A 390,830-nucleotide genomic window follows, 5' to 3' on the forward strand; every position below is an offset into this window, starting at 1 on the left:
GATGAGTCCGCCCGGTAAACAATCGACACTCTTCCATCTTTTCTAAAGCAATGAAAGAAACAGAAAAAACCATAACGACGAAAAAACGTGTTTATCTTTTCCACGAAGGTTCAGCCGATATGCGCGATTTACTGGGGGGGAAAGGCGCAAATTTAGCAGAGATGGCTAATATTGGCCTTCCGGTTCCACCAGGATTCACCATCACGACAGAAGTTTGTCGCGAATACTACGCGAACAACAGAAGGCTTCCTGATGGATTAATGGACGAGGTGCGGCAATGCATTTCGGAAATAGAAAAACAAATCGGGAAAAAATTCGGCGATCCTTCGAGTCCTCTTTTAGTTTCCGTTCGTTCCGGCGCGAAATTCAGTATGCCGGGAATGATGGACACGATTCTCAATTTGGGTTTGAATGAAAAAACACTCGAAGGCTTCATACGCGCAACAAACAACCCGCGTTCCGGATGGGATGCATACCGCCGCTTGCTCGTCATGTTCGGAGATGTCGTTTTAGGAATCCCAAAACAACACACCGAGAGCATCCTCGCAGAATACAAGGCGAAAAAACAAATAAAATTGGACACGGAACTCACTGTCGAAGATTTACAATACATTTGCAACGAATATCTAAAACTCATCAAAAACGAAACCGGGCAAGAATTTCCACAAGACCCATGGAAACAATTGGAAATGGCAATCGAAGCCGTGTTCCGCAGTTGGAATAACGAGCGGGCAATCGTTTACCGAAGACAAGAAAAAATTCCGGACGACCTCGGAACGGCGTGCACTGTGCAGGCGATGGTTTTCGGGAATATGGGAGAGGATTCAGGAACAGGCGTCGCTTTCACGAGAGACCCTTCGACGGGTGAAAAAATCATTTATGGGGATTATTTGAGCAATGCGCAAGGGGAAGATGTCGTCGCTGGAATTCGTACCCCTATGCCGATTAGCGAATTAGAAAAGAAGCATCCAGAACTTTACAGACAATTCGAAGAAATCGCCGATAAGTTGGAACGACATTATCGCGATATGATGGACATCGAGTTTACGGTCGAGAGAGGCAAACTTTACATCTTGCAATGTCGCGTAGGAAAAAGAACGGGAACCGCAGCAGTAAAAGTCGCTGTGGACATGGTGAAGGAGTCTTTAATTTCTAAAGAGGATGCTATTGCGAGAATTAGCGCTTCACATTTAGACCAACTTCTTCATCCTCGAATAGACCAATCCTATCTTGCAGAGAACGGAATCAAACCTATCGCTAAAGGAATTCCTGCATCTCCGGGCGCTGCAACGGGAAAAGCAGTTTTCGATGCGGACCGCGCTGCGGAACTCGGCCATGAAGGACAGAAAGTGATTTTGGTGCGGAGCGAAACGAATCCCGACGATGTGCACGGAATGCTCGCATCGCAAGCCATCGTTACCTCACGGGGGGGAAAAACTTCTCATGCCGCGGTCGTTGCAAGAGGATTCGGAATTCCCTGTATCGTTGGATGTGAAGGGATAGACGTAGACGAAGTGAGTCGTACATTTACCGCGAATGGAATCGTAGTGCGAGAAGGTGCATGGATTACCGTAGACGGAACAATGGGAGAACTCTATAACGAAAAACTTCCATTAATCGAACCGGAAGTGAGTGGCGATTTCGCAGAGTTTATGTCCTGGTGTGACGAATTTCGAAGATTAGGAGTGCGCGCGAATGCAGACAACCCTCGAGACGCACGAACGGCGCTTCGATTCGGTGCGGAAGGCATCGGTCTTTGCCGCACGGAACATATGTTCTTCGGAAGAGACCGACTGCCCATCATGCAGCAAATGATCCTTGCGGAAACCGAAGAAGAACGAGAACTCGCCCTCGATAAATTGCTCACGATGCAGCAGCGCGACTTCGAAGGAATCTTCGAAGTCATGGATGGGAAGCCTGTTACGATTCGTCTCTTAGACCCCCCCCTCCATGAATTTCTTCCCTCCTACGATGAACTCTTGAAGCAAGTCGTAGAGTTGCGTCTCGCCCTTAATACTTTAGGTGGAGAAGCAATAAAACAAGTCCTCGAAGACAAACAAAAACTGCTTAACATCGTGGAAACGATGCGAGAAGCGAACCCGATGCTCGGTTTGCGTGGGGTGAGACTCTCGATTCTTTATCCGAGCATCGTCGCAATGCAGACTCGAGCGATTCTCAATGCCGCAATAAAAGTCAAAAAAAGAGGAATTCACGCAGAACCGGAAATCATGATTCCTCTCGTCGGTCATGTTAACGAATTGAAATTCGTTCGAGAAAAATTAGAGCAAGTGGCAACAGAAGTCGTGCAAGAAGCGGAACAATCTATTCCCTACAAATTCGGAACGATGATAGAAATTCCCAGGGCATGTCTCACTGCAGACGAAATCGCCCAATATGCTGAATTTTTCAGTTTCGGAACGAACGACTTGACGCAAACGACTTTCGGTTTCAGCAGAGACGATGCCGAAGGAAAATTCCTCGGAAAATACATCGAATTGAAAATCTTGAATGATAATCCATTCGAAACCTTGGATAAAGCTGGCGTAGGCGCTCTTATGAAATTGTGTGTGGAAGATGCGAAGAAAACGAATCCGGTCATTAAATTAGGGATATGCGGAGAGCATGGAGGAGACCCTGCTTCGATTGCGTTTTGTCACGAGTTAGGTCTCGATTACGTGAGTTGTTCACCTTTCCGAGTGCCGATTGCTCGTCTCGCTGCTGCTCAGGCTGCTATAAAAGCAAGTGAACGAGTTATAGAAGACAAGTAATTTCTTAGGCACAAAAAAATCATTTCTTATAGGAGCGCTGTTAGGCGCGATTTAATTGGAAAATTTTCGATAAGGAATTGGGACACCGTCATATATAGACTCCTCGAGGCGTAGATAGAATCTGCATCGAATAATTCTCTAAGAGGTGATGAATGTTACACTATGCGCTCGTTTTTCTTGTCGTTGCGCTTGTCGCCGCCTTTTTGGGTTTCTGGGGTCTCGCAGGGTTGGCTGCAGAAATCGCAAAAATATTGTTTTTCGTTTTCTTGATCTTCGCCGTTCTTTCGTTCATCTTCGGTCGAAGACTACCCGCGTGATCAAAGGCTATAACGCGGCAATCGCATTACGAGCGACTGCACACCTTCGGCGAATGTAGGGTGGACGAATTCTGATTCAACGATTGCACGCATCGAAACATGCGCATACATAAGCGGAACGAAAATATGAATGAGTTCACCCGCTTCAGCGCCGACAATCGCCGCACCTAATAATTCCTCCGATTCAGGTTGAATAAGCACTTTCATCATGCCTTCGGGCTCGTCGATTTCGATTGCGCGAGCCACATTTTCGAATGGCATCGTTGCAATCTCGTATTGAATTCCCTCTTTATCTAATTCTTTTTGCGTTTTGCCTACTCGCGCCACTTGTGGGTCAGTGAACACCGTAAAGGGTATTACGCGGTCTGACCTGCCTCGATTTCCTTTATTCATAAGCAAATCGAAAAGCAGCCTGTGGTCATCCCAAGAGGAATGTGTGAACTGAGGAAAAGGTCCTAAAACATCACCGACTGCATAGACCCCATCCGCACTAGTCCGATAAAAGTTATCGGCTACGATATATCCTCGTTCGTCCAATTCGATTCCTGCTGCTTCGCAATTCAATTTATCCGTATTCGGAGTTCTACCAGCCGCGCAAAGCAAATGAGAACCTTCGAGGCGAATTCCATCCTCTAGCTCCATGTGAATATTTCCGTTCTTTTGAGCAACTCCACTGATTTTTTTCCCAAGGTTCAATTCGATTCCTTCGTTTCGAAAAACTTGTTCTACCGTCTCCGATATGTCGGAATCTTCTGTCGCTAAAAGATGGTTCGCCATTTCGATAATCGTGACCTCCGAACCGAAACGGCGAAACATCTGCGCGAATTCACACCCGATATAACCCCCACCGATAATCAAAAGTCGTGAAGGCAGTTCCTCGAGTTGCATAATCGTGTCGTTATAATGCCATGGAACTGACTCTATTCCTCGTATCGGTGGAATCGTAGGACGCGTTCCTGTGTTGATTATTACGATATCTGCTTTATAGCGATTTTCAATCACTTCGATTTCTTTCGGTCCTACGAAACGCGCCTCTCCTTTTATCAAACTCAGATTCTCTCCTGCATCTTCGATTTTCTCACGCACACTTTCTCGCCATTGACGAACGATTTCGTTTTTTCTTTTCACAACGTACGGAAAATCTATATGTAAATTCGACACACGAACACCGAGCCTCGATGCATTGCGAACGACATCCATTGCTTTTGCGCTTGCAATCATTGTTTTCGTAGGTGTGCATCCAGTGTTAACGCATGTACCACCGAGATAACCCGATTCCGCTATTGCAACCTTTTTCCCCACCTTCACTAAGCGAGTCGCCAATGGTACTCCCGCTTGTCCTGTGCCTATGATAAAAACATCGTATTTCATTCTTATTTCTACTTCTCGAACGGCGTTCGATGAGCGTTTTCGTAACTATATCTTAATATGCGAAACAGCGATTGTGGATTAGGCGTATATAGGAAGAAAAACCCATATAGTGAGGTGTCAGGAATGCGTGGGATGGTCACAGAACCCAAGAATAAATCTCCCGTCGGATGGATGATAGCTGCTTTCGCAGTTCTCATTGTAGTTATTGCGGCTGTCGTTTGGGCTTATCAAAAACAGCAGCCCGAACCGTCAAAGGTCTCCCGGCAAGACATCACTGCGTATGAAAGTCTTGCAGGCGAAGCGATAGCCCCCCCAACCGATTATGCAATCGTCATGGCTCCTTATAGAGCACCCGTCGTAAAAGTTTATACGACTTTAGGCGATGTCGTTTCTAAAGGAGATGTGTTGGTCGAACTCGAATACGCAAGTGCTCAAGCGTACTACGAACAAGCGCGTCAAGCAGTTCAGAGTGCAGAAAACGCCGTCTCTCAATCGCAACGTCAGCGCTCTGTGCAAATTGCAGAAGCGAACAAACGCGTTTCCGATGCACGCGCAGCAGAAGAGGCGGCAAGGTCTTCGAACGACCCGAACTTGCCACTATACACCGAAGCCAGAATACAAGCCGAACAAGACTTGGCATGGATACTTTCCGATGCATCCTATCTCGCACCTTATCAGCGACAATTGGAATCGGCAAGGCAATCATTGCTCGACGCGCAATCCGGACGCAAAATCGCGATGATTCGTTCACCGATTAGCGGAACGGTACTCGAAATTAATGCTCGCCCGGGCAAAATGGTCGGCGAGGACGAAGACAAGCCTGTTGCAGTCATCGTAAACCTCGAAGCGTTGCAAGTGCATGCAAAGATGAGTGCAAAACAGTTGAGCACCATTAAAGTCGACTTCCCTGCCAAGCTAACATTCGAAAAAGACATTCCAGATAAGGAATTCGATGGAAAAATGATTCGCATCACTACGGATATCGAAAAGAAAATAGGAGGATTAATCGAAGAACGCGAATACATCGCCATCGTCGCTTTCAAAAACGACCTCGGTCTCGTAAAACCGGAAATGGATGCGAAAGTTTTAGTCAAAGTAGGCGAAGTTAAAAACGTTTTAGCAGTACCAGTTGATGCTGTGGATAAAGACGAACAAGGAAGACCTATCGTGAAAGTTCTGAAAGACGGTCAATGGATTTCCACAGTCGTGGAAACAGGTCTAAGCGATGGTGAATACATCGAAATAAAATCCGGCTTGGATGAAGGTCAGACGATACAAGTTACGCCCTCACTCTTATAAACACAGCACGCTTTTCAATCGCACACAGCCAACAAACACCGCAAGGAGGTGTATTTAATGAGCAGTGAAAATGAACAAACTACGAATATCTTTGCGATTTCGATGCTGGTAATCGTCGTTGTCGTAATCCTCGCATTCGTAGTCGGATATTTTGCATGGTATGCACCTGCCCGTGAGAAGGAAATAATCATTACCCCGAGTCAACCAGGACCGCCTGGCCCGCCCGGTACTCCCGGAGCACCTGGTGCACCTGGTCCTCCCGGACCTCCCGGACAGTCGGGTGAAGCAGGCGTAAAAGATAAAGGTTCTTATGGTGGTGGAGGACAGTAATTTCGAACAGGAGCGCCGACGTTTTTACGAGAATTTCTCGAGACGAAGGCGCTCCAAAAATTATCCCTCCCTCGTTCGAGCCTAAGACATTTATCAATGAATTATTTACCTCGCTTCTACGAGTTTCGCAGCATACTCCGCCGCTTCCCGAACGGAGCGGGCAGGAGTAATTTTAGCGCCGGATAATATCGCACGTGCTTCTTCCGCATTCGTTCCTTCGATCCGTGCGACAATCGGAATCTCTACCCCCAGTTCTTTAATCGCTTGAACAACCCCTTTTGCGACTTCGTCGCCTCGAGTAATCCCTCCGAAGATATTGATGAGCAATACTTTCACGCCTTTGTCCATCAGCACTAACTCTACGCAATCTCTCACGCGCTCTGCTTGCGCCCCCCCTCCCACATCCAAAAAGTTCGCCGCTTTCTTGCCCGTTTTGGCGATTTCATCCAAAGTAAGCATAACGAGACCGGCTCCGTTTCCTATCACTCCGATTTCTCCGTCTAATTTCACATAGGCGATGCCCCGTCGAACCGCTTCTGCTTCTATCGGATCTTCTGCGCTTTCCTCGCTTCGCGAAAACTCCGGATGACGAAACAATGCGCTGTCGTCAATCGTTACTTTTGCGTCCACCGCAACTACTTTCCCATCCTGAGTCAAAGCGCATGGGTTGATCTCGATAAGCGTGCAATCTTTTTCGCGATACATTTTGTATATGTTTTCAGCCAAAGAAACAAGTTGCGAATGAGCCTTAATATTGATTCCTGCTTTTTTCAATGCATGACGAATCTCGTAATTCCACAATCCCCATTTTGGATCGATGGGAACTTTCATGATGGCTTCCGGCTCTTTTACAGCGATGTCCTCGATGTCCATCCCCCCCCTCGCACTCAACACTAAAACGTCTTTTTGTTCGGTACGGTCGAGTAATAATGCGATATAATACTCCTCTGCAATTTCTACTTTTTCCGAAATCAGGACCTTTTCTACGATCATCCCGATGGGATTCTGTGGAGATACCAATCGCTTTCCAATGAGACCTGCTGTGAATTCGGAAGCCTTACGAGCGTCTTCGAAAAGCCCGATTCCACCAGCCTTTCCCCTTCCCCCCATCAAAACCTGAGCTTTGACGACTACCTTACCGCCGAAAGCTTCTGCGATTCTAAAAGCCTCCTCAGGGTCACTCGTCACCTCTCCCTTCGGTACGGGAACTGAATAGGACGCTAAAAGGGCGCGCGATTGGTACTCGTGGAGTTTCATGGAGATAAGGAGAATACCATCCTTCTCTTGTAGGAGCGCCGTGAGACGCAACCCCTTTGTAGGAGCGAGGCGCGATAAGGCAGTAATTTGGGATTTCATAACCTGCGTGCCACAATAACCTTTAGGTATGGGTAACACGTTCGGAACGGTTTTCCGCGTTACGACCTTCGGCGAATCTCATGGAGGTGCGGTTGGCTGCGTCGTGGATGGATGTCCACCGTTGCTCGATCTCTCCGAAGAAGACATTCAGCCGGACTTAGACAGGCGTCGCCCAGGGCAAAGCCGCATCGTCTCACAAAGAAAAGAAACCGACACGGTACGCATCCTCAGCGGTGTTTTTCAAGGGAAAACCATAGGAACTCCTATCTGCCTCCTCGTTCCGAACGAAGACGCACGACCTGACGACTATCGCGAAGTGGAAAAGGCGTATCGTCCGAGCCATGCCGATTTCACCTACGAAGCGAAATACGGCATTCGGAATTGGCAAGGTGGGGGACGCTCGAGCGCGAGAGAAACCGTCGGAAGAGTTGCGGCAGGAGCGATAGCGAAGAAAATTCTTCGCACGCGATACGGGGTCGAAATCGTTGCATGGGTTTCGAAGGTGGGGCGAATCGTTGCGGATTGCGATGTGGAAAAGGTTACGTTGGAGCAAGTCGAATCGAACCCAGTTCGTTGCCCGGATGCGATGGTAGCGGAGCGGATGATTGCAGAAATCGAAAGCGTTCGGAAGCAAGGAAATTCTTTAGGCGGTGTCGTAACCTGCGCGATACGCGGATGCCCCCCCGGATGGGGTGATCCGGTTTTCGATAAAATCGAAGCGGATTTGGCAAAAGGCATGATGAGCCTTCCCGCCTCGAAAGGCTTCGAGATTGGCTCGGGATTCGGTGGCACGGATTTGACAGGGCTCGAGCACAACGACGAATTCTATGTAGATGAAAAAGGGCGTGTTCGGACGCGAACGAACTTCAGTGGAGGAGTGCAGGGGGGGATTACGAATGGAGAAACGATCTATTTTCGAGTCGCCTTCAAACCGACTTCTACTGTAATGCGGGACCAGCAAACTGTAAGCGCTCGAGGCGAAGAAATCCTTCTAAAAGGTCGTGGTCGTCATGACCCTTGCGTTTTACCGAGAGCCGTCCCTATGGTGGAAGCCATGGCTGCACTCGTCATGGTTGACCATGCGCTCATACAGGAAATGATTCGAACGAAGCACAGTGGAGCATAAAATAAGTTTTTTTAAACTGCGACTACACAATCGACTTTATTCGAAAATGCTGACAGTTCATCAGATACGTGCAGAGGGGGAGATTAAATCACTTCTCTTTACTTTTCCGATGAATGGCAAAATGAAACCCGTTTGGGCAGCATAGTTTGCCCACTCATCACCGAACTTTCTAAGTAGTGCCTTATCCTCTAATTGTGCCCGATAGATTACGCTGGGCAGAAATAAGACAAAGACTCCGATTAATCCGGCCCAACTTCTAAGTGCGACCGTCGCTCCTATAAGGGCAATCGTCATTCCAAGATAGACTGGATGGCGTACGAACCGATATGGTCCTTGTCGAACCAATATTTTTAAACGTGGCTCTACCTCTCCCATTATTGCGCTCTTGATATAGACAGATGCCCATATCGCTAATCCCATCCCCAATCCAATGAGAAGCAGACCTAAAAGTTTGGCCAAATCTTTGGGCAACGGCATACGAAACTCGACCAAAAAGCTAAGTGCAAGAACGACAACACCAGCAACCCCGTTGAGAATAGCAGGCAGATGTTCATGAACCGTTCTATTCATTGAATAATCCTTCTGCTTGAATGAATTGATGTCTAGACCGTGTATGCTACCACTCAATCATAAATTCTACATAAGTTAGATATTATAAAGTCAAAGCCCAGCGGCTCGTCTCATTACATCTCGAGGAGCAGGTGTGTTCATCCACCATTCCCATGCCAACGCGGCATGTTCGACTAACATCTCTCTTCCGTCTATAACTCGGAAACCTCTGTCATACGCAGAACGCAGAAATTCCGTACGAACGTTGCGGTGCACCAAATCATAAGCGATTACGTTGCGCATGCAGTTTTGCCACAACACTGGTGGTTGTTCTCCGATCTTTCTCCCTAACGAAGTGGCGTTCACGATAAGCGAACAACCTGTAGGGTCGGGTTCTGGAAGGATTTCGACCACTTTTCGCGACGAAAATTCAGGCTGGGTTCGCAAAAAGGCGCGCAAAGCATTCACGACTGCTCTTGCTTTTAAAGCGCTTCGATTCCATATCCTCACTCGCCAACCTTTCGATACGAGCGCCATCGCAACCACACGCCCCCCCTGCCCTGCACCGACCACTAATGCCGTTCCAGGTGCAACGTCCTGTATGGGGGCGAGAAATGCGGGGATTTCTAAATTCATTCCGTATATGTGTTCTTCTTCGAAAGTCAATGCGGTAGCAATACCCAAGGAATGTTTCACTTGATAAAACTGTTCTGCTAATCTCGCTGCGGAGGATTTATTCGGATTTCCTACTAACGCCCCTTTGAAGCCGCATTTCGCAAGATGTCGAACACAATTTTCGAACTCTTCTTCATCTACACGCAAAGAAACGAACTTAGCGCTTGTTCCAGTTTTTTCGAAAAGTGCTCTAAAGATTTTATCGTTGAGGGAGTCCTCCATGGGGTCGGCTAACTCAGCGAATCGAAGGATTGGCTCTTTCGTCGGCTCGATTTCTTCCCACTTCGTCACAAAAGACTATCTTTTTTCTTGTGTGACAGGGTCGGGCTCGACTACAAGACGCTGAGTTTGCGATTCCGAGCCGATTGTCAATCGAACCGCATATTCGCCTGGCTCTGCAAGGGTTCTCCTTCTGCCTTCCCCACCCGTCACCATATTCCAATGCACGACATGAAGACCTTTTGTAGTGGGGGGGGTCGGAATCGTTCCGATGACTTCGCCGGTAATCGAAAGTACTTCCACTTTCAGGTCTTTGACATCATCCTTCAAGTAATAAAAGATTCGAGCGCCGCTCGGAGGGTTCTCGCCATAATAGCCATCCCTACCGTCTCCGTAACCTGCGCCTGACCAGGGGACCCATCGCCGAGTCGTTACAGGTTCGAAAAGCACAAAGTTCTTCGAACTATTTTCTTTAGTGAGCATTTGCAAGCCTTCCACAGGTGCGATGAAAATCCCTCTTCCGTGTGTTCCCATTACGATTTCTCGTTCGCGAGGATGAATCACGATATCATGGATGGCAACGGTCGGCAATCCAGATTTCCAACGCGTCCACGAACCCCCCCTGTCGAAACTTACGAATAACGCGAACTCCGTCCCCACGTAAAGGAGGTCCTCGTTTACCGGGTCTTCACGAACGACGTACACCGAACCATTTTCAGGAAGGTTCGAGGAAATGTTTTTCCATGTTTTGCCGAAATCTTCCGTTACGAAAACGTAGGGTTTGAAATCGCCTCGACGATGGTTATCGAAAGTGACATAGCAACGCTCCAATTTGAACCGACTCGGCTCTACGCGACTGCACCATGAATTGGGCGGTACATCGGGGATACTATCCGAAACTTTCGTCCATTCGTACCCATCGTTTTGGGTGACATGCACCAAACCATCATCCGTTCCGACCCAAACGACGCCTGGCTTGAGTCGAGATTCTGCGATGGTCACAATTGTACAGTGAGTTTCTGCTCCTGTTCTCTCTTGCGTAAGCCCCCCCATAGGTTTCAGTTTTTCTGGGTCGTTCGTCGTCAAGTCTGGGCTTGCTACGCGCCAATTATCGCCTCTATCTATGCTTTTAAAAAGCTTGTTTCCACCAAACCAAACGATTCTGGGATTGTGAGGGCTCAAGTGAATCGGTGAATTCCAGTTGAAGCGGTATTGCTCGCCTTCGGGAGCGCGTGGACGTATGGAACGAGTTTCGCCCGTTCGTCTATTTCGTCTCGAGATTCCGCCGTTTTGACTTTCGCTGTATATCGTTTCGTTATCGAGCCAGTCCACTTGAACGTAAAAACCGTCCCCACCTCCTACGTTGAACCAATGATAATTTCCGATTCCTTCACGTTCGCGTGACACGGAAGGACCACCCCAACTTCCATTATCTTGAAGCCCTCCGTATACATGATAAGGAACTGCCATATCTACGGTAATGGCATAAAACTGCGCCGCGACGATTTGCGACATATGTTTCCATGTTTCGCCTTTGTCGTAAGTGACGAATACCCCCCCGTCGTTTCCTGCCCAAATATGCCGCGGGTCGGAAGGATTGATCCAAATGGCGTGCCAATCGGGATGGACACCTGCTCGTACCGCATTCCATGTCATCCCTCCATCTGTCGAGAGCATCAAATTCGTTGAACAAGAATATATTCTCTTATCATCTTCTGGGTCTACTAAGATTTCGTGATAGTAAAAGGGCCGCGTGCTGTGCAATCCCAGTCGTTTCCACGTTTTGCCAGCGTCATCGGTTCGGTAGAAGCCGTTCTGGTCTTCTTCGGGCTTCCCCCCTCTTTCTGCTTCGATTACGGCATACACGATTTTGGGATTTTTGGGAAAAATCGTCAAACCGATTTTGCCTGTCATTCCTTTCGGCAAACCATTAGTGAGTTTTTTCCAGGTCTTCCCTCCATCCGTGCTTTTGAATACCCCCCCATTTTTCCCTCCGCTATAGAACGTCCAGGGGAATCTCCTGCGTTCGTACATGCCAGCGTAAAGCACTTTAGGATTTTTAGGGTCAATGATGAGGTCGCTCGCGCCGGTGTTTTCGTCAACGTACAAAACTTTCGTCCATGTTTTTCCACCGTCTTCCGTCATAAATACGCCACGATGTTCGCTTGCAGACCATAAAGGACCGATTGCAGCAACCCAAACGATGTTCGGATCTTTCGGATGCGTGATGATTCTTGCAATTTGCTCTGTTTCTTTCAGCCCCATATTCGTCCAAGTCTTTCCACCATCCGTAGATTTGTAAACGCCATCGCCCCAACCTACACTATTGCGATTGGAGTTTTCCCCGGTGCCGACCCAAACGATGTTATTGTCAGCGAGAGAAACCGTAACGTCACCAATCGAACCGCTTCCACCATCATCGAATATCGGGCGCCAGGTAATCCCGTTGTTCGTCGTTTTCCAAACCCCCCCCGATGCGGTGGCGACGTATACCGTCCAGAGGTTTTTCGGGTCAACGTCTATATCAGCGATTCTGCCGCTCATAGATGCCGGACCTATAGAGCGGAAACGAATCTCTTTGAGAATCTCTTCTGCTGTCGGGTCTGCAAACGCAGGCAAGATGAAAATAACGATGAAAATAAAAAAGAAAAGTGCCGAAAAAAGTTTTGTTTTTTGCATGGTTTTTTTTGTCCAGAGTCCCTCGGGTACTCCTCTTTTTACCCTATCGGAAAGCATTACGCAAAAAACCTTGTTTATTGTTCCAAGCGCACGAGGATCGAGCGAACGCGCACAACCGTGCCCGGTAAAAGGTTCATCGGCTTTGTAACGAGCGTCATCAACCCGGACTCTGGGTAAATGTGGGTTACTGATTCCGCTCCCCCGACCCCGAACCAGGCAAGGTTAACCTCCCCTTGCGATGTACCGAGAACGGCAACTGAATTCGGTAATCCTTTCCTCGATGTAATTTCCACCTCATGCATCGGAAGCAGGGTTTGAAAAGGACCATATTCGATTCGTGCTTTCGAGAGACGCCTGAGGACATTTAGCCGAATGTCGAACTCTACTCCCTTCGATGCATGTTCCGGACGAATCCCGATTTCCCATTTCGCTTCGGAAGAATCCCCCTTCAAAACTACTCCCGACGGATTCACGGAGCGGACTTCCGCCCACAAAGGTATTGGAGGACGGTCATCGAAAGTAATTTGCCCGAAATGATGAAGCACGCCGAAACTGATCCTTCCGGAATCATCGCCTATGTGCGTAGGACCGAATGCATAGTCCGTTTCATGCGCGGTAACTCGTAAACCTCGGGTGGATACGCTAAACCACCTGCGCGTCCCAGAAACGCTCTGAGGAGTTATGCGCTCTGGCGGATGAGGCACATGCCGAAGAGTTCCCCCTCTTGTTCTTGTGACACCTCCACGATGCTCTACCTCGACTTCGAATGGTGCGAAGGCTCGCGTTTGCTTGTTGACAGCCCAATGCAAAACACCCCTCTCTCCGACATTTAGAGGCGGTAAGAGGATTTCCATTCGACTATCTTCCGATAGTTCGTGGTGCTCCGAAATAAACCTTGCCACAGCACCTTCCAAAATCTCCGAGCCATTGTTTAGGATTTCACAAAGAACGAGAAACGGCTCTCCTGGCTTGATGAACGCTGAAGTGGAACGCACGTTGAACAGTTTGACCCTCGGACCGACAGGAAGCAGCGAAACCGAGCCGATTCCCACGCGCTGACCTGGCTTCACGGTGAGTTGCAAACGTATGGGAGATTCACTAACGACCACCTCGTGATTCTCGTCTGGCTTGATCAGCGAATTTCTTCCGAGAATCGAAATGTCGCAATCCCCTCGAATTGTTCGTTCGATTTCTACGACATACGTTCCGCCCGGATTTACCTCGATTGGGTCGCTGCAGATTGCCGCGCTCGAACGTTCGCCCGCAAGCATTACGAAACGCTTCCTACCTGTGTTGACCAAAGTTACACCTGCAGGTGTCGAATCCCATCCTCTCAATCCCTTTTCGAAACGTGCGTTTGCAATAAGGTTCTCCATAATCTCGTCTGTGATATTGTAACAAGGATATTGTAACAGGAAACCTCTCGTGAGTTCGGAACTACCTACTTCGGCTGTATTGAAGAATCGTTACGAAATACTCGGTCTATTGGGCAGAGGAGGTTTTTCTTTCACATACAAGGCTTTCGATAATCTTACGCACAGTGAAGTGATTGTCAAAGAGTTAGCACCTCAGGGCTGCGCGAGAAACCAAGATGGGTCGCTTTCTTTCCCCTACGATGGTGATGAAGTTCTTATGATGATTCGAAGATTCCTCGATGAAGCGCGCCTATTGGCCCGTCTTCGCATTCCGGGGGTTGTCGCTATAAAAGACGCTTTCCAGGGAAACGGGACTGCATACATCGTCATGGAATTTCTTCCCAACGCAGAGCCGTTATCGGATGTACTGCGAAAACACGGAATTCTTCCGATTCAACAAGTGACGACGATTCTAAGAAACGCAGCAAAAGTCTTGCGTGATGTGCATTCAGCCGGTTTCTTGCATCGAGACATCAAACCTTCGAACATTCTCGTAGATGCGAACGATAATGTAACCCTCATTGATTTCGGAGCAGCGAGGGAATGGCATGCCGATGCAACCGTAAAGCACACGATACTTTTTACACCCGGTTATGCGCCTATAGAACAACTCGCAGAACGCGGCAGAAGAGGACCTGCTAGCGATTTATATTCACTCGCCGCTACGGGTTATGAGATGCTGGTCGGAAAAAAGCCCGCATCCGCTTTGGAGCGTCTCAACGGAGTGCCGTTGCCCCCCCCTCGCGCATTGCGAGAAGAAATTCCATACGCGCTGGAATTAGCAATTACGAAATCGCTCGAAGTGCATGCTTCGAAAAGACCTCAATCTGCAGAAGATTTTCTCGCATTGCTTTCTCCTCTTTTCCCGTCAGAAAGCATAGAACAGCCCCCCTCGCAGCACGCAGTCGTATCCATTTCCGAAGTGGATGTCATGGATGCGAAGTTAGTCGAACTCAAAAAATTGCGTATTCCTTTCAAGAGTTGTCCTTCCTGTGGGGGGGAATTAGAAGAAGTAAAACCCATCAAGCCCAACGTATGCCCTGTGTGCCACGTTGGCAGAATCGTTTTCCGTGATTTGGACTCATCTCGTTGTGCCGTTTGCCGAACCGGCATCCTGCATATGGTGAAAAACGCTCCCCAACTGTCGTATTGCCCTCTTTGCAAATTCGGTCACCTGCAAAAAATTTCTTTAATTTCTAAGCGATCGAACTGCGATAATTGTAATGCTCATTTCGAAAGGCGGGGCAAGAACAATCTTGCACTTTTAAAGTTCGGATTAGTGCCCAGTGAGCTGATACAAGAAGGTGCGGAGATAGAGGAGAGTAAATGGCGTTCGATAAGCGGACGCTCCGAAAGATGCTTAGAATGCGAATCTTGTCATTCACAATGGGATATCCGAGAAGACGGACGCCTTCTTTTAGTGTATGCAAAGGAAGACGTTCACCGAGTAATGGAAAAATACCGTTTGCTGACTCCTGAAGAATGGGCACGAGTCGCTTTGGGTTTACCGACGGATGCTGGAAATAGCATATGCAAAACTTGCGGCGCAGAATTTTATCGTGACGAAGATTCTTTGACGTTGTTGAACGTCGAAAACGACCCGAACGAATTTTTCGAAAAACACGGGGGGCGACGTATCCCATTGGAAGAAGTTCCATGGATTGCGGTCGGAAAAAACAGCGGTATGCCAGGATTGCTTTGCAAAGAATGCGGTTTGGAATTCGATTTCGATGGGGATTATCTACGTCTCAAAGATACGAACGATGCATCACTGCGTTTTCACATCAATAAAGCACTTCCGCTGGAAGATTGGCACCGCATTGCGCGAAATTTGCCCACTACAGACGAAGAAAATGCTTTTTTAGAAGAATTCGAGCACGCAATTCGACGAGAAATATGGAATGGTGATGTTCTCTGGGATGACAAAGATAAAACTCTACGATGGACGAGCAAAGCGATGCTTTTGGAAGAAACAGAAGATGGCTTTAAAGTCCAATCGAAAGGGAAAATTACTGTGCGCAATGGAAGGTTGCGTTACCGTTATGGTTTCAAAAGTTGGCAAATCCCGGTGGATTCGATTCTTTTCGCAGAAAATGAAGAGAATTTGCTGAAGTTGCGCGTCGCAGGTAAGCCGCAAACATTGGTTTTCGAAATCGAACCTGTGGAATTATCCGTTGACCTTCGTTCGGGGACGCGAACCCTTACGCTCGGCTCTTTCGACTTGAAAGAAATTCTAACCCGCAGTATCGCTGCGGGAGTAGAGAATGTGTAAGTTCTCGAAGAAATAGCGTTCCCAAACAGAGTTTGGGAGCGAGAAAATGATTGAATTTTGTAGGAGCGCCGTAAGGCGCGATAAAATTCTTGCATTCAGCAAATACGAAGGCTTTAGCCTGCACTCATTCCCTTCCCTTGCCGAGTCAATACATCCGCGAAGGGGGGGATCTCCGTAAACGATAATCCGAAATAACGCCGAATTTCGTTCACGATTCGTTTTGCGCTAAGACCGTCACCGTAAGGATTTCTCGTCTGAGCCATCCTGCGATAATCCTCTCCGGAGGAAAGCAATCGAGACGCTTCTTCGAGGATAGTTTTTTCCGAAGTCCCCACCAAAATCGCCGCTCCCGCTTCGATACCCTCAGGCCGTTCCGTCTCCTCTCGCAAAACCAAAACCGGCTTTCCCAAGGAAGGCGCTTCTTCTTGCACCCCCCCCGAATCACTCAAAATCAAATATGCATTTTTCATTAATTGCACGAACCCCGGATAATCCGGTGGCTCGATGAGGAACACTCGTTCGCAATCGGAAAAACACTCACGCAGAACCTCTCGCACCGTTTGATTCGGGTGCATAGGAACAACCGCATAGCAGTCCTGAAAACGTTTCAAAACCTCCACGATCGCACGGCATATTCTTCTCTGCGGCTCACCCCAGTTCTCTCTGCGATGGGTCGTTACCAATAACATTCTCCCTTCAGTGAAAGGCTTCCATTCCGTCAATTTGTTAGCAACTGCGAGAACAGCATCTATAGAAGTATTTCCCGTAATAAAAACGCGCGATTCCGGAACACCTTCTCGAAGCAGATTCTCTGCCGCTTTTCGAGTCGGGGCGAAATGTAACTCCGTTATCAGCGACGTCGTTCGGCGATTGAATTCTTCTGGAAATGGGCTGTGAATCGTCGGAGTGCGCAGTCCTGCCTCTACGTGGGCAAAAGGAATCGTGTGATAAAAGGCTTGGATTGCAGCGCATAAAGTCGTTGTCGTATCTCCCTGCGCGATGACCAAATCAGGTTTATAATCGAAAATCGCGCTTTCCATAGCGTTCAATGCAGAGACGGTAATGTAATTTAATGTCTGCTTCTCCTGCATGAGCGCATAATCTCTATCAGGTTCTAAACCGAAAAAATCCAATGCTTGCCGAAGAATTTCGCGATGTTGCCCCGAAGCGACGAAGCGCACATTCCAATCGTCGTATTCCCGCATCGAAAGGACGACCGGAGCCATTTTGATTGCATCCGGACGTGTCCCGCATACGGCTAAAATAGTCGGCTTTGCCATGAAATTTGCTTTTCAGTCTACCGTCCTTTCTAAAACGTTCACAAAATGGGTAAATCATTGAAATGAAAGGGCTTATCCTCGCCGGTGGGAAGGGTACGCGCCTCCGCCCGATTACTCACAGCATCGCCAAGCAATTAGTGCCGATTGCGAACAAACCGGTCATCGAATTCGGTATCGAATCCTTGTGTGAAGCCGGAATAAAAGAGATTGGCATTATCGTCGGTGATTCCGCCTCAGAAATCGAAGAAGCGCTCGGCGACGGTTCGCGCTGGGGGGCGAAATTCACGTACATTCCACAATACGCACCATTGGGATTGGCGCATGCCGTAAAGACAGCGCAAGACTATCTCGATGGAGACAAATTCATCGTTTATTTAGGGGACAATCTCATCAAGGGTGGCGTTTCGGAATTCGTGCGCGAGTTCGAATCGTGCAATGCCGATGCTTCGATACTTCTTTCGCGCGTTCCCAACCCTTCGGAATTCGGCGTTGCGTATTTGGAAAACGGCAAAGTCGTTCGTTTGGAAGAGAAACCGAAAAACCCCACTTCCGATTACGCTCTCGTAGGGGTGTATCTTTTTACGCCGTGCGTATTCGATGCGATAGACACTTTGAAACCATCTTTTCGTGGCGAATACGAAATAACGGATGCGATACAAACGCTCATAGACTGGGGAAAAGACGTTCGATATCATGTCGTTACGGGATGGTGGAAAGACACGGGGACAGTGGAAGCGATTCTGGAAGCGAACCGATTAATTTTGGAATCCATGCAAGGAAAGGTAGAGGGCGAGATTATAGATTCGAAGTTAGAAGGCACGGTCATCGTAGAAGGGGGGGCGAAAGTCGTTCGCAGTTCCATTCGCGGTCCTGCGATTATCGGCGAAAATGCAGTTCTGGAAGAATCTTTCATAGGACCCTACACGAGCATTGCGAAAGACACGCGCGTTTCTCATTCCGAAATCGAATACAGCATCGTCATGGAGGGGTGCTGTATCGAGAATATCCCTGTCCGTTTAGCAGGCTGCCTTATTGGTAGGGGGGTTCGCGTCGCGCGTTCGGATGGAAAACCGAAGTCACTCCAGTTAGTTTTAGGGGATGGCTCGAGTGTAATGTTGCCGTAATCGATAACCTCTCCTTCTTTACTCTTGTTAATTTTTCATATTTTTTCATCATTTCAGGCGATTTGTACAAAATTCGCTATACAATCTATTTAATCTTCCTGCCAGAAGCGCTGCCTATTCATCTTTGCAGTTGGCTCGCTGACAGCGACAAAGGGATGCTAAAAGGAGGATTTATAAAATGAAAAGTAGTTTATTTTCAAGGATTTGTGCTTTTCATGCGATTACCCTCGGGTCAATTGCGGCTTATGTACAGTTCACTCCTGCTTGCTCCTTCGCCCAGTCTTTTTTCAAAGGTCTCGGGGACCTTCCTGGAGGTGATTTCTATAGCAATGCATTCGGCGTTTCCGGAGACGGCTCTGTTGTAGTCGGCAGTGGCAAATCAGCGAATGGCACGGAAGCTTTCCGCTGGACAGAATCAACTGGAATGGTAGGCTTAGGAGACCTACCTGGTGGCGATTTCTCTAGTTATGCGCTGAGTGTATCTGAAGACGGATCTGTTGTAGTTGGCACTGGAAGCTCAGCGAATGGATCTGAAGCTTTCCGTTGGACATGGATGGGGGGCATGTCTGGCCTGGGAGGCCTCCCGGGTGGTTATTTTCTTAGCGAGGCATTCGATGTATCCGGAGATGGCTCTGCTGTAGTTGGCTACAGTGTTTCATCTAAAGGATTTGAATCTTTCCGGTGGACAGAAGCAACCGGAATGGTAGGCTTAGGAGACCTCCCCGGTGGTTCTTTGGATAGTCTTGCATACGGCGTGTCTGGAGACGGGTCTGTTGTAGTAGGCACTGGAAGTTCAGTAAATGGCACGGAAGCTTTCCGATGGACTGAAGCAACCGGAATGGTAGGCCTAGGAGACCTCCCCGGTGGTTCTTTTAATAGCGTTGCGTTGGGTATATCCGGAGATAGCTCCGTTGCAGTTGGCTTTGGTTCCTCTGCAAATGGCTATGAAGCTTTCCGCTGGACAGAATCAACTGGAATGGTAGGATTAGGAGACCTCCTCGGTGGTGACTTCTATAGTTATGCATTGAGTGTATCTGGAGACAGTTTTGTTGCGGTTGGCTATAGTAGTTCAGCGAATGGCTATGAAGCATTTATCTGGGATTCCCAGCACGGAATGCAAAAAGTTGCGGATTGGCTCACAGCAAATGGAGTTTCCATCCCCCCCGGTTGGGTATTGGAGTTTGCTACCGACGTTACCGTATATAAGGGCTACGCAATCGTAGTAGGTCATGGGTGGAATCCATCAGGTTACCATGAAGCCTGGATTGCGAAGGCTCCAATCGGCGGGGTTTTACTTGAACCTGAAGAGTTTCTTATCGTACGCGGCGAACTCGTACAGGGGGGGCTTGATGACCTACTCCTAAGCGACGATAATAAGTTGTTCATCAAACGCCCGCGCAGCAAAGGTGTCACAGGCGTGCAAATCATGCTTGATGTGAAGAGCCATTTCGAAGGGAGTTCGGTTACGCAATTAATGTTTATTCTAGAAAGCGCTTCTTCGGAAGGGGGGGCGAATCAGAAGATTCTCTTCAAAAACTATCAAACAGGCACCTTCGAGGAAGTAGATTCGAGAACCGCTACCTATACTGACTCGACTGCTCAGGTCACGATTTCCACGAATCCATCTCGCTTCGTTCATCCGCAAACGGGTGAAGTGCATGCGCGCATCGTGTGGACGAAAACAGGCTTCGTCCCTGCCAACTGGATGACCGCCACCGACTTCGTGCAGTGGCAAGTCTGGGGGCAGTGATTTTAAAAAATACACGCACTTTTCCTATGCCTCAACTGCTCCTGCAGTTGAGGCTATAAAACCGCTTGCTTCATATTCAAAGAACTATATTCGATGGCAAGATATAGACATTATCCCATGCCTCAACTGCTCCTGCAGTTGAGGCTACAAAACCGCTTGCTTCATATTCAAAGAACTATATTCGATGGCAAGATACAGACATTATAAAAACTTAGCCGAACCTGGACAAACGGTATTTTTCACAACTGCATTACTCAATTTCGTTCCCCTATTCGAAAATGTACGAATAGCACTTCGAATGCAGGACCTAATTGCAGAAATCCATCAACATTACAACGCTCCACTCTTCGCATACGTAATCATGCCAGAACATATCCACTTTATAACGCGATTGCCAAACAATCTGAATGCTTCTGAATTTATGAAACGCTTCAAATCGTATTCTGCAAAGAAGATTATCCCTCTTCTTGACGAAACAGAAACTTCGCGCTTCAATGCACAGCGTGGATTGAACCAACGGTTTTTTTGGCAACGGAGTTTTCGAAGTGTACCAATCGACTCGGAAAAAATCTTTTGGCAAAAACTTCGCTACATTCATGAGAATCCTGTGCGGCGAGGGCTTGTTTCTGAAGCACATTTATATCCGTACTCGAGCGCAAGGAGATACGAAGAAGGAAGCGTGGATGCAGATTTTGGACTTTTTCCCGTAGAGACATAAAGAAAGCGTAAAGCCTCAACAGCAGGAGCTGTTGAGGCATCAAAACTCTTTCCTTTAGGAAATCAAAAGTCAGATAAAAAGCCTAAAGCCTCAACAGCAGGAGCTGTTGAGGCATCAAAACTCTTTCCTTTAGGAAATTAAAAGTCAGATAAAAAGCCTAAAGCCTCAACAGCATGAGCTGTTGAGGCATTCAAAAACTCTCAAAAAGTCAGATAAAAAGCGTAAAGCCTCAACAGCGAGAGCTGTTGAGACATGAATATCACTTCGAATCGCGCCTTACGGCGCTCCTACTGTTTTCACTCATTCCCGAACTCTGTTTGGGAACGCATTTTTGCCTTTATAGCCATTTCCAAAGACCGAATTCCGTTCTCTTCCGTGATCTTTCGCCGATGACTCCGATCTTCCAACCATGCAAGTTGGTCGAGTAACATAGAACGCAGCAAATCTCCATAAATCGTCATTTTCACATTCTCATCCCCCCAAAAGTATTCGAATTTTTGATACACGTCCATCGCTTTATGCCTTCCGGAGCAAACGCGGTCCTTTCCATGATACAACTGCAGGACGTTTACGCGCCCCCCCGGAAAGATTTCGCAGACCGTCCGCATATCTTTCTCCCCTGCTATTGCATGCATTCGCAACCGAGTCGGCACCCATTCGAAGAGCGTTACATCTCCCCTCTCGAAAAGGAATCGCATTTCCTGCCTGTCCATTCTCTCCGGCTGATGAAATCCGTGATAAATATTTACAGTAATTCCGTCGCGGTAACGCGCTGTACACTGTACTTGTTCTTCGATTTTCGTCCCCGGACGCAATGTACTTTGTGCGCAAACAATATCCCCCCCACCTAACCAACCTTCGAACATATCGAAAAAATGCACTCCATGCTCGATAAAAATCCCGCCGCTTTTCTCCTTATCCCAAAACCAATGCTCACGCGGCAACCCTTCATCCGTTGCATAATTTTCGAAATACGCATGAAGCAGTTCTCCCAAAGGTTTTTCTTCGATGAGGCGCTTCATAGCGTCATAAAGCGGGTTATACCGCTGCATGAGATTGACTACGAGCAATAAATTTTTTTCTCTCGCCAAAGACGCCATTTCTTTCGCCTGCTCTAAGGTGAGCGCAATCGGTTTTTCGACGATGACATGTTTGCCAGCCTGCAATGCTTGCATCCCCTGCGGATAATGAAGAAAAGGTGGAGTTGCGATGTAAACCAAATTCACATCTTCTCGAGCGAGCATGGTCTCGACTTCTTCTATGGTTACTCCGTAACGCTCCGCGGCGCGATACGCAGCCTCACGATGCGTGCCTGCCATCCCCTTCAAGCGAACGCCCGGAACTTGCAGAAACTGCTGTACGGCAAACATCGCAAACCCACCGAAACCTATAACCCCAATACCAATTTCTTCTTCAGCCATGCTGTTTATTCTACTGATTAGCGTTGATATTCCGCAGGAAGAACTTCGAGGAAATCGCCAGAACCTTTAGATCGGAGAGTCTGGGGTATATTCGAAGCCATGATTAGCAAGTCTTTTCGTTCGTTCTTAGGCTTCGGGGTCGCTTTGTCCATTGCGTATTCTGCGTTTCTGTTCGGTTGTGGCGGACAGGAGCAAACGACAGAAGAGAAAACGGACACAACGGCTCCAAAAACCGATGAAACGAGTTCGACCGCACCTACAACGCAAACCGTTGCCTTCACGAATGCTAATGGGGACATCATTTGCCCCGTTTCAGGAGAAACCATCGCCACGAAAGACAAGGCTTCGACCTATACGGCTTCTTCTTACGTGGATTACGAAGGCAAACGCTATTATTTCTGTTGCGAAAGTTGTAAACCCACCTTCGAAAAAGATAGCGAGAAATACAAAAACGGACCCCCACCTGGCGCAAAACCCATGCACGGTGGTTAATAGTTTCTAAGCCTCTTTTTTTCTCGTTTCCAAACTCTGTTTGGGAACGCAGTTTACCGCCACTCGATTCGAAATCGCGCCTTATACATCGCGCCTTACGGCGCTCCTACAAGGAAACGCATGGATATAGCGACACTTTCTCGTTCCCAAACTCTGTTTGGGAACGCATTTTTCCACCGCAATCCTAGTCCCCTGGCATAAGCAAGGGGAACGAAAGGCACAAAAAATCAAAAGCCTCAATAGCAGGAGCTGTGAGGCATAACTCTCCCGTTCCAAACTATAAAATAGCCCTAACAGCGGAAAAGAAAATCTCAATTTGATTTTTGAAATAGCGCAGCAATCCACCCTTCTCGTTCTCTTTTGTCAACCAATCGCATGTTCTCAGCCGTTATCGCCTGCTCGACCTTTCCCCACGAATCCGCGATAACTCCGGAAATTATCCAATAACCATTCGCGACGAGTTTCGAGGCGACTTTCGGTGCAAAACTTATCAATAATTCAGAATATAAATTCGAAACAATCACATTGCACGTGGGAATTTCATCAGGGATGCTGTCTGTTTGAAAAAGTTCGACGTCAGCTCCATTTCTTAAGAAATTTTCTTTTGCCGCAAGATATGCAACCCCATCCTTTTCAGTTGCATACACCTTCCCTGCTCCCAGTAACGATGCCGCGATCGCGAGTATTCCACTGCCCGTACCTATATCGCAAACGACATCTCCCGGATTTACGATCTCTTCCATGAATTCCAAACACAAACGTGTCGTATCGTGCTCACCTGTTCCGAATGCTTGTCCCGGGTCGAGGACGATTTTCTTGCGCCCTTCGGGAATTTCTATTGTCTCTTCCCAACTCGGCACTATGAAAAACTTTTTCCCGAGTTCACGTGGCTTGAAAAATTCTTTCCATGCTTCTGCCCAATCCTCTTCGGCGATACGAGAAAAATGAACCGCTTTCGCTCCGTTGTCCAATAATTCTCTGCCTAAATCCGCAATTTTCTCATTCACATTTTCTTCTTCGAGAAGATAACCCGTCATCGCTGGAGGATTTTCTTCTTCCAAAGTGCCATTACAACCATATTTACGAAAAATCTCGTGAATCAACGACCATTCTTGCGGAACTCGCTTGAATTCCCCCTTTACGCAAATCCAAAAACGCGGCAAGCCTATCCCCGTTTTTTAAAAGACTCTTTGAGCGTATGCAAAAAACTACTCGATTCTTCTCGAGCTTGACCTTCGAGCGATTTTTGAAATTCTTCTAATAGTCTTTTCTGTTCTTCAGTAAGTTTCTTCGGAACGTTCACGATAACTCGAACGCGAAGGTCCCCCCTCTCTTTGCTGCCGATTTTTGGCAATCCTTTTCCTTGAAGTCGAAATTCTTGTGAAGGCTGTGTTCCCGGAGGAATTTTCAATTCCAGTTCTTCGTCTATGCCATCAATTTTCAGTGTCGTTCCCAGTGCCGCTTGTGGAAACGTAACCTCGACATAAGTAAGCAAGCCTCTTTCGTCACGAATGAATCTCGGGTCGTCTTTGACACGCACCGCAACATACAAATCGCCTGGACGTCCTCCGTACAAGCCATCGTCGCCTTGATAAGGAAGATGCAGTAATGTCCCGTTATCCACACCAGGAGGGATTTCCACCTCGACACGTGCATGACGCTTTTCCAACATTTTCCCTTTGCATCGCTTGCATTTTTCTTCGATTATCTCTCCTTGTCCTGAACAATGCGGACATGTCATTGCTCGGCGAATTTGCCCCATCAAAGTGTTCGTTATGTGCATGACGACCCCTGTACCGCCGCAATCTCTACACGCTATGGGTTGTGCTCCTTTCGCTGCCCCTGTTCCGTTACATTCGGTGCAGGTTTCCATTCTTTGCAAATCGAGGATTTTAGAAGTCCCGGTAACGACTTCCTTCAGGGTAACTAAAACGTCTACTTGAAGGTCCCTGCCATCCCGCGCGCGTGTACCTTTGCGTGCTCCTGCAGTGGCTCCAAAAAACATCTCGAAAATCTCGGAGATGCTCCCAGTAAAATCGAATCCCCCCGCCATTCCATCTGAAACGACCCCGTAACGGTCGTATTGGGTGCGTTTCGACGGGTCACTCAGAACCGCGTACGCCTCCCCGATCTGCTTGAATTTCTCCTCCGCATTAGGGTCATCCCGGTTTACGTCCGGGTGATACTTCCTTGCGAGTCTTCTAAAAGCAGCCTTGATTTCGTCGGGAGAGGCGTCTCGAGGTACGCCTAATAGGGCGTAATAGTCCTTTTCCGGCATAGGTGGATTTTATTCTTCAGACTCTTCCAGGCTTTCGCTCTCTAAAAACTCCTCCTCTTCCATTTTCATCTCTTCTTCCTCGAGCGCTAATTCGGAAATAGAGAAATTTGCGCTTTCGCTATCTTCCCGCAATGCTTCGAGTTCTAACTCGGGAGTTTCCATCGGGTGAGAGAGTTCTTGAAAAGTTTCCGCTTCAATCTCGACTTCGGATTGCTCTTCGGTCTCCCCTAAAAGTTCAGAAATAAGAGCATCGATGTGGTCGGCGCCGGGTAATTCGAGCACTTCTCGCCTTTCTGCCTTCCCTACAAGAGTCGGGGCCTCTTCAGCAAAGACCGGTATGACAGCCTGTGTCGCTATTTCTTCCAATGCAATGGTGAGCGGGTGTTCATCAGGGGAGGCTTCGACCAGAATGGGAGCCTTATCTTTATAAAGTTGAGTCGCGCGCTTCGCCGCGAGGTTGACGAGCACGAATTTGTTATCGAATTTATCGAGGAGTTGTCGTTTTGGATAAAGAGCCACGAGTGAGAAGTCTCCTTATATGGGATTAACGTTTCTTTCCGGTAATTTGATCTAAAGTATACCCGAATGCATGTATTCTCACGTCATATAAGATGGATAATTCGTACCGGATCCCTATGACTCGGCTTTTATGCGCTCTTTTTATCCTTTTCGGCTCACTTTTCGGGTGTGCGAAATTTCCCACCGGAGGACAAGAGTTTTTTACAAAGCGCCTGCATTTCACTATAGAGATGAGCGCACCGATAAACCCGAATTATGTTTATATCGTTGCGATTAACGATGGGGATGATTTGACCGGATCACAAGGTGGTCCCATTCCTGTAATCGCTCCACCTTGGGGGAACGGCTTCGTAGCAGGAAAATGCACACATTTCGTCTCCTATGGCGCATTTCAAGGAGGACCGGGTTATCTCATTTACAAATTTACCGATGAAAACTTATTGACTTATGTACAGGTAGGCCTACCTGTCAGTTACGTCATTCCCGATGCTGATAGTAATCGTTTGGAGTTCGAAATTGATTTGAGCCAATTGCGACCCCCACCTGAAGACGCCAATGAAATCAAAGCGTTGCAAATCAATATCCTTACCATGGACAGAGTGCCCGCTGCAGATGATACGAATCCTAAATTTTGGGATGCATTCGGGCTTTCCACCGACCCCAATTCGATAAATGATTACATCACGATCGATGTGAGGGTGGACAGAATATACAGCAATTCCGATTTGAATATCGAACCCGAAGGTGACGTGCAAGACCCTGCTTTGGACATCGTGGACTGGCAGATCGAGATTCGAAGCCCATGAGCAGTCCACGTGTATCCGTAATCATCCCCAGTTACAATCACGAAAAATACATCAAAGAATGTATAGAGTCGGTTCTAACGCAAACCTACAGCGACACAGAAATTCTGGTAATCGATGATGCGAGCAAAGACAACACTCCCGAAATTCTAAAAGGTTACGAAAATGGGATTCGTCTCATTCTTCATGACACGAATCGAGGTACGTATAAAGTTCTCAACGAAGGTTTGTCTCTTGCAAAAGGAGAATATTGCGCGATATTAAATAGCGACGACGTTTGGCTTCCCAAAAAACTCGAACTTCAAGTTCATTTAATGGATGCTCATCCGGAATATGTTTTCTGTCATACCTATGGAAAATTCATAGACCAAAATGGAAAGGAAATCCCAGGACGTCCTATGGGTTTCGAATTTCCTCGCGTTCCATCAGGCGACATTCTTCCTCGCTTAGTGACGAACAACTGCGTTATTGCGAGTTCTGTTCTTCTGCGAGTGGAAATTGCTCGAACGGTTTGTGGTTTCGATGAGAGTTTCCGAAATTTAGGAGATTGGGATATGTGGCTGCGGCTGGCTGAACAAGGTGAAGTCGGATTCGTAGACGAAGTTCTCACCCTGTATCGGGTGCATGGCGAAAATACGATTTATCAAAAGGAAACAACCCGAAAAGAAGAAATCCGCATCCGAGAAGCGCTTCTCTCTAAAAAAGATGAATTGCTGCGCAAATCCTCCCAACCTCGAGAAATGCGTCATGCCCTAGCCCATACAGCGGCGTGTTTAGGCACCTTGTATTCCATCACAGGTAAGCCTCGTGAAGCGCGACAGGTGTACCTCGAGGCGCTTCGGCTCTATCCTCTCCGTGCAAAAACGTGGTTGCGCTATCTTCTCACCTTTGCCCCTCTCTGGGTACGCCAAAGGACTCTCTGAGCAAACGAAGCATCCGATAATCTCTTTACAGGAAACGAAGGTATACTCCCGTTAATTCATCCGCATAGGAGTTAGAATTGAACCAAAAATCTACGGTTATTCCATCCGAGGAAGAAGTTAAAACCGAAGAAGATAAAGAACGAAAAGCCAAACCCATTCTTCCACGCAATTCTCTTACGCGGGAAGATCACCTTGAAATCCTCCGGCAAATTTATTTAGCAAGATATTTCGATGTGCGGTTGATTAAAGAAAAACGTCGAGGTCGTTTGCGAGGAACGCTCTACTCTTCACAGAATCAAGAAGCGATACTCGTCGGAACTCTATATGGATTGCGCTCCGATGATTGGATTTCACCGGTGCATAGAGATATGCCTGCATTTTTCTTGAAAGACATGCGCTCGGGCTGGGACAATCCTGAACGCAAAGGAATGAGCATCGCGCAAGTTTGTGCGCAAGTGTGGGGAAAAGCTACTGCTCCGGGGCGCGCTAAGGATAATTGGTCGCACATCGGAAGCGTCCCTTTGGGAATCATTCCTTCTACGAGCATGCTCGCCAGCACGATTCCAGTCGCTTGCGGAGTTGCTTATGATTTCAAATTGCGAAATCATGACGGAGTCGTTTTGACTTACAACGGCGAAGGCTCTACAGCGAGAGGAGATTTTCATGAAGGATTGAACCTCGCGGCAATTCACGATTTAGCGGTTATCGTCGTGGTAGAAAACAATCAATGGGCTTATGGAACGCCTGTAGAATTGGAGTGCCCAACGGAAGATGTCGCTGACCGCGCGCGAGGTTATAACATTCCCGGATTGGTCGCTGATGGGCAAGACGTTTTAGATGTTTACGATAAAACGATGTGGTGTGTGGAAAGAGCGAGAAAAGGCTTAGGACCTTCGATTATCGAATGCAAAACGTATCGTGCTTTCGGTCATGGTGACCACGATGACCAAAGAGCCGACCGTTATCGAAGCAAAGAAGAAATCGAAAGGGGCAGACGACGCGACCCCATTGCGGTTTACAAAACGTATCTGGTCGAAAACGGCATTCTATCGGAAGAAGAAGCAAAACGTTACTCACCAGAAGGAAAGCACGCGATACAAGTTACCGACGAGGATTTCCCCCCCGAAGTCGTAGAAGCGGTTCGCAAAGGAGTCGAATTTGCGATAGCTTCTCCTCTTCCCGAACCCGAAGAAGCGTTCAAACACGTTTTTGTTGAGGAATGATGTAGCGATGAGTGTTGTTGCGGCAGAAGAAACTACAAAAGTAAATTATCTTACCGCTCTTCGAAACGTCTTGCATGAAGAGATGGAACGTTTTCCGGATATGGTATGCATCGGAGAGGACATCGGCATATTAGGGGGGGCTTTCGGAGTTACGGAAGGCATGCGCGATAAATTCGGGCCAGATAGAGTTTTGGATACGCCTATCAGCGAATCCGCTATCGTGGGGATGGCAATCGGACTCGCGATGACCGGAAGAATCGTCATGGCAGAGATGCAGTTCATCGATTTCATTTCTTGTGGTTTCGACCAAATCGTGAACAATGCCGCAACGATGTGCTATCGCACGAACGGAGAAGTCCCGCTTCCTATCGTAATTCGTGGCCCGAGCGGCGGATATGGGGGGGGTGGTCCCTATCACAGCCAGCAAAACGAGGCTTGGTTCGCGCATAGTCCAGGTCTGAAAGTCGTCATACCCAGCACACCGTCGGATGCCGCGGGTCTTTTGCGCGCTTCGCTCAGAGACCCAAATCCCGTAATCTTTTACGAAGTAAAAGAACTTTATCGCAAACGCGAAATCGAAGAACCTATCCCCCCCGGTGAGTGGATAGTGCCTTTAGGAAAAGCCGCAATCCGACGCGAAGGGACAGACCTTACACTCATTTCTTATGGGAATCCACTCTATCTTTGTTTGCAAGCAGCCGAACTATTGCAAGAACGTGAAGGCATAAATGCGGAAGTCATCGATTTGCGCACACTGGTTCCTTTGGATAAAGAAACCATCCTCAATTCCGTGAAAAAGACGAATCGCGTAGTGGTGGTCAACGAAGCACCGAAAACATGCGGTTTCGCTGCAGAAGTCGTAGCAATTATCAATGAACATGTTTTCGAATATCTCGACGCTCCTGTGCTTCGAGTAACACGAGCAGACACACCTGTGCCTTGGGTTCAGCCCTTAGAACTTGCCGTACTGCCGAGTGTAGATAAAATCTACGACACATGCATAAAAGTGGCAAAATTCTGAACAGTGCATCTCACGACGAAAGGAATCGAAAGATAAATGGCAACTGAAATCATCATGCCCGAATTGGGTGAAAGTGTTCACGAAATCACGGTAAGCCGATGGTTGAAGAAAATCGGCGACCCTGTCAAGGAAGACGAACCTATCGTTGAAATCATGACGGATAAAGTGAACACGGAACTTCAAGCCCCTACAAGTGGTGTTCTCGTCAAGATTCTCGTACCCGAGGGACAGAACGCACGTGTATTTCAACCACTCGGTCTCATAGGCGAACCAAGCGAAATCGAAGGTGAAACGCCGCAACCCACTACCGCACAACCGACTAAAGTAGCAGAGGAAAAGCCTGCAGCAAAAGCAGATGTAGAAGAAAAACCCGCGGCGAGGATAGAGATTCCTCCCGCTAAAGAGGAAGTAAAAGTTACCGTAGAGACAGCCCCCCCTCCATCGGAAGATGGAAAACGCTGGTATTCGCCCGTCGTTCGTGCGATGGCGAAACAGCATCAAATTTCCGATGCCGAGTTAGCTACGATACGAGGCACTGGCTCGGGAGGACGAGTAACACGAAAAGACCTCGAGCAATATATCGCTACCCGTGAAAAAGCGCGGCCGCCCGTAGAAGCGCCCCCCCCTGCCGCTCCTACAGTTCCACAACCCGTCCAACCCACACCTAAACCCACACCGGGTGTAGAACAGGAAGTCATCACGCTCATAGGATTGAGAAAAGCAATCGCGGATGCGATGACGAAGGCGCATACCATCCCCTCCGTTTCTACCGTTACCTCGGTAGACGTGAGCAAACTAGTCGAATTTCGAAAAGCGAACAAAGAATCCTTTCAACAAATGTACGGGGTTCGATTGACGTACACTCCCTTTTTCATCAAAGCGGCAACGGAAACTCTCCTGGAATTTCCCATGTTGAATAGTTACTATTCCGACGAAGGAAAACTCGTTATGAATCATAGCGTTCATATGGGAGTTGCTGTCGCACTCGGTGGGGGCGATGAAGGACTCATTGTGCCAGTGATTCGAGATTGTCATAAAAAGAATCTCGTGGAAATAGCGAAAGACCTCGAAGAAATTTCTGCAAAAGCGCGTGAAAACAAACTTGCCCTCGCTGACGTGCAAGGAGCAACGTTTTCCTTGACGAATCCCGGTAGTTACGGAGCGCTTTTCGGAACGCCGATGATTCCGCCGTATCAGGGGGGGATTCTCGGAACCTATGCGATTCACGAAACCCCGGTCGCCATTGACGGAATGATAACGGTTCGACCGATGATGTATTTAGTGCTCACTTACGACCATCGCATCATCGATGGGATGCTCGCGGGGCGTTTCTTGCAAGCGATTAAAAAACGCCTCGAAGAATTCGCCTTTTTCCGCTAATTTTTCGATTTTTCACGGAATAAATCGGTTTTTCACGTTATAATAAGCCTAATAAAAAGGAGGATAATCTATGTTCCATCCCGTATTTGTAATCCTTCTCGCCTTGGGTGCACAGACAGACGACCAAGAAATCCTCTTTCCGGGAACCGGTTCTTACACACGCAGCGTCGTTACGCACTCGGAAAAAGCACAACAGTTTTTCAATCAAGGGCTTAATTTCCTCTATGCATTCAATCACGGAGAGGCGAAACGCTCTTTTCGAACCGCCGTTAAATACGACCCCGAGTGTGCGATGGCGTGGTGGGGTCTTGCAATGGCGAACGGACCTCACATCAATAACATGACGGTTATGCCAGAGGAAGAAAAGGAAGCGGTCGAAGCCTTGAAAAAAGCACTCCAATACATCAATGGCAACCCACCTGTAGACCAGGCACTCATTCGTGCAACTCTCGTTCGCTTCAAATATCCACCTTTGAACGATAGAACACCGCTCAATCAAGCATTCGCGAACGAGATGCGAAAAGTTTGGAAACGATTTCCGAACGACGATGACGTAGGTGCGCTGTTTGCCGAGTCGTTGATGGATTTAAGACCTTGGGATTTATGGAAACCGAATGGCACTCCACAGCCGGGCACGAAAGAAATCATCTCGACGCTCGGACGAGTCATAAAACTCGACCCGAATAATCCTATGGGATTACATCTTTACATTCACGCTCTCGAAGCGTCACCGAATCCACGCGATGCGAAAGAAGCGGCTGACCGTTTGCGAGATTTACAACCTGGTTTGGGTCACAACGTGCACATGCCCTCTCACATCGACGTTTTGTTAGGAGACTGGGAGAAAGCAATTATCGCAAATGAAAAGGCAATCGCGGCAGATAAAGCATATCGTGAAAAACGCCCCAATCAGTTTATCTACCGAATCTACATGGCACATAACCAGCATATGCTCGCTTTTGCGGCGATGATGGTAGGACAAAGCGAAAAGGCGATAAATGCAGTAGACACGATGATTGCCGAAATTCCAGAAGACTTTCAGAACGCAGCAGCACCATTCATAGATGGGTTTTTCGCAATGCCTTTCGAAGTTCGCGTTCGCTTCGGAATGTGGGATGAAGTTTTGGCGTATCCCGATTTGCCAGAAAGGTTCCCACTTTCTCGCACTCTGAGACATGCAGCACGAAGCGTTTCCTATGCAGCAAAGGGAATGACGCAAGAAGCCAGGAGTGAACAAGCGTTGTTTTACATGACGAGGAAGCTCGTTCCTAAAGACGCAATATTCGGCAACAACTCAGCGAACGACATTCTGAGAGTTGCGCATCACTTGATGAACGGTGAGATTTTAGTCGCAGAAAACGACTTGAACCGTGCAATAGCAGAACTTCGTTTAGCAACCAAAGCAGAAGATGCATTGCGTTACGATGAGCCGCCCGGTTGGATTCAACCCACACGGCACACTTTGGGGGCTGTACTGCTCAAAGCAAATCGGTATGAAGAGGCTGTGAGAGTTTATCGCCAAGACTTGAGAAGACATCCTAACAATGGTTGGTCTTTGTTCGGAATGGCGGAAGCCCTCAAAAATCTCGGCAGACAACATGAAGCCTCGATGTTCAATAACGCATTCGATAGAGTCTGGAAAAACGCAGACGTAACCATAATGTCTTCTTGTATGTGTATTACTAAAAAGTAGTTAGCGATTTATTCTCGAACAAGAGTTTTGTCTCGCATATTTCTCGTCCCTAAACTCCGTTTAGGAGCGCATAACGAAATATAAGAGAACCTCGAACTCTCTCTCGTCCCTAAACTCTGTTTAGGAACGCACGAGGAAACACACAACTCGATAGAACATTCGCTCTATCCTCACATCCCCACTGCCGTGTAATGCTTCAGTCCCCACCTCCATAAAACTCTCGCACTCAAGGCGAGCCCCACACACCACGCAAGCTGCAATGCAATCAACCCATGAGCAACTTCTGGAGACACTCGTCCCACGATGATTTCCGTAGGAAGGGCTGTCGTGTAATAAAAAGGAAAGACCCTCGAAAGCAAAATCGCCCACGAGGGCAACAAATCTATGGGAAACAACTGCCCGGATAAAAACAACATCGGGATGTAATACAATGCGAATATGTTATGCACCTCTTCCAAAAAAAGCGCAATCATCGCCATTGCGTAGATAAACAAAAAACTCACGAAATGACCTAAAACGATTGCAGCCCAAGCCTCCCAACCTAAATACGGCTGCATAGAATGGAGATGATTCCTGTAAAGCAATATATAAACCACACCGAGCGGAATGAACATAACCAGCCTTAATATCCGCCACGTAAAATTCTGCAAAAATGATGCTTGGAAATGGCTAATCGGTCTTAAAAGATAAACCGTGAATTTTCCTTCCCGAATCTCGTACGCCATGTCCCACATCATATGGCTCGTGATGAAATTCGTGAGCAACAGCATCGTCAAGTAGTAAAAAACGAAACCCCCTGCAGAAAAACCGCGAATATTTCCCCCTTCAGGCATCGCCGCCATGAAAACGAGCGGCATAACGATAACGGGAATCGTATCGCTCAATATCCAAATAAACATATTTGCGCGATAGGCGAGGCTATCTTTTAGCCACACCACAAAAATCGCACGCCATTTTCGAAATAAGGTTTGCATCATCTAAAATCAATACACGGGTAATCTACCCATTCCTCACATGTTCGAAGAAGCGACCCCTGATAAAGCAAAACGACTCGAAGAGTTGCTCGAACAAGGGCGCCTGGACGATGCGGGTGCTATGCTCGCTACTGCGCATCCGAGCGATGCTGCATTTCTCATAACGGAACTCCCGAGCAGATTACGCGCAAGTGCGCTCTTATTGGTAGACAAAAGCAAAGCCGCAGAAATCGTAGAAGAACTCCCCGACGATGTTCGCGAAGCGGCAATAGGAGCGTTGAGCCCAGAAGACGCAGCCGCAATCCTCGGGGAAATGTACACCGACGAAGAAGTAGACGTTCTCCAAGGTCTAAAACCCGAAAAAGCAGAGGCGATTCTCGAAAAACTTCGCGAAAAAGAAGCCGCCGAAATGCGCGAACTGATGGTTTATCCCGAAGACACTGTCGGCGGTTTGATGCAAAAAGAATATATCGCAATCCCCTCTACGTTTACAGCCGCAGAAACCGTACGTTACCTTCGAGCAAATGCGAATATCTTCTTGGATTTTCCAGCCAGTTATCTTTACGCTGTCAATGAGGAGGGCAAGTTTTTAGGTGTCGTCACTTTGCGCTCGCTCCTCCTTTGTGAAGGTAACACGCCAATAGAAAAAATTATGGAGAAAGAACCCGTTTACCTTTTAGCCAGCGACCCAGCAGAAGAAGCTGTGAAAGCCTTCGACAAATATCATTACATCGCACTTCCCGTTGTAGACGAAGAACACAAACTCATCGGAGTCGTTTTGCAAGAAGACGCTTTCGAATATGCGCAAAAAGAAGGCGAAGAAGAGATGATGCGTGCAAGCGGAATCTTAGGGGGGGAAGAAGTGCGTGAAATGCCGCTTCTCGTGCGTGTAGTCAACAGGTTGTTTTGGTTAGGTGCCAAGGTCTTGCTGAATCTCGTCCCTGCGAGCGTAGTAGCCGCGCATGAACATACTCTTAGAGATTTGCCTTTGCTTGCAATCCTACTGCCCATTACTTCCGACTTGGGAGGGGGGGCGGGTAGCCAATCTACCGCAGTCACGATCCGCGAACTTGCAAGAGAACGCCTTCAGCCTAAAGAATATTTCGAAGTCTTCCTCAAAGAACTTCCCCTCGGGTTTTTAAATGGCGTTATCTTAGGCACCATGACCGGTGTCGTGATGGGGCTTTGGAAAAATAATCTCTCTTTCGGGGTCTTGGCGGCATTTGCAATCTCGCTCAACACTTTATTAGCAGCAATTCTCGGCGGGACTCTCCCTCTGTTTCTCAAACGAATTCAAGCAGATCCAGCAACCGCCGCAATGCCACTTCTGACTACCATTACAGACACCATCGGTTTTTGGTTAGTTCTCGGTTTTGCTGTGCCTGTTATGCGCCTCATCGGGTAGAGTCTTTGTATGAGCGTAACTGCTCTTCCCGATTCACTAAAACACATTTCCTTCGAGTCCGTTGCGGAGAAAGTACTTGCTAACGAAAGAATCTCGAAAGACGAAGCGATTTTTCTTTTCCATCATCACAATCTCCTCGACCTTTCGACATTAGCCACTCTTCGAAGACAGCAGAAAGTTCCAGGAAATGTCGTTACATACATCATCGGCAGAATCCTCAACTATACGAACGTTTGTTGGGTTCGATGCAAATTTTGCGCGTTTTATCGAGTCCCGGGTGATTCCAAAGGGTATCTGCTAACGGATGACGAGATTCTGGATAAAGTTCGAGAAACGGTAGAAAAAGACGGGGTCGAGATTCTCTTCCAAGGGGGGCTGAATCCTAAATTAAAGATCGACTACTATGAAAGGATTTTCCGAAAAATCAAAGACGCTTATCCCCAAGTCATTTTACATGCGCTGAGCCCCACCGAAATCATTTATATCGCTCACATCAGCAAATTGACCTTGGAAGAATGTCTCCTAAGACTGAAAGAGGCCGGTTTACACAGCATTCCAGGAGCAGGTGGGGAAATTTTAGTAGACCGTGTGAGAAAAATTATCGCACCCTATAAAGACACCACAGAGGAATGGCTCGAATGCATGAGAACTGCCGCAAAACTCGGCATTCGTTCTACGGCTTCCATGATGTTCGGACATGTAGAAACTTACGAAGACCGAGTAGAGCACTTGCAAAGAATCCGAGATTTGCAAGACGAATGTCAACCCTTCCGCGCCTTTATCACTTGGAACTTCCAACCCGAAGACACACAACTTCCCATCGAACGTAAAGCATCCGGATACGAGTATCTACGAACACTCGCTATTTCGAGGATATTTCTCGACAATGTCGACCATCTTCAAGTTTCGATTCTCACACAAGGTCCCAAAATCGCTCAACTCGCTCTCGGTTACGGCGCAGACGATTTCGGAAGCATCATGATAGAAGAAAATGTCGTCTCCGCAGCAGGAAACAAATTCATCTTGAATGCAGACGAATACGAACGCCTCATCCGAGACGCCGGATACGTTCCTAAGAGACGAAACACTCGTTACGAAATCCTAAACGCTTGACATCCTCTATCCCTTGTAGGAGCGCCGTAAGGTGCGATTCTTAAAACTTTCCTTAATTTCAAAAGTATTAATATCGCAGATTTTTATCCTACGCAATCCATCGAATGTCAACATCGAAAAAAGGCAAAATGGGGGGGAATAAAGTCCATTAGCCTACAAACAAAAGAATTCGAACTAAGTCAAAAGCATAAAGGATAGCCTTATGCATAGCCATCCGTTTCGCGAAAATCCATTAGGTAAACTATTCAGACAAAAAGCATTCTGAAGCCCCGCAGAGGGGATTTTTAAACAGCATGAACGCAAGAGACTTAAGACAAAAATATATCGAATTCTTCGTGTCGAAAGGACACAAAGAATTCCCGTCTTCGCCTCTTATCCCTATAGACGTCACAGGGAAACTCGATGAAAGTCTTCTCTTCACCGGCGCAGGAATGGTGCAATTCAAACCCTATTTCCGAGGTCTCGTCGAACCTCCGCATCCTCGGCTCGTTACTTGCCAAAACTGCTTGAGAACGACCGACATCGAAGAAACGGGCGACCCATGGCACCTCACCTTCTTTCAAATGCTCGGCAACTTTTCTTTCGGCGATTATTTCAAAAAGGAGGCAATCGAATTCGCATGGGAATTCTTGACATCGGAAAAATGGCTGAATCTCGATAAAAATCGTATTTGCGTTACCGTTTTCGAACAAGACGACGAAGCCTACGGATATTGGGAAGAAATCTGGAAAAAAGAATCCTTCGATCCTTCCGAGAAGATTCATCGCTTGGGAGAAGAAAAAAACTATTGGCCAGCGGGGGCATTTTCCTCTGGCCCACCTGGGCCTTGTGGACCTTGCACAGAAATTTTCTACCGATGCGCTCCTGAAACCGAACTCACAGGAGACTTTAAAACTGACGAAGCGGCAGGACGTTGGGTGGAAATTTGGAATCTCGTCTTTTTACAATTCGAATGGAAGGGAGAGTTGAAAGATCCCACAAAACCACACTTAGGGTATCGGAAACTCGGGATGGATCCGCTTCCAAAGCCGGGCGTGGACACAGGAATGGGTCTCGAACGAACAGCAGCAGTGCTCGGCGCAAAAAAGAGTGTTTATGAAATCGACACATTCGCGCCGATTATACGAACGATTTGCGAACGAGCAAAATACGCATTCGGTACAAACGAAGAAAAAGACAAGGCTGTGCGAATTATTGCCGACCATTTGCGCGCGGCATCGTTTTGCGTAGCCGATGGGATCACACCAACAAATACAGGAAGAGGATACGTTTTGCGAAGAATCATTCGCAGATGCGTATTCAAAGGTCAACACACACTCGGCATGCAAGAACCTTTCTTGGCACAAATCTTCCCTTCCGTAATCGAAGCCTTAGGGGATTCTCATAAAGAACTCATAGAGAGAAAAGAAACGATAGTGAGCGTACTCAACGCCGAGGAAACGCAATTCCGCCGCACCATCGAGCAAGGATTGAGACGCTTCTGGAATTTCGTAGAACAATTCAAAAAGGAGATGTACCAGCCCAAACGAAAACGTGCCTCATATTTTAATCTTCCGGGAAAATACGTCTTTACTCTCTACGATACTTATGGTTTTCCATACGAACTTACGGAAGAACTCGCAAAACAGCATGGCTTTCGCGTAAATTACAACGAGTTTTTGAAGTATATGGAAAAAGCTTTGCAACGCGCTCGCGCTGCTTCCGATAGCGGAAAGGTTTTCGAGGCTGAAAAAGCCTTCGTCGTTTCGTCGGAAAACGCCCCCTCTTTCTCCCGATTTATCGGATATTCTACAATGGAATCGAAGGCGACAATTACGAGAGTCAGTCCAGAGTTCGACAAAAACGGTCTGACTACCGGAAAATTCCGAATTGCGCTCGATGAAACTCCGTTCTATGCAGAAGCGGGGGGGCAAGTCGGCGATACGGGAACCATAGAATGCGAAGATTTCGTATTTATTGTGCACGACACGCAAAAAGAAGCCGACATCATTTGGCATATTGGAGAATTTTCTGACAAAACGAACTTCCGAGGAAGAAGCCAAGACGAAATCACGGATAAACTGAAAAAAAGTGTTTTGTCCCGTCAAGTCGTCGCGAAAGTTGATGCAAAACGCAGACGAAATATTATGCGAAATCACACTGCTACTCACCTTTTGCACGCCGCACTGCGAAAAACCCTCGGTGCGCACGTCGCACAATCAGGAAGCCTCGTCGCTCCGGATCGGCTTCGATTCGACTTCACTCACAGTGCGCCATTAAAACCCGAGGAAATCGATCGAATCGAACAAATAGTCAACGAAAAGATTGCGGAAACGATGCCGGTAGTAGTTCATGAAAATGTTTCGTTACAAGAAGCGAAGAGCCGAGGGGCGATGATGCTTTTCGGAGAGAAGTATGGGGACAAGGTGCGAATGATAGAAATCCCGGGCTTTAGTCTGGAGCTTTGCGGCGGAACGCATGTCGAAAACACAGCGGAGATCGGACTTTTCAAAATTATCAGTGAGAGTTCCAGTGCGAGCGGAATTCGCAGAATCGAAGCCGTAACGGGATTGGGCGCTTACGAGTGGGCGAAGAAAACGGAGGAAATCCTCGAAAAAAGCGCATCCCTTCTGAAAACCCCCCCCGAAGATTTGCCGAAAGCGATCGAAAAATTACAGGCGCAAGTTCGTCAACTGCAAAGAGAAAAGGAACAACTCATCGCTTCGGCTACCACACCGACGGAAACGGAAAGCATCCCTGTGGGACCCGTTAATTTATATCACGTCATGCTAAAAACGGGAGGTGCTGAGGCTGGCAAACTCACAGCAGACCGCCTTATCGAACGCGATCCTCGTGGAGTAGCGGTAGTTGGCGTTTACGATGAAGACAAAGTGACACTTTTTTGTAAGGTCGGCTCCTCCGCGCAGAAAAACGGCTTGCACGCCGGTCTCCTTCTCCGCGAAATCGCAAGGAGAGCCGGAGGTGGTGGCGGGGGAAATGCGACTTTCGCTCAAGCCGGCACGAAAGACTCGCAAAAACTTTCTCAGGCTATGGATGCTCTCGTTGACATCGTCAAAGAACAAATAAAAACACAATAAAAAGAAACAGTGCCCAAAGAATGCCTAAAACATCCATTGTCATCGTCGCTTATAACAATCGTGAAGACTTAGAACGCTGTCTCGAATCACTTCCCGAACGAAAGGAAATCATCGTGGTGGATAATGCATCGAACGATGGCACCGCAGAAATGGTGCGTGAATACTATCCCTATGTAACATTGATTACGAACGAGGAGAATCTCGGCTATGGCACAGCATGCAATCAAGGTCTGGATATCGCAAGCGGTGAATATGCGTTAATTCTCAACGCAGACATTCGAGCCGAAGAAAACGCGGTAGATGTGCTAACCGACTTTATATACGAAAATCCCAAAGCGACGTTATGCGGCGGCATGCTTCTTCATCCTGACGGCTCGATACAAGAATCTGCGGCGAATAATCTAACCCTTTGGGCTGTCTTCTGCGAACAACTCTTTTTGGAAAAACTGTTCCCCCGCTCTCCTTTGTTCTCTCCTTATTGGATTTCGAAAAGATATCTCGAACGACATAAAAATCAACCCCCACCTCTACGCGTTGCGCAGGTAATGGGAGCATGCATGATGTTGCGAAGAGTCCACGACCGTTTTCCGCGCTTCGATGAAAGATATTTTCTTTATTGCGAAGATACCGATCTTTGTTTTCGAATAAATAAAAGCGGAGGAGAAATCTATTACGTTCCTGCGGCAAGATTTCAACATGCCCTCGGCAAAAGTTCGGAACATCGCAGATGGTTGGCAGTTCGTTACTACAATAGAGGAAAAGAACTGTTTTTCAGAATTCATTACGGGAGATTCGCTTCGACGATATGCTTCCTCTTGAATCGTCTGGGAAGTCTTTTGCGATTAATAGCATGGGGAATACCTTGTCTGCTTACTCTCGGATTACACCCGAAATTCCGCTCTAAATTCATTTTGTGGGCACTTGTTCTTTTCGCTAAGATAAACCCTTATCCTCGCTAAATCGCTCACGATGAGCAACATTTAGACACTATGCGTCGTCCCTAATAAAAACGGAGCGTCTCGCTCCGAACCAGAGGAGGCAATAATATGCGAAAAATTGCTATTGGCTTGTCCGGGTTTTTGTTCTTCGGAACAATTCCTCCACCAATCATTACCGTGCAAGGCGAAGTGGAAAACCCCGGTGTGTATATGACTTCGAACAGCACGAATCTCCGAAACATCATCCAAAAATCCGGCGGTCTTAAACCCGACGCAGACCCGAAAAAAATAGAAATCCACACCAGCGATGGTGAAATAAAGGTCGTAGATCTTACGAAACCAACGCCATTGCCAACACTAAAACCGGGTGATGTCGTGATCGTCCCCGAATTAGACGAAAGTGCTTATATCTCGATTGAAGGCGGCGTGCTTTGGCGAGGAAAAATGAACTATTCCGAAAACCTCACCGTGCTTCGAGCCATTCAACAAGCAAAACCACTCGACCGCTGCGACCTCGAGCGAGTAGCTGTCACACGTACTAACGACGATGGCAAAGAAGAAGTTTTCGTCGTCAATCTGCGCAATGTGCTCGAGGGCAAAGCAAAAGACATGCCCTTACAACCTGCTGATAAGGTGAACGTTCCTTTTGTAAAAGCAAGCTCGCTCTCCGATAGAGAACTGCTCACGATTCTCGTCATCGGTCTTCTGATATTGCTGCTCGTAGACTAATTTCTTCTTGTTCTCCTCGTTCCATCGAGGAGTGAGGAGAACAATTCATTAAGCAGTTTTTGTGTTCCCGACAAACGTTGGGAACGCAACTTTTTGCGTTCATTAGTGCTCTGTTCCCAACTTCCAGTCCGTTTACTCTCGTTCCCAACTTCTATTTGGGAACGACCACATCTTCCTATTGTAAATACAACTTCTAATCTTCCAATGATTTTTCACAAGCTCATGATTAGGAACGCTATTTCAAAAGGGTACAGATTACTCATCGACATAGAACTAACTCCAAATACTGAGGTAAAATCTTTTTCGATTCTTATTCTCTAAACAAGGCATAGACATACTTCACCCCAGTGTTCGACACACTTACTCACAAAATAACGGAAATTTTCGCTCGTCTCGGGCGAAAAGGACGACTCTCTGCGCAAGACGTCGAAGATGCCCTTCGTGAACTTCGAATTTCTCTCCTCGAAGCGGATGTAAATCTCGAAGTCGCACGTTCACTTATCTCGTCGGTACGTGAAAAGGCAGTCGGGGAAGAAATTCTCAAAACCTTCACCGCAAGTGAGACGATCCTCAAAATCCTTTATGAGGAAATCGTACGGCTCCTCGGGGAAGAGGAAGTCCGCTTCCAATGGTCTTCAAAACCCCCCACGAATGTCTTGCTATGTGGTCTGCAAGGCTCAGGAAAAACCACGACGGCAGTCAAACTCGCCCTTTGGCTAAAAAAGAAGGACAAAAAGCCACTTCTCGCAGCATGCGACCTTCAGCGTCCCGCCGCAATTCATCAACTACAAATCTTAGGAGAGTCCGCTGGCATCCCAGTTTATGCCGATTTACAGGCACGAAACGCGGTAGAAGTCGCTCGTCGAGCCCTTTCCTATGCTCAAGACCACTTCCACGATGTCGTAATCATGGACACCGCAGGGCGACTGCAAATAGATGAACCCCTAATGCAGGAACTCCAAGCGATAAAGGATGCCACTTCCCCTTCCGAAATCCTTCTCGTTGCAGATTCCACGACGGGGCAGGAAGCAGTAAACATTGCTAGGGAATTCAATAACCGTCTCGACTTGACCGGGCTAATTTTCACGAAGTTGGATGGCGACACACGAGGAGGAGCTGTTCTCAGCATCAAAGCAATCACAGGCAAACCCGTTCGTTTCATAGGTACGGGGGAGCAACTCGATTCACTCGAACCCTTCGTTGGCGAAAGGATCGCTCAAAGGATATTAGGGCAAGGCGACATTCTAACACTCCTCGAAAAGGCTCGAGAAGCCGTAGACCGGGAAGAAATAAGGAAGATTCAGACTCTAACGAAAACCGGGAAATTCAATTTCGAGGACCTACTCGCTCAGTTCAGAACGATCCGGAAAATGGGCTCTCTTCGCTCCATCATGAAGCTTATACCCGGCATGTCCTCTATGCCGAGCGAGGTAATGGATAACCTGGATGAGAAGGGTCTGAAGCGAATCGAGGCTATGATTCTCAGCATGACCCCCGCCGAAAGGCAAAATCCTGATATACTTAGTGCGTCGCGCAAACGTCGAATTGCCTCTGGCTCGGGTTGTACGATTCAAGAACTCAACCGCTTGATTAAACAACTCGAAGAAGTGCGCAAACAAATGAAAACTTTTACACGCCTACAAGAGACGCGCGCTAAACATAAAATACGAAGATAACAAGAAAAATAAATTGGGAGAAAAGTAACAAGTGGTACGTATTCGTTTGATGAGATTCGGAGCAAAAGCAAAACCATACTACCGTGTCGTGGTCATCAAAAGTACAGAACAGCGCAACGGTAGAGCAATCGAACACATCGGGTTATACAATCCTTTAAAAGACCCGTACGAATTTCGAGTAGACAAAGAACGTGTAATTCATTGGCTTCGCGCGGGAGCACAGGCGAGCGAAACGATTCAAAAACTCTTGGAGCGTGAAAGCATATGGCAAGAGTTCCAAGCAACTAAAACTAAAAAGCCTCGAAAGAAACCGAAAGTGCCGCGCAAAAAAGAAGCCGCAATAGCATAGGCAAGGAGAACAAATGGATTATCGTCCGATTGTCGAATATATCGTGAAACGACTCGTTGATGAACCGGAGTCCGTGAAAGTCACGACCAATATAGAAAGACGTGTGATCATGATCGATGTTCGTGTTGCGCCGAATGATGTCGGAAAAATTATCGGAAAAAACGGTCGCATCATCAATTGCTTGAGGCACTTCGTGAGTGCGTTAGCCCGAAGAATGCATCAAAAAGCCTTGGTTCGAGTGGTAACGTGATTTCCACTGAAAAAGAAGAAAAATACGTTGCAATAGGGAAAATCGTTGGCACGTTCGGATTAAAAGGAGCAATTAAGGTCTCGCCGATGACCGATTTCCCCGAACGTTTCGAGGTCGGAAATCGAATCTTCATCGAAGATAAAGAATATAAAATTGTTCGCGTCGCGTGGCACAACAAAGAATCGAAGAAAAAATACACGCAGGTTCGCCTATGGCTCGACGGAATCCATCGAGTCGAAGAAGCACAACCTCTCGTTGGTAAAACTATCTTCGCCTTAGCAGAAGATAAACCCGAGTTAGAAGAAAACGAATATCTCTTTCAAGACTTAATCGGTCTTCCCGTCTTCGACGAAGAGGGAAAGTATTTGGGTGAATTAAAAAATATTATTCACGCGCCTGCACAAGATATTTTTTGCGTTGACGACCTAATGATTCCCGCAGTAAAAAATTTCATCAAGAAAATAGACCTGAAAGAGAAAAAAATCATTGTGCGATTAATTCCTGGGATGGAACGCTCCTAACGACATGCGCATAGATTTCATCTCCCTCTTTCCGGACTCCTTACTTGCCGGGCTTCGCCATGGAGTAATCGAAAGAGCCGAAAAGGAAAAACTCGTGGAATTCCGAGGAATCAATCCTCGTGACTTCGCGACGGATAAATATAGGAGCGTAGACGATGAACCCTATGGCGGTGGACCAGGCATGGTACTCAAAGCCGATGTATTAGCGTCAGCCCTAAAATCCATTTTGCAACCAAATTCTTTCGTCGTCGTTACAGACCCCAACGGCACCCTCTTCCAACACTCTCACGCAGAAGATTTGAGTCGCAAGGAGCACATTATCTTCGTCTGCGGGCATTACGAAGGCATAGATGAAAGGTTCGTTGAAAAATACGCAAATGCCCGCTTCAGCATCGGAGACTTCGTCGTAACCGGAGGAGAGTTGCCTGCCGCCCTCATGGCGAATGCGATAGCTCGGCTCATTCCAGGGGTATTGGGTAGCCCGGAATCGCTTTGCGAGGATGCATTTTACGATGGCCTCCTCACTTATCCGCAATACACGCGCCCGGAAGAATGGGAGGGACTCAAAGTCCCCGAGGTACTTTTGAGCGGAGACCATCAGGCTATCGCCAGGTGGCGCAGACGCCAGCGTCTTCTCTTAACTCGAAAATACCGACCGGACCTTTTCGCCCGCGCCCCTCTTTCCAAAAACGATTTAGAACTGCTAAAATAGAACTTCTTATATCTCATGTCGAAATCAGCCATTTTAGAAAGCGTCGTAAAAGATAGTTTGAAGAAAGACCTTCCCGACATCCAGCCGGGAGATACCGTGCGTGTGCACGTCCGTGTCCGTGAAGCCGGAAAAGAAAGGGTGCAGATTTTCGAAGGAACGGTCATAGCCAAGAAGCACGGCTCGATTGCATCTACGATTACCGTCCGGAAAATCAGCCACGATGTAGGAGTCGAGAGGACATTTCCTCTTCATTCTCCGATGATTTCGAAAATCGAGGTTCTTAGACGTGGAAGGGTGAGGCGCGCAAAATTGTATTATTTGCGCAAAAAAGTCGGCAAGGCTGCGCGTATCGAAGAGGCACGTTAAGGAATGCTTCCTCTCGCTCAAGAATCTATCGAACCTTCGGTGTTCGAGCGAATCGCGCGGTCGAGCATCGAAACTATTGTACTGGTCGGATTAGCCTTCACGGTCGTTCGTCTCGGCATTTATTTCTATCATTCGAAAGTCTCTCCCAATCAGCGTAACTATTTCTGGAAAGTCGTAGATTGGCTATCCGATGCAGTAGTTTATGCGACGATTGTCGTCTTCCTTCTCGTCAGACCCTATTTCATACAAACCTTCAGAATCCCCACCCCGTCCATGCTCGACACGCTGAAAATCAACGACATCATTATCGTAAATAAATTAGCGTATCGCATCTATGAACCGCAACCCGGAGACATCGTCGTCTTCAAACCCCCCGCACGCGCTGTGCGGCGACATGGACAAGACGAAAACACGGATTACGTGAAGCGCCTCATCGGAGTGGGGGGGCAAACCATCGAAATACGTGACAGCGTTCTTTATCGAGATGGCAAAAAGGTGGAAGAGCCTTATTTGAAGGATAAAATTTTCGGTGATTTCAAACTCGTGAAATACAACGGACAACTCATTCCGATTGTTCGAACGCCTTGGATGCCCACGAACTTAGCAAGCGCTCCCGAATATCGTATTCCGGATGAAGATAAAGACCGTGTGTGGACACTCCCCGCCGAAAAAATTCCAGAAGGATATTTTTTGATGATGGGGGATAACAGAAATCAATCTGATGACGGACGATTTTGGGGATTGATAGATAGGAAAGCCATCGTAGGCAAAGCCTGGCTCCGCATCCTCCCCCTTCACCGCTTCGGACCTGTAGACGTGAGAAAATAACCAACCAGCATATCATTACCTGGCATATTATATAGAGAAAATAAAACTGCCGCTCGCTTAACTCACATCCGTCTTCACAATCTTGCTCTTATACTTCTCAGCTGCCTTCCTTATCTCTCGATACTCAGGATTGGTCAGTCCTGGATCTTCCTTCAAAAGCGAAAAAGCAGCCTGTCGAGCCTCTTCTAATAACTTCCCTTCTCGCAGTAAATCCGCAACACGCAACTCGAAAGCGCCTGCCTGCTTCGTCCCGTAAAGTTCCCCCGGTCCTCGTATCTTCAAATCCTCCTCCGCAATTCTAAACCCATCTGTCGTCTCTTCCATTATTTTAAGCCTTGCCTCCGCTTCGGGAGTGTTATCGGAGCCGATCAATACGCAATAACTCTGCTTCCCCCCCCTCCCTACTCGACCACGCAACTGATGCAATTGCGCTAATCCAAAGCGATTCGCATCCTCGATAACCATCACTCCGGCATTCGGAACGTCTACCCCCACCTCGATCACTGTCGTGCTCACTAAAACCTGTATCTTTCCCGCCCGAAATTCTTCCATCACTTCATCCTTCTCCGATGACTTCAACTGCCCATGCAACAGCCCCACGCGAAATTCGGGAAATATCTCGTTTTTCATTTTCTGATAAAGTTCTTCCGCTGCCTGTGCTTGCATTTTCTCGCTTTCCGAAATTAACGGACACACGATATAGGCTTGTAATCCCGTATTCAAAAGTTTCCTGACCCCTTCATATACTTTTTCTCTTTCATCAGGACGTTTCCAATGCGTTCTCACAGGCTGTCTTCCCGGTGGCATTTCGTCAATCACACTCAAATCCAAATCACCGTAAATCGTCAATGTTAAACTCCTCGGAATAGGAGTCGCGGTCATTACCAAAACATCGGGATTTCCCAATCCTTTTCTACGCAGTGCAGCCCTCTGCATCACTCCGAAACGATGCTGTTCGTCAATAACCACGAAACCCAATTTTTGAAATTCCACTCCTTCGCTAATCAACGCGTGAGTCCCTACGATAATTTGCCCTTTTCCATCACGTGCCTTTTGCAGTGCTTCTTCTCTCTCACGTGGCTTTTGTTTTCCCAAAAATAGAACGATTTCGACATTCAAAGGCGCAAGCAGTCTTTTGAAATTCATGTAATGCTGTTCCGCCAGTATCTCCGTCGGCGCCATGATTGCCGCTTGATAACTCGAGCGCACAGCGGCGAGCATCGCCGCCGCAGCGACGAGCGTTTTTCCGCTTCCCACATCTCCCTGCAGCAAGCGATTCATCGGATGCGGGCGCCTCATGTCCGCAAAGATTTCTTCGATAACACGCTTTTGTGCATTGGTCAATTGAAATCCCGTGGCTTTTTCTAAGTCGCTCACGATTTGCGGAGATGTTTCGAACGAAATTCCCGCTTCGATTCCTACTTCCTGATGCCTCAACGCAAGTGCGACTTGTAAGTAAAAAAATTCCTCGAACACCAATCGCCGCCGTGCTGCACGCTGTGTTTCTTCAGAATCGGGAAAATGAATCTGTTTCAATGACCAATGCAATGGTTTGAGATCCCATCGCTCTCGAAGTGTCTTCGGAATCATATCGGGAAATACATTTACATAATTCAATCCCTGTCGAATCACTTTTCTCAGCAGTTTCTCGTTTAGCCCTTCGGTCAAGGGATAAATTGGAGTGATTTTTGCGAAGTCGTCGTTTTTATGAGGTTGCACGAATTCCCATTCGGGGTTGTTAATCTCGTAACCCCATTTCCCCACCTTCACTTGTCCATATACGATAAGTTCTCCCTCCTGCCTTTGCAATTTCTGACGTATCCATGGTTGGTTGAACCAAGTAAGCCCGATAGTTCCCGTAGTATCCGATAGCGAAGCCTTGACGATTCGAAAAGTGCCCATTCGAGGGCTGATGGTCTCTAATGAAATAATTTTGCCTTTGAGAGTAACCCAGTCGCCTGGTTTCACCTCCCGTATCGATGCGAATTTCGTTCTATCTTCGTAACGCCTGGGGACGTAATACAGGAGGTCTTCGAGTGTTTTGATTCCGACTTTGGCGAGCAACTGCGCCACTTTCGGTCCCACACCTTTCAGATACTGAACTTCCGTTCTCGGGCGATACGTTCCTATCTCTGCCATTTACAAAAAGAGATTATATCGAGATTGAAGGTGCACTCTGAAAAAAGAGAGCAATTAAATTTCATAATCCTCAAAAAAACTTTTGTAAAGATGTTCTTGATGCGTTTGCTTTCCTTCGGCTCTCAAGAGACATCTCGGTCTCCAACGGGGGGGCATTATATATAAATTCAGACACCGACCATTTGCTTTCCCGGAACGGGAAGCCGTAATGCCTCGAGCGATTTCACCAAGAACTCCATCCTCTCTTTTTGTTCCGTCGGCAAAACGAGAGGCCTTCCCCTGCAATCTACGATGAAACCAACCAATCCCGTTTCGAATAAAGGTTCGTCCGAACCCTCTCTTCCCTTCGCTCCGAACCTCCGAGCCACCACTCTCCTTCCCTTTCCCTCGCCGACATCGAATCCTCGCGCTGGTTCGATGATGATCTCCTGCAACGATTCATCTTTAATGGGAATCACTTTCATTTCTCCGAAAGGAACGAACTCTCGAAAACCATTCCCCGACACCGTAACGCAAGGTTCGCCGATTTTCCCTGTCCCCACCGGTGCAATACAAGTTCCTATCCGAATCAAGCAATCCCTTTCGAATACTTGATACGCTGCATCGGGATGATGCACCGATAAAACGCCTAAATGCGGCATCATGAAAATCGAATCCACAGTAAGAATCGTTACCCCTTCCGGCTGATACGCATCGATCATCACCAAAGCGCTCTGCTCTCTTCTCGGCGCGTGGCTCAAAACCCCCCCCGAACCGATAATCATACCCAATGTCATCATATTGATTAATGTCTGTCCCGTAGCCTCTTGAGTCAACGCCTCGCCTATGGTCCGTTGCGTCTGTATACCCACCAACCCGCGCGCCAAGGTTTTATGATGCTCCAGAGCTAACCGCAACGCCTCCCTTGCAACTGCATGCTCGATAAGGAGGTCCTCGTAAGTTTGGGGAATCGTCGTCGGACGAATCATCTTGTTCCTCAAACGACTGCGTAAATCGAAATTTTCTATTTCGAACGGTAGCCATCGCTTGATGTTCTCGGTCCCTGCTTCTTTCAAAACGTTGCAAATCGAATAACTCAAACCTAAATTCGCCGATACCGTTCTATTGTAAATCCCTCCGAATACGGAAAACGTATCCGTCGTAGCCCCCCCGATATCTACGCCTAAAAGGTTGATGTTTCTGCTTTTCGCATACTCCTCCATGAGTTTTCCCACAGCATTGGGGGTTGCCATGATCTCTTCGCTCGTCCATTCCAAAAGTTTGCTGTAGCCAGGAGCCTGCTGCATTACGTGCTCTAAAAAGAGTTCGTGAATCGCTTCCCTCGCAGGAGCGAGGTTCTCCCTGTCGAGTGTGGGCCTTATGTTCTCTACGATTCGCAAATCGATGTTCGGACCGATTTCTTTACGCACCGCTTCACGCGCATCCCGATTTCCTGCAAAGAGAACCGGAAGTTTCATATCTCCGAAACGCGGCTTCGGGTCTGCGCGACGAATGACCTCAGCCATATTCACTAAATGGTCTACCGTACCGCCGTCAGTCCCCCCCGACATCAAAATGATATCCGGCCGCAATTGTCGCAAACGCTCTACCCTTTGATACTCTTTTCTTCCATCGTCTATTGCTAACGTGTCCATCAAAATCGCACCAGCGCCTAACGCCGCTCGCTCTGCACTTTCGGCACTCATCGCCTTCACGACACCTACGACCATCATTTGCAATCCCCCCCCTGCCGAACTCGTGCTCACATAGAGCTCAGCCGCTTCTTCGGGAGAGTTTCTCGTATCCACCAGTTTCCCGTTCTTCAGGAGTCGCCAAACCTTATTCTCTTTGATGAGAATGCGCTTGAGTCCCAACTTCGCTTCCGTAATCTCTTCGAGTTCGCGTACGGAGTTCAAAACACCGACGGTAACATCTTCGAACGGTTTTTCGACGGTCGTCGGCGCTTCCCCTCGAGCAACCAAACGATATTCCCCTTTTTCGTTTCGTTCGATGAGAATTGCTTTAGTCGTTGTCGAACCGCAGTCAGTTGCTAAAATTCGAAGAATATCTATCATTTTATTTCCAAAACTTGCAAAAAACCGTCCGGTAACACGCTTCCGGGCGGAAAGGAAAGTATATCACACCAAGTGACCTCTTATGTTTTCCAAGAAGTCCGTGCGTTTATGGAACCTTATAGAGCTCCTCGCAAATCTTTGCCATCGCGACGTCTCTCTCCGTAATGCCGCCTTCGCTATGGGTCGTAAACGAAACCATCACCTTCCGCCAGGTTACGAGGATATCCGGATGATGGTCTTTCTTATCTGCAAAAAACCCGAGAACGACGACGAACAACAGCCCTTTCGTATAGGTGTCGAATTCGAAAATCTTCCTCAACTGTCCACCTTCGACCTCCCATCCAGGAAGGTCTCTAAGCGCCAAGTCCAATTCTAACGGTGTTAAAAGTGGCATTGCCCATTTCTACCCCATAAGATATGCCAACTCTGCCGATAATTTCCCTAAATAAGGCGAAATCTTATGAGCAATCGGGCGAAAAACTTAGAGCAAAAAATAGCAAGCGAAGAGCGAGATCGCTTTTTTACTCTCGCTCTCGACATGTTATGCATCGCAAATTTCGAAGGGCATTTCAAAAGAATCAACCCTGCCTTCGAAAAAACCCTCGGTTACACGGAACAGGAACTTCTCTCAAAACCTTTCCTTGATTTCGTACATCCTGAAGATAAAGAAGCAACCTTGCGCGAATTATCGAATCTCTCTGATGGAATTGTCACGGAAAGTTTCGAAAATCGCTATCGCTGCAAGGATGGAACTTACAAATGGCTTTCTTGGAGGGCGATACCGAAAAAAAGCGAAGGACTAATTTATGCCGTTGCCCGAGAAATAACCGCACAAAAAGAAGCAGATCAAATAATTCAAAACCAAAAACAAGAACTCGAACGCTGTGTTGCTGAACGAACGAAAGAATTGGAAGAAAGTATCGAGAAACTTAGAATGGAAATCGAACATCGCAAAAAAGCCGAAAAAAACACGACGTTGCAACTCGAACGCGTAAACGCTCTAAGAAAAATCGATTTAGCGATAACAGGAAGCGTAGATTTAAGAGTTATATTAGATGTCATTCTCGACCAAGTAACGAGCCAATTATGTGTAGACGCTGCTGACGTTATGCTTCTCAACGCAAGCAATACATCCTTGCAATTCGCAGCAGGAAGAGGATTCCGAGGAAGTGCGATTCGAAACTCCACCATTCGCATAGGTGAGAGCTATGCAGGAAAAGCAGCACTGGAAAGAGTCTTAGTTCGTGTAAACCAATTACCTCTCGATACGAATTTCATGCGAAAAAAACTCGTAGAGGAAGAAGGTTTCGTTAGTTACGTTTGCGCCCCATTATTGGCAAAGGCGAAAGTAAAAGGAGTTTTGGAAATCTTTCACCGAGAGCCATTAACAATAGATAACGAATGGATTGAATTTCTACAAACGCTCGCCAATCAAGCGACAATCGCTATTGAGAACGCGACGATGATCGAGCAACTCGAACGCCAAAATACAGAACTTCTAATCGCTTACGAAGCAACCTTAGAGGGTTGGGCTGCCGCATTGGATTTGCGAGATAACGAAACACAAGGACACACAGAGAGGGTTACCGAGATGACTTTGCGTCTTGCAGATAGAATAGGAGTTTCAAAAGAACAACTTATACACATTCGAAGGGGTGCTCTTCTTCACGACATCGGCAAAATTGGAATACCGGATTACATCCTCCTCAAGCCGGACAAGTTGACAGATGAAGAAATGGAAATTATGAAAAAGCATCCCTCTTATGCATTTCAGTGGTTGTCACCGATTCGATATCTCGTTCCTGCACTCGATATTCCGTATTGCCATCACGAAAAATGGGACGGCACGGGTTACCCGCGCGGGCTGAAAGGGGAATCCATTCCACTCGCAGCAAGGATCTTCGCTGTCGTAGACGTTTTTGATGCCTTGACTTCCGATAGACCTTATCGTAAGGCTCTACCTAAAGAAGAAGCATTGAAATATATTATCCAAAATGCCGGTTCTCATTTCGACCCGAATATCGTTTCAGCCTTTCTCGAAATGATGAACCAATCACACTCGATTACCAACGAGATTATGATCCCTCCGGCAGCATAAATTGCGCGAACTACACGCGTTCTGGTATCTATATCATAAAGCCTACATTTCAAGCATTAAGTAACCTCTTGGTATCTACCTTTTCCTTCCCCGAACTCTTTTGAAAAAAGCATTTTTCTTGATAACTATGCGTTATAATAAAGAGTTATGAATTTTCTTTCCATACTCGCTTTTACATTACCATTTGGTCTAACTATCCAAAACGATAACATGAGCGAACTTTTGAAACCGATTCGTAATAAATACAATATCCCAGCACTTGCTGCGGCTTTTGTTCGTGGAAACGATGTCGTGAGTATCGGAGCGGTCGGAGTGCGTAAATCGGAATCGAAAGAGCCTATTCAAATTGACGATTGTTTTCAAATCGGCTCATGCACGAAATCCATGACAGCAACGATGATTGCGCGGCTCGTCGAACAAGGCAAACTATCTTGGGAATCGAAAATAAGCGACGTTTTTCCTGAAGCGAAAGCGAAAATACATAACAAATTCAAAAATGTAACTCTTCGACAATTGCTTACCCATCGCTCGGGTCTTCCAGACGATAGAAGACCGGACTCGGTCATCTTTCCTCAACTCCGCACATGGAAAGAACCTTTGCCGAAACAACGAAAGAAACTATTAGAATTGCTTTTAAACCGAGAGCCTGCATACGAACCAGGCACGAAAATGGAGTATTCGAATTATGGTTACGTGATAGCCGGCGCTATGGCAGAAAAAGTAACAGGAAAATCATGGGAAGAGCTTATGAAAAAACTTCTTTTCGAACCTCTCGGAATGAAAACCGCCGGCTTCGGTCCACCCGGACTTTCTTCGCCTGAAAATGTGGCATGGGGTCATCTCGGAGAAAATTGCGAGCCCATAAAACCATCACCCCTGGCAGATAACCCCCCCGTCATCGGACCAGCGGGCACGGTTCATTGTTCTATTTCTGATTGGGCGAAATATGCGATTCTTCACTTGCGTGGTGCACGTGGTGAGAAAGGATTGCTTTTGAAACCTGAAACATTCCGAATACTCCATGGATTTGATAACGGCGAGGCTATGGGATGGATTGTCGGCGACCGAGATTGGGCAGGAGGCAAGACACTTGCTCACGCAGGAAGTAACACCTTGTGGTTCGCTGTAATATGGATAGCACCTCGAAAGAACGCAGCGTTTTTAGCAGTAACGAATTGCGGAAGCGAAAATTCCATCCGCGCATGCGATGAGACAATTTCGGAGATGATAAAAAGTTACATACGAGAGTATCCCCACAAATGGACAGTTCCCAAATATATACTTTTTCAGGAAATTATTTATATCTGTTTTCAAAAAAATCTAATGATGCACTTCACAAACTAGAACAGACTTGTAAGTACTTCCCTCGAGCCTCTATTCGTGATTCCAATGTCTCAGTTCTTGCTTCCTACGTCTTTTGTGTCTGTCTCCTCGGTACATGCACAGGAAATTTCCATTTCAACTGACATTGAGCATACACAGGCCCTCCGCTGAAGTCAGGAGAGCCGAGCCATGCGATTTCTTCTTACCGCTTCTTTTGGGAAGACACGCGTCGGAGATTTAAAGCGGAAGCACGGAGGGACTCAGAAACTCTACTCGCTTCCAACTCCCGTCCGTTCTGTTCCATTCTATGATCGTAGTGAATCTCGTACTCTTTAGGCATGCCGTACAGTTCGGGATGCAAATACTTGCCCTTGTGCTCCTCGGGTTTTTCCTGCTTCGTCTTGAACCCATGCTTCTGAACCCACAGATCGTTGCGAATGGCTTCCACGCGCCAAGAGACCTCCGTGTTCGGTGCGCTCGACCGAATCGTAAACTGATTGTTGCGAATCTTCCGAACGACCTTCACCAGGACGAAGTCTTCCCGCTCGCCGTCATCCAAAACGGTGAGTTGATAGCGGAAGTCGCGGTTGATGGACTCAAAGTAGTCGGGGAGTTGCACGGTTGCATATCCACGCGCGTCTGTAACCACATTTCCGCTGTATGCATTATATGGTTCAGGACCTTCGGTGCAGAAGTGGTTCAAGTAGTGGGTATCGGGGCTGAGCGGGTGGTCGATCTGGAACGATTTAGTTCCGCTTGCACCAAACCGCCCAAGGGAATAGAGGCCGAAACCAGCCTCGCCCTCGTTGACCCCCATTACACCAACATTGACATTTCCGGTGTCCGGCACACGTCCTTCGACGCCTATGCCGAAGCTAGCATTACTTCGCCCAAACACCCCGGTAGCTTCAGTGCCGACTAAGGAATTTGCCAGCCCATAGACACCTATGCCCCAGTAGTCGTCGGCTAGCCCATAGACGCCGATCTTGTAGTCGTTGCCACCTGTGGCGCTTGCCCAGCCGATGACTCCTATTCCGGTAGTGCTGTCGCTTCGTCCATGCACTCCATACGCAGTGCCGCTGGTGGCAGTTGCCCAGCCATAGACTCCTTTACCATTGGTACTAGCACTTATCCCAAACACGCCTTGGGTAGAGCCGTTGTTGGCAGATGCCCTGCCATAGACTCCCGTACCATTGGTGCTCTGGCTCCACCCATACACACCGGTGTTGGAGCCGCTAGTAGCCGTTGCCAAGCCATAGACGCCATAGCCCGAAGTGCTGCTGTTTAGCCCATACACCCCGTAGGTGGTGCCGCTACCGGCAGTTGCAGAGCCAACGACGCCTCTACCTGAGGTGCTGTAACTTTGCCCAACCACGCCGTAGGTGTCGCCGCTGTTGGCACTTTGAAGTACGTAAATTGCAATGGAACTTGTGGCGCTATGCACATGCAGCGGATAAAACGGATTACTCGTGCCTATCCCAACATTCCCAGCGTTGTAAAAGATGTGGTTCCCCGTAGCCTGCCAGAAAGCATCGCGAAGGTCGGCATCGGGAGACCACGCGCTGCCGGTCCATTTCAACACTTGGCCTGCAGATGGTGCAGTGCTCGCAACTGCTTTACCCTGCAAACCATCCACCAACGGGTTAGGATACGTCCCTAACAAATCGCCTCCAGCAGTCCCTGAAGGTGGAGGAAGCGCTTGCCACGTCCCGTTCCCAGAACCATCCGAAGTGAGAACACGTCCCGCAGACGCTCCCGTGGGCATCTGAAATGCATTCGTCTTGATTGCACCCGCAATCAGTGTCCCCGATATGTTCACGTGACCCGTCTGCTGAATCCCAGGAGTCTCCGACTGAAGCAAAACAACGCCTATTGCATCACGATTCTCCTGTTGGAGACTTGCAGGAACTCTGTTCGGCAACGTCACCAAAACGTAGTATTCCTTGCCTTCTGTGAGTCCATCCGCTGGCAAAGACGCGGTGTAACTTCCGTCTTGTATAGCCGCAGTCGAAACAGTCCGGTATGCAAGAACCTCTGTATCTTTGTCATAGAAATTGAACGCCAACTCGGCATAGCCGTCGGGGACAGACTCCCCCTTCACAGTGCCGGACAACGTCAACGTTCTCTCTTGCGCAGAAGCTTCTCTTGGCAAGACTAACCAATTTATTACAACAGGCACGATTACAACCGACGCGATAACCGCGCCTATAAAAGCAAATAGTAATTTCATTTGTTCTTCTCCTTTTGTTTCTTTTTGGTTCTCTCTTTGTCCAGTACCGTGTTTTGCTACTGAGATAAGCAAAAGTATAACGCAAGTTCCGCTCAACGTCCTCAAAGAATCTTGAGATGTTCCAAAGCAAGTAATATTGCCAGGCATTTACGTGCTCCTCCTTATGCCGGGGAATAAAAGTGTAAGTGATGGGTGAAATCTCAGCGTAGAAGAAAAGCAAAAGCGCTGAAGGACCCTGGGTCTCTTTGAGCGTACGAGTACACTATTCCTCCAGGAGGTTAATTCTAAATGTTGCCAGCTTACCTATTGTCTATTTCTTTACTGAGTGCAGGACAGGATGACCATGATCTTTCAGTCATGCAGTCAGCTGAACAGATACCGATCCGATCAGGCAGCGAACTTGTGGAAAATAGTTATTACTTCTCCTTTCCTGCAATATTAGCCGACGATGGCTCCTTTTGCGTACAAAGAGATGGTCATTTTCGCAGATTCACTTTGCCGGATGGAAAAAGCATTGGGCACAATTTATTCCAATGGTATATCTTGAAAAGCGATCCGGATCGAGTGTTAGTCGCAGACTGGAGCCAGGTTGCGCATTGGCCGCGAGATTACCATGCAATATGGAACGAGAGTCCAGTAGTTCCAGAAGATAGTCCTTTCCTCGTGCATTATCTTGCCGGACTATTTGCAATGCGCGACGAGCGGTTCGCCGGCGCGCTCGGCGCAACCGAAATATGGAAGGGCAAAGTTGGTAAAGACGGTGTTACCGTCCGGCCATTCAAGACTTTGGGGTTCGCGGTGATAGCGATCGTAGACTTTGAAGAAAGGGGCCGCGATCCAAATGTGAAAGGGCTCATAAGATACGATGGCGATGCTTATGAGCTGCAGCCGGCATCAGCAGCGTTCTTGAGTGACGGCAGTCTTCGAGGAGCATTCCTGCGGGTCCGCAAGACGAGACCCAGAAAGATTTGCGTATCCTTCGAAATATACGAACTGTGGAAATCAGGAAAACTAAAGCTGGTTTATAGCATTCCTCTGCCCCGGGACTTCACGTGGGATTGGAGGTCGTATAACGTTGATGCGGCGAACGCTCAAGTAGTCTACGACTTGCCCGACCCCGGCGGGAAAACGCACGTACTCGATTGCGTCGGCAGAACTATTGCAATCTACGATTCGCCGCCAGGCTTCGTGGCGCATATAGCGCTCATCAACGGCTCTCCAGTTTGGGAAATAAGGGAGCAATCAAGGGAATACCCTAACACATACTGGTGGAATCCGGCCAATTTTTCTATAGCATTCGTTGTCCATGGAAGGACAAAGGTATTTAATGGTTATCGGCTGTTGGGCTACAGCGCTTCCCGCAAGAACGCACTTATCCTTGATCTTAATAAGAACACTTGTATTCTGCTTAGGTTTAAATAAGATCCAAATTTACGCAGCAGAAGATTTGCGTGTGCCGCACTGCATTGAAGCTATTTTCTTCGCGGGTCCCCGGACAAGCAGTGCGGTAAAAGTACAAAATCCCGCGGCGTGCTAACCTTGCAGACCGTTGCGGGTCTACTACTTTTTTGTCGCTGAGGGGCTTAGCTGCATTTACAAACAAACAACTCGGGATGGGCACGGCGTTTCCTCAATAAATATTCGGCTGTACGCCGAAACCACAAAAAATAAATCCGGGCAGCGTGCTAACCTTGCAGACCGTTTCCAGTCTACTACTTTCGCCGCAGAAGGGCTTAACTACCGTGTTCGGGATGGGAACGGGTGTTTCCCCTTCGCTATGGCCACCCGGAAATTCTATTTTATTCTACCTCACAAGGCAACTTTCCTTCTATGGACATCAGGGAGTTGTTGTACCCTTATTCCCCTTGGTACCCAGCAGTGTCGCGCACCCAGAGCTTCTATTTAGACGCTCGGGTTAGAGGCTCGGGCTCAATGTACCGAACTGGTTCTAACGCTTTCGCAGGAATATCATCTTTAGGCTCCAAGAATCTCCTAAACATGATTCCGCGTGCACGATGAAAGTCCACCCACTTAGGGAGGTAATAAACGTTCACTAAAGTAACCGGCTCTTCCTCATATCCAACTCCTGTGCGATCCCATTCCAAAATTAGCGTGTTCCCTGATAACTTCATTCTCACCGGAGTTATGAAACGAAGGTTAGGCGAATGGTCGAAGATTGCCGCTCCAGGCGCTGATAGTGTCGGATGAGTCTTGTAGACCAAACCAAACACAGGCGCAAGCAACACGTGCTTCGTCGAAAAAAATACTTCAACGCAAAAGCGATCCTCAGATGCTGTCGGAAGTTTCTCCTTGAAGATGAGCTGCACCCTATTGGTCGAACCTTTACGTTCGAATGTGCCGCTCTCGGGTACAGCCCAAGAAGGCACCTTGTAGTCTTTTCTAACGCCAGACTTTATGTCCGTAAAAAAGGCGTCCTTTTGAATAGTTCCTTGCTCGGGGACCATGAGTTCTTGACGCACATTGGGTGCTTTCCTTGAAGACTCCATGGTAGCGTGCCCGTCAATGCAACCGACCAAAAACAGAATCACTGAAAATATGCACGTAACGATCATCTTACTCTCCTTTATTTCCGGGCTTTATCGCGCTATGGTGGACCTACAAGGAAGGCATAACCTCTCTAGCATGATTCGGACTGCTGTCTTTACCAGATGGTTCAATAGGATCCTCCTCTGGGAAGATTATATACTACGTTCCAAATTGATATTGCGCTCTGGAACCTGCGCACCGTGCAATTCCCAGTTCCCGATTGCAGAAAGCGGGAACTGAGAATTACGCCGTTTTATAGCCCTCGACCTATTAGTACCGCTCATCTCAACGCATTGCTGCGCTTACAACTGCGGCCTATCAACCCGGTAGTCTTCCGGGGGTCTTACTTGGTTGACCCAATGGGAAATCTTATCTTGAGGTCGGCTTGGCGCTTAGATGCTTTCAGCGCTTATCCGATCCCGACGTGGCTACCCTGCGTCTGCGCCTGGCGGCACAACAGGTACACCAGAGGTCAGTTCAGCCCGGTCCTCTCGTACTAGGGCCGACTCCTCTCAAATTTCCTGCGCGCGCAGTGGATAGGGACCGAACTGGCTCACGCCGTTCTGAACCCAGCTCGCGTGCCACTTTAATCCGTGAACTCCGGAACCCTTGGGACCTAATTCAGCCCCAGGATGTGACGAGCCGACATCGAGGTGCCAAACCCTACCGTCGCTGGGAGCGCTCGGGTAGGATCAGCCTGTTATCCCCGGGGTAGCTTTTATCCGATGAACCCTGGCGTGCCCACGCACCACCAGGGGGTCACTAGGCCCGACTTTCGTCTCTGCTCGATTTGTCAATCTCACAGTCAAGCACCCTCTATACCCTTACGCTCAACGCCTGATTTCCGACCAGGCTGAGGGTACCTTTGGACGCCTCCGTTACCTTTTGGGAGGCGACCGCCCCAGTCAAACTACCCGCCTATCACTGTCTCCAACCCGGATTACGGGTCAGATTAGCGCATCAGATTGTAGAGGGTGGTGTTCCATTGGCGCCGAAGCTCCCACCTACGCTCTACACCACAATCCAACACGCAATGACAAGGTGTAGTAAAGCTCCACGGGGTCTTTCCGTCCTACTGCGCGGAACCCGCATCTTCGCGGGTGGTACAGTTTCACCGAGTCTCTCGCTGAGACAGTGCCCAAGTCGTTACGCCTTTCATGCGGGTCGATATTTAATCGACAAGGAATTTCGCTACCTTAGGACCGTTAGAGTTACGGCCGCCATTCACCCGTGCTTCGGTTCAGTGCTTCTCCCGAAGGATGACACATCCCCTTAACATCCGGGCATTGGGCAGGCGTCAGCCCCTATACATCGGTTTTCACCTTCGCAGAGACCTGTGTTTTTGGTAAACAGTCGCCTGGGCTGCTTCGCTGCGACCCCGACTTTGTCGGGGCACCCCTTCTTCCGAGGTTACGGGGCTCTTTTGCCGAGTTCCTTAGCGAGAGTTCTCTCGAACGCCTGAGTCTCCTCGACTCACCTACCTGTGTCGGTTTGCGGTACGAGCGAGCAAAAGTTAACGCCGTCAGGGATTTTCGCGTCCACTAGCGGTCCCAGTTCGTTCACCCCGAAGGGATCCCTTCCCACGCAATTCACGATGATGCACGTTTTCACCGTGCCACGCGAATTGCGTGCCCACAACAACCAACGGTGTGGGATGGAACTTTTAGTGGCGTCTTCCTTGGCAACTTCTGCTCGGGGACGGAATATCAACCGTCTATCCATCGGCTACGCCTTCCGGCCTCGCCTTAGGGCTCGCCTAACCCTCCTCTGACGAACATGGCGGAGGAAACCTTAGGTTTTCGGCGGTCCGGATTCTCACCGGACTTATCGCTACTCGTGCCTGCATTCGCACTCCACCTCGCTCCACGCGTCCTTACGGTCACGCTTCACTGCAAGGCGGACGCTCCCCTACCGCACTCCGATAAAAATCGGAATACCCGTAGCTTCGGGACACGGCTTCAGCCCCCTTACATTGTCCGCGCGAAACCACATTCGGCCAGTAAGCTGTTACGCACTTTTTAAAGGATGGCTGCCTCCAAGCCAACCTCCTGGCTGTTTATGCGGTCTCACATCGTTTCACACTTAGCCGTGATTTGGGGCCCTTAGCTGTCGGTCTGGATTGTTTTCCTTTTGACAACGGATCTTAGAACTCGCTGTCTCACTGCTCCGCTAATCCTATGCCATTCAGAGTTTGATTGGGTTCGGTAACCTTGTAGGGCCCCTAGCCCATTCAGTGCTTTACCTGCATAGGACAACACGGAACGCTGCACCCAAATGCATTTCGGGGAGAACCAGCTATCTCTGCGTTCGATTGGCATTTCACCGGACTAACCACAGCTCATCCAGGACCTTTTCAACGGTCATTGGTACGGTCCTCCATGAAGTGTTACCTTCACTTCGACCTGGCCATGGATAGATCACGCAGTTTCGGGTCTGCTCGCACCGACTCGTCGCCCTCTTCGGACTCGGTTTCCCTCCGGCTTCATGGCTAAACCATTTAACCTCGCCGGTACGAACAACTCGCAGGCTCATTCTGCAAAAGGCACGCCATCACGCTTTTCTCGATTACTCGAGACATAGCGCTCTGACTGCTTGTGGGTGATGCGATTTCAGGTTCTATTTCACCCCCATGCCCTGGGTACTTTTCACCTTTCCCTCACGGTACTGGATTCGCTATCGGTGACTAACAGTATTTAGCCTTACCCGGTGGTCCGGGCGGATTCACACGGAGTTCCTCGTGTTCCGTGCTACTCGGGATCCGAATCGCTATCGTCGGTTTTCGTGTACGGGGCTGTCACCCTCTATGGCGCCACGTTCCAGAGGCTTCCACTAACCTATTGTCGCTAAACATCGTCCCACTACCCCCCGATGCATGCATCGGGGTTTAGGCTCTTCCGCTTTCGCTCGCCACTACTTACGGAATCTCTTCGATTTCTTTTCCTCGGCTTACTGAGATGTTTCAGTTCAGCCGGTTCCCCTCTAACGCTTATGGATTGGGCGTTAGATAACCAGGGTTTACCTGGTTGGGTTTCCCCATTCGGAGACCCCCGGATCAATGCTTTTGTGCAGCTCCCCGGGGCGTTTCGCCGCTTACGCGTCCTTCATCGGCTGTTAGTCCCTAGGCATCCGTCGCACACCCTTTGTAGCTAACAAACGGCAAATCTTTTCTTAGATGCGCAGGTTCCACAACGCAATATACAAACTTTTCAAAGAGCACGTTTACTGCTGAGAAATCTCTCCCAACAGCAACCTCATAAGGTACCCCAAAACAACTTGCTTGTCAAGGGGAAGTCCAAATTATATAAACCCGCTTCGAAATTATAAGTTCCAAAATCTCAAAAACATCCGTTACTATTTTCGTTGGCGCCTCGCCTTTTAAGGCAAATTACGGAGCTCCGGGACGCGCTGTCGAATCACCATTCGTCTTTCCGAGGGGAAACTCAAATACGCCGTCATCGATCCACGCCTCAGTAAAACCGCTGCAAAAGCATGGAAATGGATCCCAAATAAACCGGGAACAGAATCTGCTATCGCTCTCGGGATGATACAACTCGTTACTGTATAAGCGCTCGATAAGTTAAAGGTTTTTTAGTCCGAGGTAGGGCTAATATCTTTTCGCAGAAACACTTGATGTCCATTCTGCACGTCTTCATTACAAGATGAGGAACAATCATAAGCGAATGCCATTGCACCAACGCATATTTTTAGGATTGTTCATAGGTGCAATCCTCGGCTTGGTTTCTCAATGGGTTTTGGGTTCGGACGACGAACGCGTGCGATGGTTCGTTGCCAACATTACAGACCCTATAGGGCAAATCTTCCTAAGAATGATTTTTATGATCGTTGTTCCCTTGCTTATCTCTGCTCTTGTTATGGGCGTCGCTGATTTGGGGAGCGCTGGGAAAATAGGGCGTGTCGGGTTACGTTCTTTAGTCATGACGATTTTGTTATCTTCGATAGCCGTTACTTTGGGTTTGCTCGCAGTGAATACGGTACGTCCCGGAGATGGAATCGATTCAACGAAGCGCGAAAGTCTTATTTCGACTTATACGACGCAATCCGCTCAACAGGAAGCGGCAAAAAGCGTGGAACGCGCGAAGGAAACGAAGCCTTTCGCGCAGACCATCGTAGAAATCATTCCTGATAATCCTTTTATTTCTGTAACTGGTGCATTGAGTGGCGGTCTGCTGTCTTTAATGTTTTTTGCATTGGTTTTTGGGATAGCGTTAGGTTCTGTATCTCCAGATACAGGAGAACCTTTAAAAAATTTCTTTAGGTCGCTTTTCGCAGTAAGTTTGAAAGTAATAGACTTTGCGATGCTCTTAGCGCCATTAGGTGTTGCTTGCTTGATTTTCAAAACGACTGCAATACTCGGATTCGATGCAATGCTCGCCCTCGGGAAATATATGTTGACCGTTTTAGGCGCTTTGGCAATTCATCAATTTTTTGTTTATAGTTTTGTCTTATGGACAATCGCACGACGTAATCCCGTAAATTTCTTTTCTCAAATCAGCGAAGTTCTCATGACAGCCTTTGCCACGAGTTCGAGTAATGCAACGTTGCCTACGGCTTTGCGTGTTGCGGAAGAAAACGTAAAAGTCCCTCGGGAGATCAATCAGTTCGTACTTACCCTCGGAGCGACAGGAAATCAAAACGGAACTGCGCTTTTCGAAGGTATCACGGTGCTTTTCCTCGCACAGTTTTTCGGAATAGAACTTTCTCTTGCAGAACAAATCGGCGTGATGGGTCTTGCAATCCTCGCAGGAGTAGGTACTGCTGGAGTTCCTGGTGGCGCATGGCCTATGATTGCGGTGATATTGAACAGTTACAAGATACCGACTGCGGGCATCGGGTTGGTTTTAGGGATTGACAGAATCTTAGACATGAGCCGTACCGTTTTGAATGTCACTGGTGACATCACGATTGCTACTTGCGTTGCAGAAATGGAACGTCGTTCGAAAAAATAAAATGTTTTTTACAACAGATCTTATTTCTAAATCGGCTAAAATCTTTTGGCATGGAGAGGACAATGATAATAATTATAACACCGCATGGGTGGGTATGAGAGTTCACAACGATGGAAAAATGTACTTTTTGTGATATCGTCATCGGAAAAATCAAAACCTCAATCGTCTTCGATGACAATCATACATTATGTTTTTTAGACAAAAAGCCGATATTCCATGGTCATTGTTTAATTATTCCCAAACAACACATAGCGACATTAGAAGAAGTACCGAAATCTTTGCTTGGACTCCTTTTTTGGAATGCGAGGCTGCTTTCGGAGGCTATCGAAAATGCATTAGGAGCGGAAGGAACATTTATTGCGCTAAATAACAAAATAAGCCAAAGCGTTCCACACATCCATGTCCATGTAGTTCCACGCAGGCATAAGGATGGATTGCGCGGCTTCTTCTGGCCACGCACGAAATACGAAAACGATGAGCAGGCAATCGAGATAGCCCGGAAAATTGCCTCTTCTTTCAAGCAAATCTCGAAAGAAAGAGGAGAAAAGGAAGCGTAGAATAAGAAACCTTTTTGCCGATAGGGTATACATTGTCATTACGATAATGGAAGGAGGTAATCCATGCTGAGTCCTAAACTCGTTGAAGCCTTGAGAAAGCAAATCGGAAGCGAACTTACCGCCAGTCATCAGTACCTTGCCGTTGCTTCCTATTTCGGAATGCAAAGTCTGAATGGATGGGCTGAATTCTTTTTCCGTCAGTCGGATGAAGAAAAAGAACACGCTATGAAAATTATAAACTTCCTTTTGAGATGCAGCGTAGAACCACGGTTCCCTGCTCTCGCTGAAGCCAAACCTAATTTTAAATCTGTGCTGGATGCAGTGGAACGCTGTCTGAGATGGGAAAAGGAAGTAACGAAACAATTTTATGCGATGGCGGATGTCGCTTTGAAAGAAAAAGATTACACCACATTTCAATTCTTACAGTGGTTTATCGAAGAGCAAGTCGAAGAAGAAGACTTGATGACACAACTGGTGGATTTAGTGCGAAGCGGGATTAACCTTTTCCAAGCAGAACCACTTCTTCCAAAACCTGAATAGGATCAATTAAGACAACGAGTAAAACAACGAGGCATCCAATCTTAAAAACAGACTGGATGCCTCGAATGTTTTTTATAGACTCACTTTCCAAAAGGCATGGTCTATTTCCACTGTCCAACCTTGTCCGACATTTCTATCGGTCAAACGCCATCCTACTCGAGCGAGAACACGTTTCGTTCCTGCTTCGATAAAATTCGAGGCGTTCGCATCTACGAGCACGGTAGTCGTGGAATCCGAAGTCGTTCCAGTTCGAACGTCTTTCAATACCCATTTCCCAGAGACGAAATCGAACAACTCGATTTTCTGCTCGATGTCTGTCCTACCGACTTTCGACTCCAATGTAAAAGTGAGAGCGATGGCAGTGGATATGGGAGACTTACCTTCGAGAACTATTTGCACGTGAGTATCTGCATTGCCCAAAAAGGTGGGGCGAATGCGTAAACGATTATCATCACTCGCCAATAGGTCGTTTAATCCACCAGCATGAACTTTTCCAATCGTAACATTGAAGTTCGATACGGAAACATCATGCTCTTGATGACCGACAGGATTTTTCTGCTCATCCGTCAGTAGATTTATCCACCCTTCGACTTCTGCGGAGAGTTTGCCGGTTCCTACTAAAGACACCGTTGGTTGAATCCATCCGTCGTGAGTCATCGGAAGTGGCTTTACTCCCTGACCGCCTGTACCATCGGTAACGCCTGCACCAGTGCTACCATTCGCAAGAAGAATTCTTCCTACGACTTTCGCATCGGAGCCATCGCCATCTCCATTCGGGTCCGGGTCGATAACGATTAACACATTCGAATGTTGACACGTAACATAAGCATAGTAACCGCCACCGAGTTTCGCTCCCCAATTAACACCATGCGCGCCAGCAGGAACAGGAACGTAGGCGACAATTTCATCTTTGGAAGTGTCGATAATTGCAACATGGTCTGCAGAACCCGTGTTTGCGCGAGGGATTGTAGTCAAAGATAACACTGCAGTGGCTGCGAACTTTTCATCCGGGCTCACAGGTGTTTGGATCGGAACTTGCAGAGTATCCAATAGTCCGAATCCGGATTTTCCATCGGGAGTCAATGTAACCGAAATCGTTTTCACGAGTTGCATCGTATCTACATTGACCACGCTCACAGTTCCGGATGCAAGATTCGCGACATAGGCTTTATGCACGCCTTTCACATGACATTCCCCCGCAGCGATTGGCATCAGAAGCGCAGAGCGAAGAGAATCATTCGGGTCATGAACAAACTCTGCTAACACGTTTCCCGTTTCCGTATCTAATATGCTTATCGAGCCGCCAAGACCGAGTCCTTTAAACACATTAGGAACTACTACGCGGTCACCAGAGCCGCAAGTAAGCCAATGCGCATGCGGATGATTGCGTCCTTCTCCGGTCGGAACGGAATCAATGATGTTCAATCCATTTGCGCTATCTTCGACTTTCACCATATTGTTCTCCGCACTCAAGGGGATCGTGAGGATGCCCATTTGCTGAGAACCTGGCGTGGGAATCGTAATGATGTGCGTCGGAGCCTCGCCAACGGTGATGCTGTCAAGGATTTTTCCCGAAGCGCGGTCTATTTTGTTGATCCACTTTCCGAACCAGTTGCTGTTGTAAATGGTGTCTAATGCAAAATTCGCCCACATGTTGTGCGGGTTATTCCAAAGTCCTTCTGTTGCCAAGCCGTTTATTTCACGCTCGACACTGAATGTCGCAGCATCTACGACTGTAATCGTTCCAGGTTTGAGAGCGCCTTGAGCGTCGCGTTGATTGGGAACACGCTCGAATTGCGTATTTACCCACACTTCACCGACGCCCGGTATCGAAGGTTTTATTTCGTCTGCCGCAGTGAAGATTCTCCATTTTGAAGATTTTTCTTCATCGGTGGGGGCAACTGTAGCAAGTACGGATAACACGGTGCTCGCGGGTAAGGAATCGAGACCCAAATGACCGATAAACGGCAACATTTCTTTCGTTACATCGGGGATATTGCCGCTTGCGTCTTTCACTGCAACGACCCCAGTCATGTAGGGGTGTATTTTGCAAACGAAAAGATACACACCGGGCACATCGAATTCTGCAGACAATGTTCCGTTTTGAGATTGGTCTTGGTCGAATTCGAGTGTAGAACCCGAAGGCTTGATCGCTAAAGTAACTGTATGTCTCGTGTTGGTACAACAACCATCAATCTTGAAATCTACGCGCTCACCTACATTGATGATGGAAACCGGAGTCCCCGTATTTTCACTGCGAAACCAATTTCCGGGTTCATCATTTAGAAACATAGTATCCGCAGCATCTCTATTGCGTGAACTCGAAGATTCTGCGAAAGCAGTAATAAAAAGCAACATGACAATCCATAAAGTTCCTAACATTTTTCCGTTCATTGATAACCTCCTATCGGTATCAAAGCAGTGAAGAAATCACTACACCTGCTTTGCGCTGAAGTAAAAGAGGCTAAGGCTTGATTTTTTGATACATGGAACAAACCCTATTTCCAGACTAAAATAGATTGGAATCCTCGTAGCATCAAAAAATGCGTAACAATACATAGTGATGCTCGAAGAAATCGCCCGATACGAGGCTATGCGTGCTGCCGTAGACCAGCGATATGGGTTATGGGCGATACTTTTTGCCGTCAAGCCGCGAGTAGAGGAAGAAGAACCCGAGATTCGCAACGCGGTACTCGAAACTTTGCGTTCGCTCTACCGAGAAGGATATATCCAATTTTTCCGCAGCCCGTTTCTTTGGGGGAGACGTACTCTGCTCGACGAACCGGAAATCGAAAAGGCATTTTCCGATGAGAGAAATTGGAAACCACGACAACTCCCGTTCGGAACGCTCGTGAGAATCTCAGCTACCGAAGAAGGAAAGAGAAAATTCTTGCAAGGAGAATTCGGAAAGCCTGCACCCATTTTAAAAACCCCGCCCCCCACTGCATGGGAAAACCTCGAACTCGCTCCGGTTACATGGCAGGAAATAGGTGCTATTTTCTTCGCCTTCCTCGGTTTCGCGGTTTTCGCCTTTTCGGCAAGTGCCATTATAGAGTTCTTCCAACCAGGAATAGAACGAGATTTCGACCTCTTTCAAGTTCTTACGATGGTTTTCGGAGGTTTCGCTGGCTCTGCCATTGCACTCGTTGTGTGGGGAAAACTTTTCGCGGAGTGGAGAAAGAGGCAACTTTCCAAATCGAGGGAAACAGTGTCGGGAATTATCCCGGATCAATATCTTCAGGGTCCGACGTTAAATCCTTTCGATGAATTCGGAAACCCTCGGTATTAAGGTGACTTTAGACGCGGTAAAATTTATATCTTCGTGCAAACCCTCGAAGTAGCCCAACCTCGAAAGACAGCTTCCACCTACAAAATCATAACATGGGGCTGTCAAATGAACGTGGAGGACAGCGAGCAAATGGAACTCTTCCTCCAACGAATGGGGCTGTCCGAAGCGTCTTCCCTCGAAGAGGCAGATGTAGTACTTCTCAATACTTGTTCTGTGCGACGAAAACCCGAAGAAAAGGCATTCTCATTTTTGGGAGAACTGAAAAAACTCAAAGCGCAAAAAGAGGAAATGATCATCGGGGTTTGTGGGTGCATGGCGCAACTTCGTGCAGAAGAAATTCGCAAGCGATGTCCTCATGTGGATTTTATCGTGGGCACTGCTCAAATCGCGCAAATTCCCGGCTTGATAACCGAAGCGAAACAAGCCAGACGCTTCGAGATGCGTTTGGATCTCCCCCCCCGAAAAGGTGCGATTGTTACTCATCTTCCCTCACGCGCACAGCCAGAGAAGAAAGCCACAAAAATCAAAGCCTTCGTTCCTATCCAATACGGCTGCGATAAATTCTGCACCTTTTGCATCGTACCGATAACGCGAGGAAGAGAGAGAAGCCGACCTACGGATGACATTTTAAACGAAATCCGCATACTTGCTGAAAAAGGTGTCAAAGAATTTACGCTTTTAGGGCAAACCGTAAATTCGTATGGCAAAAACCTTCTGGAAGGAAGGGTTCCCTTCTCCCGCTTGCTTTGGAAAATTGCAGAAATAGAAGGCGTTGAACGAATTCGCTTTACGTCTCCTTATCCGCGGGATTTTCGCGATGACCTTATCAACACGATTCGAGACTGCGATAAAGTCATGGAACACGTGCATCTTCCGCTTCAATCCGGTGATAACGATGTACTGAAAGAAATGCGGCGTGTTTACACAGTCGAACAGTTCAAAGAAATTTACTGGAAATTGCGCGAAATTCCCGGCATAGCGATTACAACGGATATCATCGTCGGATTTCCGGGCGAAACAGAAACGCAATTCGAGAATACGCTTAGAGTCGTCGAAGAACTGCGTTTCGACTCTGCATTCATGTTCGCCTATTCGCCGCGCCCAGGCACTCCTGCCGCGCAACGCACCGATCAAATTCCTCATAACGTGAAAAAAAAGAGACTGCAAGAGTTGATTGCGTTGCAAAACCGAATCACCTGCGAAGTGAACGCGACGGAGGTCGGTAAAGTTTTCGAAGTTATGGTCGAAGGCTTTTCGGAAAAAGAGCCCGATAAGATGATTTCCACGAACGGAGACTCGAAATGGATGAAAGGCCTGACAAGGCACAACAAAACCGTGCATTTTCTCGGTGAAAATAAAATCGAAGCAGGCGAAATCGTAAGCGTTCGCGCAACGGAAAGTCATCTTTGGGGCTTTTATGCAGAGATTCTCTAATTCTCTGCGATTTGAAAATGATGCGTGGTTAGCGCAAGAAAGTGCTTAAATGCTTCTTGCGAACGGATTAAGCACGAGATTCCGTCTATAAAGGAATGAACTATGAAACTTGGTAGATTATTTTTCAACACGGTATTTCTTTCAGGTCTCATATCCCTCAGCACTTTTTCTTCTGCCTATGATTCTTTCCATGTAAAACTCAATGCACAACTCACTCTCAGCGATTTAGGCGCTTCCTCTGGAAATGGATGCTGGGGATACATTTCGGAATCGGGGAGGGAATATGCCTTGATGGGGTGCGACAACAAGGTCGCATTCGTAGAAATCACCGACCCTGACAATCCGATTTACTTTGCATTCATTCCACACACCAGCAGCACTTGGGCTGATATCAAAGTTTACAAAAACTACTGCTATGTGGTGACAGAGGCGAGCGGTTCGGGAATTCAAGTTATAGATTTATCTCTCATAGACAATCACACCGTCACTCTCGTGAACGTAGTTCCCTTTCCAGGACGCAGCCACAACGTTGCAGTGGATACGAAAAGCGGATTTCTCTACACAGCCGGTTCGCATGAAGGACCAGGAACGACCGTATGCTTTTCCTTAGCAGACCCAGCGAATCCTGTAAAAGTCGGTAAGGATTCTATGACAGAGAATTATGAACACGACATCATGCCGTACACGTATACTGCCGGTCCCTATGCGGGACGCCAAATTCTTTTTTGTTCGAGCGAAGATAGAGGAGTCGAAATTTACGACGTTACGGATAAAAACAATCCCTTTTTAGTAAAGACCGTCACGTACCCTAATATCGGTTACTGCCATCAAGCTTGGATGAGCGAAGACGAAAAATATCTTTATGTGGATGACGAATTCGACGAATGGATTTGGGGTTACACTACGCGAACGATTGTGCTGGATGTAAGCAGTTTGGAAAATGCGCATTACGTAACGACGTTCACCTCAGGCTCGCCAGCGATAGACCACAACCAATATTATCGTGACGGATTTATTTTCCAAGCAAACTACACGTCTGGGTTGCGAATCTTCGATGCGAACGATAATCCGACATCCCCACCGCAAGTCGGATGGTTCGATACGTATCCTCTCGGAGACCCCGTCGCCTTCGAAGGGGCGTGGAATTGTTTTGCGTTTTTCAACAGCAATACCGTAATTGTCAGCGATATCAACCGCGGGTTGTTCATCCTCGACCCGACCGAGGCTCTCACTCGTATCGTCGTTCCTTACGATTTGAAGTTGCTCAAGGGTTCGATTCTTTCGGGGGGGCTATCTGAATTAGCGTTCAGCGATGATGCATTTCTGCGCTTGCGTCCGTTTGCGTTGACCCCGCCCTCTCAGCCGCAAGTCCAAATCGAAATCTCCGGTACTTCTCCCTCGACGACCCCATCCTTGCTCGATTTCGATATCGAGTCTGCCACGGACATTTCAGGAATCATACAAACGATAGAAATCCTAAATTACGAAACGAATAAATGGCAACTGCTGGATTCTCGAAACACTTCTTTATCCGATACAGAGGTGAAAGTATCGGCAACGGGCAACTTGCAGAATTATGTCAATCCTGCTGACAAATCCGTTCGCATACGTTTATCTTGGAAAGCCGAACGCTCATCGGTTGGATTACCTTGGACTGTAAGAGTGGATAAGGCAGTTTGGGACATCGCGCCATAAAGTTTTTTCATAATCAATTTATTCCTTGTCTAAGACTCCTCGTTCACAACCTCTGGTTAGGAACGCCTTTTTAACCTTTCTAAACAAAGGGAATGTTACATATTTTGAGAAAACCCCTCCTTAAAGGTTCCCCCTGCTTTGCAGGGGGAACTGCTTTTTGAAAACTGCAACTGCAAACAAAAAATAAATTGGCTCTTCGTTTCCAACCAAGCTTAGGAAACGCTTTTTTTCGTGGTAATGTATATTTAGTGTCTCGAAATTTCAGGAGTCATCAAAAAATCAAAAAGGAGGCAAAAAAATGGCTCTGCAACTTGGAGATATCGTACCGAACTTCACCCAGAACTCGACCGAGGGTCCCATTGACTTCTATGAATATATCGGCGACAGTTGGGCAGTCCTTTTCTCTCATCCGAAGGACTTCACCCCGGTATGCACTACCGAACTCGGGGTCGTCGCAAAACTGAAGTCCGAGTTCGAGAAGCGCAACGTGAAAATCCTCGGATTGAGCGTAGACCCTGTGGAAAGCCATCTCGGATGGATTCAGGACATCGAAGAAACCCAGAACACGAAAATCAACTTCCCGATCCTCGCCGACGCGGACCGTAAAGTGTCGAACCTCTACGGGATGATTCATCCGAACGAGGATAACGTGTTCACTGTGCGAACGGTCTTCGTGATTGACCCGAACAAGAAACTACGGCTCACTATCACCTATCCCGCCAGCACCGGTCGCAACTTCGAGGAGATACTTCGCGTCATCGACTCTATTCAACTGACGGAATATCACAAAGTCGCAACTCCTGTGAATTGGAGAGATGGCGACGATGTGATTATTCTTCCTTCGGTAAGCGACGACGAAGCGAAAAATCTCTTCCCGTCGGGTTGGAAGGCGCTGAAACCATATCTGAGAATCACTTCGCAGCCGAAATAAACGGGATAGAAATTTTTTCGTTTCTAATTTCTTTTTTCGTTCCCGACCTCTGATTGGGAACGCTGTTTTTTGACCCTAAGGCTCTATCGAAATATCTCGTTCCCGACTTCTGGTTGGGAACGCTTTTTTAACGTATGGTCTCTCTCGAAACGGAAACTGATTTCAAGCAATTAAAAAAGAATAGAAATTCAGTTAGCTTTTCACACCAATTAGTCAATGCAAAAAAAATTGTACGCTTTGAGGGATAATAAATGTACATGAAAATTCGTGGCACAGAGGATTCGAAACCTAATCTGGATTCAGCCGCAGAGGCTCTTCGGCAAATCATAGATGGGAAAGATATTCCATCCCCGAGTTCGCTTCTCCGAAATATCACTGCCGATAAAGCTGCTATTCGTCTTCCTTATTTTCCTTATTCGATTATAACCAACCTTGCACACGCTGTCTTTTGGCAAAACAATTGGCTGAACCGTTTGAAGGGAATTCGTTCACGACCTTTCACAGAAGATTGGAGGGTGCCGTCGAAAGAAGAGTGGGATAATCTTCGCGCTGAATTTCTTTCAGGATTGGAGGAAGCATTAATGTTAGCGACTATGAAACCTCCGAATCCTAAGATGCAGTCCGATGAAATGGCTGCAAAGGTGCTTTTCGAACTCGTAATTCACACTTCCTATCATTTGGGTCAAATCAACTTAATGAAACGTGCATTACGATTATCGAAGAAGCAATAAATGTTAGAGGATAGATGCCTTTAATGCCTCAACTGCTCTGTAGTTAAGGCTTTTCTACGGTTTGATGCCTCAACTGCTCTGCAGTTGAGGCTCTTTCACTATAGCACTCCCGTACTAAATGCTTATAACCTTATTCCGTTCTTTTCGTAATATTGTTGATGATATTCTTCTGCAAGCCAAAACACATTTGCGGGTGCTATTTCCGTGGAAATTTTCTTACCTTCTTTGCGCATCTTTTCGATGAGTTCTTCTGCTATTCGTTTCTGTTTTTCATTGCGATAAAAAATAGCGCTCCGATATTGATAACCCGATCCGCAAGGACGTGAGGGATCGTGAATTCGGAAGAAGATTTCCAAAAGTTTTTCGAAGGAAACTTTATTCGGGTCGAATTCAATGAGCACAGCCTCGGCATGTCCCGTGTCACCCGAACACACTTGTTGATACGTCGGATTTTCCCTGTTCCCTCCCGTATATCCTACGGCTGTAGCAATGACTCCTGAGGTTCGGCGGAACTCCGCCTCGATTCCCCAGAATCAACCAGCGGCGAGCGATGCCAACTCATGACGCCGCGCTGCCGCTACCTCGTCGGGGTTTTGCGCCTTGCCGATATCCCCCGGGCGCGTACCGACCCTTTGCAATGCCTCTTCTGGCTTCGAAAAATTCAATGCGCACATAGTTACTATAACGACAAACACCACGATGACGCTCGAGATATTCATCTACACTCTAATTATCCCACATCTGAGGCACTTAGTCGAAAACCTCGTATTTTTTTCCGTCTTGACATACGATTCGAGGATTATTGTTATATAATAAACGTATCTTAGGCTCCGAACCCGCAAGTTGGCATTCTGAACCTCTAAGCAGACTGTTGACCGAGAGCGAACCCGAGCCTGGACCAGACACCTAAAAGGAGGTCAGAATGGCAACAAAATCGTTATATGTCGGAAATCTTCCTTATTCCACCACTGAGGTTCATTTAGTGGACCTTTTCGCCCCTTACGGAGCTCGCTCCGCCCGCATCATCGAAGGTCGGGGATTCGGTTTCGTAGACGTTGACGAGGAGCAAGCCGATGCAGCCATCGCGGCTCTCGACCAAAGCGACCTCGGCGGACGTACTATTAGAGTAAGCGAAGCCAAACCGCGCGAAGAGCGTCGAGACAATGACCGATATCGCTCGAAAGGAAACTTCGGCGGTCGTGGTCGTGGCAGAGGAAGATAATCAAAGGTTAAGTCACACCTTCCTCAAACTCGTCTTCTTTGTTTTAGAGAAGCCCCAAAACCCGAGGCTCGATTTTTCTACTTTAGAGAAGTTGCTCTGAGTATAGGCTAAATCATCGAGAAATATTAGGTTCTAATCTCGTCTTATAATTACTTTTGGCTTTTATTGGAGGTGCTGTTACCATGAGAATATCTTTAGGGCTTTCTTGCTCGGTTCTAACATTATTCTGGTGTACGGCAAGTCCTCAAGCCCAACCCAGCCGTTTCATCGAAAAACCCGGAGTGCTCGAATTCTCCGGAATGATGATAGTTAAACCCCATTCGTTTTCGACTCTTGTTCAAAAGACAGGAAATTCAGCATTTGCTTTGATGTCGCAAATCGCTTCGCGCATGCGTATTCTTTCGAACACTTTGGAATACCACGACGAAGTGGACGAATACATTGTCGCTGTCCCGAAAGGATTCGATGAAAACACATATTCCGAGCGTTTAATGGGCACTGGGTATTACGAATACGTGATTCCGAATTGGATTGTGTATCCAGTAACTGATCCGAATGACCCGCTTTATCCACAGCAATGGCAACACGTGAATATTGCCTCAGCAAAAGCATGGGACATCTATACCGGCACTTCGAACATTATTTGTGCATTCACCGATACTGGTGTAGACCATTTGCATCCGGACCTTCTGACTTCACTCGTGCCCGGTTACAACTCCGCGAGTGGACAAGCCGAAAGTGATGGCGGCGATACGAGCGATATCAATGGCCATGGCACCCATGTAGCCGGATGCGCAGCGGCAATCGGGAATAACCTCATCGGTGTCGTCGGTGTAGGTTGGAATTTCAAAATCATGCCGATTAGGGTAACGAATTCACCCGGTGGAAGCGCTTCCTTGGATGACCTCTTAGAAGGGGCACGTTGGGCAGTAGATCACGGTGCTAAGGTTATCAGTGCGAGTTATTCAGGGGTCGAGTATTCTACCATCCAGACCACTGGTGCATATATTCGCTCTAAGGGCGGACTTTATCTCTATGCGGCAGGAAATTCGTCCACGAATCTTTCCTGGTTTGACTATCCTGACGTCGTGGTAGTTGGTGCTACAGACCCCAATGACAACCGCGCTTGGTTTTCTTCTTACGGCAAGGCAGTAGACGTTTTCGCACCTGGAACGGATATATGGAGTACGTATATAGGTGGTGGGTATGCGGCTTTAAGTGGAACGAGCATGGCAACTCCCATTGCAAACGGTGTCTTTGCAATCGTTTGGTCTTTCAACCCCAAATTGACTTCGCAACAAGTCGAATTGATCGTTGAACGCTCTTGCGATGATTTAGGAGCAAAAGGCAACGATAGTACTTATGGCTGGGGTCGGGTGAATTCCTTCAAAGCGCTTAAGTCTGCAAGGGCTGGTAAGCTCCCAGGGATCCCGTAAAAGAGTTTCAATAGCGGCTATCTACAGCACTACTTTTTTGAGGTAGTGTTTAACTTCTCCACGGTATTTCTATTTGCGTGGAGGAGTGCGAATCGATATAAACAAAAATTACTGTAAAAGTTGCTGGGAATTAAAAAAATAATTCCGAAAGAACGAATATCCTCAACAAAAGGATGTAAAATATGAATTCGAGGCAAAAGATATGTCTTTTGCCAAGTTTCGTTGGAAAAGAGAGGTGAGAAGAATGAAACTTCTTCGCTTAGCAACGTTTCTAAGCGCTTCCTTTCTCGCGAGTTGTGTCTTCGCACAGCTCACCGCGATAGGCCCATTCTCAGGGCTATATAAAGAAGGCTTCGAAGGAGCAGACTTGCCCAAATTCCAGTTCCTTCCACACTATGATGTGTTCGGAGGCGCTGGAGATATCTATCAAGTCGGTTCTGGCCAAGGCTTGCACATCACGACTGGTTGGAGTTATTACTACGTCACGTATCCTCATGGTGGGCAGTATTTCATGGGCCCCACTTATGGAGTCGGAGTCCGTTGGGAATTCGATGTACCAGCGATGCGTTTCGGAGGATATTTCACCACGAACTATAAAGACTCCGGGGCTACAGCGTACTTCTATGATGCCGCTGGTGGGTTGATAGGTGTAATGCCAATCCAAGCCATAGCAGGAAACTCGGCCTGGGCATGGGACGGCTGGCAATCCAGCGTTCCCATTAAAGCCGTCGAGATCTTCTCGAACTGGGGCGCAGGACATATCATGCACGATGATATGGAGTACGACCCCGTTCCTGAGCCAGCCACGTTGGCTGTACTTGGTTTAGGGCTTGCGGCATTGATTGCAAGAAAGCGCAAATAATCTAGAGCCTTCTTTGGTGCATTAGGGGCAAGGATGGTTTTGAGCCTTGCCCCTATCATTCTGCAACGAACGCCTCTTTAGAGACTCACCATCCCTCATTGTTAATGCCAAACTTTTTAGTTCATGAATAAGGAATTTCATATCACTCCACGGAATTTGAGTTTCAGCGACTGGTATCAAGACGTCGTTATCAAAGCGGGGTTGGCGGATTATTCAGGCGTGAAAGGATGCATGGTCATCAAACCGCATGGCTATGCGATATGGGAACTCATGCAGCGCGCATTGGATGCAATGTTCAAAGAGTCCGGACATGAAAATGCATACTTCCCTCTTTTCGTTCCGAAATCTTTTTTCGCTAAAGAGGCTGAACACGTATCGGGATTTGCGAAGGAATGCGCGGTCGTAACTCATTATCGTTTGAAAGAGGACCCAGAAACGAAAGAACTCATTGTAGACCCAGAAGCGAAACTCGAAGAAGAATTGATCATTCGGCCAACGAGCGAGACCGTGATTTGGAATATGTATAGCAAATGGATACAAAGTTATCGCGACTTACCGATATTAATCAATCAATGGGCGAACGTCGTGCGATGGGAAATGCGGACAAGACTCTTCTTGAGAACTGCTGAATTTTTATGGCAAGAGGGGCATACAGCGCATGAAACCTACGAAGAAGCAGAACGAGAAGCGCTTTTGATTTTGGGTATCTATCGAAAATTTGCAGAAGAATGGATGGCAGTCCCGGTGATCGCCGGAAGAAAAACAGAGAGCGAAAAATTCGCAGGGGCAGACCATACTTATACTATCGAAGCATTGACACAAGATTTACGCTGTTTGCAAGCGGGAACTTCGCATCATTTGGGACAAAACTTCGCAAAGGCATTCGATGTACAATTCGCAACGCGAGAAGGAAACCTCGAATATGTCTATGCGACGAGTTGGGGAGTTTCGACTCGGTTGATCGGAACGCTCGTGATGGTACATTCGGACGACAAAGGTTTGATTTGTCCACCGCGCCTCGCTCCATTACAGGTCGTCTTCGTCCCAATTTGGGGGGGAAACGAAAAAGTACGCGAAAAAGTTTTCCAAGCTTGCGACGGTTATTCCGAAATCCTTCGAAAAGCAGGTTGGGACGGTTCTCCGATTCGATGCAAAGTAGACAAACGCGAAAAAGAAACGCCAGGATTCAAATTTAACGATTGGGAAATGCGTGGAGCATGCTTGCGCGTCGAATTAGGACCTCGAGATTTGCAATCCGAGCAATGTGTGATTGCAAGAAGAGACACGGGCACGAAAATAAATGTGCCATTCGAAAGACTCGTTACGAGCGTTCAGCAACTCCTCGATGACATGCAAAACGACCTTCTCGTAAAGGCTCGAAAATTCCGTGACGAAAACACACACAGACTCGATTCCTATGAAGAATTCAAAAAAGTATTCGATGAGGAAGGCGGTCCTGGATTCGTGCTTGCGCATTGGGATGGCACGGAAGAAACCGAAAAACGAATCACCGAAGAAACGAAAGCGACGATACGATGCATCCCATTAGAACCACTCGATCCTTCCGACGAAACCCCAGGCAGATGCATCGTTACAGGTAAACCGAGCGAACGCAGAGTAGTTTTCGGAAAAGCCTATTAGGTGCGCTTTTCTAATCTATCGAGTGCAAAAAACGACAAAAAGAAACCGAGTGTAACAGCATTTCCGCATGCGACAAAAGGCGCGTAGTGATTGAATTCATACATTTTCGATCCGATGACCAGTCCGATAATCGCCCCTAATCCCTGCGCCGTCATCACTGCCCCCAAATAGGAGGCAGACCTCTTGGGATGTATATGACTTACCGTCGCATACCAACTCGGAATTGCGAGTAAAAAACCGAGCCCTACCAAAACTGCGCCTAAGGATAATACGATTTGAGTTTGCAGAAATGGAATCCATGCACCTAACGCAACTAGCCAGATACCGATCGAGCACATTCCGAGTCCTAATTGAACGGCTTTTTCTTTCCCTATACGCTCCCCCCAAGAACCCAGAGGCACGCTCGCAAGTGCCATAAGAATCCCGGCGGGTAGAGCCAACCCACCGAACTCCGCCTGAGTAAGATTCAATTCATCTTTCGCGAACCACTGCAAAGGAACCATAGGAAACCCTACTCCCAAAAAAGTAACGAAAGCAGTAATTAAAAGAAGTGGGATCTTTTTACAACATAACCAAATGTCTTTGATCCGATATTCCTCAGCAACGTCTACGTGAGACCGCGATGATTTAGGGTGGAAGAAAACAGCGATAAGGGCTGCAAGAACAAACAAAAACGATGCGGCGAACAACCCAGCGCCTGGATTATCGAAGAGTCCGTTCAGCCCCCCCGCAATAGGAAGACCGAGCGCAAGACCAATCATAAAACAAACATTAAGGAGTGAAAGCGCATGCGCTCGTTCTCGTGGTCCGACTGCTTCCGCAACAGATGCATAAGCAGCAGGCCAGAGCATCGCCGCAGACAAACCATCGAGAACTCTCAATCCTGCAATCGCCAAGGTTTCGGTCACTCCGTATCCCATGGGAATCAATAAAGTAAGTATCGGAGTTATAGACCATATCATCGGTGCAGAAATCAAAAAGAATTTCTTTCCGTATTTGTCTGTGTAATGACCCATAAAGGATTTGAAAAAGGCTTCGCTGAGAAGAAATGACATAACGACGAGACCGACGACACCTTCTGAAAATCCTCTCAAATCCCGCAGGTAAACGGGCATTACTGCGACATTCAAGATAGCTACACCTAACTCACAAAGCAAAGCAAGCGCTAGCAACGGTGCGACTTGAGGTCGCAGCCATATCGCTTTTATTTTTTGTTGGTTCGTAACGTTCACTACACAAAAATAAAGACGCGAAGCATTATTTCTTCGCGTCCATGCATTTCGAATGATTGTGATTTTTCGTGTTGATTTATCTTTTTACGTATTGGAATCCGCGTCTTGCTCGTTTACGGCCGTATTTCTTACGTTCCTTCACTCTGGGATCACGAGTGAGAAATCCGCCTTGACGCATTATTGGCTTTAATTCATTTTCCATCTCTACAAGAGCCCGAGAGATTCCTAATTTGACTGCTCCTGCTTGTCCTGCTAAGCCACCTCCTTCTGAATCCGCTATTACATCCACCTTATCCGCCATATCTACTGCGCGCAATGGACTCAAAACGACCATTTCTAAAACTTTCCTTCCGAAGTATTCGCTCACAGGTTTGCCGTTAACGACAATTTTCCCAGAGCCTGGTTTTAACCACACTCGGGCGATCGCGTTCTTTCGTCTTCCTGTGGCGTAATATTGGTTGTCGGTCATTTCGATTCTCCTAACGACAGAATTTCTGGATTTTGCGCACTATGCGGATGTTCAGCGCCTGGATAAATTCGAAGTTTCTTAATCATTTGTCTACCTAATCTGTGCTTAGGCATCATTCCCCAAATTGCACGGTGGATAAGTTTTTCTGGTTTAGTCGTCAATAAATTTCCGCGTGTTGCACTGCGCAACCCTTGAGGGTGCATGGTATGCCAATAAATCTTCTCCTCTTTTTTCTTTCCTGTTAGAATCGCTTTCGATGCATTAATGACAATAACATGGTCACCGACGTCTACATTATACGAAAACGTCGGTTTATGTTTTCCCGTTAAAATTCGGGCGACGACCGCTGCCAGACGGCCGATAGGTTGGTTCGTAGCATCCACTACGTACCATTTTCTTTGCATTTCACTCGGTTTTACTATTGTTGTTTTCATAACTTTATTCAGCATCGTCGTCTATTCGTCCTCATCCATTGTGCCATATTCTTCTCGAATATCTCGAAGTCGTCTTCCATATTTTACTTTTACGAGGGTTAGCCCTTTTGGAGGTAAGACTCGTGGCGGCTTACTCTTCATCCAGACTTCCTTTTGTAAAAGCGCTTCGAATTCTTCGACGGAGCGTTTTCCTCGTCCGATTTCCCAAAGCGCACCTGCTATTTTGCGCACCATTCCTCGCAAAAACGCTGTCGCTTCCAATCGGATTCGCACTTCGTCTCTCACTCTGTTTACATTTGCAACCAACATTGTACGAACAGGGTTTTCGATTTCCTGCACCCCAATCGCAAACCCCGAAAAGTCATGGGTTCCTAAAAGCAATTGTGCGCAAGAGTTCATCGCCTCGACATCCAACGAATATCCTGCATTGAAAACGTAGCGACTTATCATCGGATTCGGGTGCTCATCTTCTACCATGCGATATTCATACACTCTCGAACGAGCGAAAAAACGCGAATGAAACCGCAATGGAACGAAAGAAGCGCGATAGACTCGCATATCCATCGGAAGTAGCCGATTCAAGATTCTCGGCCATTTTTCAGATGGAATAGGCACATGCGTTGCGAAATCGCACACTTGACCGGTAGCATGTACTCCCGAATCGGTGCGACTCGCACCTCGCAATTCCACTTCTTCGCCGATTGCTCGTCGAATAGATTCTTTCAAGGTTCCTTGGACTGTGCGAACCTGAGATTGCTCAGCCCATCCACAAAAATCCGTTCCGTCGTATTGAACGACAAGTTTGATTCGTTTTACTTTTCGTTCAATCAACCAATTCGATCACCGCAGTCGGTGCCGCATCCCCTCTTCTTCTACCCGTTCGTGTTATGCGTGTGTATCCTCCGTTGCGATTCGAGAATCTCGGAGCGACACGTGTGAAAAGGTAATGCACCAAATCCTCGCCGTTGATCAGCGAGCGCGCTGCTTGTTCCTCCAAAGACGTTCCGATACGACGTGGGTCCGAAGAAGGAATGCTCCGACTGTGCCCCACCAATATTTTTCTCGCTTGGCGACGTGCAGAAAGAGAATCTTCTTGCGCGAGCCGAATTAATGGTTCTACGATTCGTCTTAATTCTTTTGCTCGTGTTACGGTCGTGTGAACATAACCATGCCTTATTAGTTGCCGAACGAGGTTGGTCAATAAATGCTTCCGTTGGTCACTCGGAAGCCCTAATTTTCTTCTATCTATTTTGTGATACATAGCGCTTATTCCTCGTAGTCTTCGTCTTCCTCTTCTGCTAAGGCTTCGAGATGCGCTTTTCCAGGGCGAAGTTTGATTCCTCTTGCGGCTAATTTTTCGCGAACTTCATCGAGCGCTTTTTTGCCGAAACCACGAATAGCTAATAATTCGCTTTCCGTGTATTGCATGATATCTTTGAGTGTTTCTATATGCGCTTTTCTCAAGCAGTTGTACGTTCGTTGAGTGAAATCCAATTCCTCAATACGAACATCAGGAACTCCTGCTAGTTCAGGCGTTGCTTCCCCTTCATCGAGCAAGCCGAGCTTCATGCTTCCTGGGGCGATATCGGAAAACATTCGCAGATACTTGCTCAGAATTTCCGAAGCCTGGCAAAGCGCGACATTGGGCTGAACTGCGCCATTCGTCCACACTTCCAACGTCAGACGTTCGAAATCGGTTCTTTGCCCCACACGCGTGGCTTCCACCGTGTAATTCGCCTTTTTGACTGGCGTAAAGTTCGAGCCTACCGGAATGATTCCGATTTTTCCCTTATATTTTTCGTGCCTTTCCGGTAGAACGTATCCTGTTCCCCATGAGACATACATTTCGATGTACAAACTCCTATTCGATTCGCTAATCGTGCAGAGATAACATTCCGGATTCACGATTTCTACATCCGAGGGGCATTGAACGTCTGCTCCTGTAACTCGACCTTTCTTTTTGACGTCTACCAAAAGTTCGAAGTCTTCTTCGGGGGGGCGATCACGGTTCACTCGAATGGCGAGATCGCGGATATTGAGAAGGAGTTCGTTCATATCCTCCTTCACCCCTGGAATAGGAGCGAATTCATGCAAAACTCCTTCCACGCGAACCGCTGTAACGGCTGCCCCTGGCACACCGGCGAGCAGCAGCCTGCGCAAAGAATTTCCTATCGTTTGTCCATATCCTCTTTCGAGGGGTGATAAGACGAACTTTCCGTAGGTTTCGGTAAGTTCCAAAGTTTGCAGTTGTGTTTGAAGTGTTGTTAAAGATGTCGGTGTCATAGTTATCTCGTGTAGAATTCTACAATCAATTGTTCGTTAATCAGGGTATCGATTTCTTGTCGCGACGGGAGATGAAGTACTTTCGCTTCGAAAGTTTCGGGGTTCAAAGAGAGCCAAGGTGGGGGAGAGGTCGTTGCAACCCTCTTAATCGCTTCGTCCTGGATGAATTTAGAATCGCGTTTGCTTTCATGCAAAGCGACAACATCTCCTGGATGCACCTGGAAACTCGGAATATTGACAATTCGGTCGTTCACGGTGAAAAACCGATGCGATACCAATTCACGCGCCTGTCCGCGCGATGAAGCCCATCCTAAACGATAGACGACGTTATCCAGCCGCGTTTCTAAAAGTTGTAGCAAACTTTCGCCGGTTACACCTCGTCTGCGGAAGGCTTCATCCATATAGCGAGCAAACTGTCTTTCTCTGAGTTGATACATTCTTTTCAGTTTTTGCTTTTCCATTAACTGCTCGCCGAATTCCGTCATCTTACGACGAACAGCGGTTCCTCCATGCTGACCAGGTGGTTTTCTTCTGGCTTCTTTTTCGATAGGGCATTTACGAGTGTAGCAACGGTCGCCCTTTAAATAAAGTTTCGTGCCCGCACTCCTGCAATAACGACACTTTGTTTCCCAAACAACTGACATATCTCTCTATACTCTCCTCTTCTTCGGTGGTCTGCATCCATTGTGAGGTAGGGGGGTCACATCTCGAATGGAAACCACGTCGATTCCTGTTGCATGAATGGCTCGAATCGCAGTCTCCCTGCCACTCCCCGGTCCTTGCACGTAAACATTCACACGTTTCATTCCGAATTCCTGCGCTTGTCGTGCTGCGTTTTCCGCTGCGACTTGCGCTGCGAAGGGAGTGCCTTTGCGGCTTCCTTTGAAGCCGGCACGTCCTGCACTCGACCAGCAGAGGACGTTGCCTTCTTTATCCGTTATCGTTACGATTGTGTTATTGAAAGTAGACAAGATATGTGCGATTCCGTGAACGCAACTTTTTGCTGTCTTTGCTTTCGGTTTTTGTGTGGATTTACGTGCCATATGATTTTTGAAATTACTTCGGTGATGGTGCTCTCTTCTTTCCGGCTACAGTCTTCTTAGGTCCTTTACGAGTTCGTGCATTATGTCGCGTCCTCTGACCGCGTACGGGCAAACCTTTTCTATGACGTAACCCGCGATAGCATCCGATTTCGATTAGACGCCGAATGTTTTGCTGAACCTCTTTTCGCAAGTCCCCTTCGACTTGATAGTTTCGGTCTATCTCTTCACGGATTTTCGCGATCTCCGCATCGCTCAATTCTCGGACCTTACGATCCGGATCTATCCCAGTGCTTTGGCAAATTTTCAAGGCAGAGGTGCGTCCGATGCCGTAAATATAGGGAAGGGCAAAGGCGACTTTCTTATTGCTCGGTAGGTCAACTCCTGCTATTCTCGCCATAAAACTCCGTTGTTACCCCTGTCTCTGCTTGTGCTTGGGGTTCGTACAAAGGACGCGTACGACGCCTTTGCGCCGTATGATCTTGCACTTTACGCACATTTTCTTTACACTCGGTCGTACTTTCATCGGGAATTGATCTTTGGAAACGAATAGCCTGGGAGGTCCTTAGAACCCAGAGAGAGGTGAAGTATACCCCAAAAGCCCACATTTTTATGCGTCAAATGACTATTTATATCGATAAACCACACGGCCTCGAGTCAGGTCGTAAGGGCTGAGTTCCACCTTCACACGGTCACCGGGGAGGATTTTGATGTAGTGCATGCGCATTTTCCCGCTGATATGCGCCAGTACTTCTTGCCCGGTATCGAGTTTGACCCGAAAATTTTCCCCGGGCAAGCGCTCTATGACCGTGCCTTCGACTTCGAGGGCTCGTTCTTTTTCACTGGTTTTGATTTTTCTTTTTTGTTCTGGCATATGTTTTAGGAGTCCACCTATAATTTTGTGAGTATTTCTGGGGCGCTTTTGGTTACAAGTACCATATGCTCGAAATGGGCAGACAGAGAGCCGTCCTTTGTCACGACTGTCCATTTATCGGGCTGGGTACGCACCTGATACTTACCTGCGTTAATCATCGGCTCGATACATAAAACCATTCCTGCTTTTAGTTTGGGTCCTGTGCCGGGTTTTCCAAAGTTAGGGATACTCGGCTCTTCGTGAAGTTTCTTGCCTATTCCATGCCCGACGAGGTCTCGGACGACACTGTATCCATGGCTTTCTACATAAGATTGAATCGCGTGGCTGATATCCCCCACTCGCTTTCCCTCTCTGGCTTGAGATATTCCTTGCATGAGAGATTCTCGAGCGACGTTGAGCAAACGAGTCGCTTCGGGGCTAATTTTCCCGACCGGGTAAGTCCAAGCGGCATCCCCATGATATCCTTCGATCTCCGCACCGACATCCAAACTCACGATGTCTCCTTCTTTTAGGATTCGTGGACCTGGAATGCCGTGGACTACTTCCTCGTTCACGGATATGCAAACTGCGGCTGGAAAATTTCTATAACCTTTGAAACACGGACGCGCGCCTAACTCGAGAAGGGTTTTTTCGCCGATTTTGTCCAACTCCGCCGTCGTTATTCCCGGCGCGATGGCTTTAGACATTTCCCGTAAAGCGATTGCAACCGCTTTAGCGCATCGGCGCATAATTTCAATTTCAGGGGGGGCTTTGAGCACGATCATGAACAAATAGCGGATTTGACCTTTGCGTATACCTCTTCGATACTGCCTGTGCAATCTACCTCACGAAGGAGACCACGCGAACGATAAAACTCGACAAGGGGTTCTGTTTGCTGGCGATAAACGGAGAACCTTTTCTCGATTAATTCGGGTGTATCATCCGACCTGCCTTCGATTTTCGCTCTATTGAATAAGCGTTCCTTCACGACGTCTAATGGCGCGACGAAGTACAGCACGCAATCCAGCTTTTGCGATTGACTATTCAGGATTTGCTCCAGCGATTCTGCTTGTGCGATGGTGCGTGGGAAACCGTCCAACAAGAAACCATCTTTCGCTTCCTGGGAATCGAGCCACTCCTTGACGACCTCGGTAATGATCTCGTCAGGAACGAGTTTTCCTGATTCCACGTATTCCTTCACGATTTTTCCCAAAGGAGTGCCTTCTGCTATAGATTTACGAAGAAGGTCCCCAGTTGAAATCGTGGGAATTCGTTTTCGTTCAGAAAGAAGTTTTGCTTGTGTCCCTTTTCCTACCCCTGGTGGTCCCAATACGACAATGCGTTTAGGCACGGGAATAACCTTTCATGATGAGATTCGCTTCGATTTGTCGCATCAAATCCAACACTACGCTTACGATAATCAATAACGATGTGCTTCCCAAAAAACTAAACTGTGCAACGCCGGTAATTTGCGGAATCCAATAAGGAACGAGAGAAACGAATGCCAAAAAGAATGCCCCCACCGCTGTGATTCGTGAAATGACTTGGTCCAAAAACTGTTCGGTCTGTTTTCCTTGACGAACTCCGGGAATATATGCGCCGCTGCGTTTCAGATGCCCTGCAATTTCTTCTACATTGTATTGCACCGCAGTATAAAAATACGTGAAGAAGAAGATAAGGAGCGCATAAATGATAGTGCCTGTTAACCATTGGTACCAGAAAGCACCTGGCCGCGGGTTGAAATAGATGGCGATATTACTAAAGAGTTCGCCCATCCATGAACCGGGTGGAAACCATTGTGCAATTTGTGCCGGAAGGTAAAGGAGCGTTACGGCAAAGATTATCGGGATAACTCCCGCTGCATTCACCGGGATAGGGAGATAGGAACTTCCACCCACGAGCATTTTTGCCCCTGCAGTACGACGCATGTGCTGAATCATGATTCTGCGCTGCGCTTGGGTGAAGAAAACGATGAGCCCTGTGAGCAAGACGAAAATTCCGAACAATGCCACTACCCGCCAAATCGCCATCGTGCCTTCTCGTACCTGCTGAATAACTGCTGCGGTTTGAATGGGGAAGGAGACGACGATGCCTGCGAAAATCATCAAACTCACGCCTTGGCCAATTCCTTTTTCTTGAATTTGCTCACCCAGCCATAAAACGAACATCGCACCGGCAGTCCAGAGAACTACGATTTGAACTTTTTCCCATGCAGAAAGAGGAATTCCTTGTGTCAAAAGCGTGAGGAAGCCCCATCCTTGAAAAGCGCACAGAACGAGAGTTAATGCTCTCGTGCGTTGCGCTCTTCGCATTCTTTCGTATTGGCCACCTTCCATCATTTCCTTTTTCAAAGAAGGAATCGCAACGGTGACCAACTGCATGATAATGGAAGCAGTGATGTATGGGTTCAACCCGAGCGCAAATATGCTCAATCTTCTCAACGCTCCCCCTGTGAACATATTAATCATTTCCAATACGCCGCTTTGCTGAAGTTTTTGCGTGATGAGATTCGGGTCTATATTTCCGATAGGCACTTGGATATGGATGCCAATTGCGTAAATCCCGAAGATGAGAAAAATGAAAAGGATTCGCTGTCTTAGATCAGGTTCGTTCCATGCCGCACGAAATACGTCTACGAAATTCATAGCCGCACGACTTCTCCGCCTGCTGCTTTGATTTTTTCCTCCGCAGATTTACTGAACGCGTGGGCACTTACGCGCAACTTTTTCGTTAACTCTCCAAAACCTAAAATTTTCAAACCGTCTTTCAAATCACCCACGAGACCCTTGTCAATGACAATATCAGGAGTTACTTCCGCACCACTTTCGAACGACTTCTCTATCTTGTTGAGATTGACAACGGCGTATTCTTTGGAATTCGGATTGCGAAAACCTTTGCGAACGGGCAATCTTCGATGAATCGGAGTTTGCCCCCCCTCGTAAGCCGGGTGAATATTTCTCCGCGCTTTTTGCCCTTTAGTTCCTCGACCGCAGGTCTTCCCTAGCCCGCTGCCGATTCCACGACCGACGCGAACTCGTTCGCGTTTGCTTCCTGGAGCAGGTTTCAAATCACCGAGATGCATGGGTTTCCTCTTCGACTGGCATTACCTCGAGCATATGACGCACTTTGTAGAGCATTCCACGAAGCGATGGACTATCCTCGTGGATAACCACTTGATTGAGCCTTCTAAGACCAAGAGCACGAATCGTTTTTCTGTGTGTTTCTTTCTCGCCAATTGGGGAGCGGACTAACTTAACTCGGATTTTCATGATTCATCCTCTCCTTCTTCGAGCGTCGTTGCTACAACAGGACTTTCTTCAGTGGTCTCGGGCATAGCCTCTGTTTCTTTAATGGTTTCTGGCATTTCTGACATTTTTTCGGTTTCTAACGATTCTTCTCGAATCGGAGTTTCACTTTCCGTCTCTGCAGATACTTCCTCACGAACTTCAGCCGATGGAGGCTGAACTTCGACTGTTTGCTCTTTCTCTTCTTCCTCATCCTTCACGAACCACGGAGCAATTTGTTTTAATTTGAATCCTCTTTTTGCGGCTTGTTCTTTCGGAGAAACAAGCGAAGAAAGCGCTTTCATCGTTGCCCAAGCGCTGTTCACTGCATTTCTGCTTCCTAAAGTTTTTGCTAAAACGTCACGAACTCCTGCGCATTCCAGAATCGCGCGTACGACTCCACCTGCAACTACGCCAGTTCCCGGTGTCGCTGGGCGAAGGAGCACTTTCGTCGCACCCAATTCTCCTATGACCGCGTGAGGAATAGTATTTTCGACCATAGGGACTTCGATCATCGCTTTTTTTGCGGCTTCTTCGCCTTTACGAATAGCATCGGGAATACCTAAAGCCTTGCCTAATCCTGCTCCTACATGACCTTTTCCGTCACCGACTACGACCAAAACACTCCACGAAGCGGTTTTCCCCCCCCTATGGGTTTTCGATACGCGGTTCGTTTGTACGACGCGAACGTCTAAGCCTTCTACGTCTTCTCTTTTTCCTGCGATAGATACTTTCGGCATAAATTAAAACTCCAAACCCGCTTCTCGGGCAGCATCGGCAAGGGCACGTACTCTTCCACCGTAACGAAACCCTCCTCTATCGAAAACAACGGCTCGAATTCCTTTCTCTTTCGCTCTTTCTGCGATAAGTTTACCGACGATTTTCGCACCTTCGATATTTCCACCGTTATCGAGTTTTCTTTCCAAAGAACTCGCTGATGCGATCGTCGCTCCTTTTTCATCGTCTATTATTTGTGCATAAATGTGTTTCAGGCTGCGAAACACGGCAAGCCGCGGACGCTCCGCGTTTCCTTTCACGCGTTTGCGAATCCGCTTGTGTCGAATATCGCGCATATCTCGCATATTACGCTGTTGCCCTCTTGCCTTGTTTCAGTTTTATAAATTCACCTTTATAGCGGATACCTTTTCCCTTATAGGGATCGGGGGGGCGAACTCTGCGAATGTCGGCTGCCACTCTGCCGACTAATTGTTTATCTATCCCACGAACTCGAATAATCGGAACACGCGTTCTTTCATCCGTACCAACCTGAAATTCGATTCCAGGAGGAGCCTCGACACGAACAGGATGCGAATAGCCGATATTCAAAACCAAATCTTTCCCTTCCAAAGACGCACGGTATCCCACTCCGTGAATTTCTAAAACTTTTTCGTAACCTTGACTCACACCGACGACCATGTTGTTGATGAGACTCCTTGCTAAGCCATGTTGGCTTCTGTGCAAACGAGAATCCGAGGGACGCTTGACGGATAAGATTCCATCGCTTTTCTCCACGACTAAATCCGGATGAATTCGTTCTCTTAATTCTCCCTTAGGACCTTTGACGATGACTTCGTTTCCTGCAACTTCGACAGTCACGCCCTCAGGAATCGTGATTTTTTTTAGGCCTATCCTCGACATAAGATTTACCAAACCTCGCAAATAACTTCCCCACCGACTTTTCGTTTTCTCGCCTCTCTATCCGTCATGAGTCCTTTATTCGTAGACAGAATGCGTGTACCCATTCCGCTTGCCACAGGCTGCAATTCGTCGTAACCTTTATAAATGCGCAATCCCGGTTTACTAATTCTGCGTATATGCCTCATAAGAGGCTTTTTCTGTTGGTCGTAGCGCAAATGAACACGCAGCGTTGGAAAGGAGGAATCCTTCATGATTTCGAATCCTCCTACAAATCCTTCTTGTTTTAGAATCGCCGCGATTGCTTCGTTCATTTTGCTATGTGGTGCATCTATATATTCTTTTTTAGCGCGATAGCCGTTCCGAATACGCGTCAAGAAGTCAGCAATAGGATCCGAATGCATAATTACCAACTCGACTTCCGCACTCCCGGCAACATCCCTTTCAACGCCAACTCTCTCAAACAAATTCTGCAAACTCCGAAATAACGAAAATAACCACGCGCCCGTCCGCAAATACTGCAGCGGTTGTATGCGCGCACCTTAAATTTCGGCTTTCGCTTTTGCTTTACGATTAGACACTTTTTTGGCATATCGAATCACACATTATTATTTCAAATCAATCGTTATTTCGGCACCATCGTTAGTTCATTACACACGCTGGCAAGACCCATTTTCGAGAAAGGGGCAGATATCATACCCGAATTTAATCCTCTTGCTCCTGAGCCTTGCGTTTCTGATACTCGGCAATCAAGGTTTGTTGCTCGTTCGCAGGGACTTCTTCATACCTCGCGAACTTGGTCCTAAAGCGCCCCCTTCCTTTCGTTATGGAGCGAAGGTCGAGGGCATATTTGGTCATCGTCGCCATAGGTACTTCAGCGTAAATCCTCTGTTTTCCAGGAGCAATAAGCTCCATACCCATCGGTCTTCCTCGGCGGGTGTTCAGGTCGCTGATGACGTCTCCTGTAAATTCCTCCGGGACGTCTATCTCGACGGACAATATCGGTTCCAAAATCGTGGGCTGAGCCTGCTGGGCTGCCGCCCGAAAAGCCATAGCACCAGCCATTTTGAACGCCTGCTCGCTCGAATCCACCTCGTGATAACTCCCGTGATAGACGTTGCACCTGAAATCTACTACAGGAAAACCAGCGATGACACCCTTCTGTTTTGCCTCGACGACACCTTTTTCGATTGCCGGAAGATAGTTCTTCGGAATGACCCCGCCGACGATGGAGTCCGTAAATTCGAAACCCGAACCGCGAGGCAAAGGTGTGAGCTCGACCCAGCAGTCTCCATACTGTCCTCTCCCGCCTGACTGCTTTTTATACTTTCCTTGCGCTTTTGCGGGGACTTTTATCGTTTCACGATAAGGAATTTTCGCCTCTTCGGTAGTTACGTTTACTCCGAATTTTTCTCGGAGTTTTTCGATAATGACATCGAGGTGGATATCTCCCATCCCCTCTATTAAATACTGTCCGCTTTCCGGGTCTCGATGATGACGAAAAGTCGGGTCTTCATCAGCGAGTCGTTGAATTGCATTTCCTAACTTATCCTCATCGGCTTTCGTTTTGGGAACAATTGCTAAACGATAAATTGGTTCCGGAAATTCAATAGATTTAAGTGCTTTGAGGTTCTTCGGGTCGCACAGGCTATCTCCGGTTTTCGTTTTTTGGAGTTTTGTAATTCCGGCAATATCCCCTGCGATAACGGCAGATGCGGGTAATTGTTCTTTTCCTCGCGGGAAAAATAGTGTTCCTATTCGCTCTGCTTCTTCGGTAGTTGCGTTTTTGATTTGACTATCCGGCTTTAATGTTCCCTGCATTACTCTAAGGTAGTTGATTCGTCCGACGAACGGGTCTGCTGTCGTTTTGAATACGAAACAACATAAAGGCGCTGTCGTGTCAGGAATTATTGCTTCTTCATTCGATTTCTTTGGTTTCTCTGTGGGATTCGGTACAAGACCTACGATATGGTCGAGTAACGGAATTACACCGATCCCCATAGAAGCACTCCCCAAAAGAACTGGAAATATTTTGCCGCAACTCACCCCTGCTTCCAAACCTTTTGTAATTTCTTCTTCGGACAAAGACTGTCCTTCGAGATATTTCTCCATGAGAGAGTCATCACCTTCAGCAGCGGAATCCATCATCCATTCCATTACTTTCTGTGCTTCCAACTTGATATCCGCTGTAGGTTCTTCTTTCTTTTCGTTTTTTACATCACCGAGATGAACGCGGTTGTCAATCAAGTCATACACGCCTTTGAAATTCAACTGTGAACCTACAGGGACTTGAAGCGGAACGACGCGTTTCCCGAAGCGATTTTCCAAAGTCTTCATAAGCCCTGGATAATCTGCATTCTCTCGTTCCATTTTATTGACGAAAATTAAGCGTGCAATTCCCTGTTCCTCTGCAAGCTCCCAAGCATTATCGAAACCCACATCGAGTACGGTTTGCGCAGGTGTTACGATAATCATCGCTTCTACGACTCTTGCCACCCCATATAAATCGCCGATGAAATCGGGAAAGCCCGGGACGTCAATAATGTTGATTTTCGTTCCTTTCCATTCGAGCGAAAGAATCGATGCGCTCAAACTGATTTTGCGTTTTATTTCTAACGCTTCGAAATCGGAATGAGAAGTTCCTTGGTCAACGCTTCCCAAACGGTCTATAGCACCTGCAGCCCAAAGCATTTGTTCTACGAGCGTTGTCTTTCCAGCCCCACCGTGTCCTACTATGGCTACATTGCGAATATTTTCCGTTTTGTATTCCATATCTTAACTGCGTTCCCTAAAAGGCAATCCCATTTTTTTCAGTAAAGCTCGTGCTTCTTCGTCTGTTCGTGCGGTAGTGCATATCACGATATCCATCCCGCGTATTTTATCGAACGTTTCGTAGTCAATTTCAGGAAAGACGAGTTGTTCTTTCAATCCGATTGCATAATTCCCGTGCCCATCGAAGGAACGTGGATTCAAGCCTTGGAAGTCTCGCAAACGTGGCAAAACGACCGTTATCAGTTTGTCCAAGAAATGGAACATCCTGTCGCCTCGTAGAGTAACTTTGCATCCGATTTTCATCCCTTTCCGAATACGGAAGTTCGAAATAGATTTTTTCGCCAAAGTGACAACGGGTTTCTGACCGGTGATGAGAGTCAAGTCACGAATGGAATTATCCAGAGCCTTGCTGTCCTTCGTTGCTTCGCCTACCCCCATATTCACTACGATTTTTTCGATGCGCGGAACTTGCATCGGCGTCGTGTAACCGAATTCCTTCATCATTTCGGGGACGATACGTTCCTGCCACAAATCACGCAAGCGGCTGCGCGGTGGCTTTTCGATAACAGCCGTACCACCTGCTTGTTTTCCTTCTTTTTTTTCTTTTATCGCTTGTTCTTTCTTTGCCATTTCTTATTCGCAGTCATTTATTTAATGTCAATTTATTTAATGTCGATGGTTTCGTTGGTTACCTTTGCAAAACGCACCCACCTGCCATCTTCCATTCTCCTCCCTACGCGGGTCGGTTTTCCGGAATGCGGATCTACCAGTTTCACCTTACTGATATGAAGTGGAGCGGGAACGCGGATTCTTTCACCTTGTTGCTGAGGATTACGCGGTTTTCGATGTTTCGTCACGGCATTGAGAGGAACGGGTTTACCTTCTTTATCTTTCGAAAGGCCTTCGACGACAATCATCATACGTTCTGGAATGACGCGTATCACTCGTCCGCGCTGTCCTTTATCTTTTCCGGAAATCACTTCTACTGTATCTCCCGTTTTGATTTTCAATTTGACTTTTCCCATCAGATAACCTCCGGCGCGAGAGACACGATCTTCATAAATTCTTTATCTCGAAGTTCGCGTGCTACTGGCCCGAAAATTCGCGTCCCTCTCGGTTCACCAGTAGTCGTAATCAGAACGCAGGCGTTATCGTCGAAACGTAAAGTACTTCCATCGGGTCTGCGAACCGGTTTTTTCGTTCTCACGATCACCGCTCTTACGACTTCGCCTTTTTTGACGGGCATGTTCGGCGCGGCGGCTTTCACGGAGGCAACAATAACGTCGCCAACCGTTCCATAACGCGGTTGCGAACCCTTAAGCACACGAATACACATCACCTCGCGTGCTCCCGAGTTATCTGCAACTTTTAGTCTCGAATATTGTTGTATCATTGCCTTTGTTTTAGAGAAATTCTTATTGCACTTTCTTCAGTATCTTCGTTACGCGCCAACGCTTTTCTTTGCTCAGCGGGCGCGTCTCCATAATTTCTACTAAGTCACCTATATCGCAACCGATTTCATCGTGTGCTTTGTATTTTTTACTGCGTACCACCGTTTTAAGATATAAAGGATGTTGAATTCGTCGTTGTACGGAAACGACGACAGTCTTTTGCATTTTGTTCGAAACGACAACGCCGCTTCGAGTTTTTCTGCGATTTCTCACTTTTCCGTTTTGGGTCATGCCTTTATTTCTTCTTTTCGTTTTTCGGTGATCACCGTAAGGATGCGCGCGATGTTGTGTCGCTGCATCATTACGGATTTTACATCTTTTAAATCTCTCAATGCCATCTTTCTACGGAGTTCGAAGAGAGCGAGACGCTCATTTTGAAGCATCTCTTCCAACTCTTCGAGAGTTTTTTCTCTCAATTCTTTCGTCCGCAGTGGTTTCATTACGCTTCTTCCTCTTTTGCTTGCGTACCCTTACGGCGCTCTAAAACGAACTTCGGCGGCTTAGGTTCGACAGCACTTGTCTCTGCTGGGGAGACTTCAGCGTGGTCGGGCATATCCTGTCTTGTTATAAATTTCGTTTTTATAGGTAATTTATGGCCTGCAAGCCGCATAGCTTCCTGGGCTGCTTCTTTGGGAAGCCCCCCCATTTCGAAAAGCACACGCCCGGGTTTCACCACAGCCACCCAACCCTCCACATTTCCTTTCCCGGAGCCCATCCTGGTTTCTGCGGGTTTTTTGGTAAAAGGTTTATCGGGAAATATGCGAATCCAAACTTTTCCTCCACGCCTTACCGCGCGTGCTAACGCGACTCGCGCCGCCTCTATTTGACGATTGGAAATCCAACCCGGCTCGAGCGCTTGCAAACCATAGTCGCCGAAATCGAGTTTTGTAGCTCCTTTGGATTTCCCTTTCATTCGTCCTCGAGCGACTTTTCGATGCTTGACGCGTTTAGGCATCAACATTAATGCACTACCCCCTTCTCGTGTTCTTCTTCTAATTCTTCTTCTATTTCTTTTTCTAATACTTCCTCTATTTCTTCAGCAATAGGAGGAACTTCGGGGATTTCCACAGGCAAAGCCTCTTGAGGTACCGGTTCTGTAATCTTTCGTTCGGGTTTCTCGGGTTTTTCTACCAGTAGGCCTTTTTCGGGCAACACTTCGCCTTTATAAATCCAAACTTTGACACCGATTACACCGTAAGTCGTTTGTGCTTCAGACATTGCATAATCAATGTCTGCTCGAAGCGTGTGCAACGGAATTTTTCCGAATTTTTCCTGCTCGCTGCGTGCAATCTCTGCTCCGCCCAATCTGCCACTTACGATAATCTTCATCCCTCTACAATTCATTTTCAAGGCGCGTGTTATCGCCTGGCGCATCGCTCGTCGAGGAGCAATTCTTCTTTCGATTTGCAATGCAATATTATCTGCCACCAATTGGGCGTCTAATTCCGGTTGTCTTACCTCGGTCACGTTGACATGCACTCGAGCATTCTTCTCGTACTGTGCGACGATTTTGTCCAAATCTCTCGTCATCTCGTCGATACCTTTCCCCCCCCTACCGATTACCGCACCAGGCCTTGCAGTGAATAACGTTACGCGAACTTTATTCGCAGAGCGTTCGATATCTACTCTGCTGACGGTTCCTTTTCCAAGTCGGTCTTTAATATATTTGCGAATTTCCCAATCGCATTTCAAAAAAGTAGGATATTGTTTTTTATTCGCATACCATCGGCTATCGGGTTCGCGAATAACACCTATACGGAATCCTATCGGATGTGTTTTCTGTCCCAAGTTATGATTCCTCCTTCGTTTCTTCGCTCGTTGTCTCTTTCGTTTCTTCGCTCGCTTCTTCGCTTGTTTGAACGGTTTCGGGCTCTTGTTCTGATTCTGTTGTTGCGGCTGCTTCCATACCTTCTGCAGTTTCCTCTACGGTTTCTTCGTCTTTGACCTTTTTCGCTAGTTCCTTTTTAGGTTTTTCCCACTCGAGTTTAGGGCGAGGTTTTGGTTTTGCATTCGAGCGTTTCACTTGGAAAGGTTCTTTGTCTTCGAGGACAACAGAAATATGGCTCGTCCTTTTAAGAATCACACCTGCTCGACCCATCGCCTTTGGTTCATAGCGTTTCAATCGTGGTCCATCGTCTACCTGAATCCTCGAAATCACTAAAGACTCAGGGTCAAGTCCTGCGTTTTCAACGGCATTCGCCACTGCACTTTGGATAACTTTTCGGAGCATCTTCGCACCTTTGCTGGGATGATAGCGAAGAAGGGACAATGCCCAAAGAGCGTGCTTTCCTTTAATGTGCTCGATGAGCAGCCGAACTTTTCTCGGCTGTACTCGAAAACGTCTTCCTACTGCAGTTACTTCCATGCTTATGTCTTTATTCTTTCAACAACGAACTGGATTGCATCTACTTGCCCCGCACTGGATGACGGCAGGTTGCTTATCGTTCCTTCTGCCTTTTCCAATTTGCTCGTTGCAACATCGATCCAAGAAGTCATAACGAGTTTGAGGGGTTTTTCCGTTTGTGGAGTAGTGATATCGAATTTCGAAATGAATTTCCCCATACCTTTTTCGATGCTCTCCAATGTAATCGTTCCTTTTACTGTGTTTTTTGTGTTTTGCGGATTCGTATAATCGACATTGATGCTCTCGCCGACTTTGAGCGGCTTATCGCTTAAAATTCGAATGTAACGAAACATCCCTGCGAAGTTGCCGCCTTGCTGCGTTTCACCGACCGGAACTCCCTGCTTGTTGAACCGAATCGTATAGGAACGGGCTCCTTGCGGTCCTCCTGGCATTTCTTGTCCGTTGACGGTTATCTTCGTTTCCGAAGATGAGAACAGGACATCCGCGTCTCCATTTTCATATACTTTGGTGACTTTCTGCGCCACCTTCATTCCCATCACGAAATCACCCATTGCGGTGACAGCGGACATCTTGTATTGATAGGTATCCGAATCACCCTCTTTCCATTGATATTCTATTTTTATAGTGTCTTGGGCGGTTTTTACAGTGTCTTGAGTAGCATTCGCTGTCAAAGAGGCGCATATTGCAAGAAATACAATCATTTTTTTCATTTTTATTATCCTTTTCATTTCGTTCTCACCTTCGCGATTACGAATTCTATTTCTATTTCTTCACCATCCGGTGTTTTTGCTTTGCTCGTACCTTCTGCTTTCACCAAACGACCGTTATCCAGACGCATATAACTCGTGTACTCCACATCGGCTTCGATGCCGTCCTTCGTCGTTCCTTTGGCTTTGATTTCCAATTTCGCTACGCGTTCTTCGTATAAGCGACCAGTTGCAACGAGTTTCCCTTCGCCTTCTATTTTCAATTGGTTTCCTTCGGGCTGATATTTCAAAGGAAAAGTTGCACCTATTCCTACTTCCGAGGCAGGCACATAATCAACCAGAATAAAAGGAATCGCAAAAAACGGGTCGTCATCTTCCGTAAATTCGACTTTTACAGGTACTCCGTTTTTGCCGTAAACATCGGTTTCTGGGTCAGGCAATTCCGGAGCCGGGGTGTCTTGTCCCATAAAGTTGAGAGTTAGTTTGGTAACTTTCGATTCGAGTTCTGCTTTCCCATCGCTCAAAAGTTTCACGACGCGAACCGTCGCTTCACCGCTGATTTTCATCTCTTGCCCACCTGCAACGGGGGGCTTCGAGGTGACACTAAATGTGTAGTCCTGACTTTCTCCGTCTTTGTAAGTGCGCTCTAATTTAACGCTTTTCGGTGCTTCTTGAATACGTGTAAGCGAGAGCGCTGCAAACGCAATAGATAACAAAATCGATACAAAAATTAGTTTGTTCATTCTTTCACCTTCGCCGCTCGTTCTTCTCCACCGTGACCACGGAAAGTGCGAGTAGGAGCGAATTCACCGAGTTTATGCCCCACCATATTTTCCGTAATGTAAACAGGGATGTGTTTCCTCCCGTCGTGCACTGCGATGGTATGACCGATAAAATCGGGAGTGATCGTACTGCGACGAGACCAGGTTTTTATCAAAGCCTTTTGACCCGTTTCGTTGAGTTTTTGCACCTTTTTCAAAAGGTGCTCGTCTACGAACGGTCCTTTCTTCAAACTTCTCGGCATAACTTATTTACTCCTGTGCCTCACGATAAATCGTTCCGTTTTCTTGTTCTTCCGCGTTTTCACTCCCAAAGCCTTATGTCCCCATCTATCTCGAGGACCTTTGCGTTGACCCACTGGAGATTTTCCTTCTCCCCCACCATGCGGATGGTCGCGAGGTGTCATTGCCACGCCACGTACATGGGGACGCCGTCCCTTTCCTCTTTTCACGCCCGCTTTCCCGTAAGATTCTGTTTCGTGTTGTGCGTTTCCCACTTCTCCCACAGTTGCGCGGCATGTTCCGTGAAACATACGCATTTCTCCACTCGGCATTCGGAGAGTAACGAATGCTCCTTCTTTCGCAATTACCTGTGCTGACGTACCAGCCGCTCGTGCGACCTGCCCCCCCCTTCCTGCTTGCAGTTCGATGTTATGAACCATCGTTCCCAAAGGAATGTTCGCTAAAGGAAGGGAGTTTCCCGGGCGTATATCTACGCCTTCTCCGCTTTCCACGATGTCTCCTACGTTCAAATCATTCGGCGCTAAAATGTATCTTTTTTCACCGTCTTCATAATGCAAAAGAGCGATGCGAGCGCTACGGTTGGGGTCGTATTCGATAGATGCGACCTTCGCGCGAACTCCGTCCTTATTCCGAGCGAAATCTATGATTCGATAAAGTCTTTTGCTTCCCCCACCGCGATGAAACGCCGTTATTCTGCCCGTATGATTTCTCCCACCGGATTTCGGAATGCCGACTGTCAAACTTTTTTCAGGCTCGCGTCGTGTTATCTCCGAATAATCCGAAATGATTCGGAATCTCGTTCCAGGGGAAGTCGGTTTATATCGTCGTGTTGCCATAAATTACACCTCGAAGCCCTCTAAACGCTGGCCTGGCATTAAGGTGATTATCGCTTTTTTCCGATTTGCGCGCCTCCCTGCTTTACGCAAGGTGTGCCTTCTAACCGATTTGCCATGGACGTTGATGACATTCACTTTGCTCACTTTTATGCGGTCTTTCTTTTTCTTTCCTGCGTTGTAGATTTCTTCGATAGCCCTGGCGATTTCAACTTTATTCGCATCAGGATGCACGTAAAAGAAATACTTTCCTTCCGCTCCGAGACGGACGCTTTTTTCTGTCAACACAGGTTTGATAATGATGTTATCAGGAGTTTTATTCACTCCATGCCTCCTGAATTCGCGAAAGCGCTTCTTTCGCGACTACGATTTTTCGTGCAACTAATAAATCACGTGTACTAAATGCTTGCGTGCGTGGTGCGTTCCCCTTTTCATCAGGACGCGCTGGGGCGGTTCGCACTTCGACATTCGGAAGATTTCTGAAACTCAACAAAGCCATTTCATCGTATTCCGGCAAAATCACCAACGTTCTCGCTCCATTCACGCCTACATTATTGAGAAGTTCCACAGCTTTTTTCGTTTTCGGTTCTTCGAATCGAATCTCATCCACTACGACCACATCGTTCGAATTGACCTTTGCGACGAATGCTTCCTGCAGCGCTAACCGTTTTTCTTTTTTGTTTATTTTTTGTGCGTAACTTCGAACAACGGGTCCGTGTACTACGCCGCCATGACGCCAATGCGGCGCTCGAATCGAGCCTTGTCTCGCACGACCTGTTTTTTTCTGCCGCCAGGGCTTTCTTCCACCCCCCCTTACTTCTGCACGTGTAAGGACTTTATGTGTGCCTTGTCGTTGATTCGCCTCTTCAGCGACAACCACACGATGCAAAAGCCACTTATTTGGAGTGGATTTCGCAAAGGCTTCGCCGAGGGTTATTTCTCCCTTTTCCTTTCCCTTCGAATCTAAAACTTTCAACTTCATCGCTTTAAACTTTTCCCTCGACTTTATGAATTTCTACGATGCTTCCATTCGCGCCGGGTACGCTACCACTCACGAGAAGCAAGTTTTTATCCGGGTCAACTTTCACGACTTTAAGCCCGATTTGCGTAACGCGAACATCTCCCATATGTCCAGGTCTTCGCATCCCTTTGAAAACTCTTTGTGGACCAGTTGCGCCGGAAGAAAGCGGACGTCGGTGAGTCATCGAACCGTGCGTCATAAATTGACCGGAAAAACCATAACGCTTAACTGCTCCTGCAAACCCTCTACCTTTGCTTCTTCCCACTACTTTGACTTTTTCTCCCGGTTGGAAAATTTCGACTGTAATTTTTTGCCCGAGTTGCACTTGCGAAGAATTGCCACGAAATTCCCGAAGCACCTTTAATGGTCCTACTCCGGCTTTCTTCAAATGTCCGATTTCCGGAAATTTCAATTTCTTCGATTTCGTTTCTTGAAAACCGACTTGAATCGCGTCGTATCCGTCTTTTTCTTTAGTTTTGATTTGAGTTACGTAAACAGGTCCGGCTTGGATTACCGAAACCGGCACCATTCTGCCCTCTTCATCGAAGAGGTGGGTCATTCCTATTTTTCTTCCTACAATTCCCGATAACATCTTTTCTTCTCTAAAACAAACTATGCCTGCTTCACCTCGATATCTACACCGCTGGGTAAATCTAATCGCATCAACGCATCGATGGTTTTGCTCGTAGGATCCAAAATATCGATTAGTCGCTTATGGAGACGAATTTCGAAATGCTCCATAGATTCTTTGTCAATATGTGGACCTCGGATGACACAAAAACGGCGAATGCGAGTCGGTAGCGGAACAGGTCCGCTCAGTCGCGCGCCTGTTCTTCTCACTGTTTCCGCGATTTTTTGCGCGGATTGATCCAAAGCACGATGGTCGTACGCTTGCAGTTTGATTCTTACTCTTTCGCCTCGCATTCTTTTATTTTTTCCTTAGTGTTCCTTCATACAAAATTTTGGGGCAGCCTTTTCAGACTGCCCCCCAAGAAGTTAATCAAAGACTTTGGTGATCGTCCCTGCGCCTACGGTTCTGCCGCCTTCTCGAATGGCGAACTTCGAACCTTGTTCCATCGCGATAGGCGCAATGAGTTCCACGGTCATAGTCACGTTATCTCCGGGCATAACCATTTCCACGCCGGGTGGAAGGGTGATTTCGCCAGTGACGTCCGTCGTTCGGAAATAAAACTGAGGACGATATCCCGATACGAAAGGAGTGTGTCGTCCACCTTCTTCTTTTCCTAATACATAAACTTCCGCTTCGAACTTGGTGTGTGGCTTAATCGAACCCGGCTTTGCGATGACCATTCCGCGCTCGATGTCCGTTCTTTCGACGCCTCGTAAAAGCAGACCTACATTGTCGCCTGCCTGACAATAATCGAGGGTCTTTCTGAACATTTCGATTCCAGTTACCACTGTTTTTATGGGTTCAGGACGAAGTCCTACGATTTCGACTTCCTCCATCGGTCTGAGTTGTCCTCTTTCGACACGACCCGTCGCAACGGTGCCTCGACCGGTAATCGTGAACACGTCTTCGACAGCCATTAGGAAGGGTTTGTCGATTTCCCGAACAGGTTCGGGAATCCAATTATCAACTGCGTCCATGAGTTCTAAAATTTTCTTCGTCCATGGGTCATCCAAATTGATGGGGTTTTGCTCCATCACTTTTAGTGCTGAACCACGAATTACTGGAGTGTTGTCGCCATCGAAGCCGTATTTGTTTAAAAGTTCACGAACTTCCATTTCCACGATATCTATCAGTTCTTCTTCTTCGACAGCATCGCATTTATTGATAAATACGACGATGCGCGGGACACCTACTTGACGAGCAAGCAGGATGTGTTCTCTCGTTTGCGGCATGGGACCATCCGTTGCACTGACGACTAAAATCGCACCGTCCATTTGTGCTGCCCCTGTAATCATGTTTTTGATATAGTCAGCATGTCCTGGGCAGTCTACGTGCGCATAGTGACGCTTGTCAGTTTCGTATTCCGCGTGATAAATATTGATGGTGATGCCACGAGCCTTTTCTTCGGGAGCGGCGTCTATTTCTTCGTATTTTTTGCGTTCTGCCAATCCTTTTGCTTCGAGAACTGCAGTGATCGCGGCAGTAAGCGTCGTCTTCCCGTGGTCGACGTGGCCAATTGTCCCCACGTTTACGTGAGGCTTCGTTCTTTCGAATTTTGGTCTTGCCATCCGATTATTACCTCCTTATTTTTTCGTACCATGAGTCTTTGCGATGATTTCTTCCGCCACACTTTGAGGAACGTCCTCGTAATGCGACGGAGTGATATGCGGTGTTGCCCGCCCTTGAGTCAACGACCGTAAAGCAGTTACGTACCCGAACATCTCTGCGAGCGGGATTTGTGATTTTACTACGTGAAGGCCACCCGGCGCTGGCTCTGTGCTTTCGATAGTGCCTCTTCTTGCTTGGATATCCCCTATAACGTCCCCCAAATATTGTTCCGGTGTCGTAATTTCGACTTCCATAACGGGTTCTTTGAGAACAGGATTCGCTTTTCGCATAGCTTCACGGAATGCATTTATCGCAGCAAGTTTAAATGCGATTTCGCTGGAATCCACTTCGTGATAACTTCCATCTATCAGGCTAACCTTCACGTCTACCACTGGGTAGCCTGCCAAAACCCCGCTCTCCATCGCTTCGCGCACTCCTTTTTCGATAGCGGGAATGAATTCCTTCGGTATCGCTCCACCGACGATTTTATTTTCGAAAACAAATCCACTGCCGGGTGGCAGAGGCTCGATTTCTAGCCATACATGCCCATATTGTCCCGAACCACCGGTCTGCCTTATGTATTTTCCTTCTGCTTTTGCGCGAGTGCGAATCGTTTCACGATATGCAACCATCGGTTTTCCTTGCTTTGCATGCACTCCGAATTCGCGGTTCAAACGGTCAACAATGATTTCGAGATGAAGTTCTCCCATCCCGCTGATGATGGTTTGACCGGTTTCTGGGTCCGTTGTAACACGAAATGTCGGGTCTTCTTGCGCTAAGCGCTGTAGACTTTTGCTCAATTTTTCTTGGTCTGCTTTCGAACGCGGCTCGATCGCAATGGAGATAACGGGTTCGGGGAATTTGATCGCTTCGAGCACAAGCGGAGCATCGACATCGCATACCGTTTGGCCAGTGATGACATCATTGAGACCGATTACCCCGACAATATCTCCTGCATAACTTTCCTCGAGGTCCTCCCTGCTATTTGCATGCATTTGCAGAATTCGACTGACTCTTTCTTTTCGAACACGAAACTGGTTTGTCTGAGAATCGCGATAGCAAATCAAACACTGTTTGCCTTTTTTGAGGGTACCGCTGTAAATCCGTAAATAAGTTAGACGACCGACGTATGGGTCACTCATGATTTTGAAAGCGAGCGCGCATAAAGGTTGTGAATCGTCAGGATACCTCTCTTCAATTTTTTCCGTATTGGGATTCACTCCTTTTACAGGGCCGATATCCAATGGACTCGGAAGGAAATTGACAATCGCATCCAAGAGTTGATGAACGCCTTTGTTTTTGAAGGAACTTCCGCATAAAATGGGAACGAGTTGGTTGGTTAGGGTTCCTTTTCTCAAGGCTTTCAAGATTTCGTCTGTGGTGATTTCATGCCCTTCGAGAAAACGCTCCATGATGGTTTCGTCAACATCTGCACAAGCCTCAATGAGTTTTTCTCGATAGTGCGCTGCTTGCGTTGCAAGTTCTTTAGGAATTTCTCCTTCGATTTCGTCTCCTTTTTTTTCTTCTGGATAATATTTCGCCCGCATCGTAACTAAATCAATTACGCCTGCAAACTCGTTCTCTTGGCCAATAGGAATTTGAATAGGTACTCCCTTGCAGCCGAGGCGTTGTTTGATTTTTTCTGTCACTCCGAAAAAGTCTGCACCCAGCCGGTCCATTTTATTGATGTAGACGATTCGAGGAACTCCGTATTTATTCGCTTGCCGCCAAACCGTTTCCGATTGCGGTTGCACCCCCCCCACTGCGCAAAATACCGCTACGACGCCATCCAAAACACGGAGCGAGCGTTCGACTTCGACCGTGAAGTCTACGTGACCCGGTGTATCGATAATGTTGATTCTGTGATTGCGCCAATAGCAAGAAGTCGCCGCGCTGGTAATGGTAATGCCTCTTTCCTGCTCCTGAACCATCCAGTCCATCGTTGCAGTTCCTTCGTGGACTTCTCCCATCCGATGGATTTTCCCCGTGTAATAGAGGATGCGTTCAGTCGTGGTCGTCTTGCCGGCATCTATATGTGCTGCGATGCCGATGTTACGCGTGAATTCGATAGGTACTGTGCGTGGCATAGAAGAATCGTCCTTAAAACCTAAAGTGCGCGAAGGCTTTGTTCGCCTCTGCCATGCGGTGAGTGTCCTCTTTCTTCTTCACCGCAGAACCCGTGTTGTTGTAGGCATCCAATAACTCTGCACTAAGTTTTTCGACCATAGATTTGCCTTGCCGTTTTCGCGCCAACGTTACGAGCCATCGTATTGCCAATGTCCTTCTACGTGCAGGTGTAACTTCCATGGGGACTTGATAGGTTTGCCCTCCTACACGTCGAGGACGCACTTCCATAACGGGCATGACGTTTTGCAAGGCTTTTTCAAAAACTTCCAGAGGAGGCTTATTCGCCTTTTCCGCACACACGTCTAATGCTGTGTAAAAAATCTTTTCCGCTTTGCTTTTCTTCCCATCCACCATGAGCCGATTGATGAAACGCTGAACCAGCTCCGACCCGTATATCGGGTCAGGCAACACTTCAAGCTTTTCAATTTTCCCTTTTCTCGACATGGTGAGTTTTCTCTTTTATTTTCCGCTCGTTTTCGGTTTTTTCGTTCCGTATTTACTTCTTCCTTGCATCCTGTCGCTCGTGCCCGCAGCTTGTTCAGCGCCACGAATGATGTGATATCGGACGCCAGGCAAGTCCTTCACACGCCCCCCCCGAACGAGCACTACGCTATGCTCCTGAAGGTTATGCCCGATTCCGGGAATGTATGCCGTAACTTCTATGCCATTCGTCAAACGCACGCGCGCGACCTTTCGAAGAGCCGAGTTCGGCTTCTTCGGCTTCATGGTACGCACGTAAATGCATACCCCCCGTTTTTGCGGGTTTCTTCGTAGTGCAGGTGACTTCGACTTTCTTTTCACCTGACTTCGACCATAACGAATCAACTGATTTACTGTCGGCATTTTCTATTCCAAAATCACTGCTTAACGTTTTGAAACCCCTGGGTCTTACTCAGCGACACAGGGGTCTCCACATTCGATATCTTGTCAATGAATTCTTCTTTTGAAGTTCCCTGGCTTTGCGGGTCCTCCTATGCGCTTGATATTAAGCAGGATTGCTTAAATTGTTGAAGACTATTATAGCCGAATTCTCGTGATAAGTCAAGTGCCTCTTACTATGCTTGTGAGCATCTTCGAACTTTGGAATCCAAGATCAAGGTTACGGGACCCTCGTTCTCGAGAGCAATGAGCATATCCGCCCCATAAATCCCTACCTCGACGGGGATTCCATACTTCCGAAGTTCCTGTTCGCATCTTTCGAAGAGGCGCTTCCCCTCTTCGAAGGAGGCGGCTTCGATAAAACTCGGTCGGAGACCACGACTCAAATCCCCTGCAATAGTGAAGTTGCTCACGAGAAGTAGCGAACCTCCGACGTCGGTCAAAGAGAGGTTGATATTTCCGGCTTCGTCATCGAAAACCCTCAACCCTGCGAGCTTCGTAGCCATCCAGACTGCGTCTTTTTCCGTGTCATCTTTAAGTACAGCGATGAGGGCTAAAAGACCTTTTCCAATTTCTGCAACTATACGCCCATCCACATTAACCGAGGCAGAACGCACTCGTTGCACGACTGCCTTCACTTAGTCGCCTTTCCTCCGAATGTCCTCTGGATGCTAATCACATCCTGCATAACGCTTAGTTTGTTTATCATGCTTTGGAGATGGTGGAGGTCGTGCACATCTACAGTTAGGTCAAGCAACGCAGTCTGGTTAGGTAAGGTGCGAATAGTAGCTGCGCTAACGTTAATTTTCGTCTCGCTGAGGACACTGCTTATTTCCGCAAGCAAGCCTTGACGGTTTACCGTTTGCACTCGTAGGTTCACAGGGTAAAGGTTTTTTCCATCTCGAGGCCAATTCACGTTGACCACACGTTTAGGCTCCGACTCTGCGGTTTTTTGGAAATTCGGACACAGTTTCCGGTGAAGAATAATTCCTCGACCTTTCGAAATAAATCCGACAGTTTCATCGCCAGGAACAGGCAAGCAGCATCTCGAACGTCGAAAAGCCACGTTATCCACATCCCCAGGAGCAAGCAGTACTTCTTGAGTAATTCCCCCCGGACGGATGGCTAATCCTGCTTTTCCCTCTCGTTTTCTTGCTTCTGCGGTAAGTTTGGCTATAACTCGTTGAACAGGAACGAGCCCTTCCCCTACTAAAGCCAAAAGAGTCTTCGCGTCGTTTTTATGCAAAGTGCGAGCGGTTTCTTCGAGCTTGGTTTCTGTGAGAATTGCTCTATGGTCAAGACCCATAGATTTGAGTTCGCGTTCGAGTGCTTCCTTGCCGCGCTGAGCGTTCACCTCTTTATTCGCTTGCCTCAAGTAACCACGAATCTTTGCCCGCGCACTTGCGGTTTTTACGAATCGCAGCCAATCCACACTAGGTGAAGCATTGGCTCGGGTAATCACTTCGACGATATCTCCGTTATCGAGTTCGTAGTCCAAACGAACGATTCGTCCGTTTACACGAGCACCTGCTGTGTGTAAACCGACGTTCGTGTGAACGCGAAATGCGAAGTCAATCGGAGTCGCGCCCCTCGGCAAATCAATGACGTCCCCTTTCGGGGTGAAAGTGAAAACTTGTTCACCGAATAGGTCATTGCTAACGAGCGTAAGGAAGTCGGTTCCTCGTGAAGTTTCATTAGACCATTCGAAAATCTGTTGACGAAGCATATTGATTTTTGCTTGGTCGGTAGCAGAGAGTTTCCCTTTGTCACCCGGCTTATACTGCCAGTGAGAAGCGACGCCATATTCCGCAGTCCGATGCATGTCGAAAGTGCGAATCTGCACTTCTAATGGTTCACCTCTCGGTCCTACGACTTTCGTGTGTAGAGACTGGTAGCCGTTAGGTTTCGCTTTAGCGATGTAATCGAAGAATAAACCGGGGATGGGCATCCATAACTCGTGAACGATGCCTAAAACTTTATAACAATCCGCCTCCGTATCCACGATAATCCTTATTCCGAGCAAATCGTAAATTTCTTCGAATTCGAAGCCTTGAATCGCCATTTTCTGATAGATGCTGTATAGATGCTTCGGCCTTCCTGTAACTTCGAAATGATGATAGCCTGCTTGTTCGAGCCTTTCTTTGATCATCACTATGGCTTCATGAACTTCTTGCTCTCGGCTCGTGCGCGTTTTAGCGACTAATTCCGAAATTCGTTCGAATTCTTCAGGATAAAGAAATTTAAATGCCAAATCTTCTAACTGCCATTTGATTTGCCATATCCCGAGTCTCGCCGCCAGTGGTGCGTAAATTTCTAAAGTCTCTTGCGCAATTCTTTTTTGTGCTTCCTCGTCTAACACTTGCAGAGTTTGAAGGTTATGCAAACGGTCAGCGAGTTTAATCACCATAACGCGGATATCCGTCGCCATAGCGATGAGCATTTTTTTCAGAGTCTCAGCGAAGCGCTCGCGTTTTTCCGCTGCCATGCGTTGTTCGCTCAATTTCGGAAGCGGAGGAAACTCTAACTTCGTTACCCCTTCGACTAAAGAAAGTACGCTTTCTCCGAAGTTTTCACGGATTTGCTCACGGGTTATCGGTGTATCTTCTATCAAATCATGCAAGAGGCCTGCGGCTATGGTATCCGTATCCATGTGCAGCTCGGCAAGGATCTTCGCGACTGCTAATGGATGCATCACATAAGGCTCGCCGGTTTTACGCGTTTGGCCACGATGCCCGATTTCAGCAAGGTAATACGCGCGACGAATCCTTTGCACATCCGCTTTGGGATGCTGCTCTCGAATCATGGAAAGAAGTTCTGTCAGATGCTCAGGCTCTTCCCAATCCGCAGGAATTACGAGTTTTTCGGCAGTCAGTGCTATTTCAATGCCTCCTTTTTAATTAACCACGCAATCCCGCGTCGTTCTCCCACCTTGGCGGCAACCAACAGCCTGCCGTCGAAAGTCCAATCCATGAAGCAAACCTGAGCGCCTACCTGCCTCGGGGGAGACCAAAGGACTCGCAAATCCCCTGCCCGATTTAGTCTACACACAGCCCCGTTCACGAACGTAATCAAATCTCCCTGCGGCGTCACCAGTATGCGACTCGAAGAAAGATTTCGGACAAACGTTTTTTTCTTATCTAAGCCCACATAATATAGTTTGCCTTGTTCATCTAATAAATAAAAATCCCCTTTCGGAAGTGGCGCAATATCCAACATCGTATAGTGAGAAAATTCTTTACCATTCGGGAGCAAGAGGGGTTCGACTTCAGAACTGTCGTTAGTTTTTCTAAAGACCATCCCGGACGGGAAAAAGAACCATAAATTTCCTTGCGAATCTATTCGCATTCCATGCGGCATTTTTACATTCGTTTTCCATTCTATGCTTCCATTCTTTCGCAACGAATAAAGACTCTCCCCATCATAGTCCAGAACGAACATTCCATTCTTCGTAGGAATAATGTCCAGGTCTCCTTTAAACTGGGGGGGATAATACGATTTCAAGACGAGTTTTCCTTGCTGAATCTTATAAACACCTACCCTACTCGTCTTCGTGCGGTCATCGAATGTTCCGAATAAAACATCGCCATTTCTTTCCAAAGCCAAGCCACGAAGGGGGTCGTCAGGAAGTTCGAATTGCGCTTCGACTGCGCTCATCTGAATAAAAGCGAAAAAGGACAAAGTTAAAATCAAGAAACCACCTCTCGTAAAAAATTTTCTGCAATCTTTGCTTGTTCGGGGGTATCCACGCTAACGCGCGTTCCTCGTGCATAGGACATTTGTATCTTTACGCCATGTTCTAAAAAGCGCAATTGCTCGAGTTTTTCAGCGCGCTCCAATGGTGTGGGCTCCCATCGAGAAAACTTCTCCAATATATCGGATGTATAAGCATACACACCGATGTGCTTTTTCATCGGAAAATTGTTTTCTGCTCTGCGAAATGGAATGAGCGAGCGAGAAAAATACAACGCGCAATCCTCGAGGTCTGTTACGACTTTGACGACGGAGGAATCGTTTTCTTCCTCTCGAGTGAGCCAATCGTAAACGCTGCTCATTTCTCTCGACTCATGAAAAAGGGGCTCTGCACATGCGTCAATAGTTTCCGAAGCGATTAGTGGTTCATCCCCTTGCACATTGACATACGCAGCCTTGCCTAACAATTTCGCCACCTCGGCTATCCTGTCCGTTCCCGTTTCATGGTCAGAGCGCGTTCGAATGCACTCAGCCCCGAATTTTTTAGCCGCTTGCAGAATTTCTTCATCGGGTGTGGCAATAAACACCGCTTTGGGAAATTTTGCTTTTCTTGCAGCTTCGTAAACCCACCGCACCATAGGCTTCCCTGCCAATAAAACCAATGGCTTTCCTGGAAACCTCGTGCTACCCATTCGAGCGGGAATGACAGCAATGACATCCATAAATTTATCTTACACAGATTGAATCCCGCCTTTAGACTATCCGACGATTTTAGGTGTAGATTTCGGGCTTTCTTCCACGAGTGTATTTTCTCCGGGGAGCAAATCTACTTGGATTTTCCATACACCCCCCAGGTCAACAATTTTCACCATCTCCTTCGACAGAACGTCGGCTACGAAACGCTCAGGTATGTCGAAAGTAAATGTGAGAGGTTCTGAACAGGTCAGCGATAGATAAACCAGCCGCCCCTCTTCGAAACGAATTGCAGCAGAGACACCGCGACTAAGTCTCAGTCCTCTAAAATGAAATGTCTGTAGACTTTGCGGTACGGCAGGAAGGAGATGCTCTCCGTTGTCGTCTACGCGTGCAAACATCCAATGAAGCGCAGTAAGCCAAGCCCCACAGCCTGTGGTGAACCAAGGGACTACCGGCTGTCCCTCGCGATCGAGATGTTCATTAGGAGATAAAAATTGTCCGGCAGACTCGGGCGCTAATTTCAAACATTCCCATAACTCCTCGGTATTTCCTAAAACGCCATGACACATTCCCAAATGCCCAGCCGTCCAAATCCAACTCGTGCCTTCATAAACTTCGTTGAAGCCCGGACGGAAACCTTTTCCACCTTTCATGGTTTCGTGCACGGTTTTCACGCTATTCTTTGCAAATTCACTTCCTTCATCGCAGAAAAATGGCACGACGTAACCAATGATGGATGAGTGTAGAGGTTTGCCGTCGGTAATTGCGTATCTGCGCGATGAGAGGTCGACAGGAAAGTTTTGCCTTAGTTGCTTTGCATAAGAATCCCAGCGCATTCGTACTTCTCTATCCACACCGAGTCTCCTCGCAGCCTCGCATGCTCTATCGAAAACGAAAGTTGCCGCTGCCATCGTAAACGGTCCTTTCGAAACTTGCCCTACGGACTCATCGAAATCCGTACATGCTTTCGTTTGCAGTGCTCCTTTTTCGTCTCGTTCGAGCATCACATTCTCGAAATAGCGAGCGATTTGCTTGAGAACCGGATAAAACTCTTCTAAAGTTTCGATTTTTCTATCATAAAGCCATAAGTTCCAAGCACATGCAGCGATTAGACCTAAATGGAATCGTTCGCTATACCAATGCCCGTGAGGGTCTCTTTCCTCTCCTGTTTCGGTAGAACTCCAGGGGTAGAGAGCGCCTAATCCTCGTCCACGCTGTATTGCAGAGGGCAAGGTCGTAAGCCGAAAATAAGGAACCCTTTTTGCCAAATCCTCGTGCCCCCCCGAAAGAAGAGCGTTGAAAGGATAATACTCGTCATGAAAGGCTCCACCCCCCCAGTGCTGATGAGTGAGTGAAGGAGGAATCGACCAGGGCGTTGCTTGGCTCGCAATCGTGTATAAAGAAATTTCCCGAAAAGCATCTACCCTTTCTTCTCCTGTAAAAAGTTCGCTTTTCGCCCAAAATTGCCTCCATGCTTGCACGTGCTTGTTCATTTGCTCCTCGTATTTTTCTAAAGAAAACAAATCTTGATATTCTAAACGGTCGCTGATTCCGAATACACACCGAATAACGACTTCTTCCCCAGGCTCGATGACTTTGTCTATATTCAAGGTTGCACTCGTTTCATCGTAAACCCAATAGTCTTCGTTGGATAAAAGCCATAAAACTCCGAGGTTATCATGCGTTTCCCAATCGAAATAGGGAAACGATAAGTCACGATTTCTTTCGACTTTAATTCCACCTGGAAATCCTCTTTCTCCGAACTCGTACGAAAGAAGCATCAATACGCGAACTTCTCTCGTTGAATGATTGCTTAACCTGGTCTCTGCGACAAAGCAATTGCGATGAGCGAGCACACAACTCTTCGTAGATTCCAAAAGCGTTTCGTACATGAGCCTCGTTCGCAACTCTGCATATTCCGTGTGCAAGGTTTGGGCGTGCTCTAAAAGTCTCGGTTCTTCTCCATCTACCCAAAGCGTCCTTCGCAATGTCCCGAAAGAAACGAGCGGATGATGCGCCCCACTCAAACGCCTTCCCGCAACGACGAACTCCTGTAAAAAAGCCAAATGCTCTTCCCACTCTCGCGGGTCGTCATGGAAGCCTGTCCTTCCAACCATTGTCGCCAGTCGACCGTTTCCTAAAAGAACCGGTACAGGTCTATCGGCATTAATTTTCGAGTCGAACTGCATTTTCTTATCTCTGCTTAGATTTTAGGTCTTCTACCACACCCGAGGGAGCGGGATGTTTTCCAAAATATTTTTATACGACCTTCTTTCATAGATAAATCCAAGGTAAAAACCGGATTGTTGACTGAGTCATTTTCCAGAATTCTCGAGGAAACTCGTTACCTCGACGCGAGCCGTGTGCGCCTTTGGTACCCGTCTCAAAACGCTCGCCCTCGATGCGAGATAAAAGACGAAGTGTGTTTTCTCGAAGTAAAAGCATACCGCTGCTTCCCCTTGACGCACCCGGATGATTTTATTAGTCTGCGAGACCACACCGATAAAGAAATTGGCATATTGCGAAATTTGTCGAGCATGGATGTCGCCTCGAGAGCCGTGCTGGAAGCCGAGCTAGACCGAAAATACTTCACTCCACTCATCGAAAAAATCCATTCCTTAGTACCGGACGCTTCCATGTGGATCTGGGATGTCGAAACACAGAGAGGTCGGATAAAGTTTTATTTGCGAGGGGTTCGAGATTCCATCCATGAGGTAGCGCCGAGACGGTGGCAGATTTTCAGTATGGATGGACAGCGCTACGAAATCCGTGACCTCGAGAAACTCGATGCAAAAAGCCGTGCACTTTTTGAGTCGCTTTTCTAATCTTGCGTGGGAACTCCTTTCTCCTTCGCATTGCCTTATTTGCCGCAAAATTCCCGAAAAAGCATTTTGTGACGATTGTTGGAATGCGCAAAAGAAACTTCCACAAGGATCTTGCGATAGATGCGGCATCGGAGAAATGGAAAATTGCGAGTTTTGTCGATGGATGAGAGAACTCGACTATTTGCGTTCAGCATACGATTACGACGGTGTGGCAGGCGCTGCAGTTCGAATTTTCAAATATGAAAGACAAATGGCTTTAGCACCATTCCTTCGTGAGACAATACGAGCACTGACTTTGGAAGTCCCTGAATTCGATATTATCGTTCCTGTTCCCATCCACTGGTCTCGTAGAACAGAGCGAGGATTCAATCAGGCAGAACTTTTATGCGAAGGGATTTCAGAACTCGTAGACATGAATTTATTGGAACGTGTTCGCCCGACTCCACACCAGGCTCGCATGAAAGGAAAAGAAAGAGTGATGAAGTTGCGTGGTTCTTTTCGCGCAAAGCCATGTACAGGAAAGCGTGTGGTTATCGTGGATGACATCGTGACGAGTGGGGGAACTCTCGAAGCATGTGCTGAAGCATTGCGAGAAGCGGGTGCTCGCTGGGTGGGGGGGATCACCTACGCAAGAGAATTACCGTAAGGCTACTTTATCAGAAAAATCTTACATTTTTATGGTTCAGGCTCTAAAATTCCATACGTCCCATCTTTACGCTTATACAAGACGGTAATGTCGCCGGTTTCGACATTCTCGAATACAAAGAAAGGATCGCCTAACAATTCCATCTCCAAAATCGCTTCTTCTGGAGACATAGGCTTTCGCTCGAATCTTTTTCTTTCTACAATCTGGTCTTTCCCAGCTTCTGATACTTCGATACCACTTTCTATAAGAGCGGGGGGGATTTTCGCCGTTCCCCGACGATGAGCATCCACTAATCTTTCTTTCAAATTTCGCAGACGCGCCTCTAAAATTTCGGACACTTTATCTATGCAAGCCCTGAGCGAAACGTCTTGCTCTTCCCCCCTCACGGTGAATTCGTCTGCATAGACCGTCACTTCGACTCGATGACGACCCCTTTGTTCATGATGCACCAACTCCGCTTTAGTAGCCTTTTCGAAAAACCTTTCGAGTTTCGAAAGACGCTTCGATGCATATTCTCTATCTCTTTCTGGGACGGTTCCTTCTGCGCTTCGAATGATGAGTTCCATATGATTTTCTTAAACCGATATATCCTTTCTATTTAAAGTTACGACGGCAAGAGCGGCGATACCTTCTCGTCGTCCTATAGCTCCAATACCCTCGCTAGTAGTCGCTTTGATATTTACCCGATTCTTTTCGATTCGTAAAAGAGACGCTACCCTTTCTCGAATAGTTTCCCTTTTATCGGAAATTCGAGGTTCTTCCGCGAGCAGAGTGATATCGGTGTGAGAGACACTCCATCCCTCTTTCCTCGCCCATTCTACTGCCTGTTCGACAAACAGACTGCTCTTCGCATCTTTCCACTTTGGGTCGCTATCCGGAAAATGTTGACCGATGTCTCCTAGCCCGCACGCCCCGAGAATAGCATCGGTCAAAGCATGGAGAATCACATCTGCATCGGAATGCCCTCGCAGACCCGCGTGCCCGGGGAACGCTACTCCTCCGAGAACGAGCCCCCTCGAAGGGTCATCCGAAAAGCTGTGAACGTCATAGCCGATTCCAACAGAAGTCTCCGGCTCCGTTGCCAACTTCTGAATGACTTGAAAATCCGAATAAGTGGTTACTTTTAGATTCGTACTTTCGCCCATCACCACTTGTATAGGAAAGCCTGCTGCTTCGAGTGCTGCCGCTTCGTCGGGATAATCTCGTTCTACATTCAAAGCCGATTCCATCCAATCCTTTCTTGCGACTTGGGGGGTTTGCGCTAAATATATTCCCTCTCTCGGAATCGTCTCTCGTACCTCTGTAATGATTTGCGATGTGTCTGCGACTTTCTTTAGACAATCCCAAACTGGAATGGCTGGGATAGCCGCCCCATGTTTTTCGGCTGCATGAATAACCCTTTCTATCAAAGCCGAAGAAACAAAAGGTCGTGCTGCATCATGAACGAGAATCCATTCGACTTCTTGCGGAATAGACTGCAATCCTTTTTTGCAACTTCGTGTCCTCGTATCCCCCCCCGTAACTACGAATGCTGCTCCTACATTCTCGAATTCATGCTCGTCCTCTTGCCTGCAAACTATCCCAACACCTTCGATAAGCGGGTGTTTTCGCAAAGATTCATAAGAGATTTTCCACAAAGGAACACCTGGAACGATTTCCCAAAATAGTTTCGATGGGATTTTTTTCGAATTCTCGGGAAACTTCAAAGACTCTGGCAGTGAAGCGAAGAACCTTTCTGAAGCTCCTGCCGCCAATAAAAGAGCGAAAGTCATGCGCGGGCTCTTTTTGTTTTCGTTTCTTCTATCGCTTCCGTTTCAGGCACACCGAATATCATGCGCCCTGCTGTGCTCTGATGTACTTGCGTGATTTTCACTGGGATTCTTTTCCCGATATAAGACAAACCTTCGTCTACAACGACCATCGTCCCATCGTCCATAAATCCGACACCTTGATTCGGTTGTGTACCTTCGCGTTCCAGCTGCACAGTAATCACATCACCAGGCAAATAGTGAGGCCGCATCGCTAATGCTAAATCGTTTACATTCAATACAGGTACTCCATGAACTTGCGCGATTTTGTTCAAATTGAAATCGTTTGTTACCAACGAAGCACCTAATGCTTTAGCGAGACGAACAAGGCGAGTATCTACAGGGTCGTTCGGGTCGCCCGCCAATTTATCATGTGTCCCAATTTCGATTTCGAAATCCGCCTGAAGATTCTTCAAAAGATCTATTCCCCTTCTTCCCCTTTGACGGCGGTTCGGCTCATGACTATCTGCAATATTATGCAATTCTTTGATGACAAATTCCGGAACGTAAATTTTACCTTCCAAAAAACCTGCTTTTGCAACTTCGTAAATCCTTCCGTCAATAATGACGCTCGTATCGAATATCTTGAGGTTGCTCTTGCGTCGAGGAGCGCCTCTCGCCCAAGGAAACGCTTCTTGAACTCCTCTCAAAACAGCAAAACTCAGCCATATGAGGCCGAGCATAAGAAATATGCTTAGAGTGATAGCCCATTTCCCGAATGTGAAGAACAACATGTGAAACGGGATACTGATTGCTGCCCCCACCAATACCGCAAAAAGAAAAGTAATGCGCTCCGCGTCTTGCATCTCCTTCCAACGCGCTAATCCTCTCTCTATATAGGAAATCAAAAAAACGGCGAAGAGCCCTGATGCGATTACGCCGAATACGACGGCAGCAGCAACGGCAAACGGATCATTAAAATTCGGAATTTCTTGCTGAGTCGGTGGTTTTCCCGTCAAAAGCATTCCGATCTTTGGATAAAGATTCGTTAGACCTCTTGGAATTTGGAAAAAAGATAGTGTGCCAGCAACTGCCATGCACAGCAAAATGAAAAGAAGTTTCAATAGTCTTACGATGGTTATCGTCTCACCTCCTTTGGTGCAGGAACTTGTTCGAGAACCGTAATTTTCACCCCGTCTAATGTATAGACTTCCATCGCTTTATCAGGGTTTCCGGAAGCGAGTTTTATATACGTAGCCGAAATTCGCTCTTTTCCTTGAGTCGGGTCGAAAGCGTGCCATCCAGTACCCGTGTAAGCCTCTACCCACATATGATAGTAAAAACCATCGTTCCAGTAAACCAAACCCGTCGCGAGTCTCGCGGGAATTCCAATGGAACGCATAAGAGTTGCCGCCAGAACCGCGTAATCTCTGCAAACGCCTTCTTTCGTTTTAAGAATTTCTTCCGCATTCCGCATAACCGCAATGCTCGCGTTGGGTTTCATGATTTTGTGGACGTATTTATTGATGAGTAGAGCTGCTTTGAATGCATTCGTCTCTTTCCCGATGATTTGTTTGGCTAATTTTTTTATTGCCGGGCTGTTCACGGGCATTTGTGGTTCTGCACGTGTATATTCCGTAAACTCTTTTTTAACGGTTGCGAGCGTTCCTGCAGATTTTTCACTGCCATAGTAAGGATGAATCGTCAATAGAATTCCATTACTATCGCGTTTAACAGTTTGATGGGAACTACTCGATAAAAGAGGCAAATCCGCTCCTTCCAGGCGAAGGGTCAATTTGAGAATCTTATCGGGCTCGATAAGCGGTTTATCCGGGCGTACACTCGAAGCAGTCGCTAAATCAATAGAAGGGATATATTGATTCGTTCCGAGTGCTTCCTCCCGCGATATAGGACGCAGTTGCATACCGAAGACGCTCGTGGCATAAATCAATTCACCTTTAGGATCTAAAAACATATCGCTCGTGAAACGCGGGTCTTTGATTTGCAACCACAATGCCTTTCGCTCTTGCCCCCCAAAAGTAATTTCTTTTTCCCCTTTCCACTCCACTTCGTTCCGGACGAGGGAAAGCATCGTGGGGTCGAGAACGTAAATGACAGCCTTTGTCCTCGCTTCCGGTTTCCCCTTCTGTAAGAGGGTCACCACCGGGTCATCCACCAAAGAGCCATCCTGGGGAACTTCGATGGTCTTCGTGAACCTCTCCCCCTCGGACTCTCTCGTCACCGTTATCTTGTCTTTCCCGTAGAGCGCTTTGATCTGAGACTTCCTTCCCGCGCTCTCCATTCGTACGTTTTGCTTCGTTAACCGACCAGTCGAATCGGACCAAGATTCGGAGACGACTTCTAAAATAGCCTCCTGACCGAGTAACCTAGCTCCGAATTTTGTCGTCACAACGGAATAGCGTCCGTCAGAGGTCGGTCTCGTGGTGGCTATAATGGCTCCAATTCTTTGGTCTTGCAGAAAAACGCCGATATACTCCGTATCCGACAAAGCGAGCATCGGCAGATGAGCAAGGAGAAGAGCCGCCAAAAATCGGAAGAAGGAGTTTTTTAGGGTCATATGTTTTTATTTTATATGGGAAGCACAGCCAATTTATACAGATTACGTATGACGAATCAGGAAAAATGCCCTCGACGACCAAGAAAAGTATGAAAGAACGCGAAAAAAAATCGGGAAAGCAACTGGTGATCGTTGAATCACCAGCCAAGGCGAAGACCATCAGCCATTTGCTCGACAACGACTATCGAGTGGAGGCAAGTTATGGTCATGTTCGCGATTTGCCCGAAAATGCCAAACAAGTTCCTTCCCGTTACAAAAAGATCCCATGGGCGACCCTCGGGGTGGACATCGAACACGATTTCGCACCTCTTTATATCATCCCGCCTGACAAGCAAAAGTATGTCAAGCGCTTAAAAGAGGCTGTCCAAGAAGCGAACACTATCCTGCTTGCCACAGATGAAGACCGAGAGGGGGAAAGCATCAGTTGGCACATACTCCAGGTGGTCTCACCTCCGAAAGATGTAACGGTAAAACGAATCGTTTTTCACGAAATCACACGCGATGCAATTTTAGAAGCGATGGCGAATCCGCGTGGGATTGATGAAAACTTGGTTAAAGCACAAGAAGCGAGACGCATTTTAGATAGGCTTTATGGCTACCTTATTTCCCCTATCTTATGGCGTTCGGTAACGAGGGGTTTGAGCGCCGGGAGAGTTCAAAGTGTCGCTGTAAGACTATGCGTCGAAAGAGAACGCGAGCGTATGGCTTTTCGTTCCGCCACCTATTGGGATTTGCTCGCGGAACTCGACAGCGGTAAAGGGACTTTCAAAGCGAGGCTCATTCGTTTGGGTGACCGTCGAATAGCGGACGGAAATAGTTTCGACCCGAAAACCGGCACGCTCAAAGATACGAACAGAATTCATCTTCTCGAAGAGAAAGCAAAAGAACTCGCTCAAGCCGCTTTGAATTCATCTCCATGGAAAGTTACACTTCTCGAAAAGAAACCTGCATCGAAGTCTCCAGCCCCCCCTTTCACGACTTCTACCTTGCAGCAGGAGGCAAACCGCAAACTGAAACTATCTTCGCAAAGAACGATGCAAATCGCGCAACAATTATACGAAGGTGTAGACCTGGACGGAGAACGAATCGGCTTAATCACTTACATGCGAACGGACAGCGTTACACTTTCTGAAAAAGCCATTCAGCAAGCGCGAAATCTGATCAAGAACATGTATGGCAACGAATTTTGCCCTGAAACACCCATTCGCTATCAAACGAAGGCAAAGCACGCGCAGGAAGCACACGAAGCAATCCGCCCGACGGATTTAACCCGGCTTCCGCAGGACGTAAAGAAATATCTCACCGATGAACAATTCAAAATTTACGAACTCATTTGGAAACGAACAATAGCGTGCCAAATGGTGCCTGCCGAATTCGAGAACACGAATGTAGAAGTTACAGTAAATGTCAATGGTCAACCTTTGGTCTTTTACGCAACGGGTCGAAGAATCGTATTTCCCGGTTTCTTACGCGCTTATGTGGAGGGTTCTGATGAACCAGAAGCGGAATTGAGCGACAGCGAAAGTCTACTTCCCGAATTGCATCTCGACCAAACTCTGCTTCCCATACAAGTTGTCGCAGAATCCCATAAGACGAAACCTCCTATGCGATATACGGAAGCGAGCTTAATCAAAAAACTCGAAGAAGAAGGTATCGGACGCCCGAGCACTTATGCGACGATCGTCAGCACGATTCAAGATCGTGGATACATTTTCAAACGAGGAAACGAACTCGTCCCTACCTTCACTGCGTTTTGCGTGACCGACTTATTAGAAAAGAAATTTATGGATTTGGTAGACGTTGCTTTTACTGCTCGGATGGAAGAAGCACTCGATGAAGTTGCCGAAGGAGAACAATCTTCTGTGGACATATTGCGAGCCTTTTACTATGGCGAAAAAAATCAGCCAGGACTCGCGAAGCGCATAGAAAATGGTGAGCCCTATTATCCGAGCGTAACCATCGGCAATGACCCGAAAACCGGTGAGCCCCTTATCGTGAAGGTAGGTAAATACGGTCCTTATCTTCAACGTGGGAGCGGCGAATCGAGAGACATGGTGAGTATCCCCCCCACTACCCCACCTGACGAACTCACTCCCGAAAAGGCTTCCGAACTGTTAGAAAAGAAATCCCGTTCGGGTGAAACGATTACCGTAGAAGTAGGCACAGGACGCCGAGTCGTACGTCGCCACGGAAGGTACGGAGATTATTTAGAAATCTCTCAAACAGATGAAGAAAGATCATCGGGGCAAAAACCGAAACGGTTTTCACTACCGAAAGGCATTCATGCAGATGATTTAACCGAAGAGCAAATTCAAAACATTCTCCGGCTTCCACGCCAACTCGGCTTACATCCAGAAGATAACGAACCTGTGATAGCAACGATTGGTCCGTACGGCGCATATGTAAAACATGGCAATGAATATCGAAACTTAGATTCATGGGAAAGAGCATTCGACATCACTTTCGAAGAAGCCTTAGAACTTCTAAAAGAGCCGAAACGGAAACGAGCGTGGAAAAAATCCCCCACCGTATTGAAGGATTTCGGAGAAGTCGAAGGTGCAAACGGTGTTGTGAAAATTCTTCGTGGAAAATACGGCGATTACGTAACCGACGGAACCGTCAATGCTTCCTTGCCTAAAGGTTCGACTGCAGAGAACATCAGTGCAGAACAAGCTGTAAACCTTTTGGAACAAAAACGAAAAAAGCAGACTGCTTAATCATCAGGTAAAATTCGCGCGATGCAAGAGAGGATGCTTCGTGGTGAATCCCATCCACGACGTTTTCGAAGCATCGCAATCTCGATTCCAAAATAAATAAAATCCCATAGGTGAGCAGCCATTCGCTATCACGAGATGACCCGAACCACATTCTCGAGGGCTGCGACAAAGGAAGCGGTACGAGCAATGAGACAGTACAGAGAGTGCTGGAAGGCGCTGGGTTTTCTAACGGGGGAACACGCACAAGAACAGGTTGGGGTAAAAAATCGTTCGGGAACTCGCTACTGGTCACGATGGGTTCATCGAAGTGGATTCCGAAAACCGGAAAAGGCACGACTTTTCGAATCCATATTCCTATAGAGCGAGTCGCCGAAGCGCAGACACTAACGTAAGAAAGGATTAAGAATGTTGCATAACTGGATTCGATGGATATTTTACGGGTTCGTTTGTTTTGTTTCGCTCGCTTTCGGCACCCTATTGGGAATGATGCAGGTCAGCCCATTCGTGAAATACCATGTACAAGACTTTTTCGGAATAGGTCCGGCAAATCCATTCGAAGGTCGTGATGAACTTTTCATTTTGCTTTTGGGATGCGACGAGAATCGTGCTCCACGCGGAAAAGTTTTAGACCAATGGGCGCGAACGGATTCTATTCACCTCATTCGTTTGGATTTCAAGAACAATGCAATCGGAATGATGCAAATTCCACGCGATACCGTTGTCGAGGTTCCCGGTTATCGCCCGATGCGCATTAATGCTCTTCATGTTCTCGCTGGTCCTGAGGCGACTGCACAAGGAGTCGAAATATTGACAGGGATTCGACCCGAGAGAATCATCGTTTTGAATTACTCTGCGATTAAACAACTCGTAGATACAGTCGGCGGGGTCGAAGTTTTCATAGAAAAACGTATGAAGTATCGTGACCGCGCAGGTGAACTCGATATCGACTTCAAGCCCGGCAGAATCCTTCTCGACGGTCAGCATGCTGTTGCCTATTTGCGATATCGAAACGATGACGATTTCCATCGCGGAAGAAGACAGCAAGAATTCCTCATCAATTTCAAGCGCAAACTCATGACGCAACCCGAAAAAATTGCAGAAATAGCGAATCAGGTTCTAAAAATTGTCTCTACGTCTTTCAAAGAGAATGAAATACATCATCTTAGTAAGTTTATAAGCGGTGTTCCCTCGAATCGTTTTAAACACGGAATCCTTCCCGTTCAAGATGCGGGAGGATACGATTTGAAACCGATAACTTCGAAACTCGACGACGCTTTGATCGAATCCGGTTTGAAAACTCCGTCACCGAGGACGGTCTCTTCTCGGTGAACCTATCGCATTTCGCCGAAGAAGATCGAGAAGAAAAGCGCAGACGTTCTCCTTTAGCCACTCGCCGAGAACTTCTTTTTATAATTTTTCTCACTATACTTAGCATTCCCATCGTTTTATATCTTTTGCGGGGCTGCAAAGAACATCGCGATTGGGTCGTTTCGAAGCAAAATTTGCAAGCAATCGGGCAAGCTATTCAAGTGTATACACATCTCAACAACGAAGGGCTCCCCCCCATTGCGGAAAGACGTGGGACAGGAATCGTTCACGACAGATATGGAAAACCTCTTATATGGGCATCACAAGTCTTCGGAGCACTCTCTGTCCGTGACGCATTCGATAATCCGAAACTCCCCACAGAATGGGAAACGGAAATTTCCATACCGGGGGGGCGAGGCGAGTCGGTTCCTCTCGGATATGGCATGCTCTCTGCCTTGGATACCGCGCGACTTTACGAGGTGGCGCGCCCTTCGAACGTCGTGCTCCTCGCGGAAACGATATGCAACGGATATGGAAATAGTTTCGACCCGCTGCCTATTCCGGGAACTCCCAAAGACGGATTCGTAATCGGCTACGATGATAATAATCACTTCCCGACTGCGAAATCGAAGTACGTCACACGTCTCGCATTTTTTGCAGAAAACCCTTCGATTCCCATGGAGGCACGCGAACCGCTTCATCGAGGACGTGGAACGTTAGCCTTGACTGTAGATGGCTCGATTCTCGTTCTCCATGCGAGTGACCAAGTCGTAACGAAATCAGGTACGCTTCCTACGGGGCTATGGGCACCATTTCGTTAGAGGAAGCAATTCGAGCGTGTAAGTCACTCACAGGGGAATCCTCTCTTCCATCTGTCGCTCCACTCGCGTTCGAAGAATGCATGATGGAATGGAAAAACAAGCGAACGCTCGGCAAGATCGAACCTTCGGGAAAATATGTTTCTACCTTCGAGCCTTTCGAAAAATATGAACAACTCCCTTTCACCAACACAGAAGTTCGTATCCGTCATTCTAACGGTTCTTTGCGAGCGATAATTTTAAGAAACGAAGAATCACGAGTCTGGCTCATGCGTGCACCGTCTCGAAGGGAACGTAGAGCACATCCTCGCGTAGAAGTTAAAGGCATTGCGCTTATCCAATTCGCTAATGATTCTCGAGAAGGAGTTTTACAAGACTTATCAGAAGGAGGAATCGGAATTTCTATCCCGATGTTCGTAGAAGTCGGTGAAAGCGTCCGTTTTCTTTTAAAATTACACGGTATAAGTGAAGTCGCTTTAGAATGCGAAGGAGTTATTGCGAACTGCCATGCCATACGTCCAGGCTCGGGTATGTATCGAACTGGCATCCGGTTTACGTCTCTTCCTGAAAACATTCTCAAGGCGATTCGCAAAGAAATTCGCAGGAACCTTATATAAAAAGCGCACGTTTTTATTTAAGAATCAATAAACCCTCAGAAGACGATGAACAGAGACGAAGACAAGTGGCTCGGTTTTCTCGCCTTCGTCTTTTGGAGCCTCATCGGACTGGAATTTTTCACCGGCATATTGCTTGCTTTCTCATACAATCTTCATCAACCATACGAATCAGTAAGTGCCCTTCGTAAGTCGTTATTCGGGGCATTTCTTGGCAATTTTCATTATTGGACTAGCGCTCTTCTTATCGTTACCGGGCTTTTGAACATATTCTATTTGCTTTGGAACGGTGCATTCACTTGGGAACGTCGCTGGATATGGTGGGGAGCTTTGGGGGGGTTCGTTCTTTGCTTAGCCTCGCAAATGAGCGGAAACCTTCTTCCCTTCTCGCAACACGATGTCCGCACCGCTTATGTCGAGGCGAGCATTGCTTCTAGCACCCCTAAAATCGGAGATAACTTGTTTTATTTCATCTTAGGGGGGGAAAGAGTAACCACCGAAACGCTTTCCCGATGGTATTTTCTGCATCGCTTTCTATTGCCGATTTTATTCGTGCTTCTCGCGATACCCGTTCTTCGTACGATTTGGAAAATCGCTTCTCCTCGCACGAGAATGAGCGCTTTGACTTTGTCATTGCTCTTAACAATTCTTATTGCAATTATTTTCGATACTCCTTTAGGACCCCCTGCAACGGAAGGCGACACGACCGGAAGCACAGGACCGATGTGGTACGTGCTTCCCATGCATAGTTTGCTCAATGTTTTCAGTCAATTCCGTTCGGATTTAGGATGGGTCGGCGCATTGCTAATACCACTCATTCTTTCGATTATCGCATTCGCTTTGCCATTCCTTTTTCGGAATCCTTCAGGCGGTAATGGAAGTTTCGGACGTTTCGGGTTCGTCGTGGGGGGGATATTTTTATTTTTATTCGGTATTTCCTATGGTAATGTCGTTGTTCCCCCGTTCGAAGAGCCGTCTTTCGAAGACAAACACGACGCAAGTAAATTCGTGAACATCCCCATCAATAAAGCACTCGCCGAACGTGGAAGCGAAATCTTCCGCAATTCTGCTTGCTTGAGTTGCCATCGCGTGGGCAGTTTAGGCAAATCGCGAGTAGGACCGGATTTAAACGGTGTAGGCAGAAAGCATCCAGACCCGAGATGGCTCATGGATTTCTTGAAAGACCCGAAAAGCAAAGGAGTAACCCGTATGCCGTCGTTCGGTCACTTGCCGGAAGAAGACAGAATCGCCTTAGTCGAATATTTGCGCTCTTTAAAATAAGAACCGTCTGCAAAATTGGGGAGAGATAAAAAATAGCGACAGCAGTTTTTTGTATTTCAAATTCACGAGAAGTTTTATATACGTTTTGGCGCGCTCGAGAGGATTCGAACCTCCGACCTACAGGTCCGCAACCTGTTGCTCTATCCACTGAGCTACGAGCGCGCTTACTTCTATGATACCTTCGTCAATCTACAACCAACGGAAAACTCAGAAAATTCCGTTGCGTCTTTCTAAAAAGACATAACCTTTAGCGACACTTAGCCTCAAATCTCGAAGCCACTTGCCATCTCCAACACGAAGAGGGAGCAAAACGCTTGTCAGTACTTTAGGAGGCTCACCTTTTGCGGGTTGGAATGACGGGTCGAGTACTTCGATACAAAGTTCAAAATCGCCCGGATTTTGTTTTGCGATTTCGAAGATTTTTTTCAATTCGCTTTTTCGAGCATTTAGAAGCCTCACTCTCACGGTTCCCGGTGAATTTGAAGTATTTCCGTTACTCGAATTCGATTCGCTATTCGAACGCAAAGGTCGCACTTCTTTCATGATGACTTCGATTCCTTTACCGGAACCGCCCGGCAGGTCTCGATGCCTTACCTGACCTCTTATGACTGCAAGTTTGTCCTTTCGAAGAAGATGCTTATTTTGCTCATACAATTGCGGAAACACGGTAACGACAACTTGCCCACTGAGGTCTTCGAGAACGATCGTCGCCATGAGTTCTTTTTTCGTTTTCGTGCGAGTCTCACGGACGTTGGCAATGACACCAGCGAGAGTTACTTCTGTTCCGTCGCTGAGTTCCCATAATTGTTTCGTGCTATGCGTAGCCGCTTTATTCACCTCGTCTGTAACGTCGTGCAGAGGATGCGCATGAATGTACGCACCTAAAACCTCGCGTTCCATAGCGAAGAGTTGCTCGCGGGTTGGGGGGGGAACTTCGGGAAGAATCGGATAAGAAGGGGTTCCCTCACCCCCTTCGAAAAGTTCGGATTGCCCTATTTCTTTTTCCTGCGATACGCGTTCAGCCCAAGCCAACGCGGTGTCTACTACTCCAAGCAATTTGTTTCGGTTGGGATCTATGGAATCGAGCGCTCCTGCTCGAATAAGCGCTTGGAGCGAACTTCGATTCAACCCCCCGTATTTTTTAATACGCAAAGCGAAATCATAAAGATGAGTAAAAGGACCCTCCTCCCGTGCTTTAAGAATTCCTTCTACTGCCGCTTCACCGATGCCTTTGATTGCGCCTAATCCGAAGCGAATTTTGCCGTCTTCTAATACGAAATCGATTCCTGATTTACTAATGTCGGGGGGGAGGACTTCGATTTTCATTCTACGACATTCTTCTACCAACCCGACTACACGCTCTTCCTTCTCGCGATACACACTCAGAAGCGCTGTCATGAATTCGACAGGGTAATGCGCTTTGAGATATGCCGTTTGATAGGCAAGCAATGCGTAACAAACCGCATGCGCTTTGTTGAAAGCATAACCTGCGAATGGTTCTAACAACTCCCAGATTTTTTGTGCATTTTCTCCGGATACACCGTTTTGTGCGCATCCCATCATAAATTCCACTTTCATCGAAGCGAGCAATTTGCGGTCTTTTTTCCCCATCGCGCGCCGCAAGATGTCCGCCTTTCCCAACGAAAATCCTGCGAGTGTTTGCACTAATTGCAATACTTGGTCTTGATAGGTGATGACTCCGTAAGTTTCCCGCAGTATGGGTTCCATCCGGGGATCGAGGTATTTCGGTTTTCGTTTTTTGAACTTTCCTTCGATGTAGGCGGGAATGTGCTCCATGGGACCTGGGCGATACAATGCAACCATCGCTGTGAGTTCTTTGATACTTTCCGGCTTGAGTTGCATCACGTATCTTCTCATCCCTTCCCCTTCGAGTTGAAACACACCGACTGTTTCCCCCCTTCCTAACATCTCGTACGTTTCTTTATCGTCTAATGGGATGGAATTGATATCGATTTCGCCCTTGCCCATTTTTTTGATATTATCGATAGTGCGAGAAAGAACGGTGAGGTTGCTCAATCCTAAAAGGTCCATTTTCAGAAGACCGAGAGATTCCAGAACGTCCATCGGATATTGGGTTACGACTTGTCCATCGCTCCCTCTCGCTAAGGGCATACGTTCGATGAGAGGTTCTTTGCTAATCACAACGCCTGCTGCATGAACACCAGCATGACGACTAACTCCTTCGATAGTGCGTGCAGTGTCTATCAACCTGCGAGCATTCAAGTCGTTTTCGTATGCTTGTCGAAATTCCGGAAAAAGTTCTAATGCTTTTTCGATTGTCGTGGTATACGGACCTTGACCACCAATCATTTTGCAAAGGCGGTCCACCTCGGCAAGGGACATTCCTAATGCTCTTCCTGCATCGCGCATTGCTGCTTTCGCACCTAAAGTTCCGAAAGTGATAATTTGCGCAACGTGGTCTTCGCCGAAACGCTCACGGACGTATTGCAAGATTTCATCTCGACGCGCATCCTCGAAGTCCATATCGATATCCGGCATCTGGACTCTTTCTGGATTCAAAAACCTTTCGAAAGTCAAACCATATTGCAATGGGTCTACGTTCGTAACTTCGAGAAGATAAGAAACCAATGACCCGGCGGCAGAGCCACGAACGCCATAATAGATGCCGTTTCTTCTTGCATATTGCGCGAAATCACGTACGAGAAGGAAATATTTCGCGAAGCCTGTTTTTTTGATAATGTCTAATTCGTATTCCAACCGTTGTTTTACTTCTGGTTCTTCCTTAGGATATGCTTTCGAAAGAGATTCTTCACAAAGTTGCCTCAAATAGACGTCAGGTTCGACACCTTCAGGAATTCCAACATCAGGAAGTTCAACGCGGTCGTATTCGAGTTGAACATTGCATCGCTCTGCAATGGCGAGTGTATTTTCGATGGCTTGCGGAAACTCTGTAAAACGTTCCTTCATCTCTTGAGGAGATTTCAAATAAAACTCTTTCGTCTCGAAGCGCAAACGGTCGGAATCCGTTACACGCGAGTTGGTTTGTATGCAAAGAAGCACGTCATGAGCATCCGCATCGCCTTTATCGAGATAGTGCGAATCGTTCGTGCAAACTAAAGGAAGATTCAATTCGGAGGCAATTTTCAAAAGCCCTTCTCGAATAGCAAGTTGCTCTTTCAATCCATGGTCTTGGAGTTCGACGTAATAATTTTCTTCTCCGAAGATATCTTTGTATAACTCCGCCGTGCGTTTCGCGGATTGATAATCACCGTTGAGCAAAGACTGACATACTTCGCTTCCCAAACATGTCGTAGTGCCGATTAGCCCTTCGGAATATTCGCGCAAAATTTCATGGTCAATACGAGGTTTGTAGTAATAACCTTCGAGGGAAGCAATCGTTGCCAATTTGCAAAGGTTTACATATCCTTTTTCGTTTTTTGCTAACAACAACAAATGGAAGGAAGAGGCGTCTTCTTTTCCCGTTTTTTTATGCCTGCCTTGAGGAGACACATATGCCTCCATCCCCAAAATAGGCTTGATTCCCTGTCTTTTGCATTCGAGGTAAAAAGAGAGCACTCCGTACATCACCCCGTGGTCGCTGATTGCCAGAGCAGGCATTCCGAACTCTTTGGCGCGCGCAACCATGCTCGGGATGCGCTGAGCGCCATCGAGCAGGCTATATTCGGAGTGGTTATGAAGATGTACGAATGCCATCTTGCGGCTGCATAAAGTATGACGAAGTTAGAGCCTTTAGTGCGTCAAACGTTAATATTTTCTGTTAGATTTTGTCTGTTTTTGTAAATTTTGTAAAGTCAGGAAAGACTTTTCCGAAGATATAGTATGTGTACGAATCGGATTTTACGAAGTCTATGAAAGAGACGATGCACGAGGAAACAAATGCTGTCGTAGAACTCCAAGTCGAGGAGCCGACCGTGAACAAGAATTGGTGGCGCGGCAGAGTGCGGTTGAGCACCCTATGTTTGGTAACGGTAATTCTTTTCGACTTAGTTACGACTTTGTTTCTTCTCAACCAGGGCTTCGGGGAGGCAAACCCCATATTCGCGAATTTGGCTAAAAAAGGAGAGTGGGCACTCGTGAGCGGGAAACTCATGTTTACGATTATCCCGCTGTTGATATTGGAATGGGCAAGGACAAAACGACCCTTTACAGCGGAAATCGGCACATGGACTGCGTTTATCGCATATACATGGCTTTATGTTTTGAATTTATTGCGTTATTATTGAGGAGATATGCCGGACATCCCGGACATGCCAGACATATCGGACATATCGGACACGTCGGAGATGTCTGACATATGAGCACTGGGATATTGCCAATCCGAATCACCCCAATCTCTCCTCGAAATTCCTATGTCTTCGAATCCGAGAGATTCGCGTGCAAACCTATAAGCCTGTTCACGAAAGGCGAAAGGTTCTATATCTACGGAATTTCTGAGAATGTTCGACATCGTAAATTCTTCGTAAAGCGCGATACCGTCTTTAGCGTTCGTATAATAAACTTCGGAAAGACCTGTGGAGGGGATGTTCGACTCTAAAGCGAGTTCCACCAACCTGAACGGACTCGATTTAGCCTCCACGGAATCCGCTCGAAAGAGTAGTGAGGAAAGAATTTTTTCTTTTACTTTTGTTATGACCGAAGAATCATCCCAATCCGATATATTGATGCTTTGTTTTTCTCTTAGTTTAAATTCTAAAGTGGAAATACTCCCCGTGAGAGATGTTGCGATTTCCGTAACGGTTTCTAAACCCTTCGACCACAATCCCGCGTCCATTTCCCAACGATAACTAAAAACGAGATTGCCATCGAAATCAATCTCAGCGAGCACTGACTGTATATTCGGTTCAAGCCAAGTAGAAATAGGGGCAAAAGATGCGTCCGCAGGATTCTTATTATTGTTTGAGGTTGCTTCCGTATTTATAGTCTCTGTTTCGCCATTTATAGTCTCTGTTTCGCCCCTTGCAGGAGGAGAGGTAGAAGAAGTAGGAAGACTAAAGTAAACAGCGAGAAAGAAAAGGAAAGCCAGCCCGACGCGCGACGCCCCATGAAAGCCAGACACATTATCTTTATTGGCAGACTGGGAAACCTTCTTCATAAGTTAAAGTTTCGGCAGCGGGTTTAAAATCGCTGTCCTATAATATTAGACGAATTGGAGATTCCAGATATTCCCGCAAAACCCCCATAAATTCCGCTCCGACAGCCCCGTCAATAATACGGTGATCGAAAGAGCCTGTGATTTTCATACGAGTGCGTATTTCCAATTCTTCTCCTTCTTCAGTTTCTCGGACAACGGGAATTCGCCTTGCGGTTGCAATTGCAACAATGGCTCCATTCGGAGGATTAATGATTGCTGCAAAATTCTCTACATTGAACATGCCCATATTGCTAATCGCGAAAGTGCTTCCAACTAATTCGTCTGGTTTTAAGCGATTCTCTCGCGCTCGGTTTACCAAATCGCGCACTTCTAATGCTATTTCTCGCAAGGATTTCCGTTCCACATTTTTTAGCACCGGTAAAGTCAAACCGTCTGGAACAGCAGTTGCCACACCGATATTGATTTCACCGTGAATGTGCATGTAATCCCCGTCGTAAGTAGCATTGATATGAGGCATTTTCATGAGACTCATAGCACACGCTTTGATTACGAAATCATTAATCGTAATGCGCATGTCTGGCTCTTGCTCTTTCAGCATATCGCGCAACCGTTCGAGGTTTTCTAAATCCACTTCCACAGTTACGTAATAGTGAGGAATTTGCTGTTTGGAGAGTGTCGTCCTTTCCGCTGTGATTTTTTGCAGGAATGTAAGTTTTCGTTTTTCTTCCTTTAATTCGCTAACCGTTGGTATTGCTGCTGCTACTGCAGGAGCTGCTTTTAACTTTTTAATCGCCTCTTGAACATCTTGTTCGACTATTCTCCCGCCCGGTCCCGTTCCCTCGATGCTTTCCAAAGGGATGCCCGCTTCCGCAGCGAGTTTTCGCGCCAAAGGACTTGCGAGCACCCGACCAGGCTCTTTTTCTTTCGTCGGAAGTTTGGTTACTTGTTCTATTTGTTGTGGCTTTTCTGCTTTCTCAGGAACTCTCTCTGCGACCGGTACTTTCTCTTTGGCTTTTATTTTTTCTACTTCCTTCGTTTCTTGCGCAGCAGTCTCTCCATTTCGTTTTTCGAATGCTTCGGCTTTTCCTTTCGCTTTCCCCCCCCAATCTTCGGGAAGCGATTCACCTTCTGATAGGATTGCAGCAATCGGCTCTCCAACCGGAACTGTCTCTCCTTCCGAAATTAAAATCCCGGCAAGTTTGCCACTTCCAGGAGAATTCAATTCGACCACGGCTTTATCCGTTTGAATCATTCCGATGACTTCACCGGATTCCACCTTATCACCCTCCTTCTTTTTCCATTCCACAAGGGTGCCTTCCTCCATCGCGTCACCCATCTTAGGCATGATAACTTCGATCATAGTCTGATGGGATTCTACCTTTGCACACCTAAAAAGTGTAGGGAGTGTTTATGATTTATTCTTCACGATACCAAACCGCGCTAATTTCTCGAGTTTCCGGGAGCAAACATTCTCCTTCTTTGCACAATTGGCATCGAATGACCACTTTCACTTCGCCTTCCTCATACGATGGCGGTTGTCCTTCGATGACGAACTTCTCCTCGCCTTCTAAACGCCCCTTGCCAACATCGACTTTCGCCTCCCATTTTCCCTCTCCTTTTACACGAAGTTCGAAAGGGGTTTCTCCGGGTTTAGAATCGGAACAAGGAATATAAAAACCGCTCGGAATGACAATTTTCAACTCGTATCGGACTTTTCCATTTTGAACTGGCGCTTCTTTAGGAGAAATTTCGAACTGGACACGAGGAGTTTCCAATTGAACCGCTGCACGACTCGGGCGATGTTCGAGCAACATTCCAAGAGCCAAATGGAGACTGGTTGTCATAGTCGGTACTCGATGCATCCATCCGTGCAGAAAAGATAAATCCTTCTCTGCAATTTCGTATCGCCCTAAACGAACCGCGCACTGAATTGCAACGCCATTAGGACTGGGAGTTGCAGAATCTAAAACCGGCTTCGAACGGCCGAAGAATTGTTCTTGATTTCTCCCACTGAAAAACCATCCTCCGTTTTCGTCGTCGTGAAAGTTTTCGAGGAAATAATCGAAAAGTTTCTCAGCGCGTTTTTGATATTCACCGTCTTCTGTTGCATCCGACAAATCCAACAAACCACGAACTACGTATACGGCTTCTAAAAAGGGGTCTCCTATTGGTGAACTATCTGCATATTGATGTGGGATGGGCGAAACAGATAAGAGGAAATCTGCGGCTCGCTTCGCTTCGGCTATATATCCTGACAATGCCAAACCACTTATCATCAAACCGTTCCAGGAGGTCAACATCTTCGTATCGCGTTCTGGCTTTTGGCGCTTTTCGCGTGCATTTCTAAGTTTTTCCAATGCGCTATCCCAGCGGTTTCCTTGAAAATGCTCGAGATGTAAAATGTTTTTCCCTGTTTTCTTTCCGGAAGCTTCGTCAGCGTAATTCCCCTCTTGTTTGCATCCGAAGGTTTCGAGAAATTCCTCTGCTTCTTCCTTTAGGATTTCTCGAATTTCGTCAGCGCTCCAAACGTAAAACGAACCTTCCTCTCCGGCTACATCGGCGTCGATTGCCGAATAAAACGCCCCCCCAGGAGTCGTCATCTCTCGGAATACCCATTCGGCGAGTCTGTCGCAAACTCTTTTGTATTCTTTCTCGCCTGTCAACCGATACGCGCGGGCATAGTTATAAAGAAATTGAGCGTTATCATAGAGCATTTTTTCGAAATGCGGAAGAAGCCATTCTTCATCCGTCGAATAACGGTGAAAGCCCCCACCGACATGGTCGTGAATCCCCCCCAATGCCATAGCGTTCAACTGTTCGACTGCAGCCTCGAGCGCTCCTTCTTTCTCCCAATCTTCTGCCAAGAACAACAGATAGTCGATAGAGGAATGCGCGGGAAACTTCGGGCGAGAGAAACGACCTTCGCGAAACTCGGCAATCACTGCATTAAAACACGAATCTAAAGTTCCCGTGCTCAAGTCTATCGCTGGGGGGGGAATTCGGCTCGTTCTATATTGTTCTAACGCTTGTGCGAATTCGTTCGCCGCTTGATGAATTTCTTGCCGATTACGTCTCCACGCCTGCGCAATGGAAAGCGAAAGGGTTTTGAACCCAGCGTAATTTCCTCGGTCTTCTGGAGGGAAATACGTTCCTGCGAAAAATGGCTTCAAGTCAGGGGTTAGAAACAGGCTCATCGGCCAACCACCATGACCGGTCGCGAGTTGAACCGCGAGCATGTATGCCTCGTCTATATCAGGGCGCTCTTCCCTATCTACTTTGATGCAAACAAAATTTTCATTGAGGATTTTTGCAATCTCTTCGTTTTCGAAACTCTCTCGTTCCATGACATGGCACCAATGACACGAGGAATAACCGATGCTAAGGAAGATGGGTTTGTCTTCTTGTTTCGAGCGAGACAATGCGTCAGGGTCCCAGGGTTCCCAATGAACGGGATTATGAGCGTGTTGCCGGAGATAGGGGCTGACAGCACTTGCAAGCCTATTTGTACTCATCACGCCAACCCTCGAGGTCGAATAGTCATGAGATATTCTACGTCATAATAGAGAAAATAAACATGAACCCGATGATATACTTATCTCATATGCTCTTTCCCGAGGTGAAAGAATAAAGAAAAAGGATTCGCCTTCCGAGCCTTCGTTTTTGCTCAATGAGCGCTGCCTTCGATACCCCGATGTTCGATTGATTGGCTCGGATGGAAGACAAATCGGTATCGTACAGACAAGGCAGGCACTTCGAATGGCTCAAGAAGCCGGGCTCGACCTGGTCATGGTAGCTCCACAAGCGACACCCCCCGTATGCCGAATCATCAATTTCGGCAAGTACCGCTATGAATTGGATAAAAAAGAGCGCGAATCCAAAGCGAAGCGAGCAAAACAGGAACTAAAAGGGATACAATTCCGCCCAGGAACCGCATTAGGCGACCTCGAGATTCTTCTAAAGAAGACGATTCAATTTTTGGAAGAGGGGAACAAGGTGCGGTTCGTCGTGCGACATAGAGCACGAGAACTTTCACATCCAGAAATCGCGAAAGCGAAATTAGAATGGTTTTTAGAGAAATTAGGACAGTTGGCTATCGTCGAGAAACCACCTACCTTAGACGGTAATCAAATGACGATGGTGATTAGTCCGAATCGAAAATTTATCGGAGCAACGAAAGATGCCGAAACTAAAGATAAGCAAAACAGCAGCCAAGCGGTTTAAGATAACCGGGACCGGCAAAATCATGCGTCGTAAGGCGTACAACAGCCATATGTTTTTGCATAAGAGTGGCGCTCGAAAGCGACGATTGGAAAAAGAGACGGTTTTGAGTCCCGGAGATGCGCGACGCATACGCAAGATTTTAGGAATCTAACTTTTAGCGCGTTGTAGATAAAGGCGCGTTAAAACCCTCGTTTGTTTCTAAAAATTTCAGAATCTATATACTGCTGCACACTCTGTAGTGTCGGGCATTTCTTCAGAGACTTCGAAAACCCTTCCGGAATTTTGCAAAGTAAAGATTGCTGCAAGGTTAAGCAATTCTTCATCTCCATTCTTCGGTTCAGCATGAATCGTTACCGTGCTTTTTTCTCTATCGTAAGTTCCCCAAAGATGTTTTTGCGAATGCAAGAACAAAATGCCGACCCGCCCGGTATCAGCGGCAGGAAGAATTTCTTCGATACGATTCGATGTCTTCCCGGTTCCGACAAAATTTCGATATTGTTCATAAGCATTTTTTTGCGCTTGGCGGAAAACGGGTTCTACTAAAGGTAATGCTTTCTCTCTGAGTTCTTCATAAGTGACTCTCACTCTATCGGGATTCCCCGTAATCCCATCCTCGACTAAATTCGGGTATGTATTCACTTCACGATAAATGGAAAGAAGATATTCGACGCCTGCGAGAACCAATGGGATATGTCCATTTCTTAAAAATTCGTGCAGCCCCCTATCAATTTGCTGAAAATATCTCACGTGTTGTTCTTTGTAAAGTTCTTCACCCCCACCATGACCGTGTCCCAGTGCGAAATCTCGCGGCAGTGGATTATAGTATTGGTATTGTTTTTCCACCTCGTCGTATTTTAATGCGTCGGCTAAACTCTTCGGGACATGCCTCAAATCTACTTCTTTTATAGAGGTTTTCGTGGCCTCGAGCAATCGAACATCGTTTCCGCTCAACGCCAAGATATAAAATTTTCCGTTCGTATTAAGCATCGCGATAAGTGGACGAACATAAAAACGATTACCCACAAAGACGAAATCATCGCATCGCACTCTCAATTTTTCGGTTCGGAAGAAATCTTTCGCGACGAACACGCCGAGCGCCTCTTCTTGGTCCTGCCAAAATTTCACGTCCCCTTGCAAAGCAGTAACGGGGGCGAGAAATTCTTCGATTTCTTTTACGCTCATGCCCCTATGTTGTAGTTTTTCTTCAGCCGTATGGAGAAGGGTTTTGAAGCGCGTAGCGTTGACATATGCCGAGTCGCCTCCTAAAATGACCGGAAAATAGATAGACAGACATGGGGTTCCTTCGTATTGAATGAGTGGCTTAATTCCCTCGAAAAGGGCGACATTGGTCTTGTTCATTGGTGTTCCCTTCCTTTGCAAAATTTCGTAGGTTGGTTATAACTAACGAGGTTACCGAAAACTGCTCTCCAGAGCATTTGATAAGTCAAATCAGTTTACCTCGTAATAACTTCAAATGACGCCTTTTATTTCTTTTTACGTAAAATGAGCATGCTATAATCGCGCCATCCGAGGAGTTTCTTCGGAATTTTTGACCTACAAAAAGGAGAACGTTATGCCGACGATTTGTCATTTCGAAATTCCAGCGCAAGATATGGAGCGCGCGAGTGCTTTTTACCGAAACATTTTTTCGTGGGACATCAGCCCTGCACCCGGCATGCCGAATTACTGGTTCGTGAACACGAAATCCTCAGACGGTAACGAAGGCATCGGTGGCGCGATTATGCCAAAGCAACAAGGCGGCGAAATAATGATGTACTTCGATGTAGCTTCTGTTTCAGACACGACCGCAAGAGTGGAACAAGAGGGCGGCGAGGTCCTCGTACCAAAAACTGCCGTTCCCTCCTATGGATATTTTGCCGTTTGCCAAGACACGGAGGGTAATACCTTCGGTCTTTGGCAGCCCGACCCATCAGCAATGTAAATCATCGTTTTATGCGAATTTCGGTGGTTTAATACATCCGAATTTCGTTCACGGTCGATGTGGCATAGGCCCAATGCTTAGGCTGACATTTCCGTGTTCGTCAGATCGTGACTAAATTGGAGGGAAAAAATGAATAGTCTTTTTGCAGTTTTTTTATTGTCTCTTGCTCATCCTAGCGCTATTCAGGAAAAACTCGAATATGAATTCTTCTTTTCCGACTCTAAAGTCGGCAGCTGTATTTATTCTCTCGATGTAGACGGGTCGTTCCGTTCTGAAACGAAAATCACCATCTCGTCCGTAACCATGCAAAGTAATTTGCAGGGACGCCTTTCGAACGGGAAATTATCAGAATACGATTTAGAACAACAAATCGCAGAGACGAAATCCAAAGTGAGTGCCCAAGGCACGAAGGCGAAAATCGAGGTCGGAGGAAAAATAATCGAAAAAGAGTTCTCTCCTCATGAAATTTATTTCGCTAATTATCATCCTGCAACATGGTCTACGCTCGCAAAGGCTTTAGCTAAAAGTCTAGACCCAACACTTTGGACTTCGAGCGAAGTATTTCAACTCGACGATGCAGGAACTTTGAAATTCGACATCAAGAAAATCGAAGCACGAACCATCGAAATTCGAAATAAAAAGGAAGTCGTAGAGAAATATCTTTTGCGCGCCGGGACAGGAGTAGATATCGAGATCTATCTCGACGAAAAACAGCGTTTAGTCGCTTTCAATGTCCCTGCGCAAAGATTTACAGGACTTTTGGAGGATTACAAAGACCTGGTCGTCGACCCGACGACGAAATATCCAGAACTGAGCCAGCCCACGTACAGAACAAAAATAGAGAGAGGTGTAAAAATTAAGATGCGTGATGGGGTGGAACTCGTGGCAGATATTGCCTATCCAGTGGCGGAGGAAAAATTTCCTGCTATCCTCGTCCGCACTCCCTATGGTCGCGAAGAAGTGTTCATAGATGCGGATTGGTGGGCAAAACGCGGATATGTCTATATCGTGCAAGACTGCAGAGGGCGCAACGATAGCGGTGGTGAATGGGTTCCGTTCGTCAATGAGCGCAAAGACGGTTATGACACGCTTGACTGGATTAGCAAACAGCCATGGTCGAACGGAAATGTCGGGATGATGGGGGGAAGTTATGTAGGATATGTTCAATGGTGCGCGGCAGTAGAAGCGCATCCCGCTTTGAAATGCATCATTCCTCAAGTGTCCCCCCCTGACCCATTTTTCAATATTCCTTACGATTTCGGCATCTTTTTCCTTTATGGCTCGGTATGGTGGGCGAACATCGTAAGAAGTCGTGAAAATCTCAAAAAGATAGACATGCTGGCCGATAAGCTGGAAAAATTCAAAACCCTTCCTCTTTCTAAAGTGGACGATGAAGTCATCGGACAAAATGTTCCTTTCTATGACGAATGGTTATCCAAGGAGACACGCTCCTCGTTCGGCAGTGCAAACTTCATGAACGATTTGAAAAAAGTCAAAATTCCCGTTCTTCATGTGAGCGGATGGTGGGATGGTGATGGAATCGGAACGAAACTCAATTGGGAAACCCTGCGCGCATTGGGTCACAAGCAACAGTGGCTCATCTATGGACCTTGGACTCATGCCTTCAATTCCACTTCACGTCTCGGAGATGTAGATTACGGTCCCGATGCAGTTCTCGAATTGAATTCGCTCTGGCTTCGCTGGTTCGATACGTGGTTAAAAGGAAAAGAGGTGGGGATTACGAAAGTTCCTAAGGTGCGCGTGTTCGTTACAGGGGAGAACATATGGAGAGAATTCGAAGATTGGCCCCCCCTGAAATCGCAAGAAAAGGTTTTCTATCTCGATTCTAAAGGACCAGCCAACGGGAATAGTTCGCTCGGGACACTTTCGGAAAGTCCCCCTCAGAACACCGAACCGGATAGATACACATACAATCCTGCGGATGCGAGAATTCGCCCGGAAATAGCGACCATGGACCCGTCGAAAATCTCGACGATATTCAAATTGGAAGAAGCAGAACAAGATGTCTTGATTTACAAATCAGACCCGTTGCCAGAAGGAATGGAAATTGCCGGTCCTGCAGAATTGGAACTGCACTTCTCGACCTCTTCTGTCGATACGGATTTCTTTTGGATGCTCGTAGATATAGACGAAAAAGGGACGATGCGAATGATTGGTCTTCCTGGGAAAATCCGCGCGAAATATTTATCGGGTTGGGATAAACCGAAATTGCTAAAACCAGGAAGAATCTATAAAGCAAAAATCCCTCATTGGGAATTCGCGCATTACTTCGAGAAAGGCCATCGCATCGGTGTCATTATTACAAGCGATATGTTTCCCGAATATGCGAGGAACCTCAACACGGGAGAGCCGATTAAAGACGCAGTGCGAATGGTAGCAGCTCATCAAACCATTTACCATGACCGTAAACACCCAAGCGTAGTGCGTTTCCGGGTATTATCACAAGAGAAGTGAAAAAATTGCTTCTATTCGTATTCGTACTTACTTCCTCGCTCACATTTTCACAAAGCGGCGGAGGATGACCAGTCTGACCCGGTGGGGGCTATGCAGCCGGTCCGGCTGTTTACGAAACGAAAGACCCTCGTTTGTTGGCGACGAGTGTTTGGATTCCGGAAAGCAAGACAAAAATCGAAAGTTTTCTTTGGCTTCGTCCAGCCCCCCGCTTCCAAGTAGGCATTGCGCATTTATGGAAACAGAATTCGTATCGTATCTTGATGAATACGGTTCTCGTAAGCGAAAGTAAAGGTATTCCCACCCTGCGAATAGGCGCAGGCGTTCAGGAATCTTTAACCGGTAATCCTGGCTATTTCGGCATCGCCGAAAAGCATTTCAGCATCGCGAATGGAAGTTTGCATCTTTTTTCGGGAGTCGGTTTTAGAAGCAACGAGAATCATGGTCATCCTGTTGCGGGTTTTAAATTCAGTCCTACAAAAAATTTTACTTTTGGATTTCAATCGGATGGTCATTGGGATAACGCATTCGTTGCAAAAACGGATAAAGAATTTACGATTACGCTATATTTGATAGACCTCGAGATGTTCGGGATTGGATTGAGTTGGGCGAAGTTTTAGCTATTGCGTTGCACTTTCCCTTCTCTGAAATTTTCCCAAAAATCAAGAGAAATTTTTACGTTTAACCAGGCGTAGGAATGGATAAACTACGAGCAATTCGCCAAAGGAGGAAAAAAAATGGCAGAACATTGCTATTCTTGCGCCGCGCCGCTCAACGACCCGAACATGAGAGGAAACTCCGATATTTATTGCAGATGGTGCTCCGATGAGGCTGGAAACCTCAGGTCCCGCGAAGAAGTCAGAGCGGGTGTCGCTCATTGGTTCTCCCGCTGGCAGCCCGATTTATCACCGGAGCAGGCTCAAGCGAGGGCTGACCACTATTTGCGAAGCATGCCGGCTTGGGCTGAAGACTAATTCACGTATAGCCTCAGAAAACCCGTTTTTTTGTACAGCGACTAAATGCAAGAGACTTTTTAGACTTTTTTAGCCGCTTGGGGATATAATCTCCACTCAATGGCACGTGTGAAGAGAGCGGCGATATCCCACAAGCGGCATAAGCGCGTCTTGAAAGCCGCTAAAGGGTATTACGGGCGCAAAAAAAGCAACTACAAAATCGCCCACGAACAGGTCATGAAAAGCGGGCAGTACGCCTTCCGTGACCGACGCTTGAAGAAACGTGACTTCCGAAGGCTCTGGATCGTTCGAATCGCTGCAGCCTGCCGAAACAACGGCATCAAGTATTCCAATTTCATCCATGGCTTGAAGAACGCAGGAATACAAATAGACAGAAAAATCCTAAGCGAATTGGCAATTTCCGACCCCGCTGCATTTAGTACTTTAGTCGAGCGGGCTCGGGCTACCGCCTAAAATCAAAAACTCGAAATTTCACCCGAACCCGCCGAAAGGAAATCTCGGTGGGTTTTTTGTTGACGAGAAGCAATAATTTTCTTGACGAGAGACAATAATACGACCGAAAAATGACAACGGAACAGCAAAACGAAAAGAAAACGACATGCGCGAAGCATCCAAACGTGGAGACTACGCTTCGCTGCAGTCGCTGTGAAACCCCCATCTGCCCGAAATGCGCTGTTCTTACTTCCGTCGGCTATCGCTGTCCGGATTGCGGAAAAGAAAAATCGGCTGTTTTGACTGTTCCTATCAATCTTTTGCTTCCCGGTTGTTTCCTTGGTTTTATACTTGGGTTTTTTGCGAGTTATTTCATTCCTCGCGCTTTTGGATTTTTTCTCATTTTCTTAGGAGCCATTGCAGGTGGATTGGTAGGAGAAATCGTCAGTAGAGTAATTCGCAGGAAATCGAGCATTTACGTTTGGGGATTTACGTCGCTTGGATTTTTCGTAGGGGCGATGTGGGAGCCGGTTCGTCGTGCAGTGTCTCAGCAAGGGGCGTTTCCCGGTTCTGCGCTCACAGACCAATGGGCACTGCTCTTCGCTTTGTTCGCCTCTGTCGCCGCTTGGGAGCGATTAAGATGACTTCTAACGAATTGGTAAAAAGAATAACGAGCACCGAAGAAAATGCCAAAAGTCAAATCGCTTCGGCATCAAGTGTCGCTGAATTAAAAACACTATATTCGAAATACCTCGGCGGCAAAGGTGAAATCCCGAAACTTTTGAAAGAACTTCCTTCTATCCCCCCCGACGAACGGGCAGGGGTCGGGAAACTCATCAACGAAACGAAAGGACGTCTCGAAAGCTTATTCGAAGAGCGCGAGAAGGAACTGCGACAACAAGAGGAATCGCAAAGGTTCGTCAAAGAAAAAGTCGATTTATCCTTCCCTGGGCGAAAGATTTCCGCAGGTCTTCCCCATGTTCTTTGTCAAACCTTCGAGCGAATCAAAAAAGCATTCATCGGGCTCGGTTTCGAATATTTCGAAAGCCCCGAGTTAGAAACATTCGAATACAATTTCGCGATACTCAACTATCCGCCCGACCACCCTGCGATAGACGAGCAAGATACGTTTTACATTGACGATGTTCGCCTCATGCGGACACAATGCACCGCATTTCAAGGAAGGGTTTTCGAAACGAAATCCCCCCCTTTTCGGGAATTCACGATTGGAAGATGCTTCCGTAACGACGCAGTCGATAGAACGCACAGTCACACCTTTCACCAAGTAGATGCTTTCATGGTAGACGAAGGTGTAAGCATGGCGCATCTCAAAGGGACTTTAGGAGCATTCGCACGAGCGATGTTCGGAAAAGACGTAAAAGTGCGTTTCCGCCCTGATTACTTCCCTTTCGTCGAACCCGGAGTGGATTATGCAATTTCTTGTCCTTTTTGCGGAGCACACGGATGTGCTGTGTGTAAACATACAGGATGGATAGAACTGGGGGGGGCAGGAATGGTTCATCCCTTTATTCTTCAACGATATGGCATAGATACCGAGCGCTTCACAGGATTCGCATTCGGTCTCGGCGTGGAACGAATCCCCATGATGCAATACCAAATTGACGATTTGCGGCTGTTCATGGAAAACGACATAAGATTCTTAGAGCAATTTATCGCATGAAAATCCCTCTCGAGTGGCTTTTAGAATACGTTGAAACCGATGCCTCGGCAGAGGAAATCGGTCAAACGCTCACGATGTTGGGCATCGAATTGGAAGGCATCGAAATCTCTCCATCAGGGGAAGTCTTAGACGTAAAAGTAACGCCGAACCGTGGAGATTGTCTTTCGGTTTTAGGAATTGCCCGCGAACTCGCCGCTAAAAATTGCGGAGTTTTCAAGCCGACCCAACTCATGCTCGATGCGGTTCGAGGGTGGCGAAAAGAGGATGAAGGGCGACCTTCACCGGCACAGGTCGAAATCTTAGAGCCCGAGCTTTGCCCCCGCTATGCAGCACGAGTTTTCGAAAACGTTCGTGTAACCAGCAGTTCCGAAAAAATACAGAAGCGGCTTCATGCTTCTGGTATGCGCCCCATCAACAACATCGTTGACATTACGAACTATGTGATGCTCGAATTAGGTCAACCGCTGCATGCTTTCGATATGGATTGCCTCGAAGAGCATCGAATCGTCGTGAGGTGCGCGAAACCGGGAGAAAAGATCGTTACGCTCGATGGAGTTGAGCGTGAACTGAAAGAGGATATGCTCATGATTTGCGACGCGAAACGCCCCGTCGCTATCGCAGGCGTAATGGGGGGGCAAGACAGCGAGGTTTCGGAAAAAACGAAACGAGTTTTATTGGAATCCGCGCACTTCAATCCCCGAAGCATCCGTAGGACGCGAAAAGCACTTGGACTTTCCACTGAAGCGAGTTACCGTTTCGAGCGTTTCGTAGACCCAGAAGGAGTCGTTCGCGCTTTGAATCGTTTTGCTGATTTGCTGGAAAGAGAATGCGGAATCACGCCGGTAGAAGGAGTTACCGACGTTTATCCTCGAAAGCCATCGGCGAAAAAACTTTTCGTAAGACCGGATAGATGGAACACGCTTCTGGGAATGGAGATTCCCGTCGCAGGAGCGGCGTCTATATTGAACTCACTGGGCTGCCGCGTCGAGGAACGCGAAAGGAAATTAGAAGTAACCCCTCCATCTTGGCGAGAAGATTTAAACATCGAAGACGACTTGGTAGAGGAAATAGGGCGAATCTACGGATTCGAAAACATTCCGGAAAAGCTCCCCGCGGGTTCCACCCCTCAAGGGGGGGAAGTCGAACTGGGAAGTTTCTTGACGATGGCGAGGAATGCTATGCTGAGACTCGGGTTCGTGGAAATCGTGACGCACACTTTTCGCCCCCCCTCTCCTTTGGACCCAGAATGTAAAAGCATCCATGTTCGCAATCCGGTATCGCCAGAGCTTTCCTTGCTCAGGCCTTCCCTTTTAGCCGGTTTGGCAGAGGTAGCAACACGGAATCGCCTAAAAACGATGCGGTTTTTCGAAATAGGAAGGATATTTCAAAACGATTCGGAGTTCCCTGCGTTAGCGATGATGCTTTCCGGAAATCTTTTAGAGGAACATTGGCAGCGAAAAGAATCCCCCCCTATAGATTTCTTCACATCGAAGGGAATGATCGAGGAACTTTGCAAAATCCTTCATCGCCCAATTTCTTTCGAAGCATCGCAAGATAAACGCCTTCATCCGTATCGGCAGGCATCTTTGATGAGCGCTTCTCGACGAATAGGCATTTTCGGACAACTTCTTCCACGACTGGCAGAAGAAATGAATTTACCGGATGAAACTTTCGTCGCTGAATTCGATTTGCTCGCCCTTTCGAAAGTTCCGGAATCGAAACCCATCTATCGTCCGTTTAGCCCCTTCCCTGCCGTTCGTCGAGATATTGCGATGAGCATTAGCAAAGAAATTCCCTATTCCGAAGTCGAAGCGCGTTTGCGAGAGGGAGCTGGAGAAGTTTTGGAAAAAATATGGCTTTTCGATGTGTACGAAGGACCCGGAATCGAAGAGGGACATCACAGTTTGGCGTTCGCTTTGGTTCTTCGCCATCCATCGCGCACGTTGACGGATGAAGAGGCGAACGAAATCCGGGAAAGAGCCTTTAGAAACGTAGAAGTTTTAGGAGCGAAGCGACGCTAACCAACGTGTCTTCATCGCCAACATTCCCGTGTCCGAATCATGTAAGTTCTTTATATTCCTCGAAAACATAAATCAACAACGTCGCAACGAATATCGCGAGAAATGCCATAGGAAAATAGAAATAATGCGTTAGCGGATGTTGAAATGCCATAGGGGAATATGTCCCCACCGCAGTAAGCAACCCGAATAAAGCAGGAAACCATACACGGCGTGCATTAATATACGCAACGACATTGGCGATTACTTTGACTAAACCCAACCAAAACACTTCTAAGAAAAACGTAGCGGCTCCCACTCCCATCGTCAATAAATTCCAAACCACTTCCCAATCGCGCTTTGCTGGGAAAAGCCAGTAAGACATATCTCGCACCCCGGAATGCCAAGGTCGAACAGCACGCAAATGATAAGGATGCGTCCAATCTAAAAACGTGCGATGAAGAACTAAATAAACGCCTGTCAACAACACAGGAACGATAAGCCAAATCCATCTAACGGGGACTTTTTGAATGTGCAATGCGATTGCGATTGCTATCATCGCCGGTGCTACGACGACACTTTGTTCATAACTCATAAACGAACCAATCAATCCGAACAAACTCAAAAACCCCCACCTCGCCTTTTTTTCTCTTTCGAACCTGGCATAGGCAGCCAAAGAAATAAGTGCGAAAAGCGTCATCACTGTCGCAGTTCGCCCCGGTGGCCATGCCATCGCTCGATAAGAAACTTCGCGAAATTCCATTTTGAAGAGTTCCAGACTCATTTCCCTTCCTATAAAGAAAATTACGCCTGCTAAACCGAACCATTTCCAAAAATCCTTCCTGCGATAAACGAAACCATAGACGACCATCACGCTGGCTAAAAGCGCTGCAATCTCCTGCCAAGGAATGTTTTCGAAAAGACTCGATTGCCATCCGGCAAATAAAACTCCACTAATTGCAGCGAGCGAATACTTGCGAAACACCTCCCAAATCATCCACACCGCCAAAAAACTACAGCAAACCGCAATCACCCAATTCGAGATTTTATATTTATTCAAGTCGTTATAAAATAACCAATTATCCAATTCGAAAACGAGCGTAGGTAGAGGCCGGTAAAAACCATTATACAAAGGCCAATCGCTTACGAACCATTTCCATGGATTCTTTTCTTTTCGGATGATGAGCAATAAAAATCGAGTATCGTGATTTTCATCGCTTTTGTCCCATTTTTCCCATGTAACTTCTCCCATATTTTCGTATTTCAACACCATCCCCAATCCCCATAAATTTATGGCAAAAACCAAAAGGAGCGTAAAAAACCAACGCCTTTCAGTAAAAAACGTGCTCCGCATCATGAACTGGCGTTATGCGTAATCCAAAGCCATTTCGAGGTCGCCGAGAATGTCTCTTACATCCTCGATACCTATGCTCATTCGAACCCCCCCTGGAGAAATCCCCGCTTTCTGCTGCTCCTCGGGAGGAATAGCGCTATGTGTCATCGAAGCGGGATGCTCGATGAGAGTTCGAACTTGCCCTAAACTAACTGCGAGCGTAATGCTCAAAGCGCTTTCTGCCAATTTGTTGATAAGTCGCACAGCTTTTCGATACGCGTTTTGCGGAGTACCCTTCAACTCGAAATAAATCATCGAGCCGGGGGCGAAATTGCCGTCTATATCTCGCATCTGTTCGAGCGCTAATTCATGTTGCGGAAAACTCTCCAAACTTGGATAACGAACCATGCCTACTTTCGGATGCAGTTCGAGAAATTCAGCAATCCTCTGTGCCGAGGCTTGTTGCCTCTCCATTCGTAGGGCGAGCGTAGGAAGTCCGTACACTAAGAAATCCCATGCCGCTTTCGGTGGTATCGAACCTCCGAAATCTTTTCGATAGATCAGCAAATCCGTCTCTTTGGAGCGTGGTCCAATAACAGCCCCCCCTAAATCTGCGCCGAATCCCCCGATGTTTTTCGTAAGACTATGCACCACGAAATCCATCCCCAACGTGATGGGGCGCTGACAAAAAGGAGTGGCGAACGTGTTATCCACAATGCACACGATTTTGTCTGCTTCGTTTCGTTTTTTATTGACTCGGTTAACTTCTTCAGCGACTCGTTGAATATCAATCAATTCGAGGGTGGGATTGCAAGGGGTCTCGAAGTAAACGACGCGTGTTTCCGGACGCACGACTTCTCTGAGAATTTCCGGTTTCGTCAAATCTACGAAACTGCTTTCGACTCCGAAACGTTTCAACCAGTGCGCAATCAAATTATAAGTGCAGCCGTAAATTGTTTTATGAGACACGATGTGAGTGCCTGCAGAAAGATGCACTCCTAAAACCGCGCTGATTGCCGCCATTCCTGTCGCAAAACTTACGCATGTCTCCCCCTTTTCTGCGAAAGCAAGAGTCTCTTCTAATAAACCTTGACATGGTTCATCCAAGCGACTGTAGATATAAATGGGATGTATCGTGCTTCGGTCGAGTTCGGGGTTTGCGTATTGTTGAAACCCTTTCGCACCGCGTTCCGCAGTTCTTAAGCGAAAAGCAACCGACGTCGTTAGCGGTGGGATGATATGGTCTTCGAAGTCCCATTTTTCTGTTCTGAATTTTCCGTGAATCAACACGGAGCGGTCACGATAATGTGTTTCCATAATGCCTCCTAAGGATTTTTTAGCCTACATTGCGTATTCTGCTCTATGATTTAACGCATCCGCTTGAGAGCTCGAAGAATGATATGACAAAATTCTCGAAAAGAGCAAAGGAATGCGAAAATACACTTTCGAACATCATTTCACACTCGAAGAGGCGAATGCCCTCCTCCCTAAATTGACAACCCTTCTTCTCCAAATTCAAGAGAACTTAGAAACTCTCAGAATCCAGCAAGAAAAGTCACTGAATGCCCTCCGCATCGCCTCGACGAACGGGGAACAGCACAAACCAGACGAACCGGACGCTCTCGAAATCATCCGCGGGTTGGCTGCGAAAATCGAGGATTACGGCTGTCTCATCAAGGATTACGGCACGGGGCTAATCGATTTTCCTCATCTTCTGGATGGCAGAGAGGTGTTTCTTTGCTGGAAGTTAGGAGAGCCGGAAATCCAGGCTTGGCATGAACTCGATGCAGGGTTCGGCGGTAGACAGCCACTGCCGGCTCGCCAAACGAAATCGAAAAAAAGAAAGGCTTAGGCTTTGGCTTTCGCGGCTACCGATGCCGAAGCGACTGTTCTGCCAATAACATTGGCAAAAACGCTCAGGTTTTCCATCATCTCGGCGAACGTTTGAGGGTCCAAGGTTTGAGCGGCGTCCGAAAGGGCTTCTCGAGGATTCGGATGCATCTCGACGAGAAGTCCATCTGCTCCTACGGCGACAGCCGCATAAGACATTGCTGGAACGTATCTTGCCACCCCTGTTCCGTGGCTCGGGTCTACGATGATGGGCAAGTGGGATTGCTCCTTTAGAACGAGGACGGCAGATAAATCGAGAGTGTTGCGCGTGTAACTTCTGTCTAAAGGATGCACTCCGCGTTCGCAGAGCATTACTTTCGAATTCCCTTGAGCAAGCACATATTCAGCAGCAAGTAAAAATTCATCGATCGTCGCTGCCGGTCCTCTTTTGAGCAAAACCGGATGACCACTCTTCCCTGCTTCGATAAGCAGCGGAAAGTTCTGCATGCTTCTTGCGCCGATTTGCAAAATGTCCACGTACTCGGCAACCGCACTGACCATATCGGGAGAAAGGACTTCGGAAACCGTTTTTATCTCCACCTCCCTTCCTACTGCTTGCATAATTTTCAGACCTTCTAATGCTAAACCTTGAAATGCATAAGGAGAAGTTCTTGGTTTGAATGCCCCACCCCGCAATATCCGAGCTCCATGTTTTTTCGCTATGATTGCGCTCTGTTTTAACTGCTCGTAACCCTCGATGCTACATGGTCCTGCCATTACGGTAATTTCTTTTTCACCGACTCTTACATCGCCAATTTCGACAATCGTGTTGTAAGGGTGAAACTCGCGCGAAGCCAGTTTGAACGAGCGGCTTACATGGGTAACCTTACTTACCCCCGGCAATATTTCGAGCTTTTCTGCGAGGGGCTGACGCACATCAGGAGGAATAGCCGAAGGTATCCCAACAGCCATAACACTGCCGGGCATCAACAGTGCTTCCAACGAATGCTTTCGAATTACCTCACAAACGGCTTCGATTTCCGCATCCGTTGCTCCTGGCTTCATCAAAACTACCATTTCGATATCAATCCTCTCTTTATCGCTCTCTTTTCATGCGGAAGAAAATTCCTCGCACACACGCCATAGAGCGCAAAAAATGTACGAGGTTTTATGCTACCACCTTATACAATTTGTATGCCAGAACTGACCGCTTTTCGATGGGTGGCAAACTAATTACCGTATCATTCTCGGGTCGAGCCTGTCTCTCAATCCGTCACCCACGAAATTCAAAGCAAGTATCGTCACGCTCAATGTAAGGCAAGGCCATAAAAGAAGAATTGGATGAGCAGCCAAATGTGCGCGTGATTCATTGATCATCGAGCCCCAACTGGGATACGGTGGCTGAATCCCTATCCCTAAAAAGCTCAAAGAACTCTCCGCAAGAATAATCATCGCCATTTCGACCATCGCCACTGCAGAAATAAGACCGAAAAGGTGCGGGAGGATGTGGCGAAAGACGATATGGGCGTGACCCGCACCTAATGCTCGTGATGCTAAAACGAATTCTCGTTCTTTAAGACTCAAAACTTGGTTGCGAACGAGCCTTGCGAGGCTTGGCCAGGCAACTACACCGAGGGCTGCGAATACCGGCAAAGCGGCTACGACTTTATCGGGAAGAAAGCCCAGCAATGGGATTCTTTGTGTAACGTCCGATGCTCCAATAACGCCGATAATTAGAATTGCTAACAAAATATCCGGAAAGGCAAACATCGCATCCGTAAATCGCATGAGAATGTTGTCGAACCATCGCGCTCCATAACCTGCTGCTGTGCCGATGAGAAGGGCGATGATAATCGCGCATAGTTCGACGGATACTCCGATACCCAAACTTACCCTTGCACCATACGCCAAACGAGAAAAAACATCTCGTCCCAATTCGTCTGTTCCTAACCAAAACTTTTCGCTCGGTGCTTCGAAAGGTCGTCCTACGGTTTGTGTCACATCATAACGCAAAGTTCCGAACAAGGCGAAAAGTAAAAGCAGAATTAAATAAATCGCACTTCCCCAAAAGACGACACTTCGAATCATTGTGCCCCCCCAACCCTTATTCGAGGGTCCAAAAGCGGGAGAAGCAAATCCACGATGAGATTGATGACAATAAAAGTAACCGCAAACAGAATTACAGTCGCTTGAATTACAGGATAATCGCTTTGCTGAATCGCTTTAATCGAAGCCAGTCCTAAACCCGGAATACCGAAGAATGTTTCGAGGATAAAAGAACCTGTTAGCAAAAAGCCCGTCGAAGTTCCTATCGCGGTAACAACGGGAACAAGGGAATTTCGAAAACCATGCAAAAATATGACTCGCCAAAAGGGAACGCCTTTTGCATAAGCGGTGCGAATGAAATCTTGACTCAGAGTGTCGATCATGCTTGCACGTGTCAGTCGCGTGACGATAGCCGCAGGACGCAAGGAAAGAATAAATACAGGTAACACGAGATAAGGCAGCGGGTCCCAAGCGGCATTTGGAGACCACATAACAGGAAGAACACTCAATCGAACTGCGAAAATGTAAACCAAAATAGGTGCGAGCACGAAACTCGGTATGCATATTCCCAATGTCGAAAAACCTACAGCCAATCGATCAATCCATCTATCGTGCCAAACTGCGGCAAGACCTCCAAAGAACACTCCGATAATCGAAGCGAGAAGAATCGCTAACCCCGCTAACATCGCTGTATAACCTAATCCTTGGAAAAGAATTTCGTTTACGGTTCTCGGTTGAAATAGAGACTGACCGAAATCCAATCGAGCAGCCCCGAACATGAATTCTCCATACCTTACGAAAAACGGTCGGTCGAGACCCATTTCCTTTCGAATTAATTCGATGGTCTCTTTCGTTGCTTTTTCTCCTGCGCGGAGCGTTGCGGCATCACGGGGGGCGAGTTCACCTGTGGCAAACGTAATCAAACTGATAAAGATCAAAGTAGGAATCGCCCACAACAAGCGCAGTGCGATATGTCGAAGCAAAGAGTGACGCCAAATGCGAGTGTGTTTAGGTTCGCTCATGGCTCAACATGAGAATCATTTACTCCGAATTACATCGGCATTGACGAGCGGCAACGGCCCCATTAACGAGCGTTCTATTCCGCTCACGTAAGGACGCAATAATTCCAAATCCCTTTGGAAATAAATCGGTACCCAAATCGCGTCTTCCACTGCAATCTTTTCCGCTCTTCGATAGAGTTCGAGACGTTTTTCAGGGTTTCCCATCATCCTATCCGCCGTATCGCAAAGCCTATCGAATTCAGGATTGGAATAGCCGAGTGTGTTTTCTCTCGCTTTCGAATGAAGCATAAAACTCAAAAAGTTTTGAGGGTCTGGATAATCCGCGTGCCACCTCAAATGGAAAAGCGGAAGTTTTCCATCAGCTCGTAATTTCAACAACGCCCCCCACTCCATCGGCTTTAAGTCTATTCTCACTCCCAGATTGTTGAGCAAATCCTGCTGGATCATTTGGGAGACGATTTTCGCATCGTGACGGTCCGCTCGGCAATACAATTGTAAGGGGGGGAGCCCTTTGCCATTGGGATAGCCCGCCTCTGCCAAAAGCGCTCTTGCCCGCTCGACATCGAAAGGATATCCGCGAAATTCTGGATTATAGCCAGGAATACCGGGGGGGATTATGCCTTCTGCTTTCTGATTTACTCCATCCAAACCGTCAGCGATAATTCTATCTTTATTAATCGCCATCGCGAAAGCAACCCGAACTCGCTTATCTCTAAAGGGGGGATATTCTCTAAGGCTAAAACCTAAATACCAAATTGCTGGACGGTCTACGATTTGCAGCATCGAGCGAAATTCGGGATGTTGATCTACCCATTTTTTGTCTTGACGCTCTAACTGCACCCAGTCCACTTCGCCAGCCTCGAAAAGTTGTCGCCTGGTTTGTGCATCTCCCGCTATGATTCTTCGCACCTTTCGAAGTTTTGGCGCGCCGCCATGATACTCATCGAAACGCACTAACTCTACGTATTGCGACTGTGCATATTCTCCTAATTTGAAAGGACCTGTGCCGACTACTTGTGCAGGGTTCGTTATCCGCTCCATCCCGATGGATTCTTTGTCTACGATGAAATAACACGGATACTCCAAATACATTATCCAATATGCTTTCGGCTCTTTGATGTGCACTCTAAGCGTGTAATCGTCCACGACTTCCACACCAGATATCGAATCCGTTTTTTTTGCACGAACATCTTCGAATCCCACCAAATCCATCATGTAACCATCTACGGTGGGGCTTTGAATTTCAGGATTTGCGGCTCTGTCCCAAGAATATTTCACATCGTGCGCAGTCATCTCCCGACCCGAATGAAACTTCACTCCCTTTTTGAGATAAAAAGTATATGTTTTTCCGTCTTTCGAGATTTCCCATCGTTCCGCTAAATTCGGCACGACTTCGGTCTTCGTATTCCACTTCACCAGTCCTTCATAAATCTGTTGCAGAACGTCTATCGTATCCCCGTCCTCCACCGCGGCAGGGTCGAGCGTCGTCGGGTCGTTGGGAATCGGATAAATCAAAAGGTGGTCTTCTTTCGAGTACCCGCCTCCTTCTCTTCTGCAACCAGCAAAAACTGCAAGTAGGAAGGCTATAAGTCCAAAAAGGGCAAGGCTCGAAAGGAATTTCATAACGTTCTTCATGTCTTTCTATCCTACCTTCTCATTTTTCTTCTTTCTGTCCGTTTTGAAAGGAACTAATGCAGGTAACGCTTCGGAAAGAAGATAAAAGCTACCCGTAACCAAAATAATTTCTCCCTTTTGCCAATCCTCGCAGGCTTTCGCTAATGCTTCTTTCGGTGAAGAATACTGCCTTGTTTTAGTCCCTTCGATCCCTGCTTCTCGTGCAACGCTAAGTAACTCTTCCATACCCATTGAGCGCTCGTTCTCCATTGTCGTGAGGTATAGGCACTTTATCTTGCGACTGAATGCACTTAATGTTTCTCTGGAATTATGCCCGAGCGAGGATGAGAACACTAACCGAATCTTTTTTTCTGGAAAACATTCTTCGATGGATTGCATGACTTGCTCGGCGGCTTGTGGGTTATGCGCGCCATCCATGAGAACGAAGGGTTCTTCGCATACGACTTGCATACGCCCAGGAAGGCACACTTTTTTCAAGCCATCGATCAATGCCTTTTCCGAATAAACAATTCCCGATGCGTCCAAAGCACCGACGGCTACTGCCATATTCCTCGCTTGAAAACTGCCTAATAGATTCGTATACAGTCCATCATGACGAGAAACCGGTGTAAACACACGGTAATGTTCATTCGCTTTTTCGAGAACGATTTCCTTTCCCAACTGCCAAAAGAGAGCGTTTCTATCTTTCGCAATTTCCTTTATCGTTTTTTGCGCATTGGGATTCGTCGCTCCGCATACGCAAGGGATGCCAGGCTTGATGATCCCCCCCTTTTCTCCTGCGATCTCCTCTATGGTTTCGCCCAAATATTGCTGATGGTCGAGTCCGATTTCTGTGATGATCGAGATCACAGGTGTTACGACATTCGTCGCATCCAAGCGTCCTCCTAAACCCACTTCGAGACAAACATAATCGCAAACCATCTTTTTCCAAAACAAAAAACCCATAGCGGTTTTGAATTCGAATTCCGTGGGACCGCCTAAAGAAGTTCCTTCCATTTTTTCCGAAACCGGCTTCAATAACTCTGTCAAACCCGCTACTTCCTCGGTGGGGATGAGTTCTCGATTGATTTGAATTCTTTCTCGGAAATCGAATACATAGGGAGAGTAAAACCCCCCCGTGCGATAACCTGCTTCCGTCAATATCGATTGAAGCATTGCCGTAACACTTCCTTTCCCATTCGTCCCCGCGACATGCAGAAATTTTAAGTCTTCATGGGGATTTCCTACGCGTTTTAAGAACTCTTGCATGCGGTCTAAGCCCAAACGCCACCCTCGTTTCTTCAAGGAACCGATATAGGAAAGTGCTTCGGAATAGTTCACAGGTGTTCGAGTGCCGCTCGATAATTTTTCGACTGAACTCACCTCATAAGGTTGCCCCCACCAACCGGATTTTCGCAATGCGCTCGATAACCTCACGAACGACCTCACCGTCTTTATCTCCCGGAATCGTTATGCTCATCCGAACATAGCCTTCTCCGTATTTCCCATACCCCGTTCCCGGAATCACTAACACCTTCGCTGCCTTCAATAATCTTTCAGAGAATTCCATCGAAGACTCACCATTCGGAATCCGCGCCCAAATGTAAAACGTTCCTTTCGGTTTTTCGATTTTCCATCCGAGCGCATTCAAACCATCCACGAGGATGTCACGACGTTTTTTATAAAGTGCGAACGTTGCCTCGTTGTTACCATGCTTCAAAGCGTAAACCGCTGCCTCCGCAATTGCAGGGAATTGTTTGCTGTCTATATTGTCTTTCAAACGACTCAAAGCGAATATCGCATCGGGATTGCCGCAAGCCCAACCGATTCGCCATCCCGTCATATTGAACATCTTGCTGAGAGAATGAAATTCGACTACGCAATCCTTCGCGCCTTCGACTTGCAAAAGTGAAGGGGAACGATATCCGTCATAAGTCACTTCGGAATATGCCATATCGCCAATTAAGAGAATGTCGTATTCCCTACAAAACGAAACGATTTCCCGATAAAAATCTGAATTTGCGACTGCGCCAGTGGGATTATTCGGATAGCAAACAAAAAAAAGTTTCGCTTTCTTCGCAACATCAGAAGGAATGTCTTCCAATTTCGGTAAAAAATGATTTTCTGCTTTCAATGGCAAATCGTAAATATCAGCACCACACATGGCGGACTGAATACGATAAACGGGATAAGAAGGGCTCGGGACGATCACGCCATCGTCTTCGTCTATGAACGCCCAAACGATATGCGCCAAGCCTTCTTTGCTGCCGATAACCTCGAGCATTTCCGTAGAAGGGTTCAAGGAAACCCCGAAGCGTTTTTCGTACCATTTCGCTGCCGCTTCTAAAAACGGAAGCCATCCGCGTGCAGACTCGTCATATCGGTGTGTTTCAGGTTTTTTTGCGGCATCCTGTAACGCTCTCACGATAGGCTCTGGTGTGGGTTGGTCTGGGTCTCCGATGCCGAGGTCAATAATTTCTTCGCCTCGGTTTTGCATTTCTCGTTTGATACGCGAAATCTCCGCGAATAAATAAGGCGGGATTTTTTCTATTCGTCTCGAATGCTTCGGCATACCTTCAGTTTACCGAGTTTGCGATTTCTTCGTCATTTCTGGAAGGAAGAAAGCAGGGAGAAAAGCCTATCGACTTTGCGATGGTAGGACTGAAGCTCTTCCCTTTATGAGGAAGAAATGTGAAGATGTTATTTGTTAGATTAGACCGCTTTCGCCAGAGGGATAGGTCAACTCAACGTTTCGAAATCACGCCATCTAAACTCAATTTACCCCCCCCGAAAAAGAGAAAACCCAAAGCGACAACCCCATAAAGCATCGCCATCTCTTTTTTCTGAAAGGGATCAGCCCCGTGAACCATAAAATACGCAACCGCCATATTAATCACGATAGATAAAGCCGCCAATCGCGTCAAAAGACCTACCGCTAACAATGCCCCACCCAAAAATTCTGCTAACGCTGAACACCACGCAAAAAATTCCGGGACAGGAAAACCTAAATTCCCGACACCTTCGATGAATTTCGCATTCGGGGGGAGTTTTCCGAGACCGTGCGCCAGCATCAACGTTAGGCCGAATGCGAAACGAATAATAAATGCTCCGAACTCCCCAACGAGTGAATTCGCTCCAGAACCACCGAAAAGCAAATTATGAAGTTTCATAGCACCCAGTATCCCCTAAATCCGTCATAGCGTGTCTTATCGCTACGGCTTCGATCTTCCTTCTTAGAGGATAATTGAAAATTTTCTCAAAGTCCCAGTTCTTTCCAAATACTATCGATGCGCTTCTTTACGTCTTCCGACATCGTTATCAACTTCGGCCATTGGCGAGGATAGCCTTCCGAAGACCATTTATGTGTGCAATCGAACCCTATCTTCCCCCCGAATGCAACGAGGTTGCTCGCATGGTCTAAATGATCTAAAGGTCCTTTCACGATGAGGGAATCTCTCTCCGGATCGCAATTGGCTCCGATGCGGAATAGAACATCACGCAAATCTTGTACATTTACATCTTCTTCGAAAACGAAAATGAACTTCGAAAACATCAATTGCCCCAATCCCCAAAGCGCATTCATCACTTTGAACGCATGACCCGGATAGCGCTTTCGTATTTTTACGAATGCCATATTGTGAAAACACGCTTCCACCGGAAGGTTGATATCCAAAACTTCGGGTAGCGTCAAACGAATCAATGGCAAAAAGATTCTTTCGATGGCTTTCCCGATATATCCATCCTCCATGGGGGGGATTCCTACAATCGTCGCAGGATAGACAGGCTTCTCGCGCATCGTGATGCACGTAACGCGCATTACGGGAAACGGTTCTGGCATCGAATAGTAACCGGTGTGGTCACCGAAAGGACCTTCCATTCGTAGTTCTTTCGGGTCAACGGTTCCTTCGATGACGATTTCGGCATCGGCAGGAATCATCACGTTTACCGTCTTCGCCTTCACCAAACAAGGAGGAGATTTTCTCAAAAAACCTGCAAAAAGCATCTCGTCTATGGCAGAGGGTAAAGGGGCGACGGAAGAAAAAAGATAAACCGGATCCCCCCCTAATGCTACTGCAACTTCGATCTTTTGTTTCTTCTCCTCTGCCAAGCGAGCATGTTCGGCGCCAACCTTATGCATCTGCCAATGCATCCCCACCTCTCGTTTATCGTAAACTTGCATTCGATACATTCCCACGTTTCTTTTCCCTGTATTCGGGTCGTGCGAAAAGACCATCGGCAAAGTGATAAACGGACCTGCATCCTCAGGCCAACATTTCAAAACCGGCAAACGCGTGAGATCTGCCTCATTGCCCATAAAAACGACTTCTTGACATATTCCTTCGTTTATGGTTTTCGGAATCGCTTTTGCGAGTCGAAGGATTTCTAAAAACTTTTCGATTTTTTGTGAGAGTGTCGTTGGAATATCCGGCTGAAGCGTTCGCGCTAATTCATCTGCGATTTCCTGCACGTCGTTCACGCCTAATGCCATGCTCATCCGTTTTCGAGACCCGAAGACGTTAATTGCTACGGGAATATCGAATCCCTTCGGGTTCTCGATGAGAAGCCCTGGCCCTCCATCAGGTCTTTTCATACAGCGGTCGGCGACTTCGGTGATTTCTAAATGAGGGCTTAGGGGATAAGAAATGTGACGAAGTTCACCTGCGGCGTCCAATGCGCGCAGAAAATCCTGAAAATCGCGATACATTTACCGAAAGATACCGTAAACGTGCTGAAAGGAATGGGGAACCGGTAACTTAGACGCTTTACAGAAAACGCAGGATGATGTGATACACGAACACTACACCCATCACGGTGTTCGCTATTCGCATGAGCGCTTGTACGTAAGGCTTATCCCAGATTTTGTAGGCTGTGCAACAGACGAGCAAGGTAAGGCTCAATTTTACGAATTCGAACAGCCCTTGGGAATGAAACCAGCTCAATGCGGGGTTAAGTTCTAATGCGCCTTCCGTGAGTGCGGCTAGGGTAAATCCGTAATCGAGCAGGCTCAAGACCGCATAAAGGAGGATAGCACTCGGAACGCCCCTGCGAAAATGGTCTGCCAAGCGTTGAGGAAGGCTCATTGCAGTTGCCATTGACTTTGTTGTATTTCCGTGTACCACATTTAGGTTTAGATGCGTTATGTGAGAATGCGGGGATGTGTTAGACACCTATTGCCTCTAACAGGTAAAAACACAGGAGGATACGATTCGGAGAGGTCGCATAGTGGACTAGTGCGCCGCACTCGAAATGCGGTGAGGGCTTCACGCCCTCCGTGGGTTCGAATCCCACCCTCTCCGCCAGTCTCGCTGAGAGTGGTGCATAATCGTAAACACCAAATAACATGAATAAACGCAGGCTAGAACTTTCAGCCAAGGAAACAGAATTCTGGGCAACACAATTCATGACATCAGGTCAAGGGTTCAAACTGTGCTAAGTTTGTCAAAGCACTTTTGATTAATGTAAGTACAATGTCTACACAACGAGACAAAATAGTTAAAAAAGCAAAAGAGATTTTATAAAATTATCCTAATGGGATTAGATACTCTGAATTATTCAGACAAATAAAAAACCAATTACCCGAAATACCAGAAAATACAATACACGGCAACATTTGGGATTTAGATAAAAGAGTTCGTGAAATAGCGAAACCTGAACGTGGAATATTTATATTAAGGAAATACCTAAAAGAGGACATAGAGACAAAATTAGATGAAGTAGAAAAACCTGTTAGAGGAACATCTGAAACTGCTTTCTATAATTCATTCGCCGACTATTTAGTTAAAGATTTAGGGGAATGCACAAAAGCTATATCACTAGGTGGAAATAAATTTGGAGACAAATGGGGGACACCTGATGTTTTAGGAATATATAAGTTTTCAGAAACCGACCCAATACGACCACCTATCGAAATTGTAAGCGCAGAAATAAAAATAGATACTAATCAACTAGTTACTGCGTTTGGCCAAGCATGTACGTATAAACTTTTTTGCCATAAAGTCTATCTTGTTATCCCAAATGAAGCAGAAAAAGATATCGGAAGGATTGAATCTCTTTGTTCGAGATTTGGCATAGGACTAATCCTTTTTGATAAAAACAATCCTCAAAATCCAAATTTCGAAATCAGGACTAGAGCTATGAAAAGCGAGCCTGATTATTTTTATGTAAATGAATATTTAAGAAGATTAGGTGAAGATTCCAGGAAATTATTCTAAAAGAATTTGCCTGTTTCACCCGATAATGGCAGCAGTGCAAGTAAAACCTCGGCGTTCGTATAAAAATCTACTGTGGGAAAAATTGTTTTAATTTCATGCGCTAGTAAAAAGTTGCAACGCAAAGCGAAGGCAAAAGATTTATATATAAGTCCTTTGTTTAAGATGAACTTAGCGTTTGCTTATTCTCTACAGCCGAATAAGATTTATATTCTCTCTGCAAAGCATGGTTTAGTGGATTTGGAACAAGAAATTGAGCCTTATGAGCAAACGCTAAATGAGATGTCCGTGCAAGAAATTAAAACTTGGACAGAAAAAGTGAAGCGACAGATGAAAGGGAGAATCGACTTTGAAAATGATGAAGTTGTTTTTCTTGCGGGGGAAAAATACAGAAAATATCTTTTGCCTTCTTTCCGTAAAGCCAGAGTTCCATTAAAAGGGTTGCGTATCGGAGAACAACTTCAGTATCTCAAAAATAAAACCGGCCATGCAAACTGACAGCAACAAAATCCATAATTCCCCTTTAGGCGAAAAAGAAATCCCCACTCAAGGGGAGACGGTAGGAAATGGGTTTCGAGGAATTTCGTTCGCGGAGGCTCGAGAAAAATCGATTCGGATTCTAAAATCTATCTTGGATTGAAAAATGATATAATAACAACATGAAAACGCAAAAAGGAGTAAACGTTCCTGATGATTTTGCTCGGGAACTTCAGAAAAACGCGAAAGCCCTCGCTGCGTTCGAGGCAATGCCCCCTTCGCACCAACGAGAGTACATCGGAGCAATCGAAGAAGCCAAGAAGCCCGAGACGAGGCAACGAAGAATCGCTGGCGCAATCGAGGCGATTCTCCAATGGGAAACAGAACGACAAAACCGCAAAAAATAAAATAAAACGAATCCTTGTTAACGAGTTAGTGAAACAAGTTCTATTAGACGGCACTGCCATCTATTAGACGGTAATGTCATCTATGTTATCTATCAGACGGTAATGTCACCTATTATACAATAACGTCAATCGAAAATCCGTTTCACATCGAGGAACAAAACAGAAATCAACAAAAACGCTAGCATAGCGATACCTACGCGACTCAGCATTTCTTGAGTCTTGAAAGAAAGACGCTTGCCCCCCCGCAATGCCTCTATGAGAACGACCAGCAAATGCCCACCATCGAAAATCATAGGCACCGGAAGCAAATTAATCAACCCTATGGAGAGGCTGATAAGAGCCGTCACAGTAGCGATAGTCTCTACCCCCGATTGAACAGCCCCCCCGACGATTTGGCCGATACTTATAGGACCTCCCACTTCGTCTGCGACTCTTCGCCAGTTGATGATCGTCCCGTACGTGTTGATAATCACTTGCCAAGACCGTTTCGTCGCCAAATATGCCGACTCCCTGAAACCGACATCCACCCTTTCAATCTTATAAAGCGCGCCAATCCATCCGACATTTCCTCGTTTCAGCGTACCGTCTGGATTCAACTCCGGGTCTCCATCCGGTCCGATGATCATCATGTTTTCTCGAAGAACGGGTTCTAATGAGAGAGTTAAGCGTTTGCCATCGCGTTCGACAACTACTTTGAGTGTTTTTCCCGGCGAAGAACGTGTAACGACCAAAAAGTCATAAAAATTCGATATCGGTTTCCCATCCACGCTAATCAACTTGTCCCCTTCTCGAAGTCCTGCTTTATAAGCAGGAGAAAACATCTCTTGCTTCGTTTCGGGGTCTTTGTATTTTTCCAAAACTGCGCCGATAACCGGTTCTTTTGCAGGTCTTGCGTCGCCGAATGCCCACAAGGTGAGAAACAACACAAACCATCCGAAGAGTATGCTAAAAAGCGGTCCTCCGAAAAGGACGAGGGCGCGAGAACCTAAACCTTTCGAATAAAAACCTCCTTCGATGCGCGTCTCGCTCGCATCGGGTCGAGGTTCCATTCCCTTGATTTTCACGAAGCCACCTAATGGCATGAATGGATGCATCGTGATTTCCATGCCGCTCCGAGTTCTCCCCAACACGAAGCGTCTCCCTACAGGAAGCCCTAAAATACAAAACTCCTCCACCTCCATACCTCTCCACCTGGCGAAAAGGTAATGCCCGAGTTCATGGGCGACTACTATGGCTGTGATTACTAATAAGAAGACGAAGATTTGTAAAAGAATCACGGGCAATAATTATACTGTTTTATAGACCATCTTTATCGAGTCGATAGTTCCAAAATCATTCGTTGACACCAAGAAATTATTTCCCGAGTAAAGAAACGCTGTTGCTTATTCCCAGCAATTTCATCAACTTTAGCGCGTTCGGTGGTGCAGCGCCTGCTGCGTCGTTATCGAAGAAGACATAAACTTCTTTGCCTTCCTCGAGCCAAACGTCGATTTTCTTAGCCCAGTTACGAAGTTCTTTATCCGAATAGGAGGAGACATACGTTTGTTCGTGGCCGTGCAAACGAATATAAACCAAATCCGTCGTTACCGCCTCCCACATGGGCCAATCTTTGGCATCGGAAATCACATTTGCCAAACCATATCTTTTCAGACAATTTGCCGTTTCATCGTCGAACCACTCTTTGCGTCGGAACTCGAGTGCATGACGGGTTGATTTCCAGGCTTTCAGAGCCTCTGCAAAGCGTATTAGTTTCTCGATATCTTTTCGCAAACTTCGCGGCATTTGCCATAAAACGACAGCGAGTTTTTTCCCTAACCCCGACGCGCGAGATTTTTCGAGTTCGATACTCTCTTCTGGTGCCTCTAACTTTTTATTGTGCGTAAGAAAGCGATTCCCTTTGATACAAAATCGAAACTCATCGGGGGTTTCTTCCGCCCAACGCTCGTAGGTTTCTTTTTTCAATAAGTGATAAAACGACGCATTCACTTCGACCGCTGGAAAAATCTTTGCGTAATGGCTCAACCACTTACTTTTAGGTACGCCTTTATATAAAATATCCTTCCAATGGTCGTATTGCCATCCACTCGTTCCCACGAAAGCGCGAACTTTTTTCTTACGCAAGATTCTCCTTATAGGATTGACAAGTTTCGTTTACGTTTTTAGAATTTTTAGAAAAAATCTCATCCTTTGATCGTGATTATTGGAACTAACTTTGCGACTGTTTTGGAGATGTTCGCTTTATCTGCGGCTTCCACGACTTCGCTCACATCTTTATAAGCCTCTGGCGCTTCCTCAGCGACTCCGCGCATCGAAGGGCTGCGAATCAAAATACCGCGTGCCTCGAGTTCTCTTACGACTTCTTGACCCTTCCATTTTTTCAAAGCCTGAGAACGACTCATACTGCGCCCGGCACCATGGCAGGAAGAGCCGAACGACAATTCCATTCCCTTTGCAGTGCCGACGAGAATGTATGAACATGTACCCATCGAACCTCCGATCAAAACCGGTTGCCCGATGTCTCTAAAAACGGGTGGTAAATCAGGATGACCTGGTCCCCATGCGCGCGTTGCGCCTTTGCGATGAATATAAACCTCTTTCATCTCACCGTCTACTTTATGCCGCTCCACTTTACAAGTGTTGTGTGAAACGTCGTAAAGCAAACGCAATTCTGCGTTCGGTACAACTTCCGAAAACGCTTTTCTCGCTAAATGCGTTATCACTTGGCGATTTGCTAACGCAACGTTAATCGCTGCACGCATTGCACCTAAATATTTTTCTCCTTCCGGAGAGGTAATCGGAGCGCAAGCCAACTCGCGGTCCGGCAATTCGATTCCGTATCTTTGCGCCGCTTGAAGCATTTCTCGCAAATAATCCGTTCCAATTTGATGCCCGAGACCACGCGAACCGCAATGAATGCTCACCACAATATCTCCCTCTTCGATGCCGAAGGCTTTTGCAACCGCTGGATGATAAATTTCAGCGACCTCTTGAACTTCCAGATAATGGTTTCCAGAACCGAGAGTGCCGACTTCATCACGCATACGGTTCTTCGCTTTTTCGGAAACATTCGCCGGCACTGCACCAGGAACTTTTCCGCGTTCTTCGATGCGTTCTAAATCTTCAGGCTTTCCGAAACCGCGCTCTACCGCCCATTGCGCACCACCTTGGAGCATTCTGTTTAGTTCGACGTCATCCAGACGAATTTTTCCCGTGCTTCCGAGTCCGGCAGGGATGTCACGGAACAAAGTGTCCGCCAACTGGTATTTGATTTGCTCGAGTTGTTTTCTTTTTAGACCCGTTTGCAAGCATCGAACCCCGCAAGAGATATCGAAGCCGACACCTCCAGCGGAAACGACACCCCCCTCTTTCGGATCGAAAGCGGCTACTCCTCCAACCGGAAAACCATATCCCCAATGCGCGTCGGGCATAGCCATGGATGCTTTTTGAATTCCGGGCAACGTTGCTACATTTACGACTTGTTCGTAAACCTTATTGTCCATTGCGCGAACGAGTTCTTCGGTTGCAAAAATAATGCCCGGAACCCGCATTTTTCCATGCGGTTCAATCATCCACTCATTTTCGCCGACTTGTTTTAATTTTTCGAGTTCCATTCGATTTTTGAAATCCGAACACAAGAGGCAATGTGCTTCTATACTTTTATACGTCTACGACACTTTTATACGTCTACGACGCATTCGGCAATCCAAAGGCCATTTTCGTCTTGTTTCACCCGCAGAGCGGTGTACGTCGCGCCTTTTATCTCGACAGCTGGGTGATGTTTTTCTACTTTAATGTTTTCGCCCCATGCCTTTGCGCTAAGCGCACTGTCATGAATTTCCACTTCGTATTTCCCGAATATCATGTTCCGGATAGACATTTCATAAACCAACGCATTGAGCCATTCGAAAAGAAGAAGTTCTTTATCAGGTGCGCTACACTGTATTTCAACGCACGTCTCTTGGGCAACATCGTTCGGGTCGGTAATCACCGCAGTCAGTGCGAGGGCGGCTTGTTCGAAAGCCTGATTTAGGCTTGGGGCAATTCCTCGTACTCCGATGTCAGCTTCGTGCGAAAAATGCTCCCAGCGTGGTTCAGACACGTCAGCCTATCCCTTGGACGATAGATTTGAAGCGTTGCCACTCTGTGGCATTCCAAATTTCCGTCGTTGCATGCCCGAAAGTTCGCACGATAACGGCAACCTTCGCGGCAGTCTCAGAATCAGGCGCAGTGAAAATATCGAGATAGTCACAAGGACCCAGAATTGCGTAACTCGAAACCCACTTCACCTCCGGGCATTCTTTTTCGATTTTTTCGACGACGGCTTTTTCGAGGTCAGTAAGAGTCTTCGGGTTTTTCACTGCCTCGGGAGAAAGCCGAGTGAGCATCACATAGGTTTGCATGAATTCCTCCTTTTACAAGGGTTCCCAACATTTCTACTATATCTTTTTTACGTCTCTTTTACGCATGATGCTCTAAAGAATCGGCTCGAAATGGGCGGTGAAATGCCTAAGAAAGCGCGGCTCTTTCACGATTCTCAGTCCTTTTTGGCGTTCACGCTCGGAGAAAATCTCCGCAATTACTTCTCCTACGTAATTCACATGAGATTGGGTGTAAACCCTTCGAGGAAGGGCAAGGCGGACTAGTTCTTGTCGCGCGGGAATTTCTTTTCCCGTTCGTGGGTCACGTTTCCCGAACATCACACTCCCGATTTCGACTGCTCGAATTCCTCCATGAACGTATAATTCGCAAACCAATCGTTGTGCCGGAAATTCGAGGGGGGGGATTTGAGGATAGAAGCGCTTTGCGTCTATATAAACGGCATGCCCTCCAGGAGGCATAACGACGTTCACGCCGGCTTCGATGCATTTATTCGCCAAATAACGAGAACATGCCAGACGATATTCCAAATAGTGCTCGTCGAGAACCTCATCGAGCCCCACCGCGAGCGCTTCCAAATCTCGGCCTGCCATTCCGCCATACGTGAGAAAGCCTTCGGTTAGAATTAATAAGTTTCGCGCCTCTTCTGCGAGACTGCTATCGTTCAATGCAAGAAAACCACCTATATTTCCGAAACCGTCTTTTTTCAAGGAAACCGTCGCCCCATCCGCATAGCGAAACATTTCTTGCGCGATCTCTTTCGCGGTTTTGTTCTCGTATCCAGGTTCTCGCAGTTTGATGAAATACGCGTTCTCGGCAAAGCGACAAGCATCCAGAATAAATAAAATCCCATTTTCACGCGCAATTTCCGAAACGGCTCGAATATTCGCCATGCTCACGGGCTGTCCCCCACCGGCATTATTCGTTACCGTAAGAAGGATTGCAGGGATATTCTCTGGTTTATATTTGCGAATATATTCCCTCAGAGCATCTACGTTCATATTCCCTTTGAAAGGATAAGAGGAATCTAAATCTTTCGCCTCTTCGATGACGAGGTCGTCTGCGGTTGCACCGCTGTATTCGATATTGGCGCGCGTGGTGTCGAAATGGCTATTGTTGGGAAAATACTTCCCTTTCCCGCCGATTAATGTAAACAAAAGTCTCTCCGCCGCTCTTCCCTGGTGTACGGGAATCACATTTTCGAACCCTGTAATTTCTTTGACTTTTTCCTCGAAGCGATAATAACTTTTGCTACCTGCATAACTTTCGTCACCTTCCATTATCGCCCCCCATTGATAGCTCGACATTGCGCTCGTCCCGCTGTCCGTCAGCAAATCAATGAGGACATCATTGGAATGCATGAGAAAGGGATTGTAATAGGCATTTTCGAGAATACGCTCGCGTTCTTCTCTCGAAGTGAAACGAACAGGCTCGACAACCTTGATACGAAACGGCTCGATAATTTCTCTCATGGCGAAGATTTTGGCGAATTTCGTGCGCTCTATGTTGCCAAATGGTTCTTTGGGAAACCTCGTAATTTTGCCTATCACACTTTCGCTGCTTCACGGAACTCTTTCTCTGTGACAGCAAGACGGTGAGGCACGGCACTAGAAAGAAAAGGTTTACTCGACGAACAAGAATTTGGTCTCATCAGAAGGGCACTAAGAGGGGTAACACGAAGAGGGGACCCGCATGATATGCGGGTCTTCTTGTTTTTTTACCCCGTAAAAGCTCTATGTATCCTGATAAAAGTATCAGGTAGCCAGCGGCGAATCTGCGGAAAAATAAGTCCGTAGGGCGTTTCCGAGACCCATCGAGGAGGAGATAAAATGGCGTTTCGTATCAACACGAATCTCTGGGCACTCAGTGTGCTGCGGAACTTGAATAACACTTCCGATGAACTTGCCAAATCCATGGCAAGGCTTTCGTCGGGATTGCGTATTAATACGGCTGCTGATGACCCGGCTGGCTTGATGATTTCCGAAAATTTGAGAGCCCAAATCGCCGGATTAGAGCAAGCGCTTCGAAACAATCAAGACGCAATCAACTATGCGAAAACCGCCGAAGGCGCTTTGGACGAAGTAAGCAGACTTCTCAATGATGCGAGACGATTAGCACTCTCGAGCGCAAACACGGGCGTTCTCGACCAAAATGCGATTCAGGCGAACCAAAACCAAATCAACTCCATTATCGAATCCATTAATCGCATTGCACAACAAACGCAATTCGGAACGAAAAAAATCCTAGACGGCTCTGCTGGGGTCTTTTCCTACGTTACAGACACATCGAATTACGACGCCATCAACATCGGAGGAACTTTCGGTGGTTACACGGTCAACACGGATGGAGATGTTACTGTTCAAGTAACGACTGCTGCTTCGAAAGCCAGCATTACGGGCTCTGTGGATTTTTCTGCATCAGGCCTCAACACAATCGTCGGCGCAGGAACATTCGTAATAAACGGGGTTACTTTCGTTACAGACGGAACAGAAACACTCGGAAGCCTTTTATCGCGTTTCAATAACTCTTCGAATGCAACGAAGGTCACGTTTTCCTTTAATGGCACAAACGTGGTTATGCAAAGTAATGAGTATGGTTCGAACGCAAAAATCAGCTTCACAGACACAGAGGGGATAATTCATAACACAGGCAATACGACCGTGAACGGTACGGATGCCGTTGCGACCGTAACCGTGACGACGACGAACGGCGCTACCTCCGTCGTATTCACGGGGGGGCGAGGAGACGATAGCGGATTACGTCTCACGGATACTTACGGAAACTCTATTACGCTGACAGAGCAAGGAAACACAGTCGGGGGGGCATCCGTAGCGGGACGAATCGAAGTCGGCTCCTCGATCTTCCAAATCGGTGCAAACGCCGGACAAACGGTTTCGTTATCTCTTCCGAATATCATGGCAAGTCAATTGGGAGATGGAGTCGTTAGTGGGTTGAATCTTTCCCTAATTGACGTTACGACTCAGCAAGGTGCAGAGGATGCGATTAAGGTCATTGATGCCGCCATCGAAGAACTCACGAAACTCCGAGGAGAAATCGGCAGTTTCCAGCGAAACGTGCTCGAAAGCAATGTACGTTCACTCGGTGTTGCGCACGAAAATATGGTTGCAACGGAAAGCGCAATACGAGATTTGGACGTAGCGGCAGAGATTACGAATTACACGAAACTCCAAATCTTGCAGCAAGCGGGGCTTTCCATTTTAGCGCAAGCGAACGCACTGCCGAGCGCAGTCCTCTCGCTTCTTTCGTAAGAAGGCTCATATCCAGTGCTGACTAAGTATCAGTCGGGGGCTAAAAAATGCTTTATATACACTTCTTTTTGGCTCAAGTTTCTCTAATGGTTTATATTCTTTTTCAGGCTTTCTTATCTGTCAGGTTTCTTATAAAATCTTGACCATCTTGTGGGCTATATGGTCCACCGCTAAGAAACCGGGTAAATGTTCTTTGCGATTTACCAGTATTACTCCCAGAATGGCGTTGCGGTCCTGTGCGTTTTTGACAAAAAGTTACATATAGATACTTCCTTGCACGAGTGAGCGACACATACAATAGACGCCTCTCATCGTCAACCTCCTCGCCAGTCGCTCGTCCTGGGATATACTCGTCCTCTGCAGCAGCTAAAATTACAGCATCAGCTGAGGGTCCCTTAGCTTGATGCATTGTCATAATAGCAACTTTACCTCTTTCTTTTTCCTGTTCTACATCTCCAAGAGATACATTTAATGCGCGTAAGAGCTCTTCCAGAGACTCAGCTTCACCAAACTCCCTAGCTCTTGAAAAGAGATTGAGTGCTTCTTGCCTTATCTGTTCATCCTGGATAACTTTAGTGGCAAGATTATTAATCCAGCTATCTAATTTTTCCTCTTCTGGGGTACCAATTTCCGCGAGGAAGCTTTCAATTTCTTTTACCCTGTTAGAAACTCTATCCCCATTTCGGGGTAATAAGTTCGGTTCTTCTTTAACCTTTTGAAGTGTCTCTGAGAATTTCATTCCATGTCTTCTTGCCAAGTCATAAAGTTTAGAAAATGTTTTCTTGCCGATTCCTCTATTACCTAATGAGAGGATCGTTCTCCAAGCAAGATGATCACTACGCTGAATATTTAATCGCATCAAACAAAGCATCTCACGAGCTTGTTCATGGTTAAGCGGTTCTAGAGGATTTGATACAATTCCTATAGGAATGTCCTTTTTTGTAAGTGCTTCTCGTATTGGATTAGAGAACTGATTATTTCTATCAGTTCGCAAAAGAATTAGGATCTCTTCTGGCTGTACATTTTTTGAATTAATAAGCCAATGACATAATTCGGCAATACCTTCAGCTTCTATATTTTGATTTGGGAATCTCAATACATGAACCTCACCTTGATCAGTTTTGTCTTTAGGTTCAATAGGCTTATCAATACGGCGAGAGTCTTGTCTAGCAACAAAAAGACCATAGTCGAGTACATCCTTACAACATCGCTGACAAATCTTCAATTGTAAATCTTCTGAAGGTTTGTAATCATGGGTGAATCTTCTTATTCCATCTGGATTTGCAAATCTAAATCCGTAAATACTTTGGTCATCATCGCCAGCGGAATAAATCTCACTATTTAACTCAGCTAATGACTTGATAACTGATAAGTCGCAAGCATTAAGGTCTTGATATTCATCTACAAGCACATATTTGGGTGGTCCTTCTAAATCCAGATTTTCTTTCTGTTCTTCCAATGCCCGCTTTAGTTGGTAGACAAGCTCTGCTCTAAGGGTATATCCATAAACCTCTCTATGTTCCTTCCATGTTCCTAAAAATTTGGGGTTTGGAAATCTCAGTTCCCAACCCGGCGTGTCAGCCGTTAGCTTTTGCCAATCAGAGGAAAGTTCATTTAATAATTTTTGGGTTTTCCCGTACATTCACACCAATCAAATCGCTTATTTCTTCGATAATGATTTGTCGCTCCTCATAGTCATCTGCAATTCTGAGAGGTTGTGGAAGATTGGTTAAAGAAGCATTACGTAAAACCTGTCTCAATGCAAAAGAGTGAAGAGTAGAAACCTTCGGGAGCTCAATTCCTGTATCTCCAAGGGTATTCTTAAGAATGTTTCTTAGCTCTGAGGCAGCAGCACGGGTAAAGGTAAGGACAAGAATTTCATTTGGTGGAATACCTTGCGTCGTAATTAGCCATAAAATTCTTCTGATCAAAGTCAAGGTTTTACCAGTTCCTGGGCCGGCAAGCAGTCTTGCATGGCTCCCTTTATGACTGGCAGCTTCTTTCTGTTCTGAATTCAGATTCTCATCCCATTGAATCATTTTTTATCAATACCTCATTATTCATTTATCAATTACTTTTTTTCTATAAACCGCCATTGACTAGCGATTTTTAGGGAATGGATAAGACCCGAGCAGGCAAGTTTACCCTGCGAGATACCCTGCTTCATCCCAAAAGGTAAATATACAGTATGTTCATCCATTTGTAACTATTCAGCCACCTGTTTAATCGTCATTATTTCTTTTATGACTTTTCATAGAATCGCGTTTACGCTTCAATCAAACGCATAGTCCTCAAAGCGAGTTCTCGAATCGGAACGCGCATGAAACCGTGCACACCCGTCTCTAAAGTCTCCTGAAGCGGAGAAACCCATTCATTGGGTAATGCCGATGTGCCTTTCATCGCTCCGATAATCGAACCAACCGTCGCTCCGTTGCAATCCGTATCGAAGCATGCTTGAACGGCGAGACAAATCGAACGTGCGAAATCGCCATCTCCCCACAACAACGCCGTCGCAACGATTTCTGCATTCGAAATCACATGACACCAATCATGCGCTCGCATCTCATCCCAATCCCGATGAAGCGCACCAATCGCATCATCTACTGAAGAAAACGACTCTCGCCTCGCTATTTGTTCTCGAATGCGTTCTGTAAGTCGGGATTTTTGCGGAATCTCTTTTAATCCTGCTTCGATAATCTCTCGAATGTTCTGAGTGCAAAACGCCACCGATAACATTGCCGCAACCCACATTGCCCCATAAATTCCGTTTTTGACATGAGAAATGCAAGCGTCGCGCCATGCCATAGATGCGGCGGCTTCCGGGTTGGCGGGATTGACATATCCCCACATATCCGCACGAATTTGCGCCCCAATCCATTCTCTATAAGGATTGCAATAACTCGCCGTCTCGGGAGGGTGCAGTCCATTGACAATGTTCTTATACGCAACACGCTCCGCAGTGCATGTGTGTAATATCGGTAAATGGGATAACCAATAATCGCCTACATCGGAAGGAGTAAATGCCCTCCCGTGTTTTTCCAAAATCCCCAATGCAATGACTGTGTAATTCAAATCGTCATCTTCAGGAACGTGGGAGATATCTTCGATAAAAAAGCCCGGGGAAATTTCATATCTTTTAAGAATCTCATTCGCAGCAGAGCGAGAAAAATAACCCGATAAAGGAAAGCGATTCGTTTCGCGTAAATATCCCCACATTCTTTCTCGTTTCCATCCCTCGACAGGTTTTCCCAATAAGTTCCCGGCACAGCGACCGAGCCATGCCCCATAAATTTTGTCGTACAAATCACCGGAAATCGAAAAATTACTTTTCGATGGTGAAGGACGTTCCTCCCGGATTGCATTTAGTTCGGATGGTTCGATATACGGAAAATTTTCTTTTAAAGGAAGGCGTTGCACTTCTTCGAGCAGAGTTCTCGCTTCTGCTTGATTTCGAGGGTTTTCCAAATCTGTCTTCGATAATTGTTCGAACATCGGCAAAAGCGAGGAAATATCTTTCCCTTCTTGTTCTGCTTGCAATTTTTCTATTTCTAAATCTTGCTGGGTAATTGAAAGCCAAAGGTGCTTCACGAAAACAACTCCCGAAGTGGCTTTTGAAGAGCGGCAACGGCTTCATCGTCATCTTCCGGTAAGGAAAAGTTTTCCCATAAACCCCAAACTTCTTCGTGAGAAACATAAGAGTCTCGTTCGATAACCGAAAGAGGTCCTAAACTTTCGAGTTCGAGCATGTCATGACGCGTGAACGTTTCGAAATTGCATCCGAAATCTGGGTATCTCGCATTAGGGATATAGGGAAACCGCTTGAGGAAAAGCACATTTTCGTTGACATATCCACCCCAACCTGCAGTAACTAACGCCCCCACCTTTTGAGGAGCCTCGATGGGTGCCTGTTTCAAACGAACGAGTTTTCTGCCCCACCGCCATCGCGAATCGGACATATCTGTGTATCCCCACAAAACGAGAGGGCGCACCGGAAGTAATCTTTCTTGATGAGATTGGTATGGTTCCTGCGGAAAAAATCCGACCCCCCCAGGTGCCATAACGGAAAGAGCCCAAGGTGCGACCTCATCTCGATAATTCATGCGCTGAACAATTCGATGCTCGACGTATACTTTCTTATTCTTAAGGGCGATGCGCAGTTCGCGCTGAAAGCCTGTCTGCTCTTGAAGCGAAGCAGTTAGAATCGCACAATCCCCTTCCTGCGTCAATGTGACGGATTCGTTATCGGGCAAATCCGTTTTTCCAGGGATTTCAGGTGCAATCCAAAGCCTGTGACCTCCATAACTGCGATACTCGCTCCCCCCCACCTTGCCCATTTGATGAGAAAATTCTGCAAATTCATTCTTGCCATTCACGAAACCGAACCGGATAACACGAGGACCGACCTCCAAAGTCGCAATAATTTCGATTCGTCCGTCTGTAAGACGCAAACACCGATTCCATCCTCCGTAAGGAACGATTTCCATGTAAAAAAGTGTAGCAGGTATTTCCTAAAATCGAACTTGGTAATCCAGTCGAAGAATCAGATTCGTCCAAAGTTGACCGTCGGGAAGCGAATGCTCCCATCGTGCACTGCCGATGAGGAAACTTAGCGTCTGATTCGGACCCGGCTTTTGGTCGAATCCGATTTCCCAGATGTGTCGTGTTCGTTTCATCCCCGGTTGCAGATTGCGTTCCAACCCATAGGTCAGCCTCAACGGACGCCCTGTATTGTTGAATAAAGATGCTTGGATTGAAACTCGTCGTGCTTCGGTATTTTGGTCCAGTCGTGCAAGTTGTTCGTATTGGAATTTTCCGCTCGCGAATGTATTCGGCGTATATTCGAACCCCCAATTGCGCGATTGAATCGGTTGAAGGTTGCTTCCGAATAACGCTCCATTTTGGGTAGCCTCCGGAAAACTATCCGTAGAACCTACGATTTTCAATTTATCGTTCAACTGATAACTTACATCGTAATCGCGCAACAAGAAATTGCCCATTCCAGGGATGTTTCTCGTTTTATAGGAAAGGTTGATTTGCAATGGTTTTTTACCGGTGGGGTCCATTTTCACAAACACACCACGTTCGGTTGCTCGTTGTCCGGTCGGAAGGATAAATTGCGTGTAATTCGAACCGACGAGCGAGCCGAATACAGTGGTGTTGATCGAAGCGAGTTCGTTTTCCCGTTTCCATATGCCAGCATCCGTCTCGCTGTCATAACCGAATTTCACGTTGATGGCTTTGAATATCCCGAAATCGAAAGGTTTTTTCGTGCTGAAGGAAAAGTTACCTAAGGCTTGTGTTTTCACCCCGTCGGTTTTTCTTTCGTCGTAGTATCCTCCATATTCATAATCGCTATTGCCCCCACCGGAGAGTTCCCATTTATAATTTTGCTTTCCTCCACCCAAAGAGTTCAATTCTCGATTCCAGTTGTATCCGATTTTGAATCCGTTTCCCATGTCGTAACTAAAACCGAAAGTTCTATTTCTCTGGTCGGCTTTGTTACCGTCTCTCCAGACAAAATATTCCGTTGCATTTACGGATAACCGTTTGCTGATAGCATAATTCAAACGGTAGGCTTGCGCATCTTCGTATCCACCATCTGCAAACTGCGTTCGTAATTGCTCCGTAGAAAAATCCATACCTTTCAGGAGTTTCGTTTCGTATTTCGCGTAATCTGTTACCCTACTCGGCTTATCGGCTTGCGCCCCCCCTAAATACTCCTGTTCTTTTCTCACCGTGAGTTTGCCCCACTTTCCGAAATCCCGCAACCCTTCCATTGCAAAAAGGTTGTTTTCGAAAAGCAAGTCCGAATTCGCACCGAATTTTTGACCGTAAAGCGAGACAGAAATGCTCGATTTCGAATCCGGTGTATAGATAATCCTCGCGTCCCGTTTGTACCTTCGAAGATCTTCGTTTCCATTCGTGGAGTCATAGAAGCTCCCTTCGATATTGAAGTTTTTCAATGCATTGAATTTCAATGCTAAATCCCATTGACGATAGCCGATGAGCTGCTTGAACAACCAGTTCTCCGAATCGTTGATATCACCCGCTCGTGCAAACTCGTCGTCCACATTTCGAAAACCTCCTTTGACTTCATAGCCCTGTCCTTTCAACATTGCAGTCCATCGGTCAGCACTACCTTCGTCGCTTCCCACGCGGAGGCCAGCAAGCGAGAACTGTGTTTTTGCGTTCACCTTCCAATCCAATAAAATATCTTCCCTCTCGAATCCAAACTGATTTCCGATAATCTTGCGCTCCGTTTCTAACAAGTCGTAATAGCGCAAGAAGTTCTTATCGAAATTCGTTCGCTTGTATTGAAGGTTGAGATTTTTAGCAGCGAAGAAGAAATTCCCTCCCGTTACTTTTCCTTTCCCGTCCGAAATATCGAACCAATCCAAACGTACATTGGAATTCGCAAATGGTTGTCCTTGAAAGCGCAGGAAATTACGCTCCATACCGGTTTCTTTTACAATCCAGTTTCTCTCGTTAGGATTAAGAGCCGCGGCGGGGTCGTAAACTTGCAAGGTTTGAAGAATCATCGAATCGAGTTCGTTAGCCGATAAATCCCCTAAACGAACGAAAGCAGAATCAGTCTTTCGATTCCAAAACTCCAAGCCGAACTTGCCGAAATCGAGTTTTCCGCTTCTACTTTCGAATCCGTATTTTCCGTCACCGAACGCCTTTTGCGACAAAGATAGCCAGTTTCCTTTATCTTTTTTCGGAAGTATCAAGGAAAATTCTTCTCTTTGCAAACCTCGTTCTTTCGCCCATTGACCCCTTTCTGCCTCCGCTAAATCATTGAAGCGGTTGAACGCATTATCTATTTTTTGAGTGAAATAACTTCCTTTCAGCCACGATGTCTCTAACGAGAAGTTTTTGCGCTCGATGCCTCCCAAGGCATCTCCGATTCGATTTTCATCGAAGGCGAACGAATTGCCCTTGAACTGCAACTTGGCGCCAAGGCTCTCTCTTTCTATCCCTTTTTCTTTTTGAAGTTGCGCTCTATCGCTTTCTGCCAAATCTTGAAATCTATTGAAACCGTAATCAATTTTTCTTTTATCGAAATAGGCTTCGAAATTAGAGGATTTCACTTTGTAATTTTGAAACGTGATTTTAGAAGAACCGTCTTCTATGGTTCGAAAACTATTCGTAAAGTTCCATCCTTTCGGATTCACTCCGTTCAAACTCAAGCCATAGCGCACCAAGCCTTTTTCTTTTTCGAGTTGTTGAATCTTATTGCTGTCCATTCCCGTTTGATTCAGCATTCCGAAACCTGTGAACTTTTGTCCGACTCGCTGAATATCTGCATCGAGAGTTACGCCTTTCGAAACATCGGCATGAAATTCCTGTAAAAGGAGTGAATCCGTTCCCTCGACTCCGCTCTTCGGAGCATTTTGGTCGGGAGATGACGCATCGGCTTTCACGTCAGGTTGCCATTGACTGGAAACCATAAAAAGACCACCGAGTTTTCCTAAACCAAAACTGAAGTTGTTTTGCAAACCAGCGGTTTGAAATTGCATCAATGTCCCGTCGCTGAATCTTTGCGCTCCGGAAAAACTCAGAAGCATTCGCAAAGAGCCGTCTTTGGTGAAATTCAACGCGGTCAAAGGCATTCCAGAAAACGAAGAACTCGTTTGCAACTTCGCATCATGACGATAGGTAACTCTCACCGTTTCATAGGATTTGGCTTGATAAAAAAGATACAAAACACCTGCCGCGTAATCAATGACGTAATCCGTGCCTTCGCTTAAAACCGTAGCGCCGACTTCTACACGGACACTTCGAGGAACGATTCCGCCATAACGTAAGGGTAGACCCAGACTCCCCTTGTTCGCTTGGAGAACGTCAACTGCAAGTGTCCCCATGAGCGGAACCTGAGAGGAATCGATCCCAGCCGAAAGGTTATTCGAAAACTCTTGCGCAAATGCAACGGAGGAGAGTAGGAGCATTGCTCCTACCGCTATTGTCCTCCGTTTGCACTTGCTATTCATAAGCGCGTTACCTCCGCTTTACGAGTAACGGACCCTAATGCTTATCATCGGTTCAGGCTCCCTCCTTCGTTTTCTCTGATTGGGTTTTATCAGTCTTTCCTGTTGCATTGTCTTTCAACTGCGAAGGGAGGCCGAGTTCTTTCGTGTTGATTTCTCTGAGTCTTTCCCGTAGTTTCGCCAATGCATTTTTCGTAACGATTGTTTTCGCGTCGGATTGTTCTTTTGCGTCCGAATCTCCCGAAACGGAGCTTCGATCATGAGAGAAATCATCGTACGCCGATTCGTTAATCATCCCGATTACATCCGGTGCATCTGGCAATGGCCTTTGCCGTTGAATGAGTCCTGAAGATCCGCTTTCGCCACCTGAACCAGTAGGGGTCTTATAGGCGAGCGCTGGGTCATTTCGTCTTGGCTGCTGAATGGGAGTTGAATTCGGTTTAGAAGCTACCGCAAGCGAGTTTCTGGGTGTGTTATGCACCACTTTAGGTGTCGTTCTGCTTTGCGATTTCTCATTCTTCACAGCGGGTTTAGCGCTCGCGAGTGGAGAAGATTCCACCAAAGCCGCATTTGGCTTATTCATAGCAACTTTGGGCTTGCTCACCAACCTTTCTTCTGAATTACTGGATATATTCCCGCTCGAGTACCAAAAACCTAAAACGACCACCGAGACGATGACCGCTGCAGCCGGGGAGGCACGCAAGGCAAGAACCGGTATATTTCTTCTTTGAGTTGTCTTGGAAAAAATGCTCTCCCTTAGCCAGGAAGGAGGTTCTTCGGACACTCGGACTAGTGAGGACTGGGAGCGAAGTTCTGCAAGGACTTTTTCTGCGCCTGGAACTTCTTCTAAATACGCCTCCACTAGCCGGCGCTCTTTGTGAGAACAAGCACCGTCCAAATACGCCGAAAGAAGTTCGAACATCTCTTCGTCCAAACTTCCATGGTCGTCGAAGGCTTTTTCGAGTTCATCCCATATGTCTTTTTGATTCGCCATCTTATGTCCTTTTTCGTTAGGTTTCCGTTCTTTTAGACCTCTATTCCTGCCAGAAGTGGCAAATCTGTGCTATAATGCGGCTTCTCCGCAGACAACCGGTTGCTGTAACAGCGTAATTTTGAGCGTAGACTCATCCGGTCGAGGGGGTAAATCTGAGAAACCCGAATTTTTACGGGGTCTCGCCTCCCTGTCGGCGGGACCCTGAAATCTTTTTAAGCAGTAAATCGAATGCCAACACCAAAAAAAATAGAAACTGTCGAGAAAGCAAAAAACTGGTATAGCCAGTCGAAGGGTTTGATTTTTACCGAGTATTCGGGGCTTTCCGTTCCCGAACTCCAACAGCTCCGTAGCAGCTTGCGGGAGACGGGAGGGGAATTTCATGTCATCAAAAACACACTTCTCCGCATTGCTTTGGGAAGTGATGTTGTCGAAAAACTCCCTCCTGAATTTCACAACGGCGTAACTGCGACGCTTTTCGTGTTCGATAACGAAGTGAATTGCGCAAAAGTTCTTACAAACTTCGCAAAGACGAACAAGAAACTCAAAATCAAGGGAGCGTTCCTCGAGGACACTATCCTGTCTGCAAAGGAGGTCGATGAATTTGCAAAACTTCCCCCAAGGGAAGAACTTATCGCCTCGATTGCAGGCGCAATCACTGCCACCCTATCACAGATAGCGGGATGCATTCAGGAAATGCTCGCAGGTCCTATTCGAGCAATCGGTGCTGTTGCCGATAAACTCGGTGCTTCCCAAACGGTTTCGCAAGAAGGGACTCCTTCTGAGGAAACTAAAACTGAGGAAACCAAAACCGAGGAAGAAAAACCAGCAGAAGATACAACGACTACTACCGAAAACGTTTCCGAAGCGGAAGCAACATCGGAAAAACCAACCGAATCCAAGGAGGAATAAATCATGCCATCACCAATTGTCGAAGAAATCGTTGAAAAAATCTCCGGACTCACTGCGCTTCAACTAAGCGAACTCAAAAAAGCCATCGAAGAGAAATTCGATGTCACTGCGGCTGCACCGATCGCGATGGGCGCAATGCCCATGATGGCGGCAGGGGGGGCCGAAGCTCCAGCACAGGAAAAGACGACATTCGATGCGATCTTGACCGATGCGGGTCAGGCGAAACTCTCCGTGATCAAGGCGGTTCGCGAATTGACAGGCTTAGGATTAAAAGAGGCTAAAGACTTAGTTGACGCAGCACCGAAAGCGATTAAGCAAGGTGTAAGCCGAGATGAAGCCGAAAAAATCAAAGCGGTCATCGAAGAAGCCGGCGGAAAAGTCGAAATTAAATAATTACAGCCCGAGGAAATTAACGAAGCAGCGTAAGAACGCGATATTTCACGCACTTACACTGTTCCTATTTCGTAATATTGCGACTTCTCGGGTGCGCGTGAAAATACTTTTCTTTCAAAGTCGCAAAATCCAGGTGGGTATATATTTCCGTCGTTCCGACAGACTCGTGCCCCAATAGTTCTTGCACGCTCCGCAAATCCGCTCCAGCCTGCACTAAATGCACAGCGTAGGTATGGCGGAGTGTGTGAGGTGAGATTTTTTTCAAAATCCGTGCTTTTGCAGCACAATCCTTCAAAATTCGAAAAACCCCTGAACGAGAAAGGGGGGTTCCTTTCTGATTCAAAAAAATAGTCGGTTCTTCACGGAACTTTGCTTTCTTTGATTTTCTTACGAGCAGTTTCGGGCGCGCCTCTTCTATATATTTTCGAAGCCAAGCATGCGATTTTGCAGGGATGGGAACGATGCGAGTCTTCCCCCTTTTTCCGGTAATGCGTAAAACGGATTCCGATTCGATGTAATTTTCTTTCACTAAAGTCACCAGTTCGCTGATTCGCAATCCAGTTCCATAAAGGAGTTCGAACATCGCACGGTCTCGCAAACCCGGGGGGGTATTCACGTCCGGCACAGCCATAAGAGCCTCGACTTCTTCCAAAGTCAAGGCTTTGGGAAGCGACCGCTGCTTTCGATAAGAAAAATCCGAACGCAAAAGACCTTGTGGGCCCTGCTCCATTTTCGCGAGAAATTTAAAGAAACTGCGCAAACAAGAAAGTTTGCGCGCTAAACTTCGAGCGGATATCCCCCGGTTAGCCAAAGAGTTTTGAAAAGCATTCAAATGCGATTGCCGATAATCGGACCAATCTTTCCCCCCCGCTTTTCGAAAATGCTCTTCCGCTTGTCGTAAATCCCGATAATATGCCTCTACGGTGTTTCGGCTCGCACCGCGTTCCACCACCAAATAATCGAGAAACCACTCGATGGCGTCTTCTAAGGGATTGGTCTCTTTTGAAGTACGCATATAGAGGGTTGGATATACATCAAATCATGTTCCAAAGGATAACGCTCGAGAATAATCTTGCGCAATTTTTCTCGATTGATTCGCGCCTCTTGCGAACCGACTCTCGCAATGCGCGGTTCGCTTCCCCAAAACAATGCGACGAGGTCATATTTCTTTGGAAGCATTTCCATGAATGCCACGAAATCCGGTTGATTCAGTCTATCGTAATCTATGAACTCGAAACTGCTAAAAACAATATACTCGGGGCCGATTTCCGTAATCAAACGGACATCCCAATCTTTTCTCTTTCCATCTGGGGGAATATAACGTATTGCATAGGGGTTCTCCTCGAACATAGTTGACAAACGACGCTCCGCTCCCGGCAAATTCGTATCCCTAAAGAGTGGGGGGGAATAAAACCAAGGGTCGGTGACGAACGCCACTGTTTTCCCCTCACGTGTCTTTTCCAATAGCCATCGTGCGGCTTGGTCTCTGGGGTCTGTGTGCATCATAAAGGCGGTGAGCGTGAAAGGACCGTTTTTGGACGCAAAGGAAACACCTACGAGCAACAATATCATCGCAGAAAGCCATCGCATGCGCCCCCCCATCTCATGAAATCGTCCGAGCGTGAAGCCTAGGCTGACTGCCAAAAAAGGAAGCAGTGGCAATGTGTATCGCATAAACTTCACTTCCGCACTTGCGATTACGAAATAATATAAAAGGAATGAAATAATGAACATGAGCCAGCATTGTCTTTTCCAAGCATACACGATGAAAATCAAACCGATAACACCTATAACGAGCGGAAACAGACCGAAGGCGCTCGCCAAATTCCCGATGTGATAGAAAAAACCCGAGGAAGTTCCTGCGAAAACGAGGCCATGACCCTCAGCGGCATGACGGATTTCGTAATTTACATCTCTAAAAAACAAAGAGGGTTCGAGAATTGCACCAGGAGTCGCCATCAGAAAGCCGATTGCAAAAATAATAAGCACTCCGAGGACCGGAAGCAACTTCCTTGCAAGAAAAAACACACTGAGCAAAGGTGCGACAAGAAAAACCGCGGTCGTATATTTCGTTCCTGCGGCAAAACCTGCGAAAAGCGCTGAAATGGTTAATGTCTTGACTGGGCGAAAGGTCTTATCCTCAGTCGTTTCGTTATTTGAAAACGCTTTAAAAGAAAAAAACAAAGCACAAGCAACCCAAAAAGAAGCAAAAACATCTACGGTTAGAAAACGGGAATGAACGAGAAATCCAGGAGCGAGACCCAAAACTATTGCCCCTACAATCGAACCCAAGACATTAGAAATTCGAGCGAGGAGCAAAAAAACGACTGCCGCCGTTCCCGCTCCAGCGAGCGCTGAAATGACTCTTCCTGTCAAATAAATATTTTTAGCAGTCTCCCAAGCCGGAGTTTTCGATGAAGTGGGTATCCATCTATAACTAGTTCCTAAATCCACACCGAGTTTCAAAAAAGTCAAATACATGCTCCCGTAATTGTAAAAACCGGGTCGGAAATAAGGATTTTGAAGGGCATATGCCGCAATTAGCCCCTCATCGGGATGAAGGGATTGATTTCGCAACTCGTTCGGCAATCCCCATGTAATTCCAGGAATTCGAACGAGAAAGGCGATAAAGAAAATCACCAAAGCCCCCACCCATTGACCCTTTTTCGTCACTTTTTGAGAAAGAAAATCCCGCACAGTGACCGTGTTTTTGAATTCTTTCATTTAAACGATTTATGATTTATAGGACTTATACGACTTATACGATACTACCAAATAATACCGAACAAGGCAGAGACTTTTTTTTATCTATTCATCACTATTGGAAAAGAATTACTTCCTTACCAAATAAGCCTCGCTCGTGAAACGTTCCTCGTAATAGGGTCCATCTTGTCCACGTATCGTAATCGAAGTGTTACCTTTGCTCGTGCCTTCGATTTCATAAACGGCGAAAGTCTCTGGGTCGAGGTAGTAATCCACCGTCGCATCCATTTGTAATTTAATTTCTTTGAAAGGAGCGAACTTCAATTCGATGCCTAATAAATCCGCAACGAAAGGCGCGGCATCCGAATCGTGATGCAGCGTTCCTTGAATCCAAGCGCGTTTCTTCCCTTCTCGGGTCGTATTCCCCTTGTATACGTATGTGTAATCAATGCGCGTCATGATGTTTCGGCCTTTATCCGCTCCGCTCTTCAGCGTAGCGGGAACGTATCCGACGGTTTCCTTCCACGTATCTCCGACTTTTACGGGATGAACCGGCAATACAGGTCCCCAATCGAAAAAATTCACGAATGCACCCAAACTTCGGAGTTCAGCAATCCAGGATGTTACATCGAGTTGCGCATTACCGAAAGATGCGCTCCAAAAAGCGGGTTCTCCACCACCTCCGCCTGTTCCCGCTTTCTTCTTTTCCTTAGGTGATTCATCTTTGAGAGTAAGCAATTGGTTTTTTCTTGAAAACGTAAGTAACAAATTCTGTGGGCGGTTGATTACCTCCATTTTTGGCGGGCTATCCACGGTTTCACCCTCCCGAATCTTGATATTAGGTCGTTTGAATCTGACATCCGCCGCTCCATCAGGCTTTAAACGTTCTGTCTCCATAGTATAGGCATAAGAATACGTAACCCCGAACGGTAAGAACGTTTCGAGGGGAACTCCACGAAACTCTATCGTCATTTTACTGACGAATTGAAAGGTATGTTTTTCACCCTTGCGAAATTTTCTTTCGATATCGATCGCTTCGGTGGACTGCGCACCTACCAAAGCGGCGAGCGATAAAGCAATCGGACTTATAATCATGGTAAACCTCTGACGGATAACCCCCTTTATTATAACTAAAATTTATGCTCAATCTATTTCTCTTCCCCCTCACTTTCGCCTGGTGGTCTTTAGTCTTTCTAAGCAGTGGACCCGGCTTCTCAGGAGAATGGACGAAGCGATTGCTTGCAGAGTGGTTCGGGCTCGAAGGGACGACGCTGGAAATAGCAAACTACATCCTCCGTAAGTCATGGCATGTTTTTTATTACTTTGTGCTCGCTTTTCTCCTCGGAATCACGATTCGCGCTATGTTTTCCTCTTCGCGTCGCAATGCTTTTTTCATTCCGGCTTTCCTCGCTCTTTCGACGGCGATTTTCGATGAGTCACGCCAAGCAATGAGCCCATCACGGACGGGGACTGCACTCGATGTTCTTTATGACGCTCTCGGTATTTCGATAGCGGTTTTGTTGTTGATGAGAATGAGCAAAAAAGCGTGAATGGGCTAAAAAGTCTTTTGCACAGGTAGTTTGGGATGCTTTATGTCACTACTGCAGCGCTTCGTTTTGCGTTCGCTATGTAGTATTCGTGAATTGCTTTGCAGCTAATTCGTGAAGAATCTTTGCGAGTGCGAAGGGCAAGCAATAGCGCTCGAGCAGTATCCAAACTGGTGATGCAAGGAATTCCTGTTTCGACACAGGCTCTTCGAATTTGCAAGGCTTCTTGTTCTGTAACCGGGTTATCGCTCGGAGTATTGATAAGCAAAGCGACTTTTCCCTTCTGAACCCAGCGTAAAAGGTTATTTTCATCTTCGGAAATCTTAGCGACACTTTTCGCCTGCACTCCCTTTTTGATGAGATAGTCATGAGTTCCACGAGTCGCTGCGATATCGAATCCCAACTCGTGTAATTCTCGAGCAATTTCCACCGCCTCTTCTTTATCCGAATCCCGTACGGTTATAAGAGCGAGTCCTGTTTCGGGGAAACGAATTCCTGCCGCCATCATCGCTTTCAAGAGTGCGCAAGGATATTCGTGGTCTATTCCCAACACTTCGCCTGTGCTCTTCATTTCCGGACCTAATGTAGGTTCTACTTGAGTGAGTTTTTGAAAACTGAAAACCGGTGCTTTAACGGCGAACAATCCGGGGTTCGGATATCTTGTGGGGGGGTGTGACAACCAATCGAGAACCGTCCTCGATTCGGGGTCCCAAATTCCACTCGCATAACCCTGTGCTTTCAATGTTTCTCCCATTGCGCAACGGGTGGCGATTTTCACCATCGGTAAATCGGTTACTTTGCTCAAATAGGGAACGGTTCGACTCGCTCGAGGATTGACCTCCAAAACCAAAACTTCTCCATCGTGAATCACGAACTGGATATTCATCAAACCTTTTACGTTCAGTTCTTTCGCAATCGAGCAGGCGATTTCGATGATTCTTCTCTGATGCTCGACGCTCAAAGTTATGGGGGGGTACACCGCCATGCTGTCTCCGCTGTGCACTCCAGCGCGTTCGATATGCTCCATGATGCCAGGCACGAGAGTGTCCTCACCATCGGAAATCACATCCACTTCTGCTTCGACGCCACGCACGTACCTATCCACGAGTATCGGGGCACGGGTGCTCACTTGCGTCGCCGCCGAGACGTATTCTCGAAGTTCCTCTTCCGTCCACACGATTCGCATCGCACGCCCCCCCAATACGAAACTCGGCCTTACCAGAACCGGATATCCGATTTCTTCCGCAACCTCTATGGCTTCTTCCACCGAAACGACTCCTCGACCAGGAGGTTTAGGGATTCCAAGTTTTCTGAGCAGTTTCTCGAAGAGGTCTCTGTCTTCTGCGGTTCGAATCGCCTCGGCTGTCGTTCCGAAAATTCTAATTCCGAGTGCATGCAAAGATTCTGCAAGGTTGATTGCCGTTTGCCCCCCGAATTGAAGCATCACACCTGCCGCATTTTCTCTTCGAATAATTCGAAGCGCATCGTCGGTCGTTACTGGGTCGAAATACAATGCATCTGCTGTATCGAAATCCGTGCTCACAGTTTCCGGATTGTTGTTGAGAATCACTGCTCGATATCCCATCTCATGAAGTTCCCAAGCGCAATGCACGCAGGAATAATCGAATTCGATTCCCTGCCCGATTCGAATAGGTCCGCTTCCTAACACTAAAACTGCTGGCTTGGAATCTATTTCCAAAACATCGTCTTCGATATCGCTCGTGGAATAAAAATACGGAGTTTTACTTTCGAATTCGCCCGCACACGTATCTACCATTTTGTACGACTGTGGCTGAGGCCGTTTCGGGTTTTTGACTAAACTCTGGATACGATTTAAAAACCAAGGATCAATTCGTGAAAGTTCATGCACACGAACGACATCCCAATTTCTACGAAATGCTTCTGCTAACGCCCAAAGTCTTTCGTCCGTAGGATGGCGAATCTCGTTTTCCAATTCTGCATCGGAAAAATTCGTGAACTTTTCGTATTCCAAACTATCCCTTCCGATTTCCAATCCACGAACCGCTTTGAGAAGTGCATCTTCGAATGTATGGTCGATCGCCATCACCTCGCCCGTGGATTTCATTTGCGTGGTCAAGGTGCGATTCCCAGCAGTAAATTTGTCGAAGGGAAAACGGGGAATCTTTACTACGCAGTAATCCAATGCCGGTTCGAAAGCAGCCTTCGTCGTTTTGGTGACTGCGTTTTCGATTTGGTCTAAGGTTTTGCCGATGGCGATTTTTGCAGAAACTCTCGCAATGGGAAACCCCGTTGCTTTGGAAGCCAAAGCCGATGACCGGGACACGCGAGGATTGACTTCTATGACGTAATAATCGAAAGATTTCGGATTCACGGCAAACTGTATGTTGCACCCCCCCTCGACGCCCAATGCTCGGATGATTCGCAGCGATGCGCTTCGAAGGATTTGATACTCGATATCAGAAAGCGTTTGGGAGGGAGCGACCACGATGGAATCCCCCGTATGGATACCCATCGGGTCTATATTCTCCATGTTACAAATCGTGATGCAGTTATCTGCGCTGTCACGAATGACTTCGTATTCGATTTCTTTCCAACCCAAAAGAGAGCGTTCGACGAGAATTTGCCTGCGCAAACTGAGAGAAAGCCCGATTTTCCCGATTTGCAAAAGTTCTTCGCGGTCATGTGCAACCCCCCCGCCAGTCCCCCCCAATGTATAAGCGGGACGGACGATGCATGGATAAGGGGCGATTTCCGCTGTCTTCGAAAGTTCTTCTTCTGAGGTTACAATCCAACTCTCGGGAACAGGTTCACGAATTTCTCGCATCAATTCCCGAAACCATTCCCTGTCCTCCGCTTTTCGAATCGCTTCGAGTGGCGTTCCTAATAAACGAACTTCGTATTTTTCCAAAATCCCTTTCTCCGCCAATTGGGTTGCGAGATTCAAACCGGTTTGCCCCCCCAGAGTCGCCAACAAACCATCCGGGCGCTCCTGTGCAATCACGCGTTCGCAAAAATCGACTTCGAGTGGTTCGATATAGACCCTGTCTGCAATCTCGAGGTCGGTCATGATCGTCGCAGGATTGCTGTTGATGAGGACGACTTCGATTCCTTCCTCTTTCAAAGCGCGGCAGGCTTGTGTACCTGCGTAATCGAATTCGGCAGCCTGACCAATCACGATCGGTCCGCTGCCGATGACCATGACTTTCTTCACGCGCCTGCCCTCTCTATTCTGTGAATGAACTCCTCGAAATACACTCGAGAATCCCATGGTCCTGGTGCCGCTTCTGGATGATATTGAATACTGAACGCTCCTAATTTTTCATGCTGAAGCCCTTCGACCGTGTTGTCGTTCAAATTGATTTGTGTTACTTCCAATCCCGTTCCGCTCAAAGAATTCGGGTCAACCGCATATCCATGATTTTGCGCAGTAATCACCACACGCCCTGTTCGCAAGTCTTTCACCGGATGATTCCCCCCCCTGTGTCCGAATTTCAATTTGAACGTAGTCCCCCCCAAGGCGTGCGCGATAATTTGATTTCCGAGGCAAATGCCGAAAACTGGAACGCGCCCTAAAAGTTCTCTCACCGTCGCGCTGATGGAATCGAGCAAACGCGGGTCGCCCGGTCCTGGAGAAAGCACGACCCCGTCCGGATTCCATCCGAGAATCTCCTCAGCATTAGAATGTTGCGGAAGAACTATGGAACGACATCCCAAAGCCGCAAAACGACGCAGGATGTTGTATTTCAGTCCGCAATCCAAAACCACGATGCGATGTTTATAGTCCGCAGTGGGATGGTCTATTTCTTCTTTTCCTTCGTAACCCCATGCATAAGGAGCGCGAGTGCTCACTTGCGCAACGAAATTTTGTTCTCCGTAATCCGGATGCTTTCGCAGTTTCTCGAGGGCTTCCTCGTAGGGGTCTGATGTGATGACGCCCATGGTAACTCCTCCCGAGCGCAATTTTTTTGTCAGCGCGCGAGTGTCTATCCCCCGAAGTCCTACTGTCTGCTTTAGTTTGAGAAACGCGTCGAGTGTGCTTTTGCTCCGCCAATTGCTCGGAGCGTCGCTTGCTTCATGTACGATGATTCCGGCAGGTTGTATGCGCTCGGATTCGAAATCGTCATCGTTGATTCCATAGTTGCCGATAAGAGGATATGTAAAGAGAACAATTTGCCCTGCGTAACTCGGGTCGGTGAGTATCTCCTGATACCCCGTCATCCCTGTATTGAAAACTACTTCGCCAAAAGCCTCTCCCTCGGCGCCTAAGGGGTTGCCTTCGAACACCGACCCGTCGAGAAGCACCAAGCGTCGTTCCAAGAATCTTCCTGGTCAGGCGCGCAAAAGAGCCATCGCCAAAGACCGATTTAATTTACCACAAATAGTCTGGAATTGTGCTGAGTAACAAAAACCTATGTTTCACTTACCTATGTTTCACTTACAAAGCAGAAATCGGGTTTACCGATATGACACTGAAAAAAACAATTCTCAATGAAAATAACTCGCACCGTTTATATCTATGACGACGCCCGTCAAATACTCAGCCTCTTCGCTCAATAGGAAAGAAGCAACGGTGGCACACTCCTCTGGAGTCGCGACACGTCCGAACGGAATTCCTGCTTCGATTTCTTTCCTTCTTTTTTCCATTCCTTCTCTGGTCATCGCAGTTTCCACCCAGCCCGGCGCGATTCCGAAAACATAAATCCCTTTCGGTGCGAATTCGACCGCTAAAGAACGAGTCAAGTTAATCAATGCACCTTTGGTTGCAGCATAAGCGGCGGCACCCGCTTCGCCTCGAAAACCTACTCGAGAGCAAACATTAAGTATCTTCGCCCCTCTCGCCGCTTGGGAAATAAACCAACGCGAAAGATAAACGGCTGACCAAAAGTTCGTAGCGAAACTCGATTCCCAGACTCGGTCGAATTCTGCTTCTTCTTTTATATCGAATGGCTGAGGGACATAAATGCCGGCGTTGTTCACCAACGCGGCTATCTCTCCTTGCTCCTTAACCCAATCCCAAAGTCTTTTGCATTCCTCTTTTCGCGAAAGGTCTGCTCCGAAAGGAACCGCTTTTCCACCGGTTTGCAAAGCGACTTCTTCAGCTGCTGACTTTTCTTTTCGATAATGAATTAAAGGAGTCCATCCATCTCGAGCGAGTCGAATCGCAATAGCCCTTCCGATTCCACGAGAACCTCCGGTAACGAGAACATTTCCTTTCATTCTTAGAACTATTCCGATTTCTTTACCAAATCACCATACAAATCCGGAAGACGAGAAGCGAAAAGGTCGTATTCGTATTCTCCGGGAATTCGAACGACGTGTTTGTTTCGAGCCTTTGCAACGTCAACCTCTGCAAATATTGTTTCTTCGTTTGCGTGTTCTGCCGATGCTAAAACATCTCCATTCGGTGCGATGATTTTGCTCTTACCGATAAATCGAAAACCCTTTTCTTCCCCCACACGATTGGAAGTAGCAACGAAAATTCCGTTCTCGATAGCGCGCGCTGGGCAAATAATGTCGCTTGCGGCAGATGCACCTTCGGGCCAATTCGTCGGCAAAACGACGATTTCTGCGCCTTGCAGCGAAAGAACGCGAACTGCTTCTGGAATCCGTATATCGTAACAAATAAGAACACCGATTTTTACGACGGAGGTCTCGAATGCTTTCAATTCATCGCCTGCTTTCACGAACCGGTCGAGACCTAAAAATGGCAAATGCGTTTTACGATAAACACCTTTTAATCCTTCCGGCGTAAAAACTGCTGCAGAATTATGAAGATTCGCATCTCGTTTCTCTGCGAATCCGACCACTGCAACTACTCCCAGTTCTTTACAAATTTCTTCAATAGAGCGAATAGGTTCGGAGGATAACGATATGGCGGCTTCTTTTGCTTCTTCTTCGGATGAAAAACAATATCCTGTTAGAGCACATTCGGGATAAACAACTAACTTCGCTCCTTCCTTTTTTGCGTACCGAATGCCATCGATGACACGCTCGGTATTATCTTGCACTCGTGAAAATTTCGGGAAAAATTGAACGACTGAGACTATCATTTATGAAATTACAACATACAACCCCGAACCCTCTTGAATCAAGCCCCCATCCTCGACTAAAAACTTTTTCAGAATTCCGCTGACTGGCGATTCGACTTCGTTGAAAACCTTCATCGCCTCGATAATTCCCACTACTTGCCCAACTGCTATACGTTCCCCTTCCTCCACGAAAGGTGGCTCAGATGGCGAAGGACGACGATAAAAAATTCCTGTCATCGGAGACGGAACAATCGTCCCCTCTTCTTTCAATGTAGGAGAAGTACCTTCCGCAACGTTCGCAATTGGATTATTACTTCGCGATGCACGCTTAACCTCGATAAACAGCCCCTCCTCCTGCCAAGCGAGGCTTTCTAATCCCAACTCGGAAAGTAAGGACGCAAGTTCTTCCAACTTTTCTTTCGGGTTAGTCACTGAGTTGGATTATAAACCTCAAACGACGATAAAAACTCCGCCACAGCCTCGGAAGGACGAGAATTTGGATGTCTCCATGCATGGCTAAAGGAAATAGAAGCAAAGAACGTTCGAATCACCAAAAAAATCCCCTCCCATATAAGGAGGGGATTTTAGAGCGTGAACCAAACTTCCTACGGAGATAACTCGATTCGAACAAGGTCGAATAGAGCATCGAATCCGAATCGTGCATTTTGGAACGGAACCGTGTATACAAGCCGCACTTCTATGCGACCATCGTTGCGAATGTAATTCGACGCTCCTGAGCCAATCGTTCCGCTCTGAAGAACATCGGAGGTACTCAACGCATACGTTCCGATGACATCGAACTGACCGGTATTCCAATTCTTCAGTGCGATTTCACCAGTGCCATTGTTGACATTGATTTTCGATTCGATTTTCCACGTCAAGGAGGATGGATTTTGAACGGGTGAATCCATTCCTACAACGAGTTCAATAGGTCCGGGTGTCGGTCTTCCGAACGCGGGAAGAGAGTTGCAAATCAGCGGATCTTCGTCAGAAATCAACATTTCGGCGATTCCACCAGAAACCTTCTTTCCTTTTACGACGGTGAAATCTGTAATGGCTCCTGTCGCAGAACCATTGATGCTGAAGTTTTCGTCGCTACTGTCGCCGTTCGTATTTCCGTCTCCATCTCGCGCGAGAACTTTAATTTTCCCTTGCGATGTGTTGATGTCCGGAATTGTCCAGATGTAAGAACCATCGTCTTCTGTAGCCGAAGCGATTGTCAATGGATAACTGTTTCCACCGTCAATCGAGAGAAGAATATCTACGTTTTGAACGCCTTTGTTGTCATCGGAAATCCATTTGATTTCCACTTGCTCACCTGGAGTATATGTTTGTCCGCCATTCGGGCTGATAACATAGGTGTTCGGCAATTCTCCTGTAAGACTTTTCGGCATATGCATAATTACGCAGTGAAAAACTCCGGCGTAAATCACGAGGGATTGGCCGTTGATTTGAACTACATCATAACCTGGCATAGCCTGCTTCCAGGTGTCGAAAGCCTGTTGATTTCGTTCGCTTACCCCTGTTCCCGATGTGTATGTAGGAACGACCACTAAGTTATTGCAAATGAGGATATTCGTGTACGTATAATGCACCCCCCCCATTTTAACAGCGGGGACTCGATAGACCGTATATCCGATGGAAGCCATCAAAGTCGCCATATTGTCGCAAACGATGTCTTGACTCGAACCGGGATTCAAAGGCCAATCGCTAATTACGACTTTATTATCACCAGGAATGAAAAGCCACATGTCGATGTGCTGTGTCGAATCAATCGTCTGGGATAAGGCGTCGGTAATCATCACATTCACGTTCTGATACAAATTCCAGTACGTGATGATATCTTGCTCAGTTAATCCAGGATTTTCGTTCACGATGAGTTCCGTAACGTAAGCATCCCCTGCTGAAGAATGTTGAAAGTTACCCCCACCATGAATTAGCGGGATTCCGTAAATCGCATGATTTTTGTAGTCTGCGAATACGAAAGGATATACATCGTCATTCGGCCGTGGGCGATTGTAAACGTGGTCAATAATCGCTCGGCAACCACCCTGATAAATGTAACGAGGACCGTAGTCTCGTATCCAAATCGTATCCGTAGTTGCAACGATAAAGGTGACTCGGTTCATATCAACACCGAAAGAAGCCAACTTGCTCGCTGCACTATTTTTTTCGGTGGTCGAATCCACGGCTACGTATAAGTCGGCATCTCCATTAGGTCCCGTAATGTATTTCGCCAGGTTAGAAAGCGTGGTGGTGAAGGATGCGTCCCCCTCCCAAGAAATCAAAATGCCATCCGTCGGGGCGTATTCCGGTGGGCAATAGATAGGTCCTGTGGGTGGGTCTGTAGCTCGGTTGACCTTTAGAGGATGGCGGGCTAAATATGCCTTTTCAGCCTCCGTAAGGTTTCTTGGGATATTTTTTCCTTCAGGATAGCGGTTTTCCGCAGATTCCTGTGCCGCCAATGGAGCGACCAAGCCAAAACACAAGAAAATTGCTGCGAGTTTAGAATGCTTCATCATGAAATTTGTTCTCCTAAAAATCGAGTAAAAGTGCGCGCCGAAGTGTAACCCCTCGCCGCTGGGAATTCATTCATTATGTATTAGACGAGTCGAGCCACGCTTTCTTCTTGAGAGGGAACGTTGGCTTTCGAGATTTTGTAGATATAATTAGAAGAACCTTCCACAAAGGGTGATTTCGACAACATCCCCGTCCCGTAAAACCGGGACTGTAGGAATCACCGAGGAAAATCAAATGTTTCAAGCACCGTTACCCAAAGAGTACACAGAACTTACAAGTGAGGAGACTCGTGAGCGCATTCGTAAGGCAAAGCAAACTTTGGGGAAGAGGCTCATCATTTTAGGTCATCACTATCAAAGAGACGAAATCATCGAACATGCGGATTATCGAGGAGACAGTTTAAAACTCGCTCAAGATGCCCTCAAGCATCCCGAGGCGGAATTTATCGTTTTCTGCGGCGTTCATTTCATGGCTGAGAGCGCGGACATTGTAACACCCGACCACGTAAAGGTCATCCTCCCGAATTTGGCCGCAGGGTGCAGCATGGCGGATATGGCGAATCTGTTCCAAGTGCGTTCCTGCTGGAAACAACTCGAAGAAACGCTGGGAGATCTAAGTGTTAAAAACGAGAAATGGAAAATTCTGCCTGTAACCTATATTAACTCCGCAGCGAATCTCAAAGCCTTCGTGGGTGAACGTGAAGGTGTTGTTTGCACGAGTTCGAATGCATCGAAAATCGTGCAGTGGGCTTTCCAAAATGCCGATAAGGTTCTCTTCTTCCCTGACCAGCATCTCGGACGAAACACAGGCGTCAAACTCGGTCTCCATCATGAGAAAGATATGTGCCTTTGGGATCCCCACCAGCCAATGGGGGGGAACAGCGCCGATAAAATTAAAGAATCGAAACTCATTTTATGGAAAGGGCATTGCTCCGTCCACACACGCTTTACTCCTGAACAAGTAATAGAGGCTCGTAAAAAATATCCCGATGTCAAAGTCATCGTTCATCCCGAATGTCCTATGGAAGTGGTTCAACTCGCAGACGAAGTCGGCTCGACGAGCACTATCGTCAGAATCGTGGAGTCTTCGCCTGATGGCACTACATGGGCTATCGGCACTGAAATCAACTTGGTAAATCGTTTAGCGAAAGAAAATCCCGGAAAGAAAATCTTTTCTTTAGACCCGATGATATGTCCATGCTCCACGATGTATCGCATTCATCCGAGTTTTTTATGCTGGGCATTGGAAAACATCGTAAAAGGCACCCCCGTAAATGTCATCGAAGTTCCACCGAAGGTAAAACATTTCGCGAAACTCGCACTCGATAGAATGCTCGCTCTATCATAATGGAGTAAAGAATAAACTTCAACTGCAAAATCAGTCGAGGCATAAAAAGCAACTAACGGGTTACTCCACCGAGACCACCACGAATTACTTTGCTTTGCACAGCCCCTTTTGGTGGTGACCATTCGAACGATGCATCGCTGAGCTTGCCTAAAACGATTTCAACAAGTTGTGTTTCGTACATGGATTGCTCCCCATATTGACGCCATCCGACCGGCAAAGAGTTTTCTTTACGCACGAAGAGTTCGATTTCGATTTCATGTTCTACCCAGAGTAATTTAAACACGCGGACTTTCGAACCATGAAATTCTCCATCGCTTGCCCCGAGTACGGTCAAATGCGCGTTCTCGTTCGGGAAAAATGCTCGCCCGAATGCCACAAAAAACATTCCTCCACCGACTTGGTCGTTGAGAATGTAGCGATTTTCTGAGGGAGAGTATGTGTAGGACTTCTTGCCATCACAATGTTCTTCCCTATCCGGCGAGAAAATCGTGTATTTGCCGCCGCGTTTGATTCTAAACACAGAAATTTGCTTTTTACCTACGGGACCACCGCTGCCACTAATTACTCCGGCAACCGCCTCGTATTTAGACAACGACGCGATGTATTCATCGTATTCCCTTTGGGGATCGTTTTGCGGAGCGTATGCCAGGGTGTTACCGAACAAAACGAAAACTGCAACCAACATTTTATTCCTCCGCTTTATGGGACGTGTTTCTGATGGTTTAGGTTAGCTCGATTTATCATCCTTTGCCGTTATAGAGTGAATTTTCATTACTAAGGCATGGGAAAATGGGGAAAGAAAGCAACTATTGGCACCCCTCGATTGCAGGAGCAGTGTAAGTACACATTCCTGATGGAGCAAAATAAGCCTCAACTGCAGGAGCAGTTGAGGCATACAAAAAATTTTCATTATCTAAGGCATGGGAAAATGGGGATAAGAAAGCAACTATTGGCACCCCTCGATTGCAGGAGCAGTGTAAGTACACATTCCTGATGGAAAAAAATAAGCCTCAACTGCAGGAACAGTTGAGGCATCCAAAAGCAGTCGAGGCATACAAACTGTGTGGAATTATTTATTTTTTGAAACTTTTCATAAAACTATCGAAAGACTGCGTATTCAAAACGTGTTTCTTCTCTAACCATCCTCTTCTGGCTTGCTCCACGCCGTAATGCATCATGCGCAACTCGCTTACGCTGTGTGCGTCCGTATTGATAATCATTTTCACTCCCAATTCGCGTGCGACCCTAATATAATTGTCCATCAAATCCAATCGTTCAGGTTGTGCATTGATTTCGACCGCTACGTTATACTCCTTCGCAGCTTTGAGGACTTTCTCCACATCGAATTCCATGGGGGGGCGCTGACCCAAAAGACGACCCGTCGGATGACCGAGAATATTCGTTTCCGGATGTTGAATCGCTTTCAGAATCCTTTCTGTCTGCTGCGCATATGGCAAATTGAAACGCGAATGCACGGAAACCACAACCAAATCCAAAGCCGCTAGTGATTCGTCGTCTAAATCCAGCGTTCCATCCGCATGAATATCCACTTCCAAACTCCTCAGGATTTTGATTTTCGGATGTTTTTTTTGCACCTTCGCGATTTCTTTGAATTGTTGTTTCAGTTCTTTCGGTCCCAAGCCTTTCGTCATTGCCAAGGCTTTACTGTGATCGCTTATAGCCATATATTCGTATCCGAGTTCGATGCATGCCTCGACCATTTCCTCGATAGTGTTTTTTCCATCCGACCACTTCGTGTGCATCTGCAAATCACCGCGGATGTCATCGAGTTCGATCAATTTCGGTAATGCGTTCTTTGCGGCGAGTTCGATTTCTCCGTTGTTCTCGCGCATCTCCGGGGGTATCCAAGCGAGTCCCAATGCTGCGTATACATCTTTTTCCTCTTTTCCTGCAATCATCGTTCCTGTTTGACGTTTCCCTTTTAATTTGAATACACCATATTCGGAAACGCGAAGATTTTTTTCGAGTGCGAGCTTTCTCAAAGCGATGTTATGTTCCTTCGAACCCGTAAAATAACACAATGCGGCACCGTAACTTTCTCTCGGAAGAACGCGCAAATCGACCTGCAGACCCGACCCCAAAATAACCGTCGCTTTCGTCCCCCCCGCAGCCAATACTTTGCTTATCTTCGGATACTTCGTAAAATGCTCGACTATCGAATCTGCTTGCTTCCCGATGGCGAGAATATCGATATCGCCTACCGTCTCTTTTCGTCTACGATAACTTCCCGCCGCTTCTACTCTTTCGATTCCTGGTGCTTTGCGCATATACTCTAAAAGAGGAACGACGTGTTGGTCTGCTTCGCTCAATAAAAACCTTCCCGATTGCTTTTGAAATTGTTCGATGCTTTGTAAGATGTTTTCTTCGGTCTTTTTCCCGAATCCTCGAATCCCCGCAATCTTTCCTGCCTGCGCTGCCTCTTTCAATTGCTCCACTGTTTCTATTTTCAATTCTCGATACAAAGCCATTGCTTTTTTCGGTCCTAACCCCGGTAATTCCATCAATTGCACTAATGAAGGAGGAAGTTTCGCTTGTAATTCATGCAATTGGGTCAAAGTGCCCGTCTTAACGATTTCTTGGATCTTGCCCGCTAAATCCTTTCCGATTCCTGGCAATTTGTCGAGGTCTGCGCCTTCTTCTATTAATTTCCAAAGTGGCGTCGCCAATCCGCGCACGACGCGCGCAGCGTTTCGATATGCACGGATGCGAAAGGGATTTTCATCCAAAAGTTCTAAAAAATCCGCCACTCTATCGAAAATATCTGCGACCTCGTAGTTTTCCACCCTATCGACCGCTTGTTTTTCTGCGGTCTGTTCTTTTTTAGTTTCTCCGACTTCTCTTTTTTCGGCGGTTTTAATTGCACGTGTGGAAACTTGTTTAGTTACTTGTTTAGTTTTCGGCATTGTTTTTTATCACTTGTTTTTACTCACACGAAGTGATTCGTAAAGTCGCAAACGAATCTACTCGACCTCATTCTCGAATTAATTTATCACCTTTATTCAGTCGAGCCTCTTATAAATACGCTCGAAAAGCCTTGGCTGCCCCCCAGGGACTCGAACCCCAACCAACTGATCCAGAGTCAGTCGTTCTGCCATTAAACTAGGGGGCAAACGTATGCATTCTATGTGAAAGTATACCGATGCGTCAACACATCGGAATCGCCTCGATACCCAACACTTCGCAAGCCGCCTGCAGTTCCCCCATGTAGTCCCCCAAAACTGCATGGATGTGGTTGCTCGAATACATCTTCGTTAAATCTTTTCGAGGTGCATCGAAAACAGCAAAACAATGAGGCCATTCGGGACTCGTCTGCGCGGAGAGTTTCCTATCCACTTCTTCTCCGAATCTCACGAACGAACCCGTGAAAAAATGCATCCGATAACGACCGTCCTTTCTCGTAAGCCGCGCAAAAGTAACTTTATCTGCTGGGTCTGCAAAGAACTCCACAGAAGCACCTCCGCAGGGGAAATAGAGAGGATTGCTCGGATGCAAGGTCACTTCACGCCAATTGATTCTGTAATCTTCGGAACGTTTGCTGAACCACGGCGCATGTTGACCGCTGTTCACCAAGTCGTACACACCTTCACCATCGAATTTCCCTCCAGCCGCGCGGATGTCTTCAATACTGAAAAAATGCCGCAAATCCGCAAACAAAACAGGTGTCCCACTCAAATGGTGAAGAATCTGCATGGTGAGTGCGCCATTGCTGTCGCACTCCGTTGCGCATATCAAAGGCTTTTTCTTCCGCTCTTCCCAATCTGTCGTGTCATTGAATAATGCCTCTGGAACATCCATGGTGATTCCGTTCTTCCATTCTGTGTAATCGAGTTGTCCTGTCAATCCGATGAAGTCCAGACCTTCTTCTTTGCAATAATCTTTGCACGCGAGATAAAAACGAACTTGTTTCGCGAGGTGTCCATCGAGCCCATCTCTCAATCGCTCGGGATTCCATACGATTTTGCCGCAGTGGAGTTTCAACCACTCGAGACCCTCTTCCACTCGCTCGTCCGCGATTTCATCGGATAGCCATGCAAGAGTCAATTGTGAACGGTGAAACACGTGAATTCCGAATTGCTTCATCCATTGGCTCGGGTCGATGTGCCCGGTATACATCCCCATGCTCGGACCATCGAATTCTCCGTATCGCAAACCGAACAGCCGCTTTGCTGCTGCTTCGCCTTTCTTTCGCTTATCTGGTTCGTGCCTAAAAAGCCATTCTCGCATTTCGCGAGCAACCGTCTCGTTTTCTAAATCGCCGAGAACTCGTCCGAATGGCACATTGAATTCGTCAAGAGAACCTGCTGCAGCAAAGAACGCTACCCATCCAGGAAAGCCCGGGTTGATGTTCCCTAAAAAGCAAATAGGAATATTTGCGGCATGAAGGTCTCTCGCCACTTGTGCCGCAAAATCGGGAAACGCCCAAACGCAAAAATTGAAAATCACTCCATCGCATTTCTGCTCAATCATACGTGCAGCATTTTGCCGGGCAGTCAGGTAATTCCAACTGATGAATTCCCCTTCGACGACTTCATGCCCTTCCCGCCGCAACCAATCTGCAACTTTTCGCTGAAATTCGAAGCACTGTTTTTCGAGAATATCCGCCGCCCTCTTGCGGCCATCGGTGAATGTAATCACTCCTACTTTCATGAAAGAGAATTATAACGGATGGGAAACGCGCCTCTTTCGTGATGAAAAAACTTTCAGGAAATCCAGGTGGCTAAATAAGGCGATTGCTAGAAGTGTGGCTGCTCTTTAAGAACTAACCTCTAAGCTTCGAAATCCTTTCCTCGAACATTGCCTGTAATTGTCGTGCCTTGGCATCGTATGCTTCTTTATCCTGCCATGTGTCTTTCGGATTCAACAACTTAGAATCTACGTCTGGGCAAGAGACGGGAACTTCGAGATCGAAAATCGGGTCTTTTCGAAATTCCACTCCATTCAATTTTCCGGAAAGAGCGGCACGTATCAACGCGCGAGTCGCAGGCAAAGGAATTCGATGACCCACTCCGAATGCCCCCCCTGTCCATCCCGTATTCACGAGCCATACCGAAGTTTTGTGTTTTCGAATTTTCTCTCCCAACATTTCTGCATAGACGTTCGGGTGCAACGGCAAAAAAGGCGAGCCGAAACAAGTGCTGAATGTAGCCTGTGGATCGGTAATTCCCGTTTCCGTCCCTGCGATTTTCGCCGTATAGCCTAACAAAAACTGTTCCATCGTCTGCTCTTCGCTCAACTTCGCTATCGGAGGAAGAACGCCGAAGGCATCGCAGGTCAAGAAGCAAATATTCTTCGGGTGCCCCCCCACACTCGGCACGACAGCCCCTTCGATATATTCGATAGGATAACTACATCGCGTGTTCTCTGTTATAGAAGCATCATCATAATCCGGCGATCTGTCTTTTCGCAGAACTACGTTTTCCAACACAGAACCGAAGCGAATCGCATTCCATATCTGCGGTTCTCTCTCCTTCGAGAGTTTGATGCATTTTGCATAGCATCCCCCCTCGATATTGAAAACTCCGTCGTCGCTCCAGCCGTGCTCATCGTCTCCGATGAGACGACGCTCTGGATCTGCGCTCAAAGTCGTTTTGCCTGTGCCGCTCAAACCGAAGAACAGTGCCACATCGCCCGAAGAACCCATATTCGCAGAACAATGCATGCTGAGAATATTGTTTACCGGGAGTAGATAATTCATGATCGTAAAAATAGATTTCTTCATCTCACCCGCATAATGCGTTCCGCCGATCATGACCAACTTTTGCGCAAAATGAATGAGAATAAATGCCTCGGAACGAGTTCCATCCTCTTTAGGATTCGCCTGCATCTCGCAAACGTTGATTACCGTCCAATCCGGTTCGAAATACTCCAACTCTTCAGCAGTCGGACGAAGCAAGAGCGTTTTAATAAAAAGAGCGTGCCATGCTTTTTGTGTAATGAATCTCGCTTTTATACGATAACGCGGGTCTGCGCATGCAAACGTATCTACGATGTAAAGTTCTTTCCCCCGTAAATATTCATTGACTTTCGCTTTCAGGTTATTGAATTTATCCTCATCGAAAGGTTTGTTGTTTTCCCACCAAATACGTCCCTCACTCGAAGGTTCTCTTACGATGAATTTATCTAATGGTGTTCGTCCCGTAAATTTCCCAGTGCGCGTTACTAAAGCCCCATTATCTGCGAGAAGCCCTTCGTTGTTCCGAATCGCATGCTCTACGAGTTCTGCCGCGGGAAGATTTGCATAAATAGATTTCGCGTTGGACAACTCGAAATGCGACGATAAAGGTTCTGCTGTTATAGCCAAATCGGTTCTCCAAGGATGGAGCAGTTCTAATGAACCGCCTTAGTAGTCGTTCCTATCTTACCTCGCATTCAAAAAAAATTCTCCGAAAGCAGGCGAAAAGGGCGCTTCTAACTGGAAAAGTCGAGGCGAATGACCAATCATTTTATAAGCCAGATAACTATACCGGCACGGAGAAACTCCATCTTTTACTCGAGGAAAGTGTTAGGACTGCCACCTCTTTGGTCGCTCTGGAGCCTCCTCATCGGTATTCTCGTCCTATGGGGATGCGGTGGAGGAGGAAGTACCGGGAGCACTTCGTCCTTGGTGACCCTGCAAATTCAGTCCGCAGGGCTCACGGGAATACCCATCAGTGTTTCCCCTGCAGATACCACAGGGCAAACTGACGGAGTTACCCCTTTTCAAAGAATCTTCGATTCGAACACACAGGTAGTACTCGTTGCACCCACGGATGTCAATGGGATTCGTTTTACTCATTGGCAAACCTCATGGGGGGGCACGACCACATCTAATACACTACAACTCACGCTCTATAGCGATGTGGTTGTCACTGCTGTATACGATACGGGAACATGCGATGGAGACGAATTCCTACCGAATTACGTATACAACCTAACCGCCTTGCTCCATTGGCCTGGCATTCCGGTAAATGTATATTTCGTCCAAGACCAATACTACACTGATTCGCTACGCGCTATTGCCCTCGCAGGTTTCGACGAATGGACTTCGAGCACGAACGGTGTAATTCATTGGGTGATTACGACAAACCCGAACGATGCTCATATTCGCGTTTCCTTCACACCCACTCTCTCTGGCAACACATTAGGAATTACCTCATTCACGTACAGCGGAGATGTTCTTCTTCCGGTCGTGGACATGAAAATCCGAACGACTTATAACGACACTCCGCTTTTCGACGGGGATATCCAAGAAATCGCTGCTCATGAAATGGGGCACGCTATGGGGATTTATGGCCATAGTGACCAACCTTCTGATGTCATGTACCCTTCGCAAGCTCTCGGCATCGTTCATTATTTGACGATACGAGACACGAACACGATGAAGACGGGTTATTGTTGGCTATTTCTTCCCGGCATAGGACCCTCAGGCATTCCACCCGGACCGTCCACCACTCGATCACTTTACTGCCCGAAAGCAAGATGAGGGGTGATTTTCGGATGCCTACAGGCGTAAATAGGTAGAAGAGATTAAAGAAGTGGAAAAATCCCTCTTTGGTACTCTATAATGCCTTTTCAACCCATTTGCATAAAATGCAAGGAGGCAAACATGTTCAAAAAGATATTCCTTTCCATCTCGGTTCTCTCAGCGCTAATTGCGTTTTCGAGCATCTCTTTTGCTCAGATGCGCGAAGCCAATAAGCCATGGGAAATCTCTGTTGGCCTCACCTCTTGGACAGGTGACCACGATGACGCAGGTTTCGATATAGGATTTATTCTCGGAATCGATTACATCATCGGTGTTACCGAGAACTCGATGACTTTCGTCGGAGCGCGTGGAATTTGGGGCTCCGACGGATTCGACAGCCGAACTTTCGGTGGGCACATCGGGATTAAATTCAACCTGGGCGAAGCACGAGGAGCCCAACCTTTCTATGTCAAGGCTGCTGCCGGTGCATACAACACGGAGTTGAGCAATGGCGGGAGCGTCGACGAGACTGACTTCGGTGGATTCATAGGAATCGGTTACGATTTCGATTTCGGTGCGGAGACAACGAACATTCCTGCCGCATTCGAACTCGGCTATTTCTTTATGCCCGAAGTCACCAGTATAGACAACACCGGTTTTTATTTCTCTCTCGGTGTGAGAGTCTAAACCTCAGTATTCCGATTAGAACGCACAATCGGTTTTCCGATTGTGCGTTTTTTTGCTAACGCACATGAATAAGTATTAATCGCCTCTATTTCTTATTCTCTCCACTTCTTACTCCCTCCACTCTCGAGACTTTTTCTCTCTCCGTCTCTTATCCAATTACGACGCGTTCCTCCCCCACCCTTCTCGTAACACGCTGTTCGTCCATGTATTGCAGAATCGGCAGGGCGTATTTGCGAGAGGATTTCGTCGCGTCTCGAAATTGCGCTACCGTAAATTTCGGACCGAGTTTTCGAACCGTATCCTTCAATCGTTCCAATGTTTCTTTAGAATAAACGAGCCCTTCATCCAATTTCACGAGCACCCCCAATTCTATTCCGAGACGGAAAATTTCTTCTACCGCTTGCTGGGGAATACGCAATTCGTTCGCCACCTCTGATGGACTCGGCGCAATCGCTCCACGAGAATTCATCACTTCCAAGACACGTTCTAATAGCGCTTTTTGTCTTTCGTTCAACTGGATAGCAAAATCGGGATGCCGAACGTCCCCCCCCATCAGGCGAACGAATCCGTCTTCATTCAGTTTCGATAAGAAACGGTCCCACGACTTGGTGTTCCAACTAATCCCCGATGCTTGAATCAAGCGACTCTTCGGAATCGCCGCCAATGTTGGCTCTTTTTCATGAAGCGTATAAAGAATTTTTCGAATCCTCTCCGCAAGGTTCTTATAATTTTCCGCAGTTATCCAAATTCCCGCGAAACCCAGAATTTTATTCTGTTGTTTCAATTTCTCGAAGGCTTCTCCTAATTCCTGCGGTGTTCTGCCTAATGTCTCGCAAATCGCGGAGGTCTCCACACCTTCTGGATGTTTCTCGACCTCTGCGAGAATGGATTCTTCTACACTTCGCACACTATCCGTTGTCTCGTTAGTGAAAAGTTCCCTAACGGTCGGATCGCTCTTTCTACGAATACGCGCATTAGGCGTTACGATTTCTCCCCCCCCTAATAATATGGGGGGTGAATACCTTCGTATCACGAACCGCTGCCCCTTCGAACAGGCAACCGCCTCTTCGAAACGAATTTGAGCATATCCAGGCGCTGCATCGAAGAGGATCAATTTCCCGAAAAACTCACCTGAACCGATATGAACTCTCACTCGCTCCCCGTGCTTGGGTTTCTCTATCGAAACCAAACGAACATTTATACATTTCGTCTCTACTAAAGAACCAGGCGAACCTATCGCTTGTCCTCGATGCAGCGCCTCCATCTCGATGCCTGCGACATTCAATGCTGTCCTTTGTCCGGCTTCTGCTTCCTTTACGGATTCTCCATGAACTTGAATGTTCCGAATACGCACTTTCCTATTGCCGGGCATCACTACTCCCTCATCTCCGACACGAACTTTCCCTTTGGCTAACGTGCCTGTAACGACCGTGCCATGCCCCCCCACACGAAATACCCTGTCAATCGGTAAAAACCAACTCTTTTCTTCTATTTCCCGAGGACCTAAAGACAAGATTGCATCGCTAAGAGCCTTCTTCAAAGCATCCAGCCCCACTCGCTCTTTCGCAGAAACACGAACAATCGGCGATTCGGCATAGGGTGTATTTTCGAGCAACGCACGAATGTCCATCTCCACGATGTCTTGTGTTTCTTCATCTGTCATATCGCACTTCGTCATCGCAACGACCATTTTCCTCGCTTCCAGTAAGCGAATAATTTCGAAATGTTCGCGCGTTTGCGGCATCACGCTCTCATCCGAAGCGACACACAACAGCGCCACATCCACTCCCCACGCGCCTGCAAGCATATTTTTTATAAATCGCTCGTGACCCGGAACGTCAACGATACTCACCCTCCCTATCTCCGGCAAATCAAGATATGCAAAACCGATATCTATCGTAAGCCCTCGCGTCTTTTCTTCGGGTAAGCGGTCGGTGTCTATTCCCGTGAGTGCAGCAATTAACGTCGTTTTGCCGTGGTCTACATGTCCTGCAGTGCCAATCAAATACGCCATAAGATTTCAATTATGTAAGGACGGTATAAGCCACTGCCTGCGTTATATACGAAAAATATTTGAATAGAAAAATGCCCCCCCATAAATCAATTCAATCCCGGAATAGAGTGGCTTTGGATTTCTCCGTCTCGACAAACCCACGCAACGAAACCGTCTTTGCTCGCTGCCGCTCCCCAATCTCCTGAGCGTGTCACTCCGAAAACCACATTGCACTTTTCTTTTGTTTCCGGTTTTCTTCGAATCATTCTGCGTATCGCATCTTCGCATGCCTCTTTTGCATTCATTCCAATGCGCATGTTCTCTACTGCACGATAGGAAAGCATGAAACGCCATATATCCTCGCCGATACCCGTCGCCCCCGCCGCTCCTGCCTCATCATCGGCATAAAATCCAGCACCGACAATCGGAGAATCACCAACGCGCCCCGGCATTTTCCAAGCGAGACCGCTCGTACTGCAAGCAGCGACCAGGTGCGCATCATCCCCCCCTGAAATCCCGTCGGCGAAATTACCGCTCTCCCATCCTACGATAGTTACGGTATCCGATACGAGATGAGCGACTTCCGCTTCCCGTTTTTCTCGCTTCCATTTTTCGTATTCTCGCAAACTGTATTCCGAATGAAGACACATAGGTTGAAAATTCAACCGCTCAGCGAATCTCCTCGCTTGGTCTCCTGCTAACATTACGTGGGAAGTGTTCTCCATAACTTTTCGCGCCAATGAAATCGCAGGAACAATTCCTCGAACTGCGCACACCGCACCTGCCTCGAGATTTCTACCATCCATAATTCCGGCATCTAGTTCCTGTTCTCCATCGGCATTCGGCAAAGAGCCGAAACCCACCGCGCGGAAAGAGGGGTCCATCTCGACTTCTATGAGGCCTCTTTCACAAGAAGTGAGCAAATCTCGCGTTTCCAAATACGTTTCGTAAGCCCTCCGAACACACGGCTCACCCGCATCTCGCCAAGTCGAAACGAAAAGAACGGACATAGGTTAAAGTTTGCCATAAATTCATCTATAATTTTCGCAAGAATAAAATGATGTCACCCGCGAACGACCATCCCGAGACATGGTATCCGTTTCCGATATGCCCGGCATGCGGAAGAAAACTTTATCTCGTCGAAGTGGCAGGCACCATACAGTGCGCCAATTGCGGATGGGTTTGCGAAACATGCTGTGAGGGGGGTGTACCGTTAGAAGGCGAAGCCTGTCCCGTTCCACAAACGAAGACACCCGAAAAAAAACAGAACGAAAAATCTTCGAAACCCAATAAAAAAAATAACAAAAATCAAAAATAACTTCCTTTTGGGTAAGCGACTTCCGATATCTTATAAATTCCGATGTCTTATAAAACGAATCGTACTAATGTCGCTTCTACGAATAGAATTCCAAATGAAAAACTTCCTCGAATGCCGCAGTTGCTTCTCGCATCGCTTCATGTATCGTGACATCTCTTCCCGTCTCTAATTTTAAAGAAGTCATTGGATGACCGACGATTCCGCATGGAACAATCCAGGAGAAAGGAGTCATGTCGTTGTTACAATTCAGCGCTATTCCATGGATATTGATCCACCGGCTCACCTTGATTCCTATCGAAGCGATTTTCTTTTGCCCCACCCAAACACCTGTATAACCCGGATAGCGATGCGCTTCGATTCCAAAACGTTGTACGGTTCGAATCACCGCTTCCTCCAATAGTCTCAGCCATTCATGCACGTCTTTGGAATGTTCGCGGATATCGAAAATGGGATAAATCACCAATTGGTCGGGACCGTGATAGGTGATGTCACCCCCCCTGTCTGTTCGTATAATCTCGATTCCCCGCTTTGCGTATTCCTCCGAGGGCAACAAAAGGTTTTCTTGGTGAAACCCAGCACCCAATGTGATGACTGGGTTGTGTTCGACGAAAAGCAACGTATCGAAAATCTCCACGCCCGCCCTTTTCTTGGCGAAATCTTTCTGAACCTCCCAACACTCCTCATATCCCACCCTTCCGAGCCATTTCACCTGTGCTCGAATTTTATGTGGAAGCAATTTCTCTTCACGGTCCGAGAAAGGTTTCATTGCAGAGGGAATTTCGCACATTTTTTCAAGATTATCATAAAAACTATCTTTTTTGGAATAAAAGTTCTTTTAAGAATCTGGCGCGCCCGAAGGGATTTGAACCCCCGACTTCCTCCTCCGGAGGGAGGCGCTCTTTCCGCTGAGCTACGGGCGCGCTATGATGTTTGCAACTTCCGCCTGTTTAAACACGAATTTATAATGAGTATGACATTTAGCCGACGTTACATACAAACCTCATTTTATTGCGCAAAAAAAACTCCTCTGCGGGCATACTCTTTTATCTCATGAAGAAAAGGCTGTTTCTTTTCGCGCTTCTTATCGTGGTTATCGGCTTTATCGGATTCCGATGCCTTCGCCCGGGAAGTGAGGAAGCCTCCGCTCCTCAAACCGCTAAAGTAGAGCGAGGCGAATTGCTCGTTACGGTAGTGGAATCCGGAAATATCGAAGCGGTAACTCATGTCGAAGTAAAAAGCCGCGTTTCAGGTCGCGTTTCCGAAATTGTCGTCGAAGAAGGGGACAGAATCGAAAAAGGTGACCTCATCGGGAAAATAGACCCGCAAGAACTACGTTTGCAACTCGAGCAAACCTCCGCACAATTGAAAGGCGCTGAAAGCGTCGTAAGGCGCTCGGAAAAAAATATCCCTATCCTGCAAAAAGAACTGAAGGAAGAACTCGTTCGTGCAGAAGCACGCTATCTTCAGGCGAAACGCGCAATGGAAACTCAACCGGCTCTCAGTCAAAATTCCATACAACAAGCGCGTGCGGCTTATGAACAAGCAAAACAGGCTCTCGAACTTCTAATTTCGACCACACATCCCAGAGAACGCGTAAATGCAGAAGCAGAAGTTCGGAAAGCGAAAGCGACGTTCGAAAACGATAAAAGAAATTACGAAAGGCAAGTTTCGTTATACCAAAAAGGGTACGTATCGGAAAGGTCAGTAAATGACGCTCGTACACAGATGGAACTTTCCGAAGCGAATTATCAACAGGCGCAAGATGCATTAGCAAGACTTAAATCGCGTCATGAAACGGAGGTGAAAAACGCCCAGCAAAACGTGAAACAGGCGGAGGCAGCGTTAAATCAAGCGCTTGCAAATGCCGAACTCGACAAAAATCGCAATGAAGAATATCGAGAAGCAAAAGCGGCTTATGAGCAAGCGAAAAATAACCTGAATCGAGTGGAACTGGAAAGGCAATCTCTTTTACAAGCGGCAGCCCAAGCCGAACAACTTCGCATAGCCGTCGCCGATAATTTGCGTCAACTCAGCGAGACGGAAATCCGTGCGCCGATTTCCGGCGTCGTAACGCGAAAACTCGTCGAGCCTGGTGAATTAGTAACGGCATTGAGTAGCTTCACGGGGGGGACGACCGTCGTGGAGATTGCCGACCTTTCCCAATTGCGGGTGAAGTTGGAAGTCAACGAAATAGACGTTGCGAAAATACGCAAAGGAATGAAAGCAGAAATCGAAATCGACGCATTCCCCGATAGAAAATTTTCAGGAGTCATCTCTAAAATTGCTCCTGCGAATGTGGTAGAAGCGACAGCGACGACAGCATCTCCCGTCGTAAAATACGGTGTCGAAGTGCTCTTGACGGAACGCGATACGAGAATCAAACCCGGAATGTCGGCGAAATGCACGATAAAAGTGCTCGATAAGAAAAACGTTCTCAAAGTCCCCATCGAATACGTCGGAAAGGATTCGAAAGGCTTCTATGTTATGGTAGCGAAAGAAGTTCCTAAAAAGGGGAAGCCGCCTTCGACAGAACGTCGTGAAGTTCGAGTCGGTGCTTCGAGCGCAACCCACATGGAAATTCTTTCCGGGGTTCGTGAAGGAGAAACCGTCGTAATGCCACCGTATGAAGGTCCTCCGCGAAAAGGCGCAATTCAAATCGGGGAAGAATGACAGGAATTATTCAAGCGTTTCTCATTGCGCTCGATATGTTGCTCGCTCATAAGTTGCGCGCTGTCTTGACGATTTTAGGTGTGATTATTGGCGTGATGAGCGTTACGATTATTTTCATGTTGTCCGAAGGGTTTCAACTTTATCTCAAAACTCAGTTCCTTCGATTAGGCGCAGACACGATCTTTCTATTTTATGACCCAGGGCGACGTATGCGAGGGCAAACCACGGGGGGGATCGAAGATCTTCGTATGAGCGACCTCGATTATATCCGCAATCGCTCACAACTCATCGAAATTGCTTCCGCTTATAACGAAATCGGTGGACGAACCGTGCGCTACGGTGAACAAGAAATGTCGAATCCGAGAATACAAGCGGTTGACGAACACTTCCCCACCTTGAACCGCCTAAAGGTTATCGAAGGTCGCCATCTAACGGAAAAGGACATCAAAGAACGAAACAACGTTTGCGTGATAGGGGTCGAGATTCGAAGTCGTTTGTTCGGAAGCGAATCACCGATTGGTAAAAAAATTCTTCTTCCTGGAATCACGTTAGAAGTCGTGGGGGTTTTGGAGGAGATCGAGTTCATGGGCGAAGGAACTGGCAGAGCGTTGTTGATTCCCATAACTACGGTTCAAGACAAATGGTTAGGGGGGGACGACCTCATGTTAATTTTAATGCGCCCGAAACCTGGTGTAACGGTGGAACAGGCGATGGACGAGGTGTGGCAAATCATGATGCGAAAATCCGGAAACCGCCCTATTTACCGCTTGGATTCTCGCGGTTCTATTTTGCAAACTTTCGGAGCCATCATCCGAGTTGCAGGAATAATTTTAGGTGCAATCGCTGCACTCTCTCTATTGGTGGGGGGGATTGGAATCATGAACATTATGCTGGTTTCCGTAACGGAACGAACACGTGAAATTGGTCTTCGCAAAGCAGTGGGGGCGACCCGCACTGCGATTTTGATGCAATTTTTGGTGGAATCCGCGACTCTTTCTCTTGCTGGGGGAATGATTGGAATGGGTTTAGGCTGGTTGATTGGCTACGCAGGCTCTACGGCTACGAAAGCAATGGGAATAATGGGGGGGACGGGATTCATGGTTTCCTTTCCCGTTTGGGCTGCCTTGTTCGCGCTTGCCTTCTCCGCAAGTGTGGGGATAGTGTTCGGAATGTATCCCGCGATGCGTGCCGCCTCTCTCGATCCGATTGTCGCTTTGAGAGCAGAATGAAATCTAATCAGATTCTAATACTCGATGAGAGAACGAACGTCGTAACCGCGCAACGTGTGCCGCCCTGGCAAAAAAGTTAATTCGATTAAAAAACAAAACCCAGCGACCTTGCCTCCCAAACGCTCGATGAGACGAGCAGTTGCTAAAGCAGTTCCTCCGGTTGCTAACAAATCATCAACGACGACCGCATTATCATCTCCGTTAATGGCATCCGCATGCATTTCCACGGTATTCGTCCCATATTCCAACGCGTATTCTTCGGAAATCGTCTTATGCGGCAATTTGCCCAATTTACGAACTACAGCCAGCGGTAAACCCAACTTTATCGCCATCGGAGCGCCGAAAAGGAACCCCCGCGATTCGATTGCGACAATGATGTTGGGACGCATTTCTGAAGCAATCTCACAAAAATGCTCAATACATTCACGAAACGCATGTGGATCTAACAATATCGGGGTGATGTCTTTGAAAATGATGCCGGCCGTAGGAAAATCCGGGATATCGCGCACCAATTGCTTTGCTTTGAGTTCGAGAGGCATTCCAGGCGAATATATACCCCGTGCGTAGATAAACCCTACCCCTGGAAAAAATTTCAGGGCGATTTTTCGAACTTTTTTAAAAATTCCCCTTGCAAAATCCTTCCTTAGAAAGAAAAAGAGGTGTAAACTATTGTTAGGCACTTAGCCAGAGGTATTTCATGATTTTTGCAAGAGCGCAGGAAGCTCTACTTACTGACCCGAGAGAATACGAGGCTCAACTCGTCTTTCGAGCTCGCCAGGACGATGAAGAGGCCATCCGTGAACTCATAGACAGGCATAGAGTTCGCCTTATCAGGACGGCATCGAACATTCTCCACAATCCTACCGAAGCCGAGGACATAGCCCAAGAAAGTTTCTTGAAGGCATTCCGAGAACTTCACAGGTTGAGAGACGATAGGGCTTTCGCCTCCTTTATCTACCGAATTTGCGTGCGTCTCTGCGTAGACCACCTAAGACTCAAAAGAGCGGAGACCTCGCCGCTCGAGCCGACTATGCCTTTAGTCAACGGAACAATAGAGACCCGTCTCCTCGTCGGCAAACTTCTCGAAAAATTACCCCCCGATTTGCGAACTACTCTGCTCCTTCGAGAAGTCGAACAATTGAGTTATTCAGAGGTCGCGGCTGTGATGAAGGTTCCGATCGGGACGGTCCGTTCACGGCTTCATACAGCACGAGAACGATTCCGGCTCTTATGGCTCTCTGCCAACGAAGGCAGGGCCGGAGATATAGAGTAATTCGTAATTTTTTATGTAATGGACAAACGGTGGACTAAGAAACATGTTTTTTAAATTTTTTAGAAAAAGCGAATGCGAAAAATTCAAATACCTTATAGGGGCGGATGAATTTTCTTCTGCTTCGTCTAACGATAGAATTTTTACCATCGAGCATCCTCTTCGATGTGAATCATGCCGCGCTTACGAAACACAAGTGAGAGCCAGCCTAAGCGCACTGCGAAAAAGCGCTTCAAACTATTCTGGAAGTGAAAATTTTACAGACAAGGTTATGTTAGCACGACGCAACGAATTGCAATCTCAAAAAGTGTACGGAACGCAATTAGCTCTTGTCGGTGCAGTCACTGGCGCTGTTATCTTTTTGGCATTGCTCCAAATCCTCACAATCCAACCAAAAATCAATCAAGGAGATCCAACGGGCACGGCTCGAGTAGATGTCCATACTGCGCCTTTTACGATCTTCGAAACTCCTACCGACTCCCCAAAAACGTTTTTACCGAACGACGGGTAATTTCTATCCCATGACCGCTCGCGAGAAGCTCCTTTTAGGATGCGGATTGGGAGGACTGTTGGCATTAATCGCACATCCTATATCTCGTTCTTTATTGTTTTATCCCTTTTTAGGAAGCAATCCGAAAGAAGCGCTTCAAAAAGAACCGATTTGCTCCGTCCCTGCTCCGATTCCAGAACCAAAACACATCGTTGATATGACGGAATTGGAAATTTATCGCAACGCAACTCTCATCTCCCGCAATTGTCTGAGCAGGAATGCACAAACCATCTCCGATAGGGACTGCGAGATTGCGTTACGTTTTCTTACCGAAGCGGAAAAATACGACCCCGATAACGCTGTATGGCCTCAAATCGCTGCAGCCATTTCCTATCACGCTGGAAGATACAAAGACGTCCGTTCTTTTCTTTACCGGGCTGCGCAAAAAACCTCCTGGCGTAACGGATCCGAAATTTTAGTTCAGGCAATTTGGCATAACTTGAGTAGAGATGCCGGGATCCGCCTTTCATGGCAAGGACTCTTGGCCCTTTCTTATCGTCCTGAAGACATCCCCAAATTGTTTGCAACCTTGAAAAAACTCACAAAAAGCCGCGCTTCTCTTTTCTCCACATTACGAGACAGTAACGCTAACCCACTAAAGCAATCAGAAACCTTCGATTCCCCCCCCCTTCCAAACCCGGAAGGAGATTCAGAATCTAACGCTTGGTTAAAAATGAACTCTCCCATCGAAAAAGATATGGATTTCGTTCTGCGGCTTTACCTCCTCTTCAATGCTGGATTAATCAGGGATTTCGCGCGCTCCATCGAATCAGGAAAAATCGCCATCGATGTCGCTTCAGATGTAACCGGCGCCAGGGTTGCCCCCCCTGGAGAACTTCGCCCCACAGCCATGGAAACACTAAGAACACAATTTATCGCACACGCTCATCGCGTTATGGGCGACGAAATCGGCAATCGCACGAGGCGCGAATTTCGAAGCAATACCGCATGGTATGCAATTTTGCGTTCCTCAAACGAAATAGCAGTAGAGCAACGAAGAGTTTTTCTATTGTCGTTATTTGCTCCCATCATCCCTTCGAGTGTTTTCTTCGCAGGAATCACAGTGACTCTACTGGGCCTTTTAGGATACATTTTTGTACATCTCTGGGGAAAATTCCCTCATCCTGACAACCGCGTAATCCTTGCCATAGCAATCCTCGGAGCAGTCGCTGTTTGGGCTTGCTCCTCGTCATGGTTGCTCGGAGCATGGTGTTTGTTGGTGGGGGGGATAACCGCATATCCTATGCAAACCTCTAAACCTGGAATAGTTCCGATAAAGGGTCATAGCCGATTAATGCTCAATTTGATAGGCATATTGAGTTTCGTTCTTTTAGTGATATGGTTTTCATCTCTCAACCCCTCTCTTGTTTTGGCGCAGAAACAATCTCCCTTTTTAGCGAGAATGCTTTCAGATTCTTCGATGTGGGGTCAGCTCGCTTTTGTGATTCTCTCTCTCGTAATTCCCATCACTACCGCATGGGCACATCTACAGAAAAAGCCCGTCCTCGCCTACATCGGAAAGGCTTTTGCAAATATCGGCTTTCTTCTCTCCATTATTTCTCTCGTCGCAATTCTGATTTTTACACCCTTGGCGATTTATATAGATTCTCGCTTGCAGCCCATCGTAGAATCTTGGATATTAAACGAACCACAGGCTTTTCGGATCATTCAACCGTGAAGACGTCTCTTCAAAACATTGACTCGAGAGGTGAACTTCAGGCGCTTATTTCTCATGCACGCACTAAGCGAAAAACTTTGCTCGAAACACTAAAAGAAAAACCTGCGGGCGCGAGTTGGTGTCGTCTTTACACCGCTTTAGCGGATAACGTCGTTCGCAAAATTTTCCACATCGCATCCATGGAATTGGGGCTCGATCCCTCAATTGCAGTCGTCGCTACGGGCGGTTACGGAAGGAAGGAACTTGCTCCTTACAGCGACATAGACATCACGTTTATTCCAAAAGACGAACTCGACCCACGAACCGAAAAGTCCGTGCGCACGATTTTCCATCTTCTCATCGAAGTCTTCGACAATTTGGATTGGAAGGTAGGTTATGCATATCGTTTACCCAGCGACTGCCCTGGTTTAGATGCGGTTACACGCACGGGTCTTCTCGATGCGCGTCTTATCTGCGGGAACCACGATGCGTTTGCGCAATTCGAAGAGGTCTTTTATAACACATTCCCCATTGCGGACTTTCTTATCGCAAAAATCGAAGAGCGCAACGAGGCAAGAAAAAAATTTCACGACACACCGTATGTCATCGAGTTTCACATTCGAGATGGCGCGGGGGGGTTAAGAGATTTTCAATGCGCGCGATGGATGGAAAGGGCATTAAAAATACGTCCTCAGAACGAAACGAGGCAAGCAGTAGAATTTTTATTGAAAACGAGAAACCTCTTGCAACTCGTCTCCGAAAGAAAACAGGACCTTCTCGTGCGAACGAAAGCCTCCGATGTCGCCTCGTTACTCGGCATTTCAAACGATGAACTGCTCATGCGAGTCCAGCAATCTGCCGAGACCATCGAAAGAAAATGGCTCAACACTTTGCATCGCATCAGAAACTCCACGTTCGAACTCTCTCCGAGAGTTTATGCCTCGCACGGAGAATGCAAAATTCACGACAATGCCGACCTCGCAAATGCCGCTGTCGGTGTCAGCAGAGCAGTGCGTTTAGGGCTTCGAATTACGCGCGGCACGATTCCAAAAGAATGGGGAGACGCCCCTCGCATCGTGGAATGTTTAGCCTCCGGGATCGAGGTGATTCGTGGGCTCGAGGAATCCGGATTGCTCGACGAAATATTGCCTGAACTTCACGCGTGCCGATATTTGCCATCCGACGACCTTGTTCATTTGTTCACCGTCAAAGAACACACCCTGAGAACAATCGGCTTGTTAGATTTTCTACGACAATCCTCTGAGAGCATAGAACAAATTCCCTTCTCTCATAAAAGTTTGCCCATAGAGCTCCCCCCCCTCCAGTCTGATGCACTCTTATTTCACACCCCTTCCATTGCCACCGTCTGGAACGACATCACCAATCTGCGCCCGCTGTATCTCGCTGCGCTTCTGCACGACGTCGGAAAGGCACTCCCCGGAAGTCCGCACAGTGAAACCGGTGCAAAACTTGCGGAAGCGGTTTGCGAAAGACTCGGAGTTTCGGGAGATGAAAAACAATCCGTCGTCTGGCTCGTTCGCGAACACCTTACTCTCGCAAAAATCGCACGTACTTACGATTTGGCAAATCCAAAAACCGCATTCGAACTTGCACGAATCTGCCAACGAAACGATCGATTAGCCATGCTTTATGTCTTGACGCTTGCAGATACCGCCTCTGTAAGCCCCGAGAACTTGACACCGCAACTCGCTTCGGCGATTCACGAACTCTACGAAAAAACGAGACGTGTAATCAGCATGGAAAATGCACAAAAGGAAATATCGCTCGAAAACGATGCTTTGTTGAGAAGCAAAGCAAAACAACTAACGGAACCCGTTCGCGACAAAGTAGAACTAGAAAAGTTTATAGATACCATGCCCATTCATTATCTGCTTGCCACTCCGACCGAGAACTATCCTCAGCATTTGGAATCTTTGCGAAAAGCGCGTGAAGGCGAAATTGTCGTGAACTTCCAAAATCGCCCAGAGGCTCATGTTACGGATATCACGATTTGCATGCAGGATTTACCGAAACCCGGTTTGCTCAGCCGCATTCTCGGTGTAATTTATGCTCTCGATTTGACTACACACAGCGTCCGCGTCGCTTCCCTTCCGAATTCCCCCCCCATTGCTTTCGACACGATTTCCGTTTCTTTCCAAAATCACTTATTGCCTCCTGGAATTTGTCGCTTGGTCGCTAAGGAATTTCGCAATCGCTTGCGGGATGCGTATCTCGTGGAAGAGTTGCTAAAAAAACACGGGAAAGAGCCGAAACGAAAGCAACAACTTCTCAAATACACGTTTCAAGAAGGAGCACCCGCAATTTTGGATATCGAAACTCCTTTGGGACGAGGGATGCCTTATCGTGTCTCCCGCATGCTCGCCGAATACGGCTGGAACGTCGAATTCGCACGTATAGGTCAATGGTCGGGAAAAGCAGTCGCACGTTTTTATTTGAATCTTCCGAATGGGAAAAAAATTCGCAAAGAAGACATCGAACGTGCTTTCGAGAAAAAGGTGTGAAAAGATTTATTGATTGGTATTTCCAAGCACATATGTTTGCCTTTGCTTGCTTTTGCTTGCTTTGTACTTAGGAGTTTTGGTGAATGAATGACAAGGGTAAACTGATGTGTAAAGTTGGCTAATAAAGAACTCGCTGAGGGCGTGGTGCACAAGGTTCCGCCGGATTTACGAAAAATCCTCGTTTCTTCCCCAAAGGCTAAAGCCGCATGGGAAGACATTACGCCGCTCGCTCGTAACGAGTGGATTTGCTGGATAGAATCTGCAAAAAAACCAGAAACGAGGAGTCACCGAATCGAGAGGGCTAAGAAAGAACTAATCGAAGGAAAGCGTAGGCCGTGCTGCTGGCCTGGTTGCCCTCATCGTTGAGAACTGCGAAAAAACTCGCCAGAAGGTAAGCCCCCAATAGAAGATTCACTTGGAAATCATCGAGTATGAGATAGTAATATCTCACGCCGATGTTGCAAAGGATGACGGAAAACGAAGCATGAAAATTCTTATTTTCGGATGCGGGCGAACAGGTGCTGCGCTCGCGCGAATGATGGCAAAACGGGGCAACGAAGTCGTGGTTATCGAAAGAGACCCCAAAGCCCTCGACCGTTTAGGGGAAGACCACGGGTGCAAGACAATAATCGGAGACGGATTGGACGAGGACGTGCTAAGGAAAGCCGGAATCGAAGAGGCAGACGTTTTCGTGACTTGCACGCGTGGGGACAATACCAATCTCATGGCAGCACAAATCGCTACCACTCGCTACCGTGTCGAACGAGTATGCGTAAAAGTCAACGACCCGTCGAGAGCAGCGGAATATCGCAAATTGGGACTGTTTTGCATAACCCCGAATCTCTTGACTGCTGGGATGATGAGAGATTGGATATTAGAACAACCTTTCCAACCTATAGATACATATAACGTTATAGAAGAAGGAGAGTAAAAACTATGTACGTAGTGATTGTCGGAGGCGGTAAAGTCGGCTCTTATCTTGCAAAACGCCTTGTAGGTGCAAAAAGCGAAGTGCTCCTCATCGAAAAAAATCGAGAAGTTGCAGAAGATCTACGACACTCCTTAGGGGATATCGTTCTATATGGCGACGGATGCGAAGCACAAGTACAGAAAACAGCAGGCTTTCAGAGGGCTGATGTCGTTGCAGCAGTTACCGGCGAAGACGAAGACAACCTCATTGTGTGTCAAATGGCGAAAAACACTTGGGGGGTCCAGCGCACAGTTGCGCGTGTGAACGACCCTTCGCATGCTTGGTTGTTCCGAGAACTGGGAGTCTCCGCAACCGTAAGCGCAACCGATGTTCTTTATAACCTTATCGAACAAGAAATCACACCGGACGAAGTCATTCCTTTGGCGGCTTTGAGACTCGGAAATATCGAAGTGGTAGAGGTTACGCTCACTTCGCGCTCACCTGCCACAGGAAAAAAAGTGCGCGATTTAGAATTACCGCCTAAAACAAATATTATTTGGCTTTTGCGAGGAGAAGAGGGGTTATTGGTGGATGGAGAAACGACACTTCAATCTGGAGACACGGTAGTTATGCTCGTCCCCACCGAATACGAGGCGGCACTTAGAGAGATATTTTAAACAACCATCCGCTTGTTCTAAATAGCGTTCTGCGAAAGCGCTATCACTAAGTCTGGAAGCGATAAAACCAGTACTTTTTCGGATGAGTTATTTTCGTGCACTCCTCATTGTTACGGGCAGTTCACACCTTTGGTTATGGAAGAAATTTCACTGACGATCTTCAGCAGTGGACAAAAAATGTTGACCCTCGCAGAAGCCAAAAAACATATAGGTCTGAAGGTAGAAGTGCTATACAAGGACCGTTTAGGCAATGATTACAGGAAACACGGCGAATTGTTAGCAGTAGAATATGTTCCTCTTTACGGTACGACACTTCGCTTCGATTTCGGCGAAATCGGTTTAGAGAAAACTCTCGCTATCACTCCTTTAGAGATCTCTCGTGCCGCGTAGCCTTAGTTTCAGGCGTTCACTTTTAGGGTGCTAAACACCTCTACTTTTTTGCCTAACCTTCCAAGAAGTTGAGGCGAAGTTGAGGCATATCCCCTCTTACGTGTCATACTCTTCAGTCCATGCCCCTAAGACTATTAGGTTCTCAAAGAGTCATTAACGGCAAACTTTTCCTCGGTGAGTTCTCTGCAGAAGAACTCGCCCAAGAATTCGACACCCCCCTTTACGTTGTAGACGGTGAAGAGTTCAGACAAACCATTCGACGATTCGTAAAAACGTTGAGCGATATCTATCCGAATTCTTGCACCGTATACGCCGCGAAAGCGAACAGCGCACTCGGCGTTTTGCAAATCGCAGAATCCGAGAAACTCTATGTAGACGTGGCGAGCGAAGGAGAATTAGAAGCAGCGATACGAGCTGGTTTTCCACCTAAACGCATCTATCTTCACGGAAATAACAAAAGCGAAAGGGAGCTTACGCGTGCAGTGGAAATTGGAATAAAAGCCATCGTTCTCGATAATTTTTATGAAATCGAAAAGTTAGCGAATATCTGCAAAAATAAAACGAAAATAACAGACGTAATCGTACGTTGCGCTCCAGGTGTTGACCCGGAGACTCACGAGGCTATCAGCACAGGGCAAGAAGACACGAAATTCGGTTTCAACATCGCAGACGGGAGTGCGGAAAGAGCCGTGAAAGAGATTCTGCGTCATCCCTCGATGCGATTAATAGGCTTTCACTGTCACGTCGGTTCGCAGTTGTTAGATTCTAAAGCGCATCGTGCAGCGGGAGAAAGATTAGCGAGATTCGCAATCTCCTTACGCAAAGAAATCGGTGATATTGAAGAAATAAACTTAGGAGGGGGATTGGGAATACGATACACGGAAGAGGACAACCCAGAACCTGTCGAAGTTTTCTTGAAGAACTCCATCGAAGCGACATTGGCTCCTTTCGAAAATGCGAAAACGCTTCCAAAAATATGTTTCGAACCCGGGCGTTTTCTCATCGGGGAAGCGGGAACGACGTTGTATCGGGTCGGCGTTATAAAAACCGTCCCCATCAGCGAGAAAAGAAAAACGCGGACGTATGTCGTCGTGGATGGGGGTCTTGCGGATAATCCGAGACCGCAATTGTACAATGCACGCTACATTGCAATCAATGCAACTCGTGCTGATAAAGAACATGACGCCCCTTTTCGAATTGCCGGAAGGCATTGCGAAACGGACACATTGATTCCGGAAGCCAAACTTCCAGAAACGACAACCGTGGGAGATGTAATTGCGGTTCAATGCACGGGTGCGTACAATTTCTCGATGTCGAGCAATTACAATCGCTATCCCCGACCTGCTATGATAATAATCGAAGGAAAAGAAAAACGTTTAGCAGTCAAAAGAGAAACCTTAGATGATTTATTCCGAAACGAAATGATTCAAGAGAGGGTAGGTCGTTGACGGTGAGTTCCTTTGATTGGCTATCATCGAAATCTCCCTCCACCGAGCCCATAAGAATTATCATTAATACAAATGCCTGAACAAGCCTTGCCCTGGGTTTCCATCGTTATAATTCTGCTCTCTGTTTCACTGCACGAATTCGCCCATGCGAAATCGGCAGATTCTTCTGGAGACCCCACTCCTCGTTCTCAAGGACGGGTAACTCTCAACCCCTTGGCTCATCTCGACCCACTCGGAACGCTCATGATTATCGTAACTTCGCTAACGGGTTTCGGAATCGGGTGGGGTAAGCCGGTGATTGTGAACCCACGTTATATGCAAAATCCACGAGTAGACCATTTTCTTTCTGTGTTATGGGGTCCTCTTACGAATTTCATTCTCGCTGTGGTTTTTGCAATTGCGTATCGCTACGCCGCGCTTCCGAGTGGAAACGAAATGTTTATTTATGTGTGTTTGTTAGGAACAATTATCAATATCGGTTTATGTTTTTTCAATCTCATACCTCTCGGTCCATTAGACGGTCATTGGCTTCTTGCTGCATTGCTTCCTGCGCGAATCGGTGCGCGCTTCGGCATCTGGAGCCGAACATATGGAACGATGATTTTGTTTACCATCATTCTTCTCGATGGTTTTATTTCGAATATGACGAACAGGCCGACTATCTTGAGCATTGTGTTACGCGACCCCATGGTAAGGGTTAGCCAATTACTTTTGGGTACATAAGTATCAAGCTTTTTGATTTTATTTAGCTTAGAGGTTAAGTCCGTTTTGCCAATTCCTCAACGAAAAGACGGTCCGCTTCGATATATTCTTCTTCCGGAAGCGTAATGAGCCCATATACGCACTCCGTTCTTCCTGTTCGAACAGCCCATGCAGCATCACCGTAACTGTAATGCCACCATTCGTCGGCGCAATTGGAAAATCCAGCCTCTATCATCGCCTCGTATAAGATAAGGCGATTGCGTTGCACCTCTTTCGGTACGTTTTTTGCGAAAGTTGGCGCATAAAGGAAGCGGTCACCACCATACAAATCTATAGGTTCACCGTTCGCATTCAAAAGCCATACATCTACCGCCCCGCCGGTGCAATGACCGGGGGGGGCTTTTTGGTCGTAAGGTGCAAAGAAACGATTCGTCAACCTTCGCAGTGTGGCATAAGATGCATGCGGGTGTTTCTCGCGCATCTGTTCGAAAAAACGGTCATAAAGGAGTTTTTGTCGTTGCAAAGAACGCCACGCTTCACGCAAGCCCAAACGGTAATTCGGTTCGAGCAATTTATTCGCGTTACGGAGCATTTGGGCTGCTGTTTCCCTTAGCCAGGGAACGGCGGTCTCACGCAAAATGGGCAATTCCGGAAAGAATTTTCTCAAATCTATAAGCGGCTCGTGATTTTCGATGAGTTTAATTCGATTGAGTGCTGCAATCGGCTCTCTGCGCGGATGGGGTAGCACCATAGGATTAGCGTTTGAAAAGAAAATACAAAAGCAGCAAGAATCCCAAGACTTGTACCGTGTTTTGCGCGGAATAACTTTTCGAGGGATAAGGTACTTCGATGATATCTTCTGGCTGAAGTTGCATATCTTCGGAACTATTCGCCTGAATCTCGCGGACGTTCATCGTATACATCTTCGTTCCTCCCCCCTCTTGCTTGCGATAAAGTTTCACGCGATCGAGGCGGGCATTTTCGAAAGGTTGAGATTCTGCTAAAGCCTCTAGCAGCGTGAGACCTTCCGTAAAAGGAACGAGCCCTGGTCTCGTGACTGCTCCTCGCACATAGATATAATCCGTAATCTCCCGCATACCTACGGTGATTTGGTCACCGGGTTGCAGAAGAAGTTCCGCTTCTTCGGAATCCATATTGATTTTCTTTTTCGTTCCATCGTTTCGTGCCAATTCTATGGCTTTAGGGTCTCCGTCCCGTCTAAGCCCCCCCGCTTTTCGGATTGCCTCCTCGACGGTTAGTCCCTCCGTGAAAATGAGAATGCCAGGACGATTCACAGCACCGAGAACCAGCACCTCCAAACCTGCAACTTTCAAAGGAACAAAAACCTCTTCACCGGGATACAAAAGTGGATTCCCTTCCGGATTTCCTTTCTCGAAAAGCGTGTAATCCACCGTTCGTACTTCGCCTCCGGGACGAACGATTCTTATCGCTGTAAGGTCTGCTACAACAGTCGGTTCTGCACGCGTGATGACGTCTTTGAGAGAAATTCCCTCGCGATAAGCAACCTCTCCCGCATTTCTTACAGCCCCCCCATAACGAATCGGCTCACGTGCCTTCAAAGTTATGCTAACAGTCGCTTGCTGAGACACTCCTTTTTCGATGATTGTTTTCGCTATCCGCTCCGCCGCTTGTTTCTCGGTCAAGCCCTGAATATTTATTCCACCGATTATAGGAAGAACGATTTCGCCCTTTTCGGAGACCCGATATTCTCCATCCAATTTTGGTTCTTGGATGCATTTGAGGACAACGACGTCGCCGATTACGATGTTTTGAGCATTCGTGAGCAAAGGAAACCACAAAAATATGAGCACTAAAAACAGGATTTTATTCATGCGACCTCTTTCGATGGGAATACATAAAAATAGTACCTTGCGCTAAAATTGTTATACCGTGCCGAAACTTTTTCCACACAAAATCGCCGTAGAAACCGACCGTCCCGATTTCCCTAAAATTTGCGCATGTTGCAACGAAAATGCGGATACAGCATACACGCCTACCCCTCCTCCCCGAGCCCCGGGAATGCCTATATCGGAAGAACCCTTCACCATTCCCTACTGTAGCGCGTGCCTTTCTCATCTCCGAGCATACGAGTGGTTGAGCACGTGGAAGCTCATTTCACTCAATATCGGAGTTTGGTGGGTTGCGCTCGGGTTGGTCGGCAACGTTTATGGAGTCTCTTTGCTTATCGGTCCTATTTTTGCTATTTTCATTTACGGCGAGGCTTATCGCAGGCTTCGAGACTCGCTCAAACGAAAACCGACTTGTAACACCACAGAGAGCGCAGTGCGATTCGTTTGGTACCGGAAAAGCACGTATGTTTTCTCATTTGCATCTCCGGAATATGCAGGAGAATTTACGAAACTCAATCATAAAAATCTCAGCGAGGATATTAATACGTAAAGGTAGACTGGAATAGATGGAATACCGAATAGAACGAGACAGTTTGGGAGAGGTGGAAGTTCCGAAAGACGCTTATTGGGGTTCTCAGACCGAACGAAGTCGCCGTTTATTTCCTATTAGCGGAATAAAAGCGCACCCGAAAATGATAGAGGCTTATGTTCTTTTGAAAAAAGCCTGTGCAGAGGCGAACGGCGAATTAGGGATGATTCCTTCGGATGTCGCAAAGGCAATCAGCCGAGCGGCAGACGAAATCCTAAGCGGACAATGGAGAGACCAATTCCCTGTGGATGTGTTTCACATGGGAGCGGGAACGAGCTTCAATATGATGTTTAACGAAGTTCTCGCAAATCGAGGGGAAGAGATTTTAGGGGGGGAAAAAGGGAAATACGAAAAAATTAATCCGAACGATCATGTGAACTTCGGACAATCTACGAACGACACCTTCCCCACCGCAATGCGAATAATGTCGCGCATGCTTTTGGAAAATCTCCTCCTGGAGGTGGATTTGCTTTCAGAAGCATTCCATTCCAAAGGTAAAGAATTCGACGGTATTCTCAAATCCGGTAGAACGCATCTTCAAGACGCCGTTCCGATACGTTTGGGTCAAGAATTTCGGGCTTACGGGATTACGATTGCAAGGTGCAAGAAATTACTCGAAATCGCTGCGCAAGAATTAGAGGAACTGGGAATCGGTGGAACTGCCGTGGGCACGGGAATGAATGCGCATCCTAAAGCGCGATTTATCGTCGTTCAAAAACTGAAAGAATGGACAGGCTTCCCATTCCGCCCTGCAGAAAATTTAATCGAAGCGATGCAATCGCAACGATGCATGTCCGTATTGGCTGGCATGGTGCGGATACTTTGTTTAGAACTCACGCGGATTGCGAATGATTTACGTTTGTTAGCTTCGGGTCCACTTACGGGATTCGCAGAAATCGTGCTCCCCCCCGTTCAGCCAGGGAGCAGTATTATGCCCGGAAAGGTGAACCCTTCGATGGCGGAGAATCTCAATATGGTTCTGTATCAAGTTTTAGGTCAGTGCCATGCGATAGATATGTGTGTACAAGCCGGGCAACTGGAATTGAATGTAATGATGCCCTCGATGGCATTCAGTAGTCAGTTTATGTTGGAAATCTTAGCGAACACGTTGCGAACTTTTCGGGAAAATTGCGTAATCGGAATACGCGCAAACGAAGACGTTTGCAGACGATATGCGGAGACTTCGCCTTCTCTCGCTACAGCGTTGAATTCGTATATTGGATATAAACAAGCGGCGGAAGTCGTGAAAAAAGCGCTTGCGGAAGGCAAAACCATTCCTCAGGTCGTTCGAGAACTCGAACTTTTGGATGAAGAAACCTTACGCAAAGCCCTCGACCCGAGTTTGCTCACAGAGCCTGGAATTCCAGGAAAGACGGAGAAATGATTTCCGAACGAAAGAACTCGAACACCTAAAGTATTCGTTTCCAAGATTAAATAAAAACGAAGGCGCGAAAAAAATCGCGCCTTCTAATGTTTCCGATGCGAAATTTAGATACGAACACCGATTGCGCCGAACCAACCGTGATTTTCGATACTATTCGTTTCCGGTGCTACCTCGTATCCGATTTCAGCAGAAAACTGACCGCCGAAATCGTATCCAATAGCGGCGAAGCCACCGAAACCCCATTCGTTATCGAAACCTTCGACCCGGTTGTTGTAGTATCCAGCAGCGAGACGTGCATAAAACTGACCGGGTTGACCGGCAGTTCCCGTATCTTGAACTCCGAAGTTCATTCGCACCCCCCAGTGGACACCATATGCCTCGGCATCAGTGCCACCTTCGGAGGAAAACCATCCTCTCACTCCGAGAAACGACATCGTGTTTTCGCCGAGCGGATACATGTAGTAGTCGATGCCACCCATGAAACCAGCTTCGATGTCGAACGGGGGGTCTTGTAAATCCCCTTGGTACAGGTGCCCACCAATCGTTATGTGAAAGGGCTTTGTCTCAGGGGGAAAGTACTGCGCCATAGCCATAGGCGCAGCGAGTGCTAACAATCCAAGCAAACATAGTTTCGTCTTCATCTTGAAGACACCTCCTATTTTTATGAGGCGCTGCAAGGCAGGGCTTCCGAAGTTTCCCCCGCCTTGCGTGCGTCCATGCATATCGGTCAGAGTATACCGAGAAAGTCCGATGCCTCGCCGCTCTATAGACCCATCTCAGGCGAAGACGAGTTTTACTCGCATTGCTCCGTATTACGACGTCTTGATGGAATCCGTGCCCTATGAGATGTGGCTTTCCTATCTGAAATTGGTCTGGTCATTCGCAGAGGTATCACCGCGAGAAGTATTAGAAGTCTGCTGCGGAACGGGGCGTTTATGCAGGATGTTGGCGAAAGAAGGCTATATCGTTGCGGGGGTGGATAAATCAGCGGAAATGATTGCGCAAGCGAAGGAAATCGCCCGACGAGAAGGCTTAGATATTCATTACGAAGTGCAAGACGTCGCTGAAATGAATTTACATAAAAGATTCGACGCCGCGTTTTCGTTTTTCGACAGTTTGAACAACATTATAGATTATCAGCAGTTCATGCGCGGATTGGCACGAGTTCGGATTCATCTCGAATCCGAAAAGCCATTTCTTTTCGATTTGAATACGGCATACGCTTTCGAGAAAAAAATGTTCGATCAGCAATGCCTCAGTCAATCGGCGAAAGTTCGCTACAAATGGAAAAGTCGTTGGGACCCGAATACGCGGCTTTGCGAAATTACCATGCGATTTTGGATTGGAGACGAGCATTTCGAAGAGATACATGTTCAACGCGCTTATAGCATCGAAGAAATTTACGATGCGATGGATGCCGCAGGCTTTCATTCTATATCTATTTTCGATGCCTATACTCTGAACCCCCCCAAGAAAACTTCAGACAGAATCCATGTTTTAGGGTTTGCATAAAATGAATTCTGCTATGTGCATTCGGGCGGCGAAAATCGAAGATGCTTCTGGAATTGCATCCGTGCACGTCCACTCCTGGCAAACGACGTATGTGAATATTTTTCCCGAGGAGTATCTGAAGCGTCTCGACGTGTCTATGCGAGAAAAATGGTGGACGCGAGTTCTCTCTGGCGGCGAAGGCGAACATGGGGTTTTTGTCGCTGAGGAGAATTCATCGCATATTGTCGGGTTCGCGTCTTGTGGAAAAGAAAGGGCTCTTCAGCATCCGGATTATACAGGTGAACTCTATGCAATTTATATTTTGCAAGAGTACCAGCGTTTAGGAATCGGTAAACAATTGTGGGATGCTTGCGCCCGATGGCTCATTGCGCATGGACACGATTCGATGCTCGCCTGGGTGCATCCAGAAAATACCGCATGCAGGTTTTATGAATCGCTCGGGGGGGAAATCGTAGAAAGAAAACGGGAACGAATCGCAGGAGAAATGCATGAGGTCATTGCTTATGGGTGGAAGAATCTTCGAAAAATATCGCTATAAGCTTTGCAGGTTTGCTTGATATGCCATAAAGTTGGGGTTATAGAAAGTCTTTATAAAAGCATAGCAGTTGCTATTTTTTCTTCGATTTTACTCACGTGTTCTTCCGGATCGAACGTGACGATTAGCGAACGATCGGCAGCGTCGTTTATCGCATCGATGTGGCTGATGACCAAAATCTGCTCGAACCTTTCCCGTAAAGCGTTCAATTGCCGCATCACACTATCCCTTCGGATGTTGTCCAACGAGCCGAAAACCTCATCGAGGATCAACAAAGACATCGCATGTCCGCTATTTTCTTGAATCAAGTTCGCTAACGCTAATCGAAGAGAGAGATTAACCAAGTCTGTCTCCCCCCCACTGATTACTTCTTTTCCAATTCCATCATCCTTCAAAACAGGTTCGTAACGGTCGTTCAGTTCCAAACTCGTGTATCTCCCTTCGGATAGGGTATTGATGAATTCACTAGCGAATTCCTCCAGCAATTCACGAGTGCGCAATGCCAAAATTCCATATAACCCATCGAAAGCTCTGGCAATTTCCGTATACAAAGTCCTTTGCTTTTTCCATTCTTCGACCTCTTTTTTTCTTTCCTCGTATTTCTTCATTTGTTCGACAGCACGCTCTAATCTATCTTTCTCGGCTTTTTCTTTCGCTTTCGCATCCGTCATCTTCAGTTGAATAGTTTCGTACTCTTTTTTCATTTCCTCTTGTTTCGAAAGGACTTGTTCTGCTTCCGCCTTGTTCATCCCTAAATCTTTTTGGCGTTTTATCTTCTCTTCCCTTTTCTGTTTTTCCGCTTCGAGTTCTTTTTGCATCGTATAGAATTTTTTTTCTAAACTCTCGAGCTGTTGTTCGATGTTCGCGTTTTCCATGTAGTTACGCCATTTCGGTTGCAGTTCTTTCATCTCCTCCTGCACGGCTTGGATGCGATTTTCGTCGAAGGCGGGCGGATATTTCTCTATCTGTTTTCGTAAAGATTCAATCTCGTTCACGAGTTCTTTTTCTTTGTTCCTCAATTCTTTGGCTGTGTTGTCCTTTTTCGTTTCTTCTAAGCGCTGTTCATCTAAGGTTTGCAATTTTTTCTTTTCTTTTTCTAAATCTGCCTTCTTCGTTTTGTATTCTTCCGGTTCTTTTTCTATACACTCCAAGTCTTTTTTCAGACTTCGGTATTCCTCTGCGATTTTGGAGATTTGCTCTTCGAGCTCCAATGCCCTCGGAAGACGCCCTTCTTTCAATTTCTGTCCGCATGTCGGACATTTGCCTTCTTTTACCGATTCGTCTAAACGCTTCTGTTCTTTTTGCAAGTTGTCCAGCTCTTGATGCTTTCTATCGAAAAGCCTTCGTGCTTTTTCTTTTTCTTTCTGCCATTTCTTCTCGAAGAGTTCGATTTCTTGCTCCAACTGAGAAATTCGATTCTTTGTTTCTTGAAACTCTTTTACGACTTTTGCCAAAAGAAGAGGTTCGAGTTCCTTCAAACGCTTTCTGGTGTCTGCCAAATCAACCTCGGCACGTTCCATACGAGACTGAGTTATGGCTCTTTTCTGAAATTCTTTCTGTTTTTTTAACAGAGAATCCAATTCACCCTTTAAAGCTTCATATTTCTCAGCGTCCGGTTTCAAATTGTCTCTTTCTTCTTTCTTTTTCTCGAGCGCTTTTATCTCGCCTTCCGATTGTAAGAGATCTTTTTTCAAACGTTCTTCGAGTTCTTTCCTCTGCGCCAATTCTTTATCAATTTCTATCACCTCCTTCGCCGCCTCGACACGAGAACTAAAATCTTTCAACTTAGTACTTATATCCTGAAATTCTTTTTCTACTGCCTCTCTCTTCTTTTTCGCGTCGAGATATTCCGCTTCTGCATCTTTCTTTTCTTTTTCGTAGTTTTGAGCTATCGAAAGAAAGGCTTCGCTTCCCTCGATTTTATTTTTCGCCTCTTTCGCCTTTTCTTTCGCTAACTCCTGTGCCTTTCTCAACCTCGTATATCCCAGCATCTTCGCGATTTCGTCCTTTTTATCGCTATGACTTCGAAAATTCAAAAAATCGAGTTGCTTTTGCTCCGTACAAAAACTATTGCGGAATTGCTCGTAGGTCATGCGGAGCAAACGATTTTCGACGAAGCGATTCACCTCGGTAGGCGACGCCGCCAAGCATTTTCCTTCCGCATCCAACACTGTTGCCTTACTGTTGCTTTTCCTTAACTCCCTAATAACTGTAAATTCACGACCATCCAACACGAATCGCAACTCAACCAATGTGGGTTCATCTCCTTTACTCCACTTATTGGGAATGGTTTTGTTTGAATCCCTCGCTTCGCCGTACAAACACCAAATCATCGCTTCGAGAAGAGTCGTCTTTCCGCTACCATTTTCACCGACTATTGCAGTAATTCCGGGATGAAACTCGATGCTTTCCTCTCGATATTGCCGGAAATTCTGGAGTTTAAGTTCCTTCAGAAGCATCTTTCACCTCTGCTAACAATGCGTTGCCCGCTTCGATGAATTCATCTCGGGAGATGTTCGAAGGAAGTTCTGCCTTCGATGCATATTCTTTCCATTCTTCTTCTAATCTTCTGCGAGATTGTTCTCCACTCCGAAGGCCAGACGAATTAACTTTCTCCGTACTCACTATGTAACGATAAGATAAACACAAAGACTTCAATTCGCGATACACGCTCGAAGGAATTTCTGTGCGCGCAGCGGGATGAACATTTTCGATGACTTGCCGCACGACAGGCTTCTTCCCGTCTTTCAATTTCCCGACCTTTTTCTGAAACGACTCCAACATTTTTTCGCCGATTTCCTCCCCCGAAAGACCACGAGCATCTATTACGTTCAAATCGTAAAACGGACGTACAGGCTCCACGGGAATAAACTCCAAAGTTCTTTCTTCTGTGTCGAAAAGATACCATCCCTTCTTTTCGGAAATTTCTTCCCAAGGGTTCGAACTCGTATAATCTGTCGAGCCGGAATAGGCGACCTTTCCTCTTCGCAATTCTTTCCGAACATGATAATCACCGAGCGCAACGTAATCCCACAAGTCGAGATGAAACTCCCTGATATCGAAATCGAAACTCAATCCATCCTTGATACTGCGGTCTAAACCATGAGCCATAAGAACGTTCACCCTCTGCCCAGAGGTGGGGCGTAAAGAGACATTCTCTATATGCGCAATCCCGCGCACAGGGGCAGCAAGAATCTCTACACCGTATTCTGGAAAAGATTGTGAAACTATACTGCTCGTTATTGGAATGATTCCTTGAATATATCTATACAGTTGCAGAATGCATCCTGTACCCAAAGTTTTATGAAGGTCGTGATTCCCTGCAAGAATTACGAACGGACGATAGTCACGCGCTTTTTGAAATTCGCTTAAAAGATGATACGTTTTTATTATCGTCGCATTGCTCGGCTGCGGGCTTTCGAAAAAATCCCCCGTATGAAGGACGATGTCGGGAGCGTAAGAAGAAATGGAATTCAAAAACTTTTCGAACGTCTCTAAAACGTCTTCTTCGCGCGGGCACATCCCACTCGGAGCGATTTGCCCGAATGCACAATTGCCTAAATGCGTGTCGCTGAAATGCGCAATCTTCATCGTTTCTTACTCACATGCCCATCAGCCCAAATCACGTTGTTTCCGCCCTCTCTCGGGGGATTCGGCAAAGAGGCGAAGGGTATTTCATCGTAAGCGTTTTTCTCCGTTTTCGTACTATCGTATATTGCCGGGGTCTTCTCGGGGTTAGACACTTCGTCGCTCCATTTTCCCGATAATTGCCCATTATAAGCGTAACCATAAGCAGATGCATCTATCGCAGCCAAGTCGGGACATCTGAGTTTTTTCTGCTGTTCTTCGGCGGGCAAATCCGCGGCTCTTAAATATTTACCGAGTTCATCCATCCAAACTTCTTTGGGAGGATAGGCGTCGTTTGCCTCCAAGTACAATTTTAGCGCTTGGCTAAGGGATTTCATATTTTCGAAGCAACTTTCCGGATTGTACGTTCGTTTTCGGGAACACTGAATGTCCAAAAATGCTGGCAATTTCGGCAAAAACGGTGCGATAAGATAAAATCCATACCCGAACGCCGCGAAAAAGAGAAGCAATATCCACAACTTCCAACGTCGCAAAATTTTCTTCACGTTTATTTCTTCTCTAATACCAACTTGAGTGTAATGATTTCGAAGGGTTTATAATCGAAAATCACGGCGTTGTCCGAAACGTCCAACTCGTCCAAGTCGTTTTCCATCAAGTCGCAAAGATATGCAGTTCGGAAACTTTTCGCGCATCTCAATTCCGCTCTGCCTCTCGCGTTGTGGCATTCGTACATGCGAACAATCAAATTCGAAGAATCCTCCGCCTTTTTAACGCTTTCGATTACGATGTTTCTATCATCGCACGAAAGGAAACGCTCTTGCGCTGTATTATTTCCCGTTTGCTTTTCCAGAAAGCAATAGCGCAATTTGCTGTTCAAGGCATAAGCGGCATGCACCACTCCAGACCACGGGAGCGTACCGAAATGCGGAAAAAGGACATAAGTGAATCGGTGCTCTCCCATATCTGCTTCTGGGTCTGGCGCTTTCGGCGCTCGTAAAAGCGTTAATCGCAAAACATTACCTAAAACATCACAGCCGTACTTACAATCGTTCAACAAAGCCACACCCTGATCCCCTTCGCTGATATCGAACCATTTCTGGCAACAAACCTCGAAGCGAGCGATGTCCCACGAAGTGTTTCGGTGCGTAGGTCGCTCGACATGACCGAATTGAATCTCGAAACTCGCGCTGTCAGAATGGATATTTACAGGGAACGCAACCTTGAGCATTTTTTCCTCTTCGTGCCAATCCACCCAAGTGTCGAAACGAATTCCCGGTGTTGGTCCTAAACTGATTCGTTGAACGAGTCGGCTATTTCCGAATCGTTTTTCGATTTCCATCGCCACACGTACCGGTCCAGTTTCGACAATTTCAACTCTATCGCTTCGCAATAGATCTCTTCCGGTTTCCAATGCAAAGATATCCACATCCCAAGCGCTCCACCCGAGCGGTTTGTCTTCGAAAATTTGGAAGACGTTCGCTAATGCCCCTGGAGCGATGTACTCCGTACCGTCTTCTGCAGAAACCACACTCGTTATGTTTCCGTGCTGGTCGAGTCTCACAGTCCAAAATTCGTTTTCGATTCTTCTCGGGCGAATATTTAAACGGGGGAGAATGGTGGGGGAGTCTGTACTTAAATCTGCGAGTGCAACTTTGCCCATCGCCGCTTCTGGCAAAGGAAAAACGAGAAACTTATCCCCGAACTCTTCGATCAATTGCACCGGCAGCGCTTGATTTTCGCAAACGATAGACTGAGGAACGAACCCTTTCGGAGGCATCATTCGTGCTTCCGTAACGCAAGGAGAGAATTGGAAAAGCGCAACGGGCTTGTTGCAATGCGAAGTGTCGAAATCTGCTGAAATTTTTTTCAAAGAATTTTCGATAATGCTTTCACCTTTTTGAAAAACTTCTTCGTAGTCCTTTTCGCTTTGCTCGTAAACTTCGCGAACACTGCTACCTGGCAGGATATCGTGAAATTGATTGAGTAGCACTTTCTTCCACAACGTCGTGAGTTCTTCAGAAGGGTAGGAAATGGGATATTCTGGGTCGAAGCAAGCGAGCAATTCCGCATCTCTGAGCAATATTTCCGCGAACCGGTTGTTTCTTTTCGTCTTCGCTTGCGTTGTATAGGTACCGCGATGCAATTCGAAATAAAGTTCTCCCACCCAAACGGGCAAGTTCTGACATTTCGATTTCGCTTCTTCGTAAAACTCCGATGCCTTCCTCCATTCGATTTGCGGCATTCCCGGAGAGCGCGATGCGCGTTTCAGAAACTCTATCATCTCCTCCGTAGGACCGCCCCCCCCATCTCCATGACCGAATATATACAGCCCTAAGCCGCATGCGGGGAAATCCTTATTCTTATGAATATGACGAAGCAGTTGCTGGGGTTCGGCATTCCCTGTATAAGTATCTGCGGGGGGGAGATGTGCACGCACTCGTGAGCCGTCAATGCCCTGCCACCAGAAATTCGTGTGCGGAAAAGGATTGAATTGATTCCAAGAGAGTTTCTGGGTGACGAAATATTCGATTCCGGATTTGACTAAAATTTGCGGTAAGGCTCCGGAATAGCCGAAACAATCGGGGAGCCAAAGGTCTTTCGTATCGATGTTGAATTTTTGTAAAAAGTATCGTTTCCCATAAAGGATTTGCCTTACCAAAGATTCCCCCGAAGGGATATTCGTGTCCGGCTCGACCCATGTGCTACCTAAAGGCTCCCATTGCCCCCCTGCAATTTTATCTTTCACCCTCTCGAAAAGTTTCGGATACTCTTCTTCGAGCCATTGATATTGTTCTGCTTGGCTGTGCACGAAGACATAGTCTGGATGTTGCTCCATGAGCGCGAGTTGTATCGCCGTCGTATGCGCCATTTTTTCTTTCGTGATTTCTATGGGCCAAAGCCAAGCGGTATCCAAATGAGCATGACCTACAGGAGTAAGTTTGTGGTATCTGTCCACACGCTTCTGGCTCAAAGCCTCCTTTACCGCTTTACTTGCGAAAGAGAGATTTTCGCGTTTTTCCGATTTGTATAAATTAATCGCCTCGTTCAACCCCCATCTCAAGCATGCTCTCGCCACATCCTCTTCAGGAAAAGCCTTCATGAGAAGATAAGCGAAGCGGCAATCCAAATAAAACTGCCATAACTCCGAATCGAACACGCAAAGCCGCGTTTCTCCGATTTCGAAACTCCCCTCTTTCCTTTCGGAAGAGGCTTTCCCGTGCACACGGACATTTGGATTCCCCCCGTAAGCGCGAATATAAAGTTCGATTTTCTCCCCCCCCTTTGCGTTTTCTGTCACTCGAAAATAAGGATGCGCGCGATCTATCCCGCCCACTATGGTATTCCCTTTCCAAACATTTCCCTCCGTCCCTATTTCGATTTGCGCAACGACGTTCTTCCCTGCCCACGATTTCGGAATCATCCCGGTTGCGCGAAACCATGCACGCTGATAAGGAAAACCCCAGCGAAAACCTTTCCCTACGTTTACGAATTCTTCGTTTTTCGGAGGTTGCTTCGAGCAAGAGCCCGCGCAAAATTCTAAACGCAAATCGGAAAAATTCGTAAGAATTTCGGGCTCGAGTTCATTTCGAATGAACTGCGCGATTCTTTCTTCCGTGATATGTGGATATTTAAACATGAAAGTCTCTCTCTTTTTCTAAAAAGTTCAAAGGGCGATTCTCACTGCATTTTACTGGAAAAGCAGTTTACTTCCTCTTGAAAAAGAGCATGATAATGATATATAAAACCTAAAATGCTTTCTTCGGATGCGGGGCTGCTTTTTTCGATGCTCTTTTTCAAATGGAAGGGGCGGCAGTTGGTTTCTTTGCATCCTCGCCTTGGCTCTGTGGTCGTTGGCTGTTGGAACGAAGCCAGCACCGAAGAAGAATTCATCGCTCGTTTGGAAAGCCGCTTTCTGCGAGATGCCGCAGCGCTCATAAAAGACAACACCCTAAAAGAAGAGGCTCGCAAAAAGCTCTCCGATTTGGAGCGAAGGGGTTGGGTACCGCTTCCTTCCCCTTCTCCCAAATTCCCTCGCAGGCTTCGCACCGCTTTGCCTCGCGGCTTCCCTCCGCTTTTGTTCGAAAAGAAATTAGCAGAGAGGAACTCGGATATTTCAAAGCCTGCTATTGGAATCGTGGGAAGCCGAAATCTTACGGGAGAAGAAAAAGAGTTTGCTTATCGAGCAGGCATGTTCGCAGCCGAAAAAGGTTGGGTTGTATTTTCTGGAGGAGCGAAAGGGGCAGATAGGCTCGGAGTCTCTGGAGCGATATCCCAAAATGGTACTGGTGTCCACTTTCTGCCTGGAGGAGAAAACGGCTTTCCCTTTAGAGCATCCGGTCTCATAACGGCGAACCCGGAAGCAGAGGTTTTCGACAGGCTCATGGCTTTAGAACGCAACCGATGGATTTATGCCGCCTCTCATGCGGTTCTCGTCGTAAGCAGCCGTTTCGGGGAAGGGGGAGCGTGGGCAGGAGCCCTTTATGCAAAACGCATGCGGCTTTCTCCGATTTTTGTTTTTATGGGAAAGACGCCGAGTTCGGGCAATACCGCTCTTGCGAAATTAGGAGCGATTCCGGTATTTGATTTGAACGATTTGGAATGCGCATTGCAATCGCTCGCTTCATCCTCGATTTCTTTAGCAATTTAAAGGCGTTCCTTGAGTAATTATAAGCAGGCAAAACAAGTAAAAAACTCTCGGAATACCTCGTCGTCTAACGAATAAAGTGGTCTTTTTTTTAAGTTTTCTCGCTTTCGTATCTCAAATGGGGTGGAAAGAGGGCACTCCTGCTCCCGTTTTAGAAGCCGACCCTGGCTTCGAAAAACTTTATTGGAAATCCTGGGAACTTCTTCAAAGCGCTGTCGTCGAAGAAACTCGCCTTGCGATTTTCCCCCCCCGATTTCTCGCCCCGAAGGGAAGGGTTTCATTCGAAGAGGCTATTTCGCTCCCTCTTTATGCGCGTTGGGGGTGGAGGGCGAATCCTTGCATCGAAACATATAATTTCGCACTGCGGTTGATTTCCCCAGACGGAACTTCACCTGATGTTGTGTTACTCTCCGATGGCTCTCGGCAAGGAGTCGCCTATGGTCTTCCTCTCGCGCCGCTTTCTGGATGGAGCCTTTACGAAATAACAGGAGACAAAACCTTTCTCTCTATGATTCTGCCGTCGGTGTCTCTTCGGCATCGTCTCTACGAAAAAATTTTTCTGCAGAATCGAGGTGGATATCTGCCATCCGGATTTTCCCCATTGCCTAATGTGGAGACCCCCCCTGCAGTTCAAGAGTCTTCAGAATCGCTGGGCTTGCTTTTGCTCAGTCAGGAATTTTTGTTGAAAATCGCAAAAGCCTCCTCTTCCCCTGCGGAAAGCGCTTTGCGAAAAAGCGCTGAAGAATACCGTGCACGATTAGCCGCTCTTTTCGATAAAGAAACGGGCTGCTATAGAGGAAAAGACAAAGAGGGCAAGCCAACAGAACGGCTGTCTCTCGTTCCTTTTTGGGGGGGCATCGGAGGAAATCTATCTGTGGAGCATCCCTCGCTTAAAAAAGCCTTTCTCGATTCCGATAAATTCGGAACGAAAATGCCGCTTCCCATCGTTGCAAAAAGCGACCCAGCATTTCGTGCCGACGAGGAATGTCGCCCACTTTTTCAATATCTCACTCTCAAAGCGCTTTTGGAATGCGGACAAAACGAATTGGCAGGAACTCTCGCAGAAAGAATTCTCCGATTCATGCAGTTGGATGCCGGCAAGAATCACTTTCTCTACAGCGAATACGGAGCGGAAACGCGAAGCCATTCCCCTTTAGCAGAAACGGATTCCTTGGAAGCAGGATATATGACGATTGCTGGGCTCATCGAAGCGGTGATAGGGATTCGAGTAAACGCAGAGAAAAAAATCGTAATGTGGAATCTTCGCAGAACCGATAGGCACGGAATCCTGAAACTTCGTTTTGCGGATTGCACGGTAAGTCTTATCTGCTTGCCTCGAAAGCATAAAACCTCATCGGCTTCCCTCGAAGTGCAAACGGATAAGACCTTCACCCTAATCGTGCGAATCGGAGAAAAAGAATGGAGCAAAAAATTTCCATCGGGAAAAACGATTTGGAATTTGTCTAACGAATCTTGACGAGCTTTACCGTATCCCCCTCTTTCACACTGTTTTTCTCCAACCATCCTGCGTGGAGTTCGAGCGCATATCGCACAGGGTAATCCGAAGAATAAGAAGATTCATCATAAGGCTTCATCGTATAAACGCGCACGATCTTTCCTCCTTTATCTAAGAATGCGATATCCAAAGGGATTTCCGTGTTTTTCATCCAAAAAGCGCGTATCGTATCGTCCGTGAAAATAAACAACATCCCTTCGTCTTGCCCGAGTTCATGAGGCTTTACGAACATCAATCCCTCTTGCTGTTTTTCGGGGCTATCCGCTATGTAAACACGGACGTGCTTGTTTTTGACTTCCACAATTCCTTTTCGATAGGAGCCCAAAGGAGTCAATCGCTTTCTCTGCTCCGGCTGTTCTAAAGGCCGAGGTGGAAGGAAAGCATTGCGAGAATTTTCATTCTGTGCGGTCTTTTGTGTTTCAGGCTGAGGGTTGCACGAAAACATTCCGAGCGCAAACAAAATGAAGATGCTCCATGTAGTTTTTCGAATCATCGTATCTCCGAGGATACCTTTACGATTTCTATCGCAAGCCTCGCCGAGTTTACTAAATCCGTTTTCGATATATGTTCCTGGTGCGTGTGAATCTCTTCCATTCCTGTGCCGCAAACGACGGTTGGAATTCCTCGAGAATTGAAAACATTCGCATCGCTCCCGCCTAAAGTCGAGCGGAGGTCGTAATTCCATCCCAAACGGCGCGCGGCTTGCAGTGCCACTTGCACGACTTTCGAGTTTTTATCATGTTCGTATCCTTCATACGCTCTTTCGACGTCGATTTCAGCAATCGCCGAACCATCTTGCGCCGCTTTCTCTAAACAAGTTACCATATGCTCGATTTGAAGCCGAAGTTTTTCTTTATCGAAACTCCGCGCTTCTCCAGTCATCACCGTTTCAGCGGGAACGACATTCGTCGCCGTACCCCCCCGAATAGTTCCGATGTTCGCCGTGGTTTCTTCATCGATTCTTCCTAATTTCATGGCTGCGATTCCCACGGATGCAATTTGAATCGAATTGATTCCTTTTTCAGGGTCCTTGCCCGCGTGCGCAGGCTTCCCGATGACTCGAGCTGTGAACCTGTCATGCGTGCCGACACGGGAAACGAACGAACCAACAGGAGGACCTGTGTCGAAAACGAATCCATAAGAAACGTTCACATCTTTGAAATCCGATGCATATGCCCCTTTCAATCCGATTTCTTCCGCACAGGTTAAAACTAAAAAGATATCTCCGTGAGGAATATCCGACTCTTGTATCGCGAAAACGGCTTCGAGAATCGGCGCCATCCCCCCTTTATCATCTGCGCCTAAAATAGTTTTCCCATTGCTATAAAAAACACCATCTCTTTCTTCGATGACCAATCCTTCCGTGGGTTCTACGGTGTCGAAATGCGCAGAGAAAAAAATTCCCGGAATGCCCGCTTGGTTCGCCGGCAACTTCGCATATAAATTGTTTGCATTACCATTGATTTTTTGGGAAGCGTTATCTTCCCAAACCGAAAGACCCTTGGACTCTAAAAGGTTGCGTACAAAAAGTACACAATCTCTTTCTTGTAGCGGCGGGCTATTGATAAGACACAGGTCGCGGAACAGTTGAAAAAGTCGCTCTTCTCGAATCATAATTACACTCATCTTACGAGACAGTTTATCTTCAGATAACACCTTAAACCAGCGCCCCGAAATGAGCGTATACTATCTTGTTCCATGGCTATAGCGGAGTTGGACTCGCTTACCGTCAAATACGATAAGGTAACCGCTGTCAACAATCTATCTTGTGAAATTCCTGAAGGGTGCGTCGGCCTTTTGGGACCCAATGGTGCCGGAAAAACCACACTCATCAAAGCCATGCTCGGTTTTGTTACCCCTTTCTCCGGGTCAGGGAAAGTCCTCGGCTACGACATTCTCCACGAGCCTCTTACTGTAAGAATGAACGTCGGCCTGATGCCGGAAACGGAGTGCTACATCCCAGGTCTTACAGCGGTCGAATTCGTGGCTTACTGCGGAGAGCTTTGCGGAATGCCGCGCTCCGAAGCGATGCGCAGAGCACATGAAGTACTGGACTACGTAGGATTAGGCGAAGCGCGTTACCGCCTCATAGACACCTATTCCACGGGAATGAAGCAAAGAGCGAAGCTTGCACAAGGACTCGTTCATGGTCCGCACCTCCTCTTTCTCGATGAGCCGACAAACGGGCTCGACCCTGCGGGAAGAGAGGAAATGCTTACCCTCATCAAAGATATCTCTCATGGAAAAGGTGTAAATGTGCTTTTGTCCTCCCATTTACTTCCGGACATCGAACGCACTTGCGACTACGTCATCGTCATGCAAAAAGGGGAAATTCGAGCGAAAGACACGGTCGAAAACATCCGCAAAACATCAGCGCTGCAATACGATATCGAACTGAAAGAACCATCGGATGACTTCGAAAGAGAAATCGAAAAATTCGGCGCAAAAGTCATCAGCCGACTTTCGCACTCTTATAGAATCCAATTCATGGATGGTATCCCCAGTGCATCGCAAGCAATTTTTCTCGCTGCGAAAAATTCGAAAGCGCAGGTGCGAAGTTTGCGCCAAGCCCAAAGAACCCTCGAAGATGCATTCTTAGAAGCACTACACTTAGAAGCACTACAATGAGCCAACCCACACGCATCGCAGACCTCAGTTATCGAAACTACGACGGGCCGAAAACATTGTCCGCCACACGTTGGTGGAGCATTACCAAAAACGGCTTGAGAATGAACATTCGCAAGAAGAATTTTTGGACACTCGCAATCTTTTGCGCACTTCCCTACCTCATCATGGTTATCAATTTGTTCTTTACGCAAACGATTCGAGAATTCCAAAGAATAAAAATTCCCTTAGAAGCGACGTTTGCGCAGTATTACGGGGGGAGTTTCGTTGTCTTTTTAGTGATGTTTTTCGCTATGCTCGTTGGTGCTGGTAGCATCGCAGCAGACAATCGCGCAAATGCCTTGCAAATTTATTTATCCAAAGCGATTACGAAATTCGATTATCTCGTTGGAAAATGGTTGTCCATTTTTATCCCTGTTTATGCAGTGGTGTTCTTGCCTGCTTTCCTCGCCATCACCTATGCTGCGCTCGACCAAGGAGTCGTCGAATTTTTCAAACAGCATCCTACGTTACACCTCAAGCTTTTCTTGCTTGCCGCAATTCCTGCTGCTTTCCACGCCTCGATGTTGTGCGGGATTTCCGCATGGAATAAAACTCCGTGGGTCGTAGGGGTGATTTATATCGCATTGGTATTTTTCACCGATGCAGCCGTAAACATCGTCGCAGACGTAGTCGACATGTCAGATCCCCAAGCCTTCACCTTGCGCCATCTTAGTCTTTTGGGGATACTTTCAGGATTAGGCTACCATGTAATCGGTTCCGCTCCCGCGGAGTTCGATTTTCGTTCGGGGCTCGAAATTCCCTCCCTTCCCGAATTCCCCCCCCTGTTTGCGGTGTATATCGTTTGTATCGTCGTAAGTCTCCTTTTAGCATTTTCGAGAATTAGAGCAGTCGAGGTAGTACAAGGATGATCGAAGCGACTCATGCTTCTCGATGGTATGGGCAAGTCATCGGACTGAACGATGTCTCGTGCCAAATCGGAACGGGAATTACTGCTCTTTTAGGGCAAAACGGAGCCGGGAAATCCACTTTCATCAAACTGATCACCGGACAACTTCGACCGACGACAGGCGAGATAAGAGTTTGGGGAGATACTCCTTTTGCGAATGTCGAAATCTTTCGCAAACTCGGATATTGCCCTGAGACAGATAATTTTTACGAAGATATGACCGGACGACAATTCGTCTCGCTCATGGGGAGGATGTCGGGGATTCCAGCATCGCGTGTTCATGGAGCAACACAAGAGGTTTTGAATCTCGTAGGGATGTCGGAGCGAGCAGATAGCAAAATCGCCTCTTACTCGAAAGGCATGCGACAAAGAATCAAAATCGCACAAGCACTCATCCATGACCCAGAACTCCTCGTTCTCGACGAACCGTTGAGTGGATTGGACCCAGTAGGAAGAAGGCACATTTCGGATTTGCTGAAAGAATTAGCCACGAAAAACAAAATCATCATCGTGAGTAGTCACATCCTTTACGAAGTCGAAGCGCTCACGCAAAATATCCTTTTGCTCCATCGCGGTAGGTTATTGGCGCGCGGTGACGTGCGTGAAATTCGTTCGCTCATCGACCGTCATCCTCATCAAATCCGTTTAAAAGTAGATGAAGCGCGCAGATTAGGACCTCTTCTCATCCAACTTCCTTCTGTGCTTTCCTTGGAATTCAACCGAAACGATCCGACAGAACTCAATCTTCGCACGACGCAACCCGACGCTTTCTATTCACAGTTCGCCGACATCGTCTTAGATCATCGAATCGAAATCAAAGACTTTTATTCGCCCGATAACGATTTGGAAGCGGTGTTCGGATATTTGGTGGAAAAATGAGTTTTTTAGAATTGTACGCCTGGTCTTTTTGGGAAAACACGCGCCTGCGTAAAACGATTGCAGCGTTGCTCGTAAGCCTCGTCGCTCCCTTTTTCGCTTTACTGGTTCGGACATTAGCGGACGACACGAATCGCTCGAACACTTATTCCCTGATTATTCAATTGGGAGGATATTCGTTTTGTTTAGTGATTTTAGCGATTTTGTTCGCCTCGAGCATCATTTCGAGCGAAGTTACTGCAAAAACGATTCCTTATCTTCTAACGCACCCCGTTCCGAGAGCAAAACTCCTTCTTGCAAAATGGTTAGGAGCAACGACCCTCGTAACGATCTCGATGATGTTTAGCGCGTTTCTCACGGCTTTGATATTGTACGGGGGGGATTTTCTTAATTCGCAACTCCAGCGGGATTTGATTGCTATTCCCATTGCTTCGATTACCTACTGCGCTGTATGTTCGTTGCTCTCCGTTTTACTCACGAGGCCTGTGCTTCCTATGGTAATTTACGTCTTCGGGTTGGAAAGTTGGATATGGATGCTTTCAGGCGACGTGCAAAAACTCTCCATCATGGCTCACGTTCGTGCAATTGCAGGACACACCCCAGTCGGAGCGAGCGACGTCACGGAAGTTATCGCGCTCTTGAATCCTACTACTATAGGTGAGACTACCGCTTGGAACACGCTAATTCTCGTCACGATAATTTCCCTCACCCTCGGCTGCGTTATTTTTTCAAAATGTGAATACATCCCAAAAGAAGAGCCGACGTAAACCGCTTCACCATCTGGCTTTCCTCAAAGTAAATTCGAATGCACTTTGACGTATTGAAATGATGAGGGAGCGTCGAAGCCGCAAAACGACGCTCCCTTCGCGCGTTCGAGTGGGGCAAAAAAGCCTTTCTGCCCGAAAAGACGAAAGAAAGGGCGAAAAAGCCTCTTAAATTTTCGAAAAAGACTTCGAGAGCGTATTTAGAAGCGGAGCATCTTTCCCTGCTGATGAATGAATCTTGTTCCCCTTCGAGCGTAGCGAAGAGGGGGGAGGACCCTCGAGGACGCAGTGAAATCTTTTTTAGTTTCTCTCGTTCCCAAACTCTGTTTGGGCATGCATATAACCCCCCTCCATAAGGTTCCCCCTGCTTCGCAAGGGGAACCTGTTTCACTTACCATTTCTTTCCGGAATAATTCGCTTTCTTCCAATTGGGAACAGGGTATTTTCGAAAACAAGTCAACCGGATTTTTGCCTCTTGACGCTCCTACTTAGAAGTCACAGGGTTTCGAGAAAAAATTTTCTCGTTCCCAAACTCTGTTTGTGAACGCGTATCTCGATCTCCTTCTGTCGAGGTTATTCTAACGGTCGGAAAAATCGCGCTTTACAGCGCCCCTACAAGCGAAATCCGTAATAAATCGTAAAACTTTCTTCCTAAATCTCGAGTAGCATTCCGTCAAAGCCTACATCGATTCCATGCGGTAAAAAGAATTCCTCCAAAGCCTTATGCGTAGCCATCCCTGCATGTGCATGGTGAGTCGTCACGAATTTCGTCTTCTCTGAAACGCATCCCAACTGTCGCATCTTTTCCACCACGCGGAGAAAGTCCTCACAAGATAAATGCCCCCAATATTCCGTCGGAGCGAATCCATCGGTGCATTCCATAATCGCTAGGTCCAACTTCCAATCTCTTAGAAAATCCCACGTTTCTTGCTGATAGTAACCCGTGTCGGTTGCATAAAGTAAGGTTTTTCCATCTTTTCGAATCAAGAAATTCAAACTCTCTTCGTCGAGTTTATGATAAGCGCGTATCGGGATGACCTCGTATCCACAAATTTCTTCTTTCTGAAATGATTTCAATTCTTTTTTCTGAAATCCTTCGCCATACATTTCTCCAAGAACTTTTAACACGGCTTCATTTCCATAAATTACAGGACGGGGAATTTCTAACGGAACGAAGGGGGGGAGAAAATATTGCAATTCTTTGACATCAAGATGGTCATCGTGGGAATGAGTAATCAAAATCGCTTTCCAATCTTTCGCTCGCAAACCGAAGCGATGAATTTGCGCTAAGGTATCCGCTGGAAAATCTATGCGAAGCACATCGTCCACCAAAGCGCTCGCACGCAAACGCATCTCTTTTCCGCCATGCGTTCGAGCGTATTCCGAAACCTCACTATCCGCGAACATTGCGGGAACTCCATCCGCAGCACCTGTACCCGTGAGAAGAATTCTCATTCGAAAATCAAAAGTTTTCTAAAGACCAAAAAACTAAACCACTCAAGAGTTTCGGATAATAATACGTAGATTTTTGTGGCATCTTTTCCCCCCCCTCTGCGATGATGCGCATCGTTTGTACGGAAGGCGGGTTCATTAATATCGCTACTTCGTACAGTTTCTTACGAACGGATTCCAACGCTTCTTCCGCACTGCGTGTATAAGCAATCCCTTCCGTATCTTTTACGCCGAACACTCTTTTGAGAATCAGTTCATGAGCAATCGTAACGTCGAGCATTTTCCATGTATCGCTTGCGTCTCCTTCGATCCATTCGAGAACGGCTTCCGGCTCTTCGAGCGTCGCTAACCAAGCAACTGGATCTTGCATCGCGACTCCGAACACGCGCGTATCGGGAGCGTTGTGTGCTCTCACCTCCTCCGGAAGTTCGTTCATTGCTACGTCTCGCACATTGAAATAAGTTTGCAAACGTTGGCGTGCTTCGTTTCGAGACACTTCGATATGCTTTATCATCCTATGTGTAGGAAGAATGACGAGGCCAGGATCGCGCATACTCGATAGCGCGATCAGAATGTAATCCTCTGCGATTTCCTCGCTTCTTTCGCCCATCTGAGCGCGATAATTCAATGCCGTTTCATAACGATGATGTCCATCGGCAATCCAAACTCTCTCGGGTTGCATCGCTTTTTGAATTCTCTCGATCGCATCCGGATCGGTGCAACGCTTCAACTCGTGGTGAATCTCATCTTCCGTCGTAACCACAGCAACCGTCTCGAAGGGTGCCGAATATAAATTTTTTTCGACATTCATTTCTTCGTCTTGATATAAACCGTAGATACATTCCAAATGTGTGCGAGTGGCTTCCAAAAGGCGAAGACGGTCTTCTTTGTGTTTCGGGAAAGTTTCCTCATGAGGCAACACAATTCCCTTCTCATAGGGTTCGAGCTTCATCAAAGTAATCAACGACTGCCTCGTTAGACGACGATTCGTCAACGGGTCTGTGAAAGTTTGCAGATAGAGGTAGAGGCCAGGCTTTTCTTCCGCTTTCAGGATTCCCTCTCGCTTCCATTCGGTTAAGCGTGAAGAACTCCGAGCGTATTTCACGAACTTGCTTCTATCATCAGGAAGCGATTCCGGAAGCGTCAGCCAAACCGTGTTATAGGGACTTTTGGCGGCTAAGCGTTCACGCTCCTCCGGCGAAATCACGTCATACGGCGGAGCGACCAAATTTTCGAGGTCTCCTGCCTTTTCACTAAAGCGATAAGCGAGAAATGGACGAATTTTTGCCACGAGTGTAAATATAGCCCACAAAATAAAAATGGCTCTGCGAGGCGATAAACTGTGATTCGTGACATTGCCCGAATTCGCGAAGGATTCTCGTGAAAAAATCGAACGACGCCTGGAAGAACTCCTCCCTTCCGAAAAAATCCCGCCCGAACAACTTCATAAAGCAATGCGATATGCAGTGTTGGGAGGAGGGAAACGAATTAGACCGTTACTCTGCCTGACGTCCGCCCGAACGCTCGGAGGGGCGCTCGAGGAGGCCCTCGATGCGGCATGTGCAATCGAGATGGTGCACTGCTTCTCCTTAGTGCATGATGATTTGCCTGCGCTGGATAACGACGTTTTGCGTCGAGGAAAACCGACTTGTCACGTCGTATTCGGAGAAGCAATCGCCCTCCTCGCTGGAGACGGACTTTTCAGTTTGGCGTTCGAAACGATTGCTCGAATGAACGCACCAGAAAAGGCACGATTTCTTGCAATATCCGCGCTTGCTGAGGCTGCCGGAACGCAAGGAATGGTGGGGGGGGAGACGCTCGACCTCCTCGCTGAAAACACTCCTGTCACACTCGAAGACGTCAAAAGAATTCACGAGAAAAAAACCGGAGCTTTAATCGCCGCCTCTTGTGAAATCGGCGCGATATTCGGACTCGCCTCGAAGGAACGGGATTTCGATAGAACCGATCTTCGGATTCGCACTTTGCGAGAATTCGGTGAACGTATTGGTTTGGCTTTTCAAATCATTGACGATGTATTGAATGAACAAGGGGACCAAGAACGACTCGGAAAGCCTACGAAAAGCGATAGAGAACGAAAAAAAGCGACGTATCCTGCTCTACTGGGCATAGACGAATCTACTCGTATGGCGAAAGAAATATTCGAAAACGCGTTGAAAATCATCCAGAATTTCGGAGAAAATGCGACTCTTTTGAAAGAGATTGCAAGTTACATCATCGATAGAAAAGAATAAATAAGTAACTCGAATCATCCCTATCGCATTTCATTTCAAGAAATGATTTTCCATGCCTCAACTGCTCCTGCAGTTGAAGTTATTAGATATTTTCGCATTTCATGCCTCAACTGCTCCTGCAGTTGAGGCTTTTGACATGTTTATATTCCAAACTCTGTTTGGGAACGTAATTGTTTTTTATCCTCTCCTGCTGTTGAGGCTTTTCTTCAAATTATGCGCAGATCGGAAAAATCGCGCCTCACGGCGCTCCTACGACTTATGTTCTATGGTTACTCTTCGAGCGAATCACCCTTTGCCAACCTCGGTCAATTCATCCACTCTCACGATCAAAACAGTGCAATTATCCCGCCCCCCCTCAGTCAGCGCGGAATTGACCAATCTCCATGCCGCTTCGGATAGAGAATGATTCGCTAAGATGTTTCGGATTTCCTCGTCGGGCACATGATTCGTCAACCCATCCGTACAAAGGAGATAAATATCGTTCTCTTCCAAGTCGAATGTTTCGATTTGCGGTTCGATATTTTCTTCGACACCGATTGCTCTAGAGAGCACATGCGAATACGGATGCCACATCGCCTGTTCCGGAGAAAGCAAGCCCGCTTTGATTTGCTCGTTCACGAGAGTGTGGTCTTCGGTTAATTGTTCTAAAACACCATGACGCAAACGATATATTCGAGAATCTCCTACATGGGCTATCGTCCCGCGGTCTTGGCAAATCACCAATGCGCTCAACGTCGTGCCCATTCCGCTTCTCGATGGAATTTGTCTCGACATATCCAAGATATAACGATTCGCCGCCTCGATGGCGGCTCTTGCCGCCTTTTCGATTTCAGGTGCCGTATGATTCATATACACATCGATAAACGTTTTGCAGGAAAGTTCGCTCGCAATTTGTCCTGCCGCATGCCCCCCCATTCCATCGCAAACTACGAATACCGCCCCCCGTGTCGCCAGCCGATAGTCGTCTTCGGGGATATAGAACTCGAACTTGTCTTCGTTATTTTCTCGGACTCGTCCTAAATCGGTTTTGCACGCGAGAGAGATTTTCGGACGTACGCGAAGTTCTGCAGGCGCTTGTGTGAGTTCTTCTGTCGAAAATTCCGCCGTGATTTCTTCGCTCATTCGCTAATCTCGCTTTTCTCTTTCTCTGCAAAGCGCACCCGAAAGACGGAACTTCCGAGTTGTAATTCGTCTTCCGGTCGAATTCGCACGGGTTCATGGGGGGGGATTTTCGACCCGTTCAAGAAACTCCCATTGGTGCTTCCGACATCCGTGAACCAAACTTCCTCCCCTTTCACCTCGATTTTGCCGTGCAATCCAGAAACATAAGGGTCGCTGATTACGATGTCGTTTTCAGAACGACGACCAATCGTATTCACCCCCGCTCTAATCGGAAATTCATTTTCTCCCGAAACTAAAAATGCTACAGGCGGCTCTTCTCCTCGTAAAGGACTCTCGATCGTTTGCGTTTGTAAAGGGGGTGGAACTTCTTCCGACATCTCCTCTGGAAACTGAACGGTAAGAGGAACACCACCGAATTCCACTTTGTCTCCATGTTTGAGTTGTCTCGGGACGTTCGGTTCTAACTTCTCGCCATTTACGAATGTGCCGTTCGTGCTGCCGAGGTCTTTAAGAATCAGAGTGTTATTTTCGAAAATTATTTCCGCATGCTTTCGGCTCACACGCCCATCGGATAGAAAAACATCACCTTCTCTCCCGACAAGGTTCTTTCCCGGTTGGAGGAAATGTTCACGCCCATTTTCTTCGACTAAGCAGGGCAACTTCACAGCGGGTGCGCCGAAAGCATCCTCCGGCAAAGCGCTGGAAAACAATAAACCGCACTCCACGCAAAACGCTTCTCCCGCTGCGTTGAAAGTTTTGCAAACAGGACACTGAACGGGCTTTATCGTTTGCGTAACTTGAATGCTGGGCGCGGCGCCGATTTGCGTGCGATAAATATCCTCGCTCGGGTCTTGCGAATTTTCCTGCTTTTCGTTATCCGACATGTCCAATAACAAAGACTCTTTTTATTATAGTCACAAAATTTCCTTTCGCTTTCGGGAAATGTCTTCAAAGGCTGACGAAATCTACTCCACGATTTCCACGGGAGCGCCGCGTCTCACACTTTCATACGCTGCAAATGCCACCCGAGCAGCCTGTAAGCCGTCGAAGCCCGTTATCGGTGGATCCTTCTCCCTTCTCACTACCTTGAGAAAATCGCCGATTAAATTTCGGTCCAAACTACTTCCGAAACTCACGAGTGAGTAGCGATTGGGGTCGGTGCGATACATCTCGAAACCCTGATTGAACAAATCCACTTCGATGACGCCTTCCTCCCCGACCACATTCATCATCACGTCTCCCCATATTTTGTAATTTTGTGGACGCGACCAACTCGAGTCGAGCGTGGCAAACACATCGTTCGCAAAACGCACGTGAAGGATTGCAGTGTCCTCCCATTCCTGTCGATAGAGATTGTTTCCTATTTGCGCAAAAACACTGATGGGTTCCGATTCCAGCAAATCTCTCAAAAGATCAGCCACATGCACCACATGGTCCATCATCGCCCCCCCACCTGAAAGTTCTGGTTTCGTAAACCAACCTCCGGGGCACATTCCTCGATTCGTCGCACACACAGCCAAAACTCTCCCCAATTTTCCTTGCAGGACGTACCTTTTCATCTGCTGATACGCCGGGCTATAGCGACAAGGAAATGCAGTCATCAAAGGAATTCCTGTCTCGTGCGCTAAAGACAATATCTTTTTCCCATGCTCTTCGTTTACGGCGATGGGCTTTTCACAAAGAACCGGCTTTCCGTATCGTGCAGCGACTTCCACGAGCTCTAAATGATAGATATTTTCGCTCGTAACAACCACACCGTCGCTTTTCTTCACTAACTCTTCCCTATCGCGATAAAAAGGCACTTGATATTGATCGGCTAACTTTTCTCCTCTCTCGAAATCGTGGTCCCATATGCCTGCTACTTCTGCGTCTTCGGTTTGTTTCAACACATGAATATAAGAATATGCATGAAGATGCGCAATCGAAAGAAATCCGATGGAAGTTTTCATATCGACTTCTCCCGTACCGCTTTCATCGCCACCTCCGTGCGACTATTCGCATAAAGAGATTTCGATATATTGCCCACGTGAGTTTTCACAGTTTTTTCTGTAAACTGCAAACACTCGATACGTCGAATCGTAATCACGACTTCCTCCGATGTGTTCGTTTTTAGCAAATAACCGTTTGTCCCCGCTCGTATCGCTTGAAGCACATTTTCCTCCTCTTTATGAACTGTGAGAATTACTGGGACTCCATCATGCTTTCGTTTAACCGACTGCCAAATGCATTCGATTCCATCCATCCGAGGCATCTCGATGTCTTTGAGCAAAACATCCGTATCCTTTTCCTCCTCAAGCCTAGTAGCTTCGATGCCATCCCTCGCCAGCTCTAATAATTCGATGTCGGGCTGGCAGGAGAGCACCTGCTGAAAGGCTTTTCGATAAGACTCTTCGTTATCCGCAACCACCACCCGAATCCGCTCTACCATGCCGAAATGTTACCGCCGAGAAACGCAACGTAAATGCCTTTGCCGCAGGCATTTCAAAACGTGATTCTTTCACAGAAACCGAACAGGTAGACTACTTCTGTGAGCAGAGGCTTACTGCGGTTGCTGTTGATCGTCTTGAAGTGGTTCATCGTTCCGACACTGTTGTTGCTCGTAGGCTATCTTTATCTCGGTCCCTATTTGTTCCCGAAAGTCGCAGGATATCTCTTGAATCGCACACCTGTCGAACAACTTATGCTCTTATGAAAGTAATTATCGCAGACAGCAATTTACTTTGGTCGCGTAGACTTGAAAAAACGATTCGGTCGTTGGGTCATGACGTAGAAACTATTCGCTCGGAAAGCCCCAGCCCTCAAGGCGATTTAGCAATCGTAAATCTTGCAGAGACCTCTTTTTCCCCTTTCGAGATGATACAAACATTGCGAGACGCTGGAATTCCTGTCATCGCCTTCGCAGGTCATAAAGAGAAAGAATTATGGAAAAGAGCGCAAGAAGCAGGAGCGGACAGAATCGTGAGCAACGGAGAAATAGCCTTCAAGTTGTCGAATATTCTTTCGGAGTTTGTCCATGCGGGATAGTTTCGGCAGAACGATTGACTATCTACGCGTAAGCGTTACCGACAGGTGCAACTTTCGATGTATCTACTGCATGCCGGAAGAAGGATATCCCGTTTCTCCGAAGGAAGAACTTCTCACCTTCGAAGAGATTGCACGGGTGGTTCATATCGCCGCGAACCTGGGAATTACGAAGGTGCGACTTACAGGGGGGGAGCCTCTCATCCGAAAAGACTTACCGGAATTAATAACGCAAATTCGCAAACATCCTAAAATTATCGACATCTCTTCCACTACGAACGGTTACTTGCTTTCCGAAATGGCAGAAAAATTAGCACGTGCCGGTTTGAATCGCGTAAACGTTAGCCTCGATACTCTCGCTCCAGAAAAATTCGCACGCATCGCAAGACGAGGAGACTTGCAAAAAGTTCTCGAAGGTATCGAAGCCGCGAAGAGGGCAAAACTAAACCCCATAAAAATCAACTGCGTTTTGATGAAAGGAGTGAATGACGACGAGGTCGTGGATTTCGCAAAATGGACGCTAGATGAAGAAATTCACGTGCGATTTATAGAACTTATGCCGATTCAATGGAATTTGGATGACACGGAGAGTTTTTATCCTCTTCGCGAACTGCGCGACGGCAAAGGCTTATTTTACTTGCGCAAAGCACAAGACAATCATATGCTCGACGACGTGCAGATGAGACGAATGCTCATACCCTCCCAAGAGGTCAAAACACGCATTGAGAATGCTCTCGGTGATTTATTCCCCGCAGAAATTCCTACGAACGGACCGGCTCGTACGTACCGATTGCGCGATGCGAAAGGAACCATCGGATTCATCAGTCAGATTAGCAATGATTTATGCGAACGATGCAATCGTCTTCGCCTCACCGCGGATGGACAACTGCGTCCTTGTTTGATGTCGGATGGAGAAGTAGACTTACGAACTCCCTTGCGGTCGGGTGCAAGCAACGAGGCGATTGCGGAACTCATCTTGCTCGTCGTTCAGCACAAACCGGAGCGTCATTACTTAGCCGAAGGACAAAAAGTCAGAGGGCGAGGCATGAGCCAAATCGGAGGCTAAACTCTTCATGCCCCGAAAGCGCTAAGTCGTTTTGTCAGCGCGAGATTACAAAATTATTTCTTCTGATATTTTTTCTCAGGTGCCTCGAACCAAACTCCATCTTGCGAAGGTCCGAGAGCGAGCTTCCCACCTTCAGACTCTGCGAACAAGGTACCGATCACTTCTCCTTCCTTGTTGTAGATGGCAACATTCCCTCCTTCGGGGTATGCAACCATGTTTGCAGCCGGCACTCCGTCCTTGGTGCATATGCTTATTCCTGCACCTGTCGGTGTCGTCGTAAAATGCGCAACAGATTTCCTGTTCGTGTTGAAGATATTCATACTCCCGCCGGATTTACCTACAAAAAGTTCCACGAACTTTTCACCATCTTTAACGACCTCGATACGTTCTGCTCTCACTATGTTTTGAACGGCAGTTTCTTTTCGGAGTGTTGCAAACGAGGCAAATCCGATAGCAACAAGGATGGTGATGGCGAAGAGCAGTACCATTCGACGATGATGCCGCCTGAGCACTGCAAGTTCTTTTTCGAGAGCCTGTAATTTCTCATCTAAACTCATTTCTATTCTCCTATGGTTATCTCATTTTGCGTCCTAAAATCGGTACATAGCTTCTCATTTTTTACCTACCTGTTGTAGATTTCAAAAGGCTTGTCACGCAAATACTCTACTTGTTCGACTTCGCCATTCAAACGGAGAATCAAAACCGGAAATTTCGTCATCTCCGCCATTTCCTTCCCGGATAACATGTTGAAGTCCATCAGAATGGGTAGTGCTTCTCCACGCTTTGCATACAACTCTCGTAGGTCGCCATATTTTTTGTATTCATAAGAGGATTCGTAATCCTCCATAGAGTCCACGTATAACTGCGTGAAACTCAAGCACTTTCCCTGATGCATGTCGTTGGGGTGCGATAAATAGAACGTATCTTTTGGCACACTCCAAGCGAAACCGGAGTCCATCAAAGCATCCGATAGGAACGGGGGTAACCCAGCATCGCTATAGTTCTTTCGTTGCTCGACAGGCAGATAGCCGTATTCCGCACGGTAAATCTGCAACGCCTTACCGATGGCTTTCAGTTTCGCAATAGACTCGTTGATGTCGTAACCGCCTTGCGAACCTTCCGAAATAGAAGGGCGCATAGCGAAGCCGATGAGGAACAACACGGGGACTGCAAAGAGCATGCCCTGCCAGAGCAGTCGTCTAAAGATACTGATTTTTTTCATTGTTTTGTCTCCTTAGTTTAGATTTGCTGTTTTCGTTTCGTAGGAGCGCCGTGAGGCGCGATACCTATCATGCCAAAATTCGATTGCTTGCGCTAATGCTTTCTGCAAAGGGATATCGTGTTCTGTTTGCTTCCAAATTAACTTTCCGTTTTCATCGAGCAGGTATGAGCGAGGCATGAAACATACGTTGAGCGCTTTATGAATACTCATATTTCCATCTAATATAATCTTAGAGCCAGCTGGAATTCTCTTAATTAAATTCTTACTTTTTGTCTCCTCTACAGGTAATACGACTAACAGATGCCACATTGGCGGAAAAGCATTCAGCAAAGGTTCAAGGAGTCTTTTGTTACATGCACATTCTTGTATATAAAGAATATATGTTATGCCTTGTTTGGGAAGTTCCGTCTATATGTATATAGGAACCCATTGGTGGGTCATTCTTCATCATTCGCATGACTTGCGTCTTTGAAAGACCAATTGGTAATGCCGATAAAAAATATTGAGTTCTCAACCAACCTAGTTCAAAAAGTACAAGCCCAGCAAGACCTATGAATGCCCACATCGGGACTTCTCCATGAAAAAGTTTTATGATTGGCGTACTCCTCATAGAAATGCCCTCAGTTCGTTTACATTACACATGCGCATCTTTCCTTGTTCATTAACCATAAATTTCGGACAGTCAAAGATTCCAAGTTTATTTTCCACTACCATACCTGGGTCTCGCCATACTTCCCCTTTCCAACCTACTATTCGAACAAACTCGCCCAGTTCCTCGATACTCAGATAAGAAATGCATGCAATCTGGTCCGAGAGATGAGATACACGACTTGCCTCCTTTTTGCAAGGCTCACAGCCACAGGTGAAAAACACTGCCTTGGCATCTCTTAGAACCTCCTCAGCAGGATGTTCTTCCCCTCGTAAGTTTATGAGGACGAGTCCATCGAGGCTAGCTACCCCCCCCCCAGCCACGGAAATGCTGTTGGAATGCCTCGCACCAGTTTGTATACAGCCAACAAAGACCAAAGATAAAAATGCGGTCAAAAACAGCGTTTTCATAGCCCGTATGCCCATTTCGAGGTTTCTAAAAACTTCAACACACACATAATATCATAGAAAATCACAAACTGTGCAAAGGTTTTTGAAAAAAATTTTTTAAATAATGTAGACGAATATTTACTATATATCTTTATATTATGTAGATCTTTGTCTACTTACCTCTAGATAGGTTCTCCTACAACAACCTTCGGGAACAAACATAAAATACAGCGAGTCAAAATAAATGTGTAGCCCCCATGGGGTCGTTTGGTGACACTTTGCTAGAGGGAAAAAAATGAAAGAATTAAAGAAAGTCTTCTCTTGTGCGTTTCTTTTTGCGCTAATAGTATTACTTTTTGCTCCTATTCTACGTGGTCAAGGTCAGAGTGAGGTAGTTGCTATCACACGTTTGAAAAACTTATCAAAGGGTTTCAATTTATATACGGAAGCGAATGATGAACATTTTCCATATGCATATAGGATGGACGAATTTCATGTTTACTGGAATTACTATATAGAAGTTCCTGCCGGATGGAGGATGTCAACAGATGCTTACAAAGAATTCACTTATAGTCGTGCGTGGTGCAACTCGACTCAAGCCTATATCGAAGATTACCGCGTTCTCGCTGCCCCCGCTGTTACTAAAGTAAAAGAGAAAGACGTAGATTATGAGAAAAAGAAAAAAGATTATGCAAGCTCTACATACACTTATAATGGATTGTTACATTTATTGCCTAAATCATCTGTCGCAAATCCATCGAAGTTGCCATTAATTTGGCAGGGTTTGGGTCATGCAGAGTTGCTTGGCTTCGCTCTTTCGAACCCAGCTTTGTATTGCGGATCTAATGTGCCTCCCAGTGATTGCATGTATAAAAAATTTCAAAATGAATATTTTAATGGCGTTATATTCGCCCCATATTCCATGTGGTCTTATGAACGTGGGGCGCATTTTCTCTCGGTGGACGGCACTGTTCGGTTCATACCTTTGGGTGGCACTCTTGAATTCGCCAAAACTGATCAATACACCGATCCTTTCGCGGGATATGACATGAACGGCAAACCGACTGCTTATTGGACTGCGGAAGGTTATCCCTTTCTTTTCCGGCCCGATTATGATTTCGAAGAAAGTAGACAAGATGTGGCAATTAATGATTTTTTTGCAAAAGCAATCGTTGACTAAAAGAGGAGTTAATAATGAAAAAAATAATATTCAAACTTTTTACCTTTCTCATTGTTACCTTCGGAATTAAAGCGTATGTTGTTTGTCAAGTGCATCAGGAATGGGTGGCGTATTACACAGGAGCCGCTAATAAATTCAGCGCCGCAGTAGCAACCCAAATTGACAGTTCAGGGAACATCTATGTCACTGGAGCATCGATAGGCTTAGACGGTGACGAAGATATCGTACTTCTGAAATATTCCCCCACGGGAACAATCCTTTGGGAAAGACGCTACGACGGCGAAGGAAATGGTTTCGACGCACCGACGTTCATGAAAATCGGAAAAGATGGAAATATTTACGTTGCTGGAACTTCAGAAGGAACACCTGCAACTTACAACGACATGATTATATTGAAATACACTCCTACCGGAGATCTGGTCTGGGGGTTTACGTACGATGGAACCGCTCATTGGAATGATATTGCAAGATCGCTTGGAATATCAGAAGATGGCAGAGTATATGTTGTCGGCTCAGCGTGGAACACTGATGGCGTTCAAATAAGCGAAGATTTTATTGAAATAATTTTAACGAAAGACGGAACCTTAGATTCCGTAAGGCTATACGGAAATACGTTGCTACGTGAATTCGGTGTAGGAATTGAAGTAGTGCAGAAATATTCCACAATAGAACGCGTTGTGGTAGGGGCACAAATGGATAGTAACGGTATAAATGCTTACAAGATAATTACGGCAAAAGGTAACTGGGTTAATAAGTATAGTTCCTCGTATAGTACAAGTGAAATACCAATAGGTTTAGCGGTTGACTCCCAGCAAAATATATATGTCGTCGCATCTTCTCATCGAAAAAGTTTAAAAAAATGGGATGTGCTTTCACTGAAATATAATCCACCGGCTGGATTGCTTTGGGAGCGAAGATATAGCCGTGGCGATAATGTAGACACACGAGCCCGTGCAATGGCTTTGGACAGCAGTGGAAACCTCTACGTGCTAGCTTCCCTACATGCTGAACTTGCTACGAGCAACCTCTCCGATTACTTACTTCTTAAATACGACACTAACGGCGTTTTGAAGTGGGCTAAAACATACGACAATGGAAAAGAGGACGACCCATTCGCAATTGCTTTAGATAAAGATGGTAATGTTTATGTAACAGGACGCTCACAAACGCAGGAGCGCGTTTGGCAATGCGCAACGTTGAAGTTCTCTCCATCGGGTAATCGAATTTGGGTCGCCCGTTACGGGAGTCCGGTGAATAACGCGGAAGACAACCCACGGTCTATATCTGTTAGCCCTTCAGGTATGGTCATAGTGACTGGTTACTCGAATTATGTCGAAGGAATTACAAGTTTCTTCACGCTCGCTTACAGTCAAAAAAATTAACTCAAAAAAACGATATTCCATTCCCTAATGACATTAAGTGAGACTGCCTAGACTCTAATAATGTCAATAAGCCTTATCTTCTAATCTCCCCTGGCTCCAGATGCGTCTCCGCAACCAAAACCGCAAGAAAGACGACTAAGACGAGATAGGCGAACCCCAAAATCCATTTCTGCTCTTTCGTAGTGGGCTCTTTCTTCTCTTCGGGATAAAGCATTTCTCCACTTTTCAGACCGTGAATGAGCCTCGGTATCGAAAGGATAAGCAGAAGCAAAATGAAAGGATTGCGAATGAATCCGACAAAAAACAACACCGCGAGAAGAACCGTCCCGACCAACCAAAGCCTCGGGGAAATCGCACCCACGATCCATCCGCCATCCAAAGGGAATATCGGAGCTAAATTGAACAAATTAATCAAAAACCCCGTATAGGCAAGACCTAACATCAACAAACTGTCCGTAAGATAATAGAGCCCCAAACAAAAAAGCGCCGCAATTGCCCCCCCAATCGGACCTCCGATGCCGATGATTGCTTCGTCCCAAGCGGATTTCGCCGCGCGTTTCTGTAAAATGAACGCTCCCATTCCGGGAATGAAAACAGGCGGAGTCACGGGAACGCCTTTTCTCCATGCCGCAAACACATGACCCATCTCGTGAACGAAAATCGAAAGCACGAAACCCAATGCAAACCAAAAACCGAATGCCATTGCATAAAACCAAACGCTCAAAAGCATCGAACCCGCTGTGGGGAGAATCTTCCCTAACTTCAAAAACTTCAAAACAGGAAGCAATGCTTTTCCTTTTGCGAGTAAAAACGCTAAGACGACGCCTATCCCTGACAACCACTGCCACACATGGCTTTTCGGCTGCTCGGTTTCGCGTGCTCCCCCGACTATTTCATGTTCCGAAAAAGCCCCCCCTTCGCTCGTATTCGGAACTTCTCGTTCTTCACGATGAGGGTCTGGTCTAATGTCCATGCTTCGCACACCAAACGAACATCGCTACCCACTCCCTTCGCTGCATCTCGACCAGTTCATGCGGATTTTCTAAATATCTTCTCGCGCACTCATCGATAAAATGAAAAGGCTCGTATTCGGGAATCGCTTTCAACGCCTGATGAAACCCCGCTTGACGAAACCAATACTTGCTATTTCCGAAATCTCCTTCCCTGCGATGCATAATGCCATGCCACGTCATCCCCTCGCGCGTCGTCAAATTTTGGCTAATTTTATGACTGCGTTCTAATTCGTCTACGTATAGCCAAATCCCCGCCTGCGCTTCCAGAAGTTCTGCAAAAGCATCCGAGCGAACGACTCGCTCTGCGAGTTCTAAGATTTCCTTATCGTGCGACTCTTTCGGCACTAATGCCGCCATTGCTTTATCGAGCGGCAATGCCTCGAATAGCGAGCGGCACGCCTCCTCGACTTTATCGGGCAGTTCCCGTATCCATTCCACTTCAAAATATTATCCCACCGACCATTTCGACATCTTTTCAAAAATCGCGCCTTACGGCACTCCTACATTTATCGCACCTTCGCAGAGTTTCTAAATCGCGCCTCACGGCGCTCCTACAGGTGTCCTACAACCGCTCCTACAAGATAAAATGAAGGAGTGCCGATTTCGGTTAAACTCTTCGCAGGCTTGAGAATGCGTCATGGTGATTCCCTATCTCTCGACCTCCAACCTCCTATCACGGTCAAGGAACTCATCTCGGAACTTCAGAAAAAAAACTGCTGGATAGAAGGTTCCCGTATCGCCCTCGACCAACGATTCGCAAAAGAGACCGACGTAATAGAAAGCGGCGCTGAGATCGCAGTCATCCCGCCCGTCAGTGGGGGAAATTTATGATTCGCCTTCAGTACGAACCTATAGATGTAGAAACGATACGAAGTGCTTTCGAAGAGACTTCTTTAGGTGGGGTTGCAATCTTTTTAGGGGTTGTGCGAGACATTACCGACGGTCGGCTTACTTCGAAATTATTTTACGAAGCGTACGAACCGATGGCGATAAAAGAAATGGAGAAAATCGCCCGTGAAGCCGAACAGCGGTGGGGCGGAAGAGTGGGAATGGTGCACCGTTTAGGAGAACTCTTTCCAGGTGAGATCGCAGTAGTCACCATCGCCGCCTGCCCGCACAGAGAGCAAGCATTCGAAGCCTGTCGCTTCCTCATCGAAAAACTGAAAACCGAAGTGCCGATTTGGAAAACGGAATTCAGCGCAGAAGACAAAACCGAAACAACCGTTCCGGCATCCACAGCAGAGACTCGAAAAAGTATCCTATAGATGACAAACTCTCCTAATCAATCTAAGAAGAAGGATGAAATCTTCGATACCACCATCATAGGTGCCGGTCCTGTCGGTTTATTCGGCGCTTTTTATGCTGGGCTTCGCGGCATGAAAGTGAAAATCGTAGATTCTCTCGATGAACCGGGGGGGCAACTCGTTGCGCTCTATCCGGAAAAATTCATTTACGATATGCCGGGGTTTCCGGAGATTTATGCGAAAGACCTCGCCCATCAGATGATTATCCAAGCGAATCGATTCCATCCCACTTACGCTTTAGGGGAGCAATGCCAAACCCTCGAAAGGCATAAAGATATCTGGGTCCTTGCGACGAACAAAGCCGAACATCTCTCCAAAACGGTTATCATTTGCGCGGGTGTAGGTTCTTTCACTCCGACGAAATTAGGAATCGAACACGAAGACGAATTCGTAAACAAAGGCTTGAGTTATGGAGTAAAAAACAAAGAGGCTATGCGCAATCAGCGCTGCGTCATAGTAGGAGGGGGGGATAGTGCGGTGGATTGGGCTTTGAATCTCCAAGGAGTCGCCTCCGAAATCACTTTGATTCATCGCAACGACCGATTCCGAGCACACGAACACAGCGTGAGACAACTCCTCGCCACCCCCACTAACGTGCGATTATGGGAAGTCGTTACCGAATTATTCGGTGACGGTTATTTAAAAGCAGTAAAAGTAAAAAACACGAAAACCCATGCGGAAACGACTATCCCTTGCGACAGATTGATCGTTTGCATCGGATTCAAAACCACGCTCGGTCCTCTCAAACATTGGAATCTTACACTCGAAAAAAATAAAATCGTCGTAGACCAACGAATGCAAACGAATTTAGAGGGGGTTTTCGCCGCAGGAGATATCTGCACGCACGAAGGAAAACTCGATTTGATTGCAACAGGGGTGGGAGAGGTATGTGTCGCAGTCAACTTCGCAAAAAAATATATTGACCCGCACGTGAGCGTCTTCCCTGGTCACAGCACGGATATGACCTTGCCCCCCCTGGAAAAGAAGACATGAAGGTCGCGATCATTGGCGCAGGGGGGGTCGGAAGCGCCGCGGCAAGGTTCATCGCAAAAGCAGGTCATGAAACGCATGTGTACGAACAATTTCGCGTTGGGCACGATAAGGGCAGCAGCCACGGCACTTCGCGCATCATCCGCAAATCCTATCCCGACCCGTATTACACCGCTCTGATGAACGAAACTTATCCTTTATGGTTCGAACTCGAGCGAGAAGCAAAAGAAACATTGCATGTCCAGACGGGAATACTCGTTTTCGGTAAACCCTCATCCGAATGGCTCATTCGAACGAAAGAAAGCCTGCGAACAAACGAAGTTCCGTTCGAAGAACTCTCTGCGAAGGAAGTCGCAATACGATTCGGTGGTTTTCATTTAGGAGACGAAGAAGTTGCAATATTCCAACCGGAAGCAGGCGTTTTGAAAGCCGATAAAATCATCGAAACGAATCTTCGACTCGCGCAAGGCTACGGCGCAAAAATTTTCGAGGAAATGGAAGCGGAAATCTCTCCCGATGGGAACGTCCTCATGAGAAAAGGCAAAGAATCGTACGACGCCATAGCCATCTGCGCCGGCGCATGGATAAAAAAATTCGCCCCTCTCGATGTCGAAGTGCGCTTACAGCATTTTGTCTATTTCGATGCACCTCTCGCTAAGCAAATCCCTGTTTGGGTCGAAGCCAGCCCCGACCATTTTTATGGATTCCCGGATTACGGTCGAGGATTCAAAATCGGGCTTCACCGTTACGGTCCTGTTTTCGATCCAAGTTCGCCCGAAAGAACAATAGACCTACAAACGCTTTCTGAAATCGCAGAGTGCGCTCGATTCCGCCTGGGAGCAGGAGCAATTTCTACGCCTAACGTTGTCCAGAAAGACGCTTATACTTGCCTTTACACTGTGGCTCCGAACGAGGATTTCCAAATCGGTAGGCTCCCTTACCGAGTACCTACACATTTCGTGAGTGCATGCTCCGGGCACGGGTTCAAATTCACGATCTGGTTCGGGAAACTCCTCCTCGACTTCATAGAAGGGAAACAGAAACCTGAGGAGTTTCCTCGCTTCTTCGTCCCCTTCGAAGGCGTCTAATCCGTATGCAGGCAATCTTTCCAGCCTTCGAGATATTCTTATTACTATGTGTGGAATAGCAGGCTACATCGGACCGAGGGAGGCAGTATCGGTCGTATTCGACCAAATCACCCGTTTGGAATATCGAGGCTATGACAGCGCAGGCATAGCCTTCCGAACGAATAACAAAATTGACGTCCTGAAAAGCGCAGGGAAACTCAGAAACTTGCGTTCGCTCATCGATGAAAGAAAACCCTCGTCGCATATCGCAATGGCGCATTCGCGATGGGCAACGCACGGCGCACCGACGGATTCAAACGCGCATCCCCATTACGACCAAAACGAAAAAATCGCTGTCATTCACAACGGAATTATCGAAAATTATTACGAACTCACGAAAGAACTCAAAGAAAAGGGACATGTTTTTCGCAGCGAAACCGATACGGAAGTTGCGGCTCATGTAATCGGTGAAGAGTACGAGAAATGCGGACAAATCGTGGAGGCTGTTCGGCGTGCGATTCGTCGTTTCCGGGGGGCTTTCGCAATGGTCGTTTTATGCGTGGATGAACCAGACAAAATCGTAGCAGTCCGAAATGCCAGCCCTTTAGTTATCGGAATCGGAAAAGGGGAAAATTTCTTAGCAAGTGACATTCCTGCACTTCTTCCCTACACACGAGAAGTAATCATCTTAGAAGAAGGGGATTTGGCGGTTCTTACACAAAACGAAATTTATTTAGAAGATGCCGAAAGTCGCCCCAAATTGCCGAATAAACAATACATAGATTGGGACATCGAAGCAGCAGAAAAAGGCGGCTACGAACATTTCATGATAAAAGAAATTCACGAACAACCTATTGCAATACGACAATGCTTAAGCGGAAGACTTCTGAAAGATGGCTCGATACGGCTTCCGGATACTTTCTCGGTCGAAGAATGGAAACGTTTCGAAAGGTTCGTTATCGTTGCCTGCGGAACTGCTTACAATGCAGGACTCTTGGGAAAGTACATCGCTGAAGGTCTTCTGCGTATACCGGTCGAAGTGCAATACGCAAGTGAATTTCGTTACAACAACCCCATTCTTCACGAAACCGATTTGGTCATCGTAATCAGCCAAAGCGGAGAAACCGCAGATACGATTGCCGCCCTTCGATTGGCGAAAGAAAAAGGAATTAAAACGCTCGGGATCGTGAATGTCGTCGGAAGCACGGTTGCACGCGAAGTTGACGCCGTTCTTTATACGCAAGCAGGTCCAGAAATTTGTGTGGCCAGCACGAAAGCGTATACCGCTCAAGCGACCGTCCTTACCCTCATCGCTCTTTATTTGGGTCATTTGAAAAACACCGATAACGAAAAACTCGCACTCTTAACGAGTGAACTCCAACGCCTCCCAGACTTATTGGATTCCACTCGGAAATTAGACGAACCTATCAGCAAAATCGCAGAAAAGATTTATCGAACGAATCTCATGTTTTTCCTCGGACGCGGTGCAGACGCTGCGGTCGCTATGGAAGGCGCTCTGAAAATGAAAGAGATCGCTTATATCCCTACGCAAGAATCGCCGACGGGTGAGATGAAACACGGGCCTTTGGCTTTAGTAGAACCAGGTGTCGTCGCGATTTTCGGTTCGACCAATCCGCTGACTCGAGAAAAAGTCATAAGCAATATCAAAGAAATAAAAGCACGGGGGGGCACCACGGTTGCGATTCTCTTGGAAGGAGATTCGATTACTACTGAAATTGCGGATTATGCGATTCATCTTCCTCATATAGATTCTCACCCCATCGCCGCTCTGGTTAGCGTGATGGCGTATCAATTCCTCGCCTATCACGTCGCCCGCTTGCGAGGCTGCGATATAGACCAACCACGCAACTTAGCCAAATCCGTAACGGTAGAGTAAAGGTTTTTCTTATCGTTTCTATCGTAGGAGCGCCGTAAGGCGCGAAATAAAACATAGGAGTGTCGTAAGGCGCGATATAAAAAACGTCAGCGCCGCTAGGCGCGATAGAAACCAAAACCTGCCCCAAGGAGTTACACATAATAGTAATCAGAACGTGAGCACGCATTCCTCCACGCTCGGCAAATACCAAATCATCCGGGAAATTGCCCGGAGCAACGACATTGTCTACGAAGCCTACGACCCCGAGATGAACCGCCGAGTGGCGCTCAAGGAACTCTTCATGCCCCCAGGAGTGAGCGAGCGTCAACAAAAAGAGCGCTTGGAGCGATTCAAGAGGGAAGCGCGCGCCGCAGGGTCGCTTTCTCATCCCAACATCGTCGTGATTTACGACTTCGGCGAAGAAAACGGTCGCTACTACATCGCCATGGAATATCTGGAAGGGCAAACCCTTCGCAATCGTCTCGATGCGGGAGGCGCTCTTCCCCAAGAAGAGGCGTGCAAGATTTTATGCGAGGTTTTGGACGCTCTCGCCTATGCACACGAACGAGGAATCATCCATAGAGATATCAAACCTGAAAATATCCAACTTCTTCCGGACGGCAGAATCAAACTAACGGATTTCGGCATCGCTCGACTCACCTTCGAACCCTCATTAACCGCCGACGGGCAGGTTTTCGGCACTCCGAGTTATATGTCGCCGGAACAAATCGTCGGTCGAGACATCGATGCTCATAGCGACATTTTCAGTTGTGGAATCGTTCTTTATGAAGCGATTTCCGGACGAAAACCGTTCACCGGAGACAACGTGGTCGCTATTAGTCATTCGATTATGCATGTCGACCCCCCCGACCCGGTGAATGCAAGTTATCCCATCATTCATATCATTAAGAAGGCATTAGACAAATCACCGTCAGAGCGATTCGCATCGGCAAAACAAATGAAGCGCGCCATCGAAGAGGCTTTACAAGCACTGAAGTCCGACCCGTATTTAGCGCAAACCCCCCCCTCTTTGTTTCAAACGTCGCAACCTTACTCCTATCCACAGCCGAGTCCGTACGGACCAGGTCCCTATTCTGGTCAACATCCGGCACCTTACAACCCTTATTCGCAACAAACGCCAGGAACACCCTACGGACAACCTTACGGTCAACCTTCAAGCCAATATAGTCAGCAGTACCCCCCCGGAACACAGCAATATCCTCCCTCTTTCCCCCCCTTCCCGCCTGGTTGGTTTAGTCCCCCCCCAAGAAAACCTCTCTTGAGTCCTGCTGCTGCGGATTTTTTGAAAAAGACTTTTCTGGTCGTGTTCTTCGGTGGGGTTCTTCTCGCGCTTGCTGTCATCGGAGTGATGGCTTTGAACACGGCTGCAGAACGTCACCAGAACTTGCGGTGGGATGAAGAAAGAATCGGCCGTTCCGTCGAAGAAGCGATTGCTATCGCAAATCGAGATTACGATGAAGGTATCGAAAGACTGTTGCGTCTAAAAGACTCTTCGCGCTCGGATAAGTTCCGAAACATCATAAGCAGCGCACTTTCGGAAATTTACATTCGTAAAGGAGAAACCTTCTCTTCACGAGGAGAACTACAGCGCGCACACGACTTTTTCCAATTGGCAGTCGAAGAAAATCCAGAGAACCCTTTCGCGCATTTGCATCTGGCTCGCGCCTATAAAGAATTAGCGGCAAAGAATCAAGCTCTGCCTGAACGGATATCTCTGTACGAAAACTCGCGCGACGCTTACGAAGATACCTTACAAAAAATTGTCGAACACGAAAAGGAGTTGCAAACGGAATGGATGGCAGAAATACGGAGACTTGGTTATTCGAATTATCCTCTGTTTGCACAAGAGATTCGTCGTGAAGCAGCGGATACGATGATTCTACTCGCACTCGAGTTACTGTCTCAAGGTCGGAACGTGGAGGCGGAAATCGAACTCCACCGTGCGATGGGTGTCGCCCCCCCGAATTCTTTTGAGTATTCTCGAGCAGAGGAAGCACTAGGAAAAATCCAAGGTAATTAAATTCGCGAGAGGGTTATAACTCCGAGGTACAGTAAGGACAACGCTTCGCTGCAAGGGCAATCTGAGAAACACAATAAGGACACGTTTTCGTTTGCGGTGAAGGAAGCGCTTCACGCGCTTCCAAACTCCTCCTCAGGCGATTAATCCATTTCACTAAGAAAAACACACAGGCTGCGACAATAAAGAAACTCAGCACGTTATTGATAAAAATCCCGTAGTTAATTGTCGCTGCGCCTGCTTTCTTCGCCTCCTCTAAACTCGCATACTTCGTGCCAGAAAGATTGATAAAAAGTTCAGAAAAATCCACCTTTCCCAAAATCAATCCAATGGGCGGCATAATGATATCTTTCACGAGGGAATCTACGACTTTCCCGAAGGACGCACCCATGATTACACCCACAGCGAGGTCAATCACGTTCCCTCGCATGGCGAATTCACGAAATTCCTTCAGCACCGACATCGCAGCCTCCTTCATCCTGAGAAATTCAAAAATTTGAAATCAGATTTTTTCGTAATCTTCTTTGATGAAACGACTATACCACTGCTCGTATTCCTCTGGAGTGACTAAATGAAGTTGCAAGGGAACTAACATGGGAAAATGACTTCGGATTTGCGCTTTTATTTTCAGTTGCTCACGATAATCTTTAGGCATATTTTTAGAAAGAATAAGAATGTCTATATCGCTGTTCGGTCCTGCCTTCCCCTTCACGACAGAACCGAAAACCATAACCTCTACACTCCCTAAAAGAGACTCAGCAATTTTTTTGACCTCGACTGCAATAGCTCGATAATTCTTTTGATGTTCTCGAACTTCGTGTACGATATCAGAAAGGATGGCAAAATGCGAAGGTTTATCCGACAAACTTTTCTCCGGTTATTTGTTCTGTTATTCTTATGAACTCGATTGCGTATTTCTGAATTTCCTCTATCAGTTCCTCTGAGTATTCCTTAGGCAAATAACGGCTCGTAATGTAAGCATCCTCTAAAGTACTGAAAAAAAGGGGGGATTTATGAAAAAAGACACTCAAAGGTTCACTCTCAGGATAAACTCTTACGAATTCATTAATCAATCTCTCGAAACTGTGTGTTTTCGGGAATTCCCCTGTGTTTTTTTGAATTAAATATTTCAACCATAACTGACACGCTTGTTCTAAATGAAATGCCGCTAAATTATATTTACGGTTCTTCTTGAGAATATCAGCTTCTTCCCAAAAATCTTTGGCTCTTTGTTTTAGAAAATCATCCATGAAAAAAAACTGAAATTACGCCACGGTAATCTCTTTGCTCAAATATACGTCCTGTATCGCGTTCAGTATCTTTACGCCCTCTTCGAATGGTCTCTGAAATGCTTTGCGGCCGGAAATCAAACCCATTCCACCTGCCCGCTTGTTAATCACTGCGGTCGCAACGACTTCCTGTAAGTCGTTCTCTCCGGATACCCCCCCCGAATTAATCAAGCCAGCACGACCCATGTAGCAATTCGCTACCTGATAGCGCACCATATCGATCGGATGGTCGCTCGTCAATTCCGAATAAACACGTTTGTCCGTCTTTCCATAAGGACTTTCTTGCCCTAACACTAGATACCCTCCGTTGCATTCGGGAAGTTTTTGCTTCACGATATCCGCTTCGATGGTTACTCCTAAATGATTCGCTTGACCCGTCAAATCCGCTGCAACGTGATAATCCTTGTCTCTCTTGAAAGCAGGGTTTCTCAAATAACACCAAAGAACGCATGCCATCCCGAGTTCGTGCGCCCGTGCGAAAGCCTGAGACACTTCGACGATTTGTCGCCCGCTCTCTTCACTTCCGAAATAAATCGTCGCCCCCACCGCGACAGCACCGAGTTCCCATGCCTGTTCTACGCCAGCGAACATTATCTGGTCGTATTTGTTCGGATAGGTCAACAACTCGTTGTGATTGAGTTTTACGATGAACGGAATCTTGTGCGCGTATTTTCTGCTGCACGCGCCGAGAACCCCTAACGTGCTTGCAATCGCATTACAACCCCCTTCGATGGCGAGACGAATGAGATTCTCCGGGTCGAAATAATCCGGGTTCTTCGCAAACGAGGCTCCTGCGCTATGCTCTACTCCCTGATCTACGGGAAGGATGCTGAGATAGCCAGTCCCTGCCAGTCTGCCGTGATTGAAAATAGTCTGAAGGCTTCGAAGCACTCTATTGGGCCGGTCGGACTGAGCGACGACACGGTCAACGAAATCCGGTCCTGGAAGGTGAAGTTTTTCCTTGGGAATCGTCTTGCAGGTATGACCCAGTAAATCCTGAGCCTTCGAGCCGAGTATGTCAACGACTGTGGGGTACTTTTCCGCGATTGCCATACTTTTATTGTAACTCAAATTACCATGGTGTGAACATTCCTTGGTTACTCTTAAATTACGTTGTATAATTCAAAAAAGTTAGAGGATTTTTGAAAATTAGGAGCAAGCGATGACCTCTAGAAAGACCGCATTTACCCTGATCGAGCTCCTCGTCGTAATCGCGATTATCGCCATTCTCGCCGCCATCCTATTCCCCGTTTTTGCACGTGCGAAGGAGAAAGCGAAACAGATTGCCTGCCTAAACAACGCGAATCAAATGGGTAAAGCACTTATGCTCTATGCCGGCGACTATGACGATCGTCTGATGACACGCCCAGATAACAATTACCCTTGGACCGACGAAGATGCATGGTACACATGGCTCGATTGGGTCAACCCATATGTCAACAACATGATTGTGCGCAAATGCCCTGCCTATGACGAACCCTATCCAATCCCCGATTACTGGGGAGTGGACCGCGCTACCTATACGACTTACATTATCAATTACGATGTGATAGGAGATTATGACGACGCTCTCAATGCGTACTTTTCGATGATTGAATATCCAGCGACTACGATGCTTATTGCAGAAAGCGCTTCGGGATTCACATGGTTTTCTGGAGACGAATGGTGGAATACATGGACGTGCGCAGATATGATTATGCACAACAGCGGAATGCATTATAAAGAATATTTATCCGTTAAACGAACATTGAGCGGCAACCAAACCGACCAAAGCAAATTCGCATTCCAAGCGAATGTCGTTTTGATTGCCGCAGATAGTCACGCGAAAGCAGCGAAAATGTCGAACGATCGCCCCAGAAAGATCGTAAACGGAAAAATCATCGAACCCTTCTGGGGGGGCATGACGTGCGACCCGAAACTTACAGAGTTTTAACAATTTGAAGAATATTTCTCATTCCAGGGTTAGACGAGTAAGTTCTTCCTGAATCCATTTCACGATTTCTTCCGTCGAAGTCTCCTTCGAAAATCTTTTCGGCTCCCCGATTCTCACTCTAACCCCCCCGAATGCAGGACGTGGAATAAGAGAACGAAAAGGCATTATCCGATTCGTCCCTCGCAGACCCACACACAAAACCGGAACACCGGTCATGCGCGCAATCATCGCAGCCCCCGGCTGAATCGGCTGCAACTGCCCCGATTCACTCAACTGGCCTTCGGGAAAAATTACGACCGCCTCTCCACGCTCCAGATAATGCATCGCCATTCGTATTGCAGCCCTATCAGGTGCACCCCGCTTTACCGGAAACGCTCGCAACCACCGAATCAACCCACCGAAAAACCGAATCCTGAAAAGCTCTTCTTTCGCCATGAAATAAACGGGTCTTTGTATCGCGTAAGCGACGACTGGAGGGTCACAATCGCTGATATGATTCGCCAACACGAGTAAAGGACCACTCTTCGGCACCTTTTCTCTTCCCTCGACCCGCACTGGGCCAAAAAGAAACATTACCAATGCAAGCGGAAATTTCCCTATCTGGAAAAACCACGAAGGGTACGGCACTCCAGTATTATGCTATTGGAAACCCGAAAGGCAGTATAACTTCGCTATAGGAAATTCACGCTTGCCCTTGGGTTGAATAAATGAAATGCGACTTCTATCGCTAAAAAGGAGGTTCATATGAACATCAATGAACAAAACCTTCGCTTACTCGAAACGAAATACGCTGACTACCTCGAAGGCTCTTTAGTGGATGAGTTTTTGAACGACTTCGGCATCAAATTCGCCGCGGGACATTGGTGTGCAGGCGAGTTTTACGATAGGTTTTGTCCCGTGGGCTACAACAGCAACATAAATTTCGACAACAGTGTTCCTGCTCAAATCTCTCGCGTTGCGAAAGCCGGAATCAAAGGAATCGAATTTCACAATGTCCTTTTCACCAGCAAAGACGGCAAAGATCCAGAAAAAATCGAGGAAGCCCGGAAAGCTCTCGAGCAACACAATGTCGTAGCAACGAACATGAACATGAATACCTGGACAGACCCGAAATGGAAATTCGGAGGAATTACGCATCCAGATCCTTCAGTTCGTAAAGATGCCCTCGCCATGTGTTTAGAAGGAGTGGAAATTGCAAAAGAACTCGGATGTGTGTCATGTAACATCTGGCCTGGAAGTGACGGTTGGGATTATCACTTCGAAACGAACTACGGAAAGCGTTTCGATTGGTATATCGAAGGATGTACGAAGATTGCAAAAAAATGCGATGAAAAAGGACTCAAATTCGGAACAGAACCCAAACAGAAAGAACCTCGCGAAGGAAATATGATTGTGAACACGGTCGCAAAAGCCGCTATCGTTGCTTTAGAAGTCAACAAAAATCTCGGCAAAACCGTGATGGGTGTAGTGATTGACTATGGTCACGAACAAATGGTCGGAAACACCCCTGCCGATTCTTTATATATGTTGAAACGCGTCGGTGTGCCCATAGCGAATTTCCATATCAACGGTGCGAAATACAACAGCAACGACGAAGACCGCATCGCTGGCACGGACGACATCTGGAGACTCGTGGATTTCTGCTATGCGGCTATAGACACGGGATATGACGGTTGGTTCGGAGAAGACCAATTCACGTATCGCACGGAGCAAGTAGTCTCGATGAGGTTGAGCATGGAATTCTTTGCAAACTGCATGAAAAAAGCGATGAAAATCTATGCGAAACGAAACGAGTTGGAAAAAGCGCAATCCTCCGGAGATGCAGCGAACACCATACAAGTCGTAAAGCGCATTTTGTACTCCGGATAATCGCTTGTACTTCGGATGAATCATTTGTGCACAGGATAAAGTCACACAAAATCGGTTCCCCTTGCGTAAGCAGGGGGAACCTTACGGAGGGGGTAATTCTTTTTCGCTTCATCCACAATTGGCACTTTCACATAAATCTCTTTCACTTTATGCAGCGAATTGTTAGGAAACCCGCGCTTTTACTTTAATATAGAAAGAATAAAAAAATTGGGGTTGCTTTCGCAACCCCGAATTTCATTTCAAAACAAAGGAATCAGTTCTCAAAAATTACTGGACAGTGAAATGCAAGCAATCAACATCAAGCGTCCAAAGGCTGGGAACAAAGCCAGTCTTCGTCAAGTCGTAGCGAAGTTCTACTTCACCATCCGAATCCTTGATGTATACGTTCGGATCGCCAGGAGCATCAACGTCAATGTTCAGCTCTATTGTGCCGACACTGCCGCTGCTAACGACTGTAGAACCCGAAGTGTCCTTCTTCATCAAGATGAGCGAGTACGCTGCCCCACCGAGACTCGACTTGAACTGCGTATGAATGTGCAGGTTGGTCGCACCGGTCTTAATCGGTGAGAGTCCCTTATATGCAACGAGAATCTTTACGCCAGTCACCGATTGCGTTCGCTCACGGTTCGTCTTGTCGTAAATGTTGTCACATACGTAGGTGTCGGACAAATCACCAGCAGCATCTTGACCACGGATAATAACCTTCGTGCTCGCTGTGAATTCAGACGCGCTTGACTGATTCGCTCGCATGTAGAAGTTCGCTACCGGAGTACCGCCGAACCAGAAAGCATTCCAGCCGGGATAACCCGGATAGTCTTTGATCACGAACCAGTTTTCACTCCATCCGACAACCGGCGGGCTGAAAATCACCAACCCTGCCCAGTCACCAGCCACATTTGTCATTCCTGTGAAAGTGACCGTGACATAGAACGAATCCGGAACACTCAAGCCGAGACCTGTCAATGTGATTTCGGTCGGCCCACCAGGAGCGAGGTCTTGAGGCGCGGATTCATAAAGAAGGGTGTCCGGCGCCGGGAAGCCATTCGTGGTCGAACCGCCATCATGACGATACACACGAATGATGACTTTCTCGTCACCTTGTTCCACTGCTAAATCAGCGAAGTAACCGATTGTTACGGAATCGATATTCGTGCCACGCATTGTGCTCGAACCTTCGGGTGATATCCAGTCACCATACTCCGTATTGTGCGGGAAGAAGAAACCGGTATCGTTTAGGCTGTTATCAAAAACAGCAGGGCCAGGCGCCGCGCCTGTCCAGAGGCTAACACCGAAGTTTGCAATTGGGGCACCACCGAAATAGTACTGTCCCCAACCACCCGCACTCGGGTCGTTCTCGACGAAGAGGTCTGCACTCGAACCTGCACTGGGCGGGTCGTACATAAGCATTCCCACGTCCGGTGCGCCACCTTCATTAACATCGAAGTCGAGTGTTGCAAAAAGAGTCTTACTCGGGTCCACCGTCACTGGGGTAGCAAGTTTCACTGTGATAAGGGTTTCGTCGTCAATAACAGGGACGTCTAACGCTTCGACTTTCATTTCACCGGCGCTGGGCAAGCCATCGCCATTGGTGTCTTCATAAAGTCGAACATCCACGGTGGGGTTGAGCGCCCAATTCGACTGCCAAACGGCAAATGAAATTTGGTAAACGGTATTGCTCGAACCTGCACCGAGAAGAAGATCATCACCATGCTCATTCGGGCTTGGATAGTAATAACCTTGAGCGACGGCTGGATCCATATTGCGGAAACGATTTTCTGCCTGTCCATAAGCCAAAGCAGCGAGGGCTGCTAAGGGGAGAACCATGGCTATTTTTCTCATACTTTCCTCCATACAGCTGTAGGTTTAGATATTTGATTAGACTCAGCCGGAAAAGGACAAAACGGTATCGTTTTGCCCGAAGAACCTCTGCCGAGCAGAATAAGCCTTTAGACCAGCCAAGTCTGACCTCATTATACTTTAGAACGGGAGGGAATGAGGCATGGTTCGGGAAAAATTTTTACAAATCCGTAAAAACTATGAGGAAGTTAAATCTTAGGTTTATTTACTTGTCCTACTTTCTCCGACTCACCCGATTTCAATCACGTACCGTCAATTGTTCGATTCGTTTTTCGAAAGTCCCTTGCACTACCATGTCCACATAAATCGAAGGGGTATGAATGCATTCGGGGTCGAGTGCCCCGATTTCGACAATTTCTTCGACCTCACAAATTGTTATTCTTCCGGCGGTAGCCATCATAGGGTTAAAATTACGCGCGGTTTTTCGATAGATTACATTTCCTAATTTATCTGCTTTATATCCTTTCACTAAAGAAACATCTGCGGTAAGCGCAGTCTCGAGCACGAACCAGCGTCCATTGAATTCACGAACCTCTTTTCCTTTGGCAACCTCCGTCCCATAACCGGTGGGTGTGTAAAAAGCGGGAATTCCTGCTCCCCCTGCGCGTATTCTCTCTGCTAAAGTCCCTTGAGGAACGAGTTCGACTTCCAACTCACCACTCAAAAATTGCTTTTCGAAAATATCGTTTTCTCCTACGTAACTCGCTATCATTTTTTTGATTTGTCGCGTTTGCAGAAGGATTCCCAACCCGAAATCGTCAACGCCGGCGTTGTTGCTGATAATCGTTAGGTCTTTGACTCCCAGTTCTCTCAGCCCTTTGATCAGGTTTTCGGGGATTCCGCAAAGCCCGAAACCGCCGCACATAATCGTCATTCCGTCACGAACACCGGCTCTTTGCAGAGCCTCCAAGGCACTCCCTACCGTTTTATCCACGGTAACGGTTTATACCATAGATTTTTGAAAACATTTTCTTTGGCTTATTTTTTTCCCGTAAAAATAATTTTTTAGGAACGACCCTTGGAAAATGCATTTCTGCATAAAACTTCCGATTATTTAAAATGCGAGAGGGACGGGGTGGTGGACCGTCCCTCCACATTCACGCGAAGCCGAGAACATTAACCCTAACTCCGCGCCTCTCCTTTTGCCAACCCGGAATACAACCGGATAAAATCTATTGTACACAAAAATCTTCGAAAATGTACAAAATCCTCGTAATATTACGTGCATAACTTATATAAAAATTTGTTAAATTTTTTCAGCCTTTACCCTAAGAAATGAAGCCGTTTCTGCCGGAATTATAAGGAGAGATGGTTTTAGGGCTTATTTTCTACGCGCTTGTTTCCCTGGCGATTACTTTCGGCATCTTGGTCATCCGGGCTTGGTTCACACGCGTGGGGATTTTAGGTGAGCATCCTGCTACACAACGATTGCTCATGATTTGGATAATCGTTTTCGCACTTCCCTATATCTGGGTCGAAGTATTGACATTCTGGAAAGGTAAAGAATTCGAAGAGGAAATTTCATACATCGCCTATAGCGAAAAAATCTTGGGAGAACCACTTTATTACAAAGTTCAGTACGCATTCCGAGGAACAGGAAAAGTCATCCTTATTGCTGAAGATACGAGCGAATGGGGGGGAACGTTTCGAAATATATACTCCATTTCCTTTTCGCACAATGGAAAAGGATGGGTAGCCAAGCGAATTGACGAAGTGAACACGGAAGACGGCGACTCCGCAGGCTTTACTTTCCCTCCTTACTGGTAATCCATTTCACGCTTTCCTCTCCCAAAGCAAGGTAAAATAAGTACTGATGTACGAACTCAAAGTGCAGGAAGCGCTATCAGAAGCAAAACGTCGTCTCGACGCAATCGGAGAACATCTTTGACGTACGTTCCATAAAAGAAGAAATCGAACGTCTTCGTCAACAAATTAACGCACCAGACTTCTGGGAAAACCCAAAGCAAGCCCAAGCGGTAATGCGTCGTCTCTCTGCTTTAGAAGGGAGAATCGAACCACTCGAAAAACTACGCAAATCGCTGCAAGACATCACTGAGTTGCAAGCCTTGCTCGAACTTTCGCCCGACCCCGAAACGGAACGTTCCTTAGAAGAAATGATTCGTTCCTTCTTGCGTGAACTCGACGAATACGAACTCAAAGTGCTCCTCGATGATGAATACGATATTAGAAACGCAATCGTGGAAATCAGCGCAGGAGCAGGCGGCACCGAAGCCTGCGATTGGGCGAGGATGCTTTACCGAATGTACACTCGATGGGCAGAAAGAAAAAATTATAAAGTCGAAGAGCTATCCATGACTCCTGGCGAAGTGACCGGAATTCGAAATGTGACTTTTCGCGTCGAAGGACCTTATGCCTATGGGTATCTGAAGTCGGAGCATGGCGTTCATCGTTTAGTCCGCATTAGCCCATTCGATGCCACGAACCGCAGGCACACCTCTTTCGCCCTCGTCAATGTCCTGCCAGAGGTCGAAGAAACCGAAATTAACCTCAAACCCGAAGAATTGAAAATTGAAACCTTCCGGGCAAGCGGAGCTGGCGGTCAGCACGTCAACAAAACGGAATCTGCGGTGAGAATCATCCACATTCCTACAGGAATCGTAGTAAGTTGTCAAAACGAGCGCAGCCAGCACAAAAATCGCGCCACCGCTATGAAAATTCTCGCGGCTCGACTCGCCGCTTTAGCAAGAAACCAGACGGAGGAACGACTCCACCAAATGCGAGGAGATTTGACGTCGGCAGAATGGGGAAAGCAAATTCGCTCTTATATCATGCAGCCTTATGCGCTCGTCAAAGACCAGCGGACCCAGTACGAGACAACAAACGTGCAAGCCGTTTTAGATGGCGAGATTGACGAGTTTATCGCTGCTTACCTCAGGAAAAAATAACGTTTTTTTCACAGAGGTTGTCCTTAGAAGGAGTCTTCGATTTGTAATATGCCCTCCGAAGCGTTATAATTTGAATAACGCAACGTTAAAGTGTGAGAAGTTGCGAAACACAAGAGAACCTCGAGTGTCTAAATTAGTAAGAATGCGCGCGTTTATTGCTCTCCTTGGCTTCCTTTTTACGATTCCTGTGTCCGCCCAGCTCTCGAACGACCCAGGGGCAGGACCTCACGCCCGCGCACAAGCCGCAGCAGATTTGATACGCGAGGCAGCAAAAACCCCTTTAGCCTTCCTCCCAGCAGGACTCTTGAAGCAACCCGACCCAGGTGGAGACCTGGCTTTTCTCATTCTTTATCCCACCAACGAAATTGTCGTCGTGCGTCTGAGCGGGGCTGAAATTCGGGAAGCCCTCGAGCGTTCTTTAGCCAGTTATCCCGCTTCCAGCAACGCCTTCCTTCAAATCTCAGGTGCAACGGTAATTTTCTCTCCTTCCGCTACGAGAGAACGCGTAATCGAAGTGAAAATTGGCGATTCTCTTTTAGAACCTTCACGTCAATATGAGGTGGCTATGCCAGAATCCTTAGCGCGTGGTGCGCTGGGATATTTCAAAATATGGGACAAATCGAAAATCGTAAGAAATGTCGGGAAAACGCTGGACGAAGTGCTCAAGGGCAAAACGGACATCGCGCGTTCACCACGATACATCGCTCGCTAATCGCAACCGCTTTTTTATTCGGTTGTTCTTCTTCTGCTTTTCATAACGTATCCGATACGCTGTTCGATGGCGAAAAAGCATTCGCGCTTTTAAAAGCACAAACGGATTTCGGACCGCGATACTCGGGCACTCAGGCGCACATCAAAATGCGCGATTGGTTAGTCTCTCAGGCAAAGCAATACACGGATAAAGTCTCCATCCAAGAATTTCAACACACTTGGAGCACGAATGGTAAAACGCTGAAAATGTATAACGTTATTGCCGATATGGATTTTAAAGCGAAAAAAAGAATTCTCCTCGTCGCACATTGGGACACTCGACCTACCGCCGACCAAGAACTCGATTCCGCGAAACGCAACAAGCCCATCCTCGGAGCGAACGACGGAGCGAGCGGGGTCGCAGTTTTACTGGAACTCATGCGCGCATTCCGAGAAAATCCCCCCCCTGTAAACATTACGTTTCTTTTCGTAGATGGAGAAGACTTGGGTCCAGAATCCAACGATATGTTTCTCGGCGCAAAATATTTCGCAAAAACCACGAACCCTCGTCTATACGCTTACGGAATTTTGCTCGACATGATCGGGGATAAAAATCTACGAATCCCGAAAGAATCGTTCAGCGTGTACTATGCTTCCTCGCTCGTGGAGCGCTTTTACGCTCATGCGGCGAAAATCGGATTGGGGAAATATTTTCCGAACGCCTCTCAATCGTGGATTTCTGACGACCACGTGCCGCTAAACGAGGCAGGTATTCCTACCATGGACCTCATCGATTTCGATTATCCGTACTGGCATACCTTAGATGACACTCCGGATAAATGCAGCGCTGACTCGTTAGCGGTCGTTGGTCGTGCAGTAGAGTCTTTCCTTCGCGCGGAAAAATAAAACCTTTAGTAACCTGTAATTCGAACGAGTTTTTCACGAAAAAGCTAAGTTTGGCATTTCGTTTTGCCAAAGAAAAGAATGTGCGCAAGAAGAAAAGTACGAAGCCCATAAAAGTATGCCCTGGGTGCAACGCCGTCAATGTCGCTTCTCATGACACATGCTATCGCTGCGGGTGGAAGGGAAAGTTCTACAATGACTCGAAGTTATTAGACAGCGTAATAAAAAACCTTTTCGATAGCCGAACCGAAGGTCAAAACTACACACATGCTGTGATTCGAACGGACAAATGAAGAACAGACAAATGAAGTGGTCAAACCCTCGAACATTGACCTTGATGAATAATCGCGCCTCTGTCCTTCAACAAAATTTCTTTTTCATATAACTTTTGAAGAAAAACTTAGCATTTCCTCTAATAGAAAGAGAAATTCGCTAACTCGTCTTCCCTAAAATCATTTTTCTCCATCGCGCCTCACGGCGCTCCTACAAGTTTGAATTATCGCGCCTTACGGCGCTCCTACAAGTTTGGTAAATCATCGCGCCTTACAGCGCTCCTACCATTTACTTCTCGCTGTGACACTCAAATACACACGTCTTTCTGCTATGCTATTGCTCTTCGGACATGATTCCTATTCGCGAAAGAGGAAGACTGCGAGAATTTCCTTTCGTTACGTACACCCTCGTTATCCTCCTCATCGTAATTTATCTCTGGGACAGAGAATGGTCGCTCTTCGGTGAACGGGTGGTTTTCACTGACCTCGCGGTGCGACCGGTAGACGTGATTCGCGCTCTTTATGGAGGGGATAAAGAACCTCTAATCACGCTTTTCACGAGCGCCTTTTTGCACGGAAACATTGCGCATCTTCTCTCGAACCTCATTTTTCTCGTTGTTTTCGCACCGAGAGTAGAGGTGTATTTCGGTGCGATGCGTTTTGCCCTTTACTATCTTTTTTGGGGAGTCGCTGCAGCGTTTACGCAAATCATCGTGATGCCCGATAGCGGAACCCCAATGCTCGGTGCATCGGGTGCTATTGCCGGAGTGATGGGCTCTTATCTGTTGTTATTTCCTGGCGCGCTTATCGAAGTCATCATCCCCCCCCTTTTCTTTTGGACCTTTTATGTTCCCGCATGGGTAATGCTCACTCTTTGGTTCGTCTTTCAAATATTTTCTCCTCAGATTGGCGTTGCGAACTGGGCGCATGCAGGTGGGTTCTTGGCGGGAATGATAATCGTCATGCTTACTGGGAATCGAGAACGCGCTCGTCGTTTGCGTCCCGGAGTGTATTAGATGGAACGATATCGTGCTCCGAAATGGCTATGGATTTGTTTAGGAATTAGTTCCCTCGTTGCATTCGGTATCGGAATCGTTCGCTACCGAATGGAAGCGCGGGCAAAAGCCGTTCACCTCGCTGCGCCAATCGAGGAAATCGAACTTTGTGCCGCGCTTTCCGGTGTTTCGTTCACGGATGCTTTGCAACGATTAAAATCTGCGGGATTAACCGCCGTCGTGGTAAGCGAAGAAACGTTCGAATCGTTAGAAGAATCAGGAGAAATCGTTCCAACAGTAAAACCGAAACGTGGTTTTCTCGTCCACGATAAAGAACTGTTCGAAAGAATCAAAACTCTCTACGGCGGTCTTCAACAAACAAAATCTCAATCGCACACTTTGTTTTTCGATGAAAGCGGAACGGAAATCTCTTTGCCAGTCTCTTTGAATGAGATACTCGTTTACGGAGTCGGTTTCGATAAAACGATTTGCCGAACGATACAAAACTCGGGATTAGCCCTCATCGTTCGCGTAGGAAATCCACCGGTGAATAGCGACCGTATGATTCGCGCAATCTTAGGAGAAATGCAATCTGTAAAAGCGCAAGGAGTTATTTTCCAGCAAGACCAAGTTTTAGGATGGAGAGACCAAGCGGAATTCGCTGCAAGCGCATTGCAAAAAGCCGGAATCTGGTACGGGTCGGTCGAATTCGCAAATCAAGCGGGAGACCGTGTTTATCTGCGTGTCGCACCGGAAAACGTTCTCCGCGTGCATAGCGTTTTGCCAGCGGAAATGACGCAAAACGAAATCTCTACAATTAAAGAGAGATACGTTCGCGCTGCCACGGAGCGCAACATTCGAGTCTGCTATCTTCGCCCCCCCGGAAATAGCAAAGAGAGTTCTTTAGCAGGATTCGGAAGTTTTATTTCGAACATAAGAGACTCTCTGCGAGCGGAAGGTTACGATGCGAAAAATCCTAATTCGGTGCGTTCGCCCGAAATCCCCACGCTTTTTCGTTTCGTCTTGGCTTTGGGTACCGCACTTCTCGCAATTTGGCTCGTGGAAGTTCTGCTTCCTCACACGCCATGGAAAGCGCTCATAGCGCTCGTTATTTTGGTGATTACTTTATCCATTTGGTTTTCTCCATTCGCTTTGAAAATAAGCGCGCTTATCGCCGCGATTTCCTTCCCTACATGGGCAATGTTGGAGGGCTTTGCGCGCATCTCTTCGGGAGAAAAACGTTATTGGAGCCTGTTTTATATCGGCATCAGCCTCATAAGCATTTTCGGGGGGCTGCACGTCGCAGGAATGCTCACTTCTTTGCCCTTCATGATAAAAGCCGATCAATTTCTCGGGGTGAAATTAGCGCATATCCTTCCACCCGTGATCATAGGAAGCGTCTTCCTCTTTCGACAAGTACCTATGCGTTCCTTATTAGGAAAAGAAGTTCGTTGGTTGGACATCGCTGTGATTATCGTTTTGCTTCTCGCACTGATCATTTTAGTCGTGCGTACAGGAAACGAATCCCCGACTGCTGTTTCGAGTTGGGAACTCCGAGCGCGAGAAATCCTCGACCAAATCTTGCCCGAACGGCCACGGACGAAAGAAATCTTTTTGGGTAATCCCGCTTTGGTGTTAGGTTTGATTTTTGCATTGCGAAGCGAATGGAGATTCGTTCCGCTGTTGGGTTTCGCCGCCGCCATCGGACAAGCAAGCATCGTCAACACCTTCTGCCACTTGCATACTCCTATCGAAGTGAGTGTGGTACGAACGCTAGTCGGTCTTTTCGTGGGGGCTATAATCGGCCTTATCTTGTGGGGGATTATTCGCCCTCAATTCAGGGAGCATAGGACATCGAATTAGCAAAAATTGTCGTCGCAGGATATTTCGGATGCGGCAATTTAGGAGACGAAGCCGTCTTGGCTGGCTTTCTCACCTCGCTGCGAGACCACCCCATTCGCCCTATCGTTCTTTCAGGAAACGCAGAAAAAACCTATCAAGCACACAACATACGCGGCATTCCCAGACGCGATACATCTGCAATAGTTGCAGAACTACGCGAATCGCACGCATTAGTTTTTGCCGGTGGAAGTTTGCTCCAAGACGTAACCAGTCTCGCATCGCTTCATTATTATTGCAATCTAATTCGTTTAGGGAAAAAATGCGGGAAGCCAGTTTTTCTTTTAGCACAAGGAATAGGTCCGATTCGCAGTTTTTTCGGAAAAGCGATGGCGAAGTCTGCTCTCAATCTTTGCGATGTGATTACAGTGCGAGATCCCGAAAGTCTCCAAACGATACGCAAATTAGGAGTGAAAAAAAACGTAACCGTAACCGCGGATTTCGCATGGCTTTGTCCATCCGACACGACGAGCAAAGAAGAATTCGGGTTGCCGGGGATGACGAGTGTAGGGATTGCGGCGCGACCTTGGAAGGGAATGAAAAATCCCGCTGCGATTTTCGGCAATTTCGCGCTCACTCTTTTCAAAAACAACTACGTACCTGTCCTTATCGAAATGGACAAAACGAAAGACGGCGAACTGCTCGACGCCATCGCCAAACTTCACGGGGGAAGATGTCCAGACATCCGCAACCTAAGCTCTCCTTCACAACTTCTTGCCAGAATTCAGCGGCTGCATTCTATGGTCGCCATGAGGCTTCATGCCGGGATTCTTGCCTGCGTAGCAGGAATACCGCCCATGATGATATCCTACGACCCGAAAATCTCTGCTTTCGCAGAGATCATGCAGCTTCCGACCCCGCTCAGTGTTGAAAATCTAACTCCGGACCGACTATGGAACGCCTTCCAAGAATACGAACGTCAGAAGGATAATCTCAAACTTATCTTGGAAAAGAAACGCTTGGAGCAGACAGAACTTGCGAGAAAAAACGTCACAATATTGACGGAGAGACTCCCGGCGTTAGCAGGTTGAAGATGAGAAGAAAAGATTACTCGACCCGCTTTCGGGTCAGATACGAAGGTGGGATAACAAAGGTATGCGTGCCCTTTCTTCTCGTTTTTGCGTTCGTTATTGACCTCCGCGCGGATGTCCTCGACTGGCTCAATCAAGAATTTCTTCAAAAAATTCAAATCACAGGGACGCAAAAACTCGGACTTCATCTTTATGACATCCAAGGAGACGAAGAGCAATTCAATCAGCAGTTTTTCCGAGGAAGAAACAATAAAATTACAGACGAGCGCCTTCTCAATATTCGAGCGAATAATCTCTTCGGTTTTCTCAATGTCGACGCACAGATAAACAATTCCCCCTTTGCCCTTCCGCTCGAACAAAAGATGACTCTGAATGTAGAAAAGGGATGGTTTAAAGCAGATGCGGGTGATATTAATGCCTCTTTGAGCGGTGGGAACGAACTCGTTCGATTCAATAGAACGATGCGAGGACTTCAACTTCGTGCAGACCGAGGGAATCTTAGCGCGCAAGCGATCTATTCCGAATCGAAAGCCGCTCCGAGAACAGTTACCTTGCAAGGAAATAACAGTCCAGGTCCTTATTATTTAGGCGCGGGTCTCATCGTAGAGGGTTCGGTATATGTGCAGGTTGACGGGGACGAACAAGAACTCGGCGAAGATTATACGCTGAACAGTTATATCGGGACGATAACGTTCATGAAATCTATCCCCCCCAGTAGCACGATTGTAGTAACCTTCGAAACCCTTACCATCAACCAAAGCAGGTCGGACGTAATGGGGGGGCTAATTTCCTATCAAGTTCTGCCAGGAGTGAAAATCGGGTATACCCGCATGGAACAAAAACCTAAAGCGAATTTCGGGCTTGCGCAAATAACCGAAGAGTTCTACGGTTACGGTCCTCCGGATATGCCGTATTACTTGAGCATGATTCCCGCTAAAGAATTCCCGATTATCGTTACGGTGGATGGGGTGTTACAAACAGAAGGTGTGGATTACTATTTCGATGAGAATAATCCGCAAATCTTTTACATGACATATTACGTGCCGAACACTTCGATTATTCGCGTAACGTATACCCCTAAACCCGACCCGGGGACTTTCGGAAACGGACGAAGGATAGTGCATGGTTGGGATATAGGTTGGACGATAGGAAAATCGGGGAAGCTCTCTTTTAGCACGGCGGAAAGCAGTTTGTATTCTCCCTTGGGCGTTCAGCATGGTCGCGCACAAGCGGCGAATTTCCAATACACTTGGGGGCGTTTCGAGTTCGGAGCGAGATGGAGAAACATCCCATCGACGTTCGTTTCGGTGGAGTCTTCCGGTTTCATGCGAAATGAAAAGGGGGGGGATATTCGAATGCGCTACAATGCAGGGAAAGGGTGGAAGTTCGGTGTCCAAGCCGCTGACCTCTCCATATCCACACCGACCTACGGGGAGGATGGTTTTTCGACGATTCATGGCAAAACGCAATCCTTGAAACTCACTGCGGATTACCAACAAGGAACCGATAAAACTGCGTTCGCGAATTACGATTACTTCAAAGGCTCATATGCAGGAATCGCAAATTCTGGGCAGAAACTTACTGCAGGATACAAGCAAACCTTCAAGAAATGGACTTTAGAATCTACATTGACACAGCAACACACGACGACTACGAAAGTTACGGATTCTGGAACAGAGCCGGTAGATGCGGACATTTTCGGAACTCGCATTGCTGCTTCTTATCGAGCCAGCGACCAGTTCAACCTCGTTTCTTCATTCGGTTTAAACGACATCAAAAGCGAAGGAAAAAACAGCACGGGCTACGACGTCAATTTACGCGGAGAATATCGTTTTTCAGACAGGTTGTCCATGGATTTGACTTTGGCAGACACCTATAGCGGATTGATTGCGGGGTTGAGTGGATATATGGGGGGGTATGGGTACGGATATAACGGAAACGGATTCTCAGGCGGAAGCTACGACTTGACGTACAACAACGCAACCTCTCGAGCAAAACTCGCGCAATTTCACGCACAATGGCAACCGACAGATAACCTTTCTATAGAACCGTTACTCGCTTATACGCTCTCAGAGGGAGACAACCTCTCGAATAGTCGCTCCTTTACCGCTTCCCTCAATGCTTCATGGACGCCGAATAACAAAACTTCTTTGTACACACGATTCGACCATACAAAGGTCGAATTCGTCGGGGGAAGCGGACCCAGTCATTCCACGATTGCAAACTTCGCGCTCGACCATCGTTTCACCAAGCGTTTAAGATTGACTGCGGATTATGCATTCAGCGTATCGGGGGGGATTGGACTGAGCGGATTCAACCAGCGGTTCAACACCTTATTCGCAAACTTGAGTTATAACCTCGCTCCACGTCAGCGACTTTTTACGGAATTTCGAAATGGCAACGTCATCGGATATTTAGCCGATAGAGAGAATTATCTCGGCGTCGGCTATGCCTACGACATTCTCCCGGGCATCGCTTTGCGTGCAATCTATCGCTGGAGAGAAAGATTGAACCTGGGTTCGGAAAGCGAGGAAGGGAGTTATAGAAGTTCAGGGTTCGATATCGAATTAGAGATTAATTTCAAAGACAACGCACCGTTTTGGTCGAAGAAAAAACCCAAGTTATAAGGGACGTTCCTCCTAAACTCGTTCCCAAACTCTGTTTGGGAACGAAACTAATCTCCCCGATACAAGGAAAAGTTCCGTCTTGGAGGTTTTCCCTATTTCGTAATGGAAACAGATTTCCTGAAAAAATATAATTGCTTCCCAAGCAGAGGACAACGTCTATAAATAATACGGTCTCCCTGCCGTACCCATTTTCGGTTCGAATAGTTCGAAGTTCACTTCGGGTAAGGTTTCTCGAAGTCGTTTACATAAAGAACGCATCGCAGGTTGTTCGGTAGCGTAATGACCTGCTTCGATAACGCTCAACCCTCCTGCCTGCGCGTATAGCGCCTCGTGATGTTTCACCTCTCCCGTCAAAAGGACTTCACAACCTGCTTCGATTGCACTATTCCAATAAGAACCTCCAGCCCCCCCTACTATTCCGATCGTCCTTACACTCTTCGTGAGATCTCCATAAAGTTTCGTCTTCGTTTCCAAAGTGTTTTCTACGCGAGCACAAAACTCGGCGAGTGAACATGCTTGCGTCAACTCGCCCATCCTCGGCAAAGATTTGCGCTCCACGTTCGCCACTTCGTATAAATCGTATGCGGGTTCCTCGTAAGGATGCACCGAAAGTAACGTCTTTATCGCCTCTTCTTTCAAATGTCCCGGCACGAGAATTTCGACACGCACTTCCGGTACGACCTCTCGCCCCCCCAAGCTCCCGATGAAAGGTTGCGCTCCCGGCTGCGGTTCGAACGTACCCGACCCAGGATGATAAAATGCGCACCGACGATAGGCTCCGATTTCTCCGCAGCCAATCTCCGCTAATGCATCGAGCAATTTATCCAAAGATTCCTCGGGTAAGAAAGTGAACAACTTATATGCTTTGGTAGGAATATCTTTTCCGAACGGTCGGACGTTTTTCAAATGAAAACAACTCGCGAGTGTATCGTTCGTCCCCCCCGGAGCGGCATCCCAGTTCGTGTGAGCGCATAACAAAGCGATGTTATGCCGAATCGCTTCTCTTACGACGCGAACATTAGGAGAATCCCCGGCTACGTTCGCTAAAGGTATATAAATAGGAGCGTGATGGGTTATCAGAGCGTCGAATTTCTTCGAAACAGCATATTCTATCGCATCCAACGACGGATCGAGCGCCACTAAGCAACGCTCGACTTTGTCCTTTTCGCTCCCCACCTGCAATCCAATCGCATCGTTAGGAAGGGCAAGATGAGGAGGCGCGATCGAATCGAGGGCATGAAGAAGTTCAGCGACGGTCGGCATAAAAACTCATTTTAGCGAATTTCAACCTTATGCGGAGGGAAGCAATTCGTCCAAAACCTCGAAAGCGTAGCGTAGATGCGGAATCACGATACTTCCTCCGATGACCAGTCCGATATTCATCGCTTCCCACAATTCTTCACGAGTGCAACCTTCGGTTACGCAACGGTCGAGATGATAGAAAATACAATCGTTGCATCGCAATACCAAAGAGCCGACCAATCCCATCATTTCTTTCGTTTTGGAATCCAATGCGCCACTTTCGTAAGCGGATGAATCCAAAGCGAAGAAACGCTGAAAAGGTTTGAATCCACAACTCAGAATTTTCTCGTTCATTTCCGCACGATAGGCGCGCGTTTCAGCGACTTTTCTTCTCATGCTTAAAAGTGTAGCCTTTCGAGAAACCTAAGAGTAACGTTTTACGATTTCTAATGCCTTTCTAAATTCCTCGGTCCCCGCCTGCCCCAGCCATTCATAGGCTACCGATTCCGTGTGTGCCAAGACTGCTCCTGCCACCCGCAATCTCTCTAATGCTAACAATTCGTCCCTTTCGTTCAGACGGGAACCCATCGCATCGAAGCATACGATTACATCTCGCACATTCTGCATGTTTAAAAAATCGAAAACGGTTTGAGTCACACATATATGCGTTTCTATCCCCACGATGATCGCTTGGCTACGCTTCAATGACGACCAAGCATTCTCGAAACCCTCGGCACCATAAGAAGAAAAACACATTTTCCCGAAACATCGTGCAGAGGGGGGAAGTATCTCTAAAATCGTTCGTGTAAGATGTCCCATTTTTTCAGGATACTGTTCTGTTGCGAGAAGGGGAATTTCCAATAGATTCGCGATTTCAATCAAAAATTTCGCCCTTTTGACAATCTCCTCTTTTCTTGCAATCGGAGCCAAAAAAGAATCCTGCAAGTCCACCACGATAAGGCAACTTTCCTCACGTTTCGCAAGCGCTTTTGACACGGTTTTTATCCACTCACCTTATAGCGCAGGAGAATTCCTATTCGCAAAATCCACCGCATACCCATTGATTATCCCTTAGAATCGAACTGCTCGTATGAAGACACCGAATAAAACGCTCTACGAAAAACTCCAGCATCCTATCGTGCCGTATTCCTACGTGTCCCCAATCCGGTGCGATTTGAACTTCGAAACTCTTATCGGCATTCTGCAAAGCCCGAATCAATTGACAACTGTTCGACGGATGCACGTTGTCATCCGCAGTACCGAAAAAAATCATGAGTTCCCCTTTCAATTCCGATGCATACGTCATCGCAGAACCCAAACGATATCCTTCTTTGTTGTCTTTCGGCAATCCCATATAGCGTTCCGTATAAATCGAGTCGTAATTCCTCCAATCCGTAACGCTCGAAGAACCGCATGCCGCACGAAAAACGTTCGGGTATCGAAGCAAACACATTATCGAAGCATAACCACCATACGAAGTGCCCGCAATCCCCACCCGCGTAGAATCTATATAGGGTCGTTGGGCTAAAAATTGCACACCTGCAGCTTGATCGTCGATTTCCACTCTTCCGAGTTTTCCGTAAACTTCGTCTTTGAACGCCTTCCCGCGTCCGCTCGTTCCTCTCGAATCGAAAACTGCAACCAAAAATCCTAACTCCGTTAAAGCATCCGGAAGCTCGAAGCGTTCGTTCACCATTCCCGATTCAGGACCCGCGTATACGTGTACGAATAAGGGATATTTTTTTTTCGGGTCGAAATTCGACGGCTTATGGAGCATTCCATAAAGAGTCGTTTTTCCGTCCGCTGCGAGATAAGTAAAAAGTTCAACCTTTTGTAAGTTCAACGAGCGAAACTTCGAGTCGTCACTTTCTGCGAGCGTTTCGATAAGTTGCCATTTATCATCTCTCAGGGTAGTAACAGGGGGGGTATCGTGAGTTTCGGCAATGTCTATGATATGCTTCCCATCCGGTGCGACTTGTACACTATGATGGAATCTCGGATCGGTCAATCTCGTGTCGCCCTTTCCATCGAGCCCTACGCGATGGAGTTGAATTTTATAAGGGTTATCTCCGCTTCGACACGTGTAATATATCGTATTCGTTTTCTCGACGACTCTTTCGATGTTCACGACTTCGAAAGGATGCTGGGTGATAGCACGAACTAATTTCCCGCTGATTTCATATAGATAGATATTCCGAAACCCAGTTCTTTCGGAAATCCAAAGAAATCGTTTCGAATCGAGCCAGTGAATCGGGGGGGAATTCTCTGTCCAACTCTTTTTCCATTCCTCCCTCACGATGACTCTCGTTTTTCCAGTGCTCGGGTCGCTTGCGCAAAACTCCATCACATTTTGGAGCCGATTCGTGCGATTAAACAGCAACTCCTTGCCATCAGGAGACCAACGCACAGAATAAACATAATGCCCCACGACGTCGTCCGAAAACTCTTTACCGTCGCGTACATCGAGTTTCACAACGCGTTTAGTCGCTGAATCGTAAACGAACAAATCCAAAGCCGGATTCGGTGCACCGGCTTTCGGATATGCCTCGACATCTAAAACCGATTGAATCGAAGTCAACCCTTTCGTAAGGAAATAATCCGGAACGTTCCTTTCATCGATTCTGTAAAACGCTAATTTTTTCCCATCGGGAGACCACCACATCGCTTCGCGCACACCGAGTTCTTCGCCGTACACCCACGATGCAATGCCGAATTTCACCCGCTTTTGCACACTCCCCTCCGTCGTTACGGCGAATTCTTCCGTCCCATCCGTTTTCGAAATATAAACGTTCCCGTCACGATAGAACGCTCTGAGACTTTCATCCGGAGAATAAACTTCGGAATATTGTCTTCCTCTTTCTGGCCATCTTCTCAAATCGTTTTTATGTGATCTCGAGCGCGGGGCTCCTGATGGTGAATCAGGTGCTCTTTCGAGGCTATTTGTAGAGATTACATAACGATAATTCTTTCCATCCTTTTGAAATAAGAAACTCTTTCCGTCTTCTTCCCATGTGACCCGAATCCTTCCCATTCGAACGCTGTTCGCAATTTCACCTCGCATCCGCAAATAGTTCCGATATTCGGGAATGTTGGAAAGTTTATCTTGTGAAAATGCGACGAGGGGAAATAGAACTACGAATGAGAGTAGCGCATGGTGCAATCGAGAGTACAGCATGATTCGTAGTATATACTCGAAATGGAGTATCGAATGAAAGGAAGCGAAGTGTCTATTCCGTCTTGTTTTGTTTCTTCCCCTGGTCCAGGGTGATGATGGTGCCTGTGAGTGTTTTCTCGACTTCTTTCGCTTTCCCCCCCTGTAAATCTCGAATCGCCTGATGGACTTGCTGCGCCTCTGCAGTGCGCCCTTCTTGCAAAAGAAGCATTTGGGTCTTTTGCAATTCGGCGACTGCCATCGCTGCGGTAACTTCCCCTCTTTTCAAACCCATAATTGTTTTTTCTACCGCCCGGCTTACGCGCGCGATTTCGACTGCGCCCGCCACACGTGGATTTTGGGGGACATTGCATCTCTCCGCATCGGCAGAAAACTCCAAAATCACATCGAAATCGACACTTTCTTCTTTTCCGGTTACTGCATCGTCGTAAATCAATCTTCCAGTAAGCACGCGATAAATTCCCAAAGGATGATTCTGAAACTCCAAATCCAAAACAACTTCCAGTGAATTCTCCTTCTCCACATCCGCTAAATTCAATTCGATTTCTCGCTGACCATAAGGTATAGAATGACCGAAAATCTGACGCAGAACTACCCAACGTGCAGTTTTCAAACGCAAACGAAGATTCCTTCCGGCGAGGGTAAACAATTTATCCAACTCCGCTCGGAAGATTTCGGGAATCAATTCCGGTTTGGAAATGAAATAATAATTCCCCCCCGCTCTTTTCGCCATTCCTGCCAAAAGTTCCTCGTTGTATTCGTACCCGAATCCTAAAAACGTGGAAGTAATTCCTTGATTTTTAATCTCGCCCACATGTTGAACTAACGAGTTGTAATCTTTGATTCCCGTGGTCGGTTCTCCATCGGTAAAAACAATGAGCCTCTCGACTCTCCCAGGCTCTCTTGCGGAGAGAATTTGTTGAGCACCTAATGCAAGACCGTCGTAAAGATTCGTGGTATTACCCGGCACGATACGTTGGATATGCTGTTTGATTAAATCCTTATTGACGATTCTCCGAGGGGGAATCAAAACCTCTGCCGTCTCTGCGAAGGTTACGACACTCAAGATGTCGTTCGGAGCGAGGAGGTCTACCACATAACTGCACGCACGTTTGACATAATCCAACGGCTCTCCCTCCATCGAACCGGAGCGGTCGATAACGAGTACTACATTCAAAAAAGGTCGAGCGCCTAAACCTGCCCCCCCTGTGCCTCGAATTTCCAACAAAATCTGTTCGCGCGAAGGGGCGTTTGCCAAAATGCATTCTCTACCGGGAATGACGGAAAGTTCCAAACCCTTTTCGGGCATCACAGGGGGAATCATTTGCGTGCGCAGATCCGCCCCTAACATATGCGTTTTTTGCGCATCGTTTAGGCTTTGCGTACGGTTTGCGTCCTGGTTGGTATTATCCGGCATGTCTTGCTCTGAATTATAGTTTTACTCTAATGAATGTCGTTTTACTCTAAGCGAAATGTGGTCATCCCGATTTTGACGGTGTCCCCGCGTCGCATCGTCATCTCATGAATTTTGACACCGTTTACGAACGTTCCGTTCGTAGAATTCGTGTCTCTTACGAGAACCCCGTCTGGAAGGGGCATAAAGGAGGCATGTCTTCGGCTGGCACTTGGGTCGAAACTCAGATTCACCCCGACCGCCTCTCTTCCGGCAATGGTTTCCCCTGGTCCTATCGGAAACCTCTTACCGCTAAGAGGACCATCTAATGCCAGCAAGAAAAATTGAGAGGGGGGCGATGAAAGAGTGGGTGTAGAAATCGTCGGCGTAGATATCGTTGGCGTAGAAACTGTCGGCGTAGAAATCGTAGGCGTACTCGCAGGTTGTGAAGGTTGCTGAACCGAAGAGTCGATGGAATAGTCAACGGTTTGTGGGACAGTAGGTCGAACATTAGCCGGAATATTTTTCATCAAAAAACGAAGATGGAAAGAACCTATATTAATGACATCCCCATGATTCAGCACCGCTTCTTTCACTCGAATCCCGTTTACACCGATTCCGATTGGCGCCCCCCCATCCACGATGCGATATAAACCATTCTGGCGAACGATGCACGCGTGCATCGGCGCGAGATTCGGGTCTCCGAATAAAGGAATGTGCGCATTTTCGCTTCTGCCGATAAAAGTTTGCGGAGCATCGATAATCCATTCTTTTCCTTCGTTTCTTCCCAATTCCAAGCGAACCCATGCTTTACGAGAAATGCGCTCTACGATGCCGACGAACAATCCAATAGCTCCCCCCGTACATACGCTCGCAACGGCGCGAGAAACCAAGCCCACTTCCCCGTAAACCTCCCCACGCATAGCGAGAATGAGAGTCCCGAAAATGCTTCCTAAAAAATCGAAAGAGGCTCCTCCGACAGCCCCGCCGATAGCCCCCCCGATCATCCCTTGAAATGCTCTCCTCAACGAAAGGGAACCGATTCCGTAAACGAAGCCGATGAGCGCACCGAAGGGAATGAACACCAAAACTCTTGCAAAAATGCGTTGAGGTATTTCATATGGCTTTAAATCCACTTTGGTGAAAATGTCCGCCGGAAACCACATATTTACGAACGCTTCGCTCAGTCGCAATCCGATGAACCCGCCTATTGCCCCTAAAACGAACCCCCCCAAAGCCCCTCTAAGAAAATGCGTCCTGCTCCCTTGCAAGTATCCGCTCACACTCCCCAAAGCCAACCCGATAAAAGCGCCTATAGACAAAGAAAACCATATCTCCCACATGCTCCAATTTCTCATCAATGCGAAAGAATGCCCTCCTCCTATACTCTCCAAACTCTGGATATCCTGCGGAAAGAGAATAGGAAGGTTTTTAGGTGCAAAGGGTTCCGTAATCATCCAGCCGACGAGCCCCCCCAAGGCTCCCATTAAAGCCATAAACAAGATTTGTCCCATACGCTTATATTATGATTCGAACGCCAAACGCACACTCCCCAACTGCACGGTGTCTCCGCTTCGCAGTTCGGTTTCCTCCTCGATTTTTTTGCCGTTCACGAATGTGCCATTGCTGCTGCCTATATCCTTTATGAATACGCGAGAATTCTCGCGCCGAATTTCGGCATGTCTGCGGCTTACCGTGGAATCCGTTACGCAAAGCTCGCCTTCTCTTCCGATAACGTGCGTGCCTTCGGGAATTTCCAGCTGAATCCCTTCTCCGACCAATTTATATGTTTGTAACGATGCGACTGCCGAGGTTGGAACCGTTTGTATAGTGCATGCGCAAGTTCCGTCCTCTCGATACGGCTCTCCGCAATAAGGGCAATGCCCCTCCGGAACGATGGTAGCCTGCTCGAAAGGTTTCTGTTCGGTTTGCGGCGACCCGTTTATGTTTTCCGAAGGCTCGCCCGTCGGAACTTCTACACCTAAGGAACGCAGTTTCGATAAAACGAGCGATTCATGTCGTTTCAACAAGCGAAGAAGCGTATACAAAGCGATCGCTGCAATTCCTAAACTCAAAATCCATCCGAAAAAATTCCCGAGCGCAGAACCACCCGAAGACTCACTCGGCACCCCCTCTGTTTTCTGCGCTATAGGCGCTTTGGGTTCACCGGGAACTTTAACTGCTAAATCGGGTACTCGATTGTCGCGTTTTAAACTCAAGACCATTTTTTGTGAAATCGTTTTCCTTTCCGTACCGTCTAAGTACCGAATTTTTACTTCTGCTTCGCCTGGCGGAACGAAATAGAAGTCCACTTTACCGTTCGCGAGTAAATCCTTCTTCTCCTCGTTTCCTACACGAAGTACGACCATGCCGTAATTCAATATTCCCCCCCCTTGATATGCGCTGATTCTTACTTGTCCAATACGCCAGTCTTTTTCCGAGACTTTCCAAATACCCCCTTCGATGTCTTCGATAGGTTTTATTGCGACATTCCCACTGTCCGTTTCATAAACTGCAAGATAACCTTTTTTGTCCTCCAAGGGAAAATCGACTTCCTTCGCTGTGAATTCTCTGCCCCTCGGAATTTCGTTCGGTATTTCGCTCAACACACTGATTTCTCGGTTTTTCTCCGAAGAAAAGACAATCTTTATCTCCGCTGCATTGCCTAAAACTCCAAGCAGCGATAACCACATTGCGAAATACAAACCTAAACCCTTTTTCATACACACAAAGGTTTTCTCGTTCCTATTAAACAAATGCCGCATTAAATAAACGCCTCGCTCAATTTTCGGATTCCTCGAATCGTTCTAACCGTACATCTTCATCATCCTCATCCTCTTCTTCGTCTCCGTTTCGGAATTGCTCCGCCAAGATCTCCATGAATTGCTTGCGCGCCTTCGGAATGGCGTTCGCGATTTCCGAAGCGAGTGCTCCTTGATATCCTTCGAAATCCTCCGCCAAAAGATCCGCCACGAAGCCGTGAAGATAAGCAGCGAGCGCTGCAGCGTCATAAGGCTCCATCCCTATCGCTAAATTAGTTGCAATCATTCCCGTTAAAACGTCTCCAGTTCCTCCTGTAGCGAGCAATTGGTTCCCCATCGGATTGACTGCGACATCCTGATTCGGTGCCGTTATCAATGTATAAGGACCTTTCAGCAAAACTGTCGTCTGATATTTTTTTGCAAGCTCACGCACCGATTCGAAACGGTCTTTGCGGATTTCCGATGCATCCGTTTTCATAAGTCTTGCCGCTTCTCCTTCGTGAGGCGTCAAAACAGCCTTAACCCTCGGCATTTCAGAAATCTCCGGCAAAAAATATAAAGCATCTGCATCGAGGACGCACGGCTTGTCTAATTTGGCGAAAAACAAGGAGAGGAATTCTTTAGCAGGGGTTTTACGAGAGAGACCGGGCCCGATCGCCACTGCGTTGCATCGTGAAACCGCCTCCAAAAGCCGTGACAAAGAATCTGGCGAAATACAACCTTCCTCTGAAGACAAAGGAACTAAAGGGCATTCGGGTAGATGCATTGTAACTGCATTCAAAACCGTAGGAATCGAAGCAACGACAACGAGCCCTGCTCCTGCCCTATAAGCACCCATCGCAGTCAAAGCCGCTGCACCAGGAAATTCCTCCGCACCTGCTATGACCAGCACAACTCCTGCGCTTCTCTTATGCGCCGCTACGGGACGAATATGAAGATGCTCGATAAGCCACAAGGGAGTTAATAAAAAGGCATGCCCGGCATTTTCGACGAGTTCCCACGGAAAACCGATGTCTGCGATTGTGTATTGACCTGATGCTATGAGACCATCGTTCTGGAATAAAAAAGGTTTTGGGAGCCCGAATGTAACCGTGCGATTTGCATTCACGTGGTTTCCGAGGCTCATTCCCGTATCAGGGTGGATTCCGGTCGGGATATCGGCACTCACTATGAATCTCCCTTGACGGGTCGAGTTAATAAGTTCGAGTATTTCGCCCTTAGGTGGAGAATGCACACCAATTCCGAGCAATGCGTCAACGACACAATCGAATTCCTCGATTTGTTGCTTGACAAGGGCATAACCTTTATCTTCTGGGCTGAAGATTTTTATTCCCGACTCCGTTGCTAATCTGTATTGAAAAAGCGGCTCTTCTTTCAGCGCGGAAGGTGAGACGGAAAGAAGCACCGTAACTTGCTTGTCGTTCTCTGCCAATTTTCGAGCAGCAGCGAGTCCGTCTCCTCCATTGTTTCCTGGACCGCAAAGAACGAGGATGTTCTCGATGTTGTCGTTTTCCAAAATCACACTGGCGAGTTCTCCGCCAGCGTTTTCCATTAGTTCACGAGTTGAAATGCCGTACTCATCGCGAGCGCGGCGGTCTATTTCTGCCATTTCGGCGGCGGTTACGATTCTCAGTCTTTTTCCTCCTTGCTGGAGCGCGTACGATTCTTCCTCCACACCCTACGTGATAATAAACCCGACCCTGAAGCAAGGGACGGACGCGAGGAATCTCTTCGAAACATTGCTCACAAGCATACAGCAGTTTCTTCTTCGAATAACTCTTTTTGCAAGGGTAATTGTGCGTAGCAACAGGCTTTTGCCCCAATTGAAGCATCGCCCATCGCCATTCGACTCCGTGAGGCTTCGCAGCATCTCCCCAAACTTCGTACACGTAAAGGTGAGCATATTCATGGTAGACGGTTTCTCGTACCCTCTCAGGAGTAGTCAAAAGAAGTTTGCTCAAGCAAATCACATGCTCATCGTAATACACCCTCCCAGCCGTGGTTCTGTAGTTCCTCCAAACAATTTTCGGGAGCCGCCTGATAGGAAGTATGCCTCGCGCATCCGAAATAGTTTTTAGAGCTGCGCGCCACAACTCAGAGGGGATCTCATCCTCTTTTTTATAAAAAAAACGCCTAAAAGAAAACATCGCCGCAAATGCAAATTATGCACATGCGGCGAATAACTTCAATACTTTCTAAAAAAATTTTACAATTTTTTTTAGAAGCGTATCGTCACACGAACTTGCATGACTTCAGCACCACCTTCGGACACTTTTCCGAAGCCGAGAACCGTTCTGTCGCCGGGTTTATACTTCGCTAATTCTTTCCGAAGGTCTGCTGCATTTTCGATTTCTTTCTCGCCTAAGTGAGTGATGATCATTCCGGGCTTGACCCCAGCGCGGTCGGCAACCGAACCTGGAACAACCGCCTCGACCATCACTCCTTTTTTAGTCGGAGACATGTCTTTTTCGTTAGGTGTCAACTCGCGTATTTGAACGCCGAGCTTCGGAGGTTCACCAGGACGCTCCTCGGGTGATGGAGTGCTCTTGCGAGGAGGCTCTTTCCCGAATGGCTCATCGAAGATATCAGGCGGGAAGACGTCTATTCGAGGGCGAAGTTCTGGCATTTCTGCTACGACCCGTGTGGGATATTCACCTAACTTCACTTGCGTCGTTTTAGTGACCTTGTCTCGAACGTATTTGACCGTTACAGTTTCACCTGGGCGATGCGTAAGCATGGCATTGCGGACGTCTATTTCTGTTCGCACGGGTTTCCCAGCAATCTCGATAATCACGTCGCCTTTGCGAATCCCTGCTTTATACGCAGGAGAATTTTCCTCGACGAGCTCCACGATCGCCCCGTAACTTACGCCGCTTTGTTGAAGTTCAAAGGGACGCATGCTTCTGGGCACTAATCCCATGAACCCACGAATGACTTTTCCGTGTTCTATGAGTTGATCAGCGACGACTTTCGCAGTGTTAGATGGGATAGCGAATCCAACTCCGACGCTCGTTCCCGACGGAGAACTTATCATCGTATTGATCCCTACGACTTCCCCGCGATAATTCAATAGCGGACCACCAGAGTTTCCAGGGTTGATAGCAGCATCCGTTTGGAGAAGTTCGAAATACCCTTTTGCCTCTCCACGATAAAAATCATAGGCAACCCCCGAACGACCCCTTGCGCTGATGTGACCGAAAGTTACGGAGTGATCAAAGCCAAAAGGAGAACCGACCGCAATAGCGAGTTGTCCTGGTTTCACTTTGTCGCTGTCAGCAAAACGTGTAGGGATCAAGTTTGTTTTGTTGACCTTTACTAATGCGATATCGCTTACAGGGTCTCGAAGCACTTTTCCGGTAACCGTCTCACCCGTATAGAAAGTGACTTTCACTTCATCGCTTCCAGCAACGACATGTTCGTTCGTGATGATGTAGCCATCAGCACGATAAATAACTCCAGAACCCTCGCCACGCATTCGTCCGTTTTCGATGTGAACGACCGAAGGCATGACCTGTTCGACGAGATTCGTGCTCGCTTCATCGAGCAAAGCTAAGATCTCGTTGCCTTTTATGTGAGTGGTTGCGGACGGGCTTTCGGTTACTTCAGCCAACACATGAGGACGAGCACTATAAAAAACAGCCATTCCGACACCACCAATTGCAACACCGGCTAAGAGAGCCCACACTACTGGATTTCGCAATACACTTTGCATCTTTATGAACCTCCGTTTCTTTTTGGAATTTTTTGCAAATCTTGCGGATTTCTCCCTCGCTTATCACGCGAAAAACAAGACTTGAGCGCTTCGGGAGCAGTTTTTCCGTCTTGTAATACTTTTAAACACCGCCATAACTCCTTCTCGTTCCCCCGAGAGGCAAGAAACAAGAAATTAATTTCATCGAAACCAAGCCCATAATCTCGAAACCTCTCGACCCAAGTAACAGAAGCTCCGAACTTCTCTGCTGTCTCTTTTAGAAGTTCAGGCTCCTTCTTAGCGCCCTCCTTCAAAAACTCGAGAACGGTTTCTCGCGCTTCGTCGGGAATTTCGCCTGTTACAAAAATACTTACACCGTCTATTACAATCTGGCTTTTTCTCCTTCTATCCCGAGAACTCGTGTCATCGTATTTCCTCTGATACAGAGTGAGCATTGCGACTCCATCCGTATAACGAAGGGCTGCTAAAGGTGTTCGGTAAGAAACCAAAGAACCCTCGATAAACGTAAAGCCATAAGGCATTCGAACAGGATGAATTACTTGGAACCCCGCTTCCCTTCTTAACTCGCTAATCCTTCGAAACGAACGGGGGGGCGCTATTTTGATTTCTCTCGGTTTTCCAATAGGCTTGAACGTATTATTCGGTGAAGTGTTTTTCGTAAAGTCAATAAATAACGTATCGCTGATCACTTTCTTTTCACCGCTCGGATGGGTCCAAGCGACTCTTAGCACCGCCGGATACTCTTCATCGAGCCAATACGTTCGAGTAAACAATGCCTCTGATGCTTTCGGCTTTAAAACTATCGCCACTGTATTTCGACCTGCTATCTTCGTCTTCCCCTCCGTTAGGGTCGTATAGTTTTTTCTTACCAAATCGATGCGTAAAGGAAGATCATGCTTTGCTTCGTTTAGATTTTCTTGAATAACCAACACGTTCCTATCCGGAAAATATTGAAGCCACTCTTTAGGTTTTCTAATGCTTATCTCGCCTGCTCGACTAAGTGGAGACAACACTAAAACGGAATTGATTTCCTCTGCGATACGGTCCTGGCGAACACGAAGAGTCGTTTTTCCATCCCAACGAGTGTAAGTTCGAATCGCTGTATAGGAAAGTTTATTTTCTTCCGCCAAAACCTTGCAAAGAGTTTCGAGTGCATTCTTTTCCTCGGAATAGTGTTCCCAAATCGGAAATGCTAAAAGTGAACTTCCTACAACACCTATCCCGACAGATGCCAAGTGAAAAATTTTCTTTCTAATCACGGAGATTTTCGCTCGATACTTATCGGTATTCCTGGATTGAACGGATTGCGATACTGCTGATTAGACTCATCGTGTACCCACTCCGGAGAAGAGCCATAAATATCGAGATTATCGTTAGGTCGAGTTTGTGTTTGTAAAAAAATCGCAATTGTAATTGCCACCGCTGTTCCTAAAGCCGAAACAATTGCCAAACCGAGTCCGAATGGGATTTGGACACCTGCGTTCATCGCTCCTACTGTCGCAAGTCTGGCAAGCAGACGCTGTTCGAATTCTTGCGAAGGTTCTCGTTGTGGAAGCGAAGAGACGAGTTCTTTGATTCTTTTATGTGAATCGAACTCTGCTCGACATGAATCGCACGAGTTCAGGTGCTCTCGAATTTTTTTCGCCTCGTCATTCGAGAGCTCTCCATCTATATACGATGCTATTCGTCGTTGTACGATTCCGCAATTCATACGAGTTGTCCGTATTTCTCTGGATTGGATTTCAGGAGATAGTTACGCAATTGTTTTCTGCCTCGGTGAATTCGAGAACGTACCGTGCCTATGGAAGTGCCCATCACTTGAGCAATTTCTTCGTAGGAAAGACCTTCCAAATCGGATAGCAATACCGCGACCCGAAAATCAGGTGTCATTTTTTTCAGGGCTTCTTGCACTTCCATATCGAATTCCTCATGGATTAACAACTTATCGGGTACGAAAGATTCATCAGAAAGTTCCCTCGTCGCCCCTTGCTCCGAATGAGGGGTGTCTAAACTTGTTTCTTTGGTCTTGCTCCGTCTTCGGGTGTGGTCAATGAACGCATTCGTCATGATTCGGAAAAGCCAATTCGTGAATGGCATGTCCGTTTTGTACCGGTAAAAAAACCGATATGCTCGCAAGAAAGCCTCTTGCACGAGGTCTTCGGCATCTGAGGAATCACCTGTAAGCCGGAATGCTAACTGATACGCCTGCTTGTAACTGCTTTTCAGCAGGTTTTCGAACAACTCTCTGCGGCTTTCAGCCGCTGCTGCCTTTGCTCCAGTAAATGCCACCTGACTTTCTCCGAACTTCACCGCACATTCTACGCTATTTTTCGGGAACGAGGTTCCCAAAATGGCGCTTGGATACGCAACAGATGCTTTCCAAGAGCAACCATCCTACCAACTGTGGGAGCGCCTTGAGGCGCGATTGTTTATGAACTGGATTGCTCTTGCAGTCGAGGCTATTCACTTATGAAGTGTTATAAAAAAAACTCTTCGGACTTGTGCTACAAATTGCGCATAAAAAACGCAGCGGACAGGTAATCCAGTCTCACATTTCCCTGAAGGGCACGATGCATCTCCAGCAAATCTCGTAACATTTCTCCTGTTCCTATTCCCTCTGTTCGGAAGAGATACATCAAACCGTTAGAGAAGTACTGAATCACTTCAGCCTGACTCGCACGCGTCTCGGATTGCGTATCCTTATTCGCCTCTATATATCTTTTGCAAAAATCTAAAAACTCTTCGCTCACGACAAGCGCTTCCCCCTTACTGCGTTTCCTCAAATTCCGAATCCAAGAATAAAAAGACTGCGACCATTCGTATAATTCCGGAGAATCCAATTTCAGAGCCGACTCAGGCGCTCCGAGTGACAGGGCACGCGCTGCTTCCGAAAACTTTTCATCTTCTTCGAAACCACAAGGAACTCGCAAACATCTCGAGCGAATCGTCGGAATGATTTTCCCTTCTGCACTCGTCGTGAGAATATAGCGCGCATAAGGGGGGGCTTCCTCGAGTAGCCTCAATAATCCATCGGCAGCCTCCCTTGTCAATCTCTCTGCTTCGAAAATCAAAACGACTTTCGTTTTCGCTTGTACTGGTTCCGTGCGCATAAATTCGCTGACCGGTATTTCTTCCGCTTCTTCGCTGGTGAGTCTTATTTGACCCATGCGTATCCAATCCGATTTTCCTTTTGGACGAACGGTGAGCAAATCCGGAGAAAGGTTTTTTTCGAAATTTCTACACGCAGAGCATTCACCGCAAGGTTTTTCATTCTTGGTTTCCATGCATAAGTAGGCTTGCGCTAAATGTTCGGCGAACGCGGATTGCCCAGCACCTTCTATGCCTGTAATCAAAACCGGTATGCCTCTTTCGAAAGTAGGAAGAACCTTCAAAAAACGCTGAGAAACAGCACCGAGATGTTCAATAACGGCACATTTCTTCGACATGGATTATCCATACTACCGCTCCACCGACAGGGACTTTAATGGGATTCGGAACGAATGTCCCGACAGGAGTTCCATCCGGTGGAAGAACGTTCACAATTTGTTCGCGTGTTTGACAGTTCTGCTCGATGATTTTCAGCACCGCGTCTTTTTCTTCGTCTTCGATTCCGATGAGAAATGTCGTATTCCCTTCTCGTAAAAATCCACCCGTCGAACTGATAATCGTAAACTTGAAACCGTTCCGTATCAAGTCGTCTACGACCTTGTTTTTATCTCGGTTGTGGATTACGGCTACGACTAATTTCAAAATCCCCTCCGACTTCTCGCATTATAGCCAGGATTCGATACGAATTCACTCACTATAACCCATGCCTTTTCCAAAAGTTCTTCCTTCGAAAGTCTTCCATCGAGAATACGCCAGCGTTTCGGGTCGCTTGCCGCTTCTTTCAAAAAACCCTCTCGCACGCGGCGATGAAATTCCAAAGGTTCGGAGTCCATACGATCTGGCCCATCTACCCTCTTCAATCCGAATTCAGGTTCGATATCCAAAAGAAAAGTAATGTCCGGCACCAGAGAATCCGTCGAAATCTCGTTGAGATGTTTTAATTCATGGATAGGCAATCCTCTGCCATATCCTTGATACGCGATTGTCGAATCTGCGAACCGATCGCAAACCACATAAGTACCTTTTTCTAAGGCTGGATGAATGATGTCTTTACAATGTTGCCTACGGTCTGCCAAAAATAAAAACGCTTCGGTCCACGCATCCAAATCTCCGCTATGCAATATCAATTCCCGAAGCAATTTCCCGACAGTGCCATCACCTGGCTCTCGAGTGAGCAACACGGGAATTTTCGTTTCTTCGAAGCGTTTTGCTAATGCACTCGCTAACGTGCTTTTTCCAGAACCCTCCGTCCCCTCCAAAGTGATCAATTTCCCTTTCATAGATGAGGAAGAATTCGAACACGCCTAAACGGCTCTTCTCCGAATGCTTCGCTGTGCAAGCGATGCGCTTCGATGATTTGATGCTGCAATCTCCTTATAGGAAGGGGTTGCGGAGACAATTCATAAGGTTTTCCTTTCGTCTTTACATGTTCGATTGCTTCTAACACTTCCTTCTTAATTTCTTCGTCCTTCTCGATAAATCCTTCTCCGTTGGACTGCAGGATTTCGTCTAAAGCGTGAGCGATTTGCGAAAGACTGTTGCTCTTTACGACGATTATCGGAATGGAACGCCCCGCACGGTCGCGCAATTTGCTCGGCCGATGTTGTAAGGAACTTCGCATCGCTACAACCACATCCGCATCGGAAAGGCTTTGAGAAATTACGACCGGTGCCTTCTTTTCTTGAATAGCCCTATCCAAACGCGTGCGAGCAATACCATAAGGAAAAACGCGTATGACCTTACGGAATGGTTTTGTCGGTATGGCGGGGAATTCTTCGATGCGTTTTTCTTTTTTCTCTTCTGTTACCGCTTCATGCGCACCTTTCTCCCCGGCAATAACCTCGAAATGACCCGTCTCCGTGCGCACACGAATTTCGGGCTGAGGCGTAATACCCCGCAAAATCATATCCACGGTTCTCTGCACATCGTGATGAACGGCTAAGCGATTGTAGTCGATCAACTCGATCACCACATCGAAGGTTGGGGGGGCTTTTCTTTCCAAAACGGTCTTTTGAGTACCGCGGCGCTTAGCCTCTTCGTCGGAAAGAGTAACCGTCTGTATCCCTCCCACCAAATCGCAGAGCGTCGGGTTCATCATCAGGTTTTCCAACGTTCTTCCATGAGCCGTCCCTATGAGTTGCACGCCTCGTTCGGCAATCGTGCGCGCCGCATAGGCTTCTGCCTCCGTGCCGATTTCGTCAATGACAATCACTTCGGGCATGTGGTTTTCCACCGCCTCGATCATCACCTGGTGCTGTTTCGTCGGGTCGGAAACTTGCATTCGTCTCGATGCACCGATACCAGGATGAGGCACATCTCCGTCCCCCCCGATTTCGTTCGAAGTATCTACGATGACCACGCGTTTCCCGAAATCGTCAGCGAGCATCCTTGCGACTTCGCGCAATTTCGTGGTCTTACCTACCCCCGGCTTTCCGAGAAAAAGAATGGAATGGTTCGTGGAGACGATGTCGTGAATCAAATCAATCGTCCCTTGAATCGCACGCCCTACTCTGCAGGTCAGCCCTATGACACGACCTTGACGGTTTCGAATCGCGCTGATTCGATGAAGCGTTCTCTCGATGCCCGCTCGATTGTCCCCACCGAATTCGCCCACTCGCTCGCTAACATAGCGAATGTCATCGGCGGTAACAAGATAATCATTCATCCGCTCCCATCTATCCATGTAGCGAATCTCTGCAGGACGTCCATAATCCAACACGACTTCGATCAATCGCTCACCATCGGGGGATGTGAGTATTCGCTCACGAATGACGGGAGGAAGAGCATTGAGAAATAGTTCTAATTCTGTTTTGAAAGAGTTCACGCTTTTTGTTTAAATAAACGATTTATTCACGTTTTAAAATTCCATTTCTTGCAGGGTTACCGTCGCCGTTTTTATTTCACCTCGCTGCCAATATTTTATCTTCACCTTTTGGCCAATTTCCGCTTTGAGTAGGAAGGTCAAGTAGTCGCTCAAGGTAGCCAGTTTTTTATTTTCCACCTCTAAAAGTACATCCATTTGCCCCAAACCTGCCTTGCGAAGAGGGGAGTTTTCGCTCAACTCCCAAATGACCAAACCCTCATCAGGCGGATTCGGACCTACATCCTCGCTAAAACGGGGGTCATGAAGAACCCAACTGGGAAGGAATTTCCTCACACCCAAATCCGGATGTCGTGCCTTACCATATTTTTCGATATCGCTGATAAACCGCCTCACTCGGTTGCTCGGTATAGCGAACCCTATCCCGATGCTGCCCATATCGGTGCTCGCAATAATCGTGTTTATTCCTATGACCTCCCCTTGGATGTTCCCGAGCGCTCCTCCGCTATTTCCCGCATTGATAGCCGCATCCGTTTGAATAGCACCGACTAACGGAAAACGTTCGCGGGAAGCAGGCAGATCTCGGTTCAATGCGCTCACAACACCGACACTTACCGTTCCCTCATAACCCAATGGATTTCCCACCGCAATCACCCATTCACCCACCGCGACATCGTCGCTGTTTGCGAGTTTTGCAAACGGTAAATTCGTTGCATCCACTTTCAATAGCGCCAAATCCGTCAATTCGTCTTTTCCCACGATTTTTGCGGGCAGTACTTTTCCGTTAAGCATGCGCACGGTAACTGCCTCAGCACCTTCGACCACGTGATAGTTCGTTACGATATAACCATCCGAAGAAACAATCACGCCAGACCCTGCCCCCACCGTACGCAATTCTCTATTCGGATCGAAAAATGACGATTCGTGTTTATAAACCGCCAACACTGCTGGAATTAATTTCGCCGCTGCTTCTTCGAAAGCAATTTGACCTTTGACTTTCGCAGTTTTCTGAAGGGGGGCGTTAATGACATCTTGCAATGTGTAAACATCGCGTTTTGGCACCCAACGGTCATAAATCATCATCCCAGAAAGAGACCCGAGCATGCACACGAAGAACATCAATATGTAATTCGTCCAGCGCATTTTATTTCACTTGTTCCAATACCGAAACCATTTCGATTGCTGCTCGAGCCGCTTCCTCCCCTTTGTTGCCTTGTTTCAAGCCTGCTCTTTCTAAAGCTTCTTCTTGTGTGGCACAAGTTAGGATTCCATAGGTTATCGGTACACCGGTTTTAATGGAAATCTCTGCAAGGGAAGACATCACCTGCTGAGAAAGAAGCGAGGCATGAATCGTTGCCCCCTGTAAGATGCAACCAACGCAAACAATCGCATCGACTTTCTCTTCGACGAGTTTTCTCACTGCAACGGGAATTTCCCATGCCCCTGACACCCAAACGATTTGAACATTTTCGTCGCCGCCATGCATTCGAAAAGCACGCAACGCGCCTTCGACTAACTGCTTCGTAATAAATTCATTCCAACGAGAGGCGACAATGGCGTATTTCTTGCCCGTGGCGTTCAACTTCCCCTCGATGATTTTCGGCATTAACCTTTTTCGGATTTTTCGTCGAGATCTTCGGGAATCCAATGTCCCAATTTATCGCGCTTCGTATTCAGATATTTCTTGCTGTGTTTTGTGGGCTCAGTAATTAAAGGAATATGCTCGACGATTTCCAATCCGTAACCTTGAATTCCCGCCACCTTGCTCGGGTTATTCGTCATCAAGCGCAGTTTCCTAATACCGAGGTCAACCAGCACTTGCGCGCCTAATCCGTAATCGCGCAAATCGGGTTTGAAGCCCAATGCTTTGTTCGCTTCTACCGTATCGAGGCCTTTTTCTTGCAATTCGTAAGCACGCAATTTATTAATCAAACCGATTCCTCTTCCCTCTTGAACGATATACAAAAGGCATCCGCGACCCTCTTCAGAAATTTTCTTCAACGCGACTTGGACTTGCGAGCCACAGTCGCATCGCAACGATTCCAAAACGTCTCCAGTCACACAACTCGAATGCACACGCGTAAGCACCGGTTTTCCATCAGACACATCTCCCATCACCAATGCGAGAAAAGGCGCAGGGTCGACTTCGCTCTGATACGCATAAAGCGTGAAAAGTCCGTATTTCGTTGGAAATTCGATAGGTCCTGCCACACGATGAATAAGTTTCTCGTTCTTTCTTCGATAAGAAATCAAATCACTTATCGTGATGATGGAAAGGTTGTGTTCTTTTGCAATTTCGAGCAATTTGGGAAGCCTCGCCATCGTCCCGTCATCATCCAGAATTTCACAAAGCACTCCGACAGGCTTTAACCCTGCGAGTATGCACAAATCCACCGTCGCTTCCGTATGTCCAGCTCGTTTCAACACACCCCCTGGGTCAGCACGCAAAGGAATGACATGCCCTGGCCTCATCAAGTCTTCGGGTTTGGCATCGGGGTCGCAGAAGACACGAATCGTGGTCGCTCTATCGTAGGAGGAAATCCCTGTCGTCGTTCCGTGCCTTGCATCCACGGTCTCCCCCATCGCAGTACCTAACTTCGAGGTGTTGTGTTTCGTCATCATCGGGATGCCGAGTTGCTCCAAGCGCTCCTGTGTGGTAGGAACGCATGGGATACCCCTTCCATACCGGAGCATGAAATTGACTGCTTCCGGGGTGACTTTTTCGGCCGCCATCACGAAATCCCCTTCGTTTTCTCTATCGGGGTCGTCCACGACGATTACGATTTTTCCGGCTCGTATCTCTTCGATCGCAGTCTCGATATCTGTAAAGGGTGAATCCGAGAGAGGCCGATTTGTGCGGGTTTCGACAATCTTATTCTTCGCCATTCTATTAAGGCTTTCTCGACGGAACAATGTTCGACGGAACAATGTTCGCTTCGGTGACTAAATAGTATACCAATATCCGACTTCGCTTAGTGGGTTCGAAAATTCCCCTTGAGGGTGCTCGAAGGATTTCCGATAACTTTAATAACAGCATTTATTCCTAAGAAAATGGAACAGCAATCGAGAAGAACCGAGCAAACTCTTATTTGCCCTATCCAGGGCTTAGACGAAGAGTTTCCCGATTCGGTTTTTGTGCTAAGGGAAAGAAACAGAAACACTTATGGCTGTTACTGCCATAGGGGGGTGCATGGTTTGGCTTGTTTTTCGAATCCCGCAAGGGCTTGCGAGTTTGCAATGCTTTTGAAAACGACTTCTATCGAATGCTTGAAAGTAACCTTCGACGAGGCTCGAGAAATCGCTAAGCAACGCCCCCTTCCTGTCGTTGCCGTGATGTTATTAGATGATTTGGAAAATCCGCTGATTCACTACGTTCGATGATGAAACACTTCTGAATAACGCCAGTCCTCACTTTATAGTCTCTTAAAAGAGCATTGAGAAAGAGAATTTACTAAATCCAACTGAATTAACAAAAAAGCCTCAACTGCAGGAGCAGTCGAGGCATGAAACACGCAAGTGCCTTATTACAAATTATTTGACGCTTTGTACCAACTCTCTTAAATCATCCGATGTAACTTCGTCTTTTTGGTCCGCCACTCGCAAAAATTGTTCGTACAGCCTTTCGAAACGCTCTTCGGGAAATTCGAATCCCAATTCTCGAAGTTTATATTTCAAACCATGCCGACCACTGCGAGCGGTCAAGACAATTTCGCTTCTTTCCGCCCCCACCATGTGCGGGTCGATGATTTCGTAGGTCGATCGTTCCTTCAAAACGCCGTCTTGATGAATTCCACTCGAATGACGATAGGCATTCTCCCCCACAACGGCTTTGTTTCTTTGTACGAGCATTCCTGTCAATTGACTGACTAAACGGCTCACCCCTAAAAGCCTCTTCGTATCCACGCGCGTTTCTACTCCGAAGAGGTCATTTCGAATCACGAAAGCAACGACGACCTCTTCTAAAGACGTATTTCCTGCGCGCTCGCCGATACCGTTTATCGTTACCTCCACTTGTCTCGCGCCATTGAGAACACCCGCTAAAGTGTTCGCTGTTGCCATGCCCAAATCGTTATGGCAATGGCAACTGAGAATTGCTTTATCGGAGTTGGGAACATTTTCTTTGATGCTTCGAATCAATGAACCGTATTCCGTCGGAAACGTATAACCCGTTGTATCCGGAACGTTCAAAACAGTGGCTCCGGCATTGATGACTGCTTCCGCCACTCGATACACGTACTCTTTATCCGCGCGACCCGAATCCTCCATGTAGTATTCGACATCGTCCGTAAATTGGCGAGCGAGTTTAACAGCGCTCACTCCCGCCTCGAGCGCTTGCTCTCGGGTCATGCGCAACTTGTATTGCAGATGGTTATCGCTTACCCCGAGACCTGTGTGAATTCGAGGACGCTCGGCGGGTTTCAATGCTTCCGCAGCAACTTCTATGTCTTTAGGAACAGCGCGCGTAAGTCCGCAAATCGTAACTCCTTTGAGTTCTCTTGCAAGGGTGTTCACCGCTTCGAAATCGCCAGGAGACGAAATCGGGAATCCCGCCTCGATGATGTCCACCCCCAAATCTACGAGCGCTCGCCCGATTTGTAACTTTTCACGGACGTCGAGATGCACACCGGGGCTTTGCTCCCCATCGCGCAGAGTGGTGTCGAACACATAAACTCTATCAGCCATAGCAAGACCTCTTTTGTGGTTCTTTCCTAAATTATACAGCGAGCAAACGGATTTCAGCGCTCAGCATTTCGCCGATTGAGCGAAGAGTGGGACGAAAAAACTTATCGCGCCTTATGGCGCTCCTACGAGCGCAGAAAATATATTTATCGCCCCTTACGGCGCTCCTACGAGCGCAGGAAACTAAATTTATCGCGCCTTACAGCGCTCCTACAGGGTGAACGCTTTATTGATAAACCACGTCGAGGCGAACCATGTCGTACTCGCTCATTTTCTCATCGAGCAAAGTACCGACAGAATTCCATCGCATGATCACGCGAACGCGAACCACATAATCGCCAGGATTTACAAAACGTAAAGGCTCTTTCAAATCCCCGGTGGAAACGGTCATGAAGTCCGTGCCGCAGCGTTGTTTATCCACAGTTATCCATTTCCCTTCGATCACATCGAAGATTTGAATCTCCTGTGTTGCGGGCGTAACGGAATCTTTAGATACGACCGTTACCCCTAAACTCGACACATAATCCCCTTCGAGAGAGAAATCGAACTCCGTGCAAGTGTAGAAACTCGAATTGCCGCTATTATACGGATATGCTTTTACGTCATAAGTCTTTCCTTCTGATTCGAACAAATCCCAAAGACTTCCCGAAACGTACTGACCACTTACAATAGAGACAGCGCTCGGTTTGATTTTCTTAGCCCAAGGAGCATCGTCACTCAAAACCCATGCACCTGTCTGTATATCACCGGCGAGGATTTTCTTCTTACCCAAAAACGGATAAACACCCCAACATCCGTCGTACCCCCCCGTTCCTGCATCGGATGTATCGTACGAAGCGACGAGTTCGAATTTTTTCGTATCGGGATTGATGTCGTGCACCAAAACTCCCGCTTGATACCACGCGGTATAGACGCGATAATCCACAATCAGCGGATCATGAGCGCAGTACGATTTCGAAAGAGAAAGAGTATATTCGTCGCGCTTGATCAAATTCACCCCCCCTGCGCCGTCAGGAACTACCTCGAAAAGCAATATTCCACCGCCTTGTCTTTCCTCTGCAGTTACGATGAACTTTTTGTCAGGAGTCGGCCAGACAGAATGCGTGTTATTCCCGGGAGCCTCCCCTAAAAACCTCGGCTCTTCTTCCGGAAATTTGGAAACATCGTAGAGAAGGACTCCCAAATCCCAATTGGCAACATACAAAATGCCGTCGAGAACCGTGATATCATGCACGAAAATATCTGCTCGCCCCCCCTTAGATAAGCCATGGCGAGTGTTCCTGTCATGGTCTGTGTGAAGGATATAAAATGCATCGCTGATTTTCGCGGGGGGGTCATCGGGATTGTAATCTCTCAAGTCGTAAATGGCAACGTGGGAATCGCGTGAATTCGCTTGATACAGGAACTTGTTTACCGGGTCGTAAAACAGGTTATGCGCTTCCTCGAACGCGTAATCGGTTTCCACTACCCATGTCAAATGTTTCGGGTTATAAGGGTCGCGCACGTCTACGATTTCAATCGCATCTTTACCGTTGTATTCCAAACCGATGAACATCAACCCGTCATAAACCGCTACTTCTTGCGCACTGCAATCGTTATTGGGGCTGGGAACGTTGTAAACCTTGGCAACTTTTATGTTGTCGGGGTCAGAAATATCCAAAATCGTCACACGCGGCTGAAAATAGTGACCAATGTACAAAAAGTTTCCATCACCCCAAACATCCGCCCACGTTTCTCCCGATTTGTCGTAGTGGGAGCGCATGCTCATATTCAAAGGCGGATCGGTAGCGAAAGCATACGTGAAAAGAAAAATCAAAAAGAAAATTCCACTCCGAATTAGAGCATCTGCATTCTGCTTGCCCATCGTTTATAGCCTCCTAAAGGTCGATCTTTACGACGGATTCGAAAACTGATTTTACTCACTCGCTTTAAGAATCTTTTACTCCGACGGAAACGCTGCGGAGATGAGGTTTCGCGATATCCCGATAACCCAAGTGCTCGAAGGGGTCTTTCCCGGTAACGAGAATCACATCTCGATACGGGTCTTCTCCACACCACCGAAGAGGATAATCCGCACTCATGTAATGATTCACCAACGCCCTCCGATAGACATTCGAGCGATTCTTCTTCGATTGATGAAGCAAATATCCGTCGAAAAACAAAACAGAACCCCTTTTCAATTCCACGGGAATCGCTGCGTCTTCATTCACACCCACGCACATCGAACCCACTCCATCGTATTCGTCTCCAGGTGGTTGAGGACCGACTGGATATAGCGGTTCTTTATGCGAGCCGGGAACGACCCATAAACATCCGTTTTCTATCGTCGCATCGTCCAAAGCGATCCACGCACCGGTCAGAGTTCTGTCTTCGGTGGGGATGTAGTATTCGTCCTGATGCCACGCTTGGCCGGGGAATCCCGGAGGTTTGACGAAAAGCATGCTTTGCATGCACTGCACATTTTCTCCGATAATTTGCCGAAGAATTTTTACGATTTCCGGATGCCGAATAACCTCCTCGAGAGTTTTGCTCACTTTATGCGGTTGATGGATGCAAAGGTAATTCTTCAAAACCTCTTCTTCGCTCGCAGTTTCAGGGAGTCGAACGACTCCGGGTACGTCGTAAGCCCCCCGAAAAATCCGAGTAGTTTCATCCAACAAGGTTCGAATTTCTTCTTCTGTAAGCAGATTCTCTGCTATGAAGAATCCTTTTTCTTCATAAAATATATTTCTTCTTTCTTCATAAAGCATATTTTTTCCCAAACCAGACGCCTATAAGGATAGGTTACCCCGTGCCCTATTTCCTTCAATAGATACCCGCATTTTTTTCAGGTTAATGAAATATATTTGATTTTCCTTTCTGAAGTTGAGTCACAATGTAGAGGACGGGTAGTTCAACCCGAATCAAGGAAAGGAGGAATCCATGAAATCTTTTTTATGGATACCGGTAGTAGCCTTTATCGCTATGAACAGTCTTTTCGCGCAAACGGTAGACGTCAAATACGACGTAACCGGGAGCGCAGGAGACTGGACTTTGAACTTCCATGTCTCGAATAACACTCTTCCCGGGGATATGAGCATTTATTTCTTCGGGGTCAAGTTGGATGCAAGAGACATCGTTGGCAGTCCTCCAAGTTGGGATCCTAACACTTGGACAAGTTGGGATAATTCAGCATATGGCGGCTCGAGCACTATATATAACAACAACTGGATCGATCTCGCTTTCGATGCCAACATGGTCCAACCAGGCGAAACACTGGATGGTTTCAAAGCCCATACGACCGTAACCGACATGCCCACCAGCGTGCCGTATTTCTTGTTTGCGGTTAGTTTCACGGGCTACGAGTACTATGGCGACGATGCATTCAATGATGGTTGGAACCCTGGTTTCGAAGGAAAGGCGACCATCATTCCGGAACCGATGAGCATCGCTGCTCTCGGCATGGGAGTGTTGTTGCTGTTAAGGCGAAAAAAGGCATAATTCTCCAATCCCGTTTGGGAGATGAGAAGCAGGAGAGGTGCTTAGGAAACTAAGCACCTTTTCTCTTGGACTACCTATACACACGATTTCGGGGTTAGACTTCTCAATATGGCAGTTGTCCTCGACAAGGGTGAAACTGCACCTGAACCCATTCTAAGACCTCAACCCGTGCGTCTTCGCGCAATCGTTTGGGGGTTTTTGTTCGTATTTCCTGTCTGTTTTTGGAACGCTTGGCAGCCTACGGGAACGATTTATTCCCTTCTTTTCAGCACGATGGCAGCGCTCATCGTCATCGTCGCCCTCAACGCCTTCCTGCACCGCTTTCTCCCTCGCTTCTCATTGAATACCGCCGACATGATTGTGATGTTCGGGATTATCAGTTCCGCCTCCGCGATTTCCGGGGAATGGACATTTCTCAACATGCAATACAACCACGTCTACGCCGGATTCAAAGAGCGTGAACCGCTATACGAAGAAGTCTTTTTGAAATACATCCCCACCTCGATGTATTTCACCGATCCGGACGAGGTGCGAGAATACGTAGCGGGGGGGCATGGTTATTGGTATTTCTTGAGCAAGTTCCACTTATGGGCTCCGAAAATTCTCATGTGGGTTCTTCTCTATGGGCTAATCACGATAGCGCTGCTTTGCGTAAACAGCATCATGCGCGATGCGTGGCTTCGCCAGGAAAGGCTGAGTTTTCCATTGATTCAACTCCCTGTCGCCATGATGGAGGAAAACGGCAGAGGACTGATTTGGCGAAGTAAAGCGATGTGGATTGCGTTCACTATCATGTTCGCCATAGATATGCTCAACGGTTTTCAATATCTAAAACCGAATTTACCGAGCATTCCCGTAAAAGAATGGGTTAACCTGCAATTGTTTTTTCCAGACCCCCCCCTTCGCGCCATAGGCTATACACCCCTCGCGGTTTATCCTTTTCTCGCGGCGCTCGCTCTTTTCGTTCCCAGCGACCTTCTTTTTTCGGTGATTTTCTTTTTCATCGTGCGAAAGGCTCTTTTAGTGCTTTTAGCGGTTTATGGAATCGAGGGTGGAGGAACTTTCGCCGGCGGATTCCTTCATCCAGCCCCCCCCTATTTCACGGAGCAAACCTGGGGGGCAATTTTCGGTTTGTTGGCAACCGCGTTATGGGTAGCGCGCTCTCACTTGAAAAAAGTTTGGCAAGATATCAAAACCGGAGCGACTGCAGAGGACGGCGGAATCCCGCACCGCTGGGCATTCGTGTTGTTTTTGATCTGCACGGGGGGGGTACTCGTCTTTATGGCATACGGCGACTTGCCCATCGCGCTGATGATTCCGTATTTCTTGGCGTTCGTGGGATTCAGTTTCGTCCTCACGAGAATGCGCGCGCAACTCGGACCTCCCACTCACGAGTTCGCTTTTTTAGGTCCTAATCAACTTCTCATGAATTTTTATGGGACGCATTATCTCACCGATAAAAACGCCACTTACCTTTCCACGCTTTTTTTAAGCATCAATCGTCTCTCTCGTTCGCATCCCATGCCTGTACAAATCGAGGCGATGAAAATGGCAGACAATGCGCGCGTCCATCAAGGAACATTCTTCGCGCTTCTTGCAGTCGCATTGCTGTTCGGTATTTTCGTGGGAAGTTTCTGGATGGTCCAACGCGGTTATGTGCGAGGATCTGATGCGGGATGGGGAGACCCTGTTTTCATCGTGAAATACATTCGAGAAAATCGTCACGGTCCCAATCTCGTGGGAATGGCATTCGTGTTCGTAGGCTTTGCTGTAACGACGATTTTGGACGTATTGCGATTTCGTTTCCCTGGTTTCAAACTCCACCCGGTAGGCTACGCGCTCAGCATGAATTTCGGAGTGGATTATTATTGGTTCGGGCTCGTAATTGCGCTCATCGCAAAAACCGCCGTGCAAAGGTATTACGGGTTGCGAGGGTATCGTCAACTCCGCTATGTCGCTTTCGGAATTCTCATTGCGGAATTCACCGCTGAACTTATTTGGGCTTCCTATGCTATGCTGACCCGTCAAAGCACTTATACGATCGGATTCAACGAACGCGGAGTCGGGAGTCAATGAACGAAAACGAAAACTTTTCTAAAAGCGAAGAATGGATTCCCGAACCCTATGAGCCCCCCCCTTCCCCTCGAATGCCAACCGCGCCATGGGCGTGGTGGTTGCTCGCCTTTTCCTTCCTCGCTCTCGCTTCCCTTATTACTCTAACTTTCTTTTTTCCAGGTCCTTTCAAAAAAGACACGAGGGAGTTGATTCAAAAACTAAACTCTTACGAAAAAAACCTCGAGTCAATGGAGAGAGACGACGCAACAATAAAAAAAATCGTCGCAGACATTCGCTCTCGAAAATGGGAGACGAAAGGGGCTAAAGGGGAAGCGGCAAGGGTGCTTCTCGTATTGTCCCAAGCTCTTTCGTCCCCCCCCAAGCCGGATTTTCGAAACCTGAATGCAGAAACCGACGACATCGAGACGAAATCTCTGAAAGAAGAACTCGAAAAGCAAAGAGAGGCACTCAACGAAGCCCTTCGCAAAATCTACTCCTCGAAGACGCTTTCTCTTTCCGAAGCGCATAAACTCGCGCAAACGCTCGCTGCGAATCGAATTACGGACTTTCCTTACGAATGGGCAATAGAAGAGGCTTATAAAAGAGCAGGAATAACACGAGAAGAACTCATCGAGGAAAGGGTGATGCCCGGTATCGGCTTTTTGTTTTTTTCTGGGCTTGTCTGTTGGACATTTTATTTTTCCCTGCGCAGAAGAGGATTTTTAAAACCGAAAGGGATTCCTTTGGAAGGTGAATCTCTGCAAACGGCAGATAGTTTGGGCATTCGCGCATTAGTCGGTCTTGCGCTTTCCATTGTCGGTCCCGCTGTATTCGGGTATCCGTTTAGTTTTTTCATTCCTCCCATTTGGGCGATCTTCATCGGAGAGGCTATTGCGATATTTTTGTTCGTTCTTTATCTGCGAAAACCTGTATTGGGGGTGAGTTTTCCCCTATCGCATTTGGGAATTCACAAACCAAAAATGAGCGATTTGCTCTGGGGAATATGGGGCTTCTTCGCCAATTTCCCCATTATCTTCGTCGCTTTTTTTGTAAGCCAATACCTTTTCAATTGGCTCCCTTCCGAGCAACACCCCGTTTTCAGAGAACTGTTCACCCCTCGCACGCTCTTTCCCGCATTTTTGAACGCGGCCATTCTCGCCCCGATTCTAGAAGAAATATTCTTTCGTGGATGCATCTTTCAAGGCTTGAGCCTTCGGCTGAAAAAAGTCGGCGCCGCTATTTTCTTCTCTTCCTTGGCTTTTGCCGTCGTTCATCCACAGGGAGGGCAATTATGGTTGGTGTTGGGATGGATTGGAGCAATGGGAGCGATTCTCACGTGGCAAACCGGATCCTTGGTAGCAGCCATTGTCATGCATGCGCTCCACAACACGACTGTAATTCTTGCGGCTCTCTACGCTCCTGTGAGCATGGTTTACCCGTGGTATCCGCGATAGACCCCTGTTTTGCTATAATATAAGTTCCTATTACTACTAACCAAATGAGGCAGCGATTCCCTTGGCTATAGACACGAGTGATTTCAAAACAGGTATGTGCATCTATCTCGATGGAGATGTTTATCAACTCATCGAGTTTCAACACGTCAAACCGGGAAAAGGTGGCGCTTTCGTACGAACGAAGCTGAAACGTTTGAAAACCGGACAAGTTTTAGAAAAGACCTTTCGCGCTGGTGAACGGATAGAGCCTGCGTTTGTCGAAAAAAGAAATCTGCAATTTCTCTACCGTACTGATGACCAAATCACCTGCATGGATATGGAAACTTTCGACCAAGAGACTTATCCGGTTTCGCTTTTCGGCGAGGCTGCAAAATACTTGCTCGAGGGAATGACCGTTCAAGCATTGACTGCCGATGGCGAGGTCATCGGTTTGGAAGTGCCGACTTTCGTCGAACAGAAAGTCGTGGAAACTGACCCGAGTTTTAAAGGAGATACGGTGAGTGGAGGGAAACCTGCGAAACTCGAGAGCGGTGCAGTGGTGATTGTCCCGTTCCATATCAACGTCGGGGACGTCATTAAAGTAGATACTCGAACTGACACCTATTTAGAAAGAACACAAACGGCAGGTTAATTCTATGTCTAAACCAACTCCTTCTACACCCACACTCTCTTATCGTTATGATTGGTTCTCTACGGTCCTCGAATGGGGCTCTTCGAAATTCTTAACGATTGGCATCATCCTCACCTTGATTTGCACGGTCGGATTGATTTACTACGTCAACCATTTCAGCAACATTTATTTGAATCCGACATCCGAACAAGAATTGAAAATCATCAAGGAGGGGGAAACTTATATTCGTTATCTCCAGATTGGGTTGATTGTCGGCTTGGTCTTATTCGGTTTAGGGATGACATCGCTTTTCTGGGGCGATATCGCTTTGCCATTGATTCTATTTTTGGTTGCGATTGTCTATTTCTTGGCAGATGAATGGGTTCCCGCCCTCGGAGTCAGTTATCGAGAGACGAGTCCAAGCGCATATGCTCTTGCGAGTGGAGCGATGGGCTCATTGACTTTGGGGGGGCTCGTTTTAGGCATCGGAGCGATTCTTGTGCAAATTGCCGATGTCGCCGCGCGTATGCGACTGCGTGCAATTTATGGAGCTAAGGGAGACGTCATCAAATACGGGGCAGGTGTTCGTGAGGAAAGCGATTATCGAAACGTGTTCATGGGGAAATGCTGGCAGCTTCCCTTCTGTCGCAAATTTATACGAGAAAAATGCCCGATTTACCATAGCCGTCGCACATGTTGGAAAGAACGCGTAGGATGTATGTGCGAAGAAGACGTCATACGAAACGCAATGGCTGGCCAAACGATTCCACGCGAAGCGGTGGCAGCAGCAAAATTTATTCCCTACAATACTCGTTTGACTCCTGAACAAAAAGCGGAGCGATGTCGTCAATGCGTAATTTATAACGAGCATCAACGACATAAATACAAACTCATGCTTTGGGCTACTATGGGTTTAACCGGCTTCATCTATACAATTTTCCACACACCCTTGCTCGAGAGCACGAATAAACTGCTCATCGATTTCGACCAAGCAATGCATCGATTCACGTTCTCGACGCAAGTCCCGGGGGGGACTCAAATCGCAAACGTTTCGACGAGCCCTGACTTGCTCACGGAGATCGTTCTTCTGGGATTCGTTTTACTCGTTATGGCTCAGGTACTCAAAGTCGTGGAATTTTGCGTTTTCAAACTCAAAATATGAGCGGCTTTACGCGAGAAGAAATAGAAGAATTCGTCAACCTTGCACGCAAACACGGTTTAACATCGGTAGAAATTCGTCAAGGAGAGAAAGCACTGCGTTTCGAACTCGGTCCAGAACCGGCCTCTCCATCGAGTAAAGTGGCTTTAATCGCAACGGAAAAAGAAACACCCGAAGAAGTGAGCATCGTAAGAAGCAACTTAGTGGGTTATTTTCGAAATTTGCAAACTCCTATTAAGCCCGGAGACATGGTACAAGAAGACACCATCATCGGCATCATCGAATCTTTGGGCTTGGAAAATGAAATCTTTGCAGGAGTAGATGGTATCATTGAAGAAATTTTCGTGGTAGATGGACAACCGGTGGAGTACGGTCAACCCATCGCTAAAATACGCAAGCGAACGCCTGTCGCAATCGAAACGAGAGAATAAAAAACAAGAGAATAAAATAGCAACGAGAGAATGAAAACTTTAGGATTCACACTGATTAACATTCTCGCTACCATCGCGATTATCTTAATTTTAGCGAGCGTTTTGTACTATGGAATCGGAAACAGCGCAGACACGCAACGAGCGGACAAATTAGGAAAAACGACGATAGGACGTGCAAAACTCCGCGCAAAAGATACGGAATGCCTGAGCAACCTGCGTCAAGTTCGCATGATGCTTCAAATGCAGCCCGAAGATAGCCCAGCGCAAAGCCTACAAGATATCAACCTTCCCGAGAAATTCAAGCATTGTCCCGTAGGAAACGAAAATTATGTATACGATCCTACTACGGGTCAGGTAACCTGCCCTCATCCGGGTCACGAACGTTATTAGATGTTCAAAAAGGTTCTTGTTGCCAACCGAGGTGAGATTGCTTGCAGAATTATTCGCGCGTGTCATGAATTAGGTGTACGCGCAGTTGCAATCTACAGTGAAGCAGACCGCGATAGTCTGCATGTGAAACTTGCAGATGAAGCGGTCTGTGTCGGCCCCCCACCGAATTCCGAAAGTTACTTGAATATGCCTAATGTCTTGATGGCTGCGGTCATCAAAGAATGCGAAGCGGTACATCCCGGCTACGGATATTTCAGCGAACAACAACAATTCGCAGATGCCTTACAATCTTTGGGCATTCGCTTTATCGGACCCCCTGTAGAAACGATAGCGAGAATGGGAGATAAAGCGGAAGCGCGCGAGGCTGCACGGAAAGCGCGAATTCCTATAGTGCCTGGTTCGAATGGACCAGTCGGTTCCGTCGAGGAAGCATTACGAGTTGCAAAAGAGTTAGGATATCCGGTTTTGATTAAAGCCGCTTTCGGGGGGGGCGGACGTGGAATCCGACGCGTGGAATCCGATGAAGAATTAGAACGTCTCCTTACACTCGCTTCGCAAGAAGCAGAAGCGAGTTTCGGCTCGGGAGCGACTTACATCGAAAAATGTCTCGAAAAACCCCGGCACGTCGAAGTGCAAGTCGTAGCGGATATGTACGGAAATTGTGTTCATTTGGGAGAACGTGAGTGCTCGATTCAAAATCTTAGACATCAAAAAATCGTCGAAGAAGCGCCTTTCGCTCTTTTAGACGACGATATCCGTAAAGATATCGGAGACGCGGCCGTTCGCCTCGCGAAATCCGTCGGATACGTGAACGCAGGAACAATAGAATTTCTCATGGACTCTGTCGGAAATTATTACTTCATCGAGATGAACACACGCTTGCAAGTGGAGCACCCTGTCACGGAAGAAATTACAGGAATCGATATCGTGAAACTCATGCTCCGTATCGCGGCAGGCGAAGAACTTCCCTTTTCTCAAGAAGACATTCGCTTCGGAGGGCATGCGATCGAAGCGAGAATTACTGCACAAGACCCTGATAACAACTTCGCTCCCTCATGCGGTGTAATCACCCATTGGTCTCCACCGAAAGGAAACGACATTCGCTTAGACACCCACGTCTACGAGGGATTCGAAGTAACGCCTTTTTACGATCCGCTGATTGCGAAACTTATCGTAAAAGGTTATAACCGAGAAGAGACGGTGCGAAAATTAACGAATGCGTTAGAAGAATTCGAAGTACGAGGAGTGCAAACGAATTTGCCATTCCTTCGACGCCTCACGAAAGAAAAGCGTTTCATTCGTGGAGAACTGCACACGAATTTCGTGGAAGAGTTTTTAGGGCAGGTGGAAAATGTCGTCTAATTCGAGACGACGCGCGCGTTATGTCGCATTCCGTGCGCTCTATCAAATGGATATCGCGGGAGTAACTATAGAAGAAGCATTGAAGGACGCTCAAGAACAAGCAAAACTCGGAGCGGAAGGTCGCAATTTCAGTGCACGACTCGCTTTAGGCGCAGCACAACATCTCGAAGAAATTGACTCATGGATTGAAAAACTCGCGGAAGGATACTCACTCGAACGCTTAGCCGCAGTCGATAGAGCCATTCTCCGATTAGGGCTTTATGAACTTCTTTACGAAAAAGAAACCCCCCCTGCCGTCGTGATTAACGAAGCGGTAGAACTCGCAAAAGAATATTCCACAGAACACAGCGGCGCCTTCGTGAATGGTATTCTTGGAACGTTTCATAAACTACGACAAACAGAATCCGCTTCACCGACATAGAACCCAAACAACACAACGCCCCTATACAGTCATCAATGAATGCAAAAACAAAAGCGATAATTCTCGACGGCAAAAGTCTGAGCGCGAAAATCCGTGAAGAACTCAAATTGCGCGCGCAAAAACTTCGCGAAAAAGGCATCATTCCACGTCTTGACGTTTTCGTATCCGCAGAAGACCCAGCAAGTCAAGCCTATGTGCGAATGAAACGGCGATTCGGAAACGAAATCGGAGTAGTAGGGGAACAATACGAAATTACGAGTGAAACTTCGCGTTCATGGGTTTTAGACAAAATCGCTGAACTCAATGAAAACCCCGAAGTGCACGGCATCCTCGTGCAACATCCATTACCGAAAACATTCGACGAAAATGAAATTCTCTTCGCGCTCGGACCGAAAAAAGATGTAGACGGCATTTCTCCCCAATCGCTCGGTCTGCTTCTCACAGGAGGCAAAGGTTTTCGATGTGCAACCCCCCTCGGCATGATGCGGCTCCTCGACGAATATGGTCTTTCCTGCGAAGGGAAACAAGCGGTGGTCATCGGTAGAAGTGTAATCCTGGGAAAACCAGCCGCACTCATGCTTTTAGAGCGAAACGCAACCGTCACGATATGCCATTCCAAAACTAAAAACTTGGATGACCATTGCCGCCAAGCAGACATCCTCGTAGCAGCAGTCGGAAAACCCGAAATGATAAAAGGGGATTGGATAAAGCCAGGTGCTATCGTATTGGATGCGGGTTACAATAAAGTACCAGGACGGAGCGGTGATGTAGGAGATGTCGAATTCGAAAAGGCATCGCAGATTGCGGGATGGATAACACCTGTACCTGGAGGTATAGGTCCTATGACCGTAGCCATGCTTCTCTCGAACACCCTCGACGCTGCCGAAATGCTGACCGGATCGTATAAATGAAACCTTTGTATAGGAAACCGTCGTTATGAATTAGGAGGATTTATGAGCATTGTAAAAACCGGATTTCTGATGCTTCTCCTTTCTGCCCTATTACTCGCCATCGGCGTAATGGTCGGAAGAGAAGGGGGCTTAGTAGTCGCTTTAGTCATCGCTTTCGTGATGAATTTCGGGATGTATTTCTTCGGGGAGAAGATTGCGCTAACGATGGCACAAGCGCGTCCTCTACCTCGTTCGGAAGCTCCATGGCTATATGAAGCGATGGAAGAACTCTGTCGAAGAGCAGGAATCCCTGCTATACCGCTTTATTACTCTCCTGACCCCCAACCGAATGCCTTTGCGTGCGGGCGAGGACCTGGAGCCGCTGCGATTTGCGTTAATGCGGGTTTGTTGAACTCTATGAGTCAGCGCGAAGTGGTTGGTGTTTTGGCGCATGAAATCGCACACGTGAAAAACCGCGACACGCTCATCATGACTATCGCCGCTGCCATCGGCACGGCAATCATGTTTCTCAGCCGCATGGCTCTTTTCTTCGGAGGCGACGAGGAGCGTCCTAATCCGATCGCCGCGATAACGATAATGATTTTAGGTCCGCTTGCCGCGCTTTTGATTCAAATGGCAGTAAGCCGAGCGCGTGAATACGCGGCGGATGCGCTCGGTGCGAAACTCTTGGGCGACCCGCATCCTCTTGCCGACGCTTTGGAAACTTTAGGTGCATCCGTTGCAAGAATCCCACCTCGCACAGCACATCCTGAAACTGCACACATGTATATTGCCAATCCTTTCTCGGGTGGAGGATTTCTGCAACTTTTCAGCACCCATCCGCCACTTCAAGAGAGGGTTCGCCGACTCAGAACGAATCAATATCTTCAAGAATTATAAATCTCTCGCGAATCGACTATTCGAGGGAACTTCTCGAAAAGATAAACACGTAACTTTGTATAACCTTTCGCTCCATGGAGGTTTGTCGAAAGATGAACAAAATAACTCTATTTTTGGTCAGCCTTGGATTGATGAGTGGGGCATTAGCCGGTTGTGGAGGAGCGGCGAATGCAGTAAACCCAGATAAAGAGAAACAACTTTCCTCCAACCTCGACCAAACAGCCCATCCCTCGGAAGAGCAAGTTTCCGACACTTCGAAATCCGACATTTCGAAAAAGGCAGATTTCCCCGCCGAGTTTACGGATAAACCTAAATCCGAAGAGCCTAAAGGCTTGAAGTCAGGCAAAGTCGAAAACGCCTCTAAGGTGCCTGCTATTTCTTCCAAAACCCTCAAGCAAGAACCCAGAAGCGGCGGAGGGGTAGGAAGACAAGAAGGTCAAGACCGTCCTCGCTTCGGGCAGGGCGGAATGGGCAGAAGAGGCGGATACTTCGGATTGCTTCGCAGAGACGATGTTCGCAAAGAACTCAAACTCACCCAAGAACAAATCGCAAAAATCGAGGCTTTATCAGAGCAGTTTCGAGGACAACCAGGGCAACGCGACCCGCAAGGTGCCCGCGACCCGAATGCCATGCGAGAGCGCTTGCAAAAAATGGAAGCGGCAATCAAAGAAATTCTGAATGCGGAGCAGTTCAAGCGCCTACAAGAACTGCGCCTGCAACTCGAAGGTCCTTCTGCAATTGCCCGACCGGAAGTGCAAGAAAAACTGGGACTGAGCGAAGCGCAGAAAAAACAAATCGAAGAAATCTTGAATAAATCTCAAGAAGAAATGCGTGCATTGTTCCAGCAAGGCGGTGGGGCAGGTGGTCGTCAAGAAGCAATGGAAGCTATTCGCAAAATACGTGAAGAGACTGACAAGAAAATTCTCGCAGTTCTAACCGAAGAGCAGAGAAAGAAATGGGAGACGATGTTAGGAAAACCCTTCAAGTTCGAAAATCCTCCTCCACGTAACCGCAAAAAATAACCTGCCAAATCGTTACCGTTACGACGACACGGGGTAAAACCCGTGTCGTTTTTTCGTTTTTTTGAGAGTATTCTGAAATTCATACATGAAAACTCCGAAGAATTTTCGTTTCGTCTTCGGCTTTCATATGCACTGGACGGGAATGGTTTGGGAATGGGGGCTCGACACGCTTTCGAACAGCATCCGATGCCTAAGAAGAACCCTCGAAGAAACAGGACTCAAAGCGGGATTGAACTTAGACGGGAAAGGAATCGAAGAATTAGCAATCACCGACCCGGAGGCGATTGCATGGATAAAGGATTCTCTATCGCGAGACATTCTCGAAATATGGGGGGGCACATATACGCAGCCTTACGGAATCCTAACCGGAACAGAAAGCAACATCCAACAATTCCTTTTCGGAATTCGAGCAATGAGAAACGCACTCGGAGAAACACCTAAAATCTTTTCCGAAGAGGAAATTCACTTTTTCCCGCAACTTCCCCAAATCCTAAAACAACTCGGTTACGAAGGAGCACTGCTATTTCCGCAACACACATGGTCGACCCCCACCTTCCCGAAAGAAAAAGAGGCAATGATACGATGGAAAGGAATCGGCGGAAGCGAAATTTACGCAATTCCGTATTCCGAACGCTGCCTGATGAGAGGAATACCTACGATAGCACGCACTCTTCGTGACGTCATTGCAAACGAACCCGATGAACCTCTTATGATTACGTGGCTCGAAATTTTAGACAAACCGGATTGGATGTGGAGAACGGAATATGTACTTCCCTATCTAAAAGATATGCTCCAGGAAAAGGATTTTGTAACGAAACCGCAACTTCTCGAAGAATTTTTCGAAACACATCGCAATGAAAAATCTATTCCTGCAAAAGAATACACTTTGGATGAAACGTTCCATGGGATTTCCGTAGGAAAAAATGGAGACGTCCTACCGAAACTTTGGCGGCAAGCCGAACGAACCATCACGCGCGCCGAATATCTCGCCGCATGGTGCAGTTTTCTCGGTCAGCCCTATCCGCAATTTTCGAGTTATCCGGAATGGCAACTTCATGAAGCGTGGAAAAACCTTCTTTGTTCTCAGGGGCACGATGCCTTCGAATGTCAAGGACTAACCGACCACGTGGGAAGGCGTTACGCGCAAACCGCAATCATGCTATCGCAAGACATCGTTCGACGTTGCGGGAAACGACTCGACCAAGTTTTCGGAAAACGTAAAAGCGAACCGACTCCCAGAGAATACGAAGAAAGCGGAGAACGTCTTTTCATAAAAAATACAAACGGCAAGACCGCTATTTCACTAAATACCGGCGAAATCGTCGAAATGAAAATGGATGGCTTTTCTTTTCTTTCGGAACCGTTCGGGTTACCGATGCATGCAAAGATTACTACCCCCCCACGAGTCGTGAAACACGAAGAAGGGCTATTCGTGACTTCTGAATTCGTAATCCCGTGCGGGCGAGGAGTTTTGAAATGGCACGCACCTCATGATAGCGAGTTTCTTCGTGGACAAATCATGCTTCAATTCCAAGAAAAACCGAAAACGGGCATTCTCGAATCCGTCTTCCTCCCTTTACGACCTTCCTTTCCCATTCGTGCTTTGAAAGTGGATACCCCTTTCGCCGTCGTCCAACTCCATCCGAACGGAGAATGGCTTCATCGGCAACCTACAGGACATTGGCTCACGAGCCCTCAAATCGAAGAATGGATTCCAAAGCCAATAGTGCATCAATCCTTCGTTTTCCTCGAAGGAGAAAGGGGGGGGCTGCAATACGTCTCCGCACAAAACAGCCTCGCTCTTGCCAAAGAAAACGGAATGGACGCGGTTTTATACAACGTGGATGCATGGGATGGAGAAAATTGGTTACCCCAGGCGACTATGGATTTCGCATTAATTCCTCATCTCCCAAACGTGAGCAACATGGATTTGTTAGAGTGCGCAGAACTTGCGTTAGGATGGCATCCGTTAGGAAAAGAAACGAGAGGAGAAAATTTTCTCGTTTCTATCCAGGAAGGAAAAGCATCTCTTTCCGCTGTCCGTAAAATCGGAGAAGAATTGGAGATTCGTCTTTTCGAAACGGAAGGAAAAGAACAAAATATCCGCCTCCTTTTCCCATGGAAGATAGAAATTGCGCGAGCCGTAAGTCCTTTAGGAGACGAGTGCGATAAATCGCTCGCAATCGAAAACTCCTTGCTCGGATTTTCGCTATCTCCCTATGAAATCTTGACTTTGCGTTTGCTTTTCGAAGGGAAACGAACGGAATATTTCGATATCGACTCGTATCGAAACATATGGGTCGGATAACTTTTTCCCATCAATGGGAATAAATATCCGTTTCTGGCGATACCTTTCCTTTGAATGCGCGGAACAAGTGCACGAAATAAAAAACTGCCAACACGATCGCTATCCCCCACCATATAATGCCCACTTTCAAACTGAGAGGACCAGCAGCAGCGTTGTGTATCGTCAAATCGAATTCACGATTAATCGTCGAAGTGAGCATCGTGGGATACAAACCTGCAGCCGTCGCTGCAAGCATGCAAACAATAAAGCCAGCAGAGGATAAAAACGCCAAGAGATCGCGTTTTCTAACGACGAACAGCGGAATCAACACCGTCGAAACAATCACGCCGAAAGCGAGAACCCACGTCCATGGTCGCCCGAGGAGATTTCGGTACAAATCAGGGCGCACCTGCGCAGTTGCAATTGTCGTTAAAACACCGACGAGAACCATCACGAACCAAAGCGGAAGGCACAGCGATTGCGAACGTTTCTGCACTTCTCCGGAAGTTTTATAGGAAAGAAAAAGCGCCCCATGCAAAGTCAACACCACGAGAGCGAATACACCTACAGTGACGGTGTACCAGTCCAAAACTCCCGGGTTTTCGCTGACTCGAAAATCGGTAAAAAGAGGTCCCGAAAAGTATCCCGTTTCACCGATGGGCACGCCTCGTATTACGTTGCCGAGCGCGGCGCCTAAAATAATTGCCATGAGAGAAGAAGAGAAAAAGAACGCCCCATCCCAAAAACTTCGCCACAATGCGTTCGTTTCTAATCCTCGAAACTCGATAGAAATCCCTCGAAGAATCAAAAGCCATAACGCCATGATAAGCGGCAAATAAAAACCGCTAAACCCGACTGCATAAGCCTTCGGAAAAGCAAAAACGAGTACCCCCCCTCCGGCAAGCAGCCATACTTCGTTACCGTCCCAGAAGGGCCCAATTGCATTGATGACGGTTCGCCTCTCACCTTCGTTTTTCGCAACGAAAAGATGAAGAATGCCCGCTCCGAAGTCGAACCCGTCTAAAACCACATAAACGGCGAGCATGGCAGCGATGATGAAAAACCACACAGTTTCCATTTATGCTCCCCCCCCTATGATCATCGCCTCTTCTGGACCTTTGGCGATCACCTTTCCGATGAGATACAAAAACAAAACTCCGATGACCAAATACATCCCCATAAATCCGAGGGAACTGAATGCGATGTTTCCTCCGCTCACGAGTTCGGAATTTCCTTCGCTCGTTCGAAACAATCCATAAATCAACCAAGGCTGACGCCCGAGTTCTGCCACGAGCCAACCCATGCTGTTGGCAATGTAAGGAAAAGGAAAAGCGCACATCAAGATCCACAGCATCGCTCGGGATTGGAAAAGTGTGTTTCTCCAAAGTTTGATGCCCGAAATTAACATGAGCAAAATAAATATCGTCCCTAATCCGACCATGATATGATAAGCGTAATAAAGCAACTCGATGTTATCGGGAATTTCGTCTTCGGGAAAATCGTTGAGTCCCTTCACCACCGCGCCGAACGAACCGTAGGCGAGATAACTAAGCACATAAGGTACGTAGATAGGGTTTTCTAATCGCCGGTTGACCACATCCGGCTGCCCTATAATTGCGAGTTCCGCTTTATCCCCTGTTTCGAATTTCCCTTCCATTGCCGCTAATGCAGCAGGTTGATATTTCGCCACCATTTTTCCATGGAAATCTCCCGTAGGGAACAATAGTCCTACACATGAAATAAATCCTGATATCACTCCGACTTTCAAAAAGATTTTTCCTTGCTTTTCGAAACGATTGGAAAGAAGATAAAACGCTCCCACCGCAGACATCACGAACGAGGCAGTTACTACGGAAGCATTCATGTTGTGTAAGTACTGCCAAATTGCCCATGGATTGAAAAGATAGAGCCACATATCCGCAAGTTGCAAAGTGTTTTCCGAAGTCATTCGATAACCAACGGGATACTGCATGAATGCATTCGTAGCGATAATGAAATATCCTGATAGCCAAGCGCCTAAAAAGACCATAACGGCAGCAAATAGATGCCCTTTGGCGCTGAGTCGTTTTTCCCCGAATAAAAATAAACCTAAAAAGGCGGATTCTGCGAAGAAAGCGAACAGCCCTTCCAAGGCAAGTGTGAGACCGATTACCCCACCCGAATAAGTGGAAAAACGAGCCCAATTCGTGCCGAATTGAAACTCCAAAGGAATGCCAGTAACGACGCCTACGACGAAATTGATTGCAAAAATGCGCGCCCAAAACTGCGCAGCGCGATTGTAAGCATCGTCACCCTTTCGAAGAGCAAGAATTTTCAGCACCACGATGAGAAGCGCCAAACCCATCGTAAGCTGCGGGAAAATGTAATGATACGTCGCTAAAAAACCGAATTGAAATCTTCCCCAAGTCAATGCATCCATCGAACACCTGAATTATACGCTGTAGAGTTTAATGCGTCAGTTCAGGTCATACATTACCACAAGCTAACAATCCCCCCGGATATTAGGGGGAGGTCACCTTCGCGACGTAACGCTCGCGTAATTGCCCGCGACCTTGTGCGAGAGACTCTCTTGCGTCGAGATCTTCCCGTTCGCAACTCGCGTTTTGCTTTTTCCCGAGTCTCTTCGAAAACTTTTCCTTCTTTGGGGAGAGGTAATTTCACCCCGGCACGTCTTGCTTTGGATAAACCGATAGCAATCGCCTGTTTGGCAGAACGCACTCCGTGCTCTCCTTTGCGTACATGATGGATTTCTTCACGAACGAATTCACCAGCTTGCGTTGTCGGGGATTTGCCGCGGCGTTTCGCTTTCTGCGCTCTTCGGATAGTCCGTTTTTCTGGCATGTGTTTCTTTACGCCAGGATGTGATACAGAGTTTCGTGTTATTTGAATAAAAACTCTAAATTTGAAAAAACTTTAAAAGTACATCTTGAGAATTTGAAAAAAAATCCTCGAAAGTGTTTCGTTAGTAAACTCTCAATTCTTTAGGAGACTTCGTCAACACCTCTACGCCGTCTTTCGTAATCAGAACGTCGTCTTCGATGCGAACGCCGCCGAATCCCTCGATGTAAACTCCCGGTTCTACAGTCCAAACTTGTCCTTCTTCCAAAACGTCTTTCGAGGTCGCATTCATTCTTCCGACATCATGAACCAACCTTCCCAACCCATGACCTAATCCATGTCCGAAATAAGAATCCAAATTGTATTTTGCTAATACATTTCTCGCCAAGGCATCTATTTCTTTCGCCCCCACCCCGGGTTTCATCGCATCTATTGCAGTCAATTGTGCTTCCAACACCGCATTATAAACTTCGCGTTGACGAACGCTCGCTTCACCGATAACGATGGTTCGCGTTATATCACTGCAATATCCTTCATGACTTGCTCCGAAATCCAAGGTAACGAAATCTCCCTTTGCCAATTTCTTTTCGCTCGGTTCTCCGTGTGGCCTAGAAGAACGCTCCCCACTCACGACAATCGGGTCGAATGCGTTTTTATCCCCTTGTCTACGGATATAAAACTCGATATCCAAAGCGATGTCGTATTCCGTGACACCGGCTTGAAACATGCGCGATGCATGTTCGAAACACGCATCCGCGACTCCACAGGCATAGCGAATTTTTAAGATTTCCTCCTCAGATTTCACCATCCGCAATGGGTCTACGAGTTCCTTGACTGCCACGAACTCCACTTCCGGCATTTTTTCTTTCCATTGTTCGTAGGTCGCAACCGTTACGTATTCCGCTTCGAAACCTAAATGCTTAATATTTCGCTTTTCCAATTCCTCTTGCAAAACTTCCACAGCGAGACGAGGGCTTTGAAAAATCACGATTTCTGCATTCTTCACCTGCTCCTTCGCTTGTTCACGATAGCGGCTATCGGAAATGAAAATATGTTCGCGATTCGTGACGATGCTCATTCCGTAACTCCCACTGAATCCCGTGAGCCAACGTACGTTTTCGATATAGGAAATCAAAGCATTCTCGATTTCTTTTTCTCGCATGCGATTGCGCAAGCGTTCTAATGAGTTTAGTTTCGTAATGGTTTCCATTTTATAAAATTCTATCCAAAAGGTCGTTCAAAGCGTCTATTGCCAAAATGTACCCGTATCCGCCGAAACCGGAAATCACTCCGACCGCGATATCCGAAATCACGGAATGCTTTCGAAATTCCTCCCTCGCATAAATATTGCTCAAGTGAACTTCGACAATCGGCAATTTCACGGCAACCAAGGCGTCTCGTAGCGAAATGGAATAATGCCCGAGCCCCCCCGGATTGATTACGATTCCAGACGCCCAACCTCGATGCTCGTGGATGAAATCGATCAATTTCCCTTCGTGATTGCTTTGCAATATCCGAACTTCGAAGCCGATATCCGTCGCATGCTTTCGAATATCTTCGTCTATCTCTGCAAGGGTCGTCGTCCCGTAGACATCTAATTCGCGCTGTCCCGTTAAATTCAAATTAGGACCGTGCAGAATCAACGCGCGTTTCGGTTCAGGCATCCCGTTCTCCCAATTCTTTTTTCCATTCCGTTTCAGAAACCGCTTCCTCTACCAATAAATGCGGAATACCTTCTACGATGCGATAGCCGTAGCGGCATTCCGTGCAAACGAGAAACTCTCCACGCAGTTCGAGCGCTGGCCTCGACTCGCATCGAGGACATCCTAAGATCTCGAGAAGTTTTTCGTCTATCATTTTTTCGGTCATCCCACTACTTCTCGGTATACCTCTAAAGTCAATTCTGCTGTCTTTTGCCAATTGAAAAGTTTCGCTCGTGCGAAGCCTTTCTCTTTCAATTCGGAAATCTTACTCGAATCGGCTAAAAGCGCTCGTATAGCCTCTGCCCATGCTTCCGCGGTCATGTTTTCCATTGTTACTGCGGCATCACCTGCCACTTCGCACAAGCCTCCCGCAACGCTCGTGATGACAGGAGTTCCACAGGCGAAAGCCTCCAACACAGTCAGTCCGAACCCTTCGTATAAACTCGGACACAAATAAATATCTGCAGCGGTATAAAGCGCAGGAAGGTCTTCATCGCTCACGTATCCCAAAAATCGAACGCGAGGATGATAAGGTTCGTCCCCCCACCCTGCTTTTCCAACTACGTAGAGTTTGTGCGGTATGAACACCGGCAAAAATCTCATCGCTTGAATAACGAGCGCGATGTTCTTCCTTGGCCAACGCGTTCCAACGCATAAAAGATAAGGTCTTTCGACTCCGTATTTTTTCAGCACTTCTGAAATTTCTTTCTCATTACGGGGAAAAAAATTTTCGTTCACGCCAAGCGGTGTAACAGAAACCTTATTTTCAGGAATGTTCAAATAACGGACGATATCCTTTTTGCTCGCCTCGGAGACTGTGATGACTTTTTTTGCCCGTTTTGCCGAGCCGGGAACGAAAGTTCTCAAAAGAAACCGGTCTTTGAAACGAAACCATTCAGGATGCAGAAAAAAACTCACATCGTGAATGGTCGTGATGCCATTCTTGGCGAATGGGCTCAGAGTGTATTGAGTGTGAAATGCCTCCGCACCCAGTTTCTTCGCCAACAAAGGCATCGTAACCCAACTCAACCACCTTTTCGGATATTTCGGAAGGGTTACTAAACGAAAGTTTTCTGACGACAAGTTTATTTCTTTCGGCGAATTCTGAGATAAGAGAAGGAATTCGAATTCGTGTTCGATACGAGAAAGCGCTCGAACGAGATTCGTCCAATAAACGGAATCCCCCGTATACGTTCCACCGATGAGGGTCGCATCTAATGCGATGATGCGACTATTTCTTTGAGCCATTTTCCCGTATACATTGGTAAACTTTTCGATTCACCGGTAAACTTTTTTCGATCCACCGGTAAACTATAGAATAAATTCTCCTCGAAAACTTGTTAATCGAATCATGAAAGGAAAAACGAACAGCCTCGTGCTAGGCACTATCTTAGTTCTATTTCTGGGCATTGTCTTCTTCCTCCAAGCGCAAACCTCCCCGTTCGAGGAAGGTGGCTATGACCGTCATTCTCCTCCGCCCCCTGAGCCTGAAAAGCCCTCTTGGAAGGAACAGATGGCAAATATCACCGAGCCCCCGAAAATCAACCCTAATGCAATAGCACCCTCCATGGACACACTCAAGGCGCATCTCGCAGGAAATCGAGGCTTTACTCAAACCGTCCCTATCACGGGAAAAACTGCGGAAGAAAAATTCAAACCACAAAGCGACGACACAACTCCGCAAGGCAGATTCTGGGAAAAGACTAACAAGAACCGCTAATTTTCCCAAGGAAAGACCAATTTGTTCTATAATTCCTGTGGGCTAAGCCACTTTGGATATTAGTTCGCCGTCAAGGAGGATGGCAGTTGAGCACTTCTACGAAACCCATGCGCGTAGTTAGGCGCGGAAAACAAGATTCGCCACAACGTCTTTTCGACGTCCTCGGAATACTCCTCATCGCCTCGGCTGTGATTACCTTCATAAGCCTCCTTAGCCCGAATGCGGGCGTTCTCGGAGGTTTCATGGAAAGGTTTTTCCATCTTGCTTTTGGTACTGCCGCTTGGGTTTTCCCTATAGCCCTTTTTGCCTTCGGAATCGCCATCATCGTAGGTAAAAGGACGCTTTCATTCGGAGCAATGATTTGGGGGGCGTTGCTTTTGATTTTTGCGATTCTCGGCTTTATCGCCAGGCCTACCGCTACAGGAGATTATTTCGACCCTCAAACCGTAACAGCGACCGGAGGCTACATCGGTGCTTTGACAGGATGGGCTTTTCATAAACTCTTAGGCGATGCGAAATGGGTCGGTCTTGGTGCTCTCGCTATGGTCGCGGCGATTCTGTGCGTGAATGTTCCTCTGCAAGTTCTTCTGGAAAACATCCGTTCCCGTATGCAGGACATTGCGAAGAGACCTTCTTCGAAATGGAAGGGAAATCACAAACCCAAAGAACGACCACGAGCCGTCGTCGAAATGCCCGTAGAAGAACCCCAAAAAGAAAGGAAAGCGCCAAAACCGAAAACCGAAGAGCGTTTTCAAGAAGACCCGAATCAGACGAAAGAGCCTACGCCTCCCCGAACAGAAATCATTCCCAAAGAAGGTTACTCTCTGCCCCCCCTTACGATTCTGGACGCTCCGGAAGCCCCCCCGAAACGTTCTCAATCGGAAATTCAACAAAACATCCAGATTTTGGAATCCACGCTCGAAGAATTCGGAATCGAAGCGAACGTCGTCGAAATCGCCAATGGCCCGACCCTCACACGCTACGAAATCCAGTTAGGTCCCGGAATCCGAGTATCGCGAATCAAAAGTTTGGCAGACAACCTTGCAATGAGCCTTGCCGCAAGCCACGTTCGAGTAGAAGCCCCGATTCCCGGTAAAGCGGCAATAGGTGTCGAAGTTCCTAACGCAAAACGCGCAATCGTCCGCCTTCGACAGGTAGCCGAGTCTCCGGAATTCCTGAATTCAGAAAGCAAATTGACTTTTTGTTTAGGACAAAATGTAGGGGGGGGAAATATCGTAGCGGATTTAGCACAAATGCCGCACCTGCTCATCAGCGGTGCTACGAATAGCGGTAAATCCATCTGCTTAGCCTCTTTGATCACGAGCCTCCTCTTAAGGAATACACCGAAAGACGTGCGTTTCATGCTTCTCGACCCGAAACGCGTAGAACTTTCCCTCTTCGATGGAATACCCCATTTAGTCTGCCCGGTGGTTACGGATATCAAACAAATGCCCGTCGCCTTGCGAGAAATTTGGAGAGAAATGGATAGAAGATACGACCTTTTCGCAGCAGCGAAAACCAGAAACATCGCTGCATACAACGAACAAGCCTCTTTTGCAGAAAAAATTCCTTACATCGTCGTCGTGATAGACGAACTTGCCGACCTCATGATTCAATCAGCGAAAGAAGTGGAAGACTCCATATGCAGAATCGCTCAACTTGCACGAGCGACGGGAATTCATTTAATCATTGCCACGCAACGTCCGAGTGTAGACGTCATCACAGGAACGATAAAGGCGAACATCAGCAGTCGAATCGCTTTCGCCGTTTCGAGTCAAGTGGATTCGCGTACGATTCTCGATTCCACCGGAGCAGAAAATCTCATCGGGCAAGGAGATTTGCTCTTCTTACCGATTGATGCAAATAAACCCACTCGAGTGCAAGGATGTTATGTTTCGGAAGAGGAAGTCGAACGCATCGTTCAATTCTGGAAAGCCCAGGCGCCCCCCCAATATATCCTCGATCCAGCTTCCGCCGTGATAGAACGAGAAGAAGCAAGGCTTCTCGTCGAAGAAACCGAAGACCCGTTTTGGGAAGATGCAGTGCGATGGGTCGCTGAACGAGGACAAGCGAGTACATCCATGCTCCAGCGACGCTTTTCTATCGGCTTTCAAAGGGCATCGCGTTTGTTGGATATGATGGAAGAGCGTGGCATCGTCGCACCACGCGACGGTCCGAGGCCAAGAGAAGTATTGATTAGCCCTATGGAAGTAGACGAGGTTCTAAGAAACAGCCCTGGTTGACATAACATAAAAAACTCAACAGGTAACACTCAAAAACATCGCGACGCTCTCGTCCTGTAAAATCTCCACGTGAACGAACGCGCGAAAAACGCACTAAATACGCTACTCGAAGGGAATCGTCGTTTCGTCAACGAAAAACCAAAATTATTTACCTACGACATGTATGCGCGACAACTCCTTGCAAAAGAACAAAAGCCAATTGCATGCGTTATCGCCTGTTCCGACAGTAGAGTATCACCAGAAATCATTTTCGACCAGCCGCTCGGTTCCCTTTTCGTATGCAGAGTGCCGGGCAATGTAGCATCAGAAAGCGCTAAATGGTGCGTCGAAATTGCAATTTTAAATTTCGATGTATCGCTTATCGCCGTAGTCGGGCACACTGACTGCCTCGCGGTGAAATCCGTATTAGAAGGAACTTACCCTTCGACCAGCGGCGAACTAAGTATGAATATACTTCCAGCAGTTCTGCGAGCGAAAAAAGAAACATCTGACATCTTCGCACGCGCGATCAAAGAGAACGTTCTCCACACTATAGAACAATTGACAGCAGAATGCCCCCCTCTCCATCAACGCATCACCATCGGCACTGCTACATGTATTCCAATGCTTTACGATATGGAATCGGGAATAGCAAGCGTTATCAACTCGACATAAAATAAAATAGGATTACATAAGTGGCTATAAAGCCACAATCTCCATAAGATTCTAAAAACATATTCGGAGTTTTTGAAAGGTTACTTCGGTAAGATCAAAAGTGCGTTCGCAATTTTTCTTTTCGGTTTTCTCAAGTACTTTCCGTTCCACCAAAGTCCACTCGAGCCCCCACCGTCTAAACCGATTGCATCTTTTGAGCCTAAAATGCGCATAATTTGCGCCAAATCCTCCATCTTTCCGTGCGTTGCCACGAAAAGCAATCTTTTATCTGCAGTAACTCCGATCGCGCTTCGCAGTGCCGATTTCGTTAAAATTTTCGGGCTCGAAAACCCCTCTTTTTTCGCATCCAAAACTATCTTTCCATCTTTCAATAAGACAGGACCGCACGCAATCACTTCCGTAACTCCTTCCAGCAAACCCGGCGCATCGTTTTTCAACACGATTCGATAATCTACTTCCTGTCCTATTTCGAAACGGTCGAAGGTTTTATCTTTCACGCCTTTCACGTAAATGACGAAACCACCATCCGGAATCGGCTGCGATTCTTTACTAATTGCAATCACTTTGCCGTACCCAGAAACCGCAATTTGCTTATCCCCGTATAATCCTGTCTCGTCCCCCCATGCTTTCGTGAAAATCGTAACTGTATTCGCAGTCGGAAAACGATTGATCCAAAACGCATACCAATAATTCGGTGCATCGTAACTTCCGTTGCGAGAACCCTCGATTTTGAAAGAAAGCCGTTCCACACGAGCATCGCCATTTGCAGTGAATAACATCGCAGAACCGATGTTGCTGACATGCACCCATTCGCCATCCGTCATAAGCGCATTCGTGGGATTTTTCTTCGGCAAATCGGAATATGCATCGAAAAAACTTCCGTTGATAGCCGCGAGGGCACCTTTTCGCGATGCCATCGTTCCCAAATCTTCCACTCTCCCGATGGTATCACCCGCAATTTGCAACTTTACACGCGTTTGTTCGAGATTGGCAGAAATATAAAGCGCGCGAAAAGGCTTCCCTCTCAAGTTTATCGTCAACTCTCCCGACCTCGCGCCAGCACGTGGATTATAAGAAGTGTCTGCACGAGGATTAGAAAAGGAAAGCAAAATAAGGTTTTCGAAAACGAAAACGCTCGCTACAATTAAAACGAATGATGTTCGCGACATAAACTATAACAAACCCTGCCTTGCCAATCACCCCGAATACTGCCTATTTCTCTAACACATCCTACATCTTTCATTATAGGCTTTCTTTTTATAGGCAGTCAGTATTTTCATCCTTTGACGTTCCGTTAGAAGAAAAAGTTTTTTCAATTTTTTTGATTTTCTCGAATTCCCTGATTCCTCGAATTTCTCTACTCGAACCGTTTTTTTATAACCGTTTCCTCGCAATATTACTGTATTTTCGAAGAAATCTCACGAAGAAAAGGTTTTTTAAAATTAAATGCCCCGGCGCTGGGGAGGTCGGGATGAGGGTTGCGCCGGGGCGTACGGTGAGGAGGGATGGAAATCTTTGTGCCCCTACTTTTCCTCGTTCAAATGTTTTATACCCCTATCACCAATTTCTGTCAAGAAAGTCCATCATAAAAATACGTGTTTTTTTTAAAAAAACATGTTTCTTTAGTCACTATTTCGAAATAAAATCCCCGATTCGTAAACGGTAACCATTAACAAAATCTTTTCCAGTCATCGGCTTACGTCCTGCAATCTGGACGCGCTGTAAACGCAAAGAGTTCGAAAGAAAACTAACCACCACACTCTCACCTTCTATCGCAAGCACTATGCCTGCTTTCTCCGCCCGCAACTCACTCCGTTTCGCCTCGAGTATTTTCATTCGCCCGAAACGTGTTTCGAGATACGCTCCAGGATTCGGAGTCACGGCTCGGAACCGACGATATGCATCCTCTGCATCCATTTCGAAGTGCAGCTCGCCATCCTTCGATGTAAGTTTCGGAGCTAACGATGCCTTCCCTTCGTCTTGTGGAGTCCGCGGATAATCTCCCGACACGATCCTTGGCATCCATTCCAGTGCCATCTTGGCTCCGAGTTCGCTTAATCGCTTCGCCAATTCTCCTGCGGTTTCGTCTGGAAAGATTTCCGTTTTCTCTTGCGCAATGATATCGCCGGTGTCCATCCCCGCATCCATCTGCATAATGGTGATTCCTGTCTCCGTCTCTCCGTTCAAAATCGCCCACGCAATAGGGGCAGCCCCGCGATACTTCGGTAGAAGTGATGCGTGGATATTGATTCCCCCACGCTTAGCGGACTCTAAAAGTTTCACGGGCATGATTTGTCCGTATGCAACTACTAAAAGAGCATCAGGATTTAGGGAACGAATCCGTGCGATAAATTCCTCGTCTCGACATTTTTCCGGTGTCTCCACAGGCAAGCCCAATTCCAATGCTGCTTTTTTCACAGGCGTCGGAAGAAGACTCCCTCCTCGTCCCGATGGTCTATCCGGTTGACTTACCACGAGCAGAAAGTGCTCTTTCAATGCCTTGAGGGTAGGTATGGCGAACTCGGAAGAGCCGAAAAAGACCAATCGCACTTAGCCTACTTGCTCCGCCCCAGCAGGAATCTCCCAGCGTAAGGTAGACAGATCGGCTCTATCGATAAATAAAATCCCATCGAGGTGGTCAATTTCATGCTGGACGACACGAGCCGCCAAATCTTCCATCTGGGTTCTTATCAACCGCCCTTCAGGAGATAAGTAACTTACTTCGACTCGCTCTGCTCTCTTCACTTCCCCATATAGTCCTGGCAGACTCAAACAACCTTCCACTCCGACTGCCTCGCCTTCTGCTTTTAGGATTTCCGGATTGATTAATGCTTGGATAGGCTTATCGGGAATTGCAATCACAATCACTCGCAAAGACTCCCCAATTTGGGGTGCAGCGAGGCCGATTCCGTTCGCCTGCTCTACGACTTCCGTCATCCTTTGGATGAGCTTCTTTATTTTCTTGTCCACTTGCTCCACAGGGGCAGCCTTTTTCCGCAGCACCTCTGCTGGATACTTGACTACCGGTCGTTCCTTGCTGTATTCCCAAAGATGTCGAAACTCTTCTGGAACGACGATATCGAAAGAATCTTTTATCACTGGAGCGCTCATGCTGATGTTATAAACAAATTATTATAGACCTAAGTTCTACAAAATGCCGAGTTTAGGAAGGAAAGGTTCTTTCCATAGAAAAAAGTGCTTACACGAAACCCCACATCGCAAAAACACTTCACATCAAGAACACGGGGTCTACATCCACGACAATCTGTCCTTCCGAACGGTGAAAAAGTTCCTCCGGCAAAGAAACCTCGTAAGGAGAAACATCCGGAGACAATTTCAAAAGCAAATGCCTTCGATACATCCCCTTCAGTTTTCCAATCGCGCATTCAGCCGGACCCAAAAGTTCCACCCCATCTCGTTTTACTACGGACACCGCAGCCTGCTCGATAAGCCTTTCCGCCTGCAGAGGCTTGCCTGAAGAAGCAATAACTCGAACCATTCGAACGAATGGCGGATAATTCGCAAGTTTTCTTTCTTCGATTTCTTGGGAATAAAAACCCTCGTAATCTTGCTTCGACGCAAAACGTATTGCAGGGTGCTCGGGTTGGAAAGTTTGGATAATCACCCGCCCTGGCCGGTGCCTTCCGGCTCTTCCAGCGACTTGCGTTAGAATTTGAAACGTCCTTTCCGTCGCTCGAAAATCCGGAATCGAAAGGTCGGTATCCGCGGCAATCACCCCGACGAGCGTAACGTTCGGAAAATCCAATCCTTTCGCCACCATTTGGGTTCCCACTAAAATTTGCAATTCTCCTTGCGCGAGTTGCGTGAAAATCGTTTCGATTGCCCCCTTACGCCTTGCGACATCTCTATCCAAACGAGCGACGCGCGCCTCCGGAAAAGCCATACGAACCGCCTCTTCTACTTTTTGCGTCCCCAAACCGAGAGGGCGTAAACGAGCCCCCCCGCACTTCGGGCAAACGTCCGGAACGCGCGTCCGAAAGCCGCAGTGATGACATTCCAAACGATTTCCTACCCGATGATGAGTCAAAGTTACCGAACAATTTCGACATTGCGGCTGATGCCCGCAGTCTCTGCATAATAACGAAGTCGCATACGCTCTGCGATTGATGAAAAGAATCGCTTGCTCTCCTTTTTCCAAAGTCTCCGCAATTCCTTCGACCAACTCGTGACCTAATATCGCCGGTTTGCCGGACTGATAAATCTCCCTCAAATCGGTAACCGTAACGGAAGGCAATTTCCAATCCGTCGCCCTTTTCGTAAGTGTCAAGCGGACGAGCCCCCCCTTGTCCGACAGGACGTCGGAACCCGCTTCTGGATCGCAACTGCGATAATAAGTCTCGACAGAAGGTGTAGCCGAACCCAATATCAAAACGGCAGAGGAATCTTTTGCTCGAAACTCTGCAACTTCGCGCAAGTGGTAACGAGGAATAGAATCTTGTTTATAGGTCGTCTCGTGTTCTTCGTCCACAACGATTAAACCCAAATCGGGTATAGGTGCGAAGACGGCGCTCCGCGCCCCAAGTACAATCGGCACTTCGCCCCCCCTTATTCGCTTCCAGTTTCTCAAACGCTCTCCTTCCGACAAAGCACTATGCATCACGGCGACGGCATCTCCGAATCTTCCTCGTAAAGATTCAACGATTTGCACCGTGAGCGCAATCTCTGGAACTAAATACATCGCTTTTCTTCCCTTACCGAGCGTCTCTGCAATCGCTCGAAGATAAAGTTCAGTCTTCCCGCTCCCCGTAACTCCATGCAATAGAAACGCTCTGTGCCCCCCCTCGCAGATTGCCTTCCGAATCTGTTCCCATGCCACCGCCTGCTCCGCGGTGAGTTTCTTGAAGGGTACGAGAAGAATGGGCTTCTTTTGCGATTCCTTTCCCGTCACATCCTTTTCCGCATGGGGAATCAAAAGCCCCCCCAATATCAACTTCCGCACGGTCTCCTCCGATGCTCCCGTGCAGGCTCGAATCTCTCCGACTGTCATCGGAACGAGTGGGGAAATTCTCAAGGAAAGAACACACGCCGCTTGAGCTGGCTTTCTTTCTCCTTCCCTTTCCAAAAATTCCTCGACCCTTTTCCCTTCTGCGAGGACGTAATACCGATGCCGTTTCTCGCTCTCCGGAAGAAACGTCAATACTTTCTCGACGAATTTTTTCTTGATTAACTGTCTGAGAACACCTGCATTGATTTTCTCTTCGGAACGGAGTTGTTTTTCCGTAATCGTTCCTTTCGTTTTGAAAACTTCTAAAACTTCCCTCTGCGCTTTCGATAGTTCCGGAGCATCGTAGGGAAACTTCTCTGCCATTCGATACACTGTCGTCAGTCGTGAGCGAATCCCCGACGGCATCGCACAGGCTACACATGCACCTAACGGAGCAAGATATTCCCGAGAAATAAAATGCAACACCCTCATCAAATCCGCGGGCAAAGAAAAACCCTCGATGACGTCTTGAATGGCTTTTAATTCCTTTGCATCGAATCCCAATTCGCTTTCCGAAATCTCCGAAATTTCGAAAACGTAACCGACAACGATCCTCGAACCGAAGGGAACTATCACCGCATCGCCCACTCGCACCACCAACGATTCGGGAATCGAATAAGTGTATTGGGAATGAATCCCCGGAACGGCAACATCCGGAGCAACTTGGGCGATGCGCACTTTTTCGCTCATGATTATCGTTTTTGAATTTTGATTCTCGATGTACGCTACGATTCTGCTTCGTATATCATTCGCTCGGCTTTACGATTTGCTCTGCGTGAGGCTTCGCTTCAAATCATCTAACAAAACCAGCGCCTCCACTGGCGTTAACGCTGTGATGTCCATTTCTTTAAGGCGTTTTTCTACCTCGGATTCAACCGCTTCGAACAATTCGAGTTGTAACCCTCGTGTCCGAATGTTCGATGCCTGAGGCACGTACTCTCTACCCTCTAAATCCGCCAAAACCTCAGCAGCACGCTCGACGACACTTCGAGGGAGTCCAGCCATCCTCGCCACGTGAATGCCGTAGCTTTTGTCTGTACCCCCCTCGTAAACCTTATGCAACCAAATCACCTGGTCTCCCTCCTCTTTAACGGCGACTCTGAAATTGCGCACTCCTGCAACTTGCTCGGAAAGTGCATTCAATTGATGATAATGCGTTGCGAATAAAGTTCTCGCTCCGATATCAGCAAGTTTTTCCGCAATCGCCCAAGCGATTGCCATTCCATCGAAGGTGCTCGTCCCTCGCCCGATTTCATCTAAAATCACCAAACTTTTATCGGTAGCGTTATTCAAAATATTCGCCGCCTCCACCATTTCGAGCATGAAGGTGCTTTGACCCGTAGCAAGTTCGTCTCGTGCGCCTACTCTTGCAAACACGCGGTCTACCAATCCGATTCTCGCAGAACTCGCCGGAACGAAACTCCCGATGTGCGCCATCAAGGTAATTAGCGCAGTTTGCCTCAAATACGTCGATTTCCCGCTCATGTTCGGACCGGTGAGAATAATCAAAGAGGTATACGCGCTTTCTTCTTCCGAAGACGCATCATTCGGTTTCGGATGCAAAAACAAATCATTAGGAACGAAACTCCCTAACCCGGCATGAATTTCTACTACCGGATGTCTCCCCCCCCTGATATCCAACTCTCTCGTTTCGAGGATTTCCGGTTTTACATAACCATACCTCGAAGCGGCTTCTGCTAAGGATTGCAAAACGTCTATTTCCGCTATCGCCCTCGAAGAACGCAAAAGCGAAGATGCTCGCTGGCTGACCTCCGCTCTCAGTTCGCAAAATAACACATACTCTCTTTCGAGCGCGCGTTCCTCTGCTCCCAAAACTTTCGCTTCGAATTCCTTGAGCTCCGCTGTGATATATCGTTCCGCGTTCGCAGTCGTTTGTTTGCGAATATAAGTCTCCGGCACTTTGGAAATTTGCGACTTCGGAACTTCTAAGTAATATCCGAAGACCGAGTTATAACCGGCTTTCAATCTTTCGATTCCCGTTCGTTCTCTTTCCGTGGTTTCTAAACGCGCGATGTATTCCTTTCCTTCTTTGGAAAGTTTTCGCAATTCATCGAGTTCGGAATCGTATCCCGAGCGGATTATCCCCCCCTCGCGCACAGTCGGAGGGGGGTAATTTTCCAAAGCGACTGTTAGACGCGAAAGAAGTTCTTCCTCCGGAGAGAGCGCTCTACGCGCTTCGACTAAAGAACCTACATTCACAGGAAATGTCGCATCCAAAATCTCGGGAATCAGTGCAATGGAGTTTCGCAGTGAAACCAAATCTCTCGGATTCGCTACCCCCGTCGCGGCACGACTCACGAGCCTCTCTAAATCATAAACTTTATCGAGCATAACGCGAAGTTCGTTGCGGCACAAAGCATTCGCTTTCAAGGCTTCGACGGCATCCAATCGCGCTTCGATGGCTTCTTTCATCAATAAAGGTTCTGTAATCCATCTTTTCAATAACCTCGCTCCCATCGGTGTCATCGTGTGGTCTAAAACTTCGAAAAGCGTCATCCGTTTTCCGTCGTCCACCATGTTCGCTGTAAGTTCTAAACTGCGAATCGTCGCCGTATCGAGAGACATCCTATCTCCGATTGAATAAGTGCGAATGTGGTCTATATGCTGGCTGGGAACTTCGTTTTCGTCCAAATATCGCAAAATCGTCCCAGCAGCGGATGTCGCGGCTTCTAATTCCTCCAATCCGAAGGAAGCGAGTGTGGGGGTTCCGAACTGGCGCAATAATCTTTTCCGCGCTTCTCCGGGCGGGAATGCCTTTATCTTGGTCAGCGTGAATTTCATTTTTTCGAGCAAATGGATTAATTGCTCCGCCTCTTCAGGCAATAGCACCTCCGCCGGTGCCATCCGAGCGATTTCCTCGATGAGAAGTTCGTCCGCAGAACTTCCCACAATCTGCGTTACGAGAAACTCGCCTGTGGAAAGGTCCAAGAAACTCACCCCTGTCGCGTCCTCCCAAATCGCTGTAGATGCCAAAAAGTTGTTGTTCGTACTTTCGAGGAGGGAATCTTCCAAAGCGGTGCCCGGGGTTAAAACGCGAGTTACTTCCCTGCGTACCAAGCCTTTTGCGAGTTTAGGGTCTTCGACCTGATCGCAAAGGGCAACCTTGTAGCCTTTTTTGATCAGCCTTGCGAGGTACTTCTCTATGGAGTGAAAGGGAACTCCAGCCATCGGAATACGCCCGTGCTTACCGTCGTCACGCCCAGTAAGAGTGATTTCCATCTCTCGCGCAGCAATTTCTGCATCCTCCCCGTAAAATTCGTAAAAGTCGCCGACGCGCATCGCCAATAAGACACCGGGATACCGTGCCTTTGTTGCAAAATACTGCCTGAGCATCGGCGTTTTGGCAGTCATAAAAATCAGTATGCCTTCCTCATTGGGTGAAGTCAACCATCCTTTCGGGGAAAATTATGGGAATACAATAACGGAATGCGAATTTTAATCTATTGGATAATCAGCGTACTCAGTCTGATTGCATCCGTTGCGATTGCGAAAGGAATCGGGCTTCGTATCGAAGCGGATTTCGACCAGCCATTGCGATTGTTTTTGGCAACCGCCGTGTTGGGTTTAATAAACGCCACAATCGGTAACATTTTGAGGTTCGTTACACTCCCCCTGAATTGTTTGACTTTCGGGATTGCGTGGATAATTGTGAATGCGCTGATCTTTTGGTGGGTCGGAACGATGGATTTGGGTTATCGAGTCGATGATTTTCTTTCTGCGTTAGTAGGAAGCATTCTCATGAGCCTCATTCTCGGAATGATTGGACGTTATTTCGAACAACCTCAAGAAACGTAAAACAAAAAATGAAAAAGCCTCATAAAATTCGTCGCTGGTTAGGTAGCGGCGCGACGATTCGAAGAGCACTTTACTTTTTCGTGCCGGGTTTGGCTTTTATCATTTTAGGTCTCGCATTCAGTTTTCGCTTACTCATCTTGCCATCGCTCGAACAACTCGATGCATTCGGAACTCGCATCATTCGCTCTCTTGTCCCCCCCAATTACGTCCCCGACGTAAAGCACTATACGGCTGGTGCTCTCCTCATTTTAGGAGGATATCTTTGTTATCGCGCGGTTACCTATTTCGTCCGAGAAATCTTGCGATATATGAATCCGGGAAGCGACAGCAAGATTTTCGGAACGTATTTTCGCAAAAGGCTTTTAGCCTCCGGACCGAACTTGGTAGCACTCGGGGGGGGAACAGGGCTTTCCACCATTTTGCGAGGTATCAAAACCAGAACGAGCAATATCACCGCAATCGTAACCGTTACGGACGACGGCGGTTCGAGCGGAAGACTCATCACGGACAAAGGAATTCTCCCCCCCGGAGATATACGAAACTGCTTAGTGGCTTTAGCCGATGCAGAAAAAAGCATGACCGACATTTTTCAACACCGCTTCGAAGCAGGTTCGGGAACGCTCAGCGGCCACAGCCTCGGAAACTTGCTCATCGCAGCGATGGTGGACATCACAGGCGACTTCGAAAAAGCGGTGGGAGAAATCAGTAAAGTTTTGGCAATTCGAGGGCGAGTATTACCCGCAACGCGCGATAGGGTTCGCCTCCGCGCGCTTATGGAGAACGGAATGGAAATCTGCGGGGAAACGAAGATCGTCCATTCGGGCTTGAGAATTCGCCGTATTTTTTTAGACCCCGAAGACGTGCAGCCTCTCGAGGAAGCTCTCGATGCGATTACGGAAGCGGATATGATTGTCATCGGACCGGGTTCTATTTACACGAGCGTAATCCCCCCCCTCCTCGTTCCGGGAATCGCAGAAACCATCGCAGAATCCGATGCAATAAAAGTCTACATATGCAATGTCATGACCCAACCCGGCGAAAGCGACGGCTTCACCGCCAGCGACCACGTGCACGCAATCGAAGCGAACATCGGACGGCGCGTCTTCGATTATGTTCTCGTTAATAAAACTCCCCCCAGTTCGAACCTGCTCAGTCGCTATTCCGAAGCAGGGCAAGATTTCGTAGAACCCGATATAGATCGAATCCGCGCAATGGGATTGCGCGTGATTAAAGGGAATTACATTTCAGAAAGCGACGTCGTACGCCACGACCCTCTTCGAATCACGGATAGCCTGATGCGGTTGGTAGAATGAAAGGAAAATTAGTCATTCTTTCCGGACCGAGTGGCGTGGGGAAAGACACAGTTATTCAAGAATGGCAAAAACTATGTCCGAACGTTCATCGCGTTATCACCTACACCACTCGCCCGCCGAGAGAAATGGAAGCCGATGGAGTCAACTACCATTTCGTTACCGAGTCCGATTTCAAAAAACTCATCGAAGAAAACCTGCTCTTGGAATGGAAAAACGTTCATGGACATTGGTACGGAAGCCCAGTTCGTGAAGTGGATGCCGCTTTAGAGGCTGGAAAAATCGTCGTTTTAAAAATCGATGTGCAAGGTGCAGAAGAAGTGATGCGAAAAAGAAAAGACGCCATCACGATTTTCCTTATGCCCCCCTCTTTAGAAGAGCTCGAACGCAGATTAACAGATCGCAAGCAAGACAAACCAGAAGACATTGAACGACGAATTCGTGATGCAAAAGAGGAGATCGAAAAATCGAATCTCTATCAATATCGCGTGGTAAACGATTCCGTGCAGCGCGCGGTCGAAGAAATCCGACAAATCGTCCGGAGTGCGGATCCACAATGAAAAAACCCGTCGTGATATTGGGAGTTACGGGAAGCGTCGCCGCTTATCGCGCCGCAGACATCGCGCGAAGGTTGATGCAGGAGGGAATGGAAGTGCGAGTTTGCCTTTCGCGAGCAGCGCAGGAATTCGTAACACCAACCCTTTTCGAATCCTTGACGGGAATACCTGCTTTAACTCATGCCTTCGACGAACCCGTCCGAGGCAGGATGGCGCACATAGACTGGGCACGCGAAGCGAGAGTCGTCCTCCTTTGTCCTGCAACCGCGAATGCAATCGTCTCCGTCGCACAAGGAAAAGCAACGGATATGCTCACTTCTATTATTGCTGCTACGACAGCGGATATCGTGATCGCACCCGCTATGAATCCCCAAATGTACACGCAAGAACCCGTACAAATAGCGCTTTCGACTTTAGCGCAACGCGGTGCGACGATCATCCATCCCACCCATGGTGAGGTGGCATGCGGAGAAACGGGACAAGGAAAACTTGCACAAACCGAAACGATTGTCGAAGAAGTTAAAAAAGCGATATTCCGCTCCGAGGCCTATCAGGGAAAGAAGGTCGTAATTACTGCTGGCTCTACACGCGAACCCTTAGACAGCGTGCGTTTCATCGCCAATCGTTCGAGTGGAAAAATGGGATATGCGCTGGCTTTAGCGGCTCATAAAATGGGAGCGCGAGTCGTTTTGATTTCCGGTCCTACGAATTTACCCCCCCCTCCCTTCGCAGAGTTCCATTCGGTAGAAACTGCCGAAGAAATGCTTCAGACCCTATCGAAATGCGCGGAGGGATGCGATTTGATTTTAGGCGCTGCCGCCGTGGGAGACTTCCGAGCGGAAATCCCCCCCGTAGAAAAAATCCCTCGAGAAAAAAGTGTGCAAATTACTCTCGTACCGAACCCGGATATTTTAGAAAGCGTCACCCAAAAATATCCCGATTTGCCTATAGTGGGCTTTGCCGCGGAAATCGGTGAAAACATCGAGCGCGCGCAAGAGAAGCTTCGAAGAAAAAATCTTTTAGCCATCGCTTTGAACGACATCAGCAGAAAAGACATCGGTTTCGAATCCGACGAAAACGAACTCCTCGTTCTTTTTAGAGATGGCAAAAAAGAAAAAATCGAAAAAGACAGCAAGTTCAACGTAGCGAGAAAACTTCTCGAACTCATCCACCCTTATTTGCAGGGTGGGAAATAACGGGAATCCGGAAATCTGCAAATACTGGCAAGTGATCGGAGGGGAGCGTTCCAGTCGCTTCGTTTTTTCCCAAACTTCTTTCCGTAGAAATACTCCCTCGAAGAGCATCGGGTTTGTTGTAGATTTGCACCTCTCCGATCTGCAGTTTTTTCAATTTTGGAGAAACCAAAATTTGGTCGAAAAGAATTTCCCGCACCGCCAAATCATCAGGATATTTGTAATCCTTCCCCCTCCATCTTTCGTTTTCTTTTCTTGCACCCGGAACTCTCGGTGATAACGTAACACCTCGAAAACGACGATACAAACCATACGAAACCATATCCTTCGCAAAAAGAGGCTCCGTCAAATTACAAAAATAAATGTCATTTTCGTTTTCCGTTTTGCCTTTTGCGAAAAGATTTCCTGTCTCCAAAATATTCAATCCGGCGTCGTCCGGAGTGTCGTTGAAATCTCCGAGCACGATGGTCAAATACTCGCTGTCTTTTTTTAGATACGCCGCTAACAATGCACAAGCCCATTCACGCTGCCAGTCCGTTTGTTTACGCCCCCCACTTCGGCTTTTTAAATGCACGGAATATACGATGAAGGAAACTCCGTACCCGTTTGAAATCACCGCACGCATCACGTCACGCTTTCCAGGAAATGCGGAATCGAAAGTCGAACCTTCGAAAACCAAATCATAATGTTCGATTTTCAAAGGTTTTCGTACGGCAATCGCGAGTTCCTGCCGTTCCGATGGAGTGTCTTCTATCGCAATCTCCCAATCTTTTCCTAAAACGATTTCGAGCGCCCGCTTGTTTTCCACTTCTTGAAAAGCGACGACATCGGCATCGAGATTTTTAATCACCGAACGAAGATGCGCCGCTCTTTCGGGATGAATTTCATCGGAAAGCCATTGCACATTGTAAGTAGCGACTCTCAAGCCAGTCTTAGAAAGTTCTGCCCCCACAGGGGTGCATTGCCACCGAAGAAGCAAAAACGTAGACAACGCAAAAAGCAAAGGAATTACCACGAAAGTCCAATTAAATTCCCGTTTCACGCTTTCAAATTTACCATTCTATACGGGAAACAGCGTAGGAGTGCCGTAAGGCGCGATAAGCGTAGAGCGCCGTGAGGCGCGATAAACGTAGGAGCGCCGTGAGGCGCGATAAAAATATGCCATAAAGCGCGATAAAACATAGAAGCCCCCCCTAACCTTTAAGCAATTCCGCAGCCTTCGCAATATGCTCGGGAGACGTTCCGCAACATCCGCCGATTCGCGTCGCACCGAAATCTTTCAACCGTAACGCGTGTGCCGCAAATTCTTCAGGAGTAATCGAAAGATCGAACCTCCAGCCGAGTCTTTCATCCGGAGTCCCGTTATTGGCATAACCACCGAAAGGAATCGTCGCATTCTCCGACAGCATCTTCACAGCGTCTTCGATAACCCTCATAGCAGCGCAATTCACCAAAAACGCTTTCGCCCCTTCTCCTTCCGCAATCCTTTGCGCTTCTAAAACTTTTTCCCCACTCAATAAAACTCTAAAATCGTAATTCGAAGGATTGACGCTTACCCAAAAATCTTTTCGAGTCTTCTGACAACCGCGAATCGCAGAACGCAATTCCGTGAGATTGTTCATCGTCTCGATCAGTAAAAAATCCACACCTTCCTCAACTAAAATATCCGCAATCTCGTAAAACTCGTCGTCGCTTTCTCCCGGAGATAAATCGGGGCGATAACAATCCTCTAAAGGAGAAATCGAGCCGGCAATCAGAACTTTTCTCGAACTTTCTTCCACCGCTTCTTTCGCAAGACGCACGGCTAATCGAGTTGCGTCCTCTGCCTTATCTCCTATGCCCGCTTTTTCGAATGTTCGACGATGAGTTCGAAAAGTATTTGTCGTGATAACATCCGCGCCTGCGTTGATATAATCGAGATGAATTTTTCTCACCTCGTCTGGAGCATCCAAAAGCGCTTTAGCCGACCAAAGCGGCAAGGTCGTGGGAACCCCGCGTTTTTGGAGTTCCGTCCCCATTGCGCCATCGAGTAGAAGCACAAATAAATATTATATCGTGGATACAATCGATGCGATTTACAATCCTTGATACGCCTTGCGTGCTTTTTTATATTTCTGTGCTTGCAAAAGCGATTGAAAAGCGTCGCTCGTCGCCTTTTCCATATTTCGCAATAAATCTTTCTCCGCAGCGCGTACCTTTTCTAATACCGATGTCGCTCCATCTAAAGCCGTAAACCGTTCTAACTGGGTAAGTAATTGTTCCCTTCTCCTTAAAAGTTGCCCTGCTAATTCCCAATCGTCTAATTGAATGGCTTGCGTCGCATTTAAAGTCACCACTAACAAGGTCTCCGCTATGTTTTTTGCATTTCCATTAGGATTCCCGTTGGTGTTTATCATGCAACCTCTCCTGATAACGACGAACTTCCCTCCACGCTTCCTGCAATTCTTTCAACAAACCCACGCAATTCACCGCTTTTCGAGCATCGTCTTTTATATTCGCCTCACTCAACTCACGCATACAGAAAGCATAGATGTTAAATAGGTTTTTGGCTATTTCTCCGCCTTTCTGTAGTTCGAGGGAAGACATCAGTTCCGCAAGAATCTTCTGGGCTTTTGCGAAATGGCTATGCTGCCCCTCGAGGTTTTTTTCGCCCATGCACCTTATCGCACTCTCACAGTGGTGAATGAGTGCATCGTAAAGCATAGAGATGAGTTCTACTGGCTGTGCCGTTTGAATCGCTCGCCTGCGATACTCCTCGACCGCTTTTTTCGCCTCTCTCTCACCCATTAGTAAAAATTATCGGAATTTCCGCCTCTAAACCACCTCCTCTATGCTTTCTTCTGGCATCTCTCGAAGTATTTCACGCGCATCCAGCGGGGAATCCACCCGAGTATCCGATAGAATTCTCCCGTCCCGCAATCTGACGATACGTGAACAATGCTGGGCGACTTCCGCTTCGTGGGTAATCAATACGATCGTCCTACCTTCCCGATTCAATTCCTGAAACAAAGCCAGGATTTCCTCGCCCGTCCTCGTGTCCAAGTTTCCTGTCGGTTCGTCCGCCAAGATAAGCGGTGGATTGTTCACCAAAGCGCGAGCAATCGCTACACGTTGCTGCTGCCCCCCCGAAAGTTCGTTTGGCCTGTGATGCATACGCTCTTTAAGGCCCACCCGTATCAAAGCGTTTTCTGCGGCACGTGTTCTATCGCGGACACCAGCATAGATCAACGGGAGTTCTACGTTCTTCAAAGCAGTTGCGCGAGGCAGCAAATTAAACGTCTGAAAAACGAACCCGATTTGCCTATTCCGTATCGCTGCCAATTGATTGTCGTTGAGTTTTGCGACCGGTTCACCGTCTAAATAATATTCACCCGACGTTGGCCTATCCAAACAGCCGATGATGTTCATCAGCGTGGTCTTTCCAGAGCCGGAAGGACCCATCACAGCGACGAACTCTCCATGCATCACCTGCAAAGAGACTTCTCGCAAAGCGTGCACCACGATAGCACCTAAGCGATAATCCTTCGAGAGGTTTCTCAGTTCGATAAGAGGCTTTTTGTTCATTTCACTCATTTATTCGTGTCTCAAAGCGACGATAGGGTCTAATTTGCTCGCTTTATATGCAGGATAATATCCGAAAAACACCCCCACGAGCGCAGCGAATCCGAACGCCAAAATAATCCCCCCCGTCGAAACAATAGGAGGAACATCCATCAACCCCGCAATCACTCTTACACCGAATACCCCCAAAAACATCCCGATGACCCCCCCTGCCAAACAAAGCATTACGCTCTCCAAAAGAAATTGTGCTCGCACCGCTCCACTCGTCGCCCCGATGGCTTTTCGCAAACCGATCTCCCGAGTCCTTTCTGTAACACTAACGAGCATGATATTCATAATTCCTATGCCCCCCACAATCAGCGAGACGCTCGCGACTCCTGCAAGTAATAAGCTCAACACACGCGCCTGCTCTTCCGCGGTCTCGATTAACTCTCCCTGATTGAAGGCGCGAAACAATTCCTCTCCGCTTGCGCTTCTTCTCACCCTCGCCAAAGTTTGTTGAACTTGACTCAGCGTGAAAGGCATCACGGAACTATCCGCCACGCGCATGGAAATCGTGCTGAGCGTGTCTCTTCTTTCTATGCGAGAGATCGCTGTGTTCAACGGAATATAAATCGCATCGTCTGGACTCATAAAACCCGTCATTCCCTTGAATGCCGCAACACCGATTACCTCGAAATCCTGATTGTTGATTCTCACCGTCGCCCCGAGAGCAGCCCCCCCTTCGAAAAGCCTATCGTAAATGTCGTACCCCAGAATGCAAACCTTTTCTTTGTTTCTATCTTCCTCTTTCGTGAAAAATCTTCCTTCTTGCAACTTCAAATTGCGAATATGTTGAAGCTCCGGAGACCCCCCCACCAAAAACGTCCTCTCGTTTTTGTTCCCGAACTTCACGGTCACCCGAGTGCGAACCTCTCCTGTAATATGCGAGATTGTCGGAACGGAGCGACGAATGAGTTCCACATCCTCCATCTTGAGCGACTGCGCTTCGTCCATCGCTTGACGCTGTCCCCCGAAGGAGCGTTGCGGAAAGACCACGATCATGTTGCTCCCCAATAATTCCAACCTTTCGAGCGCTTGCCTTTTGCTTCCCTCAGCGATTCCGATCATCGTAATTACGGAAGCAACTCCTATCATCACGCCTAATGTCGTAAGAAAAGAGCGGAGTTTGTTCGAAACGAGCGCATTGAGTGCGCTTTGAAAACCATCGCTGAGGTTCATCGTATGCGCAAACCTCCCGATGGCGCGCCCGTGCCTCCGCCACCGCGCCCTCCGCTTCCGCCAGAGAAAGGACTGCGCTGTTGCTGCGCCTCTTCCATTCGCTTTTGCTGTTCCAATATCTGTTCCTTGCTTATTTTGCTCGTCACTACTTCCTCGCCCTCTTTCAATCCTTCTAATACTTCATAACCGGTGTTTCCTACAATTCCGAGTTTTACTTTCCGTCTTATAGGTTGATCTTTTTTGACCATAACTTCGACATAGGTCTCTTTTCCTTCGCGCCGCACTGCTTGAATCGGAACGATCAACACATCCTTTTTCTCGTTCAAAATGAATTCGCAACTCGCGTTCAAACCGGGCAAAAGTTTCACTTCGCTAGGCCGATGATTCGTGGGCAATTCCACACGAACTTTTATTTGAGTTACTCCATTCGTCGTCTCCGCACTCGGATTAATTCTGGATACCGTCCCCTGAATCGGAATGCTGGGATGAGACTCCAAACGCACGCGAACATTTTGCCCAACGCGCACTTTTCCGATATCTGCTTCGTCAACGAGAACCTCTACGTACATCCTCGAAACGTCGGCAATCTGTACGATGGAAGTTCCTTCGCTGAAAATGCTCGTTCCGGGGGGGATTATCGTTCCCTCTTCTACGTATTTGCGAACGACTACACCGTTTCGAGGCGCAACGACCGTCGTGCTGTCGAGTTGCACCTTCGCATTTTCACGCGCAACACGATTCCTCACAATCGCCGCCTCCGCCGCTTCCATTTCTGCTTTCCGAAGTGCAATGTTCTTGCGGTTCGCTTCCGCTTGCTTCAAAGCGAGTTCCGCTTGGCGCACTGCTTCTTTCGCTTCTTGATAATCCCGCTGAGCGAAATTTACTTGCGCTTCGTTCGCCTTCGCCTGTTTTAAAGCAGCACGAGCATCGTTCACTCGCGCTCGCGCTGTTTCGAGTTGAATTTTGAAATCGTCTTCCAATGTACGAAGTCTTTGTTCTGCGTTTCGATGCGCAGCGAGCGCAGCCTGATACGCAGCCTTCGCTTGGTCCACTTGCGCTTTGCTCACATATCCTTTTTGCAAAAGGGATTCCATACGCTCTAGGTTCGCCCTTGCAGAATCTAATTCCGCTTGCGTGCGATCGAATTCGCCTTTCGCCTCTGCACGCTGCTGGGGAATCGTAACTTTCTCTAAAAGATTCAAAGCCTGAACGGCAGAATCGTAATTCGCTTGCGCTTGCTCGATGCTCGCTTGAGATAAAGTCGGCTGTATTTTCGCTTGTTCTTCTAATCGTTTCAATCGCGCTCGTGCAGCAGCGAGTGCAGAGCGCGCATTTTCGACGGCTGCCTCGCTCTGAACGATTTGCATTTCATAGGTGAGTTTGTTTTGCGTTTTACGAGCGATCGAGGCTTGCAAATCTGCATTTGCCTGTTCGTAAAGCGCTTTCGTATCGCGGGGGTCTATCACTGCAATCAAATCCCCTTTCTTTACGACCGAGCCTTCCGTAACCGCCATCACGACGACTTCCCCCCCCGCTTTGCTTTTGACATCCACCAACGTAAGAGGTTGCAAAACTCCGGAAGAGGTTATGGAAAGCGTAAGCGTGCCTCGAGTCACTTTCTCTGTTCTGTAAATGAACTCTTCATCGTTCGCGGAATTTCCACGCAAAAAGAAAAACCACGATGCGAAGGCGACACCGATTACGATAACTCCGTAAATACGTTTCATGACGTTTCTCCAGGCATACTCTGCCCCGTAACCAACCGCAACTGCATTTCGCTGATAATAAAATCAAAATGAGCGTTTACGAAATTCGTTTCCGCGGTAACTAATGCGACTTGTGCGTTCGTAACGTCCAAAATACTGGAAACACCTTCTTTCTGGCTCTCCGAAGCAGCAGCGAAATTCAAACGAGCCGCTTCCAAAGCGACATTGCTCGCATCGAGTACTTCCCTATTCTGCAACCACGTAAAATAAGCACTTTCGATTTCGCTTCTAATTTCGCGAATCTGTTGCTCCAAAAGATATCTTTCCGCCTCATAAGAAAGTTCCCTTTCTTTCACCACTGCTCGTGACAACCCTCCATCGAATAAAGGGTAAGTCATCGTGAAAGTTAGGCTTCGATTTTCTGTTTCTTCCGGTTCGAAGTTTCTTGTGAAATTCACGGTTAGTTCCCAATCTAAACTCGCGTTTCGCCTTGCAGTCAAAACATCGAAACGAGTCGCTTCTAAGCGCTTCTTCGAATTCAATAAATCGGGGCGCTCTCGTTCACCTCTTTCGATGGCTTCCTGTAAAGAAAACGAAGGTTCTTGAGCGATAAGTTCCGGCGTCACCAACTCGGGAAGCGGTTTGTCCTTTTCCCATCCGATCGTCGCTTTCAAAGCCGCTTCGGCAGTCGTTACACGGTTTTTTGCGGTCATTTGCGCGACGATAGCATTCGCCAAATCTGCCTTCGCTTGCAAAATATCTTTTTGAGCCGCTGCCCCAATTTCCACTTGCGCTTGTGTCACTTCCAGTATCTGCTTCGCCCTCGCTGCCTGAGCATCCGCCGCTCTCAACAACTCTCTCGCTCGAAGCACTTCGTAATACTCTGTCGCTACTTCGAAGAACACTTGGCGCAGCGTCCAAAGTGCTGAATAACCAAGTGCTTCAGCAGATTTTCGACTTCGTGACAAAGCATAAAAGCGCTGTCCGCCATCCAAAACAAGCCACGAAACTCCCAACGAAAGTTGATGGAAGGACAAAACTCCCGTGCCCGTGAAACCCCCTGCAAAGGTCTGTTTTTGGTCCGAAAAACGATAAAGCGGCGTTACGACTGGGAAAAACGAAGCATTTGCCTGTGTTACCGCGGCGCGAGAAGCCTGATATTGCTTGTACGCCGACATGATCGTGCCGTTCGATTGCTTCGCTTTCTCGATAGCCTTCTCTAAAGTCAGCTTGTCGGAGCCTTCCTGCGTCATAGCAGAAAACGCAAAGCCAATCCAAAGCAACGAGATGAAAAACCGACTATTCAAAACGAACTGAGATCGTGTTGGCATAAAGAACATGGTCTTACAGAAACTTACCTTCGCCTCTCGGCACTAAGGGATATACCTTTTCTTGATGCTTTCAGGTTCCAAATAGGAACCTATACGGTTGAATTATTCGTTATTACTTTTACGCCAAAGGGTGTAAACTCGCTCAAACTAATCGAATAGGAGGCATCTATGACCGCAATCGTAGCTACAATCGCTGGCATTCTATTCCTCTCTCCCTCTCCTTCCACGACGTTCCAAAGGGATTACGAAACAAGACTCGTTCCTGTAGGTCAACCAGCCCCTGATTTCACTCTCAAAACAGCAGACGGGAAAACCGTAAAACTCTCGAGTGTCTGGAAAAAGAACAAAGCCACTATCATCAATTTCTGGTTTTATCACTGAGGGGCTTGCCGTGAGGAGTTGCCTCACATTCAAAAAATCTATAACGAAGGAAAAGCCTCTAAACTCGCTGTGATTGCTATCAATAACGGGGACGATAACGAAACGATTAGAAACTACTGGAAACAAAGTAAGTTCTCCTTCACCGCAGTGAAAGGAACCGAAAAACTTTTCGACTCCTATGGCGTTATGGCATACCCCACGAATTACATCGTAGATTCTAAAGGGAAAGTCGTCTGGCGTTCCGTCGGGTTCGACGAGCAAGGCATGCGCTCTGCGCTCAAAAAATTGGGAATTAAGATAAAATGAACTTATAACCTTCATCAGCTGGAGAACTTACTCGTCCGAATATCTTTCTTCGGCAAGGAGGGAAATAATGAAAATAAAAAAAGACATGAAACTCTTTTCGAGAAGAAATTGCTGGCGCTGTAAGTCCCCATGTTTGATTGTTCGCTCACGTCCTGGTGGCTTCATGACCAGAAATTGTGTATCATGCGGGCAACCTGATTATGTTCATGCAGAAGACTTTCCAGAGCTGGAATGTTCTTCCTGTGGGAATGCGATTGTAGTGGACAAGGATTATCTTGGAAATTATATCGGTGTTTGCAGGAAATGTCGTAAGGAATGGAAATTAGCGGATCTAGTTCCTTCATGGGAAGAAGTTGGTTTTCCTGAGCATCCAATAGCCGCCTGGCCCTTTTTTTGATTTATTAAGTGATGGGAATGTAACGACAAATTTCTGATAAAACCAAAGCGCACAAAATAGTTTTTCGCCGCGCCAATAAACTTTATAGGCAAATAGTTACTTTACCGATTAGCTAGTCCTGCGTATAGTGGGTTTAAGAACGATTCAAACAACACAAGTATTAGCGACTTAAACAAACTCACTCCGCCACCTTCAAAACGGAGAGAAATGCCTCTTGCGGAATCTCCACGCTCCCTATGTTTTTCATTCGCTTCTTCCCTAATTTCTGCTTCTCCAAAAGTTTTCTTTTTCGCGTGATATCCCCCCCGTAGCATTTCGCGGTTACGTCTTTGCGATACGGCTTTATCGTCTCGGACGCGATCACCTTCGCGCCGATCGCGGCTTGAATCCTTACTTCGAACTGTTGCCTCGGCACTACTTTGCGAAGTTGTTCGACCATCGCTCGCGCTCTCGTATAGGCAGCATCCCGATGCACGATGAAGGACAAAGCATCCACAGGCTCGCCGTTGATCAGTATATCTACCTTCACTAAATCCGCTCGCACATAATCCGAAAACTCGTAATCGAAACTCGCATAACCTCTCGTCAAAGATTTCAACTTATCATAAAAATCCAAAAGAATTTCGGATAAGGGAAGCGTATAATACAAAATCACACGAGCGGTCGAAGGATATTCCATTTTATGAAAAATTCCCCTACGCTCCTTGCACAACTTCATCACCACGCCGACGTATTCTTGAGGCACCGTGATGGTGGCTTTCACGGCGGGCTCTTCGATATGAGCAATCTGCTGGGGGGGCGGCATTTTGCTGGGATTCGAAACCTGCTCCACAGTTCCATCCGTTTTGAATACGGCATAGTTTACGCTCGGCGCAGAAAGAATCAGTTCGAGCCCGAATTCCCTCTCCAAACGCTCCCGGGTAATGTCCATATGCAAAAGCCCTAAAAAACCGCATCGAAATCCCATCCCCAAAGCATCGGAACTCTCCGGCTCGAAGGTCAAAGATGCATCGTTGAGTTGCAAACGCTCCAAAGCGTTGCGCAAATCCAAATATCTATCCCCGTTCACAGGATAAAGACCGCAAAAGACCATCGGTTTCGCTTTTCGATATCCTGGTAAGGGCTCTCGTGCTGGTTTATCAGCGCTGGTAACCGTATCTCCTACGGAGGCTTGACCGATGCTTTTAATCCCCGCAGTGAAATAACCCACTTCGCCCACAAACAATCCATCGCACGGCGTTTGTTGAGGAGCGAAAACGCCCGTCTCGTCTACTTCGAAAACAGAGCCCGTAGACATCATCATTATTTTCTGTTTCGGTACGATACAACCATCGAAAACGCGTATATAGGCAACGACACCTTTATAGGGGTCGAAATGGGAATCGAAAATCAGCGCGCGTAGAGGATTTTCATTCGAGACCTCGGTTTGTTCGCCCAATATTTCAGGGCGCACTTTCGTAGGGGGGGGAATTCGCTGAACGATTGCCTCTAACAATTCCGGAACACCTTGTCCTGTTTTTGCGCTCACCAATAACGCATCGGATGCATCGATGGCAATCGCATTTTCGATTTCTTCTTTCGTGCGCTCGGGGTCCGCATGGGGCAAATCTATTTTATTGATGACCGGAATGATTTCCAAACCCTGATGGATTGCCATGGAAGCGTTTGCAATCGTTTGCGCTTCCACGCCCTGCGTTGCATCCACGACGAGTAACGCTCCTTCGCAAGCGGCGAGCGAACGGGAAACTTCGTATGTGAAATCCACGTGCCCAGGGGTATCAATCAAATTGAACTGGTATTCCGAGCCGTCTTTCGATTTGTAGGAAAGACGAACTGCAGTCATTTTTATCGTAATTCCCCGCTCTCGCTCTAATTCCATGCTGTCTAACACCTGCTCTATACCGCCCCCCCCGCGAATCGCCCCTGTATACTCCAAAATCCTATCGGCAAGCGTCGATTTGCCGTGGTCTATGTGAGCGATGATGCAAAAGTTTCGAATCTTTTCCGGTGACATATTTCGCATTCGAGGTTTCTATTTGGCAGCGGTAGGCACCTTTCGAGCAGGGTTTTCTGTCCGTACGGCTTTATTTTTGCGCAAAGTTTCTATTCGAATCTCTCTGTCGTATAAAAAAATCGAGAAAGAAATTCTTACGAGAAATAATCTCGCCCATTCGATGATTACCGTCTTCTCGCAGGATGCTCCCAGCCTTTAATCGCCACCACACTTTGCCTGCGTCGTTCTAACGCATGCTCGATTTTTATCGTGAGTAATTCGTAAACATCTACCCCGGGAATATTTTTCTCGATGTAATCGAAAGCGCCACGCTTCATACATTCCACAGCGTTCTTCACATTCCCGTAGGCAGTCATGACGATGACCTCAGCGAAAATATCCCTCCCGAAAGCCGCTTGCAGCACATGAATCCCCGCTTCAGGGTCTTCCATGCTCATGTCGGTAACGATAACGTCGTACGGGTCGGGTGCAGACTGAATCTGCTCTATTCCTTCCGCAGCCGACAAAGCGGTGTCAACCGTGTACCCCTGGCGTTCGAGTCTTCTTTTTACGGCGCGGCAAACGTCTTCCTCGTCGTCTATTACTAAAATTTTATACATAAAACTATTTTCGATAACTTCTTAGGATTATAGCCCGGAACCCCCGATAGGGCGTCACCGTCAAATAAAAAGAGTGTGCTAAGATTGCTTTGGCGTATCCGGTTTAGGAAAAGAGTGTCCCTTCTTTGACAAAACTGCAGATTTTTACCCGTAAAATCTACCAAGATTTTGCTCTCGGAAGCGAACTCTTCCCGACACTTCGATACGTCTTGTGATATAGTAGTACTACGGCTCGCATTGTGCGAGTTCGTGTTTTGGCAATATATTCTCCAGTGGAGGAACTAATATGCATATGCAACTAAAACGCAAGGGCTTTACCCTAATAGAGCTCCTCGTCGTAATAGCGATCATCGCTATTTTGGCTGCCATCCTCTTCCCCGTCTTCCAAGAAGCCAAGGAGGCTGCAAAGCGCACTAAATGCCTTAGCAACTTCAACCAAACAAACAAAGCGCTTCAGGAATACGCGAGCGATTGGGACGAAAAATCGGTGCTCACCAACTGGATCCCTTGTACTGCCTCATGGTGCTGTTCAAATACACCCATAGGCCCGAATAGGAGTTGGCCACAACTCGCAATGTCTTACATTACGAACTGGGAAGTCATCCGTTGTCCTGCCGACCCCGACGCTACAGACCAAGGGCTTTCTATTTACCCAGGTTGCAATAACGCCGGCAAAACCACATACGGCAATAAAGAGGAAACTCAGTTCGCCTGGGCAACGCGCACTAACCATGGTCTCAACTCCCAATACTTCTGTCCTGAAGTTATCTGGGCTGACGGCAAGCAAGGCGCTGCACCTATATCCTTCTCCCAAGTCGAGGCTGCAGGAGACTGCATCATGACCCTCGACAGCATTTGGGATAGAACCTCGAAGGGATATCCAAGCGGTGGCGGAAACTGGGCTTTAGACCCGCCTTGTCGTTACTTCAAAGACCCAGCATCCGGAGCAACCAAAGACACTTTCCCGCTTCCTGGCGGCATCAGTGGCTTTTATTGGTTCGGCGGTTGGAATCCGACCGCAGACTGCGCTTGGAACATCTTCGGTGGTGTCTTCGTGTTCCATCAAGGGAAAATCATGTGGACGCCATGTAGCAACAGCACCGACCACACCTGGAGACATCGCAACTACGGCTCGGTCATCGTATCCTTTGCGGATAGCCACAACAAACTTCTCCGCATAGACCAAATCGCCCAAGGCTGCGATGTGAAAAACGCATGGGGTGGTTATGTCTGGGATAGAGACCTCTATCTCTGGGACTTGAAGTAATCGCTGTTATACTTATCTAAAGCCTCGGAACTTTTTCCGAGGCTTTTTTTTTTCGCTTTTGCTCTAATCCTGAAAAACCGCTATATAATCTTCGTATCCGTTAGAACGCCCAAAGGCAAATTTGTGGTGGAGGTATATACGATGTCAGTAAAGCATAGAGGTTTCACTCTCATAGAACTTCTCGTCGTCATCGCAATAATCGAAATTCTTGCAGCCACACTTTTCCCAGTCTTCCAAGAAGCCAAAGAGACTGCAAAACGAACCAAATGCCTCAACAATTTCAGTCAGACGAGCAAAGCAATCCAAGAGTATGCGCAAGACTGGGATGAGAAAACGGTGCTCACCAATTATCTTCCTTGTACCACTGCTTGGTGCAAACCGGATACAAATTTAGGCCCAAATAAAAGTTGGCCACAACTTACAATGCCTTATATTACAACTTGGGAAGTCCTTCGATGTCCTGCAGACCCCAATGCAACCAACGAGGGACTTTCTTTCATCCCTGCAAGTGGTGAGGTGGCAATCACGCAACAGGAAATTCAATTTTCATGGGCTACACGCACGAATCATGGTTACAACTCTCAATACTTCTGCCCAATGGTGTTTTGGAAACATGGCAAACCTGGTCCAGCACCAATTTCTTTATCTCAGATAAAAGTTCCCGGGGATTGCCTTCTTTTTCTCGAAAGTATTTGGGACAGAATTTCTAATGGGTATCCGAGCGGTGGCGGAAGATGGGCAGTAGATCCTCCCTGCCGTTATTTCAAAAACCCTTCCTCCGGACAAACCAAAGACACCTTCCCGATACCTCCGGGTGAAATTGATACACTCTTTCAGTGGGGATGTAAGCCAACCTCAGATTGCGCTTGGAATATATTTTGTGGCGTTTTCGTTTTTCACCAAGGAGAAATCATATGGAGCCCTTGTAGTGATAAAACGCAGCATACTTGGAAACATAGAAACTACGGTCTTGTTATCGTCTCTTTTGCAGATGGACATAACAGGTTACTTAGAATGGACCAAATTCTATATGGTTGTGACTTTAAACCCGGATGGACCGGATATATCTGGGATAGAGATTCGTATCTTTGGGACTTGCAATGACAAGGGTTTTCGAACATGCATGTCAAAAATTCCGTGTGTCTCGTTTTTTGATTGATGTAGATAAAAAACTGATGTAGATAAAAAACTCATGTTGAGGAGTAAAAGATGATAAAAAAACACGAGGGTTTCACCCTCATAGAACTTCTCGTCGTCATCGCGATCATCGCGATTCTTGCAGCCATTCTCTTTCCTGTCTTCCAAGAAGCCAAAGAAGCTGCAAAGCGAACTAAATGTCTCAGCAACTTCAACCAAACGAACAAAGCTATCCAAGAATATACAAGTGACTACGATGAAAAGCCGGTTCTGAAAAACTGGCTTCCGTGCACTTCCTCTTGGTGCTGCGCAAACACACCTATAGGACCGAATAGGAGTTGGCCTCAACTCGTGATGCCCTATGTTACGAATTGGGAAGTTATTCGCTGTCCTGCCGACCCCGATGCAACGGACCAAGGACTTTCCATCTATCCGGGTTGCGGTAACGCCGGCAAAACGACATACGGCAATAAAGAGGAAACTCAATTCGCCTGGGCAACGCGCACGAATCATGGATATAACTCACAGTACTTTTCACCGATGGTGATTTGGGCAGATGGCAAGCAAGGCTCTGCACCTATATCCTTCTCCCAAGTCGAGGCTGCAGGAGACTGCATCATGACCCTCGACAGCATTTGGGATAGAACCTCGAAGGGATATCCGAGCGGTGGCGGAAACTGGGCTTTAGACCCGCCTTGTCGTTACTTCAAAGACCCAGCATCCGGAGCAACCAAAGACACCTTCCCGCTTCCTGGCGGCATCAGTGGCTTTTATTGGTTCGGCGGTTGGAATCCGACCGCAGACTGCGCTTGGAACATCTTCGGTGGTGTTTTCGTGTTCCATCAAGGGAAAATCATGTGGACGCCATGTAGCAACAGCACCGACCACACCTGGAGACATCGCAACTACGGCTCGGTCATCGTATCCTTTGCGGATAGTCACAACAAACTTCTCCGCATAGACCAAATCGCCCAAGGCTGTGATGTGAAAAACGCATGGGGTGGTTTTATTTGGGATAGAGATCTCTATCTTTGGGACTTGAAGTAGCAGACATCCATTTCGCTAAATCCAAAGCCTGTGCTCATCGCACAGGCTTTTTTTCTGCCTGAAATGGTGAGACGCGAAAAACTGGCACGTTAAAAAACGTAAGAAAATACGAAAACGGACGATTTACAAAATTCTACAAAAACCAACGAACTTCTAAGAGCATATAGGCGGTCTCATGATAGTAACTTACGCAAGTCTTCCCCTTGTGAAAAATCCATCTAAAGGCAGGTTAAATCGAATGCAGAAAAAGAAACAGGGTTTCACCCTTATCGAACTCCTGGTAGTCATCGCAATCATTGCAATTTTGGCTGCCATCCTCTTTCCGGTCTTCCAAGAAGCAAAGGAAGCGGCAAGAAGGACCAAATGTCTAAGCAACTTCAACCAAACGAACAAAGCTATCCAGCAATATGTCAGCGACTGGGATGAAAAAGCCGTTTTAGCGAACTACATCCCTTGTGTAGGTGACAACTGTAAACCTAATACGAGTTTAGGTCCTAACCGCAGTTGGCCTCAACTCGTTATGCCCTACACGACCAACTGGGAAGTTTTCCGTTGCCCGTCAGACCCGGACGCTACGAATGAAGGTCTCTCCATTCTTCCGACTGGTACAAAGGCAGTTACCAAAGAAGAAATCCAGTTTTCATGGGCGACCCGAACGAACCACGGCTACAATTCCCAATACTTCTCACCAATGGTCTTTTGGTCCGATGGAACCCAAGGCGCAGCCCCGATTTCCATATCGCAAGTCGAAGCCGCCGGTGACTGCATCATAACACTAGACAGTGTTTGGAATCGCCTCAAGAATGGATATCCCACAGGTGGTGGCAGATGGACAGTCGACCCGCCATGCCGCTACTTCAAAGACCCTGCATCCGGAGCTACTAAAGATACTTTTCCGCTTCCAGGAGGGATTAGTTCCTTTTTCTCACAGGGAGGTTGGAATCCATCACAAGACTGTGCCGGCAACATTTTCGGCGGAGTCTTCTCCTTCCATCAAGGAAAAATCATGTGGACACCCTGCAGCAACTCGACCGACCACACGTGGCGAAACCGAAACAACGGCAGCGTCGTGCTGACATACGCGGATAGCCATACCCGGATTCTGCGTATTGACCAAATCGCTCAAGGTTGCGACGTAAAAGACGCATGGGCTGGTTTTGCATTCGATAGAGAACTTTATCAGTGGGACTTGAAGTAAGATAGAGAAACCTATGAAAGGCGATAGGACAAACCCGCTCATCATTGTTCTCATTGTCGTTCTTGTCGTTGCTGCTGCCGTTTTGATTTGGCGATACGTCGGAGGAGGCGGTGGAGGCGAAGTCACTGTCGAAACGCCGAAACCTCCTCCCGATTTGGGACAAGTAGATCCGAATACTGCGCCAGGTCCAAAACCAGTAGACCTAAGATAAGTTCACGCGAATTAAAAGGGGCACCTAATAAGTGCCCCACCTAAATTCGGATTTTTAGAGCTGTCGGACTTGTTGGACGTCGGACAGGTAGCAGTGTTCTATTTTTACACTGCTACCTGAACTGGCTCGAACGTAAATTCGCCTTCACGGTAATCTACAACGACCGTATCTCCGTCTTTCACGCGTCCTTCTAATAACGCTTTGGAAAGACCATTGAGAATGTGCGTTTGTATTGCACGTTTCAATGGACGCGCTCCGAATGCTGGGTCGTAGCCGATAAGCGCTAATTGCGATTTCGCTTCTTGAGTCAACTCTATGCGAATCTTCCTGTCCTCGAGACGCTTCGATAAATTGCGAAGTTGAATGTCTACGATTTCTTTGATTTCTTTCGGAGTGAGAGGATTGAAAACGATGATTTCATCGATGCGGTTGAGAAACTCCGGTCGGAAAAACTCTCTTACATATTCGAGGATTCTTCTTTTTACTTCGGGGTCGTTCGATAAGGGTATGTCGCCGTATTCATGCGAACCTAAATTGCTCGTCATGATAATCACGCAGTTTCGGAAATCTACGGTGTGTCCTTGACCGTCCGTCAGGCGACCGTCATCGAGAACTTGCAATAACACATTGAAGACTTCGCTGTGCGCTTTCTCGATTTCGTCGAGCAGTACAACCGAATACGGCTTCCTTCTTACGGCTTCGGTCAATTGCCCTCCCTCTTCATAACCTACATAACCGGGGGGGGCTCCAATCAAACGCGCTACCGTGTGTTTTTCTTGGTATTCGCTCATGTCTAAACGAATCATGTTCCGCTCATCATCGAACAAAAATTCCGCAAGAGCACGAGCCAACTCCGTCTTTCCGACACCGGTAGGACCCAAGAAGAGAAACGAACCAATAGGACGGTTCGGGTCTGCAATGCCTGAACGAGAACGTCGAATTGCATCGCTGACGACCTGAATCGCGTGGTCTTGCCCCACCACTCTTTCCTTCAAACGCTGTTCCATGAAAAGAAGTTTTTCCTTCTCGCTTTCTATCAACTTCGACACGGGGATTCCCGTCCATTTCGAAACGACTTCAGCGATGTCTTCTTCGTCCACTTCTTCCTTGAGCATTTTCAAATCCGATTGAAGTTTCTGCAATTCCGTTTCTAATTCACTGATGCGTTTTTTGAGTTGAGGAATTTCGCCATGCTGTAATTGAGCGGCAACCTCCCAATCCGCATCACGCACCGCTTGTTCCAGCCGCAAGCGCGCTTGCTCCAATCGCTCTTTCAATGCACGAATTTCCGAAATCTTTTCTTTCTCTTTTTCCCAATGGGCAACGAGACGGGCGCGCTCTTCGTTTAATTCGGCAAGCTCTTTTTCGATTTTGTCTAAGCGTTTTTTGCTCGCTTCGTCTTCTTCTTTTTTCAATGCCTGTTTTTCGATTTCCAGTTGGCGCATACGACGATCGAGCGTGTCTATTTCCACCGGAACACTGTCTATTTCCATACGCAAGCGACTGCTTGCCTCGTCTATCAAATCAATCGCCTTATCCGGCAAGAATCGGTCGGTGATATATCGTGCGCTCAATGTCGCGGCTGCAACCAAAGCAGAATCCGTGATGCGAACTCCGTGATGAACTTCGTAACGTTCTTTCAATCCGCGCAAAATCGCAATCGTATCTTCGATGCTCGGCTCTTCCACTAAAATAGGTTGAAAACGACGCTCTAACGCTGCATCCTTTTCGATGTACTTTCGATATTCTTCCACCGTAGTCGCCCCGACACAGCGAAGTTCTCCTCTTGCGAGCATCGGTTTGAGCATGTTCGCAGCGTCAATCGTCGCCCCTTCGGCTCGGCCAGCTCCGACTAACGTATGCAACTCATCAATGAAAAGAATGATTTGCCCTTCCGAATTTTTGATTTCTTCGAGAACTGCTTTCAAACGCTCTTCGAATTCACCGCGAAACTTTGCGCCTGCAAGAAGCGCCCCCATATCGAGCGCAATCACCCGTTTGTCTTTCAATCCTTCGGGAACGTCTTTCGCCACGATGCGTTGAGCTAAACCTTCTACGATTGCGGTTTTTCCAACGCCTGGGTCACCGATGAGTACCGGGTTGTTTTTCGTTCTTCTGCTGAGGACTTGAATTACGCGCCGAATTTCTTCGTCTCGCCCGATAACGGGGTCGAGTTTGCCTTGTCGTGCCAACAAAGTGAGATCTCTCCCGTATTTTTCCAGCGCTTGATATTTTTCTTCGGGGGTCTGGTCGGTTACGCGTCTCCCCCCTCTAATGCTTTGAATCGCTCGCAAAAGGGTGTTTCGGTCTGCTCCGGATGAACGGAGAGTTTTTCCTACGAAACCTACGTCCGCAGCAAGACCCAAAAGGATGTGTTCTGTCGATACGTATTCATCTTTGAGTTTTTCGGCTTCGTCGAACGCTGTATCCAAAGCCGCCTTAGCGCTCGAACCCAATGCAGAACCGTAACTTGCCGCCCCGCCCACACTCGGCTTGCGAGATAGTTCTTCGGACACTTGCGACATCAGTATCGAGGGGTTCACACCGACTTTCTCGAGAAGCGGCTTTGTCACCCCTTCCGATTGTTCGAGCAATGCGAGCAATAAATGTTCGGCTTCGATATAGGAATGCCGATACCGCTCCGCTATTTCCTGAGCGGATTGGACTGCATCTTGGGCTTTTAGGGTCAATTTATCGAATCGCATGTTTAGTTTGTTGGACGTTTTTTTACTCTCGCTTTAAGTTTATCCCCCCAAGAAGGAAGGGCAACGAGTTATTTTTATTAACAGTTTTGGTCCTACTCCTCTATCCCGCAATACGAGAAAGGGATTAAATGATTTAGTATTTTATATGACAGGCGCGAAGGTAAAAATATTAGCCTCAACTGCAGGAGCAGTTGAGGCATAAACTACGGTGGGGGGTCGTCAGATTTTTATCCGACTTTCGTCACTTTGGCAGTCGCATCGGCTCGTACACCCGGCTGAAACTCGACGTTTTTCATGGTGTACTCCCCTTTGAATAAAGTTCCGTCTTTCGAGGATAACCAAACAACTCCGCTCACGGTAAACGGCATATCTCCACCAGTCTCTTTGAACTGATAGCTCACCTTCCAGAGTGTTTGGCCATTCACAGTCTCAGTGCCTTCGTATTTGTAAGTGGCTTCGGCGTCTACAGTCCCCTTTTTCGCATCCGCTTTGACCTTTCTCGTCCATGTGTCACCGATGCGTAAGGGTTTGTCGGGGTAAATGAAGGTGAAACTTTCCTCGAGACGAGGATTGTCCATTCCCGGCGCATTTTCGGTCTTCCGCTCCAGTGTTTCTCCGTTCGGTTTCATTACCGTTACAGAGGTTTGAGAGGGCATTCCTTGACCGAGGTCTTGACCATCTATCACGATTCCCATTTCACCTTGTGTGGCTTCGACTTCGATGTTCCCATCGTCGCGAATCTTGAGAATTTTCTCCGTGATGTTGAAATTCACCACGACTTTATGCGGCTGGCCGTCTCCCATGTCCATCGTTGAGTTCACTTCGACTTTGTACTTGTTCACCATGCCCACGGTAGGTTTCCACGCGAGCGTTACGGCATCTTGAGCGAACAAGAGGGAGCCGAGCAATAAAGAGAATAAAACTGGAAAAACGTGCTTTTTAGTCATTTTATTGATCTCCGATTCCTCAGGGATTCGACAAGGATACCGCAAGTTCTGTATCCACTTATATGGAATTAGGCACAAATTCCCAATTTTCGTCCAATTGGATTATTACGCTTCTATGATTATTTCGCTTCTATCTGCCTCAGCCAATTTTCGACGATGCGGTGCCCATGCTCCGTTAGGACGCTTTCGGGATGGAATTGAACGCCTTGCACATCGTAAGATTTATGCTGGAGAGCCATGATTTCGCCGTCGTCGCTCGTTGCGAGGACTCGCAATTCATCGGGAAGCGAATCCTTATCTACGACCAAACTATGATAGCGAATCGCGCGAATCGGTGAAGGAAGTCCTTCGAAAATTCCCTCTCCCTTATGTTCTATGAAGGAAGCCTTCCCGTGCATGATTCGTTTCGCGCGGACGATTTTTCCACCGAAAACCTCACCAATCGCCTGCATCCCGAGACAAACTCCGAAAATCGGAATTTTTCCGGCGAACTCTCGAATCACGTCTTCCGTAATTCCCGCTTTATCCGGTGTACACGGTCCAGGAGATATGAGAATTCCTCGCGGATTTAGAGAGCGAATCTCGTCGAGCGTGATTTCGTCGTTTCGTTTCACGAGAATTTCTTCACCACATTCCAACGCATATTGCGCGATGTTGTAAGTGAATGAGTCGTAATTATCGATCAGCAAAACCATTTTGTTCACAGAATCTTTATCATTAATTTATTTATTTCAAAAAATCTTCCTTTTCCGCCTCTTCGACTGCTTGCATTACGGCTTTCGCTTTGTTATAGCATTCTTGCCATTCTTTTTCGGGAACGCTATCGTAAACGATACCTGCTCCTGCTTGAATGTGCGCGATTCCGTCTTTTAAGAAAATCGTTCGTATAGCAATCGCCATATCCATATCTCCATTGAATCCGAAATAACCGACGGCTCCGGCATAGCAACCTCTGCGCGTCGGTTCTAATTCTTCGATAATTTCCATTGCTCGAACTTTCGGGGCACCTGTAACCGTTCCAGCGGGAAAACAAGCGCGAAAAACATCGAGAGCGTCGTATTCAGGTTTAACTTTTGCAGTGACATCGCTTACGATATGCATGACATGGGAGTATTTTTCGACGACCATTAACTCGTTCACCTTCACAGTTCCAGGTTCGGCTATTCTTCCCAAGTCGTTTCTTCCCAAATCCACGAGCATGATGTGTTCCGCCCTTTCTTTTTCATCGGCGAGAAGTTCTTTTTCGAGCAGTGCGTCTTCCGCCTCGGTTTGTCCACGATGACGCGTGCCTGCAATCGGTCGAACGCGAGCGATGCCATCTTCCAAGGTGACTAAAACCTCCGGAGAGGCTCCGATGACATCGCAATTTCCAAATCGCAAAAGATACATATAAGGGGAAGGATTGAGCGAGCGCAAACTGCGATAGAGCGAAATGGGATGAGCGGAAACCGGCGAAGAAAAACGCTGACTCAAAACCATTTGAACCCCGTCTCCCGCTTCGATATATTGTATCGTTTTGCGGACGGCTTCTTCGAACTGGTCTCGGCTGATATTGGTTTGAAAATTCGGCTGCAAACCTTTGCTTTTCGGAAGGGGGGGGAGAGAACCTCGCAAACGATCGACAATGGCGCGAATCCTAAGACATGCACTTTCGTAAGAGCCGTCCTCCTCCGTTGCATGCGAGATGACCAACATGCGATTCTTCGCATGGTCGAATGCTACGAGGGTATCGCAGAGCAGCATACAGACATCGTCGCAATTCAAATCATCCGGTACTCGGTTCTCGATTTTTTCGAAAAAACGGACGAGGTCATAGGCGAGCATGCCGACTGCCCCACCCGTGAAGCGAGGAAGTCCCTCGAGGGATGCATAGGGTCTTTCATAAACTGCTTTGCGAATCGCAGAAAGGGGTGAGTCTCCGCTGGGGATTTCGAAGGAATGACTTTTACCGTCTTCTATCCATTCGCCAAGGTTATTTTTAGTGCGAAGGATTTTTTTGGGATTCGCACTCAAGAAACTATAGCGAGCGAGCCTTTCCCCCCCTGTTACCGATTCGAGCAAGAAAGAGAGTTTTGCATCGTGAGCCAACTTCCAATATGCGCTCACGGGGGTTTCGAGGTCCGCGAGCATTTCCGCGTAGACAGGAACGAGGCGCCCCCCCTTAGCAATTTCTTTAAACTTCTCAGGAGACGGTTTGAACATTACGAAATCAAGGTGCTATGGCAAGCGCACCCATGGGATCCCACGGAGGCAATCGAACGGGCTCTGTCTCTAAAATGGGCAAAAGTTTTTTCGGCAAGAATTTTTTGTTGACCGCGACTTCGTACACGTATTCATCGAACCAATCGTCGCTCATCACGAGGAACCCTTTATCCCCCCCTTTGTCTCCCCAACTGTTTTCCACGCGCCATTTTCGAGGTCTTTTCTTTTCGTCCAAATCTACCCCTACGAAAACCATCGCGTGATTCATCGCACTTTGCCCGTAATCCAATCTTTCCGCTTTGTTGAGTTTCGGTTTCGTGCCGTAAACGGATTCGTAATCGTAGAGTTTCATGTCCAAAATGCCTAAATCTCGATCGAGCATTTTCCCGACATCGCATCCGAACCACACGGCTTCTCCGGAGAGAATCTGTTCGATGGCAGCCTGTTTGAGAATCGGCAATTCGACGTTCAAATATCGAATGATATCCCCCCCCACGACATTTCCGAGAAAGTCGATCGTATAAAGCGTGTTGAACTTTTTGCTTTTCTGGGGGCAATGAATGAGACAAATCTTCGACTCCAACTCCGAAGCGATGTATTTTTCGTAAAACTCCAGAGGAGTCATCCATCCTTCTCGGTGGAATTTATTCTCTTTATCTCTCCACTGCCAATAGAATTTTTGGGGGGGTTCACCTAAATGAATTGCGAGCATTCTATAAATCGTTTCCATCATGCGAAGTTTTTCTTCTCGCAAAGCATTCATCTTCGCACCTTTTTCCGCATAACGCCTAAGAGTGTGTGCAAATTCACGCAATTTCGCAGTGACTAAAGCATTCATCAAACCTGTGTTGCTACTGCTATCGGTCTCTGGCATGAACGCTTTTGGAACTACGCCGTATTTCCTTACTAAGTTCAAAAACATGTCCCACTGCCCCCCGTCTTGGATGGGAGACATGAGGAGCCAATCCAAGAGACGACTTCCGACGGGCTCATCGAGAGTTCGGAGAATGTTTTCCAAAAAGAAATTCGATTTTTCGAGTTTGTCGTAAAACATGAGATAATTTTGCGAAAGTTCGAATTTATCGTCGAGTTTATGTTTTTTCATCAATGCTGCCCGAAGAGGATTCAAACCCGCAAAAAGCCAGCATCTTCCGCTCGAGTTTTGGCTCGTGGATTCACCCGCTTTGAGTACATGCGAAAAGATGTGATTCGTCGCATTCACGACTTGGCGGTTTTTTGCGACATTGTGGACAGAAGTTGTGGTAACGGCGTTCATAGCCAGTATATTTTTCGGGTTTTCTATGAACGCTTTATGAAATTTACCGAGCAAACTTTGAGTGACTTGCTCTGTTTGTTTCTTCTGCAATTCGCCGTCTTTTTTGGGCGAGAGTTTCTTGGCATGGAGCCGTACGATAGATTTTTTATGCTTTTGCGTTTTAAACTCAGCGCGGGATGGCATTTCTTTCCCTCCGGGGATTTTGGATTTATTTTACCTGCATAGTCATCATGATTTTGCTGGGTTGTTCGAGGCGGGAAGAGGATTTGACAGGCGTTTGGGTCAGTGAGCGTCGAGGAGAAGAAATGCGATTGGAATTGCGAAAAGGTGGCACCTTCGTAAAAACCACCAAGATGGAATTTCCCTCTTCTGGTAAGCCCGTACGACCGAGAACCCTAACAATCCGACAAATCGGGAAATATAAAATCGAAGACGAAGAAATCGTATTTTACGATTTCAGAGAAGGATTAGCGGGAAAAGAATTTACACACATAAAAGGAAGTATTCGCATTCCCTATTCGAAGGAAGACGAACTGCTCATATGGAATCCCAGAACTGCGAAGAAAAGGGCATTCCTACGCAAAAGTTAGCACGAAGGATTTTTTCGGAATCTAATGAATATATTTTTTTCACTTCCAAATCGAAACAACGAGGAAGAACGAATTTGGAAATAGAAAGAATAGACTCATTTACAAACTGGTTCCCTTGCGGAGGGGGTTTTAATAAAATTTTAGGAGCATCTATTTTTTACAAGCAGAATTCTTTTACCCCCTCCTTAAAGGTTCCCCCTCTTCGCTCCGCTCGAAGGGGAACCGGATGAATTTAAAAATTTTTTTTAGCAACGTGATTTTTTATTTACAGTATTCAAGCAACGCTATTTTTATTTACCAGCGTTCAAATTGATGATAGATTCACAACAAATCGGTTCCCCTTGCGTAAGCAGGGGGAACCGTAATTATTTTAGGTAAATCCGCAACAGAGTTCTCAAATCAATTTTTCCTCCTCAAAACAATTTTGCTTGAACATAGGAGGGGGAAGGAGAGATTCAGAATGGCAACTCTATTCTTACGTTATACGCTTCTATTCTTCTCTGGAAACTTCGACGCGAATGCCTATGGTGCTGATGATAGCGGAGGCTTTTTCACATTCTTCTTTTGCAGCGCGATGTACGATGCTTTTTCCGAGATTGTGGATTTCCCAAGTCTCTATATAGGCTTCTTCTGCAGTGCAGCCCGTCGCCACTTGCAAAATATGCATCACTTCTTCCCAAGTGTTGTAGTTGTTATCATATACCGTAACCATCCATCCCCCACCGCGTCCGCCGCCGATGCGCTCCTTTTCTTCGATTTCTTTAGAAGGAATTATCGAAACGTCAGCCGTGTTTGTCATTCATCCCATTCTGGTCGAACTTCGGTTTTCACTCCGATTTGAGAAATGATGGACGCTACTGCGCTGCACGCTTCCTGAGAGCCGAAATGAACCGTAGCCGAGCCGAACGTATGCGCTTCCCAGGTTTCGCAATACGCCTCTTCGAGAGAACACCCCGTAGCATAGATAATCGTTTCCATAACCTCTTCGAAAGTGTTCGTTTCGTTATTAAAAATCACGGTCATATACCTGCCACGATAGCCGGTATGACCTTCGATGATTTCCGGTACGGGTTTCGTGCGCATATCCTTTCTACCCTGTTCTTTTAACGCTTATATGATAACGCAACTATTGCGAAAATCCCAAGCATTCCCCCCAAAAAACCTAAACGATACGAGCCAGGAAGGTAAAGAAGTTCGACCGTCCCGCGAAGTTCACTCTTAGGGGTTAGGGATTCCCAAGAATTTCCAGATTTTGCCCACCAACCGGGGATCGCCGCCTCGAGCAAGGTCGAAGGTTTTTCGGACGGGAGCCGGATGAGTTTCGAATTCATTCTCTCTTGCAAGACTTCGGGAGCCATGGTGTTTTCGGAAACTCGATAGGCATCCCAGCCATTCCCCTGGAATTCGACGAAATACGGAAGCGGAATCGACGAAACGACATAGGTAACTCCGGCATTCATTAAAAGTTTTTCATCGAAGCCTGGCTTCAAAAAAAGCATGTTGCCGTTTGCCAGAGGGGCGCTGTCTTTTCCGTTTATCGAATCTAAAAGCATTTTTCGCTGACGAGGAATAATCGAATCGTATCCATCGAGTTGATGAATTCGATAAGGAAGCAAACTATTCGGTATGGCCATAGCGTTATTTCCGGGACCGAAAAGTGTCCAACGTTCATTTACGACTGCGATTCGGTTCGCTTGCAAAGACTGCAAAAATTCCATGCCTTCGAAAGGTTCTTTGAAGGAGGTTTCTGAAGCAACGGGCAATAAAGAGCGATGCGCATAAGAAATAACGATAACATTCAAAGCGATTGCTATCGGAGCGATGAAATTTACGAAGCGTCTGTAGGGAAGGAAATAAAGGACTGCGAAAAGGATTGCCGCAAATCCCGTTATTTCGAAAAAAATTAGCGATTGAAAGAAAGTATGTAAATTAATTTCTTCATAGAGCGAAATCTCCCATAGCGTTACGAAAATCGAGAGAAAGAGAACGATAGCAGCGGAAGAAAGAGTGGCAATCTTCGACGATTTGTCTGGATGATAGGAATGAGATTGCGTACTTTCACGAAAACAACAACCTGCAAGGACAGAAAGCGATAACGCGCACAACACAGCGATTCTCCCTGGTGAACCCGTAGCAGACCATCCCGGAATCCAAAAATACATCGCTCGAGTAATTACCGTTCCGAGGGCTGCCGCAATTGCAAATAAAAATAAAAAAACGAAAAAAGAGATTTCTGTTTTTCGCCAATATCGAAAACATGCCAGAAGACCGAAAAACAGCACAGAAGGACCGAGATAAAACGCAAGTTCCGCATAATGCCTTCCGGGTTCTTGCAAGGCAAGCCAATAAGCGGGAAGACGATCTCCGTCTTTACTTACGAACCATTCTCCCGGCATTCCGAATAGATTCGGTGCAATGAAAACAGCGAGGTGATGCAAATCGAGAGATTGGGACGCATAACCATGGTAACCTTCTTCTGTGGGGGGGGACGCCCTGTGTCCCATCCTGCCATTTTCGAGTACCGGCAACAATTGCGGAGATGCAACCAGAAAGCCGATAACGAATCCAATCAATACATGAAAGAGGAAGAGCTTTTTCTCACCCGATTCTTCTGTGCGTTTGAAAGCCAACAGCCATAAAGCGAAAAACGAAGTCGCAAGTAAACCATACACTGCAATTTGCAGATGCCCAGCCAAGAGCATCAAACCGATTGAAATCGAAAGCAAAGCGACGTCTCTTCCCCTTCGTTTTTCATACAAGCGATGAAGAGCATACATAGACCAAGGGATCCAAGACGCGGTCATCATCACGCTGGAAAGAGGAATCCACGCAACCATGAAAGCAGAAAGGGAAAACGCAGATGCTGCGAAAAATGCCCCCATTCTCGAGCATCGAAGACTTCGACATAAAAGATATGTGCCGATTGCGGCGATGAAAAGATGAAGCCATGAGGAAAACGCAAGCAATCTCCCTGCAGAAAAACCTAACAAAGCCCAAAGCCAATGCAGAGGATAGAGGGGGGCTGATTGCGAATTTGCTAAAAAAGGTACTCCGCCCAACGTGTACGGATTCCATAACGGAACTTCTCCCTTTCTTATAGAATCGAGAACGAGATCTCTCCATGGGAGGACTTGCAATGCCGCGTCGGCATAAAGCACATCCCATGGCTTGTCGTTTTCCATTGGACGATTCCATGGGGGGAGTGTGTGGATTTGGTCAATGGGGGCAGGAACGGAATCTGTAAAAACAAATTTTGCAGTAGGAATGAGAGTTATTACGATGAGGAAGCCCGTGATCAAAAATTTTCGAAGAAGCGGATTCGTCCCCATCGTGGTAGAAATTACCCAAGTCCGAACAGTCTAATAAGCACGATAAGTCCGACAAGTCTTACAAGTCTGACTTTTCATGGTAAAAGCAGAGACCGAAGGCGAATCTTCTCTATGGCGGATACGGAAATAAAGGAAATCGAGCACGCAAGAGAGGTTGCGGAAACGCAGGCTCGGGAAGGTGTAGTCGAGTTTCGCGAAGGCTTTACGGTGCGCACGATGATTGGCGCACTGTTCGTAGCATTCGTCATGCTTCCTGGCGGATTGTTTTTGGGTTTGGTTGCAGGGCAAGGAATCGGAGAAGCCGCCGAATGGGTGACGATAGTTCTCTTTGCAGAAGTCGCTCGAAGAAGTTTCCAACCCCTAAGCAAACAAGAAATCTATGTTCTTTTTTATATCGCTGCATCGTTGACATCCGTGTTAGCGGTAGAAAGAGGAATATCAGGAGGACCGTTCGGTGAATTGGTTTGGCGCTCCTATGCTTTGCAATCCCCACCATTCGAAGGATTCGCAAAAGATGTTCCGAGTTGGGCAGTGCCTCCTATTGGTTCGGAAGCGTTAGCGGAACGTTCGTTTTGGAATATCGGTTGGGCTCTTCCCATTCTCTTGCTGATTCTTACCGAAATGTGCGTTCGCGCCAGTTGGATTGGAATGGGTTATGTGCTTTTTCGTTTTACGAGCGATGTAGAACGTCTGCCATTTCCTTATGCACCAGTCGCTGCGAGTGGTGCAACAGCCCTCGCGGAAGCAGGGAGAGGTGAAGAGAGTTGGAGATGGAACGTTTTCAGCACGGGAGCAGTTGTCGGAATGTGTTTCGGGTTCGTATATTTAGCAATTCCGATTTTTACCGGCATCGTGATGGGAGAAAGTTTCGAGGTATTTCCGATTCCCTTTGCGGATTACACGAAGGCTGTAGAAAACGTGCTTCCGACCGCCTTGGTGGGGTTGAGTTTCAGTTTGGGGAATGTGTTATTAGGTTTCGTTTTGCCTTGGCATATCGTTTTGGGTGCGTGCATCGCCTCCGTTCTTTGTCAGATCGTACTCAATCCGATACTTTATCATTTAGGAATGTTTCCGAGTTTGAAACTCGGGGGGGCATGGTCTACGAAACTCGCAGTAGACATGGATTTTTGGTTGAGCATCGGAATAGGAATCAACTTGTCGGTGGGGATATTGGGCATATTGCTAATTGTTCAGCATCTTATGGCAGCAAAGAAGGTGCGAAAAGAAATGCAAATTACATTAGCGCCACCGCCGGGTCGAGGAGACTTCCCTATTGCGTTAGGAATTTCAGTGTGGGCAATCGCGACGATCATTCTCATCTTCGTATGCCATCGCCTCGTTCCGGAATTTCCTATCGGCCTTTTGGTTTTCTTCGGTTTATTGTGGAGTCCTCTCAATAGTTATATCTCAGCGCGAATGATTGGCCTTACGGGGAGGGGGGTGAGTTTTCCTTATCTCAAAGAGGCTGCTGTGGTTGCAACTCGATATCCGAAGGTGGATATTTGGTATGCCCCGATTCCACTGCATGACCACGGATGGGCAGCGCAAAGATTTCGAGAAGTGGAACTCACGGGAACGAAGTTCACCAGCATCATCAAAGCAGAATTGTTTATGTTCCCTCTCATCATGATTGCAAGTTTCTTATTTTGGAACTTTTTCATGGGGGGGTCGCCGTTAGATGGAGGGCAATATCCTTTCGCTCAATTCGCATGGCCCTTTTATGCACAGACGGAAGCAGTGTGGAAACAAGTCAACGCTCCCGGAAGTCAAAACTTAGCAATGCAGGCGTTGAAGCCACCTCTTATCCTTATGGGAACGATAAGCGGCTTGCTGTTGTATTCGTTCTTTTTGATTTTCAAAGTTCCTCTTTTGGTGTTTTATGGTTTCGCGGGGGGCATCGGTCTTTGGCCTGCTAATACGATTCCGCAATTTCTCGGAGCGATTGCAGGCAGGAAGTATTTCGCGAAACGCTATGGGGAGGAAAAGTGGGTGTCGTATGCGCCTGTGTTACTTGCAGGATTCAGTTGCGGGAGCGGTCTCATTGCAATGATTTCTATTGCCCTCGCATTGATTGCAAAATCGGTAACGACACTTCCCTACTGAATCTTATATTATATTTGAGGGATAACTGCTTCCTTTGCCCCCCCTTTAGTTTTCGGATTTACGTCTCTCGGCTTTGCAATTGGCGGCTGTTTGCAGGGCTCGGTATCAATCACTTCCGGTTGCGAATAGCGAGAATAAATCCAGATGAAACCCATTACAATCATCACTAAAGCGAGCACCGCAGCAACCAACGCAACGCGACCGAAACGAAATACTTTCGGATGGTGATAAATCCTTGTATGAATCCCTCCCAAAACCTTTTCATCCAAAGAAACAGGGGGGGGTAAAACGATCTTTCCTAAGTCTTCCGAGATTTGGAGGAGTTCTTTGCGATAACTACTACACGCCTCACAGCCGATAATATGCATCTCTATTGCCTCGGTGAACCCTTCACGCAATTCCTCGACAGAGGATTCTGCAATTATGCGTTGTATCTCTTCACATTTCATCATTTCGTCACTTCGGATTCATCCTTCCAGTTTCCCTTGCAACTTCCTTCGAAGCGTTTCTCGTGCTCTTCCCAAACGGCTTTTTACCGTTCCTACCGGAATCTTCAATTGCTCCGCGATATCTTGGACAGGAAGACCCTCGATATGATGCATCACGACGACCACTCGTTGGTCTGCAGGAAGAGTGAGCAGGGCTTCTTGCAAGATTGAAACACGGTTCGCCTCTTCCATTGCCACCTCGGGATTCCGTTGCGCGTCCGGAATTTCATCTATCCCCTGATTAGCTCCTTCCAATGGGACTGTGTGACTCGTTTTGCGAAATCGTAGGATATCGATTGCCGCATTGCTGACAATTCGCAACAGGTAGGCAAGAATGCTAGTCTCCTTACGCAACTTTTCGAGTCGAGAAAAGGAACGTAAGTAAGCCTCCTGAACAATGTCCTGTGCATCACTATGATTTCCCAGAATCCCCACCGCCACAGTATAGAGCCGCTCTTTATGGCGATGGTAAAGTGTTTCGAAAGCATCGAGGTTTCCCGCCTGCGCGAGCTCGACCAAATGCTTATCCGATTCTTGAGCAAGCGGTTTCAACCGCGAATTATCCTTTATATTCATAAACGAGCCATGTGAAGCTGGGTTCCCTTATACGAGAAACCTTAAAAGCCTCCAAATACACCCAAAATCTTCATTCATACTCATTTTGAGGGTTCTTAGAGGTTCATATCTCACGAGAAAACCCGTAAGATAACTATATGGGAAAAAGACCCCCAGGACCGCTCGTCAACAACGCAATTTATAATTTCCTTTACCGCAGTGGAAGTCCTTTTACCTACATAGTCTTGGGAGTCGTTTGTCTGGCTTTCCTGCTTTTTTGGCTCGGCTCTGGGAACCCTGAAACCTATGCATTTGTCAAATCCACCTTTTTCACTCCGAGCGAATTCCTCAGAAAACCTTGGACAATTTTCACTTACTGGATATTCACGGCAGACTTAGGATTATTACTCTTTATAGGGCTCGGGCTTTATTTCTTCGCTTCTTCCCTCGAGCGAGAGTATGGGACAAAAAGATTCGCATTGGCATTTTCGGGTTTGGTGCTGATTTGCCCAATTTCCTTTTGGCTGGGTTATCTCTTCGGGGTAGGGGATGTGCCGCTCATGACCGTGGGACTTCCGGTCGCTGGATGCTTGGTTGCTTGGGCAGCGAGACATCCCCATTCGAAGATTCTTTTATTTATGGTAGTCCCTATAGAGGCGAGATGGGTAGGTTGGTTAACGGTCATAGGTGTAGGAATTGGATATGGATGGGGGCATCCACTTTTTTCGATTTTTGCCCTGCTGCCTTTAGGGCTTTGCTACCTCTATGCAACGAGACGCTTGAAACTTCCAGAGTTTCCGCGAAAACAAAAAAGAGTCTTTTTTGAAAAAGACTACGAAGGTCTCGACCCCGATAAAAGGAGAGCGGCAGAGGAGGAGCGAAGGCGTCTGCGCGAGCTGTTCGAAAGAAGTTGGAAACAAGGAGACGAGGAAGACAAATAGCAAATTAAATCGAAAATATTCGAAAAAAACGACTTTTTGGAAACATTTCTGCATCACAAGAAGTAAAATACATAAGCCGGTGTAAACCGGCGGCGTCTAATTTCCCAAGGCCGGGAAAGCGGGGGAACCAACCTCGTTGGGGCGTATCCCGAGAAATCGGGAAGGGTACTCTTGGCCCTAGCCCGTCAGCTAACCCCGTCGACAGAGCGAGAGCCAATGTTCGAACGAAACCGAGAAAAACAAGGCTGTACCAAAGTCGTTAGACGCGGTGCAGTTTTTTGTTTTTGGCAAAGCCTGCTTTTCGGTATTGCTCATACGGCTTACGCTTGTCAGGAACGGTCAAAAGGAACGGATCGTCAAGAACCTGCTCAACTGGGAAACCGGACGGCAGCATAGACACCTCCTGACAGAGGGTGTCCCTTTCCGAAGGGACACCCTCTAAACTTTTCTAAATCTTTTTCGAAGAGGAATGAGAGGTAAAGTTTTTTTCAAGAAAGGTTTGTCCTATGAAATACCAAGACCAAATTGTCCGCTCGACGCGAATGGCACTCGATGATCTTTTCCGCACTGCAAAAGCAGTCCCTCCCGATAAAATCGAATGGAAACCCCTCGAAGAAGGAAGAAGCGTCCTCGACCAACTTCAAGAATGTGCGCAAGCACCCGTATGGTTTAGGTCCGTTTTGGAGGAACGCGCTTGTCCACCCTTCGATGAAGAAAAATGGAAACAAGCGCTTATAGAGCGAAAAAAATGGAACACCATCGAAAAATGCGAAGAGGCTGCAAGAGAAAACACCGAGAAACTCTTCGAGACGATTCAGAATTTTTCGGATGAGGATTTAGATGTAATGGTACATTTTCCTTTTCAGGAAGGTTTTCTCCGTTCCATTGCAGACATCATGGGTTTTCACTATTGGAATTTGGTTTATCACACAGGGCAAATCAACTATATTCAAACTTTATACGGGGACAAAGAAATGCATTGAAAAGGAAATGCTTATTTTGGAAAATTGCTATTGTGAGACCATTTTTGTGTTCAATCGTCTAACTCTTAAGAAATCTAAAGGAATAAGATTATGACAATCCAACTATTCTCTTTTTTAGCCATTCTGCTCAACTCGATTTCATCTATTCAAGACTCTAAAGTCATTCTTCGGGTGAATGGTGTTCCAATCTTTGCTTCCGAGTACTACAAAAGGATGGAGTTGTTGCCCGGAGTCGGGGTTTACTCGAACGGTAAATTCGTCGAGCGTCCTCCAGCCTTTCTCACGATATTGCAAATCGTGCAAGACCAACTCATTCTGCAACTCGCTAAAGAGCAAGGAGTAGCCCCTACAGAAAACGAAATTAACCAAGAACTGAACAACCGCAAAGCACAGGACAATGAGACTTACAAAGCCTATGCGGATTTCGGCATCGGAGACGAAGAATTGAAGCGGCAAATCGCGATAGACATCGCGCAATTCAAGTTGTTGACGAAAGGGGTTACCGTCACCGACCAACAAGTCGCCGATCACTATAACACGAATAAACTGTATTACACGACGCCAGCGACCGTAAAACTTCGAGTAATCGTCGTAAAGAATGCAGCGGATAAGCAAAAAGTGGACAATGCGCTCAAATCGAAGCCATTTGCCGATGTAGCGAAAGAAATGTCTACGGACATCACCAAATACGCAGGGGGGGATTTGCCGGAAGTTTCCATCGCTCAACTCCCGCAAAACGTTTTGAACGAGGTTACTCGCACCGCTCCCGGAAAAGATACGGCTTGGATCGAATCGGAAGGGGCTTTTTCGAAATATCGGGTCGAAAAGAAAACCGAAGCAAAGCAACTTCTCCTCGACGACAAACTCAAAGAAAGAATCCGCAGAATGCTCATGGTGGAAATCGGAAAAAGAAGAAACAACGTGAAACAAATGTTAGAGGAAATGCGCTCGAAGGCGAAAATCGAAATCGCTTCGCCCGGTCTTCAAAAACTCTGGGATGCGTACATGCGAGACTATAAAATGATGTCGGGGGGGTGATGGAGAAAAAATCGTTCGAGCGCCTCGTGAGCATCGTAGATACTCTTTTGGGTCCGGAAGGCTGCCCGTGGGATAAAGCCCAAACGCATAAATCCTTGAAACATCATCTCATCGAAGAGGCTTACGAAGTCGCCGAGGCGATCGATGCGGAGCGTCCCGAACTCTTGAAAGAAGAATTAGGGGATTTGCTTTTGCAGGTCGTGATGCATGCGCAAATGGATGCACAAAAAGGGTTTTACGATATTTACGACGTCGTAGAAACGATTTCAGAAAAACTGGTTCGCCGACATCCGCACGTTTTCGGAGAGGCGCGTTTGGCGAATGCCGAACAAGTTCTCGAACGATGGGATGAAATCAAAAAAGAAGAAAAAGAGGGGATGGAATCGATTTTAGAAGGAGTGCCGAAAAGCATGCCCGCATTGATGCGTGCCCAAGAAATCGGAAAAAGAGCCTCGCGCGCCGGGTTCGATTGGAATAATCGCGAAGGGGTGATCGAAAAGATTCACGAAGAGGAAAAGGAATTGATGGAAGCAATCGAGGGGGGGGACAAATCGAGGATGGAACATGAACTCGGAGATTTGTTATTCGCTGTGGTTAATTTAGCTCGATGGTTAGATATCGATTCGGAAGAAGCGCTCTCCCAGATGGTCAATCGTTTCACGGAACGCTTCAAGGCGATGGAAAAGAAAGCCAAAAAACCTTTGCGCGAACTGACTTTCGAAGAATGGGATGAACTTTGGGAGAGTACGAAATAAACATAGGACCCCCAAGGGGAACCGGTGAATTCAATTCCATTTCCCATCAACATTCAGGCGATGATAGATTTACCAACAAAACCATTTATATGAGGAAAGCCTCAACAGCAGGAGCTGTTGAGGCATCAAAATAGGCTTTAAATGAAGAAGATGTTGAGGCATCAAATGAGATGGAGAATTAATGAGCCTGAGCGGGAGCGTTAGGAAATAGGTCTTCCGTAAAGAGGATAAAGGTAACAAGATTCTGAACTACGATAATTTCATCTCACAAACTTTTTCTAAAACTTCTCTCTTCAACGCGCCTTCACGCAGGAGTTTAGGAGGGTGCACCGACAAGTCTAAAACGCTCGACGCCGTTCCGATTGCGCATTTTCCGCAATCAACCACGAACGCAGGTGCGATTCCTAACTGACGCACTACGTCTTCGGCTGTGTCCGGTGGAGGTTCTCCACTTCGATTCGCGCTCGGAGCCGCCAAAGGAGTTTGTGCTAACTCGATTAAACGCATAGTGATCGGATGCCTGGGCACACGCAAGCCTACGGTATCGCGCCCCCCCGTAACGATGTCTGGAACGTTTTCCTTTTTCGGAACGACTATGGTTAGCGGACCAGGCCAAAACTCCTCTGCAAGTTTTTGTGCTAAAGCGCTCCATTCCCTCGCCAAGGAACGCGCCTGAGCAATGTCTGCAACCAACAAACTAATCGGCTTTTCTTCCGGGCGACCCTTCGCTTGAAAAATTTTCAAAATAGCGTGCGGATTCCATGCATCAGCTGCGATTCCATACACCGTTTCTGTGGGTATGGCTACGATTTCACCATCTCGGATAGCCCTCGCCACCTCTTCGAGACGAGGGTCGTTAACTCCATCGGGGCGGAACCAAATCATCGTTCAAACTTCCAATCCGACCGCCTTTCTCATCACGTCGCGTTGAGCGCGCACCCCTATCCACCATTCCAAGGATAAAGCGCCTTGTTCTACGAGCATTTCTCGTCCATCGATGATTCGCAAACCTTTAGAGGCGGCGAACTTCAAAAGCTCTGTAGGCTCTTTGCGATATGCCAAATCATATACACATGTATCCCCCCCGATATTTTCCCAGAGGATTTCCGGCATCTCGTCATGCAATCCTAACGGTGTTGCATTTACTACGAGATTGCAATTTCGTGGATCGGGGTTTTCCAGTATCTCGATGTCGGCATTAAAAAATCGAACAAAATTTTTCGCCTTCTCTCTCGTGCGATTGTACAAAGAGACCTGCCATCCGTGCGATAATAAAGCATAAACCACCGCTTTCGCCGCCCCCCCCGCGCCTAACACCAGTGCTCGACCGGGTTGCATATTTTTCAGTGGTGCATAGAATCCTTCAACGTCCGTGTTTCGTGCACGAATCGGATACGTGAGCATCAAAGTGTTCGCGACTCCTAAAATTTTTACTACATCATGGTCTGCATACGAAATTTTTGCAGCCAGTTCCTTATGCGGGATAGTTACATTCAAGCCCATAAAACCGCAATCCCGCAAATGATAAACACAACTTTGAAACTCGCTTTCCTCTACGGCAAAAGCCTCATAACTTCCATGTATGCCGAGAGCGCGCAAAGCGGCATTGTGCATTATCGGTGAAAGGGAATGCTCGATGGGATTACCGAGAATTCCTAAACGCAAGCCTGCGTCAGAGTCACGGCGAATATCTTTCCAATGCATTCAATTATTTTCTAAAATCCTACGATGAATCCTGTATCTTGTGATGTCCGCGAAAAGTAAAAAGTTTATGTCCGGCAAAATTCCAAAATGCGGTAACGAGTGTCGCTGTCGCAAGAGCGAGCAATTCGTTGATAGTTCCAGCCCCCGGTTTATGAATTTGGCTTGCGACGAGAGTGTTAATCCCCAATCCGATAATGTTCACGAGATAAAATCGCGCGAGTTGACGAACCCTTTGTTCCGTGCCTCGGATTCGAAACGTCCATCTACGATTCCAAAAGAATCCGTTCAAGGTCGCCAAAGCGAAAGAAATCGCTTTGAAAACAGAAAACGCACCGTCGAAGTCAGGATGGGATGCGATTCTCGGTAGTGTCGTGCGAAACCATTCGTTCAGCGGAAGAGTGAGTGCATCATGAAAACCGTGATAAAGCACCCACCAAATTCCCCAGTCGAGCACGGTGCTGAACGCTCCGACAATACAAAATTTCACGAATTGTCGAAGATGTACGTTATCTTTCCAAGTAGTTACGTTGTCCATGGGCTCAAGAACCCCCATCCTTCCTGCGACATAGCATATAAACTGACGATTAAGAAAAGAAGAACCGTGCCGATAAGCCACGGGTCCTTCAAAAGCGCGACATCGGGATTACCGCTGAGTTTATCATAGTAAATGATAGCCATATATCGAAAGACGCCGAATATGGGAAAGGGAATCGTAAGAACTAATAACGGGTGGGAAAACGCAGTTTGCGAAGAAATAGCATACAGACAATACGAAATCACTGAGGCAGCCGCAGAAATCGCTATCAGTTGGTCTAACAAAGGAAGAGTATATCCTCCGAGAGAACTGCGCGATTCCATCGCGAACTCCAATTCATGCCGTCGTTTTGCATAACCTAAAAATAATGCCAACAGCAAGGTACAAAGCAAAAGCCACTTGCTAATCGTCACATCCAAAACCACAGCACCCGCCGCAGCACGAATTAAGAAACCGAAGGCGATGATGAAAACATCCAAAATCGCTACTCTTCTCGCGACAATCGAATAAAAAAGTTGATTGAACGTGTAAAGCCCGAGCGATAACACGGCATTTCGATGAGCCAGCCATGCGATGACATAACCTAAAATAAAGATGGAGAAGGCGAAAATCGCTGCATGCCCGACGCGAAGGCGACCCGAAGCAATCGGTCGCTCCCTTTTTTCGGGATGAAGTTTATCGGCTTCTTTGTCGAGGATATCGTTAAAAATGTAACCCGCGCTGGACGTGAAACAAAACGCAAAAAAAGTGAGCGTCGCAATCAGAATCGCATTCGGGTCTGTAAACTTTCCGGCAAAAATCAAGCCGGCAAAGACCAGCAAGTTTTTCGTCCATTGACGAGGACGCGCACTTTTTATGAAATCTTTCAGGGCGATTCCCCCTCCGCTTTGGGAAGAAACTTAACCAGCCATTTCTCTGCAATGCGGCTTACCTTCGTACCGATGAATTCTCGCGGGTGCATAGGACGAACTAAAATCGTGCGAATTCCTGCTCTATTCCCCCCCCATATATCCGTGAATATCTGATCTCCGATCATAACGGTTTCCTCCGGTTTTACGTCCAACAATTCCAAAGCTTTTTGGAAACCGCTTTTTGCAGGTTTATTTCTGCCGCGTACGAACGGAATTCCCCACTCTTCGCTCAGAATTTTCAATCGTCGAGGGTTTCGTGTATTGCTCACTAAGCAAAGTTTCAATCCGATTTCACGGCATTTTTTAACCCATTCCAATGTTTCTTTGGGAGTTTGCATTCCCTTCCATGGCAAAAGAGTGTTATCCACATCTAATAACACGGCTTTGATTCCTTCTTTTTTCAATGAATCCGGCTCGATGTGATGGATTCTCAGTGCGTGATAATCCGGGCAGAAACGGCGCAGCCATTTCGGTGCTTTTTCACGGTGATATTTCACGACTTTCTCGAACATAACTATTGCGCTTTCTCGAATGCTTTTCGGCTTTTCTCTATATTTTTTAAGTGTTCTTCGTAGGTTTTTGCAAAACGATGAGAACGGTCTGGCATCGCTACATAGTATAACCACTCGTGTTTCTCGGGTGAGATGGCAGCGAGGATGGATGCCAGCCCTGGCGAACAAATCGGTCCGGGGGGAAGCCCGTCAATGACATAGGTATTGTAAGGATGTTTTATCCGATAATCCGCTCGGGTAACGGGAGACCATTCTCCTTTGGCATAAGCGACCGTAGCATCGATTTGAAGTTTCATTTTTCGTGCCAAACGATTGTAAATTACCCCTGCAATTCTTGCGCGTTCTTCGTCTTTCACGGCTTCTAATTCCACCATCGAAGCGATAATCAACCACTTATGCATTTTTTCAGGAGATGGCTTTTTCAAACGCTCGTATACTTTTTTACGGAAAGCGGTGAGCATTTTGCGAATGACGGTGTCCGCTCCGCATAGGGGGGGGAAATCATAAGTATCCGGAAACAAATATCCTTCTAAGGTTTTTGCAGGTATTTCGAAACCCAATATTTCTCGACAATGTTCGCGGTGTCGGAACGCTTCTAAAAGTTCCTCCCTCGAAGCGACGGAACGCTCCGCCAATAGACTCGCTATCCGTTCCATCCAAAGACCTTCTCGAATCGTTATAAATTGACGAATGGGTTTTCCCGAAAATAAAACATTCAAAATTTCAGGGGCAGACATCGAAGGGCTCAATTCGTAGGTCCCCTCGACGAGTTTAGAATTTCTATGAAACAAACTCGCATACATTTTCGCTGCGGTGGCGCTTTTCAAGACCCTCGCTCCTTCCAGTCGCCGAAGGACATTAGCAATCCCTTCTCCCGGTAAAACACGAATATAAATTCCTTTTCGTTCTTCGCTTGCTGGAGCCAGAGCACGTGAATAAAAAAAGAGCGCAAGGGAAAACGCGAGCAAAAGCGCGAAAAAAACGAATATCCAGAGGCGTTTTGTTAGGGTCATGCTTGCTCGAGAGAACTCATATAATCCATTAACATAATCCTTGCCGCCTCGCTATCCGCGACCTCTTTTCGGCGTTTCGGTTTTAAATGGGCTAACTTGTCCTCTGCTGCGAGCGAGGTGTAGCGTTCGTTCCAGTATTCGACGGTAAAACCCATTTTTCTCAACTCCTCTCCGAATTCCCGTGTAATGCGAGCCTGCTCACCTTCTTCTCCCCGCGCGAAAACCGGCAATCCGATGACAATCGAATCACACTCTTCCTCTTTGCAATACCGCGCTACATTTTGCGCGTCTTTTCGCGGGTTTCCTGTGGAAGGGATAACCTTTTTCGCAAATGCCATTTTCACTTCGATTTCACCGATTGCAAGCCCAATCCGTTTCGTGCCGTAATCAACCCCGAGGATGCGCATGATAAAAGTTAGATTATTTTTTTGAACTACGATTATGATTTATCTAACCGAGCGCGATAACGTAAATAAATTGCAATCGAGTTGAAAAGCAACAAAACTACCAAAAGCAACAAAATCGCGGCGGCTGCGTTCTGGCGAAACCCCTCTCGGGGCATTTGAGCCCAGTAATAAATTTGAACTGGCAACACGGTAAAAGAGTCCATGGGTGAAGAGGGTGCGAAGCGAATATATGTAGCAGCGCCAATGGCAATGAGAGGTGCTGCTTCCCCGATTGCACGCGAAAGCGCGAGGATGACGCCAGTGATGATTCCCGAAGCAGCACTCGGCAAAACGACTCCGCGAATCGCCTCCCATCGCGTAGCGCCAAGAGCCAAAGCACCTTCGCGATAACTTGAAGGCACGGCGCGAATCGCCTCTTGAGACGCTGTAATTACGAGGGGTAGCAGCAACAAACTCATCGTAAGGGCGCCAGAGAGGATACTCTCGCCAAGAGAAAACGCACGAACGAAAATAGCGAGACCGAGCAATCCATAAACGATGCTCGGAACACCTGCCAAATTGCTGATGTTGACTTGGACAAATCTCGTAAACCAATTTTTCGAAGCGAATTCCTCTAAATAGATTGCAGCACTTACCCCCACCGGAATCGTAAACACCGCAGTAAGAGCCATAAGCCACAATGTTCCGACAACCGCTGGATAGATTCCTGCTTTCTCCGGGATTCTCGAGGGGGGGCGCTTCAAAAATTCCAAATCCACACGAGGCGCGCCTTCTCGAATTATTTGATATAGCAGCACAGCAAGGGCAATCATTCCGAATATCGTAGCCGCGAGACAAATCAACAAAAACAACTGCTCTTTGACTGCTCTTCCCAGAACAGGAAAAATCTGCTTAGAGAGTGTGTTTTCTTTCATGTGTACTTCTGACGATATTTAGTTACCAAACGCAATGCGAGGAGGTTGATTACTAAAGTGATAGCAAATAGATAAAGCCCCACCGCGAATATCGTCTGGTATTCGAGGCTTCCATAAGGAGCCTCTCCCTGACTGACGAGCACGATATATGCGGACATCGTCTCGATACTTTCACGGGGGTCGAGTGTGAGATTCGGCTGAGCACCTGCTGCGAGCGTAACCGCCATGGTTTCTCCGACTGCTCTCGATAACGCCAATAAAAATGCAGACATCACTCCCGACAACGCACCGGGGATGACGATTCCTCGAACGACCTCTCCCTTCGTTGCACCCAAAGCGAGCCCCCCCTCGCGCAATTCATGAGGAACTGCGCGCAAAGCCTCTTCGGATAACGAAGCTACCATCGGCAAGATCATGATACCGACGACGATGCTCGCGCTTAAAGCATTATAAATCGGCAAATCCGGAATCAAAGTCTTCTGAAGAAGAGGAGTTACGAACGATACTGCGAAGAAACCATACACAATCGTGGGAATTCCTGCGAGCAGTTCCAAAACGGGTTTTATGATGTTTCTCGCCCGAGCGGAAGCATATTCACTCAAATACACCGCAGAAAACAAACCTATGGGAATCGCGAGTAAACCTGCTCCCACTGCAATCTGAAGGGTTCCAGCTACCAGAGGAAGCACACCGAAAGACCGTGGAGGCTGCCAATTCGTTCCGGTGAGAAACTCGGTAAGCGACACATTCTTAAAAAATCCCCAGGATTGCGAAATCAAAACATAAACGATTGCGAGTGTCGTAAAAATACTGATGCCCGCACACAGAAACGTTAGGGCACGAGCAATACGCTCGCGCCATTTTCGGAGAGATATACTCGTTAGATTGTTCTGAAAAACTTTATCTTGTTGATGAACTGCTTTATCCTCCTTGGGCATAGAGTTTTCTGAGATCTGCACCGACATGGGGAATTCCCTCGAATACAGAGCCGGTCATTCCTGCTCGGAAACGTTCCAAAACCGCAGCGTAAACTTCATCGGGCAATGGCATATATCCTTCCGCTCGAATTAGTTCTCTTCCTTCTTCGCTCAGATAAAACTCGACAAACGCTTTCACTTCCGGTCTTTCCGCTGCTTTTTTACTTACATAAATAAATAGTGGCCTACTGAGAGGTTGATACTCGCCACTTTGCACAGTTTCCGGTGAGGGTGCGACAGGACCTTTGCCGTTATCAATTGGCACAACGCGAAGTTTGTCTTTATTTTGCTCGTAATATGCGTACCCGAAATACCCCAATGCATTCGGGTCGCCGCTTACGCCGGTGACGAGGAAATTATCGTCTTCGCTCGCTTGATAATCTTGACGCGATTCTTTTTTTGTTTTTAGAATCGCCTCGCAAAAATAATCGAACGTTCCAGAGTCTCTTCCCGGACCATATAACTTGATTTCTTTATTCGGGAAAGTAGGACGAACGTCGCTCCACTTTTTGACTTTGCTTCCAGGCTCCCAAATACGTTTTAACTCTTCGACGGTCAAATAATCTACGAAAGTATTTTTAGGATTTACGACGACGCTCAATCCATCGTATCCGATAGGAATTTCGATGAATTCTATGCCGTTTTGTTTGGCTTTCTCGATTTCCTCTGGCTCGATGGGGCGGGAAGCATCGCTTATGTCAATTTCTCCGACGACGAATTTCTTGAAACCTCCACCTGTTCCACTGGTCTTCACGACCACTTTGACATTAGGGGCGATGTTAGCGAATTCTTCTGCAACCGCCGAGGAGACGGGGGCTACCGTGCTCGAGCCGTCTATGTTAATCGTTCCGGATAACTGCTGGGCGTTTTCTGTGAGTGAAGTCGTTTGACTTTCCATTTTAGGTTGACAGCCGAAAAAAAGAAATATAGGCGCGGTTCCGATAATGGGCAAGATTTTGAATATGTGTTTGTTCATGGTTCCTCTTCAGTTTCGCTGCTCTGCAGCACAAGCACAAGATACCGAACTCTCATTGCATATTTTCAATTCTTTCGACAGCATTTAACATTTTCTTTACAATGCATTTTCTTCGCAATCCGCTGTAATTTCCGTAAGTGGATGGCTTTTTTACTTTCCGATGCAAAAATCTCGAAACACTTTCTCGATGATTTCCTCGGTCGCCGTGCGTCCCGTTATTCTGCCTATTGCTTGCAATGCTCCATGTAAATCCACGCAAACTAAGTCTGTCGGTAAATCCGAAAGAAGTGTCTCCGCGGCATGCAACAAAGATTTTTTCGCCTCTTGCAAATCGTTTATATGTCTTTCGTTTACGAGCGGAATCTCGCCACCCGTTTCGAACTCTCGTATCAATTCTTTCCCCAAATCGTCGAGACCCTCTCCTGAAAGCGCGCTGACCAACGAATGTTCTTTCGAAACAGTTTCCGCAATACCCAAATCTATTTTATTCGCAACAAAAAGACCTGGTTTGCGTTCGAGTTCATGATAAAGTTCTTCGTCTTCTCGCGTCCAACCGACGTTTGCTTCGTACAAGAACATTACTAAATCTGCGTTTCGAATCGCTTGCTTCGAGCGCTCGACTCCCATTTGTTCTACTTTGTCTTTCGTCTCCCGAATCCCTGCTGTATCTGTCAGCACGACGGGAAAACCTTCGATGGAAACCGTTTCTTCGATGGTGTCTCGTGTGGTTCCAGGAATCTCCGTAACGATTGCTCGCTCCATCCCTAATAATGCATTCATCAAAGAAGATTTCCCTACATTCGGTCTTCCTACCACCGCAATGCGAATTCCCTCACGGAAGAGTCTTGCTCGTTTCGCGCTTTCGAGCAGAGTGTTCATTTCTTCAAGAACTGCGATGAGTTCGTCATGAACTTGCTTACGATTCAAATCTCCAATTTCTTCCGAAAAGTCTATTGTCGCCTCAGCAAGCGCAAGTTGATTCGCAATTCTTTCTTCGAGACGGGAAATGGCTTCCGATAATTTTCCTTCGCGCAAAAGCCGCGCACGGATTTCCTGCGCATGCGTTGCCACTGCAACTGTTTCTGCAACCGCCTCTGCTTGGGTGAGATCTATACGACCGTTCATGAAAGCGCGCTCCGTGAATTCTCCAGGGCGCGCAAAACGAGCGCCCAAATCTTGGATAGCATTCACGATACGCCTTACGATTAACGGGCTTCCATGGCAACTCATTTCGAAGAGCGATTCTTCGGTGTAACTTTTCCCTTCTTCGAAAAGAATCAAAAACCCTTCGTCTATTTTTTCATTCCGGAAAACGATGTCGCCGAAATAGCAATGACGCGGTTTCCATGGAGGACTTTCTTTGCAGCGGAAAATACGTTCTGCGATCTCCCATGCTTTAGGACCGGAGACTCGAATCCACGCCACCGGAGCCCGAAAAGGTCCCGTTATCGGCGCCACGATAGTGTCTGATAAGTTGTGCACGAGTTAAATTCTGAACGAATCAACTCCTCCCCCGAATTCCCGGTTAGCGAGACCTTCGTATCTTGCGAACTAAAACAGTTCCTAAAAGAAACGCGCAAGCCGATAAAAGAAAGATGAGTTGATATCCGAAGCCATCCGCCAGGCGATTTCCCCAATCCAGAAGCATTCCCGACACTCCGGTGAGCACTTGAGGGGTTGCGATGCTCGATTGCCAAAGACCCATGTCCTTTGCGAGTTCCTCGCGATTCGGCATCACGTCCGACGCTAAAGCCCATTCCGCGGACTGATTCATGCCATAAGCCACGCCGAAAACAACCGCCAAAGAAACCAACAGCCCGAAATGAGGATAGAAAATAAAAGGAGGAATCGTCGCAGCCATAATCAGCCCCGAAATCATGATGACTCGCTTACGCCCAATCGTGTCCGTGAGTTTTCCGCCAATCAGCGCACCTATCCCCCCCATGAAAGAAATGGAAAGCGCTAACATGAACATCGTGATTTTCGCAGCCTCTTCTTTCGAGCCTAAATGCGCTGGGTCTGCAATCGTCCATCCGAGAATTTTGTAATCCCTTACCCTATCTATTAAAAAATACAGTAAATAAATCGAAATCAAATAAAACCCCAGTGCGTTCAAAAACCGGGTAAACCACATCCAACGAAAATCCGCATCCTTCCATGGCTGAATCCATGCCTTATAGAAACTGTTCGATTTCGGTTTCTCGAATCCGGGCTCCTCGCGAACGCTCAATAAAGTAATCAAAGCGCAAAGAATCGTGACGATTGCTATCGCAACATATATTTTGAACACATCCCGCAAAACCAACGCGATAATCCCCCCCGTGACTTGCGCCGATAGACGCAAAAGCCCTAAAATTCCGCTCGCGCGACCTCGTTCCTCCTCGGAAACTAACGCAGGAATCAAACTGCTGTACGGTCCTTGCCCGATGTCGTCCGCAACTTGCAGAAACAAATATCCTATTACGATTACGAAATATTGTTTCGGATTCGCTAAAATCATGAGAGCGACGACCGTAAGCGCCGCACCGATCGCGACGAAAGGTTTCCATCTTCCGAAACGAGTTCTTACACGGTCGCTTAGAAAACCGAAAAGACTCGGTCCTATCATCGCCCAAATAGCACCGAGCATCACAACCCTTCCCCAAAACTTCCCTTTCTCCCCACCCGGAACGAGCTGCTCTACTTGACCGGGCAAAATTACGGAAAGGAGCACGAACCATTTCAGGCTCGTCGAAAACCAGTAAGCCGAAAGCCCGAAATGCCACAGAAGGCTTCTCCTCGGAAGTGCGTGGCTCATTTGTCTATTCTGTTGTAAAGACGCTCTGCCCCGCCGTGAAATGGTAGGTACTATCAACAGATAATCCCGAAATGCTCAATAACCACAGCAGGTTAGTTCTCGTCGTTCTCCAATTCGAAAAAATGTGACTTTGAAAATTTTAGTGCCGAATAACAAATGCACGATGTCCATGCTTTTTGCATTCAGATCCAGAACAATGCAAGACTAAGTTTTCGTATTACATAGATGAGAAGGTGAACAACTATGATTGAAAGAGAAATCGGAAAGGTAACGCACTATTTCGGCAAAATCAGCGTCGCCGCCCTCGACATAACCGAGCCCCTAAGGGTCGGAGATGTCATCCACATCAAAGGGCACACGACCGACCTCACTCAACGCGTAGAGTCCATGCAGGTAGAGCATAGAGACGTGCAAGAGGCTAAACCCGGAGAGAGCGTCGCCATAAAGGTTCTCGACCACGTTCGCGAGCACGACGTGGTGTATAAAGTGGAGGAGTAGCCCCTCTTCGAAGCTTTGCCCGTTTTGGGCGGTATACTCGTTCCATAAACATCACACACGGATACCCCGATCCGCTTGGGTGTCCCGATAGAATCGGGATGAGGCGGGTGGCAGTAGGAGTTCCGGAGGAATAACCCAAGGAGTGAACATGACGCCACTTACTATGCGCGAACTGCTCGAAGCAGGCGTACATTTCGGGCATGCCACCAGACGGTGGAACCCGAAAATGAAACGCTATATTTATGGTGCCCGAAACGGGATTTACATCATCGACCTTCATCAAACCATCACCCTCTTCGAAGCCGCGATGGCGAAAATTCGAGATGTAGTGGAAAACGGCGGAACGGTAATTTTCGTCGGCACGAAAAAACAAATCCAAGGCACGATAAAAGAAGCCGCCATGCGCTGCGGAATGCCCTACATCACCGAGAGATGGATGGGGGGGCTTCTCACGAACTGGAAAACGATGCAGCAACGCATCCAACGCATGCGCGAATTAGACAGACTCGCCGAAGAAGGTTTCTTCAAAAGACTCACGAAAAAAGAAGCGATGCTCCGCGAAAAAGAACGCCAACGTCTTCATCGCTATTTCGATGGCATAAAAGACTTGCAAGGTCCACCCGATTTGCTCTTCGTGGTGGATATGAAAAAAGAAGAAATCGCCGTCAAAGAAGCGCGCAAAATGAAAATCCCTGTGGTCGCCATCGTGGATACGAATTGCGACCCTGACGAAGCCGATTACGTTATTCCGGGAAACGATGATGCCATACGAGCAGTGCGTCTGATCGCTGGAAAAGTTGCGGATTTAATTGCTTCGATCCGCCCAGTCGGAGAAATCGCGGAAGCGGTTCCCGAAGTAACCGAAGAAGAGCCGAGTGTGCCGTTAGGCGAAGTCGAATTAGAACTGCTTCGCAAATATTCTTTAGAGGAACAAATGGAAGAAGGGTTGATTCCTGGTCAACCTATACAAACTCGAAGTCGAATTCCGGTCAAGGACGAGGATGAAGAAGAATGAAGGTAACCCCACAACTGATTAAAAAACTTCGCGATCAAACCGACGCGCCCATGATGGATTGCAAACACGCTTTAGACCAAGCAGCACAAGAAATCGGTGATGATGAAGAAAAAGTATTGACGCGTGCGCGAGAAATTTTGCGAGAGGCAGGGAAAGCCGCCGCAGTAAAACGCGCCGATAGAGTAACGAGCAATGGAACGATTGCTATCGCCCGTTCCAATAACGCTGTTGCCGCTGTCGTTCTGCTTTGCGAAACAGATTTCGTAGCTCGCAACGAACAATTCATTCAATTAGCACAAAAAATCGCTGATTATTTCGCATCCCACGAAGTTCCGCAAGAACCTTTGGATGCGAACATAAACGGAACTACGGTTCGCCAACTCCTCGAAGAGGCCGTAGGAAAGATTCGTGAAAACATCCGCCTCGGAGCAGTGAAACGGTTGACCGGAGACACGGTAGGTGCTTATTTGCATCACGATAAAGCGAAAGCCGCACTCGTCGTTCTCGAAGGGGGGGATGGAGCGGCGCAAGAAATCGCCAACAAACTCGGCATTCAAATCGTCGCACTCTCGCCAGAATACATAGAAAAATCTCAAGTAGACCAAGCGCGAATCGAAAAAGAAATCGAAATCGAGAAACAAAGGGCGATAGAAGAAGGAAAAAAACCGGAAATCGCACAGAAAATTGCAGAAGGAAAAGTCAATAAAGAACTCCTTCAGCAAATCGTCCTTTCGGAACAACCTTGGTATGCGCAACTCAACCGCAAAGTAGGTGATGTGCTCAAGGAGGCAAACGCATCACTGAAAGTCAAACAATTCGTTCGTTTAGAAATCGGAAAAGACCCGGTCGAATGCAGTGTTGGAACGACCTAAACCATCACGCGTCCTGTTGAAACTCAGCGGCGAAGCGTTCGCCGGGGAGGAGGCATTCGGTCTCGACCCTAAAACCGTCCATTACATCGCCGAGGAAATCGTTTCCGTGCACGATGCGGGGATTCAATCGGCGATCGTAGTTGGAGGGGGGAATTTTTTGCGAGGGGAGGAGTTCAGCCGCGAAGCGGGAATCAACCAATCCGTAGCCGATACCATGGGAATGGTGAGCACGATTATGAATGCGCTCGCACTGCAAGAGGCGATTGAAAAATTAGGCGTTCCTACGCGCGTAATGAGCGCAATCTCGATTCAACAGGTTTGCGAACCGTTCATCCGCCGCCGAGCGATTCGTCACCTCGAAAAGGGAAGAATCGTAATTCTCGCTGCAGGCACGGGGAATCCTTTCTTCACGACAGATACCGCAGCAGTTTTGCGCGCATTAGAACTCGGAGCGGATGTCTTGATAAAAGCGACAAAAGTGGATGGTGTTTACGATAAAGACCCGCACATCTACAAAGATGCCAGTAAATTCGAATATATCACGTTTTCCGATGCAATTCGCTTGCGTTTGGGTGTAATGGACCAAACCGCTTTCACCATGTGCCATGAACACAATCTGCCCGTAGTCGTCCTTTCTCTCTTTCAAAAAGGAACATTGCGAGCAGCAGCATTGGGAGAAAACGTGGGAACCTTGGTAGGAGGTGGTTAAAAAATGAACGCTCAAGAAATCATCAAGGATGCAAAACATCGAATGGAAATGTCCGTCGAGGCGACAGCGAGAGATTTCGCCGCAATTCGCACCGGAAGGGCGAATCCTCAAATCCTCAACCGTATTTTAGTGGATTATTACGGAGTCGAAACACCACTCCCTCAGTTGGCGAGCATTACCGTTCCAGAACCGCAACAGTTATTGATACAACCGTACGACAAAAGCCTAATCCCGAGCATCGAGCGCGCGATTCTAAAAAGCGACTTGGGAATTCATCCCACTACGGACTCCGGTGGTATTCGACTCAGATTTCCAGCGATGACCGAAGAGCGAAGAAAAGAACTCGTCAAACAAGTCCATCACCGTGCAGAGGAAGGATGCATCGCCATTCGTAACATACGAAGAGATGCCATCGAACACCTCAAAAAAGCGCAAAAGGACAAACAAATTTCCGAAGACGAACTCAAACGATACGAACAGGAAATTCAAAAACTTACGGACAAATACATCGAAGAAATCCACGAATTGCAAAAGAAGAAAGACGCGGAGTTATTGGAAGTGTGACGGAAGCGCAAGCCGCTGCAATCGCTCGAGGTGTAGATTTATCCCGTCTTCCCGTGCACATCGGCATCATCATGGATGGAAACGGGAGATGGGCGGAACAAAGAAACTTGCCTCGTCTCATCGGACACAGAGAGGGATATAAAACTTTGCGCTCCGTCTTGCTCGCGGCGAACGATTTAGGGATTCGCTATCTCACCGTATACGTTTTCAGCACAGAAAACTGGCGACGCCCCCCCCAAGAGGTCGAAGGATTGCTGAACCTGATTACCCAAGCCGCAACGGACGAACTGCGCGTCATGCATCAAAATAATGTCAAAGTACGAGTCGCAGGACACATCGCAGAACTTCCAGAATCTTTGCGAAATGCATTGATAAAAGGAGTAGAAACCACGAAGAACAACACCGGAATCACCTTCGTCCTCGCAGTGAATTACGGGGGGCGAGACGAAATCGTAGATGCCGTGAAACGAATCGTAGAAGAAAAAATTCCCCCAGAAAAAATCACGGAAAAAACGATATCGGAAAGACTTTATAATCCCGACATCCCCGACCCTGACCTTTTAATTCGAACCGCGGGTGAACAACGGTTGAGCAATTTTCTTCTATGGCAGTCCGCATATTCCGAAATCGTCGTCGTGCAAAAACCTTGGCCTGAATTTTCACTCGACGACCTCATCGAAGCGTGTAAAGAATATCAATCACGCGTGCGCAAATTCGGAGCCGTCACGTGAAACGAATCGCGATTCTCGGCTCTACGGGAAGCATTGGTACGCAAACTCTACAAGTTATCGAGAAACATCCTGAACGATTGCAAGTTACCGCGCTCGCCGCGCACTCCAACTATGAAAAAGTCGCCGAACAAGCGCGAAAGTTTCACCCGAAATATTTGGCGATGTTCGAAAGTAGTGCTGCGGATTGTCTGGCGAAGGAGACGAACCGAAAAGTGGCTTCCGGGATGGGGGGGCTCATCGAAATAGCCACCTCTGATGAAGTGGACGTAGTGGTGGTTGCCGTTTCTGGGATGATAGGTTTAGAGCCGACCCTCGCGGCGATTCGCGCGAAGAAAGCGATTGCCTTGGCAAGCAAAGAGGTGCTCGTAGCAGGGGGGGCTATCGTCGTGCCGCTCGCTCGCGAGCATAAAGTGCCGATTCTTCCCATAGATTCTGAGCATTCTGCCATTTTGCAATGCCTCGTCGGCGCTTTAGGAGTGCCTTTTCCGACTGCAGACGATACTTCTTTTTATGAACGTTTGAAAGAACGCCTTTCGCAAATCGAAAAAATCATCCTAACGGCGAGCGGCGGACCCTTTCGAGGCTACACACTAAAGCAACTCGAAAACGTAACCGTAGAGCAAGCCCTCGCACATCCTACATGGCGAATGGGGGGGAAAATCACGATCGATTCTGCGACATTGATGAACAAAGGGCTCGAAATCATCGAAGCATGTTGGCTCTATGATTGCACGCCCGAAAAAATCGAAGTCGTCATTCATCCGCAAAGCGTGATCCACGCGATTGTAAAATTTCTCGACGGTAGCGCATTAGCGCAGATGGGTCATCCCGATATGAAGGTTCCGATTCAGTTCGCTCTTTTAGGTCCGGAGCGACTTCCCTCCCCTGCGAAAAATTGGAACCCTTTGGATACGCCGGAATTGACCTTCGAAGAATTCGATTCGAGCGTTTTCATCTGTCCGAATTTGGCGCGCGAGGCGTTCCGAAGGGGGGGCGTAGTTCCGACGGTCTTGAATGCGGTGAACGAAGAAGCAGCGAACGCCTTTCTGCGAGGTGAGATTTCTTTTTTAGACATCCAACGTTTCGCGGAAGGCTCCCTTTCGATCGCTCCGAACACGAGCGCGACCCTGGAAACGATTCTTGCTGCCGATAAAGAAGCTCGAGCATGGTTTCACGCTCGAGCGAGGACTTAACGCGATTTCGTCCACTCCGTAACAGTTACTTCCTGTTTTATTCTAGTGGGAATTCGAAAATCGCCGTTGCCAACGATGACCTAATTTGCTCTCCAATCAGAAAGAATGAAAGACGAAGCAGCATAACAAGCGTGATGGAAAGTGAATGAACCCGATGCGTCTGTTTTCGAGAATCTCGCCCCGAAACATTATGCGAAAGAACCCCCTTAGGTGGTTGATAGTGACGAGTCTATCTTCTTACTTCATGCGAAAATCGTCGTTCCTATTGCATTGTTGAAAATCTTATCCGTCCACACGAATCGTATCCGAACGGCCTCCGAATCTCTATCAATTTGTCCACTGAGCCCAAGAATCGTACCACCCTTGTATAAAAAAGACATCTTTATAATACAAAATCTTAACCTTGCCGTCGTTTTGAAGCAAATATCTTTTTAAACCAACTGCTCCTCCAGATTTTATTCCATCGAAAATCATTTTGTTTACAACTTCATTTCCTGATTTCCCAAGAAAATAAGGACCATAATCCTTCGAAATGAAAGTAAAAACTTTTTCCGAAGTTTTTATACTAAAGACGACGTATACACTTCCTTCCTTTTGTTTGTATAAGCCATAATTTCCATCTCCCGATAGATCAATAATACTGTATTCAAAATACTTTTTAGTTATCGTCCCATTTTTACCAATCCACAAAAAGCATGTCCCTTTTTCCGTCTCTCCATCGGAGTATACGTAAGGAACAATTATAGTGCCGTCTTTAGAAACTCTCGTTTGCGCCATTTTTGCTAATCCTGGACTTCTAATATATTTTGCATCATTAATTCGAAACGTCTTATTGTTACTAACGTAGTAATCGCCTTCTTTACCAAGCATAATAGCACATTTATTTTTAAACGATACAGCAATAGCGCTAAAGACTGTCAACTTAGAAGGAACATTAAGAACGAGTACGTCATCACTATTTTTGAAAATGTACTTTTTCTCGTGTTTATTTATTGTGCTCGTGATTGTCGTAAGGCCAGGACGATCTGAAGCGAAGGGGAAAAAATCGAATCCTTTCCAAAAAATATTTTTTTCGAAATCGATCAAATGGCCTCCTGCGCTATATCCGTACATTGGCTCTCCGTATCTCCATTTTTTTTCTTCGAGCTTTATGATTTGCTCATGCTTGCACACAAAGGGCATAGAAATTATTAGCGAGATCATAATTATTGGTAAAATAAAGGTAAAAAAGACTACGAGAAGACTTAATGTTAATAATAGCATGAAGTTAGGTAACTTCATCATTACAACTCCAACTTCCTCCTCTTCCACCAGCTGCAACCTCTTCGATCAGCCCACAGTTCGGATAAAGTCGCACTAGTCCAATCATTGCATAACCGAATCCTCTTGTTCTCTAAATCGTTTACAAAGAATATCACACTCACTACTTTCATGCTCCTATTGTCGACGTCTTTGAAGCAATGCTCGAACCTCAGCATAGAAAAGAACAAGTACAGCTGCCATAAAGCCATAAACTATGAAAACGGAAATGTATTCATGCCAATAAGGCGTCGTGTATCCACCATCAACCTGCTATCCATGCAATAAATAGTCCCATTCCCTGAAAGTATTTTCAGATGCAAAGTTTCCTGTCTGAAAAATGAACGCCCAGACCATCTTTACTACTATAAAAAATCATTCCGTATGGCTGACGTGTAAAATCCTTCCGTCATTCTTTGAAATTTCTGCGATTGCTTCTCCAGCAAGAACATATTCAGGGGCGGTTCCAAGAACCATCCACACATTATTCTCTAACCTGGATCGGAATGGCTTTTCCTTTTCGATTTGTTTCTTTCCGTAAATAGGAATCCATACTGCCTCTGCAATCCTTTTAGCGGTTGCTGCATCCGGAACAAAGCCGCTTTTTGGAACATAGGGATTTTTTCCGAGGCTGACAAGTATAATTTTTCCGTTCACTTTAGAAATCTTTGCTATCAAGACGTTACCAGAGTTATTCTTATCACTTAGCGTTCCTGTTACCGTCCAAACTTTGTCCTTCATGGTAGTGCGGAAAGGTTTTTGCTTTTCGATTTCATCCTTTCCGTAAATGGGAATCCACACTGCTTCTGCAATCCTGATGGCAGTTTCTGCATTCGGAACAAAACCATCTTTCGGGATTACATAATGTGTTCCATTTATATACTTCTCTCTTACTTCTCCTTGTGGACACATACTATCATAAGTGAAAACGAAAAGTGCGAACGATAATAAAATTGAGAAATATTTCTGTATCATACTCTTATTTTACCAATTACACTCACCATTCTTAGGCGCGGTTCGTATTTCTTAATTAATCCTTTCGGAGTTCCCAAGTAAATAGGAAGGGCAAGTACATCTCCATACGCTTTATCTGGCTCTGAAAAGTTCTCGTCATCATAGCCTATATCATCATCGCCGTGTGTGTGATATATACCGGCTAGGTTCCCTCTCGGAGTCGGTCCTGGACTGGATGCATGCTCACCACCCCTCTTTGGTGTTGTATAAGAATATGTACCATCAGGAAATTCGCCCACGCAAAAAAATGGTACATATATTATAGTAGTATCCTCATAAATCCAGCCTGCATACTCAACTCCTTCTTTTATACTTCTTTTTAAAATGTCTCTAATGGCTGCCTTCGCGGCAGCGTCGGCGCTTTTATATTTATCTCCTGGCTTCAAACCATCTGCATCACATAGTATCAATGGTTTATTCCCACAATACACATACCAATTTCTTCCATCTTTTGCGATGTCACGGCTTATAAACCGCCCGATGCTCGGGTCGTAATAGCGATGACCTAACAGCAGCAACCCGGAATCCGAATCCGATTGATAACCAAAATGCCCCCCGTATCCGAAAGGTCCGCTCCAACTTCCCGTCTCGGATACCACGTTCCCGAAAGCATCGTATCCCTTCGTCGCATCGAAGCTTTGCGAGACTTTGCAAAGAAGCCGTCCGTTCGTAGACATCGGCACGAAATCCCTCGAATCTGGAATATGGATATTTTATCACCGAATTTTATCACCGAGCGATAAACAAAAAAACCGGTTCCCCTTGCGAAGCAGGGGGAACCTTCGAGGAGGGGGTCGAAATCCTGCTAATTTGCGCCGTAAAATTCCGCACCGAAAGCCATGGGAGTGTAATTCGTCGCCCCGAAGTACACATCATGAATTACCATATTCTTTCTTTTCGATCTCTTGAAAAACCTTGTCCAAATAATTCACAAGAAATGTCACTTCTTTACATTCAAATCCTTCGAGCGCTTCTCGATCTTGAAGCCCTATAAGAATGTTTAAAAAAAGTTCTAATCTTTTTCGGTCCTCCTTGTCACGTCCGTAAAACACAAGGTCAGAAGTAAAACCATTATTCCCATCGAACAAACGCGCAATATCCCCTTCGCAGATTTCTTCTAAAACCCTTGCAACGTGAAAACCTGCCAAAAATAGGATACGCGTGCGTACTGTGCTTAACATTTCTGCAGGATGCCCATCTAACCTGAGATTTACAATATGCTTTATTGCACGTTCAGAGCCAGTTTGTAGAAAAATCTTTTCCAGAGCGAATGGAAGCGGGGTTTTCACGTCTTCTTCCCTAGTCAATCCCATCTCCATCTTCGAAGCCTTTGCAACACCATCAATGAAATCTGCATACCCGAAACGCAAAGCCGCCCAATAGTTAAAAGCAATTACATCAACAGGATTTTCGATATTTTTCATAAATCTTTTTGCTTCTTCGGGCGTTGTAATCCTATCCAACGAAATCGGAAATTTTGAAGTTGTTGTAAGATAGGCAATTCGAAGAGCACGCATATCCTCGTCGGAGAGAACTACCTGCTCTTTTTGTTGGCTTGCACAAGAAATGCAAACACATAACAAAATTGTAGAGATTATATACGAGTTTGAGTGTTTCATTTTCAAACCTTATTTAAGTGGAACATCCGTTCTTTCTGACATGAATCCAGGTTCCCCCGTAGAAATCATTTTATCTTACCGAGCTCAAAACCCAATTTCCAATCATGACGCAAACAAAAGGAATAAATACACCAATGATAAGTTTATCCCACGTTAATGTACTCATCAATGTAGTGCTTATAATTAGTGCACCACCTAGTGGAACTCCCAAAGGCGCATAAGGCATTCCCCACCAGAATAACGA

The 390,830-nt window shown here is 47.1% G+C and carries 371 protein-coding genes, 4 tRNA genes, 2 rRNA genes, 3 pseudogenes and 1 riboswitch; of the genes and pseudogenes, 159 read left to right on the forward strand and 221 right to left on the reverse strand.

Translation table 11 applies throughout. The annotated features are described in order from the left end of the window. Positions 1–50 precede the first annotated feature (50 nt). Complete coding sequence (gene ppdK / locus VNK96_07830) at positions 51–2,768, forward strand: pyruvate, phosphate dikinase (GenBank protein HWP31614.1); 2,718 nt, start codon at positions 51–53, stop codon at positions 2,766–2,768. A 152-nt stretch (positions 2,769–2,920) separates the two neighbouring features. After that, on the forward strand, positions 2,921–3,085 hold the full coding sequence (locus VNK96_07835; GenBank protein HWP31615.1) for a DUF1328 domain-containing protein: 165 nt from the start codon (positions 2,921–2,923) through the stop codon (positions 3,083–3,085). Here the strand turns inward: VNK96_07835 and VNK96_07840 are convergent, their stop codons facing one another. Beyond that, positions 3,086–4,456 carry a mercuric reductase gene (locus VNK96_07840; GenBank protein HWP31616.1) on the reverse strand — a complete coding sequence of 457 codons (1,371 nt, stop codon included), beginning with the start codon at positions 4,454–4,456 and terminating at the stop codon, positions 3,086–3,088. It abuts the gene before it with no gap. Between the two features lie 57 nt (positions 4,457–4,513). Between VNK96_07840 and VNK96_07845 the strand changes: the two genes are divergently transcribed. Both VNK96_07845 and VNK96_07850 read left to right on the forward strand, forming a co-directional pair. Beyond that, entirely contained in the window at positions 4,514–5,755 is a 1,242-nt protein-coding gene (locus tag VNK96_07845; protein ID HWP31617.1) for an HlyD family efflux transporter periplasmic adaptor subunit, read from the forward strand. A 57-nt stretch (positions 5,756–5,812) separates the two neighbouring features. Continuing rightward, positions 5,813–6,085 (forward strand): hypothetical protein, encoded by a 273-nt coding sequence (locus VNK96_07850; protein ID HWP31618.1) that lies wholly within the window; start codon positions 5,813–5,815, stop codon positions 6,083–6,085. Between the two features lie 105 nt (positions 6,086–6,190). On the opposite strand, the gene sucC is transcribed toward VNK96_07850, so the two are convergent. Then, positions 6,191–7,342 carry an ADP-forming succinate--CoA ligase subunit beta gene (sucC, locus tag VNK96_07855; protein ID HWP31619.1) on the reverse strand — a complete coding sequence of 384 codons (1,152 nt, stop codon included), beginning with the start codon at positions 7,340–7,342 and terminating at the stop codon, positions 6,191–6,193. 127 nt (positions 7,343–7,469) lie between these two features. On the opposite strand from sucC, the gene aroC reads away from it, so the two are divergent. Beyond that, complete coding sequence (aroC, locus tag VNK96_07860) at positions 7,470–8,567, forward strand: chorismate synthase (protein ID HWP31620.1); 1,098 nt, start codon at positions 7,470–7,472, stop codon at positions 8,565–8,567. Positions 8,568–8,627: 60 nt separating this feature from the next. Here the strand turns inward: aroC and VNK96_07865 are convergent, their stop codons facing one another. The 4 genes from VNK96_07865 to VNK96_07880 all read right to left on the reverse strand — a co-directional run bounded on the left by VNK96_07865 (position 8,628) and on the right by VNK96_07880 (position 14,065). After that, a complete protein-coding gene (locus tag VNK96_07865) occupies positions 8,628–9,137 on the reverse strand; it encodes an isoprenylcysteine carboxylmethyltransferase family protein (protein ID HWP31621.1) in 510 nt (169 codons plus the stop codon). A 90-nt stretch (positions 9,138–9,227) separates the two neighbouring features. Beyond that, positions 9,228–10,082, reverse strand: a complete 855-nt coding sequence (locus VNK96_07870; GenBank protein HWP31622.1) for a hypothetical protein — start codon at positions 10,080–10,082, stop codon at positions 9,228–9,230. Positions 10,083–10,088: 6 nt separating this feature from the next. Then, complete coding sequence (locus tag VNK96_07875) at positions 10,089–12,689, reverse strand: hypothetical protein (protein ID HWP31623.1); 2,601 nt, start codon at positions 12,687–12,689, stop codon at positions 10,089–10,091. 74 nt (positions 12,690–12,763) lie between these two features. Then, entirely contained in the window at positions 12,764–14,065 is a 1,302-nt protein-coding gene (locus VNK96_07880) for a hypothetical protein (GenBank protein ID HWP31624.1), read from the reverse strand. Positions 14,066–14,114: 49 nt separating this feature from the next. On the opposite strand from VNK96_07880, the gene VNK96_07885 reads away from it, so the two are divergent. Next, positions 14,115–16,376 (forward strand): serine/threonine-protein kinase, encoded by a 2,262-nt coding sequence (locus tag VNK96_07885; GenBank protein HWP31625.1) that lies wholly within the window; start codon positions 14,115–14,117, stop codon positions 16,374–16,376. 113 nt (positions 16,377–16,489) lie between these two features. On the opposite strand, the gene wecB is transcribed toward VNK96_07885, so the two are convergent. Continuing rightward, entirely contained in the window at positions 16,490–17,656 is a 1,167-nt protein-coding gene (gene wecB / locus VNK96_07890) for a UDP-N-acetylglucosamine 2-epimerase (non-hydrolyzing) (protein ID HWP31626.1), read from the reverse strand. Between the two features lie 62 nt (positions 17,657–17,718). Between wecB and VNK96_07895 the strand changes: the two genes are divergently transcribed. The 3 genes from VNK96_07895 (at position 17,719) to VNK96_07905 (ending at position 21,248) form a co-directional block, all read left to right on the forward strand. Then, positions 17,719–18,780: a glucose-1-phosphate thymidylyltransferase gene (locus tag VNK96_07895; GenBank protein ID HWP31627.1), complete on the forward strand. Its 1,062-nt coding sequence runs from the start codon at positions 17,719–17,721 to the stop codon at positions 18,778–18,780. Between the two features lie 178 nt (positions 18,781–18,958). Beyond that, complete coding sequence (locus tag VNK96_07900) at positions 18,959–20,530, forward strand: hypothetical protein (GenBank protein ID HWP31628.1); 1,572 nt, start codon at positions 18,959–18,961, stop codon at positions 20,528–20,530. A gap of 184 nt (positions 20,531–20,714) precedes the next feature. Then, positions 20,715–21,248: a transposase gene (locus VNK96_07905; GenBank protein HWP31629.1), complete on the forward strand. Its 534-nt coding sequence runs from the start codon at positions 20,715–20,717 to the stop codon at positions 21,246–21,248. Between the two features lie 296 nt (positions 21,249–21,544). On the opposite strand, the gene VNK96_07910 is transcribed toward VNK96_07905, so the two are convergent. Next, positions 21,545–22,669 carry a Gfo/Idh/MocA family oxidoreductase gene (locus VNK96_07910; GenBank protein HWP31630.1) on the reverse strand — a complete coding sequence of 375 codons (1,125 nt, stop codon included), beginning with the start codon at positions 22,667–22,669 and terminating at the stop codon, positions 21,545–21,547. 99 nt (positions 22,670–22,768) lie between these two features. Here VNK96_07910 and VNK96_07915 point away from each other — a divergent pair, with 99 nt between their 5' ends. Next, positions 22,769–23,161 carry a YHS domain-containing protein gene (locus tag VNK96_07915; GenBank protein ID HWP31631.1) on the forward strand — a complete coding sequence of 131 codons (393 nt, stop codon included), beginning with the start codon at positions 22,769–22,771 and terminating at the stop codon, positions 23,159–23,161. 311 nt (positions 23,162–23,472) lie between these two features. Here the strand turns inward: VNK96_07915 and prmA are convergent, their stop codons facing one another. From prmA to rpoZ, 3 genes are read right to left on the reverse strand one after another with little or no spacing between them, the layout of a single operon-like run. Further along, a complete protein-coding gene (prmA, locus tag VNK96_07920; GenBank protein HWP31632.1) occupies positions 23,473–24,324 on the reverse strand; it encodes a 50S ribosomal protein L11 methyltransferase in 852 nt (283 codons plus the stop codon). 2 nt (positions 24,325–24,326) lie between these two features. Further along, positions 24,327–25,439 (reverse strand): molecular chaperone DnaJ, encoded by a 1,113-nt coding sequence (gene dnaJ / locus VNK96_07925; GenBank protein ID HWP31633.1) that lies wholly within the window; start codon positions 25,437–25,439, stop codon positions 24,327–24,329. A gap of 9 nt (positions 25,440–25,448) precedes the next feature. Continuing rightward, positions 25,449–25,958 (reverse strand): DNA-directed RNA polymerase subunit omega, encoded by a 510-nt coding sequence (gene rpoZ, locus VNK96_07930; GenBank protein ID HWP31634.1) that lies wholly within the window; start codon positions 25,956–25,958, stop codon positions 25,449–25,451. Between the two features lie 230 nt (positions 25,959–26,188). Between rpoZ and VNK96_07935 the strand changes: the two genes are divergently transcribed. The 6 genes from VNK96_07935 (at position 26,189) to VNK96_07960 (ending at position 33,001) form a co-directional block, all read left to right on the forward strand. After that, on the forward strand, positions 26,189–26,764 hold the full coding sequence (locus VNK96_07935) for a hypothetical protein (GenBank protein ID HWP31635.1): 576 nt from the start codon (positions 26,189–26,191) through the stop codon (positions 26,762–26,764). Next, positions 26,761–27,684: a glycosyltransferase gene (locus VNK96_07940; GenBank protein HWP31636.1), complete on the forward strand. Its 924-nt coding sequence runs from the start codon at positions 26,761–26,763 to the stop codon at positions 27,682–27,684. Before VNK96_07935 ends, VNK96_07940 begins: the two co-directional genes overlap by 4 nt. A 77-nt stretch (positions 27,685–27,761) precedes the next feature. Next, complete coding sequence (locus tag VNK96_07945; GenBank protein HWP31637.1) at positions 27,762–28,907, forward strand: thiamine pyrophosphate-dependent dehydrogenase E1 component subunit alpha; 1,146 nt, start codon at positions 27,762–27,764, stop codon at positions 28,905–28,907. A gap of 7 nt (positions 28,908–28,914) precedes the next feature. Continuing rightward, positions 28,915–29,928, forward strand: coding sequence for an alpha-ketoacid dehydrogenase subunit beta (locus VNK96_07950; GenBank protein HWP31638.1), 1,014 nt, complete (start codon positions 28,915–28,917; stop codon positions 29,926–29,928). A 36-nt stretch (positions 29,929–29,964) separates the two neighbouring features. Further along, positions 29,965–31,308, forward strand: coding sequence for a dihydrolipoamide acetyltransferase family protein (locus tag VNK96_07955; protein HWP31639.1), 1,344 nt, complete (start codon positions 29,965–29,967; stop codon positions 31,306–31,308). Positions 31,309–31,378: 70 nt separating this feature from the next. Then, positions 31,379–33,001 (forward strand): hypothetical protein, encoded by a 1,623-nt coding sequence (locus VNK96_07960; GenBank protein HWP31640.1) that lies wholly within the window; start codon positions 31,379–31,381, stop codon positions 32,999–33,001. Between the two features lie 170 nt (positions 33,002–33,171). Here VNK96_07960 and VNK96_07965 read toward each other — a convergent pair whose 3' ends face one another. Next, positions 33,172–33,978, reverse strand: coding sequence for an ABC-2 family transporter protein (locus VNK96_07965; GenBank protein HWP31641.1), 807 nt, complete (start codon positions 33,976–33,978; stop codon positions 33,172–33,174). A gap of 37 nt (positions 33,979–34,015) precedes the next feature. Here VNK96_07965 and mgtE point away from each other — a divergent pair, with 37 nt between their 5' ends. From mgtE to lepB, 12 genes are all read left to right on the forward strand, one after another. Beyond that, on the forward strand, positions 34,016–35,380 hold the full coding sequence (mgtE, locus tag VNK96_07970; protein HWP31642.1) for a magnesium transporter: 1,365 nt from the start codon (positions 34,016–34,018) through the stop codon (positions 35,378–35,380). Between the two features lie 9 nt (positions 35,381–35,389). Continuing rightward, on the forward strand, positions 35,390–36,493 hold the full coding sequence (gene mqnC, locus VNK96_07975; GenBank protein HWP31643.1) for a cyclic dehypoxanthinyl futalosine synthase: 1,104 nt from the start codon (positions 35,390–35,392) through the stop codon (positions 36,491–36,493). 293 nt (positions 36,494–36,786) lie between these two features. After that, positions 36,787–39,570, forward strand: a complete 2,784-nt coding sequence (gene alaS / locus VNK96_07980; protein HWP31644.1) for an alanine--tRNA ligase — start codon at positions 36,787–36,789, stop codon at positions 39,568–39,570. 20 nt (positions 39,571–39,590) lie between these two features. Next, complete coding sequence (locus VNK96_07985) at positions 39,591–40,529, forward strand: glycosyltransferase family 2 protein (GenBank protein HWP31645.1); 939 nt, start codon at positions 39,591–39,593, stop codon at positions 40,527–40,529. 87 nt (positions 40,530–40,616) lie between these two features. Further along, positions 40,617–41,237: an SLBB domain-containing protein gene (locus VNK96_07990; protein HWP31646.1), complete on the forward strand. Its 621-nt coding sequence runs from the start codon at positions 40,617–40,619 to the stop codon at positions 41,235–41,237. Positions 41,238–41,584: 347 nt separating this feature from the next. Continuing rightward, positions 41,585–42,913: a signal recognition particle protein gene (ffh, locus tag VNK96_07995; protein HWP31647.1), complete on the forward strand. Its 1,329-nt coding sequence runs from the start codon at positions 41,585–41,587 to the stop codon at positions 42,911–42,913. Positions 42,914–42,944: 31 nt separating this feature from the next. Then, positions 42,945–43,262 (forward strand): 30S ribosomal protein S16, encoded by a 318-nt coding sequence (gene rpsP, locus VNK96_08000; GenBank protein HWP31648.1) that lies wholly within the window; start codon positions 42,945–42,947, stop codon positions 43,260–43,262. A gap of 13 nt (positions 43,263–43,275) precedes the next feature. Further along, the gene (locus VNK96_08005) at positions 43,276–43,512 is read left to right on the forward strand and encodes a KH domain-containing protein (GenBank protein ID HWP31649.1); all 237 of its coding nucleotides are present in this window, start codon (positions 43,276–43,278) and stop codon (positions 43,510–43,512) included. After that, entirely contained in the window at positions 43,509–44,033 is a 525-nt protein-coding gene (gene rimM / locus VNK96_08010; GenBank protein ID HWP31650.1) for a ribosome maturation factor RimM, read from the forward strand. Before VNK96_08005 ends, rimM begins: the two co-directional genes overlap by 4 nt. A gap of 4 nt (positions 44,034–44,037) precedes the next feature. Continuing rightward, complete coding sequence (gene trmD, locus VNK96_08015) at positions 44,038–44,745, forward strand: tRNA (guanosine(37)-N1)-methyltransferase TrmD (protein ID HWP31651.1); 708 nt, start codon at positions 44,038–44,040, stop codon at positions 44,743–44,745. A gap of 15 nt (positions 44,746–44,760) precedes the next feature. After that, complete coding sequence (rplS, locus tag VNK96_08020) at positions 44,761–45,111, forward strand: 50S ribosomal protein L19 (GenBank protein ID HWP31652.1); 351 nt, start codon at positions 44,761–44,763, stop codon at positions 45,109–45,111. 3 nt (positions 45,112–45,114) lie between these two features. Further along, positions 45,115–45,939, forward strand: coding sequence for a signal peptidase I (gene lepB / locus VNK96_08025; GenBank protein ID HWP31653.1), 825 nt, complete (start codon positions 45,115–45,117; stop codon positions 45,937–45,939). Positions 45,940–45,996: 57 nt separating this feature from the next. Here the strand turns inward: lepB and recG are convergent, their stop codons facing one another. The 3 genes from recG to VNK96_08040 form a co-directional block, all read right to left on the reverse strand. Beyond that, the gene (recG, locus tag VNK96_08030; GenBank protein ID HWP31654.1) at positions 45,997–48,078 is read right to left on the reverse strand and encodes an ATP-dependent DNA helicase RecG; all 2,082 of its coding nucleotides are present in this window, start codon (positions 48,076–48,078) and stop codon (positions 45,997–45,999) included. A gap of 167 nt (positions 48,079–48,245) precedes the next feature. Then, positions 48,246–50,132 (reverse strand): glutamate mutase L, encoded by a 1,887-nt coding sequence (locus VNK96_08035; GenBank protein ID HWP31655.1) that lies wholly within the window; start codon positions 50,130–50,132, stop codon positions 48,246–48,248. Positions 50,133–50,238: 106 nt separating this feature from the next. After that, positions 50,239–50,526: a 4a-hydroxytetrahydrobiopterin dehydratase gene (locus tag VNK96_08040; protein ID HWP31656.1), complete on the reverse strand. Its 288-nt coding sequence runs from the start codon at positions 50,524–50,526 to the stop codon at positions 50,239–50,241. Between the two features lie 66 nt (positions 50,527–50,592). Here VNK96_08040 and VNK96_08045 point away from each other — a divergent pair, with 66 nt between their 5' ends. Together VNK96_08045 and VNK96_08050 are read left to right on the forward strand one after the other, a co-directional pair. Further along, the gene (locus tag VNK96_08045) at positions 50,593–52,230 is read left to right on the forward strand and encodes an HD domain-containing phosphohydrolase (GenBank protein ID HWP31657.1); all 1,638 of its coding nucleotides are present in this window, start codon (positions 50,593–50,595) and stop codon (positions 52,228–52,230) included. 210 nt (positions 52,231–52,440) lie between these two features. Beyond that, entirely contained in the window at positions 52,441–53,574 is a 1,134-nt protein-coding gene (locus VNK96_08050; protein ID HWP31658.1) for a serine hydrolase domain-containing protein, read from the forward strand. Positions 53,575–53,755: 181 nt separating this feature from the next. Here the strand turns inward: VNK96_08050 and VNK96_08055 are convergent, their stop codons facing one another. Then, positions 53,756–55,783, reverse strand: a complete 2,028-nt coding sequence (locus VNK96_08055; GenBank protein HWP31659.1) for a hypothetical protein — start codon at positions 55,781–55,783, stop codon at positions 53,756–53,758. A gap of 288 nt (positions 55,784–56,071) precedes the next feature. Between VNK96_08055 and VNK96_08060 the strand changes: the two genes are divergently transcribed. Then, entirely contained in the window at positions 56,072–57,205 is a 1,134-nt protein-coding gene (locus VNK96_08060; GenBank protein ID HWP31660.1) for a hypothetical protein, read from the forward strand. A 250-nt stretch (positions 57,206–57,455) separates the two neighbouring features. Here the strand turns inward: VNK96_08060 and rrf are convergent. The 3 genes from rrf to VNK96_08075 all read right to left on the reverse strand — a co-directional run bounded on the left by rrf (position 57,456) and on the right by VNK96_08075 (position 61,483). Next, positions 57,456–57,572: ribosomal RNA gene (gene rrf / locus VNK96_08065) — 5S ribosomal RNA — on the reverse strand. Positions 57,573–57,681: 109 nt separating this feature from the next. Continuing rightward, positions 57,682–58,356, reverse strand: coding sequence for a hypothetical protein (locus VNK96_08070; GenBank protein HWP31661.1), 675 nt, complete (start codon positions 58,354–58,356; stop codon positions 57,682–57,684). Positions 58,357–58,580: 224 nt separating this feature from the next. Then, positions 58,581–61,483 (reverse strand): 23S ribosomal RNA (locus VNK96_08075). 527 nt (positions 61,484–62,010) lie between these two features. Between VNK96_08075 and VNK96_08080 the strand changes: the two genes are divergently transcribed. From VNK96_08080 to VNK96_08090, 3 genes are all read left to right on the forward strand, one after another. Continuing rightward, positions 62,011–63,297 carry a dicarboxylate/amino acid:cation symporter gene (locus VNK96_08080; protein ID HWP31662.1) on the forward strand — a complete coding sequence of 429 codons (1,287 nt, stop codon included), beginning with the start codon at positions 62,011–62,013 and terminating at the stop codon, positions 63,295–63,297. 110 nt (positions 63,298–63,407) lie between these two features. Next, complete coding sequence (locus VNK96_08085) at positions 63,408–63,854, forward strand: HIT family protein (GenBank protein ID HWP31663.1); 447 nt, start codon at positions 63,408–63,410, stop codon at positions 63,852–63,854. A gap of 63 nt (positions 63,855–63,917) precedes the next feature. Continuing rightward, entirely contained in the window at positions 63,918–64,394 is a 477-nt protein-coding gene (locus tag VNK96_08090; GenBank protein HWP31664.1) for a ferritin, read from the forward strand. Positions 64,395–64,466: 72 nt separating this feature from the next. On the opposite strand, the gene VNK96_08095 is transcribed toward VNK96_08090, so the two are convergent. Further along, entirely contained in the window at positions 64,467–66,788 is a 2,322-nt protein-coding gene (locus tag VNK96_08095; GenBank protein ID HWP31665.1) for a hypothetical protein, read from the reverse strand. 169 nt (positions 66,789–66,957) lie between these two features. Here VNK96_08095 and VNK96_08100 point away from each other — a divergent pair, with 169 nt between their 5' ends. The 5 genes from VNK96_08100 to VNK96_08120 all read left to right on the forward strand — a co-directional run bounded on the left by VNK96_08100 (position 66,958) and on the right by VNK96_08120 (position 72,474). Next, positions 66,958–67,683, forward strand: coding sequence for a hypothetical protein (locus VNK96_08100; protein HWP31666.1), 726 nt, complete (start codon positions 66,958–66,960; stop codon positions 67,681–67,683). Positions 67,684–67,716: 33 nt separating this feature from the next. Then, complete coding sequence (gene miaB, locus VNK96_08105; protein HWP31667.1) at positions 67,717–69,117, forward strand: tRNA (N6-isopentenyl adenosine(37)-C2)-methylthiotransferase MiaB; 1,401 nt, start codon at positions 67,717–67,719, stop codon at positions 69,115–69,117. Positions 69,118–69,219: 102 nt separating this feature from the next. Continuing rightward, complete coding sequence (locus VNK96_08110) at positions 69,220–70,812, forward strand: choice-of-anchor B family protein (protein ID HWP31668.1); 1,593 nt, start codon at positions 69,220–69,222, stop codon at positions 70,810–70,812. A 298-nt stretch (positions 70,813–71,110) separates the two neighbouring features. Then, on the forward strand, positions 71,111–71,743 hold the full coding sequence (locus VNK96_08115) for a peroxiredoxin (GenBank protein ID HWP31669.1): 633 nt from the start codon (positions 71,111–71,113) through the stop codon (positions 71,741–71,743). Positions 71,744–71,994: 251 nt separating this feature from the next. Continuing rightward, the gene (locus VNK96_08120; GenBank protein HWP31670.1) at positions 71,995–72,474 is read left to right on the forward strand and encodes a DinB family protein; all 480 of its coding nucleotides are present in this window, start codon (positions 71,995–71,997) and stop codon (positions 72,472–72,474) included. Between the two features lie 122 nt (positions 72,475–72,596). On the opposite strand, the gene msrA is transcribed toward VNK96_08120, so the two are convergent. Next, positions 72,597–72,998: a peptide-methionine (S)-S-oxide reductase MsrA gene (msrA, locus tag VNK96_08125; GenBank protein ID HWP31671.1), complete on the reverse strand. Its 402-nt coding sequence runs from the start codon at positions 72,996–72,998 to the stop codon at positions 72,597–72,599. A 9-nt stretch (positions 72,999–73,007) separates the two neighbouring features. Next, on the reverse strand, positions 73,008–73,193 hold the full coding sequence (locus VNK96_08130) for a hypothetical protein (GenBank protein ID HWP31672.1): 186 nt from the start codon (positions 73,191–73,193) through the stop codon (positions 73,008–73,010). A gap of 203 nt (positions 73,194–73,396) precedes the next feature. Between VNK96_08130 and VNK96_08135 the strand changes: the two genes are divergently transcribed. The 4 genes from VNK96_08135 (at position 73,397) to proS (ending at position 77,635) form a co-directional block, all read left to right on the forward strand. Next, positions 73,397–73,696, forward strand: coding sequence for an RNA-binding protein (locus VNK96_08135; protein ID HWP31673.1), 300 nt, complete (start codon positions 73,397–73,399; stop codon positions 73,694–73,696). Between the two features lie 182 nt (positions 73,697–73,878). Then, positions 73,879–75,132 carry a S8 family serine peptidase gene (locus VNK96_08140; GenBank protein HWP31674.1) on the forward strand — a complete coding sequence of 418 codons (1,254 nt, stop codon included), beginning with the start codon at positions 73,879–73,881 and terminating at the stop codon, positions 75,130–75,132. A 244-nt stretch (positions 75,133–75,376) separates the two neighbouring features. Continuing rightward, complete coding sequence (locus VNK96_08145; protein ID HWP31675.1) at positions 75,377–75,994, forward strand: PEP-CTERM sorting domain-containing protein; 618 nt, start codon at positions 75,377–75,379, stop codon at positions 75,992–75,994. 123 nt (positions 75,995–76,117) lie between these two features. Continuing rightward, positions 76,118–77,635, forward strand: a complete 1,518-nt coding sequence (proS, locus tag VNK96_08150) for a proline--tRNA ligase (GenBank protein HWP31676.1) — start codon at positions 76,118–76,120, stop codon at positions 77,633–77,635. Here the strand turns inward: proS and VNK96_08155 are convergent. The 47 genes and pseudogenes from VNK96_08155 to VNK96_08385 all read right to left on the reverse strand — a co-directional run bounded on the left by VNK96_08155 (position 77,632) and on the right by VNK96_08385 (position 110,856). Beyond that, on the reverse strand, positions 77,632–78,867 hold the full coding sequence (locus VNK96_08155) for an MFS transporter (GenBank protein ID HWP31677.1): 1,236 nt from the start codon (positions 78,865–78,867) through the stop codon (positions 77,632–77,634). The two genes, proS and VNK96_08155, sit on opposite strands and share 4 nt — an antisense overlap. A 76-nt stretch (positions 78,868–78,943) precedes the next feature. Continuing rightward, positions 78,944–79,336: a 30S ribosomal protein S9 gene (rpsI, locus tag VNK96_08160; GenBank protein HWP31678.1), complete on the reverse strand. Its 393-nt coding sequence runs from the start codon at positions 79,334–79,336 to the stop codon at positions 78,944–78,946. After that, positions 79,333–79,770 (reverse strand): 50S ribosomal protein L13, encoded by a 438-nt coding sequence (gene rplM / locus VNK96_08165; GenBank protein ID HWP31679.1) that lies wholly within the window; start codon positions 79,768–79,770, stop codon positions 79,333–79,335. The genes rpsI and rplM overlap by 4 nt, the downstream gene beginning before the upstream one ends. Before the next feature lie 21 nt (positions 79,771–79,791). Further along, positions 79,792–80,601: a tRNA pseudouridine(38-40) synthase TruA gene (gene truA, locus VNK96_08170; GenBank protein ID HWP31680.1), complete on the reverse strand. Its 810-nt coding sequence runs from the start codon at positions 80,599–80,601 to the stop codon at positions 79,792–79,794. Further along, positions 80,594–81,031, reverse strand: coding sequence for a 50S ribosomal protein L17 (rplQ, locus tag VNK96_08175; protein HWP31681.1), 438 nt, complete (start codon positions 81,029–81,031; stop codon positions 80,594–80,596). Before rplQ ends, truA begins: the two co-directional genes overlap by 8 nt. Positions 81,032–81,036: 5 nt before the next feature. Further along, entirely contained in the window at positions 81,037–82,053 is a 1,017-nt protein-coding gene (locus tag VNK96_08180) for a DNA-directed RNA polymerase subunit alpha (protein HWP31682.1), read from the reverse strand. 2 nt (positions 82,054–82,055) lie between these two features. After that, the gene (rpsD, locus tag VNK96_08185; GenBank protein ID HWP31683.1) at positions 82,056–82,697 is read right to left on the reverse strand and encodes a 30S ribosomal protein S4; all 642 of its coding nucleotides are present in this window, start codon (positions 82,695–82,697) and stop codon (positions 82,056–82,058) included. Positions 82,698–82,703: 6 nt separating this feature from the next. Then, a complete protein-coding gene (rpsK, locus tag VNK96_08190; protein HWP31684.1) occupies positions 82,704–83,096 on the reverse strand; it encodes a 30S ribosomal protein S11 in 393 nt (130 codons plus the stop codon). Positions 83,097–83,109: 13 nt separating this feature from the next. Then, positions 83,110–83,493 carry a 30S ribosomal protein S13 gene (rpsM, locus tag VNK96_08195; protein HWP31685.1) on the reverse strand — a complete coding sequence of 128 codons (384 nt, stop codon included), beginning with the start codon at positions 83,491–83,493 and terminating at the stop codon, positions 83,110–83,112. A 12-nt stretch (positions 83,494–83,505) separates the two neighbouring features. Then, positions 83,506–83,619 carry a 50S ribosomal protein L36 gene (gene rpmJ, locus VNK96_08200; GenBank protein HWP31686.1) on the reverse strand — a complete coding sequence of 38 codons (114 nt, stop codon included), beginning with the start codon at positions 83,617–83,619 and terminating at the stop codon, positions 83,506–83,508. 99 nt (positions 83,620–83,718) lie between these two features. Further along, positions 83,719–83,967, reverse strand: a complete 249-nt coding sequence (gene infA / locus VNK96_08205) for a translation initiation factor IF-1 (protein HWP31687.1) — start codon at positions 83,965–83,967, stop codon at positions 83,719–83,721. 17 nt (positions 83,968–83,984) lie between these two features. After that, positions 83,985–84,731 carry a type I methionyl aminopeptidase gene (map, locus tag VNK96_08210; protein HWP31688.1) on the reverse strand — a complete coding sequence of 249 codons (747 nt, stop codon included), beginning with the start codon at positions 84,729–84,731 and terminating at the stop codon, positions 83,985–83,987. Further along, on the reverse strand, positions 84,728–85,297 hold the full coding sequence (locus VNK96_08215; GenBank protein HWP31689.1) for an adenylate kinase: 570 nt from the start codon (positions 85,295–85,297) through the stop codon (positions 84,728–84,730). The genes map and VNK96_08215 overlap by 4 nt, the downstream gene beginning before the upstream one ends. Further along, entirely contained in the window at positions 85,290–86,591 is a 1,302-nt protein-coding gene (gene secY / locus VNK96_08220) for a preprotein translocase subunit SecY (GenBank protein ID HWP31690.1), read from the reverse strand. The genes VNK96_08215 and secY overlap by 8 nt, the downstream gene beginning before the upstream one ends. Continuing rightward, positions 86,588–87,028 carry a 50S ribosomal protein L15 gene (rplO, locus tag VNK96_08225; protein ID HWP31691.1) on the reverse strand — a complete coding sequence of 147 codons (441 nt, stop codon included), beginning with the start codon at positions 87,026–87,028 and terminating at the stop codon, positions 86,588–86,590. The genes secY and rplO overlap by 4 nt, the downstream gene beginning before the upstream one ends. Further along, a complete protein-coding gene (gene rpmD / locus VNK96_08230; protein HWP31692.1) occupies positions 87,015–87,215 on the reverse strand; it encodes a 50S ribosomal protein L30 in 201 nt (66 codons plus the stop codon). The genes rplO and rpmD overlap by 14 nt, the downstream gene beginning before the upstream one ends. Positions 87,216–87,463: 248 nt before the next feature. Continuing rightward, positions 87,464–87,970 (reverse strand): annotated as a pseudogene (gene rpsE / locus VNK96_08235) (30S ribosomal protein S5). A 3-nt stretch (positions 87,971–87,973) separates the two neighbouring features. After that, complete coding sequence (gene rplR / locus VNK96_08240) at positions 87,974–88,312, reverse strand: 50S ribosomal protein L18 (GenBank protein HWP31693.1); 339 nt, start codon at positions 88,310–88,312, stop codon at positions 87,974–87,976. A 1-nt stretch (position 88,313) separates the two neighbouring features. Then, on the reverse strand, positions 88,314–88,868 hold the full coding sequence (rplF, locus tag VNK96_08245) for a 50S ribosomal protein L6 (protein HWP31694.1): 555 nt from the start codon (positions 88,866–88,868) through the stop codon (positions 88,314–88,316). Positions 88,869–88,873: 5 nt separating this feature from the next. Further along, entirely contained in the window at positions 88,874–89,269 is a 396-nt protein-coding gene (gene rpsH, locus VNK96_08250; protein ID HWP31695.1) for a 30S ribosomal protein S8, read from the reverse strand. 2 nt (positions 89,270–89,271) lie between these two features. Next, positions 89,272–89,457 carry a type Z 30S ribosomal protein S14 gene (locus VNK96_08255; protein HWP31696.1) on the reverse strand — a complete coding sequence of 62 codons (186 nt, stop codon included), beginning with the start codon at positions 89,455–89,457 and terminating at the stop codon, positions 89,272–89,274. A 113-nt stretch (positions 89,458–89,570) separates the two neighbouring features. Further along, positions 89,571–91,637 carry an elongation factor G gene (gene fusA, locus VNK96_08260; protein ID HWP31697.1) on the reverse strand — a complete coding sequence of 689 codons (2,067 nt, stop codon included), beginning with the start codon at positions 91,635–91,637 and terminating at the stop codon, positions 89,571–89,573. Positions 91,638–91,640: 3 nt separating this feature from the next. Next, positions 91,641–92,267, reverse strand: coding sequence for a 50S ribosomal protein L5 (rplE, locus tag VNK96_08265; GenBank protein HWP31698.1), 627 nt, complete (start codon positions 92,265–92,267; stop codon positions 91,641–91,643). A gap of 32 nt (positions 92,268–92,299) precedes the next feature. After that, positions 92,300–92,662 carry a 50S ribosomal protein L24 gene (rplX, locus tag VNK96_08270; GenBank protein HWP31699.1) on the reverse strand — a complete coding sequence of 121 codons (363 nt, stop codon included), beginning with the start codon at positions 92,660–92,662 and terminating at the stop codon, positions 92,300–92,302. Further along, complete coding sequence (rplN, locus tag VNK96_08275; protein ID HWP31700.1) at positions 92,662–93,030, reverse strand: 50S ribosomal protein L14; 369 nt, start codon at positions 93,028–93,030, stop codon at positions 92,662–92,664. The genes rplX and rplN overlap by 1 nt, the downstream gene beginning before the upstream one ends. A 22-nt stretch (positions 93,031–93,052) precedes the next feature. Further along, on the reverse strand, positions 93,053–93,319 hold the full coding sequence (gene rpsQ / locus VNK96_08280) for a 30S ribosomal protein S17 (GenBank protein HWP31701.1): 267 nt from the start codon (positions 93,317–93,319) through the stop codon (positions 93,053–93,055). Beyond that, positions 93,316–93,528 carry a 50S ribosomal protein L29 gene (gene rpmC, locus VNK96_08285; protein HWP31702.1) on the reverse strand — a complete coding sequence of 71 codons (213 nt, stop codon included), beginning with the start codon at positions 93,526–93,528 and terminating at the stop codon, positions 93,316–93,318. Before rpmC ends, rpsQ begins: the two co-directional genes overlap by 4 nt. A gap of 110 nt (positions 93,529–93,638) precedes the next feature. Beyond that, a pseudogene (rplP, locus tag VNK96_08290) lies at positions 93,639–94,049 on the reverse strand (50S ribosomal protein L16). A 179-nt stretch (positions 94,050–94,228) separates the two neighbouring features. Further along, positions 94,229–94,876, reverse strand: a pseudogene (gene rpsC, locus VNK96_08295) (30S ribosomal protein S3). 1 nt (position 94,877) lies between these two features. Next, positions 94,878–95,453 (reverse strand): 50S ribosomal protein L22, encoded by a 576-nt coding sequence (gene rplV, locus VNK96_08300; protein ID HWP31703.1) that lies wholly within the window; start codon positions 95,451–95,453, stop codon positions 94,878–94,880. A gap of 2 nt (positions 95,454–95,455) precedes the next feature. After that, positions 95,456–96,181 (reverse strand): hypothetical protein, encoded by a 726-nt coding sequence (locus VNK96_08305; GenBank protein ID HWP31704.1) that lies wholly within the window; start codon positions 96,179–96,181, stop codon positions 95,456–95,458. Next, positions 96,178–96,903 carry a hypothetical protein gene (locus VNK96_08310; GenBank protein HWP31705.1) on the reverse strand — a complete coding sequence of 242 codons (726 nt, stop codon included), beginning with the start codon at positions 96,901–96,903 and terminating at the stop codon, positions 96,178–96,180. The genes VNK96_08305 and VNK96_08310 overlap by 4 nt, the downstream gene beginning before the upstream one ends. After that, positions 96,900–97,184: a 30S ribosomal protein S19 gene (rpsS, locus tag VNK96_08315; GenBank protein ID HWP31706.1), complete on the reverse strand. Its 285-nt coding sequence runs from the start codon at positions 97,182–97,184 to the stop codon at positions 96,900–96,902. The genes VNK96_08310 and rpsS overlap by 4 nt, the downstream gene beginning before the upstream one ends. Before the next feature lie 3 nt (positions 97,185–97,187). Continuing rightward, on the reverse strand, positions 97,188–98,018 hold the full coding sequence (gene rplB, locus VNK96_08320; protein ID HWP31707.1) for a 50S ribosomal protein L2: 831 nt from the start codon (positions 98,016–98,018) through the stop codon (positions 97,188–97,190). A gap of 3 nt (positions 98,019–98,021) precedes the next feature. Further along, complete coding sequence (gene rplW / locus VNK96_08325) at positions 98,022–98,339, reverse strand: 50S ribosomal protein L23 (GenBank protein HWP31708.1); 318 nt, start codon at positions 98,337–98,339, stop codon at positions 98,022–98,024. After that, positions 98,332–98,997 (reverse strand): 50S ribosomal protein L4, encoded by a 666-nt coding sequence (gene rplD / locus VNK96_08330; GenBank protein HWP31709.1) that lies wholly within the window; start codon positions 98,995–98,997, stop codon positions 98,332–98,334. The genes rplW and rplD overlap by 8 nt, the downstream gene beginning before the upstream one ends. Before the next feature lie 4 nt (positions 98,998–99,001). Beyond that, positions 99,002–99,628, reverse strand: a complete 627-nt coding sequence (gene rplC, locus VNK96_08335; protein HWP31710.1) for a 50S ribosomal protein L3 — start codon at positions 99,626–99,628, stop codon at positions 99,002–99,004. 20 nt (positions 99,629–99,648) lie between these two features. After that, a complete protein-coding gene (gene rpsJ, locus VNK96_08340) occupies positions 99,649–99,960 on the reverse strand; it encodes a 30S ribosomal protein S10 (GenBank protein HWP31711.1) in 312 nt (103 codons plus the stop codon). Between the two features lie 72 nt (positions 99,961–100,032). Continuing rightward, entirely contained in the window at positions 100,033–101,235 is a 1,203-nt protein-coding gene (tuf, locus tag VNK96_08345; GenBank protein ID HWP31712.1) for an elongation factor Tu, read from the reverse strand. A 15-nt stretch (positions 101,236–101,250) separates the two neighbouring features. Beyond that, complete coding sequence (fusA, locus tag VNK96_08350; protein ID HWP31713.1) at positions 101,251–103,362, reverse strand: elongation factor G; 2,112 nt, start codon at positions 103,360–103,362, stop codon at positions 101,251–101,253. A gap of 13 nt (positions 103,363–103,375) precedes the next feature. Further along, positions 103,376–103,846, reverse strand: a complete 471-nt coding sequence (rpsG, locus tag VNK96_08355; protein ID HWP31714.1) for a 30S ribosomal protein S7 — start codon at positions 103,844–103,846, stop codon at positions 103,376–103,378. Between the two features lie 15 nt (positions 103,847–103,861). After that, positions 103,862–104,245 carry a 30S ribosomal protein S12 gene (gene rpsL, locus VNK96_08360; protein ID HWP31715.1) on the reverse strand — a complete coding sequence of 128 codons (384 nt, stop codon included), beginning with the start codon at positions 104,243–104,245 and terminating at the stop codon, positions 103,862–103,864. 212 nt (positions 104,246–104,457) lie between these two features. After that, positions 104,458–104,919: a D-aminoacyl-tRNA deacylase gene (dtd, locus tag VNK96_08365; GenBank protein HWP31716.1), complete on the reverse strand. Its 462-nt coding sequence runs from the start codon at positions 104,917–104,919 to the stop codon at positions 104,458–104,460. Then, the gene (locus VNK96_08370) at positions 104,916–107,084 is read right to left on the reverse strand and encodes a bifunctional (p)ppGpp synthetase/guanosine-3',5'-bis(diphosphate) 3'-pyrophosphohydrolase (protein HWP31717.1); all 2,169 of its coding nucleotides are present in this window, start codon (positions 107,082–107,084) and stop codon (positions 104,916–104,918) included. Before VNK96_08370 ends, dtd begins: the two co-directional genes overlap by 4 nt. 71 nt (positions 107,085–107,155) lie before the next feature. Beyond that, complete coding sequence (locus VNK96_08375; protein ID HWP31718.1) at positions 107,156–107,971, reverse strand: hypothetical protein; 816 nt, start codon at positions 107,969–107,971, stop codon at positions 107,156–107,158. Further along, positions 107,968–108,693, reverse strand: a complete 726-nt coding sequence (gene kdsB / locus VNK96_08380; GenBank protein HWP31719.1) for a 3-deoxy-manno-octulosonate cytidylyltransferase — start codon at positions 108,691–108,693, stop codon at positions 107,968–107,970. Before kdsB ends, VNK96_08375 begins: the two co-directional genes overlap by 4 nt. 36 nt (positions 108,694–108,729) lie before the next feature. After that, positions 108,730–110,856, reverse strand: coding sequence for a hypothetical protein (locus VNK96_08385; protein ID HWP31720.1), 2,127 nt, complete (start codon positions 110,854–110,856; stop codon positions 108,730–108,732). Positions 110,857–110,973: 117 nt separating this feature from the next. On the opposite strand from VNK96_08385, the gene VNK96_08390 reads away from it, so the two are divergent. Both VNK96_08390 and VNK96_08395 read left to right on the forward strand, forming a co-directional pair. Continuing rightward, a complete protein-coding gene (locus VNK96_08390) occupies positions 110,974–111,492 on the forward strand; it encodes a DUF1854 domain-containing protein (protein ID HWP31721.1) in 519 nt (172 codons plus the stop codon). Next, positions 111,455–112,138, forward strand: coding sequence for a ComF family protein (locus VNK96_08395; protein HWP31722.1), 684 nt, complete (start codon positions 111,455–111,457; stop codon positions 112,136–112,138). Before VNK96_08390 ends, VNK96_08395 begins: the two co-directional genes overlap by 38 nt. A gap of 29 nt (positions 112,139–112,167) precedes the next feature. Here the strand turns inward: VNK96_08395 and raiA are convergent, their stop codons facing one another. The 4 genes from raiA to VNK96_08415 are packed head-to-tail and all read right to left on the reverse strand — an operon-like array spanning position 112,168 to position 116,464. Further along, positions 112,168–112,704, reverse strand: coding sequence for a ribosome-associated translation inhibitor RaiA (gene raiA, locus VNK96_08400; GenBank protein ID HWP31723.1), 537 nt, complete (start codon positions 112,702–112,704; stop codon positions 112,168–112,170). Between the two features lie 9 nt (positions 112,705–112,713). Then, the gene (ispF, locus tag VNK96_08405) at positions 112,714–113,910 is read right to left on the reverse strand and encodes a 2-C-methyl-D-erythritol 2,4-cyclodiphosphate synthase (protein ID HWP31724.1); all 1,197 of its coding nucleotides are present in this window, start codon (positions 113,908–113,910) and stop codon (positions 112,714–112,716) included. Continuing rightward, on the reverse strand, positions 113,907–115,010 hold the full coding sequence (locus VNK96_08410) for a PIN domain-containing protein (protein ID HWP31725.1): 1,104 nt from the start codon (positions 115,008–115,010) through the stop codon (positions 113,907–113,909). Before VNK96_08410 ends, ispF begins: the two co-directional genes overlap by 4 nt. Before the next feature lie 14 nt (positions 115,011–115,024). Further along, entirely contained in the window at positions 115,025–116,464 is a 1,440-nt protein-coding gene (locus VNK96_08415) for a transglutaminase-like domain-containing protein (GenBank protein HWP31726.1), read from the reverse strand. A gap of 89 nt (positions 116,465–116,553) precedes the next feature. On the opposite strand from VNK96_08415, the gene topA reads away from it, so the two are divergent. The 6 genes from topA (at position 116,554) to VNK96_08445 (ending at position 123,202) form a co-directional block, all read left to right on the forward strand. Further along, entirely contained in the window at positions 116,554–119,181 is a 2,628-nt protein-coding gene (topA, locus tag VNK96_08420; protein ID HWP31727.1) for a type I DNA topoisomerase, read from the forward strand. A gap of 110 nt (positions 119,182–119,291) precedes the next feature. Next, the gene (locus VNK96_08425; GenBank protein ID HWP31728.1) at positions 119,292–119,573 is read left to right on the forward strand and encodes a hypothetical protein; all 282 of its coding nucleotides are present in this window, start codon (positions 119,292–119,294) and stop codon (positions 119,571–119,573) included. A gap of 13 nt (positions 119,574–119,586) precedes the next feature. Beyond that, a complete protein-coding gene (locus tag VNK96_08430; protein ID HWP31729.1) occupies positions 119,587–120,510 on the forward strand; it encodes an LCP family protein in 924 nt (307 codons plus the stop codon). Continuing rightward, entirely contained in the window at positions 120,507–121,310 is an 804-nt protein-coding gene (locus VNK96_08435) for a hypothetical protein (protein ID HWP31730.1), read from the forward strand. Before VNK96_08430 ends, VNK96_08435 begins: the two co-directional genes overlap by 4 nt. Further along, positions 121,292–121,924, forward strand: a complete 633-nt coding sequence (locus tag VNK96_08440) for a PilZ domain-containing protein (protein HWP31731.1) — start codon at positions 121,292–121,294, stop codon at positions 121,922–121,924. The genes VNK96_08435 and VNK96_08440 overlap by 19 nt, the downstream gene beginning before the upstream one ends. A gap of 45 nt (positions 121,925–121,969) precedes the next feature. Continuing rightward, positions 121,970–123,202, forward strand: coding sequence for a cytochrome b N-terminal domain-containing protein (locus VNK96_08445; GenBank protein ID HWP31732.1), 1,233 nt, complete (start codon positions 121,970–121,972; stop codon positions 123,200–123,202). Positions 123,203–123,288: 86 nt separating this feature from the next. On the opposite strand, the gene VNK96_08450 is transcribed toward VNK96_08445, so the two are convergent. After that, positions 123,289–123,364, reverse strand: a tRNA-Arg gene (locus tag VNK96_08450). Between the two features lie 45 nt (positions 123,365–123,409). Beyond that, complete coding sequence (locus tag VNK96_08455) at positions 123,410–126,898, reverse strand: DNA polymerase III subunit alpha (protein HWP31733.1); 3,489 nt, start codon at positions 126,896–126,898, stop codon at positions 123,410–123,412. Between the two features lie 167 nt (positions 126,899–127,065). On the opposite strand from VNK96_08455, the gene VNK96_08460 reads away from it, so the two are divergent. Beyond that, a complete protein-coding gene (locus tag VNK96_08460; protein ID HWP31734.1) occupies positions 127,066–127,428 on the forward strand; it encodes a DUF5658 family protein in 363 nt (120 codons plus the stop codon). Here VNK96_08460 and VNK96_08465 read toward each other — a convergent pair. The 3 genes from VNK96_08465 to VNK96_08475 form a co-directional block, all read right to left on the reverse strand. After that, on the reverse strand, positions 127,422–128,030 hold the full coding sequence (locus VNK96_08465) for a hypothetical protein (protein HWP31735.1): 609 nt from the start codon (positions 128,028–128,030) through the stop codon (positions 127,422–127,424). The genes VNK96_08460 and VNK96_08465 overlap by 7 nt on opposite strands. Before the next feature lie 304 nt (positions 128,031–128,334). Next, positions 128,335–129,657, reverse strand: a complete 1,323-nt coding sequence (locus VNK96_08470) for a dihydrolipoamide acetyltransferase family protein (GenBank protein HWP31736.1) — start codon at positions 129,655–129,657, stop codon at positions 128,335–128,337. A 55-nt stretch (positions 129,658–129,712) separates the two neighbouring features. Beyond that, positions 129,713–131,809 carry a thioredoxin domain-containing protein gene (locus VNK96_08475; GenBank protein HWP31737.1) on the reverse strand — a complete coding sequence of 699 codons (2,097 nt, stop codon included), beginning with the start codon at positions 131,807–131,809 and terminating at the stop codon, positions 129,713–129,715. A gap of 148 nt (positions 131,810–131,957) precedes the next feature. Here VNK96_08475 and infC point away from each other — a divergent pair, with 148 nt between their 5' ends. Beyond that, the gene (gene infC, locus VNK96_08480; protein HWP31738.1) at positions 131,958–132,518 is read left to right on the forward strand and encodes a translation initiation factor IF-3; all 561 of its coding nucleotides are present in this window, start codon (positions 131,958–131,960) and stop codon (positions 132,516–132,518) included. Beyond that, entirely contained in the window at positions 132,475–132,669 is a 195-nt protein-coding gene (gene rpmI / locus VNK96_08485) for a 50S ribosomal protein L35 (protein ID HWP31739.1), read from the forward strand. Before infC ends, rpmI begins: the two co-directional genes overlap by 44 nt. Positions 132,670–132,725: 56 nt before the next feature. Here rpmI and VNK96_08490 read toward each other — a convergent pair whose 3' ends face one another. Then, entirely contained in the window at positions 132,726–133,877 is a 1,152-nt protein-coding gene (locus VNK96_08490) for a hypothetical protein (protein ID HWP31740.1), read from the reverse strand. Between the two features lie 214 nt (positions 133,878–134,091). Between VNK96_08490 and VNK96_08495 the strand changes: the two genes are divergently transcribed. The 8 genes from VNK96_08495 to pheT all read left to right on the forward strand — a co-directional run bounded on the left by VNK96_08495 (position 134,092) and on the right by pheT (position 142,040). Beyond that, the gene (locus VNK96_08495; protein ID HWP31741.1) at positions 134,092–134,460 is read left to right on the forward strand and encodes a VOC family protein; all 369 of its coding nucleotides are present in this window, start codon (positions 134,092–134,094) and stop codon (positions 134,458–134,460) included. A gap of 129 nt (positions 134,461–134,589) precedes the next feature. Continuing rightward, on the forward strand, positions 134,590–136,935 hold the full coding sequence (locus VNK96_08500; protein ID HWP31742.1) for a CocE/NonD family hydrolase: 2,346 nt from the start codon (positions 134,590–134,592) through the stop codon (positions 136,933–136,935). Between the two features lie 134 nt (positions 136,936–137,069). Continuing rightward, on the forward strand, positions 137,070–137,552 hold the full coding sequence (locus tag VNK96_08505; protein ID HWP31743.1) for a hypothetical protein: 483 nt from the start codon (positions 137,070–137,072) through the stop codon (positions 137,550–137,552). 117 nt (positions 137,553–137,669) lie between these two features. Continuing rightward, on the forward strand, positions 137,670–137,906 hold the full coding sequence (locus VNK96_08510) for a zinc ribbon domain-containing protein (GenBank protein HWP31744.1): 237 nt from the start codon (positions 137,670–137,672) through the stop codon (positions 137,904–137,906). Positions 137,907–138,005: 99 nt separating this feature from the next. Beyond that, positions 138,006–138,359: a 50S ribosomal protein L20 gene (gene rplT / locus VNK96_08515; GenBank protein ID HWP31745.1), complete on the forward strand. Its 354-nt coding sequence runs from the start codon at positions 138,006–138,008 to the stop codon at positions 138,357–138,359. A 110-nt stretch (positions 138,360–138,469) separates the two neighbouring features. Then, the gene (locus tag VNK96_08520; GenBank protein ID HWP31746.1) at positions 138,470–138,982 is read left to right on the forward strand and encodes a B-box zinc finger protein; all 513 of its coding nucleotides are present in this window, start codon (positions 138,470–138,472) and stop codon (positions 138,980–138,982) included. Next, positions 138,979–140,019, forward strand: a complete 1,041-nt coding sequence (gene pheS, locus VNK96_08525; GenBank protein HWP31747.1) for a phenylalanine--tRNA ligase subunit alpha — start codon at positions 138,979–138,981, stop codon at positions 140,017–140,019. The genes VNK96_08520 and pheS overlap by 4 nt, the downstream gene beginning before the upstream one ends. Next, the gene (gene pheT / locus VNK96_08530; GenBank protein HWP31748.1) at positions 140,016–142,040 is read left to right on the forward strand and encodes a phenylalanine--tRNA ligase subunit beta; all 2,025 of its coding nucleotides are present in this window, start codon (positions 140,016–140,018) and stop codon (positions 142,038–142,040) included. Before pheS ends, pheT begins: the two co-directional genes overlap by 4 nt. A gap of 37 nt (positions 142,041–142,077) precedes the next feature. Here the strand turns inward: pheT and VNK96_08535 are convergent, their stop codons facing one another. After that, entirely contained in the window at positions 142,078–143,373 is a 1,296-nt protein-coding gene (locus VNK96_08535; protein HWP31749.1) for a hypothetical protein, read from the reverse strand. A 9-nt stretch (positions 143,374–143,382) separates the two neighbouring features. Continuing rightward, positions 143,383–144,666: an aminotransferase class I/II-fold pyridoxal phosphate-dependent enzyme gene (locus tag VNK96_08540; GenBank protein ID HWP31750.1), complete on the reverse strand. Its 1,284-nt coding sequence runs from the start codon at positions 144,664–144,666 to the stop codon at positions 143,383–143,385. A 112-nt stretch (positions 144,667–144,778) separates the two neighbouring features. Between VNK96_08540 and VNK96_08545 the strand changes: the two genes are divergently transcribed. Further along, positions 144,779–145,201, forward strand: a complete 423-nt coding sequence (locus VNK96_08545; GenBank protein HWP31751.1) for a DUF2203 domain-containing protein — start codon at positions 144,779–144,781, stop codon at positions 145,199–145,201. Here VNK96_08545 and aroF read toward each other — a convergent pair. The 9 genes from aroF to VNK96_08590 all read right to left on the reverse strand — a co-directional run bounded on the left by aroF (position 145,198) and on the right by VNK96_08590 (position 154,954). Continuing rightward, positions 145,198–146,256, reverse strand: coding sequence for a 3-deoxy-7-phosphoheptulonate synthase (gene aroF / locus VNK96_08550; protein ID HWP31752.1), 1,059 nt, complete (start codon positions 146,254–146,256; stop codon positions 145,198–145,200). The genes VNK96_08545 and aroF overlap by 4 nt on opposite strands. 156 nt (positions 146,257–146,412) lie before the next feature. Next, positions 146,413–147,267: an ABC transporter permease gene (locus VNK96_08555; protein ID HWP31753.1), complete on the reverse strand. Its 855-nt coding sequence runs from the start codon at positions 147,265–147,267 to the stop codon at positions 146,413–146,415. After that, positions 147,264–148,247, reverse strand: a complete 984-nt coding sequence (locus VNK96_08560; GenBank protein HWP31754.1) for an ABC transporter permease — start codon at positions 148,245–148,247, stop codon at positions 147,264–147,266. Before VNK96_08560 ends, VNK96_08555 begins: the two co-directional genes overlap by 4 nt. 15 nt (positions 148,248–148,262) lie before the next feature. Further along, positions 148,263–149,882 carry an ABC transporter substrate-binding protein gene (locus tag VNK96_08565; GenBank protein HWP31755.1) on the reverse strand — a complete coding sequence of 540 codons (1,620 nt, stop codon included), beginning with the start codon at positions 149,880–149,882 and terminating at the stop codon, positions 148,263–148,265. Positions 149,883–149,888: 6 nt separating this feature from the next. Then, a complete protein-coding gene (locus tag VNK96_08570) occupies positions 149,889–151,310 on the reverse strand; it encodes a folylpolyglutamate synthase/dihydrofolate synthase family protein (protein ID HWP31756.1) in 1,422 nt (473 codons plus the stop codon). Next, positions 151,246–152,433, reverse strand: coding sequence for an LL-diaminopimelate aminotransferase (locus tag VNK96_08575; GenBank protein ID HWP31757.1), 1,188 nt, complete (start codon positions 152,431–152,433; stop codon positions 151,246–151,248). Before VNK96_08575 ends, VNK96_08570 begins: the two co-directional genes overlap by 65 nt. Before the next feature lie 172 nt (positions 152,434–152,605). Further along, positions 152,606–153,031 carry a DoxX family protein gene (locus VNK96_08580; protein ID HWP31758.1) on the reverse strand — a complete coding sequence of 142 codons (426 nt, stop codon included), beginning with the start codon at positions 153,029–153,031 and terminating at the stop codon, positions 152,606–152,608. Between the two features lie 86 nt (positions 153,032–153,117). Then, the gene (locus tag VNK96_08585) at positions 153,118–154,566 is read right to left on the reverse strand and encodes a menaquinone biosynthesis decarboxylase (protein HWP31759.1); all 1,449 of its coding nucleotides are present in this window, start codon (positions 154,564–154,566) and stop codon (positions 153,118–153,120) included. A 58-nt stretch (positions 154,567–154,624) separates the two neighbouring features. Beyond that, the gene (locus VNK96_08590) at positions 154,625–154,954 is read right to left on the reverse strand and encodes a DUF5658 family protein (GenBank protein ID HWP31760.1); all 330 of its coding nucleotides are present in this window, start codon (positions 154,952–154,954) and stop codon (positions 154,625–154,627) included. 116 nt (positions 154,955–155,070) lie between these two features. Between VNK96_08590 and VNK96_08595 the strand changes: the two genes are divergently transcribed. The 3 genes from VNK96_08595 to VNK96_08605 all read left to right on the forward strand — a co-directional run bounded on the left by VNK96_08595 (position 155,071) and on the right by VNK96_08605 (position 156,954). Further along, a tRNA-Ser gene (locus tag VNK96_08595) sits at positions 155,071–155,161 on the forward strand. A gap of 984 nt (positions 155,162–156,145) precedes the next feature. Beyond that, positions 156,146–156,568: a hypothetical protein gene (locus tag VNK96_08600; GenBank protein HWP31761.1), complete on the forward strand. Its 423-nt coding sequence runs from the start codon at positions 156,146–156,148 to the stop codon at positions 156,566–156,568. Between the two features lie 161 nt (positions 156,569–156,729). Next, a complete protein-coding gene (locus VNK96_08605) occupies positions 156,730–156,954 on the forward strand; it encodes a YdeI/OmpD-associated family protein (GenBank protein HWP31762.1) in 225 nt (74 codons plus the stop codon). A gap of 125 nt (positions 156,955–157,079) precedes the next feature. Here the strand turns inward: VNK96_08605 and VNK96_08610 are convergent, their stop codons facing one another. The 6 genes from VNK96_08610 to VNK96_08635 form a co-directional block, all read right to left on the reverse strand. Then, complete coding sequence (locus VNK96_08610; GenBank protein ID HWP31763.1) at positions 157,080–158,231, reverse strand: M50 family metallopeptidase; 1,152 nt, start codon at positions 158,229–158,231, stop codon at positions 157,080–157,082. 76 nt (positions 158,232–158,307) lie between these two features. Then, a complete protein-coding gene (locus VNK96_08615) occupies positions 158,308–159,075 on the reverse strand; it encodes a DUF72 domain-containing protein (protein HWP31764.1) in 768 nt (255 codons plus the stop codon). A gap of 59 nt (positions 159,076–159,134) precedes the next feature. Continuing rightward, positions 159,135–160,565, reverse strand: a complete 1,431-nt coding sequence (locus VNK96_08620; protein HWP31765.1) for an RtcB family protein — start codon at positions 160,563–160,565, stop codon at positions 159,135–159,137. Between the two features lie 65 nt (positions 160,566–160,630). Further along, entirely contained in the window at positions 160,631–161,053 is a 423-nt protein-coding gene (locus tag VNK96_08625) for an archease (protein HWP31766.1), read from the reverse strand. A gap of 1 nt (position 161,054) precedes the next feature. Beyond that, on the reverse strand, positions 161,055–161,354 hold the full coding sequence (locus VNK96_08630) for a GYD domain-containing protein (protein ID HWP31767.1): 300 nt from the start codon (positions 161,352–161,354) through the stop codon (positions 161,055–161,057). A 72-nt stretch (positions 161,355–161,426) separates the two neighbouring features. Continuing rightward, entirely contained in the window at positions 161,427–162,803 is a 1,377-nt protein-coding gene (locus VNK96_08635) for a tryptophanase (GenBank protein HWP31768.1), read from the reverse strand. A gap of 357 nt (positions 162,804–163,160) precedes the next feature. Here VNK96_08635 and VNK96_08640 point away from each other — a divergent pair, with 357 nt between their 5' ends. Beyond that, the gene (locus VNK96_08640) at positions 163,161–164,600 is read left to right on the forward strand and encodes a flagellin (GenBank protein HWP31769.1); all 1,440 of its coding nucleotides are present in this window, start codon (positions 163,161–163,163) and stop codon (positions 164,598–164,600) included. A gap of 103 nt (positions 164,601–164,703) precedes the next feature. On the opposite strand, the gene VNK96_08645 is transcribed toward VNK96_08640, so the two are convergent. The 6 genes from VNK96_08645 to VNK96_08670 form a co-directional block, all read right to left on the reverse strand. Continuing rightward, entirely contained in the window at positions 164,704–166,242 is a 1,539-nt protein-coding gene (locus VNK96_08645; protein HWP31770.1) for an ATP-dependent helicase, read from the reverse strand. Then, complete coding sequence (locus tag VNK96_08650) at positions 166,211–166,639, reverse strand: UvrD-helicase domain-containing protein (protein HWP31771.1); 429 nt, start codon at positions 166,637–166,639, stop codon at positions 166,211–166,213. Before VNK96_08650 ends, VNK96_08645 begins: the two co-directional genes overlap by 32 nt. A 226-nt stretch (positions 166,640–166,865) precedes the next feature. Next, a complete protein-coding gene (locus VNK96_08655) occupies positions 166,866–168,188 on the reverse strand; it encodes an ADP-ribosylglycohydrolase family protein (protein ID HWP31772.1) in 1,323 nt (440 codons plus the stop codon). Continuing rightward, positions 168,185–169,084 (reverse strand): hypothetical protein, encoded by a 900-nt coding sequence (locus tag VNK96_08660; GenBank protein ID HWP31773.1) that lies wholly within the window; start codon positions 169,082–169,084, stop codon positions 168,185–168,187. Before VNK96_08660 ends, VNK96_08655 begins: the two co-directional genes overlap by 4 nt. A 24-nt stretch (positions 169,085–169,108) precedes the next feature. After that, positions 169,109–172,591 carry a hypothetical protein gene (locus tag VNK96_08665; GenBank protein HWP31774.1) on the reverse strand — a complete coding sequence of 1,161 codons (3,483 nt, stop codon included), beginning with the start codon at positions 172,589–172,591 and terminating at the stop codon, positions 169,109–169,111. A 52-nt stretch (positions 172,592–172,643) separates the two neighbouring features. After that, complete coding sequence (locus VNK96_08670) at positions 172,644–173,582, reverse strand: zf-HC2 domain-containing protein (protein ID HWP31775.1); 939 nt, start codon at positions 173,580–173,582, stop codon at positions 172,644–172,646. A gap of 228 nt (positions 173,583–173,810) precedes the next feature. Here VNK96_08670 and rplJ point away from each other — a divergent pair, with 228 nt between their 5' ends. Both rplJ and rplL read left to right on the forward strand, forming a co-directional pair. Next, positions 173,811–174,491, forward strand: a complete 681-nt coding sequence (gene rplJ, locus VNK96_08675) for a 50S ribosomal protein L10 (protein ID HWP31776.1) — start codon at positions 173,811–173,813, stop codon at positions 174,489–174,491. Between the two features lie 3 nt (positions 174,492–174,494). Further along, positions 174,495–174,884 (forward strand): 50S ribosomal protein L7/L12, encoded by a 390-nt coding sequence (gene rplL / locus VNK96_08680; GenBank protein HWP31777.1) that lies wholly within the window; start codon positions 174,495–174,497, stop codon positions 174,882–174,884. 64 nt (positions 174,885–174,948) lie between these two features. On the opposite strand, the gene VNK96_08685 is transcribed toward rplL, so the two are convergent. The 3 genes from VNK96_08685 to VNK96_08695 form a co-directional block, all read right to left on the reverse strand. After that, the gene (locus tag VNK96_08685) at positions 174,949–175,899 is read right to left on the reverse strand and encodes a tyrosine recombinase (protein HWP31778.1); all 951 of its coding nucleotides are present in this window, start codon (positions 175,897–175,899) and stop codon (positions 174,949–174,951) included. Continuing rightward, on the reverse strand, positions 175,869–177,608 hold the full coding sequence (locus tag VNK96_08690) for a hypothetical protein (GenBank protein ID HWP31779.1): 1,740 nt from the start codon (positions 177,606–177,608) through the stop codon (positions 175,869–175,871). Before VNK96_08690 ends, VNK96_08685 begins: the two co-directional genes overlap by 31 nt. A gap of 108 nt (positions 177,609–177,716) precedes the next feature. Further along, positions 177,717–178,682 (reverse strand): hypothetical protein, encoded by a 966-nt coding sequence (locus VNK96_08695; GenBank protein ID HWP31780.1) that lies wholly within the window; start codon positions 178,680–178,682, stop codon positions 177,717–177,719. Positions 178,683–178,726: 44 nt separating this feature from the next. On the opposite strand from VNK96_08695, the gene VNK96_08700 reads away from it, so the two are divergent. Next, on the forward strand, positions 178,727–179,137 hold the full coding sequence (locus VNK96_08700) for a VanZ family protein (protein ID HWP31781.1): 411 nt from the start codon (positions 178,727–178,729) through the stop codon (positions 179,135–179,137). A 40-nt stretch (positions 179,138–179,177) separates the two neighbouring features. Here the strand turns inward: VNK96_08700 and carB are convergent, their stop codons facing one another. The 6 genes from carB to VNK96_08730 form a co-directional block, all read right to left on the reverse strand. Beyond that, the gene (gene carB / locus VNK96_08705; protein ID HWP31782.1) at positions 179,178–182,327 is read right to left on the reverse strand and encodes a carbamoyl-phosphate synthase large subunit; all 3,150 of its coding nucleotides are present in this window, start codon (positions 182,325–182,327) and stop codon (positions 179,178–179,180) included. Continuing rightward, complete coding sequence (gene carA / locus VNK96_08710) at positions 182,324–183,433, reverse strand: glutamine-hydrolyzing carbamoyl-phosphate synthase small subunit (GenBank protein HWP31783.1); 1,110 nt, start codon at positions 183,431–183,433, stop codon at positions 182,324–182,326. The genes carB and carA overlap by 4 nt, the downstream gene beginning before the upstream one ends. A 168-nt stretch (positions 183,434–183,601) precedes the next feature. Then, positions 183,602–184,333 carry an SDR family oxidoreductase gene (locus VNK96_08715; protein HWP31784.1) on the reverse strand — a complete coding sequence of 244 codons (732 nt, stop codon included), beginning with the start codon at positions 184,331–184,333 and terminating at the stop codon, positions 183,602–183,604. A gap of 8 nt (positions 184,334–184,341) precedes the next feature. Next, on the reverse strand, positions 184,342–185,166 hold the full coding sequence (locus VNK96_08720) for a carbon-nitrogen hydrolase family protein (GenBank protein ID HWP31785.1): 825 nt from the start codon (positions 185,164–185,166) through the stop codon (positions 184,342–184,344). Further along, complete coding sequence (locus VNK96_08725; GenBank protein HWP31786.1) at positions 185,167–185,577, reverse strand: acetyl-CoA carboxylase; 411 nt, start codon at positions 185,575–185,577, stop codon at positions 185,167–185,169. It abuts the gene before it with no gap. A 173-nt stretch (positions 185,578–185,750) separates the two neighbouring features. Beyond that, on the reverse strand, positions 185,751–187,667 hold the full coding sequence (locus VNK96_08730; protein HWP31787.1) for an agmatine deiminase family protein: 1,917 nt from the start codon (positions 187,665–187,667) through the stop codon (positions 185,751–185,753). Positions 187,668–187,899: 232 nt separating this feature from the next. On the opposite strand from VNK96_08730, the gene nadA reads away from it, so the two are divergent. Beyond that, complete coding sequence (nadA, locus tag VNK96_08735) at positions 187,900–189,012, forward strand: quinolinate synthase NadA (protein HWP31788.1); 1,113 nt, start codon at positions 187,900–187,902, stop codon at positions 189,010–189,012. 52 nt (positions 189,013–189,064) lie between these two features. On the opposite strand, the gene VNK96_08740 is transcribed toward nadA, so the two are convergent. The 5 genes from VNK96_08740 to pckA all read right to left on the reverse strand — a co-directional run bounded on the left by VNK96_08740 (position 189,065) and on the right by pckA (position 195,334). Beyond that, positions 189,065–189,697, reverse strand: coding sequence for a hypothetical protein (locus VNK96_08740; protein ID HWP31789.1), 633 nt, complete (start codon positions 189,695–189,697; stop codon positions 189,065–189,067). A gap of 388 nt (positions 189,698–190,085) precedes the next feature. Further along, positions 190,086–191,936 carry a DNA polymerase/3'-5' exonuclease PolX gene (gene polX, locus VNK96_08745; GenBank protein ID HWP31790.1) on the reverse strand — a complete coding sequence of 617 codons (1,851 nt, stop codon included), beginning with the start codon at positions 191,934–191,936 and terminating at the stop codon, positions 190,086–190,088. A gap of 132 nt (positions 191,937–192,068) precedes the next feature. After that, positions 192,069–192,142, reverse strand: a tRNA-Gln gene (locus VNK96_08750). A 35-nt stretch (positions 192,143–192,177) separates the two neighbouring features. Beyond that, entirely contained in the window at positions 192,178–193,680 is a 1,503-nt protein-coding gene (locus tag VNK96_08755) for a hypothetical protein (GenBank protein HWP31791.1), read from the reverse strand. Between the two features lie 112 nt (positions 193,681–193,792). After that, on the reverse strand, positions 193,793–195,334 hold the full coding sequence (pckA, locus tag VNK96_08760) for a phosphoenolpyruvate carboxykinase (ATP) (GenBank protein HWP31792.1): 1,542 nt from the start codon (positions 195,332–195,334) through the stop codon (positions 193,793–193,795). Between the two features lie 198 nt (positions 195,335–195,532). Here pckA and VNK96_08765 point away from each other — a divergent pair, with 198 nt between their 5' ends. Both VNK96_08765 and VNK96_08770 read left to right on the forward strand, forming a co-directional pair. After that, positions 195,533–196,495, forward strand: coding sequence for a matrixin family metalloprotease (locus VNK96_08765; GenBank protein HWP31793.1), 963 nt, complete (start codon positions 195,533–195,535; stop codon positions 196,493–196,495). Positions 196,496–196,618: 123 nt separating this feature from the next. Beyond that, complete coding sequence (locus VNK96_08770) at positions 196,619–197,164, forward strand: outer membrane beta-barrel protein (protein ID HWP31794.1); 546 nt, start codon at positions 196,619–196,621, stop codon at positions 197,162–197,164. A gap of 148 nt (positions 197,165–197,312) precedes the next feature. Here the strand turns inward: VNK96_08770 and selB are convergent, their stop codons facing one another. Then, positions 197,313–199,178 carry a selenocysteine-specific translation elongation factor gene (selB, locus tag VNK96_08775; GenBank protein HWP31795.1) on the reverse strand — a complete coding sequence of 622 codons (1,866 nt, stop codon included), beginning with the start codon at positions 199,176–199,178 and terminating at the stop codon, positions 197,313–197,315. Between the two features lie 86 nt (positions 199,179–199,264). Beyond that, a complete protein-coding gene (locus VNK96_08780; GenBank protein HWP31796.1) occupies positions 199,265–200,167 on the reverse strand; it encodes an isoaspartyl peptidase/L-asparaginase in 903 nt (300 codons plus the stop codon). Positions 200,168–200,214: 47 nt separating this feature from the next. Here VNK96_08780 and VNK96_08785 point away from each other — a divergent pair, with 47 nt between their 5' ends. Further along, a complete protein-coding gene (locus tag VNK96_08785) occupies positions 200,215–200,475 on the forward strand; it encodes a hypothetical protein (protein ID HWP31797.1) in 261 nt (86 codons plus the stop codon). Between the two features lie 76 nt (positions 200,476–200,551). On the opposite strand, the gene lipB is transcribed toward VNK96_08785, so the two are convergent. Continuing rightward, complete coding sequence (lipB, locus tag VNK96_08790; GenBank protein ID HWP31798.1) at positions 200,552–201,241, reverse strand: lipoyl(octanoyl) transferase LipB; 690 nt, start codon at positions 201,239–201,241, stop codon at positions 200,552–200,554. A gap of 78 nt (positions 201,242–201,319) precedes the next feature. Next, positions 201,320–201,395 (reverse strand) — tRNA-Arg (locus VNK96_08795). A 130-nt stretch (positions 201,396–201,525) separates the two neighbouring features. Here VNK96_08795 and VNK96_08800 point away from each other — a divergent pair. Together VNK96_08800 and VNK96_08805 are read left to right on the forward strand one after the other, a co-directional pair. Then, entirely contained in the window at positions 201,526–203,145 is a 1,620-nt protein-coding gene (locus VNK96_08800; protein HWP31799.1) for an efflux RND transporter periplasmic adaptor subunit, read from the forward strand. Continuing rightward, positions 203,142–204,374 (forward strand): ABC transporter permease, encoded by a 1,233-nt coding sequence (locus VNK96_08805; GenBank protein ID HWP31800.1) that lies wholly within the window; start codon positions 203,142–203,144, stop codon positions 204,372–204,374. The genes VNK96_08800 and VNK96_08805 overlap by 4 nt, the downstream gene beginning before the upstream one ends. A gap of 14 nt (positions 204,375–204,388) precedes the next feature. On the opposite strand, the gene VNK96_08810 is transcribed toward VNK96_08805, so the two are convergent. Continuing rightward, positions 204,389–204,913: an adenine phosphoribosyltransferase gene (locus VNK96_08810; GenBank protein ID HWP31801.1), complete on the reverse strand. Its 525-nt coding sequence runs from the start codon at positions 204,911–204,913 to the stop codon at positions 204,389–204,391. 158 nt (positions 204,914–205,071) lie between these two features. Between VNK96_08810 and VNK96_08815 the strand changes: the two genes are divergently transcribed. The 9 genes from VNK96_08815 (at position 205,072) to VNK96_08855 (ending at position 214,521) form a co-directional block, all read left to right on the forward strand. Next, complete coding sequence (locus tag VNK96_08815; protein ID HWP31802.1) at positions 205,072–205,647, forward strand: sigma-70 family RNA polymerase sigma factor; 576 nt, start codon at positions 205,072–205,074, stop codon at positions 205,645–205,647. A gap of 43 nt (positions 205,648–205,690) precedes the next feature. Beyond that, a complete protein-coding gene (locus VNK96_08820) occupies positions 205,691–206,155 on the forward strand; it encodes a hypothetical protein (GenBank protein HWP31803.1) in 465 nt (154 codons plus the stop codon). Positions 206,156–206,165: 10 nt separating this feature from the next. Then, positions 206,166–207,872: a hypothetical protein gene (locus VNK96_08825; GenBank protein HWP31804.1), complete on the forward strand. Its 1,707-nt coding sequence runs from the start codon at positions 206,166–206,168 to the stop codon at positions 207,870–207,872. After that, positions 207,869–210,373 carry an HD domain-containing protein gene (locus VNK96_08830; GenBank protein ID HWP31805.1) on the forward strand — a complete coding sequence of 835 codons (2,505 nt, stop codon included), beginning with the start codon at positions 207,869–207,871 and terminating at the stop codon, positions 210,371–210,373. The genes VNK96_08825 and VNK96_08830 overlap by 4 nt, the downstream gene beginning before the upstream one ends. Before the next feature lie 484 nt (positions 210,374–210,857). Then, entirely contained in the window at positions 210,858–211,304 is a 447-nt protein-coding gene (locus tag VNK96_08835; protein HWP31806.1) for a TrkA family potassium uptake protein, read from the forward strand. Positions 211,305–211,309: 5 nt separating this feature from the next. Then, entirely contained in the window at positions 211,310–211,960 is a 651-nt protein-coding gene (locus VNK96_08840) for an NAD-binding protein (GenBank protein HWP31807.1), read from the forward strand. Between the two features lie 135 nt (positions 211,961–212,095). Continuing rightward, positions 212,096–212,350, forward strand: coding sequence for a hypothetical protein (locus VNK96_08845; protein ID HWP31808.1), 255 nt, complete (start codon positions 212,096–212,098; stop codon positions 212,348–212,350). Between the two features lie 119 nt (positions 212,351–212,469). Continuing rightward, entirely contained in the window at positions 212,470–213,798 is a 1,329-nt protein-coding gene (lysA, locus tag VNK96_08850) for a diaminopimelate decarboxylase (GenBank protein ID HWP31809.1), read from the forward strand. A 72-nt stretch (positions 213,799–213,870) separates the two neighbouring features. Further along, positions 213,871–214,521, forward strand: coding sequence for a site-2 protease family protein (locus tag VNK96_08855; GenBank protein ID HWP31810.1), 651 nt, complete (start codon positions 213,871–213,873; stop codon positions 214,519–214,521). A gap of 34 nt (positions 214,522–214,555) precedes the next feature. On the opposite strand, the gene VNK96_08860 is transcribed toward VNK96_08855, so the two are convergent. Then, positions 214,556–215,251: a M15 family metallopeptidase gene (locus tag VNK96_08860; protein ID HWP31811.1), complete on the reverse strand. Its 696-nt coding sequence runs from the start codon at positions 215,249–215,251 to the stop codon at positions 214,556–214,558. 4 nt (positions 215,252–215,255) lie between these two features. Next, positions 215,256–216,353 carry an SLBB domain-containing protein gene (locus VNK96_08865; GenBank protein HWP31812.1) on the reverse strand — a complete coding sequence of 366 codons (1,098 nt, stop codon included), beginning with the start codon at positions 216,351–216,353 and terminating at the stop codon, positions 215,256–215,258. Between the two features lie 58 nt (positions 216,354–216,411). On the opposite strand from VNK96_08865, the gene VNK96_08870 reads away from it, so the two are divergent. Together VNK96_08870 and VNK96_08875 are read left to right on the forward strand one after the other, a co-directional pair. Next, positions 216,412–216,921: a hypothetical protein gene (locus VNK96_08870; GenBank protein ID HWP31813.1), complete on the forward strand. Its 510-nt coding sequence runs from the start codon at positions 216,412–216,414 to the stop codon at positions 216,919–216,921. Between the two features lie 16 nt (positions 216,922–216,937). Beyond that, on the forward strand, positions 216,938–218,344 hold the full coding sequence (locus tag VNK96_08875) for an aspartate ammonia-lyase (protein ID HWP31814.1): 1,407 nt from the start codon (positions 216,938–216,940) through the stop codon (positions 218,342–218,344). Positions 218,345–218,448: 104 nt separating this feature from the next. Here VNK96_08875 and VNK96_08880 read toward each other — a convergent pair whose 3' ends face one another. Continuing rightward, positions 218,449–218,985: a hypothetical protein gene (locus VNK96_08880; GenBank protein HWP31815.1), complete on the reverse strand. Its 537-nt coding sequence runs from the start codon at positions 218,983–218,985 to the stop codon at positions 218,449–218,451. A 109-nt stretch (positions 218,986–219,094) separates the two neighbouring features. On the opposite strand from VNK96_08880, the gene VNK96_08885 reads away from it, so the two are divergent. Beyond that, a complete protein-coding gene (locus tag VNK96_08885; protein ID HWP31816.1) occupies positions 219,095–219,856 on the forward strand; it encodes a class I SAM-dependent methyltransferase in 762 nt (253 codons plus the stop codon). A gap of 1 nt (position 219,857) precedes the next feature. Continuing rightward, positions 219,858–220,394, forward strand: a complete 537-nt coding sequence (locus VNK96_08890; GenBank protein HWP31817.1) for a GNAT family N-acetyltransferase — start codon at positions 219,858–219,860, stop codon at positions 220,392–220,394. A 50-nt stretch (positions 220,395–220,444) separates the two neighbouring features. Here the strand turns inward: VNK96_08890 and VNK96_08895 are convergent, their stop codons facing one another. From VNK96_08895 to VNK96_08910, 4 genes are read right to left on the reverse strand one after another with little or no spacing between them, the layout of a single operon-like run. Then, positions 220,445–222,850 carry an SMC family ATPase gene (locus tag VNK96_08895; GenBank protein ID HWP31818.1) on the reverse strand — a complete coding sequence of 802 codons (2,406 nt, stop codon included), beginning with the start codon at positions 222,848–222,850 and terminating at the stop codon, positions 220,445–220,447. After that, positions 222,831–223,982 carry a metallophosphoesterase gene (locus VNK96_08900; protein HWP31819.1) on the reverse strand — a complete coding sequence of 384 codons (1,152 nt, stop codon included), beginning with the start codon at positions 223,980–223,982 and terminating at the stop codon, positions 222,831–222,833. Before VNK96_08900 ends, VNK96_08895 begins: the two co-directional genes overlap by 20 nt. Continuing rightward, complete coding sequence (locus tag VNK96_08905; protein ID HWP31820.1) at positions 223,979–224,524, reverse strand: hypothetical protein; 546 nt, start codon at positions 224,522–224,524, stop codon at positions 223,979–223,981. The genes VNK96_08900 and VNK96_08905 overlap by 4 nt, the downstream gene beginning before the upstream one ends. 2 nt (positions 224,525–224,526) lie before the next feature. Beyond that, positions 224,527–227,616 carry an alpha-mannosidase gene (locus tag VNK96_08910; protein ID HWP31821.1) on the reverse strand — a complete coding sequence of 1,030 codons (3,090 nt, stop codon included), beginning with the start codon at positions 227,614–227,616 and terminating at the stop codon, positions 224,527–224,529. A 147-nt stretch (positions 227,617–227,763) separates the two neighbouring features. Here VNK96_08910 and VNK96_08915 point away from each other — a divergent pair, with 147 nt between their 5' ends. Beyond that, entirely contained in the window at positions 227,764–228,627 is an 864-nt protein-coding gene (locus tag VNK96_08915) for a DNA-processing protein DprA (GenBank protein HWP31822.1), read from the forward strand. A gap of 76 nt (positions 228,628–228,703) precedes the next feature. Beyond that, positions 228,704–230,101 (forward strand): hypothetical protein, encoded by a 1,398-nt coding sequence (locus tag VNK96_08920; GenBank protein ID HWP31823.1) that lies wholly within the window; start codon positions 228,704–228,706, stop codon positions 230,099–230,101. Here VNK96_08920 and VNK96_08925 read toward each other — a convergent pair. Further along, positions 230,088–230,633, reverse strand: a complete 546-nt coding sequence (locus tag VNK96_08925; protein HWP31824.1) for a DUF192 domain-containing protein — start codon at positions 230,631–230,633, stop codon at positions 230,088–230,090. The two genes, VNK96_08920 and VNK96_08925, sit on opposite strands and share 14 nt — an antisense overlap. Next, positions 230,630–231,754: a M20/M25/M40 family metallo-hydrolase gene (locus VNK96_08930; GenBank protein HWP31825.1), complete on the reverse strand. Its 1,125-nt coding sequence runs from the start codon at positions 231,752–231,754 to the stop codon at positions 230,630–230,632. The genes VNK96_08925 and VNK96_08930 overlap by 4 nt, the downstream gene beginning before the upstream one ends. An 84-nt stretch (positions 231,755–231,838) precedes the next feature. On the opposite strand from VNK96_08930, the gene VNK96_08935 reads away from it, so the two are divergent. The 4 genes from VNK96_08935 to VNK96_08950 are packed head-to-tail and all read left to right on the forward strand — an operon-like array spanning position 231,839 to position 235,357. Next, the gene (locus tag VNK96_08935; GenBank protein HWP31826.1) at positions 231,839–232,768 is read left to right on the forward strand and encodes an ABC transporter ATP-binding protein; all 930 of its coding nucleotides are present in this window, start codon (positions 231,839–231,841) and stop codon (positions 232,766–232,768) included. Continuing rightward, entirely contained in the window at positions 232,765–233,676 is a 912-nt protein-coding gene (locus tag VNK96_08940; protein ID HWP31827.1) for an ABC transporter permease subunit, read from the forward strand. The genes VNK96_08935 and VNK96_08940 overlap by 4 nt, the downstream gene beginning before the upstream one ends. Continuing rightward, positions 233,673–234,593 carry an ABC transporter ATP-binding protein gene (locus VNK96_08945; GenBank protein HWP31828.1) on the forward strand — a complete coding sequence of 307 codons (921 nt, stop codon included), beginning with the start codon at positions 233,673–233,675 and terminating at the stop codon, positions 234,591–234,593. Before VNK96_08940 ends, VNK96_08945 begins: the two co-directional genes overlap by 4 nt. Then, positions 234,590–235,357, forward strand: coding sequence for an ABC transporter permease (locus VNK96_08950; protein HWP31829.1), 768 nt, complete (start codon positions 234,590–234,592; stop codon positions 235,355–235,357). Before VNK96_08945 ends, VNK96_08950 begins: the two co-directional genes overlap by 4 nt. Before the next feature lie 648 nt (positions 235,358–236,005). Here the strand turns inward: VNK96_08950 and VNK96_08955 are convergent. Next, positions 236,006–236,809, reverse strand: coding sequence for an MBL fold metallo-hydrolase (locus VNK96_08955; protein ID HWP31830.1), 804 nt, complete (start codon positions 236,807–236,809; stop codon positions 236,006–236,008). A 7-nt stretch (positions 236,810–236,816) separates the two neighbouring features. Continuing rightward, the gene (locus VNK96_08960; GenBank protein ID HWP31831.1) at positions 236,817–238,097 is read right to left on the reverse strand and encodes a DUF1015 domain-containing protein; all 1,281 of its coding nucleotides are present in this window, start codon (positions 238,095–238,097) and stop codon (positions 236,817–236,819) included. Between the two features lie 58 nt (positions 238,098–238,155). On the opposite strand from VNK96_08960, the gene VNK96_08965 reads away from it, so the two are divergent. Beyond that, positions 238,156–239,058 (forward strand): farnesyl diphosphate synthase, encoded by a 903-nt coding sequence (locus VNK96_08965; GenBank protein ID HWP31832.1) that lies wholly within the window; start codon positions 238,156–238,158, stop codon positions 239,056–239,058. Positions 239,059–239,343: 285 nt separating this feature from the next. Here VNK96_08965 and VNK96_08970 read toward each other — a convergent pair whose 3' ends face one another. The 4 genes from VNK96_08970 to VNK96_08985 all read right to left on the reverse strand — a co-directional run bounded on the left by VNK96_08970 (position 239,344) and on the right by VNK96_08985 (position 242,608). Beyond that, positions 239,344–240,180: a Stp1/IreP family PP2C-type Ser/Thr phosphatase gene (locus tag VNK96_08970; protein HWP31833.1), complete on the reverse strand. Its 837-nt coding sequence runs from the start codon at positions 240,178–240,180 to the stop codon at positions 239,344–239,346. Continuing rightward, positions 240,177–241,064 carry an FHA domain-containing protein gene (locus VNK96_08975; GenBank protein HWP31834.1) on the reverse strand — a complete coding sequence of 296 codons (888 nt, stop codon included), beginning with the start codon at positions 241,062–241,064 and terminating at the stop codon, positions 240,177–240,179. Before VNK96_08975 ends, VNK96_08970 begins: the two co-directional genes overlap by 4 nt. Before the next feature lie 81 nt (positions 241,065–241,145). Continuing rightward, positions 241,146–242,129 carry a Gfo/Idh/MocA family oxidoreductase gene (locus VNK96_08980; protein HWP31835.1) on the reverse strand — a complete coding sequence of 328 codons (984 nt, stop codon included), beginning with the start codon at positions 242,127–242,129 and terminating at the stop codon, positions 241,146–241,148. Next, on the reverse strand, positions 242,126–242,608 hold the full coding sequence (locus VNK96_08985) for a response regulator transcription factor (protein HWP31836.1): 483 nt from the start codon (positions 242,606–242,608) through the stop codon (positions 242,126–242,128). Before VNK96_08985 ends, VNK96_08980 begins: the two co-directional genes overlap by 4 nt. A gap of 120 nt (positions 242,609–242,728) precedes the next feature. Between VNK96_08985 and VNK96_08990 the strand changes: the two genes are divergently transcribed. From VNK96_08990 to moaA, 3 genes are read left to right on the forward strand one after another with little or no spacing between them, the layout of a single operon-like run. Next, entirely contained in the window at positions 242,729–242,872 is a 144-nt protein-coding gene (locus tag VNK96_08990; protein ID HWP31837.1) for a hypothetical protein, read from the forward strand. Continuing rightward, positions 242,869–243,204 (forward strand): hypothetical protein, encoded by a 336-nt coding sequence (locus VNK96_08995; protein HWP31838.1) that lies wholly within the window; start codon positions 242,869–242,871, stop codon positions 243,202–243,204. Before VNK96_08990 ends, VNK96_08995 begins: the two co-directional genes overlap by 4 nt. Next, positions 243,194–244,267 (forward strand): GTP 3',8-cyclase MoaA, encoded by a 1,074-nt coding sequence (gene moaA, locus VNK96_09000; GenBank protein HWP31839.1) that lies wholly within the window; start codon positions 243,194–243,196, stop codon positions 244,265–244,267. The genes VNK96_08995 and moaA overlap by 11 nt, the downstream gene beginning before the upstream one ends. A 53-nt stretch (positions 244,268–244,320) precedes the next feature. On the opposite strand, the gene VNK96_09005 is transcribed toward moaA, so the two are convergent. The 4 genes from VNK96_09005 to VNK96_09020 form a co-directional block, all read right to left on the reverse strand. Continuing rightward, the gene (locus tag VNK96_09005) at positions 244,321–244,824 is read right to left on the reverse strand and encodes a hypothetical protein (protein ID HWP31840.1); all 504 of its coding nucleotides are present in this window, start codon (positions 244,822–244,824) and stop codon (positions 244,321–244,323) included. A gap of 65 nt (positions 244,825–244,889) precedes the next feature. Continuing rightward, a complete protein-coding gene (locus VNK96_09010) occupies positions 244,890–245,489 on the reverse strand; it encodes a hypothetical protein (protein HWP31841.1) in 600 nt (199 codons plus the stop codon). Between the two features lie 12 nt (positions 245,490–245,501). Further along, positions 245,502–245,699, reverse strand: a complete 198-nt coding sequence (locus VNK96_09015) for a hypothetical protein (protein HWP31842.1) — start codon at positions 245,697–245,699, stop codon at positions 245,502–245,504. A 396-nt stretch (positions 245,700–246,095) separates the two neighbouring features. Beyond that, entirely contained in the window at positions 246,096–246,548 is a 453-nt protein-coding gene (locus VNK96_09020) for a hypothetical protein (GenBank protein HWP31843.1), read from the reverse strand. A 274-nt stretch (positions 246,549–246,822) separates the two neighbouring features. Here VNK96_09020 and VNK96_09025 point away from each other — a divergent pair, with 274 nt between their 5' ends. Further along, positions 246,823–247,707, forward strand: coding sequence for a hypothetical protein (locus tag VNK96_09025; GenBank protein HWP31844.1), 885 nt, complete (start codon positions 246,823–246,825; stop codon positions 247,705–247,707). Positions 247,708–247,721: 14 nt separating this feature from the next. Continuing rightward, a complete protein-coding gene (locus tag VNK96_09030; GenBank protein ID HWP31845.1) occupies positions 247,722–249,089 on the forward strand; it encodes an SBBP repeat-containing protein in 1,368 nt (455 codons plus the stop codon). Between the two features lie 73 nt (positions 249,090–249,162). Here VNK96_09030 and VNK96_09035 read toward each other — a convergent pair whose 3' ends face one another. Together VNK96_09035 and VNK96_09040 are read right to left on the reverse strand one after the other, a co-directional pair. Continuing rightward, positions 249,163–250,062: a site-2 protease family protein gene (locus tag VNK96_09035; GenBank protein HWP31846.1), complete on the reverse strand. Its 900-nt coding sequence runs from the start codon at positions 250,060–250,062 to the stop codon at positions 249,163–249,165. Then, entirely contained in the window at positions 250,052–250,540 is a 489-nt protein-coding gene (locus VNK96_09040) for a hypothetical protein (GenBank protein ID HWP31847.1), read from the reverse strand. Before VNK96_09040 ends, VNK96_09035 begins: the two co-directional genes overlap by 11 nt. A 156-nt stretch (positions 250,541–250,696) precedes the next feature. Between VNK96_09040 and VNK96_09045 the strand changes: the two genes are divergently transcribed. The 6 genes from VNK96_09045 (at position 250,697) to VNK96_09070 (ending at position 257,380) form a co-directional block, all read left to right on the forward strand. Then, positions 250,697–250,933, forward strand: coding sequence for a MoaD/ThiS family protein (locus tag VNK96_09045; GenBank protein HWP31848.1), 237 nt, complete (start codon positions 250,697–250,699; stop codon positions 250,931–250,933). Then, the gene (locus tag VNK96_09050; protein HWP31849.1) at positions 250,930–251,367 is read left to right on the forward strand and encodes a molybdenum cofactor biosynthesis protein MoaE; all 438 of its coding nucleotides are present in this window, start codon (positions 250,930–250,932) and stop codon (positions 251,365–251,367) included. Before VNK96_09045 ends, VNK96_09050 begins: the two co-directional genes overlap by 4 nt. Further along, positions 251,368–252,399, forward strand: coding sequence for an NAD(P)/FAD-dependent oxidoreductase (locus tag VNK96_09055; protein ID HWP31850.1), 1,032 nt, complete (start codon positions 251,368–251,370; stop codon positions 252,397–252,399). Then, entirely contained in the window at positions 252,396–253,484 is a 1,089-nt protein-coding gene (locus VNK96_09060) for an FAD-dependent oxidoreductase (protein HWP31851.1), read from the forward strand. Before VNK96_09055 ends, VNK96_09060 begins: the two co-directional genes overlap by 4 nt. Positions 253,485–253,530: 46 nt before the next feature. Further along, positions 253,531–255,360, forward strand: coding sequence for a glutamine--fructose-6-phosphate transaminase (isomerizing) (glmS, locus tag VNK96_09065; GenBank protein HWP31852.1), 1,830 nt, complete (start codon positions 253,531–253,533; stop codon positions 255,358–255,360). A gap of 154 nt (positions 255,361–255,514) precedes the next feature. Beyond that, positions 255,515–257,380 carry a protein kinase gene (locus VNK96_09070; GenBank protein HWP31853.1) on the forward strand — a complete coding sequence of 622 codons (1,866 nt, stop codon included), beginning with the start codon at positions 255,515–255,517 and terminating at the stop codon, positions 257,378–257,380. A gap of 13 nt (positions 257,381–257,393) precedes the next feature. Here VNK96_09070 and mscL read toward each other — a convergent pair whose 3' ends face one another. The 4 genes from mscL to VNK96_09090 are packed head-to-tail and all read right to left on the reverse strand — an operon-like array spanning position 257,394 to position 259,719. After that, positions 257,394–257,840 (reverse strand): large conductance mechanosensitive channel protein MscL, encoded by a 447-nt coding sequence (gene mscL, locus VNK96_09075; protein HWP31854.1) that lies wholly within the window; start codon positions 257,838–257,840, stop codon positions 257,394–257,396. A 39-nt stretch (positions 257,841–257,879) separates the two neighbouring features. Beyond that, positions 257,880–258,242 carry a nucleotidyltransferase domain-containing protein gene (locus tag VNK96_09080; GenBank protein HWP31855.1) on the reverse strand — a complete coding sequence of 121 codons (363 nt, stop codon included), beginning with the start codon at positions 258,240–258,242 and terminating at the stop codon, positions 257,880–257,882. Further along, positions 258,232–258,627 carry a HEPN domain-containing protein gene (locus VNK96_09085; protein ID HWP31856.1) on the reverse strand — a complete coding sequence of 132 codons (396 nt, stop codon included), beginning with the start codon at positions 258,625–258,627 and terminating at the stop codon, positions 258,232–258,234. The genes VNK96_09080 and VNK96_09085 overlap by 11 nt, the downstream gene beginning before the upstream one ends. A 15-nt stretch (positions 258,628–258,642) precedes the next feature. Then, positions 258,643–259,719 (reverse strand): class I fructose-bisphosphate aldolase, encoded by a 1,077-nt coding sequence (locus VNK96_09090; GenBank protein ID HWP31857.1) that lies wholly within the window; start codon positions 259,717–259,719, stop codon positions 258,643–258,645. Between the two features lie 109 nt (positions 259,720–259,828). On the opposite strand from VNK96_09090, the gene VNK96_09095 reads away from it, so the two are divergent. After that, a complete protein-coding gene (locus tag VNK96_09095; GenBank protein HWP31858.1) occupies positions 259,829–260,599 on the forward strand; it encodes a prepilin-type N-terminal cleavage/methylation domain-containing protein in 771 nt (256 codons plus the stop codon). A gap of 18 nt (positions 260,600–260,617) precedes the next feature. On the opposite strand, the gene VNK96_09100 is transcribed toward VNK96_09095, so the two are convergent. Continuing rightward, positions 260,618–261,172, reverse strand: a complete 555-nt coding sequence (locus VNK96_09100; protein ID HWP31859.1) for a lysophospholipid acyltransferase family protein — start codon at positions 261,170–261,172, stop codon at positions 260,618–260,620. 171 nt (positions 261,173–261,343) lie between these two features. Between VNK96_09100 and VNK96_09105 the strand changes: the two genes are divergently transcribed. Continuing rightward, complete coding sequence (locus VNK96_09105; protein HWP31860.1) at positions 261,344–262,468, forward strand: sugar phosphate isomerase/epimerase family protein; 1,125 nt, start codon at positions 261,344–261,346, stop codon at positions 262,466–262,468. Positions 262,469–262,735: 267 nt separating this feature from the next. On the opposite strand, the gene VNK96_09110 is transcribed toward VNK96_09105, so the two are convergent. Both VNK96_09110 and VNK96_09115 read right to left on the reverse strand, forming a co-directional pair. Then, positions 262,736–264,307: a hypothetical protein gene (locus VNK96_09110; GenBank protein ID HWP31861.1), complete on the reverse strand. Its 1,572-nt coding sequence runs from the start codon at positions 264,305–264,307 to the stop codon at positions 262,736–262,738. Positions 264,308–264,563: 256 nt separating this feature from the next. Next, on the reverse strand, positions 264,564–265,259 hold the full coding sequence (locus VNK96_09115; protein HWP31862.1) for a CoA transferase subunit A: 696 nt from the start codon (positions 265,257–265,259) through the stop codon (positions 264,564–264,566). A gap of 374 nt (positions 265,260–265,633) precedes the next feature. On the opposite strand from VNK96_09115, the gene VNK96_09120 reads away from it, so the two are divergent. Beyond that, positions 265,634–266,092: a hypothetical protein gene (locus tag VNK96_09120; GenBank protein ID HWP31863.1), complete on the forward strand. Its 459-nt coding sequence runs from the start codon at positions 265,634–265,636 to the stop codon at positions 266,090–266,092. Positions 266,093–266,148: 56 nt separating this feature from the next. On the opposite strand, the gene VNK96_09125 is transcribed toward VNK96_09120, so the two are convergent. After that, entirely contained in the window at positions 266,149–266,298 is a 150-nt protein-coding gene (locus VNK96_09125) for a hypothetical protein (GenBank protein HWP31864.1), read from the reverse strand. Between VNK96_09125 and prfB the strand changes: the two genes are divergently transcribed. From prfB to VNK96_09165, 8 genes are all read left to right on the forward strand, one after another. After that, positions 266,236–267,231: a peptide chain release factor 2 gene (gene prfB / locus VNK96_09130; GenBank protein HWP31865.1), complete on the forward strand. Its 996-nt coding sequence runs from the start codon at positions 266,236–266,238 to the stop codon at positions 267,229–267,231. The two genes, VNK96_09125 and prfB, sit on opposite strands and share 63 nt — an antisense overlap. 124 nt (positions 267,232–267,355) lie before the next feature. After that, positions 267,356–267,943, forward strand: coding sequence for a 5'-nucleotidase (locus VNK96_09135; protein ID HWP31866.1), 588 nt, complete (start codon positions 267,356–267,358; stop codon positions 267,941–267,943). Then, positions 267,841–268,827, forward strand: coding sequence for a M28 family peptidase (locus VNK96_09140; protein HWP31867.1), 987 nt, complete (start codon positions 267,841–267,843; stop codon positions 268,825–268,827). The genes VNK96_09135 and VNK96_09140 overlap by 103 nt, the downstream gene beginning before the upstream one ends. 80 nt (positions 268,828–268,907) lie before the next feature. Beyond that, positions 268,908–269,117 carry a hypothetical protein gene (locus VNK96_09145; protein HWP31868.1) on the forward strand — a complete coding sequence of 70 codons (210 nt, stop codon included), beginning with the start codon at positions 268,908–268,910 and terminating at the stop codon, positions 269,115–269,117. Positions 269,118–269,446: 329 nt separating this feature from the next. Beyond that, positions 269,447–270,112, forward strand: coding sequence for a rhomboid family intramembrane serine protease (locus VNK96_09150; protein HWP31869.1), 666 nt, complete (start codon positions 269,447–269,449; stop codon positions 270,110–270,112). After that, complete coding sequence (locus VNK96_09155; protein HWP31870.1) at positions 270,113–271,954, forward strand: DUF5693 family protein; 1,842 nt, start codon at positions 270,113–270,115, stop codon at positions 271,952–271,954. Between the two features lie 5 nt (positions 271,955–271,959). Next, on the forward strand, positions 271,960–273,021 hold the full coding sequence (gene csaB / locus VNK96_09160; GenBank protein ID HWP31871.1) for a polysaccharide pyruvyl transferase CsaB: 1,062 nt from the start codon (positions 271,960–271,962) through the stop codon (positions 273,019–273,021). A 68-nt stretch (positions 273,022–273,089) separates the two neighbouring features. Then, a complete protein-coding gene (locus tag VNK96_09165) occupies positions 273,090–275,648 on the forward strand; it encodes a hypothetical protein (GenBank protein HWP31872.1) in 2,559 nt (852 codons plus the stop codon). 156 nt (positions 275,649–275,804) lie between these two features. Here VNK96_09165 and VNK96_09170 read toward each other — a convergent pair whose 3' ends face one another. The 19 genes from VNK96_09170 to VNK96_09260 form a co-directional block, all read right to left on the reverse strand. Continuing rightward, positions 275,805–276,911 (reverse strand): Nif3-like dinuclear metal center hexameric protein, encoded by a 1,107-nt coding sequence (locus VNK96_09170; protein ID HWP31873.1) that lies wholly within the window; start codon positions 276,909–276,911, stop codon positions 275,805–275,807. A 27-nt stretch (positions 276,912–276,938) separates the two neighbouring features. Beyond that, on the reverse strand, positions 276,939–277,286 hold the full coding sequence (locus VNK96_09175) for a carboxymuconolactone decarboxylase family protein (GenBank protein HWP31874.1): 348 nt from the start codon (positions 277,284–277,286) through the stop codon (positions 276,939–276,941). Between the two features lie 27 nt (positions 277,287–277,313). Further along, complete coding sequence (locus VNK96_09180; GenBank protein ID HWP31875.1) at positions 277,314–277,886, reverse strand: isochorismatase family protein; 573 nt, start codon at positions 277,884–277,886, stop codon at positions 277,314–277,316. 37 nt (positions 277,887–277,923) lie between these two features. Further along, a complete protein-coding gene (locus tag VNK96_09185) occupies positions 277,924–280,065 on the reverse strand; it encodes a DPP IV N-terminal domain-containing protein (protein HWP31876.1) in 2,142 nt (713 codons plus the stop codon). 52 nt (positions 280,066–280,117) lie between these two features. Further along, positions 280,118–281,479: a VWA domain-containing protein gene (locus tag VNK96_09190; GenBank protein HWP31877.1), complete on the reverse strand. Its 1,362-nt coding sequence runs from the start codon at positions 281,477–281,479 to the stop codon at positions 280,118–280,120. Positions 281,480–281,520: 41 nt separating this feature from the next. After that, on the reverse strand, positions 281,521–282,969 hold the full coding sequence (locus tag VNK96_09195) for an FHA domain-containing protein (GenBank protein ID HWP31878.1): 1,449 nt from the start codon (positions 282,967–282,969) through the stop codon (positions 281,521–281,523). A 9-nt stretch (positions 282,970–282,978) separates the two neighbouring features. Then, positions 282,979–284,178: an FHA domain-containing protein gene (locus VNK96_09200; GenBank protein ID HWP31879.1), complete on the reverse strand. Its 1,200-nt coding sequence runs from the start codon at positions 284,176–284,178 to the stop codon at positions 282,979–282,981. A 58-nt stretch (positions 284,179–284,236) separates the two neighbouring features. Continuing rightward, entirely contained in the window at positions 284,237–285,892 is a 1,656-nt protein-coding gene (locus VNK96_09205; GenBank protein HWP31880.1) for an NAD(P)H-hydrate dehydratase, read from the reverse strand. A 543-nt stretch (positions 285,893–286,435) separates the two neighbouring features. Beyond that, positions 286,436–287,929 carry a trypsin-like peptidase domain-containing protein gene (locus VNK96_09210; protein ID HWP31881.1) on the reverse strand — a complete coding sequence of 498 codons (1,494 nt, stop codon included), beginning with the start codon at positions 287,927–287,929 and terminating at the stop codon, positions 286,436–286,438. Between the two features lie 2 nt (positions 287,930–287,931). After that, on the reverse strand, positions 287,932–289,188 hold the full coding sequence (locus VNK96_09215; protein HWP31882.1) for a sigma-E factor regulatory protein RseB domain-containing protein: 1,257 nt from the start codon (positions 289,186–289,188) through the stop codon (positions 287,932–287,934). Beyond that, positions 289,185–289,640, reverse strand: a complete 456-nt coding sequence (locus VNK96_09220; protein HWP31883.1) for a zf-HC2 domain-containing protein — start codon at positions 289,638–289,640, stop codon at positions 289,185–289,187. The genes VNK96_09215 and VNK96_09220 overlap by 4 nt, the downstream gene beginning before the upstream one ends. Continuing rightward, positions 289,637–290,239 (reverse strand): sigma-70 family RNA polymerase sigma factor, encoded by a 603-nt coding sequence (locus VNK96_09225; protein HWP31884.1) that lies wholly within the window; start codon positions 290,237–290,239, stop codon positions 289,637–289,639. The genes VNK96_09220 and VNK96_09225 overlap by 4 nt, the downstream gene beginning before the upstream one ends. A 194-nt stretch (positions 290,240–290,433) precedes the next feature. Further along, positions 290,434–291,375: a hypothetical protein gene (locus tag VNK96_09230; protein ID HWP31885.1), complete on the reverse strand. Its 942-nt coding sequence runs from the start codon at positions 291,373–291,375 to the stop codon at positions 290,434–290,436. Next, on the reverse strand, positions 291,350–291,679 hold the full coding sequence (locus VNK96_09235) for a cyclic-di-AMP receptor (GenBank protein HWP31886.1): 330 nt from the start codon (positions 291,677–291,679) through the stop codon (positions 291,350–291,352). The genes VNK96_09230 and VNK96_09235 overlap by 26 nt, the downstream gene beginning before the upstream one ends. After that, a complete protein-coding gene (tmk, locus tag VNK96_09240; protein ID HWP31887.1) occupies positions 291,676–292,317 on the reverse strand; it encodes a dTMP kinase in 642 nt (213 codons plus the stop codon). The genes VNK96_09235 and tmk overlap by 4 nt, the downstream gene beginning before the upstream one ends. After that, the gene (locus tag VNK96_09245; GenBank protein ID HWP31888.1) at positions 292,314–293,861 is read right to left on the reverse strand and encodes a R3H domain-containing nucleic acid-binding protein; all 1,548 of its coding nucleotides are present in this window, start codon (positions 293,859–293,861) and stop codon (positions 292,314–292,316) included. Before VNK96_09245 ends, tmk begins: the two co-directional genes overlap by 4 nt. Positions 293,862–293,894: 33 nt before the next feature. After that, complete coding sequence (locus VNK96_09250; protein ID HWP31889.1) at positions 293,895–295,001, reverse strand: trypsin-like peptidase domain-containing protein; 1,107 nt, start codon at positions 294,999–295,001, stop codon at positions 293,895–293,897. Position 295,002: 1 nt separating this feature from the next. Then, on the reverse strand, positions 295,003–295,464 hold the full coding sequence (gene ribH, locus VNK96_09255; protein ID HWP31890.1) for a 6,7-dimethyl-8-ribityllumazine synthase: 462 nt from the start codon (positions 295,462–295,464) through the stop codon (positions 295,003–295,005). After that, a complete protein-coding gene (locus VNK96_09260; protein ID HWP31891.1) occupies positions 295,464–296,744 on the reverse strand; it encodes a bifunctional 3,4-dihydroxy-2-butanone-4-phosphate synthase/GTP cyclohydrolase II in 1,281 nt (426 codons plus the stop codon). Before VNK96_09260 ends, ribH begins: the two co-directional genes overlap by 1 nt. 165 nt (positions 296,745–296,909) lie before the next feature. Here VNK96_09260 and VNK96_09265 point away from each other — a divergent pair, with 165 nt between their 5' ends. Next, entirely contained in the window at positions 296,910–297,239 is a 330-nt protein-coding gene (locus tag VNK96_09265; GenBank protein ID HWP31892.1) for a hypothetical protein, read from the forward strand. A 150-nt stretch (positions 297,240–297,389) separates the two neighbouring features. Here VNK96_09265 and VNK96_09270 read toward each other — a convergent pair whose 3' ends face one another. The 3 genes from VNK96_09270 to VNK96_09280 form a co-directional block, all read right to left on the reverse strand. Further along, complete coding sequence (locus tag VNK96_09270) at positions 297,390–298,541, reverse strand: 2-isopropylmalate synthase (GenBank protein ID HWP31893.1); 1,152 nt, start codon at positions 298,539–298,541, stop codon at positions 297,390–297,392. A 223-nt stretch (positions 298,542–298,764) separates the two neighbouring features. Then, positions 298,765–300,402 carry a hypothetical protein gene (locus tag VNK96_09275; protein ID HWP31894.1) on the reverse strand — a complete coding sequence of 546 codons (1,638 nt, stop codon included), beginning with the start codon at positions 300,400–300,402 and terminating at the stop codon, positions 298,765–298,767. A 64-nt stretch (positions 300,403–300,466) separates the two neighbouring features. Further along, complete coding sequence (locus VNK96_09280; protein HWP31895.1) at positions 300,467–301,288, reverse strand: phytanoyl-CoA dioxygenase family protein; 822 nt, start codon at positions 301,286–301,288, stop codon at positions 300,467–300,469. A 172-nt stretch (positions 301,289–301,460) separates the two neighbouring features. Here VNK96_09280 and VNK96_09285 point away from each other — a divergent pair, with 172 nt between their 5' ends. The 13 genes from VNK96_09285 (at position 301,461) to VNK96_09345 (ending at position 315,020) form a co-directional block, all read left to right on the forward strand. Next, a complete protein-coding gene (locus tag VNK96_09285) occupies positions 301,461–302,018 on the forward strand; it encodes a PEP-CTERM sorting domain-containing protein (protein ID HWP31896.1) in 558 nt (185 codons plus the stop codon). 108 nt (positions 302,019–302,126) lie between these two features. Further along, entirely contained in the window at positions 302,127–304,094 is a 1,968-nt protein-coding gene (locus VNK96_09290) for a DUF6785 family protein (protein ID HWP31897.1), read from the forward strand. Then, on the forward strand, positions 304,091–305,527 hold the full coding sequence (locus VNK96_09295) for a CPBP family glutamic-type intramembrane protease (protein ID HWP31898.1): 1,437 nt from the start codon (positions 304,091–304,093) through the stop codon (positions 305,525–305,527). The genes VNK96_09290 and VNK96_09295 overlap by 4 nt, the downstream gene beginning before the upstream one ends. A gap of 61 nt (positions 305,528–305,588) precedes the next feature. Next, positions 305,589–306,158 carry an elongation factor P gene (efp, locus tag VNK96_09300; protein ID HWP31899.1) on the forward strand — a complete coding sequence of 190 codons (570 nt, stop codon included), beginning with the start codon at positions 305,589–305,591 and terminating at the stop codon, positions 306,156–306,158. 4 nt (positions 306,159–306,162) lie between these two features. Further along, the gene (locus VNK96_09305; GenBank protein ID HWP31900.1) at positions 306,163–307,299 is read left to right on the forward strand and encodes a hypothetical protein; all 1,137 of its coding nucleotides are present in this window, start codon (positions 306,163–306,165) and stop codon (positions 307,297–307,299) included. After that, entirely contained in the window at positions 307,296–307,727 is a 432-nt protein-coding gene (locus tag VNK96_09310) for a biotin/lipoyl-containing protein (GenBank protein HWP31901.1), read from the forward strand. Before VNK96_09305 ends, VNK96_09310 begins: the two co-directional genes overlap by 4 nt. A 30-nt stretch (positions 307,728–307,757) precedes the next feature. Further along, a complete protein-coding gene (locus VNK96_09315) occupies positions 307,758–308,117 on the forward strand; it encodes a hypothetical protein (GenBank protein HWP31902.1) in 360 nt (119 codons plus the stop codon). After that, positions 308,118–309,479 (forward strand): acetyl-CoA carboxylase biotin carboxylase subunit, encoded by a 1,362-nt coding sequence (accC, locus tag VNK96_09320; GenBank protein ID HWP31903.1) that lies wholly within the window; start codon positions 308,118–308,120, stop codon positions 309,477–309,479. It begins immediately after the preceding gene. Next, entirely contained in the window at positions 309,469–309,900 is a 432-nt protein-coding gene (gene nusB, locus VNK96_09325; protein HWP31904.1) for a transcription antitermination factor NusB, read from the forward strand. Before accC ends, nusB begins: the two co-directional genes overlap by 11 nt. Before the next feature lie 35 nt (positions 309,901–309,935). Further along, the gene (locus VNK96_09330) at positions 309,936–310,811 is read left to right on the forward strand and encodes a bifunctional 5,10-methylenetetrahydrofolate dehydrogenase/5,10-methenyltetrahydrofolate cyclohydrolase (protein HWP31905.1); all 876 of its coding nucleotides are present in this window, start codon (positions 309,936–309,938) and stop codon (positions 310,809–310,811) included. 42 nt (positions 310,812–310,853) lie between these two features. Then, positions 310,854–311,690: a zinc metalloprotease HtpX gene (locus tag VNK96_09335; protein HWP31906.1), complete on the forward strand. Its 837-nt coding sequence runs from the start codon at positions 310,854–310,856 to the stop codon at positions 311,688–311,690. Positions 311,691–311,782: 92 nt separating this feature from the next. Further along, the gene (locus VNK96_09340; protein HWP31907.1) at positions 311,783–312,712 is read left to right on the forward strand and encodes a hypothetical protein; all 930 of its coding nucleotides are present in this window, start codon (positions 311,783–311,785) and stop codon (positions 312,710–312,712) included. Positions 312,713–312,797: 85 nt separating this feature from the next. Further along, positions 312,798–315,020: a hypothetical protein gene (locus tag VNK96_09345; protein ID HWP31908.1), complete on the forward strand. Its 2,223-nt coding sequence runs from the start codon at positions 312,798–312,800 to the stop codon at positions 315,018–315,020. Positions 315,021–315,030: 10 nt separating this feature from the next. Here VNK96_09345 and cydB read toward each other — a convergent pair whose 3' ends face one another. The 7 genes from cydB to VNK96_09380 all read right to left on the reverse strand — a co-directional run bounded on the left by cydB (position 315,031) and on the right by VNK96_09380 (position 320,788). After that, complete coding sequence (cydB, locus tag VNK96_09350) at positions 315,031–316,077, reverse strand: cytochrome d ubiquinol oxidase subunit II (protein HWP31909.1); 1,047 nt, start codon at positions 316,075–316,077, stop codon at positions 315,031–315,033. Continuing rightward, a complete protein-coding gene (locus VNK96_09355) occupies positions 316,078–317,418 on the reverse strand; it encodes a cytochrome ubiquinol oxidase subunit I (GenBank protein HWP31910.1) in 1,341 nt (446 codons plus the stop codon). It abuts the gene before it with no gap. A gap of 53 nt (positions 317,419–317,471) precedes the next feature. Beyond that, positions 317,472–317,840, reverse strand: coding sequence for a DUF6496 domain-containing protein (locus tag VNK96_09360; protein HWP31911.1), 369 nt, complete (start codon positions 317,838–317,840; stop codon positions 317,472–317,474). Between the two features lie 121 nt (positions 317,841–317,961). Then, positions 317,962–319,047, reverse strand: coding sequence for a Xaa-Pro peptidase family protein (locus VNK96_09365; protein ID HWP31912.1), 1,086 nt, complete (start codon positions 319,045–319,047; stop codon positions 317,962–317,964). 1 nt (position 319,048) lies between these two features. Then, positions 319,049–319,501, reverse strand: a complete 453-nt coding sequence (gene aroQ / locus VNK96_09370) for a type II 3-dehydroquinate dehydratase (GenBank protein ID HWP31913.1) — start codon at positions 319,499–319,501, stop codon at positions 319,049–319,051. Continuing rightward, entirely contained in the window at positions 319,494–319,706 is a 213-nt protein-coding gene (locus tag VNK96_09375) for a Trm112 family protein (GenBank protein HWP31914.1), read from the reverse strand. The genes aroQ and VNK96_09375 overlap by 8 nt, the downstream gene beginning before the upstream one ends. Continuing rightward, entirely contained in the window at positions 319,703–320,788 is a 1,086-nt protein-coding gene (locus tag VNK96_09380; GenBank protein HWP31915.1) for a glycosyltransferase family 1 protein, read from the reverse strand. Before VNK96_09380 ends, VNK96_09375 begins: the two co-directional genes overlap by 4 nt. A gap of 103 nt (positions 320,789–320,891) precedes the next feature. Here VNK96_09380 and VNK96_09385 point away from each other — a divergent pair, with 103 nt between their 5' ends. The 3 genes from VNK96_09385 (at position 320,892) to VNK96_09395 (ending at position 324,157) form a co-directional block, all read left to right on the forward strand. Further along, positions 320,892–321,260 (forward strand): hypothetical protein, encoded by a 369-nt coding sequence (locus tag VNK96_09385; GenBank protein HWP31916.1) that lies wholly within the window; start codon positions 320,892–320,894, stop codon positions 321,258–321,260. 86 nt (positions 321,261–321,346) lie between these two features. Then, on the forward strand, positions 321,347–323,503 hold the full coding sequence (locus VNK96_09390) for a DNA translocase FtsK 4TM domain-containing protein (protein HWP31917.1): 2,157 nt from the start codon (positions 321,347–321,349) through the stop codon (positions 323,501–323,503). 69 nt (positions 323,504–323,572) lie between these two features. Next, positions 323,573–324,157 (forward strand): carbonic anhydrase, encoded by a 585-nt coding sequence (locus tag VNK96_09395; GenBank protein HWP31918.1) that lies wholly within the window; start codon positions 323,573–323,575, stop codon positions 324,155–324,157. Positions 324,158–324,237: 80 nt separating this feature from the next. Here the strand turns inward: VNK96_09395 and VNK96_09400 are convergent, their stop codons facing one another. From VNK96_09400 to mutS, 5 genes are all read right to left on the reverse strand, one after another. Further along, entirely contained in the window at positions 324,238–325,326 is a 1,089-nt protein-coding gene (locus tag VNK96_09400; protein ID HWP31919.1) for a phosphodiester glycosidase family protein, read from the reverse strand. A gap of 460 nt (positions 325,327–325,786) precedes the next feature. Beyond that, positions 325,787–326,707 carry a methionyl-tRNA formyltransferase gene (gene fmt / locus VNK96_09405; protein HWP31920.1) on the reverse strand — a complete coding sequence of 307 codons (921 nt, stop codon included), beginning with the start codon at positions 326,705–326,707 and terminating at the stop codon, positions 325,787–325,789. Then, a complete protein-coding gene (def, locus tag VNK96_09410; protein HWP31921.1) occupies positions 326,708–327,268 on the reverse strand; it encodes a peptide deformylase in 561 nt (186 codons plus the stop codon). Between the two features lie 118 nt (positions 327,269–327,386). Then, positions 327,387–329,852: a primosomal protein N' gene (priA, locus tag VNK96_09415; protein HWP31922.1), complete on the reverse strand. Its 2,466-nt coding sequence runs from the start codon at positions 329,850–329,852 to the stop codon at positions 327,387–327,389. Positions 329,853–329,921: 69 nt separating this feature from the next. Beyond that, a complete protein-coding gene (gene mutS, locus VNK96_09420; GenBank protein HWP31923.1) occupies positions 329,922–332,534 on the reverse strand; it encodes a DNA mismatch repair protein MutS in 2,613 nt (870 codons plus the stop codon). Between the two features lie 75 nt (positions 332,535–332,609). Between mutS and VNK96_09425 the strand changes: the two genes are divergently transcribed. Genes VNK96_09425 through coaBC form a run of 4 tightly spaced genes read left to right on the forward strand, consistent with a single transcriptional unit; the run spans position 332,610 to position 336,041 of the window. Then, entirely contained in the window at positions 332,610–332,978 is a 369-nt protein-coding gene (locus VNK96_09425) for a phage holin family protein (GenBank protein HWP31924.1), read from the forward strand. Between the two features lie 8 nt (positions 332,979–332,986). Next, the gene (locus tag VNK96_09430; protein HWP31925.1) at positions 332,987–334,291 is read left to right on the forward strand and encodes a YvcK family protein; all 1,305 of its coding nucleotides are present in this window, start codon (positions 332,987–332,989) and stop codon (positions 334,289–334,291) included. Beyond that, positions 334,288–334,848: a guanylate kinase gene (gmk, locus tag VNK96_09435; protein HWP31926.1), complete on the forward strand. Its 561-nt coding sequence runs from the start codon at positions 334,288–334,290 to the stop codon at positions 334,846–334,848. Before VNK96_09430 ends, gmk begins: the two co-directional genes overlap by 4 nt. Further along, positions 334,845–336,041, forward strand: a complete 1,197-nt coding sequence (gene coaBC, locus VNK96_09440) for a bifunctional phosphopantothenoylcysteine decarboxylase/phosphopantothenate--cysteine ligase CoaBC (protein HWP31927.1) — start codon at positions 334,845–334,847, stop codon at positions 336,039–336,041. The genes gmk and coaBC overlap by 4 nt, the downstream gene beginning before the upstream one ends. On the opposite strand, the gene VNK96_09445 is transcribed toward coaBC, so the two are convergent. The 8 genes from VNK96_09445 to VNK96_09480 all read right to left on the reverse strand — a co-directional run bounded on the left by VNK96_09445 (position 336,010) and on the right by VNK96_09480 (position 343,857). Next, positions 336,010–337,080 carry an endonuclease/exonuclease/phosphatase family protein gene (locus VNK96_09445; protein HWP31928.1) on the reverse strand — a complete coding sequence of 357 codons (1,071 nt, stop codon included), beginning with the start codon at positions 337,078–337,080 and terminating at the stop codon, positions 336,010–336,012. The genes coaBC and VNK96_09445 overlap by 32 nt on opposite strands. 151 nt (positions 337,081–337,231) lie before the next feature. Further along, a complete protein-coding gene (locus VNK96_09450; GenBank protein HWP31929.1) occupies positions 337,232–338,077 on the reverse strand; it encodes a homocysteine S-methyltransferase family protein in 846 nt (281 codons plus the stop codon). A 36-nt stretch (positions 338,078–338,113) separates the two neighbouring features. Then, positions 338,114–338,434 (reverse strand): hypothetical protein, encoded by a 321-nt coding sequence (locus VNK96_09455; protein ID HWP31930.1) that lies wholly within the window; start codon positions 338,432–338,434, stop codon positions 338,114–338,116. Continuing rightward, the gene (gene fliS / locus VNK96_09460) at positions 338,409–338,825 is read right to left on the reverse strand and encodes a flagellar export chaperone FliS (GenBank protein HWP31931.1); all 417 of its coding nucleotides are present in this window, start codon (positions 338,823–338,825) and stop codon (positions 338,409–338,411) included. Before fliS ends, VNK96_09455 begins: the two co-directional genes overlap by 26 nt. A gap of 27 nt (positions 338,826–338,852) precedes the next feature. Then, a complete protein-coding gene (locus VNK96_09465) occupies positions 338,853–339,611 on the reverse strand; it encodes an ABC transporter ATP-binding protein (GenBank protein HWP31932.1) in 759 nt (252 codons plus the stop codon). Next, the gene (locus VNK96_09470) at positions 339,612–340,820 is read right to left on the reverse strand and encodes an ABC transporter permease (GenBank protein ID HWP31933.1); all 1,209 of its coding nucleotides are present in this window, start codon (positions 340,818–340,820) and stop codon (positions 339,612–339,614) included. Continuing rightward, positions 340,817–342,547, reverse strand: a complete 1,731-nt coding sequence (locus VNK96_09475) for an efflux RND transporter periplasmic adaptor subunit (protein ID HWP31934.1) — start codon at positions 342,545–342,547, stop codon at positions 340,817–340,819. Before VNK96_09475 ends, VNK96_09470 begins: the two co-directional genes overlap by 4 nt. Next, positions 342,544–343,857, reverse strand: a complete 1,314-nt coding sequence (locus tag VNK96_09480) for a TolC family protein (protein ID HWP31935.1) — start codon at positions 343,855–343,857, stop codon at positions 342,544–342,546. The genes VNK96_09475 and VNK96_09480 overlap by 4 nt, the downstream gene beginning before the upstream one ends. A 168-nt stretch (positions 343,858–344,025) precedes the next feature. Here VNK96_09480 and VNK96_09485 point away from each other — a divergent pair, with 168 nt between their 5' ends. Both VNK96_09485 and VNK96_09490 read left to right on the forward strand, forming a co-directional pair. Next, the gene (locus VNK96_09485) at positions 344,026–344,544 is read left to right on the forward strand and encodes a TlpA disulfide reductase family protein (GenBank protein HWP31936.1); all 519 of its coding nucleotides are present in this window, start codon (positions 344,026–344,028) and stop codon (positions 344,542–344,544) included. 67 nt (positions 344,545–344,611) lie between these two features. Continuing rightward, positions 344,612–344,941 (forward strand): hypothetical protein, encoded by a 330-nt coding sequence (locus VNK96_09490; protein ID HWP31937.1) that lies wholly within the window; start codon positions 344,612–344,614, stop codon positions 344,939–344,941. A 178-nt stretch (positions 344,942–345,119) separates the two neighbouring features. Here the strand turns inward: VNK96_09490 and lepA are convergent, their stop codons facing one another. Further along, positions 345,120–346,964, reverse strand: coding sequence for a translation elongation factor 4 (lepA, locus tag VNK96_09495; protein HWP31938.1), 1,845 nt, complete (start codon positions 346,962–346,964; stop codon positions 345,120–345,122). A gap of 155 nt (positions 346,965–347,119) precedes the next feature. Beyond that, on the reverse strand, positions 347,120–347,554 hold the full coding sequence (locus tag VNK96_09500; protein HWP31939.1) for a response regulator: 435 nt from the start codon (positions 347,552–347,554) through the stop codon (positions 347,120–347,122). A 286-nt stretch (positions 347,555–347,840) separates the two neighbouring features. Here VNK96_09500 and VNK96_09505 point away from each other — a divergent pair, with 286 nt between their 5' ends. From VNK96_09505 to VNK96_09525, 5 genes are all read left to right on the forward strand, one after another. Then, positions 347,841–348,821: a prepilin-type N-terminal cleavage/methylation domain-containing protein gene (locus VNK96_09505; protein ID HWP31940.1), complete on the forward strand. Its 981-nt coding sequence runs from the start codon at positions 347,841–347,843 to the stop codon at positions 348,819–348,821. A 141-nt stretch (positions 348,822–348,962) separates the two neighbouring features. Continuing rightward, positions 348,963–349,925: a type II secretion system protein gene (locus VNK96_09510; GenBank protein ID HWP31941.1), complete on the forward strand. Its 963-nt coding sequence runs from the start codon at positions 348,963–348,965 to the stop codon at positions 349,923–349,925. A gap of 105 nt (positions 349,926–350,030) precedes the next feature. Next, positions 350,031–351,005, forward strand: coding sequence for a prepilin-type N-terminal cleavage/methylation domain-containing protein (locus VNK96_09515; protein HWP31942.1), 975 nt, complete (start codon positions 350,031–350,033; stop codon positions 351,003–351,005). A gap of 238 nt (positions 351,006–351,243) precedes the next feature. Further along, positions 351,244–352,203, forward strand: coding sequence for a prepilin-type N-terminal cleavage/methylation domain-containing protein (locus VNK96_09520; protein ID HWP31943.1), 960 nt, complete (start codon positions 351,244–351,246; stop codon positions 352,201–352,203). A 13-nt stretch (positions 352,204–352,216) separates the two neighbouring features. Continuing rightward, positions 352,217–352,414 (forward strand): hypothetical protein, encoded by a 198-nt coding sequence (locus tag VNK96_09525; GenBank protein HWP31944.1) that lies wholly within the window; start codon positions 352,217–352,219, stop codon positions 352,412–352,414. A gap of 104 nt (positions 352,415–352,518) precedes the next feature. Here the strand turns inward: VNK96_09525 and clpB are convergent, their stop codons facing one another. The 5 genes from clpB to VNK96_09550 all read right to left on the reverse strand — a co-directional run bounded on the left by clpB (position 352,519) and on the right by VNK96_09550 (position 359,727). Further along, positions 352,519–355,119 carry an ATP-dependent chaperone ClpB gene (clpB, locus tag VNK96_09530; protein ID HWP31945.1) on the reverse strand — a complete coding sequence of 867 codons (2,601 nt, stop codon included), beginning with the start codon at positions 355,117–355,119 and terminating at the stop codon, positions 352,519–352,521. A 227-nt stretch (positions 355,120–355,346) separates the two neighbouring features. Continuing rightward, positions 355,347–356,066, reverse strand: a complete 720-nt coding sequence (locus tag VNK96_09535) for a hypothetical protein (protein ID HWP31946.1) — start codon at positions 356,064–356,066, stop codon at positions 355,347–355,349. 119 nt (positions 356,067–356,185) lie between these two features. Continuing rightward, on the reverse strand, positions 356,186–356,761 hold the full coding sequence (locus VNK96_09540; protein HWP31947.1) for an aminodeoxychorismate/anthranilate synthase component II: 576 nt from the start codon (positions 356,759–356,761) through the stop codon (positions 356,186–356,188). Positions 356,762–356,792: 31 nt separating this feature from the next. Continuing rightward, on the reverse strand, positions 356,793–358,268 hold the full coding sequence (trpE, locus tag VNK96_09545; protein HWP31948.1) for an anthranilate synthase component I: 1,476 nt from the start codon (positions 358,266–358,268) through the stop codon (positions 356,793–356,795). Positions 358,269–358,275: 7 nt separating this feature from the next. Continuing rightward, a complete protein-coding gene (locus tag VNK96_09550; protein HWP31949.1) occupies positions 358,276–359,727 on the reverse strand; it encodes a C1 family peptidase in 1,452 nt (483 codons plus the stop codon). Between the two features lie 83 nt (positions 359,728–359,810). Here VNK96_09550 and VNK96_09555 point away from each other — a divergent pair, with 83 nt between their 5' ends. Continuing rightward, the gene (locus tag VNK96_09555) at positions 359,811–360,134 is read left to right on the forward strand and encodes a hypothetical protein (protein ID HWP31950.1); all 324 of its coding nucleotides are present in this window, start codon (positions 359,811–359,813) and stop codon (positions 360,132–360,134) included. A 490-nt stretch (positions 360,135–360,624) separates the two neighbouring features. Here VNK96_09555 and VNK96_09560 read toward each other — a convergent pair whose 3' ends face one another. From VNK96_09560 to VNK96_09570, 3 genes are read right to left on the reverse strand one after another with little or no spacing between them, the layout of a single operon-like run. Then, positions 360,625–360,933 (reverse strand): ATP-dependent Clp protease adaptor ClpS, encoded by a 309-nt coding sequence (locus VNK96_09560; GenBank protein ID HWP31951.1) that lies wholly within the window; start codon positions 360,931–360,933, stop codon positions 360,625–360,627. Further along, positions 360,930–361,217, reverse strand: coding sequence for an ATP-dependent Clp protease adaptor ClpS (locus tag VNK96_09565; protein HWP31952.1), 288 nt, complete (start codon positions 361,215–361,217; stop codon positions 360,930–360,932). The genes VNK96_09560 and VNK96_09565 overlap by 4 nt, the downstream gene beginning before the upstream one ends. Positions 361,218–361,237: 20 nt before the next feature. After that, entirely contained in the window at positions 361,238–363,463 is a 2,226-nt protein-coding gene (locus tag VNK96_09570) for a hypothetical protein (protein HWP31953.1), read from the reverse strand. A gap of 111 nt (positions 363,464–363,574) precedes the next feature. Here VNK96_09570 and VNK96_09575 point away from each other — a divergent pair, with 111 nt between their 5' ends. Continuing rightward, positions 363,575–365,566 (forward strand): hypothetical protein, encoded by a 1,992-nt coding sequence (locus VNK96_09575; GenBank protein ID HWP31954.1) that lies wholly within the window; start codon positions 363,575–363,577, stop codon positions 365,564–365,566. An 8-nt stretch (positions 365,567–365,574) separates the two neighbouring features. Here the strand turns inward: VNK96_09575 and VNK96_09580 are convergent, their stop codons facing one another. Then, on the reverse strand, positions 365,575–366,018 hold the full coding sequence (locus VNK96_09580; GenBank protein HWP31955.1) for a hypothetical protein: 444 nt from the start codon (positions 366,016–366,018) through the stop codon (positions 365,575–365,577). Between the two features lie 15 nt (positions 366,019–366,033). After that, positions 366,034–366,606: an RNA polymerase sigma factor gene (locus VNK96_09585; GenBank protein ID HWP31956.1), complete on the reverse strand. Its 573-nt coding sequence runs from the start codon at positions 366,604–366,606 to the stop codon at positions 366,034–366,036. Positions 366,607–366,767: 161 nt separating this feature from the next. On the opposite strand from VNK96_09585, the gene VNK96_09590 reads away from it, so the two are divergent. Beyond that, the gene (locus VNK96_09590) at positions 366,768–367,550 is read left to right on the forward strand and encodes a rhomboid family intramembrane serine protease (protein HWP31957.1); all 783 of its coding nucleotides are present in this window, start codon (positions 366,768–366,770) and stop codon (positions 367,548–367,550) included. 83 nt (positions 367,551–367,633) lie between these two features. Further along, a riboswitch (cyclic di-AMP (ydaO/yuaA leader) is annotated at positions 367,634–367,768 on the forward strand. 41 nt (positions 367,769–367,809) lie between these two features. Here the strand turns inward: VNK96_09590 and VNK96_09595 are convergent. After that, entirely contained in the window at positions 367,810–367,944 is a 135-nt protein-coding gene (locus VNK96_09595; GenBank protein HWP31958.1) for a hypothetical protein, read from the reverse strand. A gap of 112 nt (positions 367,945–368,056) precedes the next feature. Here VNK96_09595 and VNK96_09600 point away from each other — a divergent pair, with 112 nt between their 5' ends. From VNK96_09600 to mazG, 3 genes are all read left to right on the forward strand, one after another. Beyond that, positions 368,057–368,533 (forward strand): DinB family protein, encoded by a 477-nt coding sequence (locus tag VNK96_09600; protein ID HWP31959.1) that lies wholly within the window; start codon positions 368,057–368,059, stop codon positions 368,531–368,533. Between the two features lie 90 nt (positions 368,534–368,623). Then, a complete protein-coding gene (locus VNK96_09605; protein HWP31960.1) occupies positions 368,624–369,571 on the forward strand; it encodes a peptidyl-prolyl cis-trans isomerase in 948 nt (315 codons plus the stop codon). Further along, the gene (gene mazG / locus VNK96_09610; protein ID HWP31961.1) at positions 369,571–370,326 is read left to right on the forward strand and encodes a nucleoside triphosphate pyrophosphohydrolase; all 756 of its coding nucleotides are present in this window, start codon (positions 369,571–369,573) and stop codon (positions 370,324–370,326) included. Before VNK96_09605 ends, mazG begins: the two co-directional genes overlap by 1 nt. Before the next feature lie 249 nt (positions 370,327–370,575). Here mazG and VNK96_09615 read toward each other — a convergent pair whose 3' ends face one another. From VNK96_09615 to VNK96_09670, 12 genes are all read right to left on the reverse strand, one after another. Next, the gene (locus tag VNK96_09615; GenBank protein HWP31962.1) at positions 370,576–371,211 is read right to left on the reverse strand and encodes an L-threonylcarbamoyladenylate synthase; all 636 of its coding nucleotides are present in this window, start codon (positions 371,209–371,211) and stop codon (positions 370,576–370,578) included. A 3-nt stretch (positions 371,212–371,214) separates the two neighbouring features. Then, positions 371,215–372,030: a shikimate dehydrogenase gene (gene aroE, locus VNK96_09620; protein ID HWP31963.1), complete on the reverse strand. Its 816-nt coding sequence runs from the start codon at positions 372,028–372,030 to the stop codon at positions 371,215–371,217. A gap of 19 nt (positions 372,031–372,049) precedes the next feature. Further along, positions 372,050–372,565: a GtrA family protein gene (locus tag VNK96_09625; protein ID HWP31964.1), complete on the reverse strand. Its 516-nt coding sequence runs from the start codon at positions 372,563–372,565 to the stop codon at positions 372,050–372,052. Then, positions 372,553–373,440, reverse strand: a complete 888-nt coding sequence (locus tag VNK96_09630) for a decaprenyl-phosphate phosphoribosyltransferase (GenBank protein HWP31965.1) — start codon at positions 373,438–373,440, stop codon at positions 372,553–372,555. Before VNK96_09630 ends, VNK96_09625 begins: the two co-directional genes overlap by 13 nt. Beyond that, a complete protein-coding gene (locus VNK96_09635; GenBank protein HWP31966.1) occupies positions 373,431–373,988 on the reverse strand; it encodes a YqeG family HAD IIIA-type phosphatase in 558 nt (185 codons plus the stop codon). Before VNK96_09635 ends, VNK96_09630 begins: the two co-directional genes overlap by 10 nt. Before the next feature lie 2 nt (positions 373,989–373,990). Continuing rightward, positions 373,991–375,001 carry an endolytic transglycosylase MltG gene (mltG, locus tag VNK96_09640; GenBank protein ID HWP31967.1) on the reverse strand — a complete coding sequence of 337 codons (1,011 nt, stop codon included), beginning with the start codon at positions 374,999–375,001 and terminating at the stop codon, positions 373,991–373,993. Beyond that, entirely contained in the window at positions 374,998–375,408 is a 411-nt protein-coding gene (gene ruvX, locus VNK96_09645; GenBank protein HWP31968.1) for a Holliday junction resolvase RuvX, read from the reverse strand. The genes mltG and ruvX overlap by 4 nt, the downstream gene beginning before the upstream one ends. 32 nt (positions 375,409–375,440) lie before the next feature. Further along, positions 375,441–376,322: a phosphate ABC transporter permease PstA gene (pstA, locus tag VNK96_09650; protein HWP31969.1), complete on the reverse strand. Its 882-nt coding sequence runs from the start codon at positions 376,320–376,322 to the stop codon at positions 375,441–375,443. After that, on the reverse strand, positions 376,319–377,260 hold the full coding sequence (pstC, locus tag VNK96_09655) for a phosphate ABC transporter permease subunit PstC (protein ID HWP31970.1): 942 nt from the start codon (positions 377,258–377,260) through the stop codon (positions 376,319–376,321). Before pstC ends, pstA begins: the two co-directional genes overlap by 4 nt. Further along, complete coding sequence (locus VNK96_09660) at positions 377,244–378,275, reverse strand: PstS family phosphate ABC transporter substrate-binding protein (GenBank protein HWP31971.1); 1,032 nt, start codon at positions 378,273–378,275, stop codon at positions 377,244–377,246. The genes pstC and VNK96_09660 overlap by 17 nt, the downstream gene beginning before the upstream one ends. A 150-nt stretch (positions 378,276–378,425) precedes the next feature. After that, complete coding sequence (mnmE, locus tag VNK96_09665) at positions 378,426–379,757, reverse strand: tRNA uridine-5-carboxymethylaminomethyl(34) synthesis GTPase MnmE (GenBank protein HWP31972.1); 1,332 nt, start codon at positions 379,755–379,757, stop codon at positions 378,426–378,428. A gap of 43 nt (positions 379,758–379,800) precedes the next feature. After that, a complete protein-coding gene (locus VNK96_09670; protein ID HWP31973.1) occupies positions 379,801–381,072 on the reverse strand; it encodes an MFS transporter in 1,272 nt (423 codons plus the stop codon). A 243-nt stretch (positions 381,073–381,315) separates the two neighbouring features. On the opposite strand from VNK96_09670, the gene VNK96_09675 reads away from it, so the two are divergent. From VNK96_09675 to dxr, 7 genes are all read left to right on the forward strand, one after another. After that, positions 381,316–381,570, forward strand: a complete 255-nt coding sequence (locus tag VNK96_09675; protein HWP31974.1) for a hypothetical protein — start codon at positions 381,316–381,318, stop codon at positions 381,568–381,570. Positions 381,571–381,718: 148 nt separating this feature from the next. Continuing rightward, on the forward strand, positions 381,719–382,585 hold the full coding sequence (gene rpsB, locus VNK96_09680; protein ID HWP31975.1) for a 30S ribosomal protein S2: 867 nt from the start codon (positions 381,719–381,721) through the stop codon (positions 382,583–382,585). Continuing rightward, the gene (gene tsf, locus VNK96_09685) at positions 382,582–383,457 is read left to right on the forward strand and encodes a translation elongation factor Ts (protein ID HWP31976.1); all 876 of its coding nucleotides are present in this window, start codon (positions 382,582–382,584) and stop codon (positions 383,455–383,457) included. Before rpsB ends, tsf begins: the two co-directional genes overlap by 4 nt. Next, on the forward strand, positions 383,444–384,166 hold the full coding sequence (gene pyrH / locus VNK96_09690) for a UMP kinase (GenBank protein ID HWP31977.1): 723 nt from the start codon (positions 383,444–383,446) through the stop codon (positions 384,164–384,166). The genes tsf and pyrH overlap by 14 nt, the downstream gene beginning before the upstream one ends. A gap of 3 nt (positions 384,167–384,169) precedes the next feature. Then, on the forward strand, positions 384,170–384,730 hold the full coding sequence (gene frr / locus VNK96_09695) for a ribosome recycling factor (GenBank protein ID HWP31978.1): 561 nt from the start codon (positions 384,170–384,172) through the stop codon (positions 384,728–384,730). Next, the gene (locus VNK96_09700; GenBank protein ID HWP31979.1) at positions 384,727–385,461 is read left to right on the forward strand and encodes an isoprenyl transferase; all 735 of its coding nucleotides are present in this window, start codon (positions 384,727–384,729) and stop codon (positions 385,459–385,461) included. Before frr ends, VNK96_09700 begins: the two co-directional genes overlap by 4 nt. Further along, entirely contained in the window at positions 385,458–386,654 is a 1,197-nt protein-coding gene (gene dxr / locus VNK96_09705; protein ID HWP31980.1) for a 1-deoxy-D-xylulose-5-phosphate reductoisomerase, read from the forward strand. The genes VNK96_09700 and dxr overlap by 4 nt, the downstream gene beginning before the upstream one ends. A gap of 327 nt (positions 386,655–386,981) precedes the next feature. Here dxr and VNK96_09710 read toward each other — a convergent pair whose 3' ends face one another. From VNK96_09710 to VNK96_09725, 4 genes are all read right to left on the reverse strand, one after another. After that, positions 386,982–387,965: a hypothetical protein gene (locus VNK96_09710; protein ID HWP31981.1), complete on the reverse strand. Its 984-nt coding sequence runs from the start codon at positions 387,963–387,965 to the stop codon at positions 386,982–386,984. 363 nt (positions 387,966–388,328) lie between these two features. Next, positions 388,329–388,928 (reverse strand): NTF2 fold immunity protein, encoded by a 600-nt coding sequence (locus tag VNK96_09715; protein HWP31982.1) that lies wholly within the window; start codon positions 388,926–388,928, stop codon positions 388,329–388,331. Continuing rightward, the gene (locus tag VNK96_09720; GenBank protein ID HWP31983.1) at positions 388,925–389,644 is read right to left on the reverse strand and encodes a DUF4329 domain-containing protein; all 720 of its coding nucleotides are present in this window, start codon (positions 389,642–389,644) and stop codon (positions 388,925–388,927) included. The genes VNK96_09715 and VNK96_09720 overlap by 4 nt, the downstream gene beginning before the upstream one ends. A 195-nt stretch (positions 389,645–389,839) precedes the next feature. Next, positions 389,840–390,586, reverse strand: a complete 747-nt coding sequence (locus VNK96_09725; GenBank protein HWP31984.1) for a hypothetical protein — start codon at positions 390,584–390,586, stop codon at positions 389,840–389,842. Positions 390,587–390,830: the final 244 nt, after the last annotated feature.

It is taken from the genome of Fimbriimonadales bacterium (assembly GCA_035559795.1).
In the GTDB taxonomy this organism is placed as follows: Bacteria; Armatimonadota; Fimbriimonadia; order Fimbriimonadales; family ATM1; genus DATMAR01.

Excerpts from the sequence above, each read along its gene's own strand:
- ppdK (HWP31614.1), top strand. The coding sequence starts at position 51 with ATGAAAGAAACAGAAAAAACCATAACGACGAAAAAACGTGTTTATCTT.
- VNK96_07835 (HWP31615.1), top strand. The coding sequence starts at position 2,921 with ATGTTACACTATGCGCTCGTTTTTCTTGTCGTTGCGCTTGTCGCCGCC.
- VNK96_07840 (HWP31616.1), bottom strand. The coding sequence starts at position 4,456 with ATGAAATACGATGTTTTTATCATAGGCACAGGACAAGCGGGAGTACCA.
- VNK96_07845 (HWP31617.1), top strand. The coding sequence starts at position 4,514 with ATGCGAAACAGCGATTGTGGATTAGGCGTATATAGGAAGAAAAACCCA.
- VNK96_07850 (HWP31618.1), top strand. The coding sequence starts at position 5,813 with ATGAGCAGTGAAAATGAACAAACTACGAATATCTTTGCGATTTCGATG.
- sucC (HWP31619.1), bottom strand. The coding sequence starts at position 7,342 with ATGAAACTCCACGAGTACCAATCGCGCGCCCTTTTAGCGTCCTATTCA.
- aroC (HWP31620.1), top strand. The coding sequence starts at position 7,470 with ATGGGTAACACGTTCGGAACGGTTTTCCGCGTTACGACCTTCGGCGAA.
- VNK96_07865 (HWP31621.1), bottom strand. The coding sequence starts at position 9,137 with ATGAATAGAACGGTTCATGAACATCTGCCTGCTATTCTCAACGGGGTT.
- VNK96_07875 (HWP31623.1), bottom strand. The coding sequence starts at position 12,689 with ATGCAAAAAACAAAACTTTTTTCGGCACTTTTCTTTTTTATTTTCATC.
- VNK96_07880 (HWP31624.1), bottom strand. The coding sequence starts at position 14,065 with ATGGAGAACCTTATTGCAAACGCACGTTTCGAAAAGGGATTGAGAGGA.
- wecB (HWP31626.1), bottom strand. The coding sequence starts at position 17,656 with ATGGCAAAGCCGACTATTTTAGCCGTATGCGGGACACGTCCGGATGCA.
- VNK96_07895 (HWP31627.1), top strand. The coding sequence starts at position 17,719 with ATGAAAGGGCTTATCCTCGCCGGTGGGAAGGGTACGCGCCTCCGCCCG.
- VNK96_07900 (HWP31628.1), top strand. The coding sequence starts at position 18,959 with ATGAAAAGTAGTTTATTTTCAAGGATTTGTGCTTTTCATGCGATTACC.
- VNK96_07905 (HWP31629.1), top strand. The coding sequence starts at position 20,715 with ATGGCAAGATACAGACATTATAAAAACTTAGCCGAACCTGGACAAACG.
- VNK96_07910 (HWP31630.1), bottom strand. The coding sequence starts at position 22,669 with ATGGCTGAAGAAGAAATTGGTATTGGGGTTATAGGTTTCGGTGGGTTT.
- VNK96_07915 (HWP31631.1), top strand. The coding sequence starts at position 22,769 with ATGATTAGCAAGTCTTTTCGTTCGTTCTTAGGCTTCGGGGTCGCTTTG.
- dnaJ (HWP31633.1), bottom strand. The coding sequence starts at position 25,439 with ATGCCGGAAAAGGACTATTACGCCCTATTAGGCGTACCTCGAGACGCC.
- VNK96_07935 (HWP31635.1), top strand. The coding sequence starts at position 26,189 with ATGAGCGCACCGATAAACCCGAATTATGTTTATATCGTTGCGATTAAC.
- VNK96_07940 (HWP31636.1), top strand. The coding sequence starts at position 26,761 with ATGAGCAGTCCACGTGTATCCGTAATCATCCCCAGTTACAATCACGAA.
- VNK96_07950 (HWP31638.1), top strand. The coding sequence starts at position 28,915 with ATGAGTGTTGTTGCGGCAGAAGAAACTACAAAAGTAAATTATCTTACC.
- VNK96_07955 (HWP31639.1), top strand. The coding sequence starts at position 29,965 with ATGGCAACTGAAATCATCATGCCCGAATTGGGTGAAAGTGTTCACGAA.
- VNK96_07960 (HWP31640.1), top strand. The coding sequence starts at position 31,379 with ATGTTCCATCCCGTATTTGTAATCCTTCTCGCCTTGGGTGCACAGACA.
- VNK96_07965 (HWP31641.1), bottom strand. The coding sequence starts at position 33,978 with ATGATGCAAACCTTATTTCGAAAATGGCGTGCGATTTTTGTGGTGTGG.
- mgtE (HWP31642.1), top strand. The coding sequence starts at position 34,016 with ATGTTCGAAGAAGCGACCCCTGATAAAGCAAAACGACTCGAAGAGTTG.
- mqnC (HWP31643.1), top strand. The coding sequence starts at position 35,390 with ATGAGCGTAACTGCTCTTCCCGATTCACTAAAACACATTTCCTTCGAG.
- alaS (HWP31644.1), top strand. The coding sequence starts at position 36,787 with ATGAACGCAAGAGACTTAAGACAAAAATATATCGAATTCTTCGTGTCG.
- VNK96_07985 (HWP31645.1), top strand. The coding sequence starts at position 39,591 with ATGCCTAAAACATCCATTGTCATCGTCGCTTATAACAATCGTGAAGAC.
- VNK96_07990 (HWP31646.1), top strand. The coding sequence starts at position 40,617 with ATGCGAAAAATTGCTATTGGCTTGTCCGGGTTTTTGTTCTTCGGAACA.
- VNK96_08005 (HWP31649.1), top strand. The coding sequence starts at position 43,276 with ATGGATTATCGTCCGATTGTCGAATATATCGTGAAACGACTCGTTGAT.
- trmD (HWP31651.1), top strand. The coding sequence starts at position 44,038 with ATGCGCATAGATTTCATCTCCCTCTTTCCGGACTCCTTACTTGCCGGG.
- rplS (HWP31652.1), top strand. The coding sequence starts at position 44,761 with ATGTCGAAATCAGCCATTTTAGAAAGCGTCGTAAAAGATAGTTTGAAG.
- lepB (HWP31653.1), top strand. The coding sequence starts at position 45,115 with ATGCTTCCTCTCGCTCAAGAATCTATCGAACCTTCGGTGTTCGAGCGA.
- recG (HWP31654.1), bottom strand. The coding sequence starts at position 48,078 with ATGGCAGAGATAGGAACGTATCGCCCGAGAACGGAAGTTCAGTATCTG.
- VNK96_08035 (HWP31655.1), bottom strand. The coding sequence starts at position 50,132 with ATGATAGATATTCTTCGAATTTTAGCAACTGACTGCGGTTCGACAACG.
- VNK96_08040 (HWP31656.1), bottom strand. The coding sequence starts at position 50,526 with ATGCCACTTTTAACACCGTTAGAATTGGACTTGGCGCTTAGAGACCTT.
- VNK96_08045 (HWP31657.1), top strand. The coding sequence starts at position 50,593 with ATGAGCAATCGGGCGAAAAACTTAGAGCAAAAAATAGCAAGCGAAGAG.
- VNK96_08050 (HWP31658.1), top strand. The coding sequence starts at position 52,441 with ATGAGCGAACTTTTGAAACCGATTCGTAATAAATACAATATCCCAGCA.
- VNK96_08055 (HWP31659.1), bottom strand. The coding sequence starts at position 55,783 with ATGAAATTACTATTTGCTTTTATAGGCGCGGTTATCGCGTCGGTTGTA.
- VNK96_08060 (HWP31660.1), top strand. The coding sequence starts at position 56,072 with ATGTTGCCAGCTTACCTATTGTCTATTTCTTTACTGAGTGCAGGACAG.
- VNK96_08070 (HWP31661.1), bottom strand. The coding sequence starts at position 58,356 with ATGATCGTTACGTGCATATTTTCAGTGATTCTGTTTTTGGTCGGTTGC.
- VNK96_08080 (HWP31662.1), top strand. The coding sequence starts at position 62,011 with ATGCCATTGCACCAACGCATATTTTTAGGATTGTTCATAGGTGCAATC.
- VNK96_08085 (HWP31663.1), top strand. The coding sequence starts at position 63,408 with ATGGAAAAATGTACTTTTTGTGATATCGTCATCGGAAAAATCAAAACC.
- VNK96_08090 (HWP31664.1), top strand. The coding sequence starts at position 63,918 with ATGCTGAGTCCTAAACTCGTTGAAGCCTTGAGAAAGCAAATCGGAAGC.
- VNK96_08095 (HWP31665.1), bottom strand. The coding sequence starts at position 66,788 with ATGAACGGAAAAATGTTAGGAACTTTATGGATTGTCATGTTGCTTTTT.
- VNK96_08100 (HWP31666.1), top strand. The coding sequence starts at position 66,958 with ATGCTCGAAGAAATCGCCCGATACGAGGCTATGCGTGCTGCCGTAGAC.
- VNK96_08110 (HWP31668.1), top strand. The coding sequence starts at position 69,220 with ATGAAACTTGGTAGATTATTTTTCAACACGGTATTTCTTTCAGGTCTC.
- VNK96_08115 (HWP31669.1), top strand. The coding sequence starts at position 71,111 with ATGGCTCTGCAACTTGGAGATATCGTACCGAACTTCACCCAGAACTCG.
- VNK96_08120 (HWP31670.1), top strand. The coding sequence starts at position 71,995 with ATGTACATGAAAATTCGTGGCACAGAGGATTCGAAACCTAATCTGGAT.
- VNK96_08130 (HWP31672.1), bottom strand. The coding sequence starts at position 73,193 with ATGAATATCTCGAGCGTCATCGTGGTGTTTGTCGTTATAGTAACTATG.
- VNK96_08135 (HWP31673.1), top strand. The coding sequence starts at position 73,397 with ATGGCAACAAAATCGTTATATGTCGGAAATCTTCCTTATTCCACCACT.
- VNK96_08140 (HWP31674.1), top strand. The coding sequence starts at position 73,879 with ATGAGAATATCTTTAGGGCTTTCTTGCTCGGTTCTAACATTATTCTGG.
- VNK96_08145 (HWP31675.1), top strand. The coding sequence starts at position 75,377 with ATGAAACTTCTTCGCTTAGCAACGTTTCTAAGCGCTTCCTTTCTCGCG.
- proS (HWP31676.1), top strand. The coding sequence starts at position 76,118 with ATGAATAAGGAATTTCATATCACTCCACGGAATTTGAGTTTCAGCGAC.
- rpsI (HWP31678.1), bottom strand. The coding sequence starts at position 79,336 with ATGACCGACAACCAATATTACGCCACAGGAAGACGAAAGAACGCGATC.
- rplM (HWP31679.1), bottom strand. The coding sequence starts at position 79,770 with ATGAAAACAACAATAGTAAAACCGAGTGAAATGCAAAGAAAATGGTAC.
- rplQ (HWP31681.1), bottom strand. The coding sequence starts at position 81,031 with ATGTATCACAAAATAGATAGAAGAAAATTAGGGCTTCCGAGTGACCAA.
- VNK96_08180 (HWP31682.1), bottom strand. The coding sequence starts at position 82,053 with ATGACACCGACATCTTTAACAACACTTCAAACACAACTGCAAACTTTG.
- rpsD (HWP31683.1), bottom strand. The coding sequence starts at position 82,697 with ATGTCAGTTGTTTGGGAAACAAAGTGTCGTTATTGCAGGAGTGCGGGC.
- rpsK (HWP31684.1), bottom strand. The coding sequence starts at position 83,096 with ATGGCACGTAAATCCACACAAAAACCGAAAGCAAAGACAGCAAAAAGT.
- rpsM (HWP31685.1), bottom strand. The coding sequence starts at position 83,493 with ATGGCGAGAATAGCAGGAGTTGACCTACCGAGCAATAAGAAAGTCGCC.
- rpmJ (HWP31686.1), bottom strand. The coding sequence starts at position 83,619 with ATGAAAGTACGACCGAGTGTAAAGAAAATGTGCGTAAAGTGCAAGATC.
- infA (HWP31687.1), bottom strand. The coding sequence starts at position 83,967 with ATGCCAGAACAAAAAAGAAAAATCAAAACCAGTGAAAAAGAACGAGCC.
- map (HWP31688.1), bottom strand. The coding sequence starts at position 84,731 with ATGATCGTGCTCAAAGCCCCCCCTGAAATTGAAATTATGCGCCGATGC.
- secY (HWP31690.1), bottom strand. The coding sequence starts at position 86,591 with ATGAATTTCGTAGACGTATTTCGTGCGGCATGGAACGAACCTGATCTA.
- rplO (HWP31691.1), bottom strand. The coding sequence starts at position 87,028 with ATGCATCTCGGTGATTTGAAACCTGCTCCAGGAAGCAAACGCGAACGA.
- rpmD (HWP31692.1), bottom strand. The coding sequence starts at position 87,215 with ATGAAAATCCGAGTTAAGTTAGTCCGCTCCCCAATTGGCGAGAAAGAA.
- rplR (HWP31693.1), bottom strand. The coding sequence starts at position 88,312 with ATGCGAGATATGCGCGATATTCGACACAAGCGGATTCGCAAACGCGTG.
- rplF (HWP31694.1), bottom strand. The coding sequence starts at position 88,868 with ATGTCGAGGATAGGCCTAAAAAAAATCACGATTCCTGAGGGCGTGACT.
- rpsH (HWP31695.1), bottom strand. The coding sequence starts at position 89,269 with ATGCATTCGGATCCTATTGCTGACTTCTTGACGCGTATTCGGAACGGC.
- VNK96_08255 (HWP31696.1), bottom strand. The coding sequence starts at position 89,457 with ATGCCAAAAAAGTGTCTAATCGTAAAGCAAAAGCGAAAGCCGAAATTT.
- fusA (HWP31697.1), bottom strand. The coding sequence starts at position 91,637 with ATGGAATACAAAACGGAAAATATTCGCAATGTAGCCATAGTAGGACAC.
- rplE (HWP31698.1), bottom strand. The coding sequence starts at position 92,267 with ATGGCAAAGAAAGAACAAGCGATAAAAGAAAAAAAAGAAGGAAAACAA.
- rplX (HWP31699.1), bottom strand. The coding sequence starts at position 92,662 with ATGGGAAAAGTCAAATTGAAAATCAAAACGGGAGATACAGTAGAAGTG.
- rplN (HWP31700.1), bottom strand. The coding sequence starts at position 93,030 with ATGATACAACAATATTCGAGACTAAAAGTTGCAGATAACTCGGGAGCA.
- rpsQ (HWP31701.1), bottom strand. The coding sequence starts at position 93,319 with ATGACCCAAAACGGAAAAGTGAGAAATCGCAGAAAAACTCGAAGCGGC.
- rpmC (HWP31702.1), bottom strand. The coding sequence starts at position 93,528 with ATGAAACCACTGCGGACGAAAGAATTGAGAGAAAAAACTCTCGAAGAG.
- rplV (HWP31703.1), bottom strand. The coding sequence starts at position 95,453 with ATGGAAGTAACTGCAGTAGGAAGACGTTTTCGAGTACAGCCGAGAAAA.
- VNK96_08305 (HWP31704.1), bottom strand. The coding sequence starts at position 96,181 with ATGAAAAGGATAATAAAAATGAAAAAAATGATTGTATTTCTTGCAATA.
- VNK96_08310 (HWP31705.1), bottom strand. The coding sequence starts at position 96,903 with ATGAACAAACTAATTTTTGTATCGATTTTGTTATCTATTGCGTTTGCA.
- rpsS (HWP31706.1), bottom strand. The coding sequence starts at position 97,184 with ATGCCGAGAAGTTTGAAGAAAGGACCGTTCGTAGACGAGCACCTTTTG.
- rplB (HWP31707.1), bottom strand. The coding sequence starts at position 98,018 with ATGGCAACACGACGATATAAACCGACTTCCCCTGGAACGAGATTCCGA.
- rplD (HWP31709.1), bottom strand. The coding sequence starts at position 98,997 with ATGAAGTTGAAAGTTTTAGATTCGAAGGGAAAGGAAAAGGGAGAAATA.
- rplC (HWP31710.1), bottom strand. The coding sequence starts at position 99,628 with ATGTTATCGGGAATTGTAGGAAGAAAAATAGGAATGACCCACCTCTTC.
- rpsJ (HWP31711.1), bottom strand. The coding sequence starts at position 99,960 with ATGCGAGGCGAAAGAGTAAGAATCAAACTGCAAGCGTACGACCATCGT.
- tuf (HWP31712.1), bottom strand. The coding sequence starts at position 101,235 with ATGGCAAGACCAAAATTCGAAAGAACGAAGCCTCACGTAAACGTGGGG.
- fusA (HWP31713.1), bottom strand. The coding sequence starts at position 103,362 with ATGCCACGCACAGTACCTATCGAATTCACGCGTAACATCGGCATCGCA.
- rpsG (HWP31714.1), bottom strand. The coding sequence starts at position 103,846 with ATGTCGAGAAAAGGGAAAATTGAAAAGCTTGAAGTGTTGCCTGACCCG.
- rpsL (HWP31715.1), bottom strand. The coding sequence starts at position 104,245 with ATGCCGACAGTAAATCAGTTGATTCGTTATGGTCGAAGTCAGGTGAAA.
- VNK96_08370 (HWP31717.1), bottom strand. The coding sequence starts at position 107,084 with ATGATTCGAGAGCAGCATCCCAAAGCGGATGTGCAAAGGATTCGTCGC.
- kdsB (HWP31719.1), bottom strand. The coding sequence starts at position 108,693 with ATGGATGTCATTGCTGTCATTCCCGCTCGAATGGGTAGCACGAGGTTT.
- VNK96_08385 (HWP31720.1), bottom strand. The coding sequence starts at position 110,856 with ATGCAGTTCGACTCGAAAATTAATGCCGATAGACCTGTACCGGTTCTT.
- VNK96_08395 (HWP31722.1), top strand. The coding sequence starts at position 111,455 with ATGCAAAAAGCCGTGCACTTTTTGAGTCGCTTTTCTAATCTTGCGTGG.
- raiA (HWP31723.1), bottom strand. The coding sequence starts at position 112,704 with ATGGAACTCATCATTCGAAGCGCAGAAGGAACCGTCCCAGAAAGAGAT.
- ispF (HWP31724.1), bottom strand. The coding sequence starts at position 113,910 with ATGACTTTCGCTCTTTTATTGGCGGCAGGAGCTTCAGAAAGGTTCTTC.
- VNK96_08415 (HWP31726.1), bottom strand. The coding sequence starts at position 116,464 with ATGACCCTAAAAAACTCCTTCTTCCGATTTTTGGCGGCTCTTCTCCTT.
- topA (HWP31727.1), top strand. The coding sequence starts at position 116,554 with ATGAAAGAACGCGAAAAAAAATCGGGAAAGCAACTGGTGATCGTTGAA.
- VNK96_08430 (HWP31729.1), top strand. The coding sequence starts at position 119,587 with ATGTTGCATAACTGGATTCGATGGATATTTTACGGGTTCGTTTGTTTT.
- VNK96_08440 (HWP31731.1), top strand. The coding sequence starts at position 121,292 with ATGGGCACCATTTCGTTAGAGGAAGCAATTCGAGCGTGTAAGTCACTC.
- VNK96_08445 (HWP31732.1), top strand. The coding sequence starts at position 121,970 with ATGAACAGAGACGAAGACAAGTGGCTCGGTTTTCTCGCCTTCGTCTTT.
- VNK96_08455 (HWP31733.1), bottom strand. The coding sequence starts at position 126,898 with ATGGCATTCGTACATCTTCATAACCACTCCGAATATAGCCTGCTCGAT.
- VNK96_08460 (HWP31734.1), top strand. The coding sequence starts at position 127,066 with ATGCACGAGGAAACAAATGCTGTCGTAGAACTCCAAGTCGAGGAGCCG.
- VNK96_08470 (HWP31736.1), bottom strand. The coding sequence starts at position 129,657 with ATGATCGAAGTTATCATGCCTAAGATGGGTGACGCGATGGAGGAAGGC.
- VNK96_08475 (HWP31737.1), bottom strand. The coding sequence starts at position 131,809 with ATGAGTACAAATAGGCTTGCAAGTGCTGTCAGCCCCTATCTCCGGCAA.
- rpmI (HWP31739.1), top strand. The coding sequence starts at position 132,475 with ATGCCGAAACTAAAGATAAGCAAAACAGCAGCCAAGCGGTTTAAGATA.
- VNK96_08490 (HWP31740.1), bottom strand. The coding sequence starts at position 133,877 with ATGAACAAGACCAATGTCGCCCTTTTCGAGGGAATTAAGCCACTCATT.
- VNK96_08495 (HWP31741.1), top strand. The coding sequence starts at position 134,092 with ATGCCGACGATTTGTCATTTCGAAATTCCAGCGCAAGATATGGAGCGC.
- VNK96_08500 (HWP31742.1), top strand. The coding sequence starts at position 134,590 with ATGAATAGTCTTTTTGCAGTTTTTTTATTGTCTCTTGCTCATCCTAGC.
- VNK96_08510 (HWP31744.1), top strand. The coding sequence starts at position 137,670 with ATGGCAGAACATTGCTATTCTTGCGCCGCGCCGCTCAACGACCCGAAC.
- rplT (HWP31745.1), top strand. The coding sequence starts at position 138,006 with ATGGCACGTGTGAAGAGAGCGGCGATATCCCACAAGCGGCATAAGCGC.
- VNK96_08520 (HWP31746.1), top strand. The coding sequence starts at position 138,470 with ATGACAACGGAACAGCAAAACGAAAAGAAAACGACATGCGCGAAGCAT.
- pheS (HWP31747.1), top strand. The coding sequence starts at position 138,979 with ATGACTTCTAACGAATTGGTAAAAAGAATAACGAGCACCGAAGAAAAT.
- pheT (HWP31748.1), top strand. The coding sequence starts at position 140,016 with ATGAAAATCCCTCTCGAGTGGCTTTTAGAATACGTTGAAACCGATGCC.
- VNK96_08535 (HWP31749.1), bottom strand. The coding sequence starts at position 143,373 with ATGATGCGGAGCACGTTTTTTACTGAAAGGCGTTGGTTTTTTACGCTC.
- VNK96_08540 (HWP31750.1), bottom strand. The coding sequence starts at position 144,666 with ATGGAAACACATTATCGTGACCGCTCCGTGTTGATTCACGGAAAATTC.
- VNK96_08545 (HWP31751.1), top strand. The coding sequence starts at position 144,779 with ATGCGAAAATACACTTTCGAACATCATTTCACACTCGAAGAGGCGAAT.
- aroF (HWP31752.1), bottom strand. The coding sequence starts at position 146,256 with ATGGTAGTTTTGATGAAGCCAGGAGCAACGGATGCGGAAATCGAAGCC.
- VNK96_08555 (HWP31753.1), bottom strand. The coding sequence starts at position 147,267 with ATGATTCGAAGTGTCGTCTTTTGGGGAAGTGCGATTTATTTAATTCTG.
- VNK96_08560 (HWP31754.1), bottom strand. The coding sequence starts at position 148,247 with ATGAGCGAACCTAAACACACTCGCATTTGGCGTCACTCTTTGCTTCGA.
- VNK96_08565 (HWP31755.1), bottom strand. The coding sequence starts at position 149,882 with ATGAAGAACGTTATGAAATTCCTTTCGAGCCTTGCCCTTTTTGGACTT.
- VNK96_08575 (HWP31757.1), bottom strand. The coding sequence starts at position 152,433 with ATGCCGAAGCATTCGAGACGAATAGAAAAAATCCCGCCTTATTTATTC.
- VNK96_08580 (HWP31758.1), bottom strand. The coding sequence starts at position 153,031 with ATGAAACTTCATAATTTGCTTTTCGGTGGTTCTGGAGCGAATTCACTC.
- VNK96_08585 (HWP31759.1), bottom strand. The coding sequence starts at position 154,566 with ATGTATCGCGATTTTCAGGATTTTCTGCGCGCATTGGACGCCGCAGGT.
- VNK96_08590 (HWP31760.1), bottom strand. The coding sequence starts at position 154,954 with ATGGCAACTGCAATGAGCCTTCCTCAACGCTTGGCAGACCATTTTCGC.
- VNK96_08605 (HWP31762.1), top strand. The coding sequence starts at position 156,730 with ATGAAAACGCAAAAAGGAGTAAACGTTCCTGATGATTTTGCTCGGGAA.
- VNK96_08620 (HWP31765.1), bottom strand. The coding sequence starts at position 160,565 with ATGGAACTCGAAAAATTAAAACAAGTCGGCGAAAATGAGTGGATGATT.
- VNK96_08630 (HWP31767.1), bottom strand. The coding sequence starts at position 161,354 with ATGCAAACCTATGTGATGCTCACTCGGCTTTCTCCCGAGGCAGTGAAA.
- VNK96_08635 (HWP31768.1), bottom strand. The coding sequence starts at position 162,803 with ATGAGAGAAATTATCGAGCCGTTTCGTATCAAGGTTGTCGAGCCTGTT.
- VNK96_08640 (HWP31769.1), top strand. The coding sequence starts at position 163,161 with ATGGCGTTTCGTATCAACACGAATCTCTGGGCACTCAGTGTGCTGCGG.
- VNK96_08645 (HWP31770.1), bottom strand. The coding sequence starts at position 166,242 with ATGTACGGGAAAACCCAAAAATTATTAAATGAACTTTCCTCTGATTGG.
- VNK96_08650 (HWP31771.1), bottom strand. The coding sequence starts at position 166,639 with ATGATTCAATGGGATGAGAATCTGAATTCAGAACAGAAAGAAGCTGCC.
- VNK96_08660 (HWP31773.1), bottom strand. The coding sequence starts at position 169,084 with ATGGAAATCGTTCCTTACGGAGGATGGAATCGGTGTTTGCGTCTTACA.
- VNK96_08665 (HWP31774.1), bottom strand. The coding sequence starts at position 172,591 with ATGAATAGCAAGTGCAAACGGAGGACAATAGCGGTAGGAGCAATGCTC.
- VNK96_08670 (HWP31775.1), bottom strand. The coding sequence starts at position 173,582 with ATGGCGAATCAAAAAGACATATGGGATGAACTCGAAAAAGCCTTCGAC.
- rplJ (HWP31776.1), top strand. The coding sequence starts at position 173,811 with ATGCCAACACCAAAAAAAATAGAAACTGTCGAGAAAGCAAAAAACTGG.
- rplL (HWP31777.1), top strand. The coding sequence starts at position 174,495 with ATGCCATCACCAATTGTCGAAGAAATCGTTGAAAAAATCTCCGGACTC.
- VNK96_08685 (HWP31778.1), bottom strand. The coding sequence starts at position 175,899 with ATGCGTACTTCAAAAGAGACCAATCCCTTAGAAGACGCCATCGAGTGG.
- VNK96_08690 (HWP31779.1), bottom strand. The coding sequence starts at position 177,608 with ATGAAAGAATTCAAAAACACGGTCACTGTGCGGGATTTTCTTTCTCAA.
- VNK96_08695 (HWP31780.1), bottom strand. The coding sequence starts at position 178,682 with ATGATTATAAGTCCGATTGCTTTATCGCTCGCCGCTTTGGTAGGTGCG.
- VNK96_08700 (HWP31781.1), top strand. The coding sequence starts at position 178,727 with ATGCTCAATCTATTTCTCTTCCCCCTCACTTTCGCCTGGTGGTCTTTA.
- VNK96_08715 (HWP31784.1), bottom strand. The coding sequence starts at position 184,333 with ATGAAAGGAAATGTTCTCGTTACCGGAGGTTCTCGTGGAATCGGAAGG.
- VNK96_08720 (HWP31785.1), bottom strand. The coding sequence starts at position 185,166 with ATGATAGTCTCAGTCGTTCAATTTTTCCCGAAATTTTCACGAGTGCAA.
- VNK96_08730 (HWP31787.1), bottom strand. The coding sequence starts at position 187,667 with ATGATGAAGCATTCTAAACTCGCAGCAATTTTCTTGTGTTTTGGCTTG.
- nadA (HWP31788.1), top strand. The coding sequence starts at position 187,900 with ATGTTTCAAGCACCGTTACCCAAAGAGTACACAGAACTTACAAGTGAG.
- VNK96_08740 (HWP31789.1), bottom strand. The coding sequence starts at position 189,697 with ATGTTGGTTGCAGTTTTCGTTTTGTTCGGTAACACCCTGGCATACGCT.
- polX (HWP31790.1), bottom strand. The coding sequence starts at position 191,936 with ATGCCGAAAACTAAACAAGTAACTAAACAAGTTTCCACACGTGCAATT.
- VNK96_08755 (HWP31791.1), bottom strand. The coding sequence starts at position 193,680 with ATGAAAGTAGGAGTGATTACATTCACCGATGGCCGCAAGAGGGCGGCG.
- VNK96_08770 (HWP31794.1), top strand. The coding sequence starts at position 196,619 with ATGTTCAAAAAGATATTCCTTTCCATCTCGGTTCTCTCAGCGCTAATT.
- selB (HWP31795.1), bottom strand. The coding sequence starts at position 199,178 with ATGGCGTATTTGATTGGCACTGCAGGACATGTAGACCACGGCAAAACG.
- VNK96_08780 (HWP31796.1), bottom strand. The coding sequence starts at position 200,167 with ATGTCCGTTCTTTTCGTTTCGACTTGGCGAGATGCGGGTGAGCCGTGT.
- VNK96_08785 (HWP31797.1), top strand. The coding sequence starts at position 200,215 with ATGATGTCACCCGCGAACGACCATCCCGAGACATGGTATCCGTTTCCG.
- lipB (HWP31798.1), bottom strand. The coding sequence starts at position 201,241 with ATGAAACCTTTCTCGGACCGTGAAGAGAAATTGCTTCCACATAAAATT.
- VNK96_08800 (HWP31799.1), top strand. The coding sequence starts at position 201,526 with ATGAAGAAAAGGCTGTTTCTTTTCGCGCTTCTTATCGTGGTTATCGGC.
- VNK96_08805 (HWP31800.1), top strand. The coding sequence starts at position 203,142 with ATGACAGGAATTATTCAAGCGTTTCTCATTGCGCTCGATATGTTGCTC.
- VNK96_08810 (HWP31801.1), bottom strand. The coding sequence starts at position 204,913 with ATGCCTCTCGAACTCAAAGCAAAGCAATTGGTGCGCGATATCCCGGAT.
- VNK96_08815 (HWP31802.1), top strand. The coding sequence starts at position 205,072 with ATGATTTTTGCAAGAGCGCAGGAAGCTCTACTTACTGACCCGAGAGAA.
- VNK96_08820 (HWP31803.1), top strand. The coding sequence starts at position 205,691 with ATGTTTTTTAAATTTTTTAGAAAAAGCGAATGCGAAAAATTCAAATAC.
- VNK96_08825 (HWP31804.1), top strand. The coding sequence starts at position 206,166 with ATGACCGCTCGCGAGAAGCTCCTTTTAGGATGCGGATTGGGAGGACTG.
- VNK96_08835 (HWP31806.1), top strand. The coding sequence starts at position 210,858 with ATGAAAATTCTTATTTTCGGATGCGGGCGAACAGGTGCTGCGCTCGCG.
- VNK96_08840 (HWP31807.1), top strand. The coding sequence starts at position 211,310 with ATGTACGTAGTGATTGTCGGAGGCGGTAAAGTCGGCTCTTATCTTGCA.
- VNK96_08845 (HWP31808.1), top strand. The coding sequence starts at position 212,096 with ATGGAAGAAATTTCACTGACGATCTTCAGCAGTGGACAAAAAATGTTG.
- lysA (HWP31809.1), top strand. The coding sequence starts at position 212,470 with ATGCCCCTAAGACTATTAGGTTCTCAAAGAGTCATTAACGGCAAACTT.
- VNK96_08855 (HWP31810.1), top strand. The coding sequence starts at position 213,871 with ATGCCTGAACAAGCCTTGCCCTGGGTTTCCATCGTTATAATTCTGCTC.
- VNK96_08860 (HWP31811.1), bottom strand. The coding sequence starts at position 215,251 with ATGGTGCTACCCCATCCGCGCAGAGAGCCGATTGCAGCACTCAATCGA.
- VNK96_08865 (HWP31812.1), bottom strand. The coding sequence starts at position 216,353 with ATGAATAAAATCCTGTTTTTAGTGCTCATATTTTTGTGGTTTCCTTTG.
- VNK96_08875 (HWP31814.1), top strand. The coding sequence starts at position 216,938 with ATGGAATACCGAATAGAACGAGACAGTTTGGGAGAGGTGGAAGTTCCG.
- VNK96_08880 (HWP31815.1), bottom strand. The coding sequence starts at position 218,985 with ATGAAGACGAAACTATGTTTGCTTGGATTGTTAGCACTCGCTGCGCCT.
- VNK96_08885 (HWP31816.1), top strand. The coding sequence starts at position 219,095 with ATGCCTCGCCGCTCTATAGACCCATCTCAGGCGAAGACGAGTTTTACT.
- VNK96_08890 (HWP31817.1), top strand. The coding sequence starts at position 219,858 with ATGAATTCTGCTATGTGCATTCGGGCGGCGAAAATCGAAGATGCTTCT.
- VNK96_08895 (HWP31818.1), bottom strand. The coding sequence starts at position 222,850 with ATGCTTCTGAAGGAACTTAAACTCCAGAATTTCCGGCAATATCGAGAG.
- VNK96_08900 (HWP31819.1), bottom strand. The coding sequence starts at position 223,982 with ATGAAGATTGCGCATTTCAGCGACACGCATTTAGGCAATTGTGCATTC.
- VNK96_08910 (HWP31821.1), bottom strand. The coding sequence starts at position 227,616 with ATGTTTAAATATCCACATATCACGGAAGAAAGAATCGCGCAGTTCATT.
- VNK96_08915 (HWP31822.1), top strand. The coding sequence starts at position 227,764 with ATGCTCTTTTTCAAATGGAAGGGGCGGCAGTTGGTTTCTTTGCATCCT.
- VNK96_08925 (HWP31824.1), bottom strand. The coding sequence starts at position 230,633 with ATGATTCGAAAAACTACATGGAGCATCTTCATTTTGTTTGCGCTCGGA.
- VNK96_08930 (HWP31825.1), bottom strand. The coding sequence starts at position 231,754 with ATGATTCGAGAAGAGCGACTTTTTCAACTGTTCCGCGACCTGTGTCTT.
- VNK96_08935 (HWP31826.1), top strand. The coding sequence starts at position 231,839 with ATGGCTATAGCGGAGTTGGACTCGCTTACCGTCAAATACGATAAGGTA.
- VNK96_08940 (HWP31827.1), top strand. The coding sequence starts at position 232,765 with ATGAGCCAACCCACACGCATCGCAGACCTCAGTTATCGAAACTACGAC.
- VNK96_08945 (HWP31828.1), top strand. The coding sequence starts at position 233,673 with ATGATCGAAGCGACTCATGCTTCTCGATGGTATGGGCAAGTCATCGGA.
- VNK96_08950 (HWP31829.1), top strand. The coding sequence starts at position 234,590 with ATGAGTTTTTTAGAATTGTACGCCTGGTCTTTTTGGGAAAACACGCGC.
- VNK96_08955 (HWP31830.1), bottom strand. The coding sequence starts at position 236,809 with ATGAGAATTCTTCTCACGGGTACAGGTGCTGCGGATGGAGTTCCCGCA.
- VNK96_08970 (HWP31833.1), bottom strand. The coding sequence starts at position 240,180 with ATGAGCGAAGAAATCACGGCGGAATTTTCGACAGAAGAACTCACACAA.
- VNK96_08975 (HWP31834.1), bottom strand. The coding sequence starts at position 241,064 with ATGTCGGATAACGAAAAGCAGGAAAATTCGCAAGACCCGAGCGAGGAT.
- VNK96_08980 (HWP31835.1), bottom strand. The coding sequence starts at position 242,129 with ATGAAAACTTCCATCGGATTTCTTTCGATTGCGCATCTTCATGCATAT.
- VNK96_08985 (HWP31836.1), bottom strand. The coding sequence starts at position 242,608 with ATGGTAGAGCGGATTCGGGTGGTGGTTGCGGATAACGAAGAGTCTTAT.
- VNK96_08995 (HWP31838.1), top strand. The coding sequence starts at position 242,869 with ATGAAAGTAATTATCGCAGACAGCAATTTACTTTGGTCGCGTAGACTT.
- moaA (HWP31839.1), top strand. The coding sequence starts at position 243,194 with ATGCGGGATAGTTTCGGCAGAACGATTGACTATCTACGCGTAAGCGTT.
- VNK96_09005 (HWP31840.1), bottom strand. The coding sequence starts at position 244,824 with ATGAGTTTAGATGAGAAATTACAGGCTCTCGAAAAAGAACTTGCAGTG.
- VNK96_09010 (HWP31841.1), bottom strand. The coding sequence starts at position 245,489 with ATGAAAAAAATCAGTATCTTTAGACGACTGCTCTGGCAGGGCATGCTC.
- VNK96_09015 (HWP31842.1), bottom strand. The coding sequence starts at position 245,699 with ATGAGTATTCATAAAGCGCTCAACGTATGTTTCATGCCTCGCTCATAC.
- VNK96_09020 (HWP31843.1), bottom strand. The coding sequence starts at position 246,548 with ATGAAAACGCTGTTTTTGACCGCATTTTTATCTTTGGTCTTTGTTGGC.
- VNK96_09025 (HWP31844.1), top strand. The coding sequence starts at position 246,823 with ATGAAAGAATTAAAGAAAGTCTTCTCTTGTGCGTTTCTTTTTGCGCTA.
- VNK96_09030 (HWP31845.1), top strand. The coding sequence starts at position 247,722 with ATGAAAAAAATAATATTCAAACTTTTTACCTTTCTCATTGTTACCTTC.
- VNK96_09035 (HWP31846.1), bottom strand. The coding sequence starts at position 250,062 with ATGGACATTAGACCAGACCCTCATCGTGAAGAACGAGAAGTTCCGAAT.
- VNK96_09050 (HWP31849.1), top strand. The coding sequence starts at position 250,930 with ATGATTCGCCTTCAGTACGAACCTATAGATGTAGAAACGATACGAAGT.
- VNK96_09055 (HWP31850.1), top strand. The coding sequence starts at position 251,368 with ATGACAAACTCTCCTAATCAATCTAAGAAGAAGGATGAAATCTTCGAT.
- VNK96_09060 (HWP31851.1), top strand. The coding sequence starts at position 252,396 with ATGAAGGTCGCGATCATTGGCGCAGGGGGGGTCGGAAGCGCCGCGGCA.
- glmS (HWP31852.1), top strand. The coding sequence starts at position 253,531 with ATGTGTGGAATAGCAGGCTACATCGGACCGAGGGAGGCAGTATCGGTC.
- mscL (HWP31854.1), bottom strand. The coding sequence starts at position 257,840 with ATGTCGGTGCTGAAGGAATTTCGTGAATTCGCCATGCGAGGGAACGTG.
- VNK96_09085 (HWP31856.1), bottom strand. The coding sequence starts at position 258,627 with ATGGATGATTTTCTAAAACAAAGAGCCAAAGATTTTTGGGAAGAAGCT.
- VNK96_09090 (HWP31857.1), bottom strand. The coding sequence starts at position 259,719 with ATGGCAATCGCGGAAAAGTACCCCACAGTCGTTGACATACTCGGCTCG.
- VNK96_09095 (HWP31858.1), top strand. The coding sequence starts at position 259,829 with ATGACCTCTAGAAAGACCGCATTTACCCTGATCGAGCTCCTCGTCGTA.
- VNK96_09100 (HWP31859.1), bottom strand. The coding sequence starts at position 261,172 with ATGTTTCTTTTTGGCCCAGTGCGGGTCGAGGGAAGAGAAAAGGTGCCG.
- VNK96_09105 (HWP31860.1), top strand. The coding sequence starts at position 261,344 with ATGAACATCAATGAACAAAACCTTCGCTTACTCGAAACGAAATACGCT.
- VNK96_09110 (HWP31861.1), bottom strand. The coding sequence starts at position 264,307 with ATGAGAAAAATAGCCATGGTTCTCCCCTTAGCAGCCCTCGCTGCTTTG.
- VNK96_09120 (HWP31863.1), top strand. The coding sequence starts at position 265,634 with ATGGTTTTAGGGCTTATTTTCTACGCGCTTGTTTCCCTGGCGATTACT.
- VNK96_09140 (HWP31867.1), top strand. The coding sequence starts at position 267,841 with ATGGGACAAATCGAAAATCGTAAGAAATGTCGGGAAAACGCTGGACGA.
- VNK96_09150 (HWP31869.1), top strand. The coding sequence starts at position 269,447 with ATGATTCCTATTCGCGAAAGAGGAAGACTGCGAGAATTTCCTTTCGTT.
- VNK96_09155 (HWP31870.1), top strand. The coding sequence starts at position 270,113 with ATGGAACGATATCGTGCTCCGAAATGGCTATGGATTTGTTTAGGAATT.
- VNK96_09170 (HWP31873.1), bottom strand. The coding sequence starts at position 276,911 with ATGCCGACCGTCGCTGAACTTCTTCATGCCCTCGATTCGATCGCGCCT.
- VNK96_09175 (HWP31874.1), bottom strand. The coding sequence starts at position 277,286 with ATGAGAAGAAAAGTCGCTGAAACGCGCGCCTATCGTGCGGAAATGAAC.
- VNK96_09185 (HWP31876.1), bottom strand. The coding sequence starts at position 280,065 with ATGCTGTACTCTCGATTGCACCATGCGCTACTCTCATTCGTAGTTCTA.
- VNK96_09190 (HWP31877.1), bottom strand. The coding sequence starts at position 281,479 with ATGCCGGATAATACCAACCAGGACGCAAACCGTACGCAAAGCCTAAAC.
- VNK96_09195 (HWP31878.1), bottom strand. The coding sequence starts at position 282,969 with ATGGGACAAATCTTGTTTATGGCTTTAATGGGAGCCTTGGGGGGGCTC.
- VNK96_09200 (HWP31879.1), bottom strand. The coding sequence starts at position 284,178 with ATGAAAAAGGGTTTAGGTTTGTATTTCGCAATGTGGTTATCGCTGCTT.
- VNK96_09210 (HWP31881.1), bottom strand. The coding sequence starts at position 287,929 with ATGCAAAGTGTATTGCGAAATCCAGTAGTGTGGGCTCTCTTAGCCGGT.
- VNK96_09220 (HWP31883.1), bottom strand. The coding sequence starts at position 289,640 with ATGAATTGCGGAATCGTACAACGACGAATAGCATCGTATATAGATGGA.
- VNK96_09230 (HWP31885.1), bottom strand. The coding sequence starts at position 291,375 with ATGTCGAAGAAATGTGCCGTTATTGAACATCTCGGTGCTGTTTCTCAG.
- tmk (HWP31887.1), bottom strand. The coding sequence starts at position 292,317 with ATGAAAGGGAAATTGATCACTTTGGAGGGGACGGAGGGTTCTGGAAAA.
- VNK96_09250 (HWP31889.1), bottom strand. The coding sequence starts at position 295,001 with ATGCGCTGGACGAATTACATATTGATGTTCTTCGTGTGCATGCTCGGG.
- ribH (HWP31890.1), bottom strand. The coding sequence starts at position 295,464 with ATGCCGAAAATCATCGAGGGGAAGTTGAACGCCACGGGCAAGAAATAC.
- VNK96_09260 (HWP31891.1), bottom strand. The coding sequence starts at position 296,744 with ATGGCGAAGAATAAGATTGTCGAAACCCGCACAAATCGGCCTCTCTCG.
- VNK96_09265 (HWP31892.1), top strand. The coding sequence starts at position 296,910 with ATGGAACAGCAATCGAGAAGAACCGAGCAAACTCTTATTTGCCCTATC.
- VNK96_09270 (HWP31893.1), bottom strand. The coding sequence starts at position 298,541 with ATGGCTGATAGAGTTTATGTGTTCGACACCACTCTGCGCGATGGGGAG.
- VNK96_09275 (HWP31894.1), bottom strand. The coding sequence starts at position 300,402 with ATGGGCAAGCAGAATGCAGATGCTCTAATTCGGAGTGGAATTTTCTTT.
- VNK96_09280 (HWP31895.1), bottom strand. The coding sequence starts at position 301,288 with ATGCTTTATGAAGAAAGAAGAAATATATTTTATGAAGAAAAAGGATTC.
- VNK96_09285 (HWP31896.1), top strand. The coding sequence starts at position 301,461 with ATGAAATCTTTTTTATGGATACCGGTAGTAGCCTTTATCGCTATGAAC.
- VNK96_09290 (HWP31897.1), top strand. The coding sequence starts at position 302,127 with ATGGCAGTTGTCCTCGACAAGGGTGAAACTGCACCTGAACCCATTCTA.
- VNK96_09295 (HWP31898.1), top strand. The coding sequence starts at position 304,091 with ATGAACGAAAACGAAAACTTTTCTAAAAGCGAAGAATGGATTCCCGAA.
- VNK96_09305 (HWP31900.1), top strand. The coding sequence starts at position 306,163 with ATGTCTAAACCAACTCCTTCTACACCCACACTCTCTTATCGTTATGAT.
- VNK96_09310 (HWP31901.1), top strand. The coding sequence starts at position 307,296 with ATGAGCGGCTTTACGCGAGAAGAAATAGAAGAATTCGTCAACCTTGCA.
- VNK96_09315 (HWP31902.1), top strand. The coding sequence starts at position 307,758 with ATGAAAACTTTAGGATTCACACTGATTAACATTCTCGCTACCATCGCG.
- accC (HWP31903.1), top strand. The coding sequence starts at position 308,118 with ATGTTCAAAAAGGTTCTTGTTGCCAACCGAGGTGAGATTGCTTGCAGA.
- nusB (HWP31904.1), top strand. The coding sequence starts at position 309,469 with ATGTCGTCTAATTCGAGACGACGCGCGCGTTATGTCGCATTCCGTGCG.
- VNK96_09330 (HWP31905.1), top strand. The coding sequence starts at position 309,936 with ATGAATGCAAAAACAAAAGCGATAATTCTCGACGGCAAAAGTCTGAGC.
- VNK96_09335 (HWP31906.1), top strand. The coding sequence starts at position 310,854 with ATGAGCATTGTAAAAACCGGATTTCTGATGCTTCTCCTTTCTGCCCTA.
- VNK96_09340 (HWP31907.1), top strand. The coding sequence starts at position 311,783 with ATGAACAAAATAACTCTATTTTTGGTCAGCCTTGGATTGATGAGTGGG.
- VNK96_09345 (HWP31908.1), top strand. The coding sequence starts at position 312,798 with ATGAAAACTCCGAAGAATTTTCGTTTCGTCTTCGGCTTTCATATGCAC.
- cydB (HWP31909.1), bottom strand. The coding sequence starts at position 316,077 with ATGGAAACTGTGTGGTTTTTCATCATCGCTGCCATGCTCGCCGTTTAT.
- VNK96_09355 (HWP31910.1), bottom strand. The coding sequence starts at position 317,418 with ATGGATGCATTGACTTGGGGAAGATTTCAATTCGGTTTTTTAGCGACG.
- VNK96_09360 (HWP31911.1), bottom strand. The coding sequence starts at position 317,840 with ATGCCAGAAAAACGGACTATCCGAAGAGCGCAGAAAGCGAAACGCCGC.
- VNK96_09365 (HWP31912.1), bottom strand. The coding sequence starts at position 319,047 with ATGGAAACCATTACGAAACTAAACTCATTAGAACGCTTGCGCAATCGC.
- aroQ (HWP31913.1), bottom strand. The coding sequence starts at position 319,501 with ATGCCTGAACCGAAACGCGCGTTGATTCTGCACGGTCCTAATTTGAAT.
- VNK96_09375 (HWP31914.1), bottom strand. The coding sequence starts at position 319,706 with ATGACCGAAAAAATGATAGACGAAAAACTTCTCGAGATCTTAGGATGT.
- VNK96_09380 (HWP31915.1), bottom strand. The coding sequence starts at position 320,788 with ATGGCTCAAAGAAATAGTCGCATCATCGCATTAGATGCGACCCTCATC.
- VNK96_09385 (HWP31916.1), top strand. The coding sequence starts at position 320,892 with ATGAAAGGAAAAACGAACAGCCTCGTGCTAGGCACTATCTTAGTTCTA.
- VNK96_09400 (HWP31919.1), bottom strand. The coding sequence starts at position 325,326 with ATGTCGCGAACATCATTCGTTTTAATTGTAGCGAGCGTTTTCGTTTTC.
- def (HWP31921.1), bottom strand. The coding sequence starts at position 327,268 with ATGAGCGCTCCAGTGATAAAAGATTCTTTCGATATCGTCGTTCCAGAA.
- priA (HWP31922.1), bottom strand. The coding sequence starts at position 329,852 with ATGAGCGAAAAAGTGCGCATCGCCCAAGTTGCTCCGGATGTTGCCGTT.
- mutS (HWP31923.1), bottom strand. The coding sequence starts at position 332,534 with ATGACTGCCAAAACGCCGATGCTCAGGCAGTATTTTGCAACAAAGGCA.
- VNK96_09425 (HWP31924.1), top strand. The coding sequence starts at position 332,610 with ATGCGAATTTTAATCTATTGGATAATCAGCGTACTCAGTCTGATTGCA.
- VNK96_09430 (HWP31925.1), top strand. The coding sequence starts at position 332,987 with ATGAAAAAGCCTCATAAAATTCGTCGCTGGTTAGGTAGCGGCGCGACG.
- gmk (HWP31926.1), top strand. The coding sequence starts at position 334,288 with ATGAAAGGAAAATTAGTCATTCTTTCCGGACCGAGTGGCGTGGGGAAA.
- coaBC (HWP31927.1), top strand. The coding sequence starts at position 334,845 with ATGAAAAAACCCGTCGTGATATTGGGAGTTACGGGAAGCGTCGCCGCT.
- VNK96_09455 (HWP31930.1), bottom strand. The coding sequence starts at position 338,434 with ATGATAAACACCAACGGGAATCCTAATGGAAATGCAAAAAACATAGCG.
- fliS (HWP31931.1), bottom strand. The coding sequence starts at position 338,825 with ATGGGTGAGAGAGAGGCGAAAAAAGCGGTCGAGGAGTATCGCAGGCGA.
- VNK96_09465 (HWP31932.1), bottom strand. The coding sequence starts at position 339,611 with ATGAGTGAAATGAACAAAAAGCCTCTTATCGAACTGAGAAACCTCTCG.
- VNK96_09470 (HWP31933.1), bottom strand. The coding sequence starts at position 340,820 with ATGAACCTCAGCGATGGTTTTCAAAGCGCACTCAATGCGCTCGTTTCG.
- VNK96_09475 (HWP31934.1), bottom strand. The coding sequence starts at position 342,547 with ATGAAACGTATTTACGGAGTTATCGTAATCGGTGTCGCCTTCGCATCG.
- VNK96_09480 (HWP31935.1), bottom strand. The coding sequence starts at position 343,857 with ATGCCAACACGATCTCAGTTCGTTTTGAATAGTCGGTTTTTCATCTCG.
- VNK96_09490 (HWP31937.1), top strand. The coding sequence starts at position 344,612 with ATGAAAATAAAAAAAGACATGAAACTCTTTTCGAGAAGAAATTGCTGG.
- lepA (HWP31938.1), bottom strand. The coding sequence starts at position 346,964 with ATGCGAAATATGTCACCGGAAAAGATTCGAAACTTTTGCATCATCGCT.
- VNK96_09500 (HWP31939.1), bottom strand. The coding sequence starts at position 347,554 with ATGTATAAAATTTTAGTAATAGACGACGAGGAAGACGTTTGCCGCGCC.
- VNK96_09505 (HWP31940.1), top strand. The coding sequence starts at position 347,841 with ATGCATATGCAACTAAAACGCAAGGGCTTTACCCTAATAGAGCTCCTC.
- VNK96_09510 (HWP31941.1), top strand. The coding sequence starts at position 348,963 with ATGTCAGTAAAGCATAGAGGTTTCACTCTCATAGAACTTCTCGTCGTC.
- VNK96_09515 (HWP31942.1), top strand. The coding sequence starts at position 350,031 with ATGATAAAAAAACACGAGGGTTTCACCCTCATAGAACTTCTCGTCGTC.
- VNK96_09520 (HWP31943.1), top strand. The coding sequence starts at position 351,244 with ATGCAGAAAAAGAAACAGGGTTTCACCCTTATCGAACTCCTGGTAGTC.
- VNK96_09525 (HWP31944.1), top strand. The coding sequence starts at position 352,217 with ATGAAAGGCGATAGGACAAACCCGCTCATCATTGTTCTCATTGTCGTT.
- clpB (HWP31945.1), bottom strand. The coding sequence starts at position 355,119 with ATGCGATTCGATAAATTGACCCTAAAAGCCCAAGATGCAGTCCAATCC.
- VNK96_09535 (HWP31946.1), bottom strand. The coding sequence starts at position 356,066 with ATGACTAAAAAGCACGTTTTTCCAGTTTTATTCTCTTTATTGCTCGGC.
- VNK96_09540 (HWP31947.1), bottom strand. The coding sequence starts at position 356,761 with ATGGTTTTGCTGATCGATAATTACGACTCATTCACTTACAACATCGCG.
- trpE (HWP31948.1), bottom strand. The coding sequence starts at position 358,268 with ATGTTCAAACCGTCTCCTGAGAAGTTTAAAGAAATTGCTAAGGGGGGG.
- VNK96_09550 (HWP31949.1), bottom strand. The coding sequence starts at position 359,727 with ATGCCATCCCGCGCTGAGTTTAAAACGCAAAAGCATAAAAAATCTATC.
- VNK96_09560 (HWP31951.1), bottom strand. The coding sequence starts at position 360,933 with ATGACAAACACGGCTGACGTTTCGATAATTCCTTCTAAAGAAATCGAA.
- VNK96_09565 (HWP31952.1), bottom strand. The coding sequence starts at position 361,217 with ATGCGCACGAAACCCGTACCGGAAATCATCGAAGGTCATACCGGCTAT.
- VNK96_09570 (HWP31953.1), bottom strand. The coding sequence starts at position 363,463 with ATGGGGACGAATCCGCTTCTTCGAAAATTTTTGATCACGGGCTTCCTC.
- VNK96_09575 (HWP31954.1), top strand. The coding sequence starts at position 363,575 with ATGGCGGATACGGAAATAAAGGAAATCGAGCACGCAAGAGAGGTTGCG.
- VNK96_09580 (HWP31955.1), bottom strand. The coding sequence starts at position 366,018 with ATGATGAAATGTGAAGAGATACAACGCATAATTGCAGAATCCTCTGTC.
- VNK96_09590 (HWP31957.1), top strand. The coding sequence starts at position 366,768 with ATGGGAAAAAGACCCCCAGGACCGCTCGTCAACAACGCAATTTATAAT.
- VNK96_09595 (HWP31958.1), bottom strand. The coding sequence starts at position 367,944 with ATGCTGCCGTCCGGTTTCCCAGTTGAGCAGGTTCTTGACGATCCGTTC.
- VNK96_09600 (HWP31959.1), top strand. The coding sequence starts at position 368,057 with ATGAAATACCAAGACCAAATTGTCCGCTCGACGCGAATGGCACTCGAT.
- VNK96_09605 (HWP31960.1), top strand. The coding sequence starts at position 368,624 with ATGACAATCCAACTATTCTCTTTTTTAGCCATTCTGCTCAACTCGATT.
- mazG (HWP31961.1), top strand. The coding sequence starts at position 369,571 with ATGGAGAAAAAATCGTTCGAGCGCCTCGTGAGCATCGTAGATACTCTT.
- VNK96_09615 (HWP31962.1), bottom strand. The coding sequence starts at position 371,211 with ATGATTTGGTTCCGCCCCGATGGAGTTAACGACCCTCGTCTCGAAGAG.
- aroE (HWP31963.1), bottom strand. The coding sequence starts at position 372,030 with ATGCATTGGAAAGATATTCGCCGTGACTCTGACGCAGGCTTGCGTTTA.
- VNK96_09625 (HWP31964.1), bottom strand. The coding sequence starts at position 372,565 with ATGGACAACGTAACTACTTGGAAAGATAACGTACATCTTCGACAATTC.
- VNK96_09635 (HWP31966.1), bottom strand. The coding sequence starts at position 373,988 with ATGTTCGAGAAAGTCGTGAAATATCACCGTGAAAAAGCACCGAAATGG.
- mltG (HWP31967.1), bottom strand. The coding sequence starts at position 375,001 with ATGACCCTAACAAAACGCCTCTGGATATTCGTTTTTTTCGCGCTTTTG.
- ruvX (HWP31968.1), bottom strand. The coding sequence starts at position 375,408 with ATGCGCATCCTCGGGGTTGATTACGGCACGAAACGGATTGGGCTTGCA.
- pstA (HWP31969.1), bottom strand. The coding sequence starts at position 376,322 with ATGAAAGAAAACACACTCTCTAAGCAGATTTTTCCTGTTCTGGGAAGA.
- pstC (HWP31970.1), bottom strand. The coding sequence starts at position 377,260 with ATGCCCAAGGAGGATAAAGCAGTTCATCAACAAGATAAAGTTTTTCAG.
- VNK96_09660 (HWP31971.1), bottom strand. The coding sequence starts at position 378,275 with ATGAACAAACACATATTCAAAATCTTGCCCATTATCGGAACCGCGCCT.
- VNK96_09670 (HWP31973.1), bottom strand. The coding sequence starts at position 381,072 with ATGAGCCACGCACTTCCGAGGAGAAGCCTTCTGTGGCATTTCGGGCTT.
- VNK96_09675 (HWP31974.1), top strand. The coding sequence starts at position 381,316 with ATGATTGAAAGAGAAATCGGAAAGGTAACGCACTATTTCGGCAAAATC.
- rpsB (HWP31975.1), top strand. The coding sequence starts at position 381,719 with ATGACGCCACTTACTATGCGCGAACTGCTCGAAGCAGGCGTACATTTC.
- tsf (HWP31976.1), top strand. The coding sequence starts at position 382,582 with ATGAAGGTAACCCCACAACTGATTAAAAAACTTCGCGATCAAACCGAC.
- frr (HWP31978.1), top strand. The coding sequence starts at position 384,170 with ATGAACGCTCAAGAAATCATCAAGGATGCAAAACATCGAATGGAAATG.
- VNK96_09715 (HWP31982.1), bottom strand. The coding sequence starts at position 388,928 with ATGATACAGAAATATTTCTCAATTTTATTATCGTTCGCACTTTTCGTT.
- VNK96_09720 (HWP31983.1), bottom strand. The coding sequence starts at position 389,644 with ATGTCTACGAACGGACGGCTTCTTTGCAAAGTCTCGCAAAGCTTCGAT.
- VNK96_09725 (HWP31984.1), bottom strand. The coding sequence starts at position 390,586 with ATGAAACACTCAAACTCGTATATAATCTCTACAATTTTGTTATGTGTT.